Raw genomic sequence first — 374,484 nt, 5'->3', positions numbered from 1 at the left:
CTCGCCCAAGTCCGTTTCTTAGCCCATGTACCCGCCGGGTTTGCCCGGCGTGAGTTGATTCGGCATCGGTCCCCGGATGGACTGGCGACAAAACAACAGGATGTCCCGCCGCAAAAGCGACGCGCAAGCCATCCCGCGGCTTTGCCTCCACTCATGAAGCGTGGCCCGGCAGAAAGCCGGTTCACGTTACATTGGTCGCTGGATCGTCCCCCGATCAAGCTTCCAGCCCGTATTCCGACGGCAGAGCCGGTCCACGGGGCATGTCCCCCAGGTGCGACGTGAATCGCAGGACCGAAGCTAGCAAGAACGACGCTCTGCCGACAACCGATCTTCGCGCTTGACAGTCACTTTGCCGTTCGAATCTCACGGCGCGGTGACGGTATCGTGACAGCGCGAAAGCCGTTATATTGCAATAAATTAGCCCATCGGATTTAATGGAAAAGGGCACGCTCACGATGAACGTGCCCAATCTAATTCTACTTTCAGTTGCGTAAATGCCGCAGCCGATCAGGCGGCGAGCGACTTCACGCGTGCTGCCAGGCGCGACATCTTGCGGGCAGCGGTATTCTTGTGCACGACGCCTTTGCTCACGCCGCGCATCAGCTCGGGTTGAGCAGCCTTGAGCGCCTGGCTCGCGGCAGCAGCGTCACCGCTGGCGATCGCTTCTTCGACCTTGCGAAGGTAGGTGCGGATGCGCGAGCGACGTGCCTTGTTGACTTCGGTCACGCGCTCGATCTGGCGGGCGCGCTTTTTCGATTGGGGCGTATTGGCCATGGGTGCGGTCCTGTCTGTTCTATGTGTCTCGGTTACGCAAAAGCCCCATGGCATCGTCCCGAAAGGACGATCACGATTCTTGCCTTAAAGCGGGCCCACGCGCATGTAAGCTCGGCCCTATATAGGTGCCGGAGCGGGTTGCCAAGCGGAAATTACCGGTCGCGGAACTGGGGTTCGCGCTTTTCGAGAAACGCCGCCATGCCTTCCTTCTGGTCCTCGGTCGCGAAGAGCGCCTGGAAGGTGCGGCGTTCGAACAGGATGCCTTCGCGCATCGTCGTCTCATAAGCTCGGTTGACGGCTTCCTTCGCGGCCATCACGGCCACCAGCGATTTTTCGGTGATCTTGCGCGCTGTCGCCACCGCCTCGGGGATCAGCTTGGTGGCAGGCACGACCCGGCTGACAAGACCCGCGCGCTCGGCTTCTGTTGCGTCCATGAAACGTCCCGTCAGGTGCATTTCCATGGATTTCGACTTGCCAACGAAACGGGTCAGGCGCTGGGTTCCGCCGATGCCGGCAATGACGCCCAGATTGATTTCAGGTTGTCCGAACTTGGCGTTATCGGCGCAGATGATGAAATCACAAGCCATGGCCAATTCGCACCCCCCGCCCAGGGCATAACCCGAGACGGCCGCGATGATCGGCTTCCGGGTCGCGGTGATCCGGTCGATCTCGGCGCCGAAAAGATCGTCGTTATAGACTTCGACAAAGCTCTTTTCGGCCATTTCCTTGATGTCTGCGCCGGCGGCAAATGCCTTTTCGCTACCTGTCAGAACGATGCAGCGGACCTTTTCGTTCTGGTCGGCCTCGGCCAGCGCATTGCCCAATTCGCTTAGCAGCTGCGAGTTCAGGGCATTCAGCGCTTCGGGCCGGTTCAGCCGGATCAGTGCAACATAGTCGTCGATCTCGACGGTGAGGGTCTGGTAAGCCATTCAAACCTAGCCTTTCGCATTGAAGCTGGTCGCGACTCGTAACAAAGCCGCGAGCATCTGGCTAGCACCGCGCGCAGTCCCGGGCGGTTCATGGTTCAACTGCTGATTCTTTCGCTGGGCTATTTCTGGCAGGTCGGGCAATAGAAGCTGGATCTGCCCGATTGCACGATGCGACGGATGACGCCGCTGCATCCTGCTGTCGCGCAAGGCGCGCCCTCGCGGCCATAAGCGCGGAAGGAATGCTGGAAATAGCCGAGTTCCCCGGTTGCCTGGCGGTGATCGCGCAGGCTCGATCCGCCTGCGGCTATGGCTTCGCTCAGCACATCCTTGATATGCCCGACCAGGGCCGAAATGCGCGCGGCCGAAATGCGGCCGGCCAGCCGTCGCGGATCGATCCCGGCGCGGTAGAGCGCCTCCGACACATAGATATTGCCCAGGCCCGCGACGATGCGCTGATCCAGCAGGGCGGCCTTGACCGGAGTCTTCTTGCCCGAGAAAGCGCGGATCAGGACATCGGGGGTGAAATCGTCGGACAGGGGTTCGGGGCCGAGATGGGCCAGCATCGGATGTTCGGCCCCCGGCGCCACGAGATCGACCATGCCGAATCGACGGGCGTCGTTGAAGGTGATCTGGGTGCCTTCATCGTTCCAGAAGACAACATGGTCATGGCGCGGCAGGATCGCCGGATCGCGGTGGAACTCGCCCTGAACGGCGCCCTCGATCAGCATGCGTCCCGACATGCCCAGATGCAGAAGGATGCTGCCGCGATCCTCGAGATCCACCAGGATGTATTTCGAGCGCCGCCTGAGGCCCGTCACCCGCGCCCCGGTCACCACCTGCACGAGATCCGGGGGCAGGGGCCAGCGCAGGTCGGGGCGGCGCGCCTCGGCGCGGGTGATGACGTGCCCTTCGAGATGCGGGGCGAGGCCCCTGCGGACGGTTTCGACCTCAGGCAGTTCTGGCATTTATTTTCCATTCGTCGCATGGTGCGCGGCGCGCATCTGGCCTATCTGGGCGCGAAACGACGAATGGACAAGCAAGATGACCGACAACCAGCGCAACGAAACCCATTTCGGCTTCCGCACCGTGGCGGAAGAGGAAAAGGCAGGGCTGGTGCATGGCGTCTTTTCGCGCGTGGCGTCTCGATATGACGTGATGAACGACTTGATGAGCGTGGGCATCCATCGCGTCTGGAAGACGGCGATGATGGACTGGCTTGCGCCGCGCGACGGCCAGCACCTGCTGGATGTCGCGGGGGGAACAGGTGACGTGGCCTTCCGCTTTCTGCAGCGCGCCTCGGGTGCGCGGGTCACCGTCTGCGACATGACCGAGTCGATGCTGGTCGAGGGGCGCAAGCGCGCCGAGGCGAGCCGCCTTGCCGACCGCCTCGCCTGGGTCACGGGCGACGCGATGAAGCTGCCCTTTGCCGATGAAAGTTTCGACCGCTACACGATCAGCTTCGGCATTCGCAACGTCACCCGCATCCCCGATGCGCTGGCCGAGGCGCGTCGCGTGCTGAAGCCCGGCGGCCGCCTGATGGTGCTGGAATTCAGCCAGATGCCGGTTCCGATGCTGCAATGGCTTTACGACCGCTACAGCTTCAACGTGATCCCCAAGATGGGCGAGATCGTCGCCAATGACCGCGACAGCTACCAGTACCTCGTGGAATCGATCCGCAAGTTCCCGGATCAGGAAACTTTCGCCACGATGATCCGCCACGCCGGCTTCGGCCGCGTGCAATATCGCAACATGTCCATGGGGATCGCCGCGCTGCATTCCGGCTGGAAGGTCTGAACCATGCGCGGACCCCATAACATCTGGCGCCTGATCCGCACCGGCGCCACTTTCGAGCGGACCGGGGCCATGCGGGCGGCGCTGGATGCGGTCAATGCCCCGGCCCGGGTGCGGCTTGCGGCGCATGTGCTGGGCTGGCCCTTTGCATGGCTGGGTTACAAGGGCGATCCGGCTTTGCCGCCCGTCACCCGCGCGATCACCGCGCTGGGTCCGGCCTATATCAAGTTCGGCCAGATCCTTTCGACGCGACCCGACGTGGTCGGGCCCGAACTGGCCCAGCAGCTCTCGATGCTGCAGGACCGCCTGCCGCCCTTCCCGCAGGATCGGGCCAAGCGCATTGTCGGGGACGCTCTGGGCAAGCCGGTCGAGGCGCTTTTCAGCGAGTTTTCCGAACCCGTCGCCGCTGCCTCGATCGCACAGGTCCATCGGGCACGGCGCGCCGATAACGGGCGCGAAGTCGCGGTCAAGGTGCTGCGGCCCTCGGTCGAGGCAGGCTTTCGACGCGACATCGACGCGTTCCATTTCGCCGCCTCGATGATCGAGAACATCTCGCCCGCGACGCGCCGCCTGCGCCCGCGCGACGTGGTGAGCCATTTCGAATCCGTCGTGACGGGAGAATTGGACCTGCGGCGCGAGGCGGCCGCGGCTTCCGAATTCGCTGAGAACACGCGCGAGGATGAAGGCATGCGGGTGCCGCATCCGCATTGGCATCTGAGCGCGCGCCGCGTCCTGACCAGCGATTGGGCCGAGGGCACGCCCATGGGCGATGTCGCCGGTCTGCGTTCCGCCGGACATGATCTGCCCAAGGTGGGTTCGCGGGTGCTGCAGCTGTTTTTGCAACATGCTCTGCGGGATGGATTTTTCCATGCGGACATGCATCAGGGCAACCTGAAGGTTGCCTCGAATGGCGATATCGTCATCTACGACTTCGGCATCATGGGCGAGATCGACGAATATACCCGCCGCGTCTATGCCGAGATCCTGATGGGCTTCATCCGACGCGACTACATGCGGGTGGCGCGTGTCCATTTCGAGGCAGGCTATGTGCCGCGCGACCGCGACATGGCCGAATTCGCCCGAGCGCTCCGTGCCGTGGGCGAACCGATTTTCGGTGCGGATGCCAGCCAGATCTCGATGGCGAACCTGCTGGCCTATCTTTTCGAGGTGACCGAGCGCTTCGGGATGCGGACCCGGACCGAGCTTATTCTCTTGCAACGCACCATGGTCGTGGTCGAGGGCGTGGCGCGCTCGCTCGATCCCCAGATCAATATGTGGGAAGTCGCCCGGCCCGTGGTGGAAAGCTACATCCGCGACAACCTTGGCCCCAAGGCGGCGGTGCGCGATCTGGGCCGATCGGCGCAGGTGGTGGCGCGCTTTGCCCCGCTTCTGCCAGAGTTCCTGGAAAATCGGCTGCCCGAACTGCTGCGCGAGCCCCGCGACGCGGGCGAAGGGCGACGCGATCGCAGGTCGGGCCTGGCGGCCGGGATCGCGATCGGAGCCGTCGTTGCCCTTGCGTCGGCGTTCTTTGGCGCATGGATCGGGTGACGGCACGTCGCGGGACTTGAGCAGAGGCCGGGATTGGCCTAACGCTCGCGGCATGCGCATTCTATATCTTGGGGACGTGATGGGCCGGGCCGGCCGTCGCGCCATTACCGAAGGGCTCCAGCCGCTGAAAGAGCGGCTCGGGGCAGATTTCACCATCGTCAACAGCGAGAACGCCTCGGGCGGCATGGGCCTGACGGCCGGACATGCCAAGCTGATCCTCGAAGCCGGGGCAGATTGCATCACGCTGGGCGATCATGCCTTCGATCAGAAGGACATGTTGTCCTTCATCGAGACCGAGCCCCGCGTCATCCGGCCCTTGAACTATTCCAAGGTCGCGCCGGGCAAGGGCGCGCGGGTTTTCGAGGCGACGCGGGGGCGCAAGATCCTGGTTGCGCAGATCCTTGGTCAGGTTTTCATGAAACGGCCCTTTGACGATCCTTTCTCGGCCATCGACGCGGTGCTGCGCAGCCACACGCTGGGCGGGCTGGTGCAGGCCTCGGTGGTCGACATCCATGCCGAGGCGACCAGCGAGAAGATGGCGATCGGTCATTGGTGCGACGGGCGCGCAAGTCTTGTCGTCGGGACCCATACCCATGTGCCAACGGCTGACACCATGATCCTGTCGCGCGGCACGGGTTATCAGTCGGATGCGGGCATGTGCGGCGACTATGACAGCGTCATTGGCATGGACAAGGCCGAACCCCTGCGGCGTTTCCTGACCGGCATGGTGTCAGAACGCTTCACCCCCGCCGAAGGCGAAGCGACGTTGTGTGGCGTTATGGTCACGACCGATGACCGTAGCGGCAAGGCCACAGCCATCGAAGCTGTCCGTACCGGAGGCAGATTGGCGCCAACCGCCGCCCATTCGTGAATCTGGCCTGCGTTTCGCTTGCGGCAGCGCAGAAAAATATTCTAAAACCCATCGTAAGGGCCGTGATTTAGCGGCGCACGGGACAGGATATTCATGCTCGGGTTCGAACTGACGGGAACGAATGCGGCGATTGCGATGCTTATCATCGTCGCCTTTACCTTCATCCAGTTCATTCGCGAGAAGCACCCGCCTGAGGTCGTCGCCATCGGCTCTGCCGCGACGATGATGCTGCTGGGTCTGCTTCCGGTCAAGGACGCGGCAAGTGTGCTTTCGAACGCCGCGCCCTGGACCATCGCCTTCATGTTCATCATCATGGGTGGTCTGCTCAGGACCGGCGCCCTTGAACTGATGTCGCAACTGGTTGCTTCACGCGCGGTTTCCCAGCCCCGGCTGACGGTCTGCGCGCTTTTCGCCTTCGTGATCGTCGCATCTGCGATCATGAACAACACGCCGGTCGTGGCGGTAATGATCCCCATCTTCATCCAGCTTGCCATTCGGCTCGGGCTGGCTCCATCTAAATTCCTGATGCCGCTCAGCTATTTCACGATCCTTGGCGGGATGCTGTCGCTGATCGGCACCTCGACGAACCTTCTTGTCGATGGCGTCGCGCGTGAGGCCGGGATGACGCCGTTTACCATCTTCGAGATCGCGCCCGTGGGCATTGCGATCACCGTGGCGGGTATCGGTTATTTCCTTCTGATCGGCCGCAAGCTTCTGCCGGATCGGACCTCGCTGGCCGGGTTCCTGGGGACCCCGCGCGAAATGAAGTATTTCACCGAGGTCGCGATCCCCGAGGATTCCAGCCTTGTCGGCCAGGCTGTTACCGAGGTGCCCTTCTTCAAGCGCGAAGCGGTGCGGCTGGTGGACGTGCTGCGTGGCGATGCGTCGCTGCGCCGCAATCTGGCCGAAGTGGTGCTTGAACCCGGTGATCGGGTCGTTCTGCGCACTGAAATGGCCTATCTGCTTGAGATGCAGGCCAACAAGAACCTGCAGATGGTCGACAAGCTCAGCTCGGTTGCCACCGAGACGGTCGAGGTCCTGATCTCGCCCGGCGCGCGGCTGATCGGTCGCCGCCTTGGCGACATGCGCCTGCGCCGTCGCTATGGTGTGTATGTTCTGGCGGCACATCGCCGCAGCCAGAACATCGGCCGGCAGCTTGACGATCTGGTCGTGCGCGTCGGCGACACCTTGCTGCTGGAAGGGGCGCCCGAGGATATCGCACGCCTTGCCGCAGATATGGAACTGGTCGATGTATCGCGTCCGGCCGCTCGGGCCTTCCGTCGCGATCGCGCGCCCATCGCCATTCTCGCTCTGCTTTCCGTGGTGGTGCTCGCCTCGCTCAACGTCGCCCCGATCCTCGCCTTGTCCTTCCTTGCCGCGGCGCTTATTCTTGTGACCCGCTGCGTGGATGCCGAGGAGGCCTTTGCCTTTGTCGACGGACGGTTGCTCGCGATGATCTTCGCGATGCTCTCGGTGGGGGAGGCCCTCGAATACACCGGAACGGTCAACCTGATCGTCGATACCGTGGCACCCTTCCTGCAGCACCTGCCTCCATTCGTGACGCTTGTCTGCGTCTATTTCCTTGGTCTGGCCATGACCGAGGTGCTTTCGAACAATGCGGTCGCGGTGCTGCTGACCCCGATTGCCATCGCGCTGGCAAAATCTCTGGGCCATGACCCTCGGGCCTATGTCGTCGCGGTCATGTTCTCGGCCACGGTCGCCTTCGCGACCCCGATCGGCTACCAGACACATATGATGGTCTATGGCCCCGGAGGCTACAAGTTCAGCGACTTCATCCGGGTGGGCATTCCCCTGGACATCATCACGGGCATCGTGGCCTGTCTGACGATCCCGCTGTTCTGGCCGCTCTAGGCGGCCGGGGCATCAGCCCTTTTCGAACCCGTTCCGCACTGCGCTTTCGGCCTTGGCCGAAAGCGTCTTGCGCGTCTCGTCCTCGACCGGGATCGGCGGATGCAGGCGGACGGTGACGCTGCCTTGGCGGACCTGGGACAGCACAGCGATCAGATGCGGGCCAAGGGACATGTGGCCATACCAGCCATAGAAGCGCGGATCGCGGCCTTCCGGTGCATGGTAGACCGCCGTCATCGGCTGGATTGCCAGACCCTTGGGTAGTTCAGGTGCCAGGAACCCCTGAAACAGCGTCGGCTTGAAGGGCAGGACCCTGCGGCCATCGGTGCTCGTGCCTTCGGGGAAGAACAGCAGCCTATGGCCGGCACGAGTGCGCGAGGCGAATTCCTCGGCCTGTGCGCGGGCAAGCTTGGGGTCGCGGGTGACGAAATGCGTGTCGGTGACGCGGGTCAGCACATTGATGCCGGGCCAGGTGGCGACCTCGGCCTTCGAAACGAAGAAAACCGGCATGGCCGCATTCAGCACGAGAATGTCGAGCCAGCTTGAGTGGTTGGCGACGACGGCGCCTGGGCCGCGCATGGGAACGCCCTCGCGGTGCCACTTCAGCCCCAGGATCCACAAGGACAGCCGGCACACCCCCTGAACCCAGGGGCCGGTCCAAGGCCGGCGCGCGCCGGATATGAGCCGTTCGAGCCAGCGCATCGGGATGATGAGCATGACGCCGATCAGCAGGACGGAAATGATCCCCAGACCGCGTGTGATCATCAGAACGCGGCCAAGCGCCGTTGGCCTTTCGATCACCGGGGCAGGGGCGTCGCCGTACCAAGGGCCGCGCAATCCGTTGCGCGGTTCCGTTGTCGGATCGCTCATTGGGACTGCCAGCGGGTTTCGTAGAATTTCTTGTGCTTTGCCGACATCGCCGCAGTGTCCACCAGCAAGAACACGTCCGTGGTGTTGAATTCGCGGTCAAGATACGCGCCTTCGCCGATCATGCCGCCAAGGCGCAGATAGGCCTTGATGAGCGGGGGCATGTTCGCCATTGCGACGCGCCGGTCCAGATCGGCCTGGGGCACAAGGTCCATGCGATGATAGCCCGTCTGGCGGGCGACCGGTCGGATATGCTCTTGCGCCAGATGGTGCTCGTGCAGCCAGGTCAGGGACTGGGCGTGCTGGTTGGTGTCGATGCCATGGAACGAGGCGACGCCGAAGAGAAGCTCGATCTCTCGCCCCAGAACATATTCGGCAAGCGCATTCCACAGCAGGAACATGCCTGTCCCGCCGCGCATCTCGGCGTCCATGCAGGATCGACCAAGTTCCAGAAGCGACCTGCCCGAGCGACGCAGTGGGTCCAGATCATATTCCGCGTCACAGTAGAACCGGCCGAACTTTTCGGCGCGATCTCCGGGCAGCAGCCGATAGGCGCCCAGGACATGTTCGAGATCGTCCTTGGACCTGCGCCGATCAACCAGGATCAGGTGATCGACGATCGGGTCGAATTCGTCGCGCTCCAGCCTGCGCTGGTGATCGACCAGCGAGCCGTCTCCGCCCAGTTCCTCGACGAACACCCGGTAGCGCAGCCGCTGGACAGCAAGCAGATCGGCCTCATCCGTGGCAAGCCGCGTTTCGAAATACGAGCCGTCGAGCGTCATCTTATGGATTGGGCCAAGTCTGTTTCTTCTGCCGCATGTGTTAGGCGGGCGCGGTCCTTAATGCAACAGCACATGCCGTTCCTCGATTGCGCGGGCGGGGGGATTGACACAATCTTAAGTTGCATTAATTCTTGCACTATAAATTATGAGTAGTTGTTGACGAGCTCCAGGCTGACATTGCGGCCGTCGACGACCTGTTTGCCGGCATTCGCGAAATTGACGGTGATGCGGTCCCCGATACGTGACTGGACCTGACCCACCCCCCATTCAGGCGCGCCGGGGTGTCGGACGAGCATTCCGGGTTCAAGGATTTCATTCATGTCGCGATCCTTCCTGCGGCACAACCAAGGCTAGACCTCGATGGACGATCTGACAATCAGCCGCAACTCCTCACCCCGACTGCCGATCGAGCCTGAACGGCTGGCCGCATTGGTATGTTCGCGCCTGTGCCACGATCTCGTCTCGCCCCTGGGGGCGATCGGCAATGGGCTGGAGCTGCTCGAACTGTCCGGCGAATGGCCCGGCATCTCGGACAGTCCTGAACTGGTGCTGGTTGCCGAAAGCATCGAGGCCGCCCGCGCGAGGGTCCGCTGGTTCCGGATCGGGTTTGGCCAGTCATCGCCCGATCAGCGGATCAGCCTTGCAGAGCTTTCATCGCTTCTGGGGGATGTCGAAAAGGGCGGGCGGCTTCGGCTGCGGCTGGACGCGCAGGGCGATTTGCCACGACCGGAAGCTCGGCTGATCCTGCTCGCGCTCATGTGTCTGGAGACGGCAATGCCTTGGGGCGGAACCATACTTGTATGCCGAGGCGCGACCGGGTGGCGGCTTCTGGCAGAGGCTGCGCGGACCAAGCTGGACCCGGCACTGTGGAGCTGGCTTGATGCCGAGGCCGGACGTGATCGGCCAGAACCCGCGCCATCCGAGGTACATTTCGCTTTGCTTGGATGCTTTGCTCAGCGTGAGGGCCGTCATCTGAGCTGGGAACTGGATGAAAGGGGTGGCGAGATCGCATTCTAGCCCGAAATGGCGGCGCGCTGCGGCGCCGCCATGTCTCGTGCCATTGGCCCTCAAGCGCGCGATCCTATCCTTTGCCTGCCGGCGTCATGCAGCCGCCGCTTCAGGTCGCGATCCTAGCTGCGGATGGTCCCGTCGCCGGTTACGATATATTTGAAGCTCGTCAACTGTTCGGCGCCGACAGGTCCGCGGGCATGCATCTTTCCCGTCGCGATCCCGATTTCGGCCCCCATGCCGAATTCGCCGCCGTCAGCGAACTGGGTCGAGGCATTGCGCATCAGGATCGCGCTGTCGAGGCCCTTGAAGAAGCGCTCGGCCGTCGCGTCATTTTCGGTAAGGATCGATTCCGTATGACCCGAGCCATAGCGGCGGATGTGATCGATTGCCTCGCCAACCCCGTCGACAAGTTTCGCCGCGATGATCTTATCCAGAAATTCCTGCCCGAAATCGGATGGCTCGGCCGGGATGGTGCCGGCAATCTGCGATAGCTCGCCGTCAGCGCGCACCTCGACGCCGGCATCCAGCAGATCCTGCACAAGGACCGGGCCGTGCTTGGCGAAGAACTCGCGGTCGATCAGCAGGCATTCTGCTGCGCCGCAAATCCCGGTCCGCCGGGTCTTGGCGTTAAGGACGACCCGACGCGCCTTGTCAGGATCGGCATCGCGGTCGGCATAGACGTGGCAGATGCCTTCGAGATGGGCAAAAACCGGCACGCGGGCCTCACTCTGAACAAGGCCAACCAGGCCCTTGCCACCGCGGGGGATGATGACGTCGATCAGCCCCTGAGCCCGCAACATGGCCGCCACCGCTTCGCGATCCCGCGTCGGCACGAGCTGGATTGCCGTTTCGGGCAGATTGGCCTGTCTCAGGCCGGAGACCAGCGCCTGATGGATCGCTTCCGAAGAATGCAGGCTTTCAGAGCCGCCGCGCAGGATGACGGCATTGCCGGATTTCAGCGCGAGTGCCGCCGCATCGGCGGTGACATTGGGGCGACTTTCATAGATCACGCCGATGACGCCCAGGGGAGTCGCGACACGCTGGATATGGAGCCCGTTCGGGCGGTCCCATTCGGCCAGCACGCGGCCGACCGGATCGGCCTGCTCCGCAACTGACCGCAGACCATCGGCCATCGCGCGGATGCGGGACGGATCGAGGCTAAGCCGGTCGAGCATGGCTGGCGAAAGCCCCTTTTCCTCGGCGAAGCGCATATCCTGCGCATTGGCGTCGAGAATTGCACTTTCCGATGCGATGATCGCGTCGGCGGCTCCGATCAGCGCCGCATGCTTGCGCTCTGCGGTGGCTTCGGCGAGCACGCTTGCCGCTTCGCGCGCATTGGCGCCGAGCTTTGCAATCAGGGCTTCGGCATCGGTCTGGGTCAGGTCTTTCATGTCGGGGTTCCCTTGCATGGCCCATGAGATAGGCCGGGGCGCCCCGAAAAACCAGAACGGAATGTGTGAAGGTGCAGGATTTCATTGAAGACAGGTCATCCGCTTGAAGCGGAAGCGAAACTGTTTTCCAAGGACTTGCGCGAAAAGCAGGACCAGACCCAGAACACCGGAGCCAACTGTAAAACGCTTTCGCTGGCTGATCGACTCAGCATGAGGCCGAAAGGCTGGTTCCATATTGAGAAGGCCGAGGGCAGGGACGTCATCACCGTTCACCGTCCCGACGCGCTTGACGAAGTCATCATCTGTGTGTCGCCGGGCCACGCCAATCAGGTGCGGCAACAGCTTAGCGACGCCGGGCTGACGGGGCTGGTCGAGGGCGCCCTGTAGTGAGCCAACAGCCGCTTTCGCTGCGGTTCGAAACGAAGTTGCTCTGGAAGGCGTTCGAGGCCGAGATAGGCGTCGCGCCGACCGGGGCAGCTATCATCCTGGACATCTGCAATGCGGATGGATGGATAAGCTACAGTCGAACCGCCCGTCATTACGAAGTGCCTAAGCGATACCGCAACGGGCTTTATACCTATCGCAAGGTCGTGTCTCAGGTCGATTACCTCGACCAGCAAGGGCTGATTGACCATGACCGTCGTCCGCCCGGCGAACGGGGCTGGCAAAGTGCGCTTCGGGCAACCGATGACCTGCGCGGAATTCATGCGAAGATCCTTGGCACATCGGTCCCGACATTGGCCCGCCCTGCCGAGGTCATTCTTCTGCGCGACGCCGACGGCAACCTTCTGGATTACCGGAATACGCGCGACCTAGACCGGAAGCGCAAGCAGGTCATTCGTTTCAATGAGGCCATCGCGGGCGCTGGGCTGGACGCCTCAGTCGTGGCACCGCTGGCCCGCATCTATAATCAGACATCGAAGCGCGGGGGGCGCCACTACGCTATGGGGCCAAGCTGGCAGAATCTTCCGTCGGAAGCGCGTCGCGCTGTGACCATCAGCGGCGAGCCGGTCGTCGAACTGGACTACAAGACTTTGCATCCGGCCATTCTCTATGCCGAGGCTGGCGCGACGATGCCGTCGGATTGCTACGAGATTGCGGGCTGGCCGCGAAAGCTGGTCAAGGTCGCGCTGCTGATCCTGATAAACGCTCAAACGCCGCATCAGGCCCGCCATGCACTTGCCCATGCGGACCCTATGGAAGCGGTCGCGCCTCTTGGTTCACAAGCTGCCTTGCGTGCTGCTGGCGAACTCATTGACGCCATCAAGGTCATGCACCGGCCGATTGCCCACGCGTTCCATAGCGATGCGGGCGCAAGGCTGATGACCATAGACAGTGACATCGCCAGTTGCGTGATGTCCGACATGCTGGACAAGGGCGTCGTCGCGCTGCCCGTGCATGACTCGTTCCTTGTGCCAGCATCTAAGCGCGATCTTCTGGAAGAAGTCATGCTGAAAGCCGCCAATCAGGCCGGGCTTTGGATGATGTCGGTATCGCAGAAATGACGACCGATTTTCGGCGCATCATGTCTTTGAATTCATGCTATAAAATTGGGAAATGTTCCACATATGGAGGGGACGGTCTTCCCCGCCTGCGGGACTGCGCCGGGACGGGAAGGAACGGGTGGGGACGGGTGGTCGGTTCAAAGGTCGTCGACTCCATCCGGTTCCCTCTCCATATGTGGAACATTTCAGACCTAAGTGATTGTCCTGTATTGAAATCATGCGCCGTTCCGCCCCGCCCCGACATCGCGGGACGCAATACGACAGCGTTGCTGACCTAATCGGCGTCTGGTATATTGATCCTGCCCGCTGTGAAGCGTGCCTAGCCCTTGGATGGACCTCTATGCCCTTTCCCGATCTCGGCGCCCTTAAACTGTATGCCCGCGTCGACTTCGACGACGAAGACGCCACGCTTGCCAACCTGCTCAATGCAGCATCGGAATATGTGCGGACTGCAACGGGGCATGACTATGTGGACGAAATGCCAGAGCGGGCTTGCTTCGCCATCATCGCGCTTGCGACACATTGGTATCAGAACAGGGAACTGACCAGCGGCGGCGACCGCGTTGTCCCGTTCCATGTCCGCAGTCTCATTCATCAGTTGCGCGATTGGAAAGACCCAGCGGTCAGGGAATGCGAGGAAGCCGAAGACGACGTCGAGCCGTGACCCGGTTCTACGACACAAGCAGGTGGCAGAAGTGCAGGCGGACGAAGCTGTCGCGTGATCCGATCTGCCAAGCATGTGACAAGCGACCTGCCGAGCATGTCGACCATATCGTCCCTGTGAAGCGTGGCGGTCTGGTCTGGAACCCGTCGAACTGGATGTCGGTCTGCCAACCTTGTCACAATCAGAAGACCCACGCCGAACGGCAGGGCAAGGCATGGGTGCTGCCAAAGCATCGGGGCTGTGACGCGGATGGAATGCCGCTCGACCCGGATCATCCGTGGCATCCGGGGGGCGTTCAATCACCGGCAAATGGGCCGTCACACCCGCGTCCCCCATCGGAAAAGGGTTAGTTGCATGGGTTTGCGTGGTCCGGGGGCTAAAAGGCGCAAGGGCGTCGAGCCGATGCCGCAGCGTCGCTTGCCTTGGAGCAAGCGCGGGCTGTCCCGTGTGGAACGTGTCGTCGCCTTCATGGAATTCCTGCCGATCACCAAAGGCATCTTGGCCGGGAAGAAGATGAAGCTGCTGCCGAACCAGCGTCAATTCATCGAAGCCATCTATGGCAACGTCGACGCCGACGGCAGGCGCACCATCAGGACCGCCATCAAGTCGGAACCGCGCGGCAACGGCAAGACCGGGCTCATTGCCGGGCTTTGTCTGTGCCATCTGATCGGGCCGGAAGCGGAACAGCGGGGCGAGATTTACAGTGCGGCCGTCGACAAGAAGCAGGCGTCGCTGCTGTTCAATGAGATGTCGGCAATCATCGAGGCCGTTCCCGAATTCGACGAACGTTGCAACGTCCAGCGGTTCCACAAGATCATTGAGGTTCTGGCCGGCGACGGCAAAGGCTCGACCTATGAGGCGCTTTCGGCCGATGTCCGGCGCGGTCACGGTCTGGCCCCGTCGCTGTGGGTGTATGACGAGTATGCGCAAGTCCGCACCGACGAGCTGTTCGACAACCTGCAAACGGCTCAGGGCAAGCGCAAGGAATCGCTGGGCATCGTCATCTCGACGCAGGCAGCGACCGACCAGCACCCGCTCAGCATCCTGATCGACGACGCGAAGAAGGGCGTCGACCCGACGGTCTACTTGCAGATGACCGCCGCGCCGGAAGATGCAGACCCGTTCGACGACAAGCTCTGGCAGGCCGTAAATCCGGCATGGGGCATCTTCCTCGACGAAAAGGAATTCCGCAGCCAAGCCGAGCGGGCCAAGCGAGCGCCGTCATTCCTGCCGCGCTTCATGAACCTGCGCTTGAACATGCGCGTCGAGTCAGAAGCCCGGTTCCTGGCGGCGCCCGACTGGCGGGCTTGCGCGGCGGACATCGACATCGAGACGCTGAAAGGGCGGCGCTGCTATCTGGGGCTCGACCTGTCGTCGACCGTCGACCTCACGGCTCTGGCAGCGTTTTTCCCCGATACCGGCGACCTCTTGGCATGGTTCTGGAAGCCTAAGGACGGGCTGGACGAAGCTGAACGGATGGACCATGTGCCATATAAGACATGGGTGCGGCAGGGCTTCATCGAGGCAACGCCGGGCAGGGCGATCGACAAGGGATTCGTCGTCTGTCGTCTGGCCGAGATTGCGGCGCTCTATGACGTGCAGGGCGTGGCGTTCGACCGCTGGGGAATGAAGGAAGTCGAGCGAATCATGGCGGACGAGGGCGTCAAGCTGCCGATGGAAGCATGGGGGCAGGGCTTTCAGGACATGGCACCGGCGCTGGACGCGGTCGAGAAGCTGGTCCTGCAAGGCGAACTCAGGCATCCGAACAATCCTGCCCTGACGATGTGTGTCGCCAATGCGATTGCGACGATGAACCCGGCAGGCGGGCGCAAGCTGGACAAGGCCAAGGCGACAGGCCGGATTGACGGCTTGCAGGCGGCGGCAATGGCGATCGGTCTGGCCGCGCGGACCCCGGCGCCAAAGCGTTCGGTCTACGCGCAACGGGGCGTATTCATTGCTTGATAGGTAAGAAGTGCTGACGTATTATTAACCTGTTCGAACAGGCCCGTCGTGAGACGCGCCAAGCCCTTTGAAGGATCAACAATGCGCATTCATGACTTGCAAGAACAGCGCAGTCAGGCGGTCGCGGAAATGCGCCGTCTGGCTGATGCTGTCGAAACCCGTGGCGACGACTATACCGCCGATGAGGAAAGGCGCCACGCCGACCTCAAGCGCGACATCACCGCACTGGACGGGAAGATTCAGCGTGCCAAAGACATTGCCGAGATGGAACGCAGCGCGCCTGCCGTCGTCTCTGGCCGTGGCGATGGTGCATATGAAGACCGCGCCCGTGAATTCAGCCTGACGACCGCAATCCGTGCAGCCATGGGCGAGCGTGTCGACGACGGCCGCGAACGCGAACTATCGGCGGAACTGCAACGCCGTTCTGGTCGAGCCTTCACCGGCATCGCGGTCCCTGACGAAGTCTTCCTCGAAAAGCGAACCCTCCTGACCTCTGGCGCCGCTGCCGATCTGGTCCCGAACGTGCATCGCGGCGATCTGTTCATCGACATGCGCCGCAGCGCGATCATGACCGCCCGGCTGGGCGCGACCGTGCTGGACGGACTTGTCGGCACCATCGACATTCCCAAGCAGACCGCATCGTCCGCAGCGCAATGGCTGGCCGAAGATGCTGCCCTGACGGAAACCGACGCGAACTTCACCGACGTCAACCTGTCACCGAAGACTGTCGGCGCCCTGACCAGCTACAGCCGCCGCACCATGATTAACGCGGTCCCTGCCGTCGAACAGCTTGTCCGCCGCGATCTGGCCGCTGTGGTGGCCCGTGCAATCGACTATCAGGCGATCTTCGGCACTGGCACCGGCAACACCCCCGTCGGCGTCGTCAACGCCGCTGGCGTGGCATCCTCGACGCTGGCGACCCCCAGCTGGTCGGAAGTGCTGGCGATGATTGCCGACATTCAGAACGAAGACGCCGACATCGGTTCGCTGAACTGGGCCATGAACCCGGCAGCGGTCGCTAAGCTGCGCGGCACGAACAAGGTATCAGCCGAGCCTGAGCATGGCTTCCTGATGACCGATCCCGGCAATCTGGCGGGCTATGGCGTTGGCACCTCGACCGCCATTCCGACCGCAGCAGGAACGCCTGACACCTCGACCGTGATCTTCGGCGCATGGTCGCAACTGCTAATTGGTCGCTGGTCCGGTCTCGACCTGCTGGTCAACCCTTATGGCGATACTGCCTATGCGCGGGGACGCGTGCAGGTTCGGGCGATGCAGGATGTCGACGTCGCGGTCCGCCATGCGGAAAGCTTCGCGGTCGCTGACGATCTGGAAGTCTGACATGGAACGCCGGGCTTCGATTGAACTTCGGGCCGCTGGTCGCAAGCTGGAAGGCTATGCCGCCGTCTTCGGTCAGGACACCCGCATCCGGGACTTCACCGAAGTCATCATTCCCGGCGCCTTCAAGGACACGCTGGCAGGGGGCAGGGACATCCTTGCCCTTGCCGATCATGACGAACGCGCTGTTCTGGCCCGCACCCGCTCAGGGACGCTGCGACTGGCCGAGGACACGCGCGGTCTGCATTTCGAACTCGACGTTCCGAATACCAGCTTTGGCCGCGACATTCTCGAACTGGCCGAGCGTGGCGACGTCGGCGGGGCTTCCTTTGGCTTCACTGTCAAGGATGAACGCTGGCAGGAAAGCCGCCGCGAACTTCGCAGCATCAATCTTCACGAAATCAGCATTGTCTCGGCGTTCCCTGCCTACGACGGGACAATAGTGCAGGCGAGGCGGCGACTGGCCGCGTCTGGCAAATTGGTTGCCGCCCGCCGCTTCCTGGATACCTGCCTATGAGCATCCTCGACCGCATCCTTCGCAGGGGTGTCTCCAAATCTGGAGAAACCCGCGCCACATCCTGGGACTTGCTGGCGACATTGGGCTTGCCTTCGCTGGCAGGGGGCTGCATTGCGCCTGCCGCTGTCGAAGGTAATGCCGCCGCATTCAACGCCGTGACGGTCATCTCTGAGGCTGTCGCGGCGCTTCCGCTCAACGTGTATCGCAAGGACGGTGACGGCGTCCGCGATGTCGAGGCGTCGCATCCCGTGGCCCGGCTCTTCACGATCGCCCCGAACGATCTACAGACACCCACCGAGCTTGTCGCCATGATGCAGGCGAACTGCCTGATTTTCGGCGCTGCCTATGCCGAGATCGAGCGGGACGGCAACGGTCGACCCGTGGCGCTGTGGCCGGTCCATCCGGGGCAGATCAACATCGAGCGAATCCCCGGCACCCGGCGCATCCGCTATCAGGTCAGCGACGAAGTCGGCACTCGCCGCTTATTGCCCGACGAAGTCTTCACCATCCGCGACCGCTGGGACGATCCCTTTACGCCCCGCTCGCGTCTGGATCGCTGCCGCGAGGCGCTGGGCGGCGCTGTGGCGACCGAACGCTTCGCACAATCCATCTGGCGTAATGGCGCCCGTCTGAGCGGCTTTGTGAAGCATCCTGAACAGATTGGCCCTGACGCTGCCCGCACACTGCGCGACAGCCTCAATGCGCTTTATGGCGGGGCCGAGAATGCGGGCAAGATCGGCGTGCTGGAAGAAGGCAGCGATTGGGTCTCTGTATCCTCGACCGCCCATGACGCCGAACTGTCGGAAGCCCGTCGGCTGGCCGTTCTGGAAGTCGCGCGAATCTTCAACGTTCCGCCGCCGTTGCTGCAAGAACTGTCAGGCGCGAACTATTCCAACGTCGTCGAACTGCGCCGCCAATTCGCGGCCGGGACCGTGCAGCCGTGGCTGGTCCGCTGGGAGGAAGCCATCATGCGCGACCTTTTCAGCGATGCCGGACGTCGGAACCATGAAGTCGAATTCGACACCGACCTTCTGGTCCGCGCCGACTTCCTGACCCGCCTGCAAGGCTACCGTATCGGCCGGGAGACGGGGCTCTACAGCGCCAATGACCTGCGCCGCTTCGAGCATCTCAATCCACGATCCGACGCCGACGCAGATGTCTTCCTCAGCCCCATGAACATGCAGTCGGAACAGAAGGCCGCACCCAAAGAGGATTGAGCCCGTGTTGCAGATGCCCGCCCATCTCATCAATCGGAAAGAGCGGCGGGCGAGGGACGCGCGTCGTGGGCGTCTGGGCGAGCGCCGCTATAACATGCTGGTCAAGGAACTGGCCCGCGTGATCTGGCTGGCATTTGAGGCTGGCGACACTGGCAGTCTGTTCGGGCTGGAAGGGCCGCTAAGGGCAGGCATCCGGTCTGACCTGTGTCGACAGGGGTGGGGCTGGCAGACCGCCGATCTGGCGGCGCGCGATCTTCTCGACGATGCCTTCCTCAAGGTGCGGGCCATTCGGCCGGCTTGGGACGAAGGTCAGCCGGATTGGGCAATATGCAGCGGCGCTCTGATTGAGCGGACCCGCTGTGCAAAATGCCACGGTCCTTTGCCGCAAGGGCACTTCAAGTTTTGCTCAAGCGGCTGCGCGAAGGTTCACAACTACCGGCTGAATGCCCGGCGTCAAGCGAGTGAGGAAACCATCTGGGACCGCATTCAGCACCATCAAGGGGGCTGGATCTGATGCTGAGCTTTACCGACCATTGCCGGTTCTGCGGCGGCGTCATCCCGGTGACGAAGATGTCGAATATCCGGCTCTATTGCAGCCCGAAATGCTGTTGTGCCGATGAATACCGACTGCGGAAAGCGGCGCGGCTGGACGCCAGGGCGGATCGTGTCTGCGGCTGGTGTAAGACCCCGATCCCGGCCGAGGTTCACGGGCTGGCGCGATACTGCACACTGCGTTGTGCGGTTCACATGGAAAACCTGCGGAAGCGGGAACGGCGCAAGAGGGCGAAGACATGAACGCATCCGAACTGACCCGGCGCGCGGGCTTCTATGAGCCTGTCGAGGAAGTCGACGCCGACGGCATGATTGTCCAAGGCTGGACTCTGCAATTCACCTGCGCGGCGCACATCCGTTATCTGCGCGGATCAGAGGCGGTTATGCAGGCGCGGTTACAGTCGAAGGCCCCGGCCGTCGTCACCATCCGCGACTTCGCGGCTGCGCGGCAGATCACATCCGAATGGCGCGTCGAAATCGACGACCGGACCTTCGACCTCAAGGAAGACCCGCGTCGTGAGGACGCCATGCTTGCAATGCTAGTGGAGGACTGACCCATGCGCGCCGGAAGAACTCTGCGGCAGATCGTCATTGCGCGGATCAAGGATCAGGTTCCGGCGCTGGGTGGCCGTGTCTATGACCGTGCCACTGAGGACGCCATCTTCCCATACTGCACATTAGGGCCGAGCTATTGGACCGACGGCTCGGTCGAATGCATCGAGGCCCGTGAGGTCACGTTGCAGGCGGACATCTGGCATAGTCAGGCGAGCAAGGGTGCGGCCGAGGATGTGGTCGACGATGTCGCGGCGGCGCTGAATGGCTGGGCCGATCAGAACGCCCTGACCATGCACCCGGCATCCGTGTCGCTGGTGCGCATCATGGACGATCCCGACGGCGTTACCATTCACGGCGTCATTCAGATCGAGGTCATGGTCGAGGCGTAAGAGGGCTTAACAGGCAGGGGCCGGTTAAGAGCGGTAGAACTGGCCGGTGCCGGTATCGTCAATGAGCCATTTCTCCGACTCATAGAACGCCCGTCGGACAGGCCCGGAGGCATTCGAATACCAGTTGCCGCTCGAAATCCAGTAAATGCGCTTCCCGTCTTTGAAGACGTTGTCGCCGTCCCGATAGAAGGCGGGCGTCCCGTTCCGGTCGAAATACCAAACCGCGTCTGTCATTTCTCGATCCCTAGAACGGAACGCCAATATCAAAGCCGCCGCCTTTATACCTGTTCTTGTCGTCCCAAAATTCCCAGTCGGCTTCACCGTAGCCCCGGCTGACGATTTCAACCTTTCCGTTCTCGAACACGCGAGCGGTCATTTCGTTCTTCAGTGAAAACTGAACATAGTCGTCACCGAATGAGATCGAGGCCACCAGCGGATGCCCGACTAGAACATCGCGGGCAGCTTCAGAGGCGATTTTCGTTTGTCCGAGTTTTGCCAAGATTCGATTTATCAACGTCTCAAGATTGTCCCGTGTTTTGAGCGCCTCATCAAGAAGACGTCTAACGGCCTCAACCTCTGACGTAAGGCCCTTGTCCTTTTGGAACTTGGTGATCCGCTCCACCATCTCGGCTGGAAGGGCGTAGACGCGTCGGATGTTGTCCGGTCCCGACGGTGTGTCCTCTTCTGGTTCCTTGGCCATGTCTTCCTCGTGTCATCTCTTGTGTGCCTTCTATAGTCACTCTTGACTGGCATCAATTGCACACCTAATGTCACTTAGAGGTGACAGTGATGTGTGTGTAAGAGAGGACCATGCAAGTAAAGGCCGCATTCCCCCTTAGACTGCCTGCCGATGTGAAGGCGTGGCTGGTCGAGCAGGCGAGCAAGAACGCCAGCAGTCAGAATTCTGAAATCGTCAGAGCCGTCCGCGAGCGGATGGAACGGCAGGAAGCATAGGAAAGAGAACGATGGACACGATTCCCGCGAACGACTCTGGCATCTCATTCGATGCCGTGCCCTTCCCGAAAGAGCACTTCGGTGCAGACTGGCAGATGCATCTTGGGGCGCACATTCGTCTTGCTGGCTCTTTGATCGCAAAGACCAAGAACGAATTGCGCACCGGGTTCGAAGCAGAGCCCGAGGCAATGACGAGCCTCATTGAAAACTTCGCAGACCAAGCCGCTAAACTGCTGGTGTGCCATGAGATGATTGAGGCGGCAGCGGCGCGGCTGATGATTGTCGGCAGCGAAGTCGTCGGCATTGATCTGGAAGCGGATTGCGCATGACGAAGCGGCCGGTCGTCAAAGGCGAGCGTCCGCCCATGTTCCTTTCGAAAGCAGACTTGGCGGCGGAACTGTCCGCCAGCGTCTCGACCGTCGACGAATGGACCCGCCACGGCATCTTGCCGCAGCCGCGCCGCTACAAGGGTGCTGTCCGCTACTTCTGGCCCGAAGTCGTCGACCGTCTGGCCCCGCCATTGCCGCCGACCGATCCCTTCAAGGAGGCGCTGGGCCGTGTCACCTAAGATCGAACTGCCGCGAGGCGTCCACCGCGTAAAGGCTCGGGGCAGGTTCTACTACTACCATCAGACCGGGCGCGGGACGCCGGACGTAGGGCCACGCATCCGCCTTCCCGACGATCCCCGATCCCCCGAATTCTGGGCGACCATCCGACAGTTGGAAGGCATCGCTGAGAGGACCGACACCATCGGCGCGTTGATTAATGCCTACGTCGCCTCTTGGCCTTCCGCGCGAAAACAGATCACCCCGGCCACGCAATCGCAGTATCGGCGCTATCTGGAAGTCGTGCGCGACCTCTGGGGCAACCTACCGGCAGAAGACTTGCGTCCCGCCCATGTCGAAGAACTCATGGTCAAGATCGGGGCTGTGAAGCCGGGCAGGGCAAATAACATCCTCTATGCATTGCGCAGCATGTGCTCATGGGCGCGCGGTCCCGTCGGGCTGCTGCATACCGATCCCGTCCACGGCGTGAAGACCTTCGAGTCGAAGGGCGGGCATGAGCCTTGGACCGACGACCAGCTTACCTTCGCGGAAAAGAACCTGGCGGGGATGCTGCGTCGAGCTTTCTTCCTTGCCCGCTACACCGGCCAGCGCGCCAGCGACATCGTCCGTATGGGCTGGACCGACGTCGACGGCAACACCATCAGCTTGCCGCAGAAGAAGACCGGCGTTCGTCCCGTCTGCCCGATCTTCCCCGAACTGGAAGCGGAAATGGCGACATGGGAAAAGCGGCCGGGGCCGTTCCTGCTGCAAGACAGCGGCAAGAACACCGGAAAGCCGGTCAGCCCGAATCAGTTGTGGAAGGAATTCGACAAATACCGCGACAAGCACGACGAACTCGACGGCGTCGTCTGGCACGGGCTCAGAGCGAATGCTGTCATCCGTCTTCGCCGCGCCGGATACACCGGCCAGCAGATCAGCGACACCATCGGAATGTCGGTCGAAATGGTCGAGCGTTACAGCCGCCATCAAGACCGTGTAGCAGCGGCCCAGACCGTCCTCAGCACGTATCGGGAACGCAAACTGTAAAACCGTTGCAAAACTGGAAACCCATTAGGCAGGGAAATCAGATGCTTACAGATAATGGAATAAAGTGCAGGATTCTGTTGCCAGGCTCCTGCGGGCCCCGCCTTACGCTGCTAGGCGCAAGGGCTTAAGTTTCGGTACTCGAACTGCTTACGCAGCCAGAGCCACCGGAGCACGGTTGTCGTTGGCAACTGTACAATTTGCACCGATATCGGTGGTAGCTCACCGAGACAAAGCAAACAGCTTTAGACGTTCGTCGATCCTGTTTCGGCCCCAAGTGCCCCCAACGAGGGATTTTGGTGGAGCCGCCGGGTACCGCCCCCGGGTCCGATCCGCTTATTACCTGCGCGTTTATGTCCATAGTCCGGGCAAGCCCGGACGAAGGGGAATATAGGTCGGGAGTTTCACATGCGCAAGGGACCGACCGCTTTGCCGGGGCTGTATCCGCCTTGGTCCAAATGGAAAAAGGGAGGCCAGGGGCCTCCCTTCGGATGGTTGCGCGCGAGCTTCGCGGATCAGAAGCCGGCCTTGATTTTCTCGAATTCGGCCAACTGCTTTTCGCGTTGGGCGGGATCGTTCGGCGTCTGGGCAAGGATCGGCGCATCAACCTCGGACAGGCCGTTCTTCACGGCCGGCTCGTCCTTGACCGTTTCCATGGCGACCGTCGAAGTATGGCCGTAGCCGATGGTGTCGAGCAGCGCCTTGGCCGATCCAGGCTCCAACCAGGCGTTCATGAAGTCATGCGCCTTTTCCTCGCTGCCGGGTCCGCCCTTCATGTTGATGAAACCGCAGAAGAACGTCGAGGACCCTTCCTTGGGAGCACGCTGGAAGCCGACCGGGAAGCCGTCATTTTCAAGCAGGACCACACCGTCATTCCACGACCAGGCCACATCGACCGCACCTGAAGCCATCAGCTGAGCCTGCTCGGACGGGTCGGCCCAATAGGCGGCGACGTTCTGATGTGCCTTGCGCAGCCAGTCTGCCGCGGCCTGGAACTGTTCGTCCGTCACCTCGGTCCAATCGGTCACGCCGGTCGCAAGATAGGCCAGCGCCCAGATGTCGTCCGAAGAATCCGGAAGGGTGGTGCGACCCTGATACTTGGGATCAAGGAAGACATTCAGGCTGGCCACGTCCTCGGCCGGAACCGTCTCGGTGTTATAGGCAATGGCGGTTGCGCCCCAGTCGGTCGGAATGAACCAGACGCCCTGATCGTCCTTGAAGATCGAGGATTCCAGGAATTTGGGATCGATCGAGTCGAAGTTCGGGATCTTCGAAGTGTCCCAGGGTTCGATCAGCCCCGCATCACGATACTTGGACACCATCTGCGAACAGGGATGTGCGACATCGGCTTTGAACCCCGAGGCGAGCTTCTGATAGGCCTCGTCGTCATCGCCGTAGAAGGCGTAGGTCGGGCTGTCGCCGTATTTGTCGACATAGGCCTGGAAGATCGAAGGTTCCTCAAAGCCGGCCCAGTCGAACACGGTCAGTTCGGAATCGGCGGCATGGACGGGGGCGGCAAGCGCCGCGCCCGAGAGAACGAGCGCGAGAGCCGAGGAGCGCAGAAGTTTCATCTGGGACCTTTAATTCAGAGCAGATGATTGCGACGCTATCTGTCTCAAACCTGTGTCGCAAGCTTTCGCTGCGCCCCCACTGCCCGTTTTGCATACACTGCCGGTTCAACCGGCAGCCCGTGTCACCAGCGTCCCGAGGCCCCGCCGCCGCGCGATGAGCCGCCACCGAAACCGGACGAGCCGCTCCCTGAACGCGCGCGATACTCGGGGTTGCGCTCGCTTCTGAGGACGTCTCCCGCCGGACCGTAATAGACGCGTCGGGGCATCGGCATGCGCCGGCTTTCCGACCATCCGCAATGCGGACAGCACCGGATCGTCTGGCTGTCCGCGACCAGATATCCGCCATCCTCTTGCGGGGTCTGCACCGCCTCGCGTGCGGTTTCGAGCCCGCCCTTGCCACATTCGGGGCAATGTCTGCGCCGCCAGTGCCTGAGCCCGATCGCGCCGAAGATCGCGGCGAAGGCCCCGAAGAAGACGAGGTTCAGTGCCCGGTCGACCCAATTCGTGCCCGAGGCAGCAGCTGGCGCCAGCGCCGGAGCGCCGGGGCGTGCAATCAGCGAGATCACGGCCTCGGTGCCTTGCCGGATGCCCTCGGACATCCGACCGTCGCGGAAAGCGGGCAGCATCGTGTTGCGCATGATGTCTTGCGCGCGAATGTCCGCCTCGGTCGGGTAGCCCGCGCCCAGTTCGATGCGGGCTTCGCGGTCGTTGGCCAGAACGAGTATCATGAACCCGTTCTTGCGCCCGGCATCGCCCACCCCCCAGTGATTGAAAAGGCGCGTCGCGAAGGGTTCCAGCCCGTCCGCCCCGCCATGGGTGGCGCGATCCGACAGCGTGACGATCGTGCCCTCGACCCCGGTCGTGCTGCGCAAGTCGCTGAGCGCCATCCGGATCGCCTCGGCATCGCCGGGACCAAGCAGCCTGGCGAAGTCATTGACATGGGCGTCCTGCCAATCCGGCAGATCCTGCGCGTGGATCGGCGCCATCAGACCCAGCCACAGGGCGATGGAAAGGATGAGCGCAGCGATCACCGAGCCGCCGCGCTTCAACAGGCCGCCGGTGAACTGGTGCCATGGTCGCCGGGAGGACAACAGGCATCCCGGCCAATCCTGACGATCGCGGGAAGGTTGGCTCTTGTAGTCGAAACAAGCGAACCGTTCATGATCATTCATCGCATGGCTTCCCATCCAGCGTGCTCGGCTGCTCTGGCCCTTTCGACACCGCCCGAGGGGCGCGCGATGCCGCGAGGCCCCTAGGGCGCCTCAGTCGGACAGAAGTTCCGGTCCACCAACGATTTGGGGATCGGGCCGACCGATCAGCGCATCATCGCGACCCACATAATCTACTGCATGCAGAATGGTCTGGATGGCCGCGATCCTCGCACGTCTCTTGTCATCGGATCGGATCACCGTCCAGGGCGCGACATGGGAATGGCTGCGTGTCAGGGTGTCGTGGATCGCTGCCGTATAGTCGTCCCATTTCGCGAGCCCGTCCACGTCGATCGAGCTGAGCTTCCAATGCTTCAGCGGGTCTTTTTCGCGGTCAAGAAAGCGCTTCAGCTGTTCGGCGCGGTCCACGCTGAGCCACAGCTTGACGAGGGTGATGCCGTCATCGGCGAACATCCCCTCGAAATGCGGCAACTGGCGAAAGAACGTCTCGCGTTGCTTGTCGGTCGAGAAGCCGAAGACCTTTTCAACGACACCCCGATTGTACCAACTGCGGTCGAACAGCGCGATTTCGCCCTGCGCGGGGAGCCAATCGACATAACGTTGAAAATACCATTGTCCGGCCTCGCGCTCATTGGGCTTGGGCAAGGCGACGATATAGGCCGAACGCGGATTGAGATTTTCGCGCACGCGCTCGATCGTGCCGCCCTTGCCGGCGGCATCGCGACCCTCGAAAAGCACCACGACGCGCTTTCCGGTGTGGATGACGTCCCGCATCATTCGGACAAGCTGCAATTGCAGCAGTTCCATATGCGCGTCGTAATCCTTGGATTTCATCTCTTCGGGATAAGGGTAGGTCTTGCTCAGAATGCCGTTCTTGTCAGCCTTCTTGATCGTCTTGCGAATGTCTGAAGGGGCGTCTTTTTCAAGGTAGCGCGTGATCGCGCCCACATAGGGCAGGTCCGGATGGTCCGTTGCCAGTGCCTTGTTTTCGGATTTCTTCGCCACGGCTCAGCCCTTTCCGATCTGCTCCATATCATAATAGGTCGTCTGGTAGATCTCGTTGATCCAATTACCGTAAAGCAGGTGGGCATGGCTGCGCCAGCGGTTCGTGGGTTGCTGGCTGGGATCGTCATCCGGATAGTAATTCACCGGGACGTTGATCTGCTTGCCTGCGATCACGTCGCGATCATATTCGTCCTTAAGCGTCGTGCTGTCATATTCGAAATGGTTGAAGACATAGAGCGCGCGCCGGCTCGGATCTTCGATCAGGCAGGGTCCAGCCTGATCCGACGCAATCAGCGTGCGCAGGGCCGGGATGGCGTCGACTTCATTCTGGCGCACTTCGGTCCAGCGGCTGACGGGAACCAGCACATCATCCGAGAAGCCGCGCAGATAGGGGCTGGCGGGCGCAAGGTTGCGATGCCGAAAGCAGCCGAAGGCCTTGTGATCGAGGATGTGTTTCTTCAGCCCGTTGAAATGCCAGGCCATCGCCATGCCGCCCCAGCAGACCCCAAAGGTCGAATGCACATGGCTCTGGGTCCATTCGAAGACGCGCGTCAGCTCGTCCCAATAGGTCACCTCCTCGAAGGGCAGGTGCTCGATCGGGGCACCCGTGATGACGAGCCCGTCGAACTTTTCGCCCGTGGCCTCGACCTCGCTGAAGCGCCGGTAGAAGGATTGCATGTGATCGGCCGCGGTGTTGCGACTTTCGTGGTCGGACATGCGGATCAACTGGAAGTCGATCTGCAAAGGTGTCGCGCCGATCAGCCGGGCGAACTGGTTCTCGGTCTGGATCTTCTTCGGCATCAGGTTCAGAAGCCCGATGCGCAAGGGCCGGATGTCCTGGGTCGCGGCCCGACCCGGCGACATGACCATCACGCCCTCGTTCGACAGGATGTCGAAGGCGGGCAGGTCATTTGGCAGGGTGATGGGCATCATGCGTCCTTTCTGTCGATGGCTCGGCCGATCAGGGCGATCAGGTCGTCCGGCGTGTGAACTTCGGCAACTTCCTCGGCTTGCAGCGTCACGCCGCGCCGCGCCATCGCCTCGTAGCGGGGCTGGCGATGGGCAAGGGCGCGTGCATAGGTCCAGCGGATGAATTCGTCTGGATTGACCTGTTCTTCGCGCAGCCCCATTTCAACCCTGTAATCCGTCCATGCGCGGTCCAGGAATTGCGGCTGATAATACATGGGTTTCGGCGCGCGATCGAAGCGACGCACCAGTTCGGCGGTATGCGCATCCGAACCCTTGATCCAGACCAGCAGAAGATCGCGTTCCAGCGCGTCCAGCACGGGGTCGCTTGCCGCGAAAGGGTCGACCACTTCGCAGACAGACCCGCCCGAGTCGCAGACGAAATTCGGTATTCCGTAGATGTCCTTTGCGCGGTGAATGAAATGCGACGTATCCAGCAGCGACGAGATTTCAGCCGCTCGATGCTGGTCCTGACGGCGCATGTATTCCTCGAAGTCCAGCCCGCCGCGCGACGGGCTGCCGGGCTTGCCGAGATAGGTCGAAAGCGGCGCGAGGTTCTCGAATGTGATATTCGAGGCGATATAGACGGAATCCGACAGCAGAAGCTCGCGCAGGAAAGGTACTTTCATCGCCTCGCGCTTGAAGTTGTCGGCAATCAGCTCGCCCATGTAGCGGGTTCCGATGCGGTAATCGACGGAATAGTGGAACCAGTCGCCCGCATTCCTGAGCATGGTCGCGAGATAGGTCTTGCCCAGTCCCGACATGCCGAAAAACAGCACGCGCTTGCGTGGCGCCATGAGCCATTCGGCCGTCGAATTGTAAAGCATCTTCGGATCCCCATTCGGTCCCGCGATAGTTAGAACCGCGAAGCGAGAGAGAAAAGGGCCTTTCCGGCCCTTACCCTCAGGGTTGTGGAGCGATCTCGCACGCAATCGATGAATCCGTGGTAGCGTGAACGTGGCATTCGCGCTATCATCCCGAACAGACCCGGAAAAACGGGCACCCGGAGACGGGATTTGGCAGAGGCAGTGACGGCGGTTCATCCATGACCGAGATGGTCTTTGGCACCACGCCCGTGCGGGCTGGTGATCCGATTCTTCCACGTTGGTGGCGCACGGTCGACCGATGGTCGCTGGCTTGTGTGCTGGGGCTATTCTCGATCGGGATACTTCTCGGTTTGGCTGCATCCGTGCCGTTGGCCGAAAAGAACAACTTGCCGCAATTCTATTATGTGACGCGGCAGGCAGTTTTCGGCTCGGCCGCCTTGCTTGTCATGCTGGTCATCTCGACCTTCTCGCCGCGCCAGGTCAGGCGTATCGGCGTGCTGGGCTTCGTGGTTGCGATGACGGCGATCTTTCTCTTGCCGCTGATCGGAACCGATTTCGGAAAGGGCGCGGTGCGTTGGTTGCGCTTACCCGGCGGGATGTCGATCCAACCCTCCGAGTTCTTGAAACCCTGCTTTATCGCCATCTGTGGCTGGTTCATGGCCGCGAGCCAGGAAGTGGGCGGGCCGCCCGGACGCTCGATCTCGGCGCTTGTCGCGAGCGTCGTAGTCGTCATGCTGGCGTTGCAGCCGGATTTCGGCCAGGCCTCGCTCGTGCTCTTTTCGTGGTGCGTGATGTTCTTCATCGCCGGCGCGCCGCTCTACATCCTGCTTGGCGTGCTTGCCCTGGCGACTGTGGGCGGGCTTTTCTCGTATAACGCGTCGGAACATTTCGCGCGTCGGATCGACGGCTTCCTGGCTGCCGAAATCGATCCGCGCACCCAGATCGGCTATGCCACCAACGCGATCCAGGAGGGTGGCTTCTTCGGCGTCGGTGTCGGGGAGGGGTCGGTGAAATGGTCGCTGCCCGATGCGCATACCGATTTCATCATCGCCGTCGCGGCCGAGGAATACGGGCTGATCCTCGTCCTGATCATCATCTCGCTTTATGCGACCATCGTGATCCGTTCGCTCGCCCGGCTCAGGAATGAACGCGATCCGTTTGCCCGGATCGCCGGCACGGGTCTTGCCTGCGCTTTTGGTGTGCAGGCGGTGATCAACATGGGGGTCGCCGTGCGCCTGCTGCCAGCCAAGGGCATGACCCTGCCTTTCGTCAGCTACGGCGGTTCGTCCGTCATTGCGTCGGGGATCGCCGTCGGCATGTTGCTGGCCTTGACCCGCTCGCGACCGCAGGGGCGGATGGCGGATGTTCTGGGTCGGGGCCGGTCATGACCGTCAAGATCCCCTATTGCCTGATCGCCGCCGGAGGCACCGGCGGCCACATGTTTCCCGCCCAGGCCCTTGCCGAGGAATTGCTGGCGCGCGGCTGGCGGGTCAAGCTTTCGACCGACGAACGAGGCGCCAGATATGCCACGGCCTTTCCCGAGGCCGTCACGCGCGAAGTGGTCGATTCAGCGACGACCGCCCGGGGCGGAGCGGCGGCCAAGCTCGTGGTTCCGTTCCGTATCGGTTCGGGCGTGATCTCGGCATGGCGTGCCCTGAAACAGGATCGGCCTGCTGTGGTGGTGGGATTCGGGGGCTATCCGACCATCCCTGCGATGTCGGCGGCGCTGGCATTGAACATTCCCCGGATGATCCACGAACAGAACGGCGTCATGGGCCGCGTGAATTCGACCTTTGCCGGACGGGTCAACAAGGTTGCCTGCGGCACCTGGCCGACGCAGTTACCCCCGGGTATCGAGGGCATCCACACCGGAAATCCGGTCCGCAAGGCCGTGCTGGATCGGGCTGGCATGCCCTATGTCCAGCCGGGCGACGGGGCGCTGAACGTTCTGGTGATCGGCGGAAGTCAGGGCGCCCGCGTTCTGTCGGACGTCGTGCCCGAGGCGATCATCGGCTTGCCCGAGGATCTTCGCGCCCGTCTCCATGTCAGCCATCAGGCCCGCGCCGAGGATGGCGAGCGGGTCAGCGCGGCTTACCGCGAGGCGGGCATCAAGGCAGAGGTGCAACCCTTCTTCGAGGATGTGCCGCGCAGGTTGGCCGAATGCCAACTGGTCGTCAGCCGGGCAGGGGCATCGTCCCTTGCCGACATCACCGTGATCGGCCGCCCGGCCATTCTGATCCCCTTTGCGGCCGCGACCGGAGACCACCAGACGGCGAATGCGCGTGCCGTGGCGGAATCCGGTGCGGCCATCGTCCTTCCCGAATCCGTGCTTGACGTTGAGAGCCTCAGGCGCGACATGCGGGGAATCCTTACGGACGGCCCCCGCGCCTCCGCCATGGCTGCGGCCGCGCTGGCCCTTGGCCGCCCCGATGCGGCGCAGCGACTTGCAGATCTAGTGACGGAACTGACCGCATGAACGCAGCGACCAAACTTCCGGGCGAGCTTGGGCCCATCCACTTTGTCGGCATCGGCGGCATCGGCATGTCCGGGATTGCCGAAGTGCTGATGACGCTGGGCTATGCCGTCCAGGGGTCGGACGCCCGGCGTTCGAAGATCACCGACCGGCTGGAAACGCTCGGCGCGACCGTCTTCGAGGGGCAGAGGGCCGAGAATCTCGGCGAGGCGGGCGTTGTCGTGATCTCGACCGCGATCAAGAAAGGCAACCCCGAGCTCGAGGAAGCCCGTCGTCGCGGCCTGCCCGTGGTTCGTCGCGCCGAGATGCTGGCCGAACTGATGCGGCTCAAGTCGAACATCGCGATCGCCGGGACGCATGGCAAGACGACGACCACGACGATGGTCGCGACGCTGCTTGACGCCGGCGCCTTCGATCCGACGGTCATCAATGGCGGCGTCATCCATGCCTATGGTTCGAACGCCCGCGCGGGTGCCGGCGAATGGATGGTGGTCGAGGCCGACGAATCCGACGGTTCCTTCAACCGTCTGCCCGCGACCATCGCCATCGTCACCAATATCGACCCCGAGCACATGGAGCACTGGGGCAGCTTCGATGCGCTGCGCAAGGGCTTCCAGGATTTCGTCTCGAACATTCCGTTCTACGGCCTGGCCGTCTGCTGCACCGACCATGCCGAGGTTCAGTCCCTGGTCGGCAAGCTGTCGGATCGGCGGGTCGTGACCTTCGGGTTCAACGCCCAGGCCGATGTGCGGGCGACGAACCTGCGCTACGAAAATGGTATCGCGCATTTCGATATTGCGCTTCAGGGCGAGGCCGAGCTCAATGACGGCGAAACGCCCGTCATCGAGGGCTGCACCCTGCCCATGCCGGGCGACCACAATGTCTCGAACGCGCTGGCCGCCGTCGCCGTGGCGCGTCATCTTGGCATGAAGCGCGCCCAGATCCGTGACGCGCTGGCGAAATTCGGGGGCGTCGGTCGCCGCTTCACCCGCGTGGGCGAAGTGAATGGCGTCACCATCATCGACGACTACGGGCACCACCCGGTCGAAATCGCCGCGGTGCTGAAGGCTGCGCGCCAGTCCACCAAGGGCCGGGTCATCGCGGTTCACCAGCCACATCGTTTCTCGCGACTGTCGAGCCTCTTCGACGATTTCTGCACCTGCTTCAACGAAGCGGATGTCGTCGGCATAGCCGAGGTCTATTCGGCGGGCGAAGAGCCCATTCCCGGTGCATCTCGCGACGATCTGGTCGCGGGGCTCATCGCACATGGTCACCGCCATGCACGCGCCGTCATCGATGAGGCGGATCTGGCCCGACTGGTGCGAGAGCAGGCGCGGCCCGGCGACATGGTTGTCTGCCTGGGCGCTGGTACGATTTCCACCTGGGCCAACAATCTCCCGGACCGGCTGCAGGAGGCGGCGGCGTGATCGGGCTGGCCAGCCATCCGGGCCTTGCGGCTCTGGGAGGGTTGGGCTGGATGCTCTTCGCATCTGCGCTGCCATTGCTGCGACCGGTCTGGCGGACCGCCCTTTTCTGGGGGCTTGTCGCTGCGGGGGTGCCCATTCTTGGCTGGCTGACCTATCTCTGCGGGCCCGGCTTCGGGGTCCTTTTCATGGCGCTCGGCCTGTCGATCCTGGTCTGGCCCCCGCTTGAAATGCTGCGCCGCCGTCGCCGCGGCTCTGCCCATCCCGGTGCGCAATAGGGCAGGTTTGCGCGAAACGCGGCTTTGGTTTACCAAGCCCGCCGATTGCCCAGAGGAGCCCGCAATGTCCAACAGCGCCCTGATCCCGGTCGCCCTGCCGCAAGTGCGCGGTGCCCTGACGCCCCAACGGAGCCTGGCGGACCTGACCTGGCTCAGGGTTGGCGGTCCCGCGGAATATCTGTTCCAGCCTGCCGACGAAGGCGATCTTTGCACGTTTCTTGCGTCGCTTGACGGGGCTGTGCCGGTCTTTCCGATCGGCGTCGGCTCCAACCTGATCGTCCGCGATGGGGGGATTCGCGGTGTCGTCATCCGTCTGGGGCGCGGGTTCAACGCGATTGCCTTCGAGGATGGTGTCGTCACGACGGGGGCTGCCGCGCTGGATGCCCATGTCGCCCGGCGAGCGGCCGAAGCGGGGCTGGACCTGACCTTCCTGCGGACCATCCCCGGAAGCATCGGCGGCGCGGTACGCATGAACGCGGGGTGCTACGGGTCTTATGTGGCGGATCACCTGATTTCCGTCCGGGCGGTGACGCGGGACGGCAGTATCCGCGAGATCGCGGCCCACGACCTGCATTTCGGCTATCGTCATTCGGAACTGCCCGAAGGATGGATCGTGACCGAGGCGCGCTTCCGCGCGGCGACGGGAGATCCGGCGGAACTCGTCGCCCGAATGGATGAACAGCTCGCCCGGCGGGATGCGAGCCAGCCGACCAGGGACCGCAGCGCGGGTTCGACCTTCCGCAACCCTGCTGGCTATTCATCAACTGGCCGCGCGGATGATACGCATGAGCTGAAGGCCTGGGCCCTGATCGATGCGGCAGGGCTGCGTGGCTACCGTCTTGGCGGGGCGCAGATGTCCGAAAAGCACCCGAACTTTCTTCTGAACGCAGATGGCGCGACGGCAGCCGAACTTGAGGCTTTGGGCGAATTCGTGCGCAAACGTGTCCATGAAACAAGCGGACATGAGCTGCAATGGGAGGTAATTCGCATCGGTGAGCCGTAACCTGCCGGTCTCACAGCAAAAATCGCGTAAAACGCGAAAAAGGGACTTTTGCGAACAGGTATCTGCGGCTATCCTCGCTTCATAAATACCCGGATCAACCGGGTTCACGAGGCAGGAATTGGTGGGCAGGTCGAGCAGGACAGCCCCGAAAGTCGCAGTTCTCATGGGCGGACCCTCGGCCGAGCGCGAGGTATCCCTGTCCTCGGGGCGTGAATGCGCTCTGGCGTTGCGGCAGGCGGGCTACGAGGTCAACGAAATCGATGCGGGCAGGGATCTGCCCGAGCGTCTGGCTGCATGTGCGCCCGATGTCGTCTTCAACGCGCTGCATGGCCGTTGGGGCGAGGATGGCTGCGTCCAGGGCCTGATGGAATGGCTGGGTTACCGCTATACCCATTCCGGCGTGCTTGCCTCGGCAATCGCCATGGACAAGAGCCGCGCCAAGCAGGCTTTCCGCGAGGCGGGTCTGCCCGTCGTCGAAAGCGTTATCGCCGATGCCCACGAAGTTCGCGCGCGCCATGTGATGGCGCCGCCCTATGTGGTCAAGCCGAATGACGAGGGCTCGTCGGTCGGTGTCTATATCGTGCATGAGGCGGCAAACAGCCCGCCGCAGCTTTCCGACAAGATGCCAGCCCGTGTCATGGTCGAAACCTACGCGCCGGGCCGCGAACTGACGACGGCCGTGCTGGGCGACCGCGCCCTTGGGATCACGGAAATCAAGACCGAGGGCTGGTACGACTACGATGCCAAATACAAGCCCGGCGGTTCGACCCATGTCATTCCCGCCGAAATTCCCGAAGAGATTGCCGCCGCATGCCGCGATTTTGCGGTCCGGGCGCATCAGGCGCTTGGATGCCGCGGTCTCAGCCGCACCGATTTCCGCTGGGACGAAAGCCGTGGACTCGACGGTCTGATCCTTCTCGAGGTCAATACCCAGCCCGGCATGACGCCAACTTCGCTCGCTCCCGAGCAGGCCGCCTATTCGGGCATGAGCTTTCCCGATCTGTGCTCGTGGATCGTCGAGGAGGCGCTATGCAGGGACTGAACCCCTTCCGCCAAGATCAGGAGCCCGGCCGTCCGGTCCCTGTCCGTCACGCGCCAAGCAGGCCGATGCCACAGGGCAAGGCGGCGGGTCGTCGCGATCCGGCGCCGTCGCGGCTGGCATATCGTCTGAACAGGATGATGTTGCGGCCATTGATCCGGCGGCTTGTGCGGATCGGTCTGCCGGCCTTCCTGGCTGCAATGGTGGCGGGGATCTGGCTTTCGGACGACACGCGCCGCGCCAACCTGAGCAGCGGGATCGATGGGATGGTGGACAAGGTCCAGCACCGTGATGCCTTCATGGTTCACAGCCTTGAAATCGAGGGCGCGTCGGATGCGGTGACCAAAGGGCTTGGCGCGATGCTGCCCGTGGATCTGCCTGCGTCGAGCTTTGATATCGATCTGGAAAAGCTGCGCGAGCGGGTCCTGAAGCTTGATGCCGTCGCGGCGATCGAATTGCGTATCAAGCCCGGCGGCATCCTTTCTGCCGTTGTCACCGAACGCGTCCCTGCCGTGCTGTGGCGTCACCCACGCGGGGTCGAGCTTCTGGACAAGACCGGCCATCGCGTTGCTTCGGTCACGGCGCGGGACGTGCGCGCCGATCTTCCGTTGATCGCGGGTGAAGGGGCCGATCGCGCTGCTGCCGAGGCCCTGGCGCTGATCGACGCGGCGGGACCGATCCTGCCGCGATTGCGCGGGCTCGAGCGCATCGGTGAGCGGCGCTGGGACGTGGTGCTGGATCGCGGGCAACGCATCATGTTGCCCGAAGACGGAGCACTGCGGGCCTTCGAGCGCGCCATGGGTCTAGACCAGGCGCAAAGCCTTCTGTCGCGCGATGTCGATGTCGTGGACCTGCGCAGGGAAGCACGGCCTGTCCTGCGCATCGGGCTCGAGGCCCAAAACGCCATTCGCCGCGCTCGGGGCCAGGTCGAACTCGGGGCCGATGGCAAACCACTGGATACCAAGACCGGATCGGCCGCAGGGGCCGCCAGGACAGACACGGGAACTCAAGCGAAAAAGACTTGAAGAAATTCTGAAGGGGCAGGGGAATGAAGGATCTGTACCAGGGTCAAAGAGCGATGCGCGCCATGCGCCGGCAGGCCATGCAGCGTGGGGTCATCGCGGTCTTGGACATCGGAACCTCCAAGATCGGCTGCCTCGTGCTTCAGTTCGACGGACCCGGCCAGTTCCGCGAAACCGACGGCGTCGGCCCGATGGCGGGGCAGTCCAATTTCCGTGTCATCGGCAGCGCCCAGACGCGTTCCCGCGGCATGCGTGCCGGTGAAATCCAGACCATGGCCGAAACCGAACGCGCCATCCGCACGGTCATCCAGTCCGCGCAAAGGGCGGCCGGTGTGCGGGTCGATCACGTCATTGCCTGCATCTCCGGGGCGCGGCCCGCTTCATATGGGTTGGCTGGAGAGATCTCACTGCCGGCGGGCAAGGTGGCCGCGAGCGATGTCGCCCGCGTGCTGGCCGCCTGCGATGTTCCCGATTTCGGACGTGGCCGCGAGGTCTTGCACGCCCAGCCCGTGAACTTCGCGGTCGACGACCGTTCCGGGCTTTCCGATCCCCGCGATCATGCAGGCGGAGCATTGGCCGTCGACATGCATGTGCTGACCATCGACGGGGATGCGGCGGGCAATCTGGTGCATTGCATCCGGCGTTGCGACATGGAACTTGCTGGGGTCGCCTCGGCCTCTTACGCCTCGGGGCTGGCCTCGCTGGTCGAGGACGAGCAGGAACTGGGCGCAGCCTGCATCGATCTGGGCAGCGGCACGACAGGCGTGTCGGTCTTTATCAAGAAGCACATGATCTTTGCTGATGCGGTGCGCTTCGGCGGCGATCTGATCACGCAGGATATCGCGAAAGGCTTGCGTGTGAGCTACGCGCAGGCCGAACGCTTGAAGACCTTGCATGGTGGCGTCGAGGCGACGGGGCGCGACGACCGCGAGATGATCCCGCTTGGCGGCGATACCGGCGATTGGGAAACCGACCAGCGCAGTGTGAGCCGGGCGGACTTGATCGGGATCATGCGTCCCCGGGTTGAAGAGATCCTGGAAAACGTGGGCGGCATCCTTGATGCCGCGGGGTTCGATTCGATGCCGTCACGACAGATCGTGCTGACGGGTGGCGGTTGCCAGATACCGGGGCTCGATACGCTGGCCGCGCGGATGCTGGGGCAGAACGTCCGGATCGGTCGGCCGCTGCGCATCCAGGGATTGCCCCATAACGCGACCGCGCCAGGCTTTGCCTCGGCCATCGGATTGGCGCTTCTGACTGCGCATCCGCAGGACGAGTGGTGGGATTTTGAAATGCCGGCAGAGGCTTATCCGGCCAGAAGCCTCCGACGGGCCTACCGGTGGTTCAAGAACAACTGGTAGTTGATTGATACGTTGATTCGGTGGTGGATGGGGGCGGTCCCCACCACATGCTGGGTTATGGGCAAGATACCGCTGGTTCGCCAGCAATGAACTGCCATATTTTGTGGGAACGCTGTGTTTTTCGGGTGACGCTGCGACAGAATCTGGCTAGGCTTGAGCCATACGGGGACACGACCGGGCGTATGTCCGGCATAACATACGAGGCAGGCGAGACATGGAACGGCAGATCCACTTGATGCTGAATGATGAGCAGGAACTGAAGCCGCGTATCACCGTGTTCGGCGTCGGCGGAGCGGGCGGCAACGCGGTCAACAACATGATCGACAAGCAGCTCGAGGGCGTCGACTTCGTTGTCGCGAATACCGACGCTCAGGCGCTGACCAACTCGAAAGCCGAAAGCCGCATCCAGATCGGTCCGAAAGTGACCGAAGGTCTTGGCGCCGGCGCGAAGCCGTCGATCGGCGCCAAGGCCGCCGAAGAGACCATCGAGGATATTGTCGATCATCTGATGGGCGCGCATATGTGCTTCATCACCGCAGGCATGGGAGGTGGCACCGGTACAGGTGCGGCCCCGATCATCGCTCAGGCCGCGCGCGAAATGGGCATCCTGACCGTTGGCGTCGTGACCAAGCCGTTCCAGTTCGAAGGCACCAAGCGCATGCGGCAGGCCGAAGAGGGCGTCGAGGCCCTGCAAAAGGTCGTCGACACGCTCATCATCATTCCGAACCAGAACCTGTTCCGTCTTGCCAATGAAAAGACGACCTTCACCGAGGCCTTCGCCATGGCCGATGACGTTCTTTACCAAGGCGTCAAGGGCGTGACGGACCTGATGGTCCGTCCGGGCCTGATCAACCTCGACTTCGCCGACGTTCGCGCGGTGATGGACGAGATGGGCAAGGCGATGATGGGGACCGGCGAAGCGTCGGGCGAGAACCGTGCCGTGCAGGCCGCCGAAAAGGCGATTGCCAACCCGCTGCTGGACGAAATCAGCCTCAACGGTGCGAAGGGCGTGCTCATCAACATCACCGGCGGCTACGATCTCACGCTGTTCGAGATGGACGAGGCGGCCGAGAAGATCCGCGAAAAGGTCGATGTCGACGCCAACATCATCGTGGGTTCGACCCTGGATCCGTCGATGGAAGGCTCGATCCGCGTTTCGGTTGTCGCCACCGGGATCGACGCCAGTGCAGCCGAACTGCCGGCGCCGCGCCGCGGCATGAAAGAACCGCTGACCCAGACCCCGTCGGTTGCCCAGAAACCGGCGGAAGAGGAACTGGCCGTTCCGCCGCGCCGCGTTGCACCCGCCGCCGAACAGCGCGATCCCGCGCCCCAGGCCGCGGCGCAACCCGCTGGCCGTCCGCAGCAGCCGGCAGCGACGCATTATGACGAAGACGATATGCCGCGTCCGGCCTACCAGCCTGATAGCCGCCAGACCGCACCGTCGCATCAGGACGCTCTGAATGCCGATTCGGGCAGCTTCCTTGCGCCTCGTCGTCCCGCTCCCGGAACGCCGTCCGAGGCAACGATGAGCCGTCTGGCGCAGGCCGTTCAGCGCGCCCCGGAACGTCAGCAGGCCGCGCCGAACCGCCCGGCCGCACCGCCCGCAGGGCAGGACGTGGCCAGCCGCGTGCAAAGCCGCATGGGTGGCCTCAGCCGGATGCTCGAGCGGATCTCGGGTCATGGCGAGCAGGAAAAACCCGCGCCCTCGACGATCGCCGAACGCGTGAACGAGCGCGTCGCGGCGCGCCGCAGCAGCGGCTTCGACGCTGGTTTCGACGACCTGGCCAGCCCGGACCGTGCCGATGACAATGTCGAAATTCCGGCATTCCTGCGCCGTCAGGCAAACTGAGCCGATCACAAGTTTTTCGGACGGTTTCGTAAAAGGGTCGCTCAGGCGGCCCTTTTCATATTTTATTTCAGGCGTTTGCGTGACACGCCCTTCGTTCGGGTCGAAAGGCGGCCCCTTTGTTTCATCCCGTTACAAATCGTTAATTGTGACTCTCAGGCGTCGCACCTAATTCAGGATCAACGCCATGGGACAAAAGCCCGACGGCGATTCCAACGATGATTTCATACAGGCCAGACCATGCAGACGACCATTGCTCAGAAAGCTCAGTTCCGCGGAGTCGGGCTGCATTCGGGTGCAGCGGTGCGTCTTGCGATTCTTCCGGCCCCGGCGGGCCACGGCATCGTATTCGCACGCACCGATCTTGGCGGCGCGCGAATCCCGGCCCGCTGGGATCACGTCACGCCGTCGCAGCTTTGCACGCTGCTCGACAATGGTCAGGGGGCCACGGTTTCGACCGTCGAGCATGTGATGGCCGCGCTTGCCGGTACGGGCATCCGGAACGCGCTTGTCGAGGTGAACGGCCCTGAAGTGCCGATTCTCGATGGTTCATCCGAGCCCTTCGTTCGGGGTATCCTTGCCGCAGGCATCAGCGAGCAGCCCGAAGCCGCACTGCGCGCGATCCGTATTCTGCGTCCGGTCGAGGTGCATCACGGCCAGGGCTTTGCCCGCCTTTCGCCGGCCGAACATCTTGAGATCCATTTCGACATCGATTTCGCCGACGCGGCGATTGGCCATCAGGAAAAGAAACTCGACATGGCCAATGGCGCCTTCGTGCACGAGCTGATGGACAGTCGTACGTTCTGCCGTCAATCCGATGTCGTGCAGATGCAGCAGAACGGGTTGGCCCTGGGCGGGACCTACCTGAATGCTGTCGTCATCGACGGTGACAAGGTTCTGTCGCCCGGTGGCCTGCGCCACAGCGACGAGGCGGTTCGTCACAAGATGCTGGATGCGGTCGGCGATCTTGCGCTGGCAGGTGCACCCATCCTCGGTCGCTACACCGGGCACCGTGCGGGGCACGCCATGACGAACAAGCTGCTGCATGCGCTTTTCGCCGCGCCGGATGCGTGGGAATGGACAACGGTCACCCCCGCCATCTACGGCCATCTGCCCGGAGCGGGCGTGGCGGCTGGCGCGCTTCACGGCCTCCATCCTGCACAGCAACTCGCTGTTGCCTGATTCTCGGGTGACAAGCTGTCGATACCGTGTTCGATCTGCCCGGATTTTCCGTGCTTTGGCATTTTGCGCAGTCCGATTTTCTATGCTAGGACGACCGAGCCGCGTGGTGATAGGCCAACGGGGCGGAAAAAATTTCTGACGGGCAGGTAGAGATGGCGGGCATCAGATCAGCGGGTTCTTTCATCGCGGTGGTGCTCTCGGTCGGGATTCTTGCGGGATGCGGCGGCTCCGGCAGCGAGCCTCCCGAATCGCTCGAAAGCTTCACTGCCGAGGAAATCTACAAGCGCGGCGAGTACGAGCTTGAGAACAGCCGCAAACCCGAATCGGCAGTGAAGTATTTCTCCGAGGTCGAGCGGCTTTATCCCTATTCCGAATGGGCCAAGCGCGCGCTGATCATGCAGGCCTATTCCTACCATCGCGCGCGTGACTACGAAGAGGCGCGCGGTGCGGCGCAGCGCTTTATCGACACCTATCCTGGTGATGAGGATGCGGCCTATGCCAAATACCTTCTCGCGCTCAGCTATTACGACCAGATCGACGAGGTCGGCCGCGATCAGGGCCTGACCTTCCAGGCGCTGCAATCGCTGCGCGAGGTGATCGAGGAATATCCCGACAGCGAATATGCCCGCTCGTCGATCCTCAAGTTCGATCTCGCCTTCGACCATCTCGCGGCGAAGGAAATGGAAATCGGGCGCTACTACCTGAAACGTGGCCATTACAGCGCAGCGATCAACCGCTTCCGGGTGGTCGTGGAAGAGTACCAGACCACGACGCATACTCCCGAAGCGCTGATGCGCCTTGTCGAGGCCTATCTGGCCCTCGGGCTGACGGATGAGGCCCAGACCGCAGGCGCGATCCTCGGCCACAACTTCCGCTCGTCGCCGTTCTATCTCGACGCCTATGCCCAGCTGAGCGGTGCCGGTCTCGCACCGGAAGTCAGCGGCAACAGCTGGCTGACCAACGTTTATCGTCAGGTCGTTCAGGGCAAATGGTTGTAAGCCGCTGATGCTGCGGCATCTCGATATCCGCGACATGTTGCTGATCGACCGGCTGGAGCTTGATTTCCGGCCGGGGCTCAATGTGCTGACCGGTGAAACCGGCGCGGGCAAGTCGATCCTGCTTGATTGCCTGGGCTTTGTGCTGGGGTGGCGGGGCAGGGCCGATCTGGTGCGCAGTGGAGCCGCCCAGGGCGAGGTCACGGCGGTTTTCGACCTGCCGACCGATCATCCGGGCAGGACCATCCTGACCGATGCGGGAATCCCGGCAGGGGACGAACTGATCCTGCGCCGCGTGAATGGCGCCGACGGTCGCAAGACGGCCTGGATCAATGATCGCCGGGCCTCGGGTGAGGTATTGCGGGCGCTATCCGAAACTCTGGTGGAATTGCACGGCCAGCATGACGATCGCGGCCTGCTCAATCCGCGTGGCCACCGCGCGCTGCTCGATGCCTTCGCCGCAGTCGATCTCGGCCCGGTGCGCGCCGCCTGGGCTGCCCGCCGTGAGGCTGCCACCGCCTTGGCACAGGCCGAGGCATCGCTCGCCGCCGTCAAGGGCGAGGAAGAGTTTCTCCGCCATGCCGTGGCCGAACTCGACACGCTCGCGCCCCAACCCGGAGAAGAGGCCGAGCTTGACACGCGTCGCCGTGCCATGCAGGGCGCCGAACGGATCCGCGGGGACGTTTCGCGCGCCCTTCGCACGCTTGGGCCGGAAGGTGCCGAAGGCGCGATGCTAGAGGCGGTCCGCTGGCTCGACGGCGCCGCCGAACGGGCCGAGGGTCGGCTTGAGGCCCCCGTTGCCTCGCTGCAGCGGGCCTTGATCGAACTTGGCGAAGCCGTATCCGGGGTCGAAACCGCGCTCGAGGCGATGGATTTCGATCCGCATGAACTTGAGAGCACGGAAGAGCGGCTTTTTGCGCTGCGCGCGCTCGCGCGCAAGCATGATGTCCTCCCTGACGATCTGGCGACACTCGCAGACGAGCTGCGGGAAAGACTGTCGAGAATCGATGCTGGCGAAGGGGATCTGGCGCGCTTCCGGGCCGATCTTGCTACGGCCGAGGCGGAATATTTGCAAGCCGCGGCCCGGCTAAGCGCGACGCGCGCTGCGGCCGCCAAGCGGCTCGATGCCGCGATGGCGGACGAACTCGCACCGCTCAGGATGGAGCGCGCCGTCTTCGAGACAAGGCTGGCATCGTCCGAACCCGGCCCCGAGGGGCAGGACATGGTTGCATTCACGGTGGCGACCAATCCCGGCGCCCCCTCTGGCCCGCTGGACAGGATCGCCTCGGGTGGAGAACTGTCGCGCTTCCTGCTGGCGCTGAAGGTCTGTCTGGCACGCGGCAATGACGCGCTCGTGCTGATCTTTGACGAAATCGACCGTGGCGTCGGGGGGGCGACAGCCGATGCCGTGGGGCGTCGTCTGGCCCGGCTGTCCGAAGGGGCGCAGGTGCTGGTCGTGACCCATAGCCCGCAGGTCGCGGCACTGGGCGGGCATCATTTCCGCGTGTCGAAATCGGTGGCCGATGGGATGACGACCTCGACCGTGGCGGCACTGGGTCAGTCGGACAGGGTCGATGAAATCGCCCGAATGCTTTCCGGAGAAGAGATCACGGCTGCCGCCAAGGAAGCGGCGCGCGCCCTGCTCGGCGGCTGATCAGTCGAGGATTTCGTCGATCTGGCGAATGATCGATTGGACCTGCATGGTCTGGGGATCATAGCGGATGAGATAGCCGTCGATCACGCCATAGGTGCTTCCCGCTGGCGGGGCGCTGATGCCGTAAAGGCCCGGGCGGGTGATATGATGCAGCCGATCCGTCCCAACCGGTGCGCCGATCATGATCTTGTAGGGGACGCCCGATGCAGTCTCCCGCATAGAAACGTGCACTGCATCGGGCTCGAGGCCGTGCTGGGCTACGGCCATGCTTGTCGCCGCAAGAGCCATCACGGTGACAAGGATAAGGTTTCTGTTTCTTGACTTCATGGTCGGGCAGTCTGGGCAGATAATCTTTACAATTCCTGAACGCCGGCTTGAATTTCATGCATTCGGGAGAGAGAACGAAAGACCCGCCCAAAAGATCCCTCGGGTCGTGCAGTTTTGTTAACGGCGAGGGAGGAACGTCACATGCCTTTCACCCCTGGTCTCGCGATTGACGCGCAAGCCGGGGAAGCATGGCGGAAAAATCCTTTCCGCGACCCTCCTCGTCTTCGACGAAATGCGCATAAAGCTTTGTGGCCAGCTCTCCCATCGGGGTAGGGGCATCGACCGCTTCTGCCGCCTGCTGGCTCAATCGCAGATCCTTGAGCATGAGTTCTGCGGCAAAGCCCGGCTTGTAGTCGTTGTCGGCAGGCGATTGCGGGCCCACGCCAGGGGCAGGGCAATAGGCGTTCATCGACCAGCTGTAGCCGGACGAAGTCGAGACTACGTCGAACATCTTCTGCCGATCCAGGCCCAGCTTGTCGGCAAGCGCGAAGGCCTCGCAGGTCGCGATCATCGTCGCGCCCAGGATCATGTTGTTGCAGATCTTGGCCGCTTGGCCGGCGCCCGAACTGCCGCAATGAACCGCTTTCTGGCCCATGATCTCGAACAGCGGCTCGACCTTTGCGAATGCTTCATCCGTTCCCCCGACCATGAAGGTCAGCGTGCCGGCAGCGGCGCCTCCGATCCCGCCCGAGACGGGGGCATCTAGCGCGCCAAGGCCCGCCGCCTTGGCCTGTTCGGCCACGGCGCGGGCGCTTTCGACATCGACGGTCGAGCAGTCACAAAAGACCGAACCAGTTCCCATTGCCGGGATGACCTCGCCTGCGACGTCGCGCAGGATCGCCCCGTTCGGCAGCATCGTGATGACGACATCCGCACCGGTCGCGGCGCCAGCGGCGCTGTCGGCCATGGTCACACCTTCCGGCATCGCGGCGGTCGGATCGAAACCCACCACCTCATGTCCTGCCTGCCGCAGGTTGCGGGCCATAGGTCCGCCCATGTTTCCCAGACCGATGAAACCGATCTTCATTCCGCATCCTCCCATTTCAGATCGTCATCCCCGAGCGGTTCGAGCAGGGCACGGACATGGCCGTCGCTTGGATCGGCCGCCCATTTGGGCTCTCGGTCCTTGTCGATGATCTGCGCCCGGACGCCTTCCAGAAAATCGCTTTCTGCCGTGGCGCGAAACGTGAACCTGTACTCGCGAGCGAGGCTGTCGCGGACCGAACGGTCGCCACGCGCGGCGCGAACCAGAGCCAGCGTCGCCGCCATGGACAAGGGGGAATTGCGCAGCAGCGGTTTGAGCGCGCGCTCATCCCCCGCAGCTTCCAGCGAGGCAATGATCTCGGCGACGGTCCGGCCGCCGAATGCCGCCAGATCCATCCGCTCAAGCGGCGCATCGGGGCGCGGTCCGCCCTTGACCAGCGAGATATCCCCGGTTTCGGCCAGCAATTCGATCAGTGCGGGCCACTCTGCCTCGGGCAGGTAAGTATCGGCGAAACCGGCAAAGATGGCGTCGCCCGGGCCCATCCGGCCCGAGGTCAGGCCCAGGTACTCCCCGACCCGGCCGGGCGCGTGGCCAAGCAACCAACTGCCCCCGACGTCGGGGATCAGGCCAATTCCTGCTTCGGGCATCGCGATCTGGGTGCTTTCGCAGACGACGCGGGAGCTTGCATGCCCGCCGACGCCGACGCCGCCGCCCATGACGAATCCCTGCATGAAGGCGACGATCGGCTTGGGGAAATCTGCTATCTTGGCATTCATCCGGTATTCGTCACGGAAGAAGTCGCGCCCGACCTGATGATCGCCGGAAAGCCCGGCGCGGTACACCGCCGCAATGTCTCCGCCCGCGCAAAATGCGCGGTCGCCCTCGGCGTCAATGATGACAAGGCGGACCTTGGGATCGTCGCGCCATCCTTCAAGCGCTTCGTCTATGGCAAGTGCCATGGCATGGCTGAGCGCGTTGAGTGCCTGCGGCCGGGTGAAGGTGATCCGCCCGGCGAGGCGGTCCTTGCGGATATTGATATCTGCCATCAGACGCGCTCCGCCAGAAGGGCCCGGCTGACGATGAGCCGCATGATCTCGTTCGTTCCTTCTAGGATCTGATGAACGCGCAGGTCGCGCACGATCTTCTCGATCCCGTAATCCGCGAGATAGCCGTAACCGCCATGCAGTTGCAGGCACTGGTTCGCAACCTCGAAGGCGCGGTCGGTGACATGCAGTTTCGCCATGGCGCAGAATTTGCTGGCGTCGGGCACGCCCTGGTCAAGCTTCCACGCCGCCTGACGCAGGAAGATGCGCGCGGATTGCAGGGCGGTCTCCATCTCGGCCAGACGGAACTGGAGTGCCTGAAACTGGTCCAGGCTCTGTCCGAAGGCGCGGCGCTCGGCCATGTAGCGCAGCGTCGCGTCCAGAGCAGCCTGCGCGCCGCCCAATGCGCAGGCCGAGATATTCAGCCGCCCGCCATCGAGCCCCGCCATGGCATAGCTGAAGCCGCGGCCTTCCTCGCCCAGAAGGTTCTCGGCGGGAACGTTGCAATCGTCGAATTGAACCTGTGAGGTCGGCTGGGACTTCCAGCCCATCTTGCGCTCGGGGGCGCCGAAACTGAGCCCAGGGGCGCCGTGTTCGACAATGATCGACGAGATGCCCTTGGGACCGTCCCTGCCGGTGCGGACCATGCAGATATAGGCATCCGAATAGCTGCCGCCCGAAATGAATGCCTTGGTCCCGTTGAGCCGCCAGCCGTCATTGTCCCGTTCGGCCCGCGTGCGCAGCGCCGCCGCATCCGATCCCGAGCCCGGTTCGGTCAGGCAATAAGAAAAGATCTTCTCCATCCTGCACAGGTCCGGCAGCCAATGCGCCCTGGTCTCGTCCGAGCCGAATTTGTCGATCATCCCGCCGCACATGTTGTGGATCGACAGGAAAGCCGCGACCGAAGGGCAGGACATGGCCAGCGCCTCGAAAACCAGCGTGCCATCCAGCCGGTTCAGGCCGGACCCGCCATGTTCTTCGGAAACGTAAAGCCCGCCCAGGCCCAGTTCGGCCACCTTGGGCCAGAGATCACGCGGGATCGTTCCCGCCTCTTCCCAGCTCTGTGCATTCGGTGCGATATGTTCCTGGCCGAAATCGCGCGCCATGTCGAATATGGCCTGCTGCTCTTCGCTCAGTGCGAAATCCATGCTCTCCCCCTCATGTCTTTCGTTATGCGCCCGGTGATGACCGGGAATTGTTGCGTGAGTTTTGCACCCTCGCAAAAGGAAAGGCGAGGGACAATGCCCTCGCCCTTGCCGTTGTCCTGGTCAGTCCATCGCCTTGAAGTTCAGGCTGGCGCCTTCCTTGATCCCCGAGAACCAACGGGCGGTTACCGTCTTGGTCTTGGTGTAGAAGCGGAAGGCATCCGGGCCATACTGGTTCAGGTCGCCGAAGGCCGATTTCTTCCACCCACCGAAGGTGTAGTAGCTAAGCGGCACCGGGATCGGGAAGTTGATGCCGACCATGCCCACGTTCACGCGGCTGGCGAAATCGCGGGCCGTGTCTCCATCGGCGGTGAAGATCGAGGTGCCGTTACCGTAATTGTTGTCGATGACAAGGTTCAGCGCATCCTCGTAGGTGTCGGCGCGGACGGTCGAAAGGACCGGGCCGAAGATCTCTTCCTTGTAGATGTCCATGTCGCGGGTGACATTGTCGAACAGCGACGGACCGCAGAAGAAGCCGTTCTCATAGCCCTGGATCTTCAGATTGCGGCCATCGACGACCAGATTGGCGCCCTGTTCCACGCCCGAGGCAATCAGCGAATTGATGCGGTCATGTGCGGCCCTCGTGATGACCGGGCCGAAATCGACATCGTCGCCGGCAGTATAGGGGCCGACCTTGAGCTTCTCGATGCGCGGCACCAGCCGCTCGATCAGGGCATCGGCGGTTTTCTGGCCAACCGGAACCGCAACCGAGATCGCCATGCAGCGTTCACCCGCCGCGCCGTAGCCTGCGCCGATCAGCGCGTCGGCGGCCTTGTCCAGATCCGCATCTGGCATGATCAGCATGTGGTTCTTCGCACCGCCGAAACATTGCGCGCGTTTGCCGTTGGTCGCGGCGCGACCGTAGATATATTGAGCGATCGGGGTCGAGCCGACAAAGCCCACAGCCTGGATCACCGGGTTGTCGAGGATCGCGTCAACGACTTCCTTGTCACCGTTAACGACCTGCAGCACGCCATCCGGCACCCCGGCTGCCTTCGCGAGCTTCGCCAGTTCGATCGCAGTCGAAGGCGTACGCTCGGAGGGTTTCAGGATCATCGCGTTACCAGCGGCAAGCGCCGGGCCCATCTTCCACAGCGGGATCATCGCGGGGAAGTTGAAGGGGGTGATGCCCGCAACAACTCCCAGCGGCTGGCGCATCGAATAGAGGTCGATCCCCGGTCCGGCGCTGTCGGTATATTCGCCCTTCAGCATCGCGGGCGTTCCCATGCAGACCTCGATCACCTCAAGGCCACGCTGAACGTCGCCGCGTGCGTCGGGCAGGGTCTTGCCATGTTCGCGCGAGACGACCTCGGCCAGCATGTCCATGTTGTCGTTGATGAGCTGGCCGAACTTCATCATCACGCGTGCGCGACGCTGCGGGTTGGTCGCGGCCCAGATCACCTGAGCACGTTCGGCGCTTGCGATCGCGGCATCAAGCTCGGCCGGGGTCGCCAGGGGAAGCCGGGCCTGGATCTCGCCGGTTGCGGGGTTGTAGACGTCGGCATAGCGGCCCGAAGTGCCCTTGACCTCTTTGCCGTCGATCCAGTGGCAGAGTTCTTCCATGATAGCCTCCCAGGGGATTCAGATTTGCCGGGATCATAGACTTGCATCATTGCCTGCAAAAGAGCGAGACTGGCAAAAGGGTTTTGCGTTTTTGCAAAGGGCGATGATGGATTGGGATGATCTTCGCATATTTCTGACCGTTGCCCGCGAAGAAAGTCTGTCAGGCGCGGGCAAGCGGCTGGGCATCGACGCATCGACGGTGGGACGCAGGGTCGCGCGGCTGGAAGGGGCGTTGGGCGCGAAGCTTTTCGTCAAGACGCCCCAGGGCTACGCGCTGGCGCCCGAGGGAGAGCGCCTGCTTCCCCATGCCGAGCTCGCCGAATCCGCACTCTCTGGCGCCAGAGAGGCCCTGTCCGGCCCGGGTGATCTGACCGGGCAGCTTCGCATCGGCGCGCCCGATGGCTGTGCGAACTACCTCCTGCCTCAGATCTGCGCGAAGCTTTGCGAAAATCATCCCGGTCTGGAAATCCAGATCGTCGCCTTGCCCAGGGTTTTCAACCTGTCGCGGCGCGAGGCCGACATGGCCATTGCGGTGTCGCAGCCGCAGGCGGGGCGTCTGGTGGTGCAACGTTTGACCGACTACCAGCTTCATCTTGCGGGGCACGATGACTACCTGAAATCGCATCCCCCGATCACGAGCCGTGACGACCTGCGCGGGCATCGGATGATCGGCTATATCCCGGACATGATCTTTGACCGCGAGCTCGACTATCTGACCGAGACGGGAATGGATTGGGCCCAGTTGACCTCAAATTCGGTCTCGGTTCAGACTCAGGCCGTGAGGGCCGGGGCGGGGCTCGGCATCGTCCATGATTTCGCAATTCCCTTCTGTCCCGGTGTCCGGCGCATCCTGACCGACCAGATTTCCCTGCGGCGCAGCTTCTGGCTGATCCGGCATGCAGATGACCGAAGGTCGCAGCGCATGAACCGGCTTGCGGAAGCACTGGCGCTGGGAATTCGGCAGGAGGTGGCACGTTTGCAAGCATTGCTTGCAGTGGAAAGCCCATCCCAAGTGCACACTTGACGGATGAACGACGAGGGGCAACGCTGAATTAAAACAGCTTTCGCGACCCTAGGAGGAATGCCATGCTCGTGAAGCAGATGCTGTCGATGAAGCCCAGTGGCGAGGTCTACACCATCGCCTCGTCCGCCAGTGTGGCCGATGCCGTGAAGCAATTGTCGGACAAGCGCATCGGGGCGATCATCGTTTCAGATGACGGCGTCAATCCGGAAGGGATCATCTCGGAACGCGATATCGTTCGCGAACTGGGCAAACAGGGGCCCGAAGTGCTGTCGCGCAGCGTTGCAGACATCATGACCCGCAAGCCGTCGACCTGCTCGACGGGCGAAGATACCCGCGCGATCCTGGAACGGATGACCGAGGGGCGTTTTCGTCACATGCCGGTGGTCGATGCCGAAGGCCGGATGATCGGCATCGTCTCGATCGGCGACGCGGTCTCGGCCCGTCTGAAGGAGCTGAGGGACGAGCGTGACGCGCTGACCGGCATGATCATGGGCAATTGATTTCGGTGGGATGACCGCCTCGGGCTCTGCGAGATCACGCAGAGCCCCTTGCAATCGCGCGCAGAAACCTGTTTCGGTGTCGCGGTCCGTTGAGGGGAAGGGCAGATCATGCGCATCGGGTTGTACCCAGGCACTTTCGACCCGATCACGCTGGGTCATCTAGATATCATCCAGCGCGCGCTGGCCCTAGTCGACCGGCTCGTGATCGGCGTGGCCATCAACAGGGACAAGGGCCCCCTTTTCCCGCTGGATGAGCGCGTCGAGATGGTGCAACGCGAATGCAATGACATCACGCAGCGCTTTGGCGGCGAAATCGTCGTTCATCCCTTCGAGAACCTGCTGATCGATTGCGCGCGCGATGTCGGTGCCTCGGTCATCGTCCGGGGCCTGCGCGCGGTCGCGGATTTCGAATACGAATTCCAGATGGTCGGGATGAACCGCGCGCTTGATGCCAGCATCGAAACGGTCTTTCTCATGGCGGATGCGCGACGTCAGGCCATCGCTTCCAAGCTGGTGAAAGAGATCGCGCGGCTCGGAGGTGATGTGTCGAAATTCGTGACGCCCGCCGTGCGGGACGCGCTTATTTCACGCTACCCCGCTTGACGCTTGCGTGACGCGTTGTTGGCATTAGGCTGATCGGGCCACCGCAGGAGGCCAGAATGCCATCCGACAGTTCTCCCCAGCCCAAGCCATTGCCCATTCCCGACCCTGACCGACCGCCCATGCCGGACCCGATGCCCGATCCCGGACCGGGAGAGACGGCAGTTTCGGAAAGAATGTCAGGCTGACATGAAAAAGGGCGGCCAATGGCCGCCCGCATCGTTTTCGTAGGGGCCCCGATCACTCGGCCGCTTCGTCGGCCTTGCGTGCGGGCGCGGCCAGTTTGGGCGTGACGCCATTCGCAAGCGGATCTTCCTGACGCTGCACCGATCCCTCGAAATGCGCACCGGATTCGATCGCGATGGTCTTGTGGATGATATCGCCTTCGACTTTCGCGCTGGCGGTCAGGCGAACCTTCAGGCCGCGGACGCGGCCGACGACGCGACCGTTGACGACCACTTCTTCGGCCACGATCTCGCCACGGATCGTCGCGCTTTCGCCGACGACAAGCTGATGGGCGCGGATATCGCCTTCAACAGTGCCTTCGACCTGGATGTCGCCCTGTGTCCTGATGTTTCCGGTCACCGTCAGGTCCGATGCCAGAACCGATGGCGCTGTGCGTGGGCGGGGCGTCGACTGGGTGGCCGGCGAAGCGGGGACGTCGAAACTGGTGTCGAGCTTGCGCGGAGCCTCGGGTTCGGTCGCCGGTTGCGTTCTGGGTCCGGGTTCTGTCACACGCGTCTTAGAAAACATTTTGCGCTGCCTTGATGAAGGTCATGGGGTTCACGGCACGGCCGTTCACGCGAACTTCATAGTGAAGATGCGGACCGGTCGACCTGCCGGTATTGCCCATAGCACCGATCAGGCTTCCGCGCGACACTTTTTGACCCACCTTGACCTTGATTTTGGACAGGTGCGCATAGCGGGTTTCTGTGCCAAGTTCGTGCTGAACCTTGATAAGATTGCCATATCCGCTCTGACGGCCAGCAAATGTTACGACCCCGTCACCTGTCGCATAGATCGGCGTACCGACCGGCGCGGCCATGTCGATGCCTTCATGCGCGCGTCCCCAGCGACGGCCAAAGGGCGAGGTGTAGCGGAACGCGCTTTTCACCGGCATCGCCAGCGGCATCTTCTCGACCGCGATGCGATAGCTGTTCATCTTGTCGAGCGTGATCAGGATCTCGTTCGCTTTGGCTTCCTTCTGGGTAATCTCGGCATTCCCGCTGGAAGAATAGCTGATCGGGTTCAGCGGACCGCCCTGACCGGAATAGCCGCGACGGATCGTGCGCAGCACTTCGTCCGGGTTCAGGCCCACACTGCGGAACATTTCGTCGAACGGTTTCACCGAGACGCTGACGGCATCCTCGAGCTGGGTCATGATCTCGTCGTTGCGGGCGACGATCTGGTCGCGCTGCAAGGTGACCGCATCGGCAGTCTGCTTGGCGTCCTCAACCTGCTTGAGTGCATCTACCCGGGCAGCCGCCGCCTGTTTCAACTCGCCCGACACGATGTCCAACGCAAGCTGAAGCTCGGATGTGCGTTCGGCAGGGCTCTTTTCGCCCGATGCAAGCTGCTGAGCCTTCAATTCGTCGCGTTCCTTGACCGCGGCATGCAGGCTGGACTGGACGACGCCGATACCGGTTTCAAGTTCGCTGCGGCGCGCTTCGGATTCAAGAAGCTGGGACTGCATGTCCGAAACCTGGTTCAGTGCCACCTTGTAGCGGTTCTGCGCGGCCAGGGCCTCGGAGGCGCGATTGTCGCGCTCGGCCGACAGATCGGCCAGCCGCGTCTCGAACGCGGCTTGCGACATGCGAGCCTGATCCCGTGTGCCATGCGCGCTGATCCCGTCGATCGCAAGGATCGAGCTGGCAATGATGGTCCAGCCCAGAAAGGCAGCCGAGCCGCCAAGCGCCACGAGTTGCGTGACCGGGCTGAGCCGGACGAAACGAGTCGAACTGTCCGACTTCAAGAAGAGTCGCTGTTCTGGCAGCCAGCGCTCAAGCACCGAATTCAGACTGTGAGTGATCCGCAATGTCCCTGATCCATTCTGTTGCGACGCGTTCCAACCGAGCAGAGGCGGTCGCGATTGCGTCTGATAAATCTGACATGTGCTCAAAGCGCAACATTTGCGGAATTACTGCATCCAATATGGGCGGATCTGCGCCGATAGAGTCAGCGCTAACAAGAGAAAATCAGCCTGAAACGGGGGCGGAAAAATACCATACTAAGGTCTTGTTTTTCGAAGAGCCCGGATCACCGCTCTGGAAATAAACAAGAAATAAAGGGTGAAAGTTCATCCTATGGGTTTTGGGACTTGCATGATGGGCGAATCCGAAAAGGTTCCGTTTTTGCCTTTGATCAAGGCAAAATCGTTAGGCATTCATCTGTCGAACGGCAGGTCATGGAACCGTATCGCGGAAAGGACGTTACGGCAGGTTTCACGAAAATTCGTATGGGAGCGGGCCGGGCCGGTCCTTCGGGACCCGGATCGGGCGGTCCAGCGGCGGAACCGATCGCTGATGGCAGTTCGGTCGCGGGCAGATCCGGCAAGAGATTCCGATGGGCTCGAAGATCTGGGGGTTCCCATGATCCAGTCCATCAGCATAGACGAGTTCCCGCGCATGGGTGATTTCGCAGCCGAGGCCGATGGCGAAACGACGGATCGGCGCGCCAAATGCCCCTGATGATTTCGTGACATCCCGCGCCAAAAGCAGGTAGCGCTTGCCGTCCGGCGTCTCGGCCAATTGGCGGAGGAATCGGCCCGGTGTTTCGAATGCCTGGTGCACGTTCCAAAGCGGGCAGGCGCCGCCGAAGCGTGCGAATTGCAGCCGCGTCGCGGAGTGCCGCTTGGTGATCGTGCCAGCCTGATCGACGCGGACGAAGAAAAACGGCACGCCCCGATCGCCGCTGCGCTGCAGGGTCGAAAGGCGATGCGCCACCTGTTCGAGCGAGGCATCGAAAAGATGCGCCAGCCGTTCAAGATCGTGGCGCTCGCGGCCGGCTGCCCGAAGAAAACGCCCATATGGCATCATCGCGGCGCCGGCAAAATAGTTCGCAAGCCCGAGCCGTGCGATATCCCGGGCGCTGCCGCTGCGAAAGCGGGCCAGTTCAAGCGTGGCTTCTATCAGCTCGGCGCGGCTTTCGAGGGCGAACAGATGAAGGAGCTGAAAGGCCTGGGTCGATGGCTCGGCCGCGGCATTCAGCGTGATGCGGCGATCGTTGCGCAGGTAGACCGGCCCACTTCCCAGTTCAGCCATTTCGACCTGAACCCCGATATCGCTCAGTGCAGAAATGGCGCGGGCAAGAGGCGTCGGCTGGGGGTGGTTGCGGTCGAATTGCTCGGCTGCGCGATCGACGGCGTCGATATAGTTGTCGCAATAGTGAAAGAAGTCGCGAACCTCTTCCCAAGGCGAGGGTGTTGTATTCTGGACCCCGGCTCCGATGACCTCGTCCAGCGCGGCAAGACGTTCCTGCCCGTCTCGATGCGCTCGATACAGATCAAGAAAAGCCCGCGCGAGCGCCGGGGCATTGGTGGCGGCAAGACGCAGATCGGCGCGGGGCGGGGGCGAATCGAACAGCGGGTCGGCGAGGGCTTCGGCCATGTCCATCACCATGCGTTCAGAATCCCCGGCGGCCATTGCGCCAAGATCAAGCGAGAATTCCGAAGCCAATCGCAACAGCACCCCGGCCGAGACGGGACGGTGGTTGTTCTCCATCTGCGACAGGTAGGGCAGCGAAATGCCAAGGCGGTCTGCGAAGGCCCGCTGCGTCAATCCGGCGCGACCGCGGGTTTCGCGCAAGGAGGCCCCGGCGTAGATCTTCTGCATGGCCATCCCTGGCTCCTCCCCCTTTGCAAATCGAGTCATACGGTTTGCAAAGGCTTGGACGCAAGGGCCTAGCCGCCTGCCACGACCTGCCTTTCGCGGGCAATGACCCAAAGCGTCGAAAGGATCGAAGCGGCCGAGACGATGACCATGATCGTCAGAAGCGGCGCCGCGCCGGCATCGTCATGCAGGAAGGCACCGGCCAAAGCGGCAAGGCCCGCGCCGCCCGCGACGGCCATGCTGCCGCCCAGACCGCTTGCCGTGCCTGCCAGTTCGGGTCGAACGCTCATCATCCCGGCATTGGCATTGGGCAGCAGCATGCCGTTGCCCAGTCCCATGAAGGCGACGGAGCCAAAGAAGACCAGCGGCGACTGGCCCCCCGCCATGTCGATCATCAGGGCAATCGAAAGGGACACCGTGCAGATGATCGACCCGGCAAGGATCATCCGGTTCATGCCGATGCGCAGGGAAAAACGTGCGGAAAGGAAATTGCCCAGGGCATAGCCGATCGAAGGGGCCGCGAACCAGTAGCCAACCTGGGCCGGGCTCAGGTGCAGGACAACCTGGCCAACAAACGGCGCGCCACCGAGATAGGCATAGAACGCGCCCGCACTGAGCGTTGCCGCCAGCGAATACCCCCAGAACCGGTGCGAGCGCGCCAGGACGGGATAGGTCGCAACCTGCTGGCGCAACGGGATGCCCCCGTCTCGCGCGGTTTCCGTAAGGTTGAACCAGCACAGCGCAAAGACAGCGCAGCCAAGGATGCCCATTGTTGCGAAGCTGGCTTTCCAGCCGAAGCTTTCGTCAAGCACGCCGCCAATCGTCGGTGCGATCATCGGAACAAGCGACATGCCCATAGTGACATAGCCGATCATGCTGGCGGCTTGTTCGGCGGGAACCATGTCGCGCACCACGGCGCGGCTTAGAACGAATCCCGTCGTGACGACCGCCTGAATCATCCGAAACAGCAAGAACCATCCCGCGCTCGGAGCAAGAAGCGTGCCGAGGGTGGCAAGGAGAAAGATCGCGAAGGCGCCCAGAATCACCGGGCGGCGCCCGAACAGATCGCTGATCGGTCCGCAGAGCAGTTGCAGCACGGCGCTGACGGCAAGGAAGGCCGAAACCGAAAGCTGCATGACGGCGTAATCAACACCGAAATCCCGTGCCATTCCCGGCAGCGAAGGCAGAAAGATGTTCATCGAGAGCGCGCCCACACCGGTGATCGATACCAGTGTCAGCAGGCTCGGCCGCTTGTCGGCCGGGGCATGGTTCGGGGTCATGCCGCAGTAATCGCGCGTGTCTGCGGGAATGGCAACCAGGCGATTGTATGGAAGTGTTTCGCCGCGAACAGAGGCAGCATCATGATGCAATCGCGCCTGGGCTCCCCCTTTATTCGGAGCGATCCCAGCTACGATGTTTTTCGAGATTTCCAAATCGCGTGAAGCGGCCTTCGAAGGACAGTTCGACCGTGCCGATCGGCCCGTGACGCTGCTTGCCGATGATGACCTCGGCCTTGCCATGGCAGGCTTCCATGATCTGCTGCCAGGCCGCCATCTTGTCCAGTTCGTGATCGGCGGGCTTCTCGCGCTCGCGGTAATATTCCTCGCGGAAGACGAACATCACGATATCGGCGTCCTGCTCGATCGAGCCCGATTCCCGCAGGTCGGAAAGCTGCGGGCGCTTGTCCTCGCGGTTCTCGACCTGACGCGACAGCTGCGACAGGGCGATGACCGGGATGTCCAATTCCTTGGCGATGGCCTTGAGGCCCTGCGTGATCTCGGAGACCTCGTTGACGCGGCTGTCCTTGGCGGTCGCGGCGCGCAGCAGCTGAAGATAGTCCACGATCAGCAGGTCGAGCCCCATCGTGCGCTTTAGCTTGCGCGCGCGGGCGGCCAGCTGGTTGATCGGCAGCGCGGGCGTGTCGTCGATATAGAGCGGGCAGTTCTGCAGGTCATGCGCGGCTTTGACAAAGCGGCGGAACTCGTCTTCGGTCATGTCGCCGCGGCGGATCGACTCGCTCGGGACTTCGGCGGCCTCGGACAGGATGCGTGCAGCAAGCTGTTCGGCCGACATTTCCAGGCTGAAGAAGCCCACGACGCCGCCCGCCACCGTGCCATGCGTACCGTCGGGCTGTTCGCCCATGCGATGCACCTTGGCGACATTGAACGCGATGTTGGTGGCAAGCGAGGTTTTCCCCATCGAGGGACGGCCTGCCAGAATGATGAGGTCCGAACGGTTCAAGCCGCCCATCTTGCCATCGAGATCGACCAGCCCGGAAGAAATCCCCGACAGACCGCCGCCGCGGCTGAAGGCGGCATTGGCCGCAGTCAGCGCGCCGCTGACGGCCGAGAGAAAGCTTTGAAAGCCACGTTCCGCGACGCCCTGTTCCCCCAGCTTGTAAAGCGTCTGCTCGGCTTCCTTGATCTGGTCCTCGGCCGAGTCCGACACCGAAACGGTCGAGGCGCGCGAGGAAATGTCCTGCCCGAGCGAGATCAGGTCGCGGCGTAGAGCGAATTCGCGGATCATCTGCGCATAGTCGCGCGCCGCGTGGGACGAGATCGCAGCGCCAGCGAGGCGAGCCAGATAGGCCGGACCACCCAGTTCCTTGAGCCCGGCGTCGTTTTCCATGAACGCCTTGATCGTCACCGGGCTTGCCAGCGCATTCTTGGCAATGCGCTCGATGCAGATCTCGTAGATGCGGCGGTGAACCGGGTCGTAGAAGTGCTTTGGCTGGATGATGCGCGAAACGTGGTCGTAGACTTCGTTATTGGTCAGGAGCGCGCCCAGAAGCTGTTGCTCAGCCTCGATCGAAAAGGGCACGGCCTGGCTTGCGACAGCCTCGGCGATTTCACTTGGGTTCCTGATTTCGACGGCGCGCAGCTCGCTCATCCCTTGAAGGCTCCGGATGTTCGACTCGAGTGAGGGTACTTATCCACCTTAAGCTACCAGCGGTCTATCTGGATATGCTGTGGATAAGCTGTGGAAAAGATTGCCGCCCGCGCAGGCGCACGGGCGGCGTCGCATTTTCTGGGCCGAGAACGGCTTACGGGTGGGCGGCCTGCCAGGCGCGCGGATCGGTCAGGAAGCTCTCGACCTCGTTCAGCGTGGCCTCGTCATAGAAGCCCTGCGCCTTGGCCTCGGCCAGCACGTCCCACCAGGTGCAGAGATGGTGCAGCTGCACGCCGTGATCGGCAAGGCGCTGCGTCGTTTCCGGGAAGATGCCGTAATAGAAGATCACCGCGGTATGGGCGCAGGAAGCGCCGGTCTCGCGGATCGCGTCGACGAAGCTCAGCTTCGAGCCACCATCCGTGGTCAGGTCCTCGACCAGCAGGACGCGCTGGCCCTCGGTCATCGCGCCCTCGATGCGGGCGTTGCGGCCGTAACCCTTGGGCTTCTTGCGCACATAGGTCATCGGCAGCTCAAGCCGTTCCGCGACCAGAGCCGCGAAGGGGATGCCCGCCGTCTCGCCACCGGCGATATTGTCGAAGGCGTCGAAGCCCGCATCGCGCAGCACGGTTGCCGACAGGAAATCCATCAGAGTCGAGCGGATGCGCGGGAAGCTGATCAGCTTGCGGCAGTCGATATAGGTCGGGCCCTTCAGGCCGGACGCATAGGTATAGGGCTCGGCCGCGTTGAAATGCACGGCCTTGATTTCCAGCAGCATGCGGGCGGTCAGGCGCGCGATTTCCTCACGCGGGGGGAAGGGCAGGGTCATGCGGGGTCCTCGACATGCCAGTAGAGCGGGAAGCCGGGATCGAAGACGGTGACGGTCTCGTCCCCGGCGGGGATATGGGTCGGATAGGTGGCCGGGGTCTCGCGCTTGACGAGGCGGATCATGTCCTCGTTCGCGGGCAGCCCGTAGAAGGCCGGGCCGTTGAGCGAGGTGAAGCCTTCCAGTCTGTCGAGCGCGCCATCCTCTTCGAAGACCTTGGCAAGGATCGACATGGTGTTCGGGGCGGTGAAGCAGCCGGCGCAGCCGCAGGCCGATTCCTTGGCGCGGTCCGGATGCGGCGCCGAATCAGTGCCGAGGAAGAAGCGCGTGTCCCCCGAGGTCGCGGCGCGGCGCAGCGCGAGGCGATGGCTTTCGCGCTTGGCGACCGGCAGGCAGTAGTAATGCGGGCGGATGCCGCCGACCAGGATGTGGTTGCGGTTGATCACCAGGTGATGGGTGGTGATGGTCGCGCCCATATCGCTCTGGCTGCTGACGTAATCGACGCCGTCCGAGGTGGTGATATGTTCCATCACCACGCGCAGGCCCGGCGTCGCGCGGCGGATCGGGTCAAGCACGCGGTCGATGAAGACGGCCTCGCGGTCGAAGATGTCGACCGCCGGATCGGTCACCTCGCCATGGGTGCAAAGCGGGATGCCGGCCTCGGCCATGGCCTCGAGAACGGGCCGCACCTTGTCGAAGTCCTGCACGCCCGAAGCCGAGTTCGTCGTCGCGCCTGCCGGATAGAGCTTGACGGCGGTGATGATTCCATCCCGATGCGCCGCCACAAGATCGGAGGGATCAGTGTCTTCGGTCAGGTAGAGCGTCATCAATGGACGCAACGTCACTTTCTCGGGCAGAGCGGCGAGAATGCGGTCGCGATAGGCAGCAGCCTGTGCCCCGGTGACGACGGGGGGCACCAGATTGGGCATGATCATGGCCCGGCCGAAATGGCTGGAATATGCTGCAACTGCAGCAAGCATCTCACCATCGCGAAGGTGCAGGTGCCAGTCGTCGGGGCGGCGGAGCGTCATGGAAGTGATCATGGGCATCCTCTATACCGGCTGGCAGGGCATGAAAATAGGCCCCGGGCAGATCGCGAAAGAATGACTTGGATTCCTTCGCCGGAAGGCGCAGGTTCCTTCGCCTGTAAAGATGTTAACGGAGTGGCGGATGGCGTCTCGCAAGTTAGACCCGTTCACGATCGGCAACCCGATGCTGCTTTGGCAGCAGATGGCCCGGATCGCATGGGAATCCCAGATGGTGATCGCAATGCGCACGGCCGGCATGATGGGCCTGGTGCGTCAGGACGCCACCGAACCGACCAGGATGGTGGTCGAGAAAGCCAATGCGGCCTCAGAGGCAATGTTCGCAGCGCTTCAAGCCGCGGGCCGCGGAGATCGGGCCGATCGGGTCGTGGCGGCGGCGCTGCGCCCCTATCGTCGGCGCACAAAGGCGAATGTTCGGCGCCTGTCGAACAAGAAATAGTACCCGGCGCTGAGCTGTCGGTCTTGCAAACGCAAAACGCGCCCCTTGGGGCGCGTTCGTCATTTCTTCGTCCAGTCCCGGATCAGATCAGCTTGCCCATCGCGACGGCGGTATCCGACATGCGGTTCGAGAAGCCCCATTCGTTGTCGTACCAGGTCAGGATGCGGCAGAGCTTGCCTTCCATGACCTTGGTCTGGTCCATGTGGAAGACCGAGCTGTGCGGGTCGTGGTTGAAGTCGGTCGAAACCAGCGGTTCGTCCGTATAGCCAAGGATGCCTTTCAGCGGGCCATTCGCGGCTGCGCGGATCGCATTGTTGATTTCCTCGACCGAGGTGTCGCGGGCGGCCTCAAAAGTCAGGTCGACGACCGAGACGTTCGGGGTCGGCACGCGGATCGCGACGCCGTCGAGGCGGCCCTTGAGTTCCGGCAGCACGAGGCCCACGGCCTTGGCAGCACCGGTCGAGGTCGGGATCATCGACAGGGCCGCGGCGCGGGCGCGATACAGGTCCTTGTGCATCGTGTCGAGCGTCGGCTGGTCGCCGGTATAGCTGTGGATCGTGGTCATGAAACCACGGGCAATCCCGATCGTGTCGTTCAGCACCTTGGCCACGGGGGAAAGGCAGTTGGTGGTGCAGCTGGCGTTCGAGACGACGATGTCGTCCTTGGTCAGCGTCTCGTGGTTGACGCCGAAGACGATGGTCTTGTCGGCATTGTCACCGGGGGCCGAGATCAGCACGCGCTTCGCGCCGGTCGAAAGGTGCGGCTGGACCTTTTCCTTCGAGGTGAAGATGCCGGTGCATTCCATGATGACGTCAACGTCACCCCAGGGCAGTTCGGCCGGGTTGCGGATCGCGGTGACCTTGATCGGGCCACGGCCAACGTCGATCGTGTCCTCGGTGGTCGTCACCTTGGCCGGGAAGCGGCCATGGACCGAATCGTAGCGCAGCAGATGGGCGTTGGTCTCGACCGGGCCGAGATCGTTGATCGCGACGACCTCGATATCGGTACGACCCGATTCAATGATCGCGCGCAGCACGTTCCGGCCGATACGGCCAAAACCGTTGATTGCCACCTTTACAGCCATGGGTTCCTCCGGCGGTGTTGATGTTCGGCTGCGAGATAGACCGCATTCCTGGGGGAATGCAAATGGCTGAACGGCTTTAAGTGCCAGTTTCTTGTGAATAGTTCATGTTAGCGCCTTGACAGACGGGCGCTTCTGCCCGCTTCGTCGTCTGTTAGCGCCAAAAGCTCAGATATTCGATCAGCGCGGCAAACTGCTTTCCCAGAAATACCGGCAGGTCCAGGTGCAGGACCAGCGCGTCCAGCGCGAAAAGCGCCAGGATCAGCAATCCGAGCCCAATGGCGATGGAGTTGGTCATCTTCGCTTCCCGAGCTTTCCTTTGATACAACCCGAAGTGCTAGGCCAGGTGGGGCCGCTCGGCAAGCTATGCATGTCACGGCGCTGGGGGGTCGTCCGGGTCGAGCGCGATCAGGAACAGGTCACCCTCGGTCTCCATGCGGCGGATCGCCGCCACGACCTCGCCCATCGCTTCCTCGGCGGCCTTCGCGGGGATCTTGCCGACGGCCTGCATCTCATCCCGGATCGACTCGGCCAGTCGCGAAGAAACTCCTCCAAGCAGGAAGTCTACGGTCGCGACATCCTTGCCCTTCGATCCGGCAAGCGCCTTCACGAGGGTTGTCCCGTCCACCTCTCGCAGGATGCGCGCGATATCGCGCACGTCGATGCGGCTGGGAATGCTGGCCCAGGTGAACAACGTCTTGCGGACCTCCTCAGCGAAATCGGCATCGTCATTTTCCAGACCGGCCAGCACGGTGTCGCGGGTAAGAGCCGGCGAGTAGTTGAGGATCGCGCCCACCTTTTCGACCGCGTTCGCCTCGATCGCCGTACGCGGGATGGCATCCGCCGCTTGGATCAGCGCGTGGCCGATCCGGTTCAGCGCAGGCGCTTCGACTGTGCCGGTCAAGGACATGGCATAGGCGATCTGCCTGGCGCGTTCGGGGTCGATCTGGCTGAAGACCTCTGCGGCGCGTGGAACGGGCAGTTTCGAAAACATGACCGCCGCGATCTCGATCGACTCGGTGCGCGCAAGCTCGGCCAGGAGGTCGCTGGCGAGGCCGCTGATGCGGAACCACGGATCGCCGCTGCCATGCAGGGCCGCCATGCGGCGCAGCCGATCCGACGTGTCGGCTGAGAGGTATCCGTCAAGTAGATCAAGCGTTCCGTCGATATTTCCCGGAAAGCTGAGACCCACCTTTTCCAGTTTTTCGCAGAATTCGACGATGACCGCATTGCGGGTTTCCCGGTCGATCAGCCCCATTTGCGCCATTTCCTGCGCGAGATCGGCCTGCATTTCGGGAGAGAGTCGCGAAAGATCCAGATCCTCGCCCTCGGCCAGGATCAGCCGGACAATGATGGCGGCTTTCTGACGGGCAGTCAGCCCCGGTTGCCGGATCGCCGCGATTTCCATGTGACTGCCCCCGATTCCGAATCCTCGGGGGCAGCCTTGCATCAAATGAAGAACAGCCCGTTAATGCGCGCCGTTTTCGCCGAAGACGCGGGCAAAAATCGTGTCGACATGCTTGGTATGATAGCCAAGGTCGAATTTCTCTTCGATCTCGGCGGGGGACAGCGCGGCGGTCACCTCGGCGTCGCCCAGAAGCTCGGTCTTGAAGTCGGCGCCCTGTTCCCAGACCTTCATCGCGTTGCGCTGCACGAGACGATAGGCATCCTCGCGCGAGACGCCGGCTTGGGTCAGTGCCAGCAGCACCCGCTGCGACATGACCAGACCTTTGAACTTGTTCATGTTCCTGAGCATGTTCTCGGGATAGACGACGAGTTTCTCGATGACGCCAGCCAGACGGTTCAGCGCGAAATCCAGCGTGATGGTGGTGTCGGGGCCGATGCCGCGCTCGACCGAGCTGTGCGAGATGTCGCGCTCGTGCCAGAGCGCCACGTTCTCCATCGCGGGCACGACGGCCATGCGGACGAGGCGGGCGAGGCCGGTCAGGTTCTCGGTCAGGACGGGGTTGCGCTTGTGCGGCATGGCCGAGGAGCCTTTTTGGCCGGGCGAGAAAAACTCTTCGGCTTCAAGAACTTCGGTACGCTGCATGTGGCGAATCTCGATCGCGATGTTCTCGATCGACGAGGCGATGACGCCCAGTGTCGCGAAGAACATGGCGTGGCGGTCGCGCGGGATGACCTGGGTCGAGATCGGTTCGGGGCGAAGGCCGAGTTTCGCGCAGACATGCTCTTCGACTGCCGGGTCGATATTGGCGAAGGTGCCGACGGCGCCCGAGATCGCGCCGGTCGCGACTTCCTCGCGGGCGGCCTGCAGGCGGGTGCGGCCCCTGTCCATCTCGGCGTAGAAGCGGGCGAAGGTCAGGCCCATCGTGGTCGGCTCGGCGTGGATGCCGTGGCTGCGGCCGATGCGGACGGTGTCCTTGTGCTCATAGGCGCGCTTTTTCAGCGCGGCCAGCACGCGGTCCATGTCCGCGAGCAGGATGTCGGCGGCGCGCACCAGCTGGACGTTCAGCGTGGTGTCGAGCACGTCCGAGGAGGTCATGCCCTGGTGCACGAAGCGCGCCTGTTCCGAGCCGATATGTTCGGCAAGATGCGTCAGAAATGCGATAACATCATGTTTTGTAACGGATTCGATTTCGTCGATGCGGGCCACGTCGAATTCGACATCGCGCGCTTTCCACACCGCTTCGGCGTTTTCGCGCGGGATCACGCCCAGATCGGCCTGTGCGTCGCAGGCATGGGCCTCGATTTCGTACCAGATCTTGAACTTGGTTTCGGGCGACCAGATGGCGACCATTTCGGGGCGGGAATAACGCGGGATCATCGGATTCTCCTGTATTTGCTGGCCTGATAGCCGCAAGACCCCTTGCCCGCAACCTTGCCGTAAGCATGATGCGGGGATGAGCGAGATCTTACAGAAACATCTGGGCTTCGCGCCCTGGACCGACCCGCGCACGCGGCGCCTGCCGGGCACGGTTCCCGTCAGCGAGGCGGATTGGCTGATCCGCGACGATGCCTTCGCCAAGCAACTGGAATTGCGGGAAAAGCTGATCACCGAGCGTACACAGGCCGTACACCGGCTGTACACAGGTTGTGCACCGGCCGCGCGCGAACTTTACGACTGGATCATGCGTCTGCTGCCGGGCTACGGCTACGGAATGGGCGAGCTCATTCGCCGCCCCGATGGCGGGCTGGTCCGCCCGGACCCCGACCAGCCGCTGCTGACGCTGGGACGGCTGGTCGCGGAGGATCTGTGCCTGATGGTTCCGGGCGAGGGGGGCGAGCACATCCTGGGCGGCGCGATCCTGTGCTTTCCCGCGGGGTGGTCGCTCGAGCAGAAATTCATGCGCCCGATGATGCGCATCCACAAGCCGGTCGAGAAATATACCGAGGATATCGGCAGGCGGGTGCAGCGCCTTCTGGACGGCATCCGGCCCGGGATCGGCATGATGCGCGGGACGGCGCATCATTCGAACGCGCCGCTGCACAATCCCCGGACCGAGGAACAGGGCAGGGCACCCGATGGCGATCTGCCCTTTATCCGGGTCGAGCGCCAATGCCTGTTCCGTCTGCCGGAAACCGGAGCGGTGGTCTTTTCGATCCACACCTCGGTCATCCGCGAAGAGGATCTGAGCGAGGAGCAGCGCCAGTCTCTGGACGAATTCCCGATCCGCGAAGCCGCCTGAAGCCGGTGCGGCGCGGTGCCTAAAGCTGCCCTGCCACGGGCAGCCAGGCATATAGCCCGGTCACGAAGCGCCGCCAGCCCGAGCTTGCCGGTTCCTGCCGGTAGGCGATCCAGCCGCCGCCCGGCTGATGTTCCAGCCATTCGATCCGGCCTTCTGCATCCAGGCGCAGCCGGTAGGCGGTGTCGGGCAGGTTCGATGCGAGCCGGCGGACGGCGCCCCGGGCGTCTTTCGGGGAATCGACGAGGATGCCCATTTCGGTGTTGATGTTGACCGATCGCGGGTCCCAGTTGAAGGAGCCGATGAAAAGATAGCGCCCGTCCACGGAAAACGCCTTGCTGTGCAGGCCCGACAGGGATTGCCCCAGTTGCAGCATCGAGCGGTCGGCGCGTTCCTTGTCGGGGCGCAGTTCCCAAAGCTCGACACCGGCCTCGAGCAGGGTCTTGCGGTAGCGCGCGTAATGCGCGTGGACCATCTGGACGTCGTTCGAGTCGAGCGAGTTCGTCAGGATCACGACATGCACCCCCCGCCGTGCGAGCGATGCCAGAAGCTCGGTGCCGCGGGGACCGGGCATGAAATAGGCGGATTCGATCACGACCTCGCGGCGGGCCGAGGTCAGCAAGGGCAGGATCTCGGCGGCAAGGATTTCACGGCTGGCGCCTGCGGCCTTGTCGGGGTTGTCGGCAATGGCCCTGGCAGGCACCCATGACAGGTTCAGGTTTCCGTCGCTGATCTGGCGGCGCACGTCCCGCCCGACCGCAGTGCCATAGGCGGTGTCACCGGCCGCGTCGTAAAGCGCGAGCAGCCGGGCGCGGGCCTCGGCATAGCTTGGCGTATCCTTGCGCTGGCCGATGACGGTTTCGGCGGGGATGGCGTAGGGGCTGTTCCAATAGGTGTCGAAGATACCCGATACCTCGCCGACGACCGGCCCGGTGGCGAGCAGGTCGAGATCGTCGTAGTTGCTGTCTTCATCCGCCGAGAAATATTCGTCGGCGATATTGCGCCCGCCCACCAGCGTGACCTGGTTGTCGAAGGTCATCGACTTGTTGTGCATGCGCCGGTTGATCCGCCCGAATTCGAAAAGGCTGTCGATGGGACGCCAGAGGTCACGGCGAAACGGATTGAACAGGCGGATGCTGATATTCGGATGGCGGCTGAGCGCGACCATCATGTCATCATATTCCGCAGTGTACATGTCATCGAGCAGGAGCCGCACCCGGACGCCGCGATCCGCTGCCTTGAGAAGCTCGCCCGCGAAGATGTGGCCGGTCACGTCATTATGCATGATGTAATATTGCGCATCGATGCTGCGTTCGGCCCGTTCACTGAGGATCTGCCGAAAGGCCAATGCCTCGGGGCCGCTGGTGACGAGCCGGATGCCGGAGCGCCCGTCCTGCGGCGGCGCGAAGGCTTCGACCTTGCGGCCAAGGAAGGTCGCCGACGTGTCGGTCGGGGCCGTGGTCACGGGTTTCGGGACATCGCGGAGGTCCGGCCCCGGCCCGCATGCCGCGAGAAACAGGGCCATGCAGATGGCCGCGCCAGATTTCGACAAGTTCATGATCCCGCCCCCCTTCGGTTTTTGCCAATCATGCCCCCGATGGGGTGCCTCGGCCAAGGGTTAGACGCGGATGACGCAAAAAAGGCCGCCCCGGGGGGCGGCCTTTCGCTGTCACTGTCCCTGTTATGGACTTAGACCGAATAGTACATTGCGTATTCGATCGGGTGGGGGGTGTGCTCGTAGGCGTAAACCTCTTCCCACTTCAGCTTGATGTAGCCTTCAAGCTGGTCGCGGGTGAACACGTCACCGGCCAGCAGGAAGTCCATGTCCTTTTCAAGCTCTTCCAGAGCCTCGCGCAGCGAGCCGCAGACGGTCGGGATCTCGGCCAGTTCTTCCGGCGGCAGATCGTAAAGGTCCTTGTCCGAAGCCGGGCCCGGATCGATCTTGTTCTTGATGCCGTCAAGGCCGGCCATCAGCAGGGCTGCGAAAGCCAGGTAGGGGTTCGCGGCCGGATCGGGGAAACGAGCCTCGACGCGCTTGGCTTTCGGCGACTCGGTCCACGGAATACGGACGCAGCCCGAGCGGTTGCGGGCCGAGTAGGCGCGCAGAACCGGAGCCTCGAAGCCCGGGATCAGGCGCTTGTAGCTGTTGGTCGAGGGGTTGGTCAGCGCGTTCAGCGCCTTGGCGTGCTTCAGGATGCCGCCGATGAACCACAGGGCCTCTTGCGACAGGTCGGCATATTTGTCGCCTGCAAAGAGCGGCTTGCCGTCTTTCCAGATCGACATGTTGACGTGCATGCCCGAGCCGTTGTCGCCCTTCATCGGCTTCGGCATGAAGGTTGCCGATTTGCCGTAGGCGGCCGCCACGTTGTGGATGACGTATTTGTATTTCTGGATGTTGTCGGCCTGCTCGGTCAGCCCGCCGAAGATCATCCCCAACTCGTGCTGCGCGGTCGCGACCTCGTGGTGGTGCTTGTCGACCTTGATGCCCATGCGCTTCATGGTCGAGAGCATCTCGCCGCGGATGTCCTGGGCCGCATCGACCGGGTTCACCGGGAAATAGCCGCCCTTATGGGCCGCGCGGTGCGCCAGGTTGCCGTCTTCATAGGCGGTGTCGGTGTTCCAGGCGGCGTCGACGGCGTCGATCTCGAAGGCGACCTTCTGGGGCGTGATCGAATATTTCACATCGTCGAACAGGAAGAATTCGGCTTCCGGCCCGAAATAGGAGACATCGCCGATGCCCGAGGATTTCAGATAGGCCTCGGCTTTCAGGGCGGTGCCGCGCGGGTCACGCGAATAGGCCTCGCCGGTGTCGGGCTCGACGACGTTGCAATGCACGCAGAGGGTCTTTTCGGCATAGAACGGGTCGATGTAAGCCGACGACGCATCCGGGATCAGCTTCATGTCGGACTGGTCGATCGACTTCCAGCCGGCGATCGAGGAACCGTCGAACATGAAGCCTTCTTCGAAGAAGTCCTCGTCGACCAGGTCGGCAACCAGGGTCACGTGCTGCAGCTTGCCCTTGGGATCGGTGAAGCGGACATCGACGTATTCGACGTCTTCCTCCTTCATCAGATCCAGTACGTCCTTGACTTTCATTGGATTCCTTCCTCCATTCAGTCGGCCCAGCCGCCGCGGCCGGACATGGTAAAGCTATGGGGCTGGCCGGGGCCAGCCCCCTCAATCGTTCAATCTGCCGATCAGACTGCGTCGTCGCCGGTTTCGCCGGTGCGGATGCGGATCGCCTGTTCGACAGGGAGAATGAAGATCTTGCCGTCACCGATCTTTTCGGTGCGGGCCGCGGAGATGATCGCATCGACAGCAACTTCGACCAGATCGTCGGGAAGGACCATCTCGATTTTCACCTTGGGCAGGAAGTCGACGACATATTCGGCGCCACGATAGAGCTCGGTATGCCCCTTCTGACGGCCGAAGCCCTTGACTTCGGTAACCGAGAGGCCCTGGACGCCCACTTCCTGAAGCGCTTCTTTCACATCATCCAGTTTGAAGGGCTTGATGATGGCTTCGACTTTCTTCATCGCCTGATCCTTCCTCGCGACTTGCCTGCGACCTGATTGGCGGGTTTGATGGGGATCGTCCATGCAGCATGATGGGGAAAGCGGCATGGAAAACGTGAAACCGGCAATACTGCGCCTAGATTGTGCAGGATGCACAAAGGATATGCAATCATCATGGGCGCCGATTTCCCGATCCTGACGACTCGGCAGATGCGCATGGTCGAAGAGGCCGCGATCCAGAGCGGGGCCGAGACGGGCGGCAGCCTGATGGAACGTGCCGGGCGCGCGGCGGCATCGGCCATCGCCGATCACTGGCCGGCCTTCGCCGAGACGGGGCGCGAGGCCCTGATCCTGTGCGGGCCGGGCAACAATGGCGGCGACGGCTATGTCATCGCGCGTCACCTTGCCGGGCGGGGCTGGCCGGTCCGGGTTCTGGCGATCGCGCCGCCCGCCACGGCCGAAGCGCAGGGCGCGGCCGCGCTCTGGCGGGGCGAGACGGTCGAGATGGGCGCGGTTTCGGCCATGCCCGGACGGGCGATCGGGCTTTGTGTCGACGCGCTGTTCGGCACCGGGATCAGCCGCCCGCTTTCAGGCGAAATTGCCGGACTTCTGAGAGGGATAGCCGCCTCGGGCTGCGAGTTGGCGGCCATCGACATCCTGAGCGGGATCTGCGCGACAAGCGGCCGGGCGCTGGGCGATACGCGCCTGCCCGAGGCGGCGCTGACGGTGACATTTCACCGCCCGAAACTGGGGCATTTCCTGTCCGATGGCGGTGCGCTGGGGGGCAAGATCGTCACCTGCGACATCGGGCTGGAGCCCTGGAGCGCCGAGGCCGGCGATTGCGTCACGCTGGCCGGCCCGTCGGGGTCGCTGCTGAAGCGCCATGGCCACAAGTACAGCCATGGCCACGCCCTGGTCATTGCCGGCGGGCCCGGAAAGGGTGGGGCGGCGCGGCTCGCAGCCCGGTCGGCCCTGCGCGTGGGCGCGGGGCTGGTCACGCTTGCGCCGCCGCCCGAGGCTTTGCCTGAAAATGCTGCAAGGCTCGATGCGATCATGCTGGACGGGCTGGTCGATGGCGATGCTTTGGCGCAACGCCTGCGCGATCCGCGGATCAGCGCGCTTTGTCTTGGCCCCGGCATGGGGCTCGAGCGCGCCCGGCGCATGGTGCCCGTGGCGCTGGGGGCGGGGCGTCCGGCGGTGCTGGATGCCGATGCGCTGTCTGCTTTCGCGGATGGGCCGGACGCGCTTTTCGCGCAATTGCACGAGGCAGTCGTGCTGACCCCGCATGAGGGCGAATTCGCCCGGCTATTTCCCGATCTGGGTCGCAAGCTGCGCGACGAGCCAAGCCGCGGGCCGGCCTTTTCACGGCTGGACGCGGTGCGGATCGCGGCGGCGCGCTCGGGCGCGACGGTGCTGCTCAAGGGCCCGGACACGGTGATTTCCTGCCCTTCGGGCCGGGCGGTGATCGCGGCGGCAACCGGGGTGAATGCCGCGCCCTGGCTTGCGACGGCGGGTTCGGGGGATGTGCTGGCCGGACTTGTCACCGGCCTGCTGGCGCGGGGCTTTCCCGCCCGAGACGCGGCGGGCCTTGCGGCCTGGCTCCATGCCGAAGCGGCGCGCCGTTTCGGGCCGGGCCTGATTGCCGAGGATCTGCCCGAGACCGTACCGCGGGTGCTAGGCGCGCTGTGACCCCAGAGCGCAGACACCTGACACCTTGCGTGCCACGATCCATGCGCGGCCTCAACGCGGGCGCGGCCAAGGACGGCGCGGCCAACGAGGGCGCGGGATGGGCGGGGCGCGGATCGCGAACCCTTCGGGTGAGCTTTTCGGGCCATTCCTCGCACCCCAAGATCCCGATCCCCCGGCCGACCGGAAAGCAAGGGCAGGGGGGAGATGATTTTCCCTCTCGCATCCCCCCGGACGCTTTGCTAAGAGAGCCGAACTCTCGCGGCCCTTGACCGGCGCGAGACAGGATGCGGGTGTGGCGAAATTGGCAGACGCACCAGATTTAGGTTCTGGCGCCGCAAGGCGTGGGGGTTCAAGTCCCTCCACCCGCACCATAAAGTCATGAAAACGGGATGCTTTCCGGCAGACGGGACGTCGATCGACCAGACCGGCCCCGCCTGGTTCATCTTGCGCGACTGGTGGTCGCGGGCGCGGAGGATCCGGGCAAGTTTTCGCCGTTTGCCCTGCGCTGCCGCCTTCCCGAGGACGCCAGATGCGGCTCTGGGTGTAGGGTGATCGTCGGTTGCGACCATGGAGGTGTCTCATGCCACGTTTCCTTGCCGTCTACACGATGAAATCCGAAGACTTCGATCGATTTCGGGCCTTGCCCAAGGCCGAGCAGGAGGCCGTTGATGCGGTGGGGCTCAGGGAATGGGCCGCCTGGGAGGAGAGGAATGCGGCCTCCATCCTCGACCGTGGCGGCATGGTGGGGAAAACGACCCGCATCACCAGGGATGGTGTCACCGATGCCGCGAACCCGTTTTGCGGCTATCTCGTCATCGAGGCTGAAAATGCCCATGCGGCGGCGCTGCTTTTTCGGGATCATCCGCACATCACGGTCTTTCCGGGCGATGGCGTGGACATCATGCCCTTCCTAACCTGACATCCAGCGGGTCGCGCCGCGCCATCTTCGCGGGCCGGCGGCGGAGCCGATGCGCAACGGCTTGCAGATGAGGCGCGGCCCCTCGCGCGTCAGCCGCGCGGGGTGGGGGCAATCATTCGTCGAGCCATTCGGCGCAGCCCATCTCGGTCACGGTCGAGACGATCAGGGGGTGATGCGCGCTCTCGAAGCGCTCGATGATGCGCGAATCGTGCAGCTTTTCCTTTTGTGGCGCGAGGGGCTGAAGGGGCGCGCCGAGAAAGGAGAGGACCTCGTCGAAGCCCTTCTCGACCAGCGACTTGTAGGTCAGTTCCAGGACGGGCCCGCGCGAATTCTGGCGATAGGTCGAAAAGATCCGCTCGTGTCGCGCCCGATACTTGTCGAATTCCGCCCGGTCGAAGGTGATCTTCGATTCGAGCCTTGCCGGACGGGCCGCGCCGGGCGCGAGATTGTAGATCCCGGTTGCCTTGACGAGACGGCTGGACGCGAAACGGGCAAGGATATTGGTGCGTTCGTAGATGATCTTGGCGACGGAATCGTCGGCCATCAGCCGGTCGCATTCCTCGCTGTTCTGGTTGCGCCACATCTTGAAGCCGACGGCCTGCGCGCCGGGGCGGTCATAGACAAGGCGCATGAAGGACACGGGGTCTTGCTCGCGCAGCGCGACAAGCTGGTCCAGCGTCCGTTCTTCCTCGCGGATCTTGATATGGCCGCGGGGCGTGGGGTGAAACACCTCGCCATGGCAGACGATCTGCGGATGGCTGTTCAGGGTTTCCGACAAGAGCGAGGTGCCCGAGCGGGAATCGCTGAGAATGACGAATTTCACTGTCCCGGACATGTTCGGACCCTTCATCTGCCTGCCGCGCCTTGCGGCAATTAGTCACGAGTTTGGCGCAAGGTTGCAAGCCGTCGGACGATGCGCGCGCGAAGGGTCGGGGGGCTGCATGGTTTCAGGGCAAGAACCGCCCCGGTCCGCGATCGGCCCGGGGCGGGAAACGGTTCAAAGGCGGTCAGGCGGCCAGAAGCCCGTGCGGGTCGAGCACGAATTTCTTGGCCACGCCGCTGTCGAAGCTGGCATAGCCTTCGGCCGCGCGTTCCAGCGGCATGATCGTGGCGTTGACGATATCGGCGATCGGCAGGCGGTCGTGCAGGATGGCCTGCATGAGCTGGCGGTTGTATTTCAGCACCGGGGTCTGGCCGGTGTGGAAGGTATGAGCCTTGGCCCAGCCCAGTCCGAAACGCATCGAGAGATTGCCGGTCTTGGCGGCATCGTCGACGGCGCCCGGGTCTTCGGTGACGTAAAGGCCCGGTATGCCGATCTTGCCGGCAACGCGGGTGATTTCCATCATCTGGTTCAGCACGATCGCCGGCTGTTCACCGCCCGAATGCCCGCGCGCCTCGAAGCCGACGGCATCGATGGCCGCGTCGACTTCGGGCGAGCCGATGATGTCGGCGATCATCTCGGGCAGGTTGTCGCCCTTGGACAGGTCGACCGGCGTGAAACCCACGCGAGAGGCATGGTCGAGCCGTTCCTTGTTGAAATCGCCGATCATCACGACGGCTGCGCCAAGGATGCGGGCCGAGGCCGCTGCAGCCAGGCCGACCGGGCCGGCGCCCGCGACATAGACAACCGAACCGACGCCCACCCCTGCCTGAAGCGCGCCGTGAAAGCCGGTCGGCAGGATGTCCGACAGCATGGTCAGGTCGCGGATCTTTTCCATCGCGCGATCGCGATCGGGGAATTTCAGCAGGTTGAAATCGGCATAAGGCACGGTGACGTAGCGGGCCTGCCCGCCGATCCAGCCGCCCATGTCGACGTAACCATAGGCACCGCCCGCGCGTTCGGGGTTCACGGTCAGGCACACGCCGGTATCGCCTTCGCGGCAGCAGCGGCAACGACCGCAGGCCACGTTGAAGGGCACCGAGACGACATCGCCCACCGACAACATCTCGACATCCGAGCCGATCTCGATGACCTCGCCGGTGATCTCGTGACCCAGGACCAGCCCGGCCTGCGCCGTCGTCCGGCCCCTGACCATGTGCTGGTCGGAACCGCAGATATTGGTCGAAATGACCTTCAGGATGACCGCGTGCTCAAGCTTGCGGCCATTCGGTGCGACCATCTTGGCATCGTCGATCTTCTGGACCTCGACCTTGCCCGGGCCGGTGTAAACCACACCAAAATTGCTCATCTTCCTTTGCTCCTCCTTGCGGCATCATCCCGAGGTCCCGACCGCAGGGATCAGAACCCTGCAAGGTGACGGATGGCGAAATGCAGCCGCATTTCCCATTTCGCGTCCCGCCGCGTTGCTGGCCGGTGACCGGTGATGATGCCTCGCTCCTACCAGACCGAGTTCGATACCCGATCGGGTCAGCGAACATGGCGGAAACCGACATTGCCGCGCGAAAATGCGACGGGATGCATCAATTCCGGGACGTCGCGTCACTTGGGAAGTGGAAGGATAGCTGAAGGCGCGGGGCAGGCCCCCGTCTCGGCACGCTCGACCGGAGCAGGTCTGCGCGCCTGATCGGCCCTGCCGGGGCGCATCGCACAGCTTAGCTGCCCGGCTGGTCCGCGCTTGCGATCAGGATCGCGGCGATGACCGGCGCAGCTTTTTCTCGCCCATCCGCTTGGCCGCGGTGCGCCCTTCGGGCCCTTTCACCGACCGGCGAGATCACCCCGCGGGTCGGCCCGCACCGCCGCGAACGGCGGAGGCCCGCTCATGACCATCACAATCATTTGCTTTCACTCTCCCCAAGGCAACTGCTAGTCGGGCCGTCCTTCGATAAAGGAGAAAAAGACCATGAAAATGGCATATTACGCGATCCTGGCCGGCATGTCGGCAACTGCAGCTTCGGCTGGTGGCTATGTTGCCCCGGTCGTTGAAACCCCGGTTGTTCCGGTCGTTGAAACCGTCGAGCCGGTGGCCGACTGGTCGGGCTTCTACGCTGGTGTCCAGTACGGCAAGGGCAATGCCGAGCTGAGCTATGCCGGCGAGTCCGCGGATAGCGATTTCGACGCATATGGCGTGCACGGCGGCTACATGCGTGACTTCGGTTCGTTCGTCCTGGGCGGCGAACTGGACTACAACCGCATCAGCATGGATGACACGGACGAAGACGGCGACCTGTGGCGCCTGCGCGGCCGCGCCGGCTACGACATGGGCAAGTTCCTGCCCTATGCCACGCTCGGCGTCGCCCAGCTGGAAGCGGACGATCTGTCGGAAACCGGTATCACCTACGGTATCGGCGCTGACTACATGATCAACGACAAGTTCACCGTTGGCGCGGAATACACCCGCAACGACTTCTCGGACGTGGCCGACGTCGATGGCGCCGACCTCGACACCGACCTGTTCCAGATCCGCGCGGCCTACCGCTTCTGATTTGACCGGACAGGTTTGATGGAAACGCCCCCGGAAGGGGGCGTTTTTATTTTGCCATCTTGCCCTGCGGGACAGGCGGAAGAAGCCGGCGCCCAGAACGAAAAAGGCCGCCCCCGAAGGGACGGCCCGAATTCCGGCTGATCTGTCCGATCAGAGCGTGTCCAGGGCCTCGATGGCCTTTTCCAGCTCTTCCTTGCTGACCGGCTTGTCGGCAACCTTGGCGCCTTCGACGATGTGGTCGACGACCTTGTCTTCGAAGATCGGCGCGCGCAGCTGCTGCTGAGCCTGCGGGTTCTGCTGGATGAACTCGAAGAAAGCGCGTTCCTGGCCCGGATATTGACGGGCCTGGTTCAGCACGGCCTGGGTCATTTCCTGGTCAGAGACGGTGATTTCGGCTTTCTGGCCGATCTCGGCGAGCAGCAGGCCAAGGCGAACGCGACGCTCGGCGAGCGACTTGTGCTCTTCCGTCGGCTCGATTTCGCCGTGGTTGTGGCCGTGCTCTTCCGGATGCTCTTCGTGCCAGAGCTGGTGCGCGATCTGGCCGGCTTCGGCTTCGACCAGCGATTCCGGCAGGTCGAACTTGACCAGCCCGTCCAGCTTGTCGAGCAGCGCGCGCTTCAGGATCTGGCGCGAGGCGCCCTTGTATTCGGCCTCGAGCCGCTGACGGATCTGGCCCTTCAGGGCTTCCAGGTCGTCGGCACCGAATTTCTTGGCCAGCTCGTCGTCGAGTTCGGCGGCTTTCGGCGCCTTGACGGCCTTGACGGTGGTCTCGAAGACCGCGTCCTTGCCGGCGAGCGTCGGGTGGCCGTAATCCTCGGGGAACTTCACCTCGACCTTGACTTCTTCACCGGCCTTGGCGCCGACCAGCTGGTCTTCGAAGCCGGGGATGAAGCTGTTCGAGCCCAGAACCAGCGGATAGTCTTCGGCGGTGCCGCCTTCGAAGGCTTCGCCATCAACCATGCCCTTGAAGTCGATCACGACCTGGTCGCCCGACTTGGCCTTGGTGCCTTTCTTGCGGTCCTCGAAGGACTGCGCGTTCTTAGCAAGGTTTTCCAGCGCTTCGGTCACTTGCTCTTCGCTGGCTTCGACAACCAGGCGCTCAAGCTCGACGCCCGAAAGATCGGCTTCCGGGATGGCGGGCAGGGCTTCGTAGGAAACGGTGACGACAACGTCATCGCCTTCCTTCCAGGTCTCGCCATTGACCATTTCGACCTTCGGCTGCAGCGCCGGACGGTCGCCCGAGGTTTCGAGATGGTTCTTCAGGGCGGTGTCGATCGCTTCCTGCATGGCATCGCCCATGACGCGCTGGCCGAACTGCTTCTTGAGCATCGCCATCGGGACCTTGCCCTTGCGGAAGCCCTTGATTTCGACTTCGGGCTGGGCCTCTTTCAGCTTCGCTTCCACCTGGGCTGCCAGATCGGCCGCCGGCAGGGTGAATTCATAGCCGCGCTTCAGCCCTTCGTTCTGGGTTTCCTTGACCTGCATTTGCGTTCCTTCATCCAACCATTATGCGGGGGAAGGGAAAGTCCCGGGCACGTCGGCAAGCCGCCGCGCGCCCCCGCAGCGTTTCAGCGCGCTAGCTAGGGGATTTTGCCGAGTATAGCAAGGAGGAAGGGCGCCCCGGAAGGCCGCCAGGCGCCGTGCCGGATGCATCGCTTGCGGCTGACGGGGCGGCGCCTGCGACCGGCGCGGCCGGATGGGCGCGAACGCGGGGCGTGAGCCTGGTCCGGGGCATGTGACGACGCGATGAAGAAATCTGCGCCAAGGTCGCTTTTCCGCTTGCGCCCGATTTCCGAGCTACCTATACGACGCTCCACAAGGACGGCGCGCGCCGCTGTCTTGACCTCCGGTGGGGCCATAGCTCAGTTGGTAGAGCGCTTGAATGGCATTCAAGAGGTCAGGGGTTCGACTCCCCTTGGCTCCACCAAGATCATCTTGAAAAGTATCAGCCAGGTCTGAATTTCTTGTCAGGGCATCTGCCTCTGGCCGGGTTGGCCATGGTGAAGCGGCCTTTCGCTTACGCTGCCGCGAGGTATCGCATTGCGAAGGTTCGTTGCGGATGCTCGATCCTGCCAAGCCTGGGGGTGGTTCAACAGGCCGGGCGGGAAGTGGGCATTGGACAGGCCCTGAAAATCAGATCGCGAGGCTCAGAAGGTGTAGCGCAGGCCGGCGAGCAGGTCGAAGCTTTCGAGCTTGCCGTCGAAATAATCCCCGCCCGGCCCGTCGAACCTGCCCGACTCGGTCTGGAACCAGCGTCCCTCGGCGTAGAGGGTGACATTGGGGTTCAGTTCGTAGCCAACGCCGCCGATCAGCTGGTAGGCAAGCAACGTATCGGCGTCGTAATTCTGGCCCGGGACGCTCGTCTCCACGTTGACCCCGCCGATGCCGCCGCCGAGATAGGGCCGGATCGCCCCAGTCGCGCCCATGCCGTCAAACATGTAGATCGCGTTGAACATGAAGGCGTTGGCAGAGGAATCACCGTCCGCCCTGCTGCTTTCGTCATCCTCGTCGCGGTCCGTGATGGCGGCATCGAAGCTGCGGTAGGCATACTCGATCTCCATCGAGATATTCGACGTGAGGGCTGCGCCGACCGCGACGCCCAGAGTATACCCGGTTTCGTAGTCGAAGCTGGGGCGGGCGATCTGCTCGCCATCTTCCTTGAGGGTGGTGTCGAAATTCTGCGGCCAGGCCGCGCCGCCAAAAGCTTTGACGTAAAAATCTCCAAGCGAAAGCGTCTGAGCGGAGGCCATTCCCGTGCCCCCCGCCAGCGCCGCGATCGCCAGTGCTGTCGCCGACCTTGCCTGTTTCATGACTAACCGTTCCCTGACCACTGTTTCAGCCTGGAAGGCGATCCCACCTTTGACGCTGTATGAATCCACATTCCTCAAGTCGAGCGCCCACCGTTTCACGGTGCGCCCACACTGCGCATTGGTCAAGTTTCAAGGGTCGAGCGTTCCGTAGTCGTAGAACCTGGTTCGAAACCTGGGAATAATTCGAGGGTTTGTCGCAAATTCCGAAGCTTTCGGAGACGGGCCGACCACCGGACACCGCTGAGGCGGCAGAATAGGCGCAGCTCGACCGTCCGCTTCGGATTCCATGCCTCCATTCGCCGCGGGGTGCCTCAAATGTGGCTGCGGGTGCGGCTAAGCGACCTGCGGTCTGCGAAAGGCAAACCTTTCCGACACGTGAGCAATCCCGGTTGTCTGGCCGAGATGCCCGCCAATGCCGTTCAAAGGCGATCAGGCGTTGGGCGGATTGGGTCGAGGGGCGGGATGCCGCCTCATTGCAGGGCCTGGCGGCGGATGTTCACGCTCAGGCCGCAGAGCTGCTGATGGCGATGACGATCAGGCCGCCGACGATCAGGGCCAGACCTGCAAGCCTTCCAAGCGACAGGGCCTCTTGCTGCAGTGCGATGCCAAGCCCGGTCAGCGTGACCATCGCAAGCGCGGTGACCGCCGTATAGGTCAGGCTGAGCGAATAGACCCTGACCGCCGCGACAAAGGCCGACAGAAGGATCACCGCACTGCCCACCGCGGCCCACATCCAGGGCGACACGAAGATGCTTCCGACAAGCGGAACGAGGCCCGCCGTGTTCAGGTCGCGCCCGCCCTGTTTCAGGCAGAGGTTCAAGACCACATTCGCTGCGGCCGCGATGAAGATGAGAAGCCAGTGGTTCATGTCGTTCTCCGCTCTTTCCGGCTGGCATATGGCAGGTTTCGCCGTTGCAGAAGATAGTTGGCGCTGGCGGCCGCCAGCAGGGCGATGAAGGGCGCGCTGGGCATGTGGTAGCGATCCTCGACCACGGTGATTGCGTGGAGCATGGTGAAATAGGCCCAACCGGCGATCGCAGGATGAAAGAGCGCCCGTGCGGGGGATTGCGCGAAACGCAGCGCGACGGCGAAAACTGCAAGTCCCAGCACGGCGAACCAATAGCCCGTCGCGATCAGCTTCAGGCCCAGCAGGCCGGGCTGGCCGATCGTCTGGGTGAGGAAGTCGCCGTTCCAGACCACGCCGATGGTTTCGCGTTCGTGCAATTGCGCAACCTTGCGCAGGGTCCGCGCGACAAAGGCGACCGGCTCGGATCTGATGTAATCCTTGGCCTCGGACTTCAGCGTTTCGGCACGCTCGATCTCGTCCATTTCTCCGACCCGCTCGGGCAGGGGCATGTAGCCGCCGGTTGTATCGGGGTTGTTGCCCATCCAGAGATTCGGCCCGAAATTGGTCGAGACAAGAACCGGGCTCCCGAATGTGCGGGCATTGCGATAGGTCCAGGGCGACACCGTCAGAACGATCAGCCCGACCAGAAGCGCGGCGCGGATGCCGGCCCGCAGAATTGCGCGCCAGCCATCGGGCAGGGCGACCAGCGCAAGGGCGACCGGCAAAAGCAGGATGACGGGCCGGACATAGCATGCGAGGCCCCAGATGACGCCGGCGAGAAGCAGGTTCAGCCAGGCTCGGCCGTCACGTCTTTCATGGAACCACAGACCGCCGAGGGTCAGGGCGATGAACCAGATCTCGCTCGACAGGATCGAGGTGAAGAAGATCAGGTTCGGCCAGAGCGCCGCGATCAGGGCCGCGATCGTCGCGGTTCGCTGATCGTACCAGATTTCACCGATCCGATAGATCAGCAGGATGATCAGCGCGCCCGCCAGCAGGTTGAGAAGGACCACGCCGACGAAACTTTCCGTCCCGAAGATGAGGAAGGTCGCGGCGGTGATCGCGGCGGGTCCGACCGCCCAATAGGCGCTGGGTTGGTCGGGTTGCCCGCCATAGACGCCGTGCTCGACGATGTTGCGGGCAAAGTTTGCATAGGCCCAGCTGTCCGAGACGGGTTCGACCGGCACCATCAGCGCCCAGATGATGCGCAGCGCCAGCCCGATTGCGAGAAGCCATGCAAGGTCGCGGTCCGAATTGCGGTTCATGACTAGCCTCCGAAGACGGCCGCGACCACGACGAGCGCCATGGTCAGAACGCAGACCTGGCTGACCCTGTCGCGTGCGGCAAAGACGATCGGGTCGTCGGACATGTAGCCGCGATGGGTCATCAGCTCCATTCGGCCCAGCCAGTAGAGAAGGATGGGGCAGATCAGCCACATCAGTTCCGGGCGCTTGTAGAGGTCTTCGATCGCGGTGCTGTTGACATATAGCGCAAAGACGAGAACGGCGGCCTGACCGGCCGAGATCGCGATGCCGCGCACCACTGGCAGGTCGCTTGCCATGTAACCGCGGCCCGCAGGCTTTTCGTCGCCGTTCTTGCCGAAATCAGTCAGCTCGGCCTGACGCTTGATCGCGGCGAGCGAGAAGAAGATGAACATCGAAAAGCCGAGCAGCCAGGGGGACAGGATGATCCCGGTCGCGGCCGCGCCCGCGATGATGCGCAAGGTGTAAAGTCCGGCCAGCGTGACCACATCGATCAGGACCTTGCGCTTGAGCCAGATCGAATAGGCAAAGGTCGTGACGAAATAGAGGGCGAGCACGGCAAGGAACAGCGGCGGCAGCAGCGCCAGCGACAGCAAAAGCGACACCACCATCAGGCCCGCCGCAAGCATCAGCCCGTCGCGGATCTTGAGCGCGCCCGAGGCGAAGGGCCGCAGGCGCTTGCGCGGATGGGCCCTGTCCGAGGGAAGGTCGATGAGGTCGTTCAGCAGATAGACCGATGAGGCGACGAAGCAGAAGATCAACATGGCGATCAGGGCCGGGCCGAGCGCCGAAAGATCATGCGCCGCAAGGGCCGGCAGCAGGACAAGGAAGTTCTTGGACCATTGATGGGGACGCATCGCGCGCAGGGCGGGACGCCAGCGCGGGCCCGGCTTGTCGACGGCGATCAGCCGCAGCCCGTGTTCCTCGGCCGCCTTGTGCAGGCCCGTTGATGGACCGACGACATAGGCATCGCGTGCGGCGGCCCAGACCGGCAGGTCGGCCCGGCTGTCGCCAATATAGTCGAACCCCTTTTCCCCGAAGGTCTGGCGCAGCAGCGCGGCCTTGCCGGAGCCCGCGATATTGCCCGCGCCGGCCGCCATCGCGCCGGTCCCGACGGCCAGATCGAAAAGGCCAAGATGTGCCGCGACCACTTCCACCTGTCGGTGATCCGCGGCCGAGACAAGGGCCGTTGTCCGTCCTTCGGCGCGTGCCCGCCGCACCATCTCGATGACGGCCTCGTTATAGGGCAGATTGTCGGGGGCCAGGATCTTGCGATCGGCGACCAGGCGCTTGAACTCGGGCTTCCCCCGCGTGACCAGGCCGGGCAGGCCGATCGAGGGAATGGGATGTTCGACCACCAGCCGAAGCAGCGTTTCATGAAGGCTGTCGCTTTTGATGAGCGTGCCGTCCATGTCCACAACCAGCGCAGCATCATTCAGGCGCAAAGTCCAACTCCGTCTTTCTCGAACGTGTCGGGAGGAGTTCGGCAGGAATGTCCCTTAACTTATTGTTCTTGAAATTTGTTAATGAGAAAGTGAGTCCTGCTTAAAATCCCGGCCAACCGATTCACAACTTACCAAGGGCCTGCTTTCCAGCGCATTTGGGCCCATTGGCAAATCGTCCGTCAAACAGTTTCTGGTCGAGACTGTTCTTATATACAGGTCGGCCCCAGCGCCGCACGCCCCGCTGCTGCCGGGAATTTGATCCCGTGGGCGGCGTTCAACCGCCGCGTGACGCGCCGGCGTGAAAAGCGCTTGGGGACCGGGCGGAACTCGCCGCTTCGAAATCCGATCCGACCGCAGGGCCGGCCCCGCCAGTCCGGCTTGTTGGCAACGGACCCTTGTGACGAAGGATGGGGCGCGCCAGGTGCAATGCATGCTTCCCGCGGAAGGCGTCCATGTGATCCGAGGCTGGGCACGGGTTGAAGGGCTGCCGCTTTCGTCGCTGACGCGGCCAAAGGGGTGCCTTTGCACGTCACAGCCGAACGTCGCATGAAAGACGTCTTCTCTCGGTCGAGAGACAGACATGTTTGCGTCTTCGAGACACCAACGATTTCAAGGGGAAAAAGTGGTGCCCGGAGGCGGATTCGAACCACCGACACGCGGATTTTCAATCCGCTGCTCTACCAACTGAGCTATCCGGGCGCCGTTGCCTTTTCGCTTTCGGCAGGCGCGTAACTAGGATACCCGCGCGGCCGTGTCCAGAGCGAAAAAGCAAAAACTTAATCTTCTTTTTCACTCTCGCTGACGGGCTCGCCCGGGATGCGGTAATCCCCCCGCAGCCAGCGGGCCAGATCAACGTCGGCGCAACGACGCGAGCAGAAGGGGCGGTATTTCTCGTCCGCCGGCTTGCCGCAGATCGGGCAGGCCATCACGCCTTCTCCGCCGCGGCGAGGCGGCTGAGCGGCAGGCGGTCGCGCTTGCGGCTGATTTCGTAAAGGCCCATCGCAGTCCAGCCGATCAGGACGGTTTCAGCCGATTCCGTCTTGAAGGCCGCGCGCAGGATCTGTTCGAGCGTGCCGCGATCGCGCTTGGGCATGGGGGCGAAATCGACGACGATCTGCCCGCCCAGTCCGCGCAGTCGAAGCTGCCTTGCAAGATCGCGAGCCAAGGCGATATTGGCCTTGAGCCCGGCTGCCGGCGTGTGATCCGATCCGGTGTTCACGTCGATCGCGACAAGCGCGCGCAGGGGCTCGATCTCGGCCCAGGCGCCGCCGCCCAGATCGACGCGCGGTGAAAGCAGCGACTCGACCGCTTCGGTCGCGCCGGTCTGCTCGAAGGCATCGGGGCCATCTTCGACCGAGTCGGGTTCGGGCTCGGCCCAGTCCTGCCAGGCGGCCTCGCCCGGCTCGGGGGCGTCCAGCAGCAGTTCGGGCGGTCCGTCATGATCGGCCAGGACATTGCGGGCAAGCTCAAGAAGCTGGTTCAGCTCATCCGCAATTTCGTCGAGTTCCGCGGATGCGGCAACGCTGCGGAAGACAAGGCCCGGCCGCTCTGCCATCTCTTCGATCGCGGCTTCACCAAGCTGCGCGAGTTCATCGCGGATCTCCTGTTCGCGGATCCGGCGCGAGACGTTCACGCCGGGAGTGCTGGGCGTGACGATGACATGGCGGCCGCGGAAGTTCAGGCGCGAGCTGACGGGAATGGCCTTGCCGTCTTCGGCGCTGCCATTGACCTGGACAAGGATGGTCTGACCTTCGCGCAGGCCGCTGCGATCGCGCAGATAGCCGCGTTCGCCATCCGGCAGGCGCAGGAAGACACCGCCCTGGCCCTTGACCAGCCTGTCCACGCGGCCGCGGCAGATCGCTCCGGGCGCAAGCGGGGTAAGGTTGCCGGCGTCGATGATCAGGTCCTCGAGCCTGCCGTCCTGCATCAATGCCGCGGCATCGCGACCGAAGACCTGTCCCAGAACGATCTGGCGTCCCTTCATTCCTTCATCCCCCGGATTCCTGCATGGGCGAGCAAAGTTGCGGTTTCTGCCAGGGGCAGGCCGACGACGGCGCTGTAAGACCCCTGGAGCCATGCGACAAAGGCACCGGCGCGGCCCTGAATGCCGTAGCCGCCGGCCTTGCCCTGCCATTCCTGCGAAACGATGTAATCCTCGATCTCGGCATTGTTCAGGGGTCGCAGCCGGATCGTTGTTTCGACGAGCCTTTCGTGAAGCCGCCCGGCATGGGCAAGCGCGACCGAAGTCAGAACCCGGTGACGTCGCCCGGACAGAAGCCGCAGGAAGGCGCGGGCCTCGTCCGCGTCAGCGGGCTTGCCCAGAATCCGGCGACCGGCCGCAACCGAGGTATCGGCGCAAAGAATGGCGCCGGAAGCCTGGCCGCTGAGCGCCTGCGCCTTTTCGCGGGCCATGCGCGACGTATAGTCGCGCACGTCTTCGCGGGGTCTCGGGGTTTCGTCGATGTCGGCGGGCATGACCTGGTCGGGGCGAATGCCGATCTGGGCCAGAAGCTCGAGCCGACGCGGGCTGGCCGAGCCAAGGACAAGCCGTGTCCGAATATGAAAATCCCCGCTTGCCGATTCGTCCGGGCGGGGGGTGTTCGTATCAGTCATGTTCGTGGCCCTGTTCTGTCGCTGCATCTGCGGCATCGCCGCAGATGAGGCAGAGAGCTTACTTGAAGCGGTAATTGATCCGCCCTTTGGTCAGGTCATAGGTGTTCATTTCCACCTGAACCTTGTCGCCGGCCAGAACCCGGATACGGTTCTTGCGCATCTTTCCTGCCATATGTGCGATGATCTCATGGCCGTTCTCTAGCTCGACCCGGAATGTCGCATTGGGCAGGAGTTCCTTCACGACGCCGGGGAATTCGAGCATTTCTTCCTTGGCCATGTTCTCTCCTGTAGGGGTGATCCGCCTGTGTGCGGGCGCAAGCTACATGCGTCCAGACGCCCGGCTTTTCAAGGGGAATCTGCACGTTTCGGAGGCGGGGAGGGCAAATGGCCGCAATGTCGGCGGGTAAAAACCCTGTTTTGTCACCATCCGCGAAGACAATCTCTGCCGCGCGGTCAGCGCGCGGCGCGCAAATCGCCGAAGTCCTGCGCCGTCGAGGATTCGACGGGGTCGGCCCGGTCGAGATCAAGGCCAGAAGAGCGGTTTTCGGGCGCAGCCGTTTCCTGGATCAGCCGCGTGGTCGTTGACGTGGCCTCGGGAGAGGACTGCTCGTCGCAACCGGCTTGCAGCCGGATGGCGTGGAACCCGTCGATTTCTCCCAGCCTGCCGCGGGCAAGCAACTGACCTCCGGCGGTCTCGACGCGGGCGTCGTTCAGCGCGTTCGGGGGCAGCGGGATGAGCGTTCCCGACTTCATTCCCCTGAGGGCCTGCAGGCTTACCTTGCGCCTGCAGAGAATGCCGCGCAGTTGGACCGGTGCTTTCTGGACCGCTCCCGCAAGAGACGTCCGGATCGCTTGCGGTAAGGGCGGCAATGCCTGGATCTGGGCATGGTCGTTCCGCCGCGCGGAAGGCGCATCCTCGGCAAGGCGAGTCGGCAGGGCGACCAGGATCTGTCCGTCCCGCTGGCCACCGCTTCCGATGCGGAAGCTTAGCGAAAGCCGATACATCGGCCCGTCCTCCAGCATCAGGCCAAGCGGACGGGCATCGTCGAGATAGGTCGCATATCGGAATGCGGCAAAGCCGGGCATCTCTGCGCTCAGCGCGAATTCGCGCCCCAGTTCCGCGAGAAGGCCGTTCACGAATTCGGCCGAGATCGCGGCATCCGTACGGGTCGGGCGGCGTGGCTGAGCCTGTCGCGACGTGACCCGCCCAAGCGCCTGCATTTCGATCACCGAGGCGAGGAAGGCGGGACAAAGGGCCACGACGCCAAGCTGGTCGGGGCCGCCCTCGACCACGGCCAGCAGGGCCTGTTCGGGCAGAAGCTCGGCGATTTCCGAAAGGGATGTCTGACCTTCCGTGACCTTTTCGACAAAGACGGCAAGGCGATGCTGCTTTTCGGCTGCCCGGCCAAGTGCCATGGCCGCGGCCCGATCGACCGGTATTTCGAGACGATCCTGCCCCTGGGCGAGAGACAGGCCGCGCGCCCTCGCGCGTTCGGCAATCAGGCGGCGCAGGACGGCAATGCGGTTCCCGTTCCCCTCGCCGTTGGATTGCGCCGCACCTGTCTTGTCCATCATCCGCCCGAATCATCCGTTTCTCTGCCGGATGATTGCAGCCAGACCTTGCCAAAACGTTTAGCCCGAAGCCGCTTGCCTGGCGGGATCGCCATCGCCCACCTGATGCGGCCTTCTGGGCAAAAGAATGCGAAAGGCCGCGCCGCCCTGGCCGGGCAGGTAGCTGATCGAGCCGTCAAGGGCCTGCATGATCTCGCGCGAGATGGCGAGCCCGAGACCGGCCCCGCCGGCACGGGAATTGTCGTCGAGCCGCGCGAATTTCTCGAAGATCAGCGCGGCCTGTTCTGGCGGGATGCCACTGCCATTGTCGCTGATCACGATCTCGGCCGTGCCGTCCCGCATGCGCTTCGTTTCGATGCGGATCTCGGGCCGTGCGGCGGCACAGTATTTCCGGGCATTCGCAAGCACGTTGATCAGAACCTGAAGCAATCGGTCGGCATCGGTGATCACCATGAGATGCTCCGCCGGAGGATCGCGCAGGATGGTGAAATCCCGCGCCCCGCCCGAGGCGCGGGCCGAGGCCAGCGCCCGATCGATCAGATCGTGCAGGTTGACGACTGTCGGCGAGATCTTTGCCCGTCCACCTTCAAGCAAGGCAAGGTCGAGCAGGTCGTCGATCAGCCGGGTCAGGCGGCCGGCCTCGTCATGGATGATGCTGGCGAAGCGGTCGCGTTCCTGCTGCGGCAGGTCGGGTTCGCGCAAAAACTCGGAAAATGCGCGGATCGAGGTCATGGGGGTGCGCAATTCATGGCTGATCTGCGCCAGGAAGGCGTCTTTCTGCTGCGACAGGACAGTCAGCTTCTCATTCGCCTCCCGCAGCTTGCGTGCGGCGCGTTCCAGTTCTTCGGTCGCGTTTTCAAGGCGCAGGTTGTCTGCCCTTGCCCTGCTGGCCTCACCGGCCACATCCATCAGATCCGCCACTGTGATATTGCCGTGCCCGGCGACCCGGGACATCAGCGCACCGGCCGTAGCCGCGCCGACCGTGCCGGCAAGCTGGCGTTCGAAATCCGACAGGAAACGAGGGGTCAGATCCGGCAGATAGCCCGATTTCCCCTGCAGGGCCGCCGCGTTCTGGAAATCCTCAAGCGCGCGGTCGCTGCCCCAGAGCCGCCCGGCCAGCGCAAGCAGGGCCTCGGAGCCGGCATCATCCGTCGAGTTTCGCGGCGTGCTGTCGGGCGAAACTGCATGGACGAAGGAAAGCGCCTGCATTCTTTCGACCGGGTGGGGAAAATCGAACAGGGAGACAAGCGTCAGCAGAGCGACATTGACCGTCAGCGCCAGCAGAACGGTTCCGGCGAAGGGATCTATCCCGATCGAGATGACCGGATGGGGCAGCAGGCCGAGCGAGGGCAGGAAGATCATGCACAACCAGATCAGCGAGCCGGCGGAAATGCCCGCGATCGCCCCCCGCCTTGTCGCGCCGCGCCAGAACAGCCCGGCCGTCATCGCGGGCAGCACCTGCGCCATTCCCGAAAAGGCGACGATCCCCATCACGGCAAGCGCCGATGTTCCGCCCGACATCCGGTGATAGGCCCAGCCCGCGGCAAGAATGCACAGGATGGCAAGGCGGCGGGCGTTCAGCATCAGCACCCTCAGATCCTCGCGCGTGGCGCCGGGCAGGGGTTTGGCCCTGAAACCGCCATGTCTGAGCCACAGCCAGAATGGCACGAGCCAATGGTTCGCCATCATCGTCGAAAGCGCGATGGCACTGACGACGACCATGGACATGGCCGATGAAAACCCGCCGATGAAGGCGAATGCCGCAAGCTTGTCCTTGCCCTGCGACAGGGGCAGGGCAAGAACGTGCAGGTCCGGGTTCGATCCCGCCGGCAGCAACTCGTCCCCGATGACCGCGATCGGCAGGACGAGAAACGAAAGGATGAAGAGATACAGCGGAAATGCCCAGCCGGCCTGGCGCAGGCGGTCTTCGTCATGGGCCTCGACGACGAGCACCTGGAACATGCGGGGCAGCACGAGAACGGCCGCGCCCGACAGCGTGATGAGGACGATCCAGCGGTCCGGCTTGATCGTCCAGCCCGTGCCCTCGGGCTGGCTTGCCATCCGCTCGATCCGCGCGAGAATATCCGCCGGCCCATCCGCCAGCCCCCACAACACATAGGTGCCGACCGCGATGAAGGCAGCGAGCTTGACGATGGCCTCTAGCGCAATGGCCATGACGACGCCGTGATGGCGTTCATCCGCAGCCAGGTTGCGCGTGCCGAAAAGGATGGTGAAAGCGCCCAGGCCCATTGCCGTCCAGAAGGGCACGCTGCCGGGAAGGGGCTGTCCCGCCTCGGCGAAAGCGGTCAGCGCCATCGAGACCGATTGCAGTTGCAAGGCAATATACGGCGTTGCCGCCGTCACCGCGATCAGGGTGACCAGAGCGGCAAGGCTTGCCGATTTTCCGAAACGGCTGGAAATCAGATCCGCAACCGAGGTGACGCGATGCATGCGCGCGACCCGGACAAGATGGCGCACGCCCCACCATGCTCCGGCAAAGACGATGCCGGGACCAAGATAGATGGTGAGGAATTCAAGCCCCGAACGGCTCGCATAGCCCACGGCGCCATAAAAGGTCCATGCCGAGCAATAGACTGACAGAGACAGGGTATAGATGATCGGCTGGTTCATCCACTTCCAGCGTCCCGCGGCGGCCGCACGGTCTGCCGCATGTGCCAGAAGAAACATGAAGCCGACATAGAGAACCGCTGCCGCGCTAAGCGTTTCAGGTGTCATCGTCTTCCTCGGCCGGGCGGATGGGTCCGATGGCGCGATGCAGCGCGGCCGTGAGCGCGATCGTCGCAAGCCAGCCCAGCGCCAACCAGACCGTTCCCGTCGCAAAGCTGAATTTCTGGGGCAGCCAGACCGGGGGAAGCAGGACGAAGATGGCGAAAACGACGGGCATGATCCGCGTTGCGTCGATCATGCGACGGCGATGATACCCTTCGCGACCAAGGAACAGGCGGCGGGTTCGCAATTTCATGCCGGCCCCAGGATCGAGGGTTCGTGCCGGGCAGGGCATGCGTTGCGCGGACAGATCCGGCAGGCCGGGCCCACGGCGAGCGTGGCCCTGTTCTCGCCCTGAGGCGCGGGCAGGATCAGCATCTGCGCCCGGCTCAGGGGCGGCCCGTCGAAGCCCATCGGCAGAAGGCGTTCGGACACGGCCCAGGCCATGAAGCGCGCGCCATCAGGGGTTTCGATCATCCGCACGACGGGAAGTTGGGGCTGCACCAAGGCCTCGAAAAGCGGCCAAAGCGCGCATCCTTCGCCCGGGCGCGGAAGCGGAAATCCCGGCGCCGCATGACGAAACAGCGTGGCGCCAGAACCATCGCAGATGACAAGTCCCGCGCGCGCCCATTCTCCGGGACGCAGGTTGCCCAGGCGTCGCAGCACAAGCTCAAGGGGTCGCCCGATCTGCTGGGCCAGTGCCGCCGGGTCGCTGCCATGACCTGCCTCGACTGCGGCCGAAAGGTCTGCATCGGAAAGCAGCGCCCGATCCTGTTCCTGCATGGCAAGGACCGAGCGGGCGAGCGCGCGTGCCGCGTCCGAGGCAAGATGCCCGTCGGCGGGCTCTGGCTGGCCGGCCTCGACCCAGCTTTCGACCTCTTCCTGGGGCGACATCGGCACGGCCTCGTCCTCGAAGCTGTCCAGATAGGTCACGAGAGATTGTGCCGTGCGCGAAAGGCGCTGGCTGTCCGTTTCAAGATTGGCGTGAAAGCGGTCGCGCCAGTCCTGTTCCATGTCGGGTGTTTCGGCCAGGATAGATGCGGTCGATCGCACCACGGTCACCGCCGACTGGATTTCATGCAGCGTGGTCAGAAGATATGGGTCGCGGGTCATCCGGTCGGACAGGGCCACGAGACGTCGTTCAAGGGCATCAGCCCTGCGCACGGCAAAGGAAAGGGAACTCGCCCAGCCCGGAAAGCGCGCCGCGAATTCGGCTATCTGGTCAAGCTCGATCGGCAGGTTCTGGCGGTCGGCGAGGGCTGCGGCCTCTCGCAGCCCGGACATGAGCGATTCTTCCCGGTCCGAGGCAAGTTCGGCCGCGTCGATTTCAAGCGCCGCGGCAAGCCGGCCAAGCAGGGCCTCGCCGACCGGCCGGCGATTGTGTTCGATGAGGTTGAGATAGGCCGCCGAAATCTTCGCGCGCTGGGCGACCTCGATCTGCCGACATCCGAGCAAGAGCCTGCGCTCTCGGATCCGGGTGCCGATCAGGGGCCGCTTGGCCACTGTTCTGGTGGCTTGTCCGGGCCTGGTCGCGACTTCGTTCGGCAATCGGGGCATGGGTCAGACCGCGTCCCCGGTCTGCTCCAGATGTCGGATCGCCTTGACGACCAGATCGGCAAAGCTTGACGCGCCAAGCTTGTCCTTCAGCGTCTGGCTGACATTGGTGACGGTCTTGTAGCTGATCCCGACCCGCTCGGCGATCTCGCGATAGGACAGCCCTTCGGAGATGGCGCGCAGGATGTCCATTTCGCGCGGGGTGAGACGTGGCGCGGCCATGGCTCCGGGCCGTTCAAGGAGCGCGATCTTGCGGGCGAGGTCGGAGGGAACATGGTCCTTGCCCGCCGCGACTTCGATCAGGGCCTGACAGATTTCATCCGAAGGAAAGTCCTTCATGATGATCCCGTTGCAGCCGGCCTGCAATGCGCGGCGGGCAATGATCGGGCTGCGATGCATGGTGAAGACAAGGATCGGCACCTTGGCCCCCGCCGCGCGCAGCCGCTCGATCAGGCGCAGTCCGGCCAGCTTCCTTTCGCCCATCGTCAGGTCGATGACGATCACGTCAGGCGCTTCGCGCCGCCATGCGCGAAAGCCTTCGCATGGGCCCGAGGCCGCGCTGACTTCGCAATCGATCCGCCCGCGCGTGATGCGGTCCCACCCCTCGGCTACGACCGGATGGTCGTCGATGATCAGGACGCGAAGCGCCACGGGGGTTGCTTTGGCGAGGGGCATGGTCATGTGAGCAAGATCCTGAACTCGGTAATCGTGAGCCCGTCCCGACGCTGCGGGGCGGTCCATTCGGCGCCAAGCGCCAGGGCGCGGTCGCGCATTCCCGCCTGGCCCAGCCCGCGCCGGTCACGTGGTGTGGGACCGGCGCCGTCATCCGACACCCGCGCCAGAAGCGTGGCACCGTCAAGGGCAAGGTCGATCCAGAGGGCACCGGGGCCAGCATGCCGCAGGGCATTCAGCACGCTCTCGCGCACGAAGCGGAAGATCGCGATCCGTCCTGCCTCATCCGGTTCGGGCAGATCCTGATCCGACTGGAAGGCGAAGCAGATGTCGGGCGCGATGTCCTCGAACTCGATGACAAGCTCCTGGATCATCTCGGGGAGGGAGACGCCGTCAGTCGGGGTCAGGCGCAGGTCGTCGATCGCGGCGCGCGCCGATTTGCGGATGGCATCGGAATGGCGGCTGATGGCGTCTAGACTGTCAGATATTTCGGGACTCCCGCCCTGCCGTCGGGCCTGTCCCACGGCTGCGTGCAGGGCGAAAAGCTGCGGCCCCATCTCATCATGCAGATCGCTTGCGATGCGGGCACGTTCGGCCTCGGCAAGGGTCATCATCCGCGCCTGCAGACGACGGTTCTCACCCCGTTCCAGCGCGAGATGCGAGGCCAGTGCCCCGATCCCTTCGCCAAGCGAATCCAGTTCGGCCAGGCCGGAACGCGGCGCGCGCTGCTCCAGATCGCCCTCGCGCATGTGCCCCAGGACATTATGCAGGGCCTCGAGCCTGCGCGACACGAGGCTGCTCACCGCCAAGGTGGTCCCGATTGCCGCCAGGGCAGTCAGAAACAGCAGCGGCACAAGGACGCTCAGGTCGCGCCAAACCTCGGCGATCTCGTCGGCCGGATCGGTCCGGATTTCCAGCAAGCCCTCGACATTGGGATATTGGGTGATCGTGATGACGTCCTGCAACTGATCGGGGCGCAGCAGGTTCGAAAACCATTGCGGCGCAGGATGGGCGGGTGAGGGGGGCGTTGGCAGTTCAATGGTCTTGCCGCTGCGGTCCCTCAATTCGGCCGTGACGTGACGCTGGCTGCGCAGTTCGACCGCGAGCTTCACCGCCTCGGCCATCATGTCCTTGCGATCGAAGGCTGTCGGCAGGCGCAGCGTCGCCGCGGCCGTCGCCATCTGGAATGCGGATTGCGTTTCGTTTCGAACCGAGTCGCGCGCGTTCCACAGCACCACCGCAAGGATGATGACGAACACCGCGCTCCATGCGATGGCAGAACCGCCAAGCGCGATGGTGCTCAGTGACATGTTTCGCGGCGGCAAGGCCTGCCTGGCCTTGCGCATCGCGCCGATCTGGCCCGTCGCGTCCATTCTCCTCCTCTGCCGGTTCCGGCAGTTCCCCTAGGCAGAGACTAGGCTTCGGACTGGTTTCCGGCAAGCTTTGCCTTTTTTCAGGGGCATCACTGCGTCGAAGGGGCGGCCTCGAGCTTCGGCTTGCGGCCGAGAAGACGGCTGACCAGCACGAAGAACAGCGGCACGAAGAGAATGCCCAGGATCGTGCCCGAGATCGTTCCGCCCAGAACCGTCGTGCCGATGGTGTTCCGGCCATTGGCCCCGGCGCCGGTGGACAGGACCAGCGGCAGCACCCCCAGCGAGAACGCGACCGACGTCATCATGATCGGACGGAATCTCTGGCGCGCGGCTTCAAGCACGGCCTCGTAAAGCGGCTTGCCGCTGAGTTCGACCTGCTCGCGGGCGAATTCGACGATCAGGATCGCGTTCTTGCCCGTCAGGCCGATCACGGTCAGCAGCCCGACCTGGAAGAAGACCCCATTGTCGAACCCTCCCAGCCATGCGCCCAGCAGGGCGCCCAACACGCCGATCGGCATGGCAAGCATCACCGCGAAGGGGATCGACCAGCTTTCGTAAAGCGCCGCGAGGCAAAGGAACACGACCGCAAGAGACAGCGTGTAAAGCAGCGTGGTCTGGCTGCCTGCTTCTTGCTCTTCCAGCGAAAGGCCGGTCCAGGACACGGCGAATCCCTGGGGCAGGCTCTGGCCTATTTCCTCGATCGCCGCCATGCCGCCGCCACTGGAAATCCCCGGCGCGGGTGAGCCCTGGATCTGCATGGCGGGCACGCCGTTGTAGCGGCTGAGGCCCTGCGGCCCGTAGCTCCAGTTCCCCTCGGCAAAGTTCGAGAAGGGCACAAGCCCGCCCGAGCTGTTCCTGATCCGCCATTTCTCGATATCGGTGGGCGCGGCACGTGAATCCGACTCGCCCTGGATATAGACCCGCTTGATCCGGCCGCGGTCGATGAAGTCGTTGACGTAGCTGCCGGCCCAGGCAACGGACAGCATGCTTCCCACATCGGTCGCCGAAACCCCCATCGCGCCCGCCTTGCGCCAGTCGATGTCCAGGTTGTATTGCGCCGCGTCCTCAAGCCCATTCGGTCGCGCCGAGGCGATCCTGGGGTCCTGCGCGGCCATGCCCAGGATCTGGTTCCGGGCCGCCAGAAGCTGTTCATGCGATTGCCCGCTGCGGGCCTGCAGGTAGAAGTCGAACCCCGAGACGTTCCCCAGTTCGATGACCGATGGCGGCACGATCGGGAAGACCATGGCATCGCGGATCTGGCTCAGCGCGGGGAATGCCCGGCCGGCGATGGCCTGAACGGATTGGTCGGGACGCGGGCGATCCTTCCAGTCCTTCAGCCGGATGAAAGCGATGCCCATGTTCTGGCCTGCGCCGGCAAAGCTGAATCCCGAAACTCCGAACATCGAATCGACATTCTCGCTTTCGGTGTCCAGGAAATAGTCTTGGATCTGGTCGATCACCGCCTCGGTGCGCTCGGTCGTCGCGCCGGTCGGTCCCTGGACCAGCGCGAACATGATCCCCTGATCCTCGTCCGGCAGGAACCCCGTGGGCGTGCGCAGGAACAGGAAAGCCACCCCTGCGCCGATCGCGAGATAGACGATGAGCATCCTGACCGGGCGCCGGATGATCCAGTTCACCCAGGCGCCATAGCCGTGCATGGTGCGGTCGAAGCCACGGTTGAAAAGCCCGAACAGGCCGCGCGTCTTGTGGCCGTGTTCATTGCGCAGAAGTGTCGCGCACAGCGCCGGTGTCAATGTCAGCGCGACGACGACCGAAAGCCCCATCGCCGAGGCAATGGTGATGGCGAACTGCTTGTAGATGATCCCGGTCGAGCCGCCGAAGAAGGCCATGGGCACGAAAACGGCGGAAAGGACCAGCGCGATCCCGACCAAAGCGCCGGTAATCTGGCCCATGGATTTCCGCGTCGCCTCGCGGGGCTCCAGGCCTTCCTCCTCCATGATCCGCTCGACGTTCTCGACCACGACGATGGCATCGTCCACCAAGAGGCCGATCGCCAGAACCATCGCAAGCATGGTGAGCGTGTTGATGGTAAAACCCAGTGCCGCGAGGATGCCGAACGTGCCAAGGATGACAACCGGCACGGCGAGCGTCGGGATCAGTGTCGCACGCCAGTTCTGCAGGAACAGGAGCATCACGAAGAAGACCAGAACGATGGCTTCAACCAACGTCTTGACCACTTCCTCGATCGAGATCAGCACGAAGGGGGTGGTGTCGAAGGGAATGACGTAGCTGACCCCTTCGGGGAAGAAGCGGGCGAATTCCTCCATCCGTTCCTTTACGCGGTCGGCCGTGTCGAGCGCATTCGCGCCGGAGGCAAGGCTGATCGCGATACCCGCCGAGGGCTTGCGGTTATAGCGCGCGTTGGTCGCATAGCTTTCCGCGCCGATCTCGACACGCGCCACATCCTTGAGAAGGATCAGGCCGCCATCGGCTTCGGCGCGCAGGACGATCTGCTCGAAATCCTCGGGTGTGGACAGCAGCGATTGCGCCGTGACGGTGGCATTGAGCATCTGCCCCTTGGGTGCGGGCTGCGTGCCGAAGGCGCCTGCCGAAATCTGCGCGTTCTGCGCCGAAACCGCAGTCACGACATCGCCCGGGGTCAATTCGAAAGCTGCGAGCTTCGAGGGATCGAGCCAGATCCGCATCGCATATTGCGCACCGAAGACCTGAACCGAGCCCACGCCCTCGACCCGGCTCAGATCGTTCACGAGGTTCGAGATCAGGTAGTCGGAAAGATCGACCTGCTCGAGCCGGCCGTCATCCGAGATAAGGCCCACGACCATCAGGAAGCCCGAGGCCGACTTTTCGACCGTGACCCCCTGGCGCTGCACCACCTCGGGCAGAAGCGATGTGGCCTGGGACAGCTTGTTCTGCACCTGAACCTGGGCAATGTCGGCATCGGTGCCGGTCTCGAAGGTCAGGGTCGTCGTCGAACTGCCGGCGGAACTGGAGCTGGACGAGAAATAGCGCAGACCGTCAAGCCCGGTCATCTGCTGTTCGATGACCTGGGTCACGGTATTGGCGACGGTTTCCGCCGATGCGCCGGGATAGGTCGCCCGGATCTCGACCGTCGGGGGCGCGATCTGGGGATATTGGGCGACGGGCAGGGTATAAACCGCCAGAACGCCCAGGCCCATGATGAGAATCGAGATCACCCAGGCGAAGACGGGGCGGTCAATGAAAAAGCGCGCCATGTCAGGCTCCTGTGTGAATTGTCTCGGGACGGCGTCAGCCGCCGGAAGCGTCCTGCGCCCCGGTTTCCGCGGGGGCTTGCTCGGTCGTTTCGGCCGGGGCGGCCGCATCGGCTGTTTCGGCGTTCTCGGGCTGTCGTTCCTCGGCATTGACCTGCATGCCCGTCGCGATGCGCTGCAGCCCCTCGACAACCAGGCGATCGCCCTCGACAAGGCCTTCGCTCACGACCCAGGCGTTGCCGAGGTCCTGCAGAATGCTCAGCGATCGCTGTTCGACGACCCCTTCGGGATTGACGACAAGGGCGATCGGCTCTCCCCGGCGGTCACGGCTGACACCTTCCTGCGGGGCAAGAACCACGCCGCGCGCGATCGCCTGCTGCACAACCGCCTGGACATACATGCCCGGAAGAAGCAAGCGATCTGGATTGGCAAAGGCAAGCCTCAGCGTCACCACGCCCGTGGTTTCGTTCACATATGGCTCGGCTGCGGTCAGCGTGCCGTTGACGCCATATTCCGTGCCATCGGCAAGCCTCAGCGTAACCTTGCGATCCAGCGCCGTCTGGGGTTCCAGTTTCATCTGGCGGCGCCAGCGGATGATCTCGGCGGCGGATTGGGTCACGTCGACATGGACAGGGTCAAGCGTGCGGATCACGGCAAGTGGCGTCGCCTGGCTTGCGGTTACAAGGGCGCCCTGGCTGGTCTGGGCAAGGCCGATCTCGCCATCCAGCTCGGCCCGAATTGTGGTGCGGTCAAGCTCGATCCGCGCCGTCTGCAACTGCGCCTCGGCGACCTTCACGGCGGCGCGCGCCGCATCGCGGGCGGCGATTGCGCTTTCCGTCGTGCTTTCGCTCGCGACACGCCGATCGCGCAATGCCCCGACGCGCTCGGCTTCGCGGTCGGCATTGTCGGCCTGCGCTACCGCCTGGGCAACGGCAGCTTCGGCCTGCGCCACGGCAGCCTCATAGGTGGTCTTGTCGATCCGGAACAGCGGATCACCCACCTTGACCGTCCGGCCTTCCTCGAACAGGCGCTCGGTCACGATGCCATTGACCTGTGGCCGGACCTGGGCCTCGGCCGAGGCAGTGACGCGGCCGGGCAGGGTGGTCGTCAAGGGCACGTCCTGGGCCTGAAGTGTCACGACGGTGACCGTGGGCGGGGGCATTCCCCCGCCGGGCGCCTGTGCCCAGGAAGGATGCGGAACCAGTCCTGCTGCAAGCGGCAAGGCAATGGCAATGGCAATGCGGCGCGAGAGCGCTGACATGAAGATGCTCCGGGCATATGCTGACTCAGGGATATAACGACGGGTTTGCCGGGGATGATCAATCCCCAATATGACACAAGGCGTTGCGCGGTGCATCCGTGCGCGGCAGCAACGCGATAGAGGCTTCGATAACCCGCGCCGGATGCGCGGTTGCCTCTCTCCCGAAGATTGGGCTTGAAGTGGTCGCCTGCGCAATGTTATCGGATCGTCTGCGCGGGTATGGTGAAATGGTATCACACGAGCTTCCCAAGCTCTTGGCGCGGGTTCGATTCCCGCTACCCGCTCCAAATCCTAATCCTGAAAATTTGCAGATTACGAAGTGTTTTCAGCGCATTAGCTGGAATTCCTAATGTGAAAATTTGGAGTGGAGCGGAAAATTGTACAACAATTTGCGCATCTTTTTGTGCATCAGATGGCTTGTGGCGAGGGCGCAGATCGGCCATTTTCGGCCCTATGTCTCTCATCATTCGTGGCACTACCTATTACCTGAAGCGGCGTGTACCTGCCCGATATCGTGCAATCGATTCTCGCGACTGGTTCGTCGTGTCTCTCAAGACAGATTCACGCGCGGAAGCCGAGGCGAAGGTACCGGCGGTGTGGGATCTGCAGAAGCTGGGCTGGGAGGCGCGCCTCAAGGGCCAATCCGAAGACGCAATGGCGCGTTTCGATGCCGCGCGCGACCTCGCCCAGGCACATGGCTTCCGGTTCGCTTCTGCTCCCCAGGTGGCACGCCAGCCGCTGGGAGAAATCGTCGATCGCATGAAGGCTGTTCGAAGCCGGGAAGGCCAGATCAAACCCAGAGATGCAGAAGCCGTATTGGGCCTCGTCGCGGCGCCGCGCCTTACTGTAACTGGCGCGCTTGCCGAATTCTGGCGACTTTCCGAGGAGCGGGTACATGGCAAGGATGCCAACCAGCTCCGGATCTGGAAGAACCAGCGCAAGCGCGCGATCGGTAATTTCGTCGAGATCATCGGCGACCTGGCGCTCGAAGATATCACCCGCGATCACATGCTCGACTTTCGGCAATGGTGGTGGGAGCGTATCCGGGACGAGGCGATGACCGCCAATAGTGCCAACAAGGACATCTCCGCATTGGTGAATATCCTGCGGACCGTCAACGAGATGAAGCGGCTGCATATCGATCTACCGGTCGAGAAGCTGGCTTTTACGGAAGGCGAACAGAATACGCGTCTGCCCTTTTCCGATGCCTGGATCCGCGATCGCCTTCTCGAGCCCGGCGCTTTGGATGGGATGAACGACCAGGCGCGCGCCATATTGCTGATCATGATCAATACCGGCTGTCGTCCTGCCGAGATCGCCGGACTTCTGCCCCACCACATCCAGCTGGGTCATGAGTGGCCACATATTTCGATCGAGCCGGAAGGCCGTCATCTCAAGACGATCCATTCGCGGCGCAAGATCCCGCTTCTCGGTGTCAGCCTTGAAGCTATGAAGCAACATCCCGAGGGGTTCCCACGCTATCGGGCGAGCGGAAACCTTAGCGGCGCCGTGAACAAGTTCCTGCGTGAGAATGGCCTGATGGAAACAGCTGAGCATTCGATGTATGGGCTTCGCCACAGCTTCGAGGATCGGCTTTTGGCGGCCGGCGTGGATGAGCGGATCAGGGCGGATCTGATGGGGCACAAGCTCATGCGCGAACGTTACGGTGCGGGCGCGCCTCTCGCTACGTCGACAGCTATTATTCAGCAGGTTGCATTTTGAGGTGCGAGCCCAGACCGCCGCACCCTGCAAATATGTTCTGAGAAAAAGAGAGGCCCGCATTATCAGGGATAGGCCTCTCGGCCTCTGCTCGTCTTTCGAGCAACTGGTGGCTGTGCTTGCGTCGGCTGCTGCGGAACTAGGCCGCTGTCAATGGCTGTGCTTTTCTCGATTGGCGGCCCCGCGCGCAGATCGGAGACAATCAGGCTCATGGGTTTACAAAGCGAATGCGTGCTGCGTGTTCCGAGGTCTTCTCATGTCGGTTCCCGCAACCAGAATGAAACCGTCAAACATGAGAAAAGCCTCGCCCAATAAAGCGAGGCTTCTCCCGATCATGTCCACCTTAATAACTTTCGAGAGCGTTTCGGATATATTGTACGCCGCTCCAATTCAAATTTCTGATCAAGAGCATAACGAGAGGTCGCTTGGACGTCACCTCTCGATACATAAAATGGGAAACCTCACCTATGGCGGATGAAGTTTCCCGACTCTCTCGTTTTTCCCTCTTCAGGTGCATGTTTGCTCGGGGCACAGCTTTAGTCAATGCTGTAGTTCTGGAATGGGCAGATCTGTGCCAAAACAATGGCGCGCTGAATACATCAGGCACTAAGCAATAAAGAAGTCTCGTCCACCTGGGCGGACGAGACTTCCGCGCCTGCCAGCGCATATCCGAGGAAGACGATCGGACAGATCTAACCACGGATTGTGAAAGCTTGGGCACGCGCCTCCTCGCAGTCAACAGGGACTTTGGTTGATGCTAGGAGAAAAAAAAATTGCGTCCGAACCCGCATAATTCGCTCTTCGGTGGCTGATCGAGCTTAAATGTCCCGCAGCCCTTGGTCGGCCTAGCGAGATCCAACCATGCAACTGGTAAAAATGCCTGGAAGTGCAGTGTGAGCTTGACAAAATTTCCATTCGATCGCCTGATCGTGATGATGCGCGTTATCAGGTCAGGTTGGCTGTAGTATCACTTAGGCGACCATGCCGACGCAATTCCAGTACAGACAAAACATTTGCCAGTATCTGAAGGAACCCTCTCCATGCCTGCTAGTTACGACATCGGCTCCGCTTCTCTTTATCAAGTGGATAACAGCACAGACCCCGCGACGTACACGCTCATTGAGGGTGACACATCAGGAGTACAGGGCTCGGTCATTGCCGAAAGCCCTCTGGTTTATGATACCACGTTGACGACAACCGATGGCGGGTCGCTCGACAATAGCGATTTCGAAGTTGGCGAAAATGCGAGCAGTCCCGCGGGATTGGCCGGTATCTACCAAGGCGTCACCACCATCGACGGAAATGATTACCTGATCTTTACCAATACCTCGGGAAACGGCACGGTCTATGTCGTCTCCGCCTCATCGGACACGTCGAGCTATCCAGGCGATTTCACGGCCGATGACATCAACACCGATCCCTATCCGGAATGCTTTGCCGCAGGAACGTTGATCGCTACCCCAACCGGTGAGGTGAAGGTTGAAGACCTGACCATCGGAGATCTCGTCAAGACAGCCGAAGGTCGCAGCGTCGAAGTCAAGTGGATCGGACGTCAGACGCTGAGCAAGGTATTCACACCAGCAGAGCGCTTCGTTCCGGTGCGCGTCAAGGCTGGGGCGCTTGGAAAAGGGGTGCCACATAGCGACCTCGTCTTGACCGCAGAGCATGCCCTTGTCATCGGCGACCTGGCGATCAATGCCGGGGCGCTCGTGAACGGCAGCAGCATCGTATTCGAGCCATTCGGTGCGCTGCCGGAACGCGTAACCTACTATCATGTCGAAACCGAGCTGCACGATGTGATCCTGGCAAATGGTGCCGCGGCCGAAACCTTTGTCGACTATGTTGGCCGACGCGCCTTCGATAACTATCACGAATATGAAGCCATCTATGGCCAAGAGCGCGTCATCTCTGAGATGCAGCTCCCTCGGATTTCCGCCCGTCGATTGGTTCCTGCGGCAATTCGCGAAGGATTGGCTAGCCCCAGCGAGATCGGTGACCAGATCGCGGTCTGATCCTCCCAGTATCGCGATCACCGAGGGGAAGCGGGCTCACCGCTTCCCTTTATTATTTTGGTCGGGTCTGTCTTGGGGTCATGATCCGAGGTGGCTTTTGAACCGTTCGCAAAATCAGAGAGAATTTTTATGATGGAATCTGGAGCCCTGCCTTCGCGATTGTTCCAATAGGCAGGCGTTGCCTTATAGGGCAGGGTCATATGGATCTGAACGACTTGCGACAGATCCTGCTCGGAAATGAGCGTCAGGTCTTCGTCCGGTTCGGTTGATACGTGTAGCGCAGTCGCCCTTGTCATTAGCCCAGGGCCAAGCTTCGACCAGGTGAGGTCGTTCTCTCGGGCCAATAATGAGTCTCGAGCCATTTCCGCTGCGCGTCGAAACAAAGCATGGCCAGGGCGCGCGGCCAGGAAGTTATTTCCGATCGCGCCAAAGCACTCCCGATAAAGTACAACGCCAGCTCCTCGGCAGCGAAGCTGGTCGACGTCGCCGAGAAGTAGATCATCGGCGTCTGCATAAATACCACCATCGGCAAACAGGAGACACAGGCGGAGAAAGTCACATTGCTCTGCCGGGCTGTGCGTCAGTTTGAATGCCCGGACGTAGGAGGGCTCGAAACGTTCGTTCAAAAACGCAATTGCGGTTTGCCGAGAGTATCGTTGGTAACTGTAACCGGGGACCTTTTGCCAGCTCTGCATCAGGCCGGCGATCACCGGAGGGATTTCGTTCTGATCCCAGTACTGCACAATGCGGCGGGGGATCTCGCTCTCATTTCGCAATCGGGAAGGGCTTTTCACAGAGGCTTGCCATGCGTCGATGGAGCGCTTCGCCGGAAAGTAAAAGCCGCGCTTTAGATCTTCTGCAATTTTGTCGGGGCAAGCGACCACAGAGGGCAGGTCGGATCCGATCAGCTGCAACTCGTTCAAGAACGCGCCCAGATGGCTCACTCGGAAGCGTGCCTTGGTTCGCTCACTTCGACTGCTTTCCGCTGCGACGGCATCGACCAAGGCAGCTGCGCCCTTAGCATCGCCCATTGCCAGCCTGATCATCATCTGGCCCTGGCTGCCGAGCGGCTTGCGCTGCCCCGGATCCATTTGATCGACGATTTGCAGGACGTCTTCGAGACGGCCAAGAGCTATCAGGGATCTAATTCGAAGACGTTTGGTTTCGGCGCCATTGCTTATAGGCATTGATTCGAGCTCGTCCAACGCGGCCTGAGCGGCGCCAAAGCGGTTCATTGCTGCGTTTTGCAGCTTGAGGATTGGCAGCGAGGCAGGCCACCGACGTCTGCAATGGCGTAGATAGCGCAGGCAGAGTTCTCGTTGGCCGGCCTTTGCCAAGAGATCACCTAGCGCTTCCGCTTGGATGGGATTCCGCCGCGCGATCCGAGTTGCTCGCAGTCGAGTGAGTGCGCCTTCGGGGCCGTAAATCGTCAGATCACTTCTGAGTCGGAATAGGTCCTGTTGCCCAAGCGGAAGTTTGATTTGCAGCTGATCCCGGAGCTTCAGCGCAAGTCGTTCATTCCCTGTCGCCTGTCCCATCCGCAATATATTGAGTGCCATTCCCGGCGACAGGACGTCCCGCGCGAGCGATGCTTGCAAGGTGGAGCTGAGGACCGGCATAGCGCCTGTCTTCTGGGCGAGGCCCGAAAGTGACATGAGTTGCGGCATGGACCAGTGCTCATCTGGGCTGCCGATCCCCTCCAAAATTTGCCGCGCTTGATTGGTGCGTCCATGTTTGAGGCAGAGCTGCAAGTATTTCAGGATTGGACCCGGACGCTCTGTCGCTATTGCGCCGCTTGGTGCCGGCGGCTCTCCTGCAGAATTGTTGAGGTCTGCCGCCGGGCTCAGGGCGCCTTCCATCATCTTCAATGCTGCAGCGCTGTCGCCTTCCTGATCTGCAATTTCGGCCAGTCCGAGGCGAGCGTCACTATCTCCTGGATCAATGGTGAGCAATTCGAGCAAAATCTGCTTGGCTTCGCTTCTTCTCCCAACCGCGAGCAAGGTGGATGCAAGCTGACGACGCAGCTGAGGTCGGGACGTTGCTTTAGCTTTGAGCGCTTCAAGGATGCTCAACGCCTCATCTGCACGTCCTGCCTGCAGAAGCACATGCGCTCTGCGCCCGAGAAAACGCGGGTCACCTGGATGATCGACGAGTGCTGCGTCGCAACGCTCGAGCGCCTCGTTTATATCTCCGGCCGAAAGTGCATTGCGGATCCGGCTCAGGTGGGCTCGTGGGTCGCCCGGAGCCTCATTAAGCACTTCCACGTACATGACATCCGCTTGGATTTCCTGCCCGGCTGCCAAGCGTGCCTCTGCAAGTGCAAATTTGGCGCCCGCATCGAGATCCGGATTTGTTCGGTAGGCTTCCTCGAGCTGTCCGAGCGCAGTCTCATGCTGCCCACGACGGGAAAGCGCTTTGGCGCGCGTTGTAAGTATTCCCGGATGGTCGGGCCGAACTTCCAGCCCTCGCGCGCAGAATTTTAGAGCGCCCTCGAGATCGCCTGTTCTCAGGGCAACATGGGCGCGCAGGGCGAGGCCATGAATATGGGCTGGGTATTTCGAGAGCAGTTCGTCCAGCAGGGAGGCTGCTTCTTCTGGTTTGCTCTGGTGAAGGTGTTTGCGTGCGAGGTCCAGAATGCGTTTCGGCGATAGACTGGTTGATGCGGCGGGTTGCGATTGGAGGGTCCCTAATCGTTTGGCGGAGTTTAGACGAATCCGCTCGAGCACCGGGTCTTGAGGCAGAATCAATAGACCCGCCTCAGCGGATGCCAGAGCTTCGTTGATCTTCCCGGCCGCGAGACGGCAGGCAGCGTTTTGGCGCAACGCCTTCACATTGTCGGGCTTTGTGAGCAGCACGGCCTCGTAGAGCGCCTGCGCAAGTTCGTAGCTACCCTCAGCCCGGCTGGCGTCCGCCAGCTCGAAACGGCGAGTATTGTCACGTGGCTTGATTTCGTGAGGGGGGAGAAGTGCAAGTGCAGCTTGCCGCATGGTGTCGGCTTTGGCCTGGGCATCCCGCGAGGGAATGTGATCTTCAAATCGATCGTTCAAGTTCATCCATCCGCCGTCGAGAGAACTAAAATATACGCCCCGCTGAGCAAGAAAATTCCTGCGAGACGCATTCCGAGTATGGCGGATGAAAGTTGAGGTTCAAGCGCGGGGTTAGGTCCGGATCGCCCGCCTGCCGTTCAGCGAACGGCCTTATGTGCAGACAGCATTGCTCTTGCGGCTGCGATCGGATCGTTGGCCAGCATCGCCTCCGCGGCCCTTAGCTCATTGTCGAGACGTTCGAAGATCGGAAGCGCGGCCGGTTTTGTCAGGACGAGCCTCGCGATCTCGGCATGTGCCCACCGAAGATCGTCGATTAGTACACCCTGATATCGAGGAGGTTTCGCCATTATTCTGCTTCCGCGCTCACGCCGGTTCGCCCAGTTGGGTCGACGTGCCCAAATGGGTATCAATCTGCCGTTGCACTTCATCGAGAGAATCGGCACACCCAAAGCCGTCGGTTTCGCAGTGCGTCCAAACCCATGGCGTACAGGGCACGTCGTACTTCCGGATTTCGATCCCTCTGTAGATGATGCCTGGCAGGTGTGCCGCGCGATCAGCCATGGCTCGGTCGCCCGTCCAGTGCGGCTTGCAGCTCATTCAGTGCGGTGTTGAATGCCTCATCTTCATCGCTCAGGGGGTGACCGTGGGCGTGACGACGAAGATATTCAATCTTCATGCTCATCTTGCACGAACGATTTTCGGGCGTGGGAGGAGACAGCCAGCTTGGCAGGGGATCACCCTGCTGGCGGATCACTGTGACATAGGGGCTTATGTGGCGAGTGATGATCATTCAGTGACCCCCAAATATGCGCGGGCGTCTTGCTGATCTTCAAATCCAGCCGAGCCTTTGAATTCAGGCCGCTCTGGCACATCGAGCGCGCTCGATCGCAATACCAGCGACCACTTTTGTCCTCGCAGGACACGTCGAAGTTGGGCAGTCGTGACGTTCAGCGCTTCAGCCAAATCGGCGACGGTCAAATCGGTGCCGTACACCATGCAGTGCTGGTAAGCGCGAAAACGAAGGGTAAGGATCTTCGGATTTTGACGGTTTGCCTTGCGCATCATATCATCCCCAAGGCTGCTTTGTACATCTCGAGGATGGCCTCCTCCTCGGCGACATCGTCTTTGTCACGCTTGCGGAGCGCGATGATCATCCGAATGGCCTTGGTGTTGTATCCTCGAGCCTTCGCTTCGGACATGACACCCTTCTGCTGTCCCGCGATCTCCTTCTTTTCCGCATCCAGCTGCTCAAACTGCTCGATGAACTGGCGCAACTCGCCAGCAGCGATGCCGTAGGCGTTGTCGGAAACGGCCTGGTCTTCGCTCGTTTCTTTCATGGGTGGCGATTTGTGGCGTCTTTTGTCAGCGCTCTTCATCGCAGCGCCGATCGTGGCTTGATCAACCAGCATGTTCATTTCGGCTCCTGTTGGTGTTGGCGGTGTCGAACTGGCGCTCGGGATGCTGGCCGTATCGAGGCGAGACACCGGAGGGTCAGCTGGACCGAGGAATATGCCCCCGGCGGGAAAGGACGCCGGGGGCCAGTCAACCAGGCAGCACGTGCCGGGCTGGAGCATGGGAAGGAAGGCTAGGTGCGTGGGCTCGCGCTGTTGGCCGGGCGGTGGCGTTGAACAACAGTGAAGCCTTGCTGGCTTGCGAGAATTTTCAGTGCGAGCAAACGGAATGTTTGCGGGACGAGGACGGCTAGTTCCGGCGTGCAAACAATGAGCCGCGCGTCGGCGATAGCCTGCTGGGTCGAGGGCAGTTGGATCGTCTGGGGTAGTGAATGGGTCTGCATGCTGAGCTCCATCCAAGGGTTGCGGATGAAATCAGATTGCACGCCAAAGCGTGCAGGTCAATCCAAAATGAACGTTATAGCGTTCATTTTGGATTGATGGGATTATTGCTATGAACTGAAACGAGCTCGGTTCGCGAATCAGCGGGGCTGGTCATCTGGAATGACGTTTCGGTCTATGAGGCGCACAGAGCCAGTTCCCCATCAAACGGGATCATTGCGCAGCTCTCGTGTGGTCGAGGAGGAAATAATCGAGCGTGGGAGAGCGGCCAAGCTATAGCGCTCGCAGCCTCGCAACTTATTGTTCTTACGAAATTTTAGAGCAGAGAAGGTGTGCTATGAAGAGTTTGGATCTGGAAATAATCGAGCTCTGGCTCAATTTGTCGCTGAATCAGAAGCGCCTTGTTTTGCCTCGGATTCGGAGGCTTGCATCGCTGTCAATAGAGGACGGATCTGCGTCTTCACGTGATCTGGAATCGTATTCAGAAGAGCTAGAAGTTCTAGATCTTCAGGGCTCGCCTGCACACCGGTTAAGATGAAGAGTGCGTGCTCTGTTCCCAAGACGTCGAGAAGCCGCGCGAGACGATCCGCGCCTGGTTCTTTTCTGTCTTTGATCATCTGCTGAACGTAGTTCGGCCCCGTCCCAGCCTGACGGCTGAGTTCCCGCATTCCGCGCTCATCCGCCTGTATGGTCTCGATAAGTCTTTCAAACCATCCCATTTTCATAAGTGGATACTTAGCACGCTGTGACGTTCTTAGCTCGAACGTTATAGCGTGCATTGACGTGAACGCTAAAGCGTGCAATTGCAGATTCCATGACGCACCCTCTCCTTCCACTGATTGAGAAGTTCATGTCGGACACCGGGCTTTCTGAGCATCGAACGGGCTGGCTGCTTGCTAGAAATGGTCGGCTAATTGAACGCCTTAGAAGCAACGGTCGGATCTGGCCCGACACTGCCGAACGCGTTGCTGCCGCGCTCAGCGTAGAAAAAGCAAAGCGCACATCCTTGAAATCATACACCTCTCAACTGGCCAAGTCGGCCCCAAACTGCGAGCTGCCCCATGACGATGATTCCCAAGCTGCAGAACTCCAACTTATCTAGGACGCCCACAGGCCAAATGTCCCGGGAAAGGGCATTTGACCGAAGGAGCTCAGCCTCAGCTCTCCGTCGCGGCCATGTTCACGCGATCAACCGCGACACATTCATGCGCCGCTGGTCGTTGTTGATGATAGCGAGTTTCAATTCGCGCGAAGAATGCGCCGTGCATTTCTCGGTGACCTTTCAGACGGCCTGCAACTGGTTTGACGGCATGTGCCGACCTTATGGCGACATCGTCGATCATGCGACCGCAACCTTGCCGCGCTATACCGAGATCATGCGGGGCAAATGATGCAACACGGGTCTTCAGGTTGCCCGGGCGGGGATCAAGGAGGGGTAGTATGACCTGTCCTTTCGAAACCCGTCGCGATTCCGGCCGCCCTGGGCGCGAATGGTCCGAAATCGCGAAACCTGCGGCCGGCCCGGCCGAGAACCGTTCTGCCGACGGTAGGGTAGGGACTGGCGCGCCAGCGCCAGTCCCATTCGAGATTTCAGAGACAGAAGCAAGCGCATGTCGCGCCCTTTGGTGCGCGGTCCTCGTCGAGCATTGGAACCTTTCGATCGCGCCGCTCCAGATCGAGACTGATCTTGATGTGTGGCGGGCGAAAAAATGGTTCGGCAGCACTGATTTTTACATGGTCTGTGATCTGGCCGGCGTCGATGGGCGGAATGTGTTCACTGCTTGGCAAGCCGCACAAGAGCCCGGCGCCGGCTTTCGACTGGCGATCCAGAAACAATCGGTCATTGGCACAAGGCGGTCCGAATGAGAGCCTTTCAGGTGGTCTCTGTCGGCGAGCTCGACGAATATCCGCTCACGGTCGAAGATCGCCTCGACAGTCATTACTTCGTGGCGTGGGAACGACGCCGCTGGCTGAACAGCGACATGCGTTTGCGCGGAACGCCGGAATGTCGCGCGTTGTTCTTCGACCTCATCAATATCAGCTACGACCAGGCGCCGGTCGGTACCTTACCAAATGATCCAGAACTTTTGGCTAAAATGCTTCTGGTTGATCCATCCCATTTCCAGCAGCTGTGCCGCCTGGACTATGGTCCCTTGCACAAGTGGTCTCCGGTGCGGTGTGGCGAGGAGATCCGCCTGTCGCATCCGATGGTTCTGCGCACGCTGCGCGAGGCCATTTCCAGGCGCGAGGATCACCGGGCCCGGAGCGAGGCTGCGAGCACGAAGAAGCGGCTGCAACGGCTGCGATCCTGCCTGACTGGGGCTCATGCTTCGCTCGCCTCGAATGACGGTGCCGTGCTCTGGATCGATGGCTGGTTGCATGCAGAAGGCTGCGAGTACCGCTCGATGGACTGGATTGAGCGCGGCATCAATGCCTGGATGAACCATTCGTTGGAACTGAACCTACGAGCACGGCGCAGCGGACCTTAAACTTTCCCAAACTGTCCAACACTGTCCCCGGGGACAGTTCGAGACAGTCCGAGGACACTTCGAGACTGTCCCCGACGATAGAGACAGGGACAGAGACATAGAAAAAGACAAAGGCCGGTTCGCGACACTGAAACGGATTGGGCTGTGGATAAGTCGGCATGCTGAGAAACGGGGTGTGGCCATGACGGTGACGAAAGCTGAAGCAGAAGCGCGGGTGGCGGCCTTGCTGATGGATCCCTTGGCGGGTCTTGCCCGACCGAGGGGCACAAGCGCCGAGAACCATGAAAAGGCACTCGCGCGGCTGCGGTCCTGGCTGGCCTATCTCAGTGACGAGAACCTGCGCGGTCTGCATGACCTCATCGTGCGCCATGCGGTGAAGGGGATCTGGCCGGCTGAGGCGCTGATCAAGCATTGGGCCACTATGCTGCAGCTGCCGCCGCCGCGTGACTGCGATTATGCCCGCAGCCTGATCCGTTCGGCGATGGGGCGGCAGGCCAAGGCGGAGGGTTGGGCGGTCGAGCTCTTCCAGATCGCCAAGAAGCTCGGCCCGCCACCGTCGAAATATTTCATGGCGGGGCTGAAGGATGAGGCCGAGCGCAATCGCCGCCGTCGCCAGATCATCACCGAGAATATCGAGGCCGGGCTGACCGGGGCCGAGGATCGGCGCTGGCTGGCCGACTGGCATCAGGACATGGCCGAGATCGAGGCGATCCAGGCGCAAAAGGCAGAAGAGGACGCGGCATGAAGGATCTGGATATCAACCTGGGCGAGGATACTTTCCGCGCACCCCGCGTGGTCTTCGACAGTGCAGCCGGATCAGCAAGACGCGCGGCCGAGCAGGATCGGCTCACCGGGATACTGCGTCGGGCAACACCGGTCGAAGGTTGTGGCCCAGCCATCCCGATCGCCCCGGCGCGCGGTGCCCAGGTCTCGGTGACGCCGCATGTGATGATGCCGGATGAGAAAGCTCCCTCGGGCTGGAAGGTCGAACGCACGGGCTGGCGCGGTTTCAAGGCAGCGCGTGGCATGGACATCTTCGACGACCTGGAACGGCGCGCGGCAGCAAAGAAGGACAGGGACGGCAATCCCGGCAAATCACCCTTCACCAAGGGACAGGTAGACGTCGCCCGGCGCTATCGCGACCTGGTCGAACGCCATGATGCTGGCGGCATGCGCTGCGCCAGTCTCGAGGCGCGCCGCGGCTCTGGCCCAAGCGGGGGCGGGGAGTTCATCGACGCCTTCATTGCCGAGGGTGAAGCCATCGCTGTGCTGCGTCGGCGGATCGGCAATGGCGTGGCCATGGCGGTTCGCCGGGTTCGGCCATCGGCGCGGGGCGTCGAGGGCGCCCGGATCATCATGGACCGTATTCTGGTTGATGCGATTTGCCTGGCAGAAGACAGCTTCGAGGCTGTTTTGGTTCGGCATGGCTGGTCGAAGACTGGCCGCAACGTGGGCACTTTGATCGAGGCGATGAGGCTTGTGCTGGATCGCATGCAGGGCAATCCGCGCGCTCAACGTTAAATCGTCCTTGACTGCTTAGGACACCGGATCGTATTTCTTTTGACATTATCGAAAAGTGTGCCCGCAGGAGAGATCCGAGCGGGCATTCTTCGTTTCTTGGCCAGTTTAACTCATTCAGCGAAGTAGAAGCCGTGCAGGCCGAGGTCGAGTAGTTTTCTGGAGAGGCGTCAGATAAGCCTATCTCTCGAAGTAGGCGAGGCGGCCAGGAAGCACATGATTCCGATCAGCCAAGACGCCATATCTGAATCGGGCCGATACTCAGCCACGTGCTCGACGGCCCAGTCCAGGGTGTCACAGACAAGTCGGTCCGCTGCTTCGTGATTAGCGACCATCGTTCTCGCATGCGCGCGCAATGTTGGGACCATTGGGTATTCCCGCATGAGTGGGTACGACGTAAAGCGTTGCACCATTGGGCTAAGATATCAACGCGTGTCTTTCAGATGCGGATATGGCGGAGCCGTTCCATGCTCACGATCAGTCTTGATGACCGCGAGCTGCAGGCGCATTTCTCGCGCCTCGCCGATCGGGAGATCCGGACCGCTGCCAGCTGGGCACTGAACGACACGGCGGCCGATGTGCTCACCCATGTGCAGACCCGCATGGAAGAGGTCTTCGACCGGCCGACGGGATTTACCAGGAACGCCTTCATGGTGAAACGGGCGCGGGTCAGTGATCTCGAGGCCGAGGTCAAGGAACGGCCCTCGGTTGGCAAGCGGCATTTCCTCAAGGTGCAGGAACAAGGCGGGCGCAGGGGCAGGACCGGGCTCGAGGGCCTGCTCGATGCCCGGCTCGCTTATGATGGCATCATCACCGCAGTGGTCCCGGCAGGCGGGGCCAAGCTCGATGCCTATGGCAATTGGTCGACCGGCGAGCGGAACCAGGCGCTGTCTGCGGTCCAGGCGCAGCGCGACCGGAGCACGAACACCACGGCGGCGGCGCGCAAGCGCAAACGCAAGCGGGCGGGCTTCTTCGTGCCCTCGGCCGAGAGCAAGCTTTCGCCCGGGATCTGGAAGCGCGCGCCGGACGGTACGATCAGCGAGGTGCTGCATTTCACCCGGTCGATGCCGGCCTATGACCAGCGGCTTGGCTTCTTCGGCGGGGCGCGTGAGGTCTACGAGGCGCGACTGCCCGCGCATTTGCGCCGCACCATCGAGAAGATGGCGGCACGGGTCGCCGCGAAGGCGCGCTGATCCGACCCCGGCCACCCCACCTCGGGTCCTTCCCTTCAAGCTCCTGCACGGGGGTAATTCGCGCCCCGTGTCATCCGGCTCCGGGAACCGCGCCGGGGGTGCTTGTTCAAGTCATTGTTGTTGTTATTGAAAGGATCATTCGTGTCGCAGCTCGTCACGCTTTCGGACGGGGAGGTGCTCGATGTCTCGGCATGGCCCTTGCCCGAAGGCATCGAGGATGGCGTGCTGAACCGGACGCAGCTCGCCCGTGCCTTCAATGTCACCGAGAACACGATCACCAAGTGGATGGCGCAGGGCATGCCGGCGCTTTCCGAGGGCCAGAACGGTGTGGCCTACGAGTTCCAGCTCTCGCATTGCCATGCCTGGCGCCAGGCGCGGGACGAGAAAGCGCGGGCTTTGAAGCTGCGCGGCGACCAGGTCGCCGCGCAGGCAGCGCTCGCTTTCCGCAATCTCGATGCCGACCAGGAAGAGGCCGAGGGCTGGATGTCGGCCGATGAGCTGCGCAAGCTCTCGGAGGCGGAATACCATCGCAACCGGGTCGCCGAGCAGCGCGGCGACCTGGTGCGCGCCGACCGGACCCGGGCGGTGATCGAGGATGTGATCGTCATGGTCGCGACCTCGCTCGAGACCCTGCCGGATTACCTGGAGATGAAGTTCGGGCTCTCGACCGAGCAGGTGGCCGAGGTCGTGATCCGGACCGATCAGCTGCGCGACGAGCTCAAGGGCAAGATCGAGGCGCTGCTGCGCCGCCCGGCCTCGGTGGTCGCGATCGGCAGCGCCCAGGGCGAGATGGCGCTCTGATGGTGATGATGCCGGATCGCGGCCCGGGCGCATTGGCGCGCATCGCGCCCTTGCCGCCCTTCACCACGCCCGAGGAGCTGCTCGCCGATGCGCTGCCGCTCCTTGACCCGCCGAGCCGGATCTCGGTCACCGATGCGGCCGAGCGGCATCTGAAGGTACCGGTCCAGGGCAATTGGCAGGCCTATGACCGCCTGGTCGCGCCCTATACCGTCGAGCCGCAGGACATCAGCCAGTCCCGGCTCTTCAAGTCGGTCTGTTTCGTGGGCCCGTCGCAAAGCGGCAAGTCGCAGATGCTGCTTTCGGTCTCGGCCCATGCCATCACCTGCGCCCAGGCGCCGGTGCAGATCATCCACATGACCAAGACCGATGCCGATGCCTGGGTCGAGGAGAAGCTCGACCCGGCCATCGAGGCGAGCCCGAGCCTGCGCGAGCGGCTCGGCGCCAGCCGCGATGACAGCACCTTCAGTCGCAAGCGCTTCAAGGGCATGCGGCTTACCATCGGCTACCCGGTGGCCAACCAGCTCTCCTCGCGCTCCCAGCGCATGGTGCTGCTGACCGATTACGATCACATGCCGCAACGGCTGGGGCCCAAGGACAGCCCCGAGGGCACGCCGCATGGCATGGCGCTGCAACGGATCCGGACCTTCATGTCGCGAGGCTGCGTCTTCGTCGAGAGCACGCCCGCCTTCCCGGTCGACCCCGAACAGGCCTGGGAATTCGACCCGGCCGCGCCGCACCGGCTGCCGCCGGTGACCGGCGGGATCGTGAAGATCTACAACGAGGGCACGCGCGGGCGCTGGTACTGGGAATGCCCGAACTGCGCCGAGCTTTACGAGCCGCGCTTCGATCGCCTCTCCTATGACAGGAGCCTCGAGCCCGGTGCGGCCGGGGCAGGGGCGCAGATGCAATGCCCGCATTGCGGCGACCTGCTCAGCCATCGCCACAAGACGCGGCTCAACGCGCTGGCGCTGAGCGGCCGCGGCGGCTGGCTGCATGAATCGCGCCAGCTCGACGCGGCCGGAAGGCGGCTGCTGTGCCGGATCGACGATCCGCTGATCCGCCAGACCCCGATCGCGAGCTACGCGCTCAATGGCGCGGCGGCGGCATTTTCCGGCTGGGACGAGCTGGTCGAGCGCTACGAGACCGCGCGGCGGGCCTTCGAGGCCAGCCAGGACGATATCGATTTTGCCCGGGTGCATTACACCGATATCGGCGTGCCCTTCGCCCGGCCCGAGGAAGATGAGAGCGGGCTTTCGGCCGCGGCGCTGAAGGACGCGGCCTGCGACCTGGCGCCGATGAGCTGCCCGCATTGGACGCGGTTCATCACCGTCTCGGTCGATGTGAATGGGAGCTGGTTTGCCGTCCTGGTCACGGCCTGGGGGCTCGACGGGCGCCGCATCGCGCTCGATCGCTTCGATCTCACCCAGCCGCCCGAGACCGCGCCCCGGGCGCGCGATCTCGAAGGCCGGTTCCGGGCACTGAACCCGGCGCGCTATGTCGAGGATGCGGACATTCTTCCCGATCTCCTCGACCGGACCTACGCGGTCGATGGCGAGGACTGGTCGCTCAAGCCCTGCGCGGTGGCGATCGACTTCAACGGCCCTCCCGGCTGGGCCGACAATGCCGAGAAGTTCTGGCGCAAGCGCAGGCGCGAGGGCCAGGGAGATCTTTGGTTCCTCTCGATCGGCCGCGGCGGGTTCAGGTTCGAGAGCCGGGTCTGGCTCTCGGCGCCGGAGCGCGGCGCGCAGAACCGCAAGGCGCGTTCGATCAAGCTCATGAACATGGCGGTCGACCGGCTCAAGGACACCGTGCTCGCGGGCGCGGCCCGCTTTGACCAGGGGCCGGGATCTTACCTCTTTGCCCGCAGCATCGAACAGGAACGGCTCGAGGAACTCATCGCCGAGCGCCGCCACGAGGACGGCTATCGCAAGCGGCCCGGCAGCGGGCGCAACGAGACGCTCGATCTCTCGGTGCAGGCCCAGGCCCTGGCCGAGCTGAAGGGGATTTCCCGGATCAACCCGGAAGATCCGCCGCATTGGGCCACCTTGGGCGAGATGAACCGCTTCGCGATCTGGACCGGCCGGGCCGAGCCGCCGCAGCCGGCGGCCGAGGACCCGGACAGCACTGACGGCGTCATCGAATGGCTGCGCCGCTGAGAGGATATGATGGCAATCGAACTGAGTGAACTGACCCGCCTGCGCGACGAGCTGGTGCGCAACCGCGCCCGGGGCGTGCGTTCGGTCCAGATCAATGGCGAGCGCGTCGAATTCGTCGACGACGCGGCCTTCGCCCGGCGCATCGCCGATCTCGAGAGCCAGATCGCGGCGCGCGAGGGAGCGGGCGCCGAGCCCTTCGCCACGATCTATCCCAGCCTCGGCCGGGGGCTCTGAACATGGGCTGGATCGGCAGGGCGCTCGACCGGGCGATCGGCGAGATCGCCCCTGCGGCCGGGCGCGAGCGCATGGCGGCGCGCCAGGCCATGGGGCTGGCGATGAACTATGATGCCGCCTCGCGCGGCCGGCGCACCGAGGGCTGGAAGGCCCCGGCCACGGATGGCGATGCCGCCGCCTTCGGGGCGCGCGAGCGGCTGCGCCAGCTCAGCCGCGACATGGTACGCAACCGGCCCTATGCCGCCCGGGCGCGCGAGGTCGTGGTTTCCAATGTCGTCGGCACCGGCATCGTGCCCTCGGTCGTCCATGCCGATGCCGGGGTGCAGGAACAGGTCTGGCAGGTGCTGAGCGATCACCTCTTGACGCCGGCGCTCGATGCGCGGGGCGAGCTCGATCTCTATGCGCTCCAGGAAGTGGTGATCGGCACGGTCTTCACCGATGGCGAGATCCTGGCACGCCGGCGGATCCGGCGCGGCAAATATGCCCGCGAGCTGCCGCTCGGCTTCCAGGTCGAGCTCATCGAATGCGATCATCTCGATACCACGATCACCAGCTGGGGCAGGAACGAGGTGATCGAGGGTGTGGAATACAGCCCGATCGGCGATATCGAGGCCTATCACCTCTTCACCGAACATCCCGGATCGGCGCGCATGCGCGGCGCGCTCCTCAGATCCGAGCGGGTGTCCTGGCGCGACGTGCTGCATGTGCGCCGCCTCGATCGACCGGGGCAGCTGCGCGGCGTGCCCTGGCTTGCACCGGTGATGCTGACCATGGGCGATCTCAGCGATTACCAGGAAGCCGAGATCCTGAAGCAGAAGATGGCCTCGCTGCTGGCCGGCATCGTTACCTATGACAAGGACGATGCCGCGGCCTCCGAGGTCAGGAAGCTGCGCGGGCTGAGCAAGCTCGAGCCCGGCGCGGTGGTGGCCGCACCCCATGGCGCGCAGGTGAGCTGGACCACGCCGCCCCGGGTCGAGGGCTATCCCGACTTCCTGCGCGAGAACCTGGGCGCCATCGCCATGGGCATCGGCATCACCCGCGAATCGCTGACCGGTGATCTCTCGGGGGTGAACTTCTCGAGCGGCCGGATGGGCCGGATGGAAATGGACCGCAATGTCGAGCGCTGGCAGCGGCTGGTCATCCTGCAGTTCTGCCAGGGCATCGAACGCTGGGTGCAGGAGGCCTGGCGCTTGCAGAAGGTGCTGCCGGGCGAGGCCTTCGGGCTCAGCCATACCGCGCCGCGCCGGGCGCTGATCGATCCCAATGACGAGATCGACGCGATGATCAAGGCGGTCGAGGGCGGCGTGAACAGCCGCCAGAACGTGCAGCGCACGCTCGGGCTCGATCCCGAGCGGATCCGGCGCGAGCGCGCCGAGGACGAGACCAAGGATGCCGCCGCCGGGCTCGCGGCTCCGGCGCTGCAGGCTCCGCCGGGCGCCCGCGACAAGCGCGCCCGGCAGACAACGCCAGCCCAGACAGAGGAGAAGCCGGCATGAAGCGCAAAGGGGCCGACCTGATCATCGGCGGCGAGCTGGTGCTCTCTGGCTATGTCATGTCCGACGATGCCGCGGACTGGAGCTGGGAGGAGGAGGCGTTCTTCTCTCCCGCCCTGGTGCGCGATGCGCTGCTCGCGATGGGCGAGGGCCGGGTGACGGTGCGGCTGAATTCGGCGGGGGGCGATCCGATCTCCGGCGAGGCGATCCGTGCCACGCTTGCCAATCATCCCGGCGGGGTCCGGATCGTGGTCGAGGGCCAGGCCTCTTCGGCCGCCTCGCTGATCCTGATGGGCGCGGCCGAGCGCGAGATGACGACCGGTTCGTTCATCATGCTGCACAACCCCAGGGGATATGTCTACGAAGGCGCCGAGGGCATGCGCGCCCAGGCCGACTTCCTCGACATGCTGGCCCGGGTCTATGCCCAGGTCTATGCCGACCGCTCCGGCCAGGGCGTCGATGCGGTGCTCGCGATCATGGCGGCCGAGACCTTCTACACCGCCGAGGCCGCGATCGCGGCAGGCTTCATCGATGCGCTGGCCGAGGAAGCCCAGCCCGCGACACCCGCCCCGATCATCAATGACAGCCTGCGCGCCCGGATGCGGCGCGAGGTCAATGCCTATGGCGCGCTGATGCGCGCCCATGCCCCGGGTCCTGGCCCGGCCTTGTCCCGCGACCCTGCCGTCCCCGGCGGAACCCCGGCCCCGGTGGCCGCAACCATGGAGCTCGATATGCCCAATGAGACCAATCCCACCACGCCCCCGAACCCGGCGCCGAGCCCGGCGCCGAACCCGGTCCCGGCAGCCGCGAACCCGGCAGCGGCCCCGGTTCCGCCCGCGCCCGATCCCCAGGCGGTGGCGATGCAGGAACGCAGCCGCATCCGCATGTTGCGCGACATGGCCACGCCCTTCATGGCGGCCGGGCGCCTGACCGAGGCGGACCTGAACGCGCTCATCGATGACGGCACCTCGGCCGAGATGGCCGGATCGCGGTTCATGGCGACCATGGCCGGGCGCGAAGGCGTGCCGGCGCCGCGCGCGCTGAGCGAGCGCGGCCGCGACGAGACCGAGACCCGACGCCTCGGCATGGAGGGCGCGCTGATCGCGCGGCTGAGCGGGCGGGCGCCGGAAGATGTGGCGCGGCCCTACATGGACTTCTCGATCGTCGACATGGCGGCCGAACGCATGGGCGCGCGCCGCGTGCCGGGCAATTTTGCCGCCCGCGAAGAGATGCTGCGCATGGCCTTCCAGTCGACCAGCGACTTCCCGGTGCTTCTCGAAGGCGCCATGAACCGCTCGCTCGCGGCCCGCTACCAGCAGGCCCAGCCGACCTATCGCCGGCTGGCGCGGCAGCGCAGCTACCAGGACTTCCGCGACCATTCGACGGTGCGCATGGGCGATTTCCCCGACCTGCAGCCGGTGAGCCCCGAGGGCGGCGAGCTCAAGGGCGGCAGCTTCAGCGAGTCGAAGGAAAAGACCTCGGTCAAGGCCTATGGCGTGAAGGTGCTCTTCACCCGCCAGCTCCTGGTGAATGACAGCCTCGACGGCATCATGCAGGTCCTCAACGATCGCGGTGACGCCGTGGCGCGGTTCGAGGACCGCATCTTCTACGAGATGATGCTCAGCGGCGCCAATGGCGACGGCCCCGGGCTCAACGAGACCGGCCGCCAGGTCTTCAACACCACCGACGGCACCAAGGCCGGCACCGCCGCCGCGATCAATGTCACCTCGCTCTCCGCCGCGCGCGCCGCGCTGCGCAAGCGCAAGGGGCTCGACGGGGCCGAGCTCGAGCTCACCCCTCAGATCCTGCTGGTCGGTCCCGACAAGGAGACCGAGGCGCAGCAATATCTCTACAAGGGCATCATGCCGGCGCAGGCCGGCAGCGTGAACGTCTTCAATGATGGCTCGCTCTCGCTGGGTGTCACCGCCAAGATCACCGGCAATGCCTGGTATGTCTTTGCTTCGCCCGCCTCGGCGCCCTGTTTCGAATGGGGCCTGCTCGATGGCTACTCCGCGCCGCGCTTCCGCATGGAGGACCCGTTCGGGGTCCAGGGCACGAGGTTCTCCCTCGAGCATGATTTTGGCTGCGGCGCGATCGATTTCCGCGGCGGCTACAAGAACGCCGGCGCCTGATCGGGGCCGGGGGTCCGACCCAAAAAAGACGGGACGGCCTGGGCCGTCCCTTAGTCGCATGACTGCAAGGTATAGGTACCATCACATGAAAAACTACATTCAGCCGGGAAATCAAGTGAGCATTCCCGCTCCTGCAGATGTCAGCTCCGGGCAGGGCGTGCTGGCAGGTTCGCTTTTCGGCGTCGCGGTCCATGATGCCGCGACCGGCGCCGATCTCGAACTTGCGCTCAAAGGCGCCTATCGCATGGCCAAGGCCACGGGCGCGGTCTGGACCGTGGGCGCGCGTCTCTATTGGGACGATACCGCCAAGGCGGTCACGGTGACGGCCAACACCAACAAGCTGATCGGGGTGGCGCTGGCCGCAGCGGGCAGTGCCGATACCGCGGGCGAGGTCTTGCTCACCGCAGCCTTCACGCTGTGAGCCGCCTTTTCGACGGGATGGCGGGCATCCTGTCGGATGTGCTGGGTGGGGAGATCCGCTACTTCCCGCAGGACGGCGCGGCGCGCGAGATCCGCTCGCTCTTCCGCGAGACCCCGATCGAGATCGAGGGCGCCGATGGCCAGCTCGTCCGGATCGAGGCGCCGACCTGGCGGGTCCGGCGCGATCTCGTCCCGGAACTTGCCCGGGACGATCGCATCACCCTCGAGGATGGCCGCACGTTCCGGGTCATGGTGGTTCATCATGGCGGCTCGCCCGCCTCGGACGGCTTCATGATCTGCGAGCTGGCCAGTTTCGCGGCAAGGACGGTGTGATGGCACATTTTCGCAGTGAATATCGCGCGCTCGTCCGGGCCGCGCTGCGCGAGCATGCCCGTTTCGCCGATTTCACCATCCTCAAGGTCTGGCCCGGCTCGATCGATGCCGCGACCCTGCCGGTGCTCGGCGTGCTGACACCGCAGGATCGCTGTGAGCAGGAGACCATGACCAGCACGTCCCGGCGCACGCTCCTGCAGGTCGCCGCCCGCCGCGCCGGCCATGACGAGGTCGAGGATGTCCTCGATGCCGATAGCGAGATCATCGAGGCGGTGGTCAATGCCGCGATCCGTGGCGCGGGCATCTCCTGCTTTCTCGACGAGACCTCCGTGGTCTCGAACACGCTCGGCGAGCGCCATGTCGGCACGCTGGTCATGACCTTCCGGCTCACCCTCTGGTGCGCGCCCGCAACCCTGCCTGACGACACAGAGCCAACCACCCCCTGAGGGGTGAGGCACCCATCTTCACATGGAGGGCTTTTGAATGCCTGTCACCAATGCCCAGATCGGGCTCAATGCCCGCTTCGGCATCAAGGGCTCCGGCTCGACCTATACACCCGTCGCCGAGGTCTCGCGGATCACGCCGGCCGGCTGGTCGCGCAATACCGTCGATGCCACCCATCTCGAAAGCCCGGACGGCTTTGCCGAGTTCATCGCCGGTCTCAAGACCGCGACGGATTGCACCTTCGACGTGAACTGGATCCCGGTGGTGAGCGATCCGCTGCTCGCGGCCTTCGAGGCCGGCAAGGGGGATTTCGAGCTGATCTTCCCGAGCGGCTCGGTCGCCATGCAGTTCACCGGCATCGTCACCGCCTTCGCGCCGGGCGAGATCTCGCCCGAGGGCAAGCTCACCGCCTCGGTCACCATCAAGCCCTCGGGCAAGCCGGTGCTCGTGGCCTATCCGGTGACCTGAGATGAACCTCCAGGGCACGATCAGCCTCAGCCATGACGGCCGGGCCTATGCCATGACGCTCGACATGAATGCGCTCTGCACCTTCGAGGAGGTCACCGGCAAGAATGGCTTTGCCATGCTGAAGCTTCTCGAATCCGGCGGCATCCAGGCCGGGTTGGTGACCGCGCGCGATCTGCGCGCGCTCTTCTATGGCGGGCTGCGTTCGCACCAGCCCGAGATCACCCCCGAGCTTGCCGGGCAGATCCTCGACGCCAATGCCGGGCTCCTGGTCGCGGCGGTCAAGGCCGCTTCGCCGCAGGAGGGCGATCTGCCGCAGGAGGAGAAAGCCGTGGGAAAGCCGCACCGCCCGCGCAAGAAGCGGGCGAGCTGACCCTTGCCGCACTTTATCTCAACCATGTCGCGGCCGGGTTTGCCGGCCGGGACTTCTGGGCGCTGACACCGCGGCTCTACGCGCTGCAGATGCAGGCCAGTCGCGACCGGCTGCGGCGTGAGGTCGAGATGCGCAACCGCTCCGCCTGGAACACGGCAGCGCTGACCGGGGCGGCCTTTGCCGGAAAGCTGCGCCGCTTCGAGGAGTACTTTGCCGATCGAGGCGCGCGGGTGTCCGAGCCGCAGACCCAGGCACAGATGGAAGCTGCCTTGCAGCTGCTTGCCGCAGCCTGGGGCGCGGAGGCGGCGGGGCCTGAGTGAGGGTCAGTTATACCAGAACTTGATTGGGACGTATTCGACGCTGGATTCGTCGACGGCAGTGTCGCGTTCCAAGGCCTCAGTCATCATCTGGTCATGCGGTGTGGTCCTTGCCAGAACCTGAATGAGCAGGGTGCGGATCTCTTTCATCAGGAAGAGGCTGCGATCGAGAGCGAGGGCGATAACGCCTGAGGTCGCCGCCGTGATCGCGGGGCTGATATAGCTGGAGCTTTGGAACATGCTGGCGATCAGAAGGGCGGCAGCGGCGGCCAAACTGACACCAGCGGCAATCTTTAAAATAAGCATCGGGCTTCCTGCGAACAGAGATGGCTGGAATGCGTTTATCGGCTCCAGCCTAGCCCGATTTCGCCAATCGTCATCACAAAATCCTGCGGACCGGATCTGCGGAGGCAGATCGTGCGCCTCGAGGCGCACGCGTTGCACGAACCGCAGAACTCGGCCCAGCCACATGCCGCCCTGAAGCTTCTCGCCGCGGAGTTCACGGTTCCTTGGAATCGGGCAGATGCTCACTGAGGTTTCTGCTTTCGTAAAAAGCGGTCGTCTTTCTTTCGTCATGCGGCCTGGGTCGCGCCTGCGCCTTGTTCACCTCCTTGCGGACGTCCTTGAGAAAGAGCAGGCCGCGATCGAAAGCGATCATGAAGATCCCCAGCGTCGCTGCGAGGCTGGCTGAGCCGACATAGTTCGTGCCTTGGATCATCCCGGCGATGAGCAAGACTGCGGCAGCGGCGAAGCACATAGCAGCGACGATCTTCAATACGAGCATTAGTCTTCCTACGGAGTATTGGCTGGCATGCGTGTCTCTCATCCAGCCTAGACCCGTTTCGCAGATCGTCATCACAAAAAATCGGCGGCCTCGTTCCGCCCCGCAATCTCGTCCCGGAGGCGACCATGACCAATGTCGGCGCGCTGAAGGCGACGCTCTCGCTCGATGCTGCCGGGTTCGCCTCGGGGCTCCGGGGCGCAAAGACCGAGATCTCGGGGCTGAAGAAGACCGCCGAGGACGCCTCGCGCGGGTTGCGCGCGGCGGCCGGCGCGAATGCCAACCTGGTCTCGCAGTTCAACGATATTGGGGTGATGCTGGCGGCCGGCCAGAACCCGCTGCAGCTCGCGCTCCAGCAGGGCACCCAGATCAGCCAGGTGCTGACCCAGATGGGTGGCGGGACAGGGGCGCTGCGTGCCCTTGGTGCGGCCTTTGTCGGCATGCTGAACCCGGTCTCGCTTGCCACGATCGGGGTAATCGGCTTCGGCGCGGCGGCGGTGCAATGGCTGATGCCAGCGCAGGAGGAGGCGAAGAAGACAAAGGATTCCTTCGAGGCGCTGAAGGACAGCATGTCGAGCTATAATGACGCGCTCAGCGTCTCGCTGCTCTATACCGGGGCTTCGCAGGAGCAATATGGCGAAGAGGCCCGCAAGGGCGCCGAGCTCGCCCGCCGGGTCATGGTGATGGAGGCGAACAAGACCCGCGACGCGGTCTCGGCCATCATGGCCAAGGCCTATGCCGATGCAGGGTTTGAGGCCTTCGGCGAGCGCGGCATCGACGGGGCGGGCCGGATCGAGTCGAGCAACGTCGCCGAAGCGGCCCTGCGCCTCGGGCTTGGCGACCAGAGCTGGAGCGATACTCTCTTCGCCTATGGCGGGGTGAGCCGCGAGAACCTCGCCATGGCCGAGGCGCTCGGCAACACGCTGCGCGAGATCTACAGCTATGTGAACCAGCCGATCGCGGAGGGCGGGCTCGATGATTACCTGACCGGCCTGCGCGAGCGGCTCGACGAATACTCCGAGCAGCTCCGGAAGCTGAAGGAATCGGGCGCGGACGAATCCGCCCTTGTCGCGCTCGACGAGAAGATGATCCCGCTGCAGCGCGCGCTTCTCGAAGGCGAGGCGAAGCGGGCCGAGATCCGCGCCGCCGATGCCGCCAAGGCCAATGAGCTGCTCGCCACCTTCGAGGCCCAGCTCTACATGAACCAGCTGATCACCGAGCACGGCAAGGACTCGCTCGAGGTGCGCCAGGCCGAGCTCGATGCCGAATATGACAAGCAGGTCGCGGCGATCGAAGGGCTCAATATCACCGAGGAGCAGAAGGACGCGCTCTATGACGCGCTGGCCGCACTCCATGATAACGAAAGCCAGACCCTGGCCTGGGCGGCCGCCATGGCTGAGGTCAATGCTCAGCTGCAGGGCGCCTATTCACTGATTTCGCAGATCGGCGGCGGCATGATCATGAACGCCAAGATCAACGCCGCGCGCTCGGTTCGCGAGGCCGGCGGCAGCGCCATCGAGGCCCGCCGCGCCGGCGAGCTGGCCGGACGCAAGCAGGAAATCCTGAACGGCCGCGATACGTTCGGCTCGGAATATTTCGGCATGTCGGATGACGAGCTGCAGACCCATCTCGACCAGGTCGATGCCGATTACGCGCTTCAGGACGAATGGAGCGGGCTGACCACCGAGGCGAGGAAACCGCGCGGCTCCGGACGCAAGAAAAACAGTTCGCGCAAGACCAAGACGCAGAACGGCTTCGCGCGTGCCGTCACCGAGATTGAGGGCGAGACCGCGGCCTTGCAGCGCCAGGCCGAGGCCTTGGCCGAAGTCACCGCCGTCGGGGGCGATTGGGAACGCGCGCTGAAGGTGATCGAGGAAGAGCAGAAGCTCCTGAACGACGCCCAGAAGGCCGGCGAGCCGATCACCGAGGCGCTGCGCGACCGTGTCCACCAGATGGCCGAGGCCTTTGTCGATGCCGAGGCAAAGCTCGAGCGCATGCGCAGCGGCACCGAACAGGGCAGGGATGCCTTCCGAGATCTCTTCGGATCGGTCACCGAGGGCGCCGATGGCGTGGTCGATGCCCTGGAATCGATCATCGCCCAGATCGCCCGGATCCAGCTCGCCAAGGGAGCGATGGGGCTTCTCGACCAGACCTCATGGGGATCGGGGCTGGTCTCCGGGATCGGCAGCCTCCTGAGCTTCGATGGGGGCGGCTATACCGGCTCCGGGCCGCGCTCCGGGGGGGTTGATGGTAAGGGGGGCTTCCCGGCCATTCTCCATCCGGGCGAGATCGTCACCGACCTGACCAAGGGGCAGGGCGGCAGCACGACCCGCGTCGAGGTAATCCCGAGCCCCTATTTCGACGTCAAGGTCACCGAGATTGCCGATGCCTCATCGGCCCGCGTGGGAAGCGCGGTGCGCGACGGCGTGCCAGCCCAGATCCGGCAATATACCAAGAACCCCTATAGGTCCTGAATGGCACTCACCGAGCCTTACCCGCTGGCCTTCCTCAATGATATGCTGGCGCCGATCGCGGATTGCCAGTTGAGCCTGGTCCGCTACGAGGAGCAATCCGGATCGCGCAGCGGCCAGTTCTGGACCGCCCAGCTTGCGCCACCGCTCTGGCAGGCCGCGATCACCCTCGGGCCACGCCGCTGGGAGGAGGGCCGCGAGATCAATGCCAAGGTCACTGCGCTCGGCACGATGAAGAGCTTCCTCTTCGCCGATCCGTGCTATGCACCGGCCTCGGGCGCGACCGCCGGCGGCAGCGTGGTGATCGGCACCATCGCCACCAACCGCACCATGCTCTCGCTCATCGGCCTGCCGGCAGGTTACCGGATCACGGCAGGCGACCGGTTCAGCACCACCCATAGCGGCGGGCGCTATTACTTCGGCGAGTTCGTCGAGAGCATCACCGCCAATGGCTCGGGGGTGACCGGTCAAGTCGCGATCGAGCCGCCCTTGCCGCAGGGCGTCGTGTCAGGCCCGAATGTCCGGCTCGACCGGCCGCTCATCCGCCTGCGCGTGCCGCAGGGCAGTTTCACGTCCTTCACCTTCACTCCGGGCGGCCTGGCGACGGGAGGCTCGATCATCGGGATGCAGAAGCCGTGAGATTCTACGACAGTGGATTCGCGACCGCGCTGACTGCTGCGCGCGACGCGGGCATCGCCCCGGTCTGGTTCGTCTGGCTGGCAGGGCGCGACTTCGATACCGGCGAGGAGATCGAGGGCGGGATCTGGTCGGGTCAGGATGACCTGACCGTCAACGTGCCCCTGCCGGATCGCAGCGGATCGCAAACCCGGACCTATATCGGCGGCTGCGGCTTGTCGGTGACGGGGATCTCGCTCCACGCCGATTGGAGCGATAAGCCGGTCACCGTGAGCCTGTCGCAGATTGCGGATGGCGCGCAATACCTGATGCGCGGCGTCGATCTGCGGCTGGCGCCCTGCGAGATCCATGCCACCAGCCTGACCGGCGGTGCGCTTGTCTCACCGCCTCAACTCGAGTTCGCGGGCATCATCGACGAGGGCGGGATCGCAACCCCGGCTCCGGCCAGCGAGGGCGCGATCACCATGGCGGTGCGCTCGGAGCTGCTGACAATGTACAGCGCCACCAACCCGGCCAAATCCTCCGACGCGCACCAGAAGCGCCGCGCGGCCGGGGATCGCTTCTGCGAATACGCCGGCACGGTCAGTGGCCGCAAAGTGCAATGGTACAAAGGAGACGATTAAAGTGACCTGGCCTGGGTCTTCGGTTAGCTTGAGCCACGAGATGGGCAACGAGGCGGGAGTGATGATGCCGAGCCAACCTTCGAGTGATGCAGATGAAGATATCGGCGGTCTGGTGCTGACGGAATATCCGGACCTCCGGAGCCTGGCCGCGATGACGCGCCGGGGACCGTCTGCGATTGTCGAGCCTGTACCCGAAACAGCCATATCTCCCAGAGGGTCATCTGCGAGCCTGTCCTATCTCATTGCCTCAGATATTGATTGACCTTCGTTGCCCGAAGGAAGGTCAGCTGGGGAAGAGCAGCTCGAAGCGGCCGTTGATGTAATCAAGCGTCAGGCTTGCCTCCGAGATCACGTTCATGCCGATCCGCATCGCCTCGCCCGGATCGAGATCTGCGACCACCGCCTCGGTTGTCAGAAACCGCCGGCAATCGGTCAGGTAAAGCCGGACCGAGACAAGGTCGCGAGGTCCGTCCGAACTGCTGGCACTGCCGATGACCTTCAGTTTCGGATTGGCCTGCAGCCGGAGCCTTTCGGCCAGGGAGCGGCTGATCATCGAATAGCTCGCGCTGGTGTCGATGAGGGCGGGTTGATGGCGCCAGTCATCCAGGTTGCTCAGTAACTCCAGCGCATCATCGTCGGCACTGAACCCGTCGCAAAACACCACGGAAATGACCGGACGTCCTGGCGGCAGGGCGCTGATCCCGCCGTGCCCCAGAAACCTGAACGGAATCGAGATCATGATCGAAACGGTAATTCCCTGCAGTTGCAACGTCCAGAAATGAATTCTCCGAAAGGAAGAGTCGAGGGGAGGCGTCACCATGGTTAAGCAAACGCGCGCAACTCTCTCCCGCCTGCCGAACTGGCGCGCCCGCCTCGCGGCCGAGATGGACCGGCAGCGCCGCGATCCTTTCGCCTGGGGGTCGCATGACTGTGCCCTTGGGCTTGCCGCAGGCGCGATCGAGGCCATCACGGGCAATGACATGGCCGCCGAATGGCGCGGCCGCTACACCACGCCCCTGGGCGCGCTGCGCGTGCTGCGCAAGGCGGGCCATGCCAGCTTCACGGATTTCGTCGCGGCGCATCTGCCCGAGCATGACCACCCCGATCAGGCCGATATCGGCGATATCGGGCTCGTCGAGAGCGACGGGCCGGTGGGGGTCGCGCTCTGCATCGTCGACGCCTCGGGCGTCATCGTGATGACCGAGACGGGGCATGGCCGGCGACCGCGCAGCGACATGACACGGGCCTTCAAGGTCGGGTAAACCATGATCCTCTTTCTGACCACCCTGGCGGCGTTCTTCGCGCTCGCCCTGCCGGCCCATGCCGACCCGGTATCCGCCGTTGCCGGTTTCATCGCCACCGCTCTTGGCGTCGGGGCTGCGACCGCGACCGCGATTGCCAATCTCGCGATCGGGCTCGGCGCAAGCTTGCTCTCCAAGGTGATCGGCAAGGCCACGGCCGAGCGGCCGGGCGTCAATGTCCAGGACCAGGTCGCCATTGGCGACGACAGCGCGCTCTCCTTCATCCTCGGCGACTATGCCACCGCCGGGAAGCGCAAATATATCGGGAGCTGGGGCAAGAACACGCGCTGGATCACGGAAGTACTCGAGTTCTCGGCCCTGCCTGTCTCCGGCGTGCAGAATGTCTGGTTCAACGACGAGCTCGGCGAGATCGCCTATGGTGAACCGGCCTATCGCCCCGGCGGCCCGCTGATGGGCTACCCTGTCAAGAATTTCTCCGAGGGCGTCGGCACCAGCGAGGAACGCGACCGGGTCTGGATCAAGTTCCAGAACGGCAACCAGAGCACGGCAGATGCCTTCCTGGTCGATATCTTCGGGGATGATGAGGACTATCCCTGGAGCCCGGCGATGATCGGCACCGGCAAGGCCTATGCCGTCGTGACCTATTACTATGATCCCGAGGTGATGACGGCCCGGCCGAACGTCCTGATCGAGCCCGAGCCCCTGGCCCTCTATGACCCGAGAAAGGACAGCTCGACCGGCGGCTCGGGATCGCATCGCTGGGGCAACCGCGCGACCTATGAGCCGAGCCGCAACGCGGCGGTTATCGCCTATAACGTGGCGCGCGGCATCTATTACGGCAGCGAGTGGATCTTCGGCGGCAGGAACCTCCCGGCATGGCGGCTGCCGCGTGCCGAATGGGTCGCGGCGATGACCGCCTGCGACCGGGCCGTGACGCTGGCCGTGGGCGGCACCGAGCCCGCCTATCGCGCGGGCCTGCAGGTCAATGCGAATATGCGCGCCCTCGACGTGCTCGACAGTCTCGGTCAGGCCGCGAACATGCGCTTTGCCGAGGTCGGCGGCATGCTGAAGCCGCTGGTCGATCTGCCGGCGGCCGCGGTTTATGCCTTCACCGATGCGGAGGTCGGACTGGCCGAGGGCCAGAGCTACAAGCCCTTCGCGGCGCTCGGGGATACTTTCAACGCGATCTCGGCCAGCTATCCCGAGCCCGCCGAGAAATGGACCACGCGGGACGCCCCGGAATATATCGCGGCCGATCTCAGGGCCGAGGATGGCGGGCGCTACCTGCCGACCTCGATCAGCTATCCGGCCGTGCCCTATCGTCGCCAGGTGCAGCGCCTGAACCGGGCCCAGCTCCGCGATTTCCGGCGCATGCGCATCCATCAGTTCACCCTTGCCCCCGAGGCCTGCGGGCTCGAGCCGCTCGACATGGTGAGCTGGTCCAGCGCGCAGAACGGCTATCTCTCGAAGCTCTTCATCGTCGAAAGCGTCGCCAAGACGCCCTCGATGAAGGTCGCGGTCACGCTGCGCGAGGTGAACCCGGAGGATTACGACTGGTCATCCGATCTCGAACTGCCCACCACCATCACCACGCCGAAGCCGGTGCGGCCCTGGGTGCAGGCGATCACCGGTTTCGGGGCAACGGCTGTCACCATCACCGACAGCGCGACCCGCGCGCGGCGCGTGGCGATCCAGGTGAGCTGCGATGACGACGAGGTCGGCGTCTCGACGATCCATGTCGAGACCCGCAAGCTCGGCGAAACCGCCCTCGAGGTCGATGCGATCCTGCCCTGGCGCGAACCCTATATCTGGAACGTCCATGGCGTCGCGCCGGTGACGGCCTACCAGGTGCGGGCGCGGCTGCAGTCGAGCATCACGCCGAAGAGCGCTTGGACCGATTGGGTCAATGTCACGACCGACGCGATCTACCTGGGCGACGACGATTTCGTCGACGGCATTCTCGGCCTCTTCGAGGGCGCCGGCCTGAAGGCGACGCGGGATATCCTCGATCGCTCGGTGCCGGGCGGTTATGAGGGGGAATTGGCCTGGTCTCGTGCCGACAATTCCCTCTACGAATGGGATGCGACGCTCGGCATCTGGATCCATTTCATCGCGGAAAGCCTGCAGGGCGTCCTCGACGAGACCTATTTCGCCGCCTCGATGCGTCCGCCGCGGCTGGTGGTTTCGCTGCCAGCCTCCGGCATCGGCGTGGGCGATCTGGTCGTGTTGCTCTCGACCGGTCGGCTCTATCGCTGGACCGGCACCGCATGGGTCGACCAGAACGCGGCCGATCAGATCGTCGGGCAGCTGACTGCGGCCCAGATCGCGGCCGGGGCAATCGGCGTCGACCAGCTCGCGGCGAAAGCCATGGTCGCGAGCAAGGTGGCGATCACCGCCTTCGACAACCTGGTGCTCGATAACCAGATGCAGGATCGGGACAGCTGGGGCACGAATGCCACGGCGACATGGGTCACGCATAACCCGAATGGTGGCGTGACGACGGCGCAGGCGCAATGCCGTGGCACTTTCGTGGTCAACCCGCGCCCGGACAATACGCTCACCTCGATCACCAGCGACTGGGCCAGCATCTCGCCGGGCGACGAGATCTTCGCATCGTGCCGGATCGGAGCCACGGCGGCGCATAGCTCGCGGCTGATCCTGCAGTTCGCGGATCTCTCCGGGGCGATCCTCGGCGCTGCCGCGGTCGCCAAGACCTCGATGACCTGGGGGCGGATCAGCACCTCTGGGGTCGCGCCCGAGGGTGCGGTGCTGGTGCGCATCGTCCTGCGCGTCGATGACGCGGGCTATGCCGCCGGCGGGTCGATCGTCTTCTCGCAGCCGGTCATGAGGCGCAAGGGCGTGGGCGAGCTGATCGTCGACGGCACGATCCGAGGCACGCATATCGTCGTGGGCACGCTGACCGGCGGTCTCCTGGCATCGACCGGGATCATCACCGGTTCGGCCCAGATCGACGGGGCGGTGATCACCCGGGCCCATATCCAGACGCTCGCGGTCGACACGCTGCGGCTCGCGGATAACGCGGTGACGGTCCCGGTCGGGGCCACGAACTCGTCCGACCTGCGGCTCTACCCCGCGACGGGCGAGGTCACACTGCTCTCGGTCTCGATGGTCCGGGAAGGGGCGCCGACCATGCTCTGGGCCACAGCCCAGATCGGCGGATACATCACCTCGTCCATCGCGATGTTCCGGCTCTATCGGGACAGCACGCTGATTGCGCAGTTCCCCTCGGTCTCGGGCAATGACGGCGCCCAGACCTCGGCCTCCTTCGCCTTCCGGGATGCCAATCTCGGGACCGGTGCCACCACCTACAGCCTGCGCGTCGAGCGCTTCACCTCGGGCGAATATACCGGCGACCCGCAGATCGTGAACCGCTCGCTCGTGGCGATGCATGTGAAGAAATGAGGCCCAGCCATGGATGAAGAGGAAGAGGCGGCCCGGCTTGCCGAAGAGGTCAGGCTTGCCGAGCTGCTGATGCAGGGCACGCCGAACCCGGTCCTGCATTACGCGGTGATCGCGCCAGATGGGCATTCCATCCTGCAAACGGGTACCTGTCCCGCAGACATGATCGAACTGCAGGGCGGCGCGCTCCTGTCGGTGGAAGCCCCTCAGGGCGTTACCGACGCCACGCATTACTGGGATGGCGAGGGCTTCGCCGCCTATCCGGCCCGGCCGGGGCCTTGGGCGGCGTTCGACTTCGAGGCAGGCGCCTGGACCGATCCGCGCAGCGCAGCCGATCTCACGGCCGAGCGGGCAGAGGCCTTCACCATCCTGCGCATCGCCCGCGATCGTCGCCTCGCCGCCTGCGACTGGACGCAGGTGCCGGACAATGCGCTCAGCGAGGCCGAGCGCGAGGCCTGGCGGGTCTACCGCCAGGCGCTGCGGGACGTGCCCGAGAATACGACCGACCCGGCCAACCCGAGCTGGCCGGTGCCGCCTGCATCCTGAAGCGAGACCCCCGACATGACCATTCTCACCCACCGGCGCGGCACCCGCCGGGTCTATTCCTTCATCCCGGAAACCGAGGAGGGCGAGGCGACCGATCTCGCCGAGGCCAGCGGCGAGCTGCGCGTCTCGGCCGAGGGGATCTGCATCCCGCTCCCCGGTGTCATCGAGGAAGGCGCGCTGCAGGTCGACCTGCAGCCCCTCGATCTGCCGGCCGGGCAATATACCGCATCGCTCTATTTCGACTGGGGGCAGGGGCCCGAGTTCGAGGGCGATCTCATCATCGACATTTCCGAGGGCTGCTGATGTCCAATATCGTCAAGGTCAAGGTGGCGCGACGTGGCGCACGCGGCGCGCTCGAGCCAGCCGATCGCACGAACCTGAACGCCGCCGTCGCGGCCAATGAGAACCTGACGGCACTCAGGGGCGAGATGCAGGGCGCGCGAGATGAGGCGGTTCAAGCCGCTGGCTACACCGCCGATGATCTCCTCCAGACCGAGGAATACCGCGAGCGGACAGCCGAAGATCGGGCCGTGACCGAAGTCGCGAGAGACCAGGCGCAAGCTGCGGCAGCGGAAGTTCCGAGCCTCAAGGCGAAGTGGCGCCGCCGCCAATTCGTCGATACCCCGAGCTTCGCCGGTGGCATCGGGGCCTGGGTCTCGCAATATCCCGCCCGCATCCTGGCGACGGCCTCGGGCGGTAACCTGGTGCTGACGGGCCAGCTGGGCCAGACCCTCTTTTGCCAGATCTACGAGGGCACGGTGCTGCGCGCGCCGCTCGCGGCCGAAGACTTCACCGCAATCGCCGAAGGCATCGCCGACGGCGCGGCCCAGTTCCGCTTCCAGATCTACACCAATCCCACCGGCGGGGCAGGGGCAATCTATTGGACCAGCCCGACCTGGCACGTCTTCGTGCCCGGCCAGGCGATGAAGTTCACCGAGAAGCTCCCGGTTTCCGGCCTGGTCAATATCAACATCCGGCTGCAATTCCAGGATTACGCCGGCGTCACCATCGCGTTGAGCCGGATCAGCGGCGAGGACACCACCCCGGAAGCGGCACTCCTCAATCTCAATCGCGGCATTGCCGATCTGACGAACATAAGGGAGGCAGTCGCCGGCGGGGCGGCCGAGAACGAGGCGATCGCCAGCTTCAACTCCTCCTTGATCCAGGCCGCGATCAATGCGCTCCCCGGTACCGGCAAGGCGCTGAAGATCGGCAAGGGCGTCTGGCCCTTCCACTATTTCACCCTTCCGGCCGCGGGCGATCTCATCATCGAGATGGAGGATGGCGCCATCCTCAAACCCGCCTCGCAGCAAAATGGCGGCTTCATCCGGCAGCCCTCGGGCGTCAAACCCTATATCCCCGGCCTTGCCACCTTCGGGTTGCGGATCGAGCCCTTCATCGATCCCGCGACCGGGCTGCTCTTCGAGGGCAACCCGCTGGTTGCCAATCTTCGCGACAGCCCGGACCTGCATGGCTGGCATTTCGTCTATCATGGCGACCAGGCCTTCGTGGTCTCGCTGCAGAACTGCCAGGTGCACCGGCCCTATATCTATACTGAGGATGTCGAGGGCGGATCCGGCGGCGCGCGGATGACCAGCAGCGCCGACAGCATCATCTCCGACATGCATGGCCGCTCCGGCGACGATGCCATGATGATCCTCGGCGGCTCGGCCGGATCCTATCGCTGCGGCTTCAGGGGCGCGCGCATGTCGGGGGCCCGGGCCCGACTGGTCTGGGTATCCTGCCACGATTCCGGCGCCTTCGGCGATATCGTCGATTGCTTCGCCACGGATATCGTTGGCACCGAGGGTGGGGAATCGGTCATTGCCATCAACTCGACCAGCGACGAGACCAAGGTGCGGAACTTCCGCTTCTCCGGCCAGGTCAATCACCAGTTCGTCGAGAAGGACGGCCTGGTCGCAGCGACGGCCCGCCGCCCGTTCAACGGCATCATGGTGCTCGGCAATGTCGAGAACACCTTCATCGATGTGACCTCGCGCTCACCCGACCGGCTGCAGACCCTGACGATCATGCAGGGCCAGCCCGGCCTGGAGGCGCCGATTACCCGGCCGAAGAACACGGTCGTGAACCTGCGCGGATCGATCGGCGACCATCTGCCCGGTGCCTATGGTGCGGAGCGGGTCGACGGTTACACCGACAGCTATGGTCACGGCGTCCGGATCCATGGCGCGGACGGGGTGTCGCTCAACTTCGAGGGCTTCGAGATCGGGGCAAACCGCTGCGGCGTGACGGTGACGCAATCGACCGGCGTGGTGATCTCCGGCGATGTCAGGATGACGGATCCGGAAAAGCCCTTCCTCTGGGCCCCTGATAGCACGGCCGAGGTCGAGGCGCAGAAGAGCTACGGGATCGACTTCAACGGCATCCAGCCACCGCCCTATCCGGATCCGGACGTGCCCTATAATGCCGGGATCAGGTGCAAGAACCTGACGGTCTTCGCGCCTGCCGTGACCGAGCTCGGCCAGGTCACGGCCGGCACCACGCGCTTTGCCGAAGTCTCTGGGGGCAACGATCGTCACCTTGGCTGGGCCCCGATCCAGGGGCTGCTGGTCGAGAACATGCCCACCGAGGGCAGCTATATTGCCGGGACCGGGATCACCCTGCGGGAGCCACGCATCGTGGGCGGCACCATTCTCAGCGGCTATCGCCGGCTGACCACCAGCGCGGCGCATCTGCTGGGCACCGACTGGGGCGGGGTGATCTCGACCCTGGTCCTCTCCGGCCCGGTCTGCACTGTCCTTCCGGTGATCGGGGGGACGCCAGAGCGGGGGCAGGTCCTGGCCTGCCCGACCGGAACATGGTCCTCGGCCAGCTCGATCTCCTATGCCTTCCAGTGGCGCAGGATGATCGATGGCGTGATCAGCAATATCTCGGGCGCGACCTCGGCCACCTACACCACGGTCGCGGCAGATGACGGCACAATGATCGATTGCGTGGTGACGGCCAGCGATGCACTGTTGAGTGCCTCTGTCGCGGCAGTGCCCGTCGGCCCGATCGCCGGGGCGGTCAAGATCCTCGAGCCGGCAAGCGTCTCCGGCGACGTCTTCGTCGGGGGCAAGCTGACCGGGACGAGGGCTGTCTTCCAGGGGCTGGGGCCGATCACCATTCTCGATCGCTGGACGCGGGACGGTGTCCTCATCTCCGGGCAGTTCGGGCTCGAATACACCAAAACGGTCGAGGATATCGGCTGCCAGATCAGGTATCGCTCGCAGGCCACCAACAGCCTGCAGGGCGGATACACCCAGTCGCTCTCCGATCCGATCGGCCCGATCGAGGCCCTGTAAGCCTTTCGAATCTCGCCCATCACCGCACCCGCTTCGGCGGAATTTTTTATGCGAGGACATCCATGTTTCCGATTGTCATCCGGCGCCGCCTTGAGGGCGCCAACGGCCGCAACTGGCCGGGTCTTGTCCTGCTCGATCCGAGTGCTCCTTACCCGGCCGCCGTGCTGGCGCAGGAGGCCTGGGAGGCCATGCACAAGCTCAATCCGGCCAATCTGCTCCGCATCCGGATCTCGCCCGATTGGCGCCGGGACTTCGAGATCATGGGACACGAGGTCGAGGTCCAGGCCGCGGCCTTGCTCCATGGTGTTTCGGCACCGGCCTATCGCGCCAGGGAAGCGGAGACCATGCGCGCGGGCTATGCCGGCCTCTTTGCAGAGATGGGACCGGCCGAGATCATCGCGGCCATGACGGCCCGATCGCGCGACGCCCGCAGCTTCGTCATTGCCCGCAGCAAGTGGCTGTCGGACTTTCTCTGATCGGGAGATCTCTGCCGCGCCTGCGCAAAGCCCGCTTCGGCGGGATCTTTCTTATCCATCAGACCAATGGAGACCGCTTTCATGACCCAATCGATCGAGAGCCAGGGGCGTCGCATCGTCCCGACCCTCGGCTTCTTCCTGGACCGTCTCTGGGTCTGGATTACCGGCATCCTGTTCTGGGTGATCGGTGCAATCTTCCTCGCGATCTTCACGCCCTTCTGGGGCAATGTGCAGGCGATCTGGCAGAGCCCGGCGACGCTGGCCGCCTTGCAACACGATCTGGTGGCGCTGCGCTCGGATCTGGCCGCCGCGACGGGTGACAACCGGGTGATCCGGCAAACGCCGGGACTGAGCTATGTGACCGAGCCAGTCCGGGTCGGCGACAAGGTCGTACTCAACCTGGTGATCGAACGAACCGCGCTTGGATCTCGCTGCATCTTCACCAGCGGGCAAAGCCTCTTCACCGAGGCTGGCGGCGTCATTACGCCGGGGTCGCCGGTCGGCCCGACGCGGCAGATCGGTGAAGAGCAAACGCGACTGCGCATCGGGCTGACACCGCCCGAAACGCTGCGACCGGGTCGCATCGAGCTCTACCTGGCGCTTGAATATGACTGCGACGGACGGCGGGTCTTCGACCGCACCGACGTGGTCACCTATCAGCTGATGCCGCTGACTTGATCGAGCGTCTGCGAGAGCTTTTCTAGTGCCGCAACCGCAGGGGCATATGTGTGCGCGACCCCGGGATGGGTGACCTGCATGCGCCTGTAGAAATCCAGCCAGCGCGGTAGTTCGTCGAGCGGATAGGTGCCTGACCAATAGGTGCCGGTCAGCGTGAATGTCGTTTCGTCGTGGGTCGCCTTCATGGCGACCTTCTGCCCCCAGTTCCCCTCAGCTTCAACCCGGTTCGGCCCGCCATCGTGCGGGCCTTTTTTAATTGCGAGGACAGCATGAAGATTAATGACGCTGGTTTGCAGATCATCAAAGACAGCGAAGGCCTGCGCCTGGCAGCCTATTACGACACGGGCAGGGTACTGACGATCGGATATGGCCACACCTCGGCGGCCGGGTCTCCGAGGGTCGCGGTCGGCATGACCATCGCAGCGGCCGAGGCCGATGAGATCCTGCGGCGCGATGTGACAGGGGCCGAGGCCGTGGTTGCGGAGCTCGTGACGGTCGATCTGACCGAGAACCAGTTCTCGGCCCTCGTCAGCTTCGTCTTCAACATCGGCCGCGGCCAATTCGCCGCCTCCACATTGCTGCGCAAGTTGAACGCCGGCGCCGATCCGGCATCCGAGTTCGATCGCTGGATCTATGACGAAGGGGTCAGGCAGAACGGGCTCGTGACCAGGCGCGCGAAGGAACGGGCCCTGTTCGAGAAGCCAATCGCGGGAACGCCGGCGGAAAGCCGGGAGAAACAGCTCCAGCGCCAGCTCGCGGCCCTCGGGCTCTACACCGCCAAGATCGACGGCATCTGGGGCCCGTTATCCCAGGCCGCACTCGAGAAGTTCGAGCTCGCCGCCGAACGCATCCTGGCGCTGGCGTGAAGCTGTCACCCTTTCTGCCGCGCTTCCTCGATGACGAGGCGGCACGACAGCGGGCGCGCAAAATCCTGAAAGAACTGAAAGAGGACGAAGATGGACGCGATCATGCATGCGGTTCTACCGCAACTGCTGGAAATTGCCGGGCTGATCCTGACCGGCGTGCTGACCTGGGCTGCAGCCAAGGCAAAGGCAAAGTGGGGGATCGAGATCGAGGCCAGGCACCGCGAGGCGCTGCACTCGGCAATCATGACGGGCATCAACTTGGCGCTCAGCAAGGGCCTGACCGCTCAGGCCGCCGTTGATGCTGCGCTGGACTATGCGACGAAATCCGTGCCTGACGCGATCGGTGCGCTCAAACCGTCGGCTGAGACGATTGCCGACCTCGCGAAGGCTAAGCTGCAAGAGGCCGCTTTCGAGGGGATCAAGTCCCTGCGGGGTGTCGATGCGGTGACGGCGGTGTCCAGAGAGGTCGGCGCATTGTCACGCTGAACGTCGCTGCTGCCGGGTAGATCACAACTCCTCCCACCCGGCTCGCAACCAAACAATCGATACAAGGCAATTGTTGTCATTGCTAATGTGAGTCGGGAAGTTGGCGAAATGGACAAGAGATCTCCGGTGCGGAGCGGCCAATGGGCACGACTCGGGCGGTGTTATGTTTGACCAAAGTCGGGACGTCCGGGCTAGACATGAGCGGCAAGACGGCCGGAGCCGTCATGTATCAGACTACCGAATCCGTCCGTTGAGCGGCAAACCTGACCCCACCGGCATCGGCCAGTCGCATGGATGCTGACAGTCTCGATCTGCGGCAATATTCAGGTTGCAGAGGGCCTCACGACCAGCAAGTATTTCGCAGCATTTTCATTTCGAATGGGAGCGTCAAAAAGCTTTGACGTTCCCCCAAAATTGCCGAGGGCTGACGATGAGAGATACCAGCATCATTTTCGTACTGGACCCTCCCAAACTCATAGCTGACGGCATCCTTCTCGTGGCGTCGATCCGGCGCCACATGCCGGAGATCGAAGTGATCGGCTATTGTCCGGCCGAAAAAGCCGAGATGATCCCACCCCAGGTCAGCGAGTTCTTCAAGGCGAACTATGCCGAGATCCGCTATTTCGAGGCGACCGGCAAATTCGATCCACCCTACCCGCATGGCAACAAGATCCTGGCCTGCGCCGAGCCGCGCTCGACCGGTTTCACCCTGTTTCTCGATACGGATATCGTGCTCTGGCAGGCTTTCGAACCGTCCGAGATCCTGCACGACAACACCGTCTCGGCGGCGCCCGAAGGCGTGATGACATGGGGCAAATCCGAGGAAAGCTGGCCGCGCGTCTACAAGATGTTCGACATGGAGCCCCCCGAGAAAACGATCAACCTTGCGCGGAGCGGCCGTCCTTCGAAACCTTATTTCAATGCGGGCGTGGTCGGCTTTCCGAACGTGGCCGTCGCCGGTTTCCCGAATTTCGGTGCGCTCTGGCTCGATACGGCGCAGAAGATCGGTGCCAACCCCAAGGTCGAGGAAAGTCGCCCATGGCTCGACCAGATCTCCATGCCGGTGGCGATTGCACGGGCGGGCTGGGCTTACCACCTTCTCGAGAACCGCTGGAACCTGTCGCTGTCGCGCAAGGAAGCCGAGCCCGACATGCCCGGCAAGAAGCTTGAGCGCATCGACGAAACGGTAAGCCGCATGAACGGGGAAGATGCCGTGATCCTGCATTACCATTCGCCGAAGTTCCTCTATGGCACGCGCTATGAAGGCTATTTCGAGGACCTGACCAGGGAATTCACCTGCTTCTCGAACCTTGAGGAGATGAGCCCGAACAATCTGACAAGTTTCCTTGCGCAGAAGCAGGCCACGGACAAGATCAAGGAAATAAAGGCCATCCCGAAAGAAGAACGAACCGCGGAGCAAAAGGCCGAGGCCACCGAATCCAAGCGACAACGTCGCGACCTGAGACAGGCTGCCCGAAACCCCGATTTCGCAAGCTGGCCGGATTCTATTCTGCCGGTCCGAGATTAGATGCGATCTGATTTGCATCATTGCTATAAAGCATATCGTATAATGGAATAATGAATTGCTTCAAGTCATTGGGCTTTGCCGCTTCTCGTATCCGACATTCAATGGGCAAGGTTTCAAAGAGCCCTTGAAATATAATAACACTCAGCTCCGACATAGACTTAACTTGTTTGAGAAAATTTGCCTTCCTAGCATTGTGTCGCAAACCGACCATAGATTTGTTTTGGTTATATTGGTCGGGGAGAACATGCCATATCTTGGTGAGCTTCGGCGACTTGTTAGAAATCGAAATCAAATAGTAATATTCAAGCAACCGGAACATCTTCCACACTTAGAAGTGTGCGCAAGAGCGATGAGCGAGTATAGGAAAGATCGCGCAACTCATATTGCCGAGTTTTGCATGGATGACGACGATGCTGTCCACAAAACTTTTATAGCTAAAACGAGGGATATGTTCAGAATAATCAAGCCGATGTTAGATGACGGCCGCCCAGTAGAACTTGATTTCTGCAGGGGATTCGCTGCTCGACACTATGAAAGCTCATTGACCTTGAAGCATGTGGTGATGCCGCACTGGACGCCAGCGCAGGTCATTTTTCAGCTAGCATCATCAAAGAAAAATTTATTCGAATTTAACCACTATCGCTTCTGGAGAAGCCGCACTTGTGTCTCGGTGGCTGAAAATCCAATGTTCATAAGGACTTTTCACGACTACAATGACAGCGGAACAAAATGGGAAAACATGCTGCATGATGGAGCGTATGGGAATCCAAAGGAAATTCTCCCTGAAGAATTTGGAATTGTCGATATCGGCGCTGAGTATTTCGATACGGGCGGCGGCGAATCAAATAACCAAGTCAAGAAAACAAGTTAGCGAAGCAAGGTGATGCCCCACGAGGTGCTACGTAAAACGATAGATAGGGGCGCCGAAATTCGCCACTGAAAGGGGTTAACGGCTTACGTATGGGGGAAATACTGTCAAGTGAGGCTCGTGAGAATGTCACTACCGCGTATTCCACCACCCCACCAGGAAAGCAAAGAAATGACAACAAAGCTGATTGCTGTCAATTCTAACGTGTGTCTTAAAGGTGTCCGAATGGCCCGTAGAAATACTAATCGGCGACGCTGCTGATATAACGGCTTGACGCGACCATCATCAAATGACGAAGCAATATACGGAGCCCCTCAGATAACTAGAGTCCTGGCAGCCCGCTTTGCCCCAGAGGACCACCAGAAAATACGGAAGACGAAATGTCAGCGGCCCGCCAAGGTGCTAATCGATATAGATTTTCTTGTGACGAACTCTGCCATCAGCCCGATCATCAGAAGGGCAGCAAGACAATACACGATGTATTCAAGCGAAGAGTTGCGCGGAGAATAGTTGATGAATGCAAAGCCGCGGGTCTGATCGATGATGTGAAACAGGGGATTCCAGGAAAAGATGTGTAGCATTGAAGTCGAAAGTGTGTTCGCAACGAACATCTTTCCAGAGAATACCATGTTCATGCGTTGGTAGAACAGGGTGAGAACTTGAGCGCCTTGCGGCCACCAAGGCCGGAAGGCGAGAAAGATGAGTCCGATACAGCACCCCGAAAACCAGGCCAGAAGCAGCATGCCGTAGCACGTGATGGGCTTGTCGATGTGGATTGGTTCAATAAGATAGTTGTAGAAGATTAGAATGACCAAAGCCGAGAAGGTCTGTCGGTAGAGTGCAGCAAGCGCGGCGGCAGCGATCATCACGGCCGTGTTCAGCGGCCCATGTTTCATCATCTGGTTGGTAGGATTGCCTGCTCCCGCAACAGCACCTATAGCCTGCGTATGAGAAAGAAACATGAAGATGCCGGACATGATGTAGAGGATGAAGTTCCCTCTAATCGGAGAGCCTCTAATGCCAAGAATCGCATAAAGCATATAAAACCCGGCTATCATGGTCAGCGACTTTGCGACTGTCATCAACAAGCCAATGATCGCATTCCTGTCGCTTTTCCTCAGATTGTTCACGGTTACGTGGTAGATGAGGGCCAGCGTGGTGAACGTAGCCTCTAGCATGTTGCGATTGCGGCGCTGTACGAACATCGATGCCTCGGTTTCAGACCCGTGGACTAAGGGACCCTGTCCTACGCGATCGATAGCATCTTATTGAGCCATTGTGGGGTAATCAATGGCCGCTACTCCTGCGCCGGACTACGCTCAACCAATGTTACACTGCGGTTCCACGAGTCATAAAATCTCGAGGCGGACCGACCTGTGACGGGAGGCCGACCCAGAAGGCACTACAATTCCCGCTCGTAGGCAGTTCCGACTGTCTATCGGCAACTTGATCGCCTCTATTTGCTGAAATAGCACTCAGCACCACCAAGCAGGCTGGATCCCTCTTGCGAGGGCGTGACCGAATCTGTTGCTTGAGGGGTGGAAGAGCCCCCGTCCAGGCTACATACTGCATCGATACATCCTTCAGGAGCGACCTGTGCCCCAAAATTGCTTACTCATCCGGACCACAGAAGTTAACGATGAGTGCCGTATGGCCGCTCAACAGTACGCCGCGCAGTTTCCCGGCGATATTTTTTTCGTGGTAGACGCCTATTCCGACCCCGATCAAGAACTTCAGTTGGTCGAAGGCAACACTCTTTTGGCGGGTGGGAAATTCCTGGCCAAATGCGGTTTGACGTATTTTCCAAAAGTCGGATGGCAATGTGGTGACTTTGCGTACTACGCAGCCAGATCAGCTCTTCCAAACTATGACTACTACTGGATGATCGAGCCCGACGTCAGGATCACTTATAATGATGATGGCGGATTTTTTCGCTTATTTGAAGCGACAACGGCAGACTATCTTGGATCAAATTTCGGGAGACGACCACCGTCTTGGGGTTGGCATAAATCTGTAGCGCGGTCTGTCAACGGAAACGTTTATGGAGCAACATTTCCGATATCAAGAAGCTCGGCACGGCTGCTCGATTTTCTTACGCTGCGCCGTGCTGAGTATTGTCAGGAGTATAAATACAATCCGTCTGACCCCAAAGAGTTTGCAAATGATGAGGCGTTCTTCGCCTCCTTTGCGGTTTTTGGGGGCTTCAAGTGTGAGTCTGTCGCAAAACGACATCCTCAAATAATGACCCATTGTTCATCTGCTGTCCCGATCCTAGAAGAGGAGGTTCCGCACCTGCCGGGAAAAGTTCTCCACCCAGTGTGCAGGGGGGCAAGAGCTAAGCAAAAGTTCCGCAGGATGCTTAGATCTAGCCCCAAGAAATTGGCCCAGAGGATGGAAGAAGTCATGGCTAGGTTCGGGGAGGAGTTGTGGATCGAGAGCTCTGGCCTAACAATTGACGAGGTTAACCTAGCTGCGTCAGGCTCTGGCCTCCACAAGCGCCTTGGATAGAAGCATTTTTAGCTTCATCAGGTCTGCGCCGGAGTGTGTGCGATTTAGAATAAGAAAGGCCTCCTCCATCGAGGGGGTCACGCTTTCATTCGTTCGTTTGGGCAAATTGAGTGCAGAAATTTCTTCTGAATCAAGTCCTGCCCATAGAAATAGGGTGTGTCCTAGACCTCTTTCTTTATCGACCGACATATCCACATGAGTGAAGTCATAACCCTTAGCGAGGTCTCTAGCTAGGTCGGCGGTGTCACCTTTGAATTTAAGTGCGTTCAGGAAATTTTTCTTGTCCATTTTTAAATGGTGCCGTCTAAGAGCTTCTTGATAAACGCTCTGGATCCATTTATCTCGCGGCCGGGTGTAGGTAAAGAAACGAACGTTTGGAAGCTCCTCTGTCATCATGTCCATAACAGGGCGAATTTTCTCGTAAAGCCCAAATTCCCGTTGCCTGCCAGGAAGGAATCCAGCCAGCTCTTCGTCTGATACTAGAATATTCTTCCCATCTGATTTTATGATAATATCACGAAGAACTACCCTTGCGCCACTAAGGTCAGTTTTTCCCCTGAAATATTCCTGAATGGCAGTTCGCAGCGCCTTGCTACTTCTAGGGTTTCGTTGGTTAACTACGTGGTAGCGGGAAAATCTCTTTGGGTTAAGTCTCAACGTTTCTTGAATGAAAGTCGATCCAGTTTTGTGAAACCCAAAGTGCACGAAACTTTCCATTAGTCGTCCCTTCTCCAGATGCTCTATCACTGTGCTCTCTTAGGGGTTCTGTCAACTGCGGTAACGCAGGTTCTGGAATAAACGTTAGGTGGATCAAGCTGTGCTGCAGTCGCGCACACGTATCGGGCCGCCACACCCGAAGTCGATTGAACAAGGCGGTCGCAGCTCTAGCGCGGAAGGCATGGCAAGATTTCGCTGATCGACTTGGTCTCTGCGATGCAGTTGATTCTCGACAGTTGTGGGCGATGTCGCAGTTTTTGCCAAGCTTTCCAGCTTCACCGTTGGGGTTGATCGTCGCAGCCCGTCAGTGCTTCTCGGGTTGTTCGAGTGAGTCTAAGAAGCGTTTGATCACGCGAGCCTTGCAGTCGGGTGCAAACGCTGTCAGCAGTTACTGATCTCTACACTCTAGCCGGAGCGACAATGCCGTTTAAGGACCTGGATCGAGTTGACCTTCCCGCTTTCATCGAAAGTGAACGCAACGAGGAGGCTCTATGGTTGTTCATGCATATCCCGAAAACTGCCGGTTCGTCTTTTTCGGAAGCAATGGCAGCTTCTCTATCGCCCTACCGGAACATTGAAGTGGATTATCGTGATGGTTCACGGTCATTTTCGGAAAAAATATCCAGCGCGGCGAATCGCTTTATAGATGAGGCTCAGTCCACCCGCTTTAGATCTGCATCTGGCCACCTAACTTACGATCTTGTTCGGAGAATTCGTGCTTCAGTTGAAAATGTCAAATTGATAACTTTTTTGAGGGATCCGGTGACTCGAGTAATATCGGATTATCGATATCAGCGGACGCCAATGCATCCGCCTTATCGAGAGTTTATCGAGAAGTTTCCTACCCTTTTGGATTATATAAACTTTGCTCCTTCGCAGAATACCCTTCTCGAGTACATATGTGGTAGAGAGGGCTCTCCTTCGGCATCGAATGCTATAGATATCCTTGATACGGACTTCTGCTTTGTTGGCTTACAGGAAATGTATCCATTTTCGTATTATACAATGATGGAGCTGTTCGGAGCTAGTAACGCTCGCCCAGTCGAACATCGAAGAAAGACGCCGGATACGCCTGAAACTGAAGTGGAAGTGACAGACGATGTTATTAAGCTGATTAGGGACAATAACGCGGGTGATCTTGAAGTCTTCGAGCATGTGAGGTCGCGTTTAATGCGGCATCGAAACACATTTGCTCGGATCTCGGGGTAATGATGGCGGGCCATGGCCCGCCACTAAAATAAAACCAGTGTTAGCTTTCCGGAGTCTTCGCCTGAGCCTTTAGTTCTCTTATGGTGTTATCTAGCTCGGCAATAATATTCAGAAGTTCAATCTCACGCATCGTCGGCATTTCCGACCTCTGCACGGGGAGGGCTGAGCTTGAAGTGTTCTCGTCCTTTTGGGATGCTTCGTCTATCATAATTTGCGCTCCAGTCGGTTCGATGTGTTGGTGGGTTGCAACGACATGATTACTCGGCTGCAATTCCAAGCCAAAGCTCGCGTTTCGATCTTATGAAATCGTTCATCTCAGACCGGCGCTCGGCCAACGTCTCAGTCACCAAGTCATACAACGCAAAATCCTTCATGTTCAGAGACTGAATTTTTTGAAGGGTTGTCGCATCAATTTCTACCTTATTATCTTTCTGATTTGCGGTGATGTTGACTTTTGCTTGCATTGCCTTGGGGCAACCAAAAAGAGATGTAAAGAACGAAAAGTCGTCAGCGAGTGTTTCTAGTGTCCCAATGAAGGCGTAACGATTGAATACTGAACGCATCATCTTTTCGTCTGCGTCAGCGTTCTGCGACGAAACAAACGCCCACATTTTATTCTGAGATTGCGGGTGGTCGATGTAATCATCCAGCGTCGGGAATTTCTCCGAAAACTCAACATGGGTCGGGTGCTTCGGAGTTTTGGCGTATCTATAATCGGAGATGAGGCGCTCTGCAGGGTTTCTTAGGAAGGTAATCAAGCGCGCCTCGGGTAGTGTCTCGAGAATTCGATTTAAATGAGGTCTACGCAGGTGTCCCGACGCCGAGCGATACTTGTATGTTGGGTAATCCGTGAGGAAAGCATCCACCGCATCCATCAGGCTATCCGCGCGCGATGCAACCCCAGGTCTGTGATCTGCGAATATATTTCGGTAAGGTGGGAGTACTTGACGAAGTTCATGGGTCAGCGACGAGCCCGCCGTTTTGGGAATGTGGTGAAATACCCAAATTGCATCGGACTGGCTAATCTTGCCTGCGAAGCGCTCGACGCCGTGTGCTTTTAAGGTGTTGAAGGTAGACATTGTGGTCCTATACTCTACGGGGAGCTCGTGGGTGGTTCGAGTTCGTTGTTGTTCGTCAGTGATGCGATCGGCCTAGATGGTTGTACACTTTCTGTGTATGGCGATGGATGACTAAGAACAAATGTCCCATCGGATCTACTGCCGTCGTTGACGTGTGGACGCCCGTGCTGATTATGATCCTGGTGATGGCAAGGTGTCAAAGCAAACCAAGTGCACATGTTCATTTGGAAGTAGGCAGGCTTCAGGTGTGGAGCATCGTGGCGCATTATGTAGATAAACGATGCACACATCGTTCGACATGCTAGCTTGCTGCTACAGTAGAAGGCCAAAATGCTCCATTGGGGATTGTGTGACGGGAGGGTTTGGGCTTGTTTCACTCTATAGCTGATGGAAGTCGCTCGGCGTCGTCCCCAGGGTCGGCATCTGATAGTGTTCTTGTAAGATGGAGTAAGAACACCTTTGTGGGTCGGACATTCGCTTTTGGAAGAGTAACATTCAACTCCCCCGCAGCTGCGTCAAAAAGCTTGGCTACAGCGTGATGCAGTTTCTTGCCATCGTCAGTCAGGGTCAGGGTTACCGCACGGCTGTTGTCCTCAGAGGTCGACGCAATATAGCCATAGGACTGCAGTTTTCTGGTGGCTTGAAACGTGTGTTGGCGTGATATCCCCAGTTTCCGAGCGATGTGAAATGGCCGAAGGGGACCGTGATTGGTCAGAAGATTCAGCATGGCCCATTGTGTAGCGGTGACGTTGGGATCTGCTTCCTTCAACCTATCGGTGAACCTAATCTGCAGGAGAATTGATGCAGACACGATGTCTGCTACATCCTTGGCATCTTTCTCCGGCGCGCGCTGAAGGACAGTTTGATCGATCTCGCTGGATTTTTCGTTCATGCTCATGATCTTCGTTTGCTGTTAGATGCATCGTAATAGGATCCGCCGCCTGATCAAGGGTGTTTACTGCTTATTCCGTCCGGTCGGGTCGCGTCAAACTGATCTTGGATGAGGAGCGGTGCAGCAACGATGAGGAGACGAGTTTGATCTGTGCCAGGTCGGGCGAAGTACCGGATGCCTAGTGTGAGGCTGCGTAAGTCTTTAGTCCACGACTAGAAGATTGGCGGGGACGACTTCAGATGCTGAGACGTTGGCGTTGGTCATCTATAACTTCTTGGAACAAAAGGAAATACTTGGTCCTGCTGCTGAGCGGTTGAAATTTAGGCAGTGTTTTATCCGGATGCCAACGCTCCTCACGTTTGTCTATTGCGTTTACAAAATTGTGGTGCAATGGTAAACGGGCGCTACTGAAGGTGATGTGCCTAGGGATGCGCTCGCAAGCTCAGTTGGAGAATTTAGAACCATGACGACAGACACGGAAGAGAAGCTGGCCGATGTTGAGCAATCGATGACGGAGGATACTGGCGGCGATGGCAAGCGAGTTGCTGTTCGTGCGCTAGCGCGTGCTCTATGGGCATCTGAGAATCAACATGCTGCTGCCGGCGACGAGAAAGTTGCCCAAGAATGGAAAGATGCCAGAGTTAGGATGGTTCGCGTGGCGAACTCAACCATTCGTCGGCTGAAGGCGAAGGGCTTTATTCTGGTTAAAGCTGAATAACCATTTGTGCCTGCATCCGGTTGCGGATGCGGGCTTCCTCCTGATAGCGCTTCGGAACCGCGAAGTCCTGTCGATGGTTGCGGCGTTTCGGTGTCGCTGCAAGCTGAAGATTTGCAGCTGGAATTTGGCAGTGCGCAGTCGGCGTGCCGTATTTGGAGTGGCGATACCCGGCCGCAAAGATCGACGAACTTCAGGACATGCTGTATTATTTTTGTGCATCAATTTGTGCATCTATTTGCGCAACAATAATTTCGAATAATCCTCTATGTCTTTGATATGATGCATATCTTGATGTATATTGTTGATCCATGGAGCCCGCTACCCGCTCCAAATCCCAATCCAGATGCCGCCGTAGTCATCGACGCTCTTGTGTTCGGTCGCTGGCTGCGCGATGCGGTCATTGACTGCTCAGGTTCAGCAAGGCTGCCAATGACCTTTTTGTCTCTGCCCTGTCAGGCCTTTTTATGCCGAGGTCGTGCGTCAATCGATTTCCGGCAGTGATTGGCGACCGGGCGCGGGCGGTTTGAATTCATACCCAACGGGTTTTTCGACCAGGGATTGATCCTGTTTTCATGATCTTCACCTGAAAATCGAGGCGGCTTTTCGGTCGAACAGGTCGCGCGATATAAGATTCAAGGCTTTGGATCTGTAGTCTCGACGAGAGACGGTCAGTTTCTGGCCTGCCCGTTATAGGGCGGGCGGATCGGGGCGGATGGCATGTCCGTCAACCTATGATAGTTTTTTCGCTTACTGATACGCCTATAAGGCGTCGAATTATTTTCCATTGACAGTCGTTTACAAACATCACTTCATTGGGTGGCGTGGTCTTGCAGAATCAGTTTCCTGCGAGAACCGGCGCAAGTGTTTGGCCGTTTACGATTTTTGTCATCACGATTGTGATACGTGTTAACTAGGGGAAGCCAATGCCTGCCATTTACCAAGTCAATTCCGTTGCTATGTACCGTTTCGATGAAGCCACAGATACTTACACGTTGATCGATGGCGAAGTTGCAGGTGAACAGAGCAGCGAACTGGGAACCAGCCCTGCGGCTTTCTCCACCACATTCACGACAGAATCCGAAGACGAATATTTGAACGTGGGCGACACTGGAAGCACCACCGAAGGCGTCACCGCGACCTATGTCGGATATGTATCGATCGGAAATGCGACTTATCTTGTCGTGACCAACGACGATGGCGACAACACTTTTTACGTCGGATCTGAATCGGCCAATCTCGCGAATTTCCCCACAAGTTTCACGGCGACCCAGATCAATACTACGCCTCTGCTGCAATGCTTCGCCGCCGGTACGCTGATTGCCACGCCCAATGGCGACAAGCGGGTCGAGACATTGACCTTCGGCGATCACGTCATGACCCATGATGGTCGCGAGGTCCCGGTCAAGTGGATCGGGCGGCAGACCGTTCATAAGATATTCACCCCCGCCGAACGCTTCGTTCCGGTCCGGGTAAAGGCAGGTGCGCTTGGCCAGGGATTGCCCCATCGCGACCTCGTTCTGACGGCGGATCACGCCCTGATCATTGATGGTCTCGCGATCAATTCCGGGGCGCTGGTGAACGGCGCAAGCATCGTCTTCGAGCCGATCGAGTCGTTGGCCGAACGCGTCACCTATTACCATGTCGAGACAGAGGATCATGACGTGATCCTTGCAAACGGCGTGCCCGTCGAAACCTTCGTCGACTATCTCGGCAGACGTACGTTCGACAATTTCGACGAATATCTAGAGCTTTATGGCGACGAAAGGATCATTCCGGAAATGCCGCGCCCCAGAGTTTCGGCGCGCCGCCTGGTTCCCGCCGCACTGCGCGAAAGGCTGCAGGGCTTTGCAACGTCAGCGCATTCGGAATCCTTGGCCTGTGGGACTGACTTGCGGCGCGCGATCTGATTTGTCGCCAATGCGATTCGATTCGTCACGCTTTGCGGAAGGACGGACAAGTTTCGTCCTTTCGACGCGTGTTGGAAGGACCTGATCGGGAGTCTTGGGTCGATTTTGCCAGGAAATCCTATCTGACTGGCATTCCTGAGAATTTTTCCAATTCTCGTTTTACAATAATCCCTCAGCATTTGGTCGTAGATGCCGCGGCTTGCAACAGTGCCGATCTGGGACGCCTTGCAGTTCGCTCGAAGGTTGACACGCTCTTGAATTCGTCACTTCAATACCTGGTGCCGCGATACAATCGAACTTGTCTGCCATCGCTACGCGGACGGGCCGGCCAAAGGACTTCTGAAATTCGATTCAATTGCATGTAGTCAAAGGAGATGCCTATGCCTGCCAGCTATGACATTGGTTCCGCAGCTATGTACCAATACGATCCGGATACCGGGACCTTTACCCTCATCGAAGGAGATACATCCGACGTACAGGGGTCGGCGATCGACGAGAGCCCGACGACAACTGGGACCACCGTCATTACGACCGATGGTGGTGCTCTCGATAATGAATATTTCCAGGTGGGGGAAAACGCGAGCAGTGAAACGGGGATCGAAGGATCGTATCAAGGCTATATCACGGTGGACGGGGTAGATTATCTGATCCTGACAAATACCTCGGGCAACGGCACATTCTATGTCATCTCGTCTACCGGGGATACGAGCGGCTATCCCAGTGACTTCACCGATGACGACATCAACACCGAAGATCTGCTTGAATGCTTCGCTGCGGGCACCCGCGTCGCGACGCCGAATGGAGAGGTCGCGGTCGAGACGCTGGGGATCGGCGATCAGATCCTGACCGAGGATGGCCGAAGCGTCGAGGTCAAGTGGATTGGTCGGCAAACGGCGAGCAAGGTCTTCACCCCGGCGGAGCGTTTCGTTCCCGTTCGGGTGAAGGCAGGGGCGTTGGGCAATGGCTTGCCGCATAGCGATCTTGTGCTGACGGCCGACCATGCTTTGGTTCTCGATGGTCTGGCCATCAATGCCGGTGCGCTGGTGAACGGAACGAGCATTGCATTTGATCCGATCGAGGCGCTGCCCGAACGTGTGATCTACTACCATGTCGAGACCGAGGATCACGACGTGATCCTGGCAAATGGCGTGCCGGCAGAAACCTTCGTCGACTATATCGGGCGCAGGGCATTCGACAATTTCGAAGAATATGCGAGCCTCTACGGCACGGAACGCACCATTCCCGAAATGCAGCGTCCGCGGATCTCGGCCCGACGGCTGGTTCCTGCAGAGCTTCGCGCACGTCTGGACCGCGTCAACGACAAGGGCATGCCGCTGGCAGGCTGACGCCGCAGGCCGGAAACCAGGCCCTTGCCAATCCTGGGAGGAACGGCGCGGCCGTTACCTCCCGCTTATGCTTCGGTGGCATCGCATGGCGGATCAGCAGCTTTGCTTACCGGGGCCTCGGTCAGCTATGATCTGGCACCGGACAAGGGCTGTTGGCGAAATCGGTAAGCACCTTGACGATCTGATCCGGCGCGCGCCCATCCCGGCTGTTCCAGTAATGCGGGGTCGCCTTGTAGGGCATCGCCATGTGCATCTGGATCGTCCCCGCAACCTCCTGTTCGGGCAGCAGTGCCACATCGCCATGATCACCTGTTGCAAGATGAACGGCCACGGCGCGGGTCATCAGGCCTGGACCCAGCTTGGACCAGGTGATGTCATTCTCGCGCGCCAGCAGCGATTGGCGCGCCATGTCGACGGCTGACCGGAACAGAGGGTGACCGGGCCGCGCGGCAAGGAAATTGTTGCCGACGGCGCCAATGAACTCGCGGTAAAGAACAACCCCCTGTGCCTTGCCGCGCAGGTCTTCGGGATTGCCCAGCAAAAGGTCATCGGCATCGGCATAGATCCCGCCATCCGCCAGCAGCAGGCAAAGCCGCAGAAAGTCGCATTCCTCTGCCGGGCTGGTCGCCAGCCGAAAGGCCCGGACATGAGACATGTCGAAACGTTCGGCCAGGAAGGCCAGGGCCGAGCGGCGGTCATAGCGGTGATAGCTGTAGCCCGCGGCCACCTGCCAACTCGCCATCAGTGCCGAAATTGCGGGGGGAGGGTCCTCGCCATCCCAGTACTGGACAATGCGTCGGGGGATCTGGCTGGCCGCCCCCACGGGCGATACGGGGCGGGCACTTGCCTGCCACGCGTCGATTGCCTGCTTGGCGGGAAAGTAGAAGTCGTGCTTCAGTTCATCCGTGAAGGGCTGAGCCCCGGCCACAGCCAACGGCTCGGCGCGTGCGATCAGTTGCAACTCGTTGAGCAGGACACCCAGATGGCCGACGCGAAAGCGCGCAATGACGCGGTCGCTGCGACGGCTTTCTGCGGCGACCGCCTGAACCAGTGCCTCGGCGCCCCCAAGATCGCCGGCAGCAAGACAAAGCATCATGCGCTGCTTGCTGCCGATGAGCTTACCCCGCGCGTTTTCCGACCTGTCGAGCAATTCGCGCACCTCATCAAGGCGGCCAAGAAGTGTCAGCGATTGAACCCTCAGCTTGAGCCGCTCTGGGTTGCTTCCGGTCTCGTCCATGCGGTCGAGCATGACAAGCGCATCGGCTGCCGCGCCGAAACGGTTCAACGCATTCACCTGCTGTCTGAGCAAAGGGAACGAGCCGGGCCAGCGAATACGGCACAAGCGCAGATAGCGCAGGCAAAGGTCGCGCTCGCCCGCCTTTGCCAGCAACTCTGCCAGCGCCTCTGCCTGCATCGGGTTTCGCTGCGGGATGCGGGTTTCGCGCATCCGCGCCAGCGCCTCCTGCGGGCCGTAGATCGCAAGATGGCTGCGCAAGCGGAACAAGTCCTGCTGACTCGGCGCGAGCTTGCTTTCCAGCCGGTCCCGAACCCGCTCTGCCAAGGTCTGCGAGCCCGAGGCCTGCGCCATGCGCAGGACATGCAGCGCCATGTTCGGCGTGAGAACATCCGCTGAAAGTCCTGCCTTCAGGGTCGCTGTCGCCAGGCGAAGGGTTCCGGTCTTTTGCGCGATGCCGGCCAGCGCCATGAGCTGCGCCATCGTCCACCCCTGTCCCGGTTCTTCGATCTGTTCGAGGATCTGACGGGCGTGCTCCATCCTTCCGGCTCGCAGGCAAAGCTGCAGATATCTCAACAGAACACCCGGCCGCTGCCTTGGGGGTGCTGCACCATCCTCTTCCGCCGCTCGGGTGGGGGTCGCGTCACCCAGAACGTGCTCCAGATGCGCCATCGCGGCTGCGCTGTCGCCTTCCTGTTCGGCAATGTCCGCCAGCAGAATGCGCGCCTCGTGATCAGCTTCATCCCGCCCCAAGAGGTCGATCAGGATGCGCCGGGCGTCCTGCCGCCGTCCAAGGGCAAGCAGGGCTGTCGCGATCTGTCGTTGCAGCGACGATTCGTCAGAGGCGTCCTGCCCTGATTGCTCGAGCAAGGACAGCGCCTCATCCGGGCGCCCGGCCTGCATCAGGACATGCGCCTTGCGGGCCGTGAAGCGCGCGTCCCCGGGATGGTGCCGCAATGCCGCATCGCAACGCTCAAGTGCCTCGTCGATGTCTCCGGCGGAAAGGGCAAGGCGGATCCGGGTCAGATGCGCGCGCGGGTTGCCGGGAAGTTCGGAAAGAACGGCGCGGTAAAGGGCATCCGCCGCTTCTTCATGCCCCGCGGCGACCCTCGCCTCGGCCAGCGCGAATTTCGCGTTTTCGTTCAAATCGGGATCGGCCCGGTAGAGGCTTTCGAGTTGCTCGAGCGCCGCCTCGGTCCGTCCGGTTCGGGTCAGGGCGCCCGCGCGCGTCGCGAGCATGCCCGGATGGCCCGGCTGAAGCGCCAATCCGCGTTCGCAGAAATCCAGCGCGCGTGACGGTTCGCCAGACTTCATCGCGGTGCTGGCTCTCAGCGCGAGGGTCGGGACATGGTCCGGGCGGATGGCCAGATGCTCGTCGAGGATACGGGCCGCGGCGGCATGATCGTCACATTGCAGACGCTCGCGCGCGGCGGCAAGGAAGTGTTGCGGTGGCGGGAGTGGCGCCTTGCCCGGCTGGACCCCGCCGACGCCCAGTTCCAGTCGGGCTTTCGCCCGGATTCGCTCAAGCCCCGCATCGCCGGGAAGATGGTCCAGTGCCTCCTCGGCAAGCTTCAGCGCCTCGTCCGGCCTTCCCGCTGCGAGGCTGCAGGCGGCACGCTGGCGAAGTGCCTTCCGGTTGGCGGGCTTGGTCTGCAGGATCGCCTGATAGAGCGCCTGCGCGATGTCGTGAACGCCATCGGCCCTCAGGTCGTCGGCCAGCTTGAAACGGCGCGGATTGTCTTCGGGGCGGATCTCATGCGGAGGCAGCAAGGCTTGGGCCGCCTCGCAGCGTGCTGCGATTGCGTCGGGACTGGATTGCGAGGGTCGTGGGTCCTGCATTTCGCTACTCGGTCCTGTCCTTGCCTGTCCGTGAAGCCATGCGCGAAGCATGAGTTCATGGCGCGGCCATCAAGCTCGAACGACTTCGCCTGCGCAGCTGTCCCAACGAAGAATGCCATCATCCCCGATGTTCCTCCTGCTTCTGGGCAATGGGGCAGGTCGACGAGACGATCTTGCGCTGACGCAAATGCCTCGGGTCTCAGCTTAGACAAACGATATCGGGACGCAACCGGCAATGGCCGGCGCTGTTGCGGCGAAAGAGCTCGTAAGACGGCAGAATTCCCGAAAAATTTCGAGAAGGGATCAAGCCAGCGCCGAAGCCTCCCTGCATCTGATACGGCGCTGGATGTCCTCCGTGAATGGGCGATGGCAAATCGCCCAGGTCACCTGCGGACTTTGGAGTTTGCGTATTTCCAGATATGCGCCGCGAGATCCAGGCAGTCATCCACCGTCAAGGGCGCAATGTCGTTTGCCTGCCCGACGGATGACGGCTCGGAGAACAGATCGGACGTGTCATCGCCAAAGTAAAGCTGGCGCAGCACTTCGTAGGATTGCTTGTAATAATCCTCGATTTCATCCGAGAATTCCTGGCTGAACGCGTATTTCGTCTTCTCGGGCCAGGCGCGAAGCGCATCCACGATGGGACCGCGTTCCTCGTTCATCCTGTTGTCGACGATACGAGGAATCCGGTCGTTGATCTGCTGAAGAAACAGCAGCCCCTTGAGTGGAAGCGCCTCGTTGGTGCGCGGTGGAACGTCGAATTCGAACTCGGGAAGCGAGATCGTATGGAAGAAATCCTTGAGCAGATCACCGTCAACCAACTTCGACTTGTCCATACGCCGGACGGAAACGGAGTGGGTGCCAAAGACCCTTGCCCAGTCGCGGGCCATCGCCAGCCAGTCGGCGGCGCGCAGCAGGTGATCCGGAACCGGGTTCGGGAAGTCGAACGTATTGCCGCTGGCGATTGCGGTCGAGTACCAGCTTGCGAAAAAGTCGACCGGGTTCCTGATGTAGAGGATGATCCTGATATCGCTGCAGATCGAGAGGCAGAGGTCACGGAGACGTTCGATTTCCTCGATCGATTTCAGCCGTGAACTGCAGTGCTCGTTGGACATGACAACCGTATGGCACCCGGATGCCTCGGTCTCGGCAATGAGACTTGCCTTCAGATTGTCGCGAAATTCAGGGATTTCGCTGATATTGCGGACCCCCGACTGAATCCGAAGCTCCTCGATGCCCCGACCATCGTTCATCGCATAGGCCGCAAGCGCAATGTGATTGAACTCTCCGACGGATCTTGGAAAAAGCACGCCGCGATCCGCGAGTTTCGACCGATTGAGTTTCAGGCACTTCTGAATAGTCGTCGTGCCGGTCTTTTCGGCGCCTATGTGGATCCAGATTCTGTCGACCACGTCCAGCTCATTTCTCAAGTGTCACAAAGAGGCGCCCGACATCCGTGGGCAGCCAGGAAAAATCACCAAAGTGGTCTTACTGTTGCAAGTGCTCGGCCTTCCTGTCCTGAAGAGCGGCGATGATATGGGTAAGGATCTGCTTCACCGCGCCGAGTTTGATGCCGGGTCGGGCTTCGGTCAACGACTTCGCGATCTCGCTGAAGATCGCCTCGCGCTTGACGGCTGTGTCGATCCCTTTCTGCGTGGCCGACAGCATGACCGCGCGGGTATTTGCGGCGGGTTCGCTGACGGTGATCAGTTCCATCTTTTCCAGCTTCTTGCCAATCTTCCACGCATGCTGGCGTGAGATCGAGAGCTTCTTGGAAGCCTCGAAAGGGCGCAGATCGCCGCCATAGACGAGCAGGTCGAGTATCGCCCATTCGGTGATGGTCAGCGTCGGGTCGACATTTTTCAGAAGGTCTTCGAAGCTGCCGGTCAACCGCGCCACGAGAGAAAAGATCCCCTTGATATCGTCCGTCGAGTGCGGGGCGATTGCCGGCCGCTCGTCCGCAGGTTTCTTGTCAGCATTTTCGGTGACTTCCGGCATTCGATATCTCTCCTGTGGAGATCAGGTTGTGCGGTCATCTAGTCGTGCTTCGAAAGTCAAGTCAACTGTGGCGATTGGAACCTGGGCGGGTAATCGTGCCTGAGGCTTTGTGCCGGTTGGCGGGGCAGTTGGCCATCTTCCGCAACTGCGGCTGCTCGGTCCGTCTTCCTGCCCCGATGCGGGACCAGGGTTGTCTCAGCGCAGGCCCATTTCCGCCAATGCGCGGGCGACCTCCGGGGGAAGGCTCGGTTCGCTGTCTCGGCCGGCCGGAAGGTCCGGTGGCGCATCGGATGCCTTGAGATAGCGCCAACCCTGGAAGGGACGGCGCGGCACGGATGCGGTGCGGACAAGAGCCGGTTCCAGAACCAGCGCACATCGGCGGATGCCGTCCTCGCCTTCGACCTCCTCCAGGCCGATCAGCCGCTGGCGGGCCTGCATGACCCCCTTGAAAACCCAGTAGATCGATCCGCCGGCCAGAAGCTCGGCTTCGCGCTTGGGCCACATGCGCGTCACATGGCGCGCTGGGGCGCCCTGCCAGCGGTGTTGCTGCCATTCTTCCAGCTCGGCCGGGCTGTCGCAGCCGACGCAAAGTTTCATCATGTGGAGAGCATTGGTCATGTGCCCGATATACCCTTCGCGCGGGATTGTGCAACGTCGCAGGCTTGCGCCATCCCGATCGCAGGGATAGGCGCGTACCATTCCAGGATATGAGGTTGACATGTCAGAGCCGCTCGGAACGCCCAAGGCAAGGCAGTCCCAGGTCGAATTCATCGCGATGCTCGCCATCATATTTGCGGTGATCGCGTTCTCGATCGATTCGATGCTGCCCGCGCTGCCGGAAATCGCGCGGCTTCTCAGCCCCGACAACGTGAACCGCGCCCAGCTTGTGCTGACGGTCTTTGTGGGAGGGATGGGACTGGGGGTCTTTGTCGCCGGCCCGCTCTCGGACGCCTATGGTCGCAAGCCGATCATCACGCTGGGCTTCGCGATATATGCTCTTGCCGCGATCGCCGCGGTATTCGCCAACTCGCTCGAAATGCTTCTGATAGCGCGCTTCGTCCAGGGGCTTGGCGCAGCCGGTCCGAGGATCGTTTCGCAGGCGCTGGTGCGCGATCTCTACGAAGGCCGCGAGATGGCCCGGATCACCAGCTTCGTGATGATGATCTTCATCCTTGTGCCGGCCATCGCGCCATCGCTCGGTGCGGTGCTGATCCATTTCGTCGGGTGGCGAGGCGTTTTCGGGGCCTTCGTGCTGCTTGCGCTGATCGGGTCGGTCTGGCTCAACCTGCGTCAGGCCGAAACCCTGCCGCCCGAGCGTCGTCGGCCGATGAACCTGACAAACCTCATGGCATCGGCGCGCGAGGTGCTGGGCAACCGGCAGGTGCAGCTTGTGACCGTGGTGATGACGCTTGGCTTCGGCCAGATGTTCGCGCTGCTGAGTTCGGCCCAGCAGCTTTTTTCCGAAACCTATCACAAGGGGGCGGAATTCCCTTTCTGGTTCGCGGCCATGGCGCTTCTTTCGGGGATCGGGACGGTCTTCAACGCCCGCTATGTGGTCCGCCTGGGCATGCGGCGCATCGTGGTCGGCGCCTATGCGATGCAGGTGGTCGTGTCTTCGGTCATGGCGGTTCTGGTGCTGGCCGATCTGTTGCCCGAGCCGTTGCGCTTTCCTGCCTTCTTCATCTGGGCGGTCAGCGTCTTTTTCATGGCGGGTGTCACCTTCGGAAATCTCAATGCCATGGCGTTGCAACAGATGGGTCATGTCGCGGGCATGGCCGCATCGGTCATCGCCGCTGTCTCGACGATCGGCGCCGTCCTGATCGCGGCGCCGGTGGGGCTGCTTTACGATGGCAGCGCGCGCCCGGTGATCATCGCCACCCTGATCTGCTCGGGACTTGCCCTTTGGCTCATGCGCAGCATCAACGAGGTCTGAGGCAGCGAGTCTGGAAAAATCAGGACAAGGGGGCGCTGCGGCGCCCTTTTTCCAATTTGGCAATATCGGAGAAAGTGGCAGCCCGTAGGGGAGTCGAACCCCTCTTTTCAGGTTGAAAACCTGACGTCCTAACCGATAGACGAACGGGCCACTTCTGGGTGTCACCATCTGGCGACGAGTGGGCATTTAGGCCAGCTTCGCGGCGGCCGCAAGGGGCTGTTTCACGGTTTCTGTGGGTAAGTTGAACTTTCTTTCGGCAGGACATTTCAGGGCCGGAAACAAAGAAAAACGCCGCCGATCATGCTGATCGCGGCGCGTTTTTCGCCATTGGCGAAAAGAAGTGGCAGCCCGTAGGGGAGTCGAACCCCTCTTTTCAGGTTGAAAACCTGACGTCCTAACCGATAGACGAACGGGCCACTTTCTATTTCCGCCGGGCTGTGCCCTGCGGCGTGGGGCGGTGTTTAGGGCAGGGCCGCGATGCCTGCAAGCGGAAAAATGACCTTTCGATGAAGTTTTTTCCAAGGGCGCCTTGCAGGCTTCACGACAGGGCCGCGGCGTCGTCCAGTCGCAGCCGAACGCGTTCGCGTCCACCCCATTGCGACAGCTCGAGCTTGCCAGCCAGATGAAAGCGCCGGCCCTTGGCGCCGAGAAGCGCGGGGCCAAGCGGGCCTGTCATTGCGCCCCAGGCGACGGCCTCGATGGCAGGGCTGCCGGGACTGCGGAAACGCAGGCGCAGATGGCTGTCGCCCATGGTCGAGGCGCTGTCGATCAACTGGTCGGCAAAGGCGAATCTGGGGGCAGGGGCCGCCTGTCCGAAGGGGCCGGCACGTTCCAGCATCTGCATCAGTTCGATCGTGGCGCCGGCCGGGTCCAGCAGGCCCGAGATGCGCAGTTCGCCCGCGCCCGGACGTTCGTCCATTTCGCGTGCCAGCAGGTGCGACAGGCGCGCCATGGCCTCGGGGATCTTCGCTTCCTCGATCGTCAGGCCCGCTGCCATGGCATGGCCGCCGCCCTTCAAGAGCAGCCCTTCCGCCGCAAGTCGCTGGATCGCGCGGCCGAGGTCCACACCCGGCACCGAGCGGGCCGAGCCCTTGCCGATGCCGTTCTCGATGCCGATGACGACCGAGGGCAGGTTCATCGCCTCTTTCAGACGGGCCGCGACGATGCCCACGACGCCGGGGTGCCAGCCTTCGTCGGCAGCCCATGCGACCAGTCCTTCGCCTCCGCGTGCCTCGACCTGGGCCATGGCTGCCTCGCGCACGGCGGCCTCGATGCTCCGGCGATCGCGGTTGAGATCGTCAAGCTGGGCGGCGAGCCGCCCGGCCTCGTTCAGGTCCGTGCAGGACAGGCAGAGCGCGCCCAGATCGGCCTTGCCGACGCGGCCACCGGCATTGATGCGCGGTCCAAGCAGGAAGCCGAGGTGGAACGCATTGGGCGCAGAATCGAGCCGCGAGACGTCGGACAGCGCGACAAGACCAGGGCGCTCTCGGCGTGCCATGATCACCAGCCCCTGTCGCACGAAGGCGCGGTTCACGCCGGTCAGAGGCGCCACGTCGGCAACCGTTGCAAGGGCGACCAGATCAAGCAGGCTGACCAGGTCCGGCTGGGGCTGGCCCGCTTCCCGCAGCAGCCGGTTGCATTGCACCAGCGTCAGAAAGACGACGCCTGCCGCGCACAGATGGCCAAGCGCGCCGTCTTCATCCATGCGATTGGGGTTGACCACCGCGAGGACCGGCGGAAGAGTCTCGCCGCCCTGGTGATGGTCCAGCACGATCACGTCGCGCGGCGTCGCTGCGGCAAGCGCCTCGTGACTCAGCGTGCCGCAATCGACGCAGATGATGAGATCGTGTTTCTCCGCAAGCCCCGATATCGCGGGCACGTTCGGGCCGTAGCCTTCGTCGATGCGGTCAGGGATGTAGAGCGTGGCCGAAATGTCCTGACGGCGCAGCCAATCGATGAGCAGGGCAGCCGACGAGCCGCCATCGACGTCGTAATCCGCGAAGATCGCGATGCGCTCGCGCGAGAGAACTGCAGCGACGATGCGCTCGGCCGCCTTTCCCATGTCGCGCAGGCTCAGGGGATCGGGCATGAGGTCGCGCAGCTTCGGCTCGAGGTAGGACTGAGCGTCGTGGGACAGAACCCCGCGCGAGGCAAGGACGCGGCTGACGGGCAGCGGCAATCTGCTGTCTTGAGCAAGCGCTTCGGCCGCGCGTTCAAGCTGGGCATCTGGACCACGCCAGAAGCGGCCGGTCAGCGAGGAATCTACGGAAAGAAAGGCGGTCATGGGACGCTTCTCTCCCATGACCGCCCGCCGTTCAAGCCTGTCCGAACCGAGTTACTTGATCGGGTTGCGATAGATCATCCGGCGCACCGAGCCGGTCTTCGAACGCATGAGGATCGTTTCGGTCTGCAGGTAATGCGGCTCGCGCTTGACGCCGGCCACGATCGAGCCGTTTGTCACGCCCGTCGCGGCAAAGATCACGTCGGCGGTCACCAGTTCGTCGCGCGAATAGATGCGGTCAAGATCGGTGATCCCGGCCTTGGCGGCGCGGCCCTTTTCGTCTTCGTTGCGGAACAGCAGCTTGCCCCACATCTGGCCGCCCATGCATTTCAGCGCGGATGCCGCCAGAACGCCTTCGGGCGCTCCGCCCGAGCCCATATACATGTCGATGCCGGTCAGTTCGGCCTCGGCGCAGTGGATGACGCCCGCGACATCGCCATCGGTGATCAGCCGGATCGCGGCGCCGGTCGAGCGGACCTCCTCGATCAGGTCTTCGTGGCGGGGACGCTCAAGGATGCAGACGGTGATGTCGCTGTCCTTGACGCCGCGAGCCTTGGCCAGCGCGCGGACCCGCTCGGCGGGCGACATCGCAAGGCTGACAACGTCCTTGGCATAGCCCGGACCGATGGCCAGCTTTTCCATGTAGACGTCGGGCGCGTGCAGAAGCGTGCCGCGCGGCGCCATCGCGATGACGGTCAGCGCATTCGGCATGTCCTTGGCGGTCAGCGTCGTGCCTTCCAGCGGATCAAGCGCGATATCCACTTCCGGGCCGTCGCCGGTGCCGACTTCCTCGCCGATGTAAAGCATCGGGGCCTCGTCGCGTTCGCCCTCGCCGATGACGACGACGCCCTTGATGTCGAGCATGTTCAGCTGTTCGCGCATGGCGTTGACGGCAGCCTGGTCCGCGGCCTTCTCATCGCCGCGACCGATCAGGCGGGCCGAGGCATGTGCGGCGGCCTCGCTCACGCGGGCAAGGCCCAGAGACAGCATCCGATCGTTGAAATCCTTGGGCGAGGTCATCCTGAAAGTCCTTGTGCTTACGTTTTGTATGGCTTCTACGCGGCGCATTGTAACGCCCGCAAGGCTGTCTGCGCTAACGGCTCAGCTTTCCGCGAGTTCAAGCGCAAGCGCGTGAATTCTGGGCACGATGTCACCCAAGGTGCGATGCACGAGGCGGTGGCGGGCCACATGGCCGAGGCCCGCGAATTCGGCGCTGGCCATGCGGATTCGAAAATGCGTCTCGCCGCCTGCGCGCCAGCCGCCATGCCCGCGATGCCCTTCGCTTTCGTCGATGATCTCAAGCCGGATCGGCCGAAGTTCACGCAGCCGTTCCCGCATCTCGTCGGCAATCATTAGTCAAGCCCCTTTCATGTCGCGCGAAATAGCTTAGACTGCCCGTCCCGATCAGGACAAGGCAGGCAAATGAGCAATAGCGACCCGTTCGGCTTCGACATTTCCGCGGCCTCGGACAAGAAAAGACGGTCCAAGGGACGCCGTGGCATGTCGGGCGCCTTCGAGACTTCGACACGCAGATGCGACAAGGAAGGGTGCAATGAACCCGGCCAGTATCGTGCGCCGAAATCTCCGCGGAACCTCGACGACTATTACTGGTTCTGCAAGGACCATGTTCGCGAGTACAATCTGAACTGGAATTACTTTCAGGGTCAGTCCGAAGCCGAGTTCCAGGAGTTTCTGGATAACGCGACCGTTTGGGAACGGCCGACCAAACCGTTCGGCCGCTCGACCCAGGAACAGAAATGGGCCCGGCACGGCATCGATGATCCGCTTGAGATCCTGGGGGCAAATGGCACCAATCCCGAGGTGCGCACCAAGGCCACGCGCAAACTTCCGCCCACCGAGCGCAAGGCTCTGGATATCCTTGAGGCCAAGGACAGTTGGACCCGCGCCGAGATCCGCAAGCAATACAAGTCCCTGGTCAAGGATCTTCATCCCGACATGAACGGCGGCGACCGTTCGGACGAAGATCGCCTGCAGGAAGTTGTCTGGGCCTGGGATCAGATCAAGGACAGCCGCAGCTTCAAGGATTGAAGTGCCGGGCCGGAGGGGCCGGCCCGCAGTCGAAAGTTTCTAGCCGGAATGAAGAAAGGCCCGAGGCAGCAAGCCCCGGGCCTTTCTTCATGTTCGGTTGCCGTGGCAGTCTGCTCACAGTTCGCGCTTGATCGCCTCTGCGAGATCGGTGCGTTCCCAAGAAAATCCGCCATCGGATTCCGGCGCGCGGCCGAAATGGCCGTAAGCTGCCGTGCGGCGATAGATCGGGCGGCACAGGTCCAGATGCTCGCGGATGCCGCGCGGCGTCAGGTCCATGGCGCGCGAAACGGCGCGCTCGATCTCGGCCTCGGGAACCTCGCTGGTGCCGAAGGTGTCGGCATAGATCGACAGAGGCTTCGCGACGCCGATCGCATAGCTGAGCTGGATCACGCATTTGCGCGCAAGCCCCGCCGCGACGACGTTCTTCGCAAGATAGCGCGCGGCATAGGCGGCCGAGCGGTCGACCTTGGTCGGATCCTTGCCTGAAAACGCACCACCGCCATGCGGGGCCGCACCACCATAGGTGTCGACGATGATCTTGCGCCCGGTCAGGCCAGCATCGCCGTCAGGTCCCCCGATCACGAACGTGCCGGTCGGATTGACCCACCATTCGGTGTTCTTGGTCAGCCATTCGGCGGGCAGGACCTCGCGGATATAGGGCTCGACGATGGCGCGGATGTCGTCCGAGCTTTGCGATTCATCCTTGTGCTGATGGGACAGCACGAGGCTCGTCACCTCGACCGGCTTGCCGTTTTCATAGCGCAGGCTGATCTGGGATTTTGCATCCGGGCCCAGCATCGGCTCGGCACCCGATTTCCGCGCCTCGGCCAGACGGCGCAGGATCGCATGCGAATACTGGATCGGGGCGGGCATCAGCTCGGGGGTTTCATCGACCGCAAAGCCGAACATGATGCCCTGGTCGCCCGCGCCGTCACGATCGACGCCCTGGCTGATATGGGCGGATTGCTCGTGCAGGTAGTTGTGGACGTGGCAGGTGTTCCAGTGGAACTTTTCCTGCTCGTAGCCGATGTCGCGAATTGTATCGCGGGCGATCTGGCTGATCCGCCCCATATACTCGCCCAGTTTCTTCTGGTCGGTCAGGCCGATTTCGCCGCCGATGACGACGGTGCCGGTCGTGGCGAAGGTTTCACAGGCCACGCGCGCGGCCGGGTCTTCGGCCAGCAGCGCGTCCAGCACCGCATCCGAAATCTGATCGCACAATTTGTCGGGGTGCCCCTCGGAGACGGATTCCGAGGTGAACACGTAGTTCTGTCTGGCCATTGAAGTGCTCCGTTGAGTAGACGCCGCCACGCCAGGAAGCCGTTGTGACGGTCAAGCGCGACCGATAGATCAGGCCCTGACGACAGTCAACCTGCGACGGAAGGATGCAAGCAGCACGGTGGCCAGCGCGGCAAGGACGGCCGGCCAGTCACCCCATTGCGACCAGGGCGTTGGTGGCAGCGCGCCGGGCAGGGGGCTGTCGATGCGCCCGGCCAGATCGAGGCCGAGCGTCGCGCGAAGGTTGCCGCGGGGATCGATGACTGCCGAGATGCCGGTATTCGCCGCGCGCATCAGCGGCAGGCCGGATTCGATGGCGCGCAGCCTGGCCTGCGCCAGATGCTGCCAGGGGCCGGACAGCTTTCCGAACCATGCATCATTCGTCACCTGGAGCAGCCATTGCGGTCGCTCCGCCCCGGAAATGAGATGGCGCGAGAACACTGCTTCGTAGCAGATCAGCGGCTGGACCGATGGCAGTTTCCCAAAGCGGAGGCTGGCCGGGCCGGGGCCGGAGGAATAGCCAAACCCGTGCTGGGCGGCAAAGGCACGCACGCCGAAATGCGACATCACGTCCCCCCAGGGGGTGTATTCCCCGAAAGGCACGAGATGGAACTTGTCATAGACGGGGCCGATTCCGCGTTCCGAAAATTCGGTCAGGCTGTTGTAGTAGCGTTCGCCCACAACCCGCTGAATGCCGAGAATGACCGGCCCACCAACATAGGCCGCGATATCTTCGGGGGCGGTTCCGGCTTGCTCGAGCAGAAAGTTCACCGCCGTTTCGGGCCAGATGATCGCATCGGGCGAGGTGCGGTCCGCATCGCGCGCCGCCGAAAGTTCGATCAACCGGCGGAAGAAGACCTCGGACCAGTAAGGGTCCCATTTCAGGGCCTGTCTGGCGTCGGGCTGGACAAGACGCAGGTGAAGGCCGGTATCGGGGGGCAAGGGCTGGGCCAGGCGCGCCAGACCTGCGCTCCAGGCCGTCCCGATCAGCAGGATCGAGATCGCCGCACCGGGCAGCGCGCCGCGCAGCTTGCTCAATCGGGCTTGCCACAAAAGGGTCGGCATGGCAGCGCAAAGCATGGTCAGCGCAGACAGCCCGATTGCGCCGAATGTCGCGGCGGTCTGCCCGGCAGGTGTCGATATCCAGACATGCCCGGTCAATGCCCAGGGCAGACCCGTGAAGATCCAACCGCGCAGCCAGTCAGACAGGACCATGAACCCCGCGAAAGCCGCCGCCTGGCGATGGTGCCCCGGCGCGATACCCCCTGCTGCCAGCCAGGCCGGAACCGCCCAGAAAAGCCCGCCGCCGATTGCCATGAGGAACAGCGCGAAAGGGGCCATCCAGCCGTAGATTTCAGGTTCGACCAGGAAGGGTTCGACGATCCATGACATCGCGATGGCGAAATGGCCGAACCCGGCCGCAAGCGCGTGCCAACCAGCCTGCCGTCGACCATCCGCGCCGCCGACGCGCCAGACCAGAAGGCCAAGCACGACGACTGTCAGGAACCACAGATTCCACGGCGCCTGCCCAAGGGCGGCGGTAGCCCCGAGCGCGAGGTCAAATGCAAGAGACCGGAGCGGCGGGCGGCCGCGCCGGTCACTTGCAGGCGATGGTGCCGGCACTGGCATTGCCGAGGCTTATGCCTCGGCAGCCGAATCGTCGGCGATGTTGGTCGGAGCTTCCGAGGCGCCGGTTTCGGCCTCGTTTCCAGTCGCCTTGGCCTTGCGCGTGCGAGGGGCGCGTGCCGTGGTCTTCTTGCTGGCCGTGCCCTTGGTCTTGCTCGGGGTCGCCTTGGGCGCCGCAGCCTTGCGGGGGGACGCCTTGCGCTTGGGCTTCGCGGCTTCGTCGGTCGGCGCCTCTGCTGCCTTGGCCTCTCCGGCGTCGGCCGCAGGTTCGGCTGCTGCAGGAGTTTCGGCCACGGGCTCAGCCGGAGCGGCTTCAGCGACAGGCTTGGCCTTGGTCGCACGGGGTTTGCGCGCGCGTGTCGTCTTGGCCTTGGGGGCCTCGACGGGTGCTTCGGTCGCGGTTTCGCTCGGGGGGGCGTCTGCAACAGGCGCTTCGCCCGGTTCTGCCTGAACTGCGGCAGCCTCGGCGGCTACGATCTCGGGCTGTGCCTCTGCCGCAGCAGCAGGCGCCGCCTTCGGAGCCGACTTGCGCGAACGGCTGCGCTTCGGCTTGGCCGGTGCTTCCGTCGGCGTTTCCGTCACCGCGGGCTCCGACACGACCGTCTCGGCGACGGTTTCACGCTTCGCCTCAGCCTTGGCTTCCTTCTTGGCGACGGGTGCCGCAGTAGGCTCTGCTTTCGGCTTTTGGGTCGCAGTTTCTTCCGAAACCTCGAAAAGCGTCGGACGGAAGCTGCGGGTCATGAACTCGGGAACATGATCCCCCATGCCCATGACGGTATGACGTTCGGTCCGCCGGTCAGTGCCGCGATCGTCGCGGCGATCTTGGCGGTCGTGGCGTTCGCGACGGTCATCCCTGCGCTCTTCGCGACGCTCTTCGCGCGGGGCTTCACGGCGCTCATCCTTGCGTTCTTCGCGGGCGCGGGGCTCGACCGGCTTGGTCTCTTCGGCCTTGGCGCTGCGCTGTTCGCTGTCGTCGCGGCGACCGCGACGATCCCGGCCGCGCTCGCGACGACCGCTTTCGCGCGACGGGCGTGGCGCAGATTGCGCTGCGGCGGAAAGCGAGAAGCCTTCCGGCGTTTCGGCCCGCGGCAGGGCCTGCTTGACCAGGGCCTCGATCGCGGTCAGGTATTTTTCGTCCGCCGGGGTCGAAATCGAGATCGCGGTGCCCAGACGACCGGCCCTGCCGGTGCGACCGATCCGATGGACGTAATCCTCGGCATGCGAGGGCAGGTCAAAGTTGAACACATGGCTGACCGATGGAATGTCGAGCCCGCGGGCCGCCACATCCGAAGCGATGAGGAAACGCAGCTTGCCGTCGCGGAAATCGTCAAGCGTCGCCATGCGGTGGCGCTGGTCAAGATCACCATGGATCGGTGCCGCATCAAAGCCATGGGCCTTGAGCGACTTGGCGACGATATCCACATCCGTCTTGCGGTTGCAGAAGATGATCGCGTTTTTCAGATCCTCGCCCTCGGCACGGATCAGGGCGCGCAGCAATTCGCGCTTCTGCTTGGCCGATTGGTCGCGGCGGGTGGGCGTGATCTCGACCAGCTTCTGGGTGATCGTTTCGCTGGTCGTCGCCTGACGCGCAACCTCGATCCGCTCGGGGGCGTGCAGGAACGTATCGGTGATGCGCTCGATCTCGGGCGCCATGGTGGCCGAGAAGAACAACGTCTGGCGTGTGAAGGGCGTCAGCTGGAAGATGCGCTCGATATCCGGGATGAACCCCATGTCCAGCATGCGGTCCGCCTCGTCGACGACCATGATCTGGACGCCGGTCAGAAGCAGCTTGCCGCGCTCGAAGTGATCAAGCAGACGGCCCGGCGTCGCGATCAGGACATCGACGCCGCGGTCGATCAGCTTGTCCTGTTCGCCGAAGCTTACACCGCCGATGAGCAGCGCCTTGGTCAGACGGGTATGCTTGGCATAGATGTCGAAATTCTCGGCGACCTGAGCCGCAAGTTCACGGGTGGGGCAGAGCACGAGGCTGCGCGGCATGCGCGCGCGCGCCCGACCGCGGCCCAGCAGCGTGATCATCGGCAAGGTGAAGCTGGCGGTCTTGCCGGTGCCGGTCTGGGCGATTCCAAGAACGTCGCGCCCTTCGAGCGCAGGGGGAATCGCGCCAGCCTGAATCGGGGTCGGCGTTTCGTAGCCAGCCTCGGTAACGGCTTTGAGAACCTTGGGGTCCAGCTTCAGGTCGGAAAATTTGGTCATTCGGGGCTTTCGTTTCAATGCGCAGAATCACTTCCTGCGCTGGTCTTGCGTCCAACGCCGCAAACGGTCCCGTGATCAGATCGAAGGTCCGATGGCGGCGGTTCGGGACGCAATCTCCGCACGCCCCTCGCCATGTCTGCCGGATGCAGACGCGTAGGGGCCTATCGGAAAACGCGGGTCGCGTCAATCTGATCGCAGATTTTCCGTGACTGCCGGAACCTGACGGAACAATGTGAAGCTCTTATCCGGGTCTCCGGTCAGGCAGTTGCGAGGGAGTGAATGGCGTTGGAGACGATGGGGCTGAGCCCGATGGAGGCCTTTGCGATCGTGGGTGTCGCGGGTGTGGGTGCGCAGTGGATCGCCTGGCGCTTCCGGATGCCGGCGATCGTGCTGATGCTGGCAGTGGGGCTGCTGCTGGGGCCGGTGCTGGGCGTCTTTCTGCCCGAGCGCGATATCGGCCCGCTGCTTGAACCGCTGATTTCGCTCGCGGTGGCGATCATCCTTTTCGAAGGCGGGCTGACCCTGAATTTTCGCGAACTTCACGACGCGAAATCGGCCGTCCTGCATCTTGTCTATATCGGAGCACCCCTGGGCTGGGCGCTTTCGGCCCTGGCGCTGAATTTGATCGCTGGGCTTTCATGGGAGGCGGCGATCGTCTTTGGCGGCATCATGATCGTGACCGGGCCTACCGTCATCGCGCCGCTGCTGCGGCAGGCCCGGCTGCGGGCAAGGCCGGCGCAGGCGCTGCAATGGGAAGCGATCGTGAATGACGCGCTTGGCGCGCTGGCGGCGGTGCTGGCCCTGCTGGTCGTTCTGGTCGGGCACCAGAACCTTGGCGGGGGCGAGGCGCTTTGGCATCTGGTTTCCGGTGTCAGCTTCGCCGTGCTGCTGGGTCTCGCCGCAGGCGGGGGGATTGTCGCAGCATTCCGGCGCAACCTCGTCCCCGAATACATGAAGGTGCCGCTGCTTTTTGTGACTGTCCTTGCGGCTTTCACCGGGGCGAACGCGATCTTGCATGAAAGCGGGCTGCTGACCGTCACCGTGATGGGGCTGCTGATCGCGAATGCGAACCTGCCCAGTTATTCCGAGATCCATCGCTTCAAGGAAAGCGCGACCATCCTGCTGGTTTCCGGCGTGTTCATCCTGTTGGGGGCCGGCTTCAGCTTCGAGACGCTGCGCCTGCTGGACTGGAGAGCCGTAGCCTTCGTGCTGAGCGTGATCCTGGTCATCCGGCCATTGACTGTCTTTCTGTCGCTGATGGGAACCGCTCTGCCCTGGCAGGAAAAGGCCCTGATCGCCTTCACGGGTCCGCGTGGTGTCGTTCTGGTTGCCGTATCGGGGATATTCGCCGAACAGCTGGTGGCGCAGGGAATTGCGGACGGGGCGCTGCTGGTGCCGCTGTCCTTCGTTCTGGTCGTGGCGACGGTTGTTCTGCACGGATTCACCCTTGCGCCGCTTGCGCGAAGGCTTGGCCTGACCTCGGGCGACAAGCCGGGATTGATCATCGTGGGCGGGTCGCAATTCTCGACCGAGCTTGCCCAGGCGCTGGAAAAGGCCGAGGTGAAGGTCCTGATCGCGGACCCCAACCGCCGTCGCCTTCTTTCCGCGCGAAAGGCTGGCCTGCATTACTATTATGGCGACATTCTTTCCGAGGCGGCCGAGACGAGCGTCGAGTTCATTGCCTATAACGCGCTGCTTTCGGCTTCGGACAATGACGCCTACAACACACTTGTCGCCACCGACCTTGGCCCCGAACTGGGCCGGAACGCGATCTGGCAGGTGACGCGCGAAAAAGAGGACGTGGCCCGTTACACCCTGCCCAGTCAGTTGGGCGGGAAGTCCATCGCCGGAGGTCGCACCCTTTCGCAATATCTCGCGCTGCTCGACGAGGGCTGGAGCTTTCGCACGACCCGGCTGACCGATGAGTACAGGATCGAGGCCTGGCGCGAGGCTTCGCCCGACGCGATCCCGCTTGCCCTCGTGACACGCGACAAGCTTTCCTTCATCAGCGAAGGCGGCAGGCTGAACGAGGCCAAGCCGGGCGCAAGGATCATTTCGCTGATGCCCCCGGATGTCAGCGCCTCGGCGTCGCGAGCCGATCGCGCCACGGCCTCGTTGCTGCCCGCCTCGCGCCTGCCGGACGCGCGGGTGGCCGCTGAGCCGGAAGCGGCCTCGGGCGCGACGATCTGAGCGTCACGTCAATCCGTGCTGCGCTTTCCTGCCAGCGCCCCTGTGGTTGACGGCCCCCAAGGGCAGGCGTTATCCCGCAGCGACCTTACGGATGGAAGCCATGAACCTCTTTTCGGATATCCGCGCGCTTGTGATCGACGCGCTGGCGCAGATGGAACAGGCGGGTGAATTGCCCGCAGGACTTGAAACCGCTGCAGTGACCGTCGAGCCACCGCGCGATGCCGCCCATGGCGACATGGCGACCAATGCCGCGATGGTGCTGGCCAAGCCTGCCGGCAAGAAGCCGCGCGAGATCGCCGAGGCGCTGGCCGCGCGTCTGGCGGCAGATCCGCGCATCACGGTGGCCGATGTTGCTGGACCGGGTTTCCTGAACCTGCGTCTTGCCCCCGGCCAATGGCAGGACGTGCTGCGCGTGGCGCTGACCGATGGTGCCGATTATGGCCGATCGACGCTGGGCAGCGGCACCAAGATCAACGTCGAATTCGTCAGCGCGAACCCGACCGGCCCGATGCATGTCGGCCATACGCGCGGTGCCGTCTTTGGCGACGCGCTGGCAGCGCTCTTGGATTTCGCGGGTTATGACGTGACGCGCGAATATTACATCAACGATGGCGGGGCGCAGGTCGACGTGCTGGCGCGCTCGGCCTATGAGCGTTACCGCGAGGCGAACGGGCTTGAGCCCGAGATCCGCGAGGGTCTTTATCCCGGCGATTACCTGATCCCGGTGGGCGAGGCGCTGAAGGCGAAATATGGCGCGAGCCTGCTTGATCAGCCCGAATCCGAATGGCTGGTCGAGGTGCGCGATTTCGCCACCGCCGCGATGATGGACATGATCCGCGAGGACCTTGCGCTGCTCAATGTCCACATGGACGTCTTCGCGAGCGAAAAGGCGCTTTACGGGACCGGCCGGATCGAGGCCGCGATCGACCGGCTTCGTCAGGCCGGACTGATCTATGAAGGCGTGCTGGAACCGCCGAAGGGCAAGACGCCGGAAGATTGGGAGCCTCGTGAACAGACGCTGTTCCGCTCGACCGCGCACGGAGATGACGTGGATCGTCCGGTCAAGAAATCGGATGGGGCCTGGACCTATTTCGCGCCCGACATCGCCTATCACTGGGACAAGATCGACCGTGGCTTCGACCAGCTGATCGACGTCTTCGGCGCCGATCACGGAGGCTATGTCAAGCGCATGACGGCAGCCGTCGCCGCGCTTTCGAACGGTCGCGTGCCGCTGGATGTGAAGCTGATCCAGCTGGTGAAGCTTTTCAAGAACGGCGAGCCCTTCAAGATGTCCAAGCGCGCCGGCACATTTGTCACCCTGCGCGACGTGGTCGAGCAGGCCGGGGCGGATGTGACCCGCTTCCACATGCTGACGCGCAAGAACGACGCGGCGCTTGATTTCGATTTCGACAAGGTGCTTGAGCAATCCAAGGACAACCCCGTCTGGTATGTTCAATATGCCAGCGCGCGGATCAATTCCGTGCTGAACAAGGCCGCCGAAGCCGGTGTCGCGACCGATGACGCGGCGCTTGCCGGTGCCGATCTGGCGCGACTCAGCCATCCGGCCGAGCTGGAAATGGCCAAGAAAGTTGCCGAATGGCCACGCACCGTGGAAATCGCCGCAAAGGCTCATGAGCCGCACAGGATTGCTTTCTATCTCTATGATATCGCGTCGGAACTGCATTCGCTGTGGAATCGCGGCAATGACGAGGCATCGCTGCGCTTCGTTCAGGATGGCGATCCTGCAGCAACATCGGCGAAAATCGCGCTGGCCCGGTCCGTTGGCGTTGTCATTTCGGCCGGTCTTGGTATCTTGGGCGTGACTCCGGCCAAAGAGATGCGCTGAAAATAGCGTCCTGCCGGTGTCGAGCAGTGCAACGAACAGACACCGGACACACCGGCAGGCAGGCATCAATGGCAGTAGTAGATTTCCGCTCCGGCGGGTTTCAGGGCTCGCGGCCACAGCGGCATGCGCAGGAATTCCACTATGGCCAGGACTCGCATGACGAGGACTATCACGAGGAATGGCAGGACGAGGACTGGGAGGATGAACGCTTCTCCCACGGTGCGGCGCTCGCCGAACCGGATAGCGTCCTTGGCCGCGTTTCCCGGCTCACGCATTATTTCGGCGCGCTGATTTCGGTCGGACTCATCGTCGTGCTCGCGGTTTGGGGGTTCAAGCTCGTCGTGCGCGATGTGTCGGGCGTGCCGGTCATCCGCGCGGTCGAGGGCGCCGCCCGCACGGCCCCGGTCGATCCGGGGGGCGAGCTGAGCGACCGCACCGGGCTTGCGGTCAATGCCGTCGCGGCGGGCGCGAGCTCTCAAGTCGCCGACAAGGTCGCGATTGCACCTTCCGCCACTGGGCTTGCCGAACAGGACGTTCCGATGGGCGAATTGGGTGTTGCCGCACGCGAGCCTTCGCGTCCGGTAGAATTGCCGCTGCTTGACGACACGGCGCGCGTGATCCCGCTTCCCGATGGCGAAGCGGCGGCACTGGCCGAATCGACGATCGAACCCGACGATGTTGCAAACGCGATCATCTCGGACGCCCCGCCGAGCGAGGCGCCGGTCAACGAGGCGCTGACCGACCTGTCCGGACAGGAAACGCAGAACAACGCCATAACCCAGGCCCTGGTCGAAGCGAATTCTGCGCCGATCGCGGCCGCGATTGCGCAATCGGCCCGGCCCGCACCGCGTCCGCGCCGGGTCGCAGCCGCGACGACGACCGCGAATGACGCCGCGCCCGTGGTTGCGGCAAGCCGCCCCGCTTCTGCTCCGTCCGAAGCGCCTGCACCGGCGCTCGCTCCTGCGAAAGTCGCGGCGGGGTCGGCTCTTGTCCAGATCGGTGCCTTCGACAGCGACGCCATCGCCAAGGGGGAATGGGATCGGGTCTCGGGCAAGTTCGGATCGCTTTTCTCGGGCAAGTCGCGCATCGTCCAGGAAGCTCAAAGTGGCGGGCGCACCTTCTGGCGCCTTCGGGCCGGAGGTTTCGCCTCGCGCGATGAGGCGCGTCGCTTCTGTGCCTCGCTGATCGCTGCGGGCGTCGACTGCATTCCCGCGACCGCGAAGTGATCGCATGACCAGCGCTACCATTCTGGGCGGCATCGCCGGCCCCGATCTGACGGCATCCGAACGGGATTTCTTCCAGGGCGCGAATCCCTGGGGGTTCATCCTGTTCGGTCGCAATATCGACACACCTGAACGCTTGATCCGGCTGACCGCAGCATTGCGCGACGCCGTGGGCCGTGATGCCCCGGTCCTGATCGACCAGGAAGGGGGCAGGGTCCAGCGTTTGCGTTCGCCGCATTGGACCGACTGGCCCGCGCCGCTGGATCAGGCCGGGCATGGCGAACGTGCCGTCTGGCTGCATCATTTCCTGATGTCGCGCGAATTGCGCGGCATGGGGATCGACGCGGATTGTGCCCCGGTGCTGGATATCGCACGGGAAGACACCCATCCCTTCCTGCGCAACCGCTGTCTTGGCACCGATGCCGAGACGGTCATCCGCCTGGGTCGTGTCGCGGCCGATGCGATGATGGCTGCGGGCGTCCTTCCCGTCATCAAGCACATGCCCGGACATGGGCGGGCCAAGGTTGACAGCCACAAGGACCTTCCCGTGGTCGATGCCAGCCTGGACGAGCTCGCGCAGACCGACTTTGCGCCGTTCCGCGCGCTGGCGGATTTGCCGATGGCGATGACCGCTCATATCCGTTTCACCGCCATCGACGCGGCTCCGGCCACGGCCTCGGCCCCGGTCATCCAGATGATCCGCGAGACGATCGGCTTCGACGGGCTTCTGATGTCCGACGATATCGGCATGGAAGCCCTGTCAGGCAGCCCGGCGGAACGCGCCGCCGCCACGATCGCCGCAGGCTGCGACCTTGTCCTGTCCTGCAACGAAACGGTCACCCAGATGGAAAGCATCGTCGCGGCGGCCGGGCAGATGTCCGATCGGGCGCGGTTGCGGGGGGATCGCGCGCTTGCCCTGCGCAGGGCAGGGGAGAGCTGCGCCGAGGACGAATTGCGCGCCGAGTTGCGCGCCCTTGGTGGCCTTGCCGCCTGATATTGACTTGAGATCACGCATGCCCGATTCTGTTCCGATCCATCGGGCCTGACCGACCATGACCACGGTTCCCTATCTGAAAGCGGTTCCCGAACCGGAACCCGGCAAAGCTGCCGCGCCGCAGGACGCGAGCGTGGCCGAACGGCAGGCAGAAGAAGTCCTTGTCGTCGATGTCGCAGGTTTCGAAGGCCCGCTCGACCTTTTGCTGACGCTGTCACGGACCCAGAAGGTCGATCTGCTCCAGGTTTCTGTTCTGGACCTGGCAGATCAATATCTGGCCTTTGTCGAGCAGGCGCGCGCGCTTCGCATCGAACTGGCAGCGGATTACCTGGTCATGGCGGCCTGGCTGGCATTCCTGAAATCCCGCCTTTTGCTGCCGCCCGACCCCGAGGCCGAGGGACCTTCGGCCGAGGACATGGCCGCGCATCTCGCCTTCCAGCTTGAGCGCTTGCACGCCATGCGCGAGGCGGCCTCAAGCCTCATGGCGCGCGACAGGTTGGGGCGTCAGCGCTTTGTCCGGGGCGCGCCGGAAACCGTCGCCCGATCGCGCAAGGTTGCCTGGCAGGCGGGGCTGATCGACCTGATGCGGGCCTATGCACGGCTGCGGACGCGCGACGAATTCCGCCCCTATGCCTTCGACCGCAAGGACGTGTTCACGATGGAGCAAGCCCTCGAGCGGGTTCGCGGCATGATCGGCTATGCTGGCGACTGGACCGAGCTTATGTCCTTTCTGCCGGATGGTTGGGGCGAGGATCCGGGTCGACGCCGTTCGGCCACGGCCGCGACATTCGCCGCGACGCTGGAGCTGGCACGACAGGGGCAGCTTGAATTGCGCCAGGCGGACACATTCGCCCCTATCACCATTCGCAGACGGCAGAAATGACCCAGACCGATATCCCGACCGAAGGCGCAACGCCGTCAAGCCCGCGACTTGATCCGCCTGCACCGTCCGAGCAGGAGCGCATGATCGAAGCGATCCTGTTTGCCGCATCCGAGCCGATGAGCCTGCGCGAGATCGTCGCCCGCTTGCCCGAAGGTTGCGAGCCTTCCGAAGCGCTGATGAGCCTGCGTGCGCGCTACGAGGGGCGAGGCGTACAGTTGGCGCGCATCGGCGATGCCTGGGCGTTCCGCACGGCTGCCGATCTGGCGTTCCTGATGCAGGAAGAAACGACCGAGACTCGCAAGCTTTCCCGCGCCGCGACCGAGACGCTTGCGATCATCGCCTATCATCAGCCCGTCACGAGGGCGGAAATCGAGGAGATTCGTGGCGTCGCGGTCAACCGCGGGACATTGGATCAGCTGATCGAGCTTGACTGGGTCCGCGTCGGGCGACGCAGGCAGACCCCGGGCCGTCCGGTGACATTCGTGGTGACCGAGAGCTTCCTCGACCATTTCGGGCTGGAAAGTGCGCGCGATCTGCCGGGATTGGCCGAGCTGCGCGCCGCGGGCCTTCTTGAATCGCGCCCGCCCGAGGAACGTTCTGCGTTCTTCCCGGCCGTTCCGGGCGAGGGGGACGAGGCCATGGCCGAAGACGCCTACGAAGACGAGTGACAGCGGGGAAAGCCGAAAGATGAACGTAAATCAGCTCATGGGCATGCTCAGCCGGATGTTGACAAACCGGCTGATGCATTGGGGCATACGCAAGGCCAATTCCGACAGCAGCGGTCGGCAGACACCCCAGCAGCGACAACGCGAAAAGTCGGCGCGCAAAGCGATCAAGCGCGCCCGGCAGGCAGCCCGCATCACGCGTCGCATCGGGCGTTGACGGTCGCTTTCAGGGTTAGAGACGGTCAGCTTGCCACGAATTGCTTGGCGAGCTTCAACCCCTGTCCCTGGTAGTTCGAGGCGATCCCGCTGCCGTAAAGGCAATCGGGGCGATTGGCCATCCGTTCGTAGACCAGTCGGCCGACGACCTGCCCATGCTCAAGCGCGAAGGGCGCTTCGTGGCAGCGCACCTCAAGGACGCCACGCGCCCCAAGCCCCGAAGGGCCGTGCCCGAAGCCCGGATCGAAGAAGCCCGCGTAATGGACGCGAAACTCACCCACCATCGCGAGATAGGGCGCCATTTCGGCGGCGTAATCGGGCGGAATGGCCACGGCTTCGCGGCTGACCAGGATGTAGAAGGCGCCGGGATCAAGGATGAGTTGGCCGTCACTCGTGCGCAATTCGTCCCAAAAATCCCGCGCGCGATAGGCGCCGATCCGGTCCAGATCCACGACCCCGCTATGGGGACGTGCGCGATAGCCCACCAGATCGCCATGAGCCGGCCGCAGGTCTACCGAAAAGCCCAGCCCGTCATCGATCAAGGCATCGCCCGTCACGAGCGGCTCATCCGCGTGCAATGCGCGCAGATCGTCATCGCTCAGCAGCGACTGTCCCTGCCGCAAGCGAAGCTGGTTCAGGCGCATGCCGGGGCGAACCAGAACCGAGAAGCTGCGCGGGCAGATCTCGGCGTAAAGCGGGCCGTCATAGCCTTCGGGCAGGCGGTCGAACTCGGTGCCCTCATCCGTGACGAGCCGGGTCAGCAGGTCAAGCCGCCCGGTCGAGCTTTTCGCGTTCGCGACAGCCTCAAGTCCGGCGGGCAGCGAAAGCCGCTCCATCAGAGGCACGAGATAGACGCAGCCCTTTTCCAGCACGGCGCCATCGCTCAGGTCCATGCGGTGCATCTCGAAATCGGCAAGCCTGTCGCTGACCTTGCGGCCCCTTCCGCAGAGGAAGGATGAGCGCAACCGCCATGCCGTGGTTCCAAGCCGCAGATCAAGACTTGCGGGCTGGATCTGCGCAGGAAGGATCGAGGAAGAGGCCGAGATGGCGCCGTTTTCGATCAGAAGACGCAGGGCGCTGTCAGGCAGAACACCGTTCAAGAAAGATCCTTTCGGAAAAGGGAAACGCCCACCCCCGGATGGGGATGGGCGTTTTCGGAATGGTCGGGCCGGCGAGATTCGAACTCGCGGCCTTCCGCCCCCCAGACGGACGCGCTAACCAGGCTGCGCCACGGCCCGACGGGGGTCATATAGAGGGAAGCGGGCGGGCAGCACAAGGGGTTCCGGAAGGAAATTTCACGAATAATGACGATCTGCGCGCAGGCCGGCGCAAATGCTGCGAAATCTCGTGGAATCATCGCATTAGCGAAGTTCGGACAATAGCTCGCGCAGATTGCGGGCCCTTGGGTGAAGCGATGCCCCGCGCGCTTCGTGCCCGCGCATGATCTGGGCCGCGCGCGCAATCCGGCCAAGCCAATGCATCCCGTCGGTGGTCTGGCTTTCACCCGGCTGTTGGTGGTCGGCAAAGAGCGGAAGCGAATCGGAATTGCCGGAATTGCGCTTGCGCGCTGCCGCTCGATTGACCGCGACGCTGTCGCGGGGGGGCTGCGGTTTCGCCAGGGCAGAGGCAGCGGGATCGGGCAGCGCAAGCTGATCGGCCGGCTGGTGGGCAGGGATGCGACGTTCGGTTTCTGGGGCGCTGTCTCGCATCGCGTCCCCAAGGCGTATTTCACCGATCCGCCGCAATTCCGCGCCGCGATCCGAGGAAATCAGGCGCTTGGCTCCCCGGATACTCAGCCCCTCTTCGCGCATGACCTGGCACAGGCCAGCCACAAGGCGCACGTCGTCAGGCCGGTAATACCGTCTGCCGTCGCCGCGCTTGACTGGGGAAAGCTGGCTGAACTGGGTCTCCCAATAACGCAACACATGCGGCGCGACGCCTACGAGGCGCGATACCTCGCCGATGGAGCGGAAGGCGTCGGGAGACTTGTCCATCAGCTATCGGACTTGTTTCCGGCGGCCACCCGATCCTTCATCAGATGTGATGGCCGGAATGACAGCACGCGACGCGGCGTGATCGGCACTTCTTCCCCGGTCTTGGGGTTGCGTCCGATCCGTTCGTTCTTGTCCCGCACCGAGAAGGTGCCAAAGGACGAGATCTTGACCTGTTCGCCCCGGACGAGTGCGTCGGAAATATGGCCCAGGACACTTTCGACCAGCTGCGCGGATTCGTGGCGGGAAAGACCCACTTCGCGAAATACGGCCTCGGCCAGATCCATGCGGGTCAGTGTAGAGTCGCTCATCTGGGAAACCTCTCTCTCCTGATCAGGATGATTTTTTTGCGGCGAGGTGTCAACAAGCTGGGCTGGAAAACGGTTCCGGTCGAACCGATTTCTTTCATATTTTTCGGGCGTTATCGGGAATTCGGGGGCAAACTGCGGATTGACTGCCCGAAAATTGACCCCATCTATCGGAAAACGGAGCCACAAGAGGAGGCAGGCATGGCCGGAGGCTGGGCGCGCGACGGCGCGGTGAACGACCAGATCGACGTCTCTACGCAAGAGGCGATTGCCCGTATGCGCGAACGGAATGCCCATCGCCAAAGCGGTGAAAGCGCCGAATTTTGCGTGGAATGTGACGAGCCAATCCCACCGGCGCGCCGCGAGGCCGTGCCCGGCGTGCAGCTTTGCGTTGAGTGTCAGTCGAAACAGGACAAGGCCTGGCGTCCGCAGGCCGGAATGAACCGCAAGGGGTCGAAGGATTCGCAGCTGCGCTGATTACCAGCGCAGCACCACCGAACCCCATGCCAGGCCCCCGCCGATCGCTTCGGCGACAAGGACCTGTCCGGGCTTGAATTTGCCTTCGGACGCCGCGACCGAAAGTGCCAGCGGGATCGAGGCCGCCGAGGTATTGCCGTGATCGGCAACCGTCAGCACGACTTTCTCCATCGGCAATTGCATCCGCTTCGCGGTCGCCTCGATGATCCTCAGGTTTGCCTGGTGCGGCACGAGCCAGTCGACCTGACCGGTGGTCAGCCCGGCCCGTTCGATCGTGCGATGCGCGGTATCGGCCAGCTTCTCGACAGCATGGCGGAACACAAGGTTCCCCTGCATCCGCAAATGGCCCGCCGTGCCAGTCGATGCGACACCGCCATCGACATAGAGAAGGTCGCGATACTGGCCATCGCTGTTGAGGTCGGTCGCGAGAATGCCCCGATCCTTGGGGTCGCCGTTGCCCTCGGCTGCTTCGAGCACGACTGCGCCGGCTCCGTCGCCGAATAGCACGCATGTGCCGCGATCGGTCCAGTCCATGATGCGGCTGAAGGTTTCCGCACCGATCACCAGGATGCGTTCCGCCTGACCCGAACGGATCATCGCATCGGCATTGGCCAGGGCAAAGACGAAGCCCGCGCAGACAGCCTGGACGTCGAAGGCAAAACCGCCCTTCATGCCCAGACCCGCCTGCACCATGGTCGCGACCGAAGGGAAGGTGAAGTCCGGCGTCGAAGTAGCCACGATAACCGCGTCGATCTGGTCGGCGGTCATGCCCGCATTCGTCAAGGCAGCCTTCGCGGCGGCGATGCCCAGGTCGCTGGTCCGTTGATCCTCTGCCGCGAAATGGCGGCGTTCGATCCCGGTGCGAGTGCGAATCCATTCGTCGCTGGTGTCCAGCTTGTCTTCGAACCAGCTGTTTTCAACCACACGTTCGGGCAGGTAATGGCCCGTGCCCCGGACAACCGCACGCCGCATCAGGACGTCCTCTTGCTTTCTGCGCCGGAAATGCCGGCCGTTTCATGGGTAAGCGACTGGGCGATGCGCGCAGCGAGGCGATCGTGAAACCCGGATTGCGCAAGCTGGAAGGCCAGCTTGATTGCGGCCGAGACGCCGGTTTCATCGGCCGAACCGTGTGACTTCACCACGGTTCCGTTGAGGCCAAGGAAGACGCCCCCGTTCACCCGACGCGGATCGATCCGCTTTTGCAACCGCTTGAGCGAGGTCATGGCGAGAAGTGCCGCGAACTTGGAAAGCACCGAGTTGCCGAAAGCTTCCTTGAGGAAATCGCCGACAAGCTTGGCCGTGCCTTCGCCGGTCTTGAGCGCGACATTGCCCGTGAATCCATCGGTCACGATCACGTCGACACGGGCAGAGGGCAGATCTCCGCCCTCGACAAACCCCACATATTCGAAATTGGCGCTTGCCGCGCTCAGGCCGATCAGCTCATGGGCCTGCTTGAGTTCGGCGCGGCCCTTGTGCTCTTCCGTGCCCACGTTCAAAAGCCCCACCCGTGGAAGGGCGAGGCCAAGACCGTTTCGGGCATAGGATGCGCCCATCAGCGCATATGTAAGCAGGTCCTGCGCATCGGCCCGGATATCCGCGCCGACGTCGAGCATGACGTTGAACCCCTGCGGATTCCGCGAGGGCCAGAGGCAGGCGATGGCAGGGCGGTTGACACCCGGCAACTTGCGCAGACGCAGCATCGACAGTGCCATCAACGCGCCGGTATTGCCGCAGGAGACTGCGACGGTCGCTTCGCCCTTGCGGACCGATTCGACGGTGGACCACATCGAGGTGCCTTCGCCTTTGCGAAGCACCTGGCTGGGCTTGTCCTCCATCGTCACGACGCCTGGCGCGTCGCGAATGTCGCAACGCTCGGCAAGGCCGGGCCGCTTGGCGATCAGCCGTTCGAGTTCGGCCCGGGGACCGTGGACGATGAACCGGATGTCCGGATTCTTGTCGGCGCTGAGCGCGATGCCCGCCACGACCGCGGCAGGACCGCGATCGCCGCCCATGGCATCAACGGATATCACCACGCTGCCCTTGAATTCATGGGCGCGCGTATCGGTCGAGATCTCCGCCGAAGTCATGTCCTCGGTCGGTCCGCTTACGCCGCGTCGTCGTCCAGGTCGACTTCGTTGGCCTGAGCGACGACCTCACGGTCGCCATAGTGGCCGCAGGACGGGCAGACGTGGTGCGGGCGCTTCAGTTCGCCGCAGTTCGAGCATTCGTTCGGGTTGCCGGCAACCAGGGCGTCATGCGAACGACGCATGTTGCGGCGGGAGCGGGTAACTCGGTTCTGAGGGACGGCCATGTCACAACCTCAAGTGGTTCGGGGGGCGGCCTCACGGCGGCCCCGGATTCTGATATCGGGTCTGGGGCGGGGCATAGGCCAATGACGCGTCGACCGCAAGGCACGAAACGAGTGTTCGCGCTCGGGGGCCACGGTCCGGGTTATCCCCCACCGGTCGAATGAACGCGGCAAAATAGCGTATTCGATCCGTTCCGCAAGGGGAAACTTTCTGCTTTGAAGGAAAAACCGCGGCGGAGACGAGGGTCAAGGGGGACAATGCGGCAGATCGCGACCTGCCGCATGCCCCCGGGGTCAGCGACCGAGCTTGGCGTGAACCTCGGCAAGGTCGACTTCGGATTTCGGGAACTTGTTGTCCGGGTTGTCGAAGTCGTATTTGAAAAGCTGGAAGTCCTTCTTGTAGACTTCCCAGACAAGATGGCGCGACAGGTCGTCGAAATAGTCGCTGACCTTGTGTGCCCGCTTGGGGCCGTGTCCTTCGGATTCGTTGAATTTCGGCACGTCGTTCACATCCACCTTGACCCGCGTCGAGGCGGCGTTCAGCACCTTCTGCATGCCTTCGTTGAACTTCTCGGTGAAAAAGATCTGATCGTAGCGTCCGCCATTCACGATGAAGGTCGAGATGTGGCCCGACATGGATGACCAGTGGATGTCAGGCTCCATCGGGCGGCGCCAGCGGATGGTGTCGCGCGCGAACAAAAGGAACCTGCGGAAGCTGGCGATCTGGTCGAATTCGAAATCGTTTTCGGGGCTTCCCACGTCGATGCCATAGCGCTGCATCAGTTGCGGGATCAGGCTGCCGCGGTACCGCTTGCCGTTGCGCTGGATGCCCGCGATCTTGTCGAAGAACGAAGAAAGGACGCGGGTATAGGGATTGCGAACACAGGTGAACGTCAGGGATTGATGGGCCTTCACGTTCTTTTCAATCAGATTCTGGCTTTGATCCTGGTTCCATTTGTGCAGCCCTTCGGTGGAATCGTGAATGTCGCCGTCGAAATAGCGGCCATGATCGGAATAGAACATGATCTGACCGATTGATGAGCAGGCGCATTTCGGGACGACACGATAGACCATGCTTTCGCTTTCAGTCATCCAAGTTCCGGGAAAACCCATTGAGATATTCCTTGTTGGAGGCTGGGGTCGGGTTGCCGACCTTGCCAAAATCGTTAGACACAGAAAGCAAATCGCTGACAGAGTTTCAACCGCGTGTAGAACAAGACCGCTGTCATGAATGGATTGATTAGATAAATGGCGCGGATTGCCTTCATTCTGCTCTGCCACAAGGACCCGAAGGGGGTGGTGGCCCAAGCCAACCGCCTGACCGCTTCGGGAGACTACGTTTCCATCCATTTCGATGCCCGCGCCAACCTGCGTGACTTTGAACTGATCCGTTCGGAACTGGCCGACAACCCTTCGGTGGTTTTCGCGGCCAAGCGCTGGAAATGCGGTTGGGGGGAATGGTCGCTGGTCGGGGCCACGCTCGAGGCGGTCAGGGCCGCCGTGGCATCCTTTCCGTTGGCCACGCATTTCTACATGCTCTCGGGCGATTGCATGCCGATCAAATCGGCCGAATACGCGCATGCCTTCCTCGATGCCGAGGATTGCGACTACATCGAAAATTTCGACTTTTTCGAGTCGGACTGGATCAAGACGGGCTTCAAGGAAGAACGGCTGATCTATCGCCACTGGTTCAATGAACGCACCCAGCCCAAGCGGTTCTATGCCAGCTACGAGCTGCAGAAGCGTTTCAAGATCACCCGCCAGATCCCCAGCGACATCCAGGTGAGGATCGGTTCCCAATGGTGGTGCCTGAGACGCCAGACGGTCGAGCGTGTGCTTGAGTTCTGCGCAAGCCGTCCGGATGTGATGCGGTTCTTCGCTACGACATGGATACCCGACGAGACCTTCTTCCAGACCGTCGTGCCCCATGTCGTGCCGCGCAAGGAATTGCGTCCACGGACGCTGACCTATCTGGTCTTCACCGATTACGGCATGCCCGTGACCTTCTACAACGATCACTACGATCTGCTGATGGGCCAGAATTACCTGTTCGCCCGCAAGATCAGCCCCGAAGCCCTGCGCCTGCGCGAACGCCTGGGGGCGCTATGGGCGGCCGAGGGCGTGCATTTCCCGATTTCGAACGAAGCCACGGGCCTCTTTCGCTTTCTGACCGGTCGCGGGCGGGTCGGTCGGCGATTTGCGCCCCGATTCTGGGAAACGGATGGCACGCTTGGACGTGAAAATTCGTTGCGTCTGATCGTGTCCAAGAAATGGCATATCGCCAAGCGCCTGACCGAGGCCATTCGAACCCATACCGATATTCCGGCCGTCGACTACCTGTTCAACGAGGCCGAGGCGCGCCTGCCTGATCTGGGCGGCGTCGAGAACACGGTCAGCAAGCGGCATCGCCACCGCAAGGCGCTTCTGCGGCTTCTTTTCGAGCAGTTTGACGCGAACCGCCTCGTGATCTGCCTTGACCCTTCGGGCATGCACCTGATCCAGGACCTGGCCTCTGACAAGACCGACACGCGGGTTCTTCTGATCGATTCGCATTTCGATGACGATTACCTGCGCGGTCATATCGGACGGGTCGGCCTTGCCGGTCCCGAGACATCCGAGGAAGTGATCGAGCGCCTGCTGCCGACTGTCCGAGCCGATCTTGAACATGAGGCCGAACGGTTGCGCGATATAGAATTCACCAGCTTCCACTCGATAGCGCCCTGGCGCAGCGCCGAAGACAATGCCGTGCAGATCGCACGCTTTCTCGACGTGATGCCAGAAATGGGGCGTGAGCTGGCCAGCACGCAGTTTCTTTTCGCCGAATGACAGGGAGGGGCACATGCCTGCCTATGACGAGACAAACATTTTCGCGCGCATCCTGCGGGGCGAGATCCCGAACCAGACCGTTCTGGAAACGGAACATACGCTGGCCTTTCGCGACATCGCGCCCAAGGCCCCGGTGCATGTGCTGGTGATCCCGAAGGGCGCCTATGTCAGCTATGACGATTTCGCGGCAAATGCTTCGGACGCCGAGGTCCTGGATTTCACCCGCGCCATGGCGCGCCTGACGCACGAACTGGGCGTCGATCTGGACAGCGGGCAGGGCTATCGCGTCATCACCAATGCCGGTGTGCATGGCGTGCAGGAAGTCCCGCATTTCCACATGCACATCCTTGGCGGAAGGAATATCGGCCGGATGGTCGATCCGGCCTGACCCGGCCCCGATCAGGACCTCGAGGTCAACTGGACGAAAACGTCCTCGAGGTCCGGCACTTCGGCCGCAATGTCGCGAATGGGAATTCCCGCGCCGCGAATGGCGTCGATCAGCGCATCGGCGGTGGTGCGTGACGGGGCATAGCTGATCGCAAGCCTGCCATCGGCGCGGCGTTCGGCCCGGACATTTGTCGGAAGCTCGGGAATGGCGCGCGCATCGCCCGTATCCAGAATCAGCGTCTTTGAATCCGCGCGTCCGACAAGCGTGCGGGTTTCTTCGCACTGGATCAGGCTGCCACGGTCGACGATGGCGATGCGGTCGCACATCTCTTCGGCCTCTTCGAGATAGTGGGTCGTGAGGATGATGGTCATCCCCTGTTCGTTCAGCCGCCTGACATTGCGCCACAGCGTTTCGCGCAACTGGATGTCGACCCCTGCGGTCGGCTCGTCCAGCACGAGAATCTGGGGCCGGTGGACCAGCGCCTTGGCCAGCAGCAAGCGTCGTTTCATGCCTCCCGACAGGTGACGGGAATAGCTCTCCGCCTGGTCCGAAAGCCCGACCAGCTCGAGCAGCTCGTCTGTCCAGCGTTCGCGCTTGGGCACGCCGTAAAGCCCCGCCTGCACCTCGAGGCTGGCCCGCGGGCTCAGGAATGGGTCGATGTTCAGTTCCTGTGGCATGACCCCGATGGCTGCGCGCGACTGGCGGGGGTTCACGTCCTGGTCGAAGCCCCAGATCGAAACCTTGCCGGCCGTCTTGCGCACCAGCCCGGCCAGAATGTTGATCGTGGTGGACTTGCCCGCGCCGTTCGGCCCGAGCAGGCCAAAGATCGATCCTGCAGGGATCGAAAGGTCCAGCCCCTTCAGCGCCTGTTTCGGCGGAGCAGAGCCAGAGGCGGCATAGGTCTTGGTCAGGCCTCTGATCTCGATCGCATTTGCTTCGGTATTGAAGTCCCGGGGGGCTGGCATAGCGTCGTTCCAGTCATTATGATCTGCGCCGGTTTAACTCCGTTTGTTGTCAGAGCTCAAGGAATCGCCATGACCCTTCCGGCCCCCGAGATCCAGGTTGTCACTTCATGGAAGGTGGCTTGCGATGGGGATGAATCGCGCGGTGCAGGCCATCCGCGGGTTTGGCTTGCCATTCCCCATGATACCGGCTTCGTTGAATGCGGCTATTGCGACAAGCGCTTCGAGATCGACCGCGCCCATGCGCATGACGATCACTGAGACGGGCTGAAGGGCCGCCCGAATGGGGTGCCTCGCTGTCTGAGCGCGAAGCGAACCCGGTCCGGCAGGGCCGGGTTTTGTCATGCGACCGCGCGTTCGGATCGTCCGCCAGAGCCGGTCTTGGCCCCCGGCTTCCTTCGTGGCAGAAGGGGGCGACTGATTTCTGCACGACGGGGGCATAAATGACTGAAGCATTCGGCAAGGGCCACCATCTGCATCTTATCGATGGCTCGGCCTTCATCTTCCGGGCCTATCACGCGTTGCCGCCTCTGACGAGGCGTTCGGACGGGCTGCCCATCGGTGCGGTCGCGGGCTTTTGCAACATGCTCTGGAAATACATCCAGGACGGGACCGGCCCGGACCAGCCGACCCATGCCGCCGTGATCTTCGATCACTCGTCAAAGACCTTCCGCAACGACATCTATCCGCTTTACAAGGCCAATCGCCCGCCGCCGCCCGAGGACCTGCGCCCGCAATTCCCGCTGACCCGCGAGGCGACGCGCGCCTACAACATCTCCTGCATCGAAACCGAGGGCTTCGAAGCCGATGACATCATCGCCGCGCTGTCGTGCAAGGCGCGTGATGCGGGCGGGCGCGTGACCATCATCAGTTCCGACAAGGACCTGATGCAGCTCGTGGGCGGCGGGGTCGAGATGATGGACCCGATCAAGGGCAAGCAGATCGGTCCCGACGAGGTTTTCGAGAAGTTCGGCGTCAAACCGGATCGCGTCGTCGATGTGCAGGCGCTGGCCGGCGATTCCGTCGACAACGTACCCGGCGCACCTGGAATCGGGATAAAGACTGCCGCGCAACTTATTCAGGAATATGGAGATCTCGAGTCCCTCCTTGAACGTGCATCCGAGATCAAGCAGCCCAAGCGACGTCAGACCCTGATCGACCATGCCGAGCAGATCCGCATCTCGAAACGGCTGGTCGAGCTGGATTGCGACACGCCGCTGGATTTCGGGCTGGACACGCTTGAGGTGCGCGAGCCCGACCCTGAGGCGCTGCTTGAATTCCTGACGCGAATGGAATTCCGCACCCTGACAAATCGCGTGGCCGAGCGTTTCGGAACTGCGGCCCCCGTCATCACCGACGCGCCTGCCGCCGCCAGCGATGCCGCACCGGCAGCAGCCGAACTGCCCCCGATCGACCGCAGCGGCTATGTCGTGATCCGTGACGAGGCGAGCCTTGCCGAATGGCTGGCCGAGATTTCCGAAAAGGGTATCGTCGCCATCGACACGGAAACGACCGGGCTTGACGAGATGCGCGCCGATCTGGTCGGCGTTTCGCTTTGCACGGGACCGGGTCGGGCGGCCTATCTGCCGCTGGGCCATGTCGGCGAGGGGATCTCGGGCGACCTGTTCGGTGGTCCCGCCCTGGCCGAAGGGCAGATGGCCGCCGAACGTGCGCTGGCGATGCTCAAGCCCGTGCTCGAAGATGAGGCGACGCTGAAGATCGGGCAGAACATCAAGTATGACTGCAAGATCCTTGCACGGCTGGGCATCCGCATGGCCTCGGTCGAAGACACCATGCTGATGTCTTATTCGCTGAACGCGGGATCGCACAATCACGGCATGGACGAGCTTGCCGAACTTTATCTTGGGCATAAATGCGTGCCCATCAAGGATCTGATCGGTTCGGGTAAGTCGCAGATCAATTTTGCGCAGGTGCCGATCGACAAGGCGGCCGAATATGCGGCCGAAGATGCCGAGGTGACATGGCGGCTGTGGCATCGCTTCCGGCCCGAATTGTCGCGCGAGCATGTGGCTACGTCCTACGAGCTGCTTGAACGGCCGATGATCAATGTGCTGGCCCAAATGGAAATGACCGGCATTCGTGTCGATGTCGGCCATCTGCAGCGCATGTCCAGCGCCTTTGCCCAGAAGATGGCCGCGCTGGAGGAGGAAATCCATGCCTTGGCCGGGGGCAGCTTCAATGTCGGCAGCCCCAAGCAACTGGGCGAGATCCTGTTTGATCGCATGGGGCTGCAAGGGGGCAAGCAGGGCAAGACCGGCGCCTATTCGACAAGCGCCGAAGTCCTTGAAGATCTTGCCGCCGAGGGGCACGATCTGCCCGCGCGCGTGCTGGACTGGCGGGGCATCTCGAAGCTTAAATCGACCTATACCGATGCGCTGCCGCTGCATGTGAACCCCGAAACCGGCCGGGTCCATACCAGCTATTCGATTGCCGGCGCGCAGACCGGGCGTCTGGCCTCGACCGATCCGAACCTGCAAAACATCCCGGTTCGGACCGACGAAGGCCGCCGCATCCGCGAGGCGTTCATCGCCGGTCCGGGAATGCGGATCGTCAGTCTCGACTACAGCCAGATCGAATTGCGCATCCTGGCCCATGTGGCGCAGATCCCGGCGCTGAAGCAGGCGTTTCGCGATGGCATCGACATCCACGCCATGACCGCGAGCCAGATGTTCGGCGTTCCGGTCGAGGGCATGGACCCGATGATCCGCCGCCGTGCCAAGGCGATCAATTTCGGCGTGATCTACGGCATTTCGGGCTTTGGCCTTGCGCGCAACCTGCGCATTCCCCGCGCCGAGGCACAGGCCTTCATCGACACCTATTTCGAACGCTTCCCCGAGATCCGCGCCTATATGGACCGCACCATTGCCGAGGCCAAGCAGGACGGGCATGTGCGCACCTTGTTCGGACGGCGCATCAACACGCCCGGCATCAACCAGAACGGCCCGGCAGCAGGCGGCGCCAAGCGCGCCGCGATCAACGCCCCGATCCAGGGGGCGGCGGCCGACATCATTCGTCGCGCCATGGCTCGCATGCCCGCCGCGATTGCGCATCTGCCGGTCGGCATGTTGCTGCAAGTCCATGACGAGCTTGTCTTCGAGGCTGAAGAGGGGGCGGTCGATGATCTGATCCGCATCGCCCGCGAGGTCATGGAGGGGGCGGCGGAACCGGCCATCAAGCTTGATGTCCCACTGATCGTCGATGCGGGGCAGGGCGCCAACTGGGCCGAGGCACATTGAGCCAAGGCCCGAATTGACGAACCGAAAGGGGCGCGGAGCTTTCACCGCCCCTCTCGCAATGCCGTGCCCGATCTGTGCGCAGGTCAGATGGCCGATGAATGACCGGATGCTGCCATGTCATAGGCATCGAGCATCCTCGCGACCATGCGCGTCAAAGGTCGCGCATGGGTCGGGATGCGCAGTCCGGCTTCGTCGATCCGGACCATGTCACCGAATCGTGCCGCGATCGGCGCAAGGATGTCCCTGAGCCGCTCGGGGGTGAGCCCGTATCGCGAGACGAATTCTTCAGCGCGGATTTCGAAATCGCACATCAGGGATTCGATCATCCGAGCGCGCCAGATATCCTCGGCCGAAAACGCGTGGCCCCGGCTGGTCGAAAAATGCCCCGCGCGGATCGACGCGACATGGGCGCCAGTCGCTGGTGCGTTCTGTGCATAGCCTTCCGGAAAGCGCGAAATCGACGATGCGCCCAGGCCGATCAGCACGTTCGCCTGATCATCCGTGTAGCCTTGGAAATTTCGACGCAGCAGCCCGGCACGCTGCGCGCGTCCCAGCCCGTCATCGGGACGGGCGAAATGGTCGATGCCAATCTCGGCATAGCCGTCCGCCAGGAACAGGTCGCGCGCGACTTCGAAAAGCCGCAGCCGATCCTGGGGTTCGGGCAATGTCTCCGACGGGATCATCACCTGCCGCTTGGCCATCCAGGGCACATGGGCATAGCCGTAAAGCGCGACGCGGTCAGGAGAAAGCGCCAGCAGCTTCTGCACCGATTCCGCAATCCGCAACGGGTCCTGATAGGGCAGACCGTAAAGGATGTCGGCATTCAGGCTCGCGATGCCCCGGTCGCGGATCATGTCGACCGCGCGCTTCGTCACTTCGAAGCTCTGATCGCGCCCGATGACCTTCTGGATCTCGGGGTCGAAATCCTGAACACCGATAGACGCCCGGCTGAGGCCGGCTTCTGCCAGGGCATCCATGCGGGCATCGTCGATTTCGTTCGGGTCGATCTCGACCGAGAATTCGGCCCCCTCGGCCAGCGGAAAGGCAGACAGCACCGTTCCGGCCAGGCGGCTGATGACATCTGCGGGCATCAGGGTGGGGGTTCCTCCCCCCCAGTGCAGGCGCGACAGACGCACGCCCGGCGCCAAGGTCGATTTCAGCAGCTCGAGTTCGGCGAGCAGGGTGTCCGCATAGGCCCGCACTGGGGCCTCGGACTGCGTGCCCTGCGTGCGGCAGGCACAGAACCAGCACAGCCTGCGACAAAATGGGACATGGATGTAAAGCGAGATGGTGGCAGTTGATGGGATCGCGGCGATCCATTCGCGGAATTGCTGGGGGCCGACGGCCGGCGTGAAATGCGGCGCTGTCGGATAGCTGGTATAGCGTGGGACACGCGCATCAAACAAACCGAGGCGCTCAAGTTGCGATTGTTGTTCCATGTGGCTATCCTTGCCCGACCTTCTCCTTAACGACATTGACGCAGATCAAGAATGGCAGCCGACGTAGCACTCCTTTCGTCGCAGCAAGCTTGCGACATTTGTCCCATACGGACCCGTGCAGTTTGCGCCCATTGCGATGGTGACGAACTCGCCGAACTCGAGACGATGAAATATTACCGCAGCTTCGAGGCGGGGCAGGTGATTGTCTGGGCGGGCGATCGCATGGATTTCGTTGCCTCCGTCGTGTCTGGGATGGCGGGGCTGACCCAGCAGCTTGAGGACGGCCGCACACAGATGGTCGGTTTGCTCTTGCCCAGTGACTTCCTGGGTCGGCCGGGGCGCGATCTGGCAAGCTATACCGTCACCGCCACCAGCGACATCCTGCTGTGCTGTTTTCGTCGCAAGCCTTTCGAGAAACTGCTGCGCGAAACGCCGCATCTTGCGAGCCGGCTGCTTGAGATGACCCTGGACGAACTCGACAGCGCGCGCGACTGGCTGCTTTTGCTGGGCCGCAAATCGGCACGCGAAAAAATTGCCTCGCTTCTGGTGATCCTTGCCCGTCGCGAGGCCGCATTGATCCGTCAACGTCCCGGTGGACGGATCGTCATCGAACTGCCGCTGACGCGCGAAGCCATGGCGGATTACCTGGGCCTGACACTGGAAACCGTCAGCCGTCAGATGGGCGCCCTCAAGCGCGAAGGCTTGATCGAGCTTGAGGGGAAGCGGCGCGTCAACATTCCATCTTTCGAGAACCTGGTTGTCGAAAGTGGGGACGACACGGATGGTGGCCTTCCCGTCTGAAAATGCTCAGCGGGCCATCAGTACCGGAACCTGTGCTTTTTCCAGCATGTTGCGCGTGGCACCGCCAAGAATTGCCTGCCGGAACCGTGAATGGCCATAGGCCCCCATCACGACCATGTCCGCACCGATTTCCGTGACGCGCCTGATCATGATGTCGCTGACCTGGGGCAGCGTTCGGGCAAGCACGGCGATCTCGGCATTCACGCCGTGACGGGTCAGCAGCTGACACAGCGCGCCACCGGGATCAGAGCGTTCGGGGCCATGCGGCGAAGGGTCGATCACCGTGATCTCGACCGACTCGGCGGCTTTCAGCAGCGGAAGCGCACGACGGACAGCGGCGAGCGCCTCGCTCGATTGGTTCCACGCGATCAGGATCTTCTTGCCGAAAGGCTCGCTCAGCATCTCGGGCACGATCAGGACGGGGGATGAGCCTTCGAAAAGGGCTGCTTCGGTGATGGCCTCGGCATCGGGCGATGCGCCTTCGCCATAGGGTCGGGCCAGAACCACCAGATCCGAGTAGCGCGCGCGCATGCCGACAAGCGTGGAAAGCCCGCCGATCTGGGCGACCGCCGAATCGACCGACCACCTGACATCCTCGGCATGAAGCTTTTCGCGCACGCGTTGCTCTAGCGCGTCTGCTGCGGCGATCGCCTTGTCGATGGTTTCCTGAAAGACATAGGCAGATGCGCCAGCATAGTAATAGCCGCTTTGCGTGTGATCGACGCCCAGGCAGAATACGTCCAGATGCGCGTCCTCGCGGCGTGTCATGGCGATCGCTGAATCAAGCTGTTTGTGCTGGTTCTCATTCGTCAGCACCGTGAGGATTGTTTTGTAAGACATGGGCGCACCCCTTCCTGAGCGTCTTGACGCGGCGTCGTGGCATTCCGGAGCCGTTTCCGCTTTCGAAAAAAAGCTCCGCCTTTCAGTTCACTTTACATCGGCTTAGGCGGGTCAATGTTGACACAGATCAAAGTGCCGTGAGCCGTGCCGAATTAGCCTCAGAGCCGTCAGGCCAGCCGAAGCCCAGAAAACGGGGGGATTCGGCATCCTGAAACGCAGGAAGGGACAGGATTCGCATGTTGGACACGATCAAGCTGATAGCGCTGGGCGTGATCGCGGTGCTTGCCGCAATCGCCGCCAATTGGGCGCGCCCCGATGATCCGGCCTATGGCGTCAATGCATTGATCATCATGCTGCTGGCAGGCTTTCTTTTCATCCGCGTGCTGCGCGGCATGGGAAATGAACAGCCCGCCCTGGACCCGCACCCCGAGACGGAATATTTCGACAGCGTCGTCCGTGCGGGCGTGATCGCGACCGCCTTCTGGGGCGTGGTCGGTTTCCTGGTGGGCGTTGTCATCGCCTTTCAGCTGGCCTTTCCGGCGCTGAACCTCAGCGATCTCACGCAAGGTTACACCAATTTCGGCAAGCTTCGCCCGCTGCACACATCGGCGGTGATCTTCGCATTTGGCGGCAACGCCCTGATCGCGACCTCGTTCTACGTCGTGCAGCGCACCTCGGCTGCCCGGCTTTGGGGCGGTAACCTGGGCTGGTTCGTGTTCTGGGGTTATCAGCTTTTCATCGTGCTGGCGGCCACCGGCTATATTCTGGGTGCCACCCAGTCCAAGGAATATGCCGAGCCGGAATGGTACGTCGACTGGTGGCTGACACTGGTCTGGGTCGTCTACCTGGCGGTCTTCCTGGGGACCATCCTGAAGCGCAAGGAACCGCATATCTACGTCGCGAACTGGTTCTATCTGTCCTTCATCGTGACGATCGCGATGCTGCATATCGTCAATAACCTCTCGGTCCCGGTCAGCTTCCTTGGCTCGAAATCAGTCCAGCTTTTCTCGGGCGTTCAGGATGCGATGACGCAATGGTGGTACGGCCATAATGCGGTCGGCTTCTTCCTGACCGCCGGCTTCCTCGGGATGATGTATTACTTCATCCCGAAACAGGCCGAGCGCCCGGTCTACAGCTACAAGCTGTCGATCATCCATTTCTGGGCGCTGATCTTTCTTTATATCTGGGCGGGTCCGCACCATCTGCATTACACCGCGCTGCCCGACTGGGCCTCGACGCTGGGCATGGTGTTTTCGATCATGCTGTGGATGCCCAGCTGGGGCGGCATGATCAACGGGCTGATGACGCTTTCGGGCGCCTGGGACAAGCTCAGGACCGACCCGGTGCTGCGCATGATGGTCGTCGCCGTGGGGTTCTACGGCATGGCCACATTCGAAGGGCCCATGATGTCGATCAAGGCCGTGAACTCGCTGTCGCATTACACCGACTGGACAATCGGCCATGTCCATTCCGGCGCTTTGGGCTGGAACGGCATGATCACCTTTGGCGCGCTTTATTACCTGACGCCCCGGCTTTGGGGACGGGATCGGCTGTATTCCAACGCGCTGGTCAGCTGGCATTTCTGGCTCGCGACGATCGGGCTGGTCCTCTACGCGGCCTCGATGTGGGTCTCGGGGATCATGGAGGGCCTGATGTGGCGCGAGGTCGACAGCCAGGGCTTCCTGGTCAATGCCTTCGCCGACACGGTGGCCGCGAAATTCCCGATGAACGTGGTGCGCGCCCTGGGTGGTGTCCTCTATCTGACCGGCGGGGTGATCATGTGCTACAACCTTTGGGCCACGGTCAATCGCCAACCCAAGACGCAAGCGACCGCCATCGCGGTCCCCGCCGAGTGAGGATCGAACATGGCAATTCTTGAAAAACACAAGATCCTTGAAAAGAACGCCACGCTGCTGATGGTCTTTTCCTTCGTCGTGGTGACAATCGGCGGCCTGGTCGAGATCGCGCCGCTCTTCTACCTGCAGAACACCATCGAGAAGGTGACCGGCGTGCGCCCCTATACGCCGCTCGAACTGAAAGGGCGTGACATCTACATCCGCGAAGGCTGCTATGTCTGCCACAGCCAGATGATCCGCCCGATGCGTGACGAGGTCGAACGCTATGGCCATTACAGCCTTGCGGCCGAGTCGATGTACGATCACCCGTTCCAATGGGGATCGAAGCGGACCGGCCCCGATCTTGCGCGGGTGGGCGGACGCTATTCGGACGAATGGCATATCGACCACCTGACGAACCCGCAGGCCGTTGTTCCGGAATCGATCATGCCCGCATATGGCTTTTTGCATGACCGGATGATCGACCCTTCGAACATGAAGGACCGGCTGGCGACGGATGCGATCGTTGGCGTGCCCTATAGCGAAGAAATGGTCGAGGCGGCGATCAGCGATTTCCGCGCCCAGGCCAATCCCGACGCCGATGCCTCGGGTCTGGAAGAACGCTATCCCGGCGCGCAGCAGCGCAATTTCGACCGCCGCCCCGGCGTGTCCGAAATGGATGCCCTGGTCGCCTATCTTCAGGTTCTGGGCACGATGGTCGATTTCTCGACCTTCGAGCCGGACGCCAATCGATAGGGGGGCGGGATGGATCATTATTCCTTCCTGCGTGAACTGGCCGACAGCTGGGTCCTGATCCTGCTGGTGCTGTTCTTCGTGGGAACAATCGCCTTTGCCTGGCGGCCCGGATCGCGCCCGATGCATCGGGACGCCGCCGAGAGCATCTTTCGAAACGAGAAGAGCCCCGCTCGCGAGGGTCAAGAGGAGGTCGAGTGATGGCCGACAAGAAGGACGAGCACACGAGCCCCGAGAACCCCGACAACCGCATCGAGCTTGAGCGCATGGCAGCGGATGAGGAAAACAAGGCGCAGATCCTTGCCCATCCGCCCGAGGGGCCCGAGGGCGAACCCCTGCACAAACCCGTCGTGGGAACCCGTGTCGTCCGCGACAGCAAGGGCGTGCGTCGCGTGGTCGAGGTGCCGTCAACGGGCCACAGCTGGGACGGCATCGAGGAATATGACAACCCCTTGCCGCGCTGGTGGTTGTGGACCTTTTACGCGACCATCGTCTGGGCCGTGGGCTACATGTTCCTTTATCCAGCCATTCCCCTGGTCAGCCAGGCAACCCAGGGCCTTTTGGGCACGAACAATCGCGCCGAGGTGGCATCCGATATCCGTCGGTTTGCCGAGGCCAATGCGGGGGTCCAGGCCAAGCTGGTCGACACGCCCCTAGAGCAGATCGCCGATGATCCCGAACTTGCGAACTACACGGCCAATGCCGGCGCGGCGATCTTCCGCACCTGGTGCGCGCAATGCCATGGTTCGGGGGCGGGCGGGGCTTCGGGCTATCCCTCGCTTCTGGACAATGACTGGCTCTGGGGCGGCACGCTTGAGGACATCCACACCACCGTGCAGCACGGCATCCGAGATCCGAAGGATGGCGATACCCGCTATTCCGAGATGCCGCGTTTCGGAACCGACGGGCTGCTGGACAACACCCAGATCCGCCAGGTCGTGCACCATGTCCTCGAACTGGGCGGAAAGCCGCATGATGCCGCTCTGGCCGAGGCAGGGACCGACGTCTATGTCGACAATTGCACCGCCTGCCACGGCGAGAACGGCAAAGGCGACCGTGAGCAAGGGGCGCCCGACCTGACCGACGCCGTCTGGCTTTATGGCTCGGACCCTGCGACCTTGACCCGCATCGTGCATGATGGGCCTTTCGGGGTAATGCCGGCATGGGCCGGACGTCTTTCCGAAGCCGATATCCGCGCTGTCGCATCCTATGTCCACGGCCTTGGCGGCGGCGAGTAGCGAAGCATATCCGCAGCCTGCACAAGGCTGCGGCGACACCGGCCCCCATCGGATAGGCGCGTTTTCTGGGGCCGGTGTCCCAACCAAATCTGCCGCTGCGGCGAACGCGCCGACGCAGGCCAAGGCGCGTGATCGGAACCGGACCACCCCCGCGCGCGCCACAGGAGCCAGACATGTCGCAATCCGACATCGACCCGCCGAACCTCTACGCTGCCCGAGAGCCGATCTTTCCCCGGCGCGTCCATGGCTGGTTTCGCAATCTGAAATGGATCATCATGGCGGTCACGCTGGGGATCTATTACATCACCCCCTGGATTCGCTGGGACCGGGGACCAAACCTGCCCGATCAGGCTGTGCTGGTCGATCTGGCGAACCGGCGCTTCTTCTTCTTCTGGATCGAGATCTGGCCGCATGAGTTCTATTTCGTCGCGGGACTTCTGGTCATGGCGGGCTTGGGGCTGTTTCTTTTCACGTCCGCCCTCGGGCGTGTCTGGTGCGGCTATACCTGCCCGCAGACGGTCTGGACCGATCTCTTCATCCTGACCGAACGCTGGGTCGAGGGGGATCGCAATGCCCGCGTGCGCCTGTGGAATGCCCCCTGGGATGGCCGCAAGCTGCGGCTGAGGCTGAGCAAATGGTCGATCTGGCTGGTCATTGCGCTGATGACCGGGGGTGCGTGGATCTTTTACTTCACCGATGCGCCGAGCTTGCTGCGAAACCTGTTCACCGGGCAGGCCCATCCCGTCGCCTATATCACGATGGCGGTGATGACCGCGACGACCTTCATCTTCGGAGGCTTTGCGCGCGAACAGATCTGCATCTATGCCTGTCCCTGGCCGCGCATCCAGGCCGCGATGATGGACGAAGACACGCTTACCGTCGCCTATCGCGACTGGCGCGGCGAACCGCGCGGCAAGATCCGCCGCGACGAGCCGACCCGGTCCGATGGCGGGGCCAAGGGTGATTGTATCGACTGCATGGCCTGCGTGAACGTCTGCCCCATGGGCATCGATATCCGCGACGGACAGCAACTTGAATGCATCACCTGCGCGCTTTGCATCGATGCCTGTGACGACGTGATGGCCAGGATCGGCAAGCCGCGCGGGCTTATCGACTACATGGCGCTGAAGGACGAGACGGCCGAACGTGCCGGCAGCAAGCCGAAGCCGATCCTGAAACATATCCTGCGTCCGCGCACCCTGTTGTATTTCGTGCTCTGGTCGGGGATCGGGATCGCCCTTCTGGTGGCGCTGTTCATGCGCTCGCCCTTCGACCTGAACGTGACCCCGGTGCGCAACCCGCTTTATGTCACGATGGCCGACGGAGCGATCCGCAACACTTATATCCTGCGGTTGCGCAACAAGCAGGGCGCGGAACACGAATTCACGATTTCGGTCGCCGATGCCGATGGCATGGTGCTGCAAGGTGCTATGCTGGAGGTCGAGGGGGTCGATGGCACCACGGTTCCGGTTCCGGCCGATGCGACCCATAGCCAAAGGGTCTATGTGACCGCCGAGCCGGGCTCTGAACTGGCCGAAGGCGGGCAGGTCGAGCTCAGGCTTTGGGTCGAGGATACCAGTGACGGGGTGAAGTCGAAGATAGACACCGTCTTTCACGGAAGGAGCGAATGATGGCGCGCGAACTGACCGGCCGACATGTCCTGGCGATCACCGTCGCGGCTTTCGGCATCATCATCGCGGTCAATGTCCTTATGGCCGTGAAGGCCGTTGGCACCTTTCCCGGACTCGAGGTGGCAAACAGCTACGTCGCCTCGCAGCGGTTCGATCAGGAAAGAACTGCGCAGAAGTCCCTGGGCTGGACGGTGACGCCCGATTATGACGGCAGGGAAATGGTGCTGGCGATCCGCGATGCACAGGGCAATCCCGCGCCCATCCGAGACATGGAGGTGACGGTCGGGCGCCCGACCTATGTGCGCGACGACCGCCATTTGAACCTCGTCAATCGCGGAGGGCTTTACGTGGCGCCTCTGGATCTGCCCGCAGGGCTATGGAACATCCACATCCGGGCGATCGCATGGGATGGGACCGAATTCCGCCAGCGCATCGACCATTACCACGGCAGCAGGGTCAAGTGAGATGAGCGATGCCACGCTTCACGACGCACGGCTGTCGGCCTGTCCCGCCTGCGATGCGGTGCCGCTGGCACAGCGAGTGGCCGGAAGCAAGCCAGCCCCCGCCGACATCATCCTTTCCTTGCCGACCATCCATTGCGCGACCTGCATTTCGGATGTCGAACGCGCGCTGATGGGCCATGCCGGTGTAAGGGAAGCCCGCGTGAACCTGACGTTGCGACGGGTGAATGTCGACGCGCCGGGGCTGACCGCCGATGAACTCATCCCGGTCGTCGAGGCGACAGGCTATGAGGCACATGAACTCGACCCGGCGGCACTGAGCGCGTCCGCAGCCGATCGGCAGGGCCGCGACATCCTGATGCGGATCGGGGTGTCGGGTTTCGCGATGATGAACATCATGATCCTGTCGGTCGCCGTCTGGTCGGGGGCCGAGGATGCGACGCGGGACCTTTTCCACTTCATTTCCGGGGCGATCGCGCTGCCGACCATCGCCTTTGCGGGCCAGCCCTTTTTCTCAAGCGCCGCGCGGGCGCTTCGAGCGGGCAGGTTGGGGATGGATGTTCCGATCTCTCTGGCGCTGATCCTGGCCAGTGCCATTTCCGTCTACGAAACATTGCACTCCGGCCATCACGCCTATTTCGACGCCGCGGTGATGCTGTGCTTTTTCCTGCTCGTCGGCCGCTATCTCGACTATCGGACCCGCGCCGCGGCCCGCTCGGCCGCCGAGGAACTCACGGCCCTGGAGGTGCCAAGGGCGTTCCGCGTGACCGAAAGCGGAGAAGAGCCGGTCGCGGTCAGCGATCTTTGCCCCGGCGATCTCGTCCGGGTCCGGCCCGGCGCCCGCGTTCCTGCCGATGGCGAAGTGGTCGAAGGGATGAGCGAAATCGACCGCTCTCTGCTGACGGGCGAGTCCCTGCCGGTCGCTGCACAGCCGGGGCTTGCCCTTTCGACGGGCGAAGTGAACCTGACTGGCCCGCTTCTGCTTCGGGTGACGGCGGCCGGTCGCGACAGTTCGCTTGCCCGTCTGACCGCACTTGTCTCGGCCGCCGAGACGGCACGGGGCAAATACACATCTCTTGCCGAACGGGCATCGCGTCTCTATTCGCCCATGGTGCACCTGATGGCGCTCATCAGCTTTTGCGGCTGGTATTGGGCCAGCGGGGATATCCGTCTTGCGGTCAACATCGCCGCCGCGGTGCTGATCATAACCTGCCCCTGTGCCTTGGGGCTGGCGGTGCCGGCCGTCGTGACCACGGCTTCCGGTCGCCTTTTTCGCCGCGGGTTGCTCATCAAGGACGGCACCGCGCTTGAACGTTTGGCCGAGGTCGACGTGGTTGCCTTCGACAAGACCGGGACATTGACGCTGGGTGTGCCGCAGCTTGTCGATCTGGATTGCATAGCAGAGCGTGACCGGCCGATCGCGCTAGGACTTGCGCGGGCCTCGTCTCATCCCCTGGCGCAGGCGCTCGCTCAGGCCCTTGCCGCAGCGGGTGTGAGGCCTGCCGAATTGCAGGATCTGCGTGAAATCCCGGGCCAGGGGATGACTGCCATGAACGGGGCACAAGTCGTCAGGCTTGGGCGCGCAGAATGGCTTGGGGCGTCGCATGGCGAAGCCACCCTGTCGGCGACCTGGTTGCAATCGGGACATTCGGACCCGAGCCGGATCGAGTTTTCCGACCGACCCAGACCGGGTGTCGAGCAAGCCGTGGCCCAGATCCTCGCCTCGGGACGGCGGGTGCTTCTTCTGTCGGGCGATGCCGAACCGGTTGTGCGTGACCTTGCGCGCAGGCTCGGGATATCCGAATGGCATGCCGGAATGACGCCGACCGAAAAGTCCCAGGTCATCTCCGATCTTTCGGGGCAGGGGCATAGGGTGCTCATGGTTGGCGATGGCCTGAACGATACGGCTGCGCTTAGCGCGGCCCATGTCTCGCTGTCGCCCGCAAGCGCGCTTGATGCGGCGCGGGTTGCTTCTGACATGGTCATGTTGGGTTCGGATTTCGGCCCGGTTTCGGATGCCCTGGATCTTGCGAGGGCGGCGCGGCGACGGATCACGGAGAACTTCGCGATCTCGATTCTCTACAATATCGTGGCGGTGCCGATTGCGATCGCGGGTTTCGCGACACCGCTCATGGCGGCGCTTGCAATGTCGCTGAGTTCGATCAGCGTCACGCTGAACGCGCTGCGGCTGCGATAGAAGAGAGGCTGCGGATGGAAATATTGGCTGTGCTGATACCGGTTTCGCTGGGGCTTGGTGCGCTTGGGCTCGGGGCGTTCGTCTGGGCGCTGAAAGGGCGTCAGTATGAAGACCCCAAGGGCGATGCCGAGCGTATCCTGAGCGGCGACTGGGATGAGCATCCCAAGCCCTGAGATCGGCATGATCTGCTGGCTGCAAAGAAAAACCGCGCCCATCAGGGCGCGGTTAGCGTTTCATCTGGTTCCGTCGATCATGGTGTCAGGACGGTGCAGGCCTGTTGACGGGCGACCAGCCTGCCGCAGGCCAGCTCGGCCATGTCCTTGGACATGCCCGAGAAGACCGCCTCATATCCGCGTTTGCTGGTATCGACGCGGCTTTCGGCGGTCGCAAGCGACACGCTTTCCTTAAGGGCGGTGCGCAGCAGAAGCCGCTCGGCTTCGGCCATCGAGCGGTAAAGGCCCAGTGATACGCCATATCCGCGATCGCCCGAATCGTCGCGGCTGACGAACTCGGTCACCTCGCCGCGCGCGTCGTCAGAGGTTTCGCGTGACGACAGGATGATACCGCCTTCGGGTGCCGCTTGCGGCTGGGGCAGCGGATCAAGCAGGAAGAGCGATGCCGTGGGTTTGGCGATTGAGGCCGAGTCCTCGCCGCGCGGGGCCGCGATCGGGCGCGCCGCGGAAATCCCGCCCTCGACATCGCCTGTAATGTCGCCTTCGGGACGGCTGGTCGGCCGCGGCGAAGTCGAAACGAGGTCGTCGCTGCCCTTGGTCGAGGCGGTCGCGACGGCCTGGGGCCTGCGGCTTGGCCGCGAGCTGTCCGATACCTGGTCCCGCGCCGCGCTCTGGGCACGGGCGACCGCAGCCGAAATCGCGGCGGGCGTCACGAGATTGACGGTGGAGGCCCGCGCAACCGGCCTGTCGGATGACGACAATTGCGCCGTCGCGACCGGTTGCGGCTCGACCCGTGCAACCTGAACCCGGCGGACGACCTTCTTCTCGACCATCAGCATTTCGGGCGCAGCGGGACGGACTTCGCGCACCTTCGTCGGTGCCTTGCCGAAGCCCGCATCCAGAAGCTGGGCCATGACCTGGTTGCGATGCGCCGTCGAGTTGCCACCCAGAACCGTGGCAATGATCCGTTTGGACCCGCGTTTTGCCGAGGCGGTCAGGTTGAAACCGGCAGCCCGGGTATAGCCCGTCTTGATCCCGTCGGCGCCCTCGTAGGCGTCAAGAAAGCGCTTGTTCGTGCTTGATACGGTCGCGATGCCGGCATCGGCCGATCGGCGAGAGAAGATCGAATAATATTGCGGGAAATCATAGAACAACCGCCGCCCCAGCAGCGTCATGTCGCGGGCGCTGGAATAATGCCCCTCGCTCGTCAGGCCGTTCGCGTTGCGGAAGTTGGTGTTCCGCATTCCCAGGGCTTTCGCCATCGCGGTCATCTGGGCGGCGAACTTGGGTTCGGACCCGGCCAGCCCCTCGCCGATCGCGGTTGCGGCATCGTTCGCCGATTTCACGGCCGCGGCCCGGATCAGGTAGCGCAGTTCGATCTTTTGCCCCGGTTTCAACCCCAGCTTCGAGGGCGGCTGGGCCGCGGCGTGGCTGGACACCGTGAATTTCGAGTCGAGCCTGACCTGACCTCGTTCGATGGCCGTGAAGGCCATGTAAAGCGTCATCATCTTGGTCAGGGAGGCAGGATGCAGCCGCGTATCGGCGTTCTGCGAATAGATTTCCTTGCCCGTGCGTGCATCCATGACAAATGCCGCAAAAGGAGCTGCGGCAGCCGCCATCGGAATGGCCCACGCGAAAAAGATCATTAGTCCAAGACGGACTTTCGTGCTGAATCTGCTCACTGTCCCGGTCTCTTCTGCCTCAGAGGTCCCGTTCACCTTGCGGGGCCTTCGTTAAGATATGGACAATATCACGCAAAGGTGGTTTCGAAAACCACAAGTTTAGGGGTTTTCCGCTATGCCCGCTCACCGCTTGTCCCGGTCTGCGGACCGGCGGGGGGCTTACATTGGGGGCGAAAACTTATATATTCGAGGTTTGACCCATCCCACCCAATTGCAGGCGACGAGACAGATCCGCTTATGACCAATCGTCCGGACAACCGCGAGGATGTAGATCTTGCGGTGAAGACCAAGCCGCGCACGCAGCGGCCGCCGTTATACAAGGTGTTGCTGCTGAATGACGATTTCACCCCAATGGAATTCGTCGTTCACGTGCTCGAACGGCTGTTCAACATGACCCATGCCCAGGCGATCGAGATCATGCTGACCGTCCATCGCAAGGGGGTGGCCGTCGTTGGCGTATTCTCTCACGAGATCGCGGAAACCAAGGTGGCGCAAGTGATGGAGCTTGCCCGCCGTCAGCAGCACCCGCTGCAATGCACCATGGAAAAAGAGTAATACGTGGCTAGTTCCCGGCTGGAGTTCGTGTTCGGCGATACGCCGCCCGCAGGGCGCATGTTGCTGATTGGCGCAGGCGCCTCGAGCGATTTGAACTTCTTTGATCCCGCACGCACGCAGATCGTGCAGCGCCTTTACCCCGATGTCGCGGCGCTCAGGGCGCAGGGCTTCGAGCCCGTGACCGAGGCGCAGGGTGATTTTGACAGCGCGATCGTCTTCCTTCCACGCTCGCGTGCGGAAGCCCGCGCGCGCATCGCAGAGGCAAGTGCCCATCTTGCTCCGGGCGCATCGCTCTGGATCGATGGACAGAAGACCGATGGCGTCGACTCGGTTCTCAAGGAGCTCAGGGGCATGGCCCCTCTCGATGAGATCCAGTCGCGCGCGCATGGCAAGATATTCCGTGTGACGCTTCCCGAAGCGGGCTGGCTTCCGGCCGATTGGCCAGCGCGGGATCACGAGGCCGCAACGGGCTTCGTGACGCGGCCGGGTGTCTTTTCCGCGGATGCGCCCGATCCTGCCTCCATGGCCCTCGCCGAGGCGCTGCCGGACAAGCTGCCCACCCGAGTCGTCGACCTTGGCGCCGGATGGGGCTGGCTTTCGGCCCAGATTCTCGGGCATTCCAGCGTCGAGCTCCTGCACATGGTCGAAGCGGATGCTGTGGCACTGGATTGCGCGCGCCGCAATGTGACCGACCCGCGCGCCCGCTTCCATTGGGCCGATGCGCGCGAATTCCGCCTGCCCGAGCCGGTCAATGGGGTGGTCATGAACCCGCCCTTCCATCAGGGACGCGCCGGCGATCCAAAGCTTGGGGCAGGGTTCATCAGGACTGCCGCCGGGCTTCTGACCGGGGCGGGCCGGCTCTGGATGGTTGCCAATCGTCATCTTCCCTACGAAGAGACGCTGCGCGAATGCTTCGCGGATGTCGCCGAGATCGGTGGCGACACCCGGTTCAAGATCCTGACGGCCACCGGCGCACAGCGTCCCGGTGCCCGCAAAACTCTGGCGAAGGGCCGCCGCAGATGAATTTTTCTGTCCAAGGCAAAAGCGTGATCGTGACCGGTGCCGCACGCGGCATCGGGCTGGCGATCGCAAGACATTTCGTGGAAGGCGGCGCGAATGTGATGTTCGCCGACAGCGACGAGGCAGCGCTGGATGCCGAGCTGGGCGCCGAGGGTCAGGGCGACGGTCCGATCCGCGTCTTCGCGGGCGATCTGGGACAAAAGCTGACCCTGGCAAACCTCGTCTCGGCGACGATCGACGCGTTCGACAGGATCGATGTTCTGGTCAACGCCCATCGCGCTGTTCAGGCCTGCGATCCGCTCAGCGTCAGTGATGAGCTTCTGGGCGACATGATGCGCGAGAACATGACTTCGGGGCTGAAGCTGTCGCAGATGGTCGCGAAACGCATGGTCCAGCAGACCGGCGAGGACGAGGGCAACGGAGCGCTGCAAAACGGCGCGATCATCAACCTGACCTCGCTGGCAGCCGACCGGCCGCAACCCCAGATGCTGGCCTATTCGATCGCCAGCGCGGCACAGGCGCAGGCCACAAGATCGCTGGCGATGGCGCTGGCCCCAAAGCGGATTCGGGTGAACGGGGTCGCTTTCGGCTCGATCATGTCGAACCAGTTGCAGCTCACGCTGCGGGAAGATCCGGCGCTGCGCGAGAAACTGGTCGCTGCGACCCCGTTGGGACGAATCGCCGGCGCGGATGAACTGGGTGCGACGGTTCAGTTCCTGGCAAGCGAAGGCTCGGCCTTCATCACCGGCCAGATCCTTCGTGTCGACGGCGGGCGCAGCCTTGGCGATCCGCTCGGGCCCGGGGTGTTTTAACCCTTGGTCTCGGGATAGGCCGCCTTGCAAGCATCGACCGCGCGGGCCGCATAGCTCGAAAGGGCTTTCTTGCGCTCGGCAAGGTTGTCACGCTTGCGCGTTTCCACGACCGGATCAATGGGAACGCGGTAGCGTTCCACGTCGCTGACATTGCGCAGGCAGGACCGATAGAAGATCCGGCGATTTCCGTCGCGATCATAGGCAACGACCGGGCAATCGTCCCACTCGGTCCGGATGACCTGGCGCTCCTCCCAGGCATATCCGCGGGCAAGATTGCCCTCGACCTCGGCAAGCAGGCGCGAAACCGCCCGATATTCGCTGGTGTTGCGGCTGATGCAGCGCTCTTGCGGTGTGCCGCATGCCGTAAGGAGCAGAAGAGGCAGCAGGCCAAACAGGATGTTGCGGCACATGGGCAGGACCTCTAGTTGTTCGCCCGAAGGATAGGACCGGACCCGAACTTCGGCAATTCAAGAATGCAAGGACACACGCCGATGCAAATGCAGGATGAACGTGACATGGCTGCCTCCTGGTTCCGGGAGTTGCGGGATCGGATCGTTGCGGCCTTCGAGGCGCTGGAGCATCGCGGGGCGGCAGAAGTTCCTGCCGGGCGCTTCGAAGTCCGCGAAACCCGGCGCGCCGAAGGCGGCGGTGGCGGGATCATGTCTGTGATGCGGGGCGGGCGCGTCTTCGAAAAGGTCGGGGTGAACTGGTCGGCCGTGCATGGTGACCTTTCAGCGCCGGCACGGGCGGCCATGGCGGCTCGGGGCGTGCCGGGCATTGACGAGGACCCGCGGTTCTGGGCCTCGGGCATCAGCCTGGTGGCGCATATGCAGAACCCGCATGCGCCGGCGGTTCACATGAACACGCGCATGTTCTGGACGCCGGGTGCATGGTGGTTCGGCGGCGGAACCGACCTGAACCCTTGCCTTGAATACCCTGAAGACACGACACATTTTCACGACACCCTGCGCGACACTTGCGCCGTCCATGGCGCGGATTACTACGATCGGTTCAAGGCCTGGGCGGATGAATATTTCTTTGTCCCGCATCGCGGTCGGGCAAGGGGCGTCGGGGGCATTTTCTACGACGACCTCAATACCGGCGATTGGAATGCGGATTTCGCCTTTACCAAGGCCGTGGGCGAGGCGTTCCTGCCCGCCTTCCTGCCCTTGGCCGAGCGGCGCATGGATCAAGCCTGGGATGCGGCGGACCGGGATGCGCAGTTGCTGCATCGCGGTCTCTATGCCGAATACAATCTGGTCTATGATCGGGGAACGAAATTCGGATTGGCGACCGGCCATGACCCGGAAGCGGTGCTGATGAGCCTGCCGCCGCTTGCAAAGTGGGCCTGATCGGAAATTGCGCGCCCAGATCGGATCTGGGCGCGCGGATTTCTAGGGTTTCGAATTGACCGGGCGGGCAGGGTTTCCTGCCATGATGGCGTCAGGAGGGACGTCGCGCGTGACGACCGCGCCCGCGCCGATGACGGCACCATCACCGATCGTGACACCGGGAAGGATGATCGCACCGCCCCCGATCCAGACGTCATCGCCGATGGTGATCGGCCGGCCATATTCGATGCCTTTTGATCGGCTCTCGCGGTCGCGGGGGTGATCGGGGGTCAGCAACTGGACCTGCGGTCCGATCTGGCAGCGTGCACCGATTCGGATTTCACAGACGTCGAGGAACACGCAGCCGTAATTGACGAAGCAATCGGGTCCGAAATGGATGTGCTTGCCATAATCGACCGAGAATGGCACCCGGATCACCGCTCCGTTCCAGGTTCCCAGCAACTGGCTGAGCGTGCGGGCCCGCGTCTTGTCGCCCACGATGGTCTGATTGTAGTCGCGCATCAGGCCCTGCGCGGTCTTGCGCAGGGAAACCAACTCTCCATCCCCGGGCTCATAGGGGCGGCCAGCCAGCATATCGTCGAGCGCGCTCAAATGAAGCCAAGCTCCAGGCGGGCTTCGTCGGACATCATGTCCATGCCCCATTGCGGCTGGAAGGTCATCTCGACATCCACCTGCTTCACGCCGGGCAGCGGCTCGACGGCATCGGCGACCCAGCCGGGCATCTCACCTGCGACAGGGCAGCCGGGGGCAGTCAGCGTCATGACGATGCGCACGGCATTCTCGTCATTGATGTCGATTGTATAGATCAGCCCGAGGTCGAAGATATTGACCGGGATTTCCGGGTCATAGACCGACCTGCAGGCCTCGACGACAGAGTCGTAAAGCGGATGATCGGTCGTCGAAGGGGAGATCAGGGGATCGCCTTCTTGAAGCGTTTCGGTCGTCATGCGGTACGTCCTATCAATCGTTGGTGATTATATAGGACTCTGGACAGGCGGGGTCCAGTGCGCATGGCCGCTATGATCAAAAGCGGAAGTTCAGCCGCCTTGCGATTCCCAGATTGATCTCGGGCTGGTTGCGTTCCTGCACGATGGGGCTGTTGCCCGCATCGTTGAGCAGACGCCCATAGGTGATCTTGCCCAGAATCGAGGTCTTTGGCGTCAGGCTGTAGCGTGCCTCCAGGGCGATATTCGCGGCATAGATGCCACCCGACGGGTCATAGGCGCGGAAGCTGCTCGAGGCGGATTCGTCTTCGCTCACCCCGAAATAGGTGTCGGTGAATTCGTCATCGCCCAGTTGCAGTTCGGCCGTGGTCCAGAGCGTCAGCTTGTCGTTCACGATAAAACGGTACTTCGTGCCGATTTCGCCGACCAGACCGTCATGCCCGCCGACGCCAAGGCGCATGGCGGCATAGCTCAGTGACGGACCCGAGACATAGTTGACGCGCAGCCCGATTTCGCCGGTCCAGTCGATATCGTCGAGCCCGCGCAGTTCTTCATGGTCGGTGGCCTTGCGCGAACCGATATAGCCGAAGGATGGAATCAGCGCGAAGCCCTGCTTCTCCTCGCCGGTGTCGGTGCCAAGGGTCAGGTTGCGCATGGTGCCCCAGGGTCCCAGTTCGGCATCGTCATCACCGAAATAGCCCGGCCCGTAGGTGACGCCCGCGCCGACGTCGAACGACGCCTCACTGATATTGTTGATCCATTGCGCACTGGCAGGTGCGGCAAGGGACGAGCAGGCAAGCAGGGCAATCGCGAACAGGTAGCGCATCATCGAATCCGGGGAGCTAGTTGTCGCAAGCTATTGACGAAACTTTATCCTCGGCTCAACCCGTGAACAGCAGGAGCCAGGCGATATTTCCAGACTGTGGCATTCATGTTCGCTCGGCCTGGTCGAGCCGCTCCAGCGCCTCCATCCACAGGCTTTCGGCCCGCATCATGGCTTCGCTGGCCTCGGCATGCTTGCGCCCGAAGGCTTCGGCTTTCAATGTGTCGTCATAGGTCGTGGGGTCGGCCATGATCGCGTCGAGCTTTTCGAGCATCGCGGTCAGCTTCTCGACCCGTTCCTCGGCCTTTCGGGCCTCGGCGCGCAGTTCCAGGATCTTGTCGCGCGACGGGCGCTGCGGCTTCGGCTTGGCCTCGGGTTTTGCCTCGGCCTTTTCCTCGCCTTGCAGCAGCATCTTGCGGTAATCGTCGAGATCGCCCTGCCAGGGCGTCACGCCCCCCTGATCGACCAGCCAGAGCCGGTCGGCGACGAGGCTCAGGAGGTGCATGTCATGGCTGACCAGCACGACCGCGCCGGTATAGTCGTTCAGCGCCTCGGTCAGGGCCTCGCGGCTTTCGATGTCGAGGTGGTTGGTCGGCTCGTCGAGGATCAGCAGATGCGGCGCGTCGATGGTCGCGAGCAGCAGCGACAGCCGCGCCTTCTGGCCGCCCGACAACTGGCCGACCCTGGTCTCGGCCTGGGCCTCCATCAGGCCGAAACCGGCAAGGCGCGCGCGCAGCTTCGCCGGGGCCTCGTCCGGGCGCAAGCGGCGGACATGGTCGAGCGGTGTGTCGCCCAGTTCCAGCTCGTCGACCTGGTGCTGGGCGAAATAGCCGATGCGCAGCTTGTTCGAGCGCGCGATCCTGCCCTCCATCGCCTCGAGGCGTTCGGCGAGCAGCTTCGAAAGCGTCGACTTGCCCTGGCCGTTGCGGCCCAGCAACGCGATGCGGTCGTCCTGGTCGATGCGCAGGCTCAGCCGTTTCAGCACCGCGCGGCCGTCATAGCCGACCGACAGCCCGTCCATCGAGACGATGGGCGGCGACAGCTGGTCCGGCTGCGGGAAGGTGAAACGGTGGAACTTCGCCTCTTCGGGGGCGGTGATCGGCTCCATCTTGGCCAGCATCTTGATCCGGGCCTGCGCCTGCACGGCCTTGCTGGCCTTGGCGCGAAAGCGGTCGACGAAGCTTTGCAGATGGGCGCGGCGGGCCTCCTGCTTCTTGGCCTCGGCGGCCTGCAGGGCGCGTTTCTCGGCGCGGGTGCGCGCGAAGGTGTCGTAGCCGCCGGTATAGAGCGTCAGCCGGCGTTCCTCGAGATGCAGGATATGCCCGACGGCGCGGTTCAAAAGGTCGCGGTCATGGCTGATGACGATGACGGTATGGGGATAGCGCTGCAGGTAGCTTTCGAGCCACAGCGCGCCTTCGAGGTCGAGGTAGTTGGTCGGCTCGTCGAGCAGCAGCAGGTCGGGCTGCGAGAAAAGCACCCCCGCCAGCGCCACGCGCATCCGCCAGCCACCGGAATAGTCGCTGGTCGGGCGCAGCTGGTCCTCGGTCGAGAAACCGAGGCCCTTCAGGATGGTCGCGGCGCGGGCCTCGGCGGACCAGGCGTCGATATCGGCGAGCCGGGTCTGGATCTCGGCGATGCGAGCCGGGTCGCTGGCATGCTCGGCCTCGGCCATCAGCCCGGCGCGTTCGGTATCGGCGGCGAGCACCGTGTCGAGGACGCTGGTTGCAGTGCCCGGCGCCTCTTGTGCGACGCCGCCGATGCGGGCGCGGGGGGGCAGGGTGATCGTGCCCGCATCCAGCGAAAGCTCGCCCCGGATCAGCTTGAAGAGCGTTGTCTTGCCGGTGCCGTTGGGTCCGACAAGCCCGACCTTGTGGCCATAGGGAATCGTGGCCGTGGCCTGCTCGAACAGCGGTCGACCAGCGATGGAATAGTTGATGTCATCAATGCGCAGCATTCGCACGGCATGGAGCAAGGCGGGGCGGGCGTCAATGCCGCGCCCGCTTTTCATCGCAGGCCGCGCGTGCTAACCGGGCGCGGATTTCAGGGCAATCCGGCCCGCATTTTCACAAGGACATCTGACATGGCGACCGAACGCACGCTTTCGATCATCAAACCCGACGCCACCAAGCGCAACCTGACTGGCAAGATCAACGCCAAGTTCGAGGATGCGGGCCTGCGCATCGTCGCGCAAAAGCGCATCCAGCTGACCCTGGCCCAAGCCGGCCAGTTCTATGCCGAGCACAAAGAGCGTCCCTTCTTCGGCGAACTGACCGAGTTCATGGTGTCCGAGCCGGTCGTCGTGCAAGTTCTGGAAGGCGAAGGCGCCATCCTGAAGAACCGCGAAGTCATGGGCGCCACCAACCCGGCGAATGCCGACGAAGGCACCATCCGCAAGGAATTCGCCCTGTCGGTCGGCGAGAACTCGGTCCACGGTTCGGACAGCCCGGAAGCAGCTGCCCGTGAGATCGCCTTCTTCTTCTCGGGTCTCGAACTGGTCGGCTAATCCCGTCTCGTTCCCCGGAAATGGAAAGGGCCGCCCCATCGGGCGGCCCTTTTTCATTGCTGCGTGGCGGTTAGATCGAAGCGGATCGTGACCGGGAAGCCCACCGTGCTTTCATCGCCGTAGCCCGCGCCTATGCCGAAATCGCGGCGGTCCACCGTCATCTCGCCTTGGGCCTTGGCCACGCTGCCGGAAATCTCCAGCGAGAAGGGCAGTTCCGCCGGAACGGTCTGGCCCGCAATGGTCAGGCTGCCGCGTGCGATATGGGGTATGCCCTCGGTTGCGGGGGGCAGGATGTCGCCTGCGAACTTGGCGGTCGGAAAGGCGGGGGCGTTCAGGAAATCCGGCCCCTTGGCATTGTCGCTGACCGCGCCCAGCGTCAGCGAGGCGATGTCGATGCTGACCGCGACATGGCCGGTCTTGGCGGTCGGATCATAGTCGATCGCCGCCTGCCACGAGCCGAATTGCCCGGAAATCGGCGCGCCGCCCTGCGCCACCTCGATCCCCAGCGTGCCTTGCTGGACCGCCCAGCCCGAGGCGGGCTGCGCCGCGGTGGCGACGGGTTCTTCGGTCTGCTCGGCGGGGATCAGTGCCGTGCCCGCCCAGATCGCGAGCGCGGCCAGAATGGGCAGGAGATGCGAAAGGGGCGATGCTTGGGAGGCGGGCGGCTCGGGCGCACGGTGGGCAGGGCCTGCCATGCGCGACAAAGTGCCGTCGCGGTCGATCAGCGCATGTTTCAGCGCTCCGGCGACATGCAAGACGATCAGCCCCGCCAGTACCCACCATCCGGTTTCATGGAAGTGCCCCAGCGCCTTGGCCAGATCGGCATTCTCGGGGATGAGGGGCAGATGCTGGCCAAAGGGCCACAGGATGCGCGAGAAGCCCCCCGGGGCCGCCGAGTGGATGATCCAGCCGGTCACGGGCATGATGACCATGCCGATCCACAAGGCCCAATGCACCGCCTCGGCCAGGAAAAGCTCTAGCCTGCGGGTCGGATGCAGCGGGCGGGGCTTGGGCTGTGTCAGGGTCCAGACGATGCGCAGGACGGCAAGGGTCAGCACCGTGACGCCAACAGTCTTGTGCCATGAGAAGGCTGCGAAGACCGATTGAAGCTGCGCCTCGGTCCCGGTCGGCAGGCTGTTCGAGTATAGGCCCAGTCCGATCGCGCCAAGGATCAGGGCGGCCACGCTCCAATGAAATAGGCGCGCGACCCAGCCATAGGCGCGATTGGTATTTCCGGCAATCATCAGATTTCTCCCATTTCCATGCGCCAGTGACGGCGGCAGAGCGAGACATAGGTTTCATTGCCGCCAATCTGGACCTGTGCGCCTTCGCGCAGCACGCGGCCCTGGTCGTCCTGGCGCACGACCATGGTGGCCTTGCGCCCGCAATGGCAGATGGTGCGGACCTCGCGCAGGTCGTCGGCCCAGGCCAGCAGCGCGGCCGAGCCGGGGAAAAGCTGGCCGCGGAAATCGACGCGCAGACCGTAACACATGACGGGCTGCCCAAGGTCATCGGTGACACGGGCAAGCTGCCAGACCTGTTCTTCGGTCAGGAACTGCGCCTCATCGACGAAGATGCAGGCGCAGTCGCGGCCCTGATCGCGGATCAGCGCGAAGAGGTCGGTGGCGGGGGAAAAACCGGTGGCGGGCTCGGAAATGCCGATGCGGCTGGCGATCACGCCGGCGCCCCCGCGGTGATCGAAGGCGGCGGTCAGCAAGAGCGTCTTCATGCCGCGTTCGCGGTAATTGTATGACGCTTGCAACAAGAGAGTGCTCTTGCCCGCGTTCATCGTCGAGTAATGGAAATAAAGCTTGGCCATGGCGGCAGATAGCCTTGGCCGGAAAGGTCTCGCAAGCCGCCGCGCGAGGATCACGCGGCGGCTCACGCATTCTTCAGTCGCGCTGTGCCGATTTGGGCGCACGCGAGGGGCGGCGCGCCGGACGCTTGCGCGCGCCCTGGGCAGAGTTGCCCGGGCGACCGGCAGGACCGCCACGCTCGCGGATCTTGCTGGCCTCGAAGGGCACTTCGCCGCCGACGACCGGGATCGTGGCCTTCATGGCCTTTTCGATGGCGCGCAGCTCGCCGATCTCGGCAGGGGCGCAGAAGGCGATGGCGCGGCCGTCACGACCGGCGCGGGCGGTGCGGCCGATGCGGTGGACATACTGGTCCGGAACGTTCGGCAGGTCGTAATTGTAGACATGCGCGACTTCCGGGATGTCGATGCCGCGGGCGGCCACGTCGGTCGCGACCAGGACCTTGGTTTCACCGGCGCGGAAGCTCGACAGGGCGCGCTCTCGCTGGCCCTGCGACTTGTTGCCGTGGATCGCGGCGACCCTGTAGCCCCATTTTTCCAAGAGCTTCGAGAGCTTCTCGGAACCGTGCTTGGTGCGGCCGAAGACGATCGCGAGTTCGTCGCGGTGCTTGGCAAGATATTCGGCAAGCAGCGTCGCTTTCTCGCCCTGGTTCACGAAATGCACGCCCTGTTCGATCTTGGCGGCGGCCTGGCCCGGCGGGTTCACGGCGACCTTCAGCGGATCGGTCAGGTAGCTTTCGGCCAGTTCTTCCATCAGCTTCGGCATGGTGGCCGAGAACAGCAGCGTCTGACGCTCGCGCGGCAGCATCTTGGCGATGCGGCGCAGCGCGTGGATGAAGCCGATATCCAGCATCTGGTCAGCCTCGTCGAGGACCAAATACTTGGTCTGCGACAGGTCGACCGCGCCGCGCTCGATCAGGTCGATCAGGCGGCCCGGGGTCGCGATCAGCACGTCGACGCCGCGCTCCATGCGCATGGTCTGGACGTTGATCGAAGCGCCGCCAACGACGCGGAATTGCCGGATCGCCGTGCCGGCGGCGTAAAGGTCGATGTTCTCGGCGATCTGGGTCGCAAGCTCACGCGTCGGCGCAAGGATCAGCGCGCGGCAGGTCTTGGGCTCGGGCTTGCGGCCGATGTTCAGAAGGCGCGTCAGCATCGGCAGGCCGAAGGCCGCCGTCTTGCCGGTGCCGGTCTGGGCGAGGCCCAAGAGGTCACGGCCTTCGACGATGCCGGGGATGGATTTCTCCTGAATGGGCGAGGGGGCCTCGATGCCCATCGGCGGCAGGTTGATCGCCACGCGCGCGTCGATCCCCATGCGGGTGAAGGGCGTGTCGATATCGGGGATCGCGCGGCGGATGAACTTCTCTTCCGGCTCTTCGCGGTGGCGGCGGTGGCTGGTCGTGGGTTTGGCATTGCCGCCGCGGAAGCGCGGCTTGCTCGTCTGCTCGCCACGCGGTTTGTCCGAGTTGAAACGAGGCTTGCCCGAACGGTTCGGGCGGTTGTTTTCTTGAGTCATGTCGTCTTTCAGCCAGCGGCCCGCGTATCGGCGCGCATGGCACGGGGCCGCGTGCCCGTTCAGCGGGCGTGCGGCGGTTGCGAGGAGCGGGCGCGATACGGAACCCGCAAGCCTCCCCGCGTGAATGGGAAACTGAAAGCTTGTGCCGACCTGACGCAAAGGCGTCGGCTGCTCACGCGGCAGCAGGCGGCAACGCGACGCAAATGGGGTGAAATGGCAGAAAAGTCAAGCGCGGTCGGTGGAATCCATCCAGATCGTCACCGGCCCGTCATTGACCAGAGAAACTTTCATGTCCGCGCCGAAGCTTCCGGTTTCGACCTGAAGGTCCAGATTGCGCAGGGCTTCCGCGAAGCGAAGATACAGGGCCTCGCCCCGATCGGGGGCCTCTGCGGATGAAAAACCGGGCCGGTTGCCGGTGCGGGTGTCCGCCGCCAGCGTGAACTGGCTGACGACAAGGGCCGCCCCGCCGATATCGCTGACCGATCGGTTCATCTTGCCCGCATCGTCGCGGAAGATGCGTAGCTTGGCCACGCGCGCGGCGAGCTTTTCCGGAGCGTCATCCGGGTCGCCCTGCATGGCGCAGACCAGGATCAGGAGCCCGGCATCGATGCGCCCGATGCTTTTGCCATCGACCTTGACCTCGGCTTCGCTCACGCGCTGGATCAGGGCGCGCATTCTAATTGCCCAGCATGATGCCGAGGATCACGAACATCAATCCGAAGACCGATGCCGCAAGAGCCGCCATGTTGACGGCCACGACCTTGCGCATGACGAGCCGCATGGCCTCGTCATCGTTCTGCCGCTTGGCGCGAGCTGCGGTCACGATGCACCAGCACAGCGCCGCGAGCCCGACCACCGTCAGCGCCGTGCCGCCCCAGATCAGCCCGTCCCAGATCGTCATTGGCCTTCTCCGTCCATTGCCTCGCCGGGGACTAGCGGCGATTGCACAAGGCTGCAAGACGGCCTAGACCGCTCGCGACGACAAAGGAGCCGACCATGCAGGACGACAACGCCTATGGCATTGCAGCCGGGGAGCTGCGCCAGTTCATCGAGCAGTTCGAACAACTCGAGGCCGAAAAGAAGGATGTGGCCGAGCGCCAGAAGGAACTGATGGCTGAAGCCAAGGCGCGTGGCTACGATACGAAGGTGATGCGCAAGGTGATCGCGCTGCGCAAGCGCGACAAGGACGACATCGCCGAAGAGGAGGCGATCCTCGAGATGTACAAGGCCGCACTTGGCATGATGTGACGAAAAAGGGGCCTGCTGGCCCCTTTTCTCATTACGGCGTGATGAATTCTATGCCGGGCAGGGCCGCGATCTCGGCGACGTCTTCGTCATAGAGATCGGTGATGAGATCGACCAGATCCTGCGTCCAGCCGGGCAGCTTGACCTCGACCTCCATCTCGGATGGAAGGGCATGACGCGCGAGGGCCGCGGCAAATATCTCGCGTCGGGACTCGATCGTCAGCCTTTCCTGCTTGCCCATTTCGGTGCGGATCAGGTCGATCCCCTCGGGGCGCAGAATGTCGCCCAGCACCTGCAGGCCAGCCTTCAGCGGAACGTCCGTCGGCATGGTCGCGATGCGGCGAACAACCTCGGGCCAGATCAGCGAGGTGTCTTCGTGGCACCATAGCACCAGCCGGTGGCCCGGCAGGGCGGCCTGGATGGCGCGGATGGTCGGCGCCCAGCGGAGTTCCTGCGGAGCGACACCCGCCATCACCTCGCCATAGGCACGGGTGTTGTCCTGACCGAAGACAAAGGGCAGCAAGGTCGCGGGGTTCTTCAGAGCCATGAAGAACTCGATCTCGGCCGAAGGGAAAAGATTGGCCAGTGCCGCCATCTTTTCACCAGCGGCGGCGTAGAGGCCATCGGATGAGACGGCCCGTTCCGCCTTTCCGAGGAAAGTCGGCGTGCTGAATATCACCCGTTCCGGGTGATCGGACTCGAGTATGGCATCCAGCATCAGCTGCTCCATCTCGGCGGTGGCCTCGCCTCCATTGAGCGCAGAGATGGCCTCCGAGAACACGTCGCGATGCTTGTTCGGGGTGACCGGCTCGATCCCGTTGCGAAGCAACCATTCCTGATTCTGCATCAATGTCTTGACCATGCGGTAGAGGTCCGTTCCATGAACCCCGCAATGAAAGACAACCTGCATGCGCTACGAACTCCCGACTGCTGCGAGCGCGCACAGTAGCGGGCAAATGCAGACAGGAAAACCACCTCTGAGAGCAATCATGTCGCGATGTGGCCTTCGCGCCGGGGCGACCCCATCAAGGTCTCGGGAAAATCGGTTCGTCGACCAGATCGAGCGATCCTGACCAAATGGACAACTAGGATGGAAGCACGAAACATGCGAAAAGGATCTTGTCAGTAGCCATGATACTACCAGTTGTTATCCTTTTGTTTTGATTTGCATTAATCTCTGCCGGGCGGATTGCGTGATTGCATTCGTCCGGCAATTTCCGTTGCCTCGTTTCAGGTCGAGGTCATGGTGTGACGGTTCGCATTCGATCCGGCGCCTCAGCCCCCGGATGGCAAAAGGCCGGGCGTTTTGCCCGGCCCTTGTCATGGTGTTCTCTGGTCGCGCTTAGTTGTCGCGGTTGCCCATGAATTGCAGCAGGAACATGAACAGGTTCAGGAAGTCCAGATAGAGCTGCAGCGCCCCCATGATCGCGGCCTTGCCGAGAAAGTCGCGGTCCGAATTGGCCAGTTGCAGATAGGTGTTCTTGATATTCTGCGTGTCATAGGCGGTCAGACCGGCAAAGATCAGAACGCCGATCGCCGAGATCGCGAACTGCATGGCACCCGACTTCAGGAAGATGTTCACGATCGAAGCCACGATCAGCCCGATCAGACCCATCATCAGGAAGGTGCCCATCCCGGTCAGGTTGCGTTTCGTCGTGTAACCGTAGAGCGACAGGCCAGCGAAGGCGATTGCCGTCACGAGGAAGGTCTGCACGATCGAGAAGGACGTGTAGGCGGCAAAGATCCAGCTGATCGAGATGCCCATCATCGCCGCGAAAGCGTAGAACATCGTGGTCGCACCCTGCACCGACATGCGGTTCAGAGCAGCGCCGAAGCCGAAGACCATAAGCAGCGGCGCAAACATCACCACCCATTTCAGCGGCGAAAGATAGAGGGTCTTGCCGAATTCGGTCAGGTATTGCCCATTCCCCAAGGCATAGGGGGTCTGCACATCGGACAGGGCCAGACCGGCCATGCCCCAAGCGGCACCAGCTGTGACCAGCATGCCCACGGCCATGATGCCGTAGACCTTGTTCATATAGGCGCGAAGCCCTTCATCCACGGCAGCCGAGCGCGTCGCGGTCCCGGCCGTGCGGATCGTATTGTAGTCTTGCATGGGTACTCCCCGGTCGAAAAACGCGGTGCGGCCCGCCGGCGCACCTTCTGCAGGAATATTGGCATTCTTGTCAGTATTTTCAATGCAAGATAGGTTGAGAACGCCTCGTTTCGGGCGGGATTGCCCGGAAACCATCCCGCGCGTCGTGCGAAAGGGTCCTGCCTGCCCCGCCCGGGAAACGCTTGTCCATGGACGTTAAGCGTCACTCGCCCATAGGCGGCGGACTTGCCTTTTAGGACAACCCTATCATTTTCCAGTATTCAGTCTTGAGAACGCCTGTCATATTTCCTGCAAGCTACGGCATTCCGCCGCAAAAATGTGCTAGCTGCCATTCCAGTTCCTGGCCGATTGCACTTTTGGACAGGGTCGCTCTTTGGTGCTCGAAAATTGCGGTAAGATGGTGTAGTTCTCGTATAGATTGAGTGGGGTGTTACAATGAAGCACAATGTTGATGTCCATGTTGGCAAGCGTATCCGTCACCGTCGATGGATGATCGGGATGACCCAACAGCAATTGGCCGAAAAAGTGGGCATCAAGTTCCAGCAGATCCAGAAATACGAAACCGGCATGAACCGGGTTTCGGCGTCGCGGCTGTGGGACATCGCCCGCGCGGTTGATGTTCCTGTGAGCTTCTTCTTCGAAGGCATTGAAGATACGCAGCTTCATGACAGCGTTGAAGGGGACATCCTTGCGGACAAGGAAGCGCTTCAATTGGTGCGTGCCTATTACGCGATGCCCGAAGCGCAGCGTCGCCAGATTTTCGAGCTTGCTCGGGTGCTTTCAGACGCCGCCTGATCCGCGGAATCTCTGACACGGCTTTTTCTTTCGATCGGGCAGCGGTATGCGTGACGCGTGACGTCAGGGAGCCAGCATGCCGCAGGACAGGGAAAAGCCGCTTTTCGACGGGTCTGCGGGCCTGTCAGATGAAATGTCATCCAGTCTCATCGCGACCGCGCACAGGCTTGCGGATGCGGCCAGGATCGAGACACTGCGGCTTTTCCGCAGCCCGGAACTTCATCCTGATAACAAGGCGGGACATGGTTTCGATCCGGTGACCGAGGCCGACCGTTCGAGCGAACGCGCGATGCGCGCCATCCTGGCTGCGGAACGGCCTCATGATGCGATCCTCGGCGAGGAATTCGGCAGTTCGCCCGGCAGTTCCGGCCTGACCTGGGTGCTGGACCCGATCGACGGCACGCGCGCCTTCATGGCCGGGGCGCCCAGTTGGGGCGTGCTTATCGGTGTGGTCGGAGCGGACGGGCCGATCTATGGGATCGTGGATCAGCCGCATCTTGATGAACGGTTTGAAGGGGGGCTGGGCCGCGCCGCGCTGACCGGGCGGAACCAGAACTGGCCCTTGCGTTCGCGTGTCGGGGTGTCGCTGTCGCAGGCCACGCTCATGAGCACCTATCCCGAGGTTGGAACGCCCGACGAACAGGCTGCCTTCCAGCGGGTGGCCGCTCGCGCCCGGCTGACGCGTTACGGTCTCGACTGTTATGCCTATGCCTTGCTGGCGGCGGGGCATGTCGATCTCGTGATCGAGGCCGGGCTGCAAGCCTACGACGTTGCGGCGCCCATTGCGGTCGTTCAGGCAGCGGGCGGCATTGTCACCGACTGGACAGGTGGGCCGGCCCATCATGGCGGCCGCATCATAGCGGCAGGCTCACCCGAACTGCATGCCGAGGCGCTGGAACTGCTGGCATGAGGCCTGACAGCGATTGAGGCCGGGTGGCTCCGCGACTAAGGTGCGGCAAACTCAAGAAGACCGATCCACAGGAGGCATCCGTGACCGAGCAGCGTGAAGCCCAGATTGACGCCCCCGAGGATGAATTTCAGCTAAGCCAGCGGGACCTTGATTCGATCAACAAGGCCATCGACGAAGGCGATGGTCCGGCGCTCGATGCGCTGATGGAGCCGATGCACGCGGCCGATATCGCCGATCTCATCGAGCAGCTCACGGCACCGCGCCGGCGCAGTTTCATCGATCTCTATTCCGGTGAAATTGATGGCGACATCCTGACCGAGATCGATGAATCGATCCGTGAAGAGGTCATCGAACAACTGCCCCGCGAGGTTCTGGCCGAAGCCGTCCGCGAGATGGACAGCGACGATGTCGTCGATCTGATCGAGGACATGGAGGCGCCCGAGCAGCAGGCCATCCTTGCCGCGCTCGACGAATCCGATCGGGTTGCCATCGAACAGTCGCTGACCTATCCGGAATATTCGGCCGGGCGTCTCATGCAATCCGAGGTCGTCACCGCGCCCGAGCACTGGACCGTTGGGGAAACGATCGATTTCCTGCGGCAGGAGGACTGGCTTCCCGATCAGTTCTACCATGTCGTTCTCGTGGATCCGCGCAGGCACCCCGCCGGCTATGTGACGCTGGGCAAGCTTCTGTCCTCGCGCCGGAATGTCCCGCTCCGCGAGATTGTCGAGGACAGTTTTCGCACCATATCCGTGCGGCAGGACGAAGGCGACGTTGCCCATGTCTTCAACAAGTACCACCTGATCTCGGCGCCCGTCGTGGACGAACACGACCGGCTGGTCGGTGTCATCACCATCGATGATGCCATGTCGGTGCTGGATGAGGAACACGAGGAAGACATCTTGCGTCTTGCCGGGGTCGGTGATGACAGCTCGATATCGGATACGATCGTCGAGACGACACGGCAGCGTGTTCCGTGGCTGGCCGCCAATATCGTCACATCGCTGATTGCCGCATCTGTCATTGCCCTGTTCGAGGAGACGATCGCCCGACTCGTGGCGCTGGCCGTCCTGATGCCCATCGTGGCCTCGATGGGGGGGAACGCAGGCACCCAGACACTGACGGTGGCCGTGCGCGGCCTGGCCACGAAAAGCCTGACCCGCGCGAACACCGTGCGGATCGTTCGCCGCGAAATGTCCGTCGGGCTGGTAAACGGCGTTATCTTCGGCCTCGCGATGGGCGGCGTGACCTTTCTTTGGTTCCACGACATCAGGCTGAGCCTGGTGATCGGCATGGCGATGATCGTGAATCTTTTCGTCGCGGCGCTGGGGGGCATCCTTGTCCCGCTGGGGCTTGACAAGGTCGGGGCCGATCCGGCGCTGGCCTCGGGCACCTTCGTGACGACGGTGACGGATGTCGTCGGCTTCTTTACCTTCCTCGGGTTGGCAACACTGGTGCTGCTGTGAAGGGCGAATTGCGGCGAAACGCGCTGGCGGCGCGGGGCAATGGCGGCGACGTCGATGCGATGACGCGCAACCTGTCGGCAGCCTTGGCCCCGTTCGGCGGCAAGATCCTGTCGGGCTACTGGCCGATGCGAGGAGAGGCCGATCCACGCCCGGCAATGGCCCTGCATGATGGGCCGATCTGCCTTCCCGTCGTCACCGGACCGGCGCGCCCCCTGACGTTCCGGCTTTTTGACGGGCGCCTGGAATCGGGCTCGTTCGGAACGAGCCATCCGCCGAGCGATGCGCCCGTCGTCAGTCCCGAGGTGCTCATCGTTCCGCTGGCGGGCTTCGATCGCGCCGGGCATCGCCTGGGCTATGGCGGCGGTTTCTATGACCGGACCTTGCACCTGCTGAGAGACGTGGGGTCGGTCACGGCAATCGGCCTGGCCTTTGCCGTGCAGGAGCTTCACGAAATTCCGGCGGAAGTGACCGACCAGCGCCTGGACATGATCGTGACCGATCGGGAAATCATCAGGTTCTCCACGAGCTGAGCGGGAGGCGCCCGGCCTGCCGTTCTGTCAATCCCGAAGATTGTGCGGCGCGGAATTATTTCCGTTGAAACTTGTCGCTTCGCTGGGCAATTTGTGGCATAAGCTTTGATACCTACTAGATCTAGCGCCGGCAGTGGTCTGGAAGGCAGGCTGAAACTTGGCCACTTGTGTGGAGCGGCCTTGCTTCAAGTGGAAAGTTCGTCCCTTCGAGGGGAGGGCGAGAAGCCGTCGGGCGGGGGAAATCCCGAACCTTGGTTCGGGCCCGGAGCGCGGCGCTCACAATCGGGCGAAACGACCCGGAGCGGCGCGTGGATGGACATCTGAATGTCCAAACCCGACATCGGGCAGCATCAGGAGGGACCCGAAAGGAACCGGACCCCTTCGCCGCGCCGCACGGAACGATCGGTCCGCATCGCAGACCGTGCGCTCTGTGCGGCGCGGCAGCGCATTTTGCGACGTCCTCGATACTGCAGCCTGATCCAGGTGGCATCGTCGTGATCGTTGTTCGGTTTCATCGCCTGGATGTCGGGATTGCCTTGAAAAGCCGGGCAAGTCACGATCAGTTCATTCTTTGAGAGCGTGGTTCATTTGCAAGGGAGGTGAAAATCCCTTTGAAGATGAGCATATTGCCAAGGCGACCAAAGGCCGCATGGTACCGAAGGAGACAACCCGATGAAAAACATCTCAACGCGTCATCTAGTTTCTGCCACCGGCCTTGCCCTGTTGATGGCGGTTTCACCTGCCTTTTCTCAACAGTCGACCGCACCCTCGGCCGAGTCGGTCCAGAAAGCCGCGAATGAAAACGAGCCGCTGGTTGCGCCCGAAAGTCCGGCCCGCAAGGCGCAGGTCATGCCCGAAAGCTTTGCCGACCTTGTCGAGCAGGTCAGCCCGGCGGTCGTGAACATCACGACATCCTCGACAGTGTCCTCGCCATTGGCCGGTGGCCCGCAACTGCCCGAAGGCAGCCCGTTCAGCGACCTGTTCCGCGAATTCGGCTTCCCGGGCTTCCCTCAGGGACCGGATGGGCAGCCCGGAAATCGCGAGCGTCGCTCGAACGCGCTGGGGTCGGGCTTTGTCGTTTCGGCAGATGGCCTCATCGTGACGAACAACCACGTCATCGAAGGTGCGGATGAGATCGAGATCGAATTCTACTCGGGCGAGACGCTGCCTGCGAAGGTGGTCGGCCATGACGACAAGACCGATGTCGCGGTCCTGAAGGTGGACAGTCCCGATGCGCTTCCTTTCGTCAAGTTCGGCGATAGCGACCGTGCCCGTGTCGGGGATTGGGTCCTGGCGCTGGGGAACCCGCTTGGTCAGGGTTTCTCGGCCTCGACCGGGATCGTTTCGGCCCGCAACCGCGCGCTTTCCGGCACTTATGATGATTTCATCCAGACAGATGCTGCGATCAACCGCGGCAACTCGGGCGGGCCGCTGTTCAACATGGACGGCGAGGTCATTGGCGTGAATACCGCGATCCTGTCGCCGAATGGCGGCTCGATCGGCATCGGTTTCTCGATGGCGTCGAACGTCGTGAGCAAGGTCGTGATGCAGCTCGAAGAATTCGGCGAAACCCGGCGCGGTTGGCTTGGCGTCAAGATCCAGCCAGTCACCGAGGATATCGCCGATTCGCTTGGCCTTGCGGATGCCAAGGGGGCGATGGTCACGGATGTGCCCGTGGGACCTGCCGCCGATGCGGGGATGAAAGCCGGTGATGTGATCACGTCCTTTGCAGGGGGCGAGGTGAAGGACCCTCGCGATCTCGTGCGCCGCGTCGCCGATGCCCCGGTGGGTGAGGCAGTGGATGTCGTGGTGCAGCGCGACGGCAAGCCGGTCGAAATGAAGATCACGCTGGGACGCCGGGAAGTGGCAGAGGGTAACGCCTCGGCGGCCGGTCCGGACGAGACCAAGCAGAATGCGTCCGAGGTGATGGGGATGACACTCCTGCCAATGAGCCCCGAGATCGCCGGCGAACTGGGTCTTGCATCCGACGCGACCGGTCTGGTGGTGCAGTCGGTTGATCCCGACGGATCGGCCGCCGAAAAAGGTCTTGCTCCGGGCGATGTCATTACAGAAGCGGGACAGCGGCCGGTGGGTTCGCGGGAAGATCTTGAATCGCGGATCAAGGAGGCGCGGGAAGCGGGCCGCAAGTCGGTCCTGCTGATGGTGCGCCGTGCCGGAGAGCCTCGTTTCGTGGCACTTCCCGTCACATGACGGAAAAAAAAGGACGAGCCGGTCATCCCGGCTCGTCCTTGATCTGTTCTTGTCAGATGCGGGGCGCTTGCGGGCGCCCCTTCTGATTTCATCAGGGCTGAGCGGTTGCCGCGGCTTGGGGCAGATCCTTGTTGGCTGCAACAAGGGCATCCATGCCCGCGGTAAAGCCCTTGAGCGACAGCGAAAGCTTGACCAGTTGTTCCTTCGGAGCGCCGAAGGGCAAAAGGGTCACGGTCGCGACATTGCCCTTTTTCATCGGAGCCAGATCGGCGTCGGTCAGGCCGATGCGCGACAGACAACCGACCTGCGCGCAGACCATGAACGGGTAGCGCGCGGTCTTGCCCGAATCGATCTGCAGCGAAAGCCCGGCTTGAAGATCGGTCTCAAGCGGCGCGACGAAGGTCACGATCGCGCTGACCTGTTCGTTCATCGGCAGGATCGAGGTTTCGGCAACGGCCGTGCCGTTCTGGTCCTTGAGAAGCTGATAAAGCTCGCAGGGATCTTTGCCATCCTGGGTCTTCATGCAGCGCAGCGTCCAATCGCCATGGGTCGACTTGGCATAGGGCTGGCCAATGCCGGATTCTGCGGTTGCGGCAGGCGCTTCGGTTCCCGCGGCAGCGGCAGGCGCAGCCGGAGCTTCTGCCGTTGCGGCCTCGGCAGCGGGAGCCTCGGCAGCGGGCGTCTCGGCAGGTGGGGTTGCATCGGCGGTTTGGGCCATAGCGCCACCGGTCATGCCGGCAAAGGCGAAAGTGGCTGCGAGCAGAGCCGCGGACGTCCTGTTGGCCATCGTGTCTTCCTTTGGTCCAAGTTGTCGCGCCGGTCCTAGCATGCCGTCAGGGGGCTTGTCAGGAGAGATTGCCAGGCAAGGGCTCAACTTTGCGTTTGACCGCCGCCGTCAAAGGGGCGCGTTCATCCGCCAGAGATTTGGAAGTGAGGCGAAGAGAAACCCGAGGCGCCCAAAGCACCCCGGGTTTCCGGGTTTCCCTTCCCTGCCGGACTGGCCGGTCTTCATTGCGCCGAAAGCTAGAGCCCCCTGACTCGGTCGTCAACTGTCCTAATCGGCATGTTGTTGGAGAAGCAAAATACCACTTAAAGTTGCATTCACAAAAGTGCGGATCGGGCAAGGCATTGTAACAAGACAAAAAAAAGAACCGCGCCCGAAGGCGCGGCAGTCCAACAGGGAGGAAAAGCCGGGAACGGGATGTTATCCCGGCTTCCCAGCATAACCACAGTGGCACAAAAAAGTTTCGCTTGTATGCTCCTTTTGAATTGCCTTGCAGTTTTTTGCCTATTCGAGGGGAAATCATGCCCGATATCGTCGATCTGGAGGCTGGCACGATCATGCTGGGGGGCGGAGGCGAAAATTACGCCACGCCACAAGGACTTCTGCTGAAATACGCCAATCGCCACGGGTTGATCGCGGGCGCCACAGGAACCGGGAAGACCGTGACATTACAGACTCTCGCCGAGTCTTTTTCCCGGGCGGGTATTCCGGTTTTCATGGCAGACATAAAGGGCGACCTGGCTGGCATATGCCGGTCCGGAAGGTCCGACCTGCCGCTGCATGACGCGTTTGAAAAGCGTGCCCAGCAAATCGGGATGACCCTGGAATACGATTCATTCCCCGTTACCTTCTGGGATGTCTGGGGGGAAAGGGGCCATCCTGTCCGGACGACCCCGGCCGAAATGGGCCCGCTTCTGCTTTCGCGGCTGATGAGCCTGACGGCCGCACAGGAAGGCGTGCTCAACATTGCTTTCCGCGTGGCTGACGAAGAAGGCATGGCGCTTCTCGATCTTGAAGATCTTCAGGCCATGCTGGTCTGGGTCGGGCAGAACGCCAAGGAGCTGAGCCTGAAATACGGCAATGTCTCGACCGCTTCGGTGGGCGCGATCCAGCGTGCACTGCTGGTTCTGGAAAACGAGGGAGGGGCGTTGCTGTTCGGCGAGCCGGCACTTGATCTTGCGGACATGATGCGGCTCGACCCCTCGGGGAAAGGCGTCGTGAACATCATGTCGGCCGAGAAGCTCATGAATGCACCTCGGCTTTATTCGACCTTCCTTCTCTGGCTGATGTCGGAGCTGTTCGAGCAGCTCCCAGAAGTAGGCGACCCCGACAAGCCGAAGATGGCGTTCTTTTTCGACGAGGCGCATCTGCTCTTTGACGATGCTCCCGATGCGCTGGTGGACAAGATCGAACAGGTCGCGCGGCTGATCCGATCGAAGGGGGTGAGCCTTTGGTTCATCAGCCAGAATCCGGCGGATCTGCCAGAGGCCGTTCTGGGTCAGCTGGGCAATCGGGTTCAGCACGCCCTGCGTGCCTTTACAGCAAAGGATCAGAAGGCGTTGCGACTTGCTGCCGAAAACTACCGCGCGAACCCGGATTTCGACACTGCAGAGGCAATTCAGTCCGTCGGCACGGGAGAGGCGGTCACATCGCTTCTCGAGGAAAAGGGCGTTCCTGGGATCGTGCAACGGACGCTGATCCGTCCACCCTTGTCGCAACTGGGCCCGATCACGGATGACGAACGCGCGGAAATCATGAAGCTTTCGCCCATGGCCGCGAAGTATGGCGAACGGCTGGACCGGGAATCCGCTGCGGAGCTGCTGGCAGAGCGCGCCGAGGCGGCAGCCCGGCAGGCCGCGTCCACGGAAGCGGATGGGGGTTTGTGGGAAATGGAGCCCGAGCACAAGCGTGGCCGCCGTTACGATCCATCGATCCAGCTTCCGGGCGATTCAGCCGCGTCGGGTCGGTCGGCCTCGCGAGGCGGCTCGCGCAGCTCGAACCGCGACACCATCGCCTCGGCCTTCGGCAAAAGCCTTGCGCGTCAACTGGGCACGCGCACCGGTCAGGCGCTGGTCAGGGGCGTGCTGGGATCGCTTTTCCGGAACAAATGAACTCTCGGGCGGCCAGGAGCCGCTGTTCGGCAATGATCGCAATCAGCAGCAGGATATGGCGCGAAAGGTCATAATCTGCCTTTGCTTCCCGTCTTGCGAGATCGAGCCTTTCTTCCTGATCCTTGAGCGCGCAAAGCGCCGCTCCAGGTGCCGGTAGCTCATCGGATTTCAGGATACGCCGCAGATCGCGCTTGCGGCTATATCCCGACTGGCCCGCGCGGGCGGCCTGGACCAACAGGCGCGGGCGACGCAGTTCTGCGGCTGGAACGCGAGCCTGGAACTGAACGATATTGGCATGCATGGTCACGATCTTGCTCCGATGCTGTTTCTGATTGAAGCATTTTACAACTTATACGTGTGTTGCGCGTCAGGCCGATCCTGCGTTCGGCTTGGCAAGAATTCTTTAGGGATTGTTAGGAATTATCGCCTCATTCCGACAGCCCATGGATCCAGATCAGGGCAAATCAGACAACTTATGGGCGATCCATTCAGTCGCCCTCAGGACGCGAAGGAATGATCATGACAATTCAGGCGGGCGATTTCTCACTGGGTGCTGTACCGGCCGGGCTGGAGGGCAGCTTTCCGGGGATCAAGGGAAGTCAACTGCCTGAGCGGCAAAGGCCGGGCGTTCCCCCCGCGTCGCCTCCCACGCCCCATGGTGACACCGGCGAGGACCCGGACGTGGCACTTTACCTTCGCCATGTCGAAGGCGGAGAGACCATTCGTTCGCTGGCTCGGGAGCTTGGCTGTCATGCCTCAACCGTCATGCGCCGCATTCGACGTTTTGAGGCAAGGCGCGACGATCCCCTGGTGGACAGCGCTGTCGAGCGGGTCGCCGCATCGTCGCAATCCAGGGCTGACAAGCAGCCGGCCGCCTCTGCGCCTGGTCCGATCGGAATGAAGCAGATCGCCCGTATCCTTCGCCGGCTGGCAGAGCCGGGCGCACAGCTCGTCGTGGGTGACGGCATGGAAAAGGCCATCGTCATCCGGGATGATATCAGGACCGCGATCCTTGACCGACAGCTTGCCGAACACATGGCTGTGCGATCCTGGGTCCAGTTGTCGGGGCAGGGCAGGCTTGCGCGCTATGTCATCTCTATGGCGGGGCGTGAAGCCTTGCGCGCCATGATCGCCGGCCGGAAAGGCAGTGGCGTGCCTCAGGGAGAGGATTTCGTGGTGGCGGCCCCCGTGCTCGACCGACCGGATGGATGCGCCGAGGAGGGGGTTGCTTTCGATCATGCGAACGGTCCCCGGGAATGGGGCGAGGCAGAGATCGTCGACCCCGAAGACGGGCAGCGCAAGCGAGCCCGCGTGAACCTGGCTGAAAGCCCGCTCATGATGCTCGCGCGTCGCCGCGAGGCCGATGGCAGACCTTTCCTTGCCCCGGAACTCGTCGCTGCAGGCGAGAGGCTGCGCGAGGATTTCGAACTGGCCCAGATGGGGCCTCGGCTTGCGCAAAACTGGGACCGGTTCCTGACTGCGGGCATTGATGTCAGCCGCAGCGGTCCGGGCTATTGCGGCGGCTCGGAGGGGGCACGGGACCGCGTTGCCGCCGCCCTGCGCGAATTGGGGCCCGGGCTGGGCGACATGTGCCTGCGCGTCTGTTGCTTTCTCGAAGGCATCGAGATGACCGAACGCAGGTTGGGTTGGTCGGCGCGTTCGGGGAAAATCGTGCTTCGTCTTGCTCTGATGCGGCTCGATATCCATTACCGCGAGACCTATGGCTCGGGCGCGCCCTTGATCGGTTAACCTCCCAATATCTTTCACAACCCGAGTGCTTGTCAGAAGGCAGGGCGATACACAACTAGGGTCCCGGACCAATTCATTCGGGAACCATAATGGAAACCTTTTTCGCCCTGCTTCAGGACCCGGCCGTCTGGGTCGCCCTCGCCACATTGGTGGTGATGGAGGTCGTGCTGGGCATCGACAACCTCATCTTCATCTCGATCCTGACGAACAGGTTGCCTGTCGAGAGCCGGGAAAGGGCGCGCCGCATCGGTATCGGTCTGGCGCTCATCATGCGGCTCGGCCTGCTTGCGACGGTGGCCTGGATCGTGCGCCTGACCGAGCCGGTCGTGACGATCCTTGGCAATGAACTGTCCTGGAAGGATCTCATCCTCATTGCCGGCGGTCTGTTCCTTGTCTGGAAGGCCACCAAGGAGATCCACCACCATGTCGATCCGGCGGATCACGAGGATACGATGGTGGGCGCCGCGACCAGCACGTTTGCCGGCGTGATCGGGCAGATCCTGATCCTCGATCTGGTATTTTCGATCGACAGCATCATCACGGCCGTCGGCATGACGCCTCATGTCGAGATCATGGTCGTTGCAGTTGTCGCGGCGGTCACGGTCATGCTTGTCGCGGCGAATCCGCTTGCGAACTTCATCGAGCGGAACCCGACGATCGTCATGCTGGCTTTGTCGTTCCTGCTGCTGATCGGCACCACGCTGATCGCCGAGGGCTTCGGCGTTCATGTTCCGAAAGGCTACATCTATGCGGCCATGGCGTTCTCGGCTCTGGTCGAAGGGCTGAACATGTGGGCCCGCAATGCAAGGCTTCGTCGCAAGGGCTGACCTGGCCCATGAAGCATCGGGGGCGCGGTGCGCTTGCATCGCGTTCCTCATTTTTCAGGTGGCGTTGCCAATGCGCGGCCAAAGGTCTATTTCCACTTCAACCGCGACCGAAAGGACATGACCTTGCGCGATCTTCGGATGCCCGACCAGCGACACCCCGAAAAGGCCCATCGGCCGGATCAGGATCAGCCAAAAAAACCATCCTGGATTCGTGTGAAGGCCCCGACGTCGGAAGGCTACAAGCAGACCCGCGACATCATGCGCGACAACAAGTTGTCGACCGTCTGCGAAGAGGCAGGCTGTCCGAATGTGGGCGAGTGCTGGAGTCAGGGTCACGCCACCATGATGATCATGGGCGAGATCTGTACGCGCGGCTGCACCTTCTGCAATGTCGCAACCGGCAAGCCGAACGCGCTTGATGTCTTCGAGCCCGGCCGCGTTGCACATGCCGTGCAGAAGCTCGGGCTGAAGCATGTCGTGATCACTTCGGTCGATCGTGATGATCTCGACGACGGCGGGGCAGAACATTTCGCGCAGACGATTCGCGCGATTCGTCATCGTTCACCCGCATCGACGATCGAGGTCCTGACGCCCGACTTCCTGAAATCGACGCCCGGTGCGCTTGAAACCGTGGTGGAAGCGCGTCCCGACGTCTTCAACCACAACCTCGAGACGGTGCCGCATCTCTATACTACGGTGCGACCGGGCGCGCGCTATTTCCATTCGCTGCGCCTGCTCCAGAAGGTCAAGGAACTCGATCCCGGCATGTTTACGAAATCGGGCATCATGGTCGGTCTGGGCGAGGATCGGCAATCCGTGCTGCAGGTCATGGACGACATGCGCGCTGCAGATATCGACTTCATGACCATCGGCCAATATCTGCAACCGACGCCGAAGCATCACCGCGTGGATCGTTTTGTCACCCCCGAAGAATTCGCCGGCTATGAGAAGGCGGCCTATGGCAAGGGCTTCCTGATGGTTTCAGCCACGCCTTTGACGCGCTCATCGTATCACGCGGGCGACGATTTCGCGCGACTGCGCGATGCGCGCCTGAAGAAGTTGGGCCGCGCCTGAGCCGGTCCGACCGTCCGAAGCCTTTCCCTCTCGTGCCCAAGCTTGTCGTCTTCTGCGTGGCGCAGGTGAAACCGCACGGACATTGTCGCGGCGCTTACGGCCGCGCTCTCAGGACGGCTGGTTCAGTCGGATCGAACGGTTGAGAGATCGATGCCGCGTCAGGCCGGGGATATGGGAGCCGCACACGTCAAGCCGATCCGTCGGCAAAGCTTGCGGAGGGCAGGGCCCTCGTCAGTCTATTCGCTAGAGTAGGCAAAGATCTCTTGAAGATGGGAGCACCCGGACGAGGCAGAACCCATCGCCAGGCCATGTGGCATCCCGAGCAGATAGAAGCCGCATGGATAGCTGCTTCATCCCGCAAGCGCATAGACACCAAGGAACAGTTATCCGCTCGGCGCTGGGCACCGGGTCAGCTCGCCCATGGCTACCCTGCCCATCCGTCGTCTGAGGCGGGCAATACTGTCGATGCTATCGCCTAGGCGGATCTGGAAGCATCAGGATGGTCGGTTTGTCGAGGGCATAGACGAAGCAATCCGGGCCTGGCCGGGAAGGGCGAGGGACTACCGGCCAGTCTGCTGATCCAGATCCCCGACGAACCCGCGACGGCCGAGGTCGAAGGGTTCGCTCGTGGGGATGACGGACAGGAAGATATCGATGACAACCGATGCCTCGGCGAGGGTATAGAAGATCTCGCCATCGAGCAGCTCGTCGCGGAACCTGGCGTTGAAGCTTTCGCAATAGCCCCTCGTCGGGAACACAGTCCCCCAAGACTGTTTTCTGATCCTCTTCCATCCCAGGGTGAACCCAGTCCGATGTAGGCGGTCTTGGCGCCGACCGCGACGATCCAGTCCCGGACCGCGACGGCAATGAACTCGGGGCCGTTGTCTGACCTGATATGGGCAGGCGCGCCGCGTGAGGCATGAACTGGTCGGTGAGCACGCCGATGACATCGATCGAATTGACCTTCCGCTCGACCCGCTTCACGTTCACGGCCCGGCTCCCCAGACAGCACAGCGACGCGCCGATAGCCATAGCGGCCATATTCGCGGGCAAGCGCGATGATGTCGGCGGTCAGGGCCTCTTCGTCGGCGCGCCCGAGGGCACCTTGCGTTGCGTCGACCGGTGCTGGTCAAGATCCCGGTATGCGATGCGTTCGCTCGCCATTGGGCTTGGACCGATGGCGCACCGGCGCTCACCCTTCAAGATCAGTTTCTCAAGTGTCAGGTCCGAAACTGCCTTGCGCCAACGGGAATAGGTGAGTTGGTCACACCGATCGAGCGGACCGCTTCGGCGACCGACCGGCCCTGCGATACCAACACATCGACCTGCCGACGCTTCGTGACGATTTCCTTGGGCTTTTGCTTCCTTTGCGGCATTCATGTATCCTCCAAAGGCATCGAAAGCCTAACTCAGCAGATCGAAATCGAACAGGACCGATGTCGAGCCGTGGTGAATTGGCTACGGTTGATTTCCTTGGGAAAATCGGACGGAGATGCGTCTAGATCAATCCGTCAAGGCCAATTGGTACCCGAGGTCGGACTCGAACCGACATGCCTTGCGGCGGCGGATTTTGAATCCGCTGCGTCTACCATTCCGCCACTCGGGCAAACCATTGCCTGTCGGCGCTTTATCGCAGATCGCGCGGCGGGCGCAAGGGGCCTTTGCGCCGTGTCGCACCTGAGGCGCCATGGGCCCCGATGACGGTGCCATCGCGCCCCGCCAGAAGGCGTGCGTCGTCTGCAGGGGGCGACTGGCGAAGGGGGACCGCATATCCGTCACTTCCCCGTGAGTGGCGGCAACTCGGTCACGGCTCGAAGGTTATCTCTCCGCAAGCGCAAAGCAATCCACAACGGAAAGGAAAGCGCCATGAACTGGGATATCGTCGAAGGCAAATGGAATCAGCTCAAGGGCTCCGTGAAGGAGAAATGGGGCGATTTGACGGATGATGAACTGACCGAGATTGCCGGCCACAAGGACCAGCTTTCCGGCAAGCTGCAGGAAAAATATGGCTGGACCAAGGAGGAGGCCGACCGCGAGCTTGACGACTTCTTCCGCGAGAGAGTCTGAAGTCTTCAGCCTCATTCGATGAACCTGAGGAAGGGCCCCCGCACATGTCGGGGGCCCTTTCCCGTGCAATTCGGTACATTCTGGAACATTTGGAGAACGAATGAACCATTGAACCTGCCGTCCAGCCTTCCTATCTTGTCCGAAAGCAGGAGACATGTGCTGCCTATTCCGGGGCCACGCCTCTTGGCTAGAAAGGACTGATCCCATGAACGAATTCGCCCAGATCACCCATCCGGTCCTGCCGCTGCGGGACATTGTGGTGTTCCCCCACATGATCGTGCCGCTCTTTGTGGGTCGCGAAAAGTCCGTGCGGGCGCTGGAAGCCGTGATGGAGCAGGATCGCCCGATTCTGCTTGCCGCGCAGAAGGATGCCGCCGTGGACGAACCTGCGCCGGAAGGGATCTTCCGCACCGGCGTGCTTGCCAATGTTTTGCAACTGCTCAAGTTGCCCGATGGCACCGTCAAGGTTCTCGTCGAGGGCCGGGAAAGGGTGCGGATCGTCGATTTCGTCAGCAACGCCGATTATTTCGAGGCGAGCAGCGAAGCCTTGGCCGAAATCGACGGCGATGAGGAAACCCGCGTCGCTCTGACCCGCGCGGTTGCCGAGGAGTTCGAGCGCTATGTGAAGGTGCGCAAGAATATCCCCGAAGAAGTCGTTTCGGCCGTTGCCGAAGCGCGCGAGCCTGCGCGCCTTGCCGATCTGGTCAGCGGGCATCTGGGCATCGCGCTCGACAAGAAGCAGGATCTGCTGGAAACGCTGAACACCGCCGAACGCCTTGAGAAGGTCTATGGCCTGATGCAGGGCGAGATGTCGGTTCTGCAGGTCGAAAAGAAGATTAAGTCGCGCGTCAAGACCCAGATGGAGAAGACCCAGCGCGAATATTACCTGAATGAGCAGATGAAGGCCATTCAGAAGGAATTGGGCGATGGCGAGGATGGCTCGAACGAGCTGACCGAGCTGGAAGAGAAGATCGAGAATACCAAGTTCAGCAAGGAAGCCCGTGAAAAGGCCGATGCCGAGCTCAAGAAGCTGAAGTCGATGTCGCCGATGTCGGCCGAGGCCACGGTCAGCCGCAACTATCTTGACTGGCTGCTTGCCCTTCCCTGGGGAGTCAAGTCGCGCATCCGCAAGGATCTGGGCAAGGCCGAGCAGGTGCTTGATGCAGATCACTACGGGCTCGAGAAGGTCAAGGAACGCATCGTCGAATACCTGGCCGTGCAGAACCGCTCGGCCAAGCTGAAAGGCCCGATCCTGTGCCTCGTCGGTCCTCCGGGCGTCGGCAAGACCTCGCTTGGCCGTTCGGTGGCCAAAGCAACGGGTCGCGAATTCATCCGCATCAGCCTTGGCGGCGTGCGCGACGAATCCGAGATCCGCGGCCACCGTCGGACCTATATCGGTTCGATGCCGGGCAAGATCATCCAGGCGCTGAAAAAGGCCAAGACCACGAATCCGCTGATTTTGCTCGATGAAATCGACAAGATGGGCCAGGATTTTCGGGGTGATCCCGCCTCGGCGATGCTCGAGGTGCTTGATCCCGAACAGAACGCGACCTTCGTGGACCATTATCTGGAAGTGGAATACGACCTGTCGAATGTGATGTTCGTGACCACCGCGAACAGCTACAACATGCCCGGTCCGCTGCTGGACCGGATGGAGATCATCCCGCTTTCGGGCTATACCGAGGACGAGAAACGCGAGATCGCGCGTCAGCATCTCCTGTCCAAGCAGATCAGCGCGAACGGGCTTCGCAAGGGCGAATTCTCGGTCACTGACGAGGCGCTGACCCATGTGATCCGCTATTACACCCGTGAAGCGGGCGTCCGTTCGCTGGAGCGCGAAATTGCCAAGCTAGCCCGCAAGGCGGTGACCGAGATCCTGAAGGGGACCGTCAAATCGGTCGAGATCACGCCCGAAAAGGCCGAGGAATATCTGGGCGTGCGCCGCCACCGCTACGGCCTGGCAGAAAAGGATGACCAGATCGGTGTCGTGACCGGTCTGGCATGGACCCAGGTTGGCGGGGATCTGCTGCAGATCGAGGCGTTGAAGCTGCCGGGCAAGGGCCGCATGAAGACGACCGGGAAGCTGGGCGATGTCATGAAGGAATCGATCGATGCCGCATCGTCCTTCGTGCGCTCGATCAGCCCGGAAATCGGAGTGAAGCCGCCGAAGTTCGAGACCGTGGATATTCACGTCCACGTTCCCGAGGGTGCGACGCCCAAGGATGGTCCGTCTGCGGGGATCGCCATGGTCACCTCGATCGTCTCGGTTCTGACCCAGATCCCGGTGCGCAAGGATGTCGCGATGACGGGTGAGGTGACGTTGCGCGGGAATGTGCTCGCCATTGGCGGTCTCAAGGAAAAGCTGCTGGCGGCCCTGCGGGGCGGCATCAAGACGGTGCTCATCCCGGCCGACAACGAAAAGGACCTCGCCGAGATCCCGGCCAATGTGAAGGAAGGGCTGACCATCATACCGGTCAGTCATGTGCGCGAGGTGCTGAAGCAGGCATTGCTGCGCATGCCGGAAGCCGTCGAATGGGACGAGGCGGCCGAGGAGGCCGCCGAGGCCGGGCGACTTGCCGCCGCACGCGAGAAGGGCGGCGGGGGAACGGCCATAGCCCACTGAACAGGGACCGCGCGGGGCACGCTCCGCGCGGTTTTTTCGTTGTAACGAGTGCTGCATTTTTCCTTTGCAGGAGGTGTCATGGTCAGCAGGAAACAGGAGAGACGTTCGAAACACGATCCGTCGACTGAGGAACCGACCAGTTCGGACCCCGGTAACGCCCATGTCCTTCAAAAGCGGCAATTCCTGGCGCAGATTGCCCAGAGAACCGGGTTGCGCAATACCGAGATCAAGCCGGTTGTCGAAGCCACGCTGGCCGAACTGGGTGATGCGATCGCGGCGGGAAAGACGCTGGCGCTTCCGCCCTTGGGACGTGCAAGGATCAACCGGCAAACCGATGCATCGGGTTCAGAGGTGATCGTCCTTCGGCTCCGACGCAGGAAGGCTGCGGAAAGTGGCAATGAGGACGATGCCCAAGGCGCGGATGAGTGAATGAAAATTTTCTCATGCACCTCTTGCGGACCCTCTGCCATGCCGCTATCTAGCGCGGACCGGGCGATTAGCTCAGCGGTAGAGCGCTTCGTTCACATCGAAGATGTCAGCGGTTCAAATCCGTTATCGCCCACCAGAATTCTCGAATAAGCCCCGCGCCTTGCAGGTAGCGGGGCGTTTTCATGCGAAGCGCCCAGCAGTTCGCGGGTCGCACGCGATCAAGCATCCCGGTCGCATCTGGATGGCACAAATGCGCCAATCCGCCCCCGGTCGATCATTGCCGCGCGATTGATTTCTTCGAACTTCGCCTTGCGGGATGCAACTCGGCCCAGGCCACGTGTTGGCGAGGGTAGATCCTTTTGACCGATGCTATCGGACTTGGTTTTGGCAGTCGAAAGCTCGGGGACAGATCGGAACAATTCCCGACCAGGCCAGGTGTCATGGCGATGCTGGGGCCGGGGCCAATTTGCGCGTGCGCCATGGATGCCCGGGGGGCAACTCGGTCGTGTGTCAGACGAGCCCGAGCCCCTCGGCCGCCAGAATGAGGACTGCCAGGCCGGCCGCAATCTCGAGCGAGGCGCCCACCGCCCGCAGGGCCGGGGATTGGGCAAACCCCTCCATCGCGCCCTTGCGCAGCGAACTGCCCATGACGGCGACCAGAAGGGTCAGGCAGGCCGTGCCCGTCGCCATGGCGAAGGCACCTGCGATACCGGCGCCAAGGATGTTCATCTGCCAGGTCAGCACCAGCAGCAGGATCGCGCCGCTGCAGGGGCGAATGGCGATTGCCAGGATCATTGATGCAAGCTCTCGCCAGCCGGAGGCCATGGCAATGTCGTCGGCAGAGGGCGCATGGGCATGGCCGCAGCTGGGGCATCGGAGATGGGCGTGGTCGTGGTGGTGATGCCCAGGGTTCGTCATCGGCGGTTCGTGGCGACTTGCGGCTAGCTTGGCGGCGACAAGACCCGTGCCCCGCGCAGCCCCGCGCAGCACGATCCAGACCCCGATCAGCATGATCGAAATCAGGCTCAGTTGCGTCAGCGTCGTCTCGGCCAGCGTTGTCAGCTGTTGGCGGGACAACGCAAACAGGCTGATACCGGCAAGAACCAGCGCCACCGCCGTGACCGCCTGTCCCAGCGACGATGCAACGGTCGCAAAGACCAGTCGCCCGATCGGGACCGAACGCGAGGTGCTATAGGCCCCGACAAGGAACTTGCCATGGCCGGGACCGACGGCATGAAAGAATCCATAGGCCAGGCAAAGGCCCATGAGCTTGGCCAGGGCGCCGGGATTGCCGGCTTTCAGGGCCTGCAGGCTACGGGCAAGGCCATTCTGCGCATCGCGCTGCATGGCCGTGGCCCAGGCGACGATCTGCGCGTGATGCTGCCAGACCATCACGAGCAGCAGAACCGCGAGAAGCCCCGAGGCGAGGATCAGCGCTCGCCGCACTTGATCTCGAAGCCTTCGGCAAAGGTGATGCCAACATCGGGCATGTTCATGATGGAGATCGAATCGGCCTCCATATCAAGGTTCTGTAGCGCGGCGAGCAGCTCGCTCTGTCCGCTGGTATCGGGTGGGCGGCGCGTCACCTTGCAATCCTGCCGACCCTCGATGGTGGGGCTGCGCGGCGTATCATAGGCCACGAAATATTCCGGATCGTAGATGCGCAGCCAGAGCGCGTCTTGTGCCGTCAGCGCAGCCGGGTTCTTCAGCGGCCGGACATGCGAGGTCACGATCCTGCCATCAACATAATGGGCCTGATGCGCGCGGGGCGGGGCAAGCTCGACCGGCTTGCCGTCACGCTCCAGAAGGATATGGCCCGGAAAGCCTGCGGCCCAGTCGACATCCTGGCCGGCAAAGGCCCTGAGCCGGTCAGGATCGGGCGTTCCGTCCCCATCGCGATCCAGCTCGGCATCCTCGATCATCATCAGGCTGTAGAATTCGTCATAGGTCCAGGTGACACGCACCGCCTCCGGCCTGCCCGACCTGTCAAATATCAACGCCGCATCCGCGTCGATAAAGACATGGGGATGTGCCGCGGCCGAGCCCGCGGCAGACAGAAATACCGCCGCAGCAAGCGCGGCGACAGGTGAAATGGACCGGCGGTTCAGGCCGCGCCCGTGAGACTTTCCGCTTAGATGCATAATTCCCGATCCTGACTGCCCGTCCTTGCGGTTGTGCCGGCATTGCTCCTGGGCGCGATGGGGTCAATATACGACTCGGTGAGGATTTCCGAGAGCGAAGGCGGAAAACGCTACGCCATCTCGGTCACTTTTCCCAATTCGCCCGCCAGCGCCACGCCTTGCCCCGAGAGGTTTCGTTCCTCCCCGCCCAGAAACACCGTGCGGTCGGCGGTCTTGCGGATCAGGTCGGTGTCGTGGCTGACGATCAGAAGGGCCATCCCTGTCTCCCGCGCGATTTCGGCCAGAAGCCATGTCACCTCGGCCTGCGTGATCAGATCCAGCCGCGAGGTCGGCTCATCGGCGAAAAGAAATACCGGATCAAGCAGCAGCACCCTCAGCAGCGCGAGCCGCTGCAATTCTCCCCCCGACACGTCGGTCGGTCGACGCGTCAGCAGAACCGGGGAGAGCTGCAACCGGTCAAGCAGCGGCGGGATGCGGCTGCCGTCCAGGCGATGAAGCCCGACCAGATCCTCCAGAGCCCGGCCCAGGGCGACGTGGCGCGGAAATGCGCTTGGCGGGTCCTGATACAGCTTCTGGAAACGGGCAGGGGCAATTCCCTTTGCGCGGGTGACGACGCCGGCATCGGGTCGCGCCAGTCCCAGGAGCAGATCCCCAAGCGTCGACTTTCCGCAGCCACTGGGGCCCGAGATGCCGACAATCTCACCAGGATGCAGGCTCAGGTCCAGCCCTTCGAAAAGCCGCCTGCCGTCACGCGAGACGCCAAGCCCCTTGCCCGTCAGGACGGCAGCTCCGCTCGCCGGGCGGCGCTTCCCGTCGGGCCAGGCCGAAGGATCGGCTGCGATCAGGCGGCGGGTATAGTCGTGCTGTGGATTTCCCAGGACTTCGGCTGCCGGTCCCTGTTCAATGACGCGGCCCTTCAGCACCACGGCCAGATCGCCTCCCATCCGCCGGGCCAGTTCTAGATCATGGGTGATGGTCAGAAGCCCGCCGCCGTCCCGCACCTCGCGCAGCAAAAGCGCGATCACCTCGTCGCGCCGGGCCACGTCAAGGCCCTTGGTCGGCTCATCCGCGATCGTGATGCGGGCGCCACCGGTGCGTGCGGCGGCGAATGCCAGCCGTTGCGCCATTCCGCCGGAAAGTTGGTCGGCACGGCGCCGGCCCGCATCCGACAGCCCAAGTTCCGCCAGATCGCGATCCGCCGCCCTGCGCGCCTCGGCCCAGGATTTGCCGCCGACCAGGGCATGGCCTTCGGCGACCTGGGCATGCGCCCGCATCAGCGGGTCGAGCGAGAGCCAGGGCTCTTGCGGCAGGATGCCCAACACCCGGCCCCAAAGCGGCCGATGAAGGCCCGGTTGGGACAGATCCAGATCGTGCCCTTCGATGCCGACCCTGCCCTTGGCCCGCAGCCCCTGCGGCAGGGTGCCGATCAGGGCCTGCGCAAGCAGGCTCTTGCCCGAACCGGTTTCACCCAGAATGGTGAAGGGCCGGCCCGCCTGCAGCGCCAGCGAGACCGGCTCGACCAGACAAGTGGCCCCGGCATGCACGCTCACGTTTTCGGCTTTCAGCAGAATGCTCATGCGCGGCGACCTCCGGCGATCAGGTTCAGCCCCAGAAGGGTCAGGAAAGTGGCAAGCACGGGGGTCATAAGGGCCATGGGTGCTTCGCGGTAATAGGGCAGGATCTCGACCATCATCAGACCGAGTTCCGGCGTTGGCGCGCGCATGCCGACGCTGACAAAGCCAAGCGCGGCAATGGTCATGATGGCGGTTGCCGCACCAAAGGACGCAACGGTCAAGAGCATCGGCGCGAGCTCGGGCCAGAGATGGCGCCGGAAGATGTAAACCGGCCCGAAGCCCAGCAGTCGCGAGGCCTGCACCCCTGGCGCGACCAGCAGTCGCCTGGCGACGGCGCGGCTGAGCCGGAAATACTCGATCCACAGGATCAAGCTCAGCCCGATCCAGAAGGCAATCGGCGTGCTGGGCACGATGGCAAGGATGATCAGCACCATCAAGAGCCCGGGCAGCGCCAGGAAACTGTCGGCGATCAGGCTAAGGGTCCGGTCCACCCAGCCGCCGTGCCATGCCGCGAGCACGCCGACCGAAACGCCCAGGGCCGCCGAACTCACGACCGCCGCAGCTGCAATGCTCAGCGAAAGCCGCAGCGCCGACGCCAGCCGGGCCATCAGCGAACGCCCGAGATGGTCATAGCCAAATGGTGCTGTGGCATCCGGCCCGCCGAGGATGTGGCGCAGGTTCTGCTTCAGCGGGTCGGCGGGGAATACCATCGGCGCGAGGATCGCGAAGCCGAGCATCGCCGCCACGATAACTGCGCCCGCCCATTGCGTCACGGTCCAGCCGCGATGCGCGACAATCGGGATATCGGTCGTGACGGTGCTCATGCCCGGCTCTCCCTCGGGTCGATCCAATGCGCAGCCAGATCGACCAGCGCGTTCAGGGCGACGAAGCCCAGCCCCAGAAGCAGTGCCGTGCCCTGCACCATGGGCACGTCACGACCGAAGATCGCATGAACCAGCGCATGGCCGATGCCGGGCCAGCCAAAGATCGCCTCGATCACCACGACGCCTTCGACCAGCATGGCGAATTGCAGGCCAAGGAAGGTGACAAGCGCGACGCCGATATGACGCAGGCCGTGACGGCGAAGCATCTGAGGCTCGGATAGCCCCTTCCAGCGCCCAAAGGCGTAGAATGGGCTTGCCGTGACCCCCGCCATGGCATCGCGCGTGATCCGTGCCGATGCGGCGGCAAGGCCAAGCGCCAGCGTCAGCGCAGGCAGGATGAAATGCGAGGCCTTGCCATAGCCGGCCGCGGGCAGCCAGCCGAGGTGAATCGAGACGAGCACGATCAGGATCAATCCCATCAGGAATTGCGGGACGGATCGAAGCGCGGTCGAGACGATCAGCAGACCGCGATCCAGCCAGCCCCCCGCGCGTAGCCCCGCGAGCAGCCCCAGCGGCGGCCCGATCAGCAGTGACAGCATCAGCGCAATGCCGGCAAGTTGCAGGCTGGCGCCAAGCTGGTGGCGGATTTCCTCGATGACGGGTGCGCCCGAGATGACCGAGGTGCCGAAATCGAGCCGCAAGAGGTCGACGAACCACCGACCGAAGGCTGCGATGGCGGGCCGGTCGAGGTTCAGTTCGCTTCGCACCGCCTCGGCGGCAGCGGCGTTGACCGCGTCATAGCCGTAGCGATGGGCGGCGATACGGAAGGCCATGTCACCGGGCAGGGCTTCCATCATCAGGAAGGTCAGCAGGCCCACGATCAGCGCCACCATCAGCGCCTGCAGGACGCGATAGCCAAGTGCCTTCGTCATTCGGCCCACCGCATGTCTTTCAGGCCGATGCTGCGCTCATAAGGGTCAAGCACCGCTCCGGTGATGTGCTTCGATATGGCGGCGGTTTGCTGATACCAGGCGACGGGGATGACGGGCAGCTCGGTCTGGATGATGCCGATGGCGCGATCGCGCTCGGCCTGGCCGCCCTTGCCATGCGCCAGATCCCTGATGATACCGGAAAATTCGGGGTTGTCCCAGTTCATCGCACCCCAGTCGCCGACCGGGGCATAGTCGGTCAGGAAGGTCCCGATCGGGTCGGGAACCAGCGCGAAGTTGCGGGCAAACAGGGCGATGTCCAGCGAACCATCTGCATGGCGCACCGGCACTTCCGATGAATTGGTCGAGTCGATCGTGACCTCGACACCGATCTCGGCAAACATCTGCTGCAGAACGGCGGCGCTCAGCGGCAGTTCAGGGCGGTCGGGATAGGTGAGCAGGGTCAGGCTGAACCGGTTGCCATCGCGGGTCAGGACGCCATCCGTGCCGGGCGTCCAGCCCAGATCCGCAAGGATCTTCCTGGCTCCTTCGGGGTCATGGATGAGTGGAGCTACGGTCTTTGAATGCCATTCGGCCAGTGAGGGTGGCAGCATCTGGTCGGCCCCGGCTGGATAGCGCAGGATCGCATGCGCCAGGCCCTCGCGGTCGATAGCCATCGACAGGGCACGGCGGGCCTCGGGTTCCTTCAATGCGGGATGGCCGGCATTGACCTTGATCAGCAGGGCGCGCGGCGTCGGCACCGACAGCACATCAAGGCTGTCGACCCCTTTCAGCCGCGCAAGCGAGGCGGGATCGAGGTTGAAGACATAATCCGCATCGCCGCTTTCGGCCATCAGGGCGCGGGTCTCGGCCCGGCCGACCGCCTGATAGCTCGCCTTCTCGATGGCGGGCGTGCCGCCCCAGTAATCGGCAAAGGCCACGGCATCAAGGCGCAGGGGCGCGGCCAGTTTGGTGAGGCGATAGGCGCCGGTGCCGATGAGCGCCGTGACTTTGCCCGCCGCATCATATGCCGCGGGCGCAAGGATCAGCGAGCGGTATTCCGACAGGAAGGCGGGCAGCGGCGCGAAGGGTTCGGAAAGGCGCACGACAAGTGTTCGTTCGCCATCCGCGGCGATCTCGGTGATCGGGGCGGTTTCCAGAAGGCCCGGCTTGCCGCTGGCAATGGTCAGCGCCTTGGCGGCGGCCTCGGCATCGAGGGGGGTGCCGTCATGGAATTTCACGCCCTCGCGCAGCAGGAAGCGCCATTCCAGCCCGTCCTCGGATGGGCTCCATTCGGTGGCGAGGCCGGGCACAAGCCTGCCCTGGGCATCGGCATTCACCAGCGTTTCGGCAAGGTCCATCTTGATGAACACATTGCCCGAGGTCGCCGGATCCGTCCCCTTGATCTCGAAAGGGGCGATGACGTCGACCGTTCCGTCATGGGCAAGGGCGGGGCTCGTCAGGGCAGCGGTCAGCGCCGCAGAGGCGAGTAGTCTGGAGAGCATGTTTCTGTCTCATGGGATAGGGAAGGGGGATGGGAATGCCGGCGGGCTGACATTGCGCGGATGTCAGTGGGCGACGCCGCTGCCGCCGACGACGGCAAGGTTATAGGGTTTTCCGCCGATCTCGATGGTGCCCGTTTCGGTCAGATCCGCCGTTGATATCCGGCGCAGGAGACCGGCATTCGGATCGGTCACGACGACCTCAGCGCCAGCCATGGCGATGCGCGGACGCGGATCGTTCCAATGTCCGTCCATGCTGTAGGGTTCCGTGACCTTGGCGCTGGCCTCGATCCGGGCCTCAAGGATGTTGATGCGGTGCAACTGTCCGTCCTCGGTCAGAACGAAGGCGTCCGAGGGCCTTACCGGATCAAGCGCGAAATCGACGCGGCGGAAGGGCAACTCGACATAGGTGAAATGCGGCTCGTCCACCGGATCGACCACAACAAGACCCTTGGCACCGTAATTGCCCAGGAAGACCTGGATGCCCCTTGAGCCAAGCAGCGTGCCGGTGGTTTCGCCCTTTGGCAGATCGGCGGGATATTCCAGCATCTCGAAAACCACGCCGCCCGAACCTGCTGTGGCGATCAGCACGCCTTCCTTGCAGCCGGCGGCAAGATAGACGCCCGAAAAGGCCTCGCCATGAATTGCTGTGCAGGTGGCAAGATCGCCAAGCGGCTGCCCCTCGGCGTCAAAGGCCTGCAGGCCCAGGCGCGGTACGGATTCGCCTTCGGGGACCGGCTGGTCCGAGGCGACGGTCGAAACCCAGTTTTCACCCAGCCGGGCGGCAAAGCCGTGATGCGCGCGTGCCTGCGGAAGTCGTGCCAACTTCAACGCACCCTCGGAAAGTTCATGGGCGTCGATGATCTGGGCATAGCCACCCTTGTCGAAATTGATCGCGACCTTCCCGCCGTGCTCGACGAGATGAAAGGGTCGCGGGCCGGTCAGCGTCTCGGCGATCGCAGTCGGGTCGGCAGTTTCGATATCGGAGTGATCGCCATGGGCATGGAGCGAGACGCCGCTGGCGATGAACGTCACGGTGTCATCATCGGATTGCACCGCGGCGACGGCGCCGCCATCCGCCACGGAATAGATCTTGACCTGCCCTTTGGTCTGGAAAGTCCAGCGATGTTCGGGTTCGTCAAGATCAAAGGCGGTGACCTGGCCCTTGTCGTGATCGCCCACGAAGACGCGGTAGATCGTGACATCCCCGCCTTCATGATCGTGATCATGGCTTTCGGCGTAAGCCGCGCCGCTCAGCAGCAGCGCCATCACGCCGCTTGCCGCGAATTGCCTGAACATCCGGTGGTCTCCTTGTTTGTGGTTTCAGTGGGCTGCGAAAGCCGCCCCGATCGCCAGTGCATTGCCGCGCAGCATCGCGGGGCCATCGTCCGGCGAGGCCTCGGGAAGGACGACGGCCGCCAGGGCCCCTGAGGCCGCCGCGTTCCTGAGCGGGTGGCAGATCTCTGGGGGGATCGTTGCGGCTTTCGGGACCATCACTCACTCGTCGGGCTGTGCGCGTGATGTTATTCCATAACTATCAATTGGCGGCAAGTGACATTATAACATTACGCATTTCGACGAACTCGGCCAAAGCGCTATATGCCGTGCTCATCGGGCAGGCGCCGGTCAGAACCGCGTCGCAACTTGTTTTCCGAGTTTTCCCATGGATGCGGCGCTTGGTGGTGCGAATGCGGCTTGCGTCCCGCCTTACTGATCCCTAGAAGACGTATGTAATAACATTACATGCTGAGGACGCCATGCCAGTCAGAGGACTTTCTCCCGATCCACGTCTTCCCGTCACCGTTCTCTCGGGCTTTCTAGGTGCCGGCAAGACAACCTTGCTGAACCATGTCCTGAACAATCGGGAAGGTCGGCGCGTCGCCGTCATCGTCAATGACATGTCCGAAGTGAATATCGACGCCGATCTGGTTCGCGACGGGGCCGAGCTTTCGCGCTCCGAGGAAAAACTGGTCGAGATGACGAATGGCTGCATCTGCTGCACCTTGCGCGACGATCTGCTGTCCGAGGTTGGCAGGCTCGCCTCCGAGGGCCGCTTTGACTACTTGCTGATCGAATCGACCGGCATTGCCGAGCCTCTTCCGGTTGCCGCCACCTTCGATTTTCGCGATGCCGAAGGCCACAGCCTGTCGGATGTCGCGCGGCTCGACACCATGGTCACAGTGGTCGATGCGGCAAACCTGACGCGCGATTTTTCAAGCCATGACTTCATCGCCGATCGTGGCGAGAGCCTGGGAGATGGAGATGAGCGCACCTTGGTCGATCTCTTGACCGATCAGATGGAATTCGCCGATGTCATCGTGTTGAACAAGGTGACGGAAGCAGGCTCTGTAAGGCTTGATCTGGCGCGCAAGATCGTACGCGCGCTCAACCCCGATGCCAGGCTGATCGAGACGGATTTCAGCCGCGTGGATGCGAACCAGATCTTCGATACCGGCCTTTTCGACTTCGATCGCGCCCATATGCATCCGATGTGGGCAAAGGAGCTTTACGGTTTCAAGGACCACGTTCCCGAAACCGAGGAATACGGCATTTCATCGTTCGTCTATCGTGCGCGCAAGCCCTTTCATCCGCAGAAGATCCATCAGGTGCTGAACGGCGACCTGCCGGGCGTGATCCGCGCGAAGGGGCATCTCTGGATCGCGTCGCGTCCGAACTGGGCGGTGGAGTTCAGCCTGGCCGGGGCGATCTCGACGGTGACGCCTCTGGGCGGATGGTGGGCCTCGATTCCGCAGGACCGATGGCCGAACCATCCCGACGCGCTGGCCGAGCTCGAAAAGAACTGGTCCGAGCCGTGGGGCGACCGGCGGCAGGAACTTGTCTTCATCGGGGCAGGCATGGATCGCGAGGCTCTTGCCGCCAGGCTGGATGCGGCATTGGTCGAGGCCATCGATTTCACGCCGCAGCTTTGGGCAAACCTGCCCGATCCCTTCCCGAAATGGGGCCACCGCAATACCGCCTGAGCGAGGGCACATGACCGTTCAATTCCCGTTTCTGTCATCCGGCAGCATCTTGCAGGGCCGCGAGGCAGACATCCTGTCCCGCATCGCCGAGCCTGCATGCGGCGCCTCAATCTGGCAGCGAAGACCCTTGCCCGAGTTCCAGAATTGGCTGGACGGACTTCCCGCAACGTCGTTGCCCGACCTGCGGGTGATCCTTGGTGCCGGCGCGGTCGAGAGTTGCGTTCGGGCAGAATGCGACCGTGTCGGCATGCCCGCGAGCCCGATGCGAGACTTGCTGGCCCGCGACATTGCCGCGTTGGGGTTCATCTTCGCCGGGATCATGGCCAGCCCGATGCTGCGGCTGCGTCTGCAGCCGGTCACGACCGATGCCTGCCGCCGTTTTCATATCGACCGGGTGCGGGCGCGGATGCTGTGCACCTATCGCGGCACCGGGACGCAGCTTCAACTTGGTCCCGATGCCGGACCGATTCTGGAATTGGCGGCGCGAGATGTCGCGATCCTGCGCGGGACGCTCTGGCCGGCCCTGTCCGGGGTGCTGCACCGCTCGCCCCCGATCGCGGGAAGCGGCAAAACGCGGCTTTTGCTGGTTATCGACCCGGTGACGGACGAAAATGACAAGGAGGATTTGCATTGAGCGCGCGCAACCTTGCCACTTCGCTCAGATGCCGCGGCAATGCTCGCCCGATGGACCGCTATGACCGCCTGCCTGCCGAGTTGCGCCGATGGCTCGCGAATGCGGCCCTGCCTTGGAGTGCGCAATCCGTGCTCCGCGTCTGGACCCGGCTGCATCGCGAAACCGGCGGCGACACCGACCGGATGATCAGACGCATGGATCAGGCCGAGCAGCGCATGCTGATGCGGGACCAGCCGAGGATCTGGGGCGAAGGTTATCGCGGCCGAAGCAGAGCGACGGGCCTTTCCGCCACCATCGCGAGGTAGCCCGCGCTTGTCAGGTTCCGCCTGCGACGCAGAAGAACGGCAGAGCGAGGGCCGGACATGGAAATGCGGGTTTGTCGTGAATGGCGGGAACCCTTTTCGCACGACCCCGTGGCGGGGTAGGCCCGGCTTCACAGATCCATGTCGAGTTCCGGCACCACTGCCGTTTTTGCCGCTTCGGTCGCAAGTCTTTCAGCCTCGGGCTTGTCGAGGATCCAGACTGTCAGGTCCACCGAGCCGGGCTCATGCACATCGCTGCGGATGCGGGCAAGAACCACCGGCCCGCAATAGGTTTCGGCCTGAACACGCTGGTAATCGGGATAATCGGCAAACGGCACGGGCCAGCCGTAATAACCCCATTCGGGTGCCTGGTAAGTTCCCTCAGGGGAACCGGCCTGGATCTCGTCGCGCGATTTTTCCGGAGCGAGGCGCGGGGCGTTCCGGCCACGAAACAGCTTGTGTCCTCCACAGACCTGGTTTGAATCGATTTCTTGCGAAGGCACACCCCAGGCCAGGTGATCGCCGCTGTCGCGATCCGGTGGCCCATATTTCTCGCTCACCGCCTGGCGAACCGCGTCCACGGTGGCCGAGCCGGAAGGCAGGAAGCGATAACGCATAAGGGCGACGGCAGGTGCTGCTTCATCATTCGAATTGTAGATCGACAGGATCACTTCGTGGCCATCCGCTGAACTGAAACCCAGTGCATGGTCATAGATCCCTGCCTGAGCAACCGGCGGAGAGACGTGGCGGATCGCATCGGGCATCCGCGCGGCGACCGTCGCCTCGACCTCGGCCAATGGACTGCCCAGACGCAGCCCGAGGATATCGAAGGCCGAACTGTCGCGCGACGGAAGCAGGCTTTGCCAATCGTCCCGATCATAACGCTCTGCCCGGATAGTCGTCCGGTTGGACTTGTCGATCTGCCATGTCTCGACTGCAGAAACCCCCGCGCGTATCACCAGCACGCCGCGCAGACCCGGTTGGTCCTTGGCGCCCGGCGACAGCGGATGAAAACGGATGTCTTCGGGCTCTAGCTCATAATCGATGGCCTGGGGGCCGGATGAGGTCACCCGCGCCACCATGGGCATATCGGCCTGGATCAGCGCGTCCACATAGGGCGCGGCAGCCGCATCAAGACCGGTGCGCGCGCTCGCAAGGTCACTTGCAGTGCCGCGCAGTTCGATGAAGTCGCAATCCGAAGCCCCGCCAGGGCCTGACGGATGCCCGGGCCGGCCGACCACCACATGCAGCACCGGACCGCCGGGCTTGGTCACGTCCGAAACCGGAGAAATCGCGGCGGCGGGCATCACTCCCGGCAGGATACCCGCGACCTCGGCCACGGCAGCACGTTCGGCAACCGCCGCTTGCGGCAGCGGCCGCGCCGCGCGGCAGCCGGTCTCGGGGTGGGGCCCGGTAATTCCCACCTGCAGCAGCAGGCGATCCGGCAATGCCGCAGCCCTTGCCTTGCTCCAGGCGGCAAAGTCGGGCAGCAAGGCGTCGACCAGCGATGGGGTAAGCTCCAGCGCCGGATCAGCGAAGAACGAGCCCCATTGCGGCCCGCGGCCCGCGCGCTGATCCGCCCGTTCCCGCGCAAGACGCTCGATGAACATGCGTCGGAAGGCGGGGGCATCATAAAGATCGGGCTGCAATGAAATCGCCAGCAAGTCCAGTCCCTCGGCGTCCAGCTTCAGGACTTCGGGCACCTCGAAGGCCTGCAGCGGCCCGGTCGGCGGCGCGACAGGCTCGGACGCATCGGCCGTCATCATAGGCGCTGCGGGCGCAACCGAGGTCGGGGTCTCGGCAGCGGCGAGGGAGGCCAGACCGAGTTGTGGCGCGGCTTCGAGTTCCTTCGTCAAGGTGACCGAAACGCCGCCATTGCCGTCCTCGCGCAGGAAAAGCAGTTTGTCCGGCCGCTTCAGGGTCAGGATGCCCTTGCGGTCCTGTTCTTCGGCCAGAGTGACGCTGGCGAAGATCAGCGCATGCCGACCGCCGTCGATGCCGACGATCAGCTGATATTCCTCGGGTGTCGCGGGCAGGTGATCGAAGGCGGCGCGGTCGGGGAAATGCAGGGTCGGCAGGCCATCGACGTCGTCGTAGATGCGCGCGGGGATCGGCAGGACGGCGATATCGGTCAGCGGGATGCGCTGCGCTGTTTCGTCATAGGGCCCCATCTGCACCGACAGGCCGATCCAGAAGCTGTCTTGCGCCGAAGCGATCAGGCGCTCGGCTTCCTCAAGGGCGCGCGCCTCGATCACGCTTTGGGGGGATTGGCCCATTCGCCTGCTGAAGGTTCGGTCGGCAGCGATCCGACGGGCAAATTCAGTCGGGGTGCTGTGATGTGCGGCCCAAGTGCCCAGAAGGGTTTCTGCAGTCGTGTCGTAGACGGCTTCTGGAACGGCGCCTTCGGCCTCGACCGCAATGGCAGGCGGGGCGAAGTCGTGACGCAGCAGCGTCTGCTCGCCGGCCAGGTCCGTAGTGATTTCCAGTTGCTCCGGTTCCCAGGTCAGAACCACGCGTTGCAATTCCTCCATGGTGATCGGCCCGCCGCTCTGGGGCAGGGCCCGTGCCGAAACCAGCTGCATGTCGAGCCGCGCCGGAATGCTGCGGCCGGGCAGATTGTCCTGATCAAGCTGCGTCAGCAGCGCCTCGGCCGCGTCGAGCGGCACGGGCAGCGCATCCGTCAGCTCATCAAGCGCGCCATCCAGATTGCGGTTGCCCGACGGCGTCTGCAGATAGGTCAACTCTCCGGGTCTGAGCGAATAGGAAAATACCTCGGCCCCGATGTCGTAAATACCCAATTCCGCCATCCCCCGCGAGCGCACGGGCAGAGGCAGTTCGGGTCCGCGTTCGCGGATATAGGCGGCAAGCTTGGGCGCGGCATCCCGCAGCACCCTGGCACGCGTGATTTCGTTCAGCCCTCCGCTTTCACCGAAGAAGCCGGGCGGCACCATCCCGTCACGCGAGATGGGATCGACAAGCTGTGCCAGCAACATTTGCAAGAGCTCGGGCGAAAAGTCGCGATCCGGCCCGCGCTCCAGCACCGCGTTGGCGCGGATCAGCAGATCGGCATTCCGAATGGCTGCATCGGGGGAAATGCCCAAAGGTCCGATCGTGCGCGGCATGCCGGCCGCCTCTCGGTACGTTCCCGACATGCTCAGGAGCCGCCCATCTTCCATCCCGTAGGCATAGTTTCCGGCAAAGCTCGCAAGCGTGTTCAGGTTTCCGGTCGCCGGAGTTGCAACCTCGCCCCGCTGCCATGTCGCCAGCAGAACTTCTGCGGCGGGTGGCTCGTTCTTTCTGGTCCGCGGTTTTCTATAAAGCCGTGCCTCGATCACCTGGGCAGCGATTTCCGCAACCGGACCCGAGGAACTCACGCGTTCGACATCCTGTGGCAGCAGGACCCGCGGATCGGAAAGCGAAAGCGTGACCTTCAGATATTGGTCATCGGCCGGAAAAAACTCGAGGCCTGGCCGCCCGGTCGGGTCAAGCGGCGCGTCCAGCGCGCGGATTTCTGGGGGCAGGGGCAGGGGCAGCGGCGCGCTTTCCCGCATGAGCACCCTGCCCATCGCGGGCCCGAGGTCGAGTTGAAGCGTTCGCAAGGCGGCCGGAACCGACTCCTGCAGATCCTGGTTCACAAGCAGTTTGCCGTAGCCGCCCAGTCGCAGACGACCCGCCGCACCCGGTTCGGGGCTGAACAGACGGGCCGACACGAGCAGGGTAATGCGATCGGGGACCGTTTCGGAGGCCGCCCGAGCCGCGACGCTTTCGAGATGCTCGATCCGGCTGCGTCGCAAAAGATCACCGAATTCGTAGGTCTGCTGCAAGGTGGCGCGGTCCGGACGGGCCGGTTGTTCATAGGCGGGATAATCCGGGGGAAGTTCGAATGGCAGTTTGAAGCTTGACGTGCGCACCAGCGAGGGGCGTTGGCCGAGAAGCCAGAGTGCCAGTTGACGACGAATCTCTTCCTCTCCCTCAAGACCGCGCTCGACCGGCTCGTTCCCTGCTGCCGCGCTGCCGCCGGCTGGTTCGGCAGAAGTCGGGGGGGTGGACGGTGGCTCGGCTGCGTCTGCAAGGGCCGCGCTGAGCGCCGCGCTTGGAGGCGTGTCGAGGGGCGTCGCGCAGAATTCTGACAGAAGGGCAAGCGCGGCAGAGCTGCCGGAAAGCCCGGCCTCGACAAGCAACACCCCGCCATGCGACAGGCTCAACCGGTTGCCGGCCTCGAGCGACTGCACAAGGCGCGATGACGCGGGCACCGCGCCTTCCAGCGGCCCGCGAGATAGGGTCATCGAAAGCCTGCCCTGCGCAATTCCGTCAATGGCAGCCATCAGTTGCACCGTCTCCTGGCCGATCTGCGCAATACCCGGCGCGGTCAGCGTCAGTCTGAACTGGCCAGAAGGGTGCGCGCCGCTGGCCGGGCGGCGGCAGGACAGCATCAGTCTTGCATCCACACCCGCGACAAGAGCCATGGCGGTGTCCTCTCGCGCGGCGCGACGGAAGACCCAGTTCCCGTCGATGCGCGCCGCTGCGCGATTGCCCTCCGCAGTGCCCGCGGGCGCAGCAGGCCCTGCGCTGACCCGCAGGGAAGTGGGCCGACCGCCCTGACCCAGGATCTCGACCGTGACGACCCCGCCGCGCGTGATGACGGATCGGGCGGCTGCTTCGATCTGCCCCCGCGCCAGAAGCCCCGGCAGCGCCGCGCGCATGTCTTGCTGGTCGAAATAGGCATCGCTTTCGTCGCCCTGCTGGCGGATGCCGAAGCGGTGGAAATTGGCCCTTTCCTGCGCCAGGATCTGGCCCGGCTGCGTGAGAGGTGCACCCTTCGAGTTGCGCCGGTCCTCGGCGCCGATCATCGCCGAGTAGCGGCCCAGCACTTCCTGCGCGTGCCCGGCCGTGCCAAGCGTCAGAGCCATGATCAGTCCAAGGGCGATGCGCTTGCGAAGGGAATAGGCCATTGGGTCACCTCATGCGTGCGGAAATTCGGGAATGCAGGATGAGTTCGGGACGGTATTCGAAATGCATTCCGTCGAAATGATGCCACTTGCCGCCCCAGATGAAGCCATAGGTTTCGAAGGCATCTATCACCTCGGGCGGGATGCGGTTGTCATAGTCGCCCACCCGACCTTCGACCGCCCAGGACCAGCGCCAATAGCCTCCAAGTTCTGGATCGAGGTCGATGGCAATGCCGTAACTATGCGCGCTCAGCCGATCGGTCCCGCTTATCCGGCGCCAGTTGAACCCGCCCCCAGGTGCGCTGAACACGGCCCGTACGTTTTCAGAGGCCCCCTGCAATCCGGCGATGACGGCACGGAGCTGGCAATCGACGCCGCGATGACTGGTGACCGTGACGGTTGCACCCGACAGGCCGGTGAAGGGCACCCCTACCAGGCTTGCACGGGCCTCGGCTTCCGATGAAAACCAGAGCATCTCGAAAAGCTTCGCATTCCGAAACCTGCCGGGATCGAAATACGGTGTGCGGCGCTCGGCCAGTGAGGCGGGGGACGTGCCAAGCGGATAGGCTTGCAGGAACTGATCGAGTGGCGCCGCGTCGACCAAAGCCTGTTTCGCCGTGATCTCGCGGTCTTCTCCCAGTGGCAGCCAGTCCTTGCCATCGCGGGAGACAGCATTTCCGTCCTGGGACAGGATCAGGTCGGGATAGGTCGCCAGCAGTGCCTGGACCTCTGGTCGGTGGTCGCTTTGTGGCAGCGGCATCGCAGCAAAATCAACGGCCGCGCAGGCCGCTGCGGCGGACGCGGCAACAAGCCAGGAACAGCCAGCGATCCAGAGGGCCAGCAAGAGATGATACATGGACCGGCCCACCACCAACTAACCAAGCACAAGAGGCAAGAACGACAAGGCGCCACATTCAATTGCCGGGAATTCTAGCGCAATTTGACCGATCCGAGAAGTTTGGACTGTCCGCGCGAAAGCGCCGGGCGATCAAGTCGCCTTTAGAGTACCTGCTCCGAAAACCTGTCACGTCCCGCAGCACCCTGTTGCAAGGGATGGAAAATCCCCGATTTCTCAAGCCGATAGGGCAGTCTTTCCATGCGGCGGGACCTGACAACGCCAGATTGTGCTTGTGCCCCCCCGGCTTTGGCCAAGCGGGGAGGCGCCACCCCAGGGCGATCGCTGATCGGCCCGAGGTTTGGTCGTGGCGGCGCAAGCAAGCTCGCCCCGTCCTGCAGCATGAGGCTTCGCCAAAGCGAATGACAAACTCCATCCGGCCCGTTTGCGGCTATGAGCCACGGCCCTCGCCGTCAGGACCCCAGGCTTGGGCGGATCGGTGCAGGAAAGCCAATTCGTGATCCCATGCCGGGAGGAAATGGTGTCGGCATGGCCCCGATCTCACCGCAAGCATTAGCTCGGTGAAACCGGCTCAGCCATGTGCGTGACCACGCCTTTCAGCAGGGCTGAGGAAAGTTACACCTCGTTAATATTTTCCTTGCGAAAATATTAACGAGGTGTAACTGTTTCGTGAGAGCACCGCATCAGATGTGCGACGGACAACCGGGAGAACATGAATGTCATTGAATCGTCGTCAAATACTTCAGGGCACGGCCGCAGTGCTGGCTACGCCGTTCATCGCCAGGCCCGCATTCGCCGGTTCATCTATCCAAGTCGCCTCGATCTTCGATCTGTCCGGTGGCCTCGAGATCTATGGCCAGCCCATCGATTCCTGCCTTGATCTTGCCATTGACGAGATCAACCAGTCGGGCGGGCTGCTGGGCCAGCAAATCGAGGTCGCGAAATACGACCCGCAATCGAGCATTCAACTGTACACCCAGTACAGCACCGAAGCGGCGACCGCGAAAAAGGCCAGCGTCGTCTTCGGCGGCATCACCTCGGCCTCGCGCGAGGCGATCCGCCCGCTGCTGTCGCGCTATCGGACGCTTTACTTCTATCCCCCGCTCTACGAGGGCGGTGTCTGCGACCGCAATACCTTCTGCACCGGCTCGACGCCTGCCCAGACCATCGGCGTGCTGCTGCCCTATGCCGTGCAGAACATGGGGAAGAAAGTCTATGTGCTGGCGGCGGATTACAATTATGGCACGATTTCGGCGAAATGGGTGCGGGAATATGCCGGGAAAGCCGGTGGCGAGGTGATCGCCGAGGAATATTTCCCGCTCGACGTCACCGATTTCTCGGCCACCATCCAGAAGATCCAGGCAGCCAAGCCGGACGTGATCTACACGCTTCTGGTGGGCGGCAACCACATGTCCTTCTTCCGCCAATGGGCGGCCGCGGGTATGGCGGGGCAGATCCCGATCATCTCGACCTCGTTCGGCGGTGGCAACGAACATATCGTTCTGAGCCCGGCGGAGGCCGATGGCGTGCACGCTGCCTTTGGCTATTTCCAGGAAGTTGACAGCCCGATCAACAAGGCCTTCCTCGATCGCTATCACGGCAAGTTCGGCCCTGATGCGCCATATGTGACCGAGCATGCGTCGGCGACCTATAATGCGGTTCATCACTGGGCCAGCGCGGTACGCAAGGCGGGCTCGACGGATCGACTGGCCGTCATCGAGGCACTTGAGACAGGGATTCCCTTCGATGGTCCGGGCGGTCAATCGGTTATCGACCCGTCCACGCATCATTGCGCGACCGACGTGCATATCGGCCGCGTCAAGAACCACAGCTTCGAGATCATCGAGACCTTCGCCAAGCAGCAGCCCAGCGATACCGCGGCTGTCTGCGACCTGATCAAGAACCCCGACGAGACCCGTCAGTTCGAGATCTAATCTCGTCGCGCGACCAACCCGCCTGAGCGGGCCACGAGCAAGGAAAATCCGCGCGGTTCGCCGCGCGGAGAGGACCCTGCTGTGCCGCGCGTTCCGTCAGAGGACCTATCATGGACTACCTTCTGGTCACATTGCTTCAATTGCTGACGACGATCGGCAACCTGGCGCTGATCAGCCTCGGCCTGGCCGTCATCTTCGGCATGATGCGGGTGATCAATCTCGCGCATGGGGAATTCATCATGCTCGGCGGATTTGCCGCCGTGTTCGCCACGCAGGCCGGCGTCAACATCTGGATCGCCATGCTGGTGGTCGCGCCGCTTGCCGTTGGGCTTCTGGGCTTCATCATTGAACGACTGGTGATCCGCCATCTCTACGGGCGGATGATCGATACGATGTTGGCGACCTGGGGCCTGTCTCTGCTGCTCATCGGTTGCGCCACGACCTTCTTCGGCAATCGTGTCGTAGGCATCGCCGCGCCGACCGGCGGACTGCGCATCGGAGATTACTCCATCGGCAGCTACGACATCGTGCTTCTGGGCATAGCTATCGCGCTTTACGCCGGCTGCGCCTTCCTGCTCATGCGCACGCGTGCCGGATTGCGGGCGCGTGCGACCATGCAGAACCGAGAGATGGCGGCAAGCCTGGGCATCGATCCCTCGCGCGTCTATGCCGTGACATTCTCGCTTGGGGCGGCTCTCAGCGGTTTGGCCGGCGGCTTGTTGGCGCCGGTCTCGGGAGTGGTGCCGACCATGGGGGTGGCCTATGTCGCCAAGGCCTTCATTACCGTGATCACCGGTGGTGCCAGCCCCATCCTCGGATCGGCTATGTCGTCGGGCCTGTTGGGCATCATCAACTCCACCATGAACATCCTGGTCTCGCCGGTCATGGGGGATATCGCGCTGCTTCTGGCGGCCACAATCTTCCTGCGCCTGATGCCCACGGGGATCACCGGACGCTTTTTCAAGGGCAAGGCATAATGCACCGACAGGGAAAGATTTCAACACCGGCTCAGGTTGCCATCACCGGGCTGGCAGGGCTGGGAGCGCTTGTTCTTATTGCCCAGTTGGCCGCCTTTCATACCATGCTGAACATGACCACCTGGATGGTCATGGCGATCTTCACGCTGAGCCTGTGTCTCACCTGGGGCATCGGTGGCATCCTCTGCTTTGGGCAGGGCGCCTTCCTGGGCCTCGGGGCCTATGCCTATGCGATTGCGGCGATCAATTTCGGCGATACGGGGTTTGCCGTCCTGATCGGCTTGGCGGTACCCACGCTGTTTGCCGCGGCTCTCGGCTATTTCCTGTTCTACGGGCGGCTCAGCGACGTCTATCTGGGCGTCATCACCCTGACCGTGACCCTGATCCTGTTCAAGTTCATCAACGCGACAGGGGGCGACGCCTGGAAGGTCGGCACTGCGCGGCTTGGTGGCTTCAACGGAATTCCCGCGACACCCTTCCTTGAAAACCCGTTGACCGGCGCACCCTTCGCGCCCGAGGCAATGTATTGGATTGTGGGTATCTCCCTGATCGCGACTTATGGATTGGTGCGTTTCTTCGCCATCTCGCGTCTTGGCCGGGCCGTTATCGCCGTGCGCGAAAACGAGATGCGTGCCGAACTGCTCGGCTACAACGCGCGGCGGCTCAAGCTCGTCGTCTGGACGACCGGGGCGGCCCTGGCTGGGCTCGCAGGTGTTTTCTTTGCAAATGTCGTCTTCGTCAGCCCCACGCTCTTTTCCTTGGCCACGTCGGCCCAGGTCCTGATTTGGGTCGTGGTCGGCGGTGTCGGTTATTTCATCGGCCCGGTCATCGCCTGCATCGCCTTGCAGATGCTGACGGCATGGCTGGGCAAGACCGGCGCGGTGGATCCCAATATCGCCCTCGGCGCACTCTTGATTGTCATGGTCCTGGTTCTTCCCAATGGGCTGCAACCGATTGCCTCGCGCCTGGTGACTTGCAGGAAACGCGCGCTGCGCGAAGCGGAGGCCGCGTGATGGACGACATGCTTCTTCAGGCCCGCGACGTGGCCATGCATTTCGGTGGCGTCAAAGCATTGGACGGCGTTGATTTTAATCTGCGACGGGGTGAACTGCGCTGCCTGATCGGACCGAATGGTGCCGGAAAGACAACCTTCTTCCGCTGTCTGACCGGGACATACCAGCCCACGCGGGGCTCGATCCTGCTGGCCAATCAGTCGATCCCCGGCCGTGAGAGGCACGAGATTGCGCGACTGGGGATCGGCATCAAGACGCAGATCCCCAGCCTGTTCGACGGGTTGTCGGTGCATGAAAACCTGTGGCTTTCACTCAGAACCATGCGCGACGGCGTCCTGCGCGAGCGCCGGATCGCCGAAGTCCTCGAACGCGTCGAGATCGCGCATCTACACGACAAGATCCTCGGGCATCTCGCACATGGCCAGAGACAATTGGTCGAATTGGCGATGATCGTGGCCTCGGATCCCTGTCTGGTCCTGCTCGATGAGCCTGCGGCCGGGATGAACAAGACTGAAGTAAATCGTCTCGCTGAGATCATCCGCGAGATCAATACCACCCATACCGTGGTCGTGGTCGAGCATGACATGACCTTCATCCGCAAGATTGCCAGCACCGTTACCGTCTTCAATCGCGGCCTGATACTTACCGAAGGTCCGGTCGAGACGGTTCTGAGCGATGCCATCGTTCGCGATGTCTATCTGGGAAAAAGCAATGGCTGAGACGCTTCTTCAGATTTCGGGCCTCCGCTCGGGATATGGTCGCATTCCGATCCTGCATGGCATCGACCTTGAACTGCGGCAGGGCGAATGCCTTGGTATCCTGGGCCATAACGGCATGGGGAAATCGACCCTGCTTCGCACCATTGCAGGCCATATCCCTGCCACCGGCGGAACGATCCTGCTGGGAGGAAAGGACGTCACCAAGGCCTCGCCGGCCTTTCGTGCACGCGCGGGCCTCGGACTCATACCGCAAGGCAGGCAAATCTTTGCGCAGCTCACAGTGCGCGAGAATCTCGCCGTGGGTGCGCATCAGGCATCTCCTGGGGAAGCGATCCGGATCATCGACGAGGTTGTAGAAGATCTGCCGCGGCTGAAGCCGATCCTGACCCGCGAAGGTGGCGTGCTTTCAGGGGGTGAGCAGCAGATCCTGGCATTGGGGCGCTGCCTTTGTGCCCGACCCAAGCTGATCCTGATGGACGAGCCGACCGAAGGGATACAGCCCTCGATCATCGAAGAGATCCGCGACACGCTGCGCCGTCTCGCCCGTGCCCGCAACCTCTCGGTGCTGCTGGTCGAACAGAACCTGGAATTCATGCTGGGACTGACCGATCGCATGCAGATCATCCAGCGCGGCGAACTGTCCCATGCCGTGCCAACCAACGCCTTCCGCGACAGCGGGCTGGCACAGGAGTTCGATCTGCAGGCCACAGGCTACTGACCAGATATTCAAAGGAGATCCATCATGTATACCATTTCCGCCGTCATCCGCGTCCGTTCCGGCTACGAGGACACACTGAGCCATGCCCTTGCCGAAGTTGCGCGCCATGTTGCCGCCAACGAGCCTGATACGCTGGGCTTCTTCATCAGCCGTGACGTGAGCGATCCTTGTGTCATGACCACCTATGAACGTTTCCGCGACAAGGATGCGATGGACCGGCACAACAATTCGGACGCCTGCGCCCGCTTCTTTGAGGTGGTGAAGCCGATCCTCGATGGCGACGTCGTGCTGGTGACTGCCAATGAAATTTCGGCAAAGCTCTGAGGTATTTGATGTCCGTGAATGACACTCTGGCGCTCCTGGGCGCCGACGCGACGGCCTTCCTCGCGCGGGCCGGGAAGCTCTATATCAACGGTGCGTGGGTCGAGGCAGCTTCGGGGCGCCACTTCGAAGTCATCGACCCGGCATCGGGCGAGGTCTTCGCCCATGTCGCCGAGGGGGGAACTGCCGACATTGACCTGGCTGTAGAGGCCGCGCGCGCGGCCTTCGACCACGGGCCATGGTCGAGCTTGTCGCCGATGGAGCGCTCCAAGCTGGTCTGGCGGCTGGGAGATCTGATCGAGAAACATGCCGATGAAATTGCCCAGCTCGAGGCGCTCGACAATGGCAAGCCGGTCAGCGACGCTCGCGCCGGGGACGTGACATTTTCCTACGAGCTGTTCCGCTACATGGCCGGTTGGGCGACCAAGATCACCGGCGAAACCATTCCGCTGAGTTCCGGCGCGCCGGTCCACGCCTATACCCTGCGCGAACCTGTCGGTGTCTGCGGCCAGATTGTTCCCTGGAACTTCTCGTTCATGATGACCTGCTGGAAGGTTGCGCCTGCCTTGGCGGCTGGCTGCACCATCGTGCTGAAACCCGCCGAGCAGACGCCGCTGACCGCGCTGCGTCTGGCCGAGCTGGTCGAGGAGGCCGGCTTCCCCAAGGGCGTCTTCAACGTCGTGAACGGTCCCGGGGAAACCGCCGGTGCGGCGCTTGCCGCCCATCCCAAGGTGGACAAGATTGCGTTTACCGGCTCGACCGAAGTGGGCAAGCTTATCCTGGATGCAGCCAAAGGAAACCTCAAGAAGGTCTCACTTGAGCTGGGTGGAAAATCCCCGATGATCGTCTTCGAAGATGCCGATCTCGAGGCGGCCATTCCGGCACTGGCCTATGGTTGCTTCTATAACATGGGCCAGACCTGCACCGCTGGCACGCGCCTCTATGTTCACGAGCGGATCGCCGATCGCGTTCTCAAGGGTGTGGCAGAATTTGCCTCGGGCATGAAGATCGGCGCTGGGCTCGATCCGGCGACCCAGATCGGGCCGCTGGTCTCGGCCGAGCAGTTCGAGCGCGTCGCGGCCTATGTCGCAGAAGGCCAGCGCGAGGGCGCGACGCTTTACTGCGGTGGAAATCGCGTCGGCGACAAAGGCTATTTCCTGGAACCCACGATCCTGAGCGACACGACCGCCGAGATGCGTGTCGTGCGCGAAGAGATCTTCGGCCCGGTCCTCGTCGCCCGGAGCTTCGGCGATGACGAACTCGACAGCATCGTTGACGAGGCCAATGCCTCGATCTACGGGCTGGCAGCCTCGGTCTTTACCCGGGACGTCTCGCGCGCTCACAAGGTCGCCAAGCGCCTGAAGGCCGGGACCATCGGCGTCAATACGCATCACGTCATCGACCCGGCCTTGCCCTTTGGCGGCTTCCGCCAATCCGGCTGGGGCCGCGAGCAGGGCTATGAGGCCATCCTGCTTTATACCGAGGTCAAATCCGTGGGGATCCAGCTTTGATCACGCCAAGGATCGACGGCGCGGCATTGCTCGCCGATCTGCATAGGACGGCGCAGATCGGAGCGACGGCAGAAGGCGGCATCTGCCGCCTGACGCTGAGCCCCGAGGACGCCGAGGTCCGGGCCTGGCTTGCCCGTCAGGTCAAGGACCTGGGAGGCGACCTGCATCTGGATCGCATCGGCAACATGTTTGCGCATTTTCCCGGCACCGATGTCGACCTTGCGCCGCTGGGGTTCGGATCGCATCTGGACACTCAGCCGACCGGCGGGCGCTATGACGGAATTCTCGGCGTGCTGGCCGGTCTTGCCGCCGTTCGTGCGCTGCAGGCTGCTGGCCGTTCGACGCGGCATCCGCTTTGCCTCGTGAACTGGACAAACGAGGAAGGAGCCCGCTTCGCCCCGACCATGTTGGGTTCGGGCGTGCATTCCGGCACTTACGCACTTGAGGATATGCGCGCGGCGACGGACCGGTCAGGGACTTTCTTGGGAGATGCGCTCGACGCCTTGCAACTGGCCGGCGCAACCGAACCGGGGGAGACTGTGCTGGCGGCATGGCTCGAGTTGCATATCGAACAGGGGCCAGTTCTTGAACGCACGGGGCGGCGGGCCGCCGCAGTCACCGGCGTGCAAGGGCTGCGCTGGTATGAGCTGACCCTGTCAGGTTGCTCGGCCCATGCTGGCACCACGCCGCGTGAAGACCGGCGCGACGCCTTCCTCGAAGCCGCGCGGCTGGCCTTGGCCGTCGATAAGATCGCCGCCGAGGAAGGTGGGCTGGCCACATTTGGCGAAATCGCCATTCCCAATGCCTCGCGGAATGTCGTCCCGGGACGAGTGGCGTTGAGCATCGATCTACGTCATGTCGAGACGGCAGGGTTGGACCAAATGGAGGCACGGCTGCGCGATCTTGTTGACGCGGTTCGACCTGGGATCAAGGCGCGGCTGACACCGGTCTTCGGAAACAGACCGACCAAATTCGCGCCTGAGGTCATCGCTGCGGTCGAAGGCGCGATGTCAGATGAGGGTCTGCCGGCTTTCTCCATGGTTTCAGGGGCCGGGCACGACGCGGTCAATCTTGCCACGATCACGCCGACGGCGATGATCTTCGTACCCTCACGGGGTGGGCTCAGCCACAATCCGGCGGAATTTACCGCGGACGAAGATTGCGTGCTGGGGGCACAGCTTCTTCTGAACGCGGTGTTGCGACTCGATCGTGGCGGAGCGCTGCCTCAGGGGGCGAAACGCTTGACAATGTCGAATCCTGCCTCGCCTGCCTTGGCAAGATAGGTCGGCGAGACGGAGGTGCCGTTCACCAAATGGACGGCACCTTTGGCGGCCTCGAATACGAGACCGCGGTGGAAAGCTTCTCCAAGGCGCGACAGCGAGATGCTGCCTGCCCCCTCGGCCAATGCGGCAAAGAAATTCATCCCGTCGTAGCAAGAGATGCTGAGAGCACTTTGCACCGGTGCGGTCTTGCCGAAGACGGCATAATATCTTTCGAGGAAGTCGCGATTGCTGCGACAATCGAGCGACGCGAAATAGCTGGAGACGCAATAGAGATTGCGCCGCGCTTCCGGTTCCAGCGCCATGAGCGTATTTTCCTCGAGCGCGCCACTCAGGCGCAGGACATGGCGATCAAGGCCGCGCCGCGCAAAGGCCCGGTTGAATTCCAGACATGCCGACCCGACCAGTGACTGCATGACCACGGAGGGGCGAGCCCTTTCGATCCGGTCGAGCGCGGCCTCGAAATTGTCCTCGTTCAGGTCATGGTATTCCTCGCCGCTGACCTCGCAGCCCGAGGCGCGCAGGTGGCGCGACAACCAATCATGTGTCTTGCGCGGCCAGACATAGTCATGGCCCATAAGGAACCAACTCCTTGCGCCCAGGTCGGAAGTGAAATGATCGACCGCGCCCGCGAGCTGGTTTGCGGGTGTTTCTCCGATCGCGAAAGTACCGTCCTCAGTCGCGCCGCCCTCGTAGAGCGGAGTAAAGATATAGGGAATAAGATTGCCGAACGCGCGAGAAAGACGTTCGCGCACGGATGACAGATGAACCCCGATCAAGACATCCGCGCCATCTGTCGCCAAAAGCTTCCTGACCCTGTCTTCGACCAGTTCTGGATCGCCACCGGCATCGGCTGCCGAAAGCTGCACCGGCCGTCCAAGGATGCCGCCCTTCTGGTTAAGTTCTGCCGCTGCAAGGACACCGCTATATTGGCAGGACGGTCCCCAGATCGCATCCGCTCCCCGAAATGGAACGAGAAGTCCGATCCTTATCGGCCTCCGAGAAGCCCGATCCTCACCTTCGAGTACGCTCGGCTTTCGTGTCGCAACGCGCGAGATGAAGTTGCCGCCAGCCTGGAACAGGCTGAGCTGTGGGCTTTCCAACATGGCACCATATGAAAACACGCCGGCCCTCCCCGCTCTCGGCAGTTTCGATTTGATACCTGCGAGAATGCCATTATTATGTTTCCATCCGCAATAATTCGACGTGAGAAATGTCTACGCAAGCTCGGGATGACAGCCTGGTCCACGTGCTCATGGAGCTCAACCGCCAATTAGTTAGGCAGTTGTCGGGTGACGGGCTTCCCGTCGAGCAATGGCGGGTTCTTTCGCTTCTGCACGCGAATCCGGACGGAATGACCATGAGGGCTCTTGGCGAGGGACTGTCGATCGCCGCGCCCAGCATGACAAAGCTCATCGACCGGATGGTGAATGAGGCGCTGGTCTATCGTGTTCCAAATCCGAGTGATCGACGCAATGTCGTGATCCTCGCCTCGGACAAGGGCAAGGCCTTGCGCGATGAGGCCGATGGCCGGATGGGCAAGTATGAAGAACGCCTTAGCTCGGAGTTCCAACCGGACGACATAGCCAAGCTGCAGGCAATGTTGGGACGCTTGTTGGTGAAACCCTGACATGAAGCAAGGATAATGACCTTGAAGGTAGGGGGTAATTCCCGAGGCTGTTGGTCAGTTTCGTCTGGGCGAAAATCGGCTATCTCTCTACCTTATTTGCGGAGCAAGCCTTACCGCACGCGCGGCAGGGTGCTTTGCCTCAACAAGGTGGTCCGGTTTCAATCCTGGTGCATGACGCCGCTTCTGCATCGCCGCATGACCGTTTGCCCTTGAATGGCCGCGCGTTTGCTTCGGACGCATTCGGCCGGTGGCAGCCCAAACGCATCCCTCGCCACAAATGCCCGCCCCGGATACGCGGTCCAGCACGCTTGAAACAGGAGCGGACCGGCGTGCGGACGGTCAGGACTTTCGCTCTGGACGCTCGATTTGCCCCGCGCTTGCGGAGGGATTCGCAACGACGCGGGCAACCTGTCCTGAGCTGAGCCCGGCATGTGGCCGACACATCGGCGAGGCTTTGTGCGAAGCCTCGGGCAAAACTCTTGCCACAGCCCTGAATTGCGAAATTTATCGCAATGTAGCCAGATTGTTATGAGATTTTGGCTCCGGCGGTAGGGATCGAACCTACGACCAATTGATTAACAGTCAACTGCTCTACCGCTGAGCTACGCCGGAACGGGTGCCATCAAGATGGCTGCGGTCTGGTTGGCTCCGGCGGTAGGGATCGAACCTACGACCAATTGATTAACAGTCAACTGCTCTACCGCTGAGCTACGCCGGAACACGAGGCGGTGTATAGCGATGCGGTTCGGGGGCGTCCAGAGGGTCCCGCGACTTTTTTCAAAAACTTTGCAATTTTATGAAATGAAACGATAAATCGTTCAGGCGAGGCGAAATTTCGCCCGGGATTCAAGTGGTTCGCCCGTCGACACCGCACCGATTTCGGCAAGTGCGATCAGATGGGCAAGCACATTGCGCGTCGCGGCAGGCAGAAGATGCGCTGGCACGTCGTAGATCCGGGCGGCGATTTCCGCAGCGCTTCCCGGTTCCGCGCGCAACGCCGCGAGGATCTGCGCGGTCCGGCTGCGGCGATGCGTTGCCAGATCTGCGATCCGCGCGGCCGGATCTTCGATGGCCTCGCCATGGGCGGGCAGCAGGCGGCGGGGGGCAAGCGCCCCAAGCCGCGCCAGCGTGCGGAAATAGTCCGCCAGATCTCCATCCGGGGGCGAGATCAGCGTCGAAGACCAGCCCATGACGACATCGCCGCAAAAGATCTGCTCACCGGACTGGAAACTCAGGTGACCCGCGAAATGACCCGGTGTGTGGATCGCCCTGAGCGACCATTCGTCAGTTTCGACCAGTTCCCCGTCGCGCAGCGCATGATCCGGCACAAAGTCGCGGTCGAGCCCTTCGCCGCCCGAAAGATCTCCCTCGCGAGAAAGGCGCTGCATCAGATCTGACCGCCCCGCCGTTGCGGGCCCGAAGCCATAGACCGGCGCGCCGGTTTCCTGCGCCAGCGCCCTGGCGCCGCCCGAATGGTCAAGGTGGGCGTGTGTCACGAAAATATGCGTGATCCTGCCGCTGCCCGCAGCCGCGACCAACGCCGCGCGATGCTCTGGCAGGTCGGGGCCGGGATCGATGACGGCAATGCCGTCCCGGCCAAGCAGAAAGCTGTTCGTTCCGGGCCCGGTCAGGGGCGAAGGGTTTGGTGCGGTTATGACCCGCAGGGCTTCCGGCATGTGCAACATGGCGCTAGCCTAGCTTGCAGTCGGGCGTCCGGGAAGGCCCGCATATGAGGCGGCAGAATGAATTTCGAATGGCTGAAACGGTTGATGCCACGCGGGCTTTACGGAAGGGCGGCGCTGATCCTGTTCCTGCCCGTCGTCGTGGTGACCATCGTCGTGACCATCATGTTCCTTCAGCGCCATTTCGAAGACGTGACGCGGCAGATGACCTCGGGCATGACGCGCGAGATCGCGCTTGTCGCGATGCGCATCGACGCTGCCCCTGATATCGAAACGGCCCGGGTGGATGCCGAGCTTGTCGCGGCACCGCTGGAATTGCAACTCATCCTGCCGGCACCGGATTCGGGCAGGGACTATCACGATTTCTTCGACCTGTCCGGTCGCGTGGTGATCGAGGAACTGCACGAACGAGTGGACCAGGTGAGCGCGGTCGATCTAAGCCAGCGGCGCGAAGTCCGTGTTACTCTTGACGGTAAGTTCGGGCCATACCAACTTGTTTTCGCACGAATCCGGGTCAGTGCGTCAAATCCTCACCAATTGCTTGTCCTGATGATCGGCACGTCGCTTCTGATGACGGCGATTGCGACCGTCTTCCTGCGTAACCAGCTTCGGCCGATCAAGCGGCTGGCCCGGGCGGCCGAGGAATATGGCAAGGGCCGCATCATCCCCTATCGTCCTGGCGGCGCGAGCGAAATCCGCAGCGCAGGCACCGCCTTTCTTGAGATGCGAAGCCGGATCGAACGCCAGAACGAACAACGCAAGCTGATGCTTTCGGGCGTGAGCCACGATCTGCGGACGCCGCTTACCCGGTTGAAGCTGGGATTGTCGATGCTGTCCCAGGACCTGCCGCCCGAGCCTGAAGAGATCGCCGCGCTGGAAAGCGACGTGACCGCGCTGAGCATCATGGCGGATGCGTTTCTGGAACATGCACGGGATTCAGCCCAGGACGCTCCGCCTGCCAGGATCCCGGCGCTGGATTTCGTCAGGGGGATCGTCGCCGACGCGCGTCGGGGCGGGCAGGCCGTCAAGCTGGGGCCTTTGCAGGGCGACGACGAAGGGGTCGCGACTTTCCGGCGCGACAGCCTGCGCCGCGCCGTCGAGAACCTGATCGGCAACGCGGTGCGCTATGGCGAACATGCCGAGGTCGACGCAGCGCTGGGGCCGGGCTGGTTCCGTATCTCGGTCGAGGATGACGGCCCCGGCATCTCGCCCGACCGTCGCGATGAGGCGCTGAAGCCCTTTACCCGGCTGGACCCTGCCCGCAACCAGAACAAGGGACAGGGGGTCGGGCTTGGCCTGTCGATCGCAGCCGATATCGCACGGGCTCATGGCGGACAATTGCGGCTGGTCGACGGCGAGAGGTTGGGGGGACTGCGCGCCGAAATCGTCATTCCCCGCTGAATTCCCGTGGAGTTGCCGCCGAGCCCGTCAAGGGATAAGGCTGTGGCAACGAAATAAGCAGAAGGACTGCAGGATGCGGGCATTCGTATTTCCCGGCCAGGGCGCCCAGGTGGTGGGCATGGGGCGCGAGCTGGCCGAGGCCTATCCAGCCGCGCGCGAGGTCTTCGCCGAGGTCGATGAGGCTCTGGGCGAGAAACTGTCTGACCTGATCTGGGAAGGCGATATCGAGACGCTGACGCTGACGCAGAACGCGCAGCCCGCGCTGATGGCAACCTCGATCGCGGCATTCCGTGCGCTTGAAGCGGAAGGCTTCGGCATCAAGGACGCGGCCTTCGTCGCGGGGCATTCGCTGGGCGAATATTCGGCACTTTGCGCGGCGGGCGCACTCAGCCTTGCCGATACGGCCCGCCTGCTTCGTCTGCGGGGAAAGGCCATGCAGGATGCCGTGCCGGTCGGGCAAGGCGCGATGGCGGCCGTTCTCGGACTGGACTTCGCGGCGGTCGCCGAGCTGGCCCGCGACGCCGCCCAGGGCGAAGTCTGCCAGGCTGCCAATGACAACGATCCGGCTCAGGTCGTGATCTCGGGGAACAAGGCGGCGGTCGAACGCGCCGCCTCGATGGCGAAGGAGCGTGGCGCGAAGCGCGCACTGATGCTGCCGGTTTCGGCCCCCTTTCACTCGGCCCTGATGGAGCCTGCAGCCACGGTCATGGCCGAGGCCCTGGCCAGCATCGAGATTGCCGCGCCTGCCGTGCCGCTTGTGGCCAATGTGCGCGCTGAGGCTGTCGCCGACCCTGACATGATCCGCCAGCTTCTCGTCGAGCAGGTGACGGGCTCGGTCCGCTGGCGCGAGTCGGTCGAGTTTCTGGCCGCCGCGGGCGTCACCGAATTCTGGGAAGTCGGAGCTGGCAAGGCGCTGTCGGGCATGATCAAGCGCATCTCGAAAGAGGCGGTTACACGTGCCATCGGCACGCCTGCCGACATCGCGGCGCTGAAGGGCTGATGGCAGGGTCGGGGCCATGCTCCGGCGCTTCCGAATGGATTTGGATATCAAGGAAACGAGGCTGGGATGTTTGATCTGACGGGCAAGAATGCGCTGGTAACCGGCGCCTCCGGTGGGATCGGGGGCGCGGTGGCCGAGGCGCTGCATCAGGCGGGCGCGACCGTCGCGCTGCATGGGACCCGCGAAGCGCCGCTGAGGGAACTCGCCGAGAAGTTGGGCGAGCGGGCGCATGTCGTGACCGCCAACCTGGGCGACGCCACGGCGGTCGAAGCCCTGCCGAAGGCAGCGGCCGAGGCGATGGGCAGCATCGACATCCTGGTGAACAATGCCGGGATCACGCGTGACAATCTGTTCATGCGCATGTCGGACGAGGAATGGCAGCAGGTGCTCGACGTCAATCTGACCTCCAGCTTCCGGCTGTGCCGGGGCGTCCTGCGCGGCATGATGAAGGCCCGCTGGGGCCGCATCGTCAACATTACCTCGGTGGTGGGTGCGACCGGAAATCCGGGGCAGGGCAACTATGCCGCCGCCAAGGCGGGCCTCGTCGGCATGTCGAAAAGCCTGGCCTATGAGGTCGCGTCCCGTGGCATCACCGTCAACTGCGTCGCCCCCGGTTTCATCGAAACCGCGATGACCGACAAGTTGAACGACGACCAGAAATCCCGCATCCTGACGCAGATCCCTGCAGGGCGGATGGGGAATGCTCAGGAAATCGCCGCAGCGGTGCTCTATCTGAGCAGCGCCGAGGCGGGATATGTCACAGGCGCCACTTTGCATGTGAATGGCGGGATGGCGATGCTGTGATCTTCGGTTTAACCGGTTGCAAGATCACGTTCCCGTGCTATATCCCGCGAACAAGGCTGCAGGGAAACCGCCCTGGGCTCTCGTCAGCGTGAGCTGTCAACATTTTGGGCGGATGCCCGCGAAAATGAGGAAGAGACATGAGCGATATTGCTGATCGCGTGAAGAAAATTGTCGTCGAGCATCTGGGCGTTGACGAGGACAAGGTGACCGAAAGCGCCTCCTTCATCGACGATCTGGGCGCCGATTCTCTGGATACGGTCGAACTGGTCATGGCGTTCGAGGAAGAGTTCGGGATCGAGATCCCGGATGACGCTGCCGAAACCATCCAGACCTTCGGCGACGCGGTCAAATTCATCCAGGGCGCGGTCTGATAGGACCCTTGCCTTTGGCGATACGGGCGGTGCTTTCCCTGGCGGAAGCACCGCCTTTTTCATGGCAGGTATGACGAAGGGTCGGGAACCTCGTTCCGCTCCTGCTCGTTCGTAGGGTGAAATCCAACGAAGGAGACCGGAATGCCAGTCAATGTTCAGGGTCTTGCCGACAATGCGCGCAAGACCGCGATCGCCGAACTGAACGCCCGCCTTGCTGATGCCGTGGCCCTGTCGGCCGCGATCAAGCAGGCGCACTGGAACGTCAAGGGCCGCAACTTCATCGCTGTCCACGAACTGTTCGACACAGTTTTCGTGAATTTGCAGACCCATGTCGACGAGATGGCCGAACGCGTGCAGATCCTGGACGGGGTCGCAATCGGAACCGTCGAGAAGGTCGCCAAGTCGAGCACGCTCAAGGAATACCCGACCAACCTGACCAAGGCCGAGGATCATATCAAGGCGATTTGCGAGCGGATGCGCGACTATGGCGCCAAGGTTCGCGAAGCGATCGATACGACTGACGAAGCTGGCGATGCGGATACCGCCGACCTGTTCACGGCGGCATCCCGGACGGCCGACAAGGACCTGTGGTTCCTGGAAAGCCATCTGGAGTGATCAGGGGCCGATGAGATGAGAAAACCGGGGCAAGGCCCCGGTTTCCTTTTGTGCGGAACCGCCTGATTATTGCGGCATCGGGGCGGTGATGCCCTCGACATAGAAATTCAGACCGGAAAGTTCTTCGTCGGTCGCGGTTTGCCCATCGGCCAGCCAGTCGCTGCCATCCTGTTTCTTCAGCGGGCCGGTGAAGGGGTGGTATTCGCCCGAGGCGATCTTGGCCTTGAGTTCCTCTGCCTCTGCCTTGACATCGGCGGGCACGGCTTCGGTGATCTCTCCGATCACCACCTCGCCGTCGCCGATCCCTGCCCAGGTGGCTTCCGATTTCCAGCTGCCGTCCAGAACCTGGCCGACCCGCTTGATGTAATAAGGTGCCCAGTTGTCGACGATCGAGGCGATGCGCGGGGTCAGCGCGAAGCTCGCCATATCGGAAGCCTGGCCAAAGGCCAGCGCACCGGCTTCCTGGGCCTTCGCGAGCGGTGCGGTGGAATCGGTGTGCTGCATGAATACGTCGACACCCTCGGCCAGCAGGGCGGCGGCCGCATCGGCCTCTTTCGCCGGATCGAACCAGCTATAGACCCAGACCACCTTCATTTCGACTTCCGGGTTCACCTTGCGGGCGTGGATGAAGGCCGAGTTGATGCCCTGGATGACTTCGGGGATCGGGAACGAGCCGATATAGCCGATCTTGTTCGACTTGGTCATGCGCCCCGCGATGGTGCCGATGACGGCGCGTCCCTCGTAGAAGCGGGCATCGTAGGTCGCGACGTTGTCGGCCCGCTTGTAGCCGGTGGCATGTTCGAACTTGATGTCAGGAAACTTCGAGGCGACGTTGATCGTCGCGTCCATGAAGCCGAAGCTGGTCGCGAAGATCAGCTTGTTGCCTGCCAGGGCAAGCTGGGTCAGGGCGCGCTCGGCATCCGCACCTTCCGGGACGCTTTCGATGAAGGTCGTCTCGATCTTGTCGCCATACTCCTTCTCGATCGCCTGGCGCGCCAGATCGTGCTGATAGGTCCAGCCACCATCGCCGACCGGGCCGACATAGATGAAGCCGACCTTGAGCTTGTCATCCTGGGCCATCGCGGGGATTGCCGAAACGGCCATGAGCGCCGCCGCGCTGCCAAGAAGGGTTCTGCGTTTCATATAGGGACTCCTGTTGGGTGGGGTGCTGCTTAGCGCAGCGCGTGGAAAGGCTTGCCGAGCGAGGCGGGGGCAGCGCCCCCCGACCGGTGGCCGAATTTCTGGCGGGCCGAGATGAGCACAAGGACGATGATCGTCGCAAGATAGGGTGCCATGCTGAGCAGTTGGACCGGCACGGCGACGCCCGCGGCCTGCAATCGCAACTGCAGCACCGTCACGCCGCCAAAAAGCCATGCCCCGGCCAGCGCGCCCCATGGGTTCCATTGCGCGAAGACGACGATCGCCAGTGCGATCCAGCCTGCGCCGGCCGTCATGCCCTCGGTCCATTGCAGAACCGTGGCAATCGAGATGTAGGCCCCGCCCATTCCGGCCATCGCCCCGCCAAAGGCCAGCGCCGCCAACCTGACCTTGCGCACCGGGTAGCCCAGCCCATGGGCCGCGTCATGGTTTTCCCCCACGGCGCGCAGGATCAACCCGGCGCGCGTGCGCATCAGGACCCACCATGTCACGGGCACCATTGTCAGGCCCAGCCAGATCATCAGGTTCAGCCCCAGCGGACCTGCCATCATGGCGGGTGCCTTGACGCCTTCATAGGGCTTGCCGAACATCGCGGTAAGGCCAAGCCCGAACAGTGTCAGGGCAAGGCCACTCGCGACCTGGTTAGACAGCAGGAACTGCGTAAGCAGGGCAAATACCATCGCAAGCGCGGTGCCCGCGACGGCCGCTCCGACGAAGCCCAGTGCCGGGCTTCCGGTGGCATGGGCCACGGCAAATCCCGCAAGCGCGCCTCCGATCATCATGCCTTCGACACCAAGGTTCAGCACGCCCGCCCGCTCGACCACGAGCTCGCCGAGCGCTGCAAACAAAATGGGGGTGGCTGCACCAAGCAGCAGCATGAAAACGGCGATCGGATCGATCATCACGCGCGCCTCCGGATGCGGTATCGGGTCAGCAGGTCAAAGCCCAGGAGGAAGAACAGAAGCATCCCTTGAAAGACCTGGACGGATGCGGCGGGCAGTTGCAGCATCATCTGCGCAAGCTCGCCGCCGATATAGGTCAGCGCCAGCAGCAGGCCGGCCAGCAGGATGCCCAGGGGATGCAGGCGGCCAAGGAACGCCACGATGATGGCGGTGAAGCCGTAGCCCGAGCCGAAGCTTTCGGTGATCTGACCGGCAGGACCGGCGACCTCGAACAACCCCGCCAGACCCGCCAGCGCGCCCGAGGCGCCCAGGCAAAGCGCTACCAGGCGATCGGGGCGGACGCCCGCAAACCTTGCCGCGCGCGGGGCGGCGCCGGCAGTGCGGATGTGGAAGCCCAGAACATGGCGCGACATCACGAACCAGACCACCAGCAGAGCGATACCGGCAGCGATGACACCCCAATGAAGCCCGGTATTGGGAATGAGTTCGGGGTTCGAGGCGGAAGGATATTGCTGCAGATTGCGCGAGCCGGGGAAGTTGAATCCCTCGGGGTTCTTCATCGGGCCGAAGGCCATCCAGGCCGCGATCTTCTGCGCGACATAGACGAGCATCAGCGACACGAGGATCTCGGACGCGCCGAACCAGTTGCGCAGCATTGCGGGAACCATGCCCCAGGCCCAGCCGCCCAGGGCACCGGCAAGGATCATCGCGGGAAAGATCCAGAAGGCCTGCAGCGGATAGGCGGCAAGCGCCACGGCCGCACCGCAGATCCCGCCGATGATGTATTGCCCCTCGGCGCCGATATTCCAGATTCCGGCGCGAAAGCCCAAGGCCAGTCCCGAAGCGATCAGGATCAGCGGCCCCGCCTTGACCAGAAGCTGCGGACGCGAATATCCCGAGGCGGGGCCGAAAAGCGGGTCCCAGAAAATCGTGCGAATGGCCGCGACGGGATCGAAGCCCAGCGCCCAGAACAGCAGCCCGCCGACGATCACGGTCGCGACCACGGCCATGATCGGGGTGGCGATCTGCCATCCCAGCGACGCGCTGGCGCGCGGCTCAAGCCGGAACATGGCCGACCTCCATTCCATGTGCGCCGCCAAGCATCAGCCCGATCTCGTCGATGGTCAGACCTTCGGTCGGGCGAGGGGCGGAAAGGCGGCCCTCGTTCAGGGCGCAGAACCTGTCGGAGAGTTCAAGAAGCTCGTCGAGATCCTGACTGATGACAATCACCCCGGCGCCCTGGGCAGCCAGATCAAGAAGCGCCTGGCGGATCGCGGCGGCGGCACCTGCATCGACGCCCCATGTCGGCTGGTTCACCACCAGGACCTCGGGGCGGCCCAGCACCTCGCGGCCGATGACGAATTTTTGCAGGTTGCCGCCCGAAAGCGCGCCGGCCGCCGTGCCGGGGCCGGGGGTGCGCACGTCGAATTTCGCGATGATCTCTTCGGCGAAGCGACGCGCCGCGCCGTTGTCGATCAGGCCCCGCTTGACGATCCCTTGCCTTGCCCCGGCCGTCAGCAGCGTGTTCTCGGTCAGGCTGAATTCGGGAACGGCGGCATGGCCAAGCCGGTCTTCGGGGGCGGCAAGAAGCCCGGCCCGTCGCCGCGTTTCGGGACCGGCCTCGGAAAGATCGGCTTGCCCGAGGAGGACGGTTCCCCGCGGCGAGCCGATTTCACCCGACAAGGCTGCCAGCAGCTCTTCCTGGCCATTGCCGGCGACGCCGCCAATACCAAGGATTTCACCTTTATGCAGTCTCAGGCCGATCTGCTTGAGCGACACACCCTCGGCCGTGGAGCCTGTCGAAAGTGCCTTGACCTCAAGGACCTTGTCACCGGGCCGCCGCCCCGAACGATCGACGATGCGCATCTCTGCGCCCACCATCATCGCGGCCAGTTCCCGCGCGCTATGGGCGCGGGGGGCAACCGTGCGGACGACCTTGCCATGGCGCAGGATGGTGGCCTGATCGCAATGGCTGCGGATTTCTTCCAGCTTGTGGCTGATATAGAGAACGGCCGTTCCGGCCCCGGCCAGTTGTCGCAAGGTCGCGAAAAGGATCTCGGCCTCTTGCGGGGTCAGCACGCTCGTCGGCTCATCCATGATGAGAAGACGCGGGTTCTGCAGCAGACAGCGCAGGATCTCCACGCGTTGCCGCTCACCGGCGGAGAGGGTTGCGACCCGACGCGTGGGATTCAGCGGCAGCCCGTAGCTTTGCGACAGTTCCGAAATGCGGCGGGACAATTCGGCCCGCGCGGGCGGGTTCTCCATGCCAAGTGCGATGTTCTCGGCGACGGTCAGCGCGTCGAACAACGAGAAATGCTGAAACACCATCGCGACACCCGCTGCGCGGGCCCCGCGCGGATCCGATGGCGCGTGCGGCGCGCCCAGCAGCGACATTCGGCCGTCATCCGGGCGGACAAGGCCATAGATCATCTTGACCAGCGTCGATTTGCCAGCCCCGTTTTCCCCGAGCAATGCATGGATTTCGCCAGCGCCGACCGCGAAGCTGATATCGTCATTCGCACGGACGCCCGGATATGTCTTGCCCAGACCCTCGGCCCGGAAAACCTCTGTCACTGTCCAGTGCCTCTTTGCCCTATATTTCGATCACCTTTAGCGGTTTTCCGCCGAGGAGCAATTGCACAGTTGGACAGGTCGAGCCTAGATTGGCGGCATGCCCGAAATCTCGCCCCGATTCATCCATCTGCGCACGCATTCCGAACATTCGTTGCTGGAAGGAGCCGTGCCCGTCAAGAAACTTGCTGATCTTGCAGCACAAAACGGCATGCCGGCAGTCGCGCTGACGGATTCCAACGCGTTGTTCGCCGCGCTGGAATTTTCGGTCAAGGCGCAGGATGCCGGGGTTCAGCCCATCATCGGCTGCCAGGTGACCCTGGAAGCGGCAGCCACTGGTGCAGTCGTTCTTCTGGCCCAGAACGAGGTCGGCTGGCTTAACCTGATGGAGCTTTCGAGCTGTCTCTATCTGCGCGACGGCAATGCGCTGCCGCATGTGACGCTGGAAGAGCTTGGCGCGCGCTCGGAAGGTCTGATCTGTCTCGCCGGCGGGGCGCTGGGGCCGCTGGGACAGCTTGTGGGGCAGGGACGGATGCCCGAGGCGAAGGCGTTGCTCGAGCAACTCGCATCGGCTTTTCCCAACCGGCTTTATGTCGAGCTGCAGCGCCACAAGGATGGAGGAGGTACGCCTGTCGCCGAGGAAGTGGCATCCGAAGGCGGCATGATCGACCTTGCCTATGAGCTGGATCTGCCGCTGGTTGCGACGAATGATGTCTATTTCCCCAAGTCCGATCTTTACGACGCCCATGACGCGCTGATCTGCATTTCCGAGCGCAGTTATGTCGACCAGACCGCGCCGCGGCGGCGCCTGACGCCCGACCATTACTTCAAGTCTCCGGCCGAGATGGTGGCCTTGTTCGCCGATCTCCCCGAGGCCATCGAGAATACCGTCGAGATTGCCAAGCGCTGCGCCTTCGCCGTCAAGAAGCACAAGCCGATCCTGCCGCGCTTTGCCGATGACGAGGTCGAGGCACTTCGGCGTCAGGCCTGGGACGGCCTGCGCTCGCGCCTGTCGGTCATCCCTCATGCCGTCACGGTCGAGGAATACGAAGAACGCCTGCGGTTCGAGCTTGGCATCATCGAGCAGATGGGCTTCCCGGGGTATTTCCTTATCGTTGCCGACTTCATCAAATGGGCCAAGGATCAGGGCATCCCGGTCGGGCCGGGCCGGGGGTCGGGTGCAGGTTCGCTGGTGGCTTATGCCCTGACGATCACCGATCTTGATCCGCTGCGCTATTCGCTGCTTTTCGAACGCTTCCTGAACCCGGAGCGGGTCTCGATGCCCGACTTCGATATCGATTTCTGCATGGATCGCCGCGAAGAGGTGATCCAGTATGTGCAAGAGAAATATGGCCGCGACAAGGTCGGCCAGATCATCACCTTCGGCGCGCTTCTGTCCAAGGCGGCGGTGCGCGACGTGGGGCGCGTGCTGCAACTGCCCTTCGGTCAGGTCGACCGCCTTTCCAAGATGATTCCGGTCGAGGGCGTGAAGCCAGTAAGCGTGACCAAGGCTCTGGCCGATGAACCGCGCCTGCGCGAAGCCGCCAAGGAAGAGGTGGTGGGCCGCCTCCTGGATTATGCGGCGAAGCTGGAAGGCTTGCTTCGGAACGCGTCGACCCATGCCGCGGGCGTGGTGATCGGGGATCGCCCGCTTGACAAGCTGGTGCCGCTATACCGCGATCCGGCCTCGGAAATGCCCGCGACCCAGTTCAACATGAAGTGGGTCGAGCAGGCCGGGCTGGTCAAGTTCGACTTTCTTGGCCTGAAAACCCTGACGGTCATCCAGAACGCCGTCGACCTGATCAATGGGGGCGGGCGGCCCTTGCATGTCGCGGCGGACGGGCGGGAATTGTACCAGCCTGCAGAGGGGGCAGAGAACCAGATCAACGCCATCCCGCTGGACGACAAGCCAAGCTACGATCTGTTCGCGAGCGCCCGCACGGTCGCCGTCTTCCAGGTCGAAAGCTCGGGGATGATGGATGCGCTGCGGCGCATGAAGCCGACGTGCATCGAGGATATCGTGGCGCTGGTGGCGCTTTACCGCCCCGGCCCGATGGAGAACATCCCGACCTATTGTGAGGTCAAGAACGGCCTGCGAGAACTCGAATCGCTGCATCCCAGCATCGACCCGATTCTGGCCGAGACGCAGGGCATCATCGTCTACCAGGAACAGGTGATGCAGATTGCGCAGGTCATGGCGGGCTACAGCCTGGGCGGGGCCGACCTTCTGCGCCGCGCCATGGGCAAGAAGATCGCCGAGGAAATGGCCAAGGAACGGCCCAAATTCGTCAACGGCGCGGTCGCAAATGGCGTGGATTCGAAAAAGGCCGGAGAGGTCTTTGACCTTCTCGAGAAATTTGCGAATTACGGCTTCAACAAGTCACACGCTGCCGCCTATGCCGTTGTCAGCTACCAGACCGCATGGCTGAAGGCGAACCACCCTGTCGAATTCATGGCCGCGGTGATGAACTGCGATATCCACCTGACCGACAAGCTGGCCGTCTACAAGCGCGAAGCCGATCGGATGGGAATCGAGACGGTGCCGCCCTGCGTGAACCGGTCGGATGCGACCTTCACGGTCAAGGACGGCAAGATCGTCTATGCGCTGGGCGCACTGAAGGGCGTGGGCATCGAGGCGATGCGGATGATCGTCGAGGCGCGTGGCGACAAGCCTTTCCGCGACCTGCACGATTTCGCGCGCCGCGTGGACATGCGCCGGGTGGGAAAACGCCCGCTGGAAATGCTCGCACGGGCGGGCGCCTTCGACATTCTCGAGGAAAGCAGGTCCAAAGTCCTGAAATCCCTGGATGGGCTTGTCGCATGGTCCACTGCTGTACAGACGGCCGCTGCCTCGTCGCAAAGCTCACTGTTCGGCGGGGGCGAGGATCTTCCCCCGCCGCGGCCGGTGGTCGCGCCGATCTGGATGCCGGCCGAGAAGCTGGGCGAGGAACATGCCGCGGTGGGGTTCTACCTTTCGGGCCATCCGCTTGATGACTACCTGCCCGCGCTAAGACGCAAGAACGTGCAGACGCTGGCCGAGGTGACACAGGCCGCGGCCGATGGGGCGCTGGTCGCGCAGCTTGCCGGGACCGTGGCCTTTCGGCAGGAAAAGAAATCCGCTCGCGGGACGCGTTTTGCCTTCGTAGGCCTGTCCGATCCGACAGGTCTTTACGAGGTGACGGTGTTTTCGGACACGCTGGACGCACATCGCCAGCATCTCGAGCCGGGCGAGAACGTCGTCTTGCAGGTTCAGGTCGAACCTTCCGGGGATCAGGTGAAGCTGCTTGCGCGCAGCGTGATGCCATTGGATCAAGCTGTCGCAGATGCCGGTGCAAACCGGCTGGCGGTCGAGATCGCGGGGCTCGACGCCGTTCCCGGCATTGCCGAGGCTCTGGCCCGGATTCAGGCCGAAGTCGCGGCGCCCTCGCGTGCCCGTGGGCCGATCACTTTGCGGCTGAAGGATGGCGAGGATCTGGTCGATATCGAGATCACCGAAGACGCCCCCCTGACGACGCCCGCGCGGCAGGCATTGCGCATCATTCCCGGCGTGCTGGAAGTGCTCGAAGAATAGGTTCTGCCAATGCTGTGGCGCGCCGCCGCTCAGAACCTCAATCCGAACTCGAACCGCGCTCCGTCCGATCCGATGCCGAAGCTTGCCGCGCCGAAGGTGAGGCCGATCAACGCGCCTGACCAGACCTGTTCGGGCGTGTGCGCACCGGCATGCACGCGGCTCCAGCCGGTCAGACCGGCTGCGCCATAGGCCAGCGCGCCTGCCTCTGGCTTGTCGTCAAAGCATTTCCCTGCCAGGTCGGATGCGCCGAAGAGGGCTGCTGCCGTGTGGCCCGAGGGGAAGCCCTTGCCCTCGCCCGAGGGTCGGCGCGAGATCGGCTCACCGTCGAAATATTCCTTGAGACCCCAGACCAGGGCGGTTTGCAGAATACCCCGAACGGCGAAATCCTCGAGCCGATCCTGATCCGCCGCGCAGATTGCCGCCGTCAGGGGAAGTCCGTATTTCATTGCCGTGCCGAATTCCTCGAAAGGATCAGCAGCCACCGGCTGGGTCAGCGCAAATCCGCACATCAGCGCCGAAATGCGGGATATCTGGCCTATTCCTGCATTCCTTCGACATATTCGATGAGGGCGACCAGCCGCTCGGACGTGGGCACCGCCCTGCCGTCACCCGTGTCATAGGGCACCGTCGGGCCGGCCAGCACATCGCCGAATGAGGGCATGGGGCTTTCGCTCCGGCCCATGGTGAAGCCTTCGATATGTCCCATCACGCGTGCTTTCGGGAAGACCCCGCCATTTTTGGCGGCGACCTGCGTCACGTCGATCGGTCGGGGCGTCAGGCTTTCCGCCAGCGGGCCATCGCCCTTGCCTTCGTCGCCGTGACAATCGGCGCAAAGGGTGACGAAATCCATCCGCCCGGTCGTCTGTTTCTTCGGCTCGGGGGCGCAGGCGGCCACAAGCCCCGCCATACCCAGCCCGCAAAGCCCTGCCCAGATTGCTGCCCGCATTGCTGCCTCGTTTGGTTGCGTTTTGCCGGACTGTGCCCCACTCGGGCGGGTTCAGGCAACCTCGTTCAGGCGGATCACCCTGTCCATTCGGCCCGCAAGCTCCATGTTATGCGTGGCGATCAGCGCCGAAAGCCCGGTTTCGCGCACAAGGGTCATCAACATGTCGAAAACGGTGTCCGAGGTCGCCGGGTCAAGGTTCCCGGTCGGCTCGTCCGCGAGCAGAAGCGAAGGCTGGTTCGCCAGCGCCCGGCAGAAGGCCACGCGCTGCTGTTCACCACCCGACATTTGTGCGGGACGATGTTCCGATCGGTGGGCCAGCCCGACACGTCCAAGCAGATCCGCCGCGCGTGCCCGCGCCGCGGTGTCGGAAACCCCGTTCGCCAATTGGGGCAGGACAATGTTTTCGGCTGCGGTGAACTCGGGCAGCAGGTGGTGGAACTGGTAGACAAAGCCCAGTTGCCGGCGGCGCGCTTCGGTGCGGGCGCGATCCCGCTGGCCTGACATGTCTCGCTCATTGATGACCACGCGTCCCGTATCCGGCGTGTCCAGCAATCCGGCAATATGCAGAAGCGTGGACTTGCCTGCGCCGGAAGGCGCGACAAGTGCCACGACCTCGCCTCGGCCCACTGAAAGGGAAAGGTCCTGAAGCACCCGGACGGGGGCCGGGCCGTCCTTGCCATAGGTCTTGGAAATGCCGTCCAGCAGCAGGACATCATTCATAGCGCAGGGCCTCCACGGGGTTCATGCGGGCCGCGCGGCGCGCCGGGAAGATGGTGACGACGAAGGACAGCGTCAGCGACAGGATGACCGCCTTGGCAATGTCTGCCCCGCGCAGCTTCGCGGGCAGTTCATAGATGCCGCGCACCGCCGGATCCCACGCCCCACCGCCCGAGAACCAGTTCACGAAGCTCATGATGTGATCCACGTTGAGCGCGAAGATCACCCCCAGCACGACACCGGCGATCGTCCCGATCACTCCGGTGAAGGCGCCGCAGAGAAAGAACACCCGCAGCACTGCGCCTTCGGTCAGACCCATGGTGCGCAGGATGCCAATGTCGCGGCCCTTGTTCTTGACCAGCATGATGAGCCCCGAAGTGATGTTCATCGAGGCGATGAGCACGAGGATCGACAGGATGATGAACATCACATCGTCCTCGATATCGAGTGCCCGAAGGAAGCTGCCCGAGGCATCGCGCCAGGTCCAGATCTGCGCCCGCTCGCCCGCGGCCTGCAACAGGGGCATGGTCCAGTCGTCGACCTTTTCCGGGTCGTCGACGAAGACTTCGATTTCATCCGCGACGTTCTCGCGATTGAAATAGCTCTGCGCCTCGGCCATCGGCATGTAGATGCGCGTACGATCGATGTCATAGCGGCCTGCGGTGAAGACATAGGTCACATCGTAGCTTTCGACCCGCGGAGTGGTGCCGAACGCGGTCTGGGCCCCCTCGGGCGAAATGAGCCTGACGCGATCACCGATGCTGACGCCCAGTTCGCGCGCAAGGCCCGAGCCGATCGCGATGCCCTTGTCGAAGTCCTCGATATTGCCGAAGCCGGTTTCCGGGTCTGCGATGCGGGGGATGGCCTTCAGGGCATCAAGCGAAAGCCCATAGACCTCGGCCACGTTGTTTGCATCGTTCTGGCTGGCCATCACCTGACCACGCACGACAGGGGTGGCGCGGGTCACTCCGGGGATTTGTGCGATCTTCGTGGCCAGCGCGTCATAATCCTCGACCCGGCCGGGGGTGACATAGGTTTCCTCGGTCAACTCGTTATAGATCGAGCTGGGCGCGTAATAGACCGTGCTGTGGGCATTCGCGCCCAGGATCGTGTCGACGAATTCGGCCCTGAACCCCGCGCGCACGGCCAAGGTGGCAATCAGCGCCATGACGCCCAGCGTGATCCCGATCAGGCTGATCCAGGTCATCACGCTGACCCCGCCCTCGGCCCGCCTTGCGCGCAGGTAACGCCAGGCGATCATGAATTCGTAACGCGAGAACGGAGCGGGACTTGCCATCATTTACCTGCCAATAGGGTCGAGCCTGATTGGCGTGTCACGGGCAATTATGCAAGCCAACAAGGGTGTGACCTAAATTGGACCGGGGCGCCGCTCTTCCGAGAGCATGACGTTTGCCTCGACCTGGCCGACGCCGGGCAGGGTCATGATACGACGGCGCAGGATTCTTTCGAAATCCGCGATGTCGCGCGCCCGCACGCGCAGACGATAGTCGAACTGGCCCAGAACGTGCTGGACTGTCTGAACCTCTGGGATGGCCGTCACGGCGCGCTCGAAATCCTCCAGGCTGACGCGGCCTTTTGCCGCCAGTCGAATGCCCAGGAAAACCGTGACGCCAAAGCCAAGCGCCGCTTCGTCGATCACGATCCGCCGCCCTGCGATCACCCCGGCATCGGTCAGCCGCTTGATGCGTCTCCAGGTTGCGGGCTGGGCCATCCCGAGCGCCCGCCCGACCTCGGCCGCGCTGCGCGTCGCATCTTCGGCGAGCAGCCGCAAGATCGCGAGATCCGTCGCATCAGGCACGAAGCCCGCCGCGCTCATAGCGGAAGCTCCTGCACGTCCTTGATGGTGGAAACCAGCATCAAGGCATCCGAATCCGCGACATGGGGCAGGGTGAGGATGCTTTCGCGATAGACCTGCTGCCAATGCGCCATGTCCCGCGCGATGACCGAGAGGCGGAAATCTACCGAACCCAGGAATGACTGGATTTCTGTTACTTCGGGCACCTTGCGCGCGGCCGCCATGAAGTCGTCGAAGGCGCGGGGCTCGGCCTTGTCCAGAGTGAAGCGGAGGCTCACCTGCACCTCGTAACCAAGCTTGCGCCAGTCGATGCGGGATTCGACGGCGCGAATGACGCCAGTTTCGCGCAACCGCTCAAGGCGGCGCCACAGGCTGGCCGATGTCACGCCAGCGCGTTCCGCCAGTTCGGAATTCGCGATCTGCGGATCTGCCAAAAGCTGGCGAAGTATGCGTCGATCGGTTGCGTCAGGCATGATTTTCTCACCAATTGACCAACAATGGCATGATTATCGTGAAAAACAAAGAAATTTCGCGAAGAATGCACTGAACTGTCCGTGCGCGGATGCTAGAAACCCTGCATCGGAATGAGGAGAGACGCTGATGCGCGTTTATTACGATCGCGATTGCGATGTGAACCTGATCAAGGACAAGAAGGTCGCCATGCTGGGCTATGGCTCGCAAGGCCATGCCCATGCGCTGAACCTGCGCGATTCGGGTGCGAAGAATGTCGTCGTCGCCCTGCGCGAAGGCTCGGCTTCCGCCGCGAAGGCCGAAGCGGAAGGCCTGAAGGTGATGGGCATCGCCGAGGCAGCCGCCTGGGCCGACCTGATCATGTTCACCATGCCCGACGAGCTTCAGGCGGAAACCTACAAGAAATACGTCCATGACAACATTCGCGAAGGTGCGGCAATTGCCTTCGCCCATGGTCTGAACGTGCATTTCGGCCTGATCGAGCCGAAGCCCGGCGTCGATGTCATCATGATGGCCCCGAAAGGTCCGGGGCACACGGTGCGCGGCGAATACACCAAGGGCGGCGGCGTGCCCTGCCTGTTCGCGGTTCACCATGACGCGACCGGCAAGGCGCAGGATATCGCGCTGTCCTATTGCTCGGCGATCGGCGGCGGCCGCTCGGGCATCATCGAGACCAACTTCCGCCAGGAATGCGAAACCGACCTGTTCGGCGAGCAAGCGGTTCTGTGCGGTGGCCTGGTCGAACTGATCCGCATGGGCTTCGAGACGCTGGTCGAGGCCGGCTACGAGCCGGAAATGGCCTATTTCGAGTGCCTGCACGAAGTGAAGCTGATCGTGGACCTGATCTACGAAGGCGGCATCGCGAACATGAACTACTCGATCTCGAACACTGCCGAATACGGCGAATATGTCTCGGGTCCGCGCATCCTGCCCTACGAGGAAACCAAGGCCCGCATGAAGGCCGTGCTGACCGACATCCAGACCGGCAAGTTCGTGCGCGACTTCATGCAGGAAAACGCCGTCGGCCAGCCCTTCTTCAAGGCGACCCGTCGCATCAATGACGAGCACGAGATCGAGAAGGTCGGCGAGAAGCTGCGCGCCATGATGCCCTGGATCTCGAAAGGCAAGATGGTCGACAAGGCCCGCAACTGATCCCTTTGCTCCGGAAAGCCCCGCCCATCGCGGGGCTTTCTTCTTTGTCCCGGAACGTCGCCTAGAACGGGCTCAGCGCGTCGGGCCAGCGTCTTGGATGTTCGGTCACGATCAGCAGCACATCCGCCCCGCCCATCGACTTGCGGGCATCGACGATCATGCGCAGGTTCAGATCGTCGATTTCTGCCGCCGTCACCGGCCTGCCAGGATCGTAATAGACTGTCACCAGGAAGCTGCGGCCCAGCTTGGTGACCGACATGTCCTGAAGCGTCCCGCCATCCTCGGCGATTGCCGTCCTCAGGCTCCGCCGCGCCAGGGCAAGATGGCGCGGGCTTGCACTGGCCCCGGCCAATTCGCCCAGCCCGCCACGGAATTCGCGCAGATATGAGCCGATCGCAAGCAGGCACAACATCAGGACGATCACCGAATCCCCGACCGGCGCGACCGGCGCCAGCGGGCCTTCCCGCAGCAGATATATGGCGCCCAGGCCCAGACCGGCGGCGGCGGTGATCAGGCCGTCGAACAGCGCGGCCTTTGCTTCGAGCCGCAGGATCGCGCTGTTCTTGCCCGTTCGGCGCCAGGTGACATGGTGAAATGCCCAAAGGGTGATGCAGGTCAGGCCGATCACGGCGAAATACACGAACATGGGCGCGAAATTCAGCGGCTCGGGCATCATGCCGCCGAGATAGTTGTAGATATTCTTGATCGCATTGGTGATGGCGAAAAGGACGAGGCCAAGAAGCGAAAGCGCGCGGAAGGTCGAAAAGATCGCCTCATCCGCGGCATAGCCAAAGGGGCGCAGCTTGTCCGGGCCAGCCTCGACACGGGGGCTGATGTGACGCCCGAGCAGGGCCGAGCCGAAGCCGATCAGCGAAAACAGCCCGTCCATCATGATGGCGTTGGAATTCGACATGATCCCCGCAACCAATCCCGCCGCAGCCATGAAGAGGTTCCCCCAGATCGCAACCCCGAGAGAGCGGCTTTCAAGGCGCTTCCTGCTGTCGGCGTCCGGCTTTGTCATCTGGCGCATTCCCGAGGTGATGGGCGTGAAACTGTCGACACAGCAAAGCAGCGGCAGTACCGCAGGGCAAGGCGGCGCCGGTCTGGGGGATCAAGGAATATTTCGCATCCGATCTCCGACCACTCCTCAGGCAAGGGCCTTCCCGGGGGCGATAGGGCGGCGGCGTCCTTCGTGCCTCGGATCTGGCCGGGAAAGGCTTCGAGCACGACCCTTGGCCCGGTGCCGCCGCCATGGTGCGGCGGCCCTGACGGGCTGGAGCCGCGTCCATGCCGGAGAGGATACGCCCAAAGAGGTCTGGACGGGCCGCTGATTGGTTTCACCTTTGGGGCCGCGAGTTTTGGGATCGGGTTCGAAGGTGCGCGGTTTGAGGTGGGGATGCGGTTTTGACAGTTTTCCCGCCGTTGGGCCATAGTCTAGTCTTTTACTGCGCGCCAAGGTGGCCGACATAGGCTTGGCCTATATCCGGTCGTCTCATAAAGACCTGCAAGGCGTTCTTGGTATCAATGTTTATGAAATGGTGGGCGAGAAGGGCGGATATTTTGTTGTGGTGCTCAGTTAAGGCATGCGGGCTACCCCCGCGCCCCCACCAAAACCACCGCCGCGCCCAGCACGCATAACCCTCCGCCCAGCAGATCCCAGCGGGTCGGGACTTGGCCCTCGGTTAGCCAGAGCCAGACGAGCGAGGCCAGGACATAGATGCCGCCATAGGCCGCATAAGCGCGGCCAGCGAAATCGGTGTCGATGCGGGTGAGGAGCCAGGCGAAAAGCGCCAATGACAGCATTCCGGGCAGCAGCCACAGGGGCGAGCGGTCCAGCCGCAGCCACGCCCAGAAGGCGAAGCAGCCGGCGATTTCGGCAAGCGCCGCCAGCACATAGATGGCGAGCGGCGCGAGCAGGGTCATCTCAGACGTCGAGGTTTTCGGTATCGGCGAATTGCGCGTTTTCCTGGATGAACTGGAAGCGCAGCTCGGGCTTCTTGCCCATCAGTCGCTCGACAAGATCGCCGGTCTCGCCGCCCTCGTCCTCGTCGATCGAAACCCGGATCAGCTTGCGCGTCTTCGGGTTCATCGTCGTGTCTTTCAGGTCCTTGGCGTCCATCTCGCCCAGGCCCTTGAAGCGCTGCACGTCGATCTTGCCCTTGCCGCCAAGGCCCTTGGCCAGCATCGCCTCTTTCTCGGCATCATCGGCGACATAGACGCGATGCGCGCCTTGGGTCAGGCGGTAGAGGGGCGGGCAGGCGAGATAAAGGTGCCCCTTGTCGATCATCGGGCGCATCTGGGTGAAGAAGAAGGTCATCAGAAGCGAGGCGATGTGGGCTCCGTCCACGTCGGCATCGGTCATGATGATGACCTTGTCGTAGCGCAGGTCCTCGACATTGAACTTCGAGCCCATACTGACGCCGAGGGCTTGGCACAGGTCGCTGATTTCCTGGTTGGACCCCAGCTTTGAAGACGCCGCGCCCAGCACGTTCAGGATCTTGCCGCGCAGGGGCAGCAGGGCTTGGGTCTGGCGTTCGCGGGCCATTTTCGCGCTGCCGCCTGCCGAGTCGCCCTCGACGATGAACAGCTCGGTCCCCTCGCGGTTGGTGGCCGAGCAATCGACCAGCTTGCCGGGCAGGCGCAGCTTTTTCGTGGCGGTCTTGCGGGCGGTTTCCTTTTCCTGCTTGCGGCGCAGGCGTTCCTCGGCGCGCAGGATCAGGAAATCGAGGATCGCGCCCGCCGATTTCGTATCCGCCGCCAGCCAGTTGTCGAAATGGTCGCGCACCGCGCCCTCGACGAGGCGGGTCGCCTCGGTCGTGGCAAGGCGGTCTTTGGTCTGGCCGACGAATTCCGGCTCGCGAATGAAACACGAGACCAGCGCGCAGCCGCCGGTCAGCAGGTCCTCGCGGGTGATGTTGGCGGCCTTCTTGTTGTTGATCAGCTCGCCATAGCCGCGGATGCCCTTGAGAATCGCGGACCAGAAACCGGCCTCATGCGTGCCGCCCTCGGGGGTGGGGACGGTGTTACAGTAAGACTGGATGAAGCCGTCGCGGGCCGGGGTCCAGTTGATCGCCCAATCGACCTTGCCGGGGACGTTGAACTTTTCCTTGAAATCGACGCTGCCTGCAAAGGGGCGGTCGGCATAGGTCGAGGACTTGCCCAAGGTCTCGGTCAGGTAATCGGCAAGGCCGCCAGGGAAGTGGAAGGTGGCCTCAACGGGCGTCTCGCCGTCATCGATCTCGGATTTCCAGCGGATCTCGACGCCCGAGAAGAGATAGGCCTTGGACTTCACCATCTTCAGAAGCCGCGCGGGCTTGAAGCGGTGATGGCCGAAGATCTGCTCGTCGGCATGGAAGGTCACGGTGGTGCCGCGGCGGTTCGGGGCGGCGCCGACCTTTTCGACCGGGCCCTGCGGGATTCCGCGCGAGAAGCTTTGCTGGAACAGTTCCTTGTTGCGCGCAACTTGCACGACCATGCTGTCGGAAAGCGCGTTCACCACCGAGGCGCCGACGCCGTGCAGGCCGCCCGAGGTCTGGTAGGCGTCGCCCGAGAACTTGCCGCCCGCGTGAAGGGTGCAAAGGATGACCTCGAGGGCGGACTTGCCGGGGAATTTCGGATGCGGGTCGATCGGGATGCCACGGCCATTGTCGCGGACGATGACCGAATAATCAGCGCAAAGCTCGACCTCGATCCGCGAGGCGTGGCCGGCCACGGCCTCGTCCATCGAGTTGTCGAGGATCTCGGCGACGAGATGGTGCAGCGCGCGCTCATCGGTCCCGCCGATATACATGCCGGGGCGCTTGCGGACGGGCTCGAGCCCTTCGAGCACTTCGATGGAGGCAGCCGAATAGCTCTCGGTTGCCTTGTCCGAGACCGGAAAGAGATCGTCTGCCATCGCACCTGCTCGTCTTGTTCTTCTGAAGCGGGTTTATCTCACGCCCCGGGGTTGCGGGGCAAGGGGAAGCGTCAGCTGAAATCGTGACCGCAAGCGATGGTATGCCCTAGACTTCATCAGATCCGCATATGCAGACAATTCATGCAAATATTGACATGCGTCAAACCGGCCCGACCCCTGTTGCGGCAAGCTGATCCGGTGATGAGTTTGCGGCAATTACCGCGTTCATGAGTGGATCGTGACGGGCTGGTTGCGCCTGTCCGTCACGATTTTCAGTCATTCCGGCTCGGCCAGACGCTCCCGCCACATCTGCATGAACGCGGGACGGCTCTGGCAGTCCTTTAGCCAGGCCGTGACCGCCGGAAAGCGATCCAGAAGCTCGTGGTGGCTTTGCGCGTAGCGCAGGATTTCGGCCACATTGATGTCGGCGACTGTGAAACGGCCGGCGACCAGATATCCGTTCCGGGAAAGGTGATCCTCGAGAACCGCAAGCGGTCGGATCAGCCTTTCGGCGGCATTTGCGACCGAGGCCTGATCGGCGCCCGATTGTGCCTGACCCGGCCGGTGCAGGAAGAGAATGGTCAGCGCATCCTGTTCGACCGAAGCCGCGGCGTAGAAGCTCCATTGCAGCATCAGCGCATCTTCGGTTTCGTTGGCGGGGCCGAAGGGCTGGCCGTGTTTTCTCGCCAGATGAAGGGTGCAGGCCAGCGATTCCGAAAGCACCAGATCGCCGTCGCGGATCACGGGGATCGCTCCTGCGGGCGAGAGTTTCAGGAAGCTCTCGGATCGCGTGTTCTGTGGTGCATCCGCCGCGTCCGGATCGGAAAGGCGATAGGCCTGGATCACGGGAACCTGGCGGAAGGGCAAACCTAGCTCATGGCAAAGCCAGATGATGCGCGAGGCGCGGGATCGGGTTACCCCGTAGATGGTCAGCATGCGGTTCTCCGGTTTTGCGCGAGAATGATGCGGCTAGAGGTTCTCGGCAAGATAGCGCATCATGTTGCCGCCCATCACCTTCGCGATCTGCCCGTCAGACAACCCGGCATCCATGAGCGCCTGCGTCAGCACGGAAAGATGGGCCGCATCGAACGGCGCGTTCACCGAGCCGTCATAATCCGAGCCAAGCGAAACCTGATCGTCTCCGACCAGGGCCATGGCGGCCTTGATCGCCTTGGCAATGTCGGCGGGGCTATCGCCGCAAACGACATCCGACCAATAGCCGATCCCGATCAACCCGCCCTTGGCGGCGATCGCCCTGACCAGATCATCGGAGATGTTGCGCGGGCTGGGGCATTGGCCGTGGATGCCGGTATGCGAAATGATCGGCCGGGTTCCGGGTATGGCCAGCACGTCCCGAACCATCTGCGGGCTTGCATGGGCAAGGTCGATGATCATGTCGCGGTCCAGCATTTCGCGGACCACCTCGCGACCGAATTCGCTCAGGCCGGAACCTTCGCCGCCCTCGCCGTGCAGGCTTCCGCCAAGTTCGTTGTCGAAGAAATGGGTAAGCCCGATCAGCCGGAAGCCCGCGCCGTATAGAACCCGCAGATTGTCAAGACGACCTTCGAGGGGGTGCGCGCCTTCCGAGCCAAGGATGATGCCAACCGTCTTTGCCCCGTTGCGCCGCGCTTCAAGCAGGGTCTGAAGATCCTGGGCCGAGCGGATGATCAACAAGCTTTCCGGCTCTTCTTCGGCTGCGCGGTTCAGGGCAGCAGCCTGGGCAAGAGCGCGTTCCTTCAGGCTGAACCAGCTCGGGATAGGGCGCAACTGGCCGATGAAGAGCGGCGTGATATTGTCGGGAGCCTCGGCCGAGTTCTGAGCGTAATTCTGTCCGCGCGGGCTTTTTGTGACCGTGGTGAACACCTGGACGGCGACATTGCCCTCTGCGAGGCGGGGAATGTCGGTGTGACCGCGATCGACGCGACCAAGGATATTACGATCCCATAGCAGCGTATCGGCATGCCAATCACCGATGACAAGGCTGTCGTGAAGTGCCTGCGCCTGGGGGGAAACCGGCCAGCCCTGCGCGGGGCCGGTGACCGGGTTCAGGCTGCGCTCGACATAGGCGGGACCCCAGATGGCAATTGCCGCAACCGCCAGGATCACAAGACCCAGCAGGCCCAAAAAAATGCGCCTGACCATGGCGTTCCTCCTTTGCCGTCCGGGCGCAAGCATAGGCGAAGGGCTCGGCCTAGGCGACAGCCGTTTTAGATAGGTTCATCCGCAAGATGTGCTGCGGACCGATGCGGCCGCCGTGGAAAAGCCCGCCCTCATCCTGGAAACCGCCCGAAAGATAGACGGACCGGGCGGCAAGGTTGATGATGTTGACCGTCAGCACGCAATTCGAGGCATCGGGATAGAGACGCTGCAGATAGGGGCGCAAGGCAAGGATAGCGGCCTTGCCGGTGCCCTGGCCTTGTTCGTTCCTGTCGATCATCATCCCGCGAAGCCCGATTTCATGGGATAGCGCAAAGTCGAAGCGTGTCGCGAACTCGCGGTCGATCTTGAAGAAACCGACCGCATGGCCGTCCCGGATCACGACGTGAAAGTCGCAACCCGGTTCGTCCATCTCGAAATGGCCGGGTACAGTGCCGCAGAATGGCTGCTGTTCCGGCGTGACCTCGATGTGTGCCACCCGGTCGAATTCATGCCGACCGAGCGGCTCGAGCGCGATCATTCCTCCATCGCCTCCAGTTCGTCGATGAGGCCTTCGATCATCGACAGGCCCTTGTCCCAGAAGGCCGGGTCGGAAGCGTCAAGCCCGAAGGGCGCAAGCAGTTCCTTGTGGTGCTGCGACCCCCCCGCCGAAAGCATGGCGAAGTATTTTTCCTGGAAGTCGGGCAGGCCCTCTTCGTAGGCCGCATAAAGCGCGTTCACGAGCCCGTCGCCGAATGCATAGGCATAGACATAGAAGGGCGAGTGGACGAAATGCGGCACATAGGTCCAGAACGTCTCATATCCCGGCATGAACTCGAAGGCGTCGCCAAGGCTTTCGCCCTGCACTGACATCCAGAGCGCGTTGATGTCCTCGGGCGTCAGTTCGCCCTGGGCACGCGCGGCATGCAGCTTGCATTCGAAGTCATAGAACGCGATCTGGCGGACGACCGTGTTGATCATGTCCTCGACCTTGCCCGCCAGCAACGCCTTGCGCTGGGCCGGTTCGGTCGTCTTGGCGAGCAGCGCGCGGAAAGTCAGCATCTCGCCAAAGACCGAAGCCGTCTCGGCCAGCGTCAGAGGCGTCGAGGCCAGCAATTCGCCCTGACCAGCGGCAAGGCGCTGGTGGACGCCGTGGCCAAGTTCATGGGCAAGCGTCATCACGTCGCGCGGCTTGCCGAGATAGTTCAGCAGCACATAGGGGTGCACGGTCGTCACGGTCGGATGCGCGAAGGCGCCCGGCGCCTTGCCCGGCTTCACGCCTGCATCGATCCAGCCCTTGTCGAAGAAGGGCTCGGCCAGTTCGGCGAGCTTCGGCGAAAAGCCGGCATAGGCGTCGATCACGGTCGCGCGCGCTTCGGGCCAGTCGATCAGGCGCGGGCTTTCGGTCGGCAGGGGCGCGTTCCGATCCCAGACCTGCAGCTTGTCGAGACCCAGCCATTTCGCCTTCAGCCGGTAGTAGCGATGCGAGAGACGTGGATAGGCAGCGGTCACGGCATTGCGCAGCGCCTCGACCACCTCGGGTTCGACATGGTTCGAAAGGTGCCGCGCGGTCTGCGGCGTCGGCATCTTGCGCCACTTGTCCTCGATCGCCTTTTCCTTGGCGAGTGTGTTGTGGATGCGAGCGAACAGCTTGATGTTCTTTCCAAAGACCTCGGCCAGCGCCATTGCGCCGGCCTCGCGCCTGGCGCGGTCATGGTCGGTCAGAAGGTTCAGGGTGGCTTCGATGCCCAGTTCCTCGCCGTCGACGTTGAAGGTCAGGCCGGCAGTGGTTTCGTCGAAGAGGCGGTTCCAGGCCGCGGCGCCGACGACCGAATTGTCGTGCAGGAACCGTTCGAGCTCGTCCGAAAGCTGATAGGGGCGCATCGCGCGCATCCGGTCGAAGACCGGCTTGTAGCGCGCGGGGCCACCATCCTCGGCGAAGACCTCTTCGTAGCGGGCGTCGGGGATGCGGTTGAATTCGAGGCTGAAAAAGACGAGCTTCGTCGTATGCTCGGTGATCTGGTCCTGCAGATCGCCCATCTGCTTGGCGCGTACGCCATCCATCGTGTTCTGATAGTAGCGGAGACCCGCATAGGACATGATCCGCCCGGCGAGAATGTCGATATTCTGGTAGCGTTCGATGCATTCGAGCATCTTCGCTCCGTCGAGTGAGGCCAGGCGCCCTTCATAGTCCCGCGAGAACTGGCAGCATTCCTTGCGCAGCGTGGCGATGTCGTCGGTCAACTCGGCCGATTCGGGCGCCGGGTAGAGATCGGTCAGGTCCCATTCCGGAAGCGCGCCCAGATCTGCGGTCTCTGCCGCGACGGGAAGGGCGTTTTCATCCCGGGGAACAATGCGACCCGCAAGAGGGGAGGGGAAGCGAATCGTGGCAAGCTTCGTCATGGTCTGTCCTTTCGATTGCCCCAAGATTTGGCTGTTCGGGGCGCGGGCTGCAACCCTGCCAAGCGACTTGGCGGCATGTGAAAGGACAGGAGTACGGGCTCAGACGGCTTCCCGTGGCGCCAGGAAATGGGCGATGACTGCTTCAACCAGCGGCTCGCGGATGCTTTCACGCTCCATCAGCGGCTCGTGGCGCGCGCCGGGCAGGAGCATGAGCTTTGCCTGTGGCCAGCTATCGAGCCGCGAGCGGATCGCATCCGGTGACACGATCCGCTCTTCGCTGCCAAGCGCGACCAGCGTCGGCTGCGCAGGTGCGGAAAGCGCGCCAAGCCTACGGCATTCGGCCAGGGCTTCCCGCAGCCAGTGGTTGCTAACGCCGCCGATCCCGATTTCCGGCCAGCTTGCAAGCTCGGCGATCAATCGTCCCCAGCGCGCCCCATCCGTGGTTAGAAGGTTCCCGCGGAAAGGTTGGTTCAGGACAAAGGGCTCATAGCCGCCAGACCCCCATGCGGGATAATGGCCCAGTCCGAGCCGCTCGGCCGCCCCCGTGATCAGGTGGGCGAGAAGTCGAACCGGACGCGAAAGATCGAGCCCCCACATCGGAGCCGAAAAGACGGCGCTCTGGACAGGAAGACCGGCATCAAGCGCGGCAAGGCCGATTGCGCCCCCCATCGAATGGGCCAGAAGATGCCACGGACGAGGCAGATCAAGCTCATCCGCCGTCACGACAAGTTCCACGACATCACGCCGGTAATCTGCAAATCCGGCGACATGACCCGGCCGGGGATCGGACAGCAGACGATCGGAAAGTCCCTGACCGCGCCAGTCGAGCGATAGGACATCAAGCCCGGCGGCGTTCAGATCAAGGGCGAGAGAGTTGTATTTTTCGAGATATTCAGTGCGGCCGGGAAACAGCAGGACGGTGCCTGTTGACCGGTCCCCGGCCCAATGTGCCGCCCGCAACCTTACCCCGTCCTCGGCCCGCATCCAGAAGGCATCTGCCTTGGGTGGGGGATCTTGCAAGAGGGTATTGAATGGTGCGGGCGTCATTTTCATCGCCCTTGGATCAACCCAGAAGGGCGCCCAGTTTCATGGCGGTGCCCATAGAGCCGTCAACCTTCAGCTTGCCGGTCATGAATGCGGTGGTGGGGTTCACCTCTCCGTTCATCATGCCTTCGAAGGTCTCGCGGCTGGCGGTCAGGGTCACATCGGCCTCGTCATCGGCAGCGCGGGCGCCTTCGGCATCGATATAGACCGAGCCTTCGCCTTCGATCACGAACTTGGCCGTGCCGTCAAAGCCCTTGGCTTTGGGGTCCAGGGCGGCAACGGCTGCCTCGACCACTTTGCTCATTTCGTATTCTCCCCTGACTGTGTCTGGAAATGGGTAGGGCGGAAAGTTACATAGAGCTTATGCGTTGGCTAGGGCCCCTTTGCTATATTGCCGTTGCGGCAGGGATGATCCTGACGCCCGTCATGGTGAGTCCTGCGCTTGCGCAAGCGGAATTGCCCTTCACGGCCCCGGATCAGGGCGAGGTGCCCCCACCGGGAGGCGAGCTGCCCGAAAGTGATTCGCCTCACTCGCAGGACGAACCGGAACTCGAACCGGCCGAGCCCTCGGTGCCCAGTGCGGATGCCTTGCGTCGCGAACGTGAAGATCTGGACATGCTCTTTGCCGAACTCGCCCAACCGGACGGTCAGACTTGGGAACGCGCCGAAAGCGATATCCTCAGGATCTGGTCGCGTTCGGGATCTGCGAGCATGGACCTGCTTTACAAAAGGGGCGAAGCTGCGCTCGACGCGGGAGAGATCGACACCGCGATCGGCCACCTGACCGCCCTTACCGATCACGCGCCCGATTTCGCCGCCGGATGGCATCTGCGTGCAGTGTCCTTCTATCTCGCCGGGAAATTCGGACCGGCCATCGACGATCTTGCACATGTTCTGGCCGTCGAGCCTCGTCATTTCGCCGCGCTGACCCAATTGGGCCTGATGTTCGAGGAATTGGGGGATGACGAGCGCGCTCTGGCAGCGTATCGGGCAAGCCTCAAGATCCATCCGCACCAACAAGATGCTGCCGACGCGGTGGAGCGTCTCGAAGACAAGACAAAGGGCACGGACGCCTGACATGCACGACAGATCACGCGTTACGGCCGTTCTCGGCCCGACCAATACTGGCAAGACACATTACGCGATCGAGCGGATGCTGGCACATCGCACCGGGGTCATCGGGCTGCCGTTGCGATTGCTCGCGCGCGAGGTCTATGACCGCATCGTGAAGGCGCGCGGCCCCTCGGTCGTCGCTCTTGTCACGGGGGAAGAGAGGATCGTCCCCGATCGCGTCCAGTACTGGGTCGCCACGACCGAGGCCATGCCTGAGGTCGGTGCCGATTTCGTCGCCCTGGACGAGATCCAGCTCTGTGCCGATCCCGAACGCGGGCATGTCTTCACCGACAGGCTGATGAACATGCGCGGGTTGCATGAAACCCTGCTGTTGGGCAGCGACACGATGCGTCCGGCGATTGCCGCGCTGGTGCCCGGGGTGCAGTTCATGCGACGTGAGCGGTTTTCGGCGTTGAGCTGGGCGGGATCGAAGAAGATCAGCCGAATGCCGGCGCGTTCCGCCATCGTTTGCTTTTCTGTCGATGAGGTTTATGCCACGGCCGAGCTTATACGGCGACAGAAGGGCGGATGTGCCGTTGTCATGGGGGCGCTTTCGCCCCGGACGCGGAATGCCCAGGTCGCCATGTACCAGCAGGGCGAGGTGGATTACCTCGTCGCCACCGACGCCATCGGAATGGGGCTGAACCTCGACATCCGCCATGTCGCCTTCTCGGCAACCGAGAAATTCGATGGCCGCCGCTATCGCCACCTCTTCCCGCATGAACTGGGGCAGATCGCCGGGCGCGCTGGGCGGCATACCGAGCCGGGCACCTTTGGGATCACCGGAGATGCGGGCCATCTTGACGAGGGATTGATCGACGCGATCGAGAACCACCGGTTCCAGCCGATCCAGCGCCTGATGTGGCGCAACCCCGTGCTGGAATACGGCACGATCGACAGGCTGATCCAGAGCCTCGAGACAGCACCGCAATCCGAATGGCTTGTCAGGGGACGCGAAGCAGACGACCTGCGCGCGCTGAAAGCCCTGAGTTCGATGCCCGAGATTCGCGATCGCCTGTCCCATCCCAAGGACGTGCGGATGCTATGGGATGTTTGCCGAATTCCCGACTTCCGTGGGATATCTCCGGCCGAGCATTCGACCTTGCTCGCTCGGATCTTCGGGTTCCTCCAGGCGGGAAGCGTGCCCAGCGACTGGCTGGAAGGCCAGATCAAGCGGATCGACAAGGTGCAAGGTGACATCGATACCCTGTCGAAACGCTTGGCATTCATCCGCACCTGGACCTATGTCGCGCAGCGTAGTGGCTGGGTTTCGGACGAAAGCCATTGGCGCGCCGAGACGCGCGCTGTAGAAGATCGCTTGTCGGATGCGCTGCATGCCGCACTGACTCAAAGATTCGTGGACCGGCGCACGTCCGTACTATTGCGCCGGCTCAAGCAGAAGGAGAGCCTTTTGGCCGAGGTGAACGATAAGGGCGAAGTGACGGTAGAAGGCGAATTCGCCGGCCGTCTTGAAGGATTCCGCTTCCGCGCCGATCCCAACGCAACCGGGGACGAGGCGCGCATGCTGTCGCGTGCTGCCTATGAGGCACTGCGCCCCGAATTCCATCTTCGGGCCGACAGGTTCTACAACGCTCCGGATACCGAGCTGGACTTTACCGAACAGGGCGGCCTCATGTGGGGCAACTCCGCCGTCGGGAAGCTGGTCAAGGGCTCGGAGTCGTTGAAGCCTGCCGTCGAAGCGTTCGTCGACGAGGAAGCTGGTCCCGAGATTGCTGAGAAGGTCAAGCGCCGGCTGCAGCATTTCATTGATCGCAAGGTCGCGACCGCGTTCGAGCCGCTGATTGCGCTGAAGAACGATGAGACACTGACGGGCCTTGCCCGCGGCTTCGCCTTCCGCCTGGTCGAGGCGCTGGGCGTCGTGCCGCGCGATGGCGTGGCGACCGAGGTCAAGGAACTCGACCAGGATTCGCGGGGCCTGCTGCGCAAGCATGGCGTGCGCTTCGGGCAGTACACGATCTTCCAGCCCGCGCTGTTGAAACCCGCACCGACGCGCCTGCGCCTGGTGCTCTGGGGCCTGGAACAGGGCATGGGTGAATTCCCCGAAAGCCCGCCACCAGGACTGGTGACGATCCCGAACCTCCCGGATGTTCCCAAGGGTTATTACACCCTCTCGGGCTATCATCCGGCGGGCGATCGCGCGATCCGCATCGACATGCTCGAGAGATTGGCCGATATGCTTCGCAGCCAGGACAGCCGGGCAGGCTTTGAAGCAAATGCCGACATGCTTTCGATCACCGGCATGACGCTTGAGCAGTTTTCGGGCCTGATGCAGGGTCTTGGCTATCACGCCGAGAAGGGGGAGCGCGCAAAGGCCCGGGCCGAAGCGGCCCCGGTCGTTGCCGAACCTGCCCCGGAAGCCGTCGATCACGAGCGTCCGCTGACCGAAGAGGAAAGCGTTCTGGCCGCCGAGACCCGCGCCAAGTGGGAAGCCGAGCAGGCCGCCCGCAAGGCCGCGGATGTCGAGGCCGGAGAAGCCACTGCCGAGGAAGGCGCTGACGCCGCCGCCGAGATGGAAGTCTTCTACACCTTCACCTGGGCACCGCGTCCGCGGGGCAACCGTCGTCCCGACCGTGGTGGAGAACGCCAGGGCCGTCCGCAGGGTGAACGGGGACAGCGCCGTGAGCGCGATGCCTCGGGCGATGCCGGTGCCGGCCAGGGCAAGCCGCGTTTCGACGGCAAGGGCCGTGGCGATCGCCAGGAACGCGGCCCCAAGGGCAAGCCGCGTCACGATGGCAAGGGCAAGTCTCGCCATGATGGGCCCAAGAGCTTCGAAGCGCGCCCGCCAAAGGCCGAGAAGAAGATCGATCCCGACAGCCCCTTCGCGATCCTTGCGGCGCTCAAGAACAAGTCGTGAGTGAACTCAAGGATGCAGCCACCCTTCGCCTTGATCGGTGGCTGCATCACGCCCGTCTGTTCAAGACCCGGACGCTGGCCGCCGAGGCGGTCGGCAGAGGCGGGGTGCGTCTGAATGGGAAACCCTGCTCGAAACCCGCCCAGATCGTCCGTCACGGTGATACCATCACCGTTGCGGCCCATGGCCGGGTGCGGAGCCTCAAGGTGCTGATGCTGGGCGAACGCCGTGGCCCCGCCAGCGAGGCGGCAACGCTATACGAGGAAATCGAGTAGCGATCGTCGAGCGTACCGGGATCGTTTCCCGTGGTTGGGCATGATCCCTGAACCAATGTTCCGTTCTGTGACGGCTCGGGAAGATGCACGTCTTTTCGGCTCTCCCGGCCTTGAATGATCTCGTCTTCGGGCGTAACTAGCCGCCAAGAAACAGGATAGCTTGCCGCCATGACCTACGTCGTCACCGATAACTGCATCATGTGCAAATACACCGACTGCGTTGAGGTGTGCCCCGTGGACTGTTTCTACGAGGGTGAGAATACGCTTGTCATTCATCCCGACGAATGCATCGATTGCGGCGTCTGCGAACCCGAATGCCCTGCAGACGCGATCCGGCCCGACACCGAGCCGGACATGGAGAAATGGGTCGAGTTCAACCGGAAATATTCCGAGCTCTGGCCCGTGATCACCCGCAAGAAAGATCCGATGCCCGGTTATGCCGAGATGGACGGCCAATCGGGCAAGCTTGACAAGTACTTCTCGGAAGCGCCGGGCGAGGGCGATTGATTTCGGCCTGCGAGCAGGCTGCCACGCCGAGGCGAAATCAAACCGACCGTGCGTCACGACGCCCATGATTCGGGCATCGCAATTTGATGCGCCGCATAAGGTCATTCGGATAAAGCTTTGTGGGATAAGGGAAACCCTTACCTCCATCATTGTGAACACAGTGCCTCAGCCGTGCTTTGATCTGAGGCGATTTTTGTGATATAAACCTGACATAAATCGCCGTTTGGGCTTCGTTAGGGGCCTGAACGGCGATGCTGCCTTGCCCAGACCGACTGCCCGGTCCGGTATGCACAAACATTAATGGTGGCCCAAAGGCCGGGGCTTTTTGCCTGGCCTGTGGGTCTTTTGCGCCAAAGACTGGCGCTGCTGTGAAGGAAGCTCAATGTCGAAAGCCAAGAAGACCGAATTCCGCCCCGATGATTTCGTGGTGTATCCGACCCATGGCGTGGGTCGTATCGTTTCGATCGAAGAGCAAGAGGTCGCGGGCCTGCGCCTCGAGATGTTCGTCATTTCGTTCGACAAGGACAAGATGACCCTGCGTGTCCCGACGGCGCGCGCCTCCGAAATCGGCATGCGTGGACTGTCGAGCCCCGACCTGGTCGAGCGGGCTCTGGACACGCTGAAGGGCAAGGCTCGCGTCAAGCGCACCATGTGGTCGCGCCGCGCCCAGGAATACGAACAGAAGATCAATTCGGGAGATCTGATGTCGATTGCCGAGGTGGTCCGCGATCTGCACCGTCAGGACGATCAGCGCGAGCAATCCTATTCCGAGCGTCAGCTTTATGAGGCTGCCCTTGACCGTCTGACCCGCGAAGTCGCCGCCGTCGGCGGCATGGACGAGGCGGGCGCGCAGAAGAAGGTCGATGCCGTCTTGCTGACCCGCGCGGCCTGAGCCACCGAGCCGATCCGATTGAGATGGGGCGTCCTGCGGGGCGCCCTTTTTCTTTGCGCGGAGGACGAGAAAAAGCCCCGGCTGGAAGACTCCAACCGGGGCAATTCATTCGCCGATCAACGGAAGAAATTACTCTTCGTCGTTGTCCGCCACGTCGGCGATGTCGTCCAGCGAAACATCACCGTCATCGTCGTCATCGTCCAGCAGATCGTCGTCGAGATCGCCGGTATCGGCGTCGTCATCGAGATCCTCGTCATCCACCAGGTCATTCTGGTTGCTGCGTTGGGCGGCGCTCTTTTCCGAGATCAGCGAACGCGAGCGACCATTGGTCAGGCTTTCCAGAGTGATGACATTGCCGCAGGCCGGGCAGGTCATCGGGTCGTTGTTCAGATCGTAAAAGCGGGTCGCACAGTGGGGGCACAGGCGCTTCGTGCCCCATTCCTCTTTGGGCATGGTATTCTCTTTCCGCCGCAGTTAGATAAATCCGCTGTCCCCTGCCACAGGTGGCGCAGGCTGTCAAAGCCTTTTCCCTTGCGCGCAGGCATCGGTCTAGGCGCTATAGGTAACGAAGCGCAGCTGCGGGTTCAAGTGCATGCCGTCGGGTGATGAACAGATCTTGGTCGGGGGAGACATCCCCGTTGTGTTGCGCCGATCGGCGCGCGCAAGGCGGATGACCCTTCGCGTGACCCGGGCCGAGGGGCAGGTCGTTCTCACGCTGCCGATGCTTGCGAGCCTGACCGAAGGTCGGGCCTTTGCCGAGTCGCGCGCCGAGTGGTTGCGCCGTGTCCGCGCCGGGATGCCCCCTGCGGCGATCGTTGCAGCGGGGGCCCGAATTCCCATCGAAGGAGAATTGTTCGAGATCGAGCCCGCCTCGACCAGGACAGTCCGGATCGAGGGTGACAGGCTGCTGGTTCCGAGGGGCCGGCCGGTGGGCACTGTCGTGGCTAGCTTTCTGAAGCATCTGGCCCATGGCCGGCTGATCGCGTCATGTGATCGCCATGCCGAAGGGCTGGGAAGGAAGTTTCGCGCGATCAGTCTCAGGGATACCCGCTCTCGCTGGGGAAGCTGCACGGCGGATGGCAGGCTGATGTTTTCCTGGCGACTGGCAATGGCCCCACATGAGGTGCTTGACTATGTCGCCGCGCACGAGATCGCGCATCTGGCCTATATGGACCATTCCGCCGCCTTCTGGGCGACGACCGAACGGCTTTACCCCGGCTATCGCGAGCAGCGGAACTGGTTGAAACAGAATGGCCATGAATTGCTTGCATGGCGTTTCACGGAATGACGGATTGACGTTCCCCGTGTTTGTGATCACAGATGTGGCATGAGTATCTCGCCCTCCAGAACCTCCGAAACTTCCGCCCATGAACGGCTTTACCGCAGCCTCCGTGGCAGGATCATGCTGGGGGAATTGCCGCCGGGACTGCCGCTGACCCTGCGCGGCATCGCGGCCGAGCATCGCGTGTCGATCACCCCGGCGCGAGAGGCCGTCCGGCGGCTTGTGGCGGAGGGTGCGCTGACCCTGTCGTCATCGGGGCGCATCACCACGCCCGAGCTATCGGTTGATCGTATCGAGGAACTCGCCGCCCTGCGTGCCCTGATCGAGCCGGAACTGGCGACGCGTGCCTTGCCGCGCGCGCATCAGGCGCTGATCGATCGTCTTGCGCTCATCAATTCGGCGATCGGCGAGGCGGCCGAGGCGCATGATGCGGTGGGCTATATCCGCACCAACCTGGAATTTCATCGCACGCTCTACCTGCGTGCCCAGGCGCCAGCGATGCTGGCGATCCTGGAAACCGTCTGGCTGCAATTGGGGCCGACGATGCGCGCGCTTTATGGCCGCGTAAAGCGGCAGGAGCCGCCGCGCCACCACCGCATGATCCTGGCCTCGCTCAGGGCGGGGGATGAGCCTGGCTTGCGTCTCGCGGTAAGGGCGGACGTCACTCATGGCCTGCGGCATCTGTCCCAAGGCTGAAATCGCCCGCCGGTGGGGCGGGCGTTTCAATTGGCTCAGACTTCCTCGATGCGAAGCTCGACCGGCTCACCGTCGACGACGCCAGTGCGGGGCAGGGCCTCGATCGCAAGGTCGATCGCCTCGGGCGTGGTCTTGTGGGTCACGATCAGCACCGGGGCAATGCCTTCGAGGTCATGCTTGCCATATTGGCGCATCCGGTCGATCGAGATCCCGACATCCCCAAGCACGGTCGCAATCTTGGCCAGCGCGCCCGGCTTGTCTGCCAATTGCAGGCGGATGTAATAGGCGGCCGGAACCGCGGTGCGCGCGGGGATCGGCTTGGTCAGGGTCGCCGCGGGCTGGGCGAATGCCGGCATCCTGACGCCCCGGGCAATTTCGACGATATCGGACATGACGGCGCTGGCGGTCGGGCCCTCTCCGGCACCAGCACCGCGAAGAACGATCTGGCCGACCGAGTCGCCTTCGATCACGACCATGTTCGTTCCGCCCTGGAGTTGCCCCAGCGGGCTTTCGGCGGGCACGAGGCACGGCGACATGCGCTGTTCCAGACCGCGACCGGTCATCTGGGCCACCCCCAGCAGCTTGATGCGATAACCCATGTCGGCCGCGCGCCGGATGTCATCGATGCTCACGCGCTCGATGCCCTCGATCTCGACGGCATCGAAGGCCGGTCGGGTACCGAAGGCAATCGAGGAGAGAATGGCAAGCTTGTGGCTCGCATCGATCCCGCCCACATCCAGCGTCGGGTCGGCTTCCAGATAGCCAAGCTGCCTTGCTTCCTCGAACACCGTCTCATAGGGCAGACCCGCATTCTCCATCCGGGTCAGGATGTAGTTGCAGGTGCCGTTCATCACGCCCATGACGCGGCGGATCTCGTTCCCGGCAAGCGATTCCGTCATCGACTTGATGACGGGGATGCCCCCGGCAACGGCTGCCTCGAAGCGCAGAACACAGCCGTTTTCCTCGGCCAGTTCGGCCAGCTCCTGACCGTGGATCGCCAAAAGCGCCTTGTTTGCGGTGACGACATCCTTGCCGGCTTTCAGCGCGGCGGTAACGGCTTCGCGCGCAACGCCCTCATCGCCGCCGATCAATTCGACAAAGACGTCGATGTCGTCGCGGACAGCAAGGGCGCGGGCGTCGGTTTCCCACGCATAGCCCGAAATGTCGATATCGCGGTTGCGCTTCGGATCGCGGGCGCTGACGGCGGTGATGGCAACGGGGCGTCCGGCGCGGACGGCGAGCATTTCGGCGTGCTTCTGGATGATCTTGACGGTGCCGGTGCCGACCGTCCCCAGACCTGCGATGCCGAGACGAAGCGGAGAGGCATTTTGCCCCGATTTCTGGGCGGACATGTGAAGCTCTTATCTATGGGTGAGGCGGTGTTAGCGGATGGCGCGCAGGGTTGCAACGCGGGGCTTATGTCTCGTCGTCGCCTGCCCAGTAACCTTGCTCTCCGGTTGCCCGCATCACACGCATGACCAAAGCGCCGATCTTGACCGTCTTGTCGCGGATCTGGTCCAGATCTCCGATCGCCATGTCCTTGTCGAAGATTTCGCCCTTGTTGCTGACGAATGCGGGGTGCCAGCGATCAGGATCGGCAGTCGGTCGCCACGAGGCATGACAGAGCAAATTCCGGTATTGTCGGATCTCGTTCAGAAGATCCGTGATCCGGTCTCGATCTCGAAGGCCGGGATGGCGGCGCATGGCGGCATCCAGCTGTTCGATCAGCGTACCCATCGAATCGTCGGCCAGATTGCCCATCCGAGACAGCCAGCCGTGCAGTTCGCGCTGGGTGAGGTCATCGGCCAGCCGGGCCTTGTCCAGCGCATAGATCGTGCGCTTGATGATCTCTTCGAGCCAGCCGAAGTTCGCGACGCATTGGCCGAGCACGCCGGCAAAATCCGCAGGCAGCGTGTAATGCGTTTCAGGCGCGGCGCCTATTCGCGCCATAGCTCACCGACCCAACCCACCGGACGGAGATAGTGACGAAGGTGCTTCGAAAAACCTTCGCGCCGCCTGCCGTCAAAGGCCGCCCGCAGATGATCCAGGGGTTCGCGATGGGTGTCCTTGTGATCCCAGCGGCCCTCGATCGCATCCGGGGGATTGAGATTGCCTGGAAAGATGACGATCCGGGAATCTTTTGGGATTCTGGCCTCGCGGAAATAATTCAACGGGAAATTCGGCACGCAATGCATGCGGAAATGCGCGAGCCACCTCTTGGGCCAGAACTTGACGCCTCCCGGCGCATTGCGGGTGACGAAGCGCTGTTCGTATTTGTACTTGTCGGCCGCTGCCTGAGGATCCGCGCGGAAAATATCCTGCAGCGGCTTCAGCTTGCCGACCCGCATCCGGTAGACCGAGGTCTGACCGAGCTTTTCCAGGGGCGTATTGGGATTTAGACCCAGCACCGTGTCATCGGGGTCGCCGAAGCTGAAGAAATCGTCGAGGCTGCCGGTGATGATCACGTCGAGATCCAGAAACAGCACCACTCCGGTCACGTCGCCCAGATCGCCCCAGAGCCTCGATTTCGGCCATTTGCCGCGGGTATTCACCGGCGCCTGATAGTCGAATTCGGGCAGGGGACGTATGGCGATGTCGGGGTGCAGGCCGGTGCCGTCATCGGTGAAACAGAACAGCCGAAATGGCGGCGTGATGTTGCGCGCGATCATGCCGTGCAGGCGGTTCACATATTCGGGGCCGAATTTCGCGCCCCATTTGATGCAGATGATCTGCTTGACCGTGCCGTTGCGACCGTCGTTCATGCCGTCCTCGTCTTTTCGGGCGACTCTTTCACAGCGCCCGAAATGTGGCAAGGCAGGGTCACAGGATCTTCTGCAACAAGACAAGATCGAGCCAGCGCCCGAACTTGCGACCGGATTGGGGCAATCTGCCGACCGGTTCATAGCCAAGCGCCAGGTGGAAGGCGATGCCGGCGTCATTCTCGCCCGATACGCCGGCAACCATCGTATGGCCTCCGCCTGCGCGTGCGTGATCTTCGATCGCCGCCATCAATGCCCGTCCCAGCCCCTTGCCGCGTGCGCCGGTCGCAAGGATGATCGTGTGCTCCATGGCATGCACATACCCATTTCCGCCGCGGAACTGGTCATAGGTCGCAAGCCCCAGGATTTCGTCTTCGAGTTCTGCCACGAAGAACTCCCGCCCTGCGGCCCGGCGCGTGGCGATCATCTGGCCTAGCCCTTCCAGCGTCTTTTCCTCGGAGGAAAACGTGATCGTCGTGTCGCGGATCAACGGATTCCAGAATGCGAGGATCTTGGGCAGATCCTCGGGTGTCGCGGGTCTTATCGTCATGGCTGCCTCAGGGTGGGTCCGGCACCCCTATCGGGCGACGGCCGCAGCAAACAGTCAATTGCGCGCCGGGACAAGGTCCGTCGCGCAGATGGTCAGGCCGCGCGCGAGGCGCGGATCAGATCAAGGATATCGCGTGCGGCCGACGGGATATTCGTGCCCGGCCCGAAGATCGCCTTGACCCCCGCCTTCTTCAGGAATTCGTAATCCTGCTGCGGGATCACGCCGCCGCAGATCACGATGATCTCCTCGGCGCCCTGATCCTTCAACGCCGCGATCAGCTTTGGGGCGAGCGTCTTGTGACCGGCTGCCTGGGACGAGATCCCGACGACATGCACGTCATTGTCGACGGCGTCCTGCGCGGCCTCTTCCGGGGTCTGGAACAACGGTCCTACATCGACGTCGAAGCCGATATCGGCAAAGGCCGTGGCGATCACCTTGGCGCCTCGATCATGGCCGTCCTGGCCCATCTTGACGACCAACATGCGCGGTCGGCGGCCTTCGTCCTCGGCGAATTTCTCGACGTCGCGCTGGATCTGCGCGAAGTCATCATCGCCTTCATAGGCCGCGCCATAGACCCCGGCCAGAGTCTTCACCTCGGCCCGATGGCGGCCGAATTCCTTCTCCATCGCCATGCTGATCTCTCCGACAGAGGCCCGGGCGCGAGCGGCCTCGACCGCCGCCTCGAGCAGGTTTCCACCTTCCTGTGCCCGACGCGAAAGCTCGGCCAGCGCCGCCTTGCACTTGTCTTCGTCGCGGGTGGCTCGGATGCTGTTCAGACGGCTGATCTGTGCCTCGCGCACCTTGACGTTATCGATGTCGAGAATGTCGATCGGCGCTTCCTGCGACAGCCGGTACTTGTTCACGCCGACGATCACGTCTTCGCCCCGGTCGATCAGAGCCTGACGTCGAGCCGCGGTTTCCTCGATCCGTAGCTTGGGCATACCTGATGCGACGGCCTTCGTCATGCCGCCCATCTCCTCGACCTCTTCGATCAGCGCCCAGGCCTTTTCCGCCAGCTCGGCGGTCAGGCTTTCGACGTAATAGCTGCCCGCGAGCGGGTCGACGACATGGGTGATGCCGGTTTCCTCTTGCAGGATCAGCTGGGTATTGCGCGCAATGCGGGCGCTGAACTCGGTCGGCAGGGCAATCGCCTCGTCCAAGGCGTTGGTATGCAACGATTGCGTGCCGCCAAGCGCTGCGGCCATGGCTTCATAGGCGGTGCGGATGACGTTGTTGTATGGGTCCTGTTCCTGCAAGGAGACGCCCGAGGTCTGGCAATGCGTGCGCAGCATCAGGCTGCCCGGCTTCTTGGGGGCGAATTCCTTCATGATCCGCGTCCAGAGCAGGCGCGCAGCGCGCAGCTTCGCCGCCTCCATGAAGAAGTTCATGCCGATGGCGAAGAAGAACGAAAGCCGCCCGGCGAATTGGTCCACATCCATCCCGGCCCTGAGCGCGGCGCGGACGTATTCGCGCCCGTCAGCCAGGGTATAGGCCAGCTCCTGCACGAGGTTCGCCCCGGCCTCCTGCATGTGATAGCCCGAGATCGAGATCGAGTTGAACTTGGGCATCTCGTTCGAGGTGTATTCGATGATGTCGGCGATGATCCGCATCGAGGGTTCGGGCGGATAGATATAGGTGTTCCGGACCATGAATTCTTTCAGGATGTCGTTCTGGATCGTGCCGGACAGCACGGCGCGGGAATGGCCCTGTTCCTCGCCGGTGACGATGAAATTCGCAAGGATCGGGATCACCGCCCCGTTCATGGTCATCGACACTGATATCTTGTCCAGCGGGATGCCATCGAACAAGATCTTCATGTCCTCGACTGAATCGATGGCAACGCCGGCCTTGCCCACGTCGCCTTCGACGCGGGGATGGTCGCTGTCATAGCCGCGATGGGTCGCAAGATCGAAGGCGACCGAGACGCCCTGCTGCCCGGCAGCCAGCGCCTTGCGATAGAAGGCGTTCGATTCCTCGGCCGTGGAAAAGCCCGCATATTGGCGAATCGTCCATGGTCTGCCGGCATACATCGTCGCACGGGGGCCTCGCGTGAAGGGCTCGATTCCTGGCAGGCTGCCCAGATGCGGCAGGTTCTGGACGTCCTGCTGGGTATAAAGCGGCTTAACCTCGATTCCCTCCAGCGTATGCCAGTTCAGGCTGTCTGGTTCGGCGCCTTTGAGCTCCTTTGAGGCGAGTTTTCTCCAGTCATCGAGGCCGGGCTTGACGGTTTCACTCATCTTGCATCCTTTCGCATGGCCCTGCGGCTCTTATATGTTGAAAGAGGCGAGGGGGCGATGAAACTGAAACGGTTGATTTTTCTTGCGATGGTGCCGCTGGTGGCGGCGATGGGCGAGCGGCCCGATCCCGAAGCGGACGGCCACCAGCCATATGTGCGCGGTGAAGTTCCTGCCGCGCGAGAAAGCGCGGCGGAGCGAAGCCGCCGCGCTTCGGACGAGTTGCGCATCCTTGAGGCGACGGAAGTCGACCCCGAGGAATTCATGTGGCAGGCCCGGCCTGTCGTCATCTTTGCCGATACGGCTGCCGATCCGTCATTCGTCGAGCAGGTCGCGGCCCTGCAACGCGATTCCGTGCCGATGAATGCGCGCGATGTCGTGGTCATCACGGATACCGATCCCGCGGCGGGAAGCGTCTGGCGGCGACGTCTGCGGCCCGAAGGGTTTTCGCTGGTCCTGATGGACAAGGACGGGCAGGTGAAGCAGCGCAAGCCAGTGCCCTGGTCGGTGCGAGAGATTTCGCGCGCGATCGACAAGTTTCCCCTGCGTCTGCAGGAAACCGGCCGCACCGGTGTTGGCCGGTAGCGGGCATGCAGGCTTCTCTTGCGTGAATGGGCCGCGATCACTACCTTTGAGGCAAGGGCGTGACCACGCCCGCATGGAAAGGAGCCTGCGATGGCCAACACGAATTCGCTGCGCAAGATCGACCGGAAGCATCCGGTTTCATCGCCATCGAAGCCCGTGCGCGCCGATGCGATCGGCGAGACTCTGGTCGAGCGGCTTGCCCGCTCGCGCACGGCGAACGAAATTACCAGCGTGATCGGCCTCAAACCCATCAGAGGCCGCTCCGGTCCGAAGATCGCCTATTGAGGCGGTCGCGCATTTCCCCAAGTTCCTGAGACAGGTTCTGCCTGATCTGTTGCACCGCAGCTTCCTGCTGGCTTTCCAACATCGCCTGAACCTGGGCATCGCCCCCCTTCAGGCTGGCTGTGAGAATCTCCAGAACATCCAACCCGGCTTCACGGGTTTCTTCGCTCAGCAGAATGTAATCCAACATCATCTCTCCGGCGCGATCGGCGCTGGCGCGTGCCGTCCTCCGGATTGAATCTGCCATTGCGTCCATGACCGCGATCAGCCGGTAATAGATCACCACCGGGTCGATCACCGAACCGGGCAGAAGATGGATTTCAGGCAGAACCGCCTTGAAGATCCGGTCGTTTCCGCCGTGCTGCATGATCAGCGCCGTGTCGCCTTGGGCGATACGATCCAGAAGCGCTTCGTAATTCCCCTCGCGCATCTGGCGCTCGAGGCTGACGACATGGGCGCGGACCTCGGCAAGCAGGGCGCGCTGCATGTCATCCACCCGATCGACGCGAAGCTTGGCATCGCGCCGGCGGTTCTGCAGGGCGACCACCCACCAGCCCGCAGACAGGAACAGCCCGGCGATGACCGCCTGTTGCGCCTGAGGGCTGAGATAATCGTCAAGAAGGGGCATCGGCGCTTTCCGCGATCACTCGAATTCCATGATCACGTCATCGACCTTCAGGCTTTCACCCGGCGCGGCGCTGACGGATTTCACGACGGACTTCCTTTCGGCGCGCAAGATGTTTTCCATCTTCATTGCCTCGACAGTGGCGAGCGCCTGGCCTTCCTGCACCTCATCGCCTGCCGTGACATTGACCTTCACCACCAGACCGGGCATCGGGCAAAGCAGGAATTTCGAAGTGTCGGGCGGAAGCTTCTCGGGCATGAGCCGGGCGAGTTCCGCCGCGCGCGGTCGCCGCACATGGGTCTTGAGATCCGCACCGCGCACCCGAAGGCGGAAACCCGAGGGGATGCGATCCACCTTCATCACCAGGGGTTCGCCGTCGACCGACAGCCGGGCAAGTGACTGCCCGGGCAGCCAATCGCTTTCGACACGCAGCCTGCGGTCGAGCAGTTCGACATTCGAGCCTTGCCGGTCGGCGGTGATGCGGACCGGGATCTCCTGACCGGCAAGCGTCACGACCCAGTGCTCTCCGACATGGCGCTCGTGATTGTCGAGCCGCCCCGAAATGCGGGTGCGACGGATCTCGGCCACGCGATGCATCGCCGCAGCAGATGCCGCAATGCGGGCGATCTCGACGTCCGGCAGAGAGGCCCCCGTGAAGCCCTCGGGATATTCCTGCGCGATGAACGCGGTCGAGATGTCACCTGACACGAATTTCGGGTGATCCATCACCGCCGAAAGGAAGGGCAGGTTGTGTCCGATGCCTTCGACCTCGAATTCATCAAGGGCAAGGCGCATCTGTTCGATCGCCCCGAGCCGTGTCGGCGCCCAGGTGCAGAGCTTGGCGATCATCGGATCGTAATACATGCTGATCTCGCCGCCTTCGAAGACGCCGGTATCGTTGCGCACGACATGGCTCTGGTCGGCGATCTCGGCTGGCGGTCTATAGCGGGTCAGCCGACCGATGGAGGGCAGGAAGTTGCGATAGGGGTCTTCGGCATAAAGGCGGCTTTCGATTGCCCAGCCGTTGATCCTGAGATCCTGCTGCGCAAAGGACAGGGGCTCACCCCCGGCCACGCGGATCATCTGCTCGACGAGGTCGACGCCGGTGATGAGTTCGGTCACCGGATGTTCGACCTGCAGGCGGGTGTTCATCTCGAGGAAATAGAAATTCTTTTCTGCATCGACGATGAATTCGACCGTTCCGGCGCTGGTATATCCAACCGCTCGGGCCAGGGCACAGGCCTGCTCGCCCATGGCCTGGCGGGTCGCCTCATCCAGGAAAGGCGAAGGGGCCTCTTCGATGACTTTCTGGTTGCGGCGCTGGATCGAACATTCGCGCTCGTGCAGGTAGACGCAATTGCCATGCTGGTCGGCCAGGACCTGGATCTCGATATGGCGCGGCTGGGTGACGAATTTTTCGATGAAGATGCGGTCGTCGCCAAAGCTGTTTGCGGCCTCGTTCTTCGAGGATTCGAAACCCTCGCGCGCTTCCTGTTCGTTCCAGGCGATGCGCATGCCCTTGCCGCCGCCGCCCGCGCTGGCCTTGATCATCACCGGAAAACCGATCTGCTTCGAGATCGTGACGGCCTCGTCTGCATCGGCGATGAGGCCCATATATCCGGGAACTGTCGAGACGCCCGCGTCCTGCGCGATCTTCTTCGAGGTGATCTTGTCCCCCATAGCCTCGATCGCGGGCGAAGGCGGGCCGACAAAGGCCACGCCTTCGTCTTCGAGGGCTTTGGCGAACTTCATGTTCTCGGAAAGGAATCCGTATCCCGGATGAACGGCCTGAGCGCCGGTCTGGCGGATCGCGTCCATGATCTTGTCGATGACGATATAGGACTGGTTCGCCGGGGACGGGCCGATATGGACAGCCTCGTCTGCCATCTTCACATGCAGCGCATTCCGGTCGGCATCGGAATAGACCGCGACGGTCTTGATCCCCATCTTGCGGGCGGTCTTGATGACCCGGCAGGCGATTTCGCCCCGGTTCGCGATCAGGATTTTCTCAAACATCTTGGCTTCCCCCCGCCGCAGATTTCAGACGTGAAAAAGCCGCCCCGGACAGTATCCGGGACGGCTCGAAAAGTTACGCGCGGCCAGGATTTGCAGGCCGTTCGCTTTCAGATGGCGCTTATTGGCAGAGCTTGACGTCGTTGCACAGCGCGCCGGCCGCCGCGCCGGCAGCGGCGCCGCCGAGGACGCTTTCACCCGCGAGGTCGGCAATGACGGCACCCGCCCCTGCGCCAATGAGAGCGCGGTCGGTGTCGGTCGGGTTGATGCCTTGCGTGCATCCCGCGAGGCCCATGAGACCCAGCCCGAGAACGAGGATGATTTTCTTCGACATGTGTTCTTCTCCGCAAATCGGGCCGCAGTCGGAAACATCCCGCCGCGGCATTCCGAAAGACCTGTATCAGTAGCGACGCTGGCAAACGCCTGCGTCATCGCAAAGAGCGCCGCCCGCAGCGCCGATGAGCGCGCCGGTTGCGACGTTCTCATCAAGGATCTTGGCAACGGCTGCGCCGGCCAGAGCCCCGCCTGCCGCACGCTGGGCGTCCGGCGACATGGTCGAGCCGCCATAGGGGCTGGTTTCACATGCCGCGAGGCCAGCGACCAGCAGGGCTGCGCCCGAAAGACGAAGGATGACGGATTTTTGCATAGCTCTTTGCCTGTATTATTGGTCCGATTCCGGACCTTTTGGGAATAAGGTGCCGGCAATATTGCACGCTGGTTTGCCCTGCGAAACTGACAAGCACGTGAATCTGGAAAGCTACGCGGCAATCCGCTCATCAATCTTCGTCCTCGTCCCAGTCCTCGTCATCCCAGTCGATGTCGTCCCAATTGAACTGGGCCGGCTCCTCGGCGAAGAGCGCAGGGAAGCTCGCTTCGGCCTTCTTCATGTCGATGCGAAGGGGCTGGTCGTAGTCGGTGGGATCGAACTTGCCAACGGCGACGACCTCGCGGCCGATCAGCCAGGAAAGCCGCCCGGCGTCGAGGTTGCCGCGGACGAAAGTCTCATCGCCGAAACACTGGATCAGCGCGGCCATGAAGCCTTCATCGGCCTTGCGATCCGGCGCCCTGCGGTCGCGAAAGCGCTCGCGCCGCACAATCGGCGTCGCGCCCTTCTTGTTGGCACGGCGGATGGTGAACTGGAAATCTGTTCCGGGAAGACGGCCCGGAAAGCCGCGATGCTTCAGCATGGCATGCCCCGTTCTTGAATCGTGGGTTCAAGCGGACGCCGGGGCGGGCGCGAAAAACGCGGGCCGCCAAGCGGCCCGCGCTCGGCTGGACGCTCAGTTGGCGCCGTACTTGCCTTGGTAGACCGGCTCGGTCGTGACCGGAGCGGGGGTGATGACTTCGGGTTCTTTCTTGGCGCAGGCGGCGGCAAGGCCGACGAGGACCAGGGCCAGTGCAAGCTTTTTCGACATTTTGTCGTGCTCCTGTTGAGCGGGATTTTTTTATCCCGACTGCTCGGTTGAGATTCGGTCGCGATGAGCGGCCGCGCGCGGAGATTATCCGCTGCGCAAGGCACGGCACAGGATGCCCGACGCGGCGCGCGCCCTGCAAGCCTAGCATGTGGCAGGCTTGCATCAGGGGTTGGGCCCGACATCACCACGGCTCCCATTCGCATTGATCGCGATCGGCTGGCAAACGAAAGGCTTCGAAAAGTTGAAGGACATCAGGATCATATGATCCGAACGGAATGTCCTTGTCGGCGATGCTGATAATGATCTGCCGTGGCCGCGGGGCGGGGCTTGCGATCCGGGGCAGGACCCAGTTTTCGCACAACCACACGACATCGTCATGAACCGGGTCCTGCATCAGCACGTCGGGCGCCGCTGGCAGTGCGGGCTCCTCGATCATTTCATCCGCAGCCTCTTCCGCGGCATCGGTCGTATCCTCGGTCGCCGCCTCAAGGTGTTCGATATCGATCGCGGCCTCGTCGATATATTCGCCGTCATAGGATGGCTCCATGCCCTCGACCTCGGAGGTTTCCGTATCGATTTCGATGGGGCCGCGATCTTGCTCGACATCGGGTTCCGTTGCCGATCCCGTGGTCGAGGGAACGCGGCTCGCCAGGTCGGGCATGAGGAAGCGGAACCGGTATGTCAGGCCGAGTCCGCCCGAACTGTCATGCAGCGTCTCGAGCCAGCGCACCTCGGCACCCGAGGGCAGGGTGATGAGATTTTCCCGCGCGTCACTGGCTTCGACCCCGGCCGGAAGGGCAAGGGCGGCAAGCGTTGCACAGATGCTTGTGGTGCGGGACATTGCGGCTCCGGTTCGCAGGGACGGCTTACAACGGGATGTTGTCGTGTTTCTTCCACGGATTGGTCAGCTTCTTGCCGCGCAGGCTGGCAAAGGCGCGGGCCACCCGACGGCGGGTCGAGCGTGGCTGGATAACCTCGTCGATGAAACCCTTTTCGGCGGCCACGAAAGGGTTCGCGAAGCGGTCTTCGTAATCCTTGGTGCGGGCGGCGATCTTTTCGGCGTCGCGCAATTCGCTGCGATAGAGAATCTCGACCGCGCCTTTTGCCCCCATGACCGCGATCTCGGCGGTGGGCCAGGCATAGTTGAAATCGCCGCGCAGGTGTTTCGAGGCCATGACGTCATAGGCGCCACCATAGGCCTTGCGCGTGATGACGGTGACCTTCGGCACCGTCGCCTCGCCATAGGCAAAGAGCAGCTTCGCGCCGTGCTTGATGACACCGCCATATTCCTGGCCGGTCCCGGGCAGGAAGCCTGGAACGTCAACGAATGTCAGGATCGGAATTTCGAACGCATCGCAAAACCGCACGAAGCGTGCCGCCTTGCGCGAGCTGTCGATATCAAGGCAACCGGCCAGGACCATGGGCTGATTGGCCACGACGCCCACCGTCTGCCCTTCCAGGCGGATGAAGCCGGTGATGATATTCGCGGCGAAGTCCTTCTGGATCTCGTAGAAATCGCCTTCATCCGCGATCTTCAGGATCAGTTCCTTCATGTCGTAGGGCTGGTTCGGGTTGTCGGGAACCAGCGTATCCAGGCTGGATTCGACCCGCGACGGCTCATCGAAGAACGGGCGGGTCGGGGCCTTTTCACGATTGTTCAGCGGAAGGAAATCCACCAGACGGCGGATCTCGCTCATGGCTTCGACATCATTTTCGAATGCGCCATCGGCGACCGAACTTTTTTTCGTATGGGTCGAGGCGCCGCCAAGCTGCTCGGCGGTCACGACCTCATTCGTCACGGTTTTGACGACGTCGGGGCCGGTCACGAACATGTAGCTCGTATCCTTCACCATGAAGATGAAATCGGTCATAGCGGGTGAATAGACCGCGCCGCCCGCACAGGGGCCCATGATGACGGAAATCTGCGGCACCACGCCCGAGGCCAGAACATTGCGCTGGAAGACATCGGCATAACCCGCGAGCGAGGCGACCCCTTCCTGGATGCGCGCGCCGCCCGAATCGTTCAGCCCGATTACCGGCGCGCCGTTCTGCATCGCCATATCCATGATCTTGCAGATCTTCTGCGCGTGGGTTTCAGACAGGGAGCCGCCGAAAACGGTGAAGTCCTGCGAGAAGACATAGACCATCCGGCCATTGATCGTGCCCCAGCCGGTCACCACCCCGTCGCCATAGGGACGGTCGTTCTCCATGCCGAAATCGGTCGAGCGGTGGCGGACGAACATGTCGAACTCCTCGAAGGAGCCCTCATCCAGCAGCAGTTCTAGCCTTTCGCGCGCGGTGAGCTTGCCGCGGGCATGCTGCGCGTCGATCCGTCGTTGTCCGCCGCCAAGCCGGGCATCGCGCCGCCGAGCTTCCAGTTCGTCGAGAATATCCTTCATGACCGGCCTCCGTCCCTTTTGCGGCAAGGTTAGAGCCTGACCGGCACCGCGAAAAGAACAATTGCGAAAATTTGCAAACCATGGATGGATTTCGAGCTGCAAATAGAAAAACTGCAAAACCCTTGACGAATGTCGGGGCAGGGGCCATGCCGCAGGACATGGGACTCATCATCGATATTCCGGCCATTCAGGCCAATTGGAAAGCCCTTGCAGATCGTGCCCCCGAGGCGCGAGCGGGGGCGGTCGTCAAGGCCGACGCATATGGCCTTGGGGCCGAGCGGGTCGCGCCCGCGCTTTATGCGGCGGGGGCGCGCGATTTCTTCGTGGCACTGGCCTCGGAGGGGCGTGTGATCCGCCCCCATCTGCCCGAAGACGCGCAGATTTTCGTTCTTTCCGGGCACATGGACGGCGAGGATCTGACTGGTCTGATCCCGCTTCTGAATAGCCCCGAGCAGTTCTTTCGTGACCGCGCCCTTCGGCCCCGTGGCCCCTTCGGACTACAACTCGACAGTGGCATGAACCGGCTCGGGCTTGAGCCGGGGGAGTGGGCTGCCATCCGAAGCGAGGCGCTTGCCGGCGGGCCCAGGCTCGTCATGTCCCATCTTGCCTGCGCGGATGAGCCGGAGCACGAGGCAAATGGCAGCCAGCTTGCCGCTTTCCGCGCGATGACCGAAGGTGTTGACGCGCCGCGCTCGCTTGCGGCGACCGGGGGTATCCTGCTGGGACCGGATTTCCATTTCGATCTGGTGCGCCCAGGCGTCGGGCTTTATGGCGGCCTGCCATTCGCCGATGCGCGTCCCGTCGTCACCTTGTCCCTGCCGATCATCCAGACCCGCGACGTGAAGCCCGGTGAGTCGGTCGGCTACGGTTATAGCTGGACCGCGCAGCGCCCGTCGCGCGTCGCGACGGTTGCCGCAGGATATGCCGACGGTCTTGCCCGCGCCCTTGCACGCCAGGGCGAGCTGAAGCTTTGGTCCGGCGATCGCGCCTGCCCGGTGATCGGGCGGATCTCGATGGATCTGATAACGGTCGATGTCACCGACCTGCCGGACGTTCCTGCAGAGCTTGCAATCCTGAACGCACATCAGGGTGTGGATGCCGTCGCCGATCTTTCGGGAACCATCGGATACGAGATCCTGACCTCTCTGGGACGGCGCTACAAGCGGACCTATCTGTGAACCCATTTCGACTGACCGGAAGGGCGGCGATCGCGTTGACCCGGATCACTGGCCGGGTGGCGATCTTCGCGGGGCGGGGGCTGGGGCGCGTTGCGGCGCATCCGACCGAGCTGGCCCGGCAGATGCTGCATATCGGCTGGCTGTCTTTGCCGGTCGTCGGGCTGACGGCGCTTTTCACCGGGGCAGCGCTGGCGCTTCAGATCCATTCCGGGGGCGCGCGCTTTCAAGCTTCGGACGTGGTGCCGGCGATTGTTGCCATCGGCATGGCCCGCGAATTGGGCCCCGTATTGGGGGGCTTGATGGTTGCCGCCCGAGTGGCCAGCGCCATTGCAGCCGAACTTGGCACGATGCGGGTGACGGAACAGATCGATGCGCTGGTCACCTTGTCGACCGACCCGATCGGTTGGCTTGTCTCGCCCCGTCTCTGGGCCGCGATCCTGTGCCTGCCGGTGCTGGTCGGGGTCGGGGATGTGATCGGCATCATGGGGGGCTGGCTCATCGGTGTGAATGCGCTTGGCTTCAACTCGGCGACCTATATTTCGAACAGCTGGGCCTATCTGGAAAGCTGGGACGTGGTGTCGGGCCTTCTCAAGGGGGTGTTCTTCGGATTTGTCGTCGCGCTTTCGGGTTGCTGGTTCGGCATGACGGCAGGGAATGGGGCGGCCGGCGTCGGACGGGCTACCACCAATGCGGTTGTGGCCGCTTCGGTCGGTATCCTCGCGGTGAACTTCGTCCTGACGGGGCTGTTTTTCCGATGATCGAAGTGCGCGGCCTGACCAAGAGCTTTGGTGGAAAGCGGGTGCTGGACGGGGTCGACCTGGATCTTACCGAAGGCGAAAGCCTTGTCGTGATCGGGGGATCGGGCACGGGCAAGTCGGTGCTGCTGCGCTGCATCCTTGGATTGGAGACGCCCGATGCAGGTCGGATTCTTTGGCGAGGCAAGCCGCTTTCGAGTCAGCGAGCCGAATTTCTCGATGGGTTCGGCATGCTTTTCCAGAATGCCGCGCTGTTCGACAGCCTTCCGATCTGGCGAAACGTGGCGTTCCGGCTTCTGCCGAGGCTGGGTAGGAAAAGGGCACGCGCCCTTGCGATCGAAAAGCTTGCCCGCGTGGGCTTGGCTGCGGAAGTAGCCGACTTGTTCCCGGCGGAGCTATCTGGAGGCATGCGCAAGCGTGCGGGTCTTGCCCGCGCCATCGCCGCCGATCCGAAGGTGATTTTCTTCGACGAGCCGACGACAGGACTTGATCCGATCCGCGCGGCGGCGATCAACGCGTTGATCCGTGACATCGTCGATGAAACCGGAGCCAGTGCGATCACGATCACCCATGACATGACATCGGTGCGCAGCATCGGCGACCGTGTGGCGCTTCTGGACCGGGGCCAGGTCCGGTGGCAGGGCGACGTGTCGCAGATGGAACACGCGCAAGACGATTATCTTCAGGATTTCATTTCGGGCCGAGCGCGGCCCATGGGGTCGCAGCCGCAAGGGTGAATGCATATATATGCGACAGAGCCTGCGCAATTGCGCGTCAGATACGCTGCAGGTCTTGTGCGAATCCCGCGCAGTTGCGACCATGAACCTGTACTTCTTGACCTGACCGGAGACGAATTTGGGTCTTTCCCCGACTGCCCCCGCGAACACCTCCGCTGGCGAAACCCTGCTGGAATTCCACGACAACAGGCTGCTGATCGATCTTTGCGGCCCCCATGATCGCCATCTGGCGCGAATCGAGGAGGCGCTCAAGGTCCATATCCTGCGACGCGGCAACCTTCTTTCGGTTGTCGGCCCTGCCGATGCTCAGGCCGAGGCGGCGCAGGTGCTGCGCGGGCTTTATGCCAGGCTCGAGCAAGGACGTCATGTCGAACTCCCTGAGGTCGAGGCTGCCTTGCGGATGGGCGTCGAACAGACGCAAGAACCCCTGAGCCCCGCCGAGCAGCTCGAGATGTTTCAGACCGGCCATGTCGAATTGCGCACGCGCAAGAAGACGGTCGAACCCAGGACGGAAGCGCAGAAGGAATACGTGCGCAGCCTTTTCGCGAATGAACTCGCCTTCGGGATCGGTCCGGCGGGGACGGGCAAGACCTATCTGGCCGTGGCGGTTGGCGTCACCATGCTGATTGGCGGCCATGTCGATCGCATCATCCTGTCGCGGCCCGCCGTCGAGGCGGGCGAACGTCTGGGATTTCTGCCCGGCGACATGAAGGAGAAGGTCGATCCCTACATGCAGCCGCTTTATGATGCGCTGAACGACTTCCTGCCGTCGAAGCAGATGCAGAAGCTGATGGAGGAAAAGCGCATCGAGATCGCCCCGCTGGCCTTCATGCGCGGCCGGACGCTCTCGAACAGCTTCGTGGTTCTCGACGAGGCGCAGAACGCCACGACGATGCAGATGAAGATGTTCCTGACGCGTCTGGGCGAAGGATCGCGCATGGTCATCACCGGTGACCGGACCCAGATCGACCTTCCGCGCGGCGTTCATTCCGGCCTGGTCGAGGCGGAAAAGATCCTGAAGGACGTGAAGGGCATCAGCTTCAGCTATTTCACCGCCAAGGATGTCGTGCGCCATCCGCTGGTCGCGAGGATCATCGAGGCCTATGATACCGATGCCGAGGCGGCGCTGGCCCGTGGCGAACGCGTGGACGAGCGCGGGCAGCGCATTCCTCGCCGTGAGCCGCGCTACGTCGCCACTGCCGGAGAACAGAGCGATGCATGAGGATTTCGGACTGGGCGATGACTCGCCTGGTATCGTCGACCTGGTGATCGAAGATGAGCGCTGGGATGATGTCGATCTGCTGGGAATGGCCGAGCGGGCGGCGCTGGCCGTCGGCGAATGGTTGGGACTGGAGCATTTTCAGGTCGTCGTCATGGGATGCGATGACGATCGCATTGCCGGGCTCAATGCCGAGTTCCGCGACAAGCCACGCCCGACAAACGTGCTGAGCTGGCCTGCGATTGAATTCGACGAAAGGGCACCGGGAATGGTGCCCAATCTGCCAGAAATCGATGAACTTGGCGACATCGCGATATCCTTCGATACGTGCTGGCGCGAGGCGGCCGCTCAGGGCAAGCCATTTGCCGATCACGCGACACATCTGCTAGTTCATGCCATGCTGCATCTTGCGGGCTACGATCATATCGACGATCAGGATGCGGAAACCATGGAAGATGCCGAACGCTCCATTCTTGGCAGGCTGGGCATCCCCGACCCCTATCTGGAAATGGAAACATGACGAACGACCGAAGTCCCGACACCCCCGTTACCGCCGACCCGGCCTCATGGGCGGATGGCGTCGGTGGGGACGGGCGGGATCTTCCACAATCACGCGGCTTTCTCGGGCGGATCCTCGGGGCCTTCGGCGGCGGTGAGGCCGAGGCCGACGTGGTCCATGAAAACGATGCCGGCGTGAACCAGCCCAGCAAGTCTTCCCTTGGAATGGTCAACCTGCGGCGGATGCGCGTCGACGATGTGGCCATCCCAAAAGCCGAGATCGTGGCAGTGCCGGTCAACTCGACCTTGCCCGAACTGGTCGAGATGTTTCGCGAACACGGCTTTTCGCGGATTCCCGTCTTCAAGGGCACGCTCGACAGCCCCTTGGGTCTGATCCACCTGAAAGATCTTGCACTGAAATACGGTTTTGGCGCGGTGACGCCCACCCGTTTTGCGCTGCGTCCGCTGCTGCGCCCGTTGCTCTACGTTCCCCCTTCGATGTCGATTGGGGTGCTTTTGCAGCAGATGCAGCAAAAGCGCATCCATATGGCGCTGGTGATCGACGAATATGGGGGCGTGGACGGGCTCGTGACCATCGAAGACTTGATCGAACAGGTCATCGGCGAGATCGAGGACGAACACGACGAGATCGAGGGGGGGCTTCTGGTTCTGGAAAAGCCGGGACAATGGCTGGTTCAGGCCCGTGTCCCGCTGGAAGATGTTGAGGCCGAGACGGGGTTGCACCTCGCGCTGGAGGATGAGGAAATCGATACTCTGGGCGGGTTGATCTTCATGCTGACCGGGCGGGTCCCGGTGAGGGGCGAGGTCATTCCGCATGACAGCGGGGTCGAGTTCGAGATTGTCGATGCCGACCCGCGCCGCGTGAAGCGGGTTCGGCTGCGCCAGGCCAAGGTCCAGCCTGCGACAGGAAAAAGCGTGGCTTCGGCGACGGATTAAAGCTCCGAGAACGCCCTTGCATGGATGATGGTGCTGCCCGTTGGCAGCGCCGGTCCCAACGCCATGAGATGTGAACCGGCATAGGGCGAGGCAAGGTCCACCGGCTTGAACCCGAACCGAGCGTAATAGGCCGGATCGCCCAGCACGATGATGGCATGGCCTTCGACGCCCGCCAGAACGGCGCGCATGAGCGCCTGGCCTATGCCGCGTTTCTGAAGCGCGGGATGCACGGCAAGGGGCGCCAGCGCGAAGGCGGGAAGATCCGCCTTCAGCGGGGACAAGGCAACATGCCCGACGATCGTTCCTCCGACGTCGGCCACGAAGGAGTAAGGCAGGTCGTCCTGAGCGCGCAGGTTTTCGACCAGTCTCGCTTCATCGTCCCCGCCGAACGCCTCGCGTAGGAGTGCCGAGATAGACGCATGTTCCTGCGCACGTTCGGGCCGGATACGAGGCATGACCTCCGCGCGGATGAAATCACGGCCGAGATCTTGGCTCCGCTTGCCCCATTCGCTTTGCGCGGTGCGGGATTGATGGGCCGCGAATGCTTCGACATCCGAGAAAAGTTCGTCGAGACGCCAGACAAGCGGGTCTTCGGTCTGCGACAGATCGAAACGCAGGTTTCCGGGTTCGGCGCGGCTTGATGCGACATGGTCAGGCAAGAGATCCAGTGCCAGCAGCATCTGGGTCATGTCCTGACAGGTCAGGTGGCCCGAAAGCGCGACCAGCGGCTTGGCGAGCGGGACCTCGACACCGCCGGAAACGGGCGCGTGGTCGTGGTGGTGATGGTGATGTCCGCAGGCGCAGCCGCTCATGTCAGGTCGTCCTTTCATTTGCGGGCAAACTAGCAGGGTCGCGAAGGCAAGGCCATTGCGACCAAAAGATCAACCGGGCCTTTCGGCCCGGCCGTCTTGGGGTCAGGCGATCTCGAGGTTCAGCTTGTCCATGAACGCGCCGCGATAAAGCGCCGACAGTTCCGAGAGCGCTGCTGCATCGCCGCCCAGGCTTACGGTGTCGCCGCCAAAGCTGCCTATCGTCGCCAGGGGAACGCCGGCCGTAGCGGCAGCGTCGCCAAGCAGTTTTGCATTCTCGGCCGAGCAGGCGACGAGATAGCGCGCCTGGTCCTCACCAAAGAGTTGCGCGATATCACCTGCCTCGACGGTGACGCCCAGCCCGGCTGCCTCGGCCATCTCGAAGGCGGCAAGGGCAAGACCACCGTCCGACAGATCGCTGGCGGCCGAGAGCAGCTTGCCGTTGGCGCGCAAGAACTCTCCGTGCTTGCGCTCGGCGGCCAGATCCACATGCGGCGCGTCTCCAGCCTCGATGCCGAAGGCTTCGGCGGCGAGCGCCGACTGGCCGAGATGGCCCTTGGTCTCGCCGATGACGATCGCGATATCGCCGGCGGCGGGCAGGCCCGCGATCAGGTCGTCGAGGTTCGCGATCAGGCCGACGCCGCCGATCGTGGGCGTGGGCAGGATGCCCTTGCCGTCGGTCTCGTTGTAAAGCGAGACATTGCCCGAGACGATCGGGAAGTCGAGCGCCGCGCAGGCCTCGCCGATGCCTTTGATCGCGCCGACGAGTTGGCCCATGATCTCGGGCTTTTCGGGATTGCCGAAGTTCAGGTTGTCGGTCGTCGCCAGCGGCAGCGCGCCACAGGCGCTGAGGTTGCGATAAGCCTCGGCCACGGCCTGCTTGCCGCCTTCATAGGGGTTGGCCTTGACGTAGCGCGGGGTTACGTCGCTCGTGAAGGCAAGCGCCTTTCCCGTGCCGTGAACCCGGACGACGCCAGCGCCCAGACCCGGACGGCGAACGGTATCGGCCCCGACCTGGGTGTCATATTGTTCCCAGACCCATGCCTTGTGCGCATAGCTCGGCGCGCCGATCAGCGACTTCAGTGCGGCAATCGGGGTGATCGCGGGCAGAGCTGGCAGTTCCGCGGCCGCCGGGGTCTCGATCCACGGACGGTCATATTCCGGCGCGCTGGACGACAGCTTCGACAGCGGCAGGTCGGCCTTTACCTCGTTGTGATGCAGGATCAGGAAACGGTCTTCGGCAATCGTCTCACCGACGATGGCGAAGTCGAGATCCCATTTCTCGAAGATGGCGCGGGCCTCGGCCTCTTTCTCGGGCTTCAGGACCATGAGCATGCGTTCCTGGCTTTCCGAGAGCATCATTTCGTAAGCGGTCATATGCGCTTCGCGCTGCGGCACGTTTTCAAGGTTCAGCTTGATGCCGAGGCCGCCCTTGTCGCCCATTTCCACGGCCGAGCAGGTCAGGCCCGCAGCGCCCATGTCCTGGATCGAGATCACGCTGTCGGTCTGCATCAGTTCGAGGCAGGCTTCCAGCAGGCATTTTTCGGTGAAGGGATCGCCGACCTGGACGGTCGGGCGCTTTTCCTCGATCGTGTCGTCGAATTCGGCCGAGGCCATCGTCGCGCCGCCGACGCCGTCGCGGCCGGTCTTGGCACCCAGATAGACGACCGGCATGCCGACGCCCGAGGCGGCCGAGTAGAAGATCTTGTCGGCATCCGCGAGGCCCGCCGCAAAGGCGTTCACGAGGCAGTTGCCGTCATAGGATGGATGGAAGCGAACTTCGCCGCCGACATTCGGCACGCCAAAGGCATTGCCGTATGCGCCAATGCCCTCGACCACGCCCTTGACGAGATGCGCGGTCTTGGGGTGGTCGGGGCGGCCAAAGGACAGGGCATCCATCGCGGCGATCGGGCGGGCACCCATCGTGAAGACGTCGCGCAGGATGCCGCCGACGCCAGTCGCCGCGCCCTGATGGGGCTCGATATAGCTCGGGTGGTTGTGGCTCTCCATCTTGAAGACCACGGCCTGGCCGTCGCCGATATCGACGACGCCCGCGTTCTCGCCGGGGCCGCAGATGACCTGCGGTCCGGTCGTCGGCAGTGTGCGCAGCCATTTCTTCGAGGATTTGTACGAGCAATGCTCGTTCCACATCGCCGAAAAGATGCCGAGTTCGGTGAAGCTGGGCTCGCGGCCGATGATCTCGAGGATGCGCTGATATTCGTCAGGCTTCAGACCGTGCGCGGCAATCAGGTCTTCGGTGATCTGCGGTTCATCCATGTTCGAGCCCTTTCCCCGGATTTCGGGGCCTTTTAAGCGGCGGCGGGGCATTAGGAAAGGGGCCGCGCGCAGCATTGCGGCAGAGCTGTGATGAAGGGTCGCTTGAACCGGCCTTTCCACGATGGACGACCAGATCCGGAAGGCAAAAAAAAGCCGGGCATAAAGCCCGGCCTAAGTCCAACAGGGAGGTTGAAGTTGATGAGAGTTTCCTCAAATCATCCCCTTCGACGCCTCAGATATGTGCAGTTTGCGAACCGTTCAAGGATGAAAGCGGATTTCGAGCACATGCCGGATATGCGCGTGGCGAATGGCTTCTGTGATCGCTACCTTTTTCGGCACGAAATGCTGCAGAGGCCATAGCTAGCCATCGGTGCCACTTTGCAGTTTCCGGATCGACTGGATTTCCTCCAGAACGAAATCGCGGAAGGCGCTGACGCGGCGCGAGGTCCGCAATTCTTCGGGGAAGGCCAGAAAAACGGGCACTTCTCCGGATTCGATATCCGGAAGAACGCGCGTCAGGTTGGGGAAATCCGCCGTCAGGTAGTCTGGAAGCACCCCGATGCCCACGTGGTTGAGAACGCCCTGCAGCACACCGAAATAATTGTTCACCAGCAGCATCGAAGTCATGTTGCGGGTCAGCAGTTGCTGGACCAGCACTGCGCCCGAACTGACCTGAGGCGTTTGCGGGTTCTGGCAGATCAACCTATGTGGCCGCAGATCCTCGAGCGATTGGGGGGTTCCCATGCGTTCGAGATATTCCGGTGTCGCGTAAAGCCGCATGCGGATATTCAGCAATCGCCGCCGGATCAGATCCTGCTGAGCAGGTTCCTTCATTCGTATGGCGACGTCAGCCTCGCGCATCGGCAGATCAAGCACACGCTCCTCCAGCATGAGGTCGATCTTCAGGTCGGGATAGCGTTCGTAAAGCTTGGCCAGGCGTGGCACCAACCACATCGTGCCAAAGCCGGTCGTGGTCGTCACCTTCAGCTCGCCGAAGACTTCCTCTTCGCTGTCCCTGATTCGCGCGGCGGTTGTGTCGAGCTTGCGCACCATCGAGGATGTCGCCTCGAACAGAAGCTCCCCCTGCTCGGTCAGGATGAGCCCGCGCGCGTGACGATGAAACAGCGTCGTTCCCAGCGAATCCTCAAGCGCCCGGATCTGCCGGCTTACCGCGGATTGAGACAGGTGAAGAACGTCGCCGGCATGGGTCAGCGACCCCGCATCAGCCACGGCGTGAAAAATTCTTAGCTTGTCCCAATCCATGATACTGCTTTCGTGTGGCATCAGCCATGCAATTTTCGCAACGCTTACCACATAGGTGCAATGGAACAATATACGACCCCATGAAGAAAAATTCTTTATCGGTCAGTTTTACTGACCTATAATGCCTCCATACCAGTCATCAAGCTTGGGAGGGCCAGATGAGCGTGCAGGATTTTTCTCTGTCTGATAGGTATGATCTGAACAAGCGTCATGTCCTGTTGAACGGGACGCAGGCACTTGTCCGGCTGATGCTGATGCAATCTGCCCGCGACCGGGCGGCGGGGTTGGATACGGCAGGGTTGGTGACAGGATACCGCGGGTCGCCCCTGGGCGGCGTCGACCTGCAGATGATGAAATCCAGAAAAGAACTCACCGCGGCGCAAGTCCTGTTTCAGCCGGGGCTGAACGAGGACCTGGCCGCGACGGCGATCTGGGGCAGTCAGCAGGCAGAACTGCGCGGAGAGGGCAGGCATGACGGTGTCTTTGCGCTTTGGTACGGCAAGGGGCCGGGGGTCGATCGCACGGGCGACGTGATGCGCCACGCCAATATGGCGGGGTCGTCGCGGCATGGTGGCGTCATCATGGCGATGGGGGATGACCATACCGGCGAAAGCTCGACCGTGCTTCATCAATCCGACTGGGCAATGGTAGATGCCTATATCCCGGTCCTTTCGCCTGCCGGGGTGCAGGAGATTCTGGATTTCGGCCTTTACGGCTTTGCATTGTCGCGTTTCGCCGGGGTCTGGACGGGTCTCAAGACGATGAAGGACACCGTCGAGGCCACGAGCGTCGTCGATGGTGATCCCTTCCGGCTGAAATTCGTGACGCCTCCGGATTTCCTGTTGCCCGAAGGCGGACTGAACATCCGGCTGGGCGATACGCCCGTCGCTCAGGAAGCGCGGATGATCGATTACAAGCGTTTTGCGGCCGAAGCCTTCGCACGCGCCAACCGCATCGACCATCCGGTCTGGAACGCGCCCGGCGCGCGGATAGGTTTTGTTGCCGCGGGCAAGAACTGGCTGGATCTCGTTCATGCGATGTCCCTGCTTGGCATCGACGAGGCCGAGGCCGAACGGCTGGGCATTTCAACCTACAAGGTTGGGCAGACCTGGCCTATGGACATGAAATCGTTCCAGGAATGGTCCGAGGGGCTCGAGGTCATCGTTGTCGTCGAGGAAAAGCGCAAGCTGATCGAGGTGCAGGTCAAGGAAGCGATATTCGACAACCGCCACGGCCGAAGGGTGCTGGGCTGGAAACACGACCGCACGCGTGAGGAGCTTTTCCCGACCCGCTACGCGCTTGACCCGGTGATGATCGCCCAGAAACTCGGCGGTATCCTGATCGAGGAGGGGCGGGGAACCGAAGCGATCAAGTCAGGCCTGCAGCGGTTGACCGAGGTTCGCCGCAATGACAACGCTCCGGAAATCGCCACGCGCACGCCGTGGTTCTGTTCGGGCTGTCCGCATAACACCTCGACCAGACTTCCCGAGGGGGCGCGGGCCTATGCGGGGATCGGCTGCCATTACATGGTCCAGTGGATGGACCGCGAAACTTCGGGCTTCACCCATATGGGCGGAGAGGGCGCGAACTGGATTGGCGAGGGGCCGTTCAGTAAAAGACAGCACATATTCCAGAATCTTGGAGACGGAACCTATAACCACTCAGGGTCTCTCGCGATCCGGGCTGCCAAGGCCGCAGGCGCGAATATCACCTATAAGATCCTGTTCAACGATGCGGTGGCCATGACGGGCGGTCAACCGAACGAAGGCGGTCTGACCGCGCCACAGATTGCGCATGAGCTTCAGGCGATGGGCGTGTCGCCTGTCGTCGCGGTCTATGACGAGAAGGAAGAGATCGACCGCAGCCAGTTTCCTTCGGGGCTTCGGTTCGAAGAACGTGCCTCGATGCTTGCCGTCCAGAAAGAGCTTGAGCAGGTCGATGGCGTCAGCGCGATCATCTATATCCAGACCTGCGCGGCCGAGAAACGGCGTCGGCGCAAGCGCGGCCAGTTTCCGGATCCCGATCGCCGGGTCTGGATCAATCCCGATGTGTGCGAAGGCTGCGGCGATTGCGGCGTGCAGTCGAACTGCGTTTCGATCGTGCCGAACGAGACCGAGTTGGGACGCAAGCGGGCCATCGACCAGTCGAGCTGCAACAAGGATTACAGCTGCCTCAAGGGCTTTTGCCCCAGTTTCGTTTCGGTCCGCGGTTCCAAGCTGAAAAGGCCCAAGGCGGCCGAGCTGGACTTGCCTGAACTGCCCACGCCGCAATTGCCGACGATCCAGGGCACACACAACGTCGTCATTACCGGGGTTGGCGGGACTGGTGTTGTCACCATCGGCGCGGTGCTTGCCCAGGCCGCTCATATCGACGGCAAGGGCGCCGGAATGATGGAGATGGCGGGGCTCGCCCAGAAGGGCGGAGCAGTCCATATCCACCTGCGCCTTGCAGATCGACCCGAGGATATCAGCGCTATCCGTGTCGCCGTTGGCGAGGCGGATTGCATCATCGGCGGCGATCTTGTCGTGACGGCAGGCGCGAAAACGATTGGCCTGATGACCAAGGGTCGGACCGGGGCCGTCGTGAATGAACATGAGATCATCACCGGGGATTTCACCCGCAACCGTGACTTCCAGATCCCCGCCGACAGGTTGCGGTTGTCACTTCAGGCCCGGCTGGGCGATCGGGTCGGATTCTTCGATGCCTCCACGCTTGCGCTGAAGCTCCTTGGGGATTCGATCTATTCGAACATGCTGGTGCTGGGCGGCGCCTGGCAGCAGGGTCTTATCCCGTTGAGCGAGGCGGCGATCCTGCGCGCGATCGAGCTGAACGGCGCGAAGGTCGCGGAAAATCAGCGGGCGTTCCAGATCGGTCGGTGGGCCATGGCAGAGCCGCATGCCGCCGAGGCGTTCCTACATCAGGCAGTCGAGGACGCCGAGGTCAAGGACCCCGTCGAATACCGTGCCGCCCGCCTCGTGGATTATCAGAACGAAAAACTGGCGGCCCGTTTCCGGGCGCTTGTCGGACTCGCACCGGCAGAGATGAAGGAAAGTGTGGCCAAGGGCTATTACAAGCTTCTGGCCTACAAGGATGAATACGAGGTTGCCCGTCTTCATCTGTCCACCCGCGCGATGATTGCGGAAGAGTTCGAAGGTGAACCGGATCTGAGCTTCCATCTTGCGCCCCCGTTCATGCCGGGAATGGACCCGGACGGCCGCCCGAAAAAGCGCGAATTCTCGGGGAAATGGATGCTTCCTGCCTTTCGTCTGCTGGCGCGCCTGAAATGGCTCAGGGGAACAGCCTTCGATCCCTTCGGCCGGGCGGCAGAGCGTCGCGCGGAACGCGCGGCGATCGCGGAATACGAAGCCGACATGAAAAAGCTTCTACCGCTCGCCAAACCGCAGACCATGGCCATCCTGCGCGAGCTTGCCGAGCTGCCGCTGGAGGTTCGAGGATACGGACCAGTCAAGGAGGCTTCGGCCGTGAAGGCCGCCGAACGCCGGGAATATCTGCTTGCCGCCTTCAGCGAGGGCGGATCGCCCATGGCGCAGGCTGCCGAGTGACATAAATCATGGCGTTCCCTTGCGGCGCGTCCTAAAAAGGCGCGTCGCGAGCAGGAGGCTAGTCATGGCGGTGGGCATATTCGATTCGGGTCTTGGTGGTTTGACGGTGCTGGATGCCGTCGCCGCGCATCTGCCCGATCTGCCGCTGGTCTATCTGGGTGACAACAAGCACACTCCCTATGGCGTTCGCGATGCCGACGACATCTTCAACCTGACCTGCGCAGGTGTGGAACGCCTTTGGCAGGAAGGGTGCGATCTGGTCATCCTGGCCTGCAATACGGCTTCGGCCGCGGCGCTGAAACGGATGCAGGAAACCTGGCTGCCCGAGAACAAACGCGTGCTCGGTGTCTTTGTCCCGATGATCGAGGCGTTGACCGAGCGGCGCTGGGGCGACAATTCCCCGCCGCGTGAGGTCGAGGTCAAGCATGTCGCGTTATTCGCGACGCCTGCAACTGTGGCGAGCCGGGCATTTCAGCGTGAGCTTGCGTTCCGTGCGATTGGCGTCGATGTCGAGGCTCAGCCATGCGGCGGCGTCGTGGATGCCATCGAGCAGGGCGATGAGATCCTTGCGGAGGCACTGGTCACGAGCCATGTCGAAGCGCTGATGCGCCGCATGCCTCATCCGCAGGCAGCGATCCTTGGATGCACTCATTACCCCTTGGTTCAGGCCACCTTCCAGAAAGCTCTTGGACCGAATGTCGAAGTCTATTCGCAACCGAAGCTGGTGGCCGAAAGCCTTGAGGACTATCTCAGGCGGCATCCCGAATTCATCGGTGCGGGCACGACGTCGCGCTTCCTGACGACCGGTGATCCAGTGCGCGTCTCTGGCAAGGCCACTCAGTTCCTGCGTTATCCGATCAAGTTCGAGGCCGCTTAAGAAGAACGGGGTTGTGGTATGAAATCGCTCAAGAAAAAGCGCAGAATTCAGGTGATCGCAATCGCGGCGGGTGCGCTTTTTCTATCGACCGTTCTGATTGGCTATGCACTTCAAGACGGGATCAACCTCTATCGCTCGCCCAGCGAGATGAGCGAAAGGCCGCCCGCCGCTGACGAGGTCTTCCGGCTTGGCGGGCTTGTCGAGGAAGGGACGCTTCAGCGCGGTACCGGCGAGACTGTCAGCTTCAGCGTGACCGATGGCGGCGCGTCGATCCGGGTAGTTTACACGGGCGTCCTGCCGGATCTTTTCTCCGAGGGCCAAGGGATGATCGGCACAGGTCGCATGGAAGGGGAAACCTTCGTTGCAGACGAAATTCTGGCCAAGCATGACGAAAACTACATGCCGCGCGAGGTGATCGACTCGCTCAAGGAACAGGGCGTCTACGAAGATCCCAACTCGTGATGCAACGCACGCAAGGTTAAGGATGGGTTAACTGCCTGACGGCAGCGTTGCTGCCAGTTCTGCTGAAGGAGCTGGCATGAAGACAGTCGAACAGATCGCCGCGGAGATCGTCGCGCGCGAAGGTGGTTTCGTAAACGATCCTGATGATCCTGGCGGCGCAACCAAACATGGCGTGACGCTTGCCACGTTGCGGCGGCTCGGGCTGGATACGAATGGCGATGGCCGGACGGATCTCGCCGATGTGAAGGCGCTGCGTGCCGATGAGGCCGCCCGCATCTTTGTCGAGGAATATTTTCGCCGCCCCCGGTTGGGCGAGCTTCCCAGATCTATTCAGGCATCGGTGTTCGATATGTACGTCAATGCTGGCGGAAATGCGGTCAAGATCCTGCAACGTCTTGTGACGCGCATGGGGTTTGCCGCGGATGATGATGGCGTCATCGGGCCGGTCACGATACTTGCGACGCGGTCGGCTGATGCCGCAGCACCTTCCCATTTTGCGGATGCCTACGGGATCGCGCGGCGCAACTATTATTACGCGCTGGCAGATGCCCGCCCGGCCAGCCGCAAGTTTGCCCGTTCGAACTCTGGCGGGAAGGGGGGGTGGATCACCCGCGCAGAGGAGTTCATCTCGGCGAAATATCACCTGACGCTGAGCGAGCATCGGGCGAGGGTGTCGGCATGGGGATGATCGACCGGTTCATGGGGGCAAGTTCGGCCATTTCGTCCGTGGCCAATGCGGCAACCGGCGTCGCCGAGGTCTTCCACCAGAACGCGACCCGCCGGATGGAGCTTGACGAGAAGGCATTCTCGCAATCCCTCAGCCAATATACGGGCGAATTCTCCGCTCAACCGCGCGGTCGGTTCGACGATTTCGTGAATGGCCTGAACCGGTTGCCACGACCCATGCTGACCATGGGGACGGTCGGTCTGTTCATCTATGCCATGGTCGAGCCGGTCGGCTTCGGCCTCCGCATGGAGAACTTGAACCTCGTTCCCGAACCGATGTGGTGGCTCTTGGGTGCGATCATCAGCTTTTACTTCGGGGCCCGGGAAACCCATTACCTGCGTAACCATCGCCCCTTCAAGGCGGCGAAGACCGCAGATCCGGACGTTCCGCAACCTGAAGCAAGGCCGAGTTTCATCGCGTCCGATCCGTTCGGCGACAACGCCGCCTTGCGCGACTGGATAGCCGAAACAGCGAGGATGTGATTTCTCCGCGCCAGGTGCGGCGTCGGTGGGGCTGGCTTGCCCGGCTTGGCGCCGCTATTCTCTGCCCAGCTATGAGGAGAAGCCAATGAATGCGGAACTTGGCCACTTTGCCCTGATACTTGCCTTGGCCGTGGCCATGTTCCAGATGATCGTGCCGATGCTGGGCGCGGCAAAGGGATGGACCGGTTGGATCGACAGCGCCCGGCCTGCGGCCATCGCCCAGTTCGGGCTGATCGGTCTGTCCTTCGCCGCGCTGACGGCGGCATTCGTTTCCTCGGATTTCTCGGTCAGGCTCGTCTTCGAGAACTCCCATACGGCCAAGCCGATGATCTACAAGATCTCGGGCGTCTGGGGGAACCACGAGGGCTCGATGCTGCTGTGGGTGTTGATCCTTGCGCTATTCGGCGCGGCGGTAGCGATCTTTGACGAAAACCTTCCACCCAGTCTCCGGGCAAGGGTACTTTCGGTTCAGGGAGCGATCGGTGTGGCATTCCTTGCCTTCATCCTGTTCACCTCGAACCCGTTCCTGAGACTGGAAAGCGCACCCTTCAACGGGCGCGATCTCAATCCGCTACTTCAGGATCCGGGGCTCGCGTTCCACCCGCCCTTCCTCTACCTCGGTTATGTGGGCTTGTCGGTCGCCTTCAGCTTCGCGGTTGCGGCGCTGATCGAAGGACGGGTGGACGCCGCATGGGCCCGATGGGTCAGGCCCTGGACGCTTGCGGCCTGGGTGTTTCTGACCATCGGTATCGCGCTGGGTTCGTGGTGGGCCTATTACGAGTTGGGCTGGGGCGGGTTCTGGTTCTGGGATCCGGTCGAAAACGCCAGTTTCATGCCCTGGCTGCTTGCGGCTGCCTTGCTTCATTCCGCCATCGTGGTCGAGAAGCGCGAGGTTCTGAAAAGCTGGACCATCCTGCTTGCCATCATGGCATTCGGGTTTTCGCTGATCGGTACCTTCATTGTGCGCTCGGGCGTCATCACGTCGGTCCACAGCTTCGCGAATGATCCAGAACGCGGTGTTTTCATCCTGGCGATTCTCGCCGTTTTCGTCGGTGGTGCGCTGAGCCTGTTTTCGTTCCGGGCGACATCAATGCAGGCCAAGGGAGTGTTTTCACCCATTTCGCGGGAAGGGGGGTTGATCCTGAACAACATCCTGCTGGCGGTGGCGGCCTTTGTTGTCTTCATCGGGACGGTCTGGCCGCTGCTGGCCGAAATGCTTTGGGATCGGAAGCTTTCCGTTGGCCCCCCCTTCTTCGACAAGGCATTCACGCCCTTCATGATCGTCTTGGCGATCGTCCTGCCGCTGGGGGCGATCGTCCCCTGGAAACGGGCCAAGCCTGGCAAGGCAGCGCGATCGCTGCGGCCGGCGCTGGTCCTTGCTGCCGCAGTGATGGCCCTGGTCTATGCCGTATCGACCGGGCATTCTGCACTTGCCGTGATCGGCGCGGGGCTGGGTTCGTGGCTGGTCGCAGGTGCCGCGGTGGATCTGCGATTGCGCGCAGGCAGCTCGGGCCTCGCCCGTCTTGGCCGACTGCCTCGGGCAGACTGGGGCAAGGCGGTCTCGCATGCGGGTCTTGGGGTCACCTTCATCGGCGTCAGCCTGCTCATGGCTTGGCAGGTCGAGGATATCCGCATCGCCCAATTGGGCGACAGTTTCGAGGTCGCGGGTTATACAGTCACGCTGGAGGCAGTCGTCGAGCAGCCCGGCCCGAACTATGAGGCGACGGTTGCCACGATGAAGGTCGAGAAGGGAGGTCGCGAAGTGGCGCGTCTCCATCCCGAAAAGCGGGTCTACCCGGTCCAGGCCATGCCGACGACCGAAGCCGCGATTCAGAATGGCCTGTTTCGCGACCTTTACCTGGTAATCGGCGATGAGCAGCTTGGCGGGGGCTGGGCAGTTCGGACCTATATCAAGCCCTTTGCCAGCTGGATCTGGCTGGGTGCGACGCTGATGGCGCTTGGCGGGCTGATCAGCCTTTCCGACCGCCGATATCGCGTTGCCGCAGGCGCCAAGCGCCAGATGGCGCAGTTGAATGCGGCTGAGTGATCCGATGCGCGTCTTTCTGATTTGCCTTGCCCTTTTGATCTCCGTTCCTGCTTGGGCGGTACAACCGGATGAAATGCTGGCCGACCCGACGCTCGAGGCGCGCGCCCGCGAGATTTCCAAGATCCTGCGCTGCCCGGTCTGTCAGGGCGAGACGATCGACGAATCCAATGCTGCCATCAGCCGGGATCTGCGCCTATACCTGCGCGAAAGGCTTGTTGCGGGGGACAGCAATGATCAGGCGGTCGAGGCCGTGACCGATCGCTTTGGCGAATATGTGCTGTTCGAGCCTCGCGCGCGGGGTATCAACTTGCTGCTTTATCTTGCCGGTCCTGCAATGGCGCTGATCGCGCTTCTGATCGGATGGCGGTTCGTGCGCAGCCGCGCCGCTTCCGAGATCGAGACGACCACGCTTTCACCCGAAGAACGCAAACGCCTGGATCGCCTGATGAAGGATTGACGCGAGGTCGCGCTTCCGTCCTCTGACCCGCCCGGTCAGGATGCCCCGAACCCTGGGAGGAAGCATGAACCATCAGACCATCACGATTTCCTGCGAGCAGGGCATTGCCACGATCGCGCTGAACCGGCCCGAGGTGATGAATGCCCTGAACAGCCGGATGCGGGCAGAGATCACCGAAGCTTTTGCCGACCTGCCCGAAGGCACGCGCTGCGCCGTCCTGACCGGCAGCGGTCGTGCCTTTTGTTCGGGGCAGGATCTGTCCGATGCGACCGCCGGTCTCGACGCCGAGCGCGTGTTGCGCGAGGAATACGAGCCGATGCTGGCTGCGATCATCAACGCGCCGGTCCCTGTCATCGCCGCGGTCAATGGTGTCGCGGCAGGGGCGGGGGCCAATCTCGCGCTGGCGGCCGATATCGTGATCGCCGCGGAAAGTGCAAGCTTCGTCCAGGCATTCAGCCGGATCGGGCTTATCCCCGATGCGGGCGGAACGTTCATCCTGCCCCGCACCATCGGCATGGCCAGATCAATGGGCGCAATGCTGCTCGCCGAGCCCGTTCCGGCGCGGCAGGCGGTCGAATGGGGAATGATCTGGGAAGCCGTGCCGGATGCCGAACTTGGCAAGATCGTCGGGTCCCGAGCCGCGACGCTTGCACGGGGTGCAACGCGGTCCTTCGTGGCGATACGCGAAGCGGTGCGCGGTTCGGCGGCGAACGATCTGGCCGCGCAGCTGGCACTGGAGGCGAAACTGCAGGCACAAATGACCGCGACCGCGGATTTCGCGGAAGGTGTCGCGTCGTTTCTTGAAAAACGTGCGCCTCGTTTCCGGGGGGCGTAGCGGTCAGGTAATCTGAAGGAAGCGCGGCTCGCAGTCCTGATTGTCGAAGAAGGGGACGGTTTGCGGTTGGCTCAGTGGCCCGCCGCGGCCGATCATGGCCGAGATTTCGGCCAGAACCACTTCGGTGATGAAGGGCAGGTCGAGTGCGCGGGCCTGCGACAGGGGAACCCAGTGCAGATGGGAAAGCTCGTCGCAGGCCAAGCTGAAATCATTGCGATCACCGTGAAGGCTTTCGGCATCGAGAAGCAGGAAGCGGGCGTCGAACCGTCGGGTTCGGCCGGGCGGCGTTATGGCGCGAAAGAGATAGATCAACCCGTTCGGGTTCGGGGCAAGCCCGGCATTCGCGTAATGATCCCAGCGCGCCGGCGCAGGTCCTGTGCCCTTGGTGAGCAGCCCGGTTTCCTCGGCCAGTTCCCGCAATGCCGCTGTAACGATCGCCTCGGGCGAGACCGGCGCGTCCCGCCGCGGTTCGGCTGCGAGAAGCCTGCGCAGCAGCGGATCGACCGGCTTGGACAGTTCGACCTCGGCATCGGCCTCGTCGACCGCTCCGCCCGGAAAGACGTATTTAGACGGCATGAACGCGGCTGCAGTCCCGCGCTGCCCCATCAGGACTGCGGGTTCATCCGGGGCCGTCCGATCGAGCAGGATGATGGTTGCGGCATCGCGGATTTTCTGCCCGCCGGATGGGATGTTCATAATGCGGCAGCCTCTGCGGGCCGGGCCTTGGCACCAAAGCCATGCATGCGGCGCGCCCATTGGAAACCGACGAATCCGCCCTTGATCACGGGCAGAAGCACCAGCGACAGGATGATTGCGCCAAGGCTGAACCCGATCAGAAGAGACATGGGCGACGGCCGATAAGCCATGTAGACCGCCAGAAGCAGTGGCGCAACCAGATGCGACACAAGCAGGATGGTCAGATAGGCCGGCCCGTCATCGGTCCGCTGGTGATGAAGCTCCTCGCCGCAGGTGTCACAGCGATCGACAATCGTCAGATAACCCCGGAAAAGCTTGCCCTTGCCGCAGGCGGGACAGTGCCGCGCAGCACCTCGGAGCATCGCGGGTTTCAGCGGTCTTTCGGCCGCGGCAGCCTGAATTCCGGACATTGCCGTTCCTCCTCTTGCGTGCTGCAAATCTAGGCGCGCATCGGCCGAAAGAAAAGCGCGGCAAGTGTCGCATGCTGACAGGGGGAAAGTTGCTCAGGCCGCGAGCGGGGCTGTGTCCAGCACGACCCGGTTTCGTCCGGCCGATTTCGCGCGGAACAAGGCGCGGTCGGCCCGGGCAAGCAAGGACGTGGTTCCACCTGCTTCGCCTTCAGAAAGGAAAGGTTCGTGGATCGCGATTCCCGTTGAAATTGTGACCGATGCCTCGCTCCTGCCGCAGCCTGCTGGCAGGGGAATTGGCTGGGAGGCGATGTTCCTGCGCATGTTCTCGGCCAGTTCCGAAGCACGGCCCGCGGAACAATCGGCGATCACGACGAGAAATTCTTCGCCCCCGAGGCGGGCAAGTAATGCGCCCTCGGGCAGGGCCGCTTCCAGCCTCCGGGCCGTGGCGGCTAGAACGGCGTCGCCGGCCGCATGGCCAAACAGATCGTTGACCTGCTTGAACCGGTCGAGATCCAGGACCATGACAGAAAGCGCAGCTGCCGCCTGTCCGGCTTCAGCGAACATGGTTTCCAGTCGAGGCAATGCAAAGCGCCGGTTGTAAAGTCCGGTCAGTGGATCAATCATCGCCCAGAGCATGTTGCGCCTGCTTTCCTGCCTGCGCCGATCGGAATCGCGTTTGCGCTCGATCTGCGCCTCAAGTCGGATCGCCGCCTCGGCCGCCATGGTCGGTCCGGAAATCTCCGCGGGCAGAACGTCTCCGGCCCCCAGATCCAGGGCAACAGGCGCAAGGTCGAGCCTGCTGTTCGCAAGCAGCACGACGAAGGCCGCGTCGCGAGAGACCGGCCGCGAGCGCAATTCTGACAGCAGGCGCAACCCTTCCCCCGGCTGCTTCATATCGGCGGCGATGAGGTAGAGGTCGGGCACGTCGCCACGGGCTGCATCCGCAAGGGCACGTTCGGGATCGCTGATCGAAATGGGGAGTTGCAGACGGTCCTGCAGCGCGAGCCTCCAGCCCAATGCCGTTGCGGGGTGGTGCGTGATGCAGAGCGCACGGGCCTGAAGGCTGCCACGAAACGGCAGCGCCGTTTCCGCCATACCCGCGACGGACAGCGGTACAAGTTCACTGCCATTGTCGGCCCGGATGAGACCGCGAATGCGGGCAAGAAGCGTGAGGTCGTCGCCGACGGAATCGATCAGGGCCGATGCGCCAGCCCGCAACGCGCCGATCCGCTCGCCGCCCTGCGCTTGCACCAGCACCGGCAGATCGGCCCCCCCGGGGCGGGCGCGCAATGCCTGGCAGAGCTCCGCCGCTGTCATGTCGGACAGGGTTGCGCCAATCAGGACGATATGGGGATGGACAGTCGCTGCAAGGCGAAGTGCCTCCTGACCGGAGGCAGTGACCGAAACGTCGTAGCAGGCCGCGGCCAGTTTGACTTTGGTCGTGATGCGGGTGGTGGGAACGCCGTCTGCGACGAGGATGCGTCCTGCGATATTCATCTGTCTGCTTTACACCTTCTGCTCGTGAACGCATCTTTCGCCCCAATTGTTTAAGAAAGGGTTTCCGCCGCCGCGTTTGGCCCCGCGAACCCGGATCACGTGAGGACAGATGACTCCAACGGAAGCACGCGACATCGCGGATCGCGGATTCGTGCATATCGCCGGCGAGGCCGAACTGGTCTCGGCCCTGCTTGCACAATCGGGTAGCGACGTGGCCGGGCTGAAGGCCATGGCAGGACGCCCCGAATTCGGGCAGTTCATCCTTGATTTCCTGCTGGAGAATGACCGCAGGGTGCTGGACTTCGCTCAAGCGGAGGGGATCGCACCTCAGCGCGTGGTGATGGCGCGCGCGGTGCTGGGAGGGGGCGATCCCTGGTAGGGTTCGCTTCCGCCCGCCGATCATACATTCGTTGACAATTGGGGCGGACCGATTGCGACCGGGCCGCCCCCTGATGTTCACGCCACTTCGGCGAAGACCTTGTCGAGTGCCTTTTCGAGCTTGTCGAACATTTCGTCCATCTGCCCCTCGGTGAGGATGAAGGGCGGGCAGAGCACGACGGATTGCCCCAGGGGCCGGCAGATCAGGCCCAGGTCGGTGCAGGTGTTTGCGATGCGCTCGCTGACCGACAGGTTACCGTCGAAGGGGGTCTTGGTCGCCTTGTCCTTGACTGCCTCCAGGGCCCACATGAAGCCGATGCCGCGATATTCGCCGATATTCGGCTTCTGGGCGAGCCGCTGCAGCCCTTCCTCGAAGCGGGGGGCGAGGTTGCGAACGTTCTCCGCCAGCCCCTCGTTCATCACCACGTCGATGGCCTTCAGCGCGATCGCGCAGCCGACCGGATGACCCGAGGCGGTGAAGCCATGCGGAAACTCCTCGATCGCCTCGATCGCATTCTGGACGCGGTTCGCAAGCTCGGGCCCAAGGATGACCGCGCCCATGGGGAACAGGCCCGCCGTCAGGTTCTTGGACGAGATGATGGCGTCGGGCATGTAATCGTAGGTTTCGCAGCCCCAGGTGTTCCCCGTCCGTCCGAAGCCGCAGATGACCTCATCCGAGATCATCGGGATGTCGTGCTTTTTCAGGATCGGCAGGATGGCCTGGAAATAGCCCTTGGCCGGGGGGATAACCCCGCCGGCGCCCATCACCGGTTCGGCAAAGAAGCCCGCGATGGTGTCCGCACCCTCGCGCTCGATCGTGTCTTCCAGTTCCTTGGCAAGGCGCTTGACGAATTGCTCTTCGGTTTCGCCCTCTTCGCCAAAGCGCCAGTAATGCGGGCAGGTCAGGTGCAGGAAGCCGGGCAAAGGCAGGCCGAAGACCGAATTGTAGGGCTTGCCGGTCATACTGGCCGACACCGCGGTCACGCCATGATAGCCGTTCCAGCGCGTCAGGATCTTGCGCTTTTGCGGCTTGCCCTCGGCACCGTGCAGGAACCACAGGATCTTGACCATCGTGTCATTCGCCTCTGAGCCCGAGTTGGTGTAGAACACCCGGCCGTGCGCGAAGGGCGATACCTCGACGAGCTTTTCCGACAGCATCACGGTCTGATCGGACATGCGGCCGAAGAAGGCGTGGTAGCCGGGGAAGCGGTCATACTGGGCCTTGGCCGCCTCGATCAACCCTTTGTGGTCGAAGCCTGCGACCATGTTCCAAAGCCCGGAATTCGCGTCGAGATAACGGCGGCCATGCACATCGACGATATATGGCCCTTCGCCATGGGTCACGACGACCGTGCCCCGCTGATGCACTGACGGCATGTCGGTAAAGCCGTAGAGGGAATATTCCTCGGCTCGGGCTTCCCAGCTTTGTGGTTGGTTCATGTCGTCAGCCTCCGTGGACGTGGTTGGCGGCAGGCTATCCGGGCGCGCGCGGGCGTTCAATGGGGACCAAGCTCGGCCTGTCGGAGTGCCTGCGCCGAACATACCGGATGGGCGATTTGACTGCCATCTCCGACGTTTCTCCCGGTTGCGGCATCGCGGGAGCGGGGGCAGAGTTCACGGATCGCCATACAGCTCTGGGGGCGTCATGCGAAGCTTATGCCTTGCCCTGTTCTTGTGCCTGCCCGTTCCGGTCCTTGCCGAACCGTTGATGATCCTGCCGGTGAAGCTGCTCGACACCTCGAACGAGGCGGTCGATCAGTCCGCGGATCATGCCCGGCGGCAGCAGGCTTTTGCTGACAGGCTGGCCAGCGAACTCTCGGGCACAGTGGTTTCATCGGCCGAGGTCGCCGATGCCTGCCCACGCGAGACTGCGGCCTGTCTTCTGGAACTGCTTGCCGCGAAATCGGCCGAGCGTGGCCTGTTCATCGTCGTGCAAAAGACCAGCATGCTGATCCTGCAGGTCTTTGCCGATCTGGTGGAGGTCGACAGCCAGAAGCTGATTTCCCATCGCGAGCTGAGCTTTCGCGGCGACAATGACGAGGGCTGGAATCGCGCCGCGGACTTCCTGGCCGGTCAGCTTCGCGATGCGGACTGAGGCGCGATCAGTCCGATCGCGCGAAGCTCGGCCTCGATGCCCGACAGGCCATGGCCGCGCAGTTCGAAAACGAGCCGGTCGAACGCCTTTCTCAGCTCGGTCTTCTCTGCGCCGCGGCAATCATTCCACGGCCGTCCCTGAAGTGCCATCTGAAGCACATAGTAGCCGATGAAATGCGGCCGCTCTCCCGCGACAAGAAGCGCGCGATAGGCTTCGTGCGCGCCGATCCGTCGCAAGCTCGCCGCGTCAGGGATGCCTGCCGCGATCAGCGACCGAGCTGTCGCCGGGCCGATATTGGGGATGTCAGTCAGATCACTCATGCCGGCCAGACTTTCCAAAGCGCGTGCTTTCCTGTATCAGCGCTCGAACTCCAAGGACAGCACGGCATGACCGACCCAGCCAGCAAAACCGCTTCGACCCAGAATGCGGCGGCCAAGAAGCTCTTCATCAAGACATATGGCTGCCAGATGAACGTCTATGACAGCCAGCGCATGGCCGAGGCCATGGGCGCCGAGGGCTATGTTCTGACCGAAGACCAGTCCGAAGCCGACATGGTGTTGCTGAATACCTGTCATATCCGCGAAAAGGCGGCCGAAAAGCTTTACTCGGATCTGGGTCGTCTGAAGCCGCTGAAATCGGAAAAGCCGGACCTGAAGATCGGTGTCGCGGGCTGCGTCGCCCAAGCCGAGGGCGAAGAGATCCAGCGTCGCATGCCGATCGTCGATCTGGTCGTCGGCCCGCAGGCCTACCATCGCCTGCCCGCCATGGCCCGTGCGGGCCGGGGGGTGGATACCGAATTCCCCGCCGAAGACAAGTTCGAGCATCTGCCGAAGCCTGCTGCGACCCGCCGCGCGCCCGCGGCCTTCCTGACCGTGCAGGAGGGTTGTGACAAGTTCTGCGCCTTCTGCGTCGTGCCCTATACGCGTGGCGCCGAGGTCAGCCGTCCGGTAGATCGTATCATGCGCGAGGCGCGCGATCTGGTGTCGCGCGGGGTGCGGGAAATCACGCTTTTGGGCCAGAACGTCAATGGCTGGCATGGCGAAGGCCCGGCTTTCGAAGGGCAGGGCGGCGAATGGGGCTTTGGCCGCCTGATCCGCGCCATTGCCGAAATCGACGGCCTTGACCGCATCCGCTACACGACGAGCCATCCCAATGACATGGCCGATGACCTGATCGAGGCGCATCGCAGCGAGCCCAAGCTGATGCCCTATCTGCATCTGCCGGTGCAATCGGGTTCGAACCGCATCCTCAAGGCGATGAACCGCAAGCACACGGTCGATCAGTATCTGCGCCTGATCGACCGTATTCGTGACGCGCGCCCCGACATCATGCTGACGAGCGATTTCATCGTGGGCTTTCCCGGTGAAACCGATCAGGACCACGCAGACACGCTTGATCTCGTGCGTCGGGTGAACTTCGGCACGGCCTTCAGCTTCAAATACTCGCCCCGTCCCGGCACCACCGCCTATGACCGCCCTGAAATCGACAGCGATCTGGCCGATGCACGTCTGCAGGAATTGCAGGCGCTGTTGTCGAGCCAGCAGAAGGCCGCACAGGAAGGCATGGTCGGGCGCGAACTTGGGGTGCTTTTCGAGAAACCGGGCCGACTGGAAGGCCAGATGGTCGGCAAGTCCGACTATCTGCACGCGGTCTTTGTCGAGGCACCGCAGGCCAAGGTCGGTGATCTGGTGCGCGTGCGCATCACCCGGAGTGCGCCGAATTCGCTGGCCGGGGAACTGGTGGTCTGAAAGCCTTGCGCCAGTCTGTGGCGCAATGCCGCAATCCGGTTGACTTTTCCGGGCGAATCCGCGATATACCCGCGACCGGCCGGGTGCATGCCCGTTGCCGGTACGTTATTTTAATCTCACCCAGTGCAAAGGGTGCGCTGTCCGAAGGCGGGTCACAGACCCACGAACACCTGGCAAGCAGGGGCCGTAGGGCGCGGTAGAAGCAAGGAAAGACGGAATGTTCGCAGTTCTCAAGACGGGCGGCAAGCAGTACCGGGTTCAGGCCGGTGATGTGCTGCGCGTTGAAAAACTGAACGCCGAAGCCGGCGACAAGGTCCAGTTCAACGAAGTGCTGATGATCGGTTCGACCGTTGGTGCTCCGCTGGTTGCCGGCGCCGCCGTGCAGGCCGAAGTCATCGACAACATCAAGGCTGACAAGGTCATCACCTATGTCAAGCGCCGCCGCAAGCATTCGTCGCAGCGCACCCGTGGCCACCGTCAGCAACTGACGCTGGTTCGCGTCACCGAGTTGCTGGAAAATGGCGCCGAGAAGTCGGACGTCAAGGCCGCCGTCGGCGCGCGCACGAAACTCGAAACCGCCAACTGAGGAGACTGACCCATGGCACATAAAAAAGCAGGCGGTTCGTCCCGCAACGGTCGCGATTCGGCCGGTCGTCGTCTTGGCGTGAAACTGTTCGGTGGCCAGTCGGCCATCGCCGGTAACATCATCGTGCGTCAGCGCGGCACCACCTGGTGGGCCGGTGAGAACGTCGGCATGGGCCGCGATCACACCCTGTTCGCCCTGACCGATGGCAAGGTGTCCTTCCGCAAGGGTCTCAAGGGCCGCACCTACATCTCCGTTCTGCCGGCCAATCTCGAGGCTGCCGAATAAGCCGATTTTAACACTCAGGTGCTTAAAAAGGGGGATCGGCGAAAGCCGGTCCCCTTCGGTTTTCCAGGGATCGAACCTATGTTTTTCGAATACGAGGGAGGAACCAATCATGAATGACCTGATCGCGCCGGACCTGAAGGCACAGGCCGTGATCGCGACTGAACGTTTTGTCCTGCGACCGCTCAGGCAGTCGGATGCAGGGCTGATCGCGCATTACACCCAGGATCGCCGCGTGGCCGAAGGCACGCGATCGATCCCGCATCCGCTTCCGCCTGGCGCGGCAGAGGCCTATGTCAACCGGGCAATGTCCCCAGACCGGGACGAGGATGTCTGGGCGATCGACGGCTCGGCAAACAAGCTGGCAGAGCTTCTGGGCGTGGTCTCGCTGACGCGCATTGGTCCCGATCAGTCCGAACTGGGTTTCTGGGTCGGCGCCGGTTTCTGGAATACCGGCTTTGCGACAGAGGCAGTCGATGCGCTGGTCGCGGCCAATCCCCATGGCTCGCGCACGCTTTTTGCCGAGGCATTCCAGGACAATCCGGGTTCTGCCCGCGTGCTGACCAATTGCGGTTTCGAATATCTCGGCGATGCCGAAAGCTGGTCTGTCGCGCGCGATGCGCGTGTCCCGACCTGGACCTATCTGCGCAAGATGGATTGACGGTCGAGCAAGTCATGAAGGGCGTCCCAGCGACGCCCTTCTTGTTTCGGGGTCACTTGCGAAGCGTCACCGCATTGCCCGCGCCCGAGATGACGACTTCGCGCACCCGGGCCAGGGTCTCATTGGAAAGCGTCAGGCCAACCGTGGCGGTGTCGCTTGCGGGATTGGGTGTGCTGCGCGCGGCAAGGCTACCGGCAGGTGGTGGGTTGCCGACAAGTCGCAGTCGCAGGACGCCGAATTCATCGGGCCGGATCCTGCCCCTGGGCATCGGCTGTTCGGTCACCAGCGCGAGATCCCACCATCCCTTGCTTGCCGGAACCGTGGTCACGACGAGCAGCCGGCCTTCATAAAGCGGTTCCCAATGCGCGCCACTGATGAAGGCCACGGGCTGGCGACCGTCGAAGGTCGAGGTCGGATAGCCGCCTTCGGGTTCCAGCGTTGCGGGTTTGCCTGATCCGCCAAACCATGACGAAGGGGACCATGCGCTGTCGCTGTCGCCAAACCGGCCGCAACCGGCCATGGCAATTATCGCACAGCCGACACAACCCCAAGTCCTGATCCGCATTTCGGCTGCCCCCGTCTTCATTTGTTTTCCACGCCGAGTGATAGGCGAAAGCGAACCCACGGGAAAGCCTCTTTGACCTGTCGGGCCTGTCGCGCTATGCCGGGGCCGCCCGTAAGACCCGCGCCCGCGAAAGGATGCCTCATGGCCACCGCTGCCTTTGAAGAAATTGCCGAAACATTCGACTTCCTCGATGACTGGGAGGATCGCTATCGGCATGTGATCGAACTGGGCAAGGCGATGCCCGCGATGGAACCGGCGCTGCAGGTTCCCGCGACCAAGGTCGAAGGCTGTGCAAGTCAGGTCTGGATCATGCCGCGGATCGAAGCCGGGCGTTTCGATTTTCACGGTGACAGCGACGCGTTGATCGTGCGCGGACTGATCGCCATTCTGCACGCGCTTTATTCCGGCGTGCCGGTGGGGGAAGTGGGCGGCATCGACGCCCCGGCGGAACTGCGCAGGCTGGGGCTGGAAGAGCACCTTTCCGCGCAGCGCTCGAACGGGCTGCGCGCCATGGTCGAGCGGATCCGCCTGCTGGCAGCGTCCGCCTGAGCTCAGCCCCGGCGGTGGGCGATCCAGCCGCCGCCCAGAACCCGTGTGCCCTCGGTCGCGTAGAACACGCAGGCCTGACCGGGGCTCACGCCTTCCTCCGGGTCCAGCAACTCGACCTCGGCGCGGTTCTTGCCGGTGGGACGAAGGATGGCGGGCCGAGGGGGCCGGGTCGAGCGGATGCGGGCATTGATCGCGATCTCGCCTTCGAACGGCACATCGCCCAGCCAGTTGACCTCGGTCACGGGCACGACCTTGGTTGCCAGCGATTCCTTCGGGCCAACGACGACACGTCGCGTATCGGGTTCCAGCCGGACGACGTAAAGCGGATCTCCCAGCCCCCCGATGCCCAGACCGCGCCGTTGCCCGATCGTGTAATGAATGACGCCGCGATGCGTGCCCAGGACATTTCCGTCCAGGTCGACGATCTCGCCCGGATCGGCGGCGCCAGGGCGGAGCTTTTCGATCACGCTCGCATAGTTTCCGTTCGGCACGAAGCAGATGTCCTGGCTATCGGGCTTGTCCGCGACGGCGAGCCCGAACTTGCTGGCCAGAGCGCGCGTCTCGGCCTTGCTTTCCAATCCGCCAAGTGGAAAGCGCAGGAAATCAAGCTGCTCGCCCGTGGTCGAGAACAGGAAATAGCTCTGGTCGCGGTTCGGGTCGGCAGCCATGTGCAATTCCGAACCGGTTGCACCTTCGCTGCGGCGGATGTAATGCCCGGTCGCCATGCAATCGGCGTCAAGCTCGCGCGCGGTCTGCAACAGGTCGCGGAACTTCACCCGCTCATTGCAGCGAATACATGGGACGGGGGTTGCGCCTGCCAGATAGGCGTCGGCAAATTCCTCGATGACGGATTCGCGGAACTTGTTCTCGTAATCCAGCACGTAATGCGGGAAGCCAATGCGTTCCGCGACGCGGCGCGCGTCATGAATGTCCTGGCCCGCGCAACAGGCCCCCTTTTTCGCCAGAGCAGCGCCATGATCGTAGAGCTGCAGCGTGACGCCGATCACGTCATAGCCCTCGGCGGCAAGCATGGCCGCCACGACCGAACTGTCCACGCCTCCCGACATCGCCACGACGACGCGGGTTTCGCTGGGCGGCTTTGCAAAGCCCAGGGAATTCAAATGGCTGTCATGCGCTTCGGCGCGCAGGTCAGGGCTAGGAACTGTCATGGATCGTCCTTTAGCGGCGCGGGCCGAAGCGGATACGCCAATTTCGCGGGCATTTATAGTAAAAACGACGGATTTCTCAAGCCCAAGGCCCGCGAAACGCGTCGTGCTTCACCCCCATTTAAGAATTCTCTGCGAGAACCCAAGGGCAGAGATGACAGGGATTTGGCGATGTTCTTGAAAAAATCCTCCGGACCGAGAACTGCCGTGCTTCAGGACGGCACGATCATCTCCCTGGCAGACCTGCCGGTTTCAGTGACGCGATGGGTTGCAAGCCGAAAGGCACTTGTCGTGGCGGCCGTCGAGCATGGCTTGTTGACACGCGACGAGGCGATCGCGCGCTACGGCCTATCCATTGAAGAATTCGAATCCTGGGTGCAGTCGTTCGATCGGCACGGAATGGATGCGTTGAAAATCACACAGTTGCAGCGATTCAGCAACCATAGGTAGAATTAATAATAAGAAATTCCACACTAACGGGATATTAACCTTTGGGTGTCACGAACTGATCCAACAAGGTTCAACCAAGGGGGAATATGATGCGCATTCTTCTCGTCGAGGATGATCAAACAACGGCGCGCAGCATCGAGCTGATGCTGACCCATGCGAATTACAACGTCTATCGCACCGATATGGGCGAGGAAGGGATCGATCTCGCAAGGCTCTATGATTACGATCTGATCCTGCTCGATCTCGACCTGCCAGACATGCACGGGATGGAAGTGCTGCGGCAGATCCGCATGTCGAGGGTCGACACGCCGATTTTGATCCTGACAGGTTCAGATGACACCGAAAGCAAGCTGCGCGGCTTCGGCTTCGGTGCTGATGACTACATGACCAAGCCCTTCAACCGTGATGAGCTTGTCGCACGCATCCAGGCCATTATCCGCCGTTCCAAGGGGCATAGCCAGTCGATCATCTGGACCGGCGGAATGATGGTCAATCTTGACGCCCGCTCTGTCGAGGTCGATGGACGGCCGGTGAACCTGACGGGGAAGGAATACCAGATCCTCGAACTGCTCAGCCTGCGCAAGGGCACGACCCTGACCAAGGAGATGTGCCTGAACCACCTTTACGGGGGCATGGACGAACCCGAATTGAAGATCATCGACGTTTTCGTCTGCAAGCTGCGCAAGAAGCTTTCCGCGGCGCTTGGGGGTGAGAACCACATCGAAACGGTCTGGGGCAGGGGCTATGTCCTGCGCGATCCCGTAACGGGTGGGCAAGCGAATGAAAGGGTCGCGATCGGGGCCTGATCGGCCGACCTCATTGCCTGTCCCGGATGCTGGACAAGGGCTCTGCCTAGAAGCTATCACTCTGGCCCTGACTAAAGGCCCGTGCCGGGGCCCGGGTGAAGGAGACAGGCATGGCCGAAGACGCCAAGGATAAGGCTTCCACAGGGTCCGCGCCTCTGCCGGAAACGGTTCCGGTCGCGCAGCTTGATCGCAGTGCTGCGGCCGATGAGGCGGCAGCACTGGCCCAGGTGCTGGAGCAAGCCGATCGCGCCTATCACGGCGAAGATGCGCCCTTCATCAGCGACGCCGAATATGATGTGAAGAAGCGCCGGCTCGTCGAGATCGAGACGCGCTTTCCCGAACTCGCACGACAGGACAGTCCGACGACGCGGATCGGCGCGACACCGGACGGACGCTTCGCCAAGGTGGCGCATCGCGTTCCCATGCTGTCGCTGGAAAATGCCTTTGATGACGAAGATGTCACCGGCTTCATGCAGCGTGTCCGCTCGTTCCTGAGCCTCGCTCCGGGCAATCCGGTCGAGGTGACGGCCGAACCCAAGATCGACGGCCTGTCTCTGTCGCTGCGCTACGAAGAGGGCGAGCTTGTCCTGGCCTCGACCCGCGGCGATGGTGCGGTCGGGGAAAACGTTACCGCCAATGCCCGCACCATCAGGGATATTCCCCATAGACTTCTCGGGGATGACATACCGACCGTCATCGAGATCCGTGGCGAGTGCTACATGTCGCATGAGGATTTCGAAAAGCTGAACCAGTCGGACCCCGGCCGGGTGTTCGCCAATCCACGCAACGCCGCCGCCGGTTCGTTGCGGCAGCTTGACCCGGAAGTCACCGCATCCCGGCCGCTGCGTTTCTTTGCCTATGCCTGGGGCCAACTGAGCGAGCCGCTTGCCGAAACGCAAATGCTCGCCGTCGAGCGGATGAAGGGCTTTGGCTTCCAGACCAATCCTCTGATGCGGCTCTGCAGCTCGACCGATGAGATGATCGCGACCTGGGCCAATATCGAACAGATGCGTTCGACCTTGGGCTATGACATCGACGGCGTCGTCTACAAGGTCAATCGGATCGACTATCAGTCACGGCTGGGCATGCGCTCGACGACGCCGAGATGGGCAATCGCGCACAAGTTTCCGGCCGAACGCGTCTGGACCCGGCTCGAGGCCATCGACATCCAGGTCGGACGGACAGGAGCCCTCAGCCCAGTTGCCCGGCTGCATCCTGTCACGGTCGGCGGCGTCGTCGTCTCGAACGCGACACTGCATAACGAAGATTACATTGCCGGGCGCAGCGCCGATGGCAGCGTGATCCGGGACGGCAAGGACATCCGGATCGGTGACTGGGTTCAGGTGTATCGCGCAGGCGATGTCATCCCGAAGGTTGCCGATGTCGATCTTGCGAAACGTGCGTCTGATGCCGAACCCTATCATTTTCCGGAGCTTTGCCCGGAATGCGGCTCTCCTGCCATCCGGGAAGAGGGCGATTCGGCGCGCCGATGCACCGGAGGGCTGATCTGCCCCGCGCAGGCGGTCGAAAAGCTCAAGCATTTCGTCTCGCGCGCGGCTTTCGATATCGAGGGGCTGGGCGCGAAGCTGGTCGAGGAACTGTTCCGAGATGGCTGGATCGCCGAGCCCGCCGATATCTTCACCCTGCAGGAGCGCTATGGTCCGGGTCGGCCACAGCAATTGAAGAACCGCGAAGGCTGGGGCGAGAAAAGTGCCGCGAGCCTGTTCCGTGCCATCGACGAGAAGCGGGAGATCGCGCTTGCCCGGCTGCTTTTCGCGCTTGGCATTCGCCACCTGGGCGAAGTCGCTGCCAGCGATCTTGCGCGCCATTACGGCGATTGGGACGCGCTGACGCAGGCGCTGGACCGCTTGCGGCCAGCGGCGGAGGCGCAGCGTCTGGCCGAGGTCGCGGCCGAGCAAGAGCGCGAAACAGCCGCCGCGCGAGGTCGGCGCGCGCGGGTCAGCGACGTGCGCGCCGCGGTGCTCGCGGAAGCGCGCATTCCGGTTGCGGCATCGGCCGCCTGGACAGACCTCATCAGCGCGAACGGCATCGGTCCGGTCCTTGCCATGTCGCTGTCCGAGGCTTTCGCGAATGAGCGCGAGCGGGCGGCGATCGACCGGCTGACAGCGTATCTGAAGATCCTGCCGCCCGAGGCGCGCGCCACCGACAGCGCCGTGACCGGCAAGACCCTGGTCTTTACCGGAACGCTCGAAAAGATGACGCGGGCCGAGGCAAAGGCGAGGGCAGAGGCGCTTGGCGCCCATGTCGCGGGTTCGGTATCGGCCAAGACCGATCTGGTCATCGCGGGGCCCGGCGCGGGTTCCAAGGCCAAGAAAGCGGCTGATCTGGGGATCAAGGTCATCGACGAGGACGAATGGCTGCTGATCGCGAACGGGTAGGCGGGCGTCCGCCCGCGCTTTTCCCGCTTTTTGCCGGGCTGGAAACCCTGCCCGGAATCGGCCCCAAGGCCGCCGAGGCATTTGCCCAGATGGGCGTCGCACGCCCGCGTGACCTGATCCTGACCTTGCCGCATGCGGTCGTCCATCGCCGTCCGATCGGGCGGATTGCCGATGCCCGTCCGCCCGAGATGGTCACGGTTACTGTCGCGATCGAGCGGCACAGTGCACCGACGGGCAAGGGTCGGCCGTGGCGCGTGCACTGCTCTGATGGCGTCGCGGATCTGCAGATCGTCTTTTTCCACCCGCGCAAGGATTGGATCGAACGCCAGTTTCCGATCGGTGCGCAGCGTCGGATCTCGGGCAAGATCGAGCTTTTCGACGGGATGGCGCAGATGGTGCATCCCGATCATGTCGCTCTGCCGGATGATCCGCCACCGCCGGAATTCGAGCCGGTCTATCCGCTTTCCGGTCGCCTGACGCAGGGGGTCGTGCAGAAGGCGGTGGCAGCCGCCATGACGCGGCTGCCGGAAACGGTTGAATGGATCGATCCGAACCTGCTTTCGCGCGAAGCGTGGCCTTCATGGTCCGACGCGCTCGTGGCTGCGCATGCGCCAAAGGGGCTGCAGGACGTTTCCGCCACGGCGCCGGCGCGGTCGCGGCTGGCCTATGACGAGCTTTTTGCTCATCAGGTGACGCTTGCGATAATGCGGCGCGATCGCCGGCGACTGGCCGGGCAGGTTACCCAGGGTGATGGTCACCTGCGCGAGAAGGTGATTGCGGGATTGCCATGGCCGCCGACCAACGCGCAGCGCCGTGCCGTCGGAGAGATTGCCGAGGACCTTGCCGCTCCGCGCAGGATGAACCGGCTGCTGCAGGGCGATGTGGGTGCAGGAAAGACGCTTGTCGCCTTCCTGTCGCTTCTGATTGCTGTCGAGGCGGGCGGGCAGGGGGTCATGATGGCCCCGACCGAGATCCTTGCCCGCCAGCATTTCCGTGCGCTGGAGCCCTTGGCCAAACTCGCAGGCATTCGGCTGGAAGTGCTGACCGGTCGTGACAAGGGCGATGCCCGCGCGAATATCCTGACCGACCTGGCCGAGGGGCGGATCGACATCCTGGTCGGCACCCACGCCGTGATCCAGAAGACGGTCGAGTTCCGCGATCTGCGCTTGGCCATCGTGGACGAACAGCACCGTTTCGGCGTCAACCAGCGCATGGAGCTTGGCACCAAGGGCCAGCACCTGCCCCCGGACATGCTTGTCATGACGGCGACGCCCATTCCGCGTTCCCTGGCGCTTGCCCAATATGGTGACATGGATCTGTCGATCCTCGATGAGAAACCTGCAGGGCGTCAGCCGATCAGGACGACCGTCATCCCCGATGGCCGCATGCCCGAGATCGTTGACCACCTGGCCGGAGCGGTGGGCTCGGGCGCGCGGGCCTATTGGGTCTGTCCCCTGGTCGAGGAAAGTGAATCGGTCGACCTGACTGCGGCCGAGGCGCGGTTTCAGGAATTGCGGGCCCGTTTCGGTGATCGCGTGCGTCTGGTTCATGGCCAGATGCCCGCCCAGGACAGGGATGCCGCAATGGCCGATTTCGCGGCCGGGCGCGCAAGCATCCTGGTCGCGACGACGGTCATCGAGGTGGGCGTGGACGTGCCGGAAGCTACGATCATGGTGATCGAACGCGCGGAGAGCTTTGGCCTTGCCCAGCTGCACCAGCTGCGCGGCCGGGTCGGGCGCGGAAAGGCGGCGTCGAGCTGCCTGCTCATGTATCACGAACCGCTGTCCGAGACCGGGCGCAGAAGGCTGGGCGTCCTGCGCGAGACCGAGGACGGTTTTCGCATCGCCGAGGAGGACCTTGTCATCAGGGGGGCGGGCGACGTGATCGGAACCGCGCAATCGGGCCTGCCGAGGTTCCGCATCGCGGATCTCGAGCGACAGGGCGCGCTGATGGCGCTTGCGCGCAAGGACGCCCAGGCGTTCCTGGAGCGCGACCCAAGGATGGAGACGCCGCGAGGGCAGGCGGTGCGGCTACTGCTGTGGCTGATGGAGCAGGATCGCGCGATCCGCCTGATCACGGCCGGGTGATGTTCTCGTGAGATGTTCCTAAAAAGTTCTTTACTTTGTTCCGATTCGGTGAGAACAAAATATAAACAAACCGAGGAGAACTGACATGAGCCGTGAAACTCTCTCCGACTTTGTCGGGGTCGTCGCGATCTCTGCGATGGCAATCTTCCTGTTTTCCCTTCCGTCGGTCGTCCCGCCGGTGGTCATTTCCTGAATCCCATTTGTCCTGCCCCGCGCTTCGTGAAACCCTCGCCCGGTTTCTCCGTGATCGTCCCCGGTCCGGTAAATGCGCGCAACTTGCCGGCCCCTCGCGGGTCGGCATTTTCTTTTTCTGAAGCTGGAGAGCTCAGGCCAGCGCGTCGTCGATTGCGCCGAGCGTCGCTTCCCAGGCCAACAGGATCGAGGCGTGACGATTGGGAAATTCCCGAGCGGGCAGCAATGCCTCAAGCCCGTCGAAGGGGGCAGCGGGCGCGTCGCCGTCCTGTTTCAGCATCGCCGTCAGTTCCGCCGCCGCCCGGGCTATGTCGTCTCGGCTGCGACCAATGACCGATCCACCCAGCACAGAAGCCGAGGCCTGGCCCAATGCACATGCCCGCACTTCCTGCGAAAAGTCGGAAATGACGCCATCACTCAGCCGGACATGCGCGGTCACCGATGAGCCACATTGCGGCGAGCGACGATGCGCGCTGCCCATGGCGTTCTCGAGCTTGCCCAGATGCGGGATATCCGACGCAAGCGCAAGGATCCGCCGGGAATAGAGTTGCATCAGATCGCTGTCGGACATGACGGGCCTTGGGCTTTTCCTTGGGTTGGCTCCCGCTTAGATAGGTGCGACCCAGCGGAAAGGAAAGCCGATGTTCGATCCTGCAAGCCTTAAATACGATGCGCACGGCCTGATCCCGGCCATCGCACAGGATCACGCCAGCGGCGAAATCCTGATGATGGCCTGGATGAATGCGGAATCCGTGGCCCGCACGCTGGCAAGCGGCAAGGTCACCTATTGGTCGCGCTCGCGCCAAAGCTTCTGGGTCAAGGGCGAAAGCTCGGGCCATGCGCAGAAGCTGATCGAGTTGCGGGTCGATTGCGACAGGGACTGCCTGCTCGTGCTCGTCGACCAAACCGGCCCGGCATGCCACACCAACCGGCAAAGCTGCTTCTACACCGCCATCCGGGAAGGGGATGAAGTCGTGATCATGGAGCCTCAGAACCCCAGCGCGTGACGCATTTCAGCGGCGCTCATGCCCTGCTCGCGGTAAAGCCGCAGGGCGCGTGCGTCGTCGCGTTTCGCGAGCCGCTTGCCGTTGTCGTCGCGGATCAGGCGGTGGTGGTGATAGCGCGGCACGGGCAGGCCCAGCAGGCGCTGGAGCAGGACATGGATGAAGGTCGAATCGAGCAGGTCCTTGCCGCGGGTGACCAGCGTGATGCCCTGTTCCGCGTCATCGACCACGACCGAGAGATGATAGCTCGTCCCCATGCCGCGCCGCGCCAGGACGACATCGCCGATGCCGCTGATCATGTCGGCAGCCGACAGGCGATGCGGGAGGCCGGGGGCGATGTTCTCGTCCTCGAAGGCGATCTCGCCGGCCCGCAAATGGTCGAGCGCGCGCGCCATGTCTAGCCGGATCGCGTCATCCGCGCGGGCCTCGGCCATGGCGCGGTGGCGGCAGGTGCCGGGATAGACCGGACCGTCCGGACCGATCACCGGCTCGGCGCCTTCCTGCGGGGCCGAAAGCGCGGCGCGGATATCGGCGCGGCGGCATTGGCAGGGATAGGTCAGGCCCAGTGCTGCCAGCCGGTCCAAGGCCGATTGATAGGCGGGCAGGCGTTCGGATTGCCGCATCACGGGCAGGGGCCAGCCGAGGCCCAGCCAATGCAGGTCCTCCGAAATCATCGCCTCATATTCCGGACGGCAGCGGCTTTGGTCGATATCCTCGATCCGCAGCAGGAACTGACCGGGATCTGCCAGCTTCGCGGCGGTCAGCGCCGCGAAGGCATGGCCCAGATGCAGCGGGCCAGTGGGCGAGGGGGCGAATCGCGTGCGGTTCAATTCTGCCCCGCGAGCCAGCCCTGGAAATCGGCTTTCGCGCGGTCGGTATAGGCCGGATAGCGGTCCTTGCGGCCTTTGCGTCCGCCGCGCATCTCGTCGAGCGGCGGGTAAAGACCGAAATTCACGTTCATCGGCTGGAATGTTTTCGCATCCGCCCCGCCGGTGATGTGATTGACGAGTGCGCCCATCGAGGTCGTCACGGGCGGCGGCGGCAAGTCACGGCCAAGCGCCTCGGCGGCGGCCATGCGACCGGCGAGGAGGCCCATCGCGGCGGATTCGACATAGCCCTCGACCCCCGTCACCTGGCCCGCGAAGCGCAGGTTCGGGTGCGAGCGCAGCCGCAGCCGGTCGTCGATCAGGCGCGGCGAGTTCAGGAAGGTATTGCGGTGGATGCCGCCGAGACGCGCGAAGCTCGCATTCTGCAGGCCGGGTATGCGGCGGAAGACCTCGGTCTGCGCGCCGTATTTCATCTTGGTCTGGAAGCCCACGATATTATAGAGCGTGCCCAAGGCGTTATCGCGGCGCAGCTGGACCACGGCATAGGCCTTTTCGGTGGGCTTATGCGCATTGGTCAGACCGACGGGTTTCATCGGGCCGTGGCGCAGCGTCTCGCGACCGCGTTCGGCCATGACCTCGATCGGCAGGCAGCCGTCGAAATAGCCCGCCGTCTCGCCCTCGTGGAACTCGGTCTTGTCGGCGGCGAGAAGGGCGTCGATGAATCCCTCGTAATCCTCTCGGGTCATCGGGCAGTTGATATAGGCGGTGCGCTCCTCCTCGGTCTCGCCCTTGTCGTAGCGGCTTTGCAGCCAGCAGACCTGCATGTCGATGGTCTCGGCATGGACGATGGGGGCGATGGCGTCGAAAAACGCAAGCGCGCCTTCGCCGGTCGCGCCAAGGATCGACTGGCCCAGCGAGGGCGAAGTCAACGGCCCGGTGGCAATGATCCAGCGGCCCTCGGTGGGAAGATCGCGGATTTCTCCGGGTTCGAAACTGACCAGCGGCTCGTCGCGCAGGGCCTGGGTCACGGCGGCGGAGAAGGCGTCGCGGTCGACGGCCAGCGCGCCGCCCGCGGGCAGGCGGTGGCGGTCGGCCATGGACATGATCAGGCCGCCGGCCGCGCGCATTTCCCAATGCAGCTGGCCCACGGCGTTCATCTGGTCGTCATCCGAACGGAAGCTGTTCGAACAGACCATCTCGGCGCAATCGCCGGTGCGATGGGCGAAGGTCGCGACCGCGGGGCGCATCTCGTGCAGCACGACGGGCACACCCGCGCGCGCGATCTGCCAGGCCGCTTCCGAGCCAGCGAGGCCAGCGCCAATGATGTGGATCGGTTCCTGCATAGATACCCCCTTCGCGTCAGGCGCGATGTCCTAGCAACAGCGCCGCCAAAGGACAAGTCGGCGCAAATTCGGCAAGAGAAAGGGCGGCATCCGTTGGGATGCCGCCCGATCTGGTTCAGCCAGAATGCCTGGATCAGGCCTCGGTGCTTTCGCCTTCGGCTGCTTCGGCATTGTCTTCCGAACGCAGGCCCGACGGAGCGGCGATGTTCGCAATCACGAAGTTGCGGTCGATCGTCGGCTTCACGCCCTTCGGCAGCTCGATGTCGTTGATGTGGATCGTGTCGCCGATCTGCTTGCCGGTCAGGTCCACGGTGATGTGATCCGGAATTTCCGACGCGGTGACCATCAGTTCGACTTCCGGACGCACGACAACCAGGGTGCCGCCGCGCTTCAGGCCGGGGGCAGCTTCGTGGTTCTCGAAGGTCACGTGGATGAACAGGTTCACGCGGGTGTTGCGGTGCAGGCGCATGAAGTCGATATGCGTCGGCAGGTCCTTAACCACGTCACGCTGAACGCCGCGGCAGACGACGCGAACGTCTTCCTGACCTTCGACCTTCAGGTTCCAGAGGGTCGACAGGAAGCGACCGGCGCGCAGCTTGGTCAGCAGCGAGTTGAACTCGATTTGGATCGGCTGCGGCTCTTTGCCGTCGCCATAAACGATGCCGGGCACCTTGCCTTCGCGGCGAGCTTGGCGGGCGGCCCCCTTGCCTGTCCCCGCGCGTGCCTCGACCACCAGATCCGGGATCTCTTTGGCCATGATGGTATTCCTTACGATTGACTGTTTGCGGCCATCCTCCAAGGGTGCATGGCCAAGGACGCGCCTATAGTGGAGTCTGCGTCGAATGTGAAGGATAAAACTTGCCGATCAGGGCGGAAAATGACTTGTCGATGAGCGGGGAACGGCGCAGTCTTTCCCAGGGTGGATAGGTCATTAGATGTTAACGCGTTCTCTATCAATAGATTATCTCAAATGCCTGCTCGCCGTTGGTGTCGTCCTCGGTCATTCCATCCTTATCAGCCAGCGTATCGAAATCTGGAGCTACCTGGTCGGGGGCGGGTTGCTGCGCAGTCTCGTGCCGACCTTTTCGGTCGTTTCGGGATTTTGCTTTTACGTCACATACCGCAACGGGCGGGTGCTCGGATGGTTGATCGGGCTTGCCTGCGCCTATCTCTTCTGGACGGCCTTCTATGTACCGATCTGGGTAAACGCCACGACCACCTGGCAAGATGTTCTGTGGTCAGTGGCCTGGGGCACGATGCACCTGTGGTATATCGCGGGGCTGATTGTTGCGGCCGTCCTGATCGTGATCCTGATCCGCCTCGGGCAGAGAACGCGAACGGGGCTGCGGCCCATGCTGCTTGCCGCGCTGACGCTGGGATTGGCGGGCTCGGCACTGTCTTTCTGGGCGTTCTTTCAACGGCCCGAGATGCCGATGGAATATTGGCGTAACGGTTTCACCGTCATCTTTCCCTTTGCGGCCATAGGCTTCGCCCTTGCGCACAGGATTGACAGGCAAGGTTTCGACTGGCTTCCAAGTGCACGTCTTCTCTGGGCCCTGACCGGCCTGATTTTCGGAGCCAAGATTGCCGAGGCATTTGTCGGCATGTCGGTCTATGGGCTGAATTTCAGCTTGTTGCCCGACATCCCGGTTCTGGCATTTCCCGCGCCAATGCTGCTGTTTCTAGCTTTCTTGCGCACGACGCTGCCCCGGCTCCCGGTCGATCTAAGTTCCTGGTCGGCCAGCATCTACTTTCTGCACATCTTCTTCATCATCGCTGTTCAGCATTTTCTCGGCATCAACAGCGTCGCGGTCTTCTTCGCGGTCGGGGTCGTGATGCCGATACTTGGCAGCATCGCGCTGAGCCGGGCCAGGACGATCCTGCCAAGGCGGCTTGGCGGGGCGCGGAGCCAAGCGTCTGGCGGTGAAGGGTCCGCATGGCAGACCCTTCGTGCAGATCAAAGATAGGGTTCAAGGAAGTCCTTGGGCACAAGAAGATTGTGGCGACCGAGCTTCTTCACGTCGCGTTCGCCGCAAAGCGCCATCGAGATGTCGAGTTCCTTGCGGATAACTTCCAGTGCCTTGGTGACGCCGGCTTCTCCCATCGCGCCAAGCCCATAGATGAAGGCGCGCCCGATATAGGTCGCATGGGCGCCAAGCGCGAGTGCCTTGAGCACGTCCTGCCCCGAGCGGATACCGCTGTCGAGATGGATCTCGATCTGGTCACCGACCGCGCTGACGATCTCGGGCAGCATACGGATCGAACTGGCTGCGCCGTCAAGCTGGCGGCCCCCGTGATTGCTGACCACGATCGCGTCGGCCCCGAAGTCGGCGGCGATACGGGCGTCCTCCGGGTCGTTGATGCCTTTCAGGATCAGCTTGCCACCCCACATGTCGCGAATGCGGGCGATCTTGCCCCAGTCAAGCTGTGGGTCGAACTGCTCGGCGGTCCAGCTCATCAGCGAAGAGGTGTCTCCGACACCCTTGGCGTGACCCACGATATTGCCGAAAGAACGCCGCTTGGTCTGCAGCATCTCGATACCCCAGCGCCATTTCGTCGCGAGGTCCAGCATGACCGGCAGGGTCATCTTCGGCGGCGCCGAAAGCCCGTTCTTCAGGTCCTTGTGGCGCTGGCCCAGGATCTGAAGATCCAGCGTCAGCACGAGGGCCGAACAATTCGCGCGCTTGGCCCGTTCGATGATACCTTCCAGGAATTCCTGATCGCGCATCACGTAAAGCTGGAACCAGAACGGGTGCTGCGTCGCCTCGGCCACGTCTTCGATCGAACAGATCGACATTGTTGATAGCGTGAAGGGGACGCCGAACTTCTTGGCAGCCTGTGCCGCCTTGATCTCGCCATCGGCCGATTGCATCCCGGTCAGACCGACCGGTGCAAGCCCGACGGGCATCGTGACCTTCTGGCCGATCATGGTGCTTTCAGTGGTGCGACCTGACATGTCCACCGCAACCTTCTGGCGCAATTTGACCCGCCCGAAATCGCTGCAGTTCTCGCGGAAGGTGCTCTCGGTATAGCTGCCGCTTTCGGCGTAGTCGTAAAACATCTTCGGCACCCGACGACGATAGATCGCCTTCAGATCGTCGATGCAGGTGATCACGGGCATGGTGTCTTCTCCTTGGGATTATTCGCTCGCTGTTGGCGTGTCCGCGTCGGGGCAGGAGGCCGCTCCATCGGGGCAGCCGTCCAGCGACGTTTTGCTGAGTTCCGCCGCCCGGGCGCGCAACGCGGCCGCTCTGCTGCTGAGTTCGGCATCGGGACCGGTTCCCTGACCGCCGGCGATCGCGCTTTTCCGGTTGCCCGCGGGTCCGGTCAGTCCGGTCTCGACCGTCTCCGGCGTGGATGTGGAAAGTGCGGCAGCCCGGCCGCGCAATTCGCCGCTGACCGCAGCCGGGTCGGTCGAGGCATCTGCAGCATGGCCGGGAAGCGTCGGCTCGGCCAGCATCTGCTCCGTGGGAAGAAGCGCGGGGTAATCGCCCATGCGATCGTCGCAGCCCGCCAGCGTCAGCATCGCAAGCGCCAAACCGATCCGTGCCGCCGTCATCATGTCCCCCGTCCGAATGGTCGTCACAATAGGCGCGGGGCGACGGCAGAGACAAGATCCGCTCTTTCCCTGTTGCCGGTGGCATCCTAGAACACGCCATGGCCCGCACACATGGTTCCAAGGCAGAGATTACCGGACCCCTGGTCCGTGACGCGGCGCGAAGCCTGTTCGCGCGGCACGGATACGGTGCGGTATCGATGCGCCAGATCGCGGCCGAGGTCGGCGTGCAAGTTGGGGCGCTTTATGCCTATACGCCTGACAAGCAGGCGCTTCTGGCCGATCTTCTGCGCAGCCACATGGATGAGCTTCTGTCAGAATGGCGTGACGACAGCTCTCAGCCCGCGCTGGTGCGGCTTAAGGATTTTCTGCGCTTTCATATCGCAACAAGCCTCAAGCGACCCGAGGCCGTCTTTCTGTCCTACATGGAATTGCGCAGCCTCAGCCCCGAGAATTTCCGTGACATCGCGCGCCTGCGCCGCCGATACGAGGACGCGCTCGAGGCGATTCTCGCGGCTGGCGAAGCCGAGGGGGTGATGTCCGTTCCCGACCGGCGGCTTGCGACCATGGCGCTCATCTCGATGCTGACGGGGGTGACCAACTGGTATCGCGAGGGCGGGCGCCTGGATCAGGAACGTGTCGTCGCGATCTACTGGGATCTGGTCCGTGGCACAGTCGGGGCGTAATTCCCCTTTTCAACTTCGCGCTGCGATCGGATATAAGACGGCATGAGCCTGCCTCCACAATTCCTCGACGAGATCCGTGCCCGCGTGCCACTTTCGCGCGTCATCGGGCGCAAGGTGGTCTGGGATCTGCGCCGATCGAACCAGGCCAAGGGGGACTGGTGGGCACCTTGTCCCTTCCATGGCGAAAAGACCGCCTCGTTCCATGTGGATGACCAGAAGGGATTCTATTACTGCTTCGGGTGCCACGCGAAGGGCGATGCGCTGACCTTCCTGCGCGAAGCCGAGGGGCTGGGCTTCATCGAGGCAGTCGAACAGCTTGCCTCGGAAGCCGGCCTGCCCATGCCGGAACGTGATCCCCATCAGGTTCAGCGGGCCGATCGCCGCTCGGAACTGGTCGAGGTGATGGAGCAGGCGGCCCGCTGGTTCTGCATGCAGATGGGCACGGGAACGGCAGCGGATGCGCGGTCTTATCTGGCGCGGCGCGGCCTGAACGATTCGGCATGCGAACAATTCGGCATCGGGTTTGCACCCGATCAGCGGCAGGGATTGTTCAACGCCCTGCGTTCGAAGGGCTTCGCCGAGGCGCTGATCGTCGAGGCGGGGCTGGTCGCAAAGCCCGATGATGGCGGTGCGCCCTTCGATCGTTTCCGAGGCCGGATCACATTCCCCATTCGCGACGGGCGGGGGCGATGCATTGCCTTTGGTGGCCGGGCCATGGACCCGAATGCGCGGGCGAAATATCTCAACAGCCCCGAGACGCCGCTGTTTGACAAGGGGCGGAACCTTTACAATGTCGGTCCGGCCCGCGCGGCAGTCGCCAAGGGCAAGCCGCTGATCATTGCCGAAGGCTACATGGACGTGATCGCGCTGGTCCGGGCGGGATTCGAGGGTGCGGTTGCGCCGCTGGGCACGGCGATCACCGAGGATCAGCTTCGGCTGATGTGGCGAATTTCCCCTGAGCCGGTGATCGCGCTCGATGGCGACAATGCGGGGCTGCGGGCGGCCATGCGCCTCATCGATCTTGCGCTGCCGCTGACCGGGCCAGGGCAGGCGCTGCGCTTTGCCTTCCTGCCTCAGGGGCAGGACCCGGATGACCTGATCCGGGCCAAGGGGGCGCCGGCCATGACCGCCGTGCTGCAGGAAGCGCGCCCGCTTGTCGACCTGCTGTGGCGTCGCGAAACCGAAGGCAGGGTTTTCGACAGCCCTGAACGGCGCGCGGCCCTGGACAAGGCGCTTGGCGACGCAATCGCGAAGATCCCCGACAAGGACACCCGGGATCACTATTTTTCTGCGCTGAAGCAGATGAAATGGGAATTGTTCGGTCAGCGCAGACGAGAGGCCCAGCCCACGCGCGGCCCGCGTCCCGCCTGGCAGCCCGGCGGAATGCGCGGCGCGACAAGCGGGCCGGTGGCGCCCGTGGCGTCGACCCGCGCCTCGTGGCTTTCCTCGCCCGATGCCGACGAACGGACGGCAGAGCGGATGATCGAGGCCATGATCCTTGCGATCTGCGCGACCCATCCGGAACTCATCGGCCCGGTCGAAACGCGGCTGGAACGGTTGGAGCCCGAAGATGGCGATCGCGCGGCCCTGATCCACGACCTGCTTGCGGGAAGCCAGTCCCAGGCCGGGCAGCGAGCCCTTGAAAGCATCATGGCAGAACCCCATGTCAGGGCCGCCCCGGCGATCCTGCGCCCGGATGATGGCGACAACGCTGCCGGTATCCTGGCGAATGCGCTGGACCGGATCGAGGCGCGCCGTTCCGCCCGCGAGGAAATTGCCCGCGCCGAGGCCGAGATCGAAGGCCTGGCGGATGAGGGGCTGACATGGCGGGTTGCCCAATCGGCGCGCGCCCGGCAGCAGGCGGATCACCCGTCCCTTGCCGACCTTTCCGATCTGGGCGAGGACCGCGCGGCGCTGTCCGCACAGTTGCGGGCCGCGCTCGAAAACGAGATCTGGCGCAAGCCGCGCCGCTGACCCGCGCAACGCCGAACGAATCGGCAGCGCCGAATCACCCGGCCCTTTGCCACGCCCGCAGGCTTTGATTCTGTCTGCGACTTGGTTAGAAACGGCCGATAAGCCGATCCCGATTCGCTGATTCGCGAATCACCGCTTCAAGGGAGCCACCATGGCAGCCAACGACGACGACCAGAAGCCCGACACCAAGGACGACGATGTTTCGCTGGACATGTCGCAGGCTGCGGTGAAGCGCATGATCGCCGAAGGGCGAGAGCGCGGCTTCATCACCTATGACCAGCTGAACGCCGTTCTGCCGCCGGAGCAGGCCAGTTCCGACCAGATCGAGGACGTGATGTCGATGCTGTCGGAAATGGATATTCGCGTCGTCGAGACTGACGAGGAAGCCGACGACAACGAATCGGCCGGAGAGCTGGCCACCACGAACACCGGCTCGCGCGAGGTCGCGATTGCGACGACCGAAACCGAGAAGCTGGATCGGACCGACGACCCGGTGCGCATGTATCTGCGCGAGATGGGTTCGGTCGAACTGCTGTCGCGCGAAGGCGAGATCGCGATCGCCAAGCGCATCGAGGCCGGTCGCAACACGATGATCGCAGGGCTCTGCGAAAGCCCGCTGACCTTCAAGGCCATCACCATGTGGCGGCAGGAGCTTCTGGACGAAGACATCCTTCTGCGCGACGTGATCGACCTCGAGACGACCTTCGGTCGCGCGATGGACGAGGAAGGCGAAGACGAGGACGTGCTGGCCGAAGATTCGCCGCGGGCCAATTCCTCGGCTGCGCCGGCCAAGGACGAGACGGAGCTGGATGCCGATGGCAACCCCATGCGCCGCTCGGAAGACGACGAAGACGATGATGACGGGCAGAACCTTTCGCTTTCGGCGATGGAAGCCTCGCTGAAGCCGAAGGTTCTCGAGACGCTCGAGGCGATTGCGCATGGCTACGAGCAGCTCGCGCATATGCAGGACAACCGCATGTCCGCCACGCTGAACGAGGATGGGACGTTCTCGGCCGCGCAGGAGATTGCCTATCAGCACCTGCGCTCGCGCATTGTCGGGCTGGTGAACGAACTGCACCTGCACAACAACCGGATCGAGGCGCTCGTCGACCAGATCTATGGCATCAACCGCCGGATCGTGACGATCGATTCTGGCATGGTGAAGCTGGCCGACGCGGCTCGCATCAACCGCCGTGAGTTCATCGATGCTTATCGCGGCTCGGAACTCGATCCGACCTGGATGGACCGGATGATGGCCAACAAGGGTCGCGGCTGGCAGAGCCTGTTCGAGAAATCCGGCAAGCAGGTCGAGAACCTGCGCGGCGACATGGCCATGGTCGGCCAGCACGTCGGCGTCGATATCGAGGAATTCCGCCGCATCGTGAACCAGGTTCAGCGCGGCGAGAAAGAGGCGCGTCAGGCCAAGAAGGAAATGGTGGAAGCCAACCTTCGCCTGGTCATCTCGATTGCTAAAAAATACACGAACCGTGGCCTGCAATTCCTTGATCTTATTCAGGAAGGCAATATCGGCCTGATGAAGGCCGTGGACAAGTTCGAGTATCGCCGCGGCTATAAGTTCTCGACCTATGCGACCTGGTGGATCCGCCAGGCGATCACGCGTTCGATCGCGGATCAGGCCCGCACCATCCGTATCCCGGTCCACATGATCGAGACGATCAACAAGCTCGTGCGCACCGGTCGCCAGATGCTGCACGAAATCGGTCGCGAGCCGACGCCCGAAGAGCTGGCCGAAAAGCTGCAGATGCCGCTGGAAAAGGTTCGCAAGGTGATGAAGATCGCCAAGGAACCGATTTCTCTCGAAACCCCGATCGGGGACGAGGAAGACAGCCAGCTTGGCGATTTCATCGAGGACAAGAATGCCGTGCTGCCTCTGGACAGCGCGATTCAGGAAAACCTCAAGGAAACCACCACGCGTGTCTTGGCCAGCCTTACGCCGCGGGAAGAGCGGGTTCTGCGGATGCGTTTCGGCATCGGCATGAACACCGATCACACGCTGGAAGAGGTCGGCCAGCAGTTCAGCGTGACCCGCGAACGTATCCGCCAGATCGAGGCGAAGGCGCTGCGCAAGCTCAAGCACCCTTCGCGTTCGCGCAAGCTGCGGTCCTTCCTGGACCAGTGATTTGGAGACCGCGTTCTTTCTCTATCGGAGCCGGACGGCGCTGACCCCGAGGTCGGCAAAATGTGCGGATATCCTGAGGGAGTCGAGGGCGCGGAATCTGAGCCTTGCGCTCACGGGCTATCTTCATCTCGAGGATGGCTCGTTCTATCAATGGCTCGAAGGGCCTGCTGTGGCCCTGAACGATGTCGGTGAGATGATCGAACGGGACCCGCGTCATCATGACGTGGATTTTCTCTGGCGTGGTCATCAGAACGGTCGGCAGTTTCAGAACTGGCAGATGGGTTTCGGCACATCGAATGCGGGCATCCTGTTCGACTGGGTCGCGAACGAGGGGATTCAGGTCAGCGACGGCGGCGCCTTTGCGCGCGGCCTTCTTGCCTTCATGCGCCTTCAATTGATTCTGAGACCAGCCGGAAGCGCCTGATCTCGCAAGAAGTTCTGTGTCATCTCCAGCTTGCATTCTCGGGGTGAAAGGTGAACACTCGCCTCAACGACAATGCGTGACCGACGAACCGGTCAGACCGAGGTGAGCAGCGTGTCCGATTTTCTCAAGGCCTGGCTCGGCGATTCCGGCAATCTGCAACTGTTGCTGGTGGTTCTGTTCGGCGTGGTCATCGCGCTTTTCCTGATGCTGAAGCGGGGCAGGGCAGAGGCGGCCGAGCAGATTGGCCGGCTTCAGCATTCCGAAGAGGCTCTGCGCGGACGCGTCGATGCCGATGCTCGTGCATTCCAGGATCAGCTTCGTGCGACAAGCCGTGCGGAAGCCCGCGCCGAGAACCTGTCCCAGCGCCTGCGCGAGCTTGTCGAGGAACGCGACGCATTGACGGATGCGCTGCATCGGGAACGAAACCTCGTTTCATCGCTGCAACGCGAACTCGCCGAAACCCGTCTGGCCGCGGAAAAGGACCGTGACGCGGCCGAGCGTGACATCCAGACGCTTCGGGAATTGCGCGAGGAAATGACGGGTCATTTCCGACTCATGGCCAACGAGACATTGCGCCAGCAGGGCGCCGAGATGCAGAAAGCGCATGGCGATCAGCTTCATGCCCTGCTCAATCCGTTCCGCGATCAGGTGAACCGCTTTCAGACGGAATTGCAGGCGCGCAACAAGGCCACCGACGAAGAACGCGCGCGGCTCAAGGAACAGATCGAATATCTGCACAAGCGGTCCGAGCAGATCTCGCAGGAAGCCGTCGCCCTCACACGGGCGCTCAAGGGCGACAGCCAGAAACGCGGCGCCTGGGGCGAAATGATCCTTGAGCGCATCCTCGAGGATTCTGGGCTGATCGAGGGCACGCATTACACCACCCAAACAAGTCATCGCGACGAGGCGGGCAAGCTCTGGCGTCCCGATGTTATCGTGAAGATGCCCCAGCGCAAGCTGTTGGTGATCGACAGCAAGGTGTCGCTGAACGCCTATGAAGAGGCGGTGAACGCCGAAGATCCGTTGACGCGCGAAGCCGCGCTGCGTCGTCATGTCGCTTCGGTCAGGGGGCATGTGGCGCAGCTTGCCGCCAAGGGATATCAGGCGCTCGATGACGGATCGGTCGATTACGTCATCATGTTCATTCCCGTCGAAGGCGCGTTTTCCGAGGCGCTTCGCGTCGATCCCGATCTTGCCCGGCATGCGATGGAGAACCGCGTTGGCCTTGCCACGCCCACGACGCTGATGCTGACCCTGCGAACGGTCGACCACATCTGGACGGTCGAGCGGCGCGAATCGAACGCCATGCAGATTGCGGCACGGGCCGGCCAACTCTACGACAAGCTGCATGGCTTCATCATGGCCATCGAAGATGTCGGAGCGGCCCTGGACCGCGCGCAGAAAAGCCATTCGACGGCCATGGACCGCCTGACCCGGGGGTCAGGCAATGTGATCCGCCAGGCCGAGATGTTGCGCGAACTGGGCGCAAGAACGCAGAAACGGATCGGGCTCGATCATGATGGCGGCGCGCTGGAAGCGCCGGGGGAGGCGGCCGAGTGAGCCTGAGACGCTTGACCGTCGAGACGAATGGTGCAGGCTTTTACGAACTTACGCGCGAAGTCGCGCAAGGCCTCCGCGCAGCGTCTGCCCTGGATGGGGTCGTCAGCCTTTTTGTCAGGCACACCTCGTGTTCGCTCCTGATCCAGGAAAACGCCGATCCCGATGTGCAGCACGACTTGCTGAACTGGCTCGACCGGATCGCGCCTTCCTCGGATCACCCGTCAATGGGCTGGATCACCCACCGTTCCGAAGGTCCCGACGACATGCCGGCCCATCTCAAGGCGGCCGTCCTGCCGACGAGCCTGCAGATCCCGGTCGAGCAGGGGCGCATGCTGCTGGGCACATGGCAGGGGATCTACCTTGTCGAGCACCGCCGCCATCCCCATCGCCGCGAGGTGCTGGTGAGTTTTCAGGCAAGCTGAACCTTACGGCATGAAATCCGGGTGAAACTGCTTTCGCTTGACAATTCCGCGTGAAAACTTGCGTAAGGAAAGTGCAGGGTCAAGGTCGCAAGGGCAGGGGATGGCTTCAGGAAACCGATCACAATCCGCTCAGGGGCTGACCCTGATCGCACCGCCTCTTGGCTATGCAATGCTGGTTCTCGCAGCGCCATTGCTTACCATTCTGGCCTATTCATTCCTCAAGGACGGATATCTGACCGTCATCCGGGAATTCACCTTCGAGAATTACCGGGCAGTCCTTTCGGACCCGATCGTGCGCACGATCATGCTGCGCTCGCTGCTGGTGGCCGCGCTGGTGACACTCGTGACGGTCGCGCTGGCCTTCCCTGTCGCCTATTTCCTCAGCTTTGCCGTTTCGCCCGGACGCAAGTCGCTTTGGCTCTTTCTCATCACCATCCCGTTCTGGACCAGCTACCTCATCCGGGTTTTCCTGTGGAAGGTGATCCTGGGCTATAACGGGGTGGTCAATTCCGGGCTCAAGACCCTTGGGATCATCGACCAACCGCTGAGCTTTTTGCTCTACAACGTGAACTCGATCGTCATCACTCTGGCCCACGCCTATGCGCCATTCGCTATTCTGCCGATCTTCATCGCGCTCGAGAAGATCGACCGTTCCCTTCTAGAAGCAGGGCGCGATCTGGGGGAAAGCCGTGCCATGACCTTCTGGCGGGTCACGCTTCCGCTGGCCATGCCCGGGGTCGTCGCCGCCTCGCTCATCGTCTTCATTCCGACCATCGGCGACTATGTCACCCCGGCCCTGATCGGGGGCGGCAAGATCCCGATGATCGCCAACATGATCCAGGCCCAGATGCTTGACCTCGACAACCGTCCGCTGGGATCGGCTCTGGCCGTGACCGCGATGATCATCGTGGCGGTGATCAGCCTGATTTTTGTGGCCATGAACCGCCGTTTCCTCAAGGTGCGGCAATGAAGGGGGGCGGGCTGCGCATCTACGCGATCTTCTACCTGCTGTTCCTTTACGCGCCGATCCTGCTTCTGCCGGTCTTTGCGTTCAATTCCGGAACCGTGATCGCCTTTCCGCTGAAAGGCTTCACAGGCCAATGGTTCACGCAGATGTTCGAGAACGCATCGCTGCGGCGGGCGCTTTTCAATTCGCTCACCATTGCCGTCTGTTCGTCGATCTTCGCGACCTGTCTCGGCATCTTCGCTGCTCGGGCCACGACCCGGTTCGAATTCCCCGGCAAGGGGCCGATCATGGGACTGATCATGCTGCCCCTGGTCCTGCCCGAGATCATCGTGTCGATCTCGCTTCTGGTCGTGCTGCTTTCGATCGGCGTTCAGCTGAACATCCTGACCGTGATCCTGGGCCACACGCTGATCTGCATGCCCTATGCGACAGTGATCCTGTCCACCGCCTTCAACTCGCTCGACCGCTCGCTGGAAGAAGCCGCCTACGATCTGGGTGAAACGAAATGGAGCGCCTTCCGCCTGGTGATCCTGCCGCTGGTCATGCCCGGCATCATCTCGTCGCTGCTGATGAGCTTCACGATCAGCCTGGACGAATTCATCATCGCCTTCTTCCTTGCCGGGAATGAGCCCACGCTGCCGACCTATATCTTCAGTCAGCTACGTTTCCCGAAACAGATCCCGATGATCATGGCGCTGGGAACGGTGCTGGTGGTCATGTCGATCATTCTTCTGACATTCGCCGAATATTTCCGCCGTCGGGGCATTGCCAAGACCGGCGCCAAAGACACCGGAGGCTTCCTGTGACCGCTCCCGCCAGCAGCACCGCAGCACATCGCGCCCGCACTGCCGTGGCACGCCCGATGATCGAAATCCGGGGCGTCCAGAAACATTACGGCGATTACCACGCGCTTCGCGGGATCGACCTCACCATCCGGGCGGGCGAGTTCTTCTCGCTGCTTGGCCCATCTGGCTGCGGCAAGACCACGCTCCTGCGCACCATCGCGGGGTTCGAGGACATCTCGGACGGCGTGGTTCTGATCGACGGTCAGGACATGGAGGGTGTGCCGGCGAACAGCCGTCCCACCAACATGGTTTTCCAGTCCTATGCCATCTTTCCGCATCTGACCGTTGCCGAGAATGTCGGCTTCGGCCTGCGCCGCGATCCGCGATCCAAGGCGGAAAAGGCCGCGGCGGTCGAGGAGGCGCTCGAGATGGTCGGGCTCAAGGGTTTTGGCAACCGCGCCTCCCATGCGCTGTCCGGTGGTCAGCGACAGCGGGTCGCGCTGGCACGGGCGCTGATCCTGAAACCCAAGGTTCTGCTGCTTGACGAGCCGCTTTCGGCGCTGGATCGCAAGATGCGCGAACAGATGCAGGTCGAACTGATCAAGCTGCAACGGCAGGTGGGCATCACCTTCGTTCTGGTCACGCATGACCAGGAAGAGGCATTGGTCATGTCCGACCGCATTGCGGTGATGTTCGAGGGTCAGATCGCCCAGCTCGACGGGCCCGAGGCGCTTTATGCCCGCCCCGCCAGCCGGCGGGTGGCCGATTTCATCGGCGTGATGAACTTCCTGCCCGCGCGCATCCACGGTGATACTTCGGACGGGGTCGAGGTCGAGGTTCCCGGTCTTGGCCGCGTCGAAATTCCGGCCGCGAATGTCAGCAAGGCCGATCCCGGTGACGAAGGGCCCACGGTGGGTTTCCGCCCCGAGGCGGTTTCGATCGTGACCTCGGGCCAGCCGGCGACCGTTGGCCGGACAACCCCGGGTGTCATCGACGAGGTCGTCTATTATGGGGACATGACCTATTACGATGTGCGCCTTGACGGCTCGGAAGGTTTCGACGGCAAGGCGCGGCCGATCCGCATCGCCATGCGCAATGTTTTCGGGCGCGAAGTCCAGGATGTGGGAACACGCGCAAATGTGAGTTGGTCCCCAGGCTCATTGGTGCTTTTCCGCTGATCTGATTCAATCTAAGCGGGAAATTGCCATCCGCAATTTGCGGTGCAAGAATAGCCATGCCAAGTGTTGCACAAGGCAAAAGACGGAGATCTGGAATGCTTGCACGTACCGCCCTTCTTTCTGCACTCGCTGTTTCGGCGCTGACTGTCGGGACAGCCATTGCGCAGGAGGCCAGTCCTGCCGAAACGACCGCCGCGCCCGAAGCGGCTGTCCAGGCAGAGGCGAGCGCAACCGACACGGGCGCTGCCTATGAAAGCGCACGCAATCAGTTGGGCGTGCTGACCTATTGCGAGGACAAGGGGTTCATCGACAGCCGTGCGGTGGCAACCCAGAACAGGCTTTTGGGGATGATCCCGCAAGGCGATGCCGCAAAGGGTGACGCGGCCGAGACGCTCGGGAAAACGGGCACGGTTTCGGCCATGGGGGTCGAGCGCACGCTGGCCGACGCGGCATCGGAGCAGAAGACGACCGAAGACGCGCTTTGCAAGCAGATGGACGCGCTGCTGCAACAATTGGCCGCGCAAGTTCCAAGCTGAGAACGCAGACCTCCTGCCGCCGACCTTCCTGCCGCCGAAGCCATTGCTGCGGCAGGAACCAACTCTGCGCGATCTAGACCACGGGGGGCAGGCCAGCCTGGATTTTTTTCGGCAGGCCCGATCGCACGATGCGGTAGCTCTGCCGGATACGATGCGCCAGCTCGTCCGGCGCGGAATCAAGCGGCAGCGCCACCCAACTGCGATGCAGGTAGGGCGCGCGCATTCCGATACCAGTCTCGATCAGGAAGTTGGCGATCTCCTCGCCATCGGTCTTGACCGAGACATGCGTCCCCTGCGTGCCGGTCACGGCAAAAGTCTTGCCGCCGATCTTCCAGCAATCATGGCCGCCACCCCAGGGATCGGACCATTCCGAACCCGGTTGCGCGGCGCAGATCTCGTTGACAAGTTCCCGGCTCATGCATCGAGTCTTGCAGCCTCTCTTGGCAGAGGCAAGGTGATGGTTTAAGGCAACGGCATGAAGCTCTACGCCGCCACCATCCGTTGCATCATTACCGGCTGAAAATTCAGGCGGGCGTTACTTCGTGACCAATGACGCCCGCGCCGGGACAGGTTCGGGATGCCCAATTCGAGGGAAGTCATGGTCGAGATCAGACTGACGAATACCAAGACACGCGGGAAAGAGGTTTTCCGACCGATCGACCCGCAGAACCTGCGGATCTATCTCTGCGGGCCGACCGTTTATGACCGCGCCCATCTCGGCAATGCCCGGCCCGTCGTGGTCTTCGATGTGCTGGTGCGCCTGCTGCGGCAGATCTATGGCGCGCGCCACGTCACCTATGTGCGCAACTTCACCGATGTCGACGACAAGATCAACGCGACCGCGCTGGCCCGCAAGGAAGCGGGCGCGCCGGGAACGCTTGAGGAGCTGATCCGGGAACGCACCGCCGAGACGATAGGCTGGTATCATGCCGATATGGATGCCCTGGGTGCGGCACGCCCCGATCACGAGCCCCGCGCGACGGATTTCATCCCCCAGATGGTCAAGATGATCCAGGGCCTGGTCGAAAAGGGCCATGCCTATGAGGCCTCGGGCCATGTGCTTTTCGATGTCCGCTCCTATCCCGAATATGGCCGGCTTTCGGGACGTTCGGTCGATGACATGATCGCGGGCGCCCGCGTCGAGGTTGCGCCTTTCAAGCGTGATCCGATGGATTTTGTCCTGTGGAAGCCCTCGGATGCCGGCTTGCCGGGCTGGGAAAGCCCCTGGGGGCGCGGGCGGCCGGGCTGGCATATCGAATGCTCGGCCATGGCCTATGAACTGCTGGGAGAAAGTTTCGATATCCATGCTGGCGGCATCGACCTGCAATTCCCCCATCATGAAAACGAGATCGCGCAAAGCTGCTGCGCGCATCCGCATGGCGAATTTGCCCGCACCTGGCTGCATAACGAGATGCTGCAGGTCGAGGGCAAGAAGATGTCGAAATCGCTCGGCAATTTCTTCACCGTGCGGGATCTGCTTGATCAGGGCATTCCGGGCGAGGTGATCCGCTTCGTCCTGCTCTCCACCCATTACCGCAAGCCGATGGACTGGACGGCCGAGAAGGCCCGCGAGGCCGAGGCGGTGCTGCGCAAGTGGCGCGGCCTTGTCGCGGGGATCGACCCCGCGCCAAGCCCGGCACCCGCCGTCATCGCCGCCTTGGCTGATGACCTGAACAGCGCGGGTGCGATCGCGGCGCTGCACGAGCTTGCCGGGCAGGGGGATGCGCCGGGCCTTCTGGCCAGCGCCCGCCTGCTGGGGCTTCTCACGCCGGAGCTGGATGTCTGGATCGGCGCGGCGCCGGATCTTTCCGCCCTTGCCGAGCGGATGACCGCCTTGCGCGCCGAGGCCAAGGCCAGCAAGGATTTCTCGGCCGTGGATGCCATGAAGCGGAAGCTGACCGAGGCCGGTGTCGAGGTGCGGATGAGCGCGGCCGGGGTCGAGTTGCTCGCAGGCCCGGATTTCGACGCAGCCAAGCTCGGGCAGGTCTGATGGAGCGGCTCTTTCTTTACGACACCACCCTGCGCGACGGTCAGCAGACCCAGGGCGTGCAGTTTTCTGCCGCCGAAAAGACCGAGATCGCCCAGATGCTGGACCAGATCGGCGTCGACTATATCGAAGGCGGCTGGCCGGGGGCGAATCCCACGGACAGCGATTTCTTCGCCTCGGCGCCTGCGACCCGGGCGACAATGACCGCCTTTGGCATGACCAAGCGCGCGGGCCGCTCGGCCGAGAATGACGAGGTCTTGGCCGGGGTATTGAACGCCGGGACGGGGGCGGTCTGCATAGTCGGCAAGACCCATCCCTTCCACGTCCGCGAGGCATTGGGCATCACGCTCGAGGAGAACCTCGAGAATATCCGGGCCTCGGTCGCGCATCTGGTCGCGCAGGGCCGCGAGGCGCTTTTTGATGCCGAGCATTTCTTCGACGGGTTCGAGGACGATGCCGATTACGCGCTTTCGTGCCTGCAGGCGGCACTGGTGGCCGGGGCGCGCTGGGTCGTGCTTTGCGACACCAATGGCGGCACGCTGCCCGAGCGCGTCGGAGAGATCACCCGCGCGGTGATCGCGGCGGGCATTCCCGGCGACCATCTGGGGATTCATACGCATGACGATACCGGCAATGCGGTGGCCTGCACTTTGGCCGCCGTCGATGCTGGCGCGCGCCAGATCCAGGGCACGCTGAACGGTCTGGGCGAGCGCTGCGGCAATGCCAGCCTGACCACGCTGATCCCGACGCTGCTGCTGAAAGAGCCCTATCGTGCGCGGTTGCACACCGGCGTGAGCCCCGAGGGGCTTTCCAGCCTGACCCGCATCTCGCGCCGGCTGGACGAGATCCTGAACCGTGCGCCGTCACGCTCGGCACCCTATGTCGGCACCTCGGCTTTCGCCCACAAGGCGGGGCTTCATGCCAGCGCGATCCTGAAGAATCCCGCGACCTACGAGCATGTCGAGCCGGCGGTCATCGGCAATGAACGGGTTATTCCGATGTCGAACCAGGCCGGGCAATCGAACCTGCGCGCCCGCCTTGCCGAGGCTGGGATCGAGGTCAGCCGCGACGACCCGGCGCTCGCGCGGATACTCGACGTGGTGAAGATGCGCGAGGATCAAGGCTATGCCTATGACGGCGCGCAGGCCAGCTTCGAGCTTCTGGCGCTGGCCGAACTGGGCCGCATGCAGCGCTTCTTCGATGTCGAGCGCTACCGGGTGACCGTCGAGCGGCGGCGGAATGCGATCGGCAAGCGCATTTCGGTTTCCGAGGCGGTGGTGGTCGTCCGGATCGGTGGCGAAAGGATGCTTTCGGTCAGTGAAAGCATGGATGACGAAGGGCAGGACCGGGGTCCCGTCAACGCGCTCTGGCGGTCGCTGGCGAAAGATCTCGGCCCCTACCAGTCCCATATCGACGACATGCATCTGGTGGATTTTCGTGTCCGCATCACCGGCGGTGGAACAGATGCGGCAACCCGTGTCATCATCGACAGCGCGGATGGACGGGGCAATCGCTGGTCCACGGTCGGGGTCTCGCCGAACATCGTGGATGCCAGCTTCGAGGCCCTGGTCGATGCGATCCGCTGGAAGCTGATCCGCGACGGGGTGACGCCAGCATGAGCCTCGAAAATTGCGCAAACCAGTTGCGCGAACACGACCCCGACCGTTTCGGCATTTGCCTTCTGGCGCCTGCCGCGGCGCGGCCGAAGCTCTTGACGCTTTATGCGCTGAACCTCGAACTGGCCCGTGCCCCTCTCGCCTCGAACGAACCGCTGATCGCGGAAATGCGCCTGCAATGGTGGATCGAGCGGCTTGAGGATATCGGCAAGACAGCGGGACAGCCGCACGAACTCATCACCCCGTTGGCCGAGGCTTGGGGGCCGCGCGCATCCTCGCTTGCCGTAATGGCCGAGCCGCGCCGGCGCGACAGTTGGCGCGAAGCGCATGAGCGGCCCGACGATGTCATGGCCTATGTGCGGGACACCGCCGTGCCGCTTGCCCAATTCGCCGCCGAGGCCCTCGATGGGCCGCAGGCGGCGATGCCCGCCGTCTCTGCTCAGGCCGAGGGGCTCGGGCTCGCCCATTGGCTCGCGGCCCTCCCTGCGCTCCAGGGCATGGGGCTGGGGCTCCGGAACCCCTCGCCGGACGCGCTGGCGCGGCTTGCCGCTCATGCCCGCGACAGGCTCGCAGAGGCACGGGCCCAGCGACGTGACGTTCCACGCAGCCTGGCACCGGCCTTGTTCCCCGGTGCCGGGATCGCGGCAATTCTCGCGACCGCGCCAACCGGGATCGAGGCGCTTGCCGCCGCGCAGCCCTCGGAGTTCCGAAAGCGGCTGGCGCTTGGGGCCTTCACACTGACACATCGCTGGTGGATATGAAAAGGGCGGCCAATCGGCCGCCCTTTCCGCATTCCTGGCGCCAGCCGATCAGCCGCGCAGGATGGATTTCCCGGCATATTCCGCCGAGGCACCCAGCATTTCCTCGATGCGGATCAACTGGTTGTATTTCGCGAGCCGGTCGGAACGGGCCAGCGAGCCGGTCTTGATCTGGCCGCAATTGGTGGCGACGGCGAGATCGGCGATGGTGGCGTCCTCGGTCTCGCCCGAGCGGTGCGACATCACCGAGGTATAGCCCGCGCGGTCGGCCATGCGGACGGCGTCCAGCGTTTCGGTCAGGGTGCCGATCTGGTTCACTTTGACCAGCAGCGAGTTGCCGCAGCCCTTTTCGATGCCCTCGGCCAGGCGCTCGGGGTTGGTGACGAACAGGTCGTCGCCGACCAGCTGCACGCGGTCGCCCAGCGTCTCGGTCAAGAGCTTCCAGCCTTCCCAGTCATCCTCGGCGCAGCCGTCCTCGATCGACAGGATCGGGTAGTCGTTGCAGAGCGCTTCCAGATAGGCAACGTTCTCGGCCGAGGTCAGCGACTTGCCCTCGCCCTTCATCTCGTACTTGCCGCCCTTGTAATATTCGGTCGCGGCGCAATCGAGGGCGAGCATGATATCCTCGCCCGGCGTGTAGCCGGCCTTCTCAATGGCCTTCAGGATGAAGTCCAGCGCGTCGCGGGCCGAGGACAGGTTCGGGGCGAAGCCGCCCTCGTCGCCGATCCCGGTCGAGAGGCCCGCCGCCGACAGCTCTTTCTTCAGCGTGTGGAAGATTTCCGAGCCCATGCGGATGGCTTCGCGGATGTTTTCCGCGCTGACCGGCATGATCATGAATTCCTGGATGTCGATCGGGTTGTCGGCATGCTCGCCGCCATTGATAATGTTCATCATCGGGACCGGCAGGATGCGCGCGCCCGTGCCGCCGACATAGCGGTAAAGCGGCTGGGCCGAGGCCTCGGCCGCGGCCTTCGCAACGGCCAGCGACACGCCAAGGATCGCGTTCGCGCCCAGTCGCGACTTGTTCGGCGTGCCGTCCAGCTCACACATCAGGCGGTCGATGCCGATCTGGTCGGTGACGTCTTCGCCGATCAGGTTTTCGGCGATCTCGCCATTGACGGCGGCGACGGCTTCCAGGACGCCCTTGCCCATGTAGCGCGACTTGTCGCCATCGCGCTTCTCGACGGCCTCATGCGCGCCGGTCGAGGCGCCCGAGGGCACCGCGGCGCGGCCCATCGTGCCGTCTTCCAGCGTGACATCGACCTCGACGGTCGGGTTGCCGCGGCTGTCCAGGATCTCGCGCGCGAAAATGTCGATGATGGCGGTCATGTTCCGTCCCTCTCGTGACAATGGTTGGCCGTTGTCTAACGCCCTTCGCGAGTGCAGAAAAGTTCATTCCGCAGGGTTATCGCTCACACGACCCAAGATGCCCGGTTCGGGCGCGGCCGATCGGGGTTCGAGCGCCAGATCGGCCCAGACGGGAAGATGGTCCGAGGCCTGCCGGGCGATCTCGCTGTCCCAGACGCCGGCATCCAGCACCTCGATCCCGCGCGAGACGGCAATGCGGTCATAGCGGAGGCGTGGAAAAGGGGCGGGCCAGCTTGGCCCAGGCGCGATGACATGCATGGGTTCCAGCGCCTCGAGCCCGCGATTGTCATGCCATTCGTTGAAATCGCCGGTCAGGATCAGCCGGTCATGGCCGATGCGGCCTGCCTGCGCGATGATGCGACGCAATTGCGCCCGTCGGGACGACCGGATCAGCCCGAGGTGAAGCGCGACGATGGTCACGCCGGGCAGGCGAAGGGCAAGGGCTCCGCGCGGCTCGATGCCGGGCAGCGGCAGGCGCCTGACCTGCGCCTGTTCCAGCAGGCCGGGCCGCATCAGGATGGTCTGCCCATGCCAGCCCAGCGAATTGGCGCCAGTCGGGTTGAAGACGGCCGGCACCATGCCGGTCATTTCCTCGATACGCCCGCGGGGCAGGGCCTCGGGCCGCCTTCCCATCCTGAAATCGACTTCCTGCAGGGCGATTATGTCGGCCCGCAGGTCCGCAATGACCCTGAGATTGCGCTCGGGGGCATGAGGACCGGTCATGCCCCGGCATTTGTGCAGGTTGTAGCTGGCCAGTCTCAGCCGTTCCGTGCTCGGGGTCATGGGACCTTTCTTTTCAGGTGCCGCAGAAAGTTCTTTGGACAATCTGTTCCGGCAATGGCGCCAAGGCAAGCTCGTCCCATTCGGGACGATCCTCGAATGGCGCGCGCAGGGCCTGATCCAGTTTTCGGAACGGATCGAAATCGCCTTCGTCGCGCGCTGCGGCGATGGCCTGCTCGACGAGATGGTTGCGGGGAATGCGCCGCGGGTTTGCCAGCGCCATCACCTGCTTGGCATCGGCGAGGCCGGAAATGCGGTCTTGCCACACGCGCGACCAGCCATCGAACGCATCCCGGTCGGTGAACTCGTCCCTTGCCCGGCCGGTCGCGAGGCCCGCGAAGACTCGGGTGAAATCGGCCTCTTCCCCGGCCATCAGTTCCAGCAGGCGCTCGATCAGGCCGCGATCCTCGTCCCGCGGCTCAGAAATCCCGAGCTTGGCGGCAAAGCGGTGAAGCCATTCGCGCTGATAGATCGCGGGGAAGCTGTGAACGATGCGCGTGGCCTCCTGAACCGCCTCGTCCGTGTCCCCCATCAGGGGCACAAGGCAACTTGCGAGCTGCGCGAGGTTCCAGACGGCGATCTTGGGCTGTTCGTTCCAGGCATAGCGGCCATAGGCGTCGATCGAGGAAAACACCTTGTCCGGCCGGTAGCCGTCCATGAAGGCACAGGGTCCGTAATCGATCGTCTCGCCCGAAACGGACATGTTGTCGGTGTTCATCACGCCATGGATGAAGCCCAGCCCCATCCAGCAGGCGATGGTATGCGCCTGCGCCTCGACCACGCGCTGCAGCAGCTCGGCCGCTCCGCTGGCCTCGGGGTAGTGGCGCGCGATGACATGCTCGGCCAGCAGCCGCAGCCTGTCCCGGTCGCCGCGCGCGGCATAGAATTCGAACGTTCCGACCCTGATATGGCTCGCCGCGACACGCGTCAGCACCGCGCCCGGCAGGATCGTTTCGCGGATCACCTTCTCGCCGGTCGATACGGCGGCCAGGGCACGCGTCGTCGGAACGCCAAAGGCAGCCATGAATTCGCTGACCAGGTATTCGCGCAGCACCGGGCCAAGCCAGGCCCGCCCGTCGCCCCGGCGGGAAAATGGGGTCGGGCCCGAGCCCTTGAGCTGGATGTCGAAGCGCGCACCGTCCGGCGCGACGATCTCGCCCAGAAGCACGGCGCGGCCATCGCCCAGTTGCGGAGAGAAGCCACCGAACTGATGGCCGGCATAGGCCTGCGCGATCGGCTCGGCGCCTTCGGGAAGGGCATTTCCTGCCAGCATCCGAACGCCTTCCGGGCCAGACAGCCATTCGGCGTCCAGTCCCAGACGTTCGGCCAAGGGCAGGTTCAAGGCGATGAGCTTCGGATCACGCACCGGGGTGGGCGCGGTCCGGGTGAAAAAACCCTCGGGCAGGCGGGCATAGCTGTTGTCGAAGTGGATCATCCTGACCCTCCTTTCGACCTTATCTAACCCTCGCTGCGGAAATTTTAAGGGCGGCGGCGAAATCCTGTTCAATGCACGACGCTCTTTGAAAAGACGTTCACGACGACCACGCCCCCGATAATCATCGCAAGCCCCAGCATGGCCGGCAGGTCAAGCCTCTGGCCAAAGACGACAAGGCCGATGATCGACACGAGCACGATCCCCAGCGCACTCCAGATTGCATAGGCGATGCCCAGCGGCATGGTTCTCAGCGTCAGGGACAGGAAGAAGAACGATCCGGCATAGCAGATCCCCATCAGAAGCGTCGGCGCAAGGCGTGTGAACTGCGCGCTGCGCTGCAGGAAGGTCGTTCCCACCACCTCGAGGGCAATCGCGATGATCAATGTGGCATAGGTCGTCAACGGCACGTTTCGGGCTCCGGTCAAGGGCGGTCTGCCGGGCGAGTTAAGCGCCGAAAGGAAGGGAAAGTCACGCAACTCTTGAACCGCGCGAGCCAAGCGCGTATCCCACGGTCTGCCTCCGTTTTTACCAAGGATAACGTTGTGAAATTCCTCGATCTCGCCAAGGTCTATGTCCGCTCCGGTGGCGGAGGCGCGGGATGCGTGTCCTTCCGTCGCGAGAAATTCATCGAATATGGGGGCCCCGACGGCGGAGATGGCGGTCGCGGCGGTGACGTCTGGGCCGAAGCGGTCGAGGGCCTGAACACCCTGATCGATTTCCGCTTCCAGCAACATTTCTTCGCCAAGTCCGGGCAGCACGGCATGGGTTCGCAGCGCACCGGCGCAAGTGGCGACGACATCGTGATGCGCGTCCCTGTCGGAACCGAGATCCTGGAAGAGGATCAGGAAACCGTCATCGCCGACCTGACCGAACCGGGCCAGCGCGTGCTCTTGGCCAAGGGCGGCAATGGCGGCTTTGGCAACCTGCATTTCAAAAGCTCGACCAACCGCGCACCAAGGAATGCCAATCCCGGCCTTCCGGGGGTTGAGCGTACCTTGTGGCTGCGCCTGAAGCTGATCGCCGATGCGGGGCTTCTGGGCCTGCCCAATGCCGGGAAATCGACCTTCCTTTCGGCCGTGTCCAATGCGCGTCCCAAGATCGCCGACTATCCCTTTACCACGCTGCACCCCAATCTCGGGGTCGTCGGCGTCGATGCGCATGAATTCGTCATGGCCGACATTCCCGGCCTGATCGAGGGCGCATCCGAAGGGCGGGGACTGGGCGACCAGTTCCTTGGCCATGTCGAGCGGTCGCGCGTGCTTCTCCATCTCATTGACGGCACCTCCGATGATGTCGCGACCGATGCGCGCACCATCCTGACCGAGCTCGAGGCCTATTCGCCCGAACTGGCGGCAAAGCCGCGCGTCACCGCGCTGAACAAGATCGACGCCATCGACCCCGAGGAACTGGCCGAGAAACGCGCGGCGCTCGAAGCCGAGATCGGCGGCAAGGTGCATCTCATGTCGGGGGTGTCGCGCGAGGGGGTGACCGATGTCCTGCGTGCGCTCTGGGCCGAGATCGTGCCGTCGCGCAGCTCTGTCACCACAGAGGAAGACAAGCCTTGGCAACCCTGATCCCAGAACTGGGGCGGGCGCAGCGACTGGTCGTCAAGATCGGCTCGGCGCTTCTGGTTGATGACGGCGGCCTGCGGGGCGAATGGCTGCGCGGGCTTTGCGACGACGTGGCCATCGCGCGAAGCCGGGGCACCGATGTGGTGCTGGTGTCGTCGGGGGCGATCGCGCTGGGTCGCAAGGTGCTGGAACTGCCCTCGGGCCCCTTGCGCGTCGAGCAGGCGCAGGCGGCAGCCGCCGTTGGTCAGATCCGGCTGGCCCGCGCCTATGAAGAGGCGCTTGCCCCGCATGGCGTGAAGACCGCCCAGCTTCTGGTGACGCTGGATGACACCACCGACCGCCGCCGCTATCTCAACAGCCGCGCCACCATGCAGACGCTTCTTGGCATGGGCGTCGTCCCGATCGTGAACGAGAACGACACCGTCGCCACGGACGAGATCCGGTTCGGCGACAATGACCGTCTTGCCGCCCAGATCGCCGTGACCTGCGGGGCCGACCAGTTGCTGCTTCTGTCGGATGTGGACGGGCTTTACACCGCCAATCCCAAGACCGATCCCGCCGCCCGCCATCTGCCCGTCATCGAACAGATCACGCCCGAAATCGAGGCCATGGGTGGTGATCCGATTTCTGGCGTAAGCAAGGGCGGCATGAAGACCAAGCTGATGGCCGCGCGTACGGCCGTCGCCGGCGGATGCGCCATGGCGATCGCCGAAGGGTCGGTGCTCAATCCCCTTCAGGCGGTCACAGCCGGTGCGCGCGTGACCTGGTTCCTTCCCGATACCGACCCTCATGCCGCACGCAAGCGCTGGATCGCCGCGATGAAGCCCAAGGGCGAGATCACCGTGGATGCCGGCGCGGTCGAGGCGCTGCGCCGCGGCAAGTCGCTCTTGCCCGCCGGCGTCACCTCGGTGTCGGGGCGTTTCGGCCGGGGCGACCCGGTGGTGGTGCTGGACGGGCAGGGCGGTACGCTTGCCTCGGGGCTGGTGCGCTATTCCTCGGTCGAGGCAAGGGCGATTGCCGGGCACCGCAGCGCCGAGATCCATTCGATCCTGGGTTATCCGGGTCGGGCCGCACTGATCCATCGCGACGACATGGTGATCTGAGCGGGTTCGCGGATGCGTGGATCTGGGCGGGCCCGAGGCCCGCCTTTTTCAATCTATCGGCCGCGGACCGGCCAGCGCGCGCCGCCCCTGCGAAAGCCTGCGGATCTGCGAAAGTTTCGCGGCATTCGGCGAAGGATCGGGCAGGGCAAGCACCGCATCGCGCAGCAGGTTTATGCCTTCTTCGCTGCGGCCGGGCAGGCTGGATGCCGCGATCGGCGTGCCGATCGTCACGCGGAAGGGTTGCGAACCCTTGTTCAGCACCTCGTTGAACAATGTCACGTCCCGCACCGAGGGGTGGATCGCATCCAGCAGGTAGAACAGCGTCGAGTTTCGCGCCCGGATATGCAGCGGAATGACCGGCACGTCGAATTTCTTCGCGATCATCGCCGCGCTGGCCATCCATGGCCGCTCGTGAAGCGTCAGGCCCTTGCGCTTGGCAAGCCGGCCCGAAGGAAAGATCAGGCCGATCCGGCCACGCCCCAGCGCGTCGCGCGTGTAATCCATCGTCGCACGGGTCTTGGCATGGCTGCGTTTCTCGACCCGCCATTCGACAGGCGCGATCAGGCTCGCGCATTGCGGCAGCACGCGCATGATGTCGTGATTGGCATAGATGAACAGATCGTCACGCACCGCCGAGATGACGGTGTTCAGCACGATCCCGTCGGCGATCCCGGTCGGATGGTTCGACACGATCAGCGCAGGTCCGGTCGCCGGGATATTCTCCAGCCCCTCGACCGTCAGGTCACGCACGATCAGCTGCGCCATGCGGCGGACGATCTCGTCCGTGGGCAGGTCGCGGAACTCCGCGCCCAGTTCGATGGTCTGGGGATAGCGCAGCAGCCACATCAGCGACTGCCGCATGAGGTTATGATGCCATTTGCCTGAAAACAGCCAAGGTGCCCGCTCGTGTATCAGCGGATCCAGCCTTTGCGTCATGTCCTCTCGGGCGTCCATGTCGGCAGTATTGCCGTGCCCGAGAGGCGGCTGCAAGGGCAGTCCTTGCCGCTTTAACTTGCACCGGCAAGGATACGCGTAACCATTTCCGAGGTGTTGCGCGAAAGCCCCGGCATGGCCGCGATGCGCTCCAGCGCGGCGCGAGCCTTGGCCCGCCGTCCCGCATCATAGCGCGAGATCGTCTCGAAAGCCGAGCACATGCGCGCCGTGGTCTGCGGATTGACCGGATCAAGCTTCATCAGCCAGTCGGCGACGAAACCATATCCCGATCCGTCCGCGGCGTGGAAACCGGCGTGATTTGCCGTAAGTCCGGCAATCAGGGCGCGGAACCTGTTGGGGTTCTTCCAGTCGAAATCCGGACGGGCCGCCAGTTCCCCGGCCTTCGCGACGGCCGCGTCCGGGGCCGAGCGCAGCGGCTGGACCATGAACCACTTGTCCATCACCAGCCGGTTGCCACGGAACTCGGCCTCGAAGGCGGCAAGCGCCTCGTCCGCGCGGCCATGTGCGATCAGTTGCTCAAGCGCGCCCTGGCGTTCGGTCATGTTGCCGGCTTCGGCAAACAGCGCATCTGCGCGCGCCGCACCGTCGAGCCGGCTCAGATAGGCGAGGCAAGCAAGGCGCAGGCTGCGCCGGGCCGAACCTTCGGCGTCGGGCTGATAGGGGCCCTGCGGCGCCATGGCGTCGTAAAGCCGCGCCAGCGCAGGTTCATGCTCGGTCGCGATGTCGTCCATCAGCCCGCGCCGCGCCGCATGGATTGCCTCGGGGTCAGGCGTCGTTCCGCTGGCGGCGATCGTCGTCGCGATTTCCTCTTCGCCCGGCAGGGCAAGGCAAAGCGCGGTGAACGCGAGGTCGGTCTCGGCATCGTCCAGAAGCCCGCCAATGGCGCGGATCAATTCCATCCCGGCCGTTTCGCCCCGGCTGCGCGCGATCAGCGCATCCAGTGCGAGGTCATGTCCGGCCTGCCAGCGCGCATAGGGATCGGTGTCATGGGCCAGCAGCAATGCCTGTTCATCCGCCGTCATCTCGCGTGCGACCGTGACGGGGGCCGAAAAACCGCGCAGCAGGGAAACCACCGGACGCGCGCCAAGCCCGTCGAAGCTGAAGCTCTGCATCTCTTGCGTCATCTCCAGAACGGTCGTCGGCAGGACCTCGTCACCGTTCGGGCCGATCAGCCCGATCGCTATGGGAATTACCCGTGCGGGCTTGTCCTGCTGACCGGGCGTGGGCGCGACGTGCTGGCGGAAATCCAGCGTCAGCCGCCCATCCGTCCATTCCTCGCTCAGCGACAGGCGCGGCGTGCCGGCATCGGTATACCAGCGCTTGAACTGCGCAAGATCGCGGCCCGTCGCGTCCTCGAAGACCTTGATCCAGTCCTCGATCGTGCAGGCCTGCCCGTCATGGCGGTCGAAATAAAGGTCCAGCGCCGCGCGATACCCCTCGTCACCGACCAGACGCTTGAGCATGCCGATCACCTCGGCGCCTTTCTCGTAGACGGTGGCGGTGTAGAAATTGTTGATCTCTTGGTAGTGGTCAGGACGCGGCGGGTGCGACAACGGGCCGGCATCCTCGCGGAACTGGCGCGCGCGCAGGGTCTGGACGTCATGGATGCGCTTCACCGCGGCCGAGCGCATGTCGCTCGTGAATTGCTGGTCGCGAAAGACCGTCAGCCCTTCCTTCAGACAAAGCTGGAACCAGTCGCGGCAGGTGATGCGGTTGCCGGTCCAGTTGTGGAAATACTCGTGCCCGATGACACCCTCGATGCGCTCGTAATCCCCATCCGTCGCGGTTTCGGCAGTGGCGAGAACCAGCTTCGAGTTGAAGATGTTCAGGCCCTTGTTCTCCATCGCGCCAATGTTGAAGTCGTCGACGGCGACGATGTTGAAGACGTCGAGGTCATATTCGCGCCCGTAAGCCTCTTCATCCCATTTCATCGAACGGATCAGCGATTCCATCGCATAACCGGCGCGATCCTCGTCGCCGGGCCGGACCCAGACGTTCAACCCGACCTTGCGCCCCGAAAGCGTGGTGAAGCTGTCCGAAATGGCGTGCAACTCGCCCGCGACCAGCGCGAACAGATAGGCGGGCTTCGGCCAGGGATCGTGCCAGACGGCCTTGCCGGGTTCGACCGAAACGGGGTTTCCGTTCGACAGCAGGACCGGCATGTCGGAATGGATCGTCACACGGAAGGGGGCCATCACGTCGGGCCGGTCAGGATACCAGGTGATGTGGCGGAACCCTTCGGCCTCGCACTGGGTGCAGAACATGCCGCCCGACAGATATAGCCCTTCCAGCGCGGTATTGGCCTCGGGGTCGATCTCGACCTCGGCCTCGAAGGTGAAGCTTTCGGGCAGTTCCGCCGCGGGGATGACCAGCTTTTCCTCGGCCTCGCGGATCAGCCCGGCATCAAGCGGCTTTCCGTCAATCGCCAGCGACACCGTCCTGAGGCCCGCGCCGTCAAGCACAAGATCGCCCTCGGCGACGCGGCGAAATTCGATCTGCGACCGCACCCGGGTCGCGTTCGGCGTGAGGCTGAACTCAAGCCGTGTCTCGGCGATCTCGTAGGGATAGGGGCGCCAATCGGCCAGATATTGGGTGACGGACATGCAAGCTACCTTCCCTCAGACATCAAAAAACTTCGCAGGTCACGGAACCTACTCAGAAACCTGATTGTTAATCGGAGGATAGCGGGGTCGCAAGCCGCGGTGAGGGCAGGAATGTGGCACGCCCTTGTCCTCGAGACCCACGAAGAAAAACTTGTGCTGAGGAGAGCCAAGATGGCCAATTACGATCCCAATGATCCGAACAGGGTCGATCCGGTAGATCCCACCCGGCCGAACCAGGTCAACCAGACCTATGTCGAGCCGGTCGAACGTCGTGCTTCGCCGCTTCCCCTGATCATCGGCATCCTGCTCGCGCTCGCGATTGCCTATTTCGTCGTTCAGTATTTCATGAACGGCGATGAGGTCACCACAAGCGAAGAGCCCGCCGTGACCACCACGGCACCGGCCGAGACGACGACCATGCCCGCCGATACCACCACCGCGCCGGCTGCGGCCGATGCTGCGGCCGATGCCGCTGACGACGCGGCCGAGGCTGCAGGCGACGCGGCCAGCGCCGCCGGTGAGGCCGCCTCGGATGCGGCCACCGCCGCCGGTGCGGCGATGGACGAGGCGGCAAGCGACGCTGCCGATGCCGCAAGCGACGCGGCCACCGCTGCGGAAGAAGCTGCCTCGGACGCGGCCAATGCCGCGGGCGAAGCCGCCTCGAGCGCCGCGGATGCGGTAGACGACGCGGTCACGGTCGAGCCGACGACACCCCCGGCCGAGACGATGCCGGAAACCACCACCCCGCCCGCGAACAACTGATTCAACGGCAGAAAATTCGAACGCCGCCCGGCAGTCCGGGCGGCGTTTTTCAATTTTCGGATATGATGATTGTCGCCCCGGTATAAAGTCGCCAAGGTTGAAAGAACTCCCGATTTGGCATACCACGGTGCACCGAAACGGGAGGCGATCTGGGAAATGAAAGGGAAGGGCATGGCGCGCTTGGAAAAGGCAGGTTTGCGAGTGGACGGAGCACTTGCGGACTTCATCAATGAACGCGCCCTGCCGGGCAGCGGCGTCGACCAGCGCCGCTTCTGGGAGGGACTCTCGAAGCTGCTGCACGAGTTCGGCCCGCGCAATCGCGCGCTGCTGGCGCGCCGCGAGGAATTGCAGGCCACGATCGACGCCTGGCACATCGCCAGGCAGGGCCAGCCCGCCGATGCCGGTGCCTATCGCGACTTCCTGTCCGAAATCGGCTATCTCGTCCCCGAAGGCGAGGATTTCCGGATCGAGACAGCGGCGACCGACCCGGAATTCGCCAGTGTCGCGGGTCCGCAGCTGGTCGTGCCGATCACCAATGCGCGCTACGCGCTGAATGCGGCCAATGCCCGCTGGGGCAGCCTCTACGATGCGCTTTACGGCACGGATGCGATGGGCGACCTGCCCGAAGGCAAGGGCTATGACGCCTTGCGCGGCGCGCGCGTGATCGCCTGGGGCCGCGATTTCCTGGACCAGTCGGTGCCGCTTGCCGATGGGTCCTGGTCGGACATCACCTCGCTGGCCGTGCGTGACGGTGCACTTGTCCCGGCGCTGCGGGATGGCGCGAAATTCGCGGGCTTCAACGGATCGGCGGAATCGCCCAGCGATATCTTCCTGAAGAACAACGGCCTCCTGATCCGCATCGTCATCGACCCCTCGACCCCGGTCGGCGGGCAGGACAAGGCAGGGATTTCCGATGTCGTTCTTGAATCGGCGCTGTCCGCGATCATGGATTGCGAAGATTCTGTCGCCTGCGTCGATGGCGAAGACAAGGCCCTGGCCTATGGCAACTGGCTCGGGCTGATGGACGGCACCCTTGCCGAAGAGGTCGTGAAGGGCGGGAAAAGCTTCACCCGCAAGCTCAACCCTGACGTGACCTTCACCGGGCCCGACGGCGCGAGCGTGACGCATAAGGGCCGCGCCCTGATGCTTGTGCGCAATGTCGGCCACCTGATGACCACGCCCGCCATTCTTGACCGCGACGGCAACGAGGTCTTCGAAGGCTTGCTCGACGCCATGGTCACCGCGCTTTGCGCCAAGCGCGATCTCGACAAGGACGGGGCGAAGAACTCGGTCACCGGCTCGATCTATGTCGTGAAACCCAAGATGCACGGCCCCGAAGAAGTCGCCTTTGCCAGCGAGATCTTCGATTTCGTCGAGGACGTGCTGGGTCTTCCGCGCCACACGGTCAAGCTGGGCATCATGGACGAGGAACGTCGCACCAGCGCGAACCTCAAGGAATGCATCCGCGCCGCGAAACATCGCGTGGCCTTCATCAATACCGGCTTCCTCGACCGGACCGGGGACGAAATCCACACCTCGATGGAAGCGGGCGCGATGATCGCCAAGGGCGAGATGAAGACGCAGCCCTGGATCTCGGCCTATGAAGACCGCAACGTCGATATCGGCCTCGCCTGCGGACTTGCCGGCAAGGCGCAGATCGGCAAGGGCATGTGGGCCATTCCCGACAAGATGGCTGACATGCTCGCGCAGAAGATTGGCCATCCGATGTCCGGCGCGAACACGGCCTGGGTGCCAAGCCCGACGGCCGCGACGCTGCATGCGACCCATTATCACAAGGTCGATGTCCATGCCCGGCAGGCCGAGATCGCCGCGCTGAAGCGGCCCGCGCGCCTCGACGATCTGCTGACCATCCCGCTGGCGGGGGGCCGGAACTACAGCGATGCCGAAATCACGCGTGAGCTGGAAAACAACTGCCAGGGCATCCTGGGCTATGTCGTGCGCTGGGTCGATCAGGGCATCGGCTGCTCGAAAGTGCCCGACATCAACGATATCGGCCTGATGGAAGACCGCGCCACGCTGCGGATTTCGGCCCAGTCGCTGGCGAACTGGCTGCATCACGGGATCGTGGCGGAAACGCAGGTCATGGACGCGATGCGCAAGATGGCGGGCGTCGTCGATCGCCAGAACGAAGGCGATCCAGCCTATCAGCCGAT

The 374,484-nt window shown here is 62.8% G+C and carries 359 protein-coding genes, 11 tRNA genes, 1 other RNA gene, 2 pseudogenes and 1 riboswitch (1 of these 374 only partly in view); of the genes and pseudogenes, 194 read left to right on the top strand and 179 right to left on the bottom strand.

The genetic code is table 11. The features are described 5' to 3' along the window. Window positions 1-507: 507 nt before the first annotated feature. The 3 genes from rpsT to mutM form a co-directional block, all read right to left on the bottom strand. Window positions 508-774 carry a 30S ribosomal protein S20 gene (gene rpsT / locus RGQ15_RS14220; RefSeq protein ID WP_311160995.1) on the bottom strand — a complete coding sequence of 89 codons (267 nt, stop codon included), beginning with the start codon at window positions 772-774 and terminating at the stop codon, window positions 508-510. A gap of 152 nt (window positions 775-926) precedes the next feature. Next, entirely contained in the window at window positions 927-1,703 is a 777-nt protein-coding gene (locus RGQ15_RS14215) for an enoyl-CoA hydratase (RefSeq protein WP_311160994.1), read from the bottom strand. Window positions 1,704-1,822: 119 nt separating this feature from the next. Continuing rightward, window positions 1,823-2,668, bottom strand: coding sequence for a bifunctional DNA-formamidopyrimidine glycosylase/DNA-(apurinic or apyrimidinic site) lyase (gene mutM / locus RGQ15_RS14210; RefSeq protein ID WP_311160993.1), 846 nt, complete (start codon window positions 2,666-2,668; stop codon window positions 1,823-1,825). A gap of 76 nt (window positions 2,669-2,744) precedes the next feature. Here mutM and ubiE point away from each other — a divergent pair, with 76 nt between their 5' ends. From ubiE to RGQ15_RS14190, 4 genes are all read left to right on the top strand, one after another. Next, window positions 2,745-3,497 carry a bifunctional demethylmenaquinone methyltransferase/2-methoxy-6-polyprenyl-1,4-benzoquinol methylase UbiE gene (gene ubiE, locus RGQ15_RS14205; RefSeq protein WP_311160991.1) on the top strand — a complete coding sequence of 251 codons (753 nt, stop codon included), beginning with the start codon at window positions 2,745-2,747 and terminating at the stop codon, window positions 3,495-3,497. 3 nt (window positions 3,498-3,500) lie between these two features. After that, complete coding sequence (ubiB, locus tag RGQ15_RS14200) at window positions 3,501-5,042, top strand: 2-polyprenylphenol 6-hydroxylase (protein ID WP_311160990.1); 1,542 nt, start codon at window positions 3,501-3,503, stop codon at window positions 5,040-5,042. Between the two features lie 52 nt (window positions 5,043-5,094). Next, on the top strand, window positions 5,095-5,913 hold the full coding sequence (locus tag RGQ15_RS14195) for a TIGR00282 family metallophosphoesterase (RefSeq protein ID WP_311160989.1): 819 nt from the start codon (window positions 5,095-5,097) through the stop codon (window positions 5,911-5,913). Window positions 5,914-6,006: 93 nt separating this feature from the next. Further along, a complete protein-coding gene (locus tag RGQ15_RS14190; protein WP_311160987.1) occupies window positions 6,007-7,785 on the top strand; it encodes an SLC13 family permease in 1,779 nt (592 codons plus the stop codon). A 12-nt stretch (window positions 7,786-7,797) separates the two neighbouring features. On the opposite strand, the gene olsA is transcribed toward RGQ15_RS14190, so the two are convergent. From olsA to RGQ15_RS14175, 3 genes are all read right to left on the bottom strand, one after another. Next, window positions 7,798-8,652, bottom strand: coding sequence for a lyso-ornithine lipid O-acyltransferase (gene olsA / locus RGQ15_RS14185; RefSeq protein ID WP_311160986.1), 855 nt, complete (start codon window positions 8,650-8,652; stop codon window positions 7,798-7,800). Next, complete coding sequence (gene olsB / locus RGQ15_RS14180) at window positions 8,649-9,431, bottom strand: l-ornithine N(alpha)-acyltransferase (protein ID WP_311160984.1); 783 nt, start codon at window positions 9,429-9,431, stop codon at window positions 8,649-8,651. Before olsB ends, olsA begins: the two co-directional genes overlap by 4 nt. A 143-nt stretch (window positions 9,432-9,574) precedes the next feature. After that, window positions 9,575-9,751, bottom strand: a complete 177-nt coding sequence (locus RGQ15_RS14175; RefSeq protein ID WP_311160982.1) for a DUF3553 domain-containing protein — start codon at window positions 9,749-9,751, stop codon at window positions 9,575-9,577. A gap of 40 nt (window positions 9,752-9,791) precedes the next feature. Here RGQ15_RS14175 and RGQ15_RS14170 point away from each other — a divergent pair, with 40 nt between their 5' ends. After that, window positions 9,792-10,448 carry a histidine phosphotransferase family protein gene (locus RGQ15_RS14170; protein WP_311160981.1) on the top strand — a complete coding sequence of 219 codons (657 nt, stop codon included), beginning with the start codon at window positions 9,792-9,794 and terminating at the stop codon, window positions 10,446-10,448. 113 nt (window positions 10,449-10,561) lie between these two features. On the opposite strand, the gene RGQ15_RS14165 is transcribed toward RGQ15_RS14170, so the two are convergent. Then, entirely contained in the window at window positions 10,562-11,833 is a 1,272-nt protein-coding gene (locus RGQ15_RS14165; protein WP_311160980.1) for a glutamate-5-semialdehyde dehydrogenase, read from the bottom strand. Window positions 11,834-11,917: 84 nt separating this feature from the next. Here RGQ15_RS14165 and RGQ15_RS14160 point away from each other — a divergent pair, with 84 nt between their 5' ends. The 11 genes from RGQ15_RS14160 to RGQ15_RS14115 all read left to right on the top strand — a co-directional run bounded on the left by RGQ15_RS14160 (window position 11,918) and on the right by RGQ15_RS14115 (window position 20,532). Then, the gene (locus RGQ15_RS14160) at window positions 11,918-12,220 is read left to right on the top strand and encodes a hypothetical protein (protein WP_311160978.1); all 303 of its coding nucleotides are present in this window, start codon (window positions 11,918-11,920) and stop codon (window positions 12,218-12,220) included. Next, entirely contained in the window at window positions 12,220-13,338 is a 1,119-nt protein-coding gene (locus RGQ15_RS14155) for a hypothetical protein (protein ID WP_311160977.1), read from the top strand. The genes RGQ15_RS14160 and RGQ15_RS14155 overlap by 1 nt, the downstream gene beginning before the upstream one ends. 340 nt (window positions 13,339-13,678) lie before the next feature. Then, complete coding sequence (locus RGQ15_RS14150; RefSeq protein ID WP_311160976.1) at window positions 13,679-14,002, top strand: head-tail connector protein; 324 nt, start codon at window positions 13,679-13,681, stop codon at window positions 14,000-14,002. Next, complete coding sequence (locus RGQ15_RS22390; protein WP_409201324.1) at window positions 13,969-14,352, top strand: HNH endonuclease; 384 nt, start codon at window positions 13,969-13,971, stop codon at window positions 14,350-14,352. Before RGQ15_RS14150 ends, RGQ15_RS22390 begins: the two co-directional genes overlap by 34 nt. A gap of 4 nt (window positions 14,353-14,356) precedes the next feature. Beyond that, complete coding sequence (locus RGQ15_RS14145; protein WP_311160975.1) at window positions 14,357-15,964, top strand: terminase large subunit; 1,608 nt, start codon at window positions 14,357-14,359, stop codon at window positions 15,962-15,964. Between the two features lie 81 nt (window positions 15,965-16,045). Next, on the top strand, window positions 16,046-17,305 hold the full coding sequence (locus RGQ15_RS14140) for a phage major capsid protein (protein ID WP_311160974.1): 1,260 nt from the start codon (window positions 16,046-16,048) through the stop codon (window positions 17,303-17,305). A 1-nt stretch (window position 17,306) separates the two neighbouring features. Then, window positions 17,307-17,819 (top strand): HK97 family phage prohead protease, encoded by a 513-nt coding sequence (locus RGQ15_RS14135; RefSeq protein ID WP_311160973.1) that lies wholly within the window; start codon window positions 17,307-17,309, stop codon window positions 17,817-17,819. Next, window positions 17,816-19,036: a phage portal protein gene (locus RGQ15_RS14130; protein ID WP_311160971.1), complete on the top strand. Its 1,221-nt coding sequence runs from the start codon at window positions 17,816-17,818 to the stop codon at window positions 19,034-19,036. Before RGQ15_RS14135 ends, RGQ15_RS14130 begins: the two co-directional genes overlap by 4 nt. A gap of 13 nt (window positions 19,037-19,049) precedes the next feature. Further along, entirely contained in the window at window positions 19,050-19,550 is a 501-nt protein-coding gene (locus RGQ15_RS14125; RefSeq protein ID WP_311161100.1) for a hypothetical protein, read from the top strand. 277 nt (window positions 19,551-19,827) lie between these two features. Then, a complete protein-coding gene (locus RGQ15_RS14120; RefSeq protein WP_311160970.1) occupies window positions 19,828-20,142 on the top strand; it encodes a phage head closure protein in 315 nt (104 codons plus the stop codon). Window positions 20,143-20,145: 3 nt separating this feature from the next. Next, the gene (locus tag RGQ15_RS14115; RefSeq protein WP_311160969.1) at window positions 20,146-20,532 is read left to right on the top strand and encodes a DUF3168 domain-containing protein; all 387 of its coding nucleotides are present in this window, start codon (window positions 20,146-20,148) and stop codon (window positions 20,530-20,532) included. Between the two features lie 24 nt (window positions 20,533-20,556). Here RGQ15_RS14115 and RGQ15_RS14110 read toward each other — a convergent pair whose 3' ends face one another. Both RGQ15_RS14110 and RGQ15_RS14105 read right to left on the bottom strand, forming a co-directional pair. Continuing rightward, window positions 20,557-20,766, bottom strand: coding sequence for a hypothetical protein (locus RGQ15_RS14110; protein ID WP_311160968.1), 210 nt, complete (start codon window positions 20,764-20,766; stop codon window positions 20,557-20,559). Window positions 20,767-20,776: 10 nt separating this feature from the next. Then, window positions 20,777-21,232 (bottom strand): hypothetical protein, encoded by a 456-nt coding sequence (locus tag RGQ15_RS14105; RefSeq protein WP_311160966.1) that lies wholly within the window; start codon window positions 21,230-21,232, stop codon window positions 20,777-20,779. 110 nt (window positions 21,233-21,342) lie between these two features. Here RGQ15_RS14105 and RGQ15_RS14100 point away from each other — a divergent pair, with 110 nt between their 5' ends. From RGQ15_RS14100 to RGQ15_RS14085, 4 genes are all read left to right on the top strand, one after another. Continuing rightward, entirely contained in the window at window positions 21,343-21,486 is a 144-nt protein-coding gene (locus tag RGQ15_RS14100) for an Arc family DNA-binding protein (RefSeq protein ID WP_311160964.1), read from the top strand. Between the two features lie 11 nt (window positions 21,487-21,497). Continuing rightward, window positions 21,498-21,815 (top strand): hypothetical protein, encoded by a 318-nt coding sequence (locus RGQ15_RS14095; protein WP_311160962.1) that lies wholly within the window; start codon window positions 21,498-21,500, stop codon window positions 21,813-21,815. Continuing rightward, a complete protein-coding gene (locus tag RGQ15_RS14090; RefSeq protein ID WP_311160961.1) occupies window positions 21,812-22,054 on the top strand; it encodes a transcriptional regulator in 243 nt (80 codons plus the stop codon). The genes RGQ15_RS14095 and RGQ15_RS14090 overlap by 4 nt, the downstream gene beginning before the upstream one ends. Before the next feature lie 151 nt (window positions 22,055-22,205). Next, entirely contained in the window at window positions 22,206-23,078 is an 873-nt protein-coding gene (locus RGQ15_RS14085) for a site-specific integrase (protein ID WP_311160960.1), read from the top strand. Between the two features lie 63 nt (window positions 23,079-23,141). On the opposite strand, the gene ssrA is transcribed toward RGQ15_RS14085, so the two are convergent. The 6 genes from ssrA to RGQ15_RS14055 all read right to left on the bottom strand — a co-directional run bounded on the left by ssrA (window position 23,142) and on the right by RGQ15_RS14055 (window position 28,613). Then, window positions 23,142-23,495, bottom strand: a transfer-messenger RNA (tmRNA) gene (ssrA, locus tag RGQ15_RS14080). Window positions 23,496-23,590: 95 nt separating this feature from the next. After that, window positions 23,591-24,646 carry an ABC transporter substrate-binding protein gene (locus RGQ15_RS14075; protein WP_311160959.1) on the bottom strand — a complete coding sequence of 352 codons (1,056 nt, stop codon included), beginning with the start codon at window positions 24,644-24,646 and terminating at the stop codon, window positions 23,591-23,593. Between the two features lie 122 nt (window positions 24,647-24,768). After that, complete coding sequence (locus RGQ15_RS14070) at window positions 24,769-25,818, bottom strand: TPM domain-containing protein (protein ID WP_311160958.1); 1,050 nt, start codon at window positions 25,816-25,818, stop codon at window positions 24,769-24,771. Between the two features lie 90 nt (window positions 25,819-25,908). Then, window positions 25,909-26,820 (bottom strand): polyphosphate kinase 2, encoded by a 912-nt coding sequence (gene ppk2 / locus RGQ15_RS14065; protein WP_311160957.1) that lies wholly within the window; start codon window positions 26,818-26,820, stop codon window positions 25,909-25,911. A 3-nt stretch (window positions 26,821-26,823) separates the two neighbouring features. Continuing rightward, window positions 26,824-27,750 (bottom strand): homoserine O-succinyltransferase, encoded by a 927-nt coding sequence (locus RGQ15_RS14060; RefSeq protein WP_311160956.1) that lies wholly within the window; start codon window positions 27,748-27,750, stop codon window positions 26,824-26,826. Next, the gene (locus RGQ15_RS14055) at window positions 27,750-28,613 is read right to left on the bottom strand and encodes an ATPase (RefSeq protein WP_311160955.1); all 864 of its coding nucleotides are present in this window, start codon (window positions 28,611-28,613) and stop codon (window positions 27,750-27,752) included. Before RGQ15_RS14055 ends, RGQ15_RS14060 begins: the two co-directional genes overlap by 1 nt. Window positions 28,614-28,831: 218 nt before the next feature. On the opposite strand from RGQ15_RS14055, the gene RGQ15_RS14050 reads away from it, so the two are divergent. From RGQ15_RS14050 to recN, 12 genes are all read left to right on the top strand, one after another. Continuing rightward, window positions 28,832-30,001 (top strand): peptidoglycan glycosyltransferase FtsW, encoded by a 1,170-nt coding sequence (locus tag RGQ15_RS14050; protein ID WP_311160953.1) that lies wholly within the window; start codon window positions 28,832-28,834, stop codon window positions 29,999-30,001. Further along, window positions 29,998-31,089 carry a UDP-N-acetylglucosamine--N-acetylmuramyl-(pentapeptide) pyrophosphoryl-undecaprenol N-acetylglucosamine transferase gene (locus RGQ15_RS14045; RefSeq protein ID WP_311160952.1) on the top strand — a complete coding sequence of 364 codons (1,092 nt, stop codon included), beginning with the start codon at window positions 29,998-30,000 and terminating at the stop codon, window positions 31,087-31,089. The genes RGQ15_RS14050 and RGQ15_RS14045 overlap by 4 nt, the downstream gene beginning before the upstream one ends. Beyond that, window positions 31,086-32,513: a UDP-N-acetylmuramate--L-alanine ligase gene (gene murC / locus RGQ15_RS14040; protein WP_311160951.1), complete on the top strand. Its 1,428-nt coding sequence runs from the start codon at window positions 31,086-31,088 to the stop codon at window positions 32,511-32,513. Before RGQ15_RS14045 ends, murC begins: the two co-directional genes overlap by 4 nt. Beyond that, entirely contained in the window at window positions 32,510-32,788 is a 279-nt protein-coding gene (locus tag RGQ15_RS14035; protein ID WP_311160950.1) for a DUF2484 family protein, read from the top strand. The genes murC and RGQ15_RS14035 overlap by 4 nt, the downstream gene beginning before the upstream one ends. A gap of 64 nt (window positions 32,789-32,852) precedes the next feature. After that, window positions 32,853-33,791 (top strand): UDP-N-acetylmuramate dehydrogenase, encoded by a 939-nt coding sequence (gene murB / locus RGQ15_RS14030; protein WP_311160949.1) that lies wholly within the window; start codon window positions 32,853-32,855, stop codon window positions 33,789-33,791. A gap of 121 nt (window positions 33,792-33,912) precedes the next feature. Then, window positions 33,913-34,833: a D-alanine--D-alanine ligase gene (locus tag RGQ15_RS14025; protein ID WP_311160948.1), complete on the top strand. Its 921-nt coding sequence runs from the start codon at window positions 33,913-33,915 to the stop codon at window positions 34,831-34,833. Then, a complete protein-coding gene (locus RGQ15_RS14020) occupies window positions 34,821-35,855 on the top strand; it encodes a cell division protein FtsQ/DivIB (protein WP_311160947.1) in 1,035 nt (344 codons plus the stop codon). Before RGQ15_RS14025 ends, RGQ15_RS14020 begins: the two co-directional genes overlap by 13 nt. Window positions 35,856-35,878: 23 nt before the next feature. Further along, a complete protein-coding gene (ftsA, locus tag RGQ15_RS14015) occupies window positions 35,879-37,213 on the top strand; it encodes a cell division protein FtsA (protein WP_311160946.1) in 1,335 nt (444 codons plus the stop codon). 214 nt (window positions 37,214-37,427) lie between these two features. Continuing rightward, the gene (gene ftsZ / locus RGQ15_RS14010; RefSeq protein WP_311160945.1) at window positions 37,428-39,062 is read left to right on the top strand and encodes a cell division protein FtsZ; all 1,635 of its coding nucleotides are present in this window, start codon (window positions 37,428-37,430) and stop codon (window positions 39,060-39,062) included. 237 nt (window positions 39,063-39,299) lie between these two features. Beyond that, window positions 39,300-40,241: a UDP-3-O-acyl-N-acetylglucosamine deacetylase gene (gene lpxC, locus RGQ15_RS14005; RefSeq protein ID WP_311160944.1), complete on the top strand. Its 942-nt coding sequence runs from the start codon at window positions 39,300-39,302 to the stop codon at window positions 40,239-40,241. A 152-nt stretch (window positions 40,242-40,393) separates the two neighbouring features. Then, the gene (locus RGQ15_RS14000; RefSeq protein WP_311160943.1) at window positions 40,394-41,239 is read left to right on the top strand and encodes an outer membrane protein assembly factor BamD; all 846 of its coding nucleotides are present in this window, start codon (window positions 40,394-40,396) and stop codon (window positions 41,237-41,239) included. Between the two features lie 7 nt (window positions 41,240-41,246). Further along, the gene (gene recN / locus RGQ15_RS13995; protein ID WP_311160942.1) at window positions 41,247-42,890 is read left to right on the top strand and encodes a DNA repair protein RecN; all 1,644 of its coding nucleotides are present in this window, start codon (window positions 41,247-41,249) and stop codon (window positions 42,888-42,890) included. Here the strand turns inward: recN and RGQ15_RS13990 are convergent, their stop codons facing one another. The 5 genes from RGQ15_RS13990 to RGQ15_RS13970 form a co-directional block, all read right to left on the bottom strand. Further along, entirely contained in the window at window positions 42,891-43,217 is a 327-nt protein-coding gene (locus RGQ15_RS13990; protein WP_311160941.1) for a hypothetical protein, read from the bottom strand. Window positions 43,218-43,365: 148 nt separating this feature from the next. Further along, a complete protein-coding gene (gene mmsB / locus RGQ15_RS13985) occupies window positions 43,366-44,244 on the bottom strand; it encodes a 3-hydroxyisobutyrate dehydrogenase (protein ID WP_311160940.1) in 879 nt (292 codons plus the stop codon). Continuing rightward, entirely contained in the window at window positions 44,241-45,248 is a 1,008-nt protein-coding gene (locus tag RGQ15_RS13980) for an enoyl-CoA hydratase/isomerase family protein (protein WP_311160939.1), read from the bottom strand. Before RGQ15_RS13980 ends, mmsB begins: the two co-directional genes overlap by 4 nt. After that, on the bottom strand, window positions 45,248-46,393 hold the full coding sequence (locus RGQ15_RS13975) for an acyl-CoA dehydrogenase family protein (protein WP_311160938.1): 1,146 nt from the start codon (window positions 46,391-46,393) through the stop codon (window positions 45,248-45,250). The genes RGQ15_RS13980 and RGQ15_RS13975 overlap by 1 nt, the downstream gene beginning before the upstream one ends. A gap of 120 nt (window positions 46,394-46,513) precedes the next feature. Continuing rightward, complete coding sequence (locus RGQ15_RS13970) at window positions 46,514-48,013, bottom strand: CoA-acylating methylmalonate-semialdehyde dehydrogenase (RefSeq protein ID WP_311160936.1); 1,500 nt, start codon at window positions 48,011-48,013, stop codon at window positions 46,514-46,516. A 106-nt stretch (window positions 48,014-48,119) separates the two neighbouring features. Here RGQ15_RS13970 and RGQ15_RS13965 point away from each other — a divergent pair, with 106 nt between their 5' ends. The 3 genes from RGQ15_RS13965 (at window position 48,120) to coaD (ending at window position 50,140) form a co-directional block, all read left to right on the top strand. Then, the gene (locus RGQ15_RS13965) at window positions 48,120-49,037 is read left to right on the top strand and encodes a LysR family transcriptional regulator (RefSeq protein ID WP_311160935.1); all 918 of its coding nucleotides are present in this window, start codon (window positions 48,120-48,122) and stop codon (window positions 49,035-49,037) included. Window positions 49,038-49,099: 62 nt separating this feature from the next. Next, window positions 49,100-49,537, top strand: coding sequence for a CBS domain-containing protein (locus tag RGQ15_RS13960; RefSeq protein WP_311160934.1), 438 nt, complete (start codon window positions 49,100-49,102; stop codon window positions 49,535-49,537). Between the two features lie 108 nt (window positions 49,538-49,645). Next, complete coding sequence (gene coaD / locus RGQ15_RS13955) at window positions 49,646-50,140, top strand: pantetheine-phosphate adenylyltransferase (RefSeq protein ID WP_311160932.1); 495 nt, start codon at window positions 49,646-49,648, stop codon at window positions 50,138-50,140. A gap of 237 nt (window positions 50,141-50,377) precedes the next feature. Here the strand turns inward: coaD and RGQ15_RS13950 are convergent, their stop codons facing one another. The 7 genes from RGQ15_RS13950 to pyrC all read right to left on the bottom strand — a co-directional run bounded on the left by RGQ15_RS13950 (window position 50,378) and on the right by pyrC (window position 58,719). Continuing rightward, on the bottom strand, window positions 50,378-50,890 hold the full coding sequence (locus RGQ15_RS13950; protein WP_311160930.1) for a bactofilin family protein: 513 nt from the start codon (window positions 50,888-50,890) through the stop codon (window positions 50,378-50,380). Further along, window positions 50,880-52,172, bottom strand: a complete 1,293-nt coding sequence (locus RGQ15_RS13945; RefSeq protein ID WP_311160929.1) for a DUF5930 domain-containing protein — start codon at window positions 52,170-52,172, stop codon at window positions 50,880-50,882. The genes RGQ15_RS13950 and RGQ15_RS13945 overlap by 11 nt, the downstream gene beginning before the upstream one ends. A 406-nt stretch (window positions 52,173-52,578) precedes the next feature. Then, on the bottom strand, window positions 52,579-53,973 hold the full coding sequence (locus tag RGQ15_RS13940; protein WP_311160928.1) for a helix-turn-helix domain-containing protein: 1,395 nt from the start codon (window positions 53,971-53,973) through the stop codon (window positions 52,579-52,581). A 62-nt stretch (window positions 53,974-54,035) separates the two neighbouring features. After that, window positions 54,036-55,244 carry a multidrug effflux MFS transporter gene (locus RGQ15_RS13935; protein WP_311160927.1) on the bottom strand — a complete coding sequence of 403 codons (1,209 nt, stop codon included), beginning with the start codon at window positions 55,242-55,244 and terminating at the stop codon, window positions 54,036-54,038. Window positions 55,245-55,353: 109 nt separating this feature from the next. Then, the gene (locus tag RGQ15_RS13930; protein WP_311160925.1) at window positions 55,354-56,853 is read right to left on the bottom strand and encodes a replicative DNA helicase; all 1,500 of its coding nucleotides are present in this window, start codon (window positions 56,851-56,853) and stop codon (window positions 55,354-55,356) included. A gap of 154 nt (window positions 56,854-57,007) precedes the next feature. Then, window positions 57,008-57,679 carry an orotate phosphoribosyltransferase gene (locus tag RGQ15_RS13925; protein ID WP_311160924.1) on the bottom strand — a complete coding sequence of 224 codons (672 nt, stop codon included), beginning with the start codon at window positions 57,677-57,679 and terminating at the stop codon, window positions 57,008-57,010. Further along, window positions 57,676-58,719, bottom strand: a complete 1,044-nt coding sequence (pyrC, locus tag RGQ15_RS13920) for a dihydroorotase (RefSeq protein WP_311160923.1) — start codon at window positions 58,717-58,719, stop codon at window positions 57,676-57,678. The genes RGQ15_RS13925 and pyrC overlap by 4 nt, the downstream gene beginning before the upstream one ends. A gap of 127 nt (window positions 58,720-58,846) precedes the next feature. Here pyrC and RGQ15_RS13915 point away from each other — a divergent pair, with 127 nt between their 5' ends. Further along, a complete protein-coding gene (locus RGQ15_RS13915) occupies window positions 58,847-59,161 on the top strand; it encodes an antibiotic ABC transporter (RefSeq protein ID WP_311160922.1) in 315 nt (104 codons plus the stop codon). A gap of 82 nt (window positions 59,162-59,243) precedes the next feature. Here RGQ15_RS13915 and gap read toward each other — a convergent pair whose 3' ends face one another. From gap to purB, 4 genes are all read right to left on the bottom strand, one after another. After that, window positions 59,244-60,245 (bottom strand): type I glyceraldehyde-3-phosphate dehydrogenase, encoded by a 1,002-nt coding sequence (gap, locus tag RGQ15_RS13910; protein WP_311160920.1) that lies wholly within the window; start codon window positions 60,243-60,245, stop codon window positions 59,244-59,246. A 151-nt stretch (window positions 60,246-60,396) separates the two neighbouring features. Continuing rightward, window positions 60,397-60,540 carry a hypothetical protein gene (locus RGQ15_RS13905; RefSeq protein WP_311160918.1) on the bottom strand — a complete coding sequence of 48 codons (144 nt, stop codon included), beginning with the start codon at window positions 60,538-60,540 and terminating at the stop codon, window positions 60,397-60,399. 75 nt (window positions 60,541-60,615) lie between these two features. After that, on the bottom strand, window positions 60,616-61,650 hold the full coding sequence (locus RGQ15_RS13900; RefSeq protein WP_311160917.1) for a flagellar motor switch protein FliG: 1,035 nt from the start codon (window positions 61,648-61,650) through the stop codon (window positions 60,616-60,618). Between the two features lie 60 nt (window positions 61,651-61,710). Beyond that, window positions 61,711-63,027, bottom strand: a complete 1,317-nt coding sequence (purB, locus tag RGQ15_RS13895) for an adenylosuccinate lyase (protein ID WP_311160916.1) — start codon at window positions 63,025-63,027, stop codon at window positions 61,711-61,713. Between the two features lie 76 nt (window positions 63,028-63,103). On the opposite strand from purB, the gene RGQ15_RS13890 reads away from it, so the two are divergent. After that, window positions 63,104-63,889, top strand: a complete 786-nt coding sequence (locus RGQ15_RS13890; protein ID WP_311160915.1) for a heme-dependent oxidative N-demethylase family protein — start codon at window positions 63,104-63,106, stop codon at window positions 63,887-63,889. Window positions 63,890-63,908: 19 nt separating this feature from the next. Here the strand turns inward: RGQ15_RS13890 and RGQ15_RS13885 are convergent, their stop codons facing one another. From RGQ15_RS13885 to RGQ15_RS13875, 3 genes are all read right to left on the bottom strand, one after another. Further along, window positions 63,909-65,444 carry a phospholipase D family protein gene (locus RGQ15_RS13885; RefSeq protein ID WP_311160913.1) on the bottom strand — a complete coding sequence of 512 codons (1,536 nt, stop codon included), beginning with the start codon at window positions 65,442-65,444 and terminating at the stop codon, window positions 63,909-63,911. 131 nt (window positions 65,445-65,575) lie between these two features. After that, a complete protein-coding gene (gene glnA / locus RGQ15_RS13880) occupies window positions 65,576-66,982 on the bottom strand; it encodes a type I glutamate--ammonia ligase (RefSeq protein ID WP_311160911.1) in 1,407 nt (468 codons plus the stop codon). Window positions 66,983-67,083: 101 nt separating this feature from the next. Beyond that, on the bottom strand, window positions 67,084-67,422 hold the full coding sequence (locus tag RGQ15_RS13875; protein WP_028717789.1) for a P-II family nitrogen regulator: 339 nt from the start codon (window positions 67,420-67,422) through the stop codon (window positions 67,084-67,086). 153 nt (window positions 67,423-67,575) lie between these two features. Between RGQ15_RS13875 and RGQ15_RS13870 the strand changes: the two genes are divergently transcribed. From RGQ15_RS13870 to RGQ15_RS13860, 3 genes are all read left to right on the top strand, one after another. After that, window positions 67,576-69,090 (top strand): NAD(P)H-hydrate dehydratase, encoded by a 1,515-nt coding sequence (locus RGQ15_RS13870; RefSeq protein WP_311160910.1) that lies wholly within the window; start codon window positions 67,576-67,578, stop codon window positions 69,088-69,090. A gap of 286 nt (window positions 69,091-69,376) precedes the next feature. Further along, window positions 69,377-69,461: transfer RNA gene (locus RGQ15_RS13865), tRNA-Leu, on the top strand. A gap of 209 nt (window positions 69,462-69,670) precedes the next feature. Continuing rightward, window positions 69,671-70,009 (top strand): hypothetical protein, encoded by a 339-nt coding sequence (locus RGQ15_RS13860; protein WP_311160908.1) that lies wholly within the window; start codon window positions 69,671-69,673, stop codon window positions 70,007-70,009. Between the two features lie 112 nt (window positions 70,010-70,121). Here RGQ15_RS13860 and RGQ15_RS13855 read toward each other — a convergent pair whose 3' ends face one another. Both RGQ15_RS13855 and fdhA read right to left on the bottom strand, forming a co-directional pair. Then, the gene (locus RGQ15_RS13855) at window positions 70,122-70,859 is read right to left on the bottom strand and encodes a sulfotransferase (RefSeq protein ID WP_311160907.1); all 738 of its coding nucleotides are present in this window, start codon (window positions 70,857-70,859) and stop codon (window positions 70,122-70,124) included. 157 nt (window positions 70,860-71,016) lie between these two features. Then, window positions 71,017-72,198 (bottom strand): formaldehyde dehydrogenase, glutathione-independent, encoded by a 1,182-nt coding sequence (gene fdhA / locus RGQ15_RS13850; protein WP_311160905.1) that lies wholly within the window; start codon window positions 72,196-72,198, stop codon window positions 71,017-71,019. Window positions 72,199-72,810: 612 nt separating this feature from the next. On the opposite strand from fdhA, the gene RGQ15_RS13845 reads away from it, so the two are divergent. Continuing rightward, a complete protein-coding gene (locus tag RGQ15_RS13845) occupies window positions 72,811-73,392 on the top strand; it encodes an outer membrane protein (RefSeq protein WP_311160904.1) in 582 nt (193 codons plus the stop codon). A gap of 150 nt (window positions 73,393-73,542) precedes the next feature. On the opposite strand, the gene tig is transcribed toward RGQ15_RS13845, so the two are convergent. Then, a complete protein-coding gene (gene tig, locus RGQ15_RS13840; protein ID WP_311160902.1) occupies window positions 73,543-74,877 on the bottom strand; it encodes a trigger factor in 1,335 nt (444 codons plus the stop codon). A gap of 366 nt (window positions 74,878-75,243) precedes the next feature. Here tig and RGQ15_RS13835 point away from each other — a divergent pair. Continuing rightward, window positions 75,244-75,319: transfer RNA gene (locus RGQ15_RS13835), tRNA-Ala, on the top strand. A gap of 220 nt (window positions 75,320-75,539) precedes the next feature. On the opposite strand, the gene RGQ15_RS13830 is transcribed toward RGQ15_RS13835, so the two are convergent. From RGQ15_RS13830 to RGQ15_RS13750, 17 genes are all read right to left on the bottom strand, one after another. Then, window positions 75,540-76,202 (bottom strand): outer membrane protein, encoded by a 663-nt coding sequence (locus tag RGQ15_RS13830; RefSeq protein ID WP_311160901.1) that lies wholly within the window; start codon window positions 76,200-76,202, stop codon window positions 75,540-75,542. Window positions 76,203-76,704: 502 nt separating this feature from the next. Beyond that, window positions 76,705-77,070 carry a DMT family transporter gene (locus RGQ15_RS13825; RefSeq protein ID WP_311160900.1) on the bottom strand — a complete coding sequence of 122 codons (366 nt, stop codon included), beginning with the start codon at window positions 77,068-77,070 and terminating at the stop codon, window positions 76,705-76,707. Then, a complete protein-coding gene (locus RGQ15_RS13820; RefSeq protein WP_311160898.1) occupies window positions 77,067-78,314 on the bottom strand; it encodes a glycosyltransferase family 39 protein in 1,248 nt (415 codons plus the stop codon). The genes RGQ15_RS13825 and RGQ15_RS13820 overlap by 4 nt, the downstream gene beginning before the upstream one ends. Window positions 78,315-78,316: 2 nt before the next feature. Beyond that, window positions 78,317-79,756: a UbiA family prenyltransferase gene (locus RGQ15_RS13815; RefSeq protein WP_311160896.1), complete on the bottom strand. Its 1,440-nt coding sequence runs from the start codon at window positions 79,754-79,756 to the stop codon at window positions 78,317-78,319. Window positions 79,757-80,379: 623 nt separating this feature from the next. Further along, window positions 80,380-80,455: transfer RNA gene (locus RGQ15_RS13810), tRNA-Phe, on the bottom strand. Between the two features lie 77 nt (window positions 80,456-80,532). Beyond that, window positions 80,533-80,682 carry a DNA gyrase inhibitor YacG gene (locus RGQ15_RS13805; RefSeq protein WP_311160895.1) on the bottom strand — a complete coding sequence of 50 codons (150 nt, stop codon included), beginning with the start codon at window positions 80,680-80,682 and terminating at the stop codon, window positions 80,533-80,535. Further along, window positions 80,682-81,740, bottom strand: coding sequence for a ribonuclease E/G (locus RGQ15_RS13800; RefSeq protein WP_311160894.1), 1,059 nt, complete (start codon window positions 81,738-81,740; stop codon window positions 80,682-80,684). Before RGQ15_RS13800 ends, RGQ15_RS13805 begins: the two co-directional genes overlap by 1 nt. After that, a complete protein-coding gene (locus RGQ15_RS13795; protein WP_311160892.1) occupies window positions 81,737-82,369 on the bottom strand; it encodes a Maf family protein in 633 nt (210 codons plus the stop codon). Before RGQ15_RS13795 ends, RGQ15_RS13800 begins: the two co-directional genes overlap by 4 nt. Before the next feature lie 58 nt (window positions 82,370-82,427). Next, complete coding sequence (infA, locus tag RGQ15_RS13790; RefSeq protein WP_010397442.1) at window positions 82,428-82,646, bottom strand: translation initiation factor IF-1; 219 nt, start codon at window positions 82,644-82,646, stop codon at window positions 82,428-82,430. A 176-nt stretch (window positions 82,647-82,822) separates the two neighbouring features. Continuing rightward, window positions 82,823-83,944, bottom strand: coding sequence for a FliM/FliN family flagellar motor switch protein (locus tag RGQ15_RS13785; RefSeq protein WP_311160890.1), 1,122 nt, complete (start codon window positions 83,942-83,944; stop codon window positions 82,823-82,825). 57 nt (window positions 83,945-84,001) lie between these two features. Then, window positions 84,002-86,677, bottom strand: coding sequence for an ATP-binding protein (locus RGQ15_RS13780; RefSeq protein WP_311160889.1), 2,676 nt, complete (start codon window positions 86,675-86,677; stop codon window positions 84,002-84,004). Further along, entirely contained in the window at window positions 86,667-86,924 is a 258-nt protein-coding gene (locus RGQ15_RS13775; RefSeq protein ID WP_311160888.1) for a hypothetical protein, read from the bottom strand. The genes RGQ15_RS13780 and RGQ15_RS13775 overlap by 11 nt, the downstream gene beginning before the upstream one ends. After that, on the bottom strand, window positions 86,921-88,225 hold the full coding sequence (locus RGQ15_RS13770; protein ID WP_311160886.1) for a short-chain fatty acyl-CoA regulator family protein: 1,305 nt from the start codon (window positions 88,223-88,225) through the stop codon (window positions 86,921-86,923). Before RGQ15_RS13770 ends, RGQ15_RS13775 begins: the two co-directional genes overlap by 4 nt. Before the next feature lie 3 nt (window positions 88,226-88,228). Further along, entirely contained in the window at window positions 88,229-88,903 is a 675-nt protein-coding gene (locus tag RGQ15_RS13765) for a response regulator transcription factor (RefSeq protein WP_311160885.1), read from the bottom strand. Then, window positions 88,900-90,267: a LapD/MoxY N-terminal periplasmic domain-containing protein gene (locus RGQ15_RS13760; RefSeq protein ID WP_311160883.1), complete on the bottom strand. Its 1,368-nt coding sequence runs from the start codon at window positions 90,265-90,267 to the stop codon at window positions 88,900-88,902. The genes RGQ15_RS13765 and RGQ15_RS13760 overlap by 4 nt, the downstream gene beginning before the upstream one ends. An 89-nt stretch (window positions 90,268-90,356) precedes the next feature. After that, window positions 90,357-93,482: an efflux RND transporter permease subunit gene (locus RGQ15_RS13755; RefSeq protein ID WP_311160882.1), complete on the bottom strand. Its 3,126-nt coding sequence runs from the start codon at window positions 93,480-93,482 to the stop codon at window positions 90,357-90,359. A gap of 34 nt (window positions 93,483-93,516) precedes the next feature. Continuing rightward, window positions 93,517-94,740 carry an efflux RND transporter periplasmic adaptor subunit gene (locus RGQ15_RS13750; RefSeq protein ID WP_311160881.1) on the bottom strand — a complete coding sequence of 408 codons (1,224 nt, stop codon included), beginning with the start codon at window positions 94,738-94,740 and terminating at the stop codon, window positions 93,517-93,519. A 213-nt stretch (window positions 94,741-94,953) separates the two neighbouring features. Between RGQ15_RS13750 and RGQ15_RS13745 the strand changes: the two genes are divergently transcribed. From RGQ15_RS13745 to RGQ15_RS13735, 3 genes are all read left to right on the top strand, one after another. Continuing rightward, a tRNA-Gly gene (locus RGQ15_RS13745) sits at window positions 94,954-95,027 on the top strand. Window positions 95,028-95,193: 166 nt separating this feature from the next. After that, the gene (locus RGQ15_RS13740) at window positions 95,194-96,462 is read left to right on the top strand and encodes a DUF6538 domain-containing protein (protein ID WP_409201323.1); all 1,269 of its coding nucleotides are present in this window, start codon (window positions 95,194-95,196) and stop codon (window positions 96,460-96,462) included. A gap of 1,037 nt (window positions 96,463-97,499) precedes the next feature. Beyond that, on the top strand, window positions 97,500-98,471 hold the full coding sequence (locus tag RGQ15_RS13735) for a Hint domain-containing protein (RefSeq protein ID WP_311160879.1): 972 nt from the start codon (window positions 97,500-97,502) through the stop codon (window positions 98,469-98,471). 17 nt (window positions 98,472-98,488) lie between these two features. On the opposite strand, the gene RGQ15_RS13730 is transcribed toward RGQ15_RS13735, so the two are convergent. The 6 genes from RGQ15_RS13730 to RGQ15_RS13705 all read right to left on the bottom strand — a co-directional run bounded on the left by RGQ15_RS13730 (window position 98,489) and on the right by RGQ15_RS13705 (window position 103,979). Beyond that, window positions 98,489-101,524 carry a tetratricopeptide repeat protein gene (locus RGQ15_RS13730; RefSeq protein ID WP_311160877.1) on the bottom strand — a complete coding sequence of 1,012 codons (3,036 nt, stop codon included), beginning with the start codon at window positions 101,522-101,524 and terminating at the stop codon, window positions 98,489-98,491. A gap of 547 nt (window positions 101,525-102,071) precedes the next feature. After that, a complete protein-coding gene (locus RGQ15_RS13725) occupies window positions 102,072-102,308 on the bottom strand; it encodes a hypothetical protein (protein ID WP_311160876.1) in 237 nt (78 codons plus the stop codon). Then, entirely contained in the window at window positions 102,305-102,580 is a 276-nt protein-coding gene (locus tag RGQ15_RS13720; protein ID WP_311160875.1) for a hypothetical protein, read from the bottom strand. The genes RGQ15_RS13725 and RGQ15_RS13720 overlap by 4 nt, the downstream gene beginning before the upstream one ends. Further along, entirely contained in the window at window positions 102,580-102,927 is a 348-nt protein-coding gene (locus tag RGQ15_RS13715; RefSeq protein ID WP_409201342.1) for a DUF2312 domain-containing protein, read from the bottom strand. The genes RGQ15_RS13720 and RGQ15_RS13715 overlap by 1 nt, the downstream gene beginning before the upstream one ends. Before the next feature lie 176 nt (window positions 102,928-103,103). Continuing rightward, window positions 103,104-103,313 (bottom strand): hypothetical protein, encoded by a 210-nt coding sequence (locus RGQ15_RS13710; protein WP_311160874.1) that lies wholly within the window; start codon window positions 103,311-103,313, stop codon window positions 103,104-103,106. A gap of 372 nt (window positions 103,314-103,685) precedes the next feature. Next, entirely contained in the window at window positions 103,686-103,979 is a 294-nt protein-coding gene (locus RGQ15_RS13705; RefSeq protein ID WP_311160872.1) for a helix-turn-helix domain-containing protein, read from the bottom strand. Between the two features lie 558 nt (window positions 103,980-104,537). On the opposite strand from RGQ15_RS13705, the gene RGQ15_RS13700 reads away from it, so the two are divergent. From RGQ15_RS13700 to RGQ15_RS13685, 4 genes are all read left to right on the top strand, one after another. Beyond that, window positions 104,538-104,702: a hypothetical protein gene (locus RGQ15_RS13700; protein ID WP_311160871.1), complete on the top strand. Its 165-nt coding sequence runs from the start codon at window positions 104,538-104,540 to the stop codon at window positions 104,700-104,702. 471 nt (window positions 104,703-105,173) lie between these two features. Then, a complete protein-coding gene (locus tag RGQ15_RS13695; protein ID WP_311160869.1) occupies window positions 105,174-105,800 on the top strand; it encodes a hypothetical protein in 627 nt (208 codons plus the stop codon). A gap of 181 nt (window positions 105,801-105,981) precedes the next feature. Further along, the gene (locus RGQ15_RS13690; RefSeq protein WP_311160868.1) at window positions 105,982-106,545 is read left to right on the top strand and encodes a hypothetical protein; all 564 of its coding nucleotides are present in this window, start codon (window positions 105,982-105,984) and stop codon (window positions 106,543-106,545) included. Continuing rightward, entirely contained in the window at window positions 106,542-107,321 is a 780-nt protein-coding gene (locus RGQ15_RS13685) for a hypothetical protein (protein ID WP_311160867.1), read from the top strand. The genes RGQ15_RS13690 and RGQ15_RS13685 overlap by 4 nt, the downstream gene beginning before the upstream one ends. 167 nt (window positions 107,322-107,488) lie before the next feature. Here RGQ15_RS13685 and RGQ15_RS22385 read toward each other — a convergent pair whose 3' ends face one another. Beyond that, window positions 107,489-107,686 (bottom strand): hypothetical protein, encoded by a 198-nt coding sequence (locus RGQ15_RS22385; protein WP_409201322.1) that lies wholly within the window; start codon window positions 107,684-107,686, stop codon window positions 107,489-107,491. A gap of 99 nt (window positions 107,687-107,785) precedes the next feature. On the opposite strand from RGQ15_RS22385, the gene RGQ15_RS13680 reads away from it, so the two are divergent. From RGQ15_RS13680 to RGQ15_RS13625, 12 genes are all read left to right on the top strand, one after another. After that, window positions 107,786-108,511 (top strand): hypothetical protein, encoded by a 726-nt coding sequence (locus RGQ15_RS13680; protein ID WP_311160866.1) that lies wholly within the window; start codon window positions 107,786-107,788, stop codon window positions 108,509-108,511. 141 nt (window positions 108,512-108,652) lie between these two features. After that, window positions 108,653-109,312 (top strand): terminase small subunit, encoded by a 660-nt coding sequence (locus tag RGQ15_RS13675; RefSeq protein WP_311160865.1) that lies wholly within the window; start codon window positions 108,653-108,655, stop codon window positions 109,310-109,312. Next, on the top strand, window positions 109,312-111,468 hold the full coding sequence (locus tag RGQ15_RS13670) for a terminase gpA endonuclease subunit (RefSeq protein ID WP_311160864.1): 2,157 nt from the start codon (window positions 109,312-109,314) through the stop codon (window positions 111,466-111,468). Before RGQ15_RS13675 ends, RGQ15_RS13670 begins: the two co-directional genes overlap by 1 nt. 9 nt (window positions 111,469-111,477) lie before the next feature. After that, the gene (locus RGQ15_RS13665; RefSeq protein WP_311160863.1) at window positions 111,478-111,702 is read left to right on the top strand and encodes a phage head-tail joining protein; all 225 of its coding nucleotides are present in this window, start codon (window positions 111,478-111,480) and stop codon (window positions 111,700-111,702) included. 2 nt (window positions 111,703-111,704) lie between these two features. Continuing rightward, complete coding sequence (locus RGQ15_RS13660; protein WP_311160861.1) at window positions 111,705-113,198, top strand: phage portal protein; 1,494 nt, start codon at window positions 111,705-111,707, stop codon at window positions 113,196-113,198. Beyond that, the gene (locus RGQ15_RS13655; RefSeq protein WP_311160859.1) at window positions 113,195-115,327 is read left to right on the top strand and encodes a Clp protease ClpP; all 2,133 of its coding nucleotides are present in this window, start codon (window positions 113,195-113,197) and stop codon (window positions 115,325-115,327) included. Before RGQ15_RS13660 ends, RGQ15_RS13655 begins: the two co-directional genes overlap by 4 nt. An 85-nt stretch (window positions 115,328-115,412) precedes the next feature. Beyond that, window positions 115,413-115,748, top strand: a complete 336-nt coding sequence (locus tag RGQ15_RS13650) for a DUF2190 family protein (RefSeq protein ID WP_311160858.1) — start codon at window positions 115,413-115,415, stop codon at window positions 115,746-115,748. Further along, window positions 115,745-116,080 (top strand): head-tail joining protein, encoded by a 336-nt coding sequence (locus RGQ15_RS13645; RefSeq protein WP_311160857.1) that lies wholly within the window; start codon window positions 115,745-115,747, stop codon window positions 116,078-116,080. Before RGQ15_RS13650 ends, RGQ15_RS13645 begins: the two co-directional genes overlap by 4 nt. Next, entirely contained in the window at window positions 116,080-116,526 is a 447-nt protein-coding gene (locus RGQ15_RS13640; RefSeq protein WP_311160855.1) for a hypothetical protein, read from the top strand. Before RGQ15_RS13645 ends, RGQ15_RS13640 begins: the two co-directional genes overlap by 1 nt. Before the next feature lie 37 nt (window positions 116,527-116,563). After that, the gene (locus RGQ15_RS13635) at window positions 116,564-116,992 is read left to right on the top strand and encodes a phage tail tube protein (RefSeq protein WP_311160853.1); all 429 of its coding nucleotides are present in this window, start codon (window positions 116,564-116,566) and stop codon (window positions 116,990-116,992) included. A gap of 1 nt (window position 116,993) precedes the next feature. After that, window positions 116,994-117,362: a hypothetical protein gene (locus RGQ15_RS13630; RefSeq protein ID WP_311160851.1), complete on the top strand. Its 369-nt coding sequence runs from the start codon at window positions 116,994-116,996 to the stop codon at window positions 117,360-117,362. 89 nt (window positions 117,363-117,451) lie between these two features. Then, entirely contained in the window at window positions 117,452-117,682 is a 231-nt protein-coding gene (locus RGQ15_RS13625) for a hypothetical protein (RefSeq protein WP_311160850.1), read from the top strand. Window positions 117,683-117,685: 3 nt separating this feature from the next. On the opposite strand, the gene RGQ15_RS13620 is transcribed toward RGQ15_RS13625, so the two are convergent. After that, the gene (locus RGQ15_RS13620) at window positions 117,686-117,985 is read right to left on the bottom strand and encodes a hypothetical protein (RefSeq protein WP_311160849.1); all 300 of its coding nucleotides are present in this window, start codon (window positions 117,983-117,985) and stop codon (window positions 117,686-117,688) included. A gap of 193 nt (window positions 117,986-118,178) precedes the next feature. Continuing rightward, window positions 118,179-118,463 carry a hypothetical protein gene (locus tag RGQ15_RS13615; RefSeq protein ID WP_311159531.1) on the bottom strand — a complete coding sequence of 95 codons (285 nt, stop codon included), beginning with the start codon at window positions 118,461-118,463 and terminating at the stop codon, window positions 118,179-118,181. Between the two features lie 125 nt (window positions 118,464-118,588). Between RGQ15_RS13615 and RGQ15_RS13610 the strand changes: the two genes are divergently transcribed. The 3 genes from RGQ15_RS13610 to RGQ15_RS13600 are packed head-to-tail and all read left to right on the top strand — an operon-like array spanning window position 118,589 to window position 122,190. Further along, window positions 118,589-120,934, top strand: coding sequence for a phage tail length tape measure family protein (locus RGQ15_RS13610; protein WP_311160848.1), 2,346 nt, complete (start codon window positions 118,589-118,591; stop codon window positions 120,932-120,934). Continuing rightward, a complete protein-coding gene (locus tag RGQ15_RS13605) occupies window positions 120,935-121,570 on the top strand; it encodes a hypothetical protein (RefSeq protein ID WP_311160847.1) in 636 nt (211 codons plus the stop codon). Next, complete coding sequence (locus tag RGQ15_RS13600; protein WP_311160846.1) at window positions 121,567-122,190, top strand: hypothetical protein; 624 nt, start codon at window positions 121,567-121,569, stop codon at window positions 122,188-122,190. The genes RGQ15_RS13605 and RGQ15_RS13600 overlap by 4 nt, the downstream gene beginning before the upstream one ends. 283 nt (window positions 122,191-122,473) lie before the next feature. On the opposite strand, the gene RGQ15_RS13595 is transcribed toward RGQ15_RS13600, so the two are convergent. Beyond that, the gene (locus tag RGQ15_RS13595; RefSeq protein ID WP_311160845.1) at window positions 122,474-122,929 is read right to left on the bottom strand and encodes a retropepsin-like aspartic protease; all 456 of its coding nucleotides are present in this window, start codon (window positions 122,927-122,929) and stop codon (window positions 122,474-122,476) included. Between the two features lie 79 nt (window positions 122,930-123,008). Between RGQ15_RS13595 and RGQ15_RS13590 the strand changes: the two genes are divergently transcribed. The 7 genes from RGQ15_RS13590 to RGQ15_RS13560 all read left to right on the top strand — a co-directional run bounded on the left by RGQ15_RS13590 (window position 123,009) and on the right by RGQ15_RS13560 (window position 131,877). Beyond that, complete coding sequence (locus tag RGQ15_RS13590) at window positions 123,009-123,452, top strand: DUF6950 family protein (RefSeq protein WP_311160844.1); 444 nt, start codon at window positions 123,009-123,011, stop codon at window positions 123,450-123,452. Window positions 123,453-123,455: 3 nt separating this feature from the next. Continuing rightward, on the top strand, window positions 123,456-126,875 hold the full coding sequence (locus RGQ15_RS13585; protein ID WP_311160843.1) for a phage tail protein: 3,420 nt from the start codon (window positions 123,456-123,458) through the stop codon (window positions 126,873-126,875). A 9-nt stretch (window positions 126,876-126,884) separates the two neighbouring features. Then, window positions 126,885-127,418, top strand: coding sequence for a tail fiber assembly protein (locus tag RGQ15_RS13580; RefSeq protein WP_311160842.1), 534 nt, complete (start codon window positions 126,885-126,887; stop codon window positions 127,416-127,418). Window positions 127,419-127,433: 15 nt separating this feature from the next. Then, on the top strand, window positions 127,434-127,721 hold the full coding sequence (locus RGQ15_RS13575; protein ID WP_311160841.1) for a hypothetical protein: 288 nt from the start codon (window positions 127,434-127,436) through the stop codon (window positions 127,719-127,721). Then, the gene (locus tag RGQ15_RS13570; protein WP_311160840.1) at window positions 127,721-130,723 is read left to right on the top strand and encodes a hypothetical protein; all 3,003 of its coding nucleotides are present in this window, start codon (window positions 127,721-127,723) and stop codon (window positions 130,721-130,723) included. The genes RGQ15_RS13575 and RGQ15_RS13570 overlap by 1 nt, the downstream gene beginning before the upstream one ends. Before the next feature lie 62 nt (window positions 130,724-130,785). Continuing rightward, window positions 130,786-131,199: a hypothetical protein gene (locus RGQ15_RS13565; protein ID WP_311160838.1), complete on the top strand. Its 414-nt coding sequence runs from the start codon at window positions 130,786-130,788 to the stop codon at window positions 131,197-131,199. An 81-nt stretch (window positions 131,200-131,280) separates the two neighbouring features. Beyond that, window positions 131,281-131,877, top strand: a complete 597-nt coding sequence (locus RGQ15_RS13560; protein WP_311160837.1) for a hypothetical protein — start codon at window positions 131,281-131,283, stop codon at window positions 131,875-131,877. Here RGQ15_RS13560 and RGQ15_RS13555 read toward each other — a convergent pair. Further along, on the bottom strand, window positions 131,856-132,062 hold the full coding sequence (locus tag RGQ15_RS13555; RefSeq protein WP_311160835.1) for a hypothetical protein: 207 nt from the start codon (window positions 132,060-132,062) through the stop codon (window positions 131,856-131,858). The two genes, RGQ15_RS13560 and RGQ15_RS13555, sit on opposite strands and share 22 nt — an antisense overlap. 84 nt (window positions 132,063-132,146) lie before the next feature. Here RGQ15_RS13555 and RGQ15_RS13550 point away from each other — a divergent pair, with 84 nt between their 5' ends. The 4 genes from RGQ15_RS13550 to RGQ15_RS13535 all read left to right on the top strand — a co-directional run bounded on the left by RGQ15_RS13550 (window position 132,147) and on the right by RGQ15_RS13535 (window position 135,628). Next, complete coding sequence (locus RGQ15_RS13550; protein ID WP_311160834.1) at window positions 132,147-132,743, top strand: glycoside hydrolase family protein; 597 nt, start codon at window positions 132,147-132,149, stop codon at window positions 132,741-132,743. Window positions 132,744-132,833: 90 nt separating this feature from the next. Then, window positions 132,834-133,229: a hypothetical protein gene (locus RGQ15_RS13545; RefSeq protein ID WP_311160833.1), complete on the top strand. Its 396-nt coding sequence runs from the start codon at window positions 132,834-132,836 to the stop codon at window positions 133,227-133,229. 430 nt (window positions 133,230-133,659) lie between these two features. Continuing rightward, the gene (locus RGQ15_RS13540) at window positions 133,660-134,757 is read left to right on the top strand and encodes a hypothetical protein (RefSeq protein WP_311160832.1); all 1,098 of its coding nucleotides are present in this window, start codon (window positions 133,660-133,662) and stop codon (window positions 134,755-134,757) included. Between the two features lie 55 nt (window positions 134,758-134,812). Further along, window positions 134,813-135,628 carry a glycosyltransferase gene (locus tag RGQ15_RS13535; protein ID WP_311160831.1) on the top strand — a complete coding sequence of 272 codons (816 nt, stop codon included), beginning with the start codon at window positions 134,813-134,815 and terminating at the stop codon, window positions 135,626-135,628. A 380-nt stretch (window positions 135,629-136,008) separates the two neighbouring features. Here RGQ15_RS13535 and RGQ15_RS13530 read toward each other — a convergent pair whose 3' ends face one another. Beyond that, window positions 136,009-136,830 carry an ABC transporter permease gene (locus RGQ15_RS13530; protein ID WP_311160830.1) on the bottom strand — a complete coding sequence of 274 codons (822 nt, stop codon included), beginning with the start codon at window positions 136,828-136,830 and terminating at the stop codon, window positions 136,009-136,011. A 445-nt stretch (window positions 136,831-137,275) separates the two neighbouring features. On the opposite strand from RGQ15_RS13530, the gene RGQ15_RS13525 reads away from it, so the two are divergent. Further along, window positions 137,276-138,133, top strand: coding sequence for a hypothetical protein (locus RGQ15_RS13525; protein ID WP_311160829.1), 858 nt, complete (start codon window positions 137,276-137,278; stop codon window positions 138,131-138,133). Here the strand turns inward: RGQ15_RS13525 and RGQ15_RS13520 are convergent. After that, window positions 138,101-138,880 (bottom strand): hypothetical protein, encoded by a 780-nt coding sequence (locus RGQ15_RS13520; RefSeq protein WP_311160827.1) that lies wholly within the window; start codon window positions 138,878-138,880, stop codon window positions 138,101-138,103. The genes RGQ15_RS13525 and RGQ15_RS13520 overlap by 33 nt on opposite strands. Window positions 138,881-139,270: 390 nt before the next feature. On the opposite strand from RGQ15_RS13520, the gene RGQ15_RS13515 reads away from it, so the two are divergent. Further along, window positions 139,271-140,059, top strand: coding sequence for a sulfotransferase family 2 domain-containing protein (locus RGQ15_RS13515; RefSeq protein ID WP_311160826.1), 789 nt, complete (start codon window positions 139,271-139,273; stop codon window positions 140,057-140,059). A 257-nt stretch (window positions 140,060-140,316) separates the two neighbouring features. Here the strand turns inward: RGQ15_RS13515 and RGQ15_RS13510 are convergent, their stop codons facing one another. Together RGQ15_RS13510 and RGQ15_RS13505 are read right to left on the bottom strand one after the other, a co-directional pair. Next, window positions 140,317-141,138: a sulfotransferase family 2 domain-containing protein gene (locus tag RGQ15_RS13510; protein WP_311160825.1), complete on the bottom strand. Its 822-nt coding sequence runs from the start codon at window positions 141,136-141,138 to the stop codon at window positions 140,317-140,319. Window positions 141,139-141,511: 373 nt separating this feature from the next. Beyond that, window positions 141,512-142,030 carry a MarR family transcriptional regulator gene (locus RGQ15_RS13505; protein WP_311160823.1) on the bottom strand — a complete coding sequence of 173 codons (519 nt, stop codon included), beginning with the start codon at window positions 142,028-142,030 and terminating at the stop codon, window positions 141,512-141,514. 463 nt (window positions 142,031-142,493) lie between these two features. On the opposite strand from RGQ15_RS13505, the gene RGQ15_RS13500 reads away from it, so the two are divergent. The 3 genes from RGQ15_RS13500 to RGQ15_RS13490 all read left to right on the top strand — a co-directional run bounded on the left by RGQ15_RS13500 (window position 142,494) and on the right by RGQ15_RS13490 (window position 146,001). Then, complete coding sequence (locus RGQ15_RS13500; RefSeq protein ID WP_311160821.1) at window positions 142,494-142,748, top strand: hypothetical protein; 255 nt, start codon at window positions 142,494-142,496, stop codon at window positions 142,746-142,748. Between the two features lie 923 nt (window positions 142,749-143,671). Then, complete coding sequence (locus RGQ15_RS13495; RefSeq protein WP_311160820.1) at window positions 143,672-144,655, top strand: Hint domain-containing protein; 984 nt, start codon at window positions 143,672-143,674, stop codon at window positions 144,653-144,655. Between the two features lie 380 nt (window positions 144,656-145,035). Next, window positions 145,036-146,001, top strand: a complete 966-nt coding sequence (locus RGQ15_RS13490; protein ID WP_311160819.1) for a Hint domain-containing protein — start codon at window positions 145,036-145,038, stop codon at window positions 145,999-146,001. A 121-nt stretch (window positions 146,002-146,122) separates the two neighbouring features. On the opposite strand, the gene RGQ15_RS13485 is transcribed toward RGQ15_RS13490, so the two are convergent. The 4 genes from RGQ15_RS13485 to RGQ15_RS13470 form a co-directional block, all read right to left on the bottom strand. Next, the gene (locus RGQ15_RS13485; protein WP_311160817.1) at window positions 146,123-149,074 is read right to left on the bottom strand and encodes a tetratricopeptide repeat protein; all 2,952 of its coding nucleotides are present in this window, start codon (window positions 149,072-149,074) and stop codon (window positions 146,123-146,125) included. A gap of 383 nt (window positions 149,075-149,457) precedes the next feature. Continuing rightward, window positions 149,458-150,486: a hypothetical protein gene (locus RGQ15_RS13480; RefSeq protein ID WP_311160816.1), complete on the bottom strand. Its 1,029-nt coding sequence runs from the start codon at window positions 150,484-150,486 to the stop codon at window positions 149,458-149,460. A gap of 76 nt (window positions 150,487-150,562) precedes the next feature. Continuing rightward, a complete protein-coding gene (locus tag RGQ15_RS13475; protein WP_311160815.1) occupies window positions 150,563-151,072 on the bottom strand; it encodes a hypothetical protein in 510 nt (169 codons plus the stop codon). Window positions 151,073-151,267: 195 nt separating this feature from the next. Further along, window positions 151,268-151,690 carry a DUF1489 family protein gene (locus tag RGQ15_RS13470; RefSeq protein WP_311160814.1) on the bottom strand — a complete coding sequence of 141 codons (423 nt, stop codon included), beginning with the start codon at window positions 151,688-151,690 and terminating at the stop codon, window positions 151,268-151,270. Between the two features lie 100 nt (window positions 151,691-151,790). Here RGQ15_RS13470 and RGQ15_RS13465 point away from each other — a divergent pair, with 100 nt between their 5' ends. After that, the gene (locus RGQ15_RS13465; protein ID WP_311160813.1) at window positions 151,791-153,005 is read left to right on the top strand and encodes a multidrug effflux MFS transporter; all 1,215 of its coding nucleotides are present in this window, start codon (window positions 151,791-151,793) and stop codon (window positions 153,003-153,005) included. Between the two features lie 75 nt (window positions 153,006-153,080). On the opposite strand, the gene RGQ15_RS13460 is transcribed toward RGQ15_RS13465, so the two are convergent. The 5 genes from RGQ15_RS13460 to RGQ15_RS13440 all read right to left on the bottom strand — a co-directional run bounded on the left by RGQ15_RS13460 (window position 153,081) and on the right by RGQ15_RS13440 (window position 156,639). Further along, window positions 153,081-153,155: transfer RNA gene (locus tag RGQ15_RS13460), tRNA-Glu, on the bottom strand. A gap of 191 nt (window positions 153,156-153,346) precedes the next feature. After that, window positions 153,347-153,421 (bottom strand) — tRNA-Glu (locus tag RGQ15_RS13455). A gap of 122 nt (window positions 153,422-153,543) precedes the next feature. After that, window positions 153,544-155,289 carry a single-stranded-DNA-specific exonuclease RecJ gene (recJ, locus tag RGQ15_RS13450; protein WP_311160812.1) on the bottom strand — a complete coding sequence of 582 codons (1,746 nt, stop codon included), beginning with the start codon at window positions 155,287-155,289 and terminating at the stop codon, window positions 153,544-153,546. Between the two features lie 51 nt (window positions 155,290-155,340). Then, window positions 155,341-156,306, bottom strand: coding sequence for a class II fructose-bisphosphatase (glpX, locus tag RGQ15_RS13445; protein WP_311160811.1), 966 nt, complete (start codon window positions 156,304-156,306; stop codon window positions 155,341-155,343). Window positions 156,307-156,387: 81 nt separating this feature from the next. Then, window positions 156,388-156,639, bottom strand: coding sequence for a BolA family protein (locus RGQ15_RS13440; RefSeq protein WP_311160809.1), 252 nt, complete (start codon window positions 156,637-156,639; stop codon window positions 156,388-156,390). A 69-nt stretch (window positions 156,640-156,708) separates the two neighbouring features. On the opposite strand from RGQ15_RS13440, the gene RGQ15_RS13435 reads away from it, so the two are divergent. Beyond that, the gene (locus RGQ15_RS13435) at window positions 156,709-157,335 is read left to right on the top strand and encodes a J domain-containing protein (RefSeq protein WP_311160807.1); all 627 of its coding nucleotides are present in this window, start codon (window positions 156,709-156,711) and stop codon (window positions 157,333-157,335) included. A 114-nt stretch (window positions 157,336-157,449) separates the two neighbouring features. Here RGQ15_RS13435 and metK read toward each other — a convergent pair whose 3' ends face one another. The 3 genes and pseudogenes from metK to RGQ15_RS13420 all read right to left on the bottom strand — a co-directional run. After that, window positions 157,450-158,616, bottom strand: coding sequence for a methionine adenosyltransferase (gene metK / locus RGQ15_RS13430; protein ID WP_311160806.1), 1,167 nt, complete (start codon window positions 158,614-158,616; stop codon window positions 157,450-157,452). Between the two features lie 5 nt (window positions 158,617-158,621). After that, window positions 158,622-158,670, bottom strand: a riboswitch (SAM-SAH riboswitch). 15 nt (window positions 158,671-158,685) lie between these two features. Further along, window positions 158,686-160,236 carry an apolipoprotein N-acyltransferase gene (lnt, locus tag RGQ15_RS13425; RefSeq protein WP_311160805.1) on the bottom strand — a complete coding sequence of 517 codons (1,551 nt, stop codon included), beginning with the start codon at window positions 160,234-160,236 and terminating at the stop codon, window positions 158,686-158,688. Window positions 160,237-160,935: 699 nt separating this feature from the next. Continuing rightward, window positions 160,936-162,453: pseudogene (locus tag RGQ15_RS13420) on the bottom strand (DEAD/DEAH box helicase); the annotation flags it as partial. Between the two features lie 279 nt (window positions 162,454-162,732). Here RGQ15_RS13420 and RGQ15_RS13415 point away from each other — a divergent pair. The 7 genes from RGQ15_RS13415 to RGQ15_RS13385 all read left to right on the top strand — a co-directional run bounded on the left by RGQ15_RS13415 (window position 162,733) and on the right by RGQ15_RS13385 (window position 170,471). Continuing rightward, window positions 162,733-164,643, top strand: coding sequence for a cation:proton antiporter (locus tag RGQ15_RS13415; protein WP_311160802.1), 1,911 nt, complete (start codon window positions 162,733-162,735; stop codon window positions 164,641-164,643). 100 nt (window positions 164,644-164,743) lie between these two features. Further along, window positions 164,744-166,489, top strand: coding sequence for an arginine--tRNA ligase (argS, locus tag RGQ15_RS13410; RefSeq protein ID WP_311160800.1), 1,746 nt, complete (start codon window positions 164,744-164,746; stop codon window positions 166,487-166,489). A gap of 68 nt (window positions 166,490-166,557) precedes the next feature. Continuing rightward, the gene (locus RGQ15_RS13405) at window positions 166,558-167,715 is read left to right on the top strand and encodes an SPOR domain-containing protein (protein ID WP_311160799.1); all 1,158 of its coding nucleotides are present in this window, start codon (window positions 166,558-166,560) and stop codon (window positions 167,713-167,715) included. Between the two features lie 4 nt (window positions 167,716-167,719). Continuing rightward, window positions 167,720-168,706: a beta-N-acetylhexosaminidase gene (gene nagZ / locus RGQ15_RS13400; RefSeq protein ID WP_311160797.1), complete on the top strand. Its 987-nt coding sequence runs from the start codon at window positions 167,720-167,722 to the stop codon at window positions 168,704-168,706. Between the two features lie 58 nt (window positions 168,707-168,764). Beyond that, on the top strand, window positions 168,765-169,589 hold the full coding sequence (locus tag RGQ15_RS13395; protein WP_311160796.1) for a segregation and condensation protein A: 825 nt from the start codon (window positions 168,765-168,767) through the stop codon (window positions 169,587-169,589). Then, complete coding sequence (gene scpB, locus RGQ15_RS13390) at window positions 169,586-170,257, top strand: SMC-Scp complex subunit ScpB (RefSeq protein WP_409201321.1); 672 nt, start codon at window positions 169,586-169,588, stop codon at window positions 170,255-170,257. Before RGQ15_RS13395 ends, scpB begins: the two co-directional genes overlap by 4 nt. A gap of 19 nt (window positions 170,258-170,276) precedes the next feature. Then, the gene (locus tag RGQ15_RS13385) at window positions 170,277-170,471 is read left to right on the top strand and encodes a hypothetical protein (RefSeq protein ID WP_311160795.1); all 195 of its coding nucleotides are present in this window, start codon (window positions 170,277-170,279) and stop codon (window positions 170,469-170,471) included. A gap of 25 nt (window positions 170,472-170,496) precedes the next feature. Here the strand turns inward: RGQ15_RS13385 and RGQ15_RS13380 are convergent, their stop codons facing one another. The 4 genes from RGQ15_RS13380 to ihfA form a co-directional block, all read right to left on the bottom strand. Then, window positions 170,497-171,570 carry a 2'-deoxycytidine 5'-triphosphate deaminase gene (locus tag RGQ15_RS13380; RefSeq protein WP_311160794.1) on the bottom strand — a complete coding sequence of 358 codons (1,074 nt, stop codon included), beginning with the start codon at window positions 171,568-171,570 and terminating at the stop codon, window positions 170,497-170,499. A 60-nt stretch (window positions 171,571-171,630) separates the two neighbouring features. Next, window positions 171,631-171,708 (bottom strand) — tRNA-Pro (locus RGQ15_RS13375). A gap of 123 nt (window positions 171,709-171,831) precedes the next feature. Further along, entirely contained in the window at window positions 171,832-172,464 is a 633-nt protein-coding gene (locus RGQ15_RS13370) for a MerR family transcriptional regulator (protein WP_311160793.1), read from the bottom strand. After that, a complete protein-coding gene (ihfA, locus tag RGQ15_RS13365) occupies window positions 172,464-172,772 on the bottom strand; it encodes an integration host factor subunit alpha (RefSeq protein ID WP_311160791.1) in 309 nt (102 codons plus the stop codon). Before ihfA ends, RGQ15_RS13370 begins: the two co-directional genes overlap by 1 nt. Window positions 172,773-172,970: 198 nt before the next feature. Here ihfA and RGQ15_RS13360 point away from each other — a divergent pair, with 198 nt between their 5' ends. Next, a complete protein-coding gene (locus tag RGQ15_RS13360) occupies window positions 172,971-173,246 on the top strand; it encodes a DksA/TraR family C4-type zinc finger protein (RefSeq protein WP_311160789.1) in 276 nt (91 codons plus the stop codon). On the opposite strand, the gene RGQ15_RS13355 is transcribed toward RGQ15_RS13360, so the two are convergent. The 4 genes from RGQ15_RS13355 to RGQ15_RS13340 form a co-directional block, all read right to left on the bottom strand. Continuing rightward, complete coding sequence (locus RGQ15_RS13355; RefSeq protein ID WP_311160787.1) at window positions 173,247-174,218, bottom strand: beta-ketoacyl-ACP synthase III; 972 nt, start codon at window positions 174,216-174,218, stop codon at window positions 173,247-173,249. Next, the gene (plsX, locus tag RGQ15_RS13350) at window positions 174,218-175,333 is read right to left on the bottom strand and encodes a phosphate acyltransferase PlsX (RefSeq protein ID WP_311160786.1); all 1,116 of its coding nucleotides are present in this window, start codon (window positions 175,331-175,333) and stop codon (window positions 174,218-174,220) included. Before plsX ends, RGQ15_RS13355 begins: the two co-directional genes overlap by 1 nt. Window positions 175,334-175,350: 17 nt before the next feature. Then, a complete protein-coding gene (rpmF, locus tag RGQ15_RS13345) occupies window positions 175,351-175,557 on the bottom strand; it encodes a 50S ribosomal protein L32 (RefSeq protein ID WP_311160784.1) in 207 nt (68 codons plus the stop codon). Between the two features lie 291 nt (window positions 175,558-175,848). Beyond that, window positions 175,849-176,667: a sulfotransferase family protein gene (locus tag RGQ15_RS13340; protein ID WP_311160782.1), complete on the bottom strand. Its 819-nt coding sequence runs from the start codon at window positions 176,665-176,667 to the stop codon at window positions 175,849-175,851. A 135-nt stretch (window positions 176,668-176,802) separates the two neighbouring features. Between RGQ15_RS13340 and RGQ15_RS13335 the strand changes: the two genes are divergently transcribed. Further along, window positions 176,803-178,380, top strand: coding sequence for a DUF5928 domain-containing protein (locus tag RGQ15_RS13335; protein ID WP_311160781.1), 1,578 nt, complete (start codon window positions 176,803-176,805; stop codon window positions 178,378-178,380). 13 nt (window positions 178,381-178,393) lie between these two features. Continuing rightward, window positions 178,394-178,768 carry a histidine triad nucleotide-binding protein gene (locus tag RGQ15_RS13330; protein ID WP_311160780.1) on the top strand — a complete coding sequence of 125 codons (375 nt, stop codon included), beginning with the start codon at window positions 178,394-178,396 and terminating at the stop codon, window positions 178,766-178,768. Between the two features lie 11 nt (window positions 178,769-178,779). Here the strand turns inward: RGQ15_RS13330 and RGQ15_RS13325 are convergent, their stop codons facing one another. Then, window positions 178,780-179,733 (bottom strand): ABC transporter ATP-binding protein, encoded by a 954-nt coding sequence (locus RGQ15_RS13325; protein WP_311160779.1) that lies wholly within the window; start codon window positions 179,731-179,733, stop codon window positions 178,780-178,782. A 69-nt stretch (window positions 179,734-179,802) separates the two neighbouring features. Here RGQ15_RS13325 and RGQ15_RS13320 point away from each other — a divergent pair, with 69 nt between their 5' ends. Both RGQ15_RS13320 and polA read left to right on the top strand, forming a co-directional pair. Then, window positions 179,803-179,991, top strand: coding sequence for a zinc-finger domain-containing protein (locus tag RGQ15_RS13320; protein WP_311160778.1), 189 nt, complete (start codon window positions 179,803-179,805; stop codon window positions 179,989-179,991). 182 nt (window positions 179,992-180,173) lie between these two features. Then, complete coding sequence (polA, locus tag RGQ15_RS13315; protein ID WP_311160777.1) at window positions 180,174-182,987, top strand: DNA polymerase I; 2,814 nt, start codon at window positions 180,174-180,176, stop codon at window positions 182,985-182,987. An 83-nt stretch (window positions 182,988-183,070) separates the two neighbouring features. Here polA and hemN read toward each other — a convergent pair whose 3' ends face one another. Further along, window positions 183,071-184,426: an oxygen-independent coproporphyrinogen III oxidase gene (gene hemN, locus RGQ15_RS13310; protein WP_311160776.1), complete on the bottom strand. Its 1,356-nt coding sequence runs from the start codon at window positions 184,424-184,426 to the stop codon at window positions 183,071-183,073. Between the two features lie 51 nt (window positions 184,427-184,477). Between hemN and fnrL the strand changes: the two genes are divergently transcribed. Continuing rightward, on the top strand, window positions 184,478-185,227 hold the full coding sequence (gene fnrL / locus RGQ15_RS13305; RefSeq protein ID WP_311160775.1) for a transcriptional regulator FnrL: 750 nt from the start codon (window positions 184,478-184,480) through the stop codon (window positions 185,225-185,227). 6 nt (window positions 185,228-185,233) lie between these two features. Here the strand turns inward: fnrL and RGQ15_RS13300 are convergent, their stop codons facing one another. Then, window positions 185,234-186,067: a universal stress protein gene (locus RGQ15_RS13300; protein WP_311160773.1), complete on the bottom strand. Its 834-nt coding sequence runs from the start codon at window positions 186,065-186,067 to the stop codon at window positions 185,234-185,236. 236 nt (window positions 186,068-186,303) lie between these two features. On the opposite strand from RGQ15_RS13300, the gene ccoN reads away from it, so the two are divergent. From ccoN to ccoS, 8 genes are all read left to right on the top strand, one after another. Then, window positions 186,304-187,923: a cytochrome-c oxidase, cbb3-type subunit I gene (ccoN, locus tag RGQ15_RS13295; protein WP_311160772.1), complete on the top strand. Its 1,620-nt coding sequence runs from the start codon at window positions 186,304-186,306 to the stop codon at window positions 187,921-187,923. A gap of 9 nt (window positions 187,924-187,932) precedes the next feature. Continuing rightward, the gene (gene ccoO / locus RGQ15_RS13290) at window positions 187,933-188,658 is read left to right on the top strand and encodes a cytochrome-c oxidase, cbb3-type subunit II (protein WP_311160770.1); all 726 of its coding nucleotides are present in this window, start codon (window positions 187,933-187,935) and stop codon (window positions 188,656-188,658) included. 9 nt (window positions 188,659-188,667) lie between these two features. Beyond that, window positions 188,668-188,856 carry a cbb3-type cytochrome c oxidase subunit 3 gene (locus RGQ15_RS13285; RefSeq protein WP_311160769.1) on the top strand — a complete coding sequence of 63 codons (189 nt, stop codon included), beginning with the start codon at window positions 188,668-188,670 and terminating at the stop codon, window positions 188,854-188,856. Continuing rightward, window positions 188,856-189,893: a cytochrome-c oxidase, cbb3-type subunit III gene (gene ccoP / locus RGQ15_RS13280; protein ID WP_311160768.1), complete on the top strand. Its 1,038-nt coding sequence runs from the start codon at window positions 188,856-188,858 to the stop codon at window positions 189,891-189,893. The genes RGQ15_RS13285 and ccoP overlap by 1 nt, the downstream gene beginning before the upstream one ends. Window positions 189,894-190,066: 173 nt before the next feature. After that, window positions 190,067-191,524, top strand: coding sequence for a cytochrome c oxidase accessory protein CcoG (gene ccoG / locus RGQ15_RS13275; protein WP_311160765.1), 1,458 nt, complete (start codon window positions 190,067-190,069; stop codon window positions 191,522-191,524). Continuing rightward, window positions 191,524-191,988: a FixH family protein gene (locus RGQ15_RS13270; protein WP_311160764.1), complete on the top strand. Its 465-nt coding sequence runs from the start codon at window positions 191,524-191,526 to the stop codon at window positions 191,986-191,988. The genes ccoG and RGQ15_RS13270 overlap by 1 nt, the downstream gene beginning before the upstream one ends. Before the next feature lies 1 nt (window position 191,989). Beyond that, window positions 191,990-194,182 carry a heavy metal translocating P-type ATPase gene (locus RGQ15_RS13265; RefSeq protein ID WP_311160763.1) on the top strand — a complete coding sequence of 731 codons (2,193 nt, stop codon included), beginning with the start codon at window positions 191,990-191,992 and terminating at the stop codon, window positions 194,180-194,182. Between the two features lie 14 nt (window positions 194,183-194,196). After that, entirely contained in the window at window positions 194,197-194,355 is a 159-nt protein-coding gene (gene ccoS, locus RGQ15_RS13260) for a cbb3-type cytochrome oxidase assembly protein CcoS (protein ID WP_311160761.1), read from the top strand. Between the two features lie 77 nt (window positions 194,356-194,432). Here ccoS and RGQ15_RS13255 read toward each other — a convergent pair whose 3' ends face one another. Next, complete coding sequence (locus tag RGQ15_RS13255; protein ID WP_311160759.1) at window positions 194,433-195,938, bottom strand: D-alanyl-D-alanine carboxypeptidase family protein; 1,506 nt, start codon at window positions 195,936-195,938, stop codon at window positions 194,433-194,435. 336 nt (window positions 195,939-196,274) lie between these two features. Here RGQ15_RS13255 and clpS point away from each other — a divergent pair, with 336 nt between their 5' ends. From clpS to RGQ15_RS13240, 3 genes are read left to right on the top strand one after another with little or no spacing between them, the layout of a single operon-like run. Next, entirely contained in the window at window positions 196,275-196,592 is a 318-nt protein-coding gene (clpS, locus tag RGQ15_RS13250) for an ATP-dependent Clp protease adapter ClpS (RefSeq protein ID WP_311160757.1), read from the top strand. 3 nt (window positions 196,593-196,595) lie between these two features. Next, complete coding sequence (locus RGQ15_RS13245; protein WP_311160756.1) at window positions 196,596-197,615, top strand: class I SAM-dependent methyltransferase; 1,020 nt, start codon at window positions 196,596-196,598, stop codon at window positions 197,613-197,615. Further along, the gene (locus RGQ15_RS13240; protein ID WP_311160755.1) at window positions 197,612-198,424 is read left to right on the top strand and encodes an SDR family NAD(P)-dependent oxidoreductase; all 813 of its coding nucleotides are present in this window, start codon (window positions 197,612-197,614) and stop codon (window positions 198,422-198,424) included. The genes RGQ15_RS13245 and RGQ15_RS13240 overlap by 4 nt, the downstream gene beginning before the upstream one ends. On the opposite strand, the gene RGQ15_RS13235 is transcribed toward RGQ15_RS13240, so the two are convergent. Then, window positions 198,421-198,834, bottom strand: a complete 414-nt coding sequence (locus tag RGQ15_RS13235) for a hypothetical protein (protein WP_311160754.1) — start codon at window positions 198,832-198,834, stop codon at window positions 198,421-198,423. The two genes, RGQ15_RS13240 and RGQ15_RS13235, sit on opposite strands and share 4 nt — an antisense overlap. Window positions 198,835-198,915: 81 nt before the next feature. Between RGQ15_RS13235 and hemF the strand changes: the two genes are divergently transcribed. Continuing rightward, window positions 198,916-199,776 (top strand): oxygen-dependent coproporphyrinogen oxidase, encoded by an 861-nt coding sequence (hemF, locus tag RGQ15_RS13230; RefSeq protein WP_311160752.1) that lies wholly within the window; start codon window positions 198,916-198,918, stop codon window positions 199,774-199,776. A gap of 42 nt (window positions 199,777-199,818) precedes the next feature. Here hemF and RGQ15_RS13225 read toward each other — a convergent pair whose 3' ends face one another. The 4 genes from RGQ15_RS13225 to RGQ15_RS13210 all read right to left on the bottom strand — a co-directional run bounded on the left by RGQ15_RS13225 (window position 199,819) and on the right by RGQ15_RS13210 (window position 203,497). Then, window positions 199,819-200,367 carry a sugar O-acetyltransferase gene (locus RGQ15_RS13225; RefSeq protein WP_311160749.1) on the bottom strand — a complete coding sequence of 183 codons (549 nt, stop codon included), beginning with the start codon at window positions 200,365-200,367 and terminating at the stop codon, window positions 199,819-199,821. Further along, the gene (locus RGQ15_RS13220) at window positions 200,364-200,723 is read right to left on the bottom strand and encodes an SUF system Fe-S cluster assembly protein (protein WP_311160747.1); all 360 of its coding nucleotides are present in this window, start codon (window positions 200,721-200,723) and stop codon (window positions 200,364-200,366) included. Before RGQ15_RS13220 ends, RGQ15_RS13225 begins: the two co-directional genes overlap by 4 nt. A gap of 76 nt (window positions 200,724-200,799) precedes the next feature. Further along, entirely contained in the window at window positions 200,800-201,546 is a 747-nt protein-coding gene (locus tag RGQ15_RS13215; RefSeq protein WP_311160745.1) for a MipA/OmpV family protein, read from the bottom strand. Between the two features lie 103 nt (window positions 201,547-201,649). Continuing rightward, complete coding sequence (locus tag RGQ15_RS13210) at window positions 201,650-203,497, bottom strand: ABC-F family ATP-binding cassette domain-containing protein (protein ID WP_311160743.1); 1,848 nt, start codon at window positions 203,495-203,497, stop codon at window positions 201,650-201,652. A gap of 126 nt (window positions 203,498-203,623) precedes the next feature. Here RGQ15_RS13210 and ndk point away from each other — a divergent pair, with 126 nt between their 5' ends. Further along, window positions 203,624-204,046: a nucleoside-diphosphate kinase gene (ndk, locus tag RGQ15_RS13205; RefSeq protein ID WP_134680709.1), complete on the top strand. Its 423-nt coding sequence runs from the start codon at window positions 203,624-203,626 to the stop codon at window positions 204,044-204,046. Window positions 204,047-204,099: 53 nt separating this feature from the next. Here ndk and RGQ15_RS13200 read toward each other — a convergent pair whose 3' ends face one another. From RGQ15_RS13200 to RGQ15_RS13180, 5 genes are all read right to left on the bottom strand, one after another. Next, on the bottom strand, window positions 204,100-205,290 hold the full coding sequence (locus tag RGQ15_RS13200; RefSeq protein WP_311160742.1) for a cytochrome b/b6 domain-containing protein: 1,191 nt from the start codon (window positions 205,288-205,290) through the stop codon (window positions 204,100-204,102). Further along, entirely contained in the window at window positions 205,290-205,865 is a 576-nt protein-coding gene (locus RGQ15_RS13195; RefSeq protein ID WP_311161097.1) for a thymidine kinase, read from the bottom strand. The genes RGQ15_RS13200 and RGQ15_RS13195 overlap by 1 nt, the downstream gene beginning before the upstream one ends. A gap of 73 nt (window positions 205,866-205,938) precedes the next feature. Then, complete coding sequence (locus tag RGQ15_RS13190) at window positions 205,939-207,375, bottom strand: DEAD/DEAH box helicase (protein ID WP_311160740.1); 1,437 nt, start codon at window positions 207,373-207,375, stop codon at window positions 205,939-205,941. Window positions 207,376-207,600: 225 nt separating this feature from the next. After that, window positions 207,601-208,050: a D-aminoacyl-tRNA deacylase gene (dtd, locus tag RGQ15_RS13185; protein WP_311160739.1), complete on the bottom strand. Its 450-nt coding sequence runs from the start codon at window positions 208,048-208,050 to the stop codon at window positions 207,601-207,603. A gap of 1 nt (window position 208,051) precedes the next feature. Further along, window positions 208,052-208,276 carry a hypothetical protein gene (locus RGQ15_RS13180; RefSeq protein ID WP_311160738.1) on the bottom strand — a complete coding sequence of 75 codons (225 nt, stop codon included), beginning with the start codon at window positions 208,274-208,276 and terminating at the stop codon, window positions 208,052-208,054. A gap of 95 nt (window positions 208,277-208,371) precedes the next feature. Here RGQ15_RS13180 and RGQ15_RS13175 point away from each other — a divergent pair, with 95 nt between their 5' ends. After that, window positions 208,372-208,623 carry a DUF2312 domain-containing protein gene (locus RGQ15_RS13175; RefSeq protein WP_311160736.1) on the top strand — a complete coding sequence of 84 codons (252 nt, stop codon included), beginning with the start codon at window positions 208,372-208,374 and terminating at the stop codon, window positions 208,621-208,623. A gap of 31 nt (window positions 208,624-208,654) precedes the next feature. Here the strand turns inward: RGQ15_RS13175 and RGQ15_RS13170 are convergent, their stop codons facing one another. Both RGQ15_RS13170 and RGQ15_RS13165 read right to left on the bottom strand, forming a co-directional pair. Continuing rightward, window positions 208,655-209,530, bottom strand: coding sequence for a hypothetical protein (locus tag RGQ15_RS13170; RefSeq protein ID WP_311160735.1), 876 nt, complete (start codon window positions 209,528-209,530; stop codon window positions 208,655-208,657). Window positions 209,531-209,962: 432 nt separating this feature from the next. Continuing rightward, complete coding sequence (locus RGQ15_RS13165; RefSeq protein ID WP_311160734.1) at window positions 209,963-210,736, bottom strand: Bax inhibitor-1/YccA family protein; 774 nt, start codon at window positions 210,734-210,736, stop codon at window positions 209,963-209,965. Between the two features lie 435 nt (window positions 210,737-211,171). Here RGQ15_RS13165 and RGQ15_RS13160 point away from each other — a divergent pair, with 435 nt between their 5' ends. The 5 genes from RGQ15_RS13160 (at window position 211,172) to RGQ15_RS13140 (ending at window position 216,648) form a co-directional block, all read left to right on the top strand. Further along, window positions 211,172-211,531, top strand: coding sequence for a helix-turn-helix domain-containing protein (locus tag RGQ15_RS13160; protein ID WP_311160733.1), 360 nt, complete (start codon window positions 211,172-211,174; stop codon window positions 211,529-211,531). Window positions 211,532-211,664: 133 nt separating this feature from the next. Continuing rightward, a complete protein-coding gene (locus RGQ15_RS13155) occupies window positions 211,665-212,441 on the top strand; it encodes an inositol monophosphatase family protein (RefSeq protein ID WP_311161096.1) in 777 nt (258 codons plus the stop codon). A gap of 80 nt (window positions 212,442-212,521) precedes the next feature. Beyond that, on the top strand, window positions 212,522-213,907 hold the full coding sequence (gene mgtE, locus RGQ15_RS13150) for a magnesium transporter (RefSeq protein ID WP_311160732.1): 1,386 nt from the start codon (window positions 212,522-212,524) through the stop codon (window positions 213,905-213,907). Beyond that, complete coding sequence (locus tag RGQ15_RS13145; protein WP_311160731.1) at window positions 213,904-214,437, top strand: 5-formyltetrahydrofolate cyclo-ligase; 534 nt, start codon at window positions 213,904-213,906, stop codon at window positions 214,435-214,437. Before mgtE ends, RGQ15_RS13145 begins: the two co-directional genes overlap by 4 nt. Before the next feature lie 672 nt (window positions 214,438-215,109). Continuing rightward, the gene (locus RGQ15_RS13140) at window positions 215,110-216,648 is read left to right on the top strand and encodes a DegQ family serine endoprotease (protein ID WP_311160730.1); all 1,539 of its coding nucleotides are present in this window, start codon (window positions 215,110-215,112) and stop codon (window positions 216,646-216,648) included. A 91-nt stretch (window positions 216,649-216,739) separates the two neighbouring features. On the opposite strand, the gene RGQ15_RS13135 is transcribed toward RGQ15_RS13140, so the two are convergent. Beyond that, entirely contained in the window at window positions 216,740-217,435 is a 696-nt protein-coding gene (locus tag RGQ15_RS13135; RefSeq protein ID WP_311160729.1) for an invasion associated locus B family protein, read from the bottom strand. A 518-nt stretch (window positions 217,436-217,953) separates the two neighbouring features. On the opposite strand from RGQ15_RS13135, the gene RGQ15_RS13130 reads away from it, so the two are divergent. Further along, the gene (locus RGQ15_RS13130) at window positions 217,954-219,543 is read left to right on the top strand and encodes a helicase HerA-like domain-containing protein (protein WP_311160728.1); all 1,590 of its coding nucleotides are present in this window, start codon (window positions 217,954-217,956) and stop codon (window positions 219,541-219,543) included. Here the strand turns inward: RGQ15_RS13130 and RGQ15_RS13125 are convergent. After that, window positions 219,506-219,844 carry a DUF6477 family protein gene (locus tag RGQ15_RS13125; protein WP_311161095.1) on the bottom strand — a complete coding sequence of 113 codons (339 nt, stop codon included), beginning with the start codon at window positions 219,842-219,844 and terminating at the stop codon, window positions 219,506-219,508. The two genes, RGQ15_RS13130 and RGQ15_RS13125, sit on opposite strands and share 38 nt — an antisense overlap. 212 nt (window positions 219,845-220,056) lie before the next feature. Here RGQ15_RS13125 and RGQ15_RS13120 point away from each other — a divergent pair, with 212 nt between their 5' ends. The 3 genes from RGQ15_RS13120 (at window position 220,057) to lipA (ending at window position 223,193) form a co-directional block, all read left to right on the top strand. Then, complete coding sequence (locus tag RGQ15_RS13120; RefSeq protein ID WP_311160727.1) at window positions 220,057-221,292, top strand: DUF6456 domain-containing protein; 1,236 nt, start codon at window positions 220,057-220,059, stop codon at window positions 221,290-221,292. An 89-nt stretch (window positions 221,293-221,381) separates the two neighbouring features. Further along, complete coding sequence (locus RGQ15_RS13115; protein ID WP_311160725.1) at window positions 221,382-222,119, top strand: TerC family protein; 738 nt, start codon at window positions 221,382-221,384, stop codon at window positions 222,117-222,119. Between the two features lie 117 nt (window positions 222,120-222,236). After that, on the top strand, window positions 222,237-223,193 hold the full coding sequence (lipA, locus tag RGQ15_RS13110; protein WP_311161094.1) for a lipoyl synthase: 957 nt from the start codon (window positions 222,237-222,239) through the stop codon (window positions 223,191-223,193). A gap of 617 nt (window positions 223,194-223,810) precedes the next feature. Here lipA and RGQ15_RS13105 read toward each other — a convergent pair. Together RGQ15_RS13105 and RGQ15_RS13100 are read right to left on the bottom strand one after the other, a co-directional pair. Next, window positions 223,811-224,569: pseudogene (locus RGQ15_RS13105) on the bottom strand (integrase core domain-containing protein); the annotation flags it as partial. Window positions 224,570-224,715: 146 nt separating this feature from the next. Further along, window positions 224,716-224,799 (bottom strand) — tRNA-Leu (locus RGQ15_RS13100). 260 nt (window positions 224,800-225,059) lie between these two features. Here RGQ15_RS13100 and RGQ15_RS13095 point away from each other — a divergent pair. From RGQ15_RS13095 to RGQ15_RS13080, 4 genes are all read left to right on the top strand, one after another. After that, the gene (locus tag RGQ15_RS13095; protein WP_311160724.1) at window positions 225,060-225,260 is read left to right on the top strand and encodes a CsbD family protein; all 201 of its coding nucleotides are present in this window, start codon (window positions 225,060-225,062) and stop codon (window positions 225,258-225,260) included. A 205-nt stretch (window positions 225,261-225,465) separates the two neighbouring features. Next, complete coding sequence (gene lon / locus RGQ15_RS13090; RefSeq protein ID WP_311160723.1) at window positions 225,466-227,883, top strand: endopeptidase La; 2,418 nt, start codon at window positions 225,466-225,468, stop codon at window positions 227,881-227,883. A gap of 78 nt (window positions 227,884-227,961) precedes the next feature. Continuing rightward, a complete protein-coding gene (locus RGQ15_RS13085) occupies window positions 227,962-228,312 on the top strand; it encodes an HU family DNA-binding protein (RefSeq protein ID WP_311160722.1) in 351 nt (116 codons plus the stop codon). A 61-nt stretch (window positions 228,313-228,373) separates the two neighbouring features. Further along, window positions 228,374-228,448: transfer RNA gene (locus RGQ15_RS13080), tRNA-Val, on the top strand. 374 nt (window positions 228,449-228,822) lie between these two features. On the opposite strand, the gene RGQ15_RS13075 is transcribed toward RGQ15_RS13080, so the two are convergent. The 8 genes from RGQ15_RS13075 to RGQ15_RS13040 all read right to left on the bottom strand — a co-directional run bounded on the left by RGQ15_RS13075 (window position 228,823) and on the right by RGQ15_RS13040 (window position 236,776). Continuing rightward, window positions 228,823-229,758: a nickel/cobalt transporter gene (locus RGQ15_RS13075; protein ID WP_311160721.1), complete on the bottom strand. Its 936-nt coding sequence runs from the start codon at window positions 229,756-229,758 to the stop codon at window positions 228,823-228,825. Further along, window positions 229,743-230,453, bottom strand: coding sequence for a DUF1007 family protein (locus RGQ15_RS13070; protein WP_311160720.1), 711 nt, complete (start codon window positions 230,451-230,453; stop codon window positions 229,743-229,745). The genes RGQ15_RS13075 and RGQ15_RS13070 overlap by 16 nt, the downstream gene beginning before the upstream one ends. Before the next feature lie 110 nt (window positions 230,454-230,563). Then, window positions 230,564-232,030, bottom strand: a complete 1,467-nt coding sequence (locus RGQ15_RS13065; protein ID WP_311160719.1) for an ABC transporter ATP-binding protein — start codon at window positions 232,028-232,030, stop codon at window positions 230,564-230,566. Then, window positions 232,027-232,851 carry an ABC transporter permease gene (locus RGQ15_RS13060; RefSeq protein WP_311160717.1) on the bottom strand — a complete coding sequence of 275 codons (825 nt, stop codon included), beginning with the start codon at window positions 232,849-232,851 and terminating at the stop codon, window positions 232,027-232,029. The genes RGQ15_RS13065 and RGQ15_RS13060 overlap by 4 nt, the downstream gene beginning before the upstream one ends. Then, window positions 232,848-233,783, bottom strand: coding sequence for an ABC transporter permease (locus RGQ15_RS13055; protein ID WP_311160715.1), 936 nt, complete (start codon window positions 233,781-233,783; stop codon window positions 232,848-232,850). Before RGQ15_RS13055 ends, RGQ15_RS13060 begins: the two co-directional genes overlap by 4 nt. Next, window positions 233,780-235,285, bottom strand: a complete 1,506-nt coding sequence (locus tag RGQ15_RS13050) for an ABC transporter substrate-binding protein (RefSeq protein ID WP_311160714.1) — start codon at window positions 235,283-235,285, stop codon at window positions 233,780-233,782. Before RGQ15_RS13050 ends, RGQ15_RS13055 begins: the two co-directional genes overlap by 4 nt. 63 nt (window positions 235,286-235,348) lie before the next feature. Then, the gene (locus RGQ15_RS13045; protein ID WP_311160713.1) at window positions 235,349-236,581 is read right to left on the bottom strand and encodes a hypothetical protein; all 1,233 of its coding nucleotides are present in this window, start codon (window positions 236,579-236,581) and stop codon (window positions 235,349-235,351) included. 24 nt (window positions 236,582-236,605) lie between these two features. Further along, a complete protein-coding gene (locus tag RGQ15_RS13040) occupies window positions 236,606-236,776 on the bottom strand; it encodes a hypothetical protein (RefSeq protein WP_311160712.1) in 171 nt (56 codons plus the stop codon). Between the two features lie 263 nt (window positions 236,777-237,039). Between RGQ15_RS13040 and RGQ15_RS13035 the strand changes: the two genes are divergently transcribed. The 3 genes from RGQ15_RS13035 to RGQ15_RS13025 are packed head-to-tail and all read left to right on the top strand — an operon-like array spanning window position 237,040 to window position 239,202. Further along, window positions 237,040-238,263 (top strand): GTP-binding protein, encoded by a 1,224-nt coding sequence (locus RGQ15_RS13035; RefSeq protein WP_311160711.1) that lies wholly within the window; start codon window positions 237,040-237,042, stop codon window positions 238,261-238,263. A 10-nt stretch (window positions 238,264-238,273) separates the two neighbouring features. Further along, window positions 238,274-238,897, top strand: coding sequence for a DUF1826 domain-containing protein (locus RGQ15_RS13030; protein WP_311160710.1), 624 nt, complete (start codon window positions 238,274-238,276; stop codon window positions 238,895-238,897). Next, window positions 238,894-239,202: a DUF6525 family protein gene (locus RGQ15_RS13025; RefSeq protein ID WP_311160709.1), complete on the top strand. Its 309-nt coding sequence runs from the start codon at window positions 238,894-238,896 to the stop codon at window positions 239,200-239,202. Before RGQ15_RS13030 ends, RGQ15_RS13025 begins: the two co-directional genes overlap by 4 nt. A gap of 128 nt (window positions 239,203-239,330) precedes the next feature. Here RGQ15_RS13025 and RGQ15_RS13020 read toward each other — a convergent pair whose 3' ends face one another. Both RGQ15_RS13020 and RGQ15_RS13015 read right to left on the bottom strand, forming a co-directional pair. Continuing rightward, window positions 239,331-244,151 (bottom strand): hypothetical protein, encoded by a 4,821-nt coding sequence (locus RGQ15_RS13020; protein ID WP_311160708.1) that lies wholly within the window; start codon window positions 244,149-244,151, stop codon window positions 239,331-239,333. A 4-nt stretch (window positions 244,152-244,155) separates the two neighbouring features. Next, the gene (locus RGQ15_RS13015) at window positions 244,156-245,004 is read right to left on the bottom strand and encodes a M15 family metallopeptidase (protein ID WP_311160707.1); all 849 of its coding nucleotides are present in this window, start codon (window positions 245,002-245,004) and stop codon (window positions 244,156-244,158) included. 716 nt (window positions 245,005-245,720) lie between these two features. On the opposite strand from RGQ15_RS13015, the gene RGQ15_RS13010 reads away from it, so the two are divergent. From RGQ15_RS13010 to RGQ15_RS12975, 8 genes are all read left to right on the top strand, one after another. After that, window positions 245,721-246,938 carry an urea ABC transporter substrate-binding protein gene (locus tag RGQ15_RS13010; RefSeq protein WP_311160705.1) on the top strand — a complete coding sequence of 406 codons (1,218 nt, stop codon included), beginning with the start codon at window positions 245,721-245,723 and terminating at the stop codon, window positions 246,936-246,938. A gap of 110 nt (window positions 246,939-247,048) precedes the next feature. Beyond that, window positions 247,049-247,915 carry a branched-chain amino acid ABC transporter permease gene (locus tag RGQ15_RS13005; protein ID WP_311160704.1) on the top strand — a complete coding sequence of 289 codons (867 nt, stop codon included), beginning with the start codon at window positions 247,049-247,051 and terminating at the stop codon, window positions 247,913-247,915. Then, window positions 247,915-248,928: an ABC transporter permease subunit gene (locus tag RGQ15_RS13000; RefSeq protein WP_311160703.1), complete on the top strand. Its 1,014-nt coding sequence runs from the start codon at window positions 247,915-247,917 to the stop codon at window positions 248,926-248,928. Before RGQ15_RS13005 ends, RGQ15_RS13000 begins: the two co-directional genes overlap by 1 nt. Then, window positions 248,928-249,647 carry an ABC transporter ATP-binding protein gene (locus RGQ15_RS12995; RefSeq protein ID WP_311160701.1) on the top strand — a complete coding sequence of 240 codons (720 nt, stop codon included), beginning with the start codon at window positions 248,928-248,930 and terminating at the stop codon, window positions 249,645-249,647. Before RGQ15_RS13000 ends, RGQ15_RS12995 begins: the two co-directional genes overlap by 1 nt. Continuing rightward, window positions 249,640-250,365, top strand: coding sequence for an ABC transporter ATP-binding protein (locus RGQ15_RS12990; protein WP_311160699.1), 726 nt, complete (start codon window positions 249,640-249,642; stop codon window positions 250,363-250,365). Before RGQ15_RS12995 ends, RGQ15_RS12990 begins: the two co-directional genes overlap by 8 nt. A 24-nt stretch (window positions 250,366-250,389) precedes the next feature. Continuing rightward, on the top strand, window positions 250,390-250,689 hold the full coding sequence (locus RGQ15_RS12985) for a putative quinol monooxygenase (RefSeq protein ID WP_311160698.1): 300 nt from the start codon (window positions 250,390-250,392) through the stop codon (window positions 250,687-250,689). Between the two features lie 8 nt (window positions 250,690-250,697). Further along, the gene (locus tag RGQ15_RS12980) at window positions 250,698-252,197 is read left to right on the top strand and encodes an aldehyde dehydrogenase family protein (protein ID WP_311160697.1); all 1,500 of its coding nucleotides are present in this window, start codon (window positions 250,698-250,700) and stop codon (window positions 252,195-252,197) included. Further along, a complete protein-coding gene (locus RGQ15_RS12975; RefSeq protein WP_311160696.1) occupies window positions 252,194-253,480 on the top strand; it encodes a M20 family metallo-hydrolase in 1,287 nt (428 codons plus the stop codon). The genes RGQ15_RS12980 and RGQ15_RS12975 overlap by 4 nt, the downstream gene beginning before the upstream one ends. Here the strand turns inward: RGQ15_RS12975 and RGQ15_RS12970 are convergent. Beyond that, a complete protein-coding gene (locus tag RGQ15_RS12970; RefSeq protein WP_311160695.1) occupies window positions 253,423-254,601 on the bottom strand; it encodes a substrate-binding domain-containing protein in 1,179 nt (392 codons plus the stop codon). The genes RGQ15_RS12975 and RGQ15_RS12970 overlap by 58 nt on opposite strands. An 89-nt stretch (window positions 254,602-254,690) precedes the next feature. Here RGQ15_RS12970 and RGQ15_RS12965 point away from each other — a divergent pair, with 89 nt between their 5' ends. Next, window positions 254,691-255,107: a MarR family winged helix-turn-helix transcriptional regulator gene (locus RGQ15_RS12965; protein ID WP_311160694.1), complete on the top strand. Its 417-nt coding sequence runs from the start codon at window positions 254,691-254,693 to the stop codon at window positions 255,105-255,107. 537 nt (window positions 255,108-255,644) lie between these two features. On the opposite strand, the gene RGQ15_RS12960 is transcribed toward RGQ15_RS12965, so the two are convergent. The 3 genes from RGQ15_RS12960 to RGQ15_RS12950 all read right to left on the bottom strand — a co-directional run bounded on the left by RGQ15_RS12960 (window position 255,645) and on the right by RGQ15_RS12950 (window position 256,792). Further along, window positions 255,645-255,719: transfer RNA gene (locus RGQ15_RS12960), tRNA-Asn, on the bottom strand. A gap of 31 nt (window positions 255,720-255,750) precedes the next feature. Beyond that, window positions 255,751-255,825 (bottom strand) — tRNA-Asn (locus RGQ15_RS12955). A 100-nt stretch (window positions 255,826-255,925) separates the two neighbouring features. Continuing rightward, a complete protein-coding gene (locus RGQ15_RS12950) occupies window positions 255,926-256,792 on the bottom strand; it encodes an MBL fold metallo-hydrolase (RefSeq protein WP_311160693.1) in 867 nt (288 codons plus the stop codon). 57 nt (window positions 256,793-256,849) lie between these two features. Here RGQ15_RS12950 and RGQ15_RS12945 point away from each other — a divergent pair, with 57 nt between their 5' ends. The 5 genes from RGQ15_RS12945 to dps all read left to right on the top strand — a co-directional run bounded on the left by RGQ15_RS12945 (window position 256,850) and on the right by dps (window position 260,980). After that, entirely contained in the window at window positions 256,850-258,190 is a 1,341-nt protein-coding gene (locus tag RGQ15_RS12945) for an ATP-binding protein (protein ID WP_311160692.1), read from the top strand. A gap of 73 nt (window positions 258,191-258,263) precedes the next feature. Next, window positions 258,264-259,190, top strand: coding sequence for an ACP S-malonyltransferase (fabD, locus tag RGQ15_RS12940; RefSeq protein WP_311160691.1), 927 nt, complete (start codon window positions 258,264-258,266; stop codon window positions 259,188-259,190). Window positions 259,191-259,256: 66 nt separating this feature from the next. Further along, window positions 259,257-259,994 (top strand): 3-oxoacyl-ACP reductase FabG, encoded by a 738-nt coding sequence (gene fabG, locus RGQ15_RS12935; RefSeq protein ID WP_311160690.1) that lies wholly within the window; start codon window positions 259,257-259,259, stop codon window positions 259,992-259,994. Between the two features lie 137 nt (window positions 259,995-260,131). Beyond that, a complete protein-coding gene (locus RGQ15_RS12930) occupies window positions 260,132-260,365 on the top strand; it encodes an acyl carrier protein (RefSeq protein WP_028720942.1) in 234 nt (77 codons plus the stop codon). Between the two features lie 141 nt (window positions 260,366-260,506). Further along, window positions 260,507-260,980 (top strand): DNA starvation/stationary phase protection protein Dps, encoded by a 474-nt coding sequence (gene dps / locus RGQ15_RS12925; protein WP_311160688.1) that lies wholly within the window; start codon window positions 260,507-260,509, stop codon window positions 260,978-260,980. 66 nt (window positions 260,981-261,046) lie between these two features. On the opposite strand, the gene RGQ15_RS12920 is transcribed toward dps, so the two are convergent. Genes RGQ15_RS12920 through RGQ15_RS12905 form a run of 4 tightly spaced genes read right to left on the bottom strand, consistent with a single transcriptional unit; the run spans window position 261,047 to window position 265,614 of the window. Further along, window positions 261,047-262,123, bottom strand: coding sequence for a BMP family ABC transporter substrate-binding protein (locus RGQ15_RS12920; protein ID WP_311160687.1), 1,077 nt, complete (start codon window positions 262,121-262,123; stop codon window positions 261,047-261,049). A 29-nt stretch (window positions 262,124-262,152) separates the two neighbouring features. Next, entirely contained in the window at window positions 262,153-263,040 is an 888-nt protein-coding gene (locus RGQ15_RS12915; RefSeq protein WP_311160685.1) for an ABC transporter permease, read from the bottom strand. After that, window positions 263,040-264,110: an ABC transporter permease gene (locus tag RGQ15_RS12910; protein WP_311160684.1), complete on the bottom strand. Its 1,071-nt coding sequence runs from the start codon at window positions 264,108-264,110 to the stop codon at window positions 263,040-263,042. The genes RGQ15_RS12915 and RGQ15_RS12910 overlap by 1 nt, the downstream gene beginning before the upstream one ends. Continuing rightward, complete coding sequence (locus RGQ15_RS12905; protein ID WP_311160683.1) at window positions 264,097-265,614, bottom strand: ABC transporter ATP-binding protein; 1,518 nt, start codon at window positions 265,612-265,614, stop codon at window positions 264,097-264,099. Before RGQ15_RS12905 ends, RGQ15_RS12910 begins: the two co-directional genes overlap by 14 nt. Window positions 265,615-265,711: 97 nt before the next feature. Between RGQ15_RS12905 and dnaE the strand changes: the two genes are divergently transcribed. Then, window positions 265,712-269,182, top strand: coding sequence for a DNA polymerase III subunit alpha (dnaE, locus tag RGQ15_RS12900; protein WP_311160681.1), 3,471 nt, complete (start codon window positions 265,712-265,714; stop codon window positions 269,180-269,182). Window positions 269,183-269,211: 29 nt separating this feature from the next. Here dnaE and RGQ15_RS12895 read toward each other — a convergent pair whose 3' ends face one another. The 6 genes from RGQ15_RS12895 to RGQ15_RS12870 all read right to left on the bottom strand — a co-directional run bounded on the left by RGQ15_RS12895 (window position 269,212) and on the right by RGQ15_RS12870 (window position 273,134). After that, complete coding sequence (locus RGQ15_RS12895; protein ID WP_311160680.1) at window positions 269,212-269,664, bottom strand: phosphatase PAP2 family protein; 453 nt, start codon at window positions 269,662-269,664, stop codon at window positions 269,212-269,214. A 53-nt stretch (window positions 269,665-269,717) separates the two neighbouring features. Continuing rightward, window positions 269,718-270,128: a c-type cytochrome gene (locus RGQ15_RS12890; RefSeq protein ID WP_311160678.1), complete on the bottom strand. Its 411-nt coding sequence runs from the start codon at window positions 270,126-270,128 to the stop codon at window positions 269,718-269,720. Window positions 270,129-270,179: 51 nt separating this feature from the next. Then, window positions 270,180-270,848 (bottom strand): ABC transporter ATP-binding protein, encoded by a 669-nt coding sequence (locus tag RGQ15_RS12885; RefSeq protein ID WP_311160677.1) that lies wholly within the window; start codon window positions 270,846-270,848, stop codon window positions 270,180-270,182. Continuing rightward, window positions 270,841-272,145, bottom strand: coding sequence for a lipoprotein-releasing ABC transporter permease subunit (locus RGQ15_RS12880; RefSeq protein ID WP_311160676.1), 1,305 nt, complete (start codon window positions 272,143-272,145; stop codon window positions 270,841-270,843). Before RGQ15_RS12880 ends, RGQ15_RS12885 begins: the two co-directional genes overlap by 8 nt. A gap of 69 nt (window positions 272,146-272,214) precedes the next feature. Beyond that, on the bottom strand, window positions 272,215-272,682 hold the full coding sequence (locus RGQ15_RS12875) for an Lrp/AsnC family transcriptional regulator (RefSeq protein WP_311160675.1): 468 nt from the start codon (window positions 272,680-272,682) through the stop codon (window positions 272,215-272,217). Next, window positions 272,679-273,134 (bottom strand): Lrp/AsnC family transcriptional regulator, encoded by a 456-nt coding sequence (locus RGQ15_RS12870; protein ID WP_311160674.1) that lies wholly within the window; start codon window positions 273,132-273,134, stop codon window positions 272,679-272,681. The genes RGQ15_RS12875 and RGQ15_RS12870 overlap by 4 nt, the downstream gene beginning before the upstream one ends. A 127-nt stretch (window positions 273,135-273,261) precedes the next feature. On the opposite strand from RGQ15_RS12870, the gene ilvC reads away from it, so the two are divergent. Continuing rightward, window positions 273,262-274,284 carry a ketol-acid reductoisomerase gene (ilvC, locus tag RGQ15_RS12865; protein ID WP_311160673.1) on the top strand — a complete coding sequence of 341 codons (1,023 nt, stop codon included), beginning with the start codon at window positions 273,262-273,264 and terminating at the stop codon, window positions 274,282-274,284. A gap of 61 nt (window positions 274,285-274,345) precedes the next feature. Here the strand turns inward: ilvC and RGQ15_RS12860 are convergent, their stop codons facing one another. The 9 genes from RGQ15_RS12860 to RGQ15_RS12820 all read right to left on the bottom strand — a co-directional run bounded on the left by RGQ15_RS12860 (window position 274,346) and on the right by RGQ15_RS12820 (window position 284,066). Further along, window positions 274,346-275,305, bottom strand: coding sequence for a cation transporter (locus RGQ15_RS12860; protein WP_311160672.1), 960 nt, complete (start codon window positions 275,303-275,305; stop codon window positions 274,346-274,348). Window positions 275,306-275,874: 569 nt separating this feature from the next. Then, window positions 275,875-276,207 (bottom strand): YnfA family protein, encoded by a 333-nt coding sequence (locus RGQ15_RS12855; protein ID WP_311160670.1) that lies wholly within the window; start codon window positions 276,205-276,207, stop codon window positions 275,875-275,877. Between the two features lies 1 nt (window position 276,208). Next, window positions 276,209-278,179, bottom strand: coding sequence for a DNA topoisomerase IV subunit B (parE, locus tag RGQ15_RS12850; protein ID WP_311160669.1), 1,971 nt, complete (start codon window positions 278,177-278,179; stop codon window positions 276,209-276,211). A gap of 276 nt (window positions 278,180-278,455) precedes the next feature. Further along, window positions 278,456-279,115 carry a glutathione S-transferase family protein gene (locus tag RGQ15_RS12845; protein WP_311160668.1) on the bottom strand — a complete coding sequence of 220 codons (660 nt, stop codon included), beginning with the start codon at window positions 279,113-279,115 and terminating at the stop codon, window positions 278,456-278,458. A 33-nt stretch (window positions 279,116-279,148) separates the two neighbouring features. Continuing rightward, the gene (locus RGQ15_RS12840) at window positions 279,149-280,321 is read right to left on the bottom strand and encodes a dipeptidase (RefSeq protein WP_311160666.1); all 1,173 of its coding nucleotides are present in this window, start codon (window positions 280,319-280,321) and stop codon (window positions 279,149-279,151) included. Window positions 280,322-280,370: 49 nt separating this feature from the next. After that, window positions 280,371-280,856 (bottom strand): GNAT family N-acetyltransferase, encoded by a 486-nt coding sequence (locus RGQ15_RS12835; protein WP_311160664.1) that lies wholly within the window; start codon window positions 280,854-280,856, stop codon window positions 280,371-280,373. Further along, a complete protein-coding gene (locus RGQ15_RS12830) occupies window positions 280,853-282,718 on the bottom strand; it encodes a M3 family oligoendopeptidase (RefSeq protein ID WP_311160662.1) in 1,866 nt (621 codons plus the stop codon). The genes RGQ15_RS12835 and RGQ15_RS12830 overlap by 4 nt, the downstream gene beginning before the upstream one ends. Window positions 282,719-282,817: 99 nt before the next feature. Continuing rightward, window positions 282,818-283,765, bottom strand: coding sequence for an alpha/beta fold hydrolase (locus RGQ15_RS12825; protein WP_311160661.1), 948 nt, complete (start codon window positions 283,763-283,765; stop codon window positions 282,818-282,820). Between the two features lie 16 nt (window positions 283,766-283,781). Further along, window positions 283,782-284,066 carry an SCP2 sterol-binding domain-containing protein gene (locus RGQ15_RS12820; RefSeq protein ID WP_311160660.1) on the bottom strand — a complete coding sequence of 95 codons (285 nt, stop codon included), beginning with the start codon at window positions 284,064-284,066 and terminating at the stop codon, window positions 283,782-283,784. 104 nt (window positions 284,067-284,170) lie between these two features. On the opposite strand from RGQ15_RS12820, the gene RGQ15_RS12815 reads away from it, so the two are divergent. From RGQ15_RS12815 to RGQ15_RS12795, 5 genes are all read left to right on the top strand, one after another. After that, window positions 284,171-284,839, top strand: a complete 669-nt coding sequence (locus RGQ15_RS12815) for a tetratricopeptide repeat protein (protein ID WP_311160659.1) — start codon at window positions 284,171-284,173, stop codon at window positions 284,837-284,839. Between the two features lies 1 nt (window position 284,840). Next, window positions 284,841-287,750 carry a helicase-related protein gene (locus tag RGQ15_RS12810; RefSeq protein WP_311160658.1) on the top strand — a complete coding sequence of 970 codons (2,910 nt, stop codon included), beginning with the start codon at window positions 284,841-284,843 and terminating at the stop codon, window positions 287,748-287,750. After that, on the top strand, window positions 287,747-288,022 hold the full coding sequence (locus tag RGQ15_RS12805; RefSeq protein ID WP_311160657.1) for an RNA-binding S4 domain-containing protein: 276 nt from the start codon (window positions 287,747-287,749) through the stop codon (window positions 288,020-288,022). Before RGQ15_RS12810 ends, RGQ15_RS12805 begins: the two co-directional genes overlap by 4 nt. Before the next feature lie 168 nt (window positions 288,023-288,190). Further along, complete coding sequence (fdxA, locus tag RGQ15_RS12800) at window positions 288,191-288,529, top strand: ferredoxin FdxA (RefSeq protein WP_311160656.1); 339 nt, start codon at window positions 288,191-288,193, stop codon at window positions 288,527-288,529. 382 nt (window positions 288,530-288,911) lie between these two features. After that, complete coding sequence (locus RGQ15_RS12795) at window positions 288,912-289,421, top strand: CarD family transcriptional regulator (RefSeq protein WP_311160655.1); 510 nt, start codon at window positions 288,912-288,914, stop codon at window positions 289,419-289,421. Between the two features lie 129 nt (window positions 289,422-289,550). Here the strand turns inward: RGQ15_RS12795 and RGQ15_RS12790 are convergent, their stop codons facing one another. Continuing rightward, on the bottom strand, window positions 289,551-289,874 hold the full coding sequence (locus RGQ15_RS12790; RefSeq protein WP_311160654.1) for a TIGR02300 family protein: 324 nt from the start codon (window positions 289,872-289,874) through the stop codon (window positions 289,551-289,553). Between the two features lie 139 nt (window positions 289,875-290,013). On the opposite strand from RGQ15_RS12790, the gene RGQ15_RS12785 reads away from it, so the two are divergent. Together RGQ15_RS12785 and RGQ15_RS12780 are read left to right on the top strand one after the other, a co-directional pair. Next, window positions 290,014-290,709 carry a M48 family metallopeptidase gene (locus RGQ15_RS12785; protein ID WP_311160653.1) on the top strand — a complete coding sequence of 232 codons (696 nt, stop codon included), beginning with the start codon at window positions 290,014-290,016 and terminating at the stop codon, window positions 290,707-290,709. Window positions 290,710-290,748: 39 nt separating this feature from the next. Next, window positions 290,749-291,399 (top strand): GntR family transcriptional regulator, encoded by a 651-nt coding sequence (locus RGQ15_RS12780; protein WP_311160652.1) that lies wholly within the window; start codon window positions 290,749-290,751, stop codon window positions 291,397-291,399. A 35-nt stretch (window positions 291,400-291,434) separates the two neighbouring features. On the opposite strand, the gene RGQ15_RS12775 is transcribed toward RGQ15_RS12780, so the two are convergent. From RGQ15_RS12775 to scpA, 5 genes are all read right to left on the bottom strand, one after another. Further along, a complete protein-coding gene (locus RGQ15_RS12775) occupies window positions 291,435-292,751 on the bottom strand; it encodes a homoserine dehydrogenase (protein ID WP_311160651.1) in 1,317 nt (438 codons plus the stop codon). Between the two features lie 64 nt (window positions 292,752-292,815). Further along, a complete protein-coding gene (locus RGQ15_RS12770; RefSeq protein ID WP_311160650.1) occupies window positions 292,816-293,349 on the bottom strand; it encodes a hypothetical protein in 534 nt (177 codons plus the stop codon). After that, window positions 293,337-294,161 carry a glycosyl transferase gene (locus RGQ15_RS12765; protein ID WP_311160649.1) on the bottom strand — a complete coding sequence of 275 codons (825 nt, stop codon included), beginning with the start codon at window positions 294,159-294,161 and terminating at the stop codon, window positions 293,337-293,339. Before RGQ15_RS12765 ends, RGQ15_RS12770 begins: the two co-directional genes overlap by 13 nt. 58 nt (window positions 294,162-294,219) lie before the next feature. Continuing rightward, window positions 294,220-294,708: a GNAT family N-acetyltransferase gene (locus RGQ15_RS12760; protein ID WP_311160648.1), complete on the bottom strand. Its 489-nt coding sequence runs from the start codon at window positions 294,706-294,708 to the stop codon at window positions 294,220-294,222. A 92-nt stretch (window positions 294,709-294,800) separates the two neighbouring features. Then, window positions 294,801-296,945 carry a methylmalonyl-CoA mutase gene (gene scpA / locus RGQ15_RS12755; protein WP_311160647.1) on the bottom strand — a complete coding sequence of 715 codons (2,145 nt, stop codon included), beginning with the start codon at window positions 296,943-296,945 and terminating at the stop codon, window positions 294,801-294,803. Between the two features lie 57 nt (window positions 296,946-297,002). On the opposite strand from scpA, the gene RGQ15_RS12750 reads away from it, so the two are divergent. Beyond that, on the top strand, window positions 297,003-297,527 hold the full coding sequence (locus RGQ15_RS12750) for a DUF4174 domain-containing protein (protein WP_311160646.1): 525 nt from the start codon (window positions 297,003-297,005) through the stop codon (window positions 297,525-297,527). Between the two features lie 90 nt (window positions 297,528-297,617). Next, entirely contained in the window at window positions 297,618-297,812 is a 195-nt protein-coding gene (locus RGQ15_RS12745; RefSeq protein WP_311160645.1) for a hypothetical protein, read from the top strand. Here RGQ15_RS12745 and RGQ15_RS12740 read toward each other — a convergent pair. The 8 genes from RGQ15_RS12740 to RGQ15_RS12705 all read right to left on the bottom strand — a co-directional run bounded on the left by RGQ15_RS12740 (window position 297,778) and on the right by RGQ15_RS12705 (window position 304,261). Beyond that, entirely contained in the window at window positions 297,778-298,437 is a 660-nt protein-coding gene (locus RGQ15_RS12740; protein ID WP_311160644.1) for a hypothetical protein, read from the bottom strand. The genes RGQ15_RS12745 and RGQ15_RS12740 overlap by 35 nt on opposite strands. Window positions 298,438-298,452: 15 nt before the next feature. Then, the gene (locus RGQ15_RS12735; protein WP_311160643.1) at window positions 298,453-300,450 is read right to left on the bottom strand and encodes an acetyl/propionyl/methylcrotonyl-CoA carboxylase subunit alpha; all 1,998 of its coding nucleotides are present in this window, start codon (window positions 300,448-300,450) and stop codon (window positions 298,453-298,455) included. A 118-nt stretch (window positions 300,451-300,568) separates the two neighbouring features. Then, the gene (locus RGQ15_RS12730; RefSeq protein ID WP_311160642.1) at window positions 300,569-300,781 is read right to left on the bottom strand and encodes a hypothetical protein; all 213 of its coding nucleotides are present in this window, start codon (window positions 300,779-300,781) and stop codon (window positions 300,569-300,571) included. Window positions 300,782-300,847: 66 nt separating this feature from the next. Continuing rightward, window positions 300,848-301,093, bottom strand: a complete 246-nt coding sequence (locus tag RGQ15_RS12725) for a hypothetical protein (RefSeq protein ID WP_311160641.1) — start codon at window positions 301,091-301,093, stop codon at window positions 300,848-300,850. 130 nt (window positions 301,094-301,223) lie between these two features. Next, complete coding sequence (locus RGQ15_RS12720) at window positions 301,224-301,634, bottom strand: hypothetical protein (RefSeq protein WP_311160640.1); 411 nt, start codon at window positions 301,632-301,634, stop codon at window positions 301,224-301,226. Window positions 301,635-301,727: 93 nt separating this feature from the next. Then, window positions 301,728-301,862 carry a hypothetical protein gene (locus RGQ15_RS12715; protein ID WP_311160639.1) on the bottom strand — a complete coding sequence of 45 codons (135 nt, stop codon included), beginning with the start codon at window positions 301,860-301,862 and terminating at the stop codon, window positions 301,728-301,730. A 181-nt stretch (window positions 301,863-302,043) separates the two neighbouring features. After that, a complete protein-coding gene (locus RGQ15_RS12710) occupies window positions 302,044-302,703 on the bottom strand; it encodes a DUF6497 family protein (RefSeq protein WP_311160638.1) in 660 nt (219 codons plus the stop codon). 25 nt (window positions 302,704-302,728) lie between these two features. Beyond that, window positions 302,729-304,261 (bottom strand): acyl-CoA carboxylase subunit beta, encoded by a 1,533-nt coding sequence (locus tag RGQ15_RS12705; RefSeq protein ID WP_311160636.1) that lies wholly within the window; start codon window positions 304,259-304,261, stop codon window positions 302,729-302,731. A gap of 158 nt (window positions 304,262-304,419) precedes the next feature. On the opposite strand from RGQ15_RS12705, the gene alr reads away from it, so the two are divergent. The 6 genes from alr to RGQ15_RS12675 all read left to right on the top strand — a co-directional run bounded on the left by alr (window position 304,420) and on the right by RGQ15_RS12675 (window position 309,605). After that, window positions 304,420-305,439 (top strand): alanine racemase, encoded by a 1,020-nt coding sequence (alr, locus tag RGQ15_RS12700; protein ID WP_311160635.1) that lies wholly within the window; start codon window positions 304,420-304,422, stop codon window positions 305,437-305,439. Then, the gene (locus RGQ15_RS12695; RefSeq protein ID WP_311160634.1) at window positions 305,436-306,197 is read left to right on the top strand and encodes an MlaE family ABC transporter permease; all 762 of its coding nucleotides are present in this window, start codon (window positions 305,436-305,438) and stop codon (window positions 306,195-306,197) included. Before alr ends, RGQ15_RS12695 begins: the two co-directional genes overlap by 4 nt. Further along, complete coding sequence (locus tag RGQ15_RS12690; RefSeq protein WP_311160632.1) at window positions 306,194-306,931, top strand: ABC transporter ATP-binding protein; 738 nt, start codon at window positions 306,194-306,196, stop codon at window positions 306,929-306,931. Before RGQ15_RS12695 ends, RGQ15_RS12690 begins: the two co-directional genes overlap by 4 nt. 118 nt (window positions 306,932-307,049) lie before the next feature. Beyond that, a complete protein-coding gene (locus RGQ15_RS12685) occupies window positions 307,050-308,153 on the top strand; it encodes a PhoH family protein (protein WP_311160631.1) in 1,104 nt (367 codons plus the stop codon). Beyond that, window positions 308,146-308,670 (top strand): rRNA maturation RNase YbeY, encoded by a 525-nt coding sequence (gene ybeY, locus RGQ15_RS12680; protein WP_311160629.1) that lies wholly within the window; start codon window positions 308,146-308,148, stop codon window positions 308,668-308,670. Before RGQ15_RS12685 ends, ybeY begins: the two co-directional genes overlap by 8 nt. Then, window positions 308,667-309,605 (top strand): hemolysin family protein, encoded by a 939-nt coding sequence (locus RGQ15_RS12675; protein ID WP_311160628.1) that lies wholly within the window; start codon window positions 308,667-308,669, stop codon window positions 309,603-309,605. The genes ybeY and RGQ15_RS12675 overlap by 4 nt, the downstream gene beginning before the upstream one ends. Here RGQ15_RS12675 and RGQ15_RS12670 read toward each other — a convergent pair. The 3 genes from RGQ15_RS12670 to RGQ15_RS12660 all read right to left on the bottom strand — a co-directional run bounded on the left by RGQ15_RS12670 (window position 309,602) and on the right by RGQ15_RS12660 (window position 313,954). Next, window positions 309,602-310,417 carry a GNAT family N-acetyltransferase gene (locus RGQ15_RS12670; RefSeq protein ID WP_311160627.1) on the bottom strand — a complete coding sequence of 272 codons (816 nt, stop codon included), beginning with the start codon at window positions 310,415-310,417 and terminating at the stop codon, window positions 309,602-309,604. The genes RGQ15_RS12675 and RGQ15_RS12670 overlap by 4 nt on opposite strands. Window positions 310,418-310,519: 102 nt before the next feature. Continuing rightward, on the bottom strand, window positions 310,520-312,691 hold the full coding sequence (gene purL, locus RGQ15_RS12665; protein WP_311160626.1) for a phosphoribosylformylglycinamidine synthase subunit PurL: 2,172 nt from the start codon (window positions 312,689-312,691) through the stop codon (window positions 310,520-310,522). Window positions 312,692-313,051: 360 nt separating this feature from the next. Continuing rightward, window positions 313,052-313,954: a LysR family transcriptional regulator gene (locus RGQ15_RS12660; protein WP_311160625.1), complete on the bottom strand. Its 903-nt coding sequence runs from the start codon at window positions 313,952-313,954 to the stop codon at window positions 313,052-313,054. A 158-nt stretch (window positions 313,955-314,112) separates the two neighbouring features. Here RGQ15_RS12660 and RGQ15_RS12655 point away from each other — a divergent pair, with 158 nt between their 5' ends. The 8 genes from RGQ15_RS12655 to RGQ15_RS12620 all read left to right on the top strand — a co-directional run bounded on the left by RGQ15_RS12655 (window position 314,113) and on the right by RGQ15_RS12620 (window position 323,404). Continuing rightward, window positions 314,113-317,517 (top strand): indolepyruvate ferredoxin oxidoreductase family protein, encoded by a 3,405-nt coding sequence (locus RGQ15_RS12655; RefSeq protein ID WP_409201320.1) that lies wholly within the window; start codon window positions 314,113-314,115, stop codon window positions 317,515-317,517. Between the two features lie 64 nt (window positions 317,518-317,581). Next, window positions 317,582-318,394, top strand: a complete 813-nt coding sequence (locus RGQ15_RS12650; protein WP_311160624.1) for a glutamate racemase — start codon at window positions 317,582-317,584, stop codon at window positions 318,392-318,394. A gap of 18 nt (window positions 318,395-318,412) precedes the next feature. After that, window positions 318,413-318,856, top strand: coding sequence for a cytochrome c maturation protein CcmE (gene ccmE / locus RGQ15_RS12645; protein WP_311160623.1), 444 nt, complete (start codon window positions 318,413-318,415; stop codon window positions 318,854-318,856). 76 nt (window positions 318,857-318,932) lie between these two features. Further along, the gene (locus RGQ15_RS12640; protein WP_311160622.1) at window positions 318,933-319,544 is read left to right on the top strand and encodes a holin-associated N-acetylmuramidase; all 612 of its coding nucleotides are present in this window, start codon (window positions 318,933-318,935) and stop codon (window positions 319,542-319,544) included. Continuing rightward, window positions 319,535-320,065, top strand: a complete 531-nt coding sequence (locus RGQ15_RS12635; RefSeq protein ID WP_311160620.1) for a holin family protein — start codon at window positions 319,535-319,537, stop codon at window positions 320,063-320,065. The genes RGQ15_RS12640 and RGQ15_RS12635 overlap by 10 nt, the downstream gene beginning before the upstream one ends. An 85-nt stretch (window positions 320,066-320,150) precedes the next feature. Further along, a complete protein-coding gene (locus RGQ15_RS12630) occupies window positions 320,151-322,112 on the top strand; it encodes a heme lyase CcmF/NrfE family subunit (protein WP_311160619.1) in 1,962 nt (653 codons plus the stop codon). 4 nt (window positions 322,113-322,116) lie between these two features. Continuing rightward, entirely contained in the window at window positions 322,117-322,569 is a 453-nt protein-coding gene (locus tag RGQ15_RS12625; protein WP_311160618.1) for a cytochrome c-type biogenesis protein, read from the top strand. Between the two features lie 64 nt (window positions 322,570-322,633). Further along, window positions 322,634-323,404: an enoyl-CoA hydratase-related protein gene (locus tag RGQ15_RS12620; protein ID WP_311160617.1), complete on the top strand. Its 771-nt coding sequence runs from the start codon at window positions 322,634-322,636 to the stop codon at window positions 323,402-323,404. A 3-nt stretch (window positions 323,405-323,407) separates the two neighbouring features. Here the strand turns inward: RGQ15_RS12620 and RGQ15_RS12615 are convergent, their stop codons facing one another. The 3 genes from RGQ15_RS12615 to RGQ15_RS12605 all read right to left on the bottom strand — a co-directional run bounded on the left by RGQ15_RS12615 (window position 323,408) and on the right by RGQ15_RS12605 (window position 326,007). Continuing rightward, entirely contained in the window at window positions 323,408-324,100 is a 693-nt protein-coding gene (locus tag RGQ15_RS12615; RefSeq protein WP_311160615.1) for an NUDIX hydrolase, read from the bottom strand. Further along, window positions 324,097-324,510: a DUF983 domain-containing protein gene (locus RGQ15_RS12610; RefSeq protein WP_311160613.1), complete on the bottom strand. Its 414-nt coding sequence runs from the start codon at window positions 324,508-324,510 to the stop codon at window positions 324,097-324,099. Before RGQ15_RS12610 ends, RGQ15_RS12615 begins: the two co-directional genes overlap by 4 nt. A 93-nt stretch (window positions 324,511-324,603) precedes the next feature. Then, window positions 324,604-326,007, bottom strand: a complete 1,404-nt coding sequence (locus RGQ15_RS12605) for a diguanylate cyclase domain-containing protein (protein ID WP_311160612.1) — start codon at window positions 326,005-326,007, stop codon at window positions 324,604-324,606. Between the two features lie 109 nt (window positions 326,008-326,116). On the opposite strand from RGQ15_RS12605, the gene RGQ15_RS12600 reads away from it, so the two are divergent. Further along, the gene (locus RGQ15_RS12600; RefSeq protein ID WP_311160610.1) at window positions 326,117-326,386 is read left to right on the top strand and encodes a DUF3572 domain-containing protein; all 270 of its coding nucleotides are present in this window, start codon (window positions 326,117-326,119) and stop codon (window positions 326,384-326,386) included. Window positions 326,387-326,463: 77 nt separating this feature from the next. Here the strand turns inward: RGQ15_RS12600 and RGQ15_RS12595 are convergent, their stop codons facing one another. Further along, a complete protein-coding gene (locus RGQ15_RS12595) occupies window positions 326,464-327,825 on the bottom strand; it encodes an aminotransferase (RefSeq protein ID WP_311160608.1) in 1,362 nt (453 codons plus the stop codon). 205 nt (window positions 327,826-328,030) lie between these two features. Here RGQ15_RS12595 and RGQ15_RS12590 point away from each other — a divergent pair, with 205 nt between their 5' ends. Beyond that, the gene (locus RGQ15_RS12590; protein ID WP_311160606.1) at window positions 328,031-328,480 is read left to right on the top strand and encodes a DUF2380 domain-containing protein; all 450 of its coding nucleotides are present in this window, start codon (window positions 328,031-328,033) and stop codon (window positions 328,478-328,480) included. Here RGQ15_RS12590 and RGQ15_RS12585 read toward each other — a convergent pair. Further along, window positions 328,459-328,800, bottom strand: coding sequence for a TfoX/Sxy family protein (locus tag RGQ15_RS12585; RefSeq protein ID WP_311160605.1), 342 nt, complete (start codon window positions 328,798-328,800; stop codon window positions 328,459-328,461). The two genes, RGQ15_RS12590 and RGQ15_RS12585, sit on opposite strands and share 22 nt — an antisense overlap. 66 nt (window positions 328,801-328,866) lie before the next feature. On the opposite strand from RGQ15_RS12585, the gene miaB reads away from it, so the two are divergent. The 4 genes from miaB to RGQ15_RS12565 all read left to right on the top strand — a co-directional run bounded on the left by miaB (window position 328,867) and on the right by RGQ15_RS12565 (window position 331,757). Next, complete coding sequence (gene miaB / locus RGQ15_RS12580) at window positions 328,867-330,228, top strand: tRNA (N6-isopentenyl adenosine(37)-C2)-methylthiotransferase MiaB (RefSeq protein ID WP_311160604.1); 1,362 nt, start codon at window positions 328,867-328,869, stop codon at window positions 330,226-330,228. Between the two features lie 217 nt (window positions 330,229-330,445). Next, on the top strand, window positions 330,446-330,814 hold the full coding sequence (gene rplU, locus RGQ15_RS12575) for a 50S ribosomal protein L21 (protein ID WP_311160603.1): 369 nt from the start codon (window positions 330,446-330,448) through the stop codon (window positions 330,812-330,814). Window positions 330,815-330,826: 12 nt separating this feature from the next. Next, window positions 330,827-331,099 (top strand): 50S ribosomal protein L27, encoded by a 273-nt coding sequence (gene rpmA, locus RGQ15_RS12570; RefSeq protein ID WP_311160602.1) that lies wholly within the window; start codon window positions 330,827-330,829, stop codon window positions 331,097-331,099. Window positions 331,100-331,208: 109 nt separating this feature from the next. Continuing rightward, the gene (locus tag RGQ15_RS12565; RefSeq protein WP_311160601.1) at window positions 331,209-331,757 is read left to right on the top strand and encodes a GNAT family N-acetyltransferase; all 549 of its coding nucleotides are present in this window, start codon (window positions 331,209-331,211) and stop codon (window positions 331,755-331,757) included. A 52-nt stretch (window positions 331,758-331,809) separates the two neighbouring features. On the opposite strand, the gene RGQ15_RS12560 is transcribed toward RGQ15_RS12565, so the two are convergent. Beyond that, complete coding sequence (locus RGQ15_RS12560) at window positions 331,810-332,343, bottom strand: hypothetical protein (RefSeq protein WP_311160600.1); 534 nt, start codon at window positions 332,341-332,343, stop codon at window positions 331,810-331,812. A 120-nt stretch (window positions 332,344-332,463) separates the two neighbouring features. On the opposite strand from RGQ15_RS12560, the gene RGQ15_RS12555 reads away from it, so the two are divergent. Further along, window positions 332,464-332,871: a SufE family protein gene (locus RGQ15_RS12555; RefSeq protein ID WP_311160599.1), complete on the top strand. Its 408-nt coding sequence runs from the start codon at window positions 332,464-332,466 to the stop codon at window positions 332,869-332,871. A 2-nt stretch (window positions 332,872-332,873) separates the two neighbouring features. Here RGQ15_RS12555 and mnmA read toward each other — a convergent pair whose 3' ends face one another. Then, complete coding sequence (gene mnmA, locus RGQ15_RS12550) at window positions 332,874-334,040, bottom strand: tRNA 2-thiouridine(34) synthase MnmA (RefSeq protein ID WP_311160598.1); 1,167 nt, start codon at window positions 334,038-334,040, stop codon at window positions 332,874-332,876. Between the two features lie 168 nt (window positions 334,041-334,208). On the opposite strand from mnmA, the gene sciP reads away from it, so the two are divergent. The 4 genes from sciP (at window position 334,209) to recG (ending at window position 339,779) form a co-directional block, all read left to right on the top strand. Further along, window positions 334,209-334,487, top strand: a complete 279-nt coding sequence (sciP, locus tag RGQ15_RS12545; RefSeq protein WP_311160597.1) for a CtrA inhibitor SciP — start codon at window positions 334,209-334,211, stop codon at window positions 334,485-334,487. Window positions 334,488-334,576: 89 nt separating this feature from the next. Next, the gene (gene ctrA, locus RGQ15_RS12540) at window positions 334,577-335,293 is read left to right on the top strand and encodes a response regulator transcription factor CtrA (protein ID WP_311160596.1); all 717 of its coding nucleotides are present in this window, start codon (window positions 334,577-334,579) and stop codon (window positions 335,291-335,293) included. Between the two features lie 110 nt (window positions 335,294-335,403). Continuing rightward, a complete protein-coding gene (gene ligA, locus RGQ15_RS12535; protein WP_311160595.1) occupies window positions 335,404-337,692 on the top strand; it encodes an NAD-dependent DNA ligase LigA in 2,289 nt (762 codons plus the stop codon). Continuing rightward, on the top strand, window positions 337,668-339,779 hold the full coding sequence (gene recG / locus RGQ15_RS12530; RefSeq protein WP_311160594.1) for an ATP-dependent DNA helicase RecG: 2,112 nt from the start codon (window positions 337,668-337,670) through the stop codon (window positions 339,777-339,779). Before ligA ends, recG begins: the two co-directional genes overlap by 25 nt. A 325-nt stretch (window positions 339,780-340,104) precedes the next feature. On the opposite strand, the gene RGQ15_RS12525 is transcribed toward recG, so the two are convergent. Continuing rightward, window positions 340,105-340,542 carry an iron-sulfur cluster assembly scaffold protein gene (locus RGQ15_RS12525; protein ID WP_311160592.1) on the bottom strand — a complete coding sequence of 146 codons (438 nt, stop codon included), beginning with the start codon at window positions 340,540-340,542 and terminating at the stop codon, window positions 340,105-340,107. Window positions 340,543-340,612: 70 nt separating this feature from the next. On the opposite strand from RGQ15_RS12525, the gene hisI reads away from it, so the two are divergent. Continuing rightward, a complete protein-coding gene (gene hisI, locus RGQ15_RS12520) occupies window positions 340,613-340,978 on the top strand; it encodes a phosphoribosyl-AMP cyclohydrolase (protein ID WP_311160591.1) in 366 nt (121 codons plus the stop codon). Here the strand turns inward: hisI and gluQRS are convergent. The 3 genes from gluQRS to RGQ15_RS12505 form a co-directional block, all read right to left on the bottom strand. Continuing rightward, complete coding sequence (gluQRS, locus tag RGQ15_RS12515) at window positions 340,960-341,805, bottom strand: tRNA glutamyl-Q(34) synthetase GluQRS (RefSeq protein ID WP_311160590.1); 846 nt, start codon at window positions 341,803-341,805, stop codon at window positions 340,960-340,962. The two genes, hisI and gluQRS, sit on opposite strands and share 19 nt — an antisense overlap. Then, window positions 341,802-343,145 (bottom strand): methylenetetrahydrofolate--tRNA-(uracil(54)-C(5))-methyltransferase (FADH(2)-oxidizing) TrmFO, encoded by a 1,344-nt coding sequence (gene trmFO / locus RGQ15_RS12510; protein ID WP_311160588.1) that lies wholly within the window; start codon window positions 343,143-343,145, stop codon window positions 341,802-341,804. Before trmFO ends, gluQRS begins: the two co-directional genes overlap by 4 nt. A gap of 133 nt (window positions 343,146-343,278) precedes the next feature. Then, window positions 343,279-343,902 carry a 50S ribosomal protein L25/general stress protein Ctc gene (locus RGQ15_RS12505; protein ID WP_311160587.1) on the bottom strand — a complete coding sequence of 208 codons (624 nt, stop codon included), beginning with the start codon at window positions 343,900-343,902 and terminating at the stop codon, window positions 343,279-343,281. A 178-nt stretch (window positions 343,903-344,080) separates the two neighbouring features. Between RGQ15_RS12505 and RGQ15_RS12500 the strand changes: the two genes are divergently transcribed. Further along, window positions 344,081-345,112: an acyltransferase family protein gene (locus tag RGQ15_RS12500; protein WP_311160586.1), complete on the top strand. Its 1,032-nt coding sequence runs from the start codon at window positions 344,081-344,083 to the stop codon at window positions 345,110-345,112. Here RGQ15_RS12500 and RGQ15_RS12495 read toward each other — a convergent pair. Next, window positions 345,103-346,266 (bottom strand): alpha-hydroxy acid oxidase, encoded by a 1,164-nt coding sequence (locus RGQ15_RS12495; protein WP_311160585.1) that lies wholly within the window; start codon window positions 346,264-346,266, stop codon window positions 345,103-345,105. The genes RGQ15_RS12500 and RGQ15_RS12495 overlap by 10 nt on opposite strands. 18 nt (window positions 346,267-346,284) lie before the next feature. Further along, on the bottom strand, window positions 346,285-346,707 hold the full coding sequence (locus RGQ15_RS12490) for a hypothetical protein (RefSeq protein ID WP_311160584.1): 423 nt from the start codon (window positions 346,705-346,707) through the stop codon (window positions 346,285-346,287). 95 nt (window positions 346,708-346,802) lie between these two features. Here RGQ15_RS12490 and RGQ15_RS12485 point away from each other — a divergent pair, with 95 nt between their 5' ends. The 10 genes from RGQ15_RS12485 (at window position 346,803) to RGQ15_RS12440 (ending at window position 357,373) form a co-directional block, all read left to right on the top strand. Next, window positions 346,803-347,387 (top strand): TetR/AcrR family transcriptional regulator, encoded by a 585-nt coding sequence (locus RGQ15_RS12485; RefSeq protein ID WP_311160583.1) that lies wholly within the window; start codon window positions 346,803-346,805, stop codon window positions 347,385-347,387. A 42-nt stretch (window positions 347,388-347,429) separates the two neighbouring features. Continuing rightward, entirely contained in the window at window positions 347,430-349,361 is a 1,932-nt protein-coding gene (gene dnaG / locus RGQ15_RS12480; protein WP_311160582.1) for a DNA primase, read from the top strand. A gap of 151 nt (window positions 349,362-349,512) precedes the next feature. Beyond that, window positions 349,513-351,501 carry an RNA polymerase sigma factor RpoD gene (gene rpoD / locus RGQ15_RS12475; RefSeq protein WP_311160581.1) on the top strand — a complete coding sequence of 663 codons (1,989 nt, stop codon included), beginning with the start codon at window positions 349,513-349,515 and terminating at the stop codon, window positions 351,499-351,501. Window position 351,502: 1 nt separating this feature from the next. Beyond that, window positions 351,503-351,925, top strand: a complete 423-nt coding sequence (locus tag RGQ15_RS12470; protein ID WP_311160580.1) for a BLUF domain-containing protein — start codon at window positions 351,503-351,505, stop codon at window positions 351,923-351,925. Window positions 351,926-352,036: 111 nt separating this feature from the next. Beyond that, the gene (rmuC, locus tag RGQ15_RS12465) at window positions 352,037-353,485 is read left to right on the top strand and encodes a DNA recombination protein RmuC (RefSeq protein ID WP_311160578.1); all 1,449 of its coding nucleotides are present in this window, start codon (window positions 352,037-352,039) and stop codon (window positions 353,483-353,485) included. Beyond that, complete coding sequence (locus RGQ15_RS12460; protein ID WP_311160577.1) at window positions 353,482-353,907, top strand: secondary thiamine-phosphate synthase enzyme YjbQ; 426 nt, start codon at window positions 353,482-353,484, stop codon at window positions 353,905-353,907. The genes rmuC and RGQ15_RS12460 overlap by 4 nt, the downstream gene beginning before the upstream one ends. A gap of 100 nt (window positions 353,908-354,007) precedes the next feature. Next, window positions 354,008-354,877 carry an ABC transporter permease gene (locus tag RGQ15_RS12455; protein ID WP_311160575.1) on the top strand — a complete coding sequence of 290 codons (870 nt, stop codon included), beginning with the start codon at window positions 354,008-354,010 and terminating at the stop codon, window positions 354,875-354,877. After that, window positions 354,874-355,680, top strand: a complete 807-nt coding sequence (locus RGQ15_RS12450) for an ABC transporter permease (protein ID WP_311160574.1) — start codon at window positions 354,874-354,876, stop codon at window positions 355,678-355,680. Before RGQ15_RS12455 ends, RGQ15_RS12450 begins: the two co-directional genes overlap by 4 nt. 56 nt (window positions 355,681-355,736) lie before the next feature. Further along, on the top strand, window positions 355,737-356,837 hold the full coding sequence (locus tag RGQ15_RS12445) for an ABC transporter ATP-binding protein (RefSeq protein WP_311161093.1): 1,101 nt from the start codon (window positions 355,737-355,739) through the stop codon (window positions 356,835-356,837). A 95-nt stretch (window positions 356,838-356,932) separates the two neighbouring features. Next, a complete protein-coding gene (locus RGQ15_RS12440) occupies window positions 356,933-357,373 on the top strand; it encodes a pore-forming ESAT-6 family protein (RefSeq protein WP_311160571.1) in 441 nt (146 codons plus the stop codon). Window positions 357,374-357,446: 73 nt separating this feature from the next. Here the strand turns inward: RGQ15_RS12440 and RGQ15_RS12435 are convergent, their stop codons facing one another. Next, complete coding sequence (locus RGQ15_RS12435) at window positions 357,447-357,791, bottom strand: MmcQ/YjbR family DNA-binding protein (RefSeq protein ID WP_311160570.1); 345 nt, start codon at window positions 357,789-357,791, stop codon at window positions 357,447-357,449. 180 nt (window positions 357,792-357,971) lie between these two features. On the opposite strand from RGQ15_RS12435, the gene cysS reads away from it, so the two are divergent. The 3 genes from cysS to RGQ15_RS12420 are packed head-to-tail and all read left to right on the top strand — an operon-like array spanning window position 357,972 to window position 361,737. Beyond that, entirely contained in the window at window positions 357,972-359,363 is a 1,392-nt protein-coding gene (gene cysS, locus RGQ15_RS12430; RefSeq protein WP_311161092.1) for a cysteine--tRNA ligase, read from the top strand. Continuing rightward, the gene (gene cimA, locus RGQ15_RS12425; RefSeq protein WP_311160568.1) at window positions 359,363-360,979 is read left to right on the top strand and encodes a citramalate synthase; all 1,617 of its coding nucleotides are present in this window, start codon (window positions 359,363-359,365) and stop codon (window positions 360,977-360,979) included. Before cysS ends, cimA begins: the two co-directional genes overlap by 1 nt. Next, a complete protein-coding gene (locus tag RGQ15_RS12420; protein WP_311160567.1) occupies window positions 360,976-361,737 on the top strand; it encodes a squalene/phytoene synthase family protein in 762 nt (253 codons plus the stop codon). Before cimA ends, RGQ15_RS12420 begins: the two co-directional genes overlap by 4 nt. 48 nt (window positions 361,738-361,785) lie before the next feature. On the opposite strand, the gene eno is transcribed toward RGQ15_RS12420, so the two are convergent. The 4 genes from eno to RGQ15_RS12400 all read right to left on the bottom strand — a co-directional run bounded on the left by eno (window position 361,786) and on the right by RGQ15_RS12400 (window position 365,718). Then, window positions 361,786-363,063 carry a phosphopyruvate hydratase gene (gene eno, locus RGQ15_RS12415; RefSeq protein WP_311160566.1) on the bottom strand — a complete coding sequence of 426 codons (1,278 nt, stop codon included), beginning with the start codon at window positions 363,061-363,063 and terminating at the stop codon, window positions 361,786-361,788. A gap of 63 nt (window positions 363,064-363,126) precedes the next feature. Further along, window positions 363,127-363,885, bottom strand: a complete 759-nt coding sequence (locus RGQ15_RS12410; RefSeq protein WP_311160565.1) for an endonuclease/exonuclease/phosphatase family protein — start codon at window positions 363,883-363,885, stop codon at window positions 363,127-363,129. 13 nt (window positions 363,886-363,898) lie between these two features. Beyond that, window positions 363,899-365,317, bottom strand: a complete 1,419-nt coding sequence (locus RGQ15_RS12405; protein WP_311160564.1) for a protein adenylyltransferase SelO — start codon at window positions 365,315-365,317, stop codon at window positions 363,899-363,901. Between the two features lie 68 nt (window positions 365,318-365,385). Further along, window positions 365,386-365,718: a DMT family transporter gene (locus tag RGQ15_RS12400; RefSeq protein ID WP_409201341.1), complete on the bottom strand. Its 333-nt coding sequence runs from the start codon at window positions 365,716-365,718 to the stop codon at window positions 365,386-365,388. A gap of 141 nt (window positions 365,719-365,859) precedes the next feature. Here RGQ15_RS12400 and obgE point away from each other — a divergent pair, with 141 nt between their 5' ends. Next, a complete protein-coding gene (gene obgE / locus RGQ15_RS12395; RefSeq protein WP_311160561.1) occupies window positions 365,860-366,891 on the top strand; it encodes a GTPase ObgE in 1,032 nt (343 codons plus the stop codon). Beyond that, a complete protein-coding gene (gene proB / locus RGQ15_RS12390) occupies window positions 366,879-367,991 on the top strand; it encodes a glutamate 5-kinase (protein WP_311160560.1) in 1,113 nt (370 codons plus the stop codon). Before obgE ends, proB begins: the two co-directional genes overlap by 13 nt. A gap of 48 nt (window positions 367,992-368,039) precedes the next feature. On the opposite strand, the gene RGQ15_RS12385 is transcribed toward proB, so the two are convergent. Further along, window positions 368,040-368,945: a 1-acyl-sn-glycerol-3-phosphate acyltransferase gene (locus RGQ15_RS12385; protein WP_311161091.1), complete on the bottom strand. Its 906-nt coding sequence runs from the start codon at window positions 368,943-368,945 to the stop codon at window positions 368,040-368,042. A gap of 53 nt (window positions 368,946-368,998) precedes the next feature. After that, entirely contained in the window at window positions 368,999-371,548 is a 2,550-nt protein-coding gene (gene pepN / locus RGQ15_RS12380; protein ID WP_311160559.1) for an aminopeptidase N, read from the bottom strand. A gap of 171 nt (window positions 371,549-371,719) precedes the next feature. On the opposite strand from pepN, the gene RGQ15_RS12375 reads away from it, so the two are divergent. Together RGQ15_RS12375 and RGQ15_RS12370 are read left to right on the top strand one after the other, a co-directional pair. Next, window positions 371,720-372,310 (top strand): hypothetical protein, encoded by a 591-nt coding sequence (locus RGQ15_RS12375; RefSeq protein ID WP_311160558.1) that lies wholly within the window; start codon window positions 371,720-371,722, stop codon window positions 372,308-372,310. Window positions 372,311-372,481: 171 nt separating this feature from the next. Further along, window positions 372,482-374,484: the 5' portion of a malate synthase G gene (locus tag RGQ15_RS12370; RefSeq protein ID WP_311160557.1), read on the top strand. Its footprint extends 136 nt past the window's final position; only the first 2,003 of its 2,139 coding nucleotides appear in the window; its start codon is at window positions 372,482-372,484; its stop codon lies off the right edge, out of view.

The organism is Paracoccus sp. MBLB3053 (genome assembly GCF_031822435.1).
Classification (GTDB): Bacteria; Pseudomonadota; Alphaproteobacteria; order Rhodobacterales; family Rhodobacteraceae; genus Paracoccus; species Paracoccus aurantius.
The sequence above is the reverse complement of the archived record's forward strand: the minus strand, read 5'-3'. Positions and strand labels throughout refer to the sequence as shown.

Bases quoted from the DNA above. Each gene is read 5' to 3' on its own strand.
- rpsT (WP_311160995.1), bottom strand. From the start codon at position 774: ATGGCCAATACGCCCCAATCGAAAAAGCGCGCCCGCCAGATCGAGCGC.
- RGQ15_RS14215 (WP_311160994.1), bottom strand. From the start codon at position 1,703: ATGGCTTACCAGACCCTCACCGTCGAGATCGACGACTATGTTGCACTG.
- mutM (WP_311160993.1), bottom strand. From the start codon at position 2,668: ATGCCAGAACTGCCTGAGGTCGAAACCGTCCGCAGGGGCCTCGCCCCG.
- ubiE (WP_311160991.1), top strand. From the start codon at position 2,745: ATGACCGACAACCAGCGCAACGAAACCCATTTCGGCTTCCGCACCGTG.
- ubiB (WP_311160990.1), top strand. From the start codon at position 3,501: ATGCGCGGACCCCATAACATCTGGCGCCTGATCCGCACCGGCGCCACT.
- RGQ15_RS14195 (WP_311160989.1), top strand. From the start codon at position 5,095: ATGCGCATTCTATATCTTGGGGACGTGATGGGCCGGGCCGGCCGTCGC.
- RGQ15_RS14190 (WP_311160987.1), top strand. From the start codon at position 6,007: ATGCTCGGGTTCGAACTGACGGGAACGAATGCGGCGATTGCGATGCTT.
- olsA (WP_311160986.1), bottom strand. From the start codon at position 8,652: ATGAGCGATCCGACAACGGAACCGCGCAACGGATTGCGCGGCCCTTGG.
- olsB (WP_311160984.1), bottom strand. From the start codon at position 9,431: ATGACGCTCGACGGCTCGTATTTCGAAACGCGGCTTGCCACGGATGAG.
- RGQ15_RS14175 (WP_311160982.1), bottom strand. From the start codon at position 9,751: ATGAATGAAATCCTTGAACCCGGAATGCTCGTCCGACACCCCGGCGCG.
- RGQ15_RS14170 (WP_311160981.1), top strand. From the start codon at position 9,792: ATGGACGATCTGACAATCAGCCGCAACTCCTCACCCCGACTGCCGATC.
- RGQ15_RS14165 (WP_311160980.1), bottom strand. From the start codon at position 11,833: ATGAAAGACCTGACCCAGACCGATGCCGAAGCCCTGATTGCAAAGCTC.
- RGQ15_RS14150 (WP_311160976.1), top strand. From the start codon at position 13,679: ATGCCCTTTCCCGATCTCGGCGCCCTTAAACTGTATGCCCGCGTCGAC.
- RGQ15_RS22390 (WP_409201324.1), top strand. From the start codon at position 13,969: ATGCGAGGAAGCCGAAGACGACGTCGAGCCGTGACCCGGTTCTACGAC.
- RGQ15_RS14145 (WP_311160975.1), top strand. From the start codon at position 14,357: ATGGGTTTGCGTGGTCCGGGGGCTAAAAGGCGCAAGGGCGTCGAGCCG.
- RGQ15_RS14140 (WP_311160974.1), top strand. From the start codon at position 16,046: ATGCGCATTCATGACTTGCAAGAACAGCGCAGTCAGGCGGTCGCGGAA.
- RGQ15_RS14135 (WP_311160973.1), top strand. From the start codon at position 17,307: ATGGAACGCCGGGCTTCGATTGAACTTCGGGCCGCTGGTCGCAAGCTG.
- RGQ15_RS14130 (WP_311160971.1), top strand. From the start codon at position 17,816: ATGAGCATCCTCGACCGCATCCTTCGCAGGGGTGTCTCCAAATCTGGA.
- RGQ15_RS14125 (WP_311161100.1), top strand. From the start codon at position 19,050: ATGCCCGCCCATCTCATCAATCGGAAAGAGCGGCGGGCGAGGGACGCG.
- RGQ15_RS14120 (WP_311160970.1), top strand. From the start codon at position 19,828: ATGAACGCATCCGAACTGACCCGGCGCGCGGGCTTCTATGAGCCTGTC.
- RGQ15_RS14115 (WP_311160969.1), top strand. From the start codon at position 20,146: ATGCGCGCCGGAAGAACTCTGCGGCAGATCGTCATTGCGCGGATCAAG.
- RGQ15_RS14110 (WP_311160968.1), bottom strand. From the start codon at position 20,766: ATGACAGACGCGGTTTGGTATTTCGACCGGAACGGGACGCCCGCCTTC.
- RGQ15_RS14105 (WP_311160966.1), bottom strand. From the start codon at position 21,232: ATGGCCAAGGAACCAGAAGAGGACACACCGTCGGGACCGGACAACATC.
- RGQ15_RS14100 (WP_311160964.1), top strand. From the start codon at position 21,343: ATGCAAGTAAAGGCCGCATTCCCCCTTAGACTGCCTGCCGATGTGAAG.
- RGQ15_RS14095 (WP_311160962.1), top strand. From the start codon at position 21,498: ATGGACACGATTCCCGCGAACGACTCTGGCATCTCATTCGATGCCGTG.
- RGQ15_RS14090 (WP_311160961.1), top strand. From the start codon at position 21,812: ATGACGAAGCGGCCGGTCGTCAAAGGCGAGCGTCCGCCCATGTTCCTT.
- RGQ15_RS14075 (WP_311160959.1), bottom strand. From the start codon at position 24,646: ATGAAACTTCTGCGCTCCTCGGCTCTCGCGCTCGTTCTCTCGGGCGCG.
- RGQ15_RS14070 (WP_311160958.1), bottom strand. From the start codon at position 25,818: ATGAATGATCATGAACGGTTCGCTTGTTTCGACTACAAGAGCCAACCT.
- RGQ15_RS14060 (WP_311160956.1), bottom strand. From the start codon at position 27,750: ATGCCCATCACCCTGCCAAATGACCTGCCCGCCTTCGACATCCTGTCG.
- RGQ15_RS14055 (WP_311160955.1), bottom strand. From the start codon at position 28,613: ATGCTTTACAATTCGACGGCCGAATGGCTCATGGCGCCACGCAAGCGC.
- RGQ15_RS14050 (WP_311160953.1), top strand. From the start codon at position 28,832: ATGACCGAGATGGTCTTTGGCACCACGCCCGTGCGGGCTGGTGATCCG.
- RGQ15_RS14045 (WP_311160952.1), top strand. From the start codon at position 29,998: ATGACCGTCAAGATCCCCTATTGCCTGATCGCCGCCGGAGGCACCGGC.
- murC (WP_311160951.1), top strand. From the start codon at position 31,086: ATGAACGCAGCGACCAAACTTCCGGGCGAGCTTGGGCCCATCCACTTT.
- murB (WP_311160949.1), top strand. From the start codon at position 32,853: ATGTCCAACAGCGCCCTGATCCCGGTCGCCCTGCCGCAAGTGCGCGGT.
- RGQ15_RS14020 (WP_311160947.1), top strand. From the start codon at position 34,821: ATGCAGGGACTGAACCCCTTCCGCCAAGATCAGGAGCCCGGCCGTCCG.
- ftsA (WP_311160946.1), top strand. From the start codon at position 35,879: ATGAAGGATCTGTACCAGGGTCAAAGAGCGATGCGCGCCATGCGCCGG.
- ftsZ (WP_311160945.1), top strand. From the start codon at position 37,428: ATGGAACGGCAGATCCACTTGATGCTGAATGATGAGCAGGAACTGAAG.
- lpxC (WP_311160944.1), top strand. From the start codon at position 39,300: ATGCAGACGACCATTGCTCAGAAAGCTCAGTTCCGCGGAGTCGGGCTG.
- RGQ15_RS14000 (WP_311160943.1), top strand. From the start codon at position 40,394: ATGGCGGGCATCAGATCAGCGGGTTCTTTCATCGCGGTGGTGCTCTCG.
- recN (WP_311160942.1), top strand. From the start codon at position 41,247: ATGCTGCGGCATCTCGATATCCGCGACATGTTGCTGATCGACCGGCTG.
- RGQ15_RS13990 (WP_311160941.1), bottom strand. From the start codon at position 43,217: ATGAAGTCAAGAAACAGAAACCTTATCCTTGTCACCGTGATGGCTCTT.
- mmsB (WP_311160940.1), bottom strand. From the start codon at position 44,244: ATGAAGATCGGTTTCATCGGTCTGGGAAACATGGGCGGACCTATGGCC.
- RGQ15_RS13980 (WP_311160939.1), bottom strand. From the start codon at position 45,248: ATGGCAGATATCAATATCCGCAAGGACCGCCTCGCCGGGCGGATCACC.
- RGQ15_RS13975 (WP_311160938.1), bottom strand. From the start codon at position 46,393: ATGGATTTCGCACTGAGCGAAGAGCAGCAGGCCATATTCGACATGGCG.
- RGQ15_RS13970 (WP_311160936.1), bottom strand. From the start codon at position 48,013: ATGGAAGAACTCTGCCACTGGATCGACGGCAAAGAGGTCAAGGGCACT.
- RGQ15_RS13965 (WP_311160935.1), top strand. From the start codon at position 48,120: ATGGATTGGGATGATCTTCGCATATTTCTGACCGTTGCCCGCGAAGAA.
- RGQ15_RS13960 (WP_311160934.1), top strand. From the start codon at position 49,100: ATGCTCGTGAAGCAGATGCTGTCGATGAAGCCCAGTGGCGAGGTCTAC.
- coaD (WP_311160932.1), top strand. From the start codon at position 49,646: ATGCGCATCGGGTTGTACCCAGGCACTTTCGACCCGATCACGCTGGGT.
- RGQ15_RS13950 (WP_311160930.1), bottom strand. From the start codon at position 50,890: ATGTTTTCTAAGACGCGTGTGACAGAACCCGGACCCAGAACGCAACCG.
- RGQ15_RS13940 (WP_311160928.1), bottom strand. From the start codon at position 53,973: ATGGCCATGCAGAAGATCTACGCCGGGGCCTCCTTGCGCGAAACCCGC.
- RGQ15_RS13935 (WP_311160927.1), bottom strand. From the start codon at position 55,244: ATGACCCCGAACCATGCCCCGGCCGACAAGCGGCCGAGCCTGCTGACA.
- RGQ15_RS13930 (WP_311160925.1), bottom strand. From the start codon at position 56,853: ATGAGCGAGCTGCGCGCCGTCGAAATCAGGAACCCAAGTGAAATCGCC.
- RGQ15_RS13925 (WP_311160924.1), bottom strand. From the start codon at position 57,679: ATGACCCTGCCCTTCCCCCCGCGTGAGGAAATCGCGCGCCTGACCGCC.
- pyrC (WP_311160923.1), bottom strand. From the start codon at position 58,719: ATGATCACTTCCATGACGCTCCGCCGCCCCGACGACTGGCACCTGCAC.
- RGQ15_RS13915 (WP_311160922.1), top strand. From the start codon at position 58,847: ATGGCGTCTCGCAAGTTAGACCCGTTCACGATCGGCAACCCGATGCTG.
- gap (WP_311160920.1), bottom strand. From the start codon at position 60,245: ATGGCTGTAAAGGTGGCAATCAACGGTTTTGGCCGTATCGGCCGGAAC.
- RGQ15_RS13905 (WP_311160918.1), bottom strand. From the start codon at position 60,540: ATGACCAACTCCATCGCCATTGGGCTCGGATTGCTGATCCTGGCGCTT.
- RGQ15_RS13900 (WP_311160917.1), bottom strand. From the start codon at position 61,650: ATGGAAATCGCGGCGATCCGGCAACCGGGGCTGACTGCCCGTCAGAAA.
- purB (WP_311160916.1), bottom strand. From the start codon at position 63,027: ATGATCCCGCGTTATTCCCGCCCCGAAATGGTCGCCATCTGGTCGCCC.
- RGQ15_RS13890 (WP_311160915.1), top strand. From the start codon at position 63,104: ATGAGCGAGATCTTACAGAAACATCTGGGCTTCGCGCCCTGGACCGAC.
- RGQ15_RS13885 (WP_311160913.1), bottom strand. From the start codon at position 65,444: ATGAACTTGTCGAAATCTGGCGCGGCCATCTGCATGGCCCTGTTTCTC.
- glnA (WP_311160911.1), bottom strand. From the start codon at position 66,982: ATGAAAGTCAAGGACGTACTGGATCTGATGAAGGAGGAAGACGTCGAA.
- RGQ15_RS13875 (WP_028717789.1), bottom strand. From the start codon at position 67,422: ATGAAGAAAGTCGAAGCCATCATCAAGCCCTTCAAACTGGATGATGTG.
- RGQ15_RS13870 (WP_311160910.1), top strand. From the start codon at position 67,576: ATGGGCGCCGATTTCCCGATCCTGACGACTCGGCAGATGCGCATGGTC.
- RGQ15_RS13860 (WP_311160908.1), top strand. From the start codon at position 69,671: ATGCCACGTTTCCTTGCCGTCTACACGATGAAATCCGAAGACTTCGAT.
- RGQ15_RS13855 (WP_311160907.1), bottom strand. From the start codon at position 70,859: ATGAAGGGTCCGAACATGTCCGGGACAGTGAAATTCGTCATTCTCAGC.
- fdhA (WP_311160905.1), bottom strand. From the start codon at position 72,198: ATGAGCAATTTTGGTGTGGTTTACACCGGCCCGGGCAAGGTCGAGGTC.
- RGQ15_RS13845 (WP_311160904.1), top strand. From the start codon at position 72,811: ATGAAAATGGCATATTACGCGATCCTGGCCGGCATGTCGGCAACTGCA.
- tig (WP_311160902.1), bottom strand. From the start codon at position 74,877: ATGCAGGTCAAGGAAACCCAGAACGAAGGGCTGAAGCGCGGCTATGAA.
- RGQ15_RS13830 (WP_311160901.1), bottom strand. From the start codon at position 76,202: ATGAAACAGGCAAGGTCGGCGACAGCACTGGCGATCGCGGCGCTGGCG.
- RGQ15_RS13825 (WP_311160900.1), bottom strand. From the start codon at position 77,070: ATGAACCACTGGCTTCTCATCTTCATCGCGGCCGCAGCGAATGTGGTC.
- RGQ15_RS13820 (WP_311160898.1), bottom strand. From the start codon at position 78,314: ATGAACCGCAATTCGGACCGCGACCTTGCATGGCTTCTCGCAATCGGG.
- RGQ15_RS13805 (WP_311160895.1), bottom strand. From the start codon at position 80,682: ATGGCCTGCCCGATCTGCGGCAAGCCGGCGGACGAGAAATACCGCCCC.
- RGQ15_RS13800 (WP_311160894.1), bottom strand. From the start codon at position 81,740: ATGAAGGGACGCCAGATCGTTCTGGGACAGGTCTTCGGTCGCGATGCC.
- RGQ15_RS13795 (WP_311160892.1), bottom strand. From the start codon at position 82,369: ATGACTGATACGAACACCCCCCGCCCGGACGAATCGGCAAGCGGGGAT.
- infA (WP_010397442.1), bottom strand. From the start codon at position 82,646: ATGGCCAAGGAAGAAATGCTCGAATTCCCCGGCGTCGTGAAGGAACTC.
- RGQ15_RS13785 (WP_311160890.1), bottom strand. From the start codon at position 83,944: ATGATGGACAAGACAGGTGCGGCGCAATCCAACGGCGAGGGGAACGGG.
- RGQ15_RS13780 (WP_311160889.1), bottom strand. From the start codon at position 86,677: ATGACACCTGAAACGCTTAGCGCGGCAGCGGTTCTCTATGTCGGCTTC.
- RGQ15_RS13775 (WP_311160888.1), bottom strand. From the start codon at position 86,924: ATGAAATTGCGAACCCGCCGCCTGTTCCTTGGTCGCGAAGGGTATCAT.
- RGQ15_RS13770 (WP_311160886.1), bottom strand. From the start codon at position 88,225: ATGCCCCGATTGCCGAACGAAGTCGCGACCAGGCCCGGACAAGCCACC.
- RGQ15_RS13765 (WP_311160885.1), bottom strand. From the start codon at position 88,903: ATGACCATGCCCCTCGCCAAAGCAACCCCCGTGGCGCTTCGCGTCCTG.
- RGQ15_RS13760 (WP_311160883.1), bottom strand. From the start codon at position 90,267: ATGGACGCGACGGGCCAGATCGGCGCGATGCGCAAGGCCAGGCAGGCC.
- RGQ15_RS13755 (WP_311160882.1), bottom strand. From the start codon at position 93,482: ATGGCGCGCTTTTTCATTGACCGCCCCGTCTTCGCCTGGGTGATCTCG.
- RGQ15_RS13750 (WP_311160881.1), bottom strand. From the start codon at position 94,740: ATGTCAGCGCTCTCGCGCCGCATTGCCATTGCCATTGCCTTGCCGCTT.
- RGQ15_RS13740 (WP_409201323.1), top strand. From the start codon at position 95,194: ATGTCTCTCATCATTCGTGGCACTACCTATTACCTGAAGCGGCGTGTA.
- RGQ15_RS13735 (WP_311160879.1), top strand. From the start codon at position 97,500: ATGCCTGCTAGTTACGACATCGGCTCCGCTTCTCTTTATCAAGTGGAT.
- RGQ15_RS13730 (WP_311160877.1), bottom strand. From the start codon at position 101,524: ATGAACTTGAACGATCGATTTGAAGATCACATTCCCTCGCGGGATGCC.
- RGQ15_RS13725 (WP_311160876.1), bottom strand. From the start codon at position 102,308: ATGATCATCACTCGCCACATAAGCCCCTATGTCACAGTGATCCGCCAG.
- RGQ15_RS13720 (WP_311160875.1), bottom strand. From the start codon at position 102,580: ATGCGCAAGGCAAACCGTCAAAATCCGAAGATCCTTACCCTTCGTTTT.
- RGQ15_RS13715 (WP_409201342.1), bottom strand. From the start codon at position 102,927: ATGCTGGTTGATCAAGCCACGATCGGCGCTGCGATGAAGAGCGCTGAC.
- RGQ15_RS13710 (WP_311160874.1), bottom strand. From the start codon at position 103,313: ATGCAGACCCATTCACTACCCCAGACGATCCAACTGCCCTCGACCCAG.
- RGQ15_RS13705 (WP_311160872.1), bottom strand. From the start codon at position 103,979: ATGCGGGAACTCAGCCGTCAGGCTGGGACGGGGCCGAACTACGTTCAG.
- RGQ15_RS13700 (WP_311160871.1), top strand. From the start codon at position 104,538: ATGATAGCGAGTTTCAATTCGCGCGAAGAATGCGCCGTGCATTTCTCG.
- RGQ15_RS13695 (WP_311160869.1), top strand. From the start codon at position 105,174: ATGAGAGCCTTTCAGGTGGTCTCTGTCGGCGAGCTCGACGAATATCCG.
- RGQ15_RS13690 (WP_311160868.1), top strand. From the start codon at position 105,982: ATGACGGTGACGAAAGCTGAAGCAGAAGCGCGGGTGGCGGCCTTGCTG.
- RGQ15_RS13685 (WP_311160867.1), top strand. From the start codon at position 106,542: ATGAAGGATCTGGATATCAACCTGGGCGAGGATACTTTCCGCGCACCC.
- RGQ15_RS22385 (WP_409201322.1), bottom strand. From the start codon at position 107,686: ATGGTCCCAACATTGCGCGCGCATGCGAGAACGATGGTCGCTAATCAC.
- RGQ15_RS13680 (WP_311160866.1), top strand. From the start codon at position 107,786: ATGCTCACGATCAGTCTTGATGACCGCGAGCTGCAGGCGCATTTCTCG.
- RGQ15_RS13670 (WP_311160864.1), top strand. From the start codon at position 109,312: ATGGTGATGATGCCGGATCGCGGCCCGGGCGCATTGGCGCGCATCGCG.
- RGQ15_RS13665 (WP_311160863.1), top strand. From the start codon at position 111,478: ATGGCAATCGAACTGAGTGAACTGACCCGCCTGCGCGACGAGCTGGTG.
- RGQ15_RS13660 (WP_311160861.1), top strand. From the start codon at position 111,705: ATGGGCTGGATCGGCAGGGCGCTCGACCGGGCGATCGGCGAGATCGCC.
- RGQ15_RS13655 (WP_311160859.1), top strand. From the start codon at position 113,195: ATGAAGCGCAAAGGGGCCGACCTGATCATCGGCGGCGAGCTGGTGCTC.
- RGQ15_RS13650 (WP_311160858.1), top strand. From the start codon at position 115,413: ATGAAAAACTACATTCAGCCGGGAAATCAAGTGAGCATTCCCGCTCCT.
- RGQ15_RS13640 (WP_311160855.1), top strand. From the start codon at position 116,080: ATGGCACATTTTCGCAGTGAATATCGCGCGCTCGTCCGGGCCGCGCTG.
- RGQ15_RS13635 (WP_311160853.1), top strand. From the start codon at position 116,564: ATGCCTGTCACCAATGCCCAGATCGGGCTCAATGCCCGCTTCGGCATC.
- RGQ15_RS13630 (WP_311160851.1), top strand. From the start codon at position 116,994: ATGAACCTCCAGGGCACGATCAGCCTCAGCCATGACGGCCGGGCCTAT.
- RGQ15_RS13625 (WP_311160850.1), top strand. From the start codon at position 117,452: ATGCAGGCCAGTCGCGACCGGCTGCGGCGTGAGGTCGAGATGCGCAAC.
- RGQ15_RS13620 (WP_311160849.1), bottom strand. From the start codon at position 117,985: ATGCTTATTTTAAAGATTGCCGCTGGTGTCAGTTTGGCCGCCGCTGCC.
- RGQ15_RS13615 (WP_311159531.1), bottom strand. From the start codon at position 118,463: ATGCTCGTATTGAAGATCGTCGCTGCTATGTGCTTCGCCGCTGCCGCA.
- RGQ15_RS13610 (WP_311160848.1), top strand. From the start codon at position 118,589: ATGACCAATGTCGGCGCGCTGAAGGCGACGCTCTCGCTCGATGCTGCC.
- RGQ15_RS13605 (WP_311160847.1), top strand. From the start codon at position 120,935: ATGGCACTCACCGAGCCTTACCCGCTGGCCTTCCTCAATGATATGCTG.
- RGQ15_RS13595 (WP_311160845.1), bottom strand. From the start codon at position 122,929: ATGATCTCGATTCCGTTCAGGTTTCTGGGGCACGGCGGGATCAGCGCC.
- RGQ15_RS13590 (WP_311160844.1), top strand. From the start codon at position 123,009: ATGGTTAAGCAAACGCGCGCAACTCTCTCCCGCCTGCCGAACTGGCGC.
- RGQ15_RS13585 (WP_311160843.1), top strand. From the start codon at position 123,456: ATGATCCTCTTTCTGACCACCCTGGCGGCGTTCTTCGCGCTCGCCCTG.
- RGQ15_RS13580 (WP_311160842.1), top strand. From the start codon at position 126,885: ATGGATGAAGAGGAAGAGGCGGCCCGGCTTGCCGAAGAGGTCAGGCTT.
- RGQ15_RS13575 (WP_311160841.1), top strand. From the start codon at position 127,434: ATGACCATTCTCACCCACCGGCGCGGCACCCGCCGGGTCTATTCCTTC.
- RGQ15_RS13570 (WP_311160840.1), top strand. From the start codon at position 127,721: ATGTCCAATATCGTCAAGGTCAAGGTGGCGCGACGTGGCGCACGCGGC.
- RGQ15_RS13565 (WP_311160838.1), top strand. From the start codon at position 130,786: ATGTTTCCGATTGTCATCCGGCGCCGCCTTGAGGGCGCCAACGGCCGC.
- RGQ15_RS13560 (WP_311160837.1), top strand. From the start codon at position 131,281: ATGACCCAATCGATCGAGAGCCAGGGGCGTCGCATCGTCCCGACCCTC.
- RGQ15_RS13555 (WP_311160835.1), bottom strand. From the start codon at position 132,062: ATGAAGGCGACCCACGACGAAACGACATTCACGCTGACCGGCACCTAT.
- RGQ15_RS13550 (WP_311160834.1), top strand. From the start codon at position 132,147: ATGAAGATTAATGACGCTGGTTTGCAGATCATCAAAGACAGCGAAGGC.
- RGQ15_RS13545 (WP_311160833.1), top strand. From the start codon at position 132,834: ATGGACGCGATCATGCATGCGGTTCTACCGCAACTGCTGGAAATTGCC.
- RGQ15_RS13540 (WP_311160832.1), top strand. From the start codon at position 133,660: ATGAGAGATACCAGCATCATTTTCGTACTGGACCCTCCCAAACTCATA.
- RGQ15_RS13530 (WP_311160830.1), bottom strand. From the start codon at position 136,830: ATGTTCGTACAGCGCCGCAATCGCAACATGCTAGAGGCTACGTTCACC.
- RGQ15_RS13525 (WP_311160829.1), top strand. From the start codon at position 137,276: ATGGCCGCTCAACAGTACGCCGCGCAGTTTCCCGGCGATATTTTTTTC.
- RGQ15_RS13515 (WP_311160826.1), top strand. From the start codon at position 139,271: ATGCCGTTTAAGGACCTGGATCGAGTTGACCTTCCCGCTTTCATCGAA.
- RGQ15_RS13510 (WP_311160825.1), bottom strand. From the start codon at position 141,138: ATGTCTACCTTCAACACCTTAAAAGCACACGGCGTCGAGCGCTTCGCA.
- RGQ15_RS13505 (WP_311160823.1), bottom strand. From the start codon at position 142,030: ATGAACGAAAAATCCAGCGAGATCGATCAAACTGTCCTTCAGCGCGCG.
- RGQ15_RS13500 (WP_311160821.1), top strand. From the start codon at position 142,494: ATGACGACAGACACGGAAGAGAAGCTGGCCGATGTTGAGCAATCGATG.
- RGQ15_RS13495 (WP_311160820.1), top strand. From the start codon at position 143,672: ATGCCTGCCATTTACCAAGTCAATTCCGTTGCTATGTACCGTTTCGAT.
- RGQ15_RS13490 (WP_311160819.1), top strand. From the start codon at position 145,036: ATGCCTGCCAGCTATGACATTGGTTCCGCAGCTATGTACCAATACGAT.
- RGQ15_RS13485 (WP_311160817.1), bottom strand. From the start codon at position 149,074: ATGCAGGACCCACGACCCTCGCAATCCAGTCCCGACGCAATCGCAGCA.
- RGQ15_RS13475 (WP_311160815.1), bottom strand. From the start codon at position 151,072: ATGCCGGAAGTCACCGAAAATGCTGACAAGAAACCTGCGGACGAGCGG.
- RGQ15_RS13470 (WP_311160814.1), bottom strand. From the start codon at position 151,690: ATGACCAATGCTCTCCACATGATGAAACTTTGCGTCGGCTGCGACAGC.
- RGQ15_RS13465 (WP_311160813.1), top strand. From the start codon at position 151,791: ATGTCAGAGCCGCTCGGAACGCCCAAGGCAAGGCAGTCCCAGGTCGAA.
- recJ (WP_311160812.1), bottom strand. From the start codon at position 155,289: ATGACCGCCTTTCTTTCCGTAGATTCCTCGCTGACCGGCCGCTTCTGG.
- glpX (WP_311160811.1), bottom strand. From the start codon at position 156,306: ATGACCTCGCCCAAGGATTTCAACGATCGGATGCTGTCTCTGGGCCTT.
- RGQ15_RS13440 (WP_311160809.1), bottom strand. From the start codon at position 156,639: ATGATTGCCGACGAGATGCGGGAACGGCTGCGTGAACTTCGGCCGATC.
- RGQ15_RS13435 (WP_311160807.1), top strand. From the start codon at position 156,709: ATGAGCAATAGCGACCCGTTCGGCTTCGACATTTCCGCGGCCTCGGAC.
- metK (WP_311160806.1), bottom strand. From the start codon at position 158,616: ATGGCCAGACAGAACTACGTGTTCACCTCGGAATCCGTCTCCGAGGGG.
- RGQ15_RS13415 (WP_311160802.1), top strand. From the start codon at position 162,733: ATGGCGTTGGAGACGATGGGGCTGAGCCCGATGGAGGCCTTTGCGATC.
- argS (WP_311160800.1), top strand. From the start codon at position 164,744: ATGAACCTCTTTTCGGATATCCGCGCGCTTGTGATCGACGCGCTGGCG.
- RGQ15_RS13405 (WP_311160799.1), top strand. From the start codon at position 166,558: ATGGCAGTAGTAGATTTCCGCTCCGGCGGGTTTCAGGGCTCGCGGCCA.
- nagZ (WP_311160797.1), top strand. From the start codon at position 167,720: ATGACCAGCGCTACCATTCTGGGCGGCATCGCCGGCCCCGATCTGACG.
- RGQ15_RS13395 (WP_311160796.1), top strand. From the start codon at position 168,765: ATGACCACGGTTCCCTATCTGAAAGCGGTTCCCGAACCGGAACCCGGC.
- scpB (WP_409201321.1), top strand. From the start codon at position 169,586: ATGACCCAGACCGATATCCCGACCGAAGGCGCAACGCCGTCAAGCCCG.
- RGQ15_RS13385 (WP_311160795.1), top strand. From the start codon at position 170,277: ATGAACGTAAATCAGCTCATGGGCATGCTCAGCCGGATGTTGACAAAC.
- RGQ15_RS13370 (WP_311160793.1), bottom strand. From the start codon at position 172,464: ATGGACAAGTCTCCCGACGCCTTCCGCTCCATCGGCGAGGTATCGCGC.
- ihfA (WP_311160791.1), bottom strand. From the start codon at position 172,772: ATGAGCGACTCTACACTGACCCGCATGGATCTGGCCGAGGCCGTATTT.
- RGQ15_RS13360 (WP_311160789.1), top strand. From the start codon at position 172,971: ATGGCCGGAGGCTGGGCGCGCGACGGCGCGGTGAACGACCAGATCGAC.
- RGQ15_RS13355 (WP_311160787.1), bottom strand. From the start codon at position 174,218: ATGCGGCGTGCGGTTGTCCGGGGCACGGGCCATTACCTGCCCGAACGT.
- plsX (WP_311160786.1), bottom strand. From the start codon at position 175,333: ATGACTTCGGCGGAGATCTCGACCGATACGCGCGCCCATGAATTCAAG.
- rpmF (WP_311160784.1), bottom strand. From the start codon at position 175,557: ATGGCCGTCCCTCAGAACCGAGTTACCCGCTCCCGCCGCAACATGCGT.
- RGQ15_RS13340 (WP_311160782.1), bottom strand. From the start codon at position 176,667: ATGGGTTTTCCCGGAACTTGGATGACTGAAAGCGAAAGCATGGTCTAT.
- RGQ15_RS13335 (WP_311160781.1), top strand. From the start codon at position 176,803: ATGGCGCGGATTGCCTTCATTCTGCTCTGCCACAAGGACCCGAAGGGG.
- RGQ15_RS13330 (WP_311160780.1), top strand. From the start codon at position 178,394: ATGCCTGCCTATGACGAGACAAACATTTTCGCGCGCATCCTGCGGGGC.
- RGQ15_RS13325 (WP_311160779.1), bottom strand. From the start codon at position 179,733: ATGCCAGCCCCCCGGGACTTCAATACCGAAGCAAATGCGATCGAGATC.
- RGQ15_RS13320 (WP_311160778.1), top strand. From the start codon at position 179,803: ATGACCCTTCCGGCCCCCGAGATCCAGGTTGTCACTTCATGGAAGGTG.
- polA (WP_311160777.1), top strand. From the start codon at position 180,174: ATGACTGAAGCATTCGGCAAGGGCCACCATCTGCATCTTATCGATGGC.
- hemN (WP_311160776.1), bottom strand. From the start codon at position 184,426: ATGGAACAACAATCGCAACTTGAGCGCCTCGGTTTGTTTGATGCGCGT.
- fnrL (WP_311160775.1), top strand. From the start codon at position 184,478: ATGGCAGCCGACGTAGCACTCCTTTCGTCGCAGCAAGCTTGCGACATT.
- RGQ15_RS13300 (WP_311160773.1), bottom strand. From the start codon at position 186,067: ATGTCTTACAAAACAATCCTCACGGTGCTGACGAATGAGAACCAGCAC.
- ccoN (WP_311160772.1), top strand. From the start codon at position 186,304: ATGTTGGACACGATCAAGCTGATAGCGCTGGGCGTGATCGCGGTGCTT.
- ccoO (WP_311160770.1), top strand. From the start codon at position 187,933: ATGGCAATTCTTGAAAAACACAAGATCCTTGAAAAGAACGCCACGCTG.
- RGQ15_RS13285 (WP_311160769.1), top strand. From the start codon at position 188,668: ATGGATCATTATTCCTTCCTGCGTGAACTGGCCGACAGCTGGGTCCTG.
- ccoP (WP_311160768.1), top strand. From the start codon at position 188,856: ATGGCCGACAAGAAGGACGAGCACACGAGCCCCGAGAACCCCGACAAC.
- ccoG (WP_311160765.1), top strand. From the start codon at position 190,067: ATGTCGCAATCCGACATCGACCCGCCGAACCTCTACGCTGCCCGAGAG.
- RGQ15_RS13270 (WP_311160764.1), top strand. From the start codon at position 191,524: ATGGCGCGCGAACTGACCGGCCGACATGTCCTGGCGATCACCGTCGCG.
- RGQ15_RS13265 (WP_311160763.1), top strand. From the start codon at position 191,990: ATGAGCGATGCCACGCTTCACGACGCACGGCTGTCGGCCTGTCCCGCC.
- ccoS (WP_311160761.1), top strand. From the start codon at position 194,197: ATGGAAATATTGGCTGTGCTGATACCGGTTTCGCTGGGGCTTGGTGCG.
- RGQ15_RS13255 (WP_311160759.1), bottom strand. From the start codon at position 195,938: ATGGATGCACGCACGGGCAAGGAAATCTATTCGCAGAACGCCGATACG.
- clpS (WP_311160757.1), top strand. From the start codon at position 196,275: ATGACCAATCGTCCGGACAACCGCGAGGATGTAGATCTTGCGGTGAAG.
- RGQ15_RS13240 (WP_311160755.1), top strand. From the start codon at position 197,612: ATGAATTTTTCTGTCCAAGGCAAAAGCGTGATCGTGACCGGTGCCGCA.
- RGQ15_RS13235 (WP_311160754.1), bottom strand. From the start codon at position 198,834: ATGTGCCGCAACATCCTGTTTGGCCTGCTGCCTCTTCTGCTCCTTACG.
- hemF (WP_311160752.1), top strand. From the start codon at position 198,916: ATGCAAATGCAGGATGAACGTGACATGGCTGCCTCCTGGTTCCGGGAG.
- RGQ15_RS13220 (WP_311160747.1), bottom strand. From the start codon at position 200,723: ATGACGACCGAAACGCTTCAAGAAGGCGATCCCCTGATCTCCCCTTCG.
- RGQ15_RS13215 (WP_311160745.1), bottom strand. From the start codon at position 201,546: ATGCGCTACCTGTTCGCGATTGCCCTGCTTGCCTGCTCGTCCCTTGCC.
- RGQ15_RS13210 (WP_311160743.1), bottom strand. From the start codon at position 203,497: ATGCTGCGCATTGATGACATCAACTATTCCATCGCTGGTCGACCGCTG.
- ndk (WP_134680709.1), top strand. From the start codon at position 203,624: ATGGCGACCGAACGCACGCTTTCGATCATCAAACCCGACGCCACCAAG.
- RGQ15_RS13200 (WP_311160742.1), bottom strand. From the start codon at position 205,290: ATGATTGCCGGAAATACCAATCGCGCCTATGGCTGGGTCGCGCGCCTA.
- RGQ15_RS13195 (WP_311161097.1), bottom strand. From the start codon at position 205,865: ATGGCCAAGCTTTATTTCCATTACTCGACGATGAACGCGGGCAAGAGC.
- RGQ15_RS13190 (WP_311160740.1), bottom strand. From the start codon at position 207,375: ATGACTCAAGAAAACAACCGCCCGAACCGTTCGGGCAAGCCTCGTTTC.
- dtd (WP_311160739.1), bottom strand. From the start codon at position 208,050: ATGCGCGCCCTGATCCAGCGCGTGAGCGAAGCCGAGGTCAAGGTCGAT.
- RGQ15_RS13180 (WP_311160738.1), bottom strand. From the start codon at position 208,276: ATGACGATCTGGGACGGGCTGATCTGGGGCGGCACGGCGCTGACGGTG.
- RGQ15_RS13175 (WP_311160736.1), top strand. From the start codon at position 208,372: ATGCAGGACGACAACGCCTATGGCATTGCAGCCGGGGAGCTGCGCCAG.
- RGQ15_RS13170 (WP_311160735.1), bottom strand. From the start codon at position 209,530: ATGCAGGTTGTCTTTCATTGCGGGGTTCATGGAACGGACCTCTACCGC.
- RGQ15_RS13165 (WP_311160734.1), bottom strand. From the start codon at position 210,736: ATGCAAGACTACAATACGATCCGCACGGCCGGGACCGCGACGCGCTCG.
- RGQ15_RS13160 (WP_311160733.1), top strand. From the start codon at position 211,172: ATGAAGCACAATGTTGATGTCCATGTTGGCAAGCGTATCCGTCACCGT.
- RGQ15_RS13155 (WP_311161096.1), top strand. From the start codon at position 211,665: ATGTCATCCAGTCTCATCGCGACCGCGCACAGGCTTGCGGATGCGGCC.
- RGQ15_RS13140 (WP_311160730.1), top strand. From the start codon at position 215,110: ATGAAAAACATCTCAACGCGTCATCTAGTTTCTGCCACCGGCCTTGCC.
- RGQ15_RS13135 (WP_311160729.1), bottom strand. From the start codon at position 217,435: ATGGCCAACAGGACGTCCGCGGCTCTGCTCGCAGCCACTTTCGCCTTT.
- RGQ15_RS13130 (WP_311160728.1), top strand. From the start codon at position 217,954: ATGCCCGATATCGTCGATCTGGAGGCTGGCACGATCATGCTGGGGGGC.
- RGQ15_RS13125 (WP_311161095.1), bottom strand. From the start codon at position 219,844: ATGCATGCCAATATCGTTCAGTTCCAGGCTCGCGTTCCAGCCGCAGAA.
- RGQ15_RS13120 (WP_311160727.1), top strand. From the start codon at position 220,057: ATGATCATGACAATTCAGGCGGGCGATTTCTCACTGGGTGCTGTACCG.
- RGQ15_RS13115 (WP_311160725.1), top strand. From the start codon at position 221,382: ATGGAAACCTTTTTCGCCCTGCTTCAGGACCCGGCCGTCTGGGTCGCC.
- lipA (WP_311161094.1), top strand. From the start codon at position 222,237: ATGACCTTGCGCGATCTTCGGATGCCCGACCAGCGACACCCCGAAAAG.
- RGQ15_RS13095 (WP_311160724.1), top strand. From the start codon at position 225,060: ATGAACTGGGATATCGTCGAAGGCAAATGGAATCAGCTCAAGGGCTCC.
- lon (WP_311160723.1), top strand. From the start codon at position 225,466: ATGAACGAATTCGCCCAGATCACCCATCCGGTCCTGCCGCTGCGGGAC.
- RGQ15_RS13085 (WP_311160722.1), top strand. From the start codon at position 227,962: ATGGTCAGCAGGAAACAGGAGAGACGTTCGAAACACGATCCGTCGACT.
- RGQ15_RS13070 (WP_311160720.1), bottom strand. From the start codon at position 230,453: ATGCATCTAAGCGGAAAGTCTCACGGGCGCGGCCTGAACCGCCGGTCC.
- RGQ15_RS13065 (WP_311160719.1), bottom strand. From the start codon at position 232,030: ATGAGCATTCTGCTGAAAGCCGAAAACGTGAGCGTGCATGCCGGGGCC.
- RGQ15_RS13060 (WP_311160717.1), bottom strand. From the start codon at position 232,851: ATGAGCACCGTCACGACCGATATCCCGATTGTCGCGCATCGCGGCTGG.
- RGQ15_RS13055 (WP_311160715.1), bottom strand. From the start codon at position 233,783: ATGACGAAGGCACTTGGCTATCGCGTCCTGCAGGCGCTGATGGTGGCG.
- RGQ15_RS13050 (WP_311160714.1), bottom strand. From the start codon at position 235,285: ATGCTCTCCAGACTACTCGCCTCTGCGGCGCTGACCGCTGCCCTGACG.
- RGQ15_RS13045 (WP_311160713.1), bottom strand. From the start codon at position 236,581: ATGTTCAGGCAATTCGCGGCAAGCGGCGTGATGGCGCTGCTGCTGAGC.
- RGQ15_RS13040 (WP_311160712.1), bottom strand. From the start codon at position 236,776: ATGGTCCCGAAAGCCGCAACGATCCCCCCAGAGATCTGCCACCCGCTC.
- RGQ15_RS13035 (WP_311160711.1), top strand. From the start codon at position 237,040: ATGCCAGTCAGAGGACTTTCTCCCGATCCACGTCTTCCCGTCACCGTT.
- RGQ15_RS13030 (WP_311160710.1), top strand. From the start codon at position 238,274: ATGACCGTTCAATTCCCGTTTCTGTCATCCGGCAGCATCTTGCAGGGC.
- RGQ15_RS13020 (WP_311160708.1), bottom strand. From the start codon at position 244,151: ATGGCCTATTCCCTTCGCAAGCGCATCGCCCTTGGACTGATCATGGCT.
- RGQ15_RS13015 (WP_311160707.1), bottom strand. From the start codon at position 245,004: ATGTATCATCTCTTGCTGGCCCTCTGGATCGCTGGCTGTTCCTGGCTT.
- RGQ15_RS13010 (WP_311160705.1), top strand. From the start codon at position 245,721: ATGTCATTGAATCGTCGTCAAATACTTCAGGGCACGGCCGCAGTGCTG.
- RGQ15_RS13005 (WP_311160704.1), top strand. From the start codon at position 247,049: ATGGACTACCTTCTGGTCACATTGCTTCAATTGCTGACGACGATCGGC.
- RGQ15_RS13000 (WP_311160703.1), top strand. From the start codon at position 247,915: ATGCACCGACAGGGAAAGATTTCAACACCGGCTCAGGTTGCCATCACC.
- RGQ15_RS12995 (WP_311160701.1), top strand. From the start codon at position 248,928: ATGGACGACATGCTTCTTCAGGCCCGCGACGTGGCCATGCATTTCGGT.
- RGQ15_RS12990 (WP_311160699.1), top strand. From the start codon at position 249,640: ATGGCTGAGACGCTTCTTCAGATTTCGGGCCTCCGCTCGGGATATGGT.
- RGQ15_RS12985 (WP_311160698.1), top strand. From the start codon at position 250,390: ATGTATACCATTTCCGCCGTCATCCGCGTCCGTTCCGGCTACGAGGAC.
- RGQ15_RS12980 (WP_311160697.1), top strand. From the start codon at position 250,698: ATGTCCGTGAATGACACTCTGGCGCTCCTGGGCGCCGACGCGACGGCC.
- RGQ15_RS12965 (WP_311160694.1), top strand. From the start codon at position 254,691: ATGTCTACGCAAGCTCGGGATGACAGCCTGGTCCACGTGCTCATGGAG.
- RGQ15_RS12950 (WP_311160693.1), bottom strand. From the start codon at position 256,792: ATGTTGCACATGCCGGAAGCCCTGCGGGTCATAACCGCACCAAACCCT.
- RGQ15_RS12945 (WP_311160692.1), top strand. From the start codon at position 256,850: ATGAATTTCGAATGGCTGAAACGGTTGATGCCACGCGGGCTTTACGGA.
- fabD (WP_311160691.1), top strand. From the start codon at position 258,264: ATGCGGGCATTCGTATTTCCCGGCCAGGGCGCCCAGGTGGTGGGCATG.
- fabG (WP_311160690.1), top strand. From the start codon at position 259,257: ATGTTTGATCTGACGGGCAAGAATGCGCTGGTAACCGGCGCCTCCGGT.
- RGQ15_RS12930 (WP_028720942.1), top strand. From the start codon at position 260,132: ATGAGCGATATTGCTGATCGCGTGAAGAAAATTGTCGTCGAGCATCTG.
- dps (WP_311160688.1), top strand. From the start codon at position 260,507: ATGCCAGTCAATGTTCAGGGTCTTGCCGACAATGCGCGCAAGACCGCG.
- RGQ15_RS12920 (WP_311160687.1), bottom strand. From the start codon at position 262,123: ATGAAACGCAGAACCCTTCTTGGCAGCGCGGCGGCGCTCATGGCCGTT.
- RGQ15_RS12915 (WP_311160685.1), bottom strand. From the start codon at position 263,040: ATGATCGATCCGATCGCCGTTTTCATGCTGCTGCTTGGTGCAGCCACC.
- RGQ15_RS12910 (WP_311160684.1), bottom strand. From the start codon at position 264,110: ATGTTCCGGCTTGAGCCGCGCGCCAGCGCGTCGCTGGGATGGCAGATC.
- dnaE (WP_311160681.1), top strand. From the start codon at position 265,712: ATGCCCGAAATCTCGCCCCGATTCATCCATCTGCGCACGCATTCCGAA.
- RGQ15_RS12890 (WP_311160678.1), bottom strand. From the start codon at position 270,128: ATGCGGGCAGCAATCTGGGCAGGGCTTTGCGGGCTGGGTATGGCGGGG.
- RGQ15_RS12885 (WP_311160677.1), bottom strand. From the start codon at position 270,848: ATGAATGATGTCCTGCTGCTGGACGGCATTTCCAAGACCTATGGCAAG.
- RGQ15_RS12880 (WP_311160676.1), bottom strand. From the start codon at position 272,145: ATGATGGCAAGTCCCGCTCCGTTCTCGCGTTACGAATTCATGATCGCC.
- RGQ15_RS12875 (WP_311160675.1), bottom strand. From the start codon at position 272,682: ATGAGCGCGGCGGGCTTCGTGCCTGATGCGACGGATCTCGCGATCTTG.
- RGQ15_RS12870 (WP_311160674.1), bottom strand. From the start codon at position 273,134: ATGCCTGACGCAACCGATCGACGCATACTTCGCCAGCTTTTGGCAGAT.
- ilvC (WP_311160673.1), top strand. From the start codon at position 273,262: ATGCGCGTTTATTACGATCGCGATTGCGATGTGAACCTGATCAAGGAC.
- RGQ15_RS12860 (WP_311160672.1), bottom strand. From the start codon at position 275,305: ATGACAAAGCCGGACGCCGACAGCAGGAAGCGCCTTGAAAGCCGCTCT.
- RGQ15_RS12855 (WP_311160670.1), bottom strand. From the start codon at position 276,207: ATGACCCTGCTCGCGCCGCTCGCCATCTATGTGCTGGCGGCGCTTGCC.
- parE (WP_311160669.1), bottom strand. From the start codon at position 278,179: ATGGCAGACGATCTCTTTCCGGTCTCGGACAAGGCAACCGAGAGCTAT.
- RGQ15_RS12845 (WP_311160668.1), bottom strand. From the start codon at position 279,115: ATGCTGACCATCTACGGGGTAACCCGATCCCGCGCCTCGCGCATCATC.
- RGQ15_RS12840 (WP_311160666.1), bottom strand. From the start codon at position 280,321: ATGGTCAGGCGCATTTTTTTGGGCCTGCTGGGTCTTGTGATCCTGGCG.
- RGQ15_RS12835 (WP_311160664.1), bottom strand. From the start codon at position 280,856: ATGATCGCGCTCGAGCCGCTCGGTCGGCATGAATTCGACCGGGTGGCA.
- RGQ15_RS12830 (WP_311160662.1), bottom strand. From the start codon at position 282,718: ATGACGAAGCTTGCCACGATTCGCTTCCCCTCCCCTCTTGCGGGTCGC.
- RGQ15_RS12825 (WP_311160661.1), bottom strand. From the start codon at position 283,765: ATGACGCCCGCACCATTCAATACCCTCTTGCAAGATCCCCCACCCAAG.
- RGQ15_RS12820 (WP_311160660.1), bottom strand. From the start codon at position 284,066: ATGAGCAAAGTGGTCGAGGCAGCCGTTGCCGCCCTGGACCCCAAAGCC.
- RGQ15_RS12815 (WP_311160659.1), top strand. From the start codon at position 284,171: ATGATCCTGACGCCCGTCATGGTGAGTCCTGCGCTTGCGCAAGCGGAA.
- RGQ15_RS12810 (WP_311160658.1), top strand. From the start codon at position 284,841: ATGCACGACAGATCACGCGTTACGGCCGTTCTCGGCCCGACCAATACT.
- fdxA (WP_311160656.1), top strand. From the start codon at position 288,191: ATGACCTACGTCGTCACCGATAACTGCATCATGTGCAAATACACCGAC.
- RGQ15_RS12795 (WP_311160655.1), top strand. From the start codon at position 288,912: ATGTCGAAAGCCAAGAAGACCGAATTCCGCCCCGATGATTTCGTGGTG.
- RGQ15_RS12790 (WP_311160654.1), bottom strand. From the start codon at position 289,874: ATGCCCAAAGAGGAATGGGGCACGAAGCGCCTGTGCCCCCACTGTGCG.
- RGQ15_RS12785 (WP_311160653.1), top strand. From the start codon at position 290,014: ATGCCGTCGGGTGATGAACAGATCTTGGTCGGGGGAGACATCCCCGTT.
- RGQ15_RS12780 (WP_311160652.1), top strand. From the start codon at position 290,749: ATGAGTATCTCGCCCTCCAGAACCTCCGAAACTTCCGCCCATGAACGG.
- RGQ15_RS12775 (WP_311160651.1), bottom strand. From the start codon at position 292,751: ATGTCCGCCCAGAAATCGGGGCAAAATGCCTCTCCGCTTCGTCTCGGC.
- RGQ15_RS12770 (WP_311160650.1), bottom strand. From the start codon at position 293,349: ATGGCGCGAATAGGCGCCGCGCCTGAAACGCATTACACGCTGCCTGCG.
- RGQ15_RS12765 (WP_311160649.1), bottom strand. From the start codon at position 294,161: ATGAACGACGGTCGCAACGGCACGGTCAAGCAGATCATCTGCATCAAA.
- RGQ15_RS12760 (WP_311160648.1), bottom strand. From the start codon at position 294,708: ATGACGATAAGACCCGCGACACCCGAGGATCTGCCCAAGATCCTCGCA.
- scpA (WP_311160647.1), bottom strand. From the start codon at position 296,945: ATGAGTGAAACCGTCAAGCCCGGCCTCGATGACTGGAGAAAACTCGCC.
- RGQ15_RS12750 (WP_311160646.1), top strand. From the start codon at position 297,003: ATGAAACTGAAACGGTTGATTTTTCTTGCGATGGTGCCGCTGGTGGCG.
- RGQ15_RS12745 (WP_311160645.1), top strand. From the start codon at position 297,618: ATGGCCAACACGAATTCGCTGCGCAAGATCGACCGGAAGCATCCGGTT.
- RGQ15_RS12740 (WP_311160644.1), bottom strand. From the start codon at position 298,437: ATGCCCCTTCTTGACGATTATCTCAGCCCTCAGGCGCAACAGGCGGTC.
- RGQ15_RS12735 (WP_311160643.1), bottom strand. From the start codon at position 300,450: ATGTTTGAGAAAATCCTGATCGCGAACCGGGGCGAAATCGCCTGCCGG.
- RGQ15_RS12730 (WP_311160642.1), bottom strand. From the start codon at position 300,781: ATGTCGAAGAAAATCATCCTCGTTCTCGGGCTGGGTCTCATGGGCCTC.
- RGQ15_RS12725 (WP_311160641.1), bottom strand. From the start codon at position 301,093: ATGCAAAAATCCGTCATCCTTCGTCTTTCGGGCGCAGCCCTGCTGGTC.
- RGQ15_RS12720 (WP_311160640.1), bottom strand. From the start codon at position 301,634: ATGCTGAAGCATCGCGGCTTTCCGGGCCGTCTTCCCGGAACAGATTTC.
- RGQ15_RS12715 (WP_311160639.1), bottom strand. From the start codon at position 301,862: ATGTCGAAAAAGCTTGCACTGGCCCTGGTCCTCGTCGGCCTTGCCGCC.
- RGQ15_RS12710 (WP_311160638.1), bottom strand. From the start codon at position 302,703: ATGTCCCGCACCACAAGCATCTGTGCAACGCTTGCCGCCCTTGCCCTT.
- RGQ15_RS12705 (WP_311160636.1), bottom strand. From the start codon at position 304,261: ATGAAGGATATTCTCGACGAACTGGAAGCTCGGCGGCGCGATGCCCGG.
- alr (WP_311160635.1), top strand. From the start codon at position 304,420: ATGGGACTCATCATCGATATTCCGGCCATTCAGGCCAATTGGAAAGCC.
- RGQ15_RS12690 (WP_311160632.1), top strand. From the start codon at position 306,194: ATGATCGAAGTGCGCGGCCTGACCAAGAGCTTTGGTGGAAAGCGGGTG.
- ybeY (WP_311160629.1), top strand. From the start codon at position 308,146: ATGCATGAGGATTTCGGACTGGGCGATGACTCGCCTGGTATCGTCGAC.
- RGQ15_RS12675 (WP_311160628.1), top strand. From the start codon at position 308,667: ATGACGAACGACCGAAGTCCCGACACCCCCGTTACCGCCGACCCGGCC.
- RGQ15_RS12670 (WP_311160627.1), bottom strand. From the start codon at position 310,417: ATGAGCGGCTGCGCCTGCGGACATCACCATCACCACCACGACCACGCG.
- purL (WP_311160626.1), bottom strand. From the start codon at position 312,691: ATGGATGAACCGCAGATCACCGAAGACCTGATTGCCGCGCACGGTCTG.
- RGQ15_RS12660 (WP_311160625.1), bottom strand. From the start codon at position 313,954: ATGGATTGGGACAAGCTAAGAATTTTTCACGCCGTGGCTGATGCGGGG.
- RGQ15_RS12655 (WP_409201320.1), top strand. From the start codon at position 314,113: ATGAGCGTGCAGGATTTTTCTCTGTCTGATAGGTATGATCTGAACAAG.
- RGQ15_RS12650 (WP_311160624.1), top strand. From the start codon at position 317,582: ATGGCGGTGGGCATATTCGATTCGGGTCTTGGTGGTTTGACGGTGCTG.
- ccmE (WP_311160623.1), top strand. From the start codon at position 318,413: ATGAAATCGCTCAAGAAAAAGCGCAGAATTCAGGTGATCGCAATCGCG.
- RGQ15_RS12640 (WP_311160622.1), top strand. From the start codon at position 318,933: ATGAAGACAGTCGAACAGATCGCCGCGGAGATCGTCGCGCGCGAAGGT.
- RGQ15_RS12635 (WP_311160620.1), top strand. From the start codon at position 319,535: ATGGGGATGATCGACCGGTTCATGGGGGCAAGTTCGGCCATTTCGTCC.
- RGQ15_RS12630 (WP_311160619.1), top strand. From the start codon at position 320,151: ATGAATGCGGAACTTGGCCACTTTGCCCTGATACTTGCCTTGGCCGTG.
- RGQ15_RS12625 (WP_311160618.1), top strand. From the start codon at position 322,117: ATGCGCGTCTTTCTGATTTGCCTTGCCCTTTTGATCTCCGTTCCTGCT.
- RGQ15_RS12620 (WP_311160617.1), top strand. From the start codon at position 322,634: ATGAACCATCAGACCATCACGATTTCCTGCGAGCAGGGCATTGCCACG.
- RGQ15_RS12615 (WP_311160615.1), bottom strand. From the start codon at position 324,100: ATGAACATCCCATCCGGCGGGCAGAAAATCCGCGATGCCGCAACCATC.
- RGQ15_RS12610 (WP_311160613.1), bottom strand. From the start codon at position 324,510: ATGTCCGGAATTCAGGCTGCCGCGGCCGAAAGACCGCTGAAACCCGCG.
- RGQ15_RS12605 (WP_311160612.1), bottom strand. From the start codon at position 326,007: ATGAATATCGCAGGACGCATCCTCGTCGCAGACGGCGTTCCCACCACC.
- RGQ15_RS12600 (WP_311160610.1), top strand. From the start codon at position 326,117: ATGACTCCAACGGAAGCACGCGACATCGCGGATCGCGGATTCGTGCAT.
- RGQ15_RS12595 (WP_311160608.1), bottom strand. From the start codon at position 327,825: ATGAACCAACCACAAAGCTGGGAAGCCCGAGCCGAGGAATATTCCCTC.
- RGQ15_RS12590 (WP_311160606.1), top strand. From the start codon at position 328,031: ATGCGAAGCTTATGCCTTGCCCTGTTCTTGTGCCTGCCCGTTCCGGTC.
- RGQ15_RS12585 (WP_311160605.1), bottom strand. From the start codon at position 328,800: ATGAGTGATCTGACTGACATCCCCAATATCGGCCCGGCGACAGCTCGG.
- miaB (WP_311160604.1), top strand. From the start codon at position 328,867: ATGACCGACCCAGCCAGCAAAACCGCTTCGACCCAGAATGCGGCGGCC.
- rplU (WP_311160603.1), top strand. From the start codon at position 330,446: ATGTTCGCAGTTCTCAAGACGGGCGGCAAGCAGTACCGGGTTCAGGCC.
- rpmA (WP_311160602.1), top strand. From the start codon at position 330,827: ATGGCACATAAAAAAGCAGGCGGTTCGTCCCGCAACGGTCGCGATTCG.
- RGQ15_RS12565 (WP_311160601.1), top strand. From the start codon at position 331,209: ATGAATGACCTGATCGCGCCGGACCTGAAGGCACAGGCCGTGATCGCG.
- RGQ15_RS12560 (WP_311160600.1), bottom strand. From the start codon at position 332,343: ATGAAGACGGGGGCAGCCGAAATGCGGATCAGGACTTGGGGTTGTGTC.
- RGQ15_RS12555 (WP_311160599.1), top strand. From the start codon at position 332,464: ATGGCCACCGCTGCCTTTGAAGAAATTGCCGAAACATTCGACTTCCTC.
- mnmA (WP_311160598.1), bottom strand. From the start codon at position 334,040: ATGACAGTTCCTAGCCCTGACCTGCGCGCCGAAGCGCATGACAGCCAT.
- sciP (WP_311160597.1), top strand. From the start codon at position 334,209: ATGTTCTTGAAAAAATCCTCCGGACCGAGAACTGCCGTGCTTCAGGAC.
- ctrA (WP_311160596.1), top strand. From the start codon at position 334,577: ATGCGCATTCTTCTCGTCGAGGATGATCAAACAACGGCGCGCAGCATC.
- ligA (WP_311160595.1), top strand. From the start codon at position 335,404: ATGGCCGAAGACGCCAAGGATAAGGCTTCCACAGGGTCCGCGCCTCTG.
- recG (WP_311160594.1), top strand. From the start codon at position 337,668: ATGGCTGCTGATCGCGAACGGGTAGGCGGGCGTCCGCCCGCGCTTTTC.
- RGQ15_RS12525 (WP_311160592.1), bottom strand. From the start codon at position 340,542: ATGTCCGACAGCGATCTGATGCAACTCTATTCCCGGCGGATCCTTGCG.
- hisI (WP_311160591.1), top strand. From the start codon at position 340,613: ATGTTCGATCCTGCAAGCCTTAAATACGATGCGCACGGCCTGATCCCG.
- trmFO (WP_311160588.1), bottom strand. From the start codon at position 343,145: ATGCAGGAACCGATCCACATCATTGGCGCTGGCCTCGCTGGCTCGGAA.
- RGQ15_RS12505 (WP_311160587.1), bottom strand. From the start codon at position 343,902: ATGGCCAAAGAGATCCCGGATCTGGTGGTCGAGGCACGCGCGGGGACA.
- RGQ15_RS12500 (WP_311160586.1), top strand. From the start codon at position 344,081: ATGTTAACGCGTTCTCTATCAATAGATTATCTCAAATGCCTGCTCGCC.
- RGQ15_RS12495 (WP_311160585.1), bottom strand. From the start codon at position 346,266: ATGCCCGTGATCACCTGCATCGACGATCTGAAGGCGATCTATCGTCGT.
- RGQ15_RS12490 (WP_311160584.1), bottom strand. From the start codon at position 346,707: ATGATGACGGCGGCACGGATCGGTTTGGCGCTTGCGATGCTGACGCTG.
- RGQ15_RS12485 (WP_311160583.1), top strand. From the start codon at position 346,803: ATGGCCCGCACACATGGTTCCAAGGCAGAGATTACCGGACCCCTGGTC.
- dnaG (WP_311160582.1), top strand. From the start codon at position 347,430: ATGAGCCTGCCTCCACAATTCCTCGACGAGATCCGTGCCCGCGTGCCA.
- rpoD (WP_311160581.1), top strand. From the start codon at position 349,513: ATGGCAGCCAACGACGACGACCAGAAGCCCGACACCAAGGACGACGAT.
- RGQ15_RS12455 (WP_311160575.1), top strand. From the start codon at position 354,008: ATGGCTTCAGGAAACCGATCACAATCCGCTCAGGGGCTGACCCTGATC.
- RGQ15_RS12450 (WP_311160574.1), top strand. From the start codon at position 354,874: ATGAAGGGGGGCGGGCTGCGCATCTACGCGATCTTCTACCTGCTGTTC.
- RGQ15_RS12445 (WP_311161093.1), top strand. From the start codon at position 355,737: ATGATCGAAATCCGGGGCGTCCAGAAACATTACGGCGATTACCACGCG.
- RGQ15_RS12440 (WP_311160571.1), top strand. From the start codon at position 356,933: ATGCTTGCACGTACCGCCCTTCTTTCTGCACTCGCTGTTTCGGCGCTG.
- RGQ15_RS12435 (WP_311160570.1), bottom strand. From the start codon at position 357,791: ATGAGCCGGGAACTTGTCAACGAGATCTGCGCCGCGCAACCGGGTTCG.
- cysS (WP_311161092.1), top strand. From the start codon at position 357,972: ATGGTCGAGATCAGACTGACGAATACCAAGACACGCGGGAAAGAGGTT.
- cimA (WP_311160568.1), top strand. From the start codon at position 359,363: ATGGAGCGGCTCTTTCTTTACGACACCACCCTGCGCGACGGTCAGCAG.
- RGQ15_RS12420 (WP_311160567.1), top strand. From the start codon at position 360,976: ATGAGCCTCGAAAATTGCGCAAACCAGTTGCGCGAACACGACCCCGAC.
- eno (WP_311160566.1), bottom strand. From the start codon at position 363,063: ATGACCGCCATCATCGACATTTTCGCGCGCGAGATCCTGGACAGCCGC.
- RGQ15_RS12410 (WP_311160565.1), bottom strand. From the start codon at position 363,885: ATGACCCCGAGCACGGAACGGCTGAGACTGGCCAGCTACAACCTGCAC.
- RGQ15_RS12405 (WP_311160564.1), bottom strand. From the start codon at position 365,317: ATGATCCACTTCGACAACAGCTATGCCCGCCTGCCCGAGGGTTTTTTC.
- RGQ15_RS12385 (WP_311161091.1), bottom strand. From the start codon at position 368,945: ATGGACGCCCGAGAGGACATGACGCAAAGGCTGGATCCGCTGATACAC.
- pepN (WP_311160559.1), bottom strand. From the start codon at position 371,548: ATGTCCGTCACCCAATATCTGGCCGATTGGCGCCCCTATCCCTACGAG.
- RGQ15_RS12375 (WP_311160558.1), top strand. From the start codon at position 371,720: ATGGCCAATTACGATCCCAATGATCCGAACAGGGTCGATCCGGTAGAT.